This is a genomic window from Acidovorax sp. 94, from assembly GCF_003634645.1.
GTDB classification, from domain to species: domain Bacteria; phylum Pseudomonadota; class Gammaproteobacteria; order Burkholderiales; family Burkholderiaceae_C; genus Acidovorax; species Acidovorax facilis.
The window spans coordinates 897,023-1,347,494 of the sequence record NZ_RBJA01000001.1; the positions used below are offsets into that span (position 1 = coordinate 897,023).

Annotated in this window: 407 protein-coding genes, 3 tRNA genes, 6 pseudogenes and 3 riboswitches (1 of these 419 only partly in view); of the genes and pseudogenes, 216 read left to right on the top strand and 200 right to left on the bottom strand. The window is 63.7% G+C overall.

The genetic code is table 11. From position 1 onward, the window contains the following. Positions 1–7 precede the first annotated feature (7 nt). Positions 8–112: riboswitch (TPP riboswitch) on the bottom strand. 37 nt (positions 113–149) lie between these two features. The 12 genes from C8C94_RS04240 to C8C94_RS04295 form a co-directional block, all read right to left on the bottom strand. After that, positions 150–1,031 (bottom strand): helix-turn-helix domain-containing protein, encoded by an 882-nt coding sequence (locus C8C94_RS04240; RefSeq protein ID WP_121419837.1) that lies wholly within the window; start codon positions 1,029–1,031, stop codon positions 150–152. Between the two features lie 12 nt (positions 1,032–1,043). Next, a complete protein-coding gene (locus C8C94_RS04245) occupies positions 1,044–1,403 on the bottom strand; it encodes a nuclear transport factor 2 family protein (RefSeq protein WP_121419838.1) in 360 nt (119 codons plus the stop codon). Positions 1,404–1,532: 129 nt separating this feature from the next. Beyond that, a complete protein-coding gene (locus C8C94_RS04250) occupies positions 1,533–2,612 on the bottom strand; it encodes an NAD(P)/FAD-dependent oxidoreductase (protein WP_233573389.1) in 1,080 nt (359 codons plus the stop codon). A 19-nt stretch (positions 2,613–2,631) separates the two neighbouring features. Next, on the bottom strand, positions 2,632–2,961 hold the full coding sequence (fdxA, locus tag C8C94_RS04255) for a ferredoxin FdxA (RefSeq protein ID WP_055393870.1): 330 nt from the start codon (positions 2,959–2,961) through the stop codon (positions 2,632–2,634). 114 nt (positions 2,962–3,075) lie between these two features. After that, the gene (locus tag C8C94_RS04260) at positions 3,076–4,440 is read right to left on the bottom strand and encodes a sulfate adenylyltransferase subunit 1 (RefSeq protein WP_199731189.1); all 1,365 of its coding nucleotides are present in this window, start codon (positions 4,438–4,440) and stop codon (positions 3,076–3,078) included. Then, complete coding sequence (gene cysD / locus C8C94_RS04265; RefSeq protein WP_121419839.1) at positions 4,440–5,408, bottom strand: sulfate adenylyltransferase subunit CysD; 969 nt, start codon at positions 5,406–5,408, stop codon at positions 4,440–4,442. The genes C8C94_RS04260 and cysD overlap by 1 nt, the downstream gene beginning before the upstream one ends. 19 nt (positions 5,409–5,427) lie before the next feature. Next, complete coding sequence (locus C8C94_RS04270; protein WP_055393876.1) at positions 5,428–6,051, bottom strand: phosphoadenosine phosphosulfate reductase family protein; 624 nt, start codon at positions 6,049–6,051, stop codon at positions 5,428–5,430. A gap of 25 nt (positions 6,052–6,076) precedes the next feature. Beyond that, on the bottom strand, positions 6,077–6,466 hold the full coding sequence (locus C8C94_RS04275; RefSeq protein ID WP_121422691.1) for a DUF934 domain-containing protein: 390 nt from the start codon (positions 6,464–6,466) through the stop codon (positions 6,077–6,079). A gap of 198 nt (positions 6,467–6,664) precedes the next feature. Then, positions 6,665–8,449, bottom strand: a complete 1,785-nt coding sequence (locus C8C94_RS04280; protein ID WP_121419840.1) for a nitrite/sulfite reductase — start codon at positions 8,447–8,449, stop codon at positions 6,665–6,667. 29 nt (positions 8,450–8,478) lie between these two features. Next, positions 8,479–9,282 carry a sulfite exporter TauE/SafE family protein gene (locus C8C94_RS04285; RefSeq protein WP_055393880.1) on the bottom strand — a complete coding sequence of 268 codons (804 nt, stop codon included), beginning with the start codon at positions 9,280–9,282 and terminating at the stop codon, positions 8,479–8,481. A gap of 113 nt (positions 9,283–9,395) precedes the next feature. Next, entirely contained in the window at positions 9,396–11,366 is a 1,971-nt protein-coding gene (gene mnmC / locus C8C94_RS04290) for an FAD-dependent 5-carboxymethylaminomethyl-2-thiouridine(34) oxidoreductase MnmC (RefSeq protein ID WP_121419841.1), read from the bottom strand. Between the two features lie 193 nt (positions 11,367–11,559). After that, positions 11,560–11,832 carry an oxidative damage protection protein gene (locus C8C94_RS04295; protein ID WP_010461281.1) on the bottom strand — a complete coding sequence of 91 codons (273 nt, stop codon included), beginning with the start codon at positions 11,830–11,832 and terminating at the stop codon, positions 11,560–11,562. 159 nt (positions 11,833–11,991) lie between these two features. Here C8C94_RS04295 and C8C94_RS04300 point away from each other — a divergent pair, with 159 nt between their 5' ends. The 10 genes from C8C94_RS04300 (at position 11,992) to C8C94_RS04350 (ending at position 21,279) form a co-directional block, all read left to right on the top strand. Further along, positions 11,992–13,014, top strand: coding sequence for a sulfate ABC transporter substrate-binding protein (locus C8C94_RS04300; protein WP_121419842.1), 1,023 nt, complete (start codon positions 11,992–11,994; stop codon positions 13,012–13,014). A 113-nt stretch (positions 13,015–13,127) separates the two neighbouring features. Then, entirely contained in the window at positions 13,128–13,718 is a 591-nt protein-coding gene (ssuE, locus tag C8C94_RS04305; RefSeq protein WP_121419843.1) for an NADPH-dependent FMN reductase, read from the top strand. Positions 13,719–13,887: 169 nt separating this feature from the next. Beyond that, a complete protein-coding gene (locus tag C8C94_RS04310; RefSeq protein WP_121419844.1) occupies positions 13,888–14,856 on the top strand; it encodes a sulfonate ABC transporter substrate-binding protein in 969 nt (322 codons plus the stop codon). A gap of 26 nt (positions 14,857–14,882) precedes the next feature. Beyond that, on the top strand, positions 14,883–15,902 hold the full coding sequence (locus C8C94_RS04315) for a sulfonate ABC transporter substrate-binding protein (RefSeq protein ID WP_121419845.1): 1,020 nt from the start codon (positions 14,883–14,885) through the stop codon (positions 15,900–15,902). 52 nt (positions 15,903–15,954) lie between these two features. Then, positions 15,955–17,133, top strand: coding sequence for an FMNH2-dependent alkanesulfonate monooxygenase (gene ssuD / locus C8C94_RS04320; protein ID WP_121419846.1), 1,179 nt, complete (start codon positions 15,955–15,957; stop codon positions 17,131–17,133). A gap of 23 nt (positions 17,134–17,156) precedes the next feature. Further along, positions 17,157–18,020, top strand: a complete 864-nt coding sequence (ssuC, locus tag C8C94_RS04325; protein WP_121419847.1) for an aliphatic sulfonate ABC transporter permease SsuC — start codon at positions 17,157–17,159, stop codon at positions 18,018–18,020. Positions 18,021–18,290: 270 nt separating this feature from the next. After that, entirely contained in the window at positions 18,291–19,028 is a 738-nt protein-coding gene (locus tag C8C94_RS04335; RefSeq protein WP_233573569.1) for an ATP-binding cassette domain-containing protein, read from the top strand. 78 nt (positions 19,029–19,106) lie between these two features. After that, positions 19,107–19,322 (top strand): molybdopterin-binding protein, encoded by a 216-nt coding sequence (locus C8C94_RS04340; RefSeq protein WP_010461298.1) that lies wholly within the window; start codon positions 19,107–19,109, stop codon positions 19,320–19,322. A gap of 417 nt (positions 19,323–19,739) precedes the next feature. Then, a complete protein-coding gene (locus C8C94_RS04345; RefSeq protein ID WP_121419849.1) occupies positions 19,740–20,150 on the top strand; it encodes a GreA/GreB family elongation factor in 411 nt (136 codons plus the stop codon). Between the two features lie 136 nt (positions 20,151–20,286). Further along, positions 20,287–21,279: a universal stress protein gene (locus tag C8C94_RS04350; protein ID WP_121419850.1), complete on the top strand. Its 993-nt coding sequence runs from the start codon at positions 20,287–20,289 to the stop codon at positions 21,277–21,279. On the opposite strand, the gene C8C94_RS04355 is transcribed toward C8C94_RS04350, so the two are convergent. Further along, the gene (locus C8C94_RS04355; RefSeq protein WP_121419851.1) at positions 21,248–22,582 is read right to left on the bottom strand and encodes a PLP-dependent aminotransferase family protein; all 1,335 of its coding nucleotides are present in this window, start codon (positions 22,580–22,582) and stop codon (positions 21,248–21,250) included. The two genes, C8C94_RS04350 and C8C94_RS04355, sit on opposite strands and share 32 nt — an antisense overlap. Positions 22,583–22,715: 133 nt before the next feature. Between C8C94_RS04355 and C8C94_RS04360 the strand changes: the two genes are divergently transcribed. Then, on the top strand, positions 22,716–23,315 hold the full coding sequence (locus C8C94_RS04360; protein WP_121419852.1) for a DJ-1/PfpI family protein: 600 nt from the start codon (positions 22,716–22,718) through the stop codon (positions 23,313–23,315). An 80-nt stretch (positions 23,316–23,395) separates the two neighbouring features. Here the strand turns inward: C8C94_RS04360 and C8C94_RS04365 are convergent, their stop codons facing one another. Then, positions 23,396–23,767: an HPF/RaiA family ribosome-associated protein gene (locus C8C94_RS04365; protein WP_121419853.1), complete on the bottom strand. Its 372-nt coding sequence runs from the start codon at positions 23,765–23,767 to the stop codon at positions 23,396–23,398. Between the two features lie 492 nt (positions 23,768–24,259). On the opposite strand from C8C94_RS04365, the gene C8C94_RS04375 reads away from it, so the two are divergent. After that, entirely contained in the window at positions 24,260–24,691 is a 432-nt protein-coding gene (locus C8C94_RS04375; RefSeq protein ID WP_121419855.1) for a TerB family tellurite resistance protein, read from the top strand. Between the two features lie 61 nt (positions 24,692–24,752). Here C8C94_RS04375 and C8C94_RS04380 read toward each other — a convergent pair whose 3' ends face one another. Further along, the gene (locus C8C94_RS04380) at positions 24,753–25,646 is read right to left on the bottom strand and encodes a LysR substrate-binding domain-containing protein (RefSeq protein ID WP_121419856.1); all 894 of its coding nucleotides are present in this window, start codon (positions 25,644–25,646) and stop codon (positions 24,753–24,755) included. A 116-nt stretch (positions 25,647–25,762) separates the two neighbouring features. Here C8C94_RS04380 and C8C94_RS04385 point away from each other — a divergent pair, with 116 nt between their 5' ends. Beyond that, positions 25,763–26,173 (top strand): hypothetical protein, encoded by a 411-nt coding sequence (locus tag C8C94_RS04385; protein ID WP_121419857.1) that lies wholly within the window; start codon positions 25,763–25,765, stop codon positions 26,171–26,173. 66 nt (positions 26,174–26,239) lie between these two features. Here C8C94_RS04385 and C8C94_RS04390 read toward each other — a convergent pair whose 3' ends face one another. Further along, the gene (locus C8C94_RS04390; protein WP_121422692.1) at positions 26,240–27,112 is read right to left on the bottom strand and encodes a LysR family transcriptional regulator; all 873 of its coding nucleotides are present in this window, start codon (positions 27,110–27,112) and stop codon (positions 26,240–26,242) included. 109 nt (positions 27,113–27,221) lie between these two features. On the opposite strand from C8C94_RS04390, the gene C8C94_RS04395 reads away from it, so the two are divergent. Further along, complete coding sequence (locus tag C8C94_RS04395) at positions 27,222–28,232, top strand: zinc-dependent alcohol dehydrogenase family protein (protein ID WP_121422693.1); 1,011 nt, start codon at positions 27,222–27,224, stop codon at positions 28,230–28,232. Beyond that, positions 28,229–28,651 carry a nuclear transport factor 2 family protein gene (locus tag C8C94_RS04400; RefSeq protein WP_233573390.1) on the top strand — a complete coding sequence of 141 codons (423 nt, stop codon included), beginning with the start codon at positions 28,229–28,231 and terminating at the stop codon, positions 28,649–28,651. The genes C8C94_RS04395 and C8C94_RS04400 overlap by 4 nt, the downstream gene beginning before the upstream one ends. A 166-nt stretch (positions 28,652–28,817) precedes the next feature. On the opposite strand, the gene C8C94_RS04405 is transcribed toward C8C94_RS04400, so the two are convergent. The 5 genes from C8C94_RS04405 to C8C94_RS04425 form a co-directional block, all read right to left on the bottom strand. Continuing rightward, positions 28,818–29,342 (bottom strand): hypothetical protein, encoded by a 525-nt coding sequence (locus C8C94_RS04405; protein ID WP_121422695.1) that lies wholly within the window; start codon positions 29,340–29,342, stop codon positions 28,818–28,820. A gap of 134 nt (positions 29,343–29,476) precedes the next feature. Then, entirely contained in the window at positions 29,477–30,154 is a 678-nt protein-coding gene (locus C8C94_RS04410; protein ID WP_121419858.1) for a YkgJ family cysteine cluster protein, read from the bottom strand. Between the two features lie 36 nt (positions 30,155–30,190). After that, the gene (locus tag C8C94_RS04415) at positions 30,191–32,494 is read right to left on the bottom strand and encodes an ATP-dependent DNA helicase (RefSeq protein ID WP_121419859.1); all 2,304 of its coding nucleotides are present in this window, start codon (positions 32,492–32,494) and stop codon (positions 30,191–30,193) included. Next, complete coding sequence (locus C8C94_RS04420; RefSeq protein ID WP_121419860.1) at positions 32,491–33,384, bottom strand: hypothetical protein; 894 nt, start codon at positions 33,382–33,384, stop codon at positions 32,491–32,493. The genes C8C94_RS04415 and C8C94_RS04420 overlap by 4 nt, the downstream gene beginning before the upstream one ends. A 401-nt stretch (positions 33,385–33,785) precedes the next feature. After that, positions 33,786–34,718 carry a LysR family transcriptional regulator gene (locus C8C94_RS04425; protein WP_158603799.1) on the bottom strand — a complete coding sequence of 311 codons (933 nt, stop codon included), beginning with the start codon at positions 34,716–34,718 and terminating at the stop codon, positions 33,786–33,788. 83 nt (positions 34,719–34,801) lie between these two features. Between C8C94_RS04425 and C8C94_RS04430 the strand changes: the two genes are divergently transcribed. Beyond that, positions 34,802–35,545, top strand: a complete 744-nt coding sequence (locus tag C8C94_RS04430; protein WP_121419862.1) for a sulfite exporter TauE/SafE family protein — start codon at positions 34,802–34,804, stop codon at positions 35,543–35,545. A gap of 6 nt (positions 35,546–35,551) precedes the next feature. After that, on the top strand, positions 35,552–35,743 hold the full coding sequence (locus C8C94_RS04435; RefSeq protein ID WP_121419863.1) for a hypothetical protein: 192 nt from the start codon (positions 35,552–35,554) through the stop codon (positions 35,741–35,743). A gap of 208 nt (positions 35,744–35,951) precedes the next feature. Here the strand turns inward: C8C94_RS04435 and dgoD are convergent, their stop codons facing one another. From dgoD to C8C94_RS04455, 4 genes are read right to left on the bottom strand one after another with little or no spacing between them, the layout of a single operon-like run. Continuing rightward, entirely contained in the window at positions 35,952–37,100 is a 1,149-nt protein-coding gene (gene dgoD / locus C8C94_RS04440; protein WP_099729999.1) for a galactonate dehydratase, read from the bottom strand. Positions 37,101–37,158: 58 nt separating this feature from the next. Further along, positions 37,159–37,818: a 2-dehydro-3-deoxy-6-phosphogalactonate aldolase gene (locus tag C8C94_RS04445; protein ID WP_116749616.1), complete on the bottom strand. Its 660-nt coding sequence runs from the start codon at positions 37,816–37,818 to the stop codon at positions 37,159–37,161. Continuing rightward, positions 37,815–38,864, bottom strand: a complete 1,050-nt coding sequence (locus C8C94_RS04450) for a 2-dehydro-3-deoxygalactonokinase (protein WP_121419864.1) — start codon at positions 38,862–38,864, stop codon at positions 37,815–37,817. The genes C8C94_RS04445 and C8C94_RS04450 overlap by 4 nt, the downstream gene beginning before the upstream one ends. An 11-nt stretch (positions 38,865–38,875) precedes the next feature. Next, positions 38,876–39,814, bottom strand: coding sequence for a dihydrodipicolinate synthase family protein (locus C8C94_RS04455; RefSeq protein WP_121419865.1), 939 nt, complete (start codon positions 39,812–39,814; stop codon positions 38,876–38,878). Between the two features lie 107 nt (positions 39,815–39,921). Here C8C94_RS04455 and C8C94_RS04460 point away from each other — a divergent pair, with 107 nt between their 5' ends. After that, positions 39,922–41,163, top strand: a complete 1,242-nt coding sequence (locus C8C94_RS04460; RefSeq protein ID WP_121419550.1) for an ISL3 family transposase — start codon at positions 39,922–39,924, stop codon at positions 41,161–41,163. A gap of 140 nt (positions 41,164–41,303) precedes the next feature. On the opposite strand, the gene C8C94_RS04465 is transcribed toward C8C94_RS04460, so the two are convergent. The 9 genes from C8C94_RS04465 to C8C94_RS04505 all read right to left on the bottom strand — a co-directional run bounded on the left by C8C94_RS04465 (position 41,304) and on the right by C8C94_RS04505 (position 53,691). Then, positions 41,304–43,037 carry an IlvD/Edd family dehydratase gene (locus tag C8C94_RS04465; RefSeq protein ID WP_121419866.1) on the bottom strand — a complete coding sequence of 578 codons (1,734 nt, stop codon included), beginning with the start codon at positions 43,035–43,037 and terminating at the stop codon, positions 41,304–41,306. A gap of 34 nt (positions 43,038–43,071) precedes the next feature. Then, positions 43,072–44,109, bottom strand: a complete 1,038-nt coding sequence (gene yjfF, locus C8C94_RS04470; protein WP_121419867.1) for a galactofuranose ABC transporter, permease protein YjfF — start codon at positions 44,107–44,109, stop codon at positions 43,072–43,074. Continuing rightward, positions 44,106–45,158: an ABC transporter permease gene (locus tag C8C94_RS04475; RefSeq protein ID WP_121419868.1), complete on the bottom strand. Its 1,053-nt coding sequence runs from the start codon at positions 45,156–45,158 to the stop codon at positions 44,106–44,108. Before C8C94_RS04475 ends, yjfF begins: the two co-directional genes overlap by 4 nt. Then, a complete protein-coding gene (locus C8C94_RS04480) occupies positions 45,151–46,704 on the bottom strand; it encodes a sugar ABC transporter ATP-binding protein (protein WP_233573391.1) in 1,554 nt (517 codons plus the stop codon). Before C8C94_RS04480 ends, C8C94_RS04475 begins: the two co-directional genes overlap by 8 nt. Next, positions 46,701–47,930 (bottom strand): multiple monosaccharide ABC transporter permease, encoded by a 1,230-nt coding sequence (gene mmsB, locus C8C94_RS04485; protein WP_121422696.1) that lies wholly within the window; start codon positions 47,928–47,930, stop codon positions 46,701–46,703. Before mmsB ends, C8C94_RS04480 begins: the two co-directional genes overlap by 4 nt. A gap of 59 nt (positions 47,931–47,989) precedes the next feature. Continuing rightward, the gene (gene mmsA, locus C8C94_RS04490) at positions 47,990–49,585 is read right to left on the bottom strand and encodes a multiple monosaccharide ABC transporter ATP-binding protein (RefSeq protein WP_121419870.1); all 1,596 of its coding nucleotides are present in this window, start codon (positions 49,583–49,585) and stop codon (positions 47,990–47,992) included. 220 nt (positions 49,586–49,805) lie between these two features. After that, positions 49,806–50,876: a multiple monosaccharide ABC transporter substrate-binding protein gene (chvE, locus tag C8C94_RS04495; protein ID WP_121419871.1), complete on the bottom strand. Its 1,071-nt coding sequence runs from the start codon at positions 50,874–50,876 to the stop codon at positions 49,806–49,808. A 159-nt stretch (positions 50,877–51,035) separates the two neighbouring features. After that, on the bottom strand, positions 51,036–52,001 hold the full coding sequence (locus C8C94_RS04500) for an ABC transporter substrate-binding protein (protein ID WP_121422697.1): 966 nt from the start codon (positions 51,999–52,001) through the stop codon (positions 51,036–51,038). A gap of 238 nt (positions 52,002–52,239) precedes the next feature. After that, positions 52,240–53,691 carry an aldehyde dehydrogenase family protein gene (locus C8C94_RS04505; RefSeq protein WP_121419872.1) on the bottom strand — a complete coding sequence of 484 codons (1,452 nt, stop codon included), beginning with the start codon at positions 53,689–53,691 and terminating at the stop codon, positions 52,240–52,242. Between the two features lie 132 nt (positions 53,692–53,823). Between C8C94_RS04505 and C8C94_RS04510 the strand changes: the two genes are divergently transcribed. After that, positions 53,824–54,786, top strand: a complete 963-nt coding sequence (locus C8C94_RS04510) for a LysR substrate-binding domain-containing protein (RefSeq protein ID WP_108497702.1) — start codon at positions 53,824–53,826, stop codon at positions 54,784–54,786. Between the two features lie 969 nt (positions 54,787–55,755). On the opposite strand, the gene C8C94_RS04515 is transcribed toward C8C94_RS04510, so the two are convergent. After that, entirely contained in the window at positions 55,756–56,577 is an 822-nt protein-coding gene (locus tag C8C94_RS04515) for an SDR family NAD(P)-dependent oxidoreductase (RefSeq protein ID WP_121419873.1), read from the bottom strand. A 120-nt stretch (positions 56,578–56,697) separates the two neighbouring features. On the opposite strand from C8C94_RS04515, the gene C8C94_RS04520 reads away from it, so the two are divergent. Continuing rightward, entirely contained in the window at positions 56,698–57,648 is a 951-nt protein-coding gene (locus C8C94_RS04520) for an SMP-30/gluconolactonase/LRE family protein (RefSeq protein WP_121422698.1), read from the top strand. A 187-nt stretch (positions 57,649–57,835) separates the two neighbouring features. Then, a complete protein-coding gene (locus C8C94_RS04525) occupies positions 57,836–58,789 on the top strand; it encodes an aldose 1-epimerase (RefSeq protein WP_121419874.1) in 954 nt (317 codons plus the stop codon). Between the two features lie 98 nt (positions 58,790–58,887). On the opposite strand, the gene C8C94_RS04530 is transcribed toward C8C94_RS04525, so the two are convergent. Further along, a complete protein-coding gene (locus C8C94_RS04530) occupies positions 58,888–59,553 on the bottom strand; it encodes a DUF1801 domain-containing protein (RefSeq protein WP_255424225.1) in 666 nt (221 codons plus the stop codon). A 53-nt stretch (positions 59,554–59,606) separates the two neighbouring features. Then, on the bottom strand, positions 59,607–60,143 hold the full coding sequence (locus C8C94_RS04535) for a GrpB family protein (protein WP_121419876.1): 537 nt from the start codon (positions 60,141–60,143) through the stop codon (positions 59,607–59,609). Positions 60,144–60,320: 177 nt separating this feature from the next. Here C8C94_RS04535 and C8C94_RS04540 point away from each other — a divergent pair, with 177 nt between their 5' ends. Next, positions 60,321–62,186, top strand: coding sequence for a midcut-by-XrtH protein (locus tag C8C94_RS04540; RefSeq protein ID WP_121419877.1), 1,866 nt, complete (start codon positions 60,321–60,323; stop codon positions 62,184–62,186). A 350-nt stretch (positions 62,187–62,536) separates the two neighbouring features. Beyond that, entirely contained in the window at positions 62,537–63,673 is a 1,137-nt protein-coding gene (locus tag C8C94_RS04545) for a diguanylate cyclase (protein WP_055401779.1), read from the top strand. A gap of 34 nt (positions 63,674–63,707) precedes the next feature. Here C8C94_RS04545 and C8C94_RS04550 read toward each other — a convergent pair whose 3' ends face one another. After that, a complete protein-coding gene (locus C8C94_RS04550; protein WP_121419878.1) occupies positions 63,708–64,031 on the bottom strand; it encodes a hypothetical protein in 324 nt (107 codons plus the stop codon). Positions 64,032–64,411: 380 nt separating this feature from the next. On the opposite strand from C8C94_RS04550, the gene C8C94_RS25810 reads away from it, so the two are divergent. From C8C94_RS25810 to C8C94_RS25405, 4 genes are all read left to right on the top strand, one after another. Beyond that, entirely contained in the window at positions 64,412–64,549 is a 138-nt protein-coding gene (locus tag C8C94_RS25810; protein ID WP_233573392.1) for a hypothetical protein, read from the top strand. Next, entirely contained in the window at positions 64,546–64,956 is a 411-nt protein-coding gene (locus tag C8C94_RS04560) for a HipA domain-containing protein (protein WP_233573393.1), read from the top strand. Before C8C94_RS25810 ends, C8C94_RS04560 begins: the two co-directional genes overlap by 4 nt. Before the next feature lie 175 nt (positions 64,957–65,131). Next, on the top strand, positions 65,132–66,154 hold the full coding sequence (locus C8C94_RS25715) for a hypothetical protein (protein WP_199731191.1): 1,023 nt from the start codon (positions 65,132–65,134) through the stop codon (positions 66,152–66,154). Positions 66,155–66,432: 278 nt separating this feature from the next. Then, positions 66,433–66,990 (top strand): hypothetical protein, encoded by a 558-nt coding sequence (locus C8C94_RS25405; RefSeq protein ID WP_147433228.1) that lies wholly within the window; start codon positions 66,433–66,435, stop codon positions 66,988–66,990. A 151-nt stretch (positions 66,991–67,141) separates the two neighbouring features. Here C8C94_RS25405 and C8C94_RS04570 read toward each other — a convergent pair whose 3' ends face one another. Beyond that, complete coding sequence (locus tag C8C94_RS04570; RefSeq protein ID WP_121419879.1) at positions 67,142–68,086, bottom strand: LysR family transcriptional regulator; 945 nt, start codon at positions 68,084–68,086, stop codon at positions 67,142–67,144. A 97-nt stretch (positions 68,087–68,183) separates the two neighbouring features. Between C8C94_RS04570 and C8C94_RS04575 the strand changes: the two genes are divergently transcribed. Then, positions 68,184–69,419 carry an MFS transporter gene (locus C8C94_RS04575; protein WP_121419880.1) on the top strand — a complete coding sequence of 412 codons (1,236 nt, stop codon included), beginning with the start codon at positions 68,184–68,186 and terminating at the stop codon, positions 69,417–69,419. Between the two features lie 109 nt (positions 69,420–69,528). On the opposite strand, the gene C8C94_RS04580 is transcribed toward C8C94_RS04575, so the two are convergent. Further along, on the bottom strand, positions 69,529–70,125 hold the full coding sequence (locus C8C94_RS04580) for a molybdopterin-dependent oxidoreductase (protein ID WP_121419881.1): 597 nt from the start codon (positions 70,123–70,125) through the stop codon (positions 69,529–69,531). Between the two features lie 239 nt (positions 70,126–70,364). Between C8C94_RS04580 and C8C94_RS04585 the strand changes: the two genes are divergently transcribed. Beyond that, the gene (locus C8C94_RS04585; protein ID WP_233573394.1) at positions 70,365–71,561 is read left to right on the top strand and encodes an MFS transporter; all 1,197 of its coding nucleotides are present in this window, start codon (positions 70,365–70,367) and stop codon (positions 71,559–71,561) included. An 18-nt stretch (positions 71,562–71,579) separates the two neighbouring features. Here the strand turns inward: C8C94_RS04585 and arsB are convergent, their stop codons facing one another. From arsB to C8C94_RS04605, 4 genes are all read right to left on the bottom strand, one after another. Continuing rightward, entirely contained in the window at positions 71,580–72,602 is a 1,023-nt protein-coding gene (arsB, locus tag C8C94_RS04590; RefSeq protein WP_121419883.1) for an ACR3 family arsenite efflux transporter, read from the bottom strand. A gap of 249 nt (positions 72,603–72,851) precedes the next feature. After that, on the bottom strand, positions 72,852–73,364 hold the full coding sequence (locus tag C8C94_RS04595) for an arsenate reductase ArsC (RefSeq protein WP_121419884.1): 513 nt from the start codon (positions 73,362–73,364) through the stop codon (positions 72,852–72,854). A gap of 13 nt (positions 73,365–73,377) precedes the next feature. Continuing rightward, positions 73,378–73,893, bottom strand: a complete 516-nt coding sequence (locus C8C94_RS04600; RefSeq protein ID WP_121419885.1) for an ArsI/CadI family heavy metal resistance metalloenzyme — start codon at positions 73,891–73,893, stop codon at positions 73,378–73,380. Between the two features lie 52 nt (positions 73,894–73,945). Next, positions 73,946–74,272 carry a helix-turn-helix transcriptional regulator gene (locus C8C94_RS04605; RefSeq protein ID WP_055397556.1) on the bottom strand — a complete coding sequence of 109 codons (327 nt, stop codon included), beginning with the start codon at positions 74,270–74,272 and terminating at the stop codon, positions 73,946–73,948. A 295-nt stretch (positions 74,273–74,567) separates the two neighbouring features. Here C8C94_RS04605 and C8C94_RS04610 point away from each other — a divergent pair, with 295 nt between their 5' ends. From C8C94_RS04610 to C8C94_RS04620, 3 genes are all read left to right on the top strand, one after another. Beyond that, complete coding sequence (locus C8C94_RS04610) at positions 74,568–75,623, top strand: methionine ABC transporter ATP-binding protein (RefSeq protein ID WP_121419886.1); 1,056 nt, start codon at positions 74,568–74,570, stop codon at positions 75,621–75,623. Positions 75,624–75,634: 11 nt separating this feature from the next. Then, positions 75,635–76,300, top strand: a complete 666-nt coding sequence (locus C8C94_RS04615; RefSeq protein ID WP_121419887.1) for a methionine ABC transporter permease — start codon at positions 75,635–75,637, stop codon at positions 76,298–76,300. Between the two features lie 157 nt (positions 76,301–76,457). After that, positions 76,458–77,699, top strand: a complete 1,242-nt coding sequence (locus tag C8C94_RS04620; protein ID WP_121419550.1) for an ISL3 family transposase — start codon at positions 76,458–76,460, stop codon at positions 77,697–77,699. Positions 77,700–77,921: 222 nt separating this feature from the next. Here the strand turns inward: C8C94_RS04620 and C8C94_RS04625 are convergent, their stop codons facing one another. From C8C94_RS04625 to C8C94_RS04635, 3 genes are all read right to left on the bottom strand, one after another. Then, complete coding sequence (locus C8C94_RS04625) at positions 77,922–78,695, bottom strand: N-acetyltransferase (protein WP_121419888.1); 774 nt, start codon at positions 78,693–78,695, stop codon at positions 77,922–77,924. 55 nt (positions 78,696–78,750) lie between these two features. Then, positions 78,751–79,710, bottom strand: a complete 960-nt coding sequence (locus C8C94_RS04630; RefSeq protein WP_121422699.1) for a tripartite tricarboxylate transporter substrate binding protein — start codon at positions 79,708–79,710, stop codon at positions 78,751–78,753. Positions 79,711–79,882: 172 nt separating this feature from the next. Continuing rightward, positions 79,883–80,974: a tartrate dehydrogenase gene (locus C8C94_RS04635; RefSeq protein WP_121419889.1), complete on the bottom strand. Its 1,092-nt coding sequence runs from the start codon at positions 80,972–80,974 to the stop codon at positions 79,883–79,885. 165 nt (positions 80,975–81,139) lie between these two features. Here C8C94_RS04635 and C8C94_RS04640 point away from each other — a divergent pair, with 165 nt between their 5' ends. Both C8C94_RS04640 and C8C94_RS04645 read left to right on the top strand, forming a co-directional pair. Then, a complete protein-coding gene (locus C8C94_RS04640; protein ID WP_121419890.1) occupies positions 81,140–82,114 on the top strand; it encodes a LysR substrate-binding domain-containing protein in 975 nt (324 codons plus the stop codon). A gap of 102 nt (positions 82,115–82,216) precedes the next feature. Beyond that, positions 82,217–82,804, top strand: coding sequence for a DUF1566 domain-containing protein (locus C8C94_RS04645; protein ID WP_121419891.1), 588 nt, complete (start codon positions 82,217–82,219; stop codon positions 82,802–82,804). Between the two features lie 39 nt (positions 82,805–82,843). On the opposite strand, the gene C8C94_RS04650 is transcribed toward C8C94_RS04645, so the two are convergent. The 3 genes from C8C94_RS04650 to C8C94_RS04660 all read right to left on the bottom strand — a co-directional run bounded on the left by C8C94_RS04650 (position 82,844) and on the right by C8C94_RS04660 (position 84,691). After that, complete coding sequence (locus C8C94_RS04650; protein ID WP_121419892.1) at positions 82,844–83,245, bottom strand: carboxymuconolactone decarboxylase family protein; 402 nt, start codon at positions 83,243–83,245, stop codon at positions 82,844–82,846. Then, positions 83,172–83,651, bottom strand: a complete 480-nt coding sequence (locus C8C94_RS04655; RefSeq protein ID WP_055397539.1) for a MerR family transcriptional regulator — start codon at positions 83,649–83,651, stop codon at positions 83,172–83,174. Before C8C94_RS04655 ends, C8C94_RS04650 begins: the two co-directional genes overlap by 74 nt. 149 nt (positions 83,652–83,800) lie before the next feature. Then, positions 83,801–84,691 carry a LysR family transcriptional regulator gene (locus C8C94_RS04660; RefSeq protein WP_121419893.1) on the bottom strand — a complete coding sequence of 297 codons (891 nt, stop codon included), beginning with the start codon at positions 84,689–84,691 and terminating at the stop codon, positions 83,801–83,803. Positions 84,692–84,787: 96 nt separating this feature from the next. Here C8C94_RS04660 and C8C94_RS04665 point away from each other — a divergent pair, with 96 nt between their 5' ends. From C8C94_RS04665 to C8C94_RS04680, 4 genes are all read left to right on the top strand, one after another. Beyond that, on the top strand, positions 84,788–85,258 hold the full coding sequence (locus C8C94_RS04665) for a cyclophilin-like fold protein (RefSeq protein ID WP_121422700.1): 471 nt from the start codon (positions 84,788–84,790) through the stop codon (positions 85,256–85,258). A 202-nt stretch (positions 85,259–85,460) separates the two neighbouring features. Then, positions 85,461–86,456, top strand: a complete 996-nt coding sequence (locus tag C8C94_RS04670) for an alpha/beta hydrolase (protein WP_233573571.1) — start codon at positions 85,461–85,463, stop codon at positions 86,454–86,456. A 3-nt stretch (positions 86,457–86,459) separates the two neighbouring features. Then, positions 86,460–87,701 carry an MFS transporter gene (locus C8C94_RS04675; RefSeq protein WP_121419895.1) on the top strand — a complete coding sequence of 414 codons (1,242 nt, stop codon included), beginning with the start codon at positions 86,460–86,462 and terminating at the stop codon, positions 87,699–87,701. Between the two features lie 214 nt (positions 87,702–87,915). Continuing rightward, positions 87,916–89,055, top strand: a complete 1,140-nt coding sequence (locus tag C8C94_RS04680; protein WP_121419896.1) for a zinc-binding dehydrogenase — start codon at positions 87,916–87,918, stop codon at positions 89,053–89,055. Between the two features lie 259 nt (positions 89,056–89,314). Here the strand turns inward: C8C94_RS04680 and C8C94_RS04685 are convergent, their stop codons facing one another. After that, positions 89,315–89,620 carry a DUF4148 domain-containing protein gene (locus tag C8C94_RS04685; protein WP_121419897.1) on the bottom strand — a complete coding sequence of 102 codons (306 nt, stop codon included), beginning with the start codon at positions 89,618–89,620 and terminating at the stop codon, positions 89,315–89,317. A 280-nt stretch (positions 89,621–89,900) separates the two neighbouring features. Here C8C94_RS04685 and C8C94_RS04690 point away from each other — a divergent pair, with 280 nt between their 5' ends. The 4 genes from C8C94_RS04690 to C8C94_RS04705 all read left to right on the top strand — a co-directional run bounded on the left by C8C94_RS04690 (position 89,901) and on the right by C8C94_RS04705 (position 95,300). After that, positions 89,901–90,209: a hypothetical protein gene (locus C8C94_RS04690; RefSeq protein ID WP_055397526.1), complete on the top strand. Its 309-nt coding sequence runs from the start codon at positions 89,901–89,903 to the stop codon at positions 90,207–90,209. A gap of 323 nt (positions 90,210–90,532) precedes the next feature. Beyond that, the gene (locus C8C94_RS04695) at positions 90,533–91,621 is read left to right on the top strand and encodes a DUF6817 domain-containing protein (protein WP_121419898.1); all 1,089 of its coding nucleotides are present in this window, start codon (positions 90,533–90,535) and stop codon (positions 91,619–91,621) included. A gap of 231 nt (positions 91,622–91,852) precedes the next feature. Then, positions 91,853–92,689, top strand: a complete 837-nt coding sequence (locus tag C8C94_RS04700; protein ID WP_121419899.1) for a MetQ/NlpA family ABC transporter substrate-binding protein — start codon at positions 91,853–91,855, stop codon at positions 92,687–92,689. A gap of 301 nt (positions 92,690–92,990) precedes the next feature. Further along, on the top strand, positions 92,991–95,300 hold the full coding sequence (locus C8C94_RS04705; RefSeq protein ID WP_121419900.1) for a bifunctional diguanylate cyclase/phosphodiesterase: 2,310 nt from the start codon (positions 92,991–92,993) through the stop codon (positions 95,298–95,300). Between the two features lie 137 nt (positions 95,301–95,437). Here C8C94_RS04705 and C8C94_RS04710 read toward each other — a convergent pair whose 3' ends face one another. After that, complete coding sequence (locus C8C94_RS04710; RefSeq protein WP_121419901.1) at positions 95,438–96,085, bottom strand: FMN-dependent NADH-azoreductase; 648 nt, start codon at positions 96,083–96,085, stop codon at positions 95,438–95,440. A 153-nt stretch (positions 96,086–96,238) separates the two neighbouring features. On the opposite strand from C8C94_RS04710, the gene C8C94_RS04715 reads away from it, so the two are divergent. Both C8C94_RS04715 and C8C94_RS04720 read left to right on the top strand, forming a co-directional pair. Next, complete coding sequence (locus C8C94_RS04715; protein ID WP_055397516.1) at positions 96,239–97,186, top strand: LysR family transcriptional regulator; 948 nt, start codon at positions 96,239–96,241, stop codon at positions 97,184–97,186. A 137-nt stretch (positions 97,187–97,323) separates the two neighbouring features. Then, a complete protein-coding gene (locus C8C94_RS04720) occupies positions 97,324–98,193 on the top strand; it encodes an HDOD domain-containing protein (RefSeq protein ID WP_121419902.1) in 870 nt (289 codons plus the stop codon). A 59-nt stretch (positions 98,194–98,252) separates the two neighbouring features. Here C8C94_RS04720 and C8C94_RS04725 read toward each other — a convergent pair whose 3' ends face one another. From C8C94_RS04725 to C8C94_RS04745, 5 genes are all read right to left on the bottom strand, one after another. Continuing rightward, positions 98,253–99,419, bottom strand: coding sequence for an ankyrin repeat domain-containing protein (locus tag C8C94_RS04725; RefSeq protein ID WP_121419903.1), 1,167 nt, complete (start codon positions 99,417–99,419; stop codon positions 98,253–98,255). Continuing rightward, a complete protein-coding gene (locus C8C94_RS04730) occupies positions 99,416–100,030 on the bottom strand; it encodes a sigma-70 family RNA polymerase sigma factor (protein WP_370449732.1) in 615 nt (204 codons plus the stop codon). Before C8C94_RS04730 ends, C8C94_RS04725 begins: the two co-directional genes overlap by 4 nt. A 38-nt stretch (positions 100,031–100,068) precedes the next feature. Further along, on the bottom strand, positions 100,069–100,836 hold the full coding sequence (locus C8C94_RS04735; protein WP_121419905.1) for a hypothetical protein: 768 nt from the start codon (positions 100,834–100,836) through the stop codon (positions 100,069–100,071). Positions 100,837–100,988: 152 nt separating this feature from the next. Continuing rightward, entirely contained in the window at positions 100,989–101,879 is an 891-nt protein-coding gene (locus C8C94_RS04740) for a hypothetical protein (protein WP_121419906.1), read from the bottom strand. A gap of 145 nt (positions 101,880–102,024) precedes the next feature. Further along, entirely contained in the window at positions 102,025–103,677 is a 1,653-nt protein-coding gene (locus tag C8C94_RS04745; protein ID WP_305000522.1) for a methyl-accepting chemotaxis protein, read from the bottom strand. 267 nt (positions 103,678–103,944) lie between these two features. Here C8C94_RS04745 and C8C94_RS04750 point away from each other — a divergent pair, with 267 nt between their 5' ends. The 6 genes from C8C94_RS04750 to C8C94_RS04780 all read left to right on the top strand — a co-directional run bounded on the left by C8C94_RS04750 (position 103,945) and on the right by C8C94_RS04780 (position 109,478). Continuing rightward, complete coding sequence (locus C8C94_RS04750) at positions 103,945–104,529, top strand: alpha/beta hydrolase (protein WP_121419907.1); 585 nt, start codon at positions 103,945–103,947, stop codon at positions 104,527–104,529. Positions 104,530–104,760: 231 nt separating this feature from the next. Further along, complete coding sequence (locus tag C8C94_RS04755; protein ID WP_121422701.1) at positions 104,761–105,756, top strand: sulfate ABC transporter substrate-binding protein; 996 nt, start codon at positions 104,761–104,763, stop codon at positions 105,754–105,756. A 157-nt stretch (positions 105,757–105,913) separates the two neighbouring features. Next, a complete protein-coding gene (gene cysT / locus C8C94_RS04765; protein WP_121419908.1) occupies positions 105,914–106,753 on the top strand; it encodes a sulfate ABC transporter permease subunit CysT in 840 nt (279 codons plus the stop codon). Further along, on the top strand, positions 106,750–107,658 hold the full coding sequence (gene cysW / locus C8C94_RS04770) for a sulfate ABC transporter permease subunit CysW (RefSeq protein WP_121419909.1): 909 nt from the start codon (positions 106,750–106,752) through the stop codon (positions 107,656–107,658). Before cysT ends, cysW begins: the two co-directional genes overlap by 4 nt. 12 nt (positions 107,659–107,670) lie before the next feature. Continuing rightward, positions 107,671–108,795, top strand: coding sequence for a sulfate/molybdate ABC transporter ATP-binding protein (locus C8C94_RS04775; RefSeq protein ID WP_121419910.1), 1,125 nt, complete (start codon positions 107,671–107,673; stop codon positions 108,793–108,795). A 146-nt stretch (positions 108,796–108,941) separates the two neighbouring features. Further along, entirely contained in the window at positions 108,942–109,478 is a 537-nt protein-coding gene (locus C8C94_RS04780; RefSeq protein ID WP_199731376.1) for a disulfide bond formation protein B, read from the top strand. Between the two features lie 132 nt (positions 109,479–109,610). Here the strand turns inward: C8C94_RS04780 and C8C94_RS04785 are convergent, their stop codons facing one another. The 3 genes from C8C94_RS04785 to C8C94_RS04795 are packed head-to-tail and all read right to left on the bottom strand — an operon-like array spanning position 109,611 to position 112,532. Then, positions 109,611–110,819: a GGDEF domain-containing protein gene (locus tag C8C94_RS04785; protein ID WP_121419911.1), complete on the bottom strand. Its 1,209-nt coding sequence runs from the start codon at positions 110,817–110,819 to the stop codon at positions 109,611–109,613. Position 110,820: 1 nt separating this feature from the next. After that, complete coding sequence (locus C8C94_RS04790) at positions 110,821–111,483, bottom strand: glutathione S-transferase (RefSeq protein WP_233573572.1); 663 nt, start codon at positions 111,481–111,483, stop codon at positions 110,821–110,823. Positions 111,484–111,530: 47 nt separating this feature from the next. Further along, on the bottom strand, positions 111,531–112,532 hold the full coding sequence (locus tag C8C94_RS04795; RefSeq protein ID WP_121419913.1) for a rhodanese-related sulfurtransferase: 1,002 nt from the start codon (positions 112,530–112,532) through the stop codon (positions 111,531–111,533). A gap of 92 nt (positions 112,533–112,624) precedes the next feature. Here C8C94_RS04795 and C8C94_RS04800 point away from each other — a divergent pair, with 92 nt between their 5' ends. Beyond that, complete coding sequence (locus tag C8C94_RS04800) at positions 112,625–114,256, top strand: HD family phosphohydrolase (RefSeq protein ID WP_121419914.1); 1,632 nt, start codon at positions 112,625–112,627, stop codon at positions 114,254–114,256. 75 nt (positions 114,257–114,331) lie between these two features. Here C8C94_RS04800 and C8C94_RS04805 read toward each other — a convergent pair whose 3' ends face one another. Together C8C94_RS04805 and C8C94_RS04810 are read right to left on the bottom strand one after the other, a co-directional pair. After that, positions 114,332–116,326, bottom strand: coding sequence for a histidine kinase (locus C8C94_RS04805; RefSeq protein WP_233573395.1), 1,995 nt, complete (start codon positions 116,324–116,326; stop codon positions 114,332–114,334). Beyond that, positions 116,313–117,029, bottom strand: coding sequence for a DNA-binding response regulator (locus C8C94_RS04810; protein WP_121419915.1), 717 nt, complete (start codon positions 117,027–117,029; stop codon positions 116,313–116,315). The genes C8C94_RS04805 and C8C94_RS04810 overlap by 14 nt, the downstream gene beginning before the upstream one ends. A gap of 167 nt (positions 117,030–117,196) precedes the next feature. Between C8C94_RS04810 and C8C94_RS04815 the strand changes: the two genes are divergently transcribed. Both C8C94_RS04815 and C8C94_RS04820 read left to right on the top strand, forming a co-directional pair. Beyond that, a complete protein-coding gene (locus tag C8C94_RS04815; RefSeq protein WP_121419916.1) occupies positions 117,197–120,046 on the top strand; it encodes an IPTL-CTERM sorting domain-containing protein in 2,850 nt (949 codons plus the stop codon). A 90-nt stretch (positions 120,047–120,136) separates the two neighbouring features. After that, positions 120,137–123,139, top strand: a complete 3,003-nt coding sequence (locus tag C8C94_RS04820) for an IPTL-CTERM sorting domain-containing protein (protein WP_121419917.1) — start codon at positions 120,137–120,139, stop codon at positions 123,137–123,139. 49 nt (positions 123,140–123,188) lie between these two features. On the opposite strand, the gene C8C94_RS04825 is transcribed toward C8C94_RS04820, so the two are convergent. Continuing rightward, positions 123,189–124,058, bottom strand: a complete 870-nt coding sequence (locus C8C94_RS04825; RefSeq protein WP_121419918.1) for a LysR family transcriptional regulator — start codon at positions 124,056–124,058, stop codon at positions 123,189–123,191. Positions 124,059–124,154: 96 nt separating this feature from the next. Here C8C94_RS04825 and bla point away from each other — a divergent pair, with 96 nt between their 5' ends. Both bla and C8C94_RS25410 read left to right on the top strand, forming a co-directional pair. Further along, positions 124,155–125,060 (top strand): class A beta-lactamase, encoded by a 906-nt coding sequence (gene bla / locus C8C94_RS04830; protein WP_121419919.1) that lies wholly within the window; start codon positions 124,155–124,157, stop codon positions 125,058–125,060. Positions 125,061–125,107: 47 nt separating this feature from the next. Next, positions 125,108–125,350 (top strand): hypothetical protein, encoded by a 243-nt coding sequence (locus C8C94_RS25410; RefSeq protein WP_147433229.1) that lies wholly within the window; start codon positions 125,108–125,110, stop codon positions 125,348–125,350. 27 nt (positions 125,351–125,377) lie between these two features. Here the strand turns inward: C8C94_RS25410 and argA are convergent, their stop codons facing one another. The 4 genes from argA to C8C94_RS04850 all read right to left on the bottom strand — a co-directional run bounded on the left by argA (position 125,378) and on the right by C8C94_RS04850 (position 131,297). Further along, on the bottom strand, positions 125,378–126,724 hold the full coding sequence (argA, locus tag C8C94_RS04835) for an amino-acid N-acetyltransferase (protein WP_055397476.1): 1,347 nt from the start codon (positions 126,722–126,724) through the stop codon (positions 125,378–125,380). Positions 126,725–126,807: 83 nt separating this feature from the next. Beyond that, a complete protein-coding gene (locus C8C94_RS04840) occupies positions 126,808–128,838 on the bottom strand; it encodes an AAA family ATPase (RefSeq protein WP_233573397.1) in 2,031 nt (676 codons plus the stop codon). 19 nt (positions 128,839–128,857) lie between these two features. After that, positions 128,858–129,109: a hypothetical protein gene (locus tag C8C94_RS04845; protein ID WP_055397472.1), complete on the bottom strand. Its 252-nt coding sequence runs from the start codon at positions 129,107–129,109 to the stop codon at positions 128,858–128,860. A gap of 325 nt (positions 129,110–129,434) precedes the next feature. Then, positions 129,435–131,297, bottom strand: coding sequence for a serine hydrolase (locus tag C8C94_RS04850; protein ID WP_121419920.1), 1,863 nt, complete (start codon positions 131,295–131,297; stop codon positions 129,435–129,437). Between the two features lie 139 nt (positions 131,298–131,436). Between C8C94_RS04850 and hrpA the strand changes: the two genes are divergently transcribed. After that, on the top strand, positions 131,437–135,513 hold the full coding sequence (hrpA, locus tag C8C94_RS04855; protein ID WP_121422703.1) for an ATP-dependent RNA helicase HrpA: 4,077 nt from the start codon (positions 131,437–131,439) through the stop codon (positions 135,511–135,513). Between the two features lie 45 nt (positions 135,514–135,558). Here hrpA and C8C94_RS04860 read toward each other — a convergent pair whose 3' ends face one another. The 4 genes from C8C94_RS04860 to C8C94_RS04875 all read right to left on the bottom strand — a co-directional run bounded on the left by C8C94_RS04860 (position 135,559) and on the right by C8C94_RS04875 (position 138,996). Continuing rightward, entirely contained in the window at positions 135,559–135,915 is a 357-nt protein-coding gene (locus C8C94_RS04860; protein WP_121419921.1) for a hypothetical protein, read from the bottom strand. Between the two features lie 183 nt (positions 135,916–136,098). Further along, positions 136,099–137,595, bottom strand: coding sequence for a class I SAM-dependent DNA methyltransferase (locus tag C8C94_RS04865; RefSeq protein ID WP_121419922.1), 1,497 nt, complete (start codon positions 137,593–137,595; stop codon positions 136,099–136,101). Then, entirely contained in the window at positions 137,595–138,305 is a 711-nt protein-coding gene (locus C8C94_RS04870) for a hypothetical protein (RefSeq protein WP_121419923.1), read from the bottom strand. The genes C8C94_RS04865 and C8C94_RS04870 overlap by 1 nt, the downstream gene beginning before the upstream one ends. After that, positions 138,298–138,996, bottom strand: coding sequence for a hypothetical protein (locus C8C94_RS04875; RefSeq protein WP_121419924.1), 699 nt, complete (start codon positions 138,994–138,996; stop codon positions 138,298–138,300). Before C8C94_RS04875 ends, C8C94_RS04870 begins: the two co-directional genes overlap by 8 nt. A gap of 175 nt (positions 138,997–139,171) precedes the next feature. On the opposite strand from C8C94_RS04875, the gene C8C94_RS04880 reads away from it, so the two are divergent. Then, positions 139,172–140,140 (top strand): IS1595 family transposase, encoded by a 969-nt coding sequence (locus C8C94_RS04880; RefSeq protein ID WP_082437481.1) that lies wholly within the window; start codon positions 139,172–139,174, stop codon positions 140,138–140,140. Between the two features lie 202 nt (positions 140,141–140,342). Here C8C94_RS04880 and C8C94_RS04885 read toward each other — a convergent pair whose 3' ends face one another. From C8C94_RS04885 to C8C94_RS04895, 3 genes are read right to left on the bottom strand one after another with little or no spacing between them, the layout of a single operon-like run. Beyond that, complete coding sequence (locus C8C94_RS04885; protein ID WP_121419925.1) at positions 140,343–142,247, bottom strand: DUF262 domain-containing protein; 1,905 nt, start codon at positions 142,245–142,247, stop codon at positions 140,343–140,345. Positions 142,248–142,301: 54 nt separating this feature from the next. Next, complete coding sequence (locus C8C94_RS04890) at positions 142,302–143,678, bottom strand: restriction endonuclease subunit S (RefSeq protein WP_147433230.1); 1,377 nt, start codon at positions 143,676–143,678, stop codon at positions 142,302–142,304. Beyond that, the gene (locus C8C94_RS04895; protein WP_121419927.1) at positions 143,675–146,539 is read right to left on the bottom strand and encodes a type I restriction-modification enzyme R subunit C-terminal domain-containing protein; all 2,865 of its coding nucleotides are present in this window, start codon (positions 146,537–146,539) and stop codon (positions 143,675–143,677) included. The genes C8C94_RS04890 and C8C94_RS04895 overlap by 4 nt, the downstream gene beginning before the upstream one ends. Before the next feature lie 230 nt (positions 146,540–146,769). On the opposite strand from C8C94_RS04895, the gene C8C94_RS04900 reads away from it, so the two are divergent. Beyond that, on the top strand, positions 146,770–148,455 hold the full coding sequence (locus tag C8C94_RS04900; RefSeq protein WP_121419928.1) for a long-chain fatty acid--CoA ligase: 1,686 nt from the start codon (positions 146,770–146,772) through the stop codon (positions 148,453–148,455). A 107-nt stretch (positions 148,456–148,562) separates the two neighbouring features. On the opposite strand, the gene C8C94_RS04905 is transcribed toward C8C94_RS04900, so the two are convergent. After that, the gene (locus tag C8C94_RS04905; RefSeq protein WP_121419929.1) at positions 148,563–148,937 is read right to left on the bottom strand and encodes a PilZ domain-containing protein; all 375 of its coding nucleotides are present in this window, start codon (positions 148,935–148,937) and stop codon (positions 148,563–148,565) included. Positions 148,938–149,160: 223 nt separating this feature from the next. On the opposite strand from C8C94_RS04905, the gene C8C94_RS04910 reads away from it, so the two are divergent. The 4 genes from C8C94_RS04910 (at position 149,161) to C8C94_RS04925 (ending at position 154,248) form a co-directional block, all read left to right on the top strand. After that, the gene (locus C8C94_RS04910; protein ID WP_233573398.1) at positions 149,161–152,025 is read left to right on the top strand and encodes an EAL domain-containing protein; all 2,865 of its coding nucleotides are present in this window, start codon (positions 149,161–149,163) and stop codon (positions 152,023–152,025) included. Positions 152,026–152,272: 247 nt separating this feature from the next. After that, a complete protein-coding gene (locus C8C94_RS04915) occupies positions 152,273–152,764 on the top strand; it encodes a hypothetical protein (protein WP_228895041.1) in 492 nt (163 codons plus the stop codon). A 132-nt stretch (positions 152,765–152,896) separates the two neighbouring features. After that, positions 152,897–153,673: a 2OG-Fe dioxygenase family protein gene (locus C8C94_RS04920; RefSeq protein ID WP_121419931.1), complete on the top strand. Its 777-nt coding sequence runs from the start codon at positions 152,897–152,899 to the stop codon at positions 153,671–153,673. A gap of 137 nt (positions 153,674–153,810) precedes the next feature. Continuing rightward, the gene (locus C8C94_RS04925) at positions 153,811–154,248 is read left to right on the top strand and encodes a universal stress protein (RefSeq protein ID WP_055397444.1); all 438 of its coding nucleotides are present in this window, start codon (positions 153,811–153,813) and stop codon (positions 154,246–154,248) included. 190 nt (positions 154,249–154,438) lie between these two features. Here the strand turns inward: C8C94_RS04925 and C8C94_RS04930 are convergent, their stop codons facing one another. The 4 genes from C8C94_RS04930 to C8C94_RS04945 form a co-directional block, all read right to left on the bottom strand. Beyond that, positions 154,439–155,422 carry a tripartite tricarboxylate transporter substrate binding protein gene (locus C8C94_RS04930; protein WP_121419932.1) on the bottom strand — a complete coding sequence of 328 codons (984 nt, stop codon included), beginning with the start codon at positions 155,420–155,422 and terminating at the stop codon, positions 154,439–154,441. Between the two features lie 176 nt (positions 155,423–155,598). After that, positions 155,599–156,783 (bottom strand): beta-ketothiolase BktB, encoded by a 1,185-nt coding sequence (bktB, locus tag C8C94_RS04935; protein ID WP_121419933.1) that lies wholly within the window; start codon positions 156,781–156,783, stop codon positions 155,599–155,601. A 93-nt stretch (positions 156,784–156,876) separates the two neighbouring features. Continuing rightward, positions 156,877–157,638, bottom strand: a complete 762-nt coding sequence (locus C8C94_RS04940) for an SDR family NAD(P)-dependent oxidoreductase (RefSeq protein ID WP_055397439.1) — start codon at positions 157,636–157,638, stop codon at positions 156,877–156,879. Positions 157,639–157,677: 39 nt separating this feature from the next. Then, entirely contained in the window at positions 157,678–158,193 is a 516-nt protein-coding gene (locus tag C8C94_RS04945) for a MarR family winged helix-turn-helix transcriptional regulator (RefSeq protein WP_121419934.1), read from the bottom strand. An 87-nt stretch (positions 158,194–158,280) separates the two neighbouring features. On the opposite strand from C8C94_RS04945, the gene C8C94_RS04950 reads away from it, so the two are divergent. Beyond that, a complete protein-coding gene (locus C8C94_RS04950; protein WP_121419935.1) occupies positions 158,281–159,165 on the top strand; it encodes an EamA family transporter in 885 nt (294 codons plus the stop codon). A 118-nt stretch (positions 159,166–159,283) separates the two neighbouring features. Here the strand turns inward: C8C94_RS04950 and C8C94_RS04955 are convergent, their stop codons facing one another. From C8C94_RS04955 to C8C94_RS04975, 5 genes are all read right to left on the bottom strand, one after another. After that, the gene (locus tag C8C94_RS04955) at positions 159,284–160,945 is read right to left on the bottom strand and encodes a methyl-accepting chemotaxis protein (protein WP_121419936.1); all 1,662 of its coding nucleotides are present in this window, start codon (positions 160,943–160,945) and stop codon (positions 159,284–159,286) included. Positions 160,946–161,031: 86 nt separating this feature from the next. Continuing rightward, entirely contained in the window at positions 161,032–162,105 is a 1,074-nt protein-coding gene (locus C8C94_RS04960) for a sulfotransferase (RefSeq protein ID WP_121419937.1), read from the bottom strand. Next, entirely contained in the window at positions 162,102–163,127 is a 1,026-nt protein-coding gene (locus C8C94_RS04965) for a hypothetical protein (RefSeq protein WP_233573399.1), read from the bottom strand. The genes C8C94_RS04960 and C8C94_RS04965 overlap by 4 nt, the downstream gene beginning before the upstream one ends. Positions 163,128–163,154: 27 nt before the next feature. After that, entirely contained in the window at positions 163,155–163,835 is a 681-nt protein-coding gene (cysC, locus tag C8C94_RS04970) for an adenylyl-sulfate kinase (protein WP_121422706.1), read from the bottom strand. A 57-nt stretch (positions 163,836–163,892) separates the two neighbouring features. Further along, complete coding sequence (locus C8C94_RS04975) at positions 163,893–164,447, bottom strand: acyl-homoserine-lactone synthase (protein ID WP_055397429.1); 555 nt, start codon at positions 164,445–164,447, stop codon at positions 163,893–163,895. A 219-nt stretch (positions 164,448–164,666) separates the two neighbouring features. On the opposite strand from C8C94_RS04975, the gene C8C94_RS04980 reads away from it, so the two are divergent. Both C8C94_RS04980 and C8C94_RS04985 read left to right on the top strand, forming a co-directional pair. After that, positions 164,667–165,380 carry an autoinducer binding domain-containing protein gene (locus tag C8C94_RS04980; RefSeq protein WP_199731195.1) on the top strand — a complete coding sequence of 238 codons (714 nt, stop codon included), beginning with the start codon at positions 164,667–164,669 and terminating at the stop codon, positions 165,378–165,380. A gap of 58 nt (positions 165,381–165,438) precedes the next feature. Further along, positions 165,439–165,882 (top strand): DUF4902 domain-containing protein, encoded by a 444-nt coding sequence (locus C8C94_RS04985; protein WP_121419939.1) that lies wholly within the window; start codon positions 165,439–165,441, stop codon positions 165,880–165,882. A gap of 65 nt (positions 165,883–165,947) precedes the next feature. Here C8C94_RS04985 and C8C94_RS04990 read toward each other — a convergent pair whose 3' ends face one another. Continuing rightward, on the bottom strand, positions 165,948–166,634 hold the full coding sequence (locus C8C94_RS04990) for an RluA family pseudouridine synthase (protein ID WP_199731197.1): 687 nt from the start codon (positions 166,632–166,634) through the stop codon (positions 165,948–165,950). Then, complete coding sequence (locus C8C94_RS04995; protein ID WP_121419940.1) at positions 166,621–168,846, bottom strand: ATP-binding protein; 2,226 nt, start codon at positions 168,844–168,846, stop codon at positions 166,621–166,623. Before C8C94_RS04995 ends, C8C94_RS04990 begins: the two co-directional genes overlap by 14 nt. 306 nt (positions 168,847–169,152) lie before the next feature. Here C8C94_RS04995 and C8C94_RS05000 point away from each other — a divergent pair, with 306 nt between their 5' ends. Beyond that, positions 169,153–169,815 carry an NAD(P)H-dependent oxidoreductase gene (locus tag C8C94_RS05000; RefSeq protein WP_121419941.1) on the top strand — a complete coding sequence of 221 codons (663 nt, stop codon included), beginning with the start codon at positions 169,153–169,155 and terminating at the stop codon, positions 169,813–169,815. A 63-nt stretch (positions 169,816–169,878) separates the two neighbouring features. Here the strand turns inward: C8C94_RS05000 and C8C94_RS05005 are convergent, their stop codons facing one another. From C8C94_RS05005 to C8C94_RS05020, 4 genes are all read right to left on the bottom strand, one after another. After that, positions 169,879–171,231: an MFS transporter gene (locus tag C8C94_RS05005; protein WP_370449735.1), complete on the bottom strand. Its 1,353-nt coding sequence runs from the start codon at positions 171,229–171,231 to the stop codon at positions 169,879–169,881. Beyond that, positions 171,221–172,501 carry an acyltransferase family protein gene (locus tag C8C94_RS05010; RefSeq protein ID WP_121419943.1) on the bottom strand — a complete coding sequence of 427 codons (1,281 nt, stop codon included), beginning with the start codon at positions 172,499–172,501 and terminating at the stop codon, positions 171,221–171,223. Before C8C94_RS05010 ends, C8C94_RS05005 begins: the two co-directional genes overlap by 11 nt. 72 nt (positions 172,502–172,573) lie before the next feature. Beyond that, positions 172,574–173,614, bottom strand: coding sequence for a MerR family transcriptional regulator (locus C8C94_RS05015; protein WP_121419944.1), 1,041 nt, complete (start codon positions 173,612–173,614; stop codon positions 172,574–172,576). Between the two features lie 4 nt (positions 173,615–173,618). After that, positions 173,619–174,020, bottom strand: a complete 402-nt coding sequence (locus tag C8C94_RS05020; protein ID WP_369801340.1) for an FKBP-type peptidyl-prolyl cis-trans isomerase — start codon at positions 174,018–174,020, stop codon at positions 173,619–173,621. A gap of 233 nt (positions 174,021–174,253) precedes the next feature. Here C8C94_RS05020 and C8C94_RS25815 point away from each other — a divergent pair, with 233 nt between their 5' ends. Genes C8C94_RS25815 through C8C94_RS05035 form a run of 3 tightly spaced genes read left to right on the top strand, consistent with a single transcriptional unit; the run spans position 174,254 to position 176,147 of the window. Then, on the top strand, positions 174,254–174,418 hold the full coding sequence (locus C8C94_RS25815) for a twin-arginine translocation signal domain-containing protein (protein ID WP_121419945.1): 165 nt from the start codon (positions 174,254–174,256) through the stop codon (positions 174,416–174,418). Between the two features lie 3 nt (positions 174,419–174,421). Further along, the gene (gene soxC / locus C8C94_RS05030; RefSeq protein WP_121419946.1) at positions 174,422–175,501 is read left to right on the top strand and encodes a sulfite dehydrogenase; all 1,080 of its coding nucleotides are present in this window, start codon (positions 174,422–174,424) and stop codon (positions 175,499–175,501) included. Continuing rightward, entirely contained in the window at positions 175,494–176,147 is a 654-nt protein-coding gene (locus C8C94_RS05035; RefSeq protein WP_233573400.1) for a c-type cytochrome, read from the top strand. The genes soxC and C8C94_RS05035 overlap by 8 nt, the downstream gene beginning before the upstream one ends. Before the next feature lie 6 nt (positions 176,148–176,153). Here C8C94_RS05035 and C8C94_RS05040 read toward each other — a convergent pair whose 3' ends face one another. The 7 genes from C8C94_RS05040 to C8C94_RS05070 form a co-directional block, all read right to left on the bottom strand. Then, positions 176,154–176,765 (bottom strand): Crp/Fnr family transcriptional regulator, encoded by a 612-nt coding sequence (locus C8C94_RS05040; RefSeq protein ID WP_158603801.1) that lies wholly within the window; start codon positions 176,763–176,765, stop codon positions 176,154–176,156. Between the two features lie 23 nt (positions 176,766–176,788). After that, positions 176,789–179,695 (bottom strand): aminomethyl-transferring glycine dehydrogenase, encoded by a 2,907-nt coding sequence (gene gcvP, locus C8C94_RS05045; RefSeq protein WP_121419948.1) that lies wholly within the window; start codon positions 179,693–179,695, stop codon positions 176,789–176,791. A gap of 77 nt (positions 179,696–179,772) precedes the next feature. After that, positions 179,773–180,147 carry a glycine cleavage system protein GcvH gene (gene gcvH, locus C8C94_RS05050; RefSeq protein ID WP_121419949.1) on the bottom strand — a complete coding sequence of 125 codons (375 nt, stop codon included), beginning with the start codon at positions 180,145–180,147 and terminating at the stop codon, positions 179,773–179,775. An 85-nt stretch (positions 180,148–180,232) separates the two neighbouring features. Beyond that, positions 180,233–181,375 (bottom strand): glycine cleavage system aminomethyltransferase GcvT, encoded by a 1,143-nt coding sequence (gcvT, locus tag C8C94_RS05055; protein WP_121419950.1) that lies wholly within the window; start codon positions 181,373–181,375, stop codon positions 180,233–180,235. 49 nt (positions 181,376–181,424) lie between these two features. After that, a riboswitch (glycine riboswitch) is annotated at positions 181,425–181,551 on the bottom strand. A 17-nt stretch (positions 181,552–181,568) separates the two neighbouring features. Next, positions 181,569–181,663: riboswitch (glycine riboswitch) on the bottom strand. A 5-nt stretch (positions 181,664–181,668) separates the two neighbouring features. Then, on the bottom strand, positions 181,669–182,946 hold the full coding sequence (locus tag C8C94_RS05060; protein WP_121419951.1) for a TRAP transporter large permease: 1,278 nt from the start codon (positions 182,944–182,946) through the stop codon (positions 181,669–181,671). Continuing rightward, positions 182,943–183,437 carry a TRAP transporter small permease gene (locus tag C8C94_RS05065; protein WP_055397396.1) on the bottom strand — a complete coding sequence of 165 codons (495 nt, stop codon included), beginning with the start codon at positions 183,435–183,437 and terminating at the stop codon, positions 182,943–182,945. The genes C8C94_RS05060 and C8C94_RS05065 overlap by 4 nt, the downstream gene beginning before the upstream one ends. A 128-nt stretch (positions 183,438–183,565) precedes the next feature. After that, positions 183,566–184,537 (bottom strand): TRAP transporter substrate-binding protein, encoded by a 972-nt coding sequence (locus tag C8C94_RS05070; RefSeq protein WP_121419952.1) that lies wholly within the window; start codon positions 184,535–184,537, stop codon positions 183,566–183,568. A 381-nt stretch (positions 184,538–184,918) separates the two neighbouring features. On the opposite strand from C8C94_RS05070, the gene C8C94_RS05075 reads away from it, so the two are divergent. The 10 genes from C8C94_RS05075 (at position 184,919) to C8C94_RS05120 (ending at position 197,764) form a co-directional block, all read left to right on the top strand. Then, positions 184,919–185,377, top strand: a complete 459-nt coding sequence (locus C8C94_RS05075; RefSeq protein WP_010458688.1) for an Lrp/AsnC family transcriptional regulator — start codon at positions 184,919–184,921, stop codon at positions 185,375–185,377. A 264-nt stretch (positions 185,378–185,641) separates the two neighbouring features. Next, entirely contained in the window at positions 185,642–186,556 is a 915-nt protein-coding gene (locus C8C94_RS05080) for a LysR family transcriptional regulator (RefSeq protein ID WP_121419953.1), read from the top strand. 319 nt (positions 186,557–186,875) lie between these two features. Next, positions 186,876–187,715 carry a putative hydro-lyase gene (locus C8C94_RS05085; RefSeq protein ID WP_370449736.1) on the top strand — a complete coding sequence of 280 codons (840 nt, stop codon included), beginning with the start codon at positions 186,876–186,878 and terminating at the stop codon, positions 187,713–187,715. A 25-nt stretch (positions 187,716–187,740) separates the two neighbouring features. After that, positions 187,741–188,706 carry a TRAP transporter substrate-binding protein gene (locus C8C94_RS05090; protein WP_121419954.1) on the top strand — a complete coding sequence of 322 codons (966 nt, stop codon included), beginning with the start codon at positions 187,741–187,743 and terminating at the stop codon, positions 188,704–188,706. A gap of 110 nt (positions 188,707–188,816) precedes the next feature. Further along, positions 188,817–189,326, top strand: a complete 510-nt coding sequence (locus tag C8C94_RS05095; RefSeq protein ID WP_055402379.1) for a TRAP transporter small permease — start codon at positions 188,817–188,819, stop codon at positions 189,324–189,326. Positions 189,327–189,346: 20 nt separating this feature from the next. Continuing rightward, on the top strand, positions 189,347–190,645 hold the full coding sequence (locus C8C94_RS05100) for a TRAP transporter large permease (protein ID WP_121419955.1): 1,299 nt from the start codon (positions 189,347–189,349) through the stop codon (positions 190,643–190,645). 43 nt (positions 190,646–190,688) lie between these two features. Continuing rightward, entirely contained in the window at positions 190,689–191,654 is a 966-nt protein-coding gene (locus tag C8C94_RS05105) for a TRAP transporter substrate-binding protein (RefSeq protein WP_055402383.1), read from the top strand. A 34-nt stretch (positions 191,655–191,688) separates the two neighbouring features. Then, positions 191,689–192,261, top strand: coding sequence for a hypothetical protein (locus C8C94_RS05110; protein ID WP_121419956.1), 573 nt, complete (start codon positions 191,689–191,691; stop codon positions 192,259–192,261). Between the two features lie 44 nt (positions 192,262–192,305). Further along, a complete protein-coding gene (locus tag C8C94_RS05115) occupies positions 192,306–195,959 on the top strand; it encodes a hydantoinase B/oxoprolinase family protein (protein ID WP_121419957.1) in 3,654 nt (1,217 codons plus the stop codon). A gap of 131 nt (positions 195,960–196,090) precedes the next feature. Further along, positions 196,091–197,764, top strand: coding sequence for a methyl-accepting chemotaxis protein (locus C8C94_RS05120; RefSeq protein WP_121419958.1), 1,674 nt, complete (start codon positions 196,091–196,093; stop codon positions 197,762–197,764). Between the two features lie 82 nt (positions 197,765–197,846). On the opposite strand, the gene C8C94_RS05125 is transcribed toward C8C94_RS05120, so the two are convergent. Further along, positions 197,847–199,547 (bottom strand): electron transfer flavoprotein-ubiquinone oxidoreductase, encoded by a 1,701-nt coding sequence (locus C8C94_RS05125; RefSeq protein ID WP_121419959.1) that lies wholly within the window; start codon positions 199,545–199,547, stop codon positions 197,847–197,849. Between the two features lie 139 nt (positions 199,548–199,686). Here C8C94_RS05125 and C8C94_RS05130 point away from each other — a divergent pair, with 139 nt between their 5' ends. Together C8C94_RS05130 and C8C94_RS05135 are read left to right on the top strand one after the other, a co-directional pair. Further along, positions 199,687–200,469 carry an SDR family oxidoreductase gene (locus C8C94_RS05130; protein ID WP_055402392.1) on the top strand — a complete coding sequence of 261 codons (783 nt, stop codon included), beginning with the start codon at positions 199,687–199,689 and terminating at the stop codon, positions 200,467–200,469. A 20-nt stretch (positions 200,470–200,489) separates the two neighbouring features. After that, entirely contained in the window at positions 200,490–200,915 is a 426-nt protein-coding gene (locus tag C8C94_RS05135) for a thioesterase family protein (RefSeq protein ID WP_121419960.1), read from the top strand. A 79-nt stretch (positions 200,916–200,994) separates the two neighbouring features. On the opposite strand, the gene C8C94_RS05140 is transcribed toward C8C94_RS05135, so the two are convergent. Further along, positions 200,995–201,567 (bottom strand): peroxidase-related enzyme, encoded by a 573-nt coding sequence (locus C8C94_RS05140; RefSeq protein WP_121422710.1) that lies wholly within the window; start codon positions 201,565–201,567, stop codon positions 200,995–200,997. A 45-nt stretch (positions 201,568–201,612) separates the two neighbouring features. Further along, a complete protein-coding gene (locus tag C8C94_RS05145) occupies positions 201,613–202,416 on the bottom strand; it encodes an IclR family transcriptional regulator (RefSeq protein WP_370449738.1) in 804 nt (267 codons plus the stop codon). 146 nt (positions 202,417–202,562) lie between these two features. On the opposite strand from C8C94_RS05145, the gene C8C94_RS05150 reads away from it, so the two are divergent. The 7 genes from C8C94_RS05150 to C8C94_RS05180 all read left to right on the top strand — a co-directional run bounded on the left by C8C94_RS05150 (position 202,563) and on the right by C8C94_RS05180 (position 209,440). After that, complete coding sequence (locus C8C94_RS05150) at positions 202,563–203,558, top strand: tripartite tricarboxylate transporter substrate binding protein (RefSeq protein WP_121422712.1); 996 nt, start codon at positions 202,563–202,565, stop codon at positions 203,556–203,558. A gap of 195 nt (positions 203,559–203,753) precedes the next feature. Then, positions 203,754–204,440 carry an RraA family protein gene (locus tag C8C94_RS05155; protein ID WP_121419961.1) on the top strand — a complete coding sequence of 229 codons (687 nt, stop codon included), beginning with the start codon at positions 203,754–203,756 and terminating at the stop codon, positions 204,438–204,440. Further along, positions 204,437–205,378 carry an NAD(P)-dependent oxidoreductase gene (locus tag C8C94_RS05160; RefSeq protein WP_121419962.1) on the top strand — a complete coding sequence of 314 codons (942 nt, stop codon included), beginning with the start codon at positions 204,437–204,439 and terminating at the stop codon, positions 205,376–205,378. The genes C8C94_RS05155 and C8C94_RS05160 overlap by 4 nt, the downstream gene beginning before the upstream one ends. Before the next feature lie 73 nt (positions 205,379–205,451). After that, positions 205,452–206,450: a tripartite tricarboxylate transporter substrate binding protein gene (locus C8C94_RS05165; protein WP_121419963.1), complete on the top strand. Its 999-nt coding sequence runs from the start codon at positions 205,452–205,454 to the stop codon at positions 206,448–206,450. A gap of 186 nt (positions 206,451–206,636) precedes the next feature. Continuing rightward, positions 206,637–207,593 carry a tripartite tricarboxylate transporter substrate binding protein gene (locus C8C94_RS05170; RefSeq protein ID WP_121419964.1) on the top strand — a complete coding sequence of 319 codons (957 nt, stop codon included), beginning with the start codon at positions 206,637–206,639 and terminating at the stop codon, positions 207,591–207,593. 3 nt (positions 207,594–207,596) lie between these two features. Further along, the gene (locus C8C94_RS05175) at positions 207,597–208,499 is read left to right on the top strand and encodes an amidohydrolase (protein WP_121419965.1); all 903 of its coding nucleotides are present in this window, start codon (positions 207,597–207,599) and stop codon (positions 208,497–208,499) included. Between the two features lie 17 nt (positions 208,500–208,516). Further along, positions 208,517–209,440, top strand: coding sequence for an SMP-30/gluconolactonase/LRE family protein (locus C8C94_RS05180; protein ID WP_121419966.1), 924 nt, complete (start codon positions 208,517–208,519; stop codon positions 209,438–209,440). 35 nt (positions 209,441–209,475) lie between these two features. Here the strand turns inward: C8C94_RS05180 and C8C94_RS05185 are convergent. Next, positions 209,476–210,600 (bottom strand): annotated as a pseudogene (locus C8C94_RS05185) (NADH:flavin oxidoreductase/NADH oxidase). A 139-nt stretch (positions 210,601–210,739) separates the two neighbouring features. On the opposite strand from C8C94_RS05185, the gene C8C94_RS05190 reads away from it, so the two are divergent. From C8C94_RS05190 to C8C94_RS05200, 3 genes are all read left to right on the top strand, one after another. Continuing rightward, positions 210,740–211,690 carry a LysR family transcriptional regulator gene (locus tag C8C94_RS05190; RefSeq protein ID WP_121419967.1) on the top strand — a complete coding sequence of 317 codons (951 nt, stop codon included), beginning with the start codon at positions 210,740–210,742 and terminating at the stop codon, positions 211,688–211,690. 80 nt (positions 211,691–211,770) lie between these two features. Continuing rightward, a complete protein-coding gene (katG, locus tag C8C94_RS05195) occupies positions 211,771–213,966 on the top strand; it encodes a catalase/peroxidase HPI (RefSeq protein WP_121419968.1) in 2,196 nt (731 codons plus the stop codon). Positions 213,967–214,092: 126 nt separating this feature from the next. Continuing rightward, positions 214,093–214,482 (top strand): carboxymuconolactone decarboxylase family protein, encoded by a 390-nt coding sequence (locus tag C8C94_RS05200; protein WP_121422713.1) that lies wholly within the window; start codon positions 214,093–214,095, stop codon positions 214,480–214,482. Positions 214,483–214,485: 3 nt separating this feature from the next. On the opposite strand, the gene C8C94_RS05205 is transcribed toward C8C94_RS05200, so the two are convergent. Then, on the bottom strand, positions 214,486–215,028 hold the full coding sequence (locus tag C8C94_RS05205) for a PAS and helix-turn-helix domain-containing protein (RefSeq protein ID WP_055402413.1): 543 nt from the start codon (positions 215,026–215,028) through the stop codon (positions 214,486–214,488). 89 nt (positions 215,029–215,117) lie between these two features. Here C8C94_RS05205 and C8C94_RS05210 point away from each other — a divergent pair, with 89 nt between their 5' ends. Then, on the top strand, positions 215,118–215,825 hold the full coding sequence (locus C8C94_RS05210; RefSeq protein ID WP_055402415.1) for a CoA transferase subunit A: 708 nt from the start codon (positions 215,118–215,120) through the stop codon (positions 215,823–215,825). A 64-nt stretch (positions 215,826–215,889) separates the two neighbouring features. After that, positions 215,890–216,531 (top strand): CoA transferase subunit B, encoded by a 642-nt coding sequence (locus tag C8C94_RS05215; RefSeq protein ID WP_055402417.1) that lies wholly within the window; start codon positions 215,890–215,892, stop codon positions 216,529–216,531. Positions 216,532–216,650: 119 nt separating this feature from the next. On the opposite strand, the gene C8C94_RS05220 is transcribed toward C8C94_RS05215, so the two are convergent. Both C8C94_RS05220 and C8C94_RS05225 read right to left on the bottom strand, forming a co-directional pair. Then, positions 216,651–216,944, bottom strand: coding sequence for a DUF4148 domain-containing protein (locus C8C94_RS05220; protein WP_121419969.1), 294 nt, complete (start codon positions 216,942–216,944; stop codon positions 216,651–216,653). A gap of 82 nt (positions 216,945–217,026) precedes the next feature. Continuing rightward, positions 217,027–217,314, bottom strand: coding sequence for a DUF4148 domain-containing protein (locus C8C94_RS05225; RefSeq protein WP_121419970.1), 288 nt, complete (start codon positions 217,312–217,314; stop codon positions 217,027–217,029). 468 nt (positions 217,315–217,782) lie between these two features. Between C8C94_RS05225 and C8C94_RS05230 the strand changes: the two genes are divergently transcribed. Further along, entirely contained in the window at positions 217,783–219,093 is a 1,311-nt protein-coding gene (locus C8C94_RS05230) for an HD-GYP domain-containing protein (protein ID WP_121419971.1), read from the top strand. Between the two features lie 9 nt (positions 219,094–219,102). Here the strand turns inward: C8C94_RS05230 and C8C94_RS05235 are convergent, their stop codons facing one another. Further along, a complete protein-coding gene (locus tag C8C94_RS05235) occupies positions 219,103–219,708 on the bottom strand; it encodes an IPTL-CTERM sorting domain-containing protein (protein WP_121419972.1) in 606 nt (201 codons plus the stop codon). Positions 219,709–219,895: 187 nt separating this feature from the next. On the opposite strand from C8C94_RS05235, the gene imuA reads away from it, so the two are divergent. From imuA to C8C94_RS05250, 3 genes are read left to right on the top strand one after another with little or no spacing between them, the layout of a single operon-like run. Continuing rightward, complete coding sequence (imuA, locus tag C8C94_RS05240; protein ID WP_121419973.1) at positions 219,896–220,780, top strand: translesion DNA synthesis-associated protein ImuA; 885 nt, start codon at positions 219,896–219,898, stop codon at positions 220,778–220,780. Next, a complete protein-coding gene (locus C8C94_RS05245; RefSeq protein ID WP_121419974.1) occupies positions 220,743–222,296 on the top strand; it encodes a DNA polymerase Y family protein in 1,554 nt (517 codons plus the stop codon). Before imuA ends, C8C94_RS05245 begins: the two co-directional genes overlap by 38 nt. Positions 222,297–222,312: 16 nt before the next feature. Beyond that, a complete protein-coding gene (locus tag C8C94_RS05250; RefSeq protein WP_121419975.1) occupies positions 222,313–225,576 on the top strand; it encodes an error-prone DNA polymerase in 3,264 nt (1,087 codons plus the stop codon). A gap of 42 nt (positions 225,577–225,618) precedes the next feature. Here the strand turns inward: C8C94_RS05250 and C8C94_RS05255 are convergent, their stop codons facing one another. Further along, positions 225,619–226,134: a M23 family metallopeptidase gene (locus tag C8C94_RS05255; protein WP_121419976.1), complete on the bottom strand. Its 516-nt coding sequence runs from the start codon at positions 226,132–226,134 to the stop codon at positions 225,619–225,621. 43 nt (positions 226,135–226,177) lie between these two features. Continuing rightward, on the bottom strand, positions 226,178–228,469 hold the full coding sequence (locus C8C94_RS05260) for an AsmA family protein (RefSeq protein WP_233573402.1): 2,292 nt from the start codon (positions 228,467–228,469) through the stop codon (positions 226,178–226,180). 204 nt (positions 228,470–228,673) lie between these two features. Between C8C94_RS05260 and C8C94_RS05265 the strand changes: the two genes are divergently transcribed. Together C8C94_RS05265 and C8C94_RS05270 are read left to right on the top strand one after the other, a co-directional pair. Then, the gene (locus C8C94_RS05265; protein ID WP_121419977.1) at positions 228,674–229,591 is read left to right on the top strand and encodes a pseudouridine synthase; all 918 of its coding nucleotides are present in this window, start codon (positions 228,674–228,676) and stop codon (positions 229,589–229,591) included. A gap of 153 nt (positions 229,592–229,744) precedes the next feature. Next, entirely contained in the window at positions 229,745–231,775 is a 2,031-nt protein-coding gene (locus C8C94_RS05270; RefSeq protein WP_121419978.1) for a methyl-accepting chemotaxis protein, read from the top strand. 46 nt (positions 231,776–231,821) lie between these two features. On the opposite strand, the gene C8C94_RS05275 is transcribed toward C8C94_RS05270, so the two are convergent. Continuing rightward, entirely contained in the window at positions 231,822–232,184 is a 363-nt protein-coding gene (locus C8C94_RS05275) for a hypothetical protein (protein ID WP_121419979.1), read from the bottom strand. Positions 232,185–232,417: 233 nt separating this feature from the next. On the opposite strand from C8C94_RS05275, the gene C8C94_RS05280 reads away from it, so the two are divergent. Together C8C94_RS05280 and C8C94_RS05285 are read left to right on the top strand one after the other, a co-directional pair. After that, positions 232,418–232,491 (top strand) — tRNA-Gly (locus C8C94_RS05280). A gap of 197 nt (positions 232,492–232,688) precedes the next feature. After that, positions 232,689–233,834 (top strand): ROK family protein, encoded by a 1,146-nt coding sequence (locus C8C94_RS05285; protein ID WP_121419980.1) that lies wholly within the window; start codon positions 232,689–232,691, stop codon positions 233,832–233,834. A gap of 68 nt (positions 233,835–233,902) precedes the next feature. Here C8C94_RS05285 and C8C94_RS05290 read toward each other — a convergent pair whose 3' ends face one another. The 7 genes from C8C94_RS05290 to C8C94_RS05320 all read right to left on the bottom strand — a co-directional run bounded on the left by C8C94_RS05290 (position 233,903) and on the right by C8C94_RS05320 (position 243,645). Further along, positions 233,903–235,393, bottom strand: a complete 1,491-nt coding sequence (locus C8C94_RS05290) for an NAD-dependent succinate-semialdehyde dehydrogenase (RefSeq protein ID WP_121419981.1) — start codon at positions 235,391–235,393, stop codon at positions 233,903–233,905. Between the two features lie 133 nt (positions 235,394–235,526). Next, the gene (locus C8C94_RS05295) at positions 235,527–236,348 is read right to left on the bottom strand and encodes an ABC transporter permease (RefSeq protein WP_121419982.1); all 822 of its coding nucleotides are present in this window, start codon (positions 236,346–236,348) and stop codon (positions 235,527–235,529) included. Positions 236,349–236,369: 21 nt separating this feature from the next. Continuing rightward, positions 236,370–237,635: an ABC transporter permease gene (locus tag C8C94_RS05300; RefSeq protein WP_121419983.1), complete on the bottom strand. Its 1,266-nt coding sequence runs from the start codon at positions 237,633–237,635 to the stop codon at positions 236,370–236,372. A 34-nt stretch (positions 237,636–237,669) separates the two neighbouring features. Further along, positions 237,670–238,701: an ABC transporter substrate-binding protein gene (locus C8C94_RS05305; protein ID WP_010458579.1), complete on the bottom strand. Its 1,032-nt coding sequence runs from the start codon at positions 238,699–238,701 to the stop codon at positions 237,670–237,672. A 66-nt stretch (positions 238,702–238,767) separates the two neighbouring features. Continuing rightward, the gene (locus C8C94_RS05310; protein WP_121419984.1) at positions 238,768–239,868 is read right to left on the bottom strand and encodes an ABC transporter ATP-binding protein; all 1,101 of its coding nucleotides are present in this window, start codon (positions 239,866–239,868) and stop codon (positions 238,768–238,770) included. Positions 239,869–239,911: 43 nt separating this feature from the next. Next, the gene (gene gabT, locus C8C94_RS05315) at positions 239,912–241,204 is read right to left on the bottom strand and encodes a 4-aminobutyrate--2-oxoglutarate transaminase (protein ID WP_121419985.1); all 1,293 of its coding nucleotides are present in this window, start codon (positions 241,202–241,204) and stop codon (positions 239,912–239,914) included. A 632-nt stretch (positions 241,205–241,836) separates the two neighbouring features. After that, positions 241,837–243,645 carry a right-handed parallel beta-helix repeat-containing protein gene (locus C8C94_RS05320; protein ID WP_147433231.1) on the bottom strand — a complete coding sequence of 603 codons (1,809 nt, stop codon included), beginning with the start codon at positions 243,643–243,645 and terminating at the stop codon, positions 241,837–241,839. A 479-nt stretch (positions 243,646–244,124) separates the two neighbouring features. Here C8C94_RS05320 and C8C94_RS05325 point away from each other — a divergent pair, with 479 nt between their 5' ends. Continuing rightward, positions 244,125–245,543: a PLP-dependent aminotransferase family protein gene (locus tag C8C94_RS05325; protein ID WP_055398091.1), complete on the top strand. Its 1,419-nt coding sequence runs from the start codon at positions 244,125–244,127 to the stop codon at positions 245,541–245,543. Positions 245,544–245,698: 155 nt separating this feature from the next. On the opposite strand, the gene C8C94_RS05330 is transcribed toward C8C94_RS05325, so the two are convergent. From C8C94_RS05330 to C8C94_RS05370, 9 genes are all read right to left on the bottom strand, one after another. Then, positions 245,699–246,373, bottom strand: coding sequence for a GntR family transcriptional regulator (locus C8C94_RS05330; RefSeq protein ID WP_121419987.1), 675 nt, complete (start codon positions 246,371–246,373; stop codon positions 245,699–245,701). 67 nt (positions 246,374–246,440) lie between these two features. Further along, a complete protein-coding gene (locus tag C8C94_RS05335) occupies positions 246,441–247,460 on the bottom strand; it encodes a TRAP transporter substrate-binding protein (RefSeq protein ID WP_108498414.1) in 1,020 nt (339 codons plus the stop codon). Positions 247,461–247,518: 58 nt separating this feature from the next. Then, positions 247,519–248,784, bottom strand: coding sequence for a TRAP transporter large permease (locus tag C8C94_RS05340; protein WP_121419988.1), 1,266 nt, complete (start codon positions 248,782–248,784; stop codon positions 247,519–247,521). 25 nt (positions 248,785–248,809) lie between these two features. Continuing rightward, on the bottom strand, positions 248,810–249,445 hold the full coding sequence (locus tag C8C94_RS05345) for a TRAP transporter small permease (RefSeq protein ID WP_121419989.1): 636 nt from the start codon (positions 249,443–249,445) through the stop codon (positions 248,810–248,812). Positions 249,446–249,595: 150 nt separating this feature from the next. Beyond that, positions 249,596–250,963, bottom strand: a complete 1,368-nt coding sequence (locus tag C8C94_RS05350) for an FAD/NAD(P)-binding oxidoreductase (RefSeq protein ID WP_233573403.1) — start codon at positions 250,961–250,963, stop codon at positions 249,596–249,598. Then, positions 250,960–251,247, bottom strand: coding sequence for a (2Fe-2S)-binding protein (locus C8C94_RS05355; RefSeq protein ID WP_199731199.1), 288 nt, complete (start codon positions 251,245–251,247; stop codon positions 250,960–250,962). The genes C8C94_RS05350 and C8C94_RS05355 overlap by 4 nt, the downstream gene beginning before the upstream one ends. Next, a complete protein-coding gene (locus C8C94_RS05360; protein ID WP_121419990.1) occupies positions 251,244–252,359 on the bottom strand; it encodes an FAD-binding oxidoreductase in 1,116 nt (371 codons plus the stop codon). The genes C8C94_RS05355 and C8C94_RS05360 overlap by 4 nt, the downstream gene beginning before the upstream one ends. Before the next feature lie 27 nt (positions 252,360–252,386). Then, on the bottom strand, positions 252,387–253,334 hold the full coding sequence (locus C8C94_RS05365) for a 4-hydroxyproline epimerase (RefSeq protein ID WP_121419991.1): 948 nt from the start codon (positions 253,332–253,334) through the stop codon (positions 252,387–252,389). 37 nt (positions 253,335–253,371) lie between these two features. Continuing rightward, a complete protein-coding gene (locus C8C94_RS05370) occupies positions 253,372–254,289 on the bottom strand; it encodes a dihydrodipicolinate synthase family protein (RefSeq protein ID WP_121419992.1) in 918 nt (305 codons plus the stop codon). Between the two features lie 252 nt (positions 254,290–254,541). Between C8C94_RS05370 and alaS the strand changes: the two genes are divergently transcribed. After that, the gene (alaS, locus tag C8C94_RS05375) at positions 254,542–257,169 is read left to right on the top strand and encodes an alanine--tRNA ligase (RefSeq protein WP_121422717.1); all 2,628 of its coding nucleotides are present in this window, start codon (positions 254,542–254,544) and stop codon (positions 257,167–257,169) included. A gap of 100 nt (positions 257,170–257,269) precedes the next feature. Then, complete coding sequence (locus C8C94_RS05380) at positions 257,270–260,263, top strand: HD domain-containing phosphohydrolase (protein ID WP_121419993.1); 2,994 nt, start codon at positions 257,270–257,272, stop codon at positions 260,261–260,263. A 52-nt stretch (positions 260,264–260,315) separates the two neighbouring features. On the opposite strand, the gene C8C94_RS05385 is transcribed toward C8C94_RS05380, so the two are convergent. The 5 genes from C8C94_RS05385 to C8C94_RS05405 form a co-directional block, all read right to left on the bottom strand. After that, on the bottom strand, positions 260,316–261,368 hold the full coding sequence (locus C8C94_RS05385) for a GGDEF domain-containing protein (protein WP_055398103.1): 1,053 nt from the start codon (positions 261,366–261,368) through the stop codon (positions 260,316–260,318). A 33-nt stretch (positions 261,369–261,401) separates the two neighbouring features. Then, complete coding sequence (gene trmB / locus C8C94_RS05390) at positions 261,402–262,163, bottom strand: tRNA (guanosine(46)-N7)-methyltransferase TrmB (RefSeq protein WP_121419994.1); 762 nt, start codon at positions 262,161–262,163, stop codon at positions 261,402–261,404. Then, entirely contained in the window at positions 262,160–263,137 is a 978-nt protein-coding gene (gene gluQRS, locus C8C94_RS05395; RefSeq protein WP_121419995.1) for a tRNA glutamyl-Q(34) synthetase GluQRS, read from the bottom strand. The genes trmB and gluQRS overlap by 4 nt, the downstream gene beginning before the upstream one ends. Beyond that, positions 263,134–264,276: an NAD(P)/FAD-dependent oxidoreductase gene (locus tag C8C94_RS05400; RefSeq protein WP_121419996.1), complete on the bottom strand. Its 1,143-nt coding sequence runs from the start codon at positions 264,274–264,276 to the stop codon at positions 263,134–263,136. Before C8C94_RS05400 ends, gluQRS begins: the two co-directional genes overlap by 4 nt. Positions 264,277–264,373: 97 nt before the next feature. Further along, positions 264,374–265,312: a LysR substrate-binding domain-containing protein gene (locus C8C94_RS05405; protein ID WP_055398106.1), complete on the bottom strand. Its 939-nt coding sequence runs from the start codon at positions 265,310–265,312 to the stop codon at positions 264,374–264,376. 104 nt (positions 265,313–265,416) lie between these two features. On the opposite strand from C8C94_RS05405, the gene C8C94_RS05410 reads away from it, so the two are divergent. The 4 genes from C8C94_RS05410 (at position 265,417) to C8C94_RS05425 (ending at position 268,239) form a co-directional block, all read left to right on the top strand. Further along, complete coding sequence (locus C8C94_RS05410) at positions 265,417–266,118, top strand: pirin family protein (RefSeq protein WP_121419997.1); 702 nt, start codon at positions 265,417–265,419, stop codon at positions 266,116–266,118. Between the two features lie 47 nt (positions 266,119–266,165). After that, positions 266,166–266,579, top strand: coding sequence for a DoxX family protein (locus C8C94_RS05415; RefSeq protein ID WP_055398108.1), 414 nt, complete (start codon positions 266,166–266,168; stop codon positions 266,577–266,579). A gap of 111 nt (positions 266,580–266,690) precedes the next feature. Beyond that, a complete protein-coding gene (locus C8C94_RS05420; protein ID WP_055398109.1) occupies positions 266,691–267,245 on the top strand; it encodes a flavodoxin family protein in 555 nt (184 codons plus the stop codon). Between the two features lie 109 nt (positions 267,246–267,354). Next, a complete protein-coding gene (locus tag C8C94_RS05425; protein WP_121419998.1) occupies positions 267,355–268,239 on the top strand; it encodes a pirin family protein in 885 nt (294 codons plus the stop codon). A gap of 81 nt (positions 268,240–268,320) precedes the next feature. Here C8C94_RS05425 and C8C94_RS05430 read toward each other — a convergent pair whose 3' ends face one another. The 4 genes from C8C94_RS05430 to C8C94_RS05445 all read right to left on the bottom strand — a co-directional run bounded on the left by C8C94_RS05430 (position 268,321) and on the right by C8C94_RS05445 (position 272,655). Then, the gene (locus tag C8C94_RS05430) at positions 268,321–269,088 is read right to left on the bottom strand and encodes a sulfurtransferase (RefSeq protein ID WP_121422718.1); all 768 of its coding nucleotides are present in this window, start codon (positions 269,086–269,088) and stop codon (positions 268,321–268,323) included. Between the two features lie 119 nt (positions 269,089–269,207). Continuing rightward, positions 269,208–270,062 (bottom strand): MinD/ParA family protein, encoded by an 855-nt coding sequence (locus C8C94_RS05435; protein WP_121419999.1) that lies wholly within the window; start codon positions 270,060–270,062, stop codon positions 269,208–269,210. A gap of 10 nt (positions 270,063–270,072) precedes the next feature. Beyond that, positions 270,073–270,846, bottom strand: coding sequence for a GGDEF domain-containing protein (locus tag C8C94_RS05440; RefSeq protein ID WP_121420000.1), 774 nt, complete (start codon positions 270,844–270,846; stop codon positions 270,073–270,075). A gap of 117 nt (positions 270,847–270,963) precedes the next feature. Beyond that, complete coding sequence (locus C8C94_RS05445) at positions 270,964–272,655, bottom strand: SulP family inorganic anion transporter (RefSeq protein WP_121420001.1); 1,692 nt, start codon at positions 272,653–272,655, stop codon at positions 270,964–270,966. A gap of 143 nt (positions 272,656–272,798) precedes the next feature. Between C8C94_RS05445 and C8C94_RS05450 the strand changes: the two genes are divergently transcribed. The 4 genes from C8C94_RS05450 (at position 272,799) to C8C94_RS05465 (ending at position 275,814) form a co-directional block, all read left to right on the top strand. Further along, positions 272,799–273,290, top strand: coding sequence for a BON domain-containing protein (locus C8C94_RS05450; protein WP_121420002.1), 492 nt, complete (start codon positions 272,799–272,801; stop codon positions 273,288–273,290). 87 nt (positions 273,291–273,377) lie between these two features. Next, positions 273,378–274,616 carry a PLP-dependent transferase gene (locus tag C8C94_RS05455; RefSeq protein ID WP_121420003.1) on the top strand — a complete coding sequence of 413 codons (1,239 nt, stop codon included), beginning with the start codon at positions 273,378–273,380 and terminating at the stop codon, positions 274,614–274,616. 110 nt (positions 274,617–274,726) lie between these two features. Next, positions 274,727–275,575 carry a DUF2189 domain-containing protein gene (locus C8C94_RS05460; protein ID WP_233573404.1) on the top strand — a complete coding sequence of 283 codons (849 nt, stop codon included), beginning with the start codon at positions 274,727–274,729 and terminating at the stop codon, positions 275,573–275,575. A 47-nt stretch (positions 275,576–275,622) separates the two neighbouring features. After that, positions 275,623–275,814, top strand: coding sequence for a hypothetical protein (locus C8C94_RS05465; RefSeq protein WP_055398117.1), 192 nt, complete (start codon positions 275,623–275,625; stop codon positions 275,812–275,814). A gap of 4 nt (positions 275,815–275,818) precedes the next feature. Here C8C94_RS05465 and C8C94_RS05470 read toward each other — a convergent pair whose 3' ends face one another. Beyond that, a complete protein-coding gene (locus C8C94_RS05470) occupies positions 275,819–276,499 on the bottom strand; it encodes an arylesterase (protein WP_121420004.1) in 681 nt (226 codons plus the stop codon). A gap of 15 nt (positions 276,500–276,514) precedes the next feature. On the opposite strand from C8C94_RS05470, the gene C8C94_RS05475 reads away from it, so the two are divergent. The 4 genes from C8C94_RS05475 to C8C94_RS05490 all read left to right on the top strand — a co-directional run bounded on the left by C8C94_RS05475 (position 276,515) and on the right by C8C94_RS05490 (position 280,181). Continuing rightward, complete coding sequence (locus C8C94_RS05475) at positions 276,515–277,228, top strand: ABC transporter ATP-binding protein (protein WP_055398119.1); 714 nt, start codon at positions 276,515–276,517, stop codon at positions 277,226–277,228. Positions 277,229–277,370: 142 nt separating this feature from the next. Next, the gene (rlmB, locus tag C8C94_RS05480) at positions 277,371–278,117 is read left to right on the top strand and encodes a 23S rRNA (guanosine(2251)-2'-O)-methyltransferase RlmB (protein WP_055398120.1); all 747 of its coding nucleotides are present in this window, start codon (positions 277,371–277,373) and stop codon (positions 278,115–278,117) included. Between the two features lie 16 nt (positions 278,118–278,133). Beyond that, complete coding sequence (locus C8C94_RS05485) at positions 278,134–278,874, top strand: NAD-dependent deacylase (protein WP_121420005.1); 741 nt, start codon at positions 278,134–278,136, stop codon at positions 278,872–278,874. A gap of 140 nt (positions 278,875–279,014) precedes the next feature. Continuing rightward, positions 279,015–280,181, top strand: coding sequence for an ABC transporter substrate-binding protein (locus tag C8C94_RS05490; RefSeq protein ID WP_121420006.1), 1,167 nt, complete (start codon positions 279,015–279,017; stop codon positions 280,179–280,181). Positions 280,182–280,267: 86 nt separating this feature from the next. Here the strand turns inward: C8C94_RS05490 and C8C94_RS05495 are convergent, their stop codons facing one another. Then, positions 280,268–282,025: a hybrid sensor histidine kinase/response regulator gene (locus tag C8C94_RS05495; protein ID WP_121420007.1), complete on the bottom strand. Its 1,758-nt coding sequence runs from the start codon at positions 282,023–282,025 to the stop codon at positions 280,268–280,270. Then, positions 282,012–282,662, bottom strand: coding sequence for a response regulator transcription factor (locus C8C94_RS05500; RefSeq protein ID WP_158603802.1), 651 nt, complete (start codon positions 282,660–282,662; stop codon positions 282,012–282,014). Before C8C94_RS05500 ends, C8C94_RS05495 begins: the two co-directional genes overlap by 14 nt. A gap of 194 nt (positions 282,663–282,856) precedes the next feature. Between C8C94_RS05500 and C8C94_RS05505 the strand changes: the two genes are divergently transcribed. From C8C94_RS05505 to C8C94_RS05530, 6 genes are all read left to right on the top strand, one after another. Further along, on the top strand, positions 282,857–283,225 hold the full coding sequence (locus C8C94_RS05505) for a hypothetical protein (RefSeq protein WP_121420009.1): 369 nt from the start codon (positions 282,857–282,859) through the stop codon (positions 283,223–283,225). Between the two features lie 38 nt (positions 283,226–283,263). Continuing rightward, positions 283,264–283,755 carry a hypothetical protein gene (locus tag C8C94_RS05510; protein WP_121420010.1) on the top strand — a complete coding sequence of 164 codons (492 nt, stop codon included), beginning with the start codon at positions 283,264–283,266 and terminating at the stop codon, positions 283,753–283,755. A 28-nt stretch (positions 283,756–283,783) separates the two neighbouring features. Further along, positions 283,784–284,338: a DUF3617 domain-containing protein gene (locus tag C8C94_RS05515; RefSeq protein ID WP_121420011.1), complete on the top strand. Its 555-nt coding sequence runs from the start codon at positions 283,784–283,786 to the stop codon at positions 284,336–284,338. 5 nt (positions 284,339–284,343) lie between these two features. Continuing rightward, positions 284,344–285,186, top strand: a complete 843-nt coding sequence (locus C8C94_RS05520) for a hypothetical protein (protein ID WP_147433232.1) — start codon at positions 284,344–284,346, stop codon at positions 285,184–285,186. A 33-nt stretch (positions 285,187–285,219) separates the two neighbouring features. Next, positions 285,220–286,260 (top strand): VWA domain-containing protein, encoded by a 1,041-nt coding sequence (locus C8C94_RS05525; RefSeq protein ID WP_121420013.1) that lies wholly within the window; start codon positions 285,220–285,222, stop codon positions 286,258–286,260. Between the two features lie 83 nt (positions 286,261–286,343). Next, positions 286,344–287,576: a Yip1 family protein gene (locus C8C94_RS05530; RefSeq protein WP_121420014.1), complete on the top strand. Its 1,233-nt coding sequence runs from the start codon at positions 286,344–286,346 to the stop codon at positions 287,574–287,576. 163 nt (positions 287,577–287,739) lie between these two features. On the opposite strand, the gene C8C94_RS05535 is transcribed toward C8C94_RS05530, so the two are convergent. Both C8C94_RS05535 and C8C94_RS05540 read right to left on the bottom strand, forming a co-directional pair. Continuing rightward, positions 287,740–288,354, bottom strand: a complete 615-nt coding sequence (locus tag C8C94_RS05535; protein WP_121422720.1) for a chromate transporter — start codon at positions 288,352–288,354, stop codon at positions 287,740–287,742. Further along, positions 288,351–288,950 (bottom strand): chromate transporter, encoded by a 600-nt coding sequence (locus C8C94_RS05540; RefSeq protein ID WP_121420015.1) that lies wholly within the window; start codon positions 288,948–288,950, stop codon positions 288,351–288,353. Before C8C94_RS05540 ends, C8C94_RS05535 begins: the two co-directional genes overlap by 4 nt. A gap of 280 nt (positions 288,951–289,230) precedes the next feature. Between C8C94_RS05540 and C8C94_RS05545 the strand changes: the two genes are divergently transcribed. Beyond that, positions 289,231–290,076, top strand: coding sequence for a fumarylacetoacetate hydrolase family protein (locus C8C94_RS05545; protein ID WP_121420016.1), 846 nt, complete (start codon positions 289,231–289,233; stop codon positions 290,074–290,076). A gap of 54 nt (positions 290,077–290,130) precedes the next feature. Here C8C94_RS05545 and C8C94_RS05550 read toward each other — a convergent pair whose 3' ends face one another. Next, complete coding sequence (locus C8C94_RS05550; RefSeq protein WP_121420017.1) at positions 290,131–290,418, bottom strand: DUF6150 family protein; 288 nt, start codon at positions 290,416–290,418, stop codon at positions 290,131–290,133. A 193-nt stretch (positions 290,419–290,611) separates the two neighbouring features. After that, positions 290,612–291,238, bottom strand: a complete 627-nt coding sequence (locus C8C94_RS05555; RefSeq protein ID WP_121420018.1) for a hypothetical protein — start codon at positions 291,236–291,238, stop codon at positions 290,612–290,614. 183 nt (positions 291,239–291,421) lie between these two features. Between C8C94_RS05555 and C8C94_RS05560 the strand changes: the two genes are divergently transcribed. After that, entirely contained in the window at positions 291,422–292,738 is a 1,317-nt protein-coding gene (locus tag C8C94_RS05560; protein ID WP_121420019.1) for a sodium:proton antiporter, read from the top strand. Between the two features lie 184 nt (positions 292,739–292,922). On the opposite strand, the gene C8C94_RS05565 is transcribed toward C8C94_RS05560, so the two are convergent. The 5 genes and pseudogenes from C8C94_RS05565 to C8C94_RS05580 form a co-directional block, all read right to left on the bottom strand. Further along, positions 292,923–293,984 (bottom strand): phytanoyl-CoA dioxygenase family protein, encoded by a 1,062-nt coding sequence (locus C8C94_RS05565; protein WP_233573405.1) that lies wholly within the window; start codon positions 293,982–293,984, stop codon positions 292,923–292,925. A 94-nt stretch (positions 293,985–294,078) separates the two neighbouring features. Next, positions 294,079–295,410, bottom strand: coding sequence for a type II toxin-antitoxin system HipA family toxin (locus tag C8C94_RS05570; protein ID WP_121420021.1), 1,332 nt, complete (start codon positions 295,408–295,410; stop codon positions 294,079–294,081). Positions 295,411–295,453: 43 nt separating this feature from the next. Further along, a complete protein-coding gene (locus tag C8C94_RS05575; RefSeq protein WP_121420022.1) occupies positions 295,454–295,756 on the bottom strand; it encodes a helix-turn-helix transcriptional regulator in 303 nt (100 codons plus the stop codon). Positions 295,757–295,853: 97 nt separating this feature from the next. Further along, positions 295,854–296,060, bottom strand: a pseudogene (locus C8C94_RS26020) (hypothetical protein); the annotation flags it as partial. A gap of 47 nt (positions 296,061–296,107) precedes the next feature. Further along, entirely contained in the window at positions 296,108–296,590 is a 483-nt protein-coding gene (locus tag C8C94_RS05580) for a GreA/GreB family elongation factor (RefSeq protein ID WP_121420023.1), read from the bottom strand. Between the two features lie 167 nt (positions 296,591–296,757). Here C8C94_RS05580 and C8C94_RS25415 point away from each other — a divergent pair, with 167 nt between their 5' ends. Then, complete coding sequence (locus C8C94_RS25415) at positions 296,758–297,222, top strand: hypothetical protein (protein WP_147433233.1); 465 nt, start codon at positions 296,758–296,760, stop codon at positions 297,220–297,222. Between the two features lie 360 nt (positions 297,223–297,582). Beyond that, a complete protein-coding gene (locus tag C8C94_RS05585) occupies positions 297,583–297,936 on the top strand; it encodes a DUF6864 domain-containing function (protein ID WP_055401062.1) in 354 nt (117 codons plus the stop codon). Positions 297,937–297,985: 49 nt separating this feature from the next. Here the strand turns inward: C8C94_RS05585 and C8C94_RS25590 are convergent, their stop codons facing one another. Next, positions 297,986–298,183: a hypothetical protein gene (locus C8C94_RS25590; protein ID WP_158603803.1), complete on the bottom strand. Its 198-nt coding sequence runs from the start codon at positions 298,181–298,183 to the stop codon at positions 297,986–297,988. Positions 298,184–298,721: 538 nt separating this feature from the next. Here C8C94_RS25590 and C8C94_RS26025 point away from each other — a divergent pair. Continuing rightward, entirely contained in the window at positions 298,722–299,207 is a 486-nt protein-coding gene (locus C8C94_RS26025) for a DUF3592 domain-containing protein (RefSeq protein WP_370449739.1), read from the top strand. A 113-nt stretch (positions 299,208–299,320) separates the two neighbouring features. Then, complete coding sequence (locus C8C94_RS05595; RefSeq protein ID WP_055401066.1) at positions 299,321–299,737, top strand: hypothetical protein; 417 nt, start codon at positions 299,321–299,323, stop codon at positions 299,735–299,737. A 363-nt stretch (positions 299,738–300,100) separates the two neighbouring features. On the opposite strand, the gene C8C94_RS05600 is transcribed toward C8C94_RS05595, so the two are convergent. Continuing rightward, a complete protein-coding gene (locus C8C94_RS05600) occupies positions 300,101–301,063 on the bottom strand; it encodes a LysR substrate-binding domain-containing protein (RefSeq protein WP_121420025.1) in 963 nt (320 codons plus the stop codon). A 96-nt stretch (positions 301,064–301,159) separates the two neighbouring features. Here C8C94_RS05600 and C8C94_RS05605 point away from each other — a divergent pair, with 96 nt between their 5' ends. The 4 genes from C8C94_RS05605 (at position 301,160) to C8C94_RS05620 (ending at position 306,348) form a co-directional block, all read left to right on the top strand. Beyond that, the gene (locus tag C8C94_RS05605; RefSeq protein ID WP_121420026.1) at positions 301,160–302,524 is read left to right on the top strand and encodes a D-serine ammonia-lyase; all 1,365 of its coding nucleotides are present in this window, start codon (positions 301,160–301,162) and stop codon (positions 302,522–302,524) included. Positions 302,525–302,592: 68 nt separating this feature from the next. Next, positions 302,593–303,579, top strand: coding sequence for a tripartite tricarboxylate transporter substrate binding protein (locus C8C94_RS05610; RefSeq protein ID WP_121420027.1), 987 nt, complete (start codon positions 302,593–302,595; stop codon positions 303,577–303,579). 42 nt (positions 303,580–303,621) lie between these two features. Then, entirely contained in the window at positions 303,622–305,181 is a 1,560-nt protein-coding gene (locus C8C94_RS05615; protein ID WP_121420028.1) for an amidase, read from the top strand. A gap of 21 nt (positions 305,182–305,202) precedes the next feature. Beyond that, the gene (locus C8C94_RS05620; RefSeq protein WP_121420029.1) at positions 305,203–306,348 is read left to right on the top strand and encodes an FAD-binding oxidoreductase; all 1,146 of its coding nucleotides are present in this window, start codon (positions 305,203–305,205) and stop codon (positions 306,346–306,348) included. Between the two features lie 33 nt (positions 306,349–306,381). On the opposite strand, the gene C8C94_RS05625 is transcribed toward C8C94_RS05620, so the two are convergent. Further along, entirely contained in the window at positions 306,382–306,597 is a 216-nt protein-coding gene (locus C8C94_RS05625; RefSeq protein WP_121420030.1) for a putative motility protein, read from the bottom strand. A gap of 84 nt (positions 306,598–306,681) precedes the next feature. Beyond that, the gene (locus tag C8C94_RS05630; RefSeq protein WP_121420031.1) at positions 306,682–308,097 is read right to left on the bottom strand and encodes a dihydrolipoyl dehydrogenase; all 1,416 of its coding nucleotides are present in this window, start codon (positions 308,095–308,097) and stop codon (positions 306,682–306,684) included. A gap of 230 nt (positions 308,098–308,327) precedes the next feature. Between C8C94_RS05630 and C8C94_RS05635 the strand changes: the two genes are divergently transcribed. Beyond that, a complete protein-coding gene (locus tag C8C94_RS05635; RefSeq protein WP_121419543.1) occupies positions 308,328–309,446 on the top strand; it encodes an IS110 family transposase in 1,119 nt (372 codons plus the stop codon). Positions 309,447–309,817: 371 nt separating this feature from the next. On the opposite strand, the gene C8C94_RS05640 is transcribed toward C8C94_RS05635, so the two are convergent. Further along, the gene (locus tag C8C94_RS05640; RefSeq protein WP_121420032.1) at positions 309,818–310,411 is read right to left on the bottom strand and encodes a YigZ family protein; all 594 of its coding nucleotides are present in this window, start codon (positions 310,409–310,411) and stop codon (positions 309,818–309,820) included. Positions 310,412–310,627: 216 nt separating this feature from the next. Between C8C94_RS05640 and C8C94_RS05645 the strand changes: the two genes are divergently transcribed. Beyond that, complete coding sequence (locus tag C8C94_RS05645) at positions 310,628–310,819, top strand: hypothetical protein (protein ID WP_121420033.1); 192 nt, start codon at positions 310,628–310,630, stop codon at positions 310,817–310,819. Positions 310,820–311,041: 222 nt separating this feature from the next. Here C8C94_RS05645 and C8C94_RS05650 read toward each other — a convergent pair whose 3' ends face one another. Next, on the bottom strand, positions 311,042–312,007 hold the full coding sequence (locus tag C8C94_RS05650; RefSeq protein WP_233573406.1) for a helix-turn-helix domain-containing GNAT family N-acetyltransferase: 966 nt from the start codon (positions 312,005–312,007) through the stop codon (positions 311,042–311,044). Between the two features lie 176 nt (positions 312,008–312,183). On the opposite strand from C8C94_RS05650, the gene C8C94_RS05655 reads away from it, so the two are divergent. Beyond that, entirely contained in the window at positions 312,184–314,586 is a 2,403-nt protein-coding gene (locus C8C94_RS05655) for a YgiQ family radical SAM protein (RefSeq protein WP_121420035.1), read from the top strand. A gap of 474 nt (positions 314,587–315,060) precedes the next feature. On the opposite strand, the gene C8C94_RS05660 is transcribed toward C8C94_RS05655, so the two are convergent. Continuing rightward, positions 315,061–315,522, bottom strand: coding sequence for a hypothetical protein (locus tag C8C94_RS05660; RefSeq protein ID WP_121420036.1), 462 nt, complete (start codon positions 315,520–315,522; stop codon positions 315,061–315,063). A gap of 327 nt (positions 315,523–315,849) precedes the next feature. After that, on the bottom strand, positions 315,850–316,179 hold the full coding sequence (locus C8C94_RS05665; protein ID WP_233559560.1) for an HAD domain-containing protein: 330 nt from the start codon (positions 316,177–316,179) through the stop codon (positions 315,850–315,852). Positions 316,180–316,215: 36 nt separating this feature from the next. Here C8C94_RS05665 and C8C94_RS05670 point away from each other — a divergent pair, with 36 nt between their 5' ends. The 4 genes from C8C94_RS05670 (at position 316,216) to C8C94_RS05685 (ending at position 318,365) form a co-directional block, all read left to right on the top strand. Further along, positions 316,216–316,668 (top strand): HAD domain-containing protein, encoded by a 453-nt coding sequence (locus C8C94_RS05670; protein WP_158603804.1) that lies wholly within the window; start codon positions 316,216–316,218, stop codon positions 316,666–316,668. 165 nt (positions 316,669–316,833) lie between these two features. After that, positions 316,834–317,286: a PaaI family thioesterase gene (locus C8C94_RS05675; protein ID WP_056419573.1), complete on the top strand. Its 453-nt coding sequence runs from the start codon at positions 316,834–316,836 to the stop codon at positions 317,284–317,286. 233 nt (positions 317,287–317,519) lie between these two features. Further along, positions 317,520–317,843, top strand: a complete 324-nt coding sequence (locus tag C8C94_RS26030; RefSeq protein WP_082493245.1) for a heavy-metal-associated domain-containing protein — start codon at positions 317,520–317,522, stop codon at positions 317,841–317,843. Positions 317,844–317,861: 18 nt separating this feature from the next. Continuing rightward, positions 317,862–318,365 (top strand): hypothetical protein, encoded by a 504-nt coding sequence (locus tag C8C94_RS05685; protein ID WP_055400387.1) that lies wholly within the window; start codon positions 317,862–317,864, stop codon positions 318,363–318,365. A 76-nt stretch (positions 318,366–318,441) separates the two neighbouring features. On the opposite strand, the gene C8C94_RS05690 is transcribed toward C8C94_RS05685, so the two are convergent. From C8C94_RS05690 to C8C94_RS25420, 11 genes are all read right to left on the bottom strand, one after another. Further along, positions 318,442–319,371 carry a sensor domain-containing diguanylate cyclase gene (locus tag C8C94_RS05690; RefSeq protein WP_121420038.1) on the bottom strand — a complete coding sequence of 310 codons (930 nt, stop codon included), beginning with the start codon at positions 319,369–319,371 and terminating at the stop codon, positions 318,442–318,444. A 21-nt stretch (positions 319,372–319,392) separates the two neighbouring features. Further along, positions 319,393–320,205, bottom strand: coding sequence for an alpha/beta fold hydrolase (locus C8C94_RS05695; protein ID WP_121420039.1), 813 nt, complete (start codon positions 320,203–320,205; stop codon positions 319,393–319,395). Positions 320,206–320,345: 140 nt separating this feature from the next. After that, positions 320,346–323,492 (bottom strand): efflux RND transporter permease subunit, encoded by a 3,147-nt coding sequence (locus C8C94_RS05700; RefSeq protein ID WP_121420040.1) that lies wholly within the window; start codon positions 323,490–323,492, stop codon positions 320,346–320,348. Beyond that, a complete protein-coding gene (locus C8C94_RS05705; RefSeq protein ID WP_121420041.1) occupies positions 323,489–325,006 on the bottom strand; it encodes an efflux RND transporter periplasmic adaptor subunit in 1,518 nt (505 codons plus the stop codon). The genes C8C94_RS05700 and C8C94_RS05705 overlap by 4 nt, the downstream gene beginning before the upstream one ends. 12 nt (positions 325,007–325,018) lie before the next feature. Next, a complete protein-coding gene (locus C8C94_RS05710) occupies positions 325,019–326,344 on the bottom strand; it encodes a TolC family protein (RefSeq protein WP_121420042.1) in 1,326 nt (441 codons plus the stop codon). A gap of 75 nt (positions 326,345–326,419) precedes the next feature. Next, positions 326,420–326,875, bottom strand: coding sequence for a hypothetical protein (locus C8C94_RS05715; RefSeq protein WP_121422721.1), 456 nt, complete (start codon positions 326,873–326,875; stop codon positions 326,420–326,422). A 69-nt stretch (positions 326,876–326,944) separates the two neighbouring features. Then, the gene (locus C8C94_RS05720) at positions 326,945–329,317 is read right to left on the bottom strand and encodes a heavy metal translocating P-type ATPase (RefSeq protein ID WP_255424228.1); all 2,373 of its coding nucleotides are present in this window, start codon (positions 329,315–329,317) and stop codon (positions 326,945–326,947) included. Between the two features lie 41 nt (positions 329,318–329,358). Then, a complete protein-coding gene (locus C8C94_RS05725) occupies positions 329,359–329,598 on the bottom strand; it encodes a DUF2933 domain-containing protein (protein ID WP_082486164.1) in 240 nt (79 codons plus the stop codon). A gap of 202 nt (positions 329,599–329,800) precedes the next feature. Beyond that, positions 329,801–330,109: a DUF305 domain-containing protein gene (locus C8C94_RS05730; RefSeq protein WP_051022494.1), complete on the bottom strand. Its 309-nt coding sequence runs from the start codon at positions 330,107–330,109 to the stop codon at positions 329,801–329,803. Positions 330,110–330,243: 134 nt separating this feature from the next. Next, complete coding sequence (locus tag C8C94_RS05735) at positions 330,244–330,654, bottom strand: four-helix bundle copper-binding protein (protein WP_015012978.1); 411 nt, start codon at positions 330,652–330,654, stop codon at positions 330,244–330,246. A 279-nt stretch (positions 330,655–330,933) separates the two neighbouring features. Beyond that, positions 330,934–331,161 carry a hypothetical protein gene (locus C8C94_RS25420; RefSeq protein ID WP_147433235.1) on the bottom strand — a complete coding sequence of 76 codons (228 nt, stop codon included), beginning with the start codon at positions 331,159–331,161 and terminating at the stop codon, positions 330,934–330,936. Between the two features lie 291 nt (positions 331,162–331,452). Between C8C94_RS25420 and C8C94_RS05740 the strand changes: the two genes are divergently transcribed. Beyond that, positions 331,453–331,824: a hypothetical protein gene (locus tag C8C94_RS05740; protein ID WP_082486177.1), complete on the top strand. Its 372-nt coding sequence runs from the start codon at positions 331,453–331,455 to the stop codon at positions 331,822–331,824. Positions 331,825–331,920: 96 nt separating this feature from the next. Beyond that, positions 331,921–332,445 (top strand): DUF4148 domain-containing protein, encoded by a 525-nt coding sequence (locus tag C8C94_RS05745; RefSeq protein ID WP_008904063.1) that lies wholly within the window; start codon positions 331,921–331,923, stop codon positions 332,443–332,445. A 116-nt stretch (positions 332,446–332,561) separates the two neighbouring features. On the opposite strand, the gene C8C94_RS05750 is transcribed toward C8C94_RS05745, so the two are convergent. The 5 genes from C8C94_RS05750 to C8C94_RS05770 all read right to left on the bottom strand — a co-directional run bounded on the left by C8C94_RS05750 (position 332,562) and on the right by C8C94_RS05770 (position 337,194). Further along, on the bottom strand, positions 332,562–333,182 hold the full coding sequence (locus tag C8C94_RS05750) for a class I SAM-dependent methyltransferase (protein ID WP_121422723.1): 621 nt from the start codon (positions 333,180–333,182) through the stop codon (positions 332,562–332,564). Positions 333,183–333,296: 114 nt separating this feature from the next. Beyond that, entirely contained in the window at positions 333,297–333,605 is a 309-nt protein-coding gene (fliE, locus tag C8C94_RS05755; protein ID WP_056745009.1) for a flagellar hook-basal body complex protein FliE, read from the bottom strand. Between the two features lie 244 nt (positions 333,606–333,849). After that, the gene (locus C8C94_RS05760) at positions 333,850–335,112 is read right to left on the bottom strand and encodes a type II restriction endonuclease (protein WP_121420043.1); all 1,263 of its coding nucleotides are present in this window, start codon (positions 335,110–335,112) and stop codon (positions 333,850–333,852) included. Further along, positions 335,105–336,511 carry a heavy metal sensor histidine kinase gene (locus tag C8C94_RS05765; protein WP_121420044.1) on the bottom strand — a complete coding sequence of 469 codons (1,407 nt, stop codon included), beginning with the start codon at positions 336,509–336,511 and terminating at the stop codon, positions 335,105–335,107. The genes C8C94_RS05760 and C8C94_RS05765 overlap by 8 nt, the downstream gene beginning before the upstream one ends. Next, complete coding sequence (locus C8C94_RS05770) at positions 336,508–337,194, bottom strand: heavy metal response regulator transcription factor (protein WP_121420045.1); 687 nt, start codon at positions 337,192–337,194, stop codon at positions 336,508–336,510. Before C8C94_RS05770 ends, C8C94_RS05765 begins: the two co-directional genes overlap by 4 nt. 229 nt (positions 337,195–337,423) lie before the next feature. On the opposite strand from C8C94_RS05770, the gene C8C94_RS05775 reads away from it, so the two are divergent. The 6 genes from C8C94_RS05775 to C8C94_RS25425 all read left to right on the top strand — a co-directional run bounded on the left by C8C94_RS05775 (position 337,424) and on the right by C8C94_RS25425 (position 341,796). Then, positions 337,424–337,657 (top strand): hypothetical protein, encoded by a 234-nt coding sequence (locus tag C8C94_RS05775; RefSeq protein ID WP_233573407.1) that lies wholly within the window; start codon positions 337,424–337,426, stop codon positions 337,655–337,657. After that, positions 337,654–339,087, top strand: a complete 1,434-nt coding sequence (locus C8C94_RS05780; protein WP_121420047.1) for a TolC family protein — start codon at positions 337,654–337,656, stop codon at positions 339,085–339,087. The genes C8C94_RS05775 and C8C94_RS05780 overlap by 4 nt, the downstream gene beginning before the upstream one ends. Before the next feature lie 19 nt (positions 339,088–339,106). After that, entirely contained in the window at positions 339,107–340,519 is a 1,413-nt protein-coding gene (locus C8C94_RS05785; RefSeq protein WP_121422724.1) for a multicopper oxidase family protein, read from the top strand. Between the two features lie 39 nt (positions 340,520–340,558). After that, the gene (locus C8C94_RS05790; RefSeq protein ID WP_121420048.1) at positions 340,559–341,044 is read left to right on the top strand and encodes a plastocyanin/azurin family copper-binding protein; all 486 of its coding nucleotides are present in this window, start codon (positions 340,559–340,561) and stop codon (positions 341,042–341,044) included. Positions 341,045–341,085: 41 nt separating this feature from the next. Continuing rightward, positions 341,086–341,424 carry a copper-binding protein gene (locus tag C8C94_RS05795; RefSeq protein WP_121420049.1) on the top strand — a complete coding sequence of 113 codons (339 nt, stop codon included), beginning with the start codon at positions 341,086–341,088 and terminating at the stop codon, positions 341,422–341,424. Positions 341,425–341,502: 78 nt separating this feature from the next. Continuing rightward, on the top strand, positions 341,503–341,796 hold the full coding sequence (locus C8C94_RS25425; RefSeq protein WP_147433236.1) for a hypothetical protein: 294 nt from the start codon (positions 341,503–341,505) through the stop codon (positions 341,794–341,796). Between the two features lie 105 nt (positions 341,797–341,901). On the opposite strand, the pseudogene C8C94_RS25820 reads toward C8C94_RS25425, so the two are convergent. Together C8C94_RS25820 and C8C94_RS05805 are read right to left on the bottom strand one after the other, a co-directional pair. Continuing rightward, positions 341,902–342,899 (bottom strand): annotated as a pseudogene (locus C8C94_RS25820) (transposase). Positions 342,900–343,157: 258 nt separating this feature from the next. After that, positions 343,158–343,544, bottom strand: a complete 387-nt coding sequence (locus tag C8C94_RS05805) for a YkvA family protein (RefSeq protein ID WP_121420050.1) — start codon at positions 343,542–343,544, stop codon at positions 343,158–343,160. Between the two features lie 127 nt (positions 343,545–343,671). Between C8C94_RS05805 and C8C94_RS05810 the strand changes: the two genes are divergently transcribed. The 4 genes and pseudogenes from C8C94_RS05810 (at position 343,672) to C8C94_RS05830 (ending at position 347,496) form a co-directional block, all read left to right on the top strand. Next, the gene (locus C8C94_RS05810) at positions 343,672–344,307 is read left to right on the top strand and encodes a Chromate resistance protein ChrB (protein WP_199731203.1); all 636 of its coding nucleotides are present in this window, start codon (positions 343,672–343,674) and stop codon (positions 344,305–344,307) included. Between the two features lie 190 nt (positions 344,308–344,497). Further along, positions 344,498–345,507 (top strand): annotated as a pseudogene (locus C8C94_RS25830) (MFS transporter). A gap of 821 nt (positions 345,508–346,328) precedes the next feature. After that, a complete protein-coding gene (locus tag C8C94_RS05825) occupies positions 346,329–347,117 on the top strand; it encodes a HupE/UreJ family protein (protein WP_121420052.1) in 789 nt (262 codons plus the stop codon). Positions 347,118–347,145: 28 nt separating this feature from the next. After that, complete coding sequence (locus tag C8C94_RS05830; protein WP_121420053.1) at positions 347,146–347,496, top strand: DUF6488 family protein; 351 nt, start codon at positions 347,146–347,148, stop codon at positions 347,494–347,496. 98 nt (positions 347,497–347,594) lie between these two features. Here C8C94_RS05830 and C8C94_RS05835 read toward each other — a convergent pair whose 3' ends face one another. Next, entirely contained in the window at positions 347,595–347,873 is a 279-nt protein-coding gene (locus C8C94_RS05835; protein WP_121420054.1) for a metal-sensing transcriptional repressor, read from the bottom strand. A gap of 100 nt (positions 347,874–347,973) precedes the next feature. Between C8C94_RS05835 and C8C94_RS05840 the strand changes: the two genes are divergently transcribed. From C8C94_RS05840 to C8C94_RS05895, 10 genes are all read left to right on the top strand, one after another. Next, positions 347,974–349,290 (top strand): MFS transporter, encoded by a 1,317-nt coding sequence (locus C8C94_RS05840; protein WP_121420055.1) that lies wholly within the window; start codon positions 347,974–347,976, stop codon positions 349,288–349,290. Between the two features lie 199 nt (positions 349,291–349,489). Continuing rightward, on the top strand, positions 349,490–349,939 hold the full coding sequence (locus tag C8C94_RS05845; protein WP_121420056.1) for a hypothetical protein: 450 nt from the start codon (positions 349,490–349,492) through the stop codon (positions 349,937–349,939). A 71-nt stretch (positions 349,940–350,010) separates the two neighbouring features. Further along, entirely contained in the window at positions 350,011–351,141 is a 1,131-nt protein-coding gene (locus tag C8C94_RS05850) for an efflux RND transporter periplasmic adaptor subunit (protein ID WP_121420057.1), read from the top strand. Between the two features lies 1 nt (position 351,142). Further along, complete coding sequence (locus C8C94_RS05855; protein ID WP_121420058.1) at positions 351,143–354,247, top strand: efflux RND transporter permease subunit; 3,105 nt, start codon at positions 351,143–351,145, stop codon at positions 354,245–354,247. Further along, the gene (locus tag C8C94_RS05860) at positions 354,240–354,542 is read left to right on the top strand and encodes a DUF3240 family protein (RefSeq protein WP_121420059.1); all 303 of its coding nucleotides are present in this window, start codon (positions 354,240–354,242) and stop codon (positions 354,540–354,542) included. Before C8C94_RS05855 ends, C8C94_RS05860 begins: the two co-directional genes overlap by 8 nt. Continuing rightward, entirely contained in the window at positions 354,539–355,786 is a 1,248-nt protein-coding gene (locus tag C8C94_RS05865; RefSeq protein WP_121420060.1) for a TolC family protein, read from the top strand. Before C8C94_RS05860 ends, C8C94_RS05865 begins: the two co-directional genes overlap by 4 nt. An 860-nt stretch (positions 355,787–356,646) precedes the next feature. Next, entirely contained in the window at positions 356,647–357,231 is a 585-nt protein-coding gene (locus C8C94_RS05880; protein WP_121420062.1) for an HAD domain-containing protein, read from the top strand. A gap of 549 nt (positions 357,232–357,780) precedes the next feature. Then, positions 357,781–357,984 (top strand): hypothetical protein, encoded by a 204-nt coding sequence (locus tag C8C94_RS05885; RefSeq protein WP_121420063.1) that lies wholly within the window; start codon positions 357,781–357,783, stop codon positions 357,982–357,984. A 189-nt stretch (positions 357,985–358,173) separates the two neighbouring features. Beyond that, on the top strand, positions 358,174–358,590 hold the full coding sequence (locus C8C94_RS05890) for a disulfide bond formation protein B (RefSeq protein WP_057267842.1): 417 nt from the start codon (positions 358,174–358,176) through the stop codon (positions 358,588–358,590). After that, positions 358,587–359,243: a thioredoxin domain-containing protein gene (locus tag C8C94_RS05895; protein WP_121420064.1), complete on the top strand. Its 657-nt coding sequence runs from the start codon at positions 358,587–358,589 to the stop codon at positions 359,241–359,243. The genes C8C94_RS05890 and C8C94_RS05895 overlap by 4 nt, the downstream gene beginning before the upstream one ends. A 65-nt stretch (positions 359,244–359,308) precedes the next feature. Here C8C94_RS05895 and C8C94_RS05900 read toward each other — a convergent pair whose 3' ends face one another. The 3 genes from C8C94_RS05900 to C8C94_RS05910 form a co-directional block, all read right to left on the bottom strand. After that, entirely contained in the window at positions 359,309–361,834 is a 2,526-nt protein-coding gene (locus C8C94_RS05900) for a heavy metal translocating P-type ATPase (protein ID WP_370449764.1), read from the bottom strand. Positions 361,835–361,978: 144 nt separating this feature from the next. Further along, positions 361,979–363,316 (bottom strand): heavy metal sensor histidine kinase, encoded by a 1,338-nt coding sequence (locus tag C8C94_RS05905; protein WP_121420066.1) that lies wholly within the window; start codon positions 363,314–363,316, stop codon positions 361,979–361,981. After that, on the bottom strand, positions 363,313–363,999 hold the full coding sequence (locus tag C8C94_RS05910) for a heavy metal response regulator transcription factor (RefSeq protein ID WP_121420067.1): 687 nt from the start codon (positions 363,997–363,999) through the stop codon (positions 363,313–363,315). Before C8C94_RS05910 ends, C8C94_RS05905 begins: the two co-directional genes overlap by 4 nt. Positions 364,000–364,155: 156 nt before the next feature. On the opposite strand from C8C94_RS05910, the gene C8C94_RS05915 reads away from it, so the two are divergent. The 8 genes from C8C94_RS05915 (at position 364,156) to C8C94_RS05950 (ending at position 372,746) form a co-directional block, all read left to right on the top strand. Beyond that, positions 364,156–364,494 carry a DUF4148 domain-containing protein gene (locus C8C94_RS05915; RefSeq protein ID WP_121420068.1) on the top strand — a complete coding sequence of 113 codons (339 nt, stop codon included), beginning with the start codon at positions 364,156–364,158 and terminating at the stop codon, positions 364,492–364,494. Positions 364,495–364,568: 74 nt separating this feature from the next. Next, complete coding sequence (gene czcI / locus C8C94_RS26035; RefSeq protein WP_121420069.1) at positions 364,569–364,928, top strand: cation efflux protein, CzcI family; 360 nt, start codon at positions 364,569–364,571, stop codon at positions 364,926–364,928. Between the two features lie 157 nt (positions 364,929–365,085). Then, the gene (locus C8C94_RS05925) at positions 365,086–366,441 is read left to right on the top strand and encodes a TolC family protein (protein ID WP_121420070.1); all 1,356 of its coding nucleotides are present in this window, start codon (positions 365,086–365,088) and stop codon (positions 366,439–366,441) included. Positions 366,442–366,443: 2 nt separating this feature from the next. Next, the gene (locus C8C94_RS05930) at positions 366,444–368,060 is read left to right on the top strand and encodes an efflux RND transporter periplasmic adaptor subunit (RefSeq protein WP_121420071.1); all 1,617 of its coding nucleotides are present in this window, start codon (positions 366,444–366,446) and stop codon (positions 368,058–368,060) included. A 15-nt stretch (positions 368,061–368,075) separates the two neighbouring features. Beyond that, entirely contained in the window at positions 368,076–371,264 is a 3,189-nt protein-coding gene (locus tag C8C94_RS05935; RefSeq protein ID WP_121420072.1) for a CusA/CzcA family heavy metal efflux RND transporter, read from the top strand. A 63-nt stretch (positions 371,265–371,327) separates the two neighbouring features. Further along, a complete protein-coding gene (locus tag C8C94_RS05940; protein WP_011805112.1) occupies positions 371,328–371,708 on the top strand; it encodes a hypothetical protein in 381 nt (126 codons plus the stop codon). A 40-nt stretch (positions 371,709–371,748) separates the two neighbouring features. Continuing rightward, positions 371,749–372,189: a hypothetical protein gene (locus C8C94_RS25595; RefSeq protein ID WP_158236074.1), complete on the top strand. Its 441-nt coding sequence runs from the start codon at positions 371,749–371,751 to the stop codon at positions 372,187–372,189. Further along, positions 372,186–372,746: a hypothetical protein gene (locus C8C94_RS05950; RefSeq protein ID WP_055401673.1), complete on the top strand. Its 561-nt coding sequence runs from the start codon at positions 372,186–372,188 to the stop codon at positions 372,744–372,746. The genes C8C94_RS25595 and C8C94_RS05950 overlap by 4 nt, the downstream gene beginning before the upstream one ends. 32 nt (positions 372,747–372,778) lie before the next feature. On the opposite strand, the gene C8C94_RS05955 is transcribed toward C8C94_RS05950, so the two are convergent. Beyond that, on the bottom strand, positions 372,779–373,831 hold the full coding sequence (locus C8C94_RS05955; protein WP_121420073.1) for a DMT family transporter: 1,053 nt from the start codon (positions 373,829–373,831) through the stop codon (positions 372,779–372,781). 68 nt (positions 373,832–373,899) lie between these two features. On the opposite strand from C8C94_RS05955, the gene C8C94_RS05960 reads away from it, so the two are divergent. Further along, entirely contained in the window at positions 373,900–374,331 is a 432-nt protein-coding gene (locus C8C94_RS05960) for a hypothetical protein (protein WP_121420074.1), read from the top strand. Between the two features lie 87 nt (positions 374,332–374,418). Here the strand turns inward: C8C94_RS05960 and C8C94_RS26040 are convergent, their stop codons facing one another. Together C8C94_RS26040 and C8C94_RS05970 are read right to left on the bottom strand one after the other, a co-directional pair. Next, a complete protein-coding gene (locus C8C94_RS26040; RefSeq protein WP_370449765.1) occupies positions 374,419–374,595 on the bottom strand; it encodes an antitoxin VbhA family protein in 177 nt (58 codons plus the stop codon). Positions 374,596–374,944: 349 nt separating this feature from the next. Next, complete coding sequence (locus C8C94_RS05970; protein WP_121420076.1) at positions 374,945–375,316, bottom strand: hypothetical protein; 372 nt, start codon at positions 375,314–375,316, stop codon at positions 374,945–374,947. Positions 375,317–375,394: 78 nt separating this feature from the next. On the opposite strand from C8C94_RS05970, the gene C8C94_RS05975 reads away from it, so the two are divergent. Continuing rightward, complete coding sequence (locus C8C94_RS05975; protein WP_147433237.1) at positions 375,395–375,649, top strand: hypothetical protein; 255 nt, start codon at positions 375,395–375,397, stop codon at positions 375,647–375,649. Between the two features lie 46 nt (positions 375,650–375,695). Here C8C94_RS05975 and C8C94_RS05980 read toward each other — a convergent pair whose 3' ends face one another. After that, on the bottom strand, positions 375,696–376,745 hold the full coding sequence (locus C8C94_RS05980) for a DNA-binding protein (protein ID WP_121422725.1): 1,050 nt from the start codon (positions 376,743–376,745) through the stop codon (positions 375,696–375,698). Between the two features lie 115 nt (positions 376,746–376,860). Between C8C94_RS05980 and C8C94_RS05985 the strand changes: the two genes are divergently transcribed. Then, positions 376,861–378,030, top strand: coding sequence for a tyrosine-type recombinase/integrase (locus tag C8C94_RS05985; protein ID WP_121420077.1), 1,170 nt, complete (start codon positions 376,861–376,863; stop codon positions 378,028–378,030). A 724-nt stretch (positions 378,031–378,754) separates the two neighbouring features. Here C8C94_RS05985 and C8C94_RS05990 read toward each other — a convergent pair. Further along, positions 378,755–379,684, bottom strand: a complete 930-nt coding sequence (locus C8C94_RS05990; RefSeq protein ID WP_100174423.1) for a LysR family transcriptional regulator — start codon at positions 379,682–379,684, stop codon at positions 378,755–378,757. 117 nt (positions 379,685–379,801) lie between these two features. Here C8C94_RS05990 and C8C94_RS05995 point away from each other — a divergent pair, with 117 nt between their 5' ends. The 11 genes from C8C94_RS05995 (at position 379,802) to C8C94_RS06045 (ending at position 388,185) form a co-directional block, all read left to right on the top strand. Next, positions 379,802–380,908, top strand: coding sequence for a YeiH family protein (locus C8C94_RS05995; RefSeq protein ID WP_100174373.1), 1,107 nt, complete (start codon positions 379,802–379,804; stop codon positions 380,906–380,908). A 161-nt stretch (positions 380,909–381,069) separates the two neighbouring features. Further along, positions 381,070–381,501 (top strand): nuclear transport factor 2 family protein, encoded by a 432-nt coding sequence (locus C8C94_RS06000; RefSeq protein ID WP_008904227.1) that lies wholly within the window; start codon positions 381,070–381,072, stop codon positions 381,499–381,501. A gap of 120 nt (positions 381,502–381,621) precedes the next feature. Next, positions 381,622–381,939, top strand: a complete 318-nt coding sequence (locus C8C94_RS06005; protein WP_231624607.1) for a hypothetical protein — start codon at positions 381,622–381,624, stop codon at positions 381,937–381,939. Positions 381,940–381,985: 46 nt separating this feature from the next. Beyond that, positions 381,986–382,489, top strand: coding sequence for an RNA polymerase sigma factor (locus C8C94_RS06010; protein ID WP_008904230.1), 504 nt, complete (start codon positions 381,986–381,988; stop codon positions 382,487–382,489). Positions 382,490–382,508: 19 nt separating this feature from the next. After that, a complete protein-coding gene (locus tag C8C94_RS06015) occupies positions 382,509–383,408 on the top strand; it encodes an anti-sigma factor (protein WP_087748580.1) in 900 nt (299 codons plus the stop codon). A gap of 161 nt (positions 383,409–383,569) precedes the next feature. Beyond that, a complete protein-coding gene (locus C8C94_RS06020) occupies positions 383,570–384,964 on the top strand; it encodes a YncE family protein (RefSeq protein WP_062405660.1) in 1,395 nt (464 codons plus the stop codon). Beyond that, positions 384,961–385,320: a DUF305 domain-containing protein gene (locus tag C8C94_RS06025; protein ID WP_008904210.1), complete on the top strand. Its 360-nt coding sequence runs from the start codon at positions 384,961–384,963 to the stop codon at positions 385,318–385,320. Before C8C94_RS06020 ends, C8C94_RS06025 begins: the two co-directional genes overlap by 4 nt. Positions 385,321–385,390: 70 nt before the next feature. Continuing rightward, a complete protein-coding gene (locus tag C8C94_RS06030; RefSeq protein WP_050813810.1) occupies positions 385,391–385,924 on the top strand; it encodes an RNA polymerase sigma factor in 534 nt (177 codons plus the stop codon). Beyond that, on the top strand, positions 385,921–386,523 hold the full coding sequence (locus tag C8C94_RS06035) for a hypothetical protein (protein WP_066787015.1): 603 nt from the start codon (positions 385,921–385,923) through the stop codon (positions 386,521–386,523). The genes C8C94_RS06030 and C8C94_RS06035 overlap by 4 nt, the downstream gene beginning before the upstream one ends. Positions 386,524–386,608: 85 nt before the next feature. Continuing rightward, positions 386,609–387,841 (top strand): sulfite oxidase, encoded by a 1,233-nt coding sequence (locus C8C94_RS06040; RefSeq protein WP_121420078.1) that lies wholly within the window; start codon positions 386,609–386,611, stop codon positions 387,839–387,841. Continuing rightward, on the top strand, positions 387,838–388,185 hold the full coding sequence (locus C8C94_RS06045) for a cytochrome c (RefSeq protein WP_008904214.1): 348 nt from the start codon (positions 387,838–387,840) through the stop codon (positions 388,183–388,185). Before C8C94_RS06040 ends, C8C94_RS06045 begins: the two co-directional genes overlap by 4 nt. 577 nt (positions 388,186–388,762) lie before the next feature. Here the strand turns inward: C8C94_RS06045 and C8C94_RS06050 are convergent. Both C8C94_RS06050 and C8C94_RS06055 read right to left on the bottom strand, forming a co-directional pair. Next, a complete protein-coding gene (locus C8C94_RS06050) occupies positions 388,763–389,782 on the bottom strand; it encodes a tyrosine-type recombinase/integrase (RefSeq protein ID WP_121420079.1) in 1,020 nt (339 codons plus the stop codon). After that, positions 389,775–390,311, bottom strand: a complete 537-nt coding sequence (locus C8C94_RS06055; RefSeq protein ID WP_233573410.1) for a tyrosine-type recombinase/integrase — start codon at positions 390,309–390,311, stop codon at positions 389,775–389,777. Before C8C94_RS06055 ends, C8C94_RS06050 begins: the two co-directional genes overlap by 8 nt. Here C8C94_RS06055 and C8C94_RS06060 point away from each other — a divergent pair. Continuing rightward, positions 390,310–391,848 carry an IS3 family transposase gene (locus C8C94_RS06060; protein WP_121420080.1) on the top strand — a complete coding sequence of 513 codons (1,539 nt, stop codon included), beginning with the start codon at positions 390,310–390,312 and terminating at the stop codon, positions 391,846–391,848. The genes C8C94_RS06055 and C8C94_RS06060 overlap by 2 nt on opposite strands. 322 nt (positions 391,849–392,170) lie before the next feature. Next, positions 392,171–392,425, top strand: a complete 255-nt coding sequence (locus C8C94_RS25835) for a hypothetical protein (protein WP_233573411.1) — start codon at positions 392,171–392,173, stop codon at positions 392,423–392,425. Positions 392,426–392,452: 27 nt separating this feature from the next. Here the strand turns inward: C8C94_RS25835 and C8C94_RS25430 are convergent, their stop codons facing one another. Together C8C94_RS25430 and C8C94_RS06070 are read right to left on the bottom strand one after the other, a co-directional pair. Next, a complete protein-coding gene (locus C8C94_RS25430; protein ID WP_147433238.1) occupies positions 392,453–392,680 on the bottom strand; it encodes a hypothetical protein in 228 nt (75 codons plus the stop codon). A 274-nt stretch (positions 392,681–392,954) separates the two neighbouring features. Further along, positions 392,955–393,977 carry an arsenic resistance protein gene (locus C8C94_RS06070; RefSeq protein ID WP_121420081.1) on the bottom strand — a complete coding sequence of 341 codons (1,023 nt, stop codon included), beginning with the start codon at positions 393,975–393,977 and terminating at the stop codon, positions 392,955–392,957. Positions 393,978–394,035: 58 nt separating this feature from the next. Here C8C94_RS06070 and C8C94_RS06075 point away from each other — a divergent pair. After that, a pseudogene (locus tag C8C94_RS06075) lies at positions 394,036–394,737 on the top strand (EamA family transporter); the annotation flags it as partial. A gap of 287 nt (positions 394,738–395,024) precedes the next feature. Then, positions 395,025–395,168, top strand: coding sequence for a hypothetical protein (locus C8C94_RS25605; RefSeq protein ID WP_158603806.1), 144 nt, complete (start codon positions 395,025–395,027; stop codon positions 395,166–395,168). Between the two features lie 137 nt (positions 395,169–395,305). Here C8C94_RS25605 and cadR read toward each other — a convergent pair whose 3' ends face one another. Then, a complete protein-coding gene (cadR, locus tag C8C94_RS06085) occupies positions 395,306–395,731 on the bottom strand; it encodes a Cd(II)/Pb(II)-responsive transcriptional regulator (protein WP_121422727.1) in 426 nt (141 codons plus the stop codon). Positions 395,732–395,808: 77 nt separating this feature from the next. Between cadR and C8C94_RS06090 the strand changes: the two genes are divergently transcribed. Both C8C94_RS06090 and C8C94_RS06095 read left to right on the top strand, forming a co-directional pair. Continuing rightward, positions 395,809–396,465, top strand: a complete 657-nt coding sequence (locus C8C94_RS06090; RefSeq protein WP_121420083.1) for a cation transporter — start codon at positions 395,809–395,811, stop codon at positions 396,463–396,465. Continuing rightward, a complete protein-coding gene (locus C8C94_RS06095) occupies positions 396,449–396,820 on the top strand; it encodes a DUF3703 domain-containing protein (RefSeq protein ID WP_121420084.1) in 372 nt (123 codons plus the stop codon). The genes C8C94_RS06090 and C8C94_RS06095 overlap by 17 nt, the downstream gene beginning before the upstream one ends. 377 nt (positions 396,821–397,197) lie before the next feature. Here the strand turns inward: C8C94_RS06095 and C8C94_RS06100 are convergent, their stop codons facing one another. Then, entirely contained in the window at positions 397,198–398,394 is a 1,197-nt protein-coding gene (locus tag C8C94_RS06100; protein WP_121420085.1) for a site-specific integrase, read from the bottom strand. Positions 398,395–398,484: 90 nt separating this feature from the next. Between C8C94_RS06100 and C8C94_RS06105 the strand changes: the two genes are divergently transcribed. From C8C94_RS06105 to C8C94_RS06115, 3 genes are all read left to right on the top strand, one after another. After that, a complete protein-coding gene (locus tag C8C94_RS06105) occupies positions 398,485–399,483 on the top strand; it encodes a DNA-binding protein (RefSeq protein ID WP_121420086.1) in 999 nt (332 codons plus the stop codon). A 72-nt stretch (positions 399,484–399,555) separates the two neighbouring features. Further along, a complete protein-coding gene (locus tag C8C94_RS06110; RefSeq protein WP_147433239.1) occupies positions 399,556–401,103 on the top strand; it encodes a hypothetical protein in 1,548 nt (515 codons plus the stop codon). Positions 401,104–401,371: 268 nt separating this feature from the next. Next, positions 401,372–402,991, top strand: a complete 1,620-nt coding sequence (locus C8C94_RS06115; RefSeq protein WP_233573412.1) for a hypothetical protein — start codon at positions 401,372–401,374, stop codon at positions 402,989–402,991. A 568-nt stretch (positions 402,992–403,559) separates the two neighbouring features. Here the strand turns inward: C8C94_RS06115 and C8C94_RS06120 are convergent. The 4 genes from C8C94_RS06120 to C8C94_RS06135 form a co-directional block, all read right to left on the bottom strand. Beyond that, a complete protein-coding gene (locus tag C8C94_RS06120; protein WP_158603807.1) occupies positions 403,560–405,650 on the bottom strand; it encodes a S8/S53 family peptidase in 2,091 nt (696 codons plus the stop codon). A gap of 597 nt (positions 405,651–406,247) precedes the next feature. Then, the gene (locus tag C8C94_RS06125; protein WP_158603808.1) at positions 406,248–409,202 is read right to left on the bottom strand and encodes a Tn3 family transposase; all 2,955 of its coding nucleotides are present in this window, start codon (positions 409,200–409,202) and stop codon (positions 406,248–406,250) included. After that, positions 409,115–410,008: a cold shock and DUF1294 domain-containing protein gene (locus C8C94_RS06130; RefSeq protein ID WP_233573413.1), complete on the bottom strand. Its 894-nt coding sequence runs from the start codon at positions 410,006–410,008 to the stop codon at positions 409,115–409,117. The genes C8C94_RS06125 and C8C94_RS06130 overlap by 88 nt, the downstream gene beginning before the upstream one ends. A 15-nt stretch (positions 410,009–410,023) precedes the next feature. After that, entirely contained in the window at positions 410,024–410,914 is an 891-nt protein-coding gene (locus tag C8C94_RS06135) for a CoA transferase (RefSeq protein WP_121420090.1), read from the bottom strand. Between the two features lie 140 nt (positions 410,915–411,054). On the opposite strand from C8C94_RS06135, the gene ygiD reads away from it, so the two are divergent. Then, the gene (ygiD, locus tag C8C94_RS06140) at positions 411,055–411,960 is read left to right on the top strand and encodes a 4,5-DOPA dioxygenase extradiol (RefSeq protein ID WP_121420091.1); all 906 of its coding nucleotides are present in this window, start codon (positions 411,055–411,057) and stop codon (positions 411,958–411,960) included. A 98-nt stretch (positions 411,961–412,058) separates the two neighbouring features. On the opposite strand, the gene C8C94_RS06145 is transcribed toward ygiD, so the two are convergent. Together C8C94_RS06145 and C8C94_RS06150 are read right to left on the bottom strand one after the other, a co-directional pair. Further along, positions 412,059–412,652, bottom strand: a complete 594-nt coding sequence (locus C8C94_RS06145) for a nucleotidyltransferase family protein (RefSeq protein WP_233573414.1) — start codon at positions 412,650–412,652, stop codon at positions 412,059–412,061. Between the two features lie 161 nt (positions 412,653–412,813). Next, complete coding sequence (locus C8C94_RS06150) at positions 412,814–414,010, bottom strand: amino acid aminotransferase (protein ID WP_121420093.1); 1,197 nt, start codon at positions 414,008–414,010, stop codon at positions 412,814–412,816. Positions 414,011–414,115: 105 nt separating this feature from the next. Here C8C94_RS06150 and uvrB point away from each other — a divergent pair, with 105 nt between their 5' ends. From uvrB to C8C94_RS06230, 16 genes are all read left to right on the top strand, one after another. Then, positions 414,116–416,206, top strand: a complete 2,091-nt coding sequence (gene uvrB, locus C8C94_RS06155) for an excinuclease ABC subunit UvrB (RefSeq protein WP_121420094.1) — start codon at positions 414,116–414,118, stop codon at positions 416,204–416,206. A 242-nt stretch (positions 416,207–416,448) separates the two neighbouring features. Then, positions 416,449–416,985, top strand: a complete 537-nt coding sequence (gene iscR, locus C8C94_RS06160) for a Fe-S cluster assembly transcriptional regulator IscR (protein WP_008904778.1) — start codon at positions 416,449–416,451, stop codon at positions 416,983–416,985. A 110-nt stretch (positions 416,986–417,095) separates the two neighbouring features. Beyond that, positions 417,096–418,316, top strand: a complete 1,221-nt coding sequence (locus tag C8C94_RS06165; RefSeq protein ID WP_121420095.1) for an IscS subfamily cysteine desulfurase — start codon at positions 417,096–417,098, stop codon at positions 418,314–418,316. 39 nt (positions 418,317–418,355) lie between these two features. Next, positions 418,356–418,760 (top strand): Fe-S cluster assembly scaffold IscU, encoded by a 405-nt coding sequence (gene iscU, locus C8C94_RS06170; protein WP_121420096.1) that lies wholly within the window; start codon positions 418,356–418,358, stop codon positions 418,758–418,760. A gap of 26 nt (positions 418,761–418,786) precedes the next feature. Next, positions 418,787–419,110, top strand: a complete 324-nt coding sequence (gene iscA / locus C8C94_RS06175) for an iron-sulfur cluster assembly protein IscA (protein WP_008904781.1) — start codon at positions 418,787–418,789, stop codon at positions 419,108–419,110. Positions 419,111–419,197: 87 nt separating this feature from the next. Continuing rightward, the gene (hscB, locus tag C8C94_RS06180; protein ID WP_121420097.1) at positions 419,198–419,716 is read left to right on the top strand and encodes a Fe-S protein assembly co-chaperone HscB; all 519 of its coding nucleotides are present in this window, start codon (positions 419,198–419,200) and stop codon (positions 419,714–419,716) included. 80 nt (positions 419,717–419,796) lie between these two features. Continuing rightward, positions 419,797–421,668 carry a Fe-S protein assembly chaperone HscA gene (hscA, locus tag C8C94_RS06185; protein ID WP_121420098.1) on the top strand — a complete coding sequence of 624 codons (1,872 nt, stop codon included), beginning with the start codon at positions 419,797–419,799 and terminating at the stop codon, positions 421,666–421,668. Between the two features lie 41 nt (positions 421,669–421,709). Continuing rightward, complete coding sequence (fdx, locus tag C8C94_RS06190; RefSeq protein ID WP_055395870.1) at positions 421,710–422,048, top strand: ISC system 2Fe-2S type ferredoxin; 339 nt, start codon at positions 421,710–421,712, stop codon at positions 422,046–422,048. Then, complete coding sequence (gene dnaQ, locus C8C94_RS06195; RefSeq protein ID WP_121420099.1) at positions 422,048–422,761, top strand: DNA polymerase III subunit epsilon; 714 nt, start codon at positions 422,048–422,050, stop codon at positions 422,759–422,761. The genes fdx and dnaQ overlap by 1 nt, the downstream gene beginning before the upstream one ends. A gap of 37 nt (positions 422,762–422,798) precedes the next feature. Then, a tRNA-Val gene (locus C8C94_RS06200) sits at positions 422,799–422,873 on the top strand. Positions 422,874–422,921: 48 nt separating this feature from the next. Beyond that, positions 422,922–422,996, top strand: a tRNA-Val gene (locus C8C94_RS06205). Between the two features lie 187 nt (positions 422,997–423,183). Next, positions 423,184–424,221, top strand: coding sequence for a histone deacetylase family protein (locus C8C94_RS06210; protein WP_121420100.1), 1,038 nt, complete (start codon positions 423,184–423,186; stop codon positions 424,219–424,221). A gap of 29 nt (positions 424,222–424,250) precedes the next feature. After that, positions 424,251–425,348, top strand: coding sequence for an NAD(P)/FAD-dependent oxidoreductase (locus tag C8C94_RS06215; RefSeq protein WP_121420101.1), 1,098 nt, complete (start codon positions 424,251–424,253; stop codon positions 425,346–425,348). Between the two features lie 146 nt (positions 425,349–425,494). Then, a complete protein-coding gene (locus tag C8C94_RS06220) occupies positions 425,495–425,797 on the top strand; it encodes a DUF883 family protein (protein WP_008904788.1) in 303 nt (100 codons plus the stop codon). A gap of 42 nt (positions 425,798–425,839) precedes the next feature. Continuing rightward, entirely contained in the window at positions 425,840–426,235 is a 396-nt protein-coding gene (locus C8C94_RS06225; RefSeq protein ID WP_055395878.1) for a phage holin family protein, read from the top strand. After that, entirely contained in the window at positions 426,235–426,567 is a 333-nt protein-coding gene (locus tag C8C94_RS06230) for a hypothetical protein (RefSeq protein WP_121420102.1), read from the top strand. The genes C8C94_RS06225 and C8C94_RS06230 overlap by 1 nt, the downstream gene beginning before the upstream one ends. Positions 426,568–426,673: 106 nt before the next feature. Here C8C94_RS06230 and C8C94_RS06235 read toward each other — a convergent pair whose 3' ends face one another. After that, positions 426,674–427,726, bottom strand: a complete 1,053-nt coding sequence (locus C8C94_RS06235; RefSeq protein ID WP_121420103.1) for a quinone-dependent dihydroorotate dehydrogenase — start codon at positions 427,724–427,726, stop codon at positions 426,674–426,676. Between the two features lie 37 nt (positions 427,727–427,763). On the opposite strand from C8C94_RS06235, the gene rpiA reads away from it, so the two are divergent. After that, entirely contained in the window at positions 427,764–428,453 is a 690-nt protein-coding gene (rpiA, locus tag C8C94_RS06240; RefSeq protein ID WP_121420104.1) for a ribose-5-phosphate isomerase RpiA, read from the top strand. A 95-nt stretch (positions 428,454–428,548) separates the two neighbouring features. Here the strand turns inward: rpiA and C8C94_RS06245 are convergent, their stop codons facing one another. The 5 genes from C8C94_RS06245 to C8C94_RS06265 form a co-directional block, all read right to left on the bottom strand. Then, positions 428,549–429,202, bottom strand: a complete 654-nt coding sequence (locus tag C8C94_RS06245) for a DUF4124 domain-containing protein (RefSeq protein ID WP_370449741.1) — start codon at positions 429,200–429,202, stop codon at positions 428,549–428,551. Between the two features lie 76 nt (positions 429,203–429,278). Then, positions 429,279–431,348 carry a M3 family metallopeptidase gene (locus C8C94_RS06250; protein ID WP_121420105.1) on the bottom strand — a complete coding sequence of 690 codons (2,070 nt, stop codon included), beginning with the start codon at positions 431,346–431,348 and terminating at the stop codon, positions 429,279–429,281. A 72-nt stretch (positions 431,349–431,420) separates the two neighbouring features. Beyond that, positions 431,421–432,275 (bottom strand): bifunctional methylenetetrahydrofolate dehydrogenase/methenyltetrahydrofolate cyclohydrolase FolD, encoded by an 855-nt coding sequence (folD, locus tag C8C94_RS06255; protein WP_121420106.1) that lies wholly within the window; start codon positions 432,273–432,275, stop codon positions 431,421–431,423. Between the two features lie 72 nt (positions 432,276–432,347). Beyond that, positions 432,348–432,974 carry a response regulator transcription factor gene (locus C8C94_RS06260; RefSeq protein WP_007848524.1) on the bottom strand — a complete coding sequence of 209 codons (627 nt, stop codon included), beginning with the start codon at positions 432,972–432,974 and terminating at the stop codon, positions 432,348–432,350. Further along, complete coding sequence (locus C8C94_RS06265) at positions 432,971–435,532, bottom strand: PAS domain S-box protein (protein WP_055395892.1); 2,562 nt, start codon at positions 435,530–435,532, stop codon at positions 432,971–432,973. The genes C8C94_RS06260 and C8C94_RS06265 overlap by 4 nt, the downstream gene beginning before the upstream one ends. A gap of 167 nt (positions 435,533–435,699) precedes the next feature. Between C8C94_RS06265 and aceE the strand changes: the two genes are divergently transcribed. From aceE to C8C94_RS06300, 6 genes and pseudogenes are all read left to right on the top strand, one after another. After that, positions 435,700–438,423, top strand: a complete 2,724-nt coding sequence (aceE, locus tag C8C94_RS06270) for a pyruvate dehydrogenase (acetyl-transferring), homodimeric type (protein ID WP_121420107.1) — start codon at positions 435,700–435,702, stop codon at positions 438,421–438,423. A gap of 17 nt (positions 438,424–438,440) precedes the next feature. Next, positions 438,441–440,126 (top strand): dihydrolipoyllysine-residue acetyltransferase, encoded by a 1,686-nt coding sequence (gene aceF, locus C8C94_RS06275; protein WP_121420108.1) that lies wholly within the window; start codon positions 438,441–438,443, stop codon positions 440,124–440,126. Between the two features lie 19 nt (positions 440,127–440,145). Beyond that, positions 440,146–441,990 carry a dihydrolipoyl dehydrogenase gene (lpdA, locus tag C8C94_RS06280; protein WP_121420109.1) on the top strand — a complete coding sequence of 615 codons (1,845 nt, stop codon included), beginning with the start codon at positions 440,146–440,148 and terminating at the stop codon, positions 441,988–441,990. Between the two features lie 273 nt (positions 441,991–442,263). Further along, positions 442,264–445,001: pseudogene (locus C8C94_RS26045) on the top strand (putative bifunctional diguanylate cyclase/phosphodiesterase); the annotation flags it as partial. Between the two features lie 267 nt (positions 445,002–445,268). Continuing rightward, complete coding sequence (locus C8C94_RS06295) at positions 445,269–447,347, top strand: NHL repeat-containing protein (protein ID WP_147433240.1); 2,079 nt, start codon at positions 445,269–445,271, stop codon at positions 447,345–447,347. A gap of 197 nt (positions 447,348–447,544) precedes the next feature. After that, the gene (locus C8C94_RS06300; RefSeq protein WP_121420113.1) at positions 447,545–448,966 is read left to right on the top strand and encodes an aspartate kinase; all 1,422 of its coding nucleotides are present in this window, start codon (positions 447,545–447,547) and stop codon (positions 448,964–448,966) included. An 85-nt stretch (positions 448,967–449,051) separates the two neighbouring features. On the opposite strand, the gene C8C94_RS06305 is transcribed toward C8C94_RS06300, so the two are convergent. Together C8C94_RS06305 and C8C94_RS06310 are read right to left on the bottom strand one after the other, a co-directional pair. Further along, the gene (locus C8C94_RS06305; protein WP_121420114.1) at positions 449,052–450,407 is read right to left on the bottom strand and encodes a four-carbon acid sugar kinase family protein; all 1,356 of its coding nucleotides are present in this window, start codon (positions 450,405–450,407) and stop codon (positions 449,052–449,054) included. A gap of 3 nt (positions 450,408–450,410) precedes the next feature. Beyond that, a protein-coding gene (locus tag C8C94_RS06310) for a ribulose-bisphosphate carboxylase large subunit family protein (protein ID WP_121420115.1) crosses the window boundary here: on the bottom strand, positions 450,411–450,472 show its 3' end. Its footprint extends 1,219 nt past the window's final position; only the last 62 of its 1,281 coding nucleotides appear in the window; its start codon lies off the right edge, out of view — the gene reads right to left on this strand; its stop codon occupies positions 450,411–450,413.

Here is a 450,472-nt window from a genome sequence, read left to right on the forward strand (position 1 = left end):
GGGCTGGGCCAAAGCGGACGTGCTTCCCTGCGCGAGGATGATCTCAATCAGGTTCAAAGGGACTCTCTCAGTCGGTTCCGGCAGGCCGGTCTCGACACCCCTAGCGATGGCGCCCCCGAAGAAGCGCGGTTGCCATTGTAGAGGGTGGGTCAGCGCCCGGCCTGGGTGAGGGGGATGGCGTAGTGCATCACGGAGTCAGCGGACGTCGGGTGGTATTGCGAGCCGTAGATTTCCAGATCCGGCCCCAGGCTGTGCGTCTGGCTGGCCGACAGCAGCCAGCTGGAGTAGATGTAGTTCACCGTCGCATCGACGTTCTGGGCAGGACCCCTGTGGGTGAAGCGTGCATAGGTGGACGCGGGGATTTCCATGGCCTCCATGCCCGGTGGCAGTGCACCGGGGCCACTCACTTCGATGCAGGCCAGGTAGCGCAGCTCTTCCGTGTGCGGCCCCGCCGGGGCCACGACGCCATAGCAGACCCCGGGCACGGTGTTCGCAATCTCGCCCAACCGGGGCAGAAACTTCGTCCACAGGGGCGGCAGTTTCTGGCCCAGGTTGTTTTTTTCGGAATCGATGCCGTAGTAGTCGGTGGGCAGCCCGACCAATTGCATGGCGGGCTGCTGCTGGATGTCGGGTTCCAGGGAGATGTTGTGGTGAATGTGCGCGAGGTAGCTTTCGTCGAACCGGATCTTGCGCACGAACAGCGAGCGGTTGCCCATCTTGCGGTACTGCGACGGCGTGATCCGAAAGCAATCGCGGAACGCGCGCGTGAAACTCTCCTGCGTCTCGTACCCGGACGCCAGCGCAATATCGAGCACGCTCAGCCGCGTGTTGGTCAACTGCTCCAGCGCCCGCGAGAACCGGCGCGAGCGGATGTAGGTCTTGAGGGTTTCGTTGGTCAGCGCCTTGAACATCCGCTGGAAGTGCCACTGGCTCATCCCGGCAGCCCGCGCCACCTCGGAAAGCTGGATATCGGATTCGAGATGGGCCTCGATGAAATCGATGCCCTCCTGGATTTGCCGGAGATATAGCACGGTGGCGTCCGTTCAAGGGGTTTCAAAGAAACCGGTCATGACCACCAGGCGATTCTGGTCGTTGTACCGGCCGTAGCTCACGCCTTCCCCGATCACCTGTCCGCTGCCATCCACCATGTTCCATTTGGCGATGCTCTGCTGGTTGTGGCTGGCGAAATAGTTGGTCACAAAATGCCCGCCGGGGACCTGGCTGTGAAAGTTGTCCATGTAGGCCGTCAATTGGTCCCAGCCCTGGGCGGTGGCCAGCGGGTCGTTGTAGGTGCAGGCGGGGTCGAGGGACTGGGAAAACAGGGCTTCCCTGTCTGCAGCCGAGTCGGTTTTCCACGACGCGGTGTAGGTGTCCCAGATGGATTGAAGGGGTTGTTGGCTCATGGTGTGCTCCTGATGGGCGGTGAATGGAGACGCCATCGTGCCGGGCGCTTGTGCGCCTTTTTGACATTTTGTGCTTATTTGTGGGCGCGTCGTTTGGGCACGAAACGACGGTGCCCCGACTCGCCTGGACTACGTGCTGGCGGAAGGCACAGACGCCGGAGCCACACCCAGCAGCTGGTGCAGCCTTGGGCTCGTGGTGGTGTACTGCAGCGCCACCTTGTCGCCCTTGAGCGCCTCGGCGGCGCCAAAGGCGGCTAGCGTGGCTTCGTGGAAGCCGCACAGGATGAGCTTGCGTTTGCCGGGGTAGGTGTTGATGTCGCCCACGGCGTAGATTCCGGGCACGCTGGTGCGGAAGGCCTCGGTGTCCACCACCAGCTGTTTGCGGTCCATGGCCAGGCCCCAGTCGGCGATGGGGCCGAGGCGGGGCGAGATGCCGAGCACGGCCACCAGCAGGTCGATTGCCAGGGCGCGGGTGCTGCCATCGGCGTCCACGACCTGCAAGGCTGTCAGCCGATCACCTGTGGTGTCGATGCCGGTGATCTGCGCGGCCTCGAAATGGATGCGGCCTGTGTCGCGCAGTTGCTGCAGACGCTGCAGCAGGGCGTCGGGCGCCTGGAACACGTCGCGGCGGTGCAGCAGGCTGACGCGGGCGGCCTGGCCTTGTTCGGCCAGTTCCACGGCGCGGGCCACAGCGGGCTCGTCGCCGCCGTGCACGACGACGTGGCCCCCGGCCACATCCGCAGTCGCGGGCAGGTGTTGGTAGTGGACCTGGGTGCCCACAAAGCGCTCGATGCCTTCCACCTTGAGCGTGCGCGGCACAAAGGCGCCCACGCCTGCGGCAATGAACACGCTGCGGGCCAGCAGTTGCGTTCCTTGCGAGGTTTCGACCAGCAGGCGCCCATCGGCCTGCACGGTGAGTGCGGACACTGGCGTGTTCAGGTGCCACTGGGTCTTGAACGGCGCAATCTGCTGAAGCAGCAAAGCGGCCAGCTCACGCCCGGTGCAGACCGGGATGCCCGGGATGTCGTAGATGGGTTTGTCGCCGTACAGCTCGACGCACTGGCCGCCCGCATGGGGCAGGGCGTCGATGACATGGGCGGTGATGCCTTGCAGGCCCAGCTGGAAGACCTGGAACAGGCCCACAGGACCCGCGCCGATGACAACGGCGTCGGTCTCTACGACTGCGGGCACTTGCAAAGTCTCGGTCACCAACGGGGCGCGGGGCGTTTTACTTGACCAGTTCGTTGACCTTGCCCGGTTTGCCATTCCACTCGTCGGCGTCTGGCAGCGCGGGCTTGCGCTTGGTGATGCTCTTCCAGCCGTCGGCAAAGGCCAGGTCGGCGTTGAGCTTGATGAAAGCGATCTGGTCGGCCGGCAGGTCTTCTTCGGCAAAGATGGCGTTGGCCGGGCACTCGGGGATGCAGACGGCGCAATCGATGCACTCATCGGGATCGATGACGAGCATGTTCGGGCCTTCGCGGAAGCAGTCCACGGGGCACACGTCCACACAATCGGTGTACTTGCACTTGATGCAGTTTTCGGAGACGACGTGGGTCATGACAGGAGTTGTGTGGGTCGGTGAAAACCCTCGATTTTAGAAGCTTTCACCGACCTTTGGTTACAGGGTCCCTCACCCCGATGGGGTGACTGGGGTTACGGGCGCTGATCTAGATCAGTTCACCAGCACGGCACCGGCCGTTTTGTGGCTCGCGGTGTCCACCAGGATCAGCGATCCGAGCACCCGGGCTTTGCCAAAGGGGGCGGCCGGAATCGCCTCTTGCAGCAGCAGGTCCACATGGCCGATGGCATTGGGGTCGAGCTGGGTGGCGGCTTCTTCGGCCAGCGTGTTGATGTTGAGCTTGTGCACCACGGCTTTCACCTTGGCCTTGACCCAGCGGTGGCCGTGCAGCGCCCAGTACACGCGGCCTGCGACCAGGGGCTCGTCGTCCATCCAGGCCACCGTGGTGCGCAGCTCGCGGCTGGCGGGCCATGCAGGCACGCTGGCGGGCGTGTCGAAGTCGTCTTCGGCGGGGGTGGCGACGGCAGGCGCCGCCAGAATCCAGTCGCCCCGCGAGACATCCACCTCGCGGTCCAGGATGATGCCGGCGCTGGTACCTGCGGGCACGTCCTTGGGGCGACGCGCATGGTCCAGCACTTGCGCCACGGTGGCCAGCTGGCCGCTGGGGAAGATCTGTACAGCGGTGCCGGGCGCAAAACTGCCCGCAGCCACGCGGCCCCAGAACACACGGCGGCCTTGCGAGGTGTCGGAGGACGACGAGAACTTCTCGACCCACTGCACCGGGAAGGCCGGTGCCAGCGCTGTGTCTGCGGGGGTGTTGGGCAGTGCTTCCAGCACCTGCAGCAGCGTGGGGCCGTCATAGCCGCACCAGCCCGCATGGGCGTCCACCACGTTCCAGCCCTTGAGGGCCGACACCGGCACCATGGCGCGCACGGTGATGCCTGCCGCTTGGGCAAAGGATTGCAACGCGCCCTGGATGTGCTGCCACGCCAGCGCGGGGTCTTCCACCGCGTCGAGCTTGTTGACGGCAAACACCAGCGAGTGCACGCGCAGCAGGTGGGCCAGCAGGCTGTGGCGGCGGGTTTGCGGCAGCAGGGCCAGGCCGGGGTTCTTCCAGTCGAGCTTGGTGGCATCGACCAGCACCACGGCGGCGTCGGCGCTGCTGGCGGCGGTGACCATGTTGCGGGTGTATTGCTCGTGGCCGGGTGCATCGCCAATGATGAACTTGCGCTCTTCGGTGGCGAAGTAGCGGTAGGCCACGTCGATGGTGATGCCCTGTTCGCGCTCGGCGCTCAGGCCGTCGGTCAGCAGGGCCAGGTCGGTCTCACCCTGGCGCTGAACGCCAGCCAGGTGGTCCTGCAGCACGGCCTTGCTGTCCACCAGCAGACGGCCGATCAGCGTGCTCTTGCCGTCGTCGACGCTGCCGCAGGTGATGAACTTGAGCGCGGAAATGTGGTCATTTTTTCCTGTAGCGCTTGTAGGGATTGCGCTGGAAGCTATCGAATTCATAGTGGTCATCAGAAGTACCCGTCTTTCTTGCGCTTTTCCATCGAGGCATCGCTGGTCTTGTCGTCCATGCGGGTGGCACCGCGCTCGCTCACGTCGGCGGCCAGGGTCTCGATGACGATCTCGGCCGGGGTGGCGGCGGTGCTCTCCACCGGTGCGGTGCAGGTGATGTCGCCCACGGTGCGAAAGCGCACGTCGCGTGTCTCGACCACGTCGCCTTCACGCGGCGGTGTCAGCTCGGTCACGGGCATCAGCAGGCCCTTGCGGTCCACCACCTGGCGCTTGTGCGTGTAGTAGATGCTGGGCAGGCCGATCTGTTCGCGGTCGATGTACTGCCACACATCGAGCTCGGTCCAGTTGCTGATGGGGAACACGCGGAAGTGTTCGCCGGGCTGCAGGCGGGTGTTGAACAGGGTCCACAGCTCAGGCCGCTGGGCCTTGGGCTGCCATTGGCCAAAACTGTCGCGGTGGCTGAAGATGCGCTCTTTGGCGCGTGCCTTTTCTTCATCGCGGCGGGCGCCGCCGATCAGGGCGTCAAAGCGGAATTCCTCGATCGCTTCGAGCAGCGTGACGGACTGGTGCACGTTGCGCGATTCGCCGGGGTGGGCCAGTCGCACGGTGCCGCGTGCCATGGAGTCTTCGACATTGCGCACGATGAGTTCAGCACCGAGTTCCTTGGCGCGGAAGTCGCGAAAATCCGTCACTTCGGGGAAGTTGTGGCCCGTGTCGATCATGAGCAGCGGGTAGGGAATGCCGCCGCCGCTGGCCTTGGTGCCAAAGGCCTTTTCGGCGCACTTGAGCATGACCAGCGAATCCTTGCCGCCCGAAAACAGCAAGGCAGGGCGTTCAAAGGCGGCAGCCACTTCGCGCAGGATGAAGATGGTTTCTTCTTCCAGGGCGTCGAGGTGCGAGTTGTTCAGGTGGTAGCTCATATCGTTGGTTTTCTTCTCAAGCAGCGCGGTATCGGTCCGGGTGTTCATGGTCGGTGCTGCAGTGGAGTCAGTGGGCCAGATGCAAACCGCACTCGCGGTTGTCTTCGCCCTTGGTGGGGTCCACGTAGTCAAAGTTGTTGGGCAGGCCGTGCTTGACGCAGTATTCGTGCAGATCCTTGGACGACCAGTGCAGCAGCGGCGCCACCTTGATCAGGCCGTCAGGGTTGATGCTCACCGGGTCCATCTGTGCGCGCACAGCGGTGTCGGTGGCGCGCAGTGCGGTAAACCACACCTTGGGGGCTGTTTCGCGCAGGGCGCGGGCAAAGGGCTCCAGCTTCACTTCTTCGGTAAAGGCTGCGTGGCGTGGGTCGTCCAGCGCGGGGGTGGCGCCTTCCACGGCTTCACGGTGCGCGCGTGAGCGGCGTGGCAGGTAGATCTGCAGCTTCAGGCCCAGTTGCTTTGTCACCTCGTCGGCAAAGCGGTAGGTGGCTTCGGTGTTGTAACCGTTGTCCATCCACACCACGGGCACGTCAGGGTTGACTTGCGTGACCATGTGCAGGATCACTGCCTCAAAGGGGCGGAAGTTGGTGGTGACGATGGCGGGCTGGCCCAGCCCCAGCGCCCAGGCCACCAGGTCTGGTGCGTTGCGGCCGAGGTCGGCGTTGATGCGTGCGAGATCGATTTGGCTCATGGTGAAGGGCTTGCGGGTTAGGTTCTCAGCGGGTGGCGCTGTGGGCAAACAGCGGCTGCGGGTTGACGGCGTCGCCCTGGTAGAAGCCTGGGAACAGTTCAAACTGGCGCTGGGCATCGGCGGCATCCACCCCCTCGGCTAGCACCGCGCTGCTAAAGCCCGTGCGCTGCATTTGCACGAGTTGGTCGATCAGCACATCACCCGTGGCGCGGATTTCGCCAGCAAAGCCACGGCGGCGGCGCAGCAAAAAGGCCTGGCTGAACGCACGGCCATCGGTGAAGTTGGGGAAGTGCAGGTCCACGCGTTCCACGCCTTCCAGCGGCAGGGCTGTGGCGTCGGCATCGTTGGCCAACGCCACCACGCGGGCGTCGCCTTCCGCCGGGGGCTGGTGTTCGTGGGATGCAAGAAGTTTCAGGTTCATCATCGTTCGGATTTCGGTGGCAGGGCGGCTTCAGAGGCTGGGAGTTTTTTGCCAGTGCCCGAAAGGTGCGTCAAAACGCCGCTGATCGAGGCGCAAAGCACAGCCATAGCTCGGGCTATGGCGCGCATTTGCAACGACGAGCAGCGGTGTTTTGGCGTGCAAGGCGGGCATAGGAAAAAGACTCTCAACCTCTCAGGCCGTGGCCAGGGTTTCGTCTTTGTGGCGGGCAAGCTTTGCGGCTTCCTTGAACGGGTCCAGGCCGGTGCGGCGCACGGTGTTCTGGAAGGTCTCGCCGCTTTCGCGCAGGTCGCGGTAGGTGCTGAGCACCGCCTCGATCACGTCGGGCACTTCGGCCGCAGAGAACGAGGGGCCGATCACCTTGCCCGCCACGGCAGCGCCCGACAGGTCGGAACCATCGGAGCCGCCCAGCGTGACTTGGTACCACTCCTTGCCGTCCTTATCCACGCCCAGGATGCCGATGTGGCCGCTGTGGTGGTGGCCGCAGCTGTTGATGCAGCCGCTGATGTGCAGGTCGATCTCGCCGATGTCGTCCAGCTCGTCCAGGTCCTGGTAGCGCTGGGTGATGGCCTCGGCAATCGGCAGCGAGCGGGCGTTGGCCAGCGCGCAGAAGTCGCCGCCGGGGCAGGCGATCATGTCGGTGAGCAACTGCACGTTAGCGCTGGCCAGGCCCAGGGCCTTGGCTTCTTGCCACAGGTCAAACAGGCGGCTGGCGTGCACCCAGGGCAGCAGCACGTTCTGGTCGTGCGTCACGCGGGCTTCTCCGGCGGAGTATTTGTCCACCAGGTCAGCCAGGGCGATCAGTTGTTCGCTGGTCGCATCACCCGGCGACTGGCCGGGGCGCTTGAACGACAGTGTGACGGCGCGCAGTTGCGGGTTTTGGTGCGGGTGCACATTGCGCTGCAGCCAGCGGCCGAACATCACGTGCTCTGCCGCCAGGGCGTCCAGCGATGCCTGCAGTGCTGCGGGGGGCACATCGGCAATGTTGGCCAGCTTCGGCGTCACAAAGCAGGCGGCCACGCGGTCAAACTCAGCCTGCGGAATGGTGTGGGGGCCACCGTCGATCTCGACGATCTGGCGGTACTCTTCTTCCACATCGTCGATGTACTGCTGGCCTTCGGCCTTGACCAAAATCTTGATGCGGGCCTTGTACTTGTTGTCGCGGCGGCCGTGCTCGTTGTACACGCGCACGATGGCCTCGATGTAATTCATGATCTGGTTCCAGGGCAGGAACTCGCGGATCACGGTGCCAATCACCGGCGTGCGACCCATGCCACCGCCCACAAACACCTTGAAGCCGATCTCGCCCTGCTCATTCTTGAGCAGGTGCAGGCCCACGTCGTGCCAGCCCGTTGCGGCGCGGTCGTCCTTGGCACCGCTGATGGCGATCTTGAACTTGCGCGGTAAAAAAGCGAACTCGGGGTGCAGCGTGGTCCACTGGCGGATGATTTCCGCATAGGGGCGCGGGTCCACGATCTCGTCCACGGCAATGCCGGCCAGGGCATCGGTGGTGGTGTTGCGGATGCAGTTGCCGCTGGTCTGGATGCCGTGCATGTCCACAGTGGCCAGCAGGTCCATCACATCCGCACTTTTGGACAGCGGAATCCAGTTGAACTGCACATTGGTGCGGGTGGTGAAGTGGGCGCAGTTCTTGGGCAGGAAGGTGGTGCCCAGCTTGCCCTGGCCTTCCATGGCGGCCTTGAAGACGGCCGCTTCGGGTTCGTCGTATTCGCGGGCGATCTGGGCCAGCACGCGCAGCTGGCGGCTGGCGATTTCACCGTAAGGCACAGCTACGCGCAGCATGGGGGCGTAGCGCTGCACATACCAGCCGTTTTGCAGGCGCAGTGGGCGGAAGTTGTCTTCGGGCAGCTTGCCGGTCTGCCAGCGCGTGAGCTGGTCACGGAATTGCCGTGCCCGCTGTTGCACAAATTGTCGGTCGAATTCTGTGTATTGGTACATCGTGGTCAGTGCAGTTCAGTGCGTGCAACTCAAATCAAGATCAGTTTGAAGCCCGCCCAGGCGAGCAACAGCGAGAGGATGGAGCGAATCAGGCGCTCAGGCGTGCGGGTCACCAGGCGCGAACCCAGCCAGATGCCCGGCAGTGAGCCAGCCAGCAATTGTGCAAGCAAAGGCCAGTCCACCGAGCCCAGCGAGGCGTGTCCGAGGCCCGCCACCAGAGTCAGGGGCACGGCGTACGCAATGTCGGCACCAATGATGCGCGGCAGGGGCAGCATGGGGTAGACCAGCAGCAACACCGTGACGCCAATGGCGCCCGCGCCCACCGAGGTAAAGGTGACCAGCGTACCGATGACGGCACCCATCAGCACGGGCAGGCTCCAGTGGCGAGGGCGTGTGGGGTCGCCCGTGTGGCTCTTGCGGGCTGCGGCTTCGGCCGCTTGGCGCTGGGCAGAAAACGCCACCACCTTATAGAGCGTGGCCGCTGCCGTCAGCAGCAGGGCAAAACCCAGGGTGGTGGTCATCACACGCTGCGCGGTGCTGCTGGCCGGGCCCATCACCTTGAGCGCCCACAGCGCCAGCAACGCGGCCGGAATGCTGCCTGCGCAAAGCTGGCCCACCACTTTCCAGGGCACCAGGCGCTGTCGGGCCAGGCTGACGGTGCCGCCCATCTTGGTGAAGGCCGCGAACAGCAGGTCGGTGCCCACGGCCATGTGGGGCTTGATGCCAAAGAAGAAAATCAGGATCGGCGTCATCAGCGAGCCACCGCCCACGCCGGTCAGGCCCACAATCAGCCCGACCGCAAAGCCCGCAAAAACAAACGCCAATTCATGCATGGGTGCGAATGTAGGGGAGAGGCTTATGGAAACAAACTATTGTTTCGCTCTGCTGATATGTCAATTTGCTTATAAGCAAGTGTGGGCGCGGTTTTTTAACGCGTTTTCAGCGTTTACAGGCGCTCGGTACCCAGCGCCCTGGCCAGCTTGGCGTCCAGCGGCAGGGGTTCGCCTTGCAGGCGGGCTGCCAGCAGCTCGCCACAGAGCAGCGCCAGCGTCAGCCCCCGCGCGCCCATGGCGGTGTTGACCCACAGGCCCGGAAGGTCCGTGGCGTCCACAGGGCCGACGATGGGCAGGCGATCCGGCGCGGTGCAGCGCACGGCGGCCCAGGTTTTCAGAGCAGGCGGCGCTGCCGGCCCCCCTTTGGGTTCTGACGCTGCGGTGGGGGGAGCGAGCGACCCTTGGTGGAACGCGGGCGCCAATTGCGGTGCAATTGCGGGCAGCAGTGCCTGCAACTTGCCCCAGTTGGTGGCATGGGCCGCCTGAACGTCGGCGGCGCTGGGCGGCAGGGCCTGCACATCCCGCTCAAACGTGGAGCCCATTACCCAACCCCAGCCCTGGCGGCCACCCGCATCGCCGCCGAGCGGAAAGCGGGGCACCAGGTTGCCGTTGCCGTTGGCCGGAAACGGCAGCAGCGGCGCCGCAGGGTCTGCATGGTCCCCCCACGACACCTGCCCCCGAACCGGCTGCAAAGGCCAGCGGTGGTTGAGCAGCTCCAGGCTGCCAGCGCCCGCCGCAATGACCACCGTGGGTGCCTCGGCCAGCACTTGGCCCTGGGCGTCCAGCGCCTGCCAGACCGGGGCGGCAGGGTGGTCATGGGCGGCGGGGGGCTCGGCACGTCGTAGCTGTGCCACCTGGCAGCCGCCTTGCCAGCGTATGCCAGGCTGTGCCAGCAAGGCCGTGGCCAGGCGGGCAGGGCGCACCCAGCCTGCCTGGTGGTGCCAGCAGGCCGTGGCATCGGGTGGCAACTGTGCAGCGGCCAGGGCGGCAGAGGGCGCGGGCTCGCTCCAGGCGGCGCCTGGCCCTTGGTCCCAAGCGGGCGATAGGCCGGGCGTGCCGTCGGTGCGGTGCTCCAGCACCCCGCAATGGGCCCAGTCCATGCCCTCGCTCAGCAGCCAGCGGGCCTGCTCCAGCGTGGTGCGGATACCGCTGCGCGACAGGCGCGAGAGCACACTGTCATCCGGCGACACATGGGGCGCAAACACCCCGACGGGCAGGGCCGATGCGCCTGCGGCGGGCTCGGGGGCCTGGTCCAGCACCACCACTTGCCAGCCGCGCCGGGCCAGGCTGGCGGCGGCGGCGGCGCCTGCAATGCCCCCGCCGATCACGATGCAGGGGCCGGGTGGGGATGGGTCGGGTGTCGCCCCCGCTTGGCGCGTGGTGCGAGGCTCCCAGCGCGGGTTGTAGGTGGCGTGCAGGTTGTCGCGCTTGGGCGGCACACCGGGCACACGGGTCACTTCAAAGCCACATTGCGCCAAGCCATCGCGCACAGCGCGTGCGATGGTCCAGGTGGCGAGCTGTGTACCGCGACGGCAACAGCGCGCCACGGCCTTCAGAGTGTGCAGGTCCCAGCTTTCGGGGTTGCGCTGGGGGCTGAAGCCGTCGAGGTAGATGGAGTCCACCGTCAGGTTCTGCTGGCGCAGCATGGCTTGCGTGTCGCCCACATACAGGGTGAGCAGCACCCGGCCGTCATCAAAACGCAGGCGGTGCACGCCCGGCAGCAGGCCCCACCACTGGCGGTGCAATGCCTCAGCCAGCGGCGCCAGCTCGGGGTGGACCGAGGTGGCTCGCAGCAGGTCGCCGGCACTCACGGGCCAGGCTTCTGTCGATACGAAGTGCAGCAGCGTGGGGCGCTGCGGGTCGGCGCGCCAGGCGGCCCAGGTCACCAGGAAATTCAGGCCAAAGCCAAACCCGGTTTCCAGAATGCGCCACTGCGATTGCCCCGCCCAGGCCTCGGGCAGGCCGCAGCCGTGCAGAAACACCCTGCGGGCCTGGGTGAGGCCGCCGTTTTCGCTGTGGTAGCGGTCGCCGAAGCGGGGGCTGTAGGGGGTGCCGTCCGGCAGCCACTCGATGGGTTCAGTCATGGAAACGGCAAAAGGCCGGCGTGGCGCCGGCCTGTTGGAAAGAGAAGGCGGTTTTTACCGCGAACCGCTCCAGGGTGCGTTGCGCTGCGTCACGCGCCGGGCGGGACATATCCCGCCGCAGCGTCAGCACCGCTGCCAAAAAAGTGGTTTTAGCGAAACCACTTTTTGCAGCGCTGCACTGCGCTTCGCTCCATTACGCACTGGGCGGGACGTATCCCGCCGCGGCGTCTGCGCCGCCCCCAAAGAAATGGTTTTCCATCTGGCGCGCCAGGTACTGGCGGGCGCGCGCATCGGCCAGGTTCAGGCGGTTTTCATTGACCAGCATGGTCTGGTGCTTGAGCCAGCCAGCCCAGGCTTCCTTGCTCACGCTTTCCCAGATGCGTTTGCCCAGTTCGCCGGGGTAGGGGGGGAAGTCGAGGCCTTCGGCTTCCTTGCCGAGCTTGATGCATTGAACGGTGCGTGCCATGGGAATTCCTTGTAGTGGGGGCGAGCGAAAAAGGCTTCGCTCAGATGATTTGGATATTAAGAACTGAAATCTCAGTAGTTCCAGTTTTGAAGAGGGCCTTCCAGAATGCGTTCCATCGGTGATTTGCACCGCAACACATTCACAAAAAGAGGCCCTTCCATGAACTTTCGCCGCGACTTTATCAAGTTTCCCTTCGCCGCTGCCCTGGTCAGCAGTTTGGCCCTGACGGCATTGCCGTCGTTTGCACAGTCTGTGACGCTGCTCAATGTGTCGTACGACCCGACCCGTGAGCTGTACGTGGAGTTCAACCAGGCCTTTGCCAAGCACTGGAAGACCAAGACCGGCCAGGACGTGACCATCAAGCAAAGCCACGGCGGCTCGGGCAAGCAGGCGCGCTCCATCATCGACGGGCTGGATGCCGACGTGGCCACCCTGGCGCTGGCGGGCGACACCGATGCGCTGCACACCAACGGAGGCTGGATCCCGAAAGACTGGCAAAAGCGCCTGCCGCACAACAGCTCGCCCTACACCTCCACCATCGTGCTGGTGGTGCGCCAGGGCAACCCCAAGGGCATCAAAGACTGGGACGACCTGGTGCGCGCCGACGTGAAGGTGATCACGCCCAACCCCAAGACCTCGGGCGGCGCGCGCTGGAACTACCTGGCCGCGTGGGAATTCGCCAAGCGCAAGTACGGCGGTGACGCCAAGGCCAAGGACTTCGTGGCCAAGCTGTACGGCAACGTGCCCGTGCTCGACACCGGCGCACGGGGCTCCACCATCACGTTTGCGCAGCGCAACCAGGGTGACGTGCTGATTGCCTGGGAGAACGAGGCCTACCTGCTCGAAAAGGAATTTGGCACCAAGTTCGACGTGATCGCGCCGTCCATCTCCATCCTGGCCGAGCCCGCCGTGTCGGTGGTGGACAAGAACGTGGACAAGAAGGGCACCCGTGCCGTGGCCGAGGCCTATCTGCAGTACCTCTACACCGAAGAAGGCCAGGACATTGCAGGCAAACATTTCTACCGCCCGGCTGTGTCCGACAAGGCCAAGGCCAAGTACGCCAAGCAGTTCCCCAAGCTGACCCTGTTCACCATCAACGACGCGTTCGGTGGCTGGGACAAGGCGGCCAAGGAGCACTTTGCGGACAACGCGAGCTTTGACCAGATCTACACCAAAAAATAGGCTCACCCCGAAGCGGCCTTCAGCCGCCTCCCCTCAAGGGGCGCCACCGCTGGACCGGCGAAGCCGGATCCAGGGTGGCGCTGGTCTGACCACGCCCTCTGGAATCCTCTCTTATGTCCGCTCTTCTCATCGCTGGTAGCCCCTCCGAGCGTTCCCGCTCCGCCGCCCTGCTGGATGCCGTGGCCCAGCGCCTCTCAGTGCGTGGTGCGCTGGTGGACCGCATCCACATCCGCGACCTCTCGCCCCAGGCGCTGCTGCTGGCCGACTTTGGCCACCCCACGGTGGTGCATGCCATCGACCAGGTGGCCGATGCCAGCGTGCTGGTGGTGGCCACCCCGGTCTACAAGGCGGCCTACAGCGGCGTGCTCAAGGTGTTTCTGGACCTGCTGCCGCAAACGGCCCTCAAGGGCAAGGTCGTGCTGCCCCTGGCCACGGGCGGCAGCCCGCACCACATGCTGGCGCTCGATTACGCGCTGCGGCCCGTGCTGCAGTCGCTGGGCGCCAAAAGCATCCTGCCGGGCATCTACGCCACCGACGCCCAGGTCACGCTGACGCCCGAGGGCAGCTACCACGTGCAGGCCGACATTGCCGCCCGGCTGGACGATGCGGTGAACGTGCTGGTGACCGAAACCCTGCGCCCGTCGCCCGCCCAGGCCACCCGGTTTGCGCCGGTGCCGTTCTCGCAGGTGCGATGTAGCGTCTGACGCGGGCCCGGCGCTGCGGCAGGCCCTCAGTGCCAGCGCCACCTTCCTTCCCCTTCATTTTCATTTTTGATTTTGCTGCGCCGGGTGCGCGGGCAGGGCGGTGTGCCGCCTGCTGCCAACCCAGCCCGGTCGCCCGTCCCACAACTGTTTTGAATCTGGAATCCGCACCATGAACGAACTGAACCGCTTCTCCCTGCAACGCCGCCAACTGCTGGCTGCGGTTGCTGCCACTACGGCAACGGTCGCAACGCCCCAGGCCTGGTCGCAAAACGCTGGCCGCGTGCTGCGCGTGGGCCACCAAAAGGGCTGGCTCTCCATCCTCAAGGGCCGTGGCACGCTCGAAAAGCGCCTGGCCCCGCTGGGCGTGAAGGTGACCTGGACCGAGTTCAACGCGGGCCCCGTGCAGCTTGAAGCCCTCAATGTCGGCTCCATCGACTTCGGCGACGTGGGCGAAGCCCCGCCCATCTTTGCCCAGGCCGCTGGCGCGCCGCTGGTCTATGCCGGTGCCACCGTGCCGCGCCCTGCGCTGGAGGCGGTCATCGTTCCCAGCGGTTCGCCCATCCGCAGCGTGGCCGACCTCAAGGGCAAGCGCGTGGCTTACAACAAGGGCTCCAACGTGCAGTATTTCCTGGTCAAGCTGCTCGATAAGAACGGCCTGAAATACGGCGACGTGCAATCCATCTTCCTGGCCCCGGCCGACGCGCGGGCCGCGTTTGAACGCGGCGCGATCGATGCCTGGATCATCTGGGACCCCTTCCTCGCCGCCGCGCAAAAGCAGCTCGATGCGCGCCTGCTGGTCGATGCCACGGGCGTGGCCAACAACCGCGCCTACTACTTCACCTCGCGCGACTTCGCCACCAGGAACGCCGACGTGCTGCGGATCGCCATCGAAGAAGTCAACGCCATCGACACCTGGGCGTCCAAAAACAAGGACGCCGCGGCGGCCGAGCTGTCTGCCGTGCTGGGTCTGGACAAATCCATCACCGACCTGTACCTGAGCCGCGCCCGCTTCGGCACCGCACCCGTCACGCGCGAGATCCTGGCCGAGCAGCAGGCGATTGCCGACACCTTCTTCGACCTCAAGCTCATCCCCAAAAAGCTCAACCTGCTACACGCCGCGCCGGTGGATCTGCTGTGACCCGGGCCACGAAAGGACACATCGCCATGACCCACCCCACCATCAACTCCGAGCGCCGCCGCGCACTGCAGCTGCTGGGCGTTACCGCTTTCAGCTGGGCGCTGGCCAGCCGCTATGCCCACGCGCAAAGCGCAGCCGTGCAAGGGCCTGAGCAACTGCGCATTGGTTATCAGAAGTCGGCCGTCAACCTCGTCATCCTGAAGCAGCAGGGCGTGCTGGAAAAGCGCTTTCCGGGCACGCGGATCAGCTGGCTGGAGTTCCCAGCTGGGCCGCAGCTGCTGGAGGCGCTGTCGGTCGGCAGCCTCGAATTCGGCCTGACCGGCGACTCGCCCCCCGTGTTTGCCCAGGCCGCCGGCAAAGACCTGCTCTACGTGGGCGCCGAGCCGCCCAAGCCCGACAGCTCGGCGCTGCTGGTGCTCAAGGACTCGCCCCTGCGCACCCTGGCCGACCTCAAGGGCCGCCGCATCGCCGTGCAAAAGGGCAGCAGCGCGCACTACCTGCTGGTGCGCGCCGTGGAGCGTGCGGGCCTGCAGTGGGCCGACATCCAGCCCGTGTACCTGGCCCCGGCCGATGCACGTGCCGCGTTCGAGCGCAAAAGCGTGGACGCCTGGGCCATCTGGGACCCGTTCTACGCCGCCACCGAGCTGGCTATCCAGCCCCGCGTGCTAGCCACTGGGCGCGACCTGGCCAGCAGCAACAACTCCTTCTACCTGGCGGCCCGCCCGTTTGTGCAAGCCCACCCCCAGGTGCTGCGCGTGCTGTTTGAAGAACTCAGCCGTGCCGACCGGCTGGCGCAAGAGGCGCGCAAGGACGCGATCAAGCTGATTGCCGACTTCAGCGGCCTGGACGCGGGCGTGGTGAGCCTGTTCATCCAGCGCCGTCCCTCGTCGCCCGTGGGGCTGTTGAGCAACGCCACGGTGGCCGACCAGCAGCGTGTGGCCGACGCGTTCTTCAAGCTGGGCCTGATCCCCAAACCCGTGAACGTGGCCGACATCGTGTGGCGGCCAGCGGCTGCGCAACTGGCCGCTGCCACCGCCAAGCCCTGAGTCACATCCGCCACATCCACCGCATCCAACCCATATCTATTCCGAGGCATTCATGAAAATTTTCTGGTTCATTCCCACCCACGGCGACAGCCGCTACCTGGGCACCGCCAAAGGCGCACGCCAGCTCAACCACGACTACTTGAAGCAAGTAGCAGTGGCGGCTGACAGCCTGGGCTACGAAGGCGTTCTCATCCCCACCGGCCGCTCGTGCGAAGACCCGTGGGTGGTGGCGGCCAGCCTGCTGCCCGTCACGCGCAACCTCAAGTTTTTGGTGGCCGTGCGCCCCGGCCTGCACCAGCCCGCGCTGGCTGCGCGCATGGCGGCCACGTTCGACCGGCTCTCGGGCGGGCGCCTGCTCATCAACCTGGTCACCGGCGGCGATCAGGCCGAGCTGGAGGGCGACGGCGTGTTCCTGGACCACGCCACGCGCTACGAACAGTCGGCCGAATTCATCCGCATCTGGCGTGAAATCCTCACGCGCAGCCACCAGGGCGAAAGCCTGGACTACGAAGGCAAGCACCTGTCGGTGAAGGGCGCCAAGCTGCTCTTTCCGCCGCTGCAGCAGCCCCACCCGCCCGTGTACTTTGGTGGCTCGTCGCCCGCCGCGCACGACCTGGCGGCCGAGCAGGTCGAGACCTACCTGACCTGGGGCGAGCCACCGGCGGAAGTCGCCAAGAAAGTGGCCGACGTGCGTGCGCGCGCTGCAAAACATGGCCGCACAGTGAAGTTCGGCATCCGCCTGCACGTCATCGTGCGCGAGACCGATGAGCAGGCCTGGGCCGCTGCCGAAGAACTCATCAGCCATGTGGCCGACGACACCGTGGTGCGCGCCCAGGCCGTGTTTGCGCGCATGGACTCCGAAGGCCAGCGCCGCATGGCTGCGCTGCACGCCGGTGGAGCCAAGCGCAGCCGCAAGGACCTGGAGATCAGCCCCAACCTGTGGGCGGGCGTGGGCCTGGTGCGTGGCGGTGCAGGCACCGCCCTGGTGGGCGACCCGCAGACCGTGGCTGCACGCATCGAGGAATACGCCGCGCTGGGGCTGGACACTTTTGTGCTGTCGGGCTATCCGCACCTGGACGAGGCCTACCGCTTTGCCGAGCTGGTGTTCCCGCTGCTGCCCCTGCCGCTGCGCAACCAGCTGGCCAGCGGCAACCCCTTGTTTGGCAACCCGCTGGGCCCGTTTGGCGAAACCGTGGCCAACGACTTTGTGCCGCGCGCGTCGCAAAGCTGATTTGCCCCGAACCGGAACTCTCCATGACACACACTGCAAGAGAACTGCAGGTATCCCCGGTGGCCGACGCCGTGGACCTGCCCATCGAAGGGCCGTTTTTGCCCGCACCCGTGGCCCGCTTTCTCGCCAGCGTCGCACAGCGCCTGTTGCCCTGGGCCGTGCCCATCGGCCTCATCGCGCTGTGGCAAATCGCATCGTCACTGGGCTGGTTGTCTACCCGCGTGTTGCCCGCACCGCTGGAGGTCGTCAAGGCCGCGTGGACGCTGGCCGCTTCGGGCGAGCTGTGGACCCACGTCCAGGTCAGCGCGGGCCGCGCGCTGGCCGGGCTTGCCGTTGGCGGCGGCCTGGGCCTGGCGCTGGGCCTGCTCACCGGCTCGGTCAAGCTGTTCGAAACGCTGCTCGACTCCACCATCCAGATGGTGCGCAACATCCCTGCATTGGCGCTGATCCCGCTGGTGATCCTGTGGTTCGGCATCGACGAATCGGCCAAGCTGTTTCTCATCAGCGTGTCGGTGTTCTTCCCGATCTATCTCAACACCTTCCACGGCATCCGCAATGTGGACCCGGGGTTGATTGAGATGGGCCGCACCTATGGCCTGGGCCGCTGGCAGCTCTACCGGCAGATCATCCTGCCCGGGGCGCTCTCCAGCATCCTGGTGGGGCTGCGGTTCTCGCTGGGGTTGATGTGGGTGATCCTGATCGTGGCCGAGACCATCTCGGCGCAGGCGGGCATTGGGTACCTCACGATGAATGCGCGGGAGTTCCTGCAGACCGACATCGTGCTGGTGGGCATCCTGCTGTATGCGCTGCTGGGCAAGCTGGCCGACGTCTTCGCCAAGGGGTTGGAGCGCTACTGGCTGAGGTGGCATCCCGGGTATCAGGCATGAGCATCCCCCTGAGCCGCTACGCGGCTTCCCCCTTCTCTCAAATCGCTACGCGATTCGGGAAGGGGGACGGCGCCAGCGCGGCGGGACGGCCCTTGCGCGGCGTCCCTCGCATTGGGTCGTGCCCAGTGCAGCCATCGCGCCCAATTACTCTCATTTTTATAGCTGCTAGCGCTTGATAGATAAGCGCAGGAGGCCATTTTGACCACTAATTTATCTTTACAACCCCAAGGTGTGCGCCTGGAAGTGCGCGGCGTGGACAAACGCTACGGCATGCGCGACGTACTCAAGAAGACCGAGCTGGTCATCGAACCCGGCCAGTTCGTCGCCATTGTGGGCCGCAGCGGCTGCGGCAAGAGCACACTGCTGCGCCTGGTGGCGGGGCTTGAACCTGTCTCCGGCGGTGCGATCCGCCTCGACGGCCAGGACGTTGCAGGCCTGAGCGGCGACACCCGCATCATGTTCCAGGACTCGCGCCTCTTGCCCTGGAAGCGCGTGCAGGACAACGTGGCCTTGGGCCTGCCGCCCGAGCTGCGTGGCGCAGCGGCCGATGTGCTGGCCCGCGTGGGCCTGGGGGATCGGCTCGGCGAATGGCCCGCGCGCCTGTCCGGCGGTCAACGCCAACGCGTGGCCCTGGCGCGCGCCCTGGTGCACAACCCGCGCTTGCTGCTGCTCGATGAACCATTGGGCGCGCTGGATGCGCTCACCCGCATAGAGATGCACCGCCTCATCGAAGGCCTGTGGCGCAGCAGCGGCTTCACCGCGCTGCTGGTCACCCACGACGTGCAAGAGGCCGTGGCCCTGGCCGACCGCGTGATCCTGATCGAAGACGGCCAGATCGCGCTGGACCAGCGCATCGACTTGTCACGCCCCCGCTCGCACGGCGACGCCGCGTTTGCCGCCGTCGAGAAACGCATCCTCGACCGCGTGCTGCAAAAACCCGATGGGGAGCCTGCGCACGAGGTTTCCTGGCCCGGCGTGCCTGCGCATGGTTTGCGCTGGGCGGTCTGATTTTTTTTCTCTCTCTTTTCGTTTGCTTGTTTTTCTTTCACTGACCTCTTTTTCAACGGACTATTCAAGGAGAACCTCATGTCCATTCAAGCCATCAACGTACGCAACCAGTTCAAGGGCAAGGTCCGCGAAATCATTCGTGGCGACGTCGTCTCCGAGGTCGATGTCGAGACGCCTTGGGGCGTCGTCACCTCGGTCATCACCACCCGCTCGGTGGACGACCTGGGCCTGGTCGTCGGCTCCGATGTGGTCGCGCTGGTCAAGTCCACGGAGGTGTCGATTGCGAAGCTGTGAGGCAACCGTCGTACGGATGGTGGGGGCAGTTCAAGAGGCCCACACTTTGACGTCCAGCGCCCGCAGGATAAGCTCAAGCAGCTGTCAGGTATGAAGTCTTCGGGCGCGGCTATCTGGCAAGAACCCTGGGGCCATTCAGCCCAAAACCGGCTGCGCGGCTTAGACTCTGCCGCATGACGACCCTCCTAATTTGCACTTTTGCCGCCTTGGCTGCGCTGCTCCACGCAGCGGCTGTCGCGCGAGCGGCGGCAAAGAAGAATGCGCGTCGTCAGCTGACGCCAGCACATTCCTAAGCCCGGCGGCACCCCCTCTCCCCATCCTCTTTCAGCGCAACCATCCACCGCCGGGCACCAGCCTCGCGCGGTAGCGGCCGTCTTGTTCACACGGGGCGACAGCCGCATTTGATGGAGTGCTTTCATGCATGAAGCTGTTGTTGTCGTTCACGGCGAGCGCACGCTCACCGACCTGGACTATTCGCGCCTGACCAAGCTAGTGGGCCACCAGCTCCCCGCTGTTCTTGAAGATCTGCTTGCCAATGCAGACATCACCAACTCGCGCGCCGTGTCGGCCAACGTGGTCACCATGTATTCCCGCGTGGAACTGGTGGACGTGCACACCCACCGGCGCCAGGTGCTCACCATCTGCTACCCGCAAGACGCAGAACCGGCTGCGGGTTTCATTTCGGTGCTGTCGCCCGTGGGCATCAGCCTGCTGGGCCTGAAGGTGGGGGATGTTGCCAAGTGGCACACGCCGCATGGCGAAGAGTGCGCGGCCGTTGTCGAAGGCATTCAGTTCCAGCCTGAGGCCACGGGTGACTACGTCACGTAGTCGTTAGCCCCGAAGCAACCCGTCTGCGGCCCGCCAGGGGCCGCGCTCACCCGCATCACCGCCGCCAGCCCGGCGCCATCTCGCATTGGCGCTGCGGGATAGGTGCGCGCTGTGCAAAACAGAAGGACGTTTAACCATGACCCCTCGCTCCATCCTCGCCATCACTGATTTCTCTCTGCAGGGAGGCTATGCCATCGCGCGCGCTGCGCTGCTGTGCGCTGAGCACCGTGCAACTTTGAGGCTCGTCTATCTGGCCCCACCCGCTGAGGCACCCCCACCGGACGCGGCCGTGCGCCTGTCGCACCACGCGCTGCAACTTCGGCAGCGCCACAACATCCACGTTCACGCGGCAACGCGCATCGACTTCACCGCTGCGGATGTGGCGCGCGAGGCGGCGGGCGCCGACTTGGTGGTGTGGGGCACGGCGCCGGTGCGTGGCCTGCGCGCCTGGTTCACCGCGCATCCAGCCATCCAGATCCTGCGCGCTTGCCAGCGCCCTGTGATCGTGGTGCGCAATCCTGCCGACCAGCCTTACCAGACTTTGATGGTGGCGGTGGACTTCTCGCGGGTGTCGCACCGGCTGGTCGAGCTGGCCTTTGCGCTGCATCCCGCCGCGAGGGTCGAGCTGTTTCATGCGATCAGCACCGCCAATGAGGGCAAGCTGCGGTACGCCGAAGTGTCTGAACGCGCCATTCAGATCTACCGGGAGGAGTGCCGCCGCCATGCGCAAGACCGGATGTTCACACTGACCGATTCGTACGACGCACGGCGCAACCGGCTCTCGTCTTCCATCGGCCGGGGCGATCCAGCCCGGCAGGTAGTGGTGCAACAGCAGAACACGGCAGCGGACCTCATCGTGGTGGGCAAGCACCCGGCGTCCAGGCTCTCGGACCTGCTGTTCGAGAGCGTGGCGCAACGCGTCGTGCGCGATGCGCTCGCGGATGTGCTGGTGGTGCCGAACGACTTTCAACCGGCGTCACGTGGCTCGGCGGTAAAGCGCCTGGCCACCGATCTGCCGGTGCGCCGCGTCAAGGCGGGTTCGCCGCGTTTGCCGAGTTATCCCAACCCGGCCGCGCTACCGGACTCCTTGCGCCTGTTCACGAACAGTCCTGCACCACCACATCCTTGACCACGGCCAGCGTCCGGGCCAGGTCTTCAAGCGCCACCGACCCCAGCGCGATGCGCAGCGCGTGGGGCACATGGGTGGTGGTGGCAAACCCTTCGGCGGTCGACACCGACACCCCGCGTTCCGCCAGGGTGGCGGCAATGCGGTCAGCCCGCTGGTCGTCGCCCAGCGGCAGCCAGACGAAGTACGAGTGCGGGTGCCGCACCAGCGGTAGCCCCGCCAGCGCCCGGGTGGCAATGGCCTGGCGCTGCGCGGTGTCTGCGCGTTTGTCGGCCTCCAGCCGGGCCACAGTGCCGTCTTCGATCCAGCCGCAGGCGATGGCGGTGATGACCCCGGCTGTGTTCCATGCGGTGGCGCGCACGGCGCGTTCGATGGGGGCGATCAGCTCGCGCGATGTGGCCACAAAGCCAAACCGCAAGCCCGTGGCCACGTTCTTGGACAGGCTGGAGAGGTACACCGTGCGCTCGGGCGCCAGCGCTGCGATGGGGGGCGGCGCCTCGGGCGCGAGGTAGGCATAGGGTGCGTCTTCGATCACCAGTAGATCGTGCGCGCGGGCCATGGCCACCAGGCGCTTGCGGGCGCGGGCGCCCATCACGCAGCCCAGCGGGTTGTGCAGGGTGGGCATGGTGTAGATGGCGCGCACGGGCCGGGTGTCGCACAGGCGCTGTAAGGCGTCCAGGTCGGTGCCAGCGGGGCCCACGGGTACCGGGGCCAGGTCCAGCCGCAGGCGTTCGGCCAAAACCCGAAAGCCGGGGTAGGTGAGAGCGTCTACCGCCACGACGTCGCCGGGGTTGAGCAGGCCCATGGCCGCCACAGCCATGCCGTGCTGCGCGCCGTTGACGATGAGCACCTGCTCGCCCGTCACTTGCAGCTGGCGCGTCTTCAGGTGCCCGGCCACGATGGCGCGTTCATGCGGCCGGCCGCCGTAGGGGTGGTAGTGCAGCAGCGATTCCAGGTCGCCGGAGGCGGCCAGCTTGCGCAGGGCATCCCGCAGCAGGTCTGCCTGACCCGGCACGCTGGGGTTGTTGAACGAGAGGTCTGCGGCGCTGGGCGCGGGCGTGGTGAGGTCGGCGTCGGCACCGCGCGGGGAGGCGGGGTCGCGCACAAAGGTGCCGCGCCCGGTTTCGCCCACCACCAGGCCGATGGCCTCCAGCTCGGCATACACGCGGCTGGCCGTGGCCAGCGCCAGTCCATGCCGCTGGGCCAGTGCGCGGTGGGTGGGCAGGCGTGTGCCCGGCCGCAGCTGCCCCGCGCGGATGTCCGACGCCAGTGCGTCCACCACTTGCTTGTACCGAACCTGGCCCATGGCGTTGTGCCCCTGCGTTGAAACGTATCTATGACAATTTTTTGATTGTATTGAATACCGTCGATAGGATGCGCTTCGCACATTCCGTGCCTCATTCACTCTCCTTTCCGCTACAGAACAGGACTCCACCGCCATGCGCATCGCCATCCTGACCTTCGACGGTTTCAACGAACTCGACTCCCTGATTGCCCTGGGCCTGCTCAACCGGGTGAAGAAACCCGGGTGGGAGGTGTCGCTGTGCTGCCCCACAGACCAGGTGCGTTCCATGAACGGCGTGACGGTGCAGGCCCAGTCGCTGCTGCCGTATGCGCGGTCGGCCGATGCCGTGCTGGTGGGCAGCGGCGTGAAGACGCGCGAGGTGGTGCAGGATGCCGCGCTGATGGCGCAGCTCGCCTTCGATCCGGCGCGCCAGCTGCTGGGCGCCCAGTGTTCGGGGGCTTTGATCCTGGCCAAGCTGGGGCTGCTTGACGGCGTGCCGGCCTGCACCGACCTGACCACGAAACCCTGGGTGCAAGAGGCTGGTGTCACCGTGCTGAACCAGCCTTTCTTTGCCAAGAGAAACGTGGCCACGGCGGGCGGGTGCCTGTCGGCGCAGTACCTGGCCGCCTGGCTGATCGCGAGGCTGGCAGGGCCCGAGGCGGCCCGCGAGGTCATCCACTACTTTGCCCCGGTGGGCGAGAAGGAGGAGTACGTCGCCCGGGCTATGGGGCATGTCACCCAAGATGGCAGTTGATGCGAGTGACTGTGCCATCGCTTGCTAGGGGAACGGACTCTGTGCAGCGGTTGGCGGGTTGAGCGGCTGCGCTTGGGCCCCTATGCAGGGTATTCGCCGGTGCCGTGGGGTTCAGAGCTTGCCCTCCCGTCGCGGCGGAGCTGTTTGCGCTGCGCTGTGCTGCGTCGCCAGGTACGCAGAAGGTGGCGGGCGGCGCTTGCCAGGGCTTCGTCCAGCGCGCAGCGCCAGTCCTTTGCCACAGAAGACACGACCACAGCGCCTGCACCGTCGGTGCGCAGGGCTATCTGGCAGCGCTTGTCAGGGCCGCCCCGGGGGCCGTTGATGTCCTCCAGCTTGACCTCTGCACGCGGCACCAGGGCGTTCAGCCGCCGAAAGGCGAAACGCACGCGACGCTCCACGGCATCGCGCATAAGTGCGGCTTCGGGGTGGCGTGTTCTGAAAAGAATCTGCATTTGCGATCTCCTGAGTTGAGGGGGACACCGTAGCTCGCAGCTTGGCGGTAAACCAGCAGGAAATTTCTTCGTTGCATTTCTGAAAATCCTGTGCATTGGCGGCGATTTCGCTGCGGATGAGTCACTTCGACTTTTTGGATGTCTACATCAGAGAAAACCTGCTTCTTGTCAGCGGGCGGGGGCCACATATTCAAGGCTTCTTCCTGTTCGCAACTTTCCGCCTCAAAGGAGCCGTCCGTGAAACCCTGGTCCGGAATCTCTTCACTTATTGCCTCCCTGCGTCATCGCCTTGTGCGCTGGCTCTCCCGTGTCGCCGTGGCTCGGGCACCTGTGCTGCGGCGCGTTCCGGTCAAGGTGCCGCTGCGGGTGCAAGCCCAGTACCGCGACGGCTGGCAGCCGCGTTAACGCTATCGCCGCTAGGGCGCGCTGGGTCAACCATTGCTTGCTTGTCACCTTTGTCATTGCACTTACCCCATTTCAAGGAGATCAGAGATGCGTAGCTATCCCCGCAATAGCCCCGAAGCTGTGGCCCGAATCGTCGCCTTGCTGTTGATATCGGATGGCCATGTGAGCCGGTCCGAGCTGGATGCCTTGCATGGGCTTGATATGGAGCAGGAACTGAGTCTGCCGCAAGGCGGCTTTGGCAAGGTGCTGCATGGCCTGTGCGAAGACCTGTGGATGGGCATGCATGAACAGCGGGTTTTGACCGCCAGCATTGATGGCCCCACGCTGACCTTGCTGTTCGCTGAAGTGACAGACCCTGAGCTGCGGCGCAAGACCCTGGAGTTCGCGTACACCGCAGCCATGGCAGACAGTCACCTGGCGCCGAGTGAGTGGTGGCTGATGAATGCAGCAGGCCAGTATTGGCAAATGGGCTTCATGCCCTCCGGGATCGGCCACTACGAGCTGGCGCAGGCTGCCTGATGCAGCTGTAACTGCAAGTGCAACCATAAACAAGGGGGATGGTGGTTGTGTGGGAAGCCCGCTAGGCTGTACCCAGCCCTGCGGAAGCATCCACCAACTGCCGCACCAGCGGGTGGTGCTGCCCCCGGCGCGACCAGATAGCGTGAACCTCCTCAAAAAGCTGGGGGCATTCACCCAGCAGGCGCAGCCCACGCACCAGCCCCACATCTTGCGCACCCAGACGGCTGACCGGAAATACCCCCAGCCCCCGGGCCGCAAACACGGCCAACAAGGCGCTGTCTTCAAACTCGCCCACTACACGTGGTTGCACTCCAACGTCCTGAAACCAGGCATCCAGAGTGGCCCGTAGTGGTGCATGGTGCGTAGGCAGCAGCACGGGAAAGTCTTGCAACGACTGGGGAAACCGGTCACGCACCTGCTTTTTTACCAGCGACGCCGGGCCATACCACTGCAGGGCCGAGCGGGCAATGCGTTGACTTGTCAGGCGCTGGTGGGGGTTGCGCGGCGCGGCTTGCCCGGCCAAAACCACGTCCAGCTGGTGCAGTGCGAGCTCGGATAGCAACTCGTCGGACTCGCCCTCGTGGCACACCAGCCGCAAATGGGGCGTGGCCAGAACGGGCTCCAGCAGTGCATGCGCCGCCAGTTTGGAGATGCCGTCAGACAGACCCACCGACAACCGGGCCACACGGGCGGTTGCGGCTTCGCGCACCTCTTCTTCGATGTGCTGGCCCAGTTGAAAAATCTCTTCAGCCCGTGTGAATGCGGCTTGCCCGGCTTCGGTCAGCGCCACACCGCGCCCCGAAGGCTTGAGAAGCTGGTGGCCCAGCGCTTTTTCCAGATCGCGCACCTGTGCGCTGATGGTTTGCACAGCCATGTTCAGCCGGTCTGCCGCACGGGCAAAGCCACCTTCCTTGGCAACCATCCAGAAGTAGTACAGGTGGCGGTAGTTCAGCATGGGCGGGCTCAGGTTCGAGAAAACCGAATGCTAGGTGCGGCTGGGGCTGGTGTCTATGCCGCGCGGGTTTGCCCATACTCGCCGCTTGCCAATTTGAAAATATAGGAAGCTTTCACATGTTCTACGCACTCAACTGGTTTCTTTCATTGGCGCTTTTGGCCCTGTGGTCTCTGGCATGCTGGGGAATGCATGCGGTCACGGTCTGGGTGGTGTCCAGCGCGGGCGCATTGGCCGGCGGCAGCGCGGTGGCAAACACCATCCTGGTGCCAGGCTGGCTCAAGGCCTGGATGCCCCCAGAGTTGATGGGCCAGTGGGAGGCCTTCGTATCATCTGTGGGCCCCATGGTGCAAGCTGTGCTGGAGGCCGTGCCTGCTCTTGCAGGGGGCGTCACCTTCCTGGCCTGGGTGCTGTGGGGCCTGGGTGCCGTGCTGCTGGTGGCACTGGCGGTCGGTATCCACATCCTGATTGCGCTGGCAAAGCGCCATAACGGTGGCCCTGGCGCGGCCAAAGCGGCACTGGCGCGCTGAACGAGGCAGCGCAGCCCTTGCACGGGCTGCGTCACATTCCGGGTATGTTGGCGTGGCGCTTCTGCATCAATGGTTTTCCGTCTCATCGGGGCGGCTGGGGTTGAGCCGCTCCATGAACAAATCCACCAGGGCACGCAGCCGTGGTAGCCTGCGCAAATCCCGGTGATAACCTAGCCAAACGTCGCGCCCTGGCGGAGCCTTGGCGCCTTCCAGCCTTTGCAAGCCGGGGTGTGAATCACCCAACGGGCACGGCAACACGGCCAGGCCCGCGCCCGATGCACAGGCCACCGCCTGCACGTGCCGGTTGTTGCTGCGAAACGTGATGCGCGCAGAGGGAAAGGCCTCGCGCAGCCAAGCTGCGTCCGGCATTTCGCTGAAGCCCAGGTCCATCGTGATGAGGCGAACGTCGGCCCCGTCTTGGTGTACATCTGCGCCGCGCTGGGTGTACAGCGCGTAGGGCACATGCATCAGCCGCCGCTGTATGACGTCGGGTTCGTCAAAAGGAACAATCCGCGCCACCAGGTCTGCCTCGCGGCGTGCCAGGCTGAACAGGCGCGCATCGGTCAGGAGTTCGATGGTGACCCGAGGGTGGTGGTTGGTAAACGCTGCGCAAAGGGGCGCCAGCACGTGCAGACCAAACCAGTCGGAGGTCGATAACCGCAGGCTGCCTTCCAGCTGTTGATCAGCGCCATCCAGTTGCCTGGAGAACGACAGTGCTTGCGCCTCCATACCCTCGGCATGGCTCAGCACGGCGGCCCCCTCGTCGGTCAACACGAAGCCCTCGGAGGTTCGCTGGAACAGGGTGTGGCCCAGAGAAAGCTCCAACGCCTTCAGCCTGCGGCCCATGGTGGGCTGGCTTTGTTGGAGCGCGCGGCCTGCCGCACCCAGCGTGCCGTGCCGGGCAATGGCCAAGAACACCTGCACGTCATCCCAATTCATCGGCTGCTTCATGCAAAAGTGAATGAACGAGTTTCAATCTTGTGGATTTTCATTCAAAAGCGAACGTCAGACACTGGTGGCACTGTTCATTGCAAAGAAGGTAAACGCCATGTCAACCTCTCCCATCCCCACCATGCAGGCGCTGGTACTCGCATCCCCCCATGGTGCGCTGACCCCCACCTGGTTGCCCCGGCCGCAGCCCGATGCGGGCCAAGTGCTGGTGCGTATCCATGCCAGCGGCGTGAACCCGCTGGACACCAAGATCCGTGCGGGCGCGGCTGAGCATGCCCGGCAACCGCTCCCTGCCATTTTGGGCATGGACCTTGCCGGAGTGGTCGAGGAGGTCGGGCATGGCGTTTCACGCTTCCAAGTGGGTGACGAGGTGTACGGCTTCACGGGCGGCATTGGCGGTTTGCAAGGTAGCCTGGCGCAGTATGCCGCCGTCGATGCCAGACTGATTGCACGCAAGCCCGCCAATGTGACGATGCGCGAGGCAGCAGCCCTGCCGCTGGTTTTCATCACCGCCTGGGAGGGCTTGGTGGACCGCGCCAAGGTGGGCGGTGGACACAAGGTGCTGGTGCACGGCGGCGCCGGGGGTGTGGGCCATGTGGCGGTGCAGCTGGCCCGCGCGCGTGGTGCCAATGTGTTTGCCACGGGTACGGCGGCGCAGGCCGGTTACATACGGTCCATCGGCGCCACGCCGATTGACTACGAAACGACCTCGGTAGAGGCGTATGTCAACGCGTTTACGGAGGGCAAGGGCTTCGACATCGTGTACGACACGGTCGGGGGCCCCGTGCTGGACGCGTCCTTCCTGGCCGTTCGCCGTTACTCCGGCCATGTGGTGACCTCTTTGGGCTGGGGCACCCACAAGCTGGCGCCTCTGTCTTTCCGGGGTGCCACCTTCTCGGGGGTGTTCACGCTGCTGCCCATCCTCACGGGGCAGTTCCGCGAGCACCATGGCGAGATCATGGAACAGGCCACCGCGCTGGCGGAAGCCGGACAGTTGAAGCCCTTGCTCGATCCCACCACATTCAAGCTCGACACGGCTGACAAGGCACATGCCCTGGTAGCCGATGGCTGCGCCCGTGGCAAGGTGGTGGTGAGCGTGCTGGCATGAGCAAGCTTCGTGCTGAAAGCGCCAGTTCGTCAGCCGGTATGGACAGCATGGAAAACACGGGACGTGGTGCGATGGGCCCAACCTATGAACACCTTCGCCAGGTGGCCGATGCCTTGATCACGGCCACCAATGCTTTTGATGTGGAGCGCGCGTTAAGCCTGTTCGCGCACGATGCGGTGATCGACGACCCATCCACCGGCCACCGCTTTGATGGCCATCCCGGAATACGCCGTTACATCGAACAGTATTTCGTTGGCTATCACACGGTGACCCGGTTCCTCTCGATGAAGCGGCTTGGTCGCCGGCGGGCGGTGGTGAGGGTCGATTTCACGGGGGATTTCGGCCAAGAGATTGGCACGCTCGATATCACCGTGGATGCCAAGGGTTTGATTACCCGCATGGACGCAGATCTTGAATGATCTGACGGCTTTCTGGGCCGCGCGACTACCCACCAGGGCTTGTGTGTGACGCCAGATTGCTGGCGGCGGCTCTGGTGTGTGTCGATGCAAAATTTCATCAAAAAAAGGCCTGCAGCGCTAGGCAATCAAGCGGAAAAAGCTATCAAAAAGAGAGCGTTTTAGCGGCTCAACGCGGCAAACACCCCGCAAACCCCTTCGGCCCCGCCGCATTCACATCCGCCAGCGTCAGGGCCTCCAGCCGGTCGTTTTGCCCCGGTATCTTGGTCAGCCGCTGGCCGTTCTGCCAGCGCCATTGTTTGCCATCAAAACTGTAAATGAAGGTGTGGGTGCGGTTGGAGAGCAGGTGCGCCGGGGTCAGGGTGATGGACTGGGCGGCGGCTTCGGTGGTGGCGGTGGCCTGGGCCTCGTTGTCTTTGATGACGATCTTGCCCACGTAGGGGGTCACGGCTGATTCGGTGCGGGTGACCTCGGGCTGTATCAGGGCGGGGCTGTATCCGGTCTTGATCCATTCGCCGCTGCCCCCGGGGCGCACATGGGGCTCGCGCGCAGCAAGGGCCTGGGTGCACGCTGCTGCCAGCGCGTCAAAACCTGTCTGCGCGGGGCCGCTGGCTTCGGGCTTTTTGCACCCCAGCAGGGGCAGGGTCAGCGTAGCGGCCATTAGAAGGAGAGCAGAGCGCAGGGGCGATGGCATGTTCATCAAGGCGATGGGGCGGTGGTGTGGAGGGCACGCGATGTGAAGGGGGAAAGCTCCCAGCCTCCTCTATCGACGGTGGGGCATTGTGTGCCGCTGCGCAGGGTGGGGCTTGATGGAAGTCAATTCGCCAATCAATTCTGCGCGTCCTTCGGCATCAAAGCGGCTGCATCGCCCTGGTACCAGCGCGCCTGGGCGGTGGGGTCTTTCAGGGCGGCTAGCACGGCGGCGTTCAGCTCGTGGGCGCTGGCGGGCAGGGGCTGGTCGCGGTAGGCCAGGGCGGTGCCTGCCATCAGGGCCTCGGCATCCACCAGCAGGCGCAGGTTTTGGGGGATGGTGGGGGATTGTTCTGCGCAGTGCGGGGCCGACAGCGAGTGTGCCTTGCGGCAGGCGGCGGGGCGCACGGGGTAGATGCTGCAGCGCTCATCCACGAGAAAGCTGCAGGCCTGGCGTGCTGGGTTGGTAGGGTTGAGCGCGGCGGTGGTCACATGCCGGTGCAGAGCGCTGAGGGCATCGGCCAGTGCCTCTGCGGGCTGGGCACGCAGGTGCTGGGCGATGTGGAAGACCTCGGGCTCGGTGGCCTCAACCCGCAGGTGGCAGCAGTGGGCGCAACCGGCCTGGCAGGCAGGCTGGGGGCCGGTGGCGCGGGCCTGCTCGGCCACGGTGTCCAGCCCCCGGTGCAGCTGCGCGATGAAGGCCACGGCGCCATCCGCACCATCTGCGCCCTGGGCCTGCCGCAGCGCCTGCGCTGCCCGCTGCCGCACGCGGGCGATGGATTGCAGGAAGGCGGAGCGCTCGTCGTCGGTCAGCATGGGCGGTTGGGGGGGAAGGTGGCTGTGCCCCGCACCTTAGCGCGTTTGCCACCACGCGGGCAGCAGGCTGCGCACCTGGGCCCGTGCAAAGCGCTCGTCCATCAGGTGCACCACGCCTTCGTCGCTGGGCGTGCGGATCACGCGGCCAGCGGCCTGCACCACCTTTTGCAGGCCGGGGTAGAGGTAGGTGTAGTCATAGCCCGCACCAAACAAGGTTTGCATGCGCTCGCGGATCTGCTCGTTGACGGGGTTGACCTGCGGCAGGCCCAGCGTGGCGACGAAGGCGCCGATCAGCCGCTGGCCCGGCAGGTCGATGCCCTCGGCAAACGCGCCGCCCAGCACGGCAAAGGCAATGCCCTGGCTGGTGGTGGTAAAGCGGGCCAGAAAATCGCGCTGCTCGCCTTCGAGCATGCGGCGCGACTGGCACCAGTGCGGTACATCGGGGTGTTGCTGCGCAAACAGTGCAGCGGCCTGCTGCAGGTAGTCATAGCTGCTGAAAAACGCCAGGTAGTTGCCGGGCCGCGCGCGAAACTGCTGCGCCATCAGCGCCGCAATCGGTGCCAGCGACGCAGCGCGGTGCGGGTAGCGCGTGGAAATGTGGCGCGCCACCTGCACCTGCAGCTGCTGCGCGGCAAAGGGCGATTCGACATCCACCCATACATGGCCGTCGGGCAGGCCCAGCAGGTCGGCGTAGTAGCGCGCAGGCTGCAGCGTGGCCGAGAACAAGGTGCTGGTGTGTGCAACTGTGATGCGGGGTTGCAGAAAGGGCGCGGGCACCAAGTTGCGGATGCAGACCACGGAATCGCCGGGTTTAGCGGCCCGCTGGTGGGGGCCTGACGAAGTTTGGGTGATGTCCACCATCGAATGCGCATCGAGCAGGTCGGCCATGCGCTGCAGGTGCAGGGCGTCGAAGTAGAACGCTTGCAGCGCGCCATCGGGCTCGGTGGGGTGGTCGGTGAAATGCTCGGTGAGCGTGGTGGTGCACTGCTGCAGCGTGGCCAGCAGCTTGTCGGGGAAGGCTTCGAGCACCGTGTACGGATCCGGGTGCGCCTTGTCCAGCGCCACCCAGGCGCGGCGCACCTTGTCCAGCGCCTTTTTCACCGGCGCATGCTGCGCAGCGGTGTGGCTGCTGCGGGCCTGGGCCAAGGCGGCGGGGTGCAGCTCGGCCGTGAACATCTTGCGGCCGCGCTCCACCAGGTTGTGCGCCTCGTCCACCAGCAGCGCCGTGCGCCACTGGTTGGCCTGGGCCAGGCCGTGCAGCAGGCCGCCCAGGTCAAAGTAGTAGTTGTAGTCGCCCACCACCACGTCGGCCCAGCGGGCCAGCTCCTGGCTCAGGTAGTAGGGGCAGACATCGTGCTGCAGGGCTACCTCACGCACGCGGGCTTGTTGCAAAGCGGTGACGGTTTTTCCTTCGATGGTGGTGGCCACCGCAGCGGCGCGTGCAGCAGGCAGCCGGTCGTAAAAGCCCCGGGCCAGCGGGCAGGATTCGCCGTGGCAGGCCTTGTCTGGGTGTTCACAGGCCTTGTCGCGCGCCACCAGCTCCAGCACGCGCAGGGGCAGCGCCGGTGCGCTGTCGGCCAGGCGCGCCAGCGCATCCAGCGCCATCTGCCGCCCCGAGGTTTTGGCGGCCAGAAAGAACACTTTGTCGATGCGCTGGGCCGGTGCTGCCTTGAGCAGTGGGAACAGCGTGCCCATGGTCTTGCCAATGCCCGTGGGCGCCTGGGCCAGCAGGCAGCGGCCCGCCACTGCCGCCTTGTAAACGGCCTCGGCCAGCGGGCGCTGGCCGGTGCGAAAGCCGCCAAACGGAAAAGCCAAAGTGGTCAATGCTGTATCGCGCGCGGCACGGTGGGCCACCTGCTGTTCGGCCCAGGCAATGAAGCGCTGGCACTGGGCCTCGAAGTGCTGGCGCAAGTCGTCGGCGCTACAACGCTCGGTGAACACCGTCTCCTGCTGCGTGCCCACGTCCAGATACACCAGCGCCACGTCGATGTGCGCCAGCTGCTCCTGCTCGCACAGCAGCCAGCCATACACCTTGGCCTGCGCCCAGTGCAGGTGGCGGTGCGATGCGGGCTGGCGGTCCAGCCGCCCCTTGAAGGTCTTGACCTCGTCGATGCGTTGCTGCGCGGGGTCGTAGCCATCGGCCCGGCCGCGCACGCGCAGGCTTTGGTAACTGCCGCTCAGTGCCACCTCTGCGCGGTAGCCTGCACCCCGGCGCGACGCTGCCACCGCATGGCCCGCCATGCCCTCCAGCGCGGTGGGTGCGGGCGTAAAGCGCAGGTCCAGGTCGCCTTGCTTGGCGGTGAACTCGCACAACTCGCGCACCGCCACGGTGTAGGTCATGGCGGGGTGGTCGGGGTGTCGGTGGCGGGAGGAGCAGGCTCTCCCAAATGGGTCTGAGCCATGTCGTCATCGCTGCGCAGCGGCGTGGCTTTGCACAGCGCCATCCACACCGAAAAGGGCAGGGTGCAGCGGTTGTGCCGCGCGGGGCGCAGCAGCTCAAAGCGCCCGTCCTCCACGCTGCCGTGCAATACCCAGATGCCGAAGTGCTTGGGGATCTCTTCGGGCTCGGCTATGCCCGCCGGGAACACGTAGTAGCACTCCTCGCACAACCACTGATAGGCCTGCCGCTTGGCATCGTGCCGCAGGTCCGACAGCAAGTCGGACCGGCTGGCCTTCACCTCATGCACCATGGGCTGCAGGTAGGCGGGCACAGAGGTGTTGCGCACCGAGAAAAGATCAGGCCGGGCCATGCGCCACACGTTGGCGGCGGCGCGGGCAGCGGGGGCGTGGTCATCCTCGGCCCACAGCGGCGCCACGGCGGGCGCGGTGTTGGTGGGTGCATCGGCCGTGGCCGCAGGCAGCAGCACATCCCCCATCGGCACGGTGTCGATCACCGCGCGCAGTAACAGTTCGGTCCATACGATGCGCCCCGAAGCCAGCAACTGCGCTGCAAACTTCTGCCCCAGCCGGTCGTGCAGGCTCAGCGCCCGCACGCCACGCTGGCGGGCCTGCGCCAGGGTGCGGATGCCTTCGTCGGTGAGGCGCAGGGTTTCGCAACCATCGGCCGCAATGTGCAGACTGATGAGGCCCGCAGCCAGCAGGTCAATCTCCAGCCCGTCCTTGCACGGCCAGCCTGCCGAGCGCCAGATCTGCATCAGGCGGGTGCGGTGAAAGCGGGTGATCGGGGTGGAGGGCGGGGAGTCCGAAGTGGGGGAGGGCAGCGCCGTCATGGCAGGGTGGGTGGGCTGGCGTCACACTGATTTTAATCACAGTGTCTGGGAGGGACTGTTTTTTGGACAAGGGTAGAACAGGGTTGCAGAGGAGTTGGGGGTGTGATCGGCACCTGGCGCAATATGGGTGGGTGCTAACAGCTATTGAAATGTGAGCATCCCCACGGTGACATTCCGAGGGAGAAGCAATGAGTCACCAGGGGCCTGAATGAGGACGCTCCTGCCCGCCATTGGGCTAACAACCGGAAGTTGTTGTCGCGTGGCCGTCTATGCCGCAGGAAAATTGAAAGCGGTTGCGTGAGGCTGCAGCGCAGGGTTTGCAGCCGGTCAGTGTTCTGACGCTGATAGCAGGCTACCGGGCAACAGCAATCCTTATCCCATACCCTGCCAACGTCCTCTGCTCACCGGTTCCCAACCTGCGGTCGCGCCGTCAGCAGCGCATTGGCCAGCGCGCTCACGCTGGGCAGTTCACTGCCTGCCGGTGTCATGCAAACGAGCAGCTTTCTCCGAGACCAAGCATCAGATAGCCCTAGGATCTGGGTGCCGGACTTGGCAAAGCGCGCAGCCGCGCTCTCGGACATGACCGCCACTCCCACGCCTTCGGCTACCAATTGCGCGACAGCGTCAAATCCGCCCAGACGCACCCGATGGCGCGGGACCCGGCCACTGCGACTGGCCTGGGCTGCCAGAAAGCGGCTGAGTCCACTCTCCCGGGCCAAACCTACAAAGGGATGCTCTAGCAATTCGTCATACGCCACGGAACGGCGGCGGCCCAAAGACCAGCGCTTTGGCAAGAGTGCCACCAGACGGTCATCGACCCATGGCTGCACAAGCAGCCCAGAGGTGTCCACGTAATCGGCGACGATGCCCAGATCGGCAGTGCCACGGCGCAATGCCTCTACGACCGCCTCGCTCGAAAGCTCTTGCACGTCCACATCAAGATCAGGGGTCTTCACCAAGAATTGGCCAATCGTGCGCGGAAGGCTCTCGGACATGGCGGCTGTGTTGCACAGCAGCCGAACGGTCCCGCGCAATCCATGACCAAAGCTCGCCATCTCTACATGCAGCGATTCGAGCTCAGCCAGCACGCGGTTGGCATGGCGCAGCAGAGCGCGTCCCGCATCGGTGGGTATTGCGCCCGACTTGGACCGCTCCAACAACTGCGAACCGGTTGCGTCTTCAAGACCCTTGAGGCGAGCGCTGGCCGCAGCCAACGACAGATTCACGGACGAAGCAGCGGCAGTGATGGTTCCATGCTCCATCACGGCGGCAAAGAGGTGCAGGTCAAACGGATCAACGCGGTAATCCGTGGTGCGGCGCTTAGGGGTACTCATGACCGCCATCCTACGGAATACGCGAAGGATCTGTTCACTGCTATCCGATGGACAGCACTTGGGCCATGCAGACACCATAGGGCATGGACATATTGCAGCTCTTGATGGTGGTCGTTGTTTTCGTTCTGGCCGGTGGTGTGAAGGGCGTCACCGGCATGGGGCTGCCTACAGTGGCCGTGAGCTTGCTCGGGCTGTGGATGCCCCCTGTGCAAGCGGCCGCACTGTTGGTCATACCCTCGCTGGCAACCAATATCGCGCAATGCCGTGGCCCTCACCTGCGCTCACTGGTATCCCGGCTGTGGCCTGGTTGGCTGGCAATCGCGATCGTGACTGTGAGCGCGCCCGGTCTGGGGGACGCCGTTTCCGCACAAACGACCAAGGGCTTGCTGGGCGGGATTCTCATGGCCTATGGCATCTGGGGCTTGTGGCGACCTCAGCTGCCCGATCTTTCACTCACCAGCAAATGGCTCAGCCTGCCGACAGGCGCGGCCACTGGGTTCGTGACGGCACTCACTGCCGTCTTCGTATTGCCCTGGGTTCCCTACTTGCAGACGTTGCGGCTGGGCAAGGACGAGATGGTGCAAGCGCTGGGCCTTTCATTCACCGTGGCCACTCTGTCGCTCGCCGTGAAAGTGCAGATGTCCGCCCCTTTGGGGTTGATCTCGTCGTCTGTTGCTATTGCAGTCGGTGGGGCATTGATCGGCGCATTGAGCGGGCTCAAGCTTGGTGAGCTGCTACGTAGCCGCCTTGTCGGTCCCGTCTTCCAGAAGGCACTTTTTATGGTGTTCCTCGGATTGGGTGCAGCCAACCTGATCCAGGCACACTGACACAGCATGAGCGAGCAAAAGGAGTTGCTTGAGGCTGCTGCCTTGTTAGAGCGGGCTTACCGGCTGGCACATGTGTTGCAAGGCGAAGGTTTGCTTGAAATCGGAAGCAGACAGTTTGTTGCAGACGAGCTTGTCGAGGTGCTTGACGAAGCTCGTGTGGCGCTTTTTGCAGCCAGTGATTTGCCCAAGCCGCTCTGACTTTCTCTGAGCTGAAATGAGTCCTCCCCGTGCAAGCTAGGGTTCGAAAGATGGAACCGCGCGACGGCTCCTGGCCTATTGATCTGGCGCAATCCATTCATGAGCCCCGTTCGAGCCGAGGCTGCCGAAGCCCTGGGCAAGCTGAGGTACAGCGCCATCGATACTCTGGAGTAAACCGCGCCGCATCAATACAAGGCGCCCAACCCCCTCACCACTCCGCAAAACTCCCATCCCGATGCCGCCACACCGGGTTCCTCCACCGGTGCCCCTCCTGCGCCCGCTCGCGCACATAGTCTTCGTTCACCTCAATGCCTAGCCCCGGCCCCGTGGGGATGGCGACCATGCCGTCCTGGTACGCAAACACCCCGGGGTTAGACACATAGTCCATCAGGTCGTTGGCCTGGTTGTAGTGGATGCCCAGGCTCTGCTCCTGGATGAAGGCGTTGTAGCAAACGGCGTCCAGCTGCAGGTTGGCCGCCAAGGCAATGGGCCCCAGCGGGCAGTGCAGGGCCAGGGCTACGTCGTAGGCCTCGGCCATGCTGGCGATCTTGCGGGTCTCGGTGATGCCGCCTGCGTGCGAGGGGTCGGGCTGGATGATGTCCGCATAGCCGCCTTGCAGCACGCGCTTGAAGTCCCAGCGCGAGTACAGGCGCTCGCCCAGGGCGATGGGGGTGGATGAGATGCGGGCGATCTCCTTCAGCGCCTCTTCGTGTTCGCTCAGTACGGGTTCTTCGATGAACATGAGTTTGTAGGGCTCCAGCTCCTTGACCAGCACCTTGGCCATGGGCCGGTGCACACGACCGTGGAAGTCCACGCCAATCCCCACATTGGGCCCCACGGCCTCGCGCACGGCGGCCACGTTCTGCAGGCAGCGCTCCACCTTGTCGTAGCTGTCCACGTACTGCACCTCTTCGGTGCCGTTCATCTTGACGGCCGTGAAGCCGCGCGCCACGGCGGCCTGGGCAGCGGCGGCGGTCTCGCTGGGGCGGTCTCCGCCAATCCAGCTGTAGACCTTGATATGGCTGCGCACATTGCCCCCCAGCAGCTCGGACACGGGCACGCCCAGCGCCTTGCCCTTGATGTCCCACAGCGCCTGGTCAATGCCGGCCAGCGCGCTCATGTGCACGCCGCCGCCCCGGTAGAAGCCGCCCCGGTACAGCACGGTCCAATGGTCTTCGATGTGGCGCGGGTCCTTGCCGACGAGGTAGTCTGCCAGCTCATCGACCGCAGCGGCCACGGTGTGCGCGCGGCCTTCCAGCACGGGTTCGCCCCAGCCGGTGATGCCTTCGTCGGTTTCGATTTTGAGGAAGCACCAGCGCGGCGGGACGATGAACGTGGTGAGTCGGGTGATCTTCATGGGGGATGGGCAGTCGGTTCAGAAGTGCTGGGTTGTCTGGAACGAGTAGGGGGGCGGTTCAGGCCGTGGCGGGCGCGGTGCCAAAGGACGCCTGCCACGCCCGCGCAAACGCTGCAGCCTTGTGCGCCACCTCGGGGGCCTGGTCACCGGGCCGGTACAGGGCCGATCCCAGGCCAAAGCCGCTGGCGCCAGCGGCGGCATAGGGCGCAATGCTCTCGGGCACGATGCCGCCCACGGGCACCAGTGCCATGGGCGGCGTGATGACGGCGCGCCAGGCCTTGAGCACATGGGGCGGCAGCGCCTCGGCAGGGAACAGCTTGAGCATGTTGGCGCCCGCTGCCAGCGCGGCGTAGGCCTCGGTCAGCGTGGCCACGCCGGGCGCGCAGGCCATGCCGGCAGCGCGGGCGGCGCGGATTACATCGGGGTCGCTGTGGGGCATGACGATGATCTGCCCGCCAGCTGCGGCCACATCGGCCACGGCATCGATGGAGAGCACGGTGCCTGCGCCCACTAGGCAGTCGGCTGGCAGTGCATCGCGCAGTGCGCGGATGCTGGCCAGCGGCTCGGGCGAGTTGAGCGGCACTTCGATGATGCGAAACCCCGCGTCGTACAGCGCGTGGCCGATGGCCACCACCTCGTGCGGCTGCACACCGCGCAGGATGGCGATGAGCCCGCAGCGCTGCAGGATGTGGAACAGGGCTTTGTCGATGGGGTTCATGCAGCCAGGCTCCCGGCGGTGAAGGGGTGTGATGAGGAGGGTGCGGGCGCAACGACCAGCCCTGCCGCAAGCGCGATCTGCCACAGCCCGGTGGCAGTGGCCTGCGTGGCGATGGCGGGGGCGGCAAAGCCACAGGTCTGCAGCGCGATGGCGTAGCGGCGGCACAGGTCGGGCTCGCCGCACAGCACCAGCGTTTGTGGTGTTGTCGGGGTTTGATCCTGTGCGCGGCTCAGGCTCGCCACCTCGTACCCGATCAGCAGGCCGGAGAGGTAGTCCGCTTGCGCGGTAGGCGCCAGCGCGCCGGTCAGCCCCAGCGTGCGTGTGCTGAAAATGTGCGAGAGCAAGCCCAGTGCGGCGTCACTTCCGCGCGCCACCTCCAGCCCGCGCACAAAGGCTTCGTCGTCGGGCGTGGCAGCGGCCTGCATGGTTTTGCCCAAGATGGTGTGACCGCGCAGGGCCGCAAACACCTCGCCGGTCATGAAGGTGTGGAACTGCTCGATGCGCCCCTGGCGTGCCAGCACCCATTTGCTGTGCGTACCGGGCAGGCCTATAAGCACGGGCGCATCCGCAGGCAGCGCAAGGCCCGCCAGCACGCCCAGCACCTGGGTTTCTTCGCCGCGCATCACGTTGGGCAGCGCGCCCTGCTGCAACAGGCCCGGCACGATGTGCAGCGGCGGGCCGTCGCGCCGCGCCACCAGCGTCAGGCCCCGCGCCAGTGCATCGAGCGAGGTGGGCGTCGGCAGGTACTTGGCCTCGCGCCAGCCCTGGGCGCTACCCACCATGCCGCAGGCCAGCAGGGGCAGGCCAGGTGTGGCGGCCAGCCAGTCGCCGCAGGTGTCTTGCAGTGCGCGTTCAAACGCGGCACCGGGCTCGCCGTCTGCCACGCTCGCGGTGGCGGGTGGCAGGTTCATGATGCCCCAGGGGCGGTGCCGCGTCTCCAGCACCTCGCCATGCGCGCCCATGCGGAAGGCCCGCAATGCGCTCGTGCCCCAGTCCAGGGCGATAAGGCCCGCTTCAGCGGGCACCAGATAACGCACAGGCGCCATGGGTGCTCCGTTTAGCGTGCCCAGCGCAGCACCAGCGGGTCCAGCCGCCGTGCGATGCCGATCAGGCCGCGTCGCACCTCAGGGTGCATGGTCGGGAAGGGGTGGCGGCCCGCCTCGCAGGCGATCACGCCGCCTTCCTTCATCAGTGCCTTGGCCGTGAGGATGCCGCCCTGGCGGTTTTCGTGGTTGATGAGCGGCAGCCAGCGCTGGTACAGCGCAAACGCCTGGTCCATGTCACCCTGGCGGTGCGCCTCAATGATGGGGCGAATGCCGTCGGGGAACGCGCCGCCCGTCATCGCGCCCGTGGCGCCCGCATCCAGGTCGGCCAGCAGGGTGATGGCCTCTTCGCCGTCCCACGGGCCTTCGATGGCGTCGCCGCCCAGGCGGATCAGCTCGCGCAGCTTGCTGGCGGCACCGGGCACTTCGATCTTGAAGTAGGCCAGGTTTTCAATCTCTTGCGCCATGCGGGCCAGGAAGGGGGCCGACAGCACGGTGCCGCTGGCGGGCGCGTCCTGCACCATGATCGGGATGCGGATCGCATCGGACACACGGGCATAGAACTCGTAGATCTGCGCCTCGGGCACGCGGAAGGTGGCACCGTGGTAGGGCGGCATGACCATGACCATCGCCGCTCCCATGTCCTGCGCGGCGCGGCTGCGCTCGGCGCACACGCGGGTGCCGTAGTGGGTGGTGGTGACGATCACCGGCACACGGCCTGCCACATGCTCCAGAGATGTGCGGGTGAGGACTTCGCGCTCAGCATCCGATAGCGAGAACTGCTCCGAGAAGTTGGCCAGGATGCAAACGCCATCCACACCGGCGTCGATCATGAAGTCAAGGCAGCGCTTCTGGCTGTCGAGGTCGAGGCGGCCGTCTTCATGGAACGTGGTGGGCACCACTGGGAAGATGCCGCGGTAGCGAGGGTTCTGGAGGGAATGGGTGGCTGGCATGGCGGGTGCGGGTAAGAATTTGAGTGAAATATGGCTCTCTTCCGTTTCGGGTGGAACACTACAGTTCAAATAAATCCATTGACACCCCCTGAACAGGAGCCCTCCCGATGCAAGAAGCGTTGTTCTGCCAAGCGTTGGGGCTGGCCGCGCCCTGGGCTGTGGAGCGTGTTGCACTGGATGTCGAGCGCAGCCGCATCGACCTGTACGTGGTCTGGCAATCGGGCAGTGCCGCCTGCCCCGTTTGCGCCGCAGCTGAGCAGAAACTGCATGACCACCGCCAGCGCAGCTGGCGGCATCTTGATTTCTTTCAGTTCGAAGCCTACGTGCACTGCGCGCTGCCTCGCGTGTCATGCAGCGCCTGCAGCTCTACGACCCAGCTGAGTGTTCCCTGGGCGCGAGAGGGCAGCCGCTTCACGCTCATGTTCGAGGCTCTGGCTCTGACGCTGGCCCGTGAGATGCCGGTGGCCGCGTGTGCACGCATCCTGCGCTGTGCGGACAACGCCTTGTGGCGCCAGATCGATGCCCATGTCAGCTTGGCGCGCGCCAAGGAGAGCTACGCGGGTGTGGCGGTCATCGGTATCGATGAGACCAGCTGCGCCAAAGGCCACAGCTACATCACCCTGGTGCACGATCTTGAGCGGGCGCGACTGATCTACGCCACACCCGGCAAGGATGCCAGCACCGTGCAGCGCTTTGCGGCGGACCTCAAGAGCCACCAAGGCAGGCCCGAAGCCATCCAGGTGGTGTGCATGGACATGTCCAAGGCCTTTATCGCAGGAGCAGGCCAGCACTTGCCCCAGGCGGCCATTGCCTTTGATGGCTTTCATGTGGTGCAGATGGCCAACCGGGCAGTGGACGCAGTGCGGCGGGAAGAGGCCCGGGGCGAGCGCTGGCTCAAGAAGACCCGTTGGTGCTGGCTCAAGGACAAAGCCAAGTGGACGGACAAAGAGCAGGCAAAGATGGATTGGCTGCCTCGCACCCGATTGAAGACCGCCAGGGCGTGGCGGATGAAGGAGGCGCTGCGCGATGTTTACAGGAACTCAGACGCGGATGCCGCCAGCAGTGCACAGGCACTCAAGAAATGGCTGCACTGGGCGCAACGCAGCCGCTTGCAGCCCTTCAAGGACTTGGCCAAGACCATCCAGCAACACTGGGCGGGAATACTCCAGGCGTTTGATGCTTCTCATCTGCACACCGGCTATGTGGAGGCGGTGAACTCACTGTTGCAAGCAGCTAAGGCCAAGGCGCGTGGCTATGGCACCACCGATCACTTCATCGCCATGGCGTTCTTGATTGCTGGCAAGCTCACTCACCTGCCAGGCAGTCCTTTGCGAAAAGCAAGGGCCTGACCATGGCTCTGGTGGGGAATGTGGCGTTCCACCCGAAATGGAAGAGAGCCTGAAATATGTCTCTAGCGCTAATCGAATAAGCGCTGGTAGCTATTGAATCTGTAGCATTTGACTGCGGCGAGCGCCTCAGATGGGGCACATCAATGCGAGTGGCGGGGCACAGCAGCCCCCCGGCAGCCGACCAAGAAGTCAAAGTCGCAACCATCGTCCGCCTGCAGTACGTGGTCCACATACAGCCGCTGGTAGCCGCCGCGTCCCCCGTTGTCCGTGCCAGCCAATGCGGCCAGGCGTGTGGCCAGTTCCTCGTCGCTGATGTCCAGGTGCAGGCGGCCGTTCTCGCAGTCCAGCTCGATGAAGTCGCCATCGCGCACGGCAGCCAGCGGGCCACCGGCTGCCGCCTCGGGCGCCACGTGCAGCACCACGGTGCCGTAGGCGGTGCCGCTCATGCGGGCGTCGGAGATGCGCACCATGTCCTTCACGCCCTGGCGCAGCAGCTTGGGCGGCAGGCCCATGTTGCCCACCTCGGCCATGCCGGGGTAGCCCTTGGGGCCGCAGTTCTTGAGCACCATCACGCAGCTGGCGTCGATGTCCAGGTTTTCATCGACGATGCGCTCCTTGTAGTGCTCCAGGTTCTCGAACACCACGGCGCGGCCCCGGTGCTTGAGCAGTTCGGGCGAGGCGGCGGAGGGCTTGAGCACCGCGCCACGCGGCGCCAGGTTGCCGCGCAATATGCAGATGCCACCGTCGGCAATCAGCGGGTTGCTGATCGGGCGGATCACCTCGTCGTTGTATTGGGGCGCTTCGCGCACGTTGTCCCACAGGCTCTTGCCGTTGACGGTGAGGGCGTTGGGGTGGGGCAGCAGGCCGTTCTCGCCCAGGCGGCGCAGCACGGCGGGCAGGCCGCCCGCGTAGTAGAACTCTTCCATCAGGAAGCGGCCCGAGGGCTGCAGGTCCACCAGCGTGGGCGTGCCACGGCCAATGTGCGTCCAGTCCTCCAGGTCCAGCTGCACGCCGATGCGGCCCGCGATGGCCTTCAGGTGGATGACCGCGTTGGTCGAACCGCCGATGGCGGCGTTGGTGCGGATGGCGTTCTCGAAGGCTTCGCGCGTGAGAATTTTGGAGAGCGTGAGCCCTTCGTGCGCCATCTCCACAATGCGCTTGCCCGACATGTGGGCCAGCACATAGCGGCGCGAGTCCACGGCCGGGATGGCTGCGTTGTGCGGGAGCGATGTGCCCAGCGACTCGGCCATGCAGGCCATGGTGCTGGCCGTGCCCATGGTGTTGCAGGTGCCGGCAGAGCGTGACATGCCGGCCTCGGCCGCGAAGAACTGGTGTTCGTTGATCTCGCCCGCCTTCAGTGACTCGTGCAGGCGCCACACGGCCGTGCCCGAGCCGATGTCCTTGCCGTCGAGCTTGCCGTTGAGCATGGGCCCGCCCGTGACCACGATGGCCGGTACGTCGCAACTGGCTGCGCCCATCAGCAGCGCGGGTGTCGTCTTGTCGCAGCCCACCAGCAGCACCACGGCGTCGATGGGGTTGCCGCGAATGGCTTCTTCCACGTCCATGCTGGCCAGGTTGCGCGTGAGCATGGCCGTGGGGCGCAGGTTGGATTCGCCGTTGGAGAACACCGGGAACTCCACCGGGAAGCCGCCCGCCTCGTAGATGCCGCGTTTCACATGCTCGGCAATCTTGCGAAAGTGAGCATTGCACGGGGTCAGCTCGGACCAGGTGTTGCAGATGCCGATCACAGGGCGGCCGTCGAACGCATGGTCGGGGATGCCCTGGTTCTTCATCCAGCTGCGGTACATGAAGCCGTTTTTGTCGGCCGTGCCGAACCATTCGGCGGAGCGGAGTTTGCGCTTGGGGGTGGTCATGGTGGGGTGCGAGAGAAAGAGGAAAAATGAAGACTCAACGGGCCTTGCCCGAGCGGCGCGAAAGCAGCCGCTGCAGCAGGCAGAAAGCGAACAGCAGCACACCAACGACGATGCGCGTCCACCAGGAGCTGAGCGTGCCGTCGAAGGAAATCAGGGTCTGGATGATTCCGAGCATGAGCACGCCAAACAGCGTGCCCGCCACATAGCCCACGCCACCCGTGAGTAGCGTTCCGCCAATGACCACGGCGGCAATCGCGTCCAGCTCCATGCCCACGGCATGCAGGCCGTAGCCCGACAGCATGTAGAACGTGAACACCACGCCCGCCAGCGCCGAGCAAAAGCCCGAGAGCGTGTAAACGCCAATGAGCGTGCGGCGCACTGGCAGGCCCATGAGCACAGCCGAGTGCTCGCTGCCGCCCACCGCATACACGCTGCGGCCAAACGGCGTGCAGTGCGCCACAAACAGGGCCACCAGCAGCACGGCAATGGCAATGAGCGCGCCGAGTGACAGCGATGCGCCCTCCCACAGCGGCAGGCGCCACTGGGCCAGCTCCGAATAGCCTTCGTGTGTGATGCTGATGGAATCGATGCTGATGAGGTAGCACAGCCCCCGCGCCAGGAACATGCCTGCCAGCGTGACGATGAAAGGCTGCAGCCGAAAGCGCTCGATGAGGAAACCCATGAACGCGCCAAACGCCGTGCCCATCAGCAGCACCAGCGGGATGGCGACCATGGGGTTCCAGCCCCGGTGTTCCACCAGCGCGGCCAGCACCATGGTGGTCAGCGCCACCACCGATCCCACCGAGAGGTCGATGCCGCCCGACAGGATCACGAATGTCATGCCCACCGCCACGATGATGAGGAAGGCGTTGTCGATCAGCAGGTTGAGGAACACCTGGGCTGAGAAGAACCCGGTGTACAGCACCGAGCCCAGCGTGGCCATGGCCATGAACAGCGAGATGGTGGCAGCCAGTGGCAGGTACTTGGGGTTGAACCGCGCGCGCTCGGCGGTGGTCTGTGGGGCCGGGTGGTTCACGGTGCCGAAGCCTGCGGTCTTGGGTACGGCGCTCATTGCAAAGCTCCCGCGCCGGGGCGGCGTGCCAGGGCGCCCACTTGCGCCCGGAACTCGGGCGACTGCAGCAGCATGACTATGAACACCACCACGGCCTTCACCACCAGGTTGATCTCGGGCGGCACGCCCAGCGAGTAGATGGCGTAGGTCAGCGTCTGGATGATGAGCGCGCCAATCACGCTGCCCACCAGGCTGAAGCGGCCGCCGGTGAGGGCGGTGCCACCCAGCGTGACGGCCAGGATGGCGTCCAGCTCCAGCAGCTGCCCGGCGTTGTTGCCATCCGCACTCTTCACGTTGGAGCTGATGAGCAGCCCCGCAATGCCCGCGCAGACGCCGCAGAACACATAGGCCGCCACGATGAGCCGCCCCGCCTGCACACCCGCCACCCGCGCCGCCGTGGGGTTGATGCCCACTGCCTGGATGAACAGGCCCAGCGCCGTGCGCGTGATGGCGAGGTACAGCACCACGAAGACTGCGGCCACTACGAACACAGAGAACGGCAGCCCTGCCAGGTACCCGCCGCCCATGAAGAAGTAGGGCGTGTAGTAGATGGTGATGATCTGCCCGTCGGTGATGAGCTGGGCAATGCCCCGGCCTGCCACCATCAGGATCAGCGTGGCGATGATGGGTTGCATGCCCACCTTTGCGACGAGCACGCCGTTCCACAAGCCGCACAGCAGTGCGATGCCGATGGCGCCCAGGATGGCGATTGGGAGTGGGAACCGGCTTTCAGTGCCCGACACCGAGCCGCCGATCAGCCACGCGGCCACTGCCGCTGCAATGGCCACCGTCGCACCCACCGAGATGTCGATACCCCGAGTGGCGATCACCAGCGTCATGCCCAGCGACACCAGCACCAGAGGTGCGGCGCGGTTCAGTATGTCGATGAGGCTGCCGTACAGGTGCCCATCGCGCCACTCAATGCGCAGAAAGCTGGCGTTGAAGGCCGTATTGACAGCCAGCAACAGCAGCAGCGTGAAGATGGGCCACGCTAGGCGGTGGCGCAGCAGCGCGGCCAAAAGGGAAGGAGAGGGGGAACGTTCAAGCATGTTCTGCGGCGATGAGTTCGTAGACGGCGTCTTCGCTGCTGCCTGCGGGCAGCTCACCCACCTTGCGGCGGTCGCGGAGCACCACGATGCGGTGCGCCACGCGCACCACCTCGCTCATTTCGGAAGAGATGAACAGCACGGCCATGCCGGCCTGGGCCAGGCGCAGGATCTGGTCCATGATTTCCTGCTTGGCGGCCACGTCGATGCCGCGTGTGGGTTCGTCCAGGATCAATAGGCGCGGCTCGATGGCCATCCAGCGCGCGAGGATCGCCTTTTGCTGGTTGCCGCCCGAGAGCAGGCCGATGGGCTTGTCCACCGTCTCGGTCTTGATACCCAGCAGCTTCACATAGCGCTCGGCCAGCGCCGTCTGCTCGGCGCGCGAGAGGAACTTGCCCACGCCCATGCGGGCCTGCAGCGCCAGCGCAATGTTCTCGCGCACCGACAGCTCGGCCACGATGCCGTCGGTCTTGCGCTCTTCGGGGCACAGGGCCAGGCCATGGCGGATCGCATCCATGGGGTTGGCAAACTTCACCACCAGCCCGTCGATGCGCAGCGCGCCCCGGTCGGGCTGCTCCAGGCCAAACAGCAGACGCGCCAGCTCGGTGCGGCCCGAGCCCAGCAGCCCCGCCAGGCCCACTACCTCGCCGGCACGGATCTGCAGGTCCAGCGGCTGCAGTTGCGTGTCTTGCCCCAGGCCCTCGGTTTGCAGCAGCGTGGCTTGACGGCTGTCCACGGTGGGCGCTGGTGCGGGTTGCTCCGACGCTGCGGCCAGGTCGCGGCCCAGCATGGCGGCGATCAGCGCCTGTGGCCCCAGGTCTTTGGCCAGCCACTCGCCGACCCAGCTACCGTTGCGCAGCACGGTGATGCGGTCGGACACGGCATACACCTGGTTCAGGAAATGCGTCACAAAGACGATGGACAGCCCCTCGCTGCGCAGGCGCCGCAGCACCTCAAAGAGCTTTTGCACCTCGTCGTCGTCCAGGCTGGAGGTGGGCTCATCCAGGATCAACACGCGCGATTCGATGCTCAGCGCCCGGGCAATCGCCACCAGCTGTTGCACGGCCACCGGGTAGTCCGACAGCAGGCGCGTCACGTCGATCTGCAGACCGATGCGCGCCACCAGATCGCGGGCGCGCTGGTGCAGCGTGGCCCAGTCGATGCGAAAACCCTGCGCGATGCCGCAGCGCGGGTAGCGGCCCGCAAAGATGTTCTCGGCCACCGAGAGGTTGGGGCAGAGGTTGACCTCCTGGTACACCGTGCTGATGCCCAGGCGCTGCGCGGCCAGCGGTGAGTCGGGCCACACGGCTTCTCCACCCAGCCGCATCTGCCCGCCGCTGGCTTCCAGCACGCCCGTCAGCACCTTGATCAGCGTGGACTTGCCCGCACCGTTTTGCCCCATGAGCGCATGGATCTCGCCAGGGTAGAGGTTGAGCTGCACGTCGCGCAGCACGGGGATGCCCGCAAACTGTTTGTGGATGCCCGAAAGCTGCAGCACAGGCGCGGCAGCGGGGGCGTGAACGGTGGATGCGTCCATGGAAACCGTCATGCCTTGTTCTTGTTGTAGACATCCACGAGCACGGCTGCCAGCAGCACGACGCCCTTGATGACCTGCTGGTAGTCGATGCCGATGCCCAGGATGGACATGCCGTTGTTCATCACGCCCATCACAAACGCGCCGATGACAGCCCCCATCACCTTGCCCACGCCGCCCGAGGCTGAGGCGCCGCCGATGAAGCAGGCCGCAATCACGTCCAGCTCAAAACCCAGGCCCGCCTTGGGCGTGGCGGTGTTGAGCCGCGCCGCAAAAACCAGCCCGGCCAGGGCGGCCAGCACGCCCATGTTGATGAAGGCATACAGCGTGAGCCGCTCGGTCTTGATGCCCGAGAGCTTGGCCGCCTTCTCGTTGCCGCCCATGGCGTAGATGCGGCGGCCGATGGTCGTGCGGCTGGTAACAAAGTCGAACAGCACGATCAGCAGCGCCATCACGATGAGTACGTTGGGCAGACCCTTGTATGAGGCCAGGAGGTAGCTGAAGTACACCAGCAGCCCGCCAAAAACGATGGTGCGGGCGATGAACAGACCCGCAGGCTCTGTCTGCACGCCGTGGCGCAGGCGGTTGGCGCGCTGGCGCAGGCCACCCACGGCCAGGGCTGCGGCCACTGCGGCGCCCAGCAGCAGCGAGGTGAGGCGCAGCCCTTCCACACTGAACAGGTCGGGGATAAAGCCCGAGCTGAGCATCTGGAACGCCGAAGGGAACGGACCCACCGACTGCCCCGCCAACAGCGCCAGCGCCAGGCCCTTGAACACCAGCATGCCCGCCAACGTGACGATGAACGAGGGGATGCGCGAGAAGGCCACAAACCCGCCTTGAATGGCGCCGATGAGCCCGCCGCACAGCAGGCACACCAGCGTGGCAGGCACGAAGTGCCAGTTGTATTCGACCATCAGCACCGCAGCCAGTGCGCCGATGAAGCCACACACCGAGCCCACCGACAGGTCGATGTGCCCGGCCACGATGACAAGCAGCATGCCCAGCGCCATGATGACGATGTAGCTGTTCTGCAGCACCAGGTTGGTCAAGTTCAAGGGCTGCATCAGCGTGCCCTCGGTCATGTACTGGAAGAAGCCCATGATGGCCACCAGCGTGATCAACATGCCGTATTCGCGCAGGTTGTGCTGCAGGTGGTGCAGCAGCGACTTGTCGTGCCGCGCCGCTGCCGTGGTGCTGCCGTCGGCCAGCGTGCTGGCGGGGGGATGGGTGGTCTGGCTCATTTCGGTCATCAGTTCAATGCGTTGTGCGGTTCATCAGGCGCTGAAAAGGGGCGCTGCAGCTACGCGCGGCCGCCGTGCAAGGGCCGCCCCGCCGCACGGGCGGCGTCCCCCTTGGGGGGGATGGCGCGAAGCGCCTCAGGGGGGGCACTCACGATGGCTCGCATGATCTTTTCTTGCGAGGCATCTGAAGTTGGCATCTCGGCCACAAAGCGGCCTTCGTTCATCACATAGATGCGGTCCGTGATGCCCAGCAGCTCGGGCATTTCTGAGGAGATCACGATCACGCATTTGCCCTCGGCCGCCAGCTGGGCGATGAGGGTGTAGATCTCGTACTTGGCGCCCACGTCGATGCCGCGCGTGGGCTCGTCGAGGATGAGCACTTCGGGGCTGGTGAACAGCCATTTGCTCAGCACCACTTTTTGCTGGTTGCCCCCCGACAGGTTCAATGTCTTCTGGTCCACGCCTGAGCAGCGGATGCGCAGCTTCTCGCGGTAGTCCTGTGCCACGCGGTGTTCCTGACCGCTGTCGATCACGCTGGCGAACGACACGCCCGGCAGGTTGGCCAGCGAGGTGTTGAACTGGATGTCTTCGTTCAGCACCAGGCCATTGCCCTTGCGGTCTTCGGTCACATAGGCCAGGCCGTGGCGCACGGCCTTTTCCACCGTGCTCACGTCGATGGGTTGGCCGTGCAGCCGCACTTCGCCGCTGATGCGCTGGCCCCAGGAGCGGCCGAAGATGCTCATGGCCAGCTCGGTGCGGCCTGCGCCCATCAGGCCCGCAATGCCCACTATCTCGCCGCGCCGCACATTCAGGTCGATCCCCTTGAGGTGCTCGCGGTCGCTGCGCTGCGGGTGGTGGGCGCGCCAGTTGCGCACCTCAAAAACAATGTCACCCACTTGCGGCTGGCGCTGGGGGTAGCGGTCGCTCATCTCGCGGCCCACCATGGCCTGGATCACGCGGTCTTCGCTCACCGGGTCTTCGCGACAGTCCAGCATCTGCACGGTGCTGCCGTCGCGCAGCACGGTGATCGAGTCGGCTACGCGCGAGATTTCGTTGAGCTTGTGCGAGATCAGGATGCAGGTAATGCCCTGGGCTTTCAGCTCCAGCAGCAGGTCCAGCAGGGCCTGGCTGTCGTTTTCGTTCAGGCTGGCGGTGGGCTCGTCCAGGATCAGCAGGCGCACCTTGCGTGACAGCGCCTTGGCAATTTCCACCAGCTGCTGCTTGCCCACACCCAACTGGCCCACCGGTGTGTCGGGCGACTCGCGCAGGCCCACCTTGTGCAGCAGCGCCTGGGCGCGGCTGTGTGCGGCCATCCAGTCGATGACGCCGTGCCGCGCGGTTTCGTTGCCGAGGAAGATGTTCTCGGCAATCGACAGCAGCGGCACCAGCGCCAGCTCCTGGTGAATGATGATGATGCCCAGGTGCTCGCTGTCGCGGATGCCCGCAAATTCGCGCTCCTGCCCGTCGAACAGGATCTGGCCGCTGTAGCTGCCGTGTGGGTACACACCCGACAGCACCTTCATCAGAGTGGATTTGCCCGCCCCGTTTTCGCCGACGATGGCATGGATCTCCCCGGCCTGCACCTGCAGGTTGACCTGGTTCAGCGCCACCACGCCAGGGAAGGTTTTGCGGATGTTCCGCATTTCAAGAAGCATTGCTCGGGCTCGTTGGGGAAATATGGGTATGTCCTCTGGAATCTCAGAGGGGAGGGGGCAGGAGCATCGATCAGCGCTCCTAAGCCCCTCCACACGTTGCACTTAGCGGCTCACAAAAATCAGCGAAGCGGTTCTGGCTAGGCGCTGCGTCGCAGGCAGTACGGTCAGTACGACAAGACGCAGCAACAACGCCAGAAGAGTTTTTTGAGCCGCGCCCCGCTCACTTGATCTGGGACTCTTTGTAGTACCCACTGCCGACCAGCACCGTGTTCCAGTTGGATACGTCCACCGACACGGGCTTGAGCAGGTACGAGGGCACCACCTTCACGCCGTTGTTGTAGGTCTTGGTGTCGTTGATCTCGGGCTGCTTGCCTGTCAGCACGGCGTCCACCATGTTGGCGGCCACCTTGGCCAGCTCGCGGGTGTCCTTGAACACGGTGGAAGACTGCTCACCCTTGAGGATGGACTTGATGGAAGGCACCTCAGCGTCTTGGCCGCTGACCACAGGGCAGGGCTGCTGGGCGGTGCAGTAGCCCACGCCCTTGAGGGAGGACAGGATGCCGATGGAGATGCCGTCATAGGGCGACAGCACCGCATGCACTTTGTCCTTGCCGTAGTAGGCCGACAGCAGGTTGTCCATGCGCGCCTGGGCCACCGAGCCATCCCAGCGCAGCGTGCCCACCTTGTTCATGCCGGTCTGCTTGCTGCGCACCACAAGCTTGCCGCTGTCGATGTAGGGCTGCAGCACGCTCATCGCGCCGTCGTAGAAGAAGAAGGCGTTGTTGTCGTCGGGCGAGCCGCCGAACAGTTCAATGTTGAACGGGCCCTTGCCTTGCTTGAGGCCCAGCTTGTCCACGATGGACGTGGCCTGCAGCACGCCGACCTGGAAGTTGTCGAACGTGGCGTAGTAGTCCACGTTCTTCGATCCCTTGATGAGGCGGTCGTACGCGATGACTTTCACGCCCTTGTCTGCCGCGCTTTGCAGCACGCGCGACAGCGTGGTGCCGTCAATCGACGCGATCACCAGCACCTTGGCGCCCTTGGTGATCATGTTCTCGATCTGCGCCAACTGGTTGGGGATGTCGTCTTCGGCGTACTGCAGGTCGGTCTTGTAGCCCCGGTCCTTGAGGACCTTGACCATGTTGTCGCCATCGGCAATCCAGCGCGCTGAGGACTTGGTGGGCATCGAGATGCCGATGGTGCCCTTGTCCTGGGCCGATGCCACGGACGTGGCTCCGATGGCAGCCAGTGCCACGGTGGCCAACACGGCCTTGAAAATTGCACGCTTCATTTGAGTCTGTCTCCTGGTGTTGTTCTAAATTTAGGTAGCTTGGAGGCCGTATGAAACTGGCGCAATCTAGTACCAGTGCCACCGCGCAAGAGCCGCCCCGCCGCGCTGGTGGCGTCCCCCTTGGGGGAAGACGCCGCAGGCGGCTCAGGGGGCAATGGATCAATACTTCCTGTTCGGGAATTCCTTGGCCGCCACTTCCATCGGGAAGATCCCTTCTTCCGTCACGATGCGCTTGGGTACCGCTTTGCCAGCCTTGATGTCTTTGACTGCGGCCATGAGTTGCGGGCCCAGCAGGGGGCTGCATTCCACGCTCACGTTGAGCTTGCCGGCGATCATGGCTTCGAAGGCGCCCTTCACTGCGTCGATGGAGATGATCACGATGTCCTTGGCGGGCTTCATGCCGGCTTCTTCGATGGCCTGGATGGCGCCAATCGCCATGTCGTCGTTGTGCGCGTACAGCACGTTGATCTTCTTGCCCTCGGCCTTCAGGAAGGCTTCCATCACTTCCTTGCCCTTGGCGCGGGTGAAGTCACCGGTCTGGCTGCGGATGATCTTGAACTTGGGGTCGGCCTTGATGATTTCCTCAAAGCCCTTCTTGCGGTCGATGGCAGGGGCGGAGCCCACGGTGCCTTGCAGCTCGACGATGTTGACCTCGCCCTTCTGGTCCTTCATCTTCTCCACCAGCCAGCGGCCGGCCTTGCGGCCTTCTTCCACAAAGTCCGAGCCCATGAAGGTCACATACAGCGACGTGTCCTTGGTGTTCACCGCGCGGTCGGTCAGCACCACGGGGATCTTGGCGGCCTTGGCCTCGCGCAGCACGGGCTCCCAGCCGGACTCGACCACGGGCGAGAACGCAATCACGTCCACCTTCTGCGCGATGAACGAGCGGATGGCCTTGATCTGGTTCTCCTGCTTTTGCTGCGCGTCCGAGAATTTCAGCTCGATGCCTGCTTCTTTGGCGGCGGACTTGATCGACTCGGTATTGGCGGTGCGCCATTCGCTCTCGGCCCCCACCTGGCTGAAGCCCAGCACCAGGGGCTTTTGCGCCCAGGCGGCGCCGGGCAGCAAGGCGGCCACGGGCACGCTGGCCAAGGCGGCAGCAACGGTGCGGCGGTTCATTTTCATCATCTTGTCTCCTGTCTGTAATGGTTGGTTGACGACGGTTGCGGGATGGAAAAGCAGCGATGCGATGAAGGATGGTTCAGAAGGTGGGAAGGAATCCAGCGTGCCAGAGCAGGTTGCCAAAACGCTTCCGCTCTAGGCGCAAAGCGCAGTCATAGCTCGGGCTATGGCGAGCATTTGCAACGATGAGCGGGAGTGTTTTGGCGACATGAGCGGGCATGTTGGGTTCCTTCCCACCTTCTTAGGCCAGCATGTAGCCCGTCTTGACCGTGGTGTAGAACTCAGCGGCGTAGCGCCCCTGCTCACGGGCGCCGTAGCTCGATTCCTTGCGGCCGCCAAAGGGCACATGGAAGTCCACACCCGCCGTGGGCAGGTTCACCATGGTCATGCCCACTGCGGCGTGGCGCTTGAAGTGCATGGCGCGCTTGAGCGACGTGGTGCAGATGCCCGCACACAGGCCAAAGGGCGTGTCGTTGGCCAAGGCCAGTGCGTGCTCGTAGTCGTCAGCCCGCAGCACGCAGGCAACGGGGCCAAAGATTTCCTCGCGCGCCACGCGGTGCTCGGGGCGCGCCAGGAAGAGGGCGGGGCTCATGTAATGGCCTGGGGTGGGGCACTCCAGGCGCTCGCCACCCCAGACATGCTCCGCTCCCTCATTGCGCGCGATGTCGATGTAGCCCAGGTTCTGTGCCAGCTGGTTGTCATCCACCACCGGGCCCATCTCGGTGCCGCGCTCCAGCGCGTGGCCCACCTTCAGGCTGGCCAGCCGGTTGCGCAGGCGCGCCACAAAGGCGTCGTGCACCTCGGCCTCCACAATGAGGCGGCTCGACGCCGTGCAGCGCTGGCCGGTGGAGAAATACGAGCCCTGCAGCGCGCAGTCCACCGCCTGGTCCAGGTCGGCGTCGGCCAGCACGATGAGCGGGTTCTTGCCGCCCATCTCCAGCTGCACCTTGGCGCGGCGCTGGCTGGCGGCGCGCAGGATGCGGTCGCCCGTGGCGACCGATCCGGTAAAGCTCAGCGCGTTGATCAGCGGGTGGTCCACCAGCGTCTGGCCCACCTCGCGGCCGCTGCCCATGACCAGGTTGAAGGCGCCGGCGGGCAGGCCGCTGCGGCTGATGATCTCGGCCAGCGCCCAACCACAGGCGGGCACCAGCTCGGCGGGCTTGAACACCACGGTGTTGCCGTAGGCCAGCGCCGGGGCGATCTTCCAGGCCGGGATGGCGAACGGGAAGTTCCACGGCGCGATGATGCCCACCACGCCCACGGGCTCGCGGGTCACATCCACCTGCACGCCCTGGCGCACAGAGGCCAGCAGCTCGCCCTGAATGCGCAGCGCCTCGCCCGCAAAAAACTTGAAGATCTGCCCGCTGCGCGCCACCTCGGCCACGCCTTCAGGCAGCGTCTTGCCTTCTTCACGCGCCAGCAGCGCACCCAGCTCGTCCTTGCGTGCCAGCAGCTCGCTGCCGATCATGTCCAGCACGTCGGCGCGGCGTTGGGGGGTGCTTTGGCTCCAGGTGGGCAGGGCATCGGCCGCCGCGCGCACGGCCAGCTCGGTCTGGTTGCGGTCGGCGCGGGCGTATTCGGCCACCACCTCGCGGGTATCCGACGGATTGGTGCTGATGCCGGTGGTGGTGCCGATTTCCCACCGGCCGTTGATCAGGTGCCGGGGGCTGAGCTGGAGGTCGCCGAGCTTCATGGAGAGAGGCCTTTGTTGCAGTTGCGGCGAAGTCTATGGAAGGTTTAGATATCAATCCAATCGTTTTTTAGACAAAATACATATCGTTCTTTGCATTCTGGAAAACCCCTCCCTTTTCCCGTCGTCCCCTCCATGAGCACCTACAACCACTGGTTCATCCGCGCCCGCCTCAAGACACGTCAACTGCTGCTGCTGGTGGCCCTAGCCGAAGAAGGCAACATTCACCGCGCCGCCCAGGTGCTCAGCATGACGCAGCCGGCCGCCTCCAAGCTGCTCAAGGACCTGGAGGATGTGCTGGAGGTGTCGCTGTTTGACCGCCTGCCGCGCGGCATGCGCCCCACCTGGTATGGCGAAACCATGATTCGCCACGCCCGCATGGCCCTGGCCAACCTGAACCAGGCGCACGACGAGATCGGTGCGCTCAAGCGCGGGCACTACGGCCAGGTGGGCATCGGCGCCATCACCTCACCCGGCCTGAGCCTGTTGCCCGCCGCCGTGGCGCTGGTCAAGCAGGAGCACCCCAGCCTGCGCATTTCGCTGGACATCGAAACCAGCCCCGTGCTGCTGGAGCGGCTGGAGCAGGGCAAGCTCGACATCGTGGTGGGCCGCCTCTACGAGGAGCACGACAAGGAGAACCTGCGCTATGAGTCGCTGACGGAGGAGCTGGTCTGCGCCATGACGCGCCCGGGCCACCCGCTGTCGAGCATGACCGGGTTGACGCTGCGCGACGTGGTGTCGGCCAGCTGGATCGTGCCGCCGGCGGGCAGTGTGTTGCGCCACCGGTTTGACCTGATGTTCCAGCAGGACGGGCTGGCGCCGCCGCTGCACACGGTGGAGACATCGGCGCTGTTGTTCATCACGCGCATGCTGCAGCAGAGCGACATGATTGCGGTGGTGGCGGAGGATGTGGCGCGCTATTACGCGGCGCATGGGATCGTGACGGTGTTGCCGCTGGCGATGCCGTGCCATATGGATGCGTTCGGAATCATTACGCGGTCGGACCGGCTGTTGTCGCCGGCGGCGAAGGTGATGATGAAGGCGTTGAAGCAGACGAGTCTGGTGCAGTATGGGAGGCGGTTGGAGGTGGGGGATTGATTTTTTGGATGAAATTGGCTGCTAGCGCTTGTGAGGTAAGCGCTGGCAGCTATTGTTTTTGTAGTTTTAGGCCTCCTGTCCGTTCGGGCTGAGCCTGTCGAAGCCGGGGCGTGCTGTTTTGGGAGGCATGCTTGGGTTGAGGGCGGAGGCCGGGAGTCGCCCGGCGTGCGAGTAACTTTCTTTCGCGTCGCCGAAAGAAAGTCACCAAAGAAAGGGCGACCCTGCTGTCTGCGACCCCTTCGCTGCGCTACGGGGCAACCTGGGGTGCTCGGTCACGGGGTGCACCGCAGAACTCGCTGCGCGCCTGCGGCGCTCCGCTCGGACAACTGCGGTGAGTCAGTTCACGAAGCATGCGCGCTCCGACGCGCATGCCACCCCGCGCCCTGCGCGCCCCAGGCGCATCCAGAAGGGAACCCGCGAGTCGGACATCCACACGGGCCATTGCTGCGCTCGGCCCTATCTCGCGGGCGCAAGCGCCTCGCGCAGCGCAGGCTGGGCCGAGCGCAGCAATGGCCCGTGTGGCTGTTTGGATGTTCGGCTGCCCACCCCCTGCTGGCTGCGCCTGCGGCGGGGCGGTTGTGGGGTGGCACGCGCGTCGGAGCGCGCGTGCTTCGTGAACTGAATCGCCGTGGTTGTCCGAGCGGCGCTGCGCAGCAGCAAAGCGAGTTCCACGGCGCACCCCGCAACCGCCCCGCCGCAGGTTTGCCCCTTCGCACAGCGAAGGGGTCGCAGACTGGGGGTCGCCCTTTCTTTGGTGACTTTCTTTCGGCGACGCGAAAGAAAGTTACTCGCACGCCGGGCGACTCCCGGCCTCCGCCCTCAATCCAAGCATGCCGCTCAAATCAGAGAACGAGCTTGCCCCAGCTTCGACAGACTCAGCCCGAACAGATGGTTCTCATCAGAACTGCAAAAACAATAGCTACCAGCGCTTAATGGATAAGCGCCAGAGCCCAAAAAAACTTCAAAAAATCAAACCCACCCCGCATCCACCTTGAACTCCTGCGCCGTACACATCGCCGCATCATCCGACGCCAAAAACAACACCATCCGCGCAATGTCATGCGGCCGCAGCTTGTCTGGCAAACACTGGTTGCGCGCCAATTCCTTCTCGCCCTCGGCATCCAGCCACAGCTTGATCTGCCGCTCCGTCATCACCCACCCCGGCGACACCGTGTTGATGCGGATCCGGTCCTGCCCCAGCGTCTTGGCCAGCCCGCGCGTGAGGCCGTTCACCGACGACTTGGCAATGGCATAGCAGGGGTAGCCCGTGCCCTTGCCCTGCCAGCCCGTGGAGCCCAGGTTGATCACCGAGCCCGCGCCCAGCCTGCGCATGCCAGGCACCACGGCCTGGATGGCGAAGAAGGCGGGGCGCTCGTTGATGGCCATGCGCTCGTCGTAGTACGCGGGCGTTACGGATTCGAGCGTGTGCCGGTCATCGCTGGCCACGTTGTTCACCAGCACCGCAAAGTCGCTGCCCAGCTCGGCCGCCGCTTCGGCCACACAGGCCTGCAGGGCGTTCACATCGCGCACATCGCACACACGCCACCAGGGGCGGGGCAGGCCTGCGTCGGCAATGTGTTGGGCCAGGGCTTCGCTCGCGTTGCGGGCCACATCCACAAACGCCACGCGGGCACCTTGCTCGGCAAACGCCGCAACGATGGCAGCACCAATGCCGCTGCCGCCGCCCGTCACAAACACGGCACGGCCTTGCAGGCTGGGGAATTTCGCCAGGCCCTGGGGGGCGCCGGTGGCATCGGTCGAGGAAGAGGAGGGGGTAAAAACCTTTGACATATAAATATTGCAATCAATCAATTGAAAAAAATTTCATTTCAAGCATCAATTGGCGTTGATAAGATGCCGTTCGTCAAGTGCCTGGCGGCAGGCCGATACAAAAAAAGACCGGAGACACGCATGCGCCCCTTGCTGGATACCCCCTTCTCTTCGCCCGAGGGCGCTGCCCGTTCCGCGCCCATCACCGGCGCCGTGCGCTGCGTGATCGCACTGGGCAACGCGCTGGGCGAAGGCGTGCTCTGGTCGGTGCGCGAGCAGGCCGTGTACTGGGTGGACATCCTTGGTCGCGAGCTGCACCGCTGGGACCCGGCCACCGGCGGCCACCAGCGCTGGACGTTTGACGAAGAGATCTCCGCCATCGCCGAACGCGCGCATGCCCCCGGCTTCATCGTCACGCTGCGCCGGGGTTTTGCGCTGTTCGACCCGGCCACCGACATGGCCCCGCGCTACCTGCACCAGCCCGAACCCGACCGCGCGGGCAACCGCTTCAACGACGGCAAGTGCGATGCACAAGGGCGCTTCTGGGCGGGCTCCATGGACTTTGCGTGCGAGGCGCCCACGGGCGCGCTCTACCGCTATGACCCCGACGGCAGTTGCACCCGCCACGACGACGGCTTTGCCGTGACCAACGGCCCCACCTGGTCTGGCACGGGGCAGGGCGCGGCCATGTTTTTCAACGCCACCATCGAAGGCAACACCTACCGCTACGACAGCAATCTGGCCGCAGGCACCGTGTCCAACAGAACGTTGTGGAAGCATTGGCTGCCCGATGACGGCCTGCCCGATGGCATGACCACCGACGCGCAGGGCCGCCTGTGGATTGCACACTGGGGCGGCTGGTGCGTGACCTGCCACGACCCGGTAACCGCCGTCGAACTGGGCCGCGTGCGCTTGCCAGTCAGCCAGGTCACCACCTGCGCGTTTGGCGGCGCAGACCTGCGCACGCTGTTCATCAGCTCTGCGCGGGTAGGTCTCACGCCCGAGCAGCTGGCTGCCGAGCCGCTGGCCGGGGCGCTGTTTGCGGTGGACACCGACAGCCTGGGCCTGCCCGCCCATCCATTTGGCGGCTGAGAGCGGCTCACAAAACCCTTCTGGCGTCGTTGCCGCGTCTTGTCGTACTACGCGTACTGCCTGCGACTCGGCGCCTGGCCAGAACCGCTGCGCGGGGTTTTGTTGTCCGCTCCAAGCACTGAACGCAGCCCCGCACGCTCCGCCAACCCGCAATCACTGTCAGCACCCTAAAGAAAGCACAACGCCCATGACCGAGGCCACATCCTCCCACCCCATCGTTTGGCTGCACCAAGCGGGGCAGCACCTGGGCCTGGTGCCCACACTGGGCGGCAGCGTGGCAGCCTGGCAGATCGACGACCCGCAAGAGGCTGGCGCACGCATCGACCTGTGGCGCCCGTGGGACGGCGCCACGCCCGACCTGTACCAGCTCGCGTCGTTTGCCATGGTGCCCTGGTCCAACCGCATCAGCGGCGGCGGGTTTGAGCATGCGGGCCAGTTCCACCCCATGCGCCCCAACCGCGTGGGCGAGCCGTACCCTATTCACGGCGATGGCTGGCTGCAGCCCTGGCAACTTACCCAGCCCGCGCCAGACACGCTGCAGATGCAGCTGCGCTCCGAGCGCTTTGACGACAACCCCTACGAGTACGAATGTGTACAGACCTTCCGCCTGGTGGACGGCGGCCTGGACCAGTCGGTGCAAGTGCGGCACCTGGGCGCGCAGCCGCTGCCCTACGGCCTGGGCCTGCACCCCTGGTTTCCGCGCACGCCCGGCACGCGCATCACGGCGCCGGTGCAGGGCGTGTGGCTGTGTGGCGATGACCCTCTGCCCACACAGCACACGCAGCACTTCCCGCCCGGCTGGGACTTGAACAGCGGCGCTCCCGCCAATGGCGGCCTGATCGACAACGCCTACACCGGCTGGGGCGGCACGGCCCAGATCGACTGGCCCGAGCGGGGCCTGCGCTTGACCGCCCAGATGCCGGACTTTGCGCAAGACGGCGGTACCGACCAGCACTACTGCCTGATCTACCGACCGCCACAGGGCCCAGCATTCTGCTTTGAGCCCATCACACAACCCATCGACGCCTTCCATCAGCCCGGGCAGCCCGGCCTGCGCACGCTGGCGCAGGGGGAGTCGATGGCGCTGCGTGTGCAGTGGCGCTACAGCAGCGGCGTGAGTGAGATGGATGCGGGGCAGTAGATTTTGATTGAAATTGGCCCTAGCGCTTAATGGTTATCGGTTGTTTGCTATCGAAATAATAGTTTTTAGACACGACTGACTCCGCGGGCTGTCTGCACCTAACTGGCCGTGCGTGCACCCCGTGCCGATTTCGCCTTGGCCTTCGCACCCCCGGCATTCAGGGCGACCGCTGCGCGGATCAGCGCCTTGAAGGCCTCCGCGTCCACGGTGTCCCCTTCGTGGATGTCTATGGCACGCCGCGCGTTACCGTCCAGACTGGCGTTGAAGAGCTTCGCCGGGTCTGGTAGCGATGCTCCCTTCAGAAAGGTCAGTTTTACCGCTGCAGTTCGGAGCCTGTTGACGGCCTCACAGGGGTCGCGCAGCGGTCTTTGCGGGATGGGGTGCAAGGCGCGGTGCGCAGCCAATAGCTTGGCTATTGGCAAGCGCCGCAACGCCGCAGACCGCCCGCAAAGACCGCTGCCCGAAGGGTTGGAGCGAAATCGGGCGATTGGACGCCCCGGCTGCTTGCATGGGCATGAGCCCATGCGGCGCATCCGAAGCATCCACTCATCCCGATTGCGCTCCAACGCGATCCCCTGTGAGGCCGTCAACAGGCTCCAAGACTCGCCCGTGCACAGAATCCCGCCCAGCGACCACACGGGCGTGCCGTTCCACTTCCATTCCTCCAACACCTCGGGCGCCGCTTCATGGATCAGCTGCCGCATGCGGCCCAGTGCTTGCCCGCGCCAGTCGTTCAGGTCGGTGATGTGCTGGTCGATCAGCACCGACGCGGGCGGGCCTTCGGGGGGGGGGTTGCAGTGCTCATGGGGTCTCCTGGTCAGTCAAGGTTGCAAGCCCCGCCTGCAACCGGTGCAGATTCCGCGCAGCGGCCGGGTAGCACCTGAGGGGTCAGAACGTTGGTGATGAAGCGTGATTTTTCCTCACGGTAGCGCTCCATGCCAAAGGGCGCAAAACGCTGCTTGAGCTGGTTGTACTGCTCCACCAGGCACGGGTCTGCACGCAAGGCATCGCGAAAGTGCAGAAAGAACTCAAACTCCGATCCTTTGGCCACCACCTGCAATGCCACGTGCGTGTCTGTGCGTGGCGACAGCAGCATGCACAGCTCTGGCGTGCGCAAGGTGTCCTTTTTGGCCACGTAGCCTGCGCCCTGCAGCACCTGAACGGCCCGCGCGTGCTCTTGCGCAGTCACCAGCACGCAAATGTCCAGATCGCCTTTGGACACTGCACCAGGTATGGCCGACGCACCAATGTGTTCCGCCTGCGCATGGGGTAGGAGCCGGGCGATCTCTTGCACTACGGACAGATATACGGCACCAGCGGCTCCCTGGTACTCAGAGGGTTCCAACAACTTCATGGGTCAAGATGATGCCAGTCTGGTGGGGGCAGCGGCCCCTGGAAGAGCCTGGTTCAGGACGCTCGGGCTGTTGCTCTCGACCACGTCCACGCGTCGGCCGACCGTCCCGCGCAGAGGTTGTGATAATTTGCAACTCTCCAACCGCCACCCCAACCACTCCGCAGGGACGATTGACCAATGAAGAACACCCAACCTGGAAGCGCTGGTCCGTTTGCACCACTGGCCATGCTGATGCTGCTGTCAACGCTGCCCTTTGCCGCGTCGGCTCAAACGATCTCCAGCGGCGCCCCTGCCGTGGCCAACGTGCCGGTGGACAGCCCCTTGGCGCTGGGCGCCTTGCTGGTGGCTGTTGCGCTGGCCGGGTGGTGGTCGCTGCGCCGCAGTCACGGCGTGCGGCGTGTGGCTTCGCTGCTGCTGGTGGCCGCAGTGGTGGGCCTGGCGGGGCAGGGGTCGGGTTTGATGGCGCAGGTTGTCAGTGCCTTCACCCAACCTGCGGGCGAGACACTGCCCATTACCGTCAGCCCCATCACGGCGGGTGGCTTCACGGGCTTTCAGCCTGCGGACTTCAGCAACAACTCCGGCGCTGCGCTGCGAATTGCCGCCATCGACCCGCCCGACCTGGCCCAGTGTTTTGCCACCAACCCGGCCAACACCTTGCTGCCCCCCGGGCCTCCCACGCCATCGCCCCATCCCGCCTGCGGCGTAGGGGCCATGCTGGCCAATGGTGCCACCTGCCGGGTGGATGTCGAGGCCATCTGCCGCAGCCTCTACGTCTCGGGCGCCACGCTGACCGCCATCAGCCCCACCTCTGGCACTGCATTGGGTGGGGTCGGCGTCACGCTGACCGGCACCGGGCTTACCGGCGCCACCAGCGTCACGTTTGACGGTGTGCCCGCTACCTCGGTCAACGTGGTCAACGCCACCACCATCACGGCGGTCACGCCAGCGCATGCAGCGGGTGCCGTCAATGTGGCGGTTTTCACCCCGGCCGGGGCCGCTCAGCTGGCAAATGGCTATACCTACCTCACTGCCGCTGCGTTGACCAGCATAAGCCCCAGTTCTGGCACCGAATTGGGCGGGACCTCGGTGACGCTGACCGGAGCCGAGCTGACCGGTGCCACCAGTGTCACCTTTGGCGGTGTGCCTGCAACGTCTTTCACCGTGAACAGTGCTACCTCGATCACGGCCGTCACGCCTGCGCACGCAGTGGGTGCTGTGGACGTGGTGGTTACCACTCCGGCCGGGGCTGCCTCGCTGGTCAATGGCTATACCTACCTCACCGCAGTCGTGCCAAGCACCGTGACCGCCATCAGCCCCTCCTCTGGCACCGCATCGGGCGGGGTGGGCGTCACGCTGACCGGTACCGGGCTCACCGGCGCCACCAGCGTCACGTTTGATGGTGTGCCCGCCACCTCTGTCAACGTGGTCAACGCCACCACCATCACGGCCGTCACGCCAGCGCATGCAGCGGGCGTGGTGGACGTGGTGGTCACCACACCCTCCGGGGCGGCCCAGCTGACCAACGGCTATATCTACCTGGCCACCGCTGTGGGGCAAAGCAGCGGGGGAGGGGTGATCGCGGTGCTGGACGGCGGGTTGAGCAACCTGATTGCGGCCACGGCAGACAACAGCACCGGCATTGACTGGGGTGGTATGGGCGTCGCTGTAGGAGCCAGTGCCCAAAGCAATACCGACGGTGCCGGCAACACCGCAACTATCGAAGCGATTCTCGGCGCGGGTGTGTATGCCGCGCAGATGTGCAGCGCTTACGAGGTCGATTCACAAGGCAATACACCCTGCCAGGTGGGCAACACTTGCTACAACGACTGGTTCTTGCCCGCCCGCAACCAGTTGGCTTCGCTGTTCATCAACAGGGCGGCCGTAGGTGGATTTGCCAACGGTACGTATTGGAGCTCTACGGAATCCCCAGACGTACTCAGGTTCAATGCGTGGGGCTATGAATTCTCTGGCGGCGGCGGCATTTCCGCAGAAGTCAGGTCGATGTCCCTGCGGGCACGCTGCGTGCGTGCCTTTACGCCATGAAGGCCAGTGTCGAATGCACCGCTGGCGCGCTGGCCCGGAGGGCAGGGCGCAGCCGCAGAGTGAAATTTCTAAGTGAAATATGGCCCTGGAGCTTGATGGGTAAGCGCTAACAGCTATCAAATGAAGAGCGGGTGGCCGTGGCGCCGCAGAAACCGGAGTGGCCGCGCGGCCTGCCCAAGTCGCTGGCCCCGCCCCGGCAGAACTTCCACTTGGCATGGCCCCTGGTGCATCTGCATGTCGCCCCTGCAGTCTGCCCACGCCGTCCGTCACCCGCTGCAGTGCGTGGGCTGCGTGTACGGGCGCCTTCGCGCCCACCCAACGGTGAGTGATTCAGGCAAACTGGCACGACCATGAACGTGATAGACCCGCGCACCGCCATCGTGTTGATCAGTGCCATGAGTGCGCTGATGGCGCTGGTGCTGTGGGCCCTCAAGCGCAGCTACCCGCCCAGCATTCAGGGTCTGGGCCAATGGGCGCAGGCGCTGTTGATCATTGTGGTGGGCGGCATCCTGGCGGCCTCGCGTGGGCAACTGCCTGAAATCCTCACCACGGCCGTGCCCAATTTCTTGCTGTGCTGGGGCGTGTATGGCCTGTATGCGGGCACCCAGCGTTTTTACGGCGTGCGCCCAGCCACCTGGCGCTGGCTGGCAGTGACTGTCGCCGTCACGCTGGGCACCCTTTGGTTTGCCCTGGGCGACCCCAGTTACACAGCCCGCCTGCGGCTTGTGACGGCACTCTTGGCCGTGATGTTTGCCGTGCACGCCTGGTTCATCGTGCGGCAGGGCATGGGCAGCTTTTCGCGCTGGCTCACGGTGGGGGTGATCGTGTACATCGCCGTGATTCAGCTGGTGCGGCTTGCCACCACGTTCTTCCTGCCCATGGGCGACACCATCTTGAGCGGCACGCCGCAGCACGTGCTGTTCATCGCCAGTTTTTCCGTGTCTGTCCTGCTGTTTTCGGTGGGCGCCGTGCTGATGGCTGGCGACCGCCTGCGGGCCGAGCTGGAGCTGCTGGCCACCCGCGACTCGCTCACCAACACCCTGACCCGGCGCTACATGGACGAAGCCTGCGCCATCGAGCTGGAGCGCAGCCACCGCACCGGCCAGCCCCTGGCCATGCTGATGCTGGACCTGGACCATTTCAAAACCATCAACGACACCCACGGCCACCAGGCCGGCGACCGCGTGCTGGTGGAGTTTGCCGCCAAGGTACAGCGCTGCCTGCGCAGCAAGGACCTGCTGGGCCGCTTTGGCGGCGAAGAATTTGCCCTGCTGCTGCCCAACACCCCCCTGGACGCCGCCCTGCAGGTGGCCGAACGCATCCGCGCCGCCTGCGTGCCCCAGGGCAACGAGGTGGGCTGCACCGTCAGCATCGGCGTCACCCTGAGCCTGCCGCAGAACGACTCGATGGACAAGCTGCTGGCGAGAGCGGATGCGGCGCTGTATGAAGCGAAGAACACGGGGCGGAATCGGGTGGTGGCGGGGTGAGGGGCTGTAGGGCTGTCGAGTACCCGAAAAATAGTTATTGGGGCACCTTGCCCTCATAGATCTGTTTAATGAGCCCAAACGCATATTCATGCATCCAAGAGCCGCCACCGCTTGAGATGAGGTCCTCATCGTCGTTTTGAAACGTCAGAAAGGGAACCACCTCACTGCCGTTAAATGTGGAGTCTCTGCTGCCATCCAGGATCACAGCCAGAGAAAACGATATTTTTTCCACCAAGCTGCGAGCGATATCGGGGGAGAGATTTTCGGATTCAAGTTCCCCTCTGACGGATTCGATGAGTGCACCCATCAGTGTTTTTTGCATCTCGTCAAAGGCGTGGCTGTCTTCGATCAGTTTCATTGCGTAGCTTCCTTGACTCAATAAGTATTGGTACCGCTGCCAACCGCCCTAAAACCACAGGGGGGCGATTTTCAGGCAGACAACCCGCTCATTGTGCAACTTGCAGTGCAACGACCAGCAAGGCTCTAGACGGCACGAAGCGTGTTGCGTGTCCCCAGCACAGCACTGTAAAGAATTTGAGTGAAATTCGCCCCTGGCGCTTTATCTATAAGTGCTGGCAGCTATCAATTCAAGAGTTCCAACGGTTGCTATCGTTGTGTGCGTATAGGCGGTAATGTTGCAAGGGCTCATGCGGTCACGCTCGCCAAATACGGGCGCATCACATTAGCCGCACGGTTCACTGTGGCGTAGTGCCACATGGCGTGCCTGCCGCGCAGTTGATGACCTGGATGCACGGCGCCCAACGGTTTCTGGAGGTGCAGCGGTTTGACCGGCGGGGGGCGCGTGGGCGCAGGGCGCTGCATTCCTTCGCGGCGCTGGACGCCGAGTTTGTTGGCAGTGGCGGCAACTGGCCGTGATCGCCAGGGCGTTGTGGAAAGAGGGCGTCATCACCCCCCAGGCCTTTGACACGGCCTGCCTGCTGTGGGCGTTTGGCACGCTGATCGGCAACACCGACATGCACAGCGGCAATCTGTCGTGCTTGTCAGAGGGGCGCAGGCCTTACGAGCTGGCGCCTGCGTATGACATGACGCCCATGGCGTTTGCTCCCACGGCGGGGGGGGGCTTGCCGGATCGGACGCTGGAACTGACGGTGGGGGAGCAGGTCAGCGCGGCGGCTTGGAAAGAGGCGCTTGCAATGGCGCAGGTGTTTGTTCGGCGGTTGGAGGACGAGGCGGGATTCAGCGCGGGTTTCGATGCGTGCAAGGTGGAGTTGCTGCGCTATGTGGCGGTGGCGGCAGAGCGTATTGGGCGGCTTGCACTTTAGAGTGGCTACTTGCCAGGCGTGCAGCTTAAGTAGGCAGCGATGGCGTTTTGCGGGTGCTGTGGAGGGGAGCTGGAATGCACTGGCACGTGATTTGGAAACCGATTTAGTGCGAAATGTGCTCAGAGCGCATGAGATTTTCTAGGTTTTTGGAGATCGAAATTTATTTCGGAGAAATATGGATAAAAGACTTGCCCAGCTTATTTCCGACTATCAGAAGGCGGTCGGTGCTGCTGTTGTTTTGATGGCCGAATCCGGGCTGAAAACCCCCTCAAGTAATGCCGAGTGGCTTGATTTAAAAATACCTGAACATGGGTATTTGAAAGATGGAGTAAGGTACTATAAACACGGATTCGGCTGTTGGGTGCACTTGCCCGAAGGTAAGGTGGATTTTGATTTTGGTCGAAATGGTCAAATTGATGGATTTGACGAGTGGCGACTTTGGAATTTTTGCCAAGATAGCACGAGAAAATATGAGTTTGAAACGCTGCAAGCGATTTCTGATTGCATTCGGCACGCTGTTGAGGAGGGAACTATTGTTGCCTCCTCTTATATTCTCTACTATGTTGTGGATTCGGTTAATTTATTAGGTCAAGAAGTGGCTCGAATTTTGGCAGTCGGCTGCGCCCTCCCTCATCGAGACCAAGATAGTATTCAGCTTCTTTCCTCTCAATGTTTCGAATCTGCAGACCTAATGTTCGAGCATTACAAAGTTATTAACCTTATGTGGGAGAAGAAGGGGAGGCTTGGCGGCACTAATGGTGTGAAGTTTAGAATTTATCTCCTCTCTTGGCTTGGATATCTAAACGAGACGGCTGAAGGTTTTAGAAAAATGAATATGCGACTCCTTCTGGAGCATAAACGCCCGACAAGCTTTGCTGAGTTAATTCCGGAGCTTAATAAAGTTGGAAGTTTAAGGAAGAAATATGACGATGATTTGCGAAAATTACGCAACGACACTTTCCACCTTCGTGCTAGTGATGAATCCATCACGCGGTTCTTCGCTGATGATGGTGAAAGAATGAAGTGGGCTACAGAGTTGCACGCAGCGTTTGCGTCGCTCTTTTCAAACTACCGAGTCTTGGCAGAAGTGGAGTATCTGCATCTCGGGCGCTTTGGCGAGAGCCAAATTCGCAAAGAGAGCACGGAGCGCCGGAAAATGAGAAGAGGCAATGCTACAGCGAAACTACAGGCAGAATGAAGGTCCTTGACAATTCGGATTGACGAGGAAGAACGCGTAATCGAATATTTCAATCGATGAAAGAAATTACTATTGCTACCTTTGGGCGGGAGCTGTTTCTAAAAAAGTGGTGCACCTATTCAATTGAGGGCAAGCGCGGTGATGATTTTGTTTGAATTCAATAGTTTTTTATGTAGCATTTCAACGCCTAAAAAATCTCCTTAATAAAGGAAGTGTTTATGGGGAAAATAATCGCTAGTAGAACCGGTCCAGTACTCGGAATCGAGTCTAGTGCAGATATGTTTGATAAGCTGAAATATGAATCATCGCGACTGAAGCAAGGGTGGCATCCGTATGATGCCTTTAACTTCTTGGTCACTGCTTGGCACCTTTTTGAGGATTGGACGAAGAGCGATGATTCTAGGTCTCTTTGTCGCATGAAACGACAGAGGCGACGGCTACCTTCAGAAATGGAATTCGTATTAGATATCGTTCGTGATCTTGTTAATGGAGGTAAGCATTTCCAGTTGACGCCAGACTCGGCGCAAAAACGTCGTGTCGGCGAAGTGCATACTGGAGAGGAAGTCGGGGTCTATGAATATTTATTTCACGAAAATTTGCCTGCAGTCACTGTTGATGGGTGCTGGTATTTTAGTATGCGGGTATTGCACAATATAATATTGAAATATTTCGATTGGGTGTTCGATGATTCAATTTCTATTGAGGACTTTCCAAGCGAGATCCTTGAAGCTATTATTTACTGTGATATCCCTAATCGTGGCGGCGGACCTTCGCCATTTGTTTGGCTTCTCCAAATAGAAAGTGCATATAGAGATGAAATCCCGAAAAATGCATAAGATATTTATATATGCTGCGATTGCCAAGCATTTCACATGACCCCTGGGTCTGTGCAAAGAGTCGAGCAAGTCAAATACTTGTATGTTGAGCGCTGGCTTTTTATCTCGGTTTATGCCCGATGCTGGCCGATACCCACCATTTGCACCAAGCTCAGCCGACCGCTCGCATCCCCACCAACCCCGGCATCGCCCCCCGCATCGCTTCCAAAAACAACCTTAGCCGCGCCGGATAAAACCGCGCATATGGGTACACCAAGTACACCGGCAGCGGCGCTGCGTGCCAATTGGGCACCAAGTGCAGCAAGTTCCCCTGCCGCACGTCGTTGTCGACGATCCACGCCGATGCAACACACGCCCCCAGTCCGGCCAGGGCGGCGCTGCGCAGGGCGTACAGGCTGTCGGTGGCCAAGCGGGGGGTGATGCCAAACGTGTGAGCCTCGCCGTCGGGCTCTTGGGTCAGGGTGACTTCGCGGCGGTAGAAGGTGCTCAGGGCCAGCCAGGGCAGGGGGTGCAGGTCTTGTGCGTGCCGGGGCGTGGGGCGCCCGGCCATGAGGGCGGGGGCGGCCAGCACGATGCGGGGCACTTCGGCCAGGCGCACTGCGACCACGCTGGGGTCGTCCACGGCGCCGACCTGGATGGCGCAGTCGATGCCTTCGGCGATGAAGTTGGGGCGGCGGTCGTGCAGCATCCATTCCACGTCCACCTCGGGGTAGCGGCGTAGGTAGGCCATCAGCGGGGCGATGAACTGGTCTTGCCCAAAGGCGTGTGGTGCCAACACGCGCAGGGTGCCGCGCGGGGTGTCGGCCGTGCCGCGCAGGTCGTCCTCCATGGCGCGCCAGTCTTCCAGCAGGGCCTTGGCGTGGGCAAAGCAGCGGTCGCCGTCTTCGGTCAACTTCATCACATGGGTGGATCGCTGCAGCAGCTTGATGCCCAGGCTGCGCTCCAGCGCCTGCAGGCGGCGGCTCACGGTGGGCTGGCTGGTGCCCAGTTGCTGGGCGGCGGCAGACAGGCTGCCGGCCTCGACGATGCGGACAAAGGTCTGCATCAGGTCGATGCGGTCGGCGCCGGGTTGCAAGGCTGGCAGGGTGTTGGTCATACGCAAAGCGTATAACGAATTTGCAATTCAGCCTACTACCCAGCGCGGCGGCGGGCTAGAACAATCGCACCATTCCTTTTTAACCGATGGTGTTGCGATGTCTTCCATTCAAAATGTGCATGCAAGCGGTGCAGCGGGGCGAGCCCCGGTGGCGCCGCCTGTAGAAAGCGCCGTGAGTGCGCCGCTGCTGTTGCTGCTAGCGACCACGGCGGGGCTGAGCGTGGCGTCGCTGTACTACAGCCAGCCCATGCTGGGCGTGCTGGGGCCCGATATGCAGGCCGACAGCCGTGTGGTGGGGCTGGTGCCCACGCTCACGCAGCTGGGGTATGCGCTGGGCATTTTGCTGCTGGCGCCGCTGGGCGACCGGTTTGACCGGCGCCGCATCATCGTCATCAAGTCCATCGCGCTGATGCTGGCGCTGCTGCTGAGCGGCCTGGCGCCCGGCATGGGCGCGCTGCTGGCGGCCAGCCTGGCCGTGGGCCTGGCGGCCACAGTGGCGCAAGACGTGGTGCCTGCCGCCGCCACGCTGGCCCCGGCCGCACAGCGCGGGCGCATGGTGGGCACGGTGATGACGGGGCTGCTGCTGGGCATCTTGTTGTCGCGCGTGGTCAGCGGCTTTGTGGCGCAGCAGTGGGGCTGGCGCACGGTGTATGTGGCGGCGGCGGTGGCCATTGCGCTGCTGACGGTGGCCGTGTGGCGCGGGCTGCCGCGCTTTGCGCCCACCACGCAGATGGGCTATGGCGCGCTGATCGGCTCGATGGTGGCGCTGTGGCGCCAGCACGCGGCGCTGCGCCGCGCGGCCTGGGCGCAGGGGCTGCTGGCCGTGGGCTTCAGCGCGTTCTGGTCCACGCTGGCGGTGATGCTGCACAACCAGTTCAACCTGGGTACGGCGGCGGCGGGCGCGTTTGGCCTGGCTGGGGCGGCGGGTGCACTGGCTGCGCCGCTGGCCGGGCGCCTGGCCGACAAGCGCGGGCCCGAGGTGGTGACGCGCTATGGCGCCGGGCTGGCCGCCGTGTCGTTTGCGGTGATGGCGCTGGCACCGCTGCTGCCTGCGCAGGCCCAGCTGGGCTTGATTGTGGTCAGTGCCATCGGCTTTGACTTTGGCGTGCAGGCCACGCTGGTGGCGCACCAGACCATCGTCTACGGCATTGACCCCGCAGCGCGCAGCCGGCTCAATGCGCTGTTGTTCACGGGCATGTTCATCGGCATGTCGGCAGGGGCGGCGCTGGGCGCTTTGGTACTGGCGCAGTGGGGCTGGCTGGGGGTCGTGGGGCTGGCCACCGTGTCGTCACTGGCGGCCCTGGGGGTGCGGGTGGCTCGGCGGGCAGGATGATTTGAATAAAAAATGGCTCTGCCGCCTTATGGGTAAGCGTTGGTAGCTATCAAAAAAAGAGCGGCCAAGGGGCCGCTCTTTTTTTTGCAGGGCTACCTTGCCGGTGGCCTCAGGCCTTCTTCACTTCAATGTGATACAGCCCCCAGGGGCACAGGCCAAAGCGTTCCTTCACTGGCTTGTCCTTGAAGGCGGGCAGCACGTCCGCGTCGTACACGGCCCACTGCGGGCCCAGGCCGCCCAGGGCCATGGGCTGGCCGTCGATGTGGGTGGCGACGATCATGCGGTAGGCCTGCACGTCGGCCATGCTGATGGTGACGTTGTAGCCGTCCACCGCGCGCAGCACCAGCTGCACGGGGCTGCCAGCGGCCACACCAGCTGCGGCCAGCACGGTGGTGAGCAGAGGGCCTTTGAGCGTGTGGGGCTTGCTGTCGTATTCCAGCGTGGGCTTGATGGTGACGGCGGGCATGCGCTGCAGGGCGGCGGCGTCCAGCGCGTGGGCTTTGTCGAACTGGATGCCGTGTTTGCCCATCATCTGGTCGATGGTGGCATCGAGCGCGCCCCGGTTGGGCTGGGTGATGGCGCCGCTGATGGTGAGCAGGGCGGGGCTGGTGGATGCTTTGGCGGGTGGGGCGGCGTGGCTGCTGGTGGTGGCGGTCCACAGGCCTGCCAGGCCGACGCTGGCAGCCACAAAGTTTCTTTTGTTCATGCTCGGTTTCTCCTCGTGTGATGCTTGGTTGATTGATCGATGGATGGGGCACATCAATCCGGGGCGCATGGTAAGCGCAGGACTGGCGCTTGCCACCCAAAAAAGTGTCAGTACCTGTGTGGACGTGCCGCGTGTGCCGTGTGTGCCGTGTGGCATGCGTGTCCTGTGGCCTTCAACCCCCAGGGTGCATGGCGCACCCTGCCAGCGCGCAGACGCGAGCCGCACCACAATCGGTGCCCATGACTTCTTCTTCGACGATGCTACGGCTGATCAGCCTGGCGGCCTTTTGCAGCATGGCGTCCATGCGCGTGTGCGACCCGATGCTGGTGGCACTGTCCCTTGAGTACAAGATCACCACGGGCGATGCATCGGCCGTGATTGCGGCGTTTGCCGTGGCCTACGGCGTGCTGCAGCTGGTGTATGGCCCGCTGGGCGACCGGGTGGGCAAGGTGCGCGTGATCATCGGCGCCACGGCGGCCTGTGCGGTGTTCAGCGCCATGACGGCGCTGGCGCCCAGCTTCAGCCTGCTGGTGGTGGCGCGTGCGGCCATGGGGGCGGCGGCGGCCGGGATCATTCCGCTGTCGATGGCGTGGATTGGCGATGAGGTGGCCTACGAGCAGCGGCAGGAAACATTGGCGCGCCTGATGGTGGCCACGGTGACCGGGATGATGGCGGGCCAGTGGTTTGGCGGCTTTGCCACCGAAACGCTGGGCTGGCGTGCGGCGCTGGGTGTGCTGGCCGTGCTGTTCTTCACGGCAGCCACGCTGCTGTTGCGCCATGCGCGCGCCAGCGGGGCGCTGCGCCCTGTGGTGGTGCCGGGCGCGCCGGCGTTCTCGCTGGCCAACTACCTGGCGGGCACCCTGGCGCTGCTGCGCATCCCGCGTGTGCGCTGGGTGCTCACGGTGGTCACGATTGAGGGCGCACTCGCGTTTGGCACGCTGGCTTTTGTGCCCGCGCGCATGGTCGATGGCTTTGGCCTGTCAGCCTCTGCCGCTGGCGGGGTGATGGTGCTGTATGGCGTGGGCGGGCTGATCTACAGCGTGTTTGCGCGGCGTTGGCTGGCGGCGCTGGGCGAGCGGGGGCTGGCCGTGCTGGGGGCCAGCTTCATTGCCATCGGCCTGCTGTCGCTGGCCTGGGCGCCTGCGGTGGGCTGGGCCATGCTGGGCTGCTTCTTGGCGGGCATCGGCTTTTACATGCTGCACAACACGCTGCAGGTGCAGGCCACGCAGATGGCGCCGCAGGCGCGGGGCACGGCGGTCACGCTGTTTGCGTGCCTGCTGTTTTTGGGCCAGTCCACGGGTGTGCTGCTGGTGGCGTTCAGTGTGGACCGGGGATGGCTGCCGCCAGTGTTCACGGTGGCGGCGGTGGGGGTGTTTGTGCTGGGCCTGCTGATCTCGCGCCGGGTGCAGGCGCGGGGGGCGGTGGCAGGCGCGTGACCACCCCGCCAGTGGTTGTCAGCCCCGCGCCTCGTACCAGCCTTTGCTGCGGTTGACCACGGCCACCACCGCCAGCATCACGGGCACCTCGATCAGCACGCCCACCACCGTGGCCAGCGCTGCGCCGGAGTGAAAACCAAACAGGCTGATCGCCGTGGCCACGGCCAGCTCGAAGAAGTTGGATGCTCCGATCAGCGCCGAGGGGCAGGCAATGTTGTGCTTTTCGCCCACGGCGCGGTTCAGGCCATAGGCCAGGGCGGAGTTGAACAGCACCTGGATGAGGATGGGCACGGCCAGCAGGGCGATGACCAGTGGCTGCTGCAGGATGGCCTCGCCCTGGAAGGCGAACAGCAGTACCAGCGTGGCCAGCAGGGCGGCGATGGACCAGGGCCCGGTGCGCGCCACGGCGGCGTCGAAGGCGGCCTGGCCCTTGCGCAGCAGACGCTTGCGCAGCCACTGAGCAATCACCACGGGGATCAGGATGTACAGCACCACCGAGGTGAGCAGCGTGTCCCACGGCACGATGATGGCCGACAGGCCGAGCAAAAAGGCCACCAGCGGCGCAAACGCCACGATCATGATGCTGTCGTTCAGCGCCACCTGCGACAGCGTGAACAGCGGGTCGCCCCCGGTGAGGCGGCTCCACACAAACACCATGGCCGTGCAGGGTGCTGCGGCCAGCAAAATGAGCCCGGCGATGTAGCTGTCGATCTGGTCGGCAGGCAGGTACGGCGCAAACCAGTGGCGGATGAACAGCCAGCCCAGCAGCGCCATCGAAAACGGCTTGACCAGCCAGTTGACGAACAGCGTCACGCCAATGCCGCGCACATGCTGGCGCACCTCGGCCAGCGCACCAAAGTCCACCTTCAGCAGCATGGGGATGATCATCACCCAGATGAGCAGGCCCACCGGCAGGTTGACGCGCGCCACCTCCAGCGCGCCCACGGCGCGGGCCGCGCCGGGCAGCCACTGGCCCAGCGCAATGCCCACCACGATGCACAGCAGCACCCAGACGGTGAGGTAGCGCTCGAACACCGCCATGCCGACGGCCGGGGAAGGGGGCAGCGCACTGACAGCAGCACGTTGTAAAGGGCTTGGTGGCAGGGTCATTTCAGTGGTCCATTCAGTTATCCATTGCGCTGCGCGCCACTCGCGATGCATGCAACTGGCGCGCTCTAAACCAGCGCCCCCGCGCAAGGGCCGCCCCGCCGCGCTGGGGGCGTCCCCCTCCCGGCTCGCGCAGCGAGGCGAGAGAGGGGGAAGGCGCGAAGCGACTCAGGGGGTGTTTCATCATTGCTTGGGCAGGTTGCGGGCCGTGGCTTGCAGCGCGGTGGCGGCGAGCTTGTCGTCGGGCAGGTTCACCAGCAGTTCCAGGCGCTGCTTGATGGCGTGCAGGGTCTTGCGGAAGGCCTCGGCCTTGTCGGCGTCCGAGCCATCGCCCGCTGACGGGTCGGCATAGCCCCAGTGCGCCGTGGCCGGGTGGCCGGGCCAGAAGGGGCAGACCTCGCCCGCTGCGTTGTCGCACACGGTGATGATCAGGTCCATTTGCGGCGCGCCGGGGGCGGCAAACTCATCCCAGCTTTTGCTGCGCAGCCCTTCGGTGGGGATGCCCGCGTGGGCCAGCGCCTGCAGGCCCAGCGGGTGGGGCTGCTGGTTGTCGCGTGGGCTGCTGCCGGCTGAATAGGCCTTGAAGCGGCCCTGGCCCATGGCGTTGAGCAAGGCCTCAGCCAGGATGCTGCGGGCGGAGTTGTGCGTGCACAAAAAGAGCACGTTCAAAGGAGGACGTTGTGGGGTGGCGTTCATCGTGGCTCCAGGCTCAGCAGCACTTGTTGGGGTTGTTGGCGGTGGGGCCGCAGCACGCGGCCTGGCCTGGCGCGGGGGCCGACGGCGCGCCCGTGGGGCAGCACGCGGCCTGGGCTGGCTGCTGCGTGGTCTTGGCTGGCTGCTGTGCAGCGGCTTCGTTGAACACGGGGATGTTGCCCAGCGTGTGGAAGTGTTCCCAGGCCACGCCCTGCGGGTCGGTGATCCAGTGCTTGTCGCTGCGGGCGTAGCAGCAGGTGGTGGCGCCTTCGTCCAGAAGGGCCATGTCGGCGCCCTGGGCGCGGGCCTTGAGCTCGACCAGTTCGTCGGCCTCGTCCACCTGGAAGCCCAGGTGGTCCACGCCGGGCTTGTCGCCCCGGGTAGAGATGGCGAAGTTCACGCGCGGGTCTTCGAGCATCCATTTGGCGTAGTCGGTCTCGACACGTGCAGGTTCGGCCGCGAACAGCCGGGAGTAGAACGCGATGCTCTTGGCGAGGTCATCGACATGCATGTGGACGTGGAATCGCTTCATGGTGGTTTCCTTTCGGCTGTGGGTCGTGGGGTGGGGGATGTGAGGGAGGCGATCAGCACTGGCAGGCGGCGGTGGCCTCGTCGGTCAGGCAAGCAGCGCCCTGGCAGCAGTTCTCGGTCAGGTAGGCCAGCAGGTCGTTCATGGTGGCAAACGAGGCGCGGTAGATCAGGTTGCGGCCCTGGCGCTCCTGGCTCACCAGGCCCGCGTGGGTCAGCTCCTTGAGGTGGAACGACAGCGTGTTGGGCGCAATGCCCAACTGCTCAGACAGCCCGCCGGGCGTGAGCCCTTCCTGGCCCGCCACCACCAGGGCGCGGAACACCCGCAGGCGCACTTCCTGGGCCAGGGCGGCGAGGGATCGGATGACATCGGTTTCTTGCATGGTTCGATAATACAACAAAAGTTGAAATATAGAAGTATCGCCTGGAGAAGTTTCTGGAGTCGTCAGGAAAATTCAAGAAAAAATGGCAGTCTGCGCTCTATGGTATTGCCCTGATAGCTATGAATTTCATAGTTACTTAAGTCTGTGTACCACGGTCTTCATAACTCGACGATCTAATCACCCGATTTTTTAATCGTTTGTGAACTTACGATTCGCCGATACAGTCGCCCATCCTTTTCCAGTCCCGCGCGGCAGCGGCCACTCACTGTGGGGCCGCTGCCGCGCACTGCTTTCCATGATCGATTTACGGGGTATCACCCAAACCTACCAGGGCCCACAAGGCCCCGTCGAAGCCCTGCGTGGCATCGACCTCACCATCCAGCCGGGCGAAGTGTTCGGCATCATCGGCAAGAGCGGCGCGGGCAAAAGCTCGCTGGTGCGCGTAATCAACCTGCTCAACCGGCCCACCACGGGTCAGGTCATCGTGGGCGGGCGTGACCTGACCCAGCTGAACGACGCACAACTGCGCGAGGCCCGGCGCGAGATCGGCATGGTCTTCCAGCACTTCAACCTGCTGTCGTCGCGCACCGTGTTCGACAACGCCGCATTGCCGCTGGAACTGGCGGGCATGGACAAGGCAGCGATCCGCGAGCGCGTGAACCCGCTGCTGGAGCTGGTGGGCCTGGCCCACCTGGCCGACCGCTACCCCGCGCAGATCAGCGGCGGGCAAAAGCAGCGCGTGGGCATTGCGCGCGCGCTGGCGAGCCGCCCCAAGGTGCTGCTGAGCGACGAAGCCACCTCGGCGCTGGACCCGGAGACGACCCGCTCCATCCTCGACCTGCTGCGCCAGGTCAACCGCGAGCTGGGCCTCACCGTGGTGCTCATCACCCACCAGATGCAGGTCATCAAGCAGGTGGCCGACCGCGTGGCCGTGATCGAGGCGGGCCGTATCGTGGAGCAGGGCCGCGTGCTCGATGTGTTCACGCGCCCGCAGCAGGCTATCACCAAGAGCCTGATCGACGAAATCCTGCCGCAAGAGCTGCCTGCGAGCGTGCTTGACCATGTGCGCAAGCTCACCCGCCAGCTGGCCACCACGGCGCCCGGCCACGCGGGGCGGCTGCTGCGGCTGTCGTACTCGGGCGACAGCGCCTACCAGCCCATCCTGTCGCAGCTGATCCGCGAGTTTGGCGTGGACATGAGCATCCTGCACGGTCAGGTGGACGAGATCCAGGACGAGACCTTCGGCTCGCTGGCCGTGTACGCCAGCGGCGAGCCCATGCAGGTGCGCGGCGCGGTGGAGCACCTGCGCGCGGGCGGCGTGGCGGTGCAAGAAGTCACGATCGAGATCTGAGGAGGAAAGCCATGTTCGACCATTTCACTCCGGCCATGCTGGACCTCTTTGCCTCCTCGTTGTGGGAGACGCTCATCATGGTGGGCATCTCCGGCATTGTGGGTGGCCTCATCGGTGTGCCGCTGGGCGTGTTCCTGCGCCTCACGGACCACGGCGGCGTGCTGCAAAACGGCCCCGTCAACAAGCTCGTGGGCTGGCTGGTGAACGCCGTGCGCTCCACGCCTTTCATCATCCTGCTGGTGGCCATCATTCCCTTCACGCGCTTCATCACGGGCTCGTCCATCGGCACCGCCGCCGCCGTGGTGCCGCTGACGATTGCCGCCGCGCCTTTTGTGGCTCGCCTGGTCGAGGCCGCCTTGCGTGAGGTGGACCACGGCCTGGTCGAAGCCGCGCAGGCCATGGGCGCCACCACCAGCCAGATCGTGTGGAAGGTGCTGCTGCCCGAGGCGCTGCCCGGCATCGTGGCGGGCCTGACCATCACGTTTGTGAGCCTGACCGGCTACTCGGCCATGGCCGGTGCGATTGGCGGCGGTGGTTTGGGTGACCTGGGCATCCGCTACGGCTACCAGCGCTTTCTGCCCGAGATCATGCTGGCCGTGGTGCTGGTGCTGATCTTCTTTGTGCAGGCCGTGCAGAGCCTGGGGGACTGGGCGGTGCGCAGGTTGAACCACCGGTGATCTGGGTATGAGGCCCGGGCTTGTTTGCTATTGAATAAATAGCTGCTAGCGCTTTATGGTCAAGCGCCAGGGGCCAATTTCAGGCTCTCTTCCGTTTCGGGTGGAACACTACAGTTCAAATAAATCCATTGACACCCCCTGAACAGGAGCCCTCCCGATGCAAGAAGCGTTGTTCTGCCAAGCGTTGGGGCTGGCCGCGCCCTGGGCTGTGGAGCGTGTTGCACTGGATGTCGAGCGCAGCCGCATCGACCTGTACGTGGTCTGGCAATCGGGCAGTGCCGCCTGCCCCGTTTGCGCCGCAGCTGAGCAGAAACTGCATGACCACCGCCAGCGCAGCTGGCGGCATCTTGATTTCTTTCAGTTTGAAGCCTACGTGCACTGCGCGCTGCCCCGGGTGTCTTGCAGCGCCTGCAGCTCTACGACCCAGCTGAGTGTTCCCTGGGCGCGAGAGGGCAGCCGCTTCACGCTCATGTTCGAGGCTCTGGCTCTGACGCTGGCCCGTGAGATGCCGGTGGCCGCGTGTGCACGCATCCTGCGCTGTGCGGACAACGCCTTGTGGCGCCAGATCGATGCCCATGTCAGCCTGGCGCGCGCCAAGGAGAGCTACGCGGGTGTGGCGGTCATCGGTATCGATGAGACCAGCTGCGCCAAAGGCCACAGCTACATCACCCTGGTGCACGATCTTGAGCGGGCGCGACTGATCTACGCCACACCCGGCAAGGATGCCAGCACCGTGCAGCGCTTTGCGGCGGACCTCAAGAGCCACCAAGGCAGGCCCGAAGCCATCCAGGTGGTGTGCATGGACATGTCCAAGGCCTTTATCGCAGGAGCAGGCCAGCACTTGCCCCAGGCGGCCATTGCCTTTGATGGCTTTCATGTGGTGCAGATGGCCAACCGGGCAGTGGACGCAGTGCGGCGGGAAGAGGCCCGGGGCGAGCGCTGGCTCAAGAAGACCCGTTGGTGCTGGCTCAAGGACAAAGCCAAGTGGACGGACAAAGAGCAGGCAAAGATGGATTGGCTGCCTCGCACCCGATTGAAGACCGCCAGGGCGTGGCGGATGAAGGAGGCGCTGCGCGATGTTTACAGGAACTCAGACGCGGATGCCGCCAGCAGTGCACAGGCACTCAAGAAATGGCTGCACTGGGCGCAACGCAGCCGCTTGCAGCCCTTCAAGGACTTGGCCAAGACCATCCAGCAACACTGGGCGGGAATACTCCAGGCGTTTGATGCTTCTCATCTGCACACCGGCTATGTGGAGGCGGTGAACTCACTGTTGCAAGCAGCTAAGGCCAAGGCGCGTGGCTATGGCACCACCGATCACTTCATCGCCATGGCGTTCTTGATTGCTGGCAAGCTCACTCACCTGCCAGGCAGTCCTTTGCGAAAAGCAAGGGCCTGACCATGGCTCTGGTGGGGAATGTGGCGTTCCACCCGAAATGGAAGAGAGCCCAATTTCATTCAAATTTCGGCCCCATTCTTTGAGCCAGCAGCGGCGTCGGTCTTAACTCCCTCTCCCCTCGTGGGAGAGGGCGGGGGAGAGGGGGCAACGGCGTGTGCGGCGCTGACCTACCTCTCTCCCCAACCCTCTCCCGCGAGGGGAGAGGGAGCCTGAACAACCCCTTCAGCCCGGCACCCGGTAGTGGTAGCCGTACGCCGTCTTGAACCCCATCGACTGGTACAGCCCCAGCGCTGGCGTGTTCTGCGCGCGCACTTGCAAATAGGCGCTGGCTGCCCCGGCCTCGGCGGCCCAGTGCAGCAGGGCTGTGACCAGCGCACGCCCGCGCCCGCCGCCCCGGTGCTCGGGCGCCACGGCCAGGTCGTACAGGCCCACGGCGCCGCGCTCCAGCACCGCCAGCCCAAAGCCCACGGGCTGGCCTTGTGCGTCGTGCTGCAGTGCAAACGCGGCAGGGTGGGCAATGTGGTCCAGCATGCTGTTGTGTAGCGCGCGGTGGTGTGTTGGAACGCTGTTGGCAGCGGCAAAACCCTCCAGCCAGGCGGCAGTGGGCGTGGTGCTGATATGGGTGCTGCCATCGGGCTTGCCCACCGAACCCAGGGCCAGCGGCCGGTGCAACACCAGTGAGGGGTCGAAGTGCTGGTAACCCGCCTCGGCCAGCTCCTGGTCGGCCTCGGCCGGGGCCAAGGGCGAGATGCGGAACACGGCGGGCAGCCCGTGCCGTGCGTACAGCGCTGCAGCCGCTTCACGCACCCCGTCAAACGGCGCGCCGGGCAGCAGCGCGTTGACCGAATTGGCACGCTTGGTGTAGCCGCCCGACAGCCGGAACACCCAGCCCCGGTGGAACACCGTCTGGCGCGCGGGCCAGGCGTTGAAGGCGCGTTCTTCAAGGGCGCGGATCAGGGCTGAGGGTACGGTGGGCTCGATGGTGGTGGGCGTCATGGCAGGCGTTATACCAACCCGCCCCTCGGGCACACCCTCAGTCGGTTCAGTCAGTTCAGTCGGTGGTAATCTTGTGGTCGGCCACCAGCTTGGCAAAGCGTGTGGTGTCGCTGGCTATCTGCTCGGCCATTTGCGCGGGCGTGTTGCCAATCGGCTCGGCTCCGATGTCCTGCATGCGCTTCTTGAAGTCGGGCGACTGGATCACCTTGACCATCTCGGCGTTCAGCCGGGCCACTACATCGGCGGGTGTGCGTGCCGGGGCCAGCACTCCAAACCAGGTGCCGATGTCAAAGCCCGCAAAACCGGCCTCCTGCAGCGTGGGCACATCCGGCAGCGATGAGGACCGCCTGGCCGTGGTCACCGCCAGCGCGCGCAGCTTGCCCGCCTTGATGTGGGGCAGCACGGGCGTGATGGTGTCGAACGACATCGACACCTGCCCGCCCAGCAGGTCGGTGGTCAGCGGGCCGCTGCCCTTGTAGGGCACATGCAGCACAGGCTGGCTGATGGTGGTCGAGAACTGCGTGCCGATCAGGTGCTGCGCCGTGCCCGCGCCGTTGGAGCCATATGAAAACTTGTCGGGCGCTGCCTTGATCAGGGCCACAAGTTCCTTCACATCCTTGGCGGGCGTGGTGGCGCTCACGGTCAGTACGTTGGGCACCAGGGCCACGGTGGTGATGGGTGAAAAGCTCTTTTGAAAGTCGTAGCTGAGCTTTTTGTAGACGCTGGTGGCAATGGTGTGGTGCACCGCGCCCATCAGCAGCGTGTAGCCGTCGGGTGCGGCCTTGGCTACGTAGTCGGCACCAATGGTGGCGCCTGCGCCGCCCCGGTTTTCCACGATCACGGGCTGGCCCAGCGCGGTGCTGAGCTTTTCGCCCAGCGCACGCGCCAGCACGTCGGTGGTGCCGCCCGCTGCAAACGGCACGACGAGGGTGACGGGTTTGCTGGGCCAGGCCTGTGCGTGGACAGTTTTGCCAGGTAGCAGGCAGGCGGCTGCGGCCAGCGCCGCCAGTGCCATCAGGTGTTGACGGCGCAGCGGGTGGGCGATGGCGGTGGGGCCGGGGGTAGGGCGATGCATGGTTTGTCTCCTAAAGGATGGGGGTGCGGCGGCTGTGTGGCCTTTGCGGCCTTGTGGTGGTGCCCGCCGTGTGGCGTCCAGGCCCGTTCTTGCGGGCGTTGAACGATTGCTTTCAGGCGGCTTTGCGCTCGGTCTCTTTGCCGCTGATCAGCGCGCACACCGCATCGGTCACCTGCGCCGTGGTGGCCGTGCCGCCCAGGTCACGGGTGTGCAGGGCCGGGTTGGCGGTGACTTGTTCGATGGCCTGCATCACGGCGCGGGCAGCATCCACCTCGCCCAGGTGCTCCAGCAGCATCACCACCGACCAGAAGGTGCCGATGGGGTTGGCCAGGCCCTTGCCCATGATGTCGAACGCCGAGCCGTGGATGGGCTCGAACATGCTGGGGTAGCGGCGCTCGGGGTCGATGTTGCCGGTGGGCGCGATGCCCAGGCTGCCGGCCAGCGCGGCGGCCAGGTCGCTGAGGATGTCGGCATGCAGGTTGGTGGCGACGATGGTGTCCAGCGTTGCGGGGCGGTTGACCATCCGGGCCGTGGCGGCGTCCACCAGCTCCTTGTCCCATTTCACATCGGGGAATTCGGCCGCCACCTGTGCGGCAATCTCGTCCCACATCACCATCGCGTGGCGCTGGGCATTGCTCTTGGTGATGACGGTGAGCTGCTTGCGGGGGCGCGATTGCGCCAGGCGGAAGGCAAAGCGCAGGATGCGCTCCACGCCCACGCGGGTCATGATGGAGACATCAGTGGCCGCCTCGATGGGGTGGCCCTGGTGCACGCGGCCGCCCACGCCCGAGTATTCGCCCTCCGAGTTTTCGCGCACGATGACCCAGTCCAGGTCCTTGGGCGTGCAGCGCTTCAGGGGCGCGTCGATGCCCGGCAGGATGCGCGTGGGTCGTACGTTGGCGTACTGGTCGAAGCCCTGGCAGATTTTGAGGCGCAGGCCCCACAGCGTGATGTGGTCGGGGATGTCCGGGTCACCGGCGGAACCGAACAGGATGGCGTCCTTGCCGCGCAAGGCATCCAGCCCGTCGGCCGGCATCATCACGCCGTGCGCGCGGTACCAGTCTCCGCCCCAGCCAAAGTTTTCAAACTCGAATTGCAGGCCGGGGTGGCGGGCGGCCAGGGCTTCGAGCACACGCTGGCCAGCGGGAATCACTTCCTTGCCGATGCCGTCTCCGGGGATGGTGGCGATTTGATAGGTGGTCATGCAGAGGCCTGGGTGAAAAGGGTCTGGAAATGCCTGTGCAGCAAGGCACAGGCGTGAAAGAGAGACACAGGAGAAACCAAACGGTAGAGGGACTGTAGGCCTGGACGCCTTTGAAGAACGCCGCTAAAGTGAATCCATCGTTAACCTGCAGTTAAGAGCTATTCGATGAGTTCCACCATCCAGCCCGCAGAACTGGGCTTCTTTTCTGCGCTGGCCGCCAGCCCCAGCCTAAGCGCCGCAGGGCGCGAAATGGGGGTCTCCACGGCGGCGGTCAGCAAGCACCTCACGCAGATGGAAAAGCGCCTGGGTGTGGTGCTGGTCAACCGCACCACGCGCCGCATGAGCCTCACGCCCGAGGGCGAGCTGCTGCTGGAGCACGCGCGCCGCATCCTGCGCGAGATCGATGCGCTCGATGAACTCATCGTGCAGTCCAAGGCCAGCCCCAAGGGCCTGCTGCGCGTGAACGCCACGCTGGGCTTTGGCCGCATGCACATCGCCCCCGTGATCTCGGACTTTGTGCGCCAGTACCCCGAGGTGGATGTGCAGCTGCAGCTGTCGGTGCACCCGCCGCCGATCACCGACGATGCCTACGACGTGTGCGTGCGTTTCGGCGAGCCGCCCGACGGCCGCGTGATCGCCCGCCGCATCGCCCCCAACCGGCGCGTGCTGTGCGCCGCACCGGCTTACCTCGACCGCCACGGCAGGCCCCGCGTGCCGCGCGACCTGATGGAGCACCAGTGCATCGGCATCCGCCAGGGCGACGAGGCCTATGGCCTGTGGCGCCTGACCACCGGGCGCGGCAGCAAGGCGCACACCGAGTCGATCAAGATCACCGGCAACCTGACCACCAACGACGGCGAGATCGCCGTATTGTGGGCACTGCAGGGCCACGGCATCGTGATGCGCGCCGAGTGGGACGTGAACCGCCACCTGGCCCAGGGCCTGCTGGAGCCCGTGCTGCCGCACTACCAGACCCCGGCGGCCGACATCTATGCGGTGTACCCGCAGCGGCACCAGTTCTCCACCCGCGTGCAGGCGTTTGTGGGGTTTCTGGCCGAGGCGCTGGCAGCGTCGGGGGCACCGGCCGCTGTGCCCGCCAAGCCGGGCAAGTTGGGTAAAAGCGCAATGCAGGTTTCCTGATCTGCGGGGTGGCGCTGGTGTCGCTGTGCGGGTAGGGTGTCGCCATCCCAGTCCGTTTTGCCCGCCTTCTTCCGCTGCCCTGCCCAGACCAGGCTTTTACCCATGAAACCACTTTCGCAGCTTTTTGCCGCGCTGGCATGCGCCCTCACAGCCCTGCCGGTGCTGGCTACCGACTCCACCGCAGCCCAAGACTGGTCTCTGTCGGCCGACGGCGCCTATGTACTTGATGTGCGCGCAGGCCTGGCCTGGCCGCGTTGTGTGGAAGGTATGCAGTGGACGGGAAAAACCTGCACCGGCAAGCCGTTGCTGCTGGACCGTGCTGAAGCCACCACCCTGGCCACCGACCGCTGGAAGGCCGAGGGCGTGGGTTGGCGCCTTCCCCGCGCGGCGGAACTGCAGCGGCTGGTGGACAAGTCGCTGTCTCCCCCGGGCCTCAACCCCATCCTGTTCCCGGCCGCGCCGGGCCAGTGGCACTGGTCATCCACCAGCAACGTGAGTGCGCCCAGCGTCAACCCATACACCTACGGCAACATCGCGCAAGGCCGCGCGGGCGATGGGGGGCGCCAGGCCGCAATGATCAACGGCTGGGCCGTGAACCTGTCCACTGGCGAGGCGCGGGGCGATGCGGCACGGGCCAGCAAGCTACCGGTGCGGCTGGTGCGGCCGATGCCGGTGGGGGCGGGGAAGTAGCCGCAGACGTCGCACGGAGCAGGTAGCGGCTCAGGCACCTCATGCTGCCACCGTTTCCGCATCGCCCGCCACAAACACTTCGCGGGCAGCGGCCAGTCCGTTCAGCGCGGCGGGAAAGCCTGCGTAAACAGCCATCTGCATGAGGACTTCCACGATCTCCTCGCGGGTGACGCCCACGTTCTGCGCCGCCTGCAAGTGCACCTTGAGCTGTGGTGTCGCGTTGCCCAGCGCAGTCAAAGCAGCGATCACTGCAATTTCGCGGCTGCGCAGGTCCAGTCCGGGTCGGGAATAGATGTCGCCAAACGGAAACTCGATCAGGTAGCGGGCGAAATCCGGGGCGATGTCGGCCAGGCTGGCGACGACGTGCTCACCGGCGTGGCCGTCGATTTCGCGCAGCTTGGCGAGGCCCTGGAGATAACGGGGATTGGTTTCGGGGGACATGGGTGCTTCCTTGGCGGGGTGACGAGGGTGTGTGGCGAAGGGAAGCCTCCAGATCCCGGTAGTGCGCGATCTTGGCTTGCAGCGCCTGTGCGGCTTGCTGCATGGCGGTGATGGTTGCAAGCACCTGAGCAAGGTGATGCTCCAGCAGCTCGCGCCGTTCGGGGGCGGTGGTGTTCCCTTCGCTGCGCAGCCGCGCGAAGGCCTGCATCTGCCCGATGGGCATCTGGGTCTCGCGCAGGCGCAGCAGGAATCCGATCCATTCCATGTCCGAAGCCGCATAGCGGCGCTGGCCACCCGGCGCGCGCGCCACGGGCGCAATCAGCCCGGCGCGCTCGTAGTAGCGCAGCGTGTGCGCGGTCAGGCCCGTGCGTTCGGCGACTTCGGCAATGGTGAGGAGGGATGCCATGGGAACGATTCTGAAAGTTGGAGTGCACTCTAAGTCAAGCACTGAATCGCTCCAACGTGACAAGGGGTCGCAACAGGCCGCTGTCTAACCCTTGTTCGTATTCGCAGCCTCGTGATCTCTAGCCACCCGCGTGCTTGCAAGCAGTCTCTTCACCGCAGCTGCAACGCCTGCAGCACCAGCGAAAACGCAGGCGATGGCTGGCGCCGACTGGGGTAGTACAGGTGGTAGCCCGCGAACGGTGGGCACCAGTCTTCCAGCACTCGGACCAAGCGTCCGTCTTCGATGTGGGTGGCCAGTTCGTCCTCGGGCAGCAGCGCAATGCCCAGCCCGGCCAACGCTGCATCGACCTGGGGCGGGGCGGTGTTGAAGATCAGCGGGCCATCTACCCGCACGTTGACCTGTTTGCCCTTGCGCGCAAAGTCCCACACGTACAGGCCGCCCGAGGTAGGCATGCGCTGGTTGATGCACCGGTGCGCCGTCAGGTCGTGCGGGGTTTTGGGAATGGGATGGGCGGCAAAGTAGCTGGGCGATGCGACCACGGCCATGCGAAGCGGCGGGCCGATGGGCATGGCAATCATGTCCTTGTCGATGGTGTTGCCCAGGCGGACCCCGGCGTCAAAACGGTCGGCCACGATGTCGCGAAAGCCGTAGTTCATGTCGAACTCCAGCGTGATGTCGGGGTTGTCGTGCAACAGTGGCATGAGCTTGGGCAGCAGCGTAGTGTGCATGACGTGGTCGCCGCAGGTGATGCGCACAGTGCCTGCGGGTTTGTCGCGCAGTGCGGTCAGCGCATCCAGCTCGGCCTCAATCTCGTCAAAGCGGTGACCGATGGCTTGCATCAGGCGTTCGCCCGCTGGTGTGGGCGAGACGCTGCGCGTGGTGCGTGTGAGCAGCCGGATCTGCAGGCGCTCTTCAAGGCCACGGATGGTCTGGCTCAGCGCGGACTGCGTGACGCCCAGAGTGGCTGCGGCCCGGGTGAAGCTGCCCTCGCGCGCCACGGTGACAAAGGCCAGCAGATCGTTCAGGTTGCGTCTCGCCATGTCTGATTCTCTGAATTGATTGGTTAGCCAGCCTTATAAACCCATTCGCCATTCATTATCTAGTCGGCGCAAGCAATGCTGGGCAAACTTCTTGCCATGGCACAACGCATCAGCACCCACCCCTTCCAACGCCGCGCCCTGGCGGGTGTCGTCTTGGCATTCACCCTGGCAGCCGGGGTGATGCCCGCCACCACCTTTGCACAGCAGGGCCCCATGAAAATTCATCTGCATATCGATGGTGCCATTGCCACCGCCACCCTGGACAACAACGCCGCAGCGCGCGATTTTGTGGCCCAACTGCCGCTGTCGCTGACGTTGCAGAACTACGCGGAGATAGAGCGCATTGCGACCCTGCCGCACAAGCTGTCCACCCCGGCCGCATCCATGGGCATGACCCCTGTTACTGGTGATATCGCTTACTACGCGCCGTGGGGCAACCTGGCGATCTATCTGAGCGGCACCGTTCACGACCGAGGCCTGGTGCGCCTTGGCAAGGTGGACAGTGGCTTGGCAGCCCTGCAACGGCCTGGGCCCTTCGCTGTGCGCATTGAGCGCGCCAACGATTGAACGGCAGCCTTCTTCGCCCCCTCGCGGCGCCAATGCCGAATTCCTCCCATTCCCAAGAGCATCGAACATGAACAAGACCTTCAACACACCGAGCACACAACCTGGCATAGATCACTCCACCTCGGACCGGCGCGACTTCCTGATCCGAGCGGGCTTTGGTGCCGCAGCAATGGGCGGGCTGTCTGCCGCGGGTGGTACTGCGATGGCAGCGGGGCCGCAGCCAGCGCCCGGCAAGCTCAGCGGCGCCGACAATTTCTACCAAAGTGACAAGGTGGCCGTGCGCAAGGTGACCTTCAAGAACCAGTACCGCATGGCGGTGGCTGGCAACCTGTTTGTGCCCAAGAACCTGGACCGCAGCAAGAAAAATCCGGCCATTCTGGTGGGCCACCCCATGGGCGCAGTCAAGGAACAAAGCGCCAACCTGTATGCCACCAAGATGGCGGAGCAGGGTTTTGTCGCGCTGTCGCTGGACTTGCCTTTCTGGGGTGAGAGCGAGGGCCAGCCGCGCAACGCGGTGGCGCCAGACATCTATGCCGAGGCTTTCAGCGCAGCGGTGGATTTTCTGGGCACGCAGGCGATGGTGGACCGCGAGCGCATTGGGGCCATTGGCGTGTGCGGCAGCGGCAGCTTTGTCATCAGCGCCGCCAAGATCGACCCGCGCATGAAGGCCATCGCCACCGTCAGCATGTACGACATGGGTGCTGCCAACCGTGATGCGCTGAACCACTCGCAGACTGTGGAGCAGCGCAAGCAGATCATTGCCGCCGCTGCCGAGCAGCGCTATGTGGAATTCACCGGCGGGGCCATCCAGTACACCGGTGGCACAGTGCACGAGCTGACGGCAGACACACACCCCATTCAGCGGGAGTTCTATGACTTCTACCGCACCCCGCGTGGCGAGGTCACGCCCAAGGGCGGCTCAGCCAAAACCACCACCCACCCCACGCTGACCAGCAACGTCAAGTTCATGAACTTCTACCCGTTCAATGACATCGAGACGATTTCTCCGCGCCCCATGCTCTTCATCACGGGTGACCAGGCGCATTCCAAGGAGTTCAGCGAAGACGCCTTCAAGCGCGCTGCCGAGCCGAAGGAGCTGCACATCGTCCCCGGTGCGGGCCATGTGGATCTGTATGACCGTGTGAACCTGATCCCATGGGGCAAGTTGACGGCGTTCTTTGGCAAACACCTGGCTTAAGCAATGACCACCCAGGTTTGCGACGCCCCGCCGCACCACACAGGCGGTGAAGACGGGGCGGCGGCGCAGCCCGCGCGCTGGAGCGGCGTTTTTGCGATGACGCTCTGCGTGTTTGCGCTGATCGCGTCGGAGTTCATGCCAGTCAGCCTGCTCACACCCATGGCCGCAGACCTGGGTGTCAGTGAGGGTTGGGCCGGGCAGGGCATTGCGATATCGGGCGCCTTCGCCGTGTTCACCAGCCTGAGCATTGCAGCGCTGGCAGGCAGGATGGACCGAAAGACCCTGCTTCTGGGCCTTACGGCGCTGATGTGCTTATCTGGCGCGGTCATTGCACTGGCGCCGAACTACGCGGTGTACATGGTGGGGCGCGCGCTCATTGGGGTGGTGGTGGGAGGCTTTTGGTCGATGTCGGCCGCCACGGCCATGCGGCTGGTGCCCGCGCAGCAGGTGCCACGGGCCCTGGCCATCTTCAATGGTGGCAACGCGCTGGCCACGGTGGTGGCGGCGCCGCTGGGCAGCTATCTGGGGGCCGTGATTGGCTGGCGTGGGGCTTTCTTTTGCCTGGTGCCGGTGGCGGTGCTGGCCTTCATCTGGCAGTGGGTGAGCCTGCCGCCAATGCCTGCCTGGCCCCGGCGCTCTGGGGCCTCTGGCCTTGTTTTCAGACTGCTCCGGCGCCGGATGATTGCTGTGGGCATGCTGGCAGTGGGCAGCTTTTTCATGGGACAGTTTGTGCTGTTTACCTACCTGCGGCCATTTCTGGAGACCGTCACGCATGTGGGTGGGTTCACCTTGTCGTTCATCCTGCTGGTGATCGGGGTGGCGGGCTTTGTGGGCACCACGCTCGTCGGCGCGGCGCTGGCCAGAGGCTTCTACCCAACGCTGTTCACGGCACCCGTCTTGATGGCGCTCATCGCCATCGCGCTGATCTGTCTGGGTGACCAGCTCACCGCTGTCACGGCCTTGCTGGGTGTATGGGGCATGGTGGCCACGGCAGCACCGGTGGGCTGGTGGACATGGGTCGCCCGGTCGATGCCGAAAGACGCTGAAGCCGGAGGCGGCCTCATGGTGGCGGTGGTCCAACTGGCCATCGGCCTGGGCTCCACGGTGGGGGGCCTGCTGTTTGACCGCAGCGGATACCAGAGCACCTTTGTCGTCAGCGCTGTTTTGTTGCTGGTGGCCGCGTTGCTGGTCTTGCTGACCTGGCGCTCTGGTAGGGCCGAGGGCCGTGCTTTTGTCGGTAGTTGAAGGTTGAAGGAGATGGGGTGAACGCGTGCATTGCGCGCCAGCAAACTGACGGCGATGTGGGGTGCAAAACCGAGGGGACAGCAAAACCCGGCGTCCTGGTGAAAAATGGCGCAGCAGGTGGAGAGGCTGCGACCTGCTGGCACCCCAGTCTCCCTCCACGTCGCGCCACTTCATGTGCGCGGCCCCATTTCCATCACCCCACTGCGAGACCTCCATGAACCCATCCATCCCTACCACCGCGCTGCAGCTGCGCTCGCTTGTACAAGCCAATGGCACCTTGCAGATCAGCCTGGAGCCGACACCCGTGCCCACGCCAGGGCCTGACGAAGTGTTGATTCAGGTACAGGCCACGCCCATCAACCCATCGGACATTGGCCTGCTGCTGGGCCCGGCTGATCTGTCCACCGTGCAGGTCACCGGCAGTGCAGACCGCCCCGTGGCCACGGCCCGCATCCCCGAGCGCGCCATGCCCGGCATGGCGGCACGCCTGGGCCAGAGCATGCCCGTGGGCAACGAGGGCGCAGGTCTGGTGGTGGCTGCGGGTGCATTGCCCGCTGCGCAGGCGCTGCTGGGCCGCACGGTGGCAGTGATTGGTGGCGCCATGTATTCGCAGTACCGCGCCATGCCTGCAGCGCAGTGCCTGCCTCTGCCGCCCGGCACCACGGCGGCTGAGGGCGCGTCGTGTTTTGTCAACCCGCTGACTGCGCTGAGCATGGTCGAAACCATGAAGCGCGAAGGCCACACCGCGCTGGTGCACACCGCTGCGGCCAGCAACCTGGGCCAGATGCTGCTCAAGATTTGCCAGAAGGATGGTGTCGGCCTGGTCAACATCGTGCGCAAGCCCGAGCAGGCGGAACTGTTGCGCGAACTGGGCGCCCAGTACGTGTGCGACAGCAGTGCGCCCGATTTCATGGCCGAGCTGACCGACGCGCTGGCCGCCACGGGCGCCACCATTGCGTTTGATGCCACGGGCGGCGGCACGCTGGCGGGGCAGATCCTGCAGTGCATGGAGGCCGCCATCAACCGCAAGGCCAAGGAATACAGCCGCTACGGCTCGGCCGTGCACAAGCAGGTGTATCTGTACGGCCACCTGGACACGCGCCCGACCGAAGTGCACCGCACCTTTGGCATGGCCTGGGGCATGGGGGGATGGCTGCTGTTCCCGTTTCTGCAGAAGATTGGCGAAGAGGCCACCCAGGCGCTGCGCCAGCGCGTGGCGGCCGAGCTGAAGACCACGTTTGCCAGCCACTACGCGCGCACCGTGTCGCTGGCAGGCGCGCTGAGTGCCGAGTCCATTGCGTTCTACGGCCCGCGCAATACTGGGGCCAAGGTATTGATCGACCCGTCGCTGTAAGCGACGTTGCAGGGGCGCTTGCGGCGCCTTGAGGGACGGTCCACTACGGCAGGCGCCAGGCAAGCTCGGTAAGTGCCATGTAGCCAGCCGACGCCGCGTGCGCCAACAAAAAGGGCTCCCCTAGGGAGCCCGATCTGCCTGCCCGCCCCTGCGGTTCAGTTAACACTCCCCATGGCAACAGCACCTGCAAATGCGAAGTGCCACCACCATGGGAAGTCCCGCAACTGCTTCAACCAAACTCAAGCAGTTGGTCTGCCAATTACATGGCGCTGAATTCGCCGTGGGGGATCTGGCCGGTGCGCAGGGCTTCTGCTGCCTGGGCACGCACGGCAGCGCGGTCAGCGGTGGAGGTGTAGGTCACCACACGCGAACCAGCAGGTTCCTGGCTGCGCGTCTGGGCGACGGTGGCGGCTTCAGCGGCCACTTCAGCGGCCACTTCAGCGCGGGTGCGGTTCGTTTCGAACTTCAGGGCGAATTGCGAGCTGTCGGCTTCGTCAGCCTGGGCGCCAAAAGAAGCGAAAGCGGCAACAGCAGCGACGGAGAGGAAACGGGCGGTCTTGTTCATGATGAAAATCCTTGAAAGTTAAAAAGCGTCTCAAAAAAGCCGGGTCAAAAACCATTTCTGAACCGGGTTCGGTGAGTCGCCTTGCGGGTTCGGCTCATCGATGGGATGAACTGTACGCCGATGGTGTTCACGGAAAAACTACCTGGTCGCGAACTAACTGTTCCAGTATTGAGAACAATCCTTCCATCATCCCGCGCTCCCGGGTGATCTTTCAGGGCTCGAATTCTGCTGGAAAAAACTGTATATTCATACAGTATCAAACCACAGGAGTAGCAGTGCCATGCAAGTCATCGAATCCACTTTCGTCGTCAACCTCCGCGACTATCCCGAGGAGCTTCCGCCCAAAGAGCGCATTGCCGCAGAAACTCGGTACGCCAGGGCCCTGGAAAAGCAGCTTGGCGGCCCTGAACAGGTAGCAGCTGCGCTGGACACCATGCAGAGCCTGGAGGAGTCGCCCCCCGAGGTGGTGTCCCCTGGCGATCTCACTTTGCTCAAGGCCTGGGGCAAGGCCAGCGTGGCAGCCCGGCAGGCCGGGTTCCGGGATTTGGGGGAAGGAGAGGGCGCGTACTTTGAAGTAAGGCTGGTCTGAGAGGCTGAGAGTCCTTCATCCATGCCCGCCTTGCACGCCAATACGCCCCAGCTCGTCGTTACAAATGCTCGCCATAGCCTGAGCTATGGCTGTGCTTTGCGCCTAGATCCGAGGCGTATTTGCGCGCCTTTCGGGCCCGGCTAAAAAACTCTCAGCCTCTGAGCCTGAAAGCCCGCAGCACGCAGTGGGGCTGACCGAGCCGTCGTGCAGGCGCGTGCTGGGTGTGAGGGCCGGGTCACCCCGGTGCTTGCACACCCGCCGTGTGGGCAGATACTGTGTGTACATTGCATTACCAGCACGATCAACGCCGGAGACACAACACCATGACCCTGCCGCTTCACCCCCTGGACCCAGACCTGTTTGCCCGCGCATTGCCGCTGCTGGACGAAGAGTGGCTGACCCGCGACCCTGAACTGGCGCCCGTGCTCCCCACGGTGCTCGCGCGCAATGTGGGGCAGGACTGGCACAAGGCGGGCACGTTTCGCCACCACCTGGTGGGCGTGACGCGCACGCTGACCGTGTGGCAGCAGCCGCGCGATGTGCGCCTGCTGGGGCTGCTGCACAGCGTGTATGGCAATGCCTTTGTGGACCTGGTGAAGTTCGACCCCGCCAAGGAGCGCGCCCGTGTGCGCGAGATTGCGGGCGAGTCGGCCGAGCACCTGGTCTACCTGTTCTGCACCCAGTCGCGCACGCAGTTTGTGCAAAAGGTGCTGGCCCATGCACTGGAGGCGGACGGCAGCCTGGTGCTGCAAAAGGACGGGCAGGACCATGTGCTCACGCCCTACGAGGTGGCGGCCTTCATCATCGTGAGCATGGCCGACACCATCGAGCAGTGGTTCAGCTGGCAGGACGATATCTTCTCGCGCTTTCCGGACGTGCAGCACCGCAGCCAGAAGGCGCACTGGGCCGCATCGCTGTGGCCCGGGCCCATGCGGCCGTCGGGGCGCATGGTGCACCAGATCAATGGCCTGGCCAAGGCGCTGCAGCACCCGGGCCTGAAGGATGTGCTGCCCATGCCGCCGGTGTTTGCGCACTGCTCGCAGTACCTGTCGGCCGCCAACGAGGCGGCGGCCACGTCGCTGTACTGGTCGGTCATCCAGCAAGACCAGCCCCTGGTGGATCTGGACGTGGCCACCGGCGTGCTGGAAAGCGCCGTGCGCCACAACCCTTGGGTGGGCGAGCCGCAGATGGTGCTGGCCCAGCTGTATCTGTCCGCTGGCCGCAAGGACGACGCCAAGGCCGCCGCCGAAAGCGCGCTGCACCTGTTCAGCGCCTGGGGCAATGCGTGGGACAAACGCGTGCAGTGGGACGCCTGGGTGGCCTGGACGCGCATCCTGCTGCAGGGCGCGACGGTGGAGGGCACCTGGCCCGAGCGGCTGGACAAGCTGAACAACGTGGCACTGCGTGGGTGACTTGGAACATCCCCCAGAGTGACTGCGCCACTTCCCCCTTCTCTCGAATCGCAGCGCGATTCGGGAAGGGGGACGCAGCCCTCGCTGCGGGGCGGCCCTTGCTCGGCTGCCCTCGTTGGGCGCGCCAGTTTCGTGAGGTGGGGGTGGGGGCGCGGGCCTTGTCTTCTTATTCGAATTGGTTTTAATGAAATGAAAACTTAGTTGTTCCTGTGTTATCGGGAAAACCCTAGGATGCGAGCCATCTCTCAACGAAAGGTTTTCCCTGTGAACAACAACAAGCGCCTTCTCCTGCAATCCGCCCTGGCTCTGGCCGCTGCTGCCGCTTTCTCGTCCGGCGCCATGGCCCAGGACAAGCCCATCAAGGTGGGCGTGACCGGCGGCCCCCACGCCCAGATCTTCGAGCAGGTGAAGAAGGTTGCCGAGAAGGACGGCCTGAAGATCCAGATCGTCGAGTTCAGCGACTACGTGCAGCCCAACGCCGCGCTGGCTGCAGGCGATCTTGATGCCAACAGCTACCAGCACAAGCCTTACCTCGATGCGCAGGTGGCCGACCGTGGCTACAAGCTGGTGTCGGTGGGCTACACCGTCAACTTCCCCATCGGCCTGTATTCCAAGAAGGTCAAGAAGCTGGAAGACCTGAAGGAAGGCGCCAAGTTCGGCATCCCCAACGATCCCACCAACGGTGGCCGCGTGCTGCTGGTGCTGCAGGACAAGGGCCTGATCAAGCTGCGCGACGGCGCGGGCCTCAAGGCCACGCCGCTGGACGTGGTGAGCAACCCCAAGAAGCTCAAGTTCGTGGAACTCGACGCTGCCCAGCTGCCGCGCTCGCTGGACGACCTGGACGCCTCGGCCATCAACACCAACTTTGCGCTGTCGGCCGGCCTGAACCCTGGCAAGGACGCGATTGCGCAAGAAAACGCCAAGAGCCCCTACGTCAACCTGATCGCCGTGCGCGAAGCCGACAAGGACAAGCCCTGGGTGGCCAAGCTGGTGAAGGCCTACCACTCGGAAGAAGTGAAGAAATTCATCCAGACCGAGTTCAAGGGTTCGGTGCTGCCAGGGTTTTAAGGCTTCACGCTGAGCGCACCCTGTGATGGGTGGGCGCTGCGGTGCCCTGGTTTGACTTGCTCCCGCGAGGGGAGCGGGAGCCCAAAAGCGCTGTCGAAGAACGGCAAATATTCAGATTCCATTGGCATCCAGCGCTTGTCCAGCAGGCGCTGGATGCTATTTTTTTGGTAGCTATTGGCCGGCCCAGTGCCCCGGCTGCTTTGAGGGGAAACAGGCGGGCCACGCTTGCGTCCACAATGGGAGGGTTAACGTTCTGTAGCAATTACGCCCAGCACACCCCTTCCACCACGGCCCCCCACCCATGTCCTTCGCGGAACGAATCCTCTCAGCGGTCTGGTTGAGCGCAGCCACGCTGTTGTTCGCCGCGTCGCTGTGGGTGCCGGACGTCAGCGTGCGGGTGTTTCTGGACAACGCCTCGTGGACGCTGGCGTTTGGGCTGTCGGCCTTCTGGGCCTGGCGCGGCTGGGTGCAGGCGCCGCCTACCGACCGCGCGCTGCACGCCGGTCTGCTGGCCTTTGCCCTGCTGGTGGCTGTGGGGCAGATGGTGTGGAACGTGCAGGTGGCGCTGGACTGGAACCCGTTCCCCGCGCCTGCCGACCTGTTCTTTTTGGCAGGGGGCCCGCTGTGGGCGGCCACCGTCATCCGCGCCACGTTTGCCCGCCTCTCGCGTGACCGCGCCTACCCGGCGGCGCTGGACTTTGGCGGTGCCGTGCTGGCGCTGCTGGCCTTCACCCTGGTGATCTATCTGCCCTCGGGCGGGGTGGGGTCGGCGGCGGTGGGTACGGTTCTGGTGCTGTACCCGGCAGGGTTCCTCACGGCGGCGGGAGTCACGGCGCTGGCCATTCCTACCGTGGGGGTGCGGGTGGCGCGCTCGCACCTGCTGGTCTTGATGGGCCTGTTGGGCTATGGCCTGAGCTGGATGCAGTGGAACCTGATGGTGATCAGCAGCACGGTGGAGCCGGGTGTCTGGTTCAACGCCAGCTTCAGCCTCTCGGCGCTCGCCCTGGGTTGGGGCGCGCGCTGGCTGCGCTTTGAGATGTCGGTGGATGCCGACTACCGCCGCCAGTGTGACCGGGCCATGAACTATGTGCCGCTGGTGTCGATGACGCTGGCGGCCATCACCCTGGTGCTGCTGTTTGTCGCGCCCGACGGGCGTGCCGGGGTGCAGGCGCTCATCTTGGTGTGCTGCCTGCTGGTGCTGCTGCTGGCCGCACTGCGCCAGACCATTGTGGTCAGCCTGCTCAACCGACTGCGCACGGCCGAGGCCGCCGTGCTGCGCAACGAAGAGCAGCTGTACCGGGTGGCGCACTTTGACGCGCTCACCGGCCTGCCCAACCGCCGCTACTTTGAAGATGCGCTGGAGCGCGCCGTGGCCGAGGCCGCGCGCGACACGCAGGGCACCAACCGCCGTGTGGCGCTGCTGCTGATCGACCTGGACCACTTCAAGAGCGTGAACGAAACCTACGGCCACCGCGTGGGCGATGCGCTGCTGAGTGAGGTGGCCCAGCGTATCACCCAGCTGCTGGCGGGGCAGGGCCTGGTGTCGCGGCTGGCCAATGACCAGTTCACCGTGATGCTGCTGCGCCCCGCCTCGCGCACCGAGCTGGCGCAACTGGCCGCATCGCTGGTTGAAGGGCTGGGGAGACCCTGGGAGCTGTCGGAGGTGGGGGCGCAGTACATGGGTGCCAGCCTGGGCATCAGCCTGTACCCGGACGACTCTGCCAACAGTGTGGAGCTGGTGCGCCACGCGCATTCGGCGCTGCACGCCACCAAAAGCGCAGGGCGCGGCTCGTACCGTTTCTACATCGAGGAGTTCACGCAGATCACGCGCAGTCGGCTGGAGCTGCGCCGCCGCCTGCACAGCGCGCTGCAGGGTGGCGAGTTCACGCTGGTGTACCAGCCCCAGCTCAACCAGCAGCGCCATACGGTGGGCGCCGAGGCGCTGCTGCGCTGGTCAGTAGACGGCAAGGCGGTGCAGCCGGACGAGTTCATTCCGCTGGCCGAGGAGAGTGGGCTCATCGTGCCGATGGGCCTGTGGGTGTTCGACACCGCCTGCCGCCAGGTGGCGCAGTGGCGCGCCGAGGGCTGGCAGGTGCCGGTGGTGTCGGTCAATGTCTCCACCATCCAGCTGCGCGAACCAGGGTTCACCAAGACCTTGCTGGGCGTCACCGAGCGCGCGGGGGTGGAGCCTGCGGACCTGGTGCTGGAGATCACCGAGTCGCAGTTGCTGGACGAATCGCTCTACGCCATTGCGCTCGACCTGAAAAACGCGGGTTTTGCGCTGTCGATCGACGACTTTGGCACCGGGCACTCGTCGCTCATCAAGCTCAAGCGCCTGCCAGTGGGTGAGCTGAAGATCGACAAGGTGTTTGTGCGCGACATCGTGGTGGATGTGAACGACCGCGAGATCTGCGCCACCATCAATGCGCTGGCCCGCACGCTGGGCCTTTCGGTGGTGGCAGAAGGGGTGGAGACCGAGGAGCAGCTGCAGCTTTTGATCAAGATGGGCTGCGAGCGTTTTCAGGGCTGGCTGTTTGCCCCGGCGCTGCCGCCGGAGCAACTGGCCCGGCAGTGGCTGCAGCGGCAGTCGACAAGCCACACAATCGTTTGAATGCGGATTTGCTATTTAATTTATAGCTATTAGCGCTTATTTAATAAGCGCTGGAGTCACTTTTCAGCATAAAAACAAAACCCGGCAGGGAGCCGGGTTTGTCAATGTTGGCGGGCCTAGTGTCCAGCAGTTGCCGTTCAGGCCGCTTGCGCTACGCTGGCTTGGTTGGCTGCGGCGCCGGTGTGGTTGGTGATTTCCACTTCGGCGGAAGCCAGGGCTGCGGCCTTGGCATCAGGGCCCATGGCCACGCCTTCAGCGCGCACAAACCGCACGTCGGTGATGCCGAAGAAGCCGAACACCACCTTCAGGTAGCTCTCCTGGTGCTCCATGGCCTGGCCGCCTTCGCTGGTGGAATACACGCCACCCCGGGTAGAGGCCACGATCACAGTCTTGCCTTTGGCCAGGCCTTCGGGCCCGTTGGCGGTGTACTGGAACGTGCGGCCGGGTTGGGCAAGCCGGTCGATCCAGGCCTTGAGCTGGGTGGGAATGCTGAAGTTGTACAGCGGTGCGCCAATCACCACCACGTCGGCTGCCAGAAACTGGCTGACCAGTTGCTCGGACACCGCGTTCTCGCGCTTTTGCGCTTCGCTCAAGCCTTCGGTCTGGCCCGTGCGCGGAGTCATTGCGTCCATGGTGAAGTGTGCGGGGGTGTTGGCTACCAGATCGAGGTAGGTCACCTCGGTGGCTGGATGGCTGGCTTTGTAGGCGGCCACGATCTGTGCCGTGAGCTGTCGCGAAACGGAGTTGGCACCGGTGATGGCGGAATCAACGTGAAGCAGTTGCATGAAAAACTCCTGGGGTTCTGTGGATGGAGCCACAGCGTGTGGCCATGGGATGAATTGTGGTTGTTCATCCGTTTGTTGATAAGGTGGTTAATTTGAGATAGATTGTTCCATCCATCGAATGAATCGCGCGTGGCTACAACCCGCACTTCCACCATGCAAGACCTCAACGACATGCTGTATTTCGCCGAAGTGGTGGAGCGCGGTGGCTTTGCCGCTGCCGGCCGCGCCCTCGGCATCCCCAAGTCGCGCCTGTCGCGGCGCGTGTCCGACCTGGAGGCGCAGCTGGGTGTGCGTCTGCTGCAACGCACCACCCGCAAGCTGTCGCTGACCGAAGTGGGCGAGGCCTACTTGCGCCATTGCCAGGCCATGCGCGAGTCGGCCCAGGCTGCTGCCGACACTGTGGCCCAGGTGCAGACCACACCGCGTGGCACCATCCGCGTGAGTTGCCCGGTGACGCTGGCGCAGACCGTGGTGGCCGAGCTGATGCCCCGGTTTCTCGCCCAGTACCCCGAAGTGCGTATCGACATGCTGGTGAGCAACCGTGCGGTCAACCTGGTGGAGGAGGGCATCGACGTGGCGCTGCGCGTGCGCCCCTCGGTGGACGACAGCGGCAGCATGGTCGTCAAGCGGCTGGACCACACCACGCAGATCCTGGTGGCCAGCCCCGAGCTGCTGATCCGCCAGGGCACGCCCAAGACGCTGGACGATCTGGCCAAGCTTGACAGCATTGCCATGTCGGCACCCGAGGGCCGGTCCATCTGGAATCTCATCGGCCCTGGCGGCGTGCACCAGATGGTGCAGCACACCCCGCGCTATGTGGCCGATGATCTGCTCACGCTCAAATACGCCGCCGTGGCGGGCACCGGCGTGTGCTGGATGCCCGACTACATGTGCCAGGAAGAAATGCGCGAGCGCAAGCTGGTGCGGGTGCTGCCTGACTGGGCGCCTGCGCCCGCCATCGTGCATGCGGTTTTCCCCTCGCGCAGGGGTCTGTCGCCCGCCGTGCGGCGGTTTCTGGACTACCTGGGCGAGGCCATGCCCGGGCGCAGCAGCCTGAGCACGCGGCAGGCCCTGCAGGGGCTCGACGGCGCGAATATCTGAGTTGCTCAGCGCAAAGGCTGCGCTTGTGCACGGGTTCAATGGGCGGCACGCTTTTTGGCCCCACAATGCAACGAATTGCAACTGTGCGGGCTGCCCCGTCCCTGTGTTCAGCACACGCGGCGGCCCGGGGATTTTTTGTGACTGCTCCACACCCCATCGACCAAGACATCCGGCAGGCCCGTGTGCACCCCGCCGTGCGGGCCATCGTGGTTCCGCCGTGCCCCGAATCGTTGCTGCGCCTGCAGCAGATCATGGCCGAGCCCGAGCTGGATTCGGCGGCCCTGGAACAATTGGCGTCCTCCGACGTGGCCCTGGCCGCTGCCGTCATGCGGCTGGCCAACAGCCCGCTGTATGGCCTGGCCCAGCCTGTGCAGACCGTGGGCATGGCGCTCACGGTGTTGGGGCTGCAGCCAGCGGTGCAGTTACTATCGGCCTTCATCACGCGCAACGCGCTGCAGGTGCGGTCGCCGCTGCTGGAGCATTTCTGGGAAAGCTCGCAGCGCCGCGCCATCGCCTGCGAACACATCGGCCACCAGCTCTACAGCTTGGACCCCGGCCTGGGCTACAGCTTCGGTCTGTTCTGCCATGTGGGCATGCCGGTGTTGGTGAAGGCGGTGCGCGGCTATGCTGGCACCGTGACCGAGGCCCTGGCGCGCAAGGACCGCACCTTCACCCAGACCGAAAACGCCAGCCACCGCACCGACCACGCCGTGATGGGCGCCATCGTCGCGCGCACCTGGCACCTGCCAGGCGACGTAGCGCAAGCCATCTGGCTGCACCACGACTTTGCCTGCCTCGATGACGAGCGGTTTGACCCTACCGTACGCCACCTGGTGGCCCTGGGCCTGCTGGCCGAGTTTCTGGTCAACCAACATGACAACCTGCCGCCCACGCGCGAATGGCAGCAGCATGGGCAGGCCTGCATGGACCACCTGCACGTAACGCAGGACGAGCTGGACCACTGGATCGACGCGCTGCATCCGGCGTTTGAGGCCGTGCGGTTCTGATGCCGATGCGCGGCTGATCAATCAGAAGACCGTTCGGGCTGAGTCCATCTCCGCCGCCCTCAGCGCACCGCCTCCAGCAACTCGGCCAGGCGCGTATGCCCCCGCTGCGCAGCCCACTGCGCCGCATTCAGGCCCTCGCGGTCCACCAGCCGGGGGTTGGCGCCCAGGGCCAGGAGCTTCTGGGCGGTGGCGGTGTGGCCGTTCATCGCTGCCAGCATCAAGGCGGTTCTGCCCTCGTTGTCGCGGGCGTCCACTGGCGTTCCCTGGCGGACGAGGCTTTCTATCTGCTGGGGGTTGCCCGCACGGGCAGCGTCCCACACGTTGCCTGGCAACGATGCCCCGAGGCGTTTTTGCATGGAGGCGGTGGCTGCTCCGTTGCTGTCGCGGGCCACAGAGTCGGCCAGCGGGCTGCGGGCGGCCGGGGCTGCAGCAGCGGCCGCTGCCTGGGGCTCGGGCGCGGCTGGTGGGGGGGGCTGTTTTGTGGGAGCTGTTGCCGCGTGCTCGCGGCTCTCGGCGTTGGGGGCGGCGACCGGGGAGGGCGATGCGGGGAACCCAGACATGGCTCCGGCTGCGCGGGGGGCGTGCAGGGTTTCAGTTTCTGCGGCTGCTGTGGAGGCAGACGCGGGGGCTGGGGCCACAGCCGTGGCAGGTGCTGGAGTCGGTGCCGGGGTTGGTGCTGGCGCGGTCTTGGCTAAGGGCTGCGCGGGGGGCGGTGCGTGCGCAGGCGAAGGTGCCGTGGTGGACTTGGGGGCCACGGCCCCGGTGGCCGGGCTGGTGGTGTTGCGGGCGCGCTCCTGCTCCTGTGCGCTGTCGGGGGGGGCTGGCAATGTGGCCGACGGAGGCGGGGAGAGGGCCTCTGGCAGGGGCTTGGGTGCGGGGGCGGCCGAGGGCGCGGGTGCGGGGGCGGTTTGGGCTGCAGGTGCGGGCGCCTCGGCCCGGCGGTGGCTGAATGCGGTGTCCCGCTCCTCGGGCGTGCCGCGTTCGAACTGCAGCATCAGCAAACCGGTCAGGCCCACCACGGCCACGGTGGCCAGGGCCGAGATCTTCCAGCGTGCCTGGTTGGCGGCGGGGGCTTCAGGCGTTGGAGCGGGGCCTGCAGTGTGGGCGGCCGCCACCATCTGTGCATGCGCGCGCACGGCCTCGCGCACATGCGCGCCGGGGCGGGCGCCTTCCTGCGCGCTGGCTTCGTGGTAGCGCCGGACCAGCTCGTCGTCCTGCAGGTTCATACAAACTCCTTGAGGTGCTGGCGCAGGCTGGCCCGCGCGTAGCGCAGGCGGCTCTTGGCGGTTTCGAAATTCACGCCGGTGGCCTCGGCAATCTCCTGCACGCCCAGGTCGCCTTCGGCCTGCAGCAGGAAGGCCTCGCGCTGCTCCAGCGGCAACTGTTCCACCGCCGCAATCAGCGCGGCCGCTTGTTCGCGCGACTGTAGTTGCCGCACGGGCCCAAAGCCCGAGTCGGCCACCAGTGTGTCGGCCAGCCTGCGCGCATCGTCGTCGCTCGCATCCAGGCTGGTGTGGTGCCTGGCGGTGCGCAGGTGGTCCACCAGCCGGTGGTGCGCCAGGGTGAACAGCCAGGTGCGGAACTTGGCTTTCACCTCGTAGCGGGCAGCATTGCGCGCCACGGCAAACCACACGTCCTGCAGCAGGTCATCGGCCTCGGCCTGCACCTTGACGCTGCGAAACACAAACCGCCACACCGCCAGTTCGTGCCGCCCATACAGTACATCGAACGCGCCCAATTCTCCTGCGGCGTAGCGCAACATCAGCGCTTCGTCGGAGTCCTCCATGGTGGCGGGGAATGGGGTGGATGGCACCCGCGCATTATGGGAGGGACTCATGCGCTGGCGGACAGATCCGCTGGGGTTGCATTCAGGGCCTACCTCGGGTCTGGTACGTAAGACACGTTGTCCGATTGCGGCACGGTTTGCGGTACCGGCGGGTGCGCACGCCGCTTTCGGATCACGCCTTTTGCAATCAGGTTTTTGCGGCTGTCGTAACGGATGCTGATGACCTCTTCGAGGAGGTGCGACACAACCGGGGTCTGGCGCTGCCCGTGCGGGGCTTCCTCGCTCAGACGGTCTTCGTTGCTAACTTTGTTGCGGTGTTGGCCGGACGGTTCAGGCCTCACCTGTGCAACGGGGTCGATGATCCGCTGGCGGAACAATGCAATCTGGATCAGGCCCACCTTGGTTGAGCGCGCAGTGAGGTCGGCGTGGGAGTTTGCAACGTTTGCGAACTCGAAGTGAGGCAACGTGCCGCTGGATTTGTACCAGCCGGCAATTCGATCGCGCGCATGGGGCAAGAACACATAGCCGCTCCGTCTCCACCCGTCGTTCTGACCGGTGAACTCATCGGTCTGACCGGTTAGTACGTCGACGCCATCCACCATTAGCACGACATTCACCCTATCGCCGCTGCGATTGTGCAATGTGACCGCATACTGGGCCCCAGGTCGGCCAGCGACCCAGTATTGGCCCTTGGCGTAGTACATCGGCAGCCTGGCGCCTGTATGGGGGTTGACGATAGTGACTTGGGCCAGGCGGCCGATGGCCTGGGCGGGCAAGCTGGTCAGCGCGAGCAGTACGGCCAGCGCGGTGACGGTGGTATGGATGAGGGCAGGGAGTGTGGGGGAACCGGTTTTCATAGCGGCCCTTTGACGATGTTATTGGTGCTGAGTGAAACGAGCGGAATGGCTGGGTCGGATCAGGGGCAGTCGGCCGCCGCGCACTGTGCGAGGCGCCCGTTCACCTGCGCGCGGGACGGCTGCGCATGGCCGGTCCGCTATCTCGGGCCCAGTCAATTCGGGTCCGGCACATAGGACAGGTTGTCCGATTGCGGGAATGCCCGGGGCACCGGCATGCGCGCTGGCCGTTCGCGGATGATGCCGCTGGCCACCAGGTTCTCGCGGCTGTCGTAGCGGATGCTGATGATTTCATTGGGCTGCTCCTGCAGGCGCGTGAAGCTGGTGTGGGTGACGACCGATGTCTCGCGCTGGCCGTGCGCCGTGCCCAGCTTGGCCGACGGCATGGGGGCGGCCTTGGCCACACTGTCGGCAGATTGCGAGCGGGCAGAGGATTCGGCCGATGGATCAGGGGCCGCCGGTGCAGCGGCAGCGGGTGACGCGGGTTCCTCCCGCAGGCGCCCGAGGCCGTGGCCGTTGTCACGGCGCTGGCTGTAGGGCTCGGGGGTGATGGCGGGGGCAGGCTGGGGCACCGGCGCCTGTTCGCGGAACAGTGCCACGCCAATCACGCCCACATGCGCTGGGCGGCCCGTGCGGGCGGCATACGAGTTGGCAATGTGGGAAAACTCGAAGGCCGCTACCTGGCTGTCGCTCTTGCGCCAGCCGGTGATCTGGTAGCGCTCGTACGGCGAGAACACATACCCGCGCTGGTCCCATGCAGCGGTTTCGCCGCTGAGCACATTGACTCCGTCCACCGAGGGAACGGCCAGCACCCGCTCTCCCAGCCGGTTGCGCACCGTGATGGCATACCGCGCCCCGGGCCGCCCTGCCACCCAGTATTCGCCCCGGGCGTAGTGCACCGGCAGCGTGGCGCCGGTGTCACGGTCCACGATGGTGACATCAGCCAGGCGGCCAATGGCCTGGGCAGGAAGGTGGGCCAGGCCCAGCAATGCCGTCAGGGCGGCGAGGGCGGCGAGGGCGGGCAGGGTGAGCGAACGGGGTTTCATGGCAGCTCCATCAAAAAAATGTGGTGGTGCTGTATGAAACGAACGGGATGGGTCAATGGGGTTGAGAGGTGTCGAAAAAAATCAAAAATAGTTTTCAGCACCGCATCGCACCCAAGCTTGCGGGCCTACCGTTCGCACTGCGGTCTCAGTGAGCGAGGCGTCGCACGCTGGTGGTGGGCAGGGCATTGCCCCGGTGACTCGCTGTGGCGCGTGTGCCCATGCCTGCTGCAGCGCTGCCGCTGACCTGGAACACGGCCACCAGCTCTGCCAGGCGCTGGGCCTGCTGGCGCAGGTTCTCTGCGGCAGCGGTGCTTTCACCCACCAGCGCGCCGTTTTGCTGCGTCATCTGGTCCAGCTGGGTCACGGCCACGTTGACCTGCGAGATGCCGTCGCTCTGCTCGGCAGCGGCGGTGCTGATCTCGCCGATGATGCCGTTCACGCGCTGCACGCCTTGCACGATCTCGTTCATGGTGTCACCGGCATTGGCCACAAGCTGGGTGCCCGAGTCCACTTTTTCGACGCTGGACTGGATCAGCGCCTTGATCTCCTTGGCGGCCTCGGCGCTGCGCTGCGCCAGGCTGCGCACCTCGGTGGCTACCACCGCAAAGCCACGCCCCTGTTCACCCGCGCGCGCTGCTTCCACGGCAGCGTTCAGCGCGAGGATGTTGGTCTGGAAGGCAATGCCGTCGATCACGCCGATGATGTCGGCGATCTTCTGGCTGCTGTGGTGGATGTCCTGCATGGTGCTCACCACCTGCTGCATCACTTCGCCGCCCTTGGTGGCGGTGCTGGCGGCGGTGGTGGCCAGCGCATTGGCCTGGCGGGCCGAATCAGCGCTTTGGCGCACGGTGGCGGTCAGCTCTTCCATGCTGGCGGCGGTTTGCTCCAGGCTGCTGGCGGCTTGTTCGGTGCGGTTGCCCAGGTTCTGGTTGCCGCTGCTGATGTCGTCGCTGGTGGTGCGCAGCTGCGCAATGTTGTCGCGCACAGCCGAGACCAGTTCATGAAAGCGCTGTTGCATGTCGCGCACGGCCACCATCACGCTGCCGGTGTCGCCCGCCTTGACCTGCACGTGCGTCGTCAGGTTGCCTTGCTGGATGGCCTGCACCACGGCGCGCACTTCGCTGGGCTCTGCCCCCAGCTCGCGGCCAATGCTGCGCGATACCAGCACTGTCACCGCCACGCTGATCAGCACGGCCAGCAGGGTGATGGACAGCATCACGCCGGTGAATTGGCTGGCGTCCTGGTTGGCCGTCTGGCTGTTCTTGATGATGCGGCCTTCCTCGTAGTCGATGAGCTTGTTGGCGGCGGCCAGCCATTGCTCGTACTGCGGTTTGGCCTCGGCCCAGAGCAGGGCTTCGGCGCCCGCGCGGTCGCCAGCCTGCATCAGTGCAACCACCTTGCTGGTGGTGGCCACCGTGCGTGCTTCGATGTCCTTGAGCGCCTGCACCATGGGGCCCACCTCGGGTGGGACCTCTTTTGCGGTTTTCAGCACGTTGTCGAGTTGCGTGGCGGACTGGGCATAAAAGTCGGCCAGCCGCGCGATGGATTCAATCTCTTTTTTGCGCGCCTCGTCGTTGGGCGCCAGCACCACATCCCGCACCGCGATGGAGCGGTCGTGGGCCGAACCCCGGAAGTTGATGGCAGTGCGCTGGATGACCGCGTTTTGCGTGGCATTGGCGCTCAATGCGCCATCGATGCCCCGTGCAATGAGCACGCTGTAGACCGACATTCCGAGCAAAGCCACGATGACCAGGCCGAAGCCCGCCATCAGGCGCTGGCTGATTTTCCATGTGTGCATTAAGGTGCCTCTTGAAGATGTCCGGGGACGACGTTGCCCATACAAACCGCCAGGTGTCCCCATTGGAGCGGCAGACCATGGCAAGGTGTTTGCATTTCGTTGCATTGTACTGACTGGTTGCAAATTAAACTGTTTGGTTTAATTTATTTACTCGATAGTCAGCTTTTGTCTGGGCAGGAGTTGAGGCTTTTTTAGATGTTTTGGCGATTAAATAACAAGAATTAAGTCGTTTGGGTTTTAAGGCGCGGCTCGCAGAATGCCAATGCTGTGACCCCTACCATCTCCATCATCATCGTCCCCGGCAGGCGCGACTCTGGCCTCGGACACTGGCAAAGCCTGTGGGCTGAGCGCCTGCCCAATGCGCTCCGCGTAGTGCAGGACGACTGGATCACGCCCACCCGGACGGCCTGGGTGGGGCAACTGGAAAAGACCGTGTTGGCCGCGCCGAACCCCGTGGTGATCGTGGCGCACAGCCTGGGCTGCATCGCTACCTCTCATATGGGCCCCGAGGCAGCGGCCCGCGTGTGTGGTGCGCTGCTGGTGGCCCCGGCCGACCCGGAGCGCCGCGCCATCCTGAGCGACTTTGCGCCCGTGCCCTATGCCGCGTTGCCCTACCGCAGCATCGTGGTGGCCAGCAGCAACGATCCGTTTTGCCCCATCCGCCTGGCGGGCGCCTATGCGCGGGCCTGGGGCAGCGAGTTTGTGCGCATGCAGAACGCCGGGCACATCAATATCGACTCCGGCCACGGGGAATGGCCTTTGGGCTGGGCATTGCTGCAGTCGCTGGAGGGGGATCACACGGTGCCATCGCAACCCGGTGCGCGGTCGATCATGTCGCCTGCTGCTGTCTGATTGCTATAAATTTAATAGCTTTTTTGCGCTTGTCCAGAAAGCGCTGGTGCTCTTTTTTGCTTGAAATTCCGAGTCAGGGGCCGCTGCCGATGGATCAGGCAATGGCCCGACGCGATCCTCTGAAAAATCTATATTCGAAATTGCGATTAATTAACAAAAATATATTCTTTTGAGTTTTAAAGATGCCTCCGCACAATGCGGCATCTCCAGCATCTTTTGGGCGACATCACCATGACTTCCTTGAAACTCAAGACTCTTTTCGCCTCCCTGGCCCTGGCCGCCAGTGGCATGGCCGCCGCACAGAATTCGCTGCTCAACGTGTCGTACGACGTGGCCCGTGAGTTCTACAAGGACTACAACGCCGCCTTTGCCGCGCACTACAAGAAGACCACCGGCCAGGATGTGAAGATCGACCAGTCGCACGCAGGCTCCAGCGCCCAGGCGCGTGCCGTGAACGACGGCCTGGCCGCCGACGTGGTGACCATGAACACGACCACCGACGTGCAGTTCCTGGCCGACAGCGGCGTGGTCGCCAAGGACTGGGCCAAGAAATTCCCACACGACGCATCGCCCACCACTTCGACCATGCTGTTCCTGGTGCGCAACGGCAACCCCAAGGGCATCAAGGACTGGGAAGACCTCATCAAGCCCGGTGTCCAGGTCATCGTGGTGAACCCCAAGACCGGTGGCAATGGTCGCTATGCCTACTTGGCCGCCTGGGGCGCCGTGCGCGAAAAGGGCGGCACCGAAGCACAGGCCGCCGAGTTCGTGGGCAAGCTCTACAAGAATGTGCCCGTGCTGGCCAAGGGTGGGCGTGACGCCACGGCCACCTTCCTGCAGCGCAACCAGGGCGATGTGCTGATCACTTTCGAATCCGAAGTGGTCTCCATCGACCGTGAATTTGGCGCGGGCAAGGTCGATGCGATCTACCCCTCGGTGAGTGTGGTGGCCGAGAACCCCGTGGCCGTGGTCGAGCGCACCGTGGCCAAGAAGGGTACGGCCCAGTTGGCCAAAGCCTACCTGGACTACCTGTATTCGGATGAAGCACAGGAGATCGCCGCGAAGCATGCCATCCGCCCCCGCTCGGAAAAGGTGCTTAAGAAGTACGAAGCCACCTTCAAGCCGCTCAAGCAATTCACCGTGGCCAAGTATTTCGGCTCGCTGACAGAAGCGCAGAAGGTGCACTTCAACGACGGCGGACAGTTCGACAAGCTGTACACGAAGTGAACACCCCCCTGAGCCGCTTCGCGGCTTCCCCCCTCTCTCTGCGCGCTGCGCACTCCGGGAGGGGGGACGACGCCAGCGCGGCGGGGCGGCCCTTGCGCGGCGTCCGCTGGCTCAGGTCACGCCAGTTTTTAAGCGCTGCGTAAACAAATAGCTTCCTATGACTAGAAATAAGAGCGCCAAGAAGGTGCTGCCAGGCTTCGGCCTGACGCTGGGCTACACGCTCTTTTACCTGAGCATCATCGTGCTGATCCCCCTGTCGGCACTGATTTTCAAGACCTTCACGCTCACCTGGGAGCAATTCTGGGCGGCCATCAGCGCACCGCGCGTGATGGCCTCGTACCGGCTGACCTTTGGCGCATCGTTTCTCGCGGCGCTGGTCAACCTGGTTTTTGGCCTGCTGATCGCGTGGGTGCTGGTGCGCTACAAGTTTCCGGGCAAGAAGATCGTGGACGCGCTGGTGGACCTGCCGTTTGCGCTGCCCACCGCTGTGGCCGGCATCTCGCTGACCGCACTGTTGGCAGGCAATGGTTGGGTGGGCAGCATTCTGGAGCCCATGGGTATCCAGCTCGCGTTCAAGCCCGCAGGCATCGTGATTGCGCTGATCTTCATCGGGCTGCCGTTTGTGGTGCGCACCGTGCAGCCCGTGCTGGAAGATGCCGAGAAGGAGTTGGAAGAAGCCGCCACCTGCCTGGGTGCCACGCGCCTGCAGACCTTTACCAAGGTCATCCTGCCCTCCATCACGCCCGCGCTGCTCACCGGCTTTGCCATGGCATTTGCGCGGGCGGTGGGGGAGTACGGTTCGGTCATCTTCATCGCAGGCAACATGCCCATGGTGTCGGAGATCACGCCCCTCATCATCATCGGCAAGCTGGAGCAATACGACTACGCAGGCGCCACGGCCGTGGCCGTGGTGATGCTCGTGATCTCGTTCATCCTGCTGTTGGTCATCAACGCACTACAGGCATGGCAGCGTCGCCATGCGGGGGCTCCAGCATGAGCGGCAACAACTCCCGAACCATACGCCGCGCCCAAGCGGGCACGACCGAAGCAGCGTGGGTGCGCTACACGTTGATCGCCGTTGCACTAGCCTTCATGCTGCTGTTCCTGGTGCTGCCGCTGGCCGCCGTGTTCGCCGAGGCGTTGCGCAAAGGCTTTGGCGCTTACCTGGAGGGCCTGCGTGAACCCGACGCCTGGTCGGCCATCAAGCTCACACTCATCACCGCGCTGATTGCGGTGCCGCTGAACCTGGTGTTTGGCGTGGCAGCGGCCTGGTGTATTGCCAAGTACGAGTTCAAGGGCAAGGCGTTCTTGACCACGTTGGTGGACCTGCCGTTCTCGGTGTCGCCCGTGGTGGCGGGCCTGATCTATGTGCTGATGTTCGGCGCACAGGGCTGGTTTGGCCCCTGGCTGCAGGCGCACGACATCAAGATCATCTTTGCCGTGCCGGGCATCGTGCTGGCCACCGTGTTCGTGACCTTTCCGTTCATCGCTCGCGAGCTGATTCCGCTGATGCAGGCCCAGGGCAACGACGAGGAGCAGGCCGCCATCGTGCTGGGGGCCACCGGCTGGCAGACTTTCTGGTACGTGACGCTGCCCAACATCAAGTGGGGCCTGCTGTACGGCGTGATCCTGTGCAACGCACGCGCCATGGGTGAGTTTGGCGCGGTGTCCGTGGTGTCGGGCCACATCCGTGGGCAGACCAACACCATCCCGCTGCATGTCGAAATTCTCTACAACGAATACCAGTCGGTGGCTGCGTTTGCCGCAGCCTCGCTGCTGGCTTTGTTGGCCCTGGTCACGCTGGTCATCAAGACGATTGCCGAACACCGCAACGAGCAGGCGCTGAAGGCGGCTGCCGAATTGCCCCCCGAGCGGCCCGCGCCTTTGCCAACCGCCCGCTGAAGGAAGAAGACCATGAGCATTGAAATCCGTAACGTCAGCAAGCAATTCGGCGACTTCCAGGCGCTGCGCGATGTGAGCCTCGATATCGCGTCGGGCGAACTCATCGCGCTGCTGGGCCCCTCGGGCTGCGGCAAGACCACGCTGCTGCGCATCATCGCAGGGCTGGAGACGGCCGATGTGGGCACCATCCACTTCAGCGGCGAAGACACGACCGACGTGCATGTGCGCGAGCGCAACGTGGGCTTTGTGTTCCAGCACTACGCACTGTTCCGTCACATGACGGTGTTCGAGAACGTGGCCTTCGGCCTGCGCGTGAAGCCCCGCAAAGAGCGACCGAGCGAGGCGCAGATCAAGCAAAAGGTGACTGACCTGCTCAAGCTCGTGCAGCTCGACTGGCTGGCCGAGCGCTACCCCTCGCAGCTGTCCGGCGGCCAGCGCCAGCGCATTGCGCTGGCCCGCGCCCTGGCGGTGGAGCCCAAGGTGCTGCTGCTCGACGAGCCCTTCGGCGCCCTGGACGCCAAGGTGCGCAAGGAACTGCGCCGCTGGCTGCGCCGCCTGCACGACGAACTGCATGTCACCTCGATCTTCGTGACCCATGACCAGGAAGAAGCGCTGGAAGTGGCCGACCGCGTGGTGGTGATCAACCAGGGCCGCATTGAGCAAAGCGGCTCGCCCCAGCAGGTATGGGACCAGCCAGCCAGCCCGTTTGTGTATGGCTTTTTGGGTGATGTGAACCTGTTCCACGGCCGCGCCCATGAAGGCCTGGTGCACCTCGACGGCATGCAGATCGACTCGCCCGAACACAGCCAGGCGCAAAACGCCAAGGCCTTTGCCTATGTGCGGCCGCACGACCTGGATGTGGAGCGCTATTCGCCCGGCGCCGGGCTCGACGCCCAAGGTCGCCCGCGCGGCATCGTGGCCCAACTGAGCCGCGCCATTGTGGTGGGCCCGATTGCGCGGCTGGAACTTATTCCCTCCGACGACCACAAACCAGCGGACAATGCGTCCCCAGACCACTTGATCGAAGCGCAGATCCCTGCGCAGCAGTTCAAGGAAATGGGTTTCAAGGAGGGTGAAACGCTGGTGGTGACACCGCGCCGCGCCCGCGTGTTCTTGGATCACGCCGCTGGAATCTGACTCCCCCTGAGCCGCTGCGCGTCTTCCCCCTGAGGGGGCGCACCCGGTGGACTGGCGGAGCCAGATCCACGGGTGTACTGGCATGGGCCGCGCCCGTTTCGGAGGCGGCACCGTTTGCAATGGCTATTGGATGAGGGATAAGAATGATGGTGTTGAACTGGATCGATCAGGCCCCGCGCCGCGTGCTGGCACTGATCAGCGTGGCTTGTGTGGCGATGCTGGCTTTTGGCATGTACCTGCAGCATGTGGTGGGCCTGGAGCCTTGTCCCATGTGCATCGTGCAGCGCTATGCTCTCATTGGTGTAGCAATCTTCACAGGTCTGGCAAGCGCTAGGGGCTCAAAAGGCTGGTGGATGGGCTGGGGCGCGCTGGCCCTGATCGCATCCGGCTTCGGCGCCTTCGTGGCGGCCCGCCAGAGCTGGCTGCAGTGGTACCCACCCGAAGTCGCCACCTGCGGCCGCGACTTCTACGGCATGATCGAAAACTATCCCATCAGCCGCGCTATCCCCATGATCTTCCGGGGCTCCGGTGACTGCGCTGCGATTGACTGGACGTTCCTGGGTGGCTCGATAGCCAACTGGTCGTTTGTGTGTTTTGTGGGGTTTGCGGTGGTGCTGCTGGCGCTGTTGGTGCGCGGGTTCACCAGCGGCAATCGTCGGGGTTCCGGTTACTCGATGGCTTGATGCGCCGGGGTCGGCTCGCTTGTCGTAGCCCGTAACTTGCATCAGAAAAGAAGGCGCTCCTTGTGAGCGCCATTTTTTTGCGTTGGCATGGCAGGTCTTCACGCTGAGAACCCAGGTATCGGAAGCATTCGATCAGGTAGTCGCAGAGGCGCCAGCGCCTGGCAATGGTGCGATATCAGCGAATGCATGGGCCTTCTCGATCCGGTTGCGCCCAGCTGCCTTGCCCTGGTAAAGCGCGACATCGGCAGCCCGCAGGGCCTTCTCCAAGGCGTGGCCGTTGGCGAACCGGGGTGACACACCAATGGTGACGGTGCAGTGCAGCGGTTTGTCGTGGCCGCTCACGTGAATGGCCTGTTCTTCGACCGCTGCGCGCAGTCGTTCTGCCAACTGCACGACGCCGACATCATCACTGTCGAGGCAGACAGCCACAAACTCTTCTCCTCCTATGCGGCCCGTCAGGTCGCCTCGGCGCACGGTGGTGCGCAGCACATCTGCAACATGGCGCAGCACGGTGTCGCCAGCCTGGTGTCCGTAGGTGTCGTTGATGCGTTTGAAGTGGTCCACGTCCAGCAGCAGCAAGTAAGCGGGCGCGGCGTTGTGGAGGTTGAAGTGTTGCTCCAGCGCTTCTGAAAGCCCCCGGCGATTGAGCAGTTGCGTCATGGGATCGCGCGCCGCCATCTGGCTCAGATCATCGGTCAGGCGCCGGAACACCAGCCAAATCATGAAGGGTGGCACCACCGTCGCCAGGGACGACATATAGATGTAGAACACCATCTGAAAGCTGCTGTCCATGTGCAGCACTTCCAGTCCGCCCTGGAGTAGCCTTATGAACTTGATTGCGTTCAGAATGCAGATGCCACTGATCAGGAGCGCGAAAAATGCCATTTCGCGGTACAGGTGCTTGGCGAATGTGCGAACACCATAGAGTGCCGCGAGCGTCATGACCAGGAACAGCAGCGCAGACATCCCGGACAGCATGGCGTAGCGGGCGACCGGCCCCAAGCTCCACTGAATCAGTGCCTGTGCGGCGGAGTAGGCGAGCACAAATGCCGCCAGCGGCCGCCACAGCGGCGCGGGAAATCCAAAGAACCGCATGACCCCGAGGCCATAGGTGATCGGGGCCGCCAGGGTGAGGGTGTGGTTGACCACGCTCATCATGCTCCAGGCCGGGCCGCCTTCCACCAACTGCAGCACATAGGCAAGCCCCAGCAGCAAGTTGCCCATGGCAAAAAAATCCATGCCCATCTTCTTGCCCTGCAAGCGCTTGCTGATGAGCAAAAACATCACCGCGAAGCACAGCAGGTGAGCACACAGCATGCCGACGAGAACAGACCCCACCATGTCAGCGTCCTTCGGAGTCTGGCCGTGCGGTGTCGGCCCCAGGCGCGAGCCTCTTTGCCGAACGCGCAAACAGCACACCCTCTGTCCCATCCACCCATGCGGGTAGCTTGTGCATCACGCTGGCCAAAAGATCGCTGGCCTGCCACTGCGCCAGCCAGGCTTGCAGGCGGGGCCAGGGCTGTGCGGCCCACCAATCGGCATCAATGCCTGCAAACTGCCGTACAAAAGGCGCAATCGCCATATCGGCCAGGGCGGCATGGGTGCCGAACAGGTAGGGCTGATCTGGCCGGAGACGCGCCTCCAGCCCCCCCAGCCAGGCCACGGCGCGGGCGCGTTCTGCATTCGTGTCGGCATCGGGGTAGCGGCTGGGATATTTGCACCGGTCCAGCGCCTGCTTGAACGGGCCATCGCATTCGGCAATCAGCGCCAGCATGTCCTGCAGATTGCCGTGGCTGGGGATGAGCCAGCCCTCGGGGTCGTGCTGCGCCAGCGCCCACAGCATGATCTCCAGGCTCTGCTCCAGCACCTGGCCGCTCGGCAGCACCAGCACGGGCACAGTGGCCTTGGGGGAGGCGTGCAGCAGGCCCTGTGGCTTGTTGCGCAACACCACCTCGCGCAGTTCGCAGGCCTGGCCACTGACAGCCAGCGCCAGCCGGGCGCGCATGGCGTAGGGGCAGCGGCGAAAGGAATAGAGGACGGGCAGGGCAGCGCTCACGCGGAGTCGTCCTCGCGATCATTTTTGTCGTCGCTGGAGCTGAATCGCGCTCGGGTGCCCGGTTGCCGCGCGCCGATATGCGCTTGCCCGCGCTGATCCGCCAGGTCCATCTGGCGTTGCCGTTCTGCCAGCGCGCGTTCCTGCTCGGGTGTGCGCGTGCCGTGGCAATACGGGCAGCTCACGCCGCGCACGTAATGCGGCGACTGCAGCTCGGCCTCGCCCAATGGCATGCGGCAAGAGCGGCACAGTTGGTGGTGCCCCGGAGCCAGGCCGTGGCCCACGGACACACGTTCGTCAAACACGAAGCAGTCGCCATGCCACAGGCTGTCTTCTTCGGGCACGGTTTCCAGGTATTTGAGGATGCCGCCTTCCAGGTGGTACACCTCGTCAAAGCCCTGCGATTTGAGGTAGGCGGTGGATTTCTCGCACCGTATGCCGCCCGTGCAAAACATGGCCACGCGCGGGTTACCCGCCAGCACGCCGCCGGGCTGCGACTGCTGCGCCACCCAGGCCGGGAACTCGGCAAAGCTCTTGGTGTGGGGGTTGATGGCGCGTTCAAACGTGCCGATACCCACTTCGTAGTCGTTGCGCGTGTCCACCACCACCACGCTGGGGTCGTCGATGAGTGCGTTCCAGTTCTCGGGCTTCACATAGGTGCCCGCGTTGCGAGCCGGGTTCAGGTCGGGCACGCCCAGGGTCACGATCTCGCGCTTGAGGCGCACGCGCATGCGGTAGAACGGTTGGCGGTCGGTGGGCGCCTCTTTGTGCTGCAGGTTCGCAAAGCGGGCATCGCTGCGCAGCCAGTTGAGCACCGCCAGCACATCGGCGGGTGCGCCCGCAATGGTGCCGTTGATGCCCTCGGGCGCCAGCAGCAGCATGCCGCGCACGCCGCGCTCGTCGCACAGGGTCTGCAGGGGCGCGCGCAGTGCGGCGCAGTCGGGCAGATCGACAAACTGGTAAAGCGCAACAGTGAGAAAGCGGGGTGTGACCGAGTCCACGAAATGGGGGAGAGAGCGGAAAAGAAGGGGTGATGATAGCGGTCACTTTTCGTTACGATGCAGGCGTCTCCAACATGCGCCCAAGGTGTTTTATGGCCCAGGAACCCTCCCTCAACCTGTTTCGCCGCCTGGAGCAGCTCAACGGTATTGGGGCTGCGCTCTCCCGCGAGCGCAACATCGACCGCCTGCTGGAGAACATTCTGGAGGCTGCCAAGGCCATCACGGGCGCGGACGGCGGAACGCTCTACAGCGTGACCGAGGACGGGCAGTCGCTCAAGTTCGAGATACTGCGCACCGACTCGCTGGACATTCGTCTGGGGGGCACCACGGGCAAACCCATTGATTTTCCGCACCTGCCGCTGCGCAACGCAGATGGCAGCCCCAACGATTCGCTGGTGGCCGCGTATGCCGCCATCCACGACCGCACGGTGAACATTGCCGACGCGTACAGTGCCGAGGGGTTTGATTTTTCAGGCACCCGCAGTTTCGATGCGCGCACGGGGTACCGCTCGCAATCGTTTCTGACCGTGCCGATGAAGAACCACGACCATGAACTGATCGGCGTGCTGCAGCTCATCAACGCGCGGCACTGGGAGACCGGCGAGGTCACCACGTTCTCCGAGGCCGACCAGGGCCTGGCCGAGTCGCTGGCCTCGCAGGCTGCCATTGCCCTCACCAACCGCTTGCTCATCACGCAGCTGGAGCGCCTGTTCGAGTCGTTCGTGAACCTGATCAACCTGGCCATTGACGAAAAGTCGCCCTACACCGGTGGCCATTGCCAGCGTGTGCCCGCCCTCACCATGATGCTGGCCGAGGCAGTGAATGCCACCAACCAGGGGCCGCTGGCGGGCTTTCGCATGAGTGACCGGGACCGCTACGAACTCAAGATGGCCGGCCTGCTGCACGACTGCGGCAAGATCACCACGCCCGTGCACGTGGTGGACAAGGCCACCAAGCTACAGACCCTGTACGACCGCATTGGGCTGGTGGACACGCGGTTTGAAGTCTTGAAGCGCGATGCCGAGCTGGCCGCACTGCGCCGCCAGCTGGCACTGCGCCCGGTGGTGGATGCGCGTGCAGAGGGGCAGGAGCTGCAAGCCCTGCAGCACGAAATCCACACACTGGAAGAAGACCGCGAGTTTCTGCGCCGCTGCAATACCGGCACCGAGGCCATGCGCCCCGAGGACCAGCAGCGCGTGCGTGACATCGCCGCCATGCGGCACTGGCGCAACCCGCAGGGGGTGCAGACAAGCTTCCTTACGGCCGAGGAGGTGGAGAACCTCACCATCCGATCTGGCACCCTGAACCAGGCCGAGCGCGACACCATCAATTACCACATCGTTGCCACCATCAAGATGCTGGAGACGCTGCCCTGGCCACGGCACCTCAAGAACGTGCCGGAGTATGCGGGCGGCCACCACGAACGCATGGACGGCAAGGGCTACCCGCGCGGCCTTACACGTGACCAGATGTCGCTGCAGGCCCGCATGATGGGCATTGCCGACATCTTCGAGGCGCTGACAGCGGCTGATCGGCCCTACAAGAACGGTATGACCTTGTCAGAGGCGATTGCCATCATGTGCAGGATGCGCGACAACGGGCACATCGACCCGGACCTGTTCGAGGTGTTTGTGCGCGAGGGGGTGTACCTGCGCTACGCGCGGGACTTTCTGGAGCCCGGGCAGATGGACGTGGTGGACATCGCGGCGCTCGGCTTCTCCTGACTGAAATGCTTCTGAGTGGATCGCTGCCAAGCCCAGTGCACTGGCCACTGACCGGGTTGTCAGGGTCGAGATGCCTCATGGCTTGTGCAGCGGCAGCCACAGCGTGAAGCGCGAACCGCAGTCCTCCCCCAGCGCCCCCCAGGTGTCCCACGAACACTGCGCGCCCAGCGCCAGTGCGCGGCTGCGCACGTTGGCCAGGCCCCTGCGCGCGGGCGGTAGCGCTTCGGGTGGGGGCGCGGTGAAGGGGGTGCCGTTGTCCTGCACGCACACCTGCACGCCGGGCACACCTCCGCGCACCGATTCAGCGGTGCCGAGCGTGATCTCCATCGCGCCGCTGTGCTTGAGGATGTTGGTCAGCACCTCCTGCAGGATGCGCAGCACATGCAGCGCGCTCTGCGAATCGAGCCAGGGCAGGAGCGGCACATCGTCCACCTGCCAGTGCAACGCCAGGCCAGCGCCCTCTAGACGGGGGCCCAGCCGGAAGCGCAGGCGCGCAAGCAGGGCCAGCAGGTCGGCGTCCACAGGCTCCAGCGAGTCGATGGACAGCTTCAGGTCGTCGATGCACTCGCGCAGCACCGGCGCCACGTCCAGGCGCGCGGCGGGCTCGTTCTCCACCAGCCGCAGCGCGCTCATCAGTGACGAGCCCAAGCCGTCGTGCATCTCGCGCATCAGGCGCTGGCGCTCTTGGAGCAGCGTCTGTTCGCGCTCGGCGGCGCGCAGCCGCTCGTGGGTTTCGCGCAGTTGCTGCTCTTGCGCGGCCAGGCGCTCGGCCTGCACGGCATTGGCCAGCTCGGCCGCGCCCAGCGCGCGCTGGTAGCGCGTGAAGGCCACCCACAGGAACATGGTGAGCACGCCCATGTAGGCATAGGGGGTGAGGTAAATGTGCTCGATGCTGATGAGATACCGCTGCATCGCCAGGTCATGGAACGCCATCGGAAACGACAGCGCCACGGCGCCGCACAGTAGAACGTTGGCCCCCGTGCGGTGCGTCCACGCGCCGCGCGCCGCCACATACAGCACCACCACCCCCGGCGGGAACAGCGCCAGGCGCAGCAGCGGAAGCATCGCCTCGTGCCTGAGCCCCCACAACGGCAGCGCTGCAGCCGCCACCAGCCAGCAGTAGGCCATCAGCGCCCGTGCCAGCCGGGGCCTGTGCCAGCCCTGCATCTGCCGCAGCAGCAAGAAGGAACACACCGAGGAGCCCAGTGACCCCACCAGCGTGAGCCAGGAGAACCAGGCGTCGGGCACGGCCAGGCCTTCCTCGTCCACCAGATAGAACAGCGTCGCCAGCAGGTGCGCCACCGACAACAGGAAGAACAGCAAGTAGCCTGCTTCCTCGCGCCCCTCGCCATGGCCCCGCGCCCGCCGCATCAGCCACACCATCAGCGCCAGCACGCCCAGCACCAGGTAGGCGCCCCGCAGGTAGGTCACCAGGCCGGTCTGCAGCAGCTCGCGCAGCCGCCAGGCTGGCCGCAGCGCCTCAGCCGGTCCGGCCCACACCGAGGACAGCGCCCCGCCCACGCCCGGCAGGCTGGCCATGCGCACGTGCAGCTGCGGCGCTGCACCCGCTTGGTCTAGGCCCTTCAGATCCAGCCATACCGGGCGGTTGAAGCCGTTCCACACGCGGCTGCCGCGCGTCTGCCATGCAAGGCGTCCGTTGGCATACACCGCCACCGTGCCCACCGTCTGCCAGCGCGGGATGTACAGGCGCATACCCTGCGGAGTGCCGTGCGGCAGCGCGTTGGCGGGCACGCGCAGGCGGTACCACTGCACTTCGGGCGGCGCGCTGGCCTGCTCGGCGCTGGACGCGGTGCTGCGCGGGCGAGCATGGGGCAGGGCCACGGCGGCCCAGGGCGTCGCGGCGTCCAGCACCGCATCGCCGGATGCGTGCAGCGAAGGCGGTGGCGCCCAGTCGCCGCTGGGCGAAGACCAGGTCTCGGCCTGCAACAGGTGCACGGCCTCTGCGGCGTGCGTGCACGGCACCAGCATCATCACCAGCAGCAGCACCAACGGCATTGCCAGCAGCCGCCAACGCCGCAGCACCCGGCGCGCCGCCTCAGTCGGCCGCATGGATCCAGCCCTGGCGCGCTGCGGCGCTCACGGCCTCGGCCTGCGTGGTGACCTGCAGCTTGGCATATACGCGTCGCACAAAGGTGCGCACGGTGTGGCGCGAGACGCCCATTGCGCGGGCGACCTCGTCCAGCGTATGGCCGCGCGCCACCAGGCGCAGCAGTTCGGCCTCGCGCGCGGACGGGGGTGCGCTTGCGCCCAGGCCTGCGCCCGGCGCCGGGGGCGGCGCCGCCGCCAGCGCGGGCTGCGTCTGGCGCAGCAGCAACAGCTTGCGCGCCACCATGGGGTTGATGGGGCTGCCGCCTGCGTGCAGGCTGCGCACTTCGTCCACCACGGCGGTGGCGGGCAAGTCTTTGAGCAAATAGCCCATGGCACCGGCGGCGATGGCATCCAGCACGTGCACCTCGTCGCCGAAGATGGTGCTGACCATGGCCGCCGCCTGCGGCCAGCGTGCCCGCAGCGCGGCCAGCACGTCCAGCCCGCTGCCGTCGGGCAGGCCCAGGTCGAGCAGCAGCACGTCCAGCGGCGCGGCGTCGTCCTGCGCCAGCGCGGCCATGGCCTCGGTGCGGCTGGCGGCCGTCCACGCCAGGCGCATGTCGCTAGCGCCTTGCAGCGCGTGGGCCAGGGCGGTGCGGCAGGCGGCGTCGTCCTCGACCACGGCGACGCGAACGGGGGTGGAGGCAATGGAAGAAGGCGGTGGCATGCACCGATGCTGCCACAGCCGCTGGGCACGGGCATGTCGCCCAAAAGGGGGACATACGAAACCGCCCCCTGTCCCTAGCATCCGGGTCACGCGCTGGCTTTGCTGGCTTTTTGCTATTGAAGTTATAGCTGTCAGCGCTTGATCAGAAAGCGCTAGAGGCTAAAAATATGCTCAAAAATGTCCTTCACACCCCGCTCATGCACCGGGCCTGGTTGCGCGCGCGCAGCGCGGTGGCGCTGGGCGCGCTGGCCATGGTGCTGCTGCTGCAGGCCTGCAGCGTGGCCCAGCCGTCGTGGATCGAGGCGCCCCTGGTGGCCGACGGAAGCACCACCGGCGCGGGCTATGCGCCCCACGGCACCAGCCTGCCAGTGAGCGAGGGGGCCAGCGCGCAGTTGAAGTTCTCTTATGCCACCTTGCCAGACGGTGCGCTGACCAAGCTGAATGTGGACACCGACAACACGGTTGCCACCGTAGGCCATGACAGCTATACGCTCGACGCCGGCAAGGTGGTGCGCGCACGGCTGGTGCTGTATGTCGACAAGGTGACCACCCCGGGCTACATCGCCATCTTCGGTGCCTACCAGGCCGGCGGCGCAGACTGCTTTGCGCACGAGGGCACGGCTCCCGCCTGCGACCTGCAACTGGCCAGCGCCGTCGGTGGGCGCGCCACCGATGCGGACCGGCCGACGCAGCCCTTGCGCATTACCGAGCGCGGCTTCTACAGCTTCGATGTGACCGAGCTCGTCAAGCACCGGCTGGCGCAGGGTGTGGAATCGATGCTGCGCGTGGAAGCCGCGCAGGACACCGATGGTTCCTACGGCAGCTTCGAGTTCGCCAGCCGCGAGCAGCCGGTGGGCCAGGCGCGCGTGCTGCACCAGGCGCAATTGCTGATCACGCTGGAGGGTCTGGCGGGCATCAGCAGCAGACCCTATGCCTCCACCAGCGTGCGCCAGTCGTCCACCGACCCGACCGTCGCCGCGCAGGACTTCCGGCAGGACGAAAACCTGTGGCTTGGCGGCGCGGCAGGGGACCGCGCCTATGCACTGTTGCAGCCGCAGCCGCTCGAAGTCGGCTTTCCGCTGCGCCAGGTGCTGTTCAGTACGGGTTCGATGGCAGGCAAGCAGTCGCTGGTCATGCATGTGAACGGGCCGGTGCTGGACCAGACCACGCCGCAGCCGCAGGTGCAGGTCTACGGGCGACGCAGGTTCAACGTGAGCGGTCAGGTGGTGCGATCGTGGAACGACGGCTGGGCGGAGCCGCCGGGCGCGGACCTCATCGCCACGGCGGCACTGGACCGCAGCGCGCCTCGCCAGACTGTGGTCGCCGATACCACCGATCGCTATATCGACACGCTGGCCAGCGCGTACAACGGCAACCGCAACCAGGACTTTGCGGCGGCCGTCACCACCAACGTGCAATCGCCGATAACGCTGGACAGCAGCCGCAACACCCGCACCGGGCATGCGCCGCGTTTCATCACCGTCATCAAACCTGAGAAGGACGTGTGGCGGTCACCCTTCGACTTCGACAAGGACGACAGCACACATGCATTGAGCCTGTGCCTGCAGTACACGGGCAGCGCGGGCACGTGCCACAGCGCGCTGTCGCTGCGCGCCCGCCTCGGGCAGCCGTTCACCAGCTCGGGCCGTGTCATTGTCATCGGGCCCTGGGCCGACACCGCAGCCGGCGGCCATGTACCCTATGCGGCAGACATCGACCTTGCTCTGCCCCAAAGCGGCGCCAGCGCCCAAGTGCCCGCCGACCTGGGCCCCCAGAGCCTGTCGGGCGACATGGCCAGCTACATTGGCTACGGCATTCACGAAGCCAGGGCCAACCGCGTGGTGGGCACGTACCGCGGCATCGTGAGCATGGCGGGGCACAACCTGCGCACCGCCATCGACTTCGAGAACCTGCCGCTGCCCTTGCCGTCGCTGAGCGGTCCGGCCCGTGTGGAGACGGCGCCTGGCACCACCGTGGTGGCGGTCGGTGCCGGTGCGCCGCAGCCCTTCGTGCTGGCCGTGGCCGACCCGGTGGGCCAGAACATCGACGACACCACGCGCTGGATCATCACCAGCAGCAACCCCGCCGACACCTTACCCAGCGAGATTCAGCAAAGCGAAGGCAGTGTGGCGTTCGCCGTCACGTTCTCGGGTGTGGGCCCGCGCACGCTGACTGTCACCAGCAGGGGCGACGTCGGCATCACCGCAACGTTCGCCGTCAACGTGCTGCCTGGCGCGCAACTGGGCCAGTCCATCAGCTTCACCACCGCCCCTGCAGCGTTCGCCAAGGTGGGCGGGACGTATCTGGCGGCGGCCACGGGCGGCGGATCGGGCCTGCCGGTCACGTTCAGCCTCGACACGGCCGCATCCACGCCGGGCGCCTGCACGGTGGCGGCAAACGGCGCGGTGGCCTTTACCGGCGCCGGTACATGCTCCATCCAGGCCGACCAAGCGGGCAACGCTGTCTACGCCGCAGCCGCCCAGGCGCGGCAGAGCTTCACGATCGGCTCCACGAGCTTCAGCGGCCCGACAGTGCCCTCGAGCGGCGGGGGCAGCTCAGGCCCGGCCAGCGCCAGCCTGTCGGGCGGCGGCGAGACCTGCCAATTCGATACGACGGCCACCCGCTTCACCGCCGCCACCGCGGCCCCGCCGGGGCAGGGTGCACCGCAAGGCATGTTTGCCTTCCGGCTCGTGGGCTGCACGCCGGGGGCCACCGTGGCCATTACCACCCATTGGCCCCAGCCCGTCACCGTCTTCGCCAAGTACGGCAAGGCCGCGAGCAATGCGGTCAGCGCCAGTTTCTTTGCGCCGTCCAACCTGGTCATCAGCGGCAGCACCGTGCACTTCAGCGTGACCGACGGCCAGCTAGGCGACGACGACTGGACGGCGAACGGTGTGATTTTGGACCCGGTGATGCCGCTGGCTGCCGCGCAGCACATCCCCACGTTGAGTGAATGGGCCCTGTTGCTGCTCACTTTGCTGGTGGGCGCCCTGGCGTGGCGCCAAGCCAGGTTCTAAGGAAAATTGCGCTTCAGCGCTTATCTGATCTAATTAATAAGCTATCAAATAATGAGCAAAAACGTCTTGATTCGTTGGATACGAATGGGAATGGCATCGCTGATGCTCTCTGCAGCGCCGCTGGCCTGGGCGGCCACTTGGCAGGTAAACCGGGTGGACGACCCCGCCAGCGGCAGCGCGGCCCGCTGCGCGCCCGGCAATGCGCATACATGCAGCCTGCGCGATGCGATCGCGGCCGCGCAGCATGGCGACACCGTAGCGTTCGACGGCGCGGTGTTTGCGGCGCCGCAGGTGCTGGCGGTGGGCAGGCCGCTGGTCATTGCCCGCGCCATCACGCTGCGCGGCCCCGGCGCCAGCCTGCTCACCCTCGACGGCCAGAACGCGGTGCACCTGCTGGAGGTGAATGCTGGCACGGCCAGCGCGGGGGTGCCAGTGAGCGGACCGGTGCATATCAGCGGACTGGCGTTCGCCAACGGCACGACGGCGGTGGACGGTGGCGTAAACATGAACGGAAACTCCGGCTCGGTGGGCGGTATCGCCAATTGGGGCACGCTCACGCTGGACGACGTGAAGGTCACGGGCATGTGGGCGGGCAACGTAGGCGCGGGCATCGGCAACGGGCCCGCGGGCAGGCTCACGATCGTGCGCAGCGAGGTCAGCGGCAATTCCACCGGCTGGCGCGGCGGCGGTATCTACAACTCACCCAACGGCGTGATCACCATCGACCGCAGCACCATCGCCAACAACACGGTGCGTGAAGGCGAATTTGGGCACAGCGGGGGTGGTGTGGCGTCGTATGGTGCGCTCACCATCGACCGCAGCACCCTCTCCGGCAACCAGGTGTTCTCGTCCGCATGCCCTGGCAACGTGTGCGGCGGCGGCGGCATCGCGGCATCGGCGCTGACGATCAGCAACAGCACCATCTCGGGCAACCGCGCCCACAGCACCGTGGGCGGGGACGGCGGGGGCATCGCTCTGGCCGTCTTCAACGGGACGATCACCGTGCGCAACTGCACGTTCGCGGGCAACCGTAGCGGCGCCAAAGGCGGCGCATTCCACTCTTCGGACGACTTCAGCATCAGCAACAGCACCTTCACCGGCAACACCAGCGATGGCGATGGCGGCGCCATCAGCGTAGGCTGGATCGGCGGCTCGAGCGTGGCGCGCATCGACAACAGCACCATCGTGAACAACGTGGCAGGGGGCTTGGGTGGCGGCATCCACATCCCATCCTCGGGCAGCACAGTGCCGATCGTGCAGTTGTTCAATTCCATCGTGTCCGGCAACGCCATCCAGAGTTACCTGACGGACGTCTATGGCAGCGACGTGGCGGATGACGACCTGGCCGTCGACCACTGGAACGTGATCGGCGCCCCAGCCTCAGGCGTGGGTGGCCTCTACCTGCAACCGCTGGGCGACTATGGTGGCCCCACGCAGACCATGCCGCCGGGAGGCCTCGCCAGCAGAGCCTGGGCCGCCTCCCGCTATGCCGCAGGCGAGCCCGCCACCGACCAGCGCGGCGTGGCCCGGCCCGCCACGGTGGGCGCGGTCGTCGACGCCGGGGCGGTGCAGGTCAGCACGACGCTGCCATCCATCACCGAGCTGGACCCCGCCAAGGGGCCGCCCGCTGGGGGCTACGCGGTCACCGTCAGGGGCTTCAACCTGTCGGGCGGCACGCTGAACTTTGACGGGACGCCAGTCAGCGCCACGGGCTCGATCACCCATGCGGACGGTTCGATGAGCCTGACCGCAGCCGCGCCACCCGGCACGGCGGGCAGCACCGTGCGCGTGCGCTACACCGTGGGGGCAAACGCCAGCCCCGACGTGCCGGAAGACGACTTCACCTACACGTCGCAGGCCATTAGCTTCACCACCATGCCGCCGAGCCCCGCAGTCGCGGGCAGCACCTACACCGTGGCGGCCACGGGCGGCGCGTCGGGCAACGCGGTGGTGTTCAGCACGGTGGGCCCTTGCACGGTGGCCGGCCAGGTGGTCAGCTTCAACGGCGCAGGCACCTGCACCATCTACGCCGACCAGGCGGGCGATGCGGTTTATCCCGCCGCGCCCCGCGTGTCGCAAAGCACGGCGGTGGTGCAGTTGGGCCAGGTGATCACCTTCACCACCACGCCGCCCAGCCCCGCAGTGGCGGGCAGCACCTACACCGTGGCGGCCACGGGTGGCGCGTCCGGCAACCCGGTGGTGTTCAGCACGGTGGGCCCTTGCACGGTGGCGGGCCAGGTGGTCAGCTTCAACGGCGCAGGCACCTGCACCATCCACGCCGACCAGGCGGGCGATGCGGTTTATCCCGCCGCGCCCCGGGTGTCGCAAAGCACAGCGGTGGTGCAGGCCGGCCAGGTGATCGCCTTCACCACCACGCCGCCCAGCCCCGCAGTGGCGGGCAGAACCTACACCGTGGCGGCCACGGGCGGCGTGTCCGGCAACCCCGTGGTGTTCACCACTGCGGGCGCTTGCACGGTGGCGGGCCAGGTGGTCAGCTTCAACGGCGCGGGTACTTGCACCATCTACGCCGACCAGGCAGGCAACGCCCACTACGCTGCCGCCGCGCGGCAGCAGCAAGCGTTTGCCATCGTGGCACTGCTCAAAACGTTCACTGGCACCACCTTGCCCGCCAGCGGCGCGGGCGGCCCGGCCAGCGCCAGCATTGGCAACGATGGCGGGGCGCTGTGCCAGTTCGATCCAGCCGCCACGGCCTTCGAGGCCGCCACGCCGCCCCCTGGCCGGGTGGCGCCGCAGGGCGCGTTCCGCTTCAGGCTGATCGGCTGCGACGCGGGTGCCACGGTGCGCGTGACCACCACCTGGCCGCAGCCGGTGGCGGACTTCGTCAAGCGCACCGGCAGCGGCCAGTTCATCGTGCCTGCGAGCGTGGGCCTGGGCAGCACCACCGTGGGCTTTGACGTGACCGATAACCAGCCTGGCGACGACGATGCTGCGCCCGGCGTGATCGCCGACCCGGTGATGCCGCTGACCGCCGCCGCCCTGCAAGCGATCCCCGCGCTGTCCCCCTGGGCCCTGCAGCTGCTGGGAGTGATGGCCGGGGCGCTGGGCATGCTGGCGCAGCGGCGCAGGGCTTGATTGCTCCTCAATTAATAGCTGTTAACGCTTATGGGTAAAGCGATGAAGCCTATTTTTGTTTAATTTTCTGAGCTGTGGCGAGCCAGCCGTGAAAGGCGTGCATGGCCGCCGTCACGGGCCGGGATTGCAGCCGTGTGAGCCAGTAGGCGCCCCGGCGCAGTTCCAGCGCGAACGGTCGCACCAGGCGGCCCTGGCGCAGTTCGCGTTCGAACATGCACGCCGGGAGCAGCGCGGCGCCCGCGCCCTGGGCCGCCGCTTCGGCCAGGGTGAGCGACGAGTCGAACACCGCGCCGCGCACAACGGGGCAGGGCACGCCGGCCGCCTCGAACCAGGCGGACCATTCGTCGGTGCGGTAGCTTCGCAGCAGGGGCTGGCGCGCCAGGTCTGATGGCACCCGCAGGCTGTTGGCCAGGGCCGGGGTGCACATTACAGACATCGGCGCGTCCATGATGCGTTCGGCGTGGGTGCCATGCCAGGCGCCGTCCCCAAAGCGGATCGCATAGTCCAGTCCTTCGCCCGCCATGTCCACCCGGTTGTTGTGCGTGAGCAGACGCAGGTCCACAAACGGGCAGGCCTGCTGAAAGTCGCGCAGCCGGGGCAGCAGCCAGCCCACGGCAAAGGTGCCCACGGCGCCCACGGTCAGCACCTCGCGTGGGCGGGTGTCGCCCAGTTTTTCCAGGGCGCGCGCCAGGTTGGAGAACGATTCCGTCACCACCGGCAGCAGCGCCTGGCCTTCGTCCGTCAACGCCAGGCCACGCGGCAGGCGGCGAAACAGTGGCTTGCCCAGGCGCTCTTCGAGCTTGCGGATGTGCTGGCTGACCGCTGTCTGCGTGACGTGCAACTCCTGGGCCGCCCGCGTCAGGTTGAGGTGGCGCGCCGAGGCTTCGAACGCGCGCAGGGCATTGAGCGGGAGATGCATAAGTTTTTCTAGGGGCTGGCGGCAATTATTGTCGATGGTGCTTTGGGCTCAAGCTCTTTATCGTTCAGGCCTTGTCTTCACTCACCTCCAATTTTTATGCAAAGACGACAGTTTTCCTTGGGTTTGATGGCCACTGCCACCATGCCTCTTTGGGGTTGCGCGGCTACCAGCAACGCAGCGAACCGCGACAAGACCACCCGCGAATGGAACGAGGCCCTCGCCAGCATCGAACGCACTGCCCAAGGCCGCTTGGGCGTGGCCATGCTGGACACGGGCTCGGGCCTGCAGTTGGGCTGGCGCCAGGACGAGCGCTTTGCCATGGCCAGCACTTTCAAAGCGGTGCTGGCGGGCTGGATGCTGGCGCTGGTGGACCAGGGCAAGGAGCGGCTGGATGCCCGCGTGCACTACGCTGCGGGCGATGTGGTGGCGTATTCACCGGTCAGCGGCCCCCGTGCGAGCGATGGGGGCGGGTTGACGGTGGGCGAGCTGTGCTCCGCCACCGTGAGCCTGAGCGACAACACCGCCGCCAACGTGCTGCTGGCGCGCCACGGCGGCCCGGCGGGGTTCACGGCCTTTGTGCGATCACTGGGCGACAGCATCACACGGCTGGACCGCACCGAGCCCACGTTGAACGAAGCCAAGGTGGGCGACCCGCGCGACACGACCACGCCGCAGGCCATGCTGCAGACACTGCAAAAGCTGGTGCTGGGCGATGTACTCACGCCCCCGTCACGAGCCTGGCTGCAGCGCTGGCTGGTAGAGACGAGCACGGGCGACAAGCGCCTGCGCGCGGGTGTGCCGGGCTGGAAGGTGGGGGACAAGACGGGCACTGCCAGTGACAGCGGCACGGCCAATGATGTGGCGGTGATGTGGCCTCCGGCTGGAGGCGCTCCGGTGCTGGTGACGTGTTATCTCACGCGGTCTACCGCCAAGCCCGAGCAGCGCGATGCGGCGATCGCCCAGGTGGCGCGGGCCGTGGCCACCGCGATCCAGAATGGGTAGCAGAGCGCACAGTAACATCGTCGCCCTCAGATAGGGGCGAGAACACCATGACGCACGCAACAAAAGTACCTGGCAAATCTGCGTGGGTACTCATCACAGCCATTGGCGTCGTGTTTGTTGCTACGGGTATGTGGCTGGTGATTGCCCCTTGGGCGCCACCGTACGGTGGAAAGGCTGGCTTCGTGTTTCACTTGGCCTACCTCGCGGTCGGGCAGTACGGACCCGCGATGGTTTTTGCACTGCTTGGCCTGTTTGTGCTTTTTTGGGGGCTCAAGCAACTCCGCAGCTGATTTGCGCGGCCCCTCTATCCAGAGTGACTACAACTTCTTGACCAGCACCTGGCTGCGCCGGTCCCAGTTGTACTTGCGCTTGCGCGCATCGGGCAGCCAGTCCGGGTCCACGGGCTGGAATCCGCGCTTGATGAACCAGTGCATGGTGCGGGTGGTGAGCACAAAGATACTGTCCAGCCCTTGCAGCCGCGCGCGTTGCTCGATGCGCTTGAGCAGCTTTTCTCCATCGCCCGTGCCCTGGCTTTGCGGTGACACCGTCACGGCAGCCATCTCGGCCGTCTTGGCCTCGGGGTAGGGGTAGAGCGCTGCGCAGCCAAAGATCACACCGTCGTGTTCGATGATGGTGTAGGTGGCAATGTCGCGTTCGATCTCGGTGCGGTCGCGCTTGACCAGCGTGCCGTCTTTCTCAAACGGCTCGATGAGCTGAAGGATGCCGCCCACGTCGTCAATCGTGGCCTCGCGCAGCTCTTCCAGCTTTTCGTCAATGACCATGGTGCCGATGCCATCGTGCACATACACCTCCAGCAACAGTGATCCATCCACCGCAAACGGCAGGATGTGGCTGCGCTCCACGCCAGCCTTGCAGGCCTTCACACAGTGCTGCAGATAAAAGCCCGTGTCCGTGGGCTGCTGTGCGGGCGGTAGCTGCGCCAGCAAGGCTTGCGCGGCGGCCAGCGGCAGCTCGGTGTCGATGGGGTTGTCGTCGCTCTCGGGCTCGGTGGGCGACATGCGGATGCCTTGCACCTCGGTCAAGAAGATCAGCTTGTCGGCCCGCAGCTCAATGGCCACGCTGGTGGCCACTTCTTCCATGCTCAGGTTGAAAGCCTCGCCCGTGGGCGAGAAGCCAAACGGCGACAGCAGCACCAGTGCACCCATGTCCAGCGTGCGCTGGATGCCCGCAACGTCTACCTTGCGCACCAGACCCGAGTGCTGAAAATCCACCCCATCCACGATGCCCACGGGCCGCGCGGTCAGGAAGTTGCCCGAGATCACCCGCACGGTGGCACCCGCCATGGGCGTGTTGGGCAGCCCCTGGCTGAAGGCGGCCTCGATTTCATAACGCAACTGGCCCGCAGCCTCCTGCGCGCAATCGAGCGCCACCGAGTCGGTGATGCGGATGCCATGCGAATACTTGGCTGCATGGCCCTTGGCGGCCAGCTGTTCGTTCACCTGTGGGCGAAAACCGTGTACCAGAACAATCTTTACGCCCATGGCCTGGATCAGTGCCAGGTCTTGCGCAATGCTGTGCAGCTTGCCGGCCGCAATCGCCTCCCCCGTGAGCCCGATCACAAACGTCTGGTTGCGGAACTTGTGGATGTAAGGCGCCACCGAGCGGAACCAGGGGACGAAGGTGAAGTTGAAAACGGCGGACATGGCAGTGGAGAGCGGTGGGTGGCCTTGGAGCTACGGAAAAACTGGCAATGAAAGGCAGCTGAGCAGGGCCGCCAAGTCGCGCATCATAAGCATGCAGGGCTTTCGCTGTCTGGGGCAGTTGCAGCCTGGCCCCCGGTTTGTTGCCGAAACGCCGCCAGCCGGGCCGCAAAGGGCTCCAGGATCAGGGCTTCGTCAGGCCCCGTGTGGGCTGCCACCGCAATGGCCACGCCACTTTGGGCCATCAGCGCCTGCATCTCGGGCTGGGCGATCATGCCGTGGTCCAGCAGGGCCTCTACCAGGCGGGTGAGGGCGCCCCGGTACTGGCCCAGCAGGGCGCTGGCGCGCTGGTATTGGGACTGCAGCAGTTCCTCGATGGCGGCGTTGCTGGGTTCCACGTCGGTGTTGAGGTGGTTGTCCAGCTCTACAGTGACGTCCGTGCGGGACAGCCGCGTGCCAAACCCATGGTGGCGAATGAACTGCGCAGCCTCGGCCGTGACCTGCTTGTAGTCCTGCTCCGCGCCGGTCGTGCAGGCCATTTCACCAAACACCAGCTCCTCGGCCACGCGGCCCGCCAGGCCCACGCACATCATGTCGAGCGCGTTCTGGCGCGTGGTGACCTTCAGGCCCGCAAAGCTGTTGTAGCCGCCCTCGAACGAGGCGATGTTGATCTTCACCTCCTGCGGGGCCTGGCCGAACAGCAGACAGTAGACCAGCCCGTGGCCTGCTTCGTGCACGGCCAGCAGGGCGCGGAAGTCGGCATTGGCGCGCTGCTTGAGGCGGTTGAGCTCCAGCGTCACCGCAAACTGCGCCTGCTGCACGGCTCCGCTAGCGCCGGCGCCCTGAACCACCAGATGGTGCTTGTCGTCCGCCAGCGTGATGTCAAAGTCCTGCGCCAGGGGCAGCTGCTGCTCCAGCACCCAGAGCGCGGCGTTGACCAAATTGGCGCTCAGGATGGCATGCACCGACGAGAACAGCGGCCGCGTGCCCTGGGCCGGGAACACCGCGTTCGCATACAGCTCATCGCGCACGTCCTGCCCGATGGCAAAGCGCACGCCGCACTGGGCGGCAATGTCGTCGCAATACCGCGCACACAGGTTGCGGATGAGCTGCTCGTAGGTGGCCTTGTTGAACGATGGGTAGATCACATGCTCGTTGCCCAGCCGCGCGATCTGCTCAGGCTTGAAGCGTTCGCTGAGCGCCTTCTTCACATCGATGAGGGAGAGCTTGCGCGTGAGGCGGTGGAAGATGTCGGCATCGGTGTCGCAGTCTTCCACGCGCTGCGCGGTCTCGTGGTACATCTCGTCGAGGTTGCCGCAGACGAACACCAGCAGCTTGCTGTAGTCGGTCTCCCAGGACGAAAGCGACTGCTGGAACCGTGTGAACAGGGCCTGCACCTGTGCGGGAGGCCACTGCATGATCTCGGCAAGTGGCTCTTGCAGCTTGAGCATGCGCTTGAGTTCCTGCGCGTCCCAGGCGTCGAGCTGAAAGCGGTAGGGTTTCTTGCCGGCGCGCTCCTCCTCGTTGTCGTCGGCGCGCTCGGCTTCGTAGTGCGCGTCGGCCAGCTTGCGCTCGATGTTGGTCAGCGCACTCAAAGCGGGCGGCAGGCGCCCGTCGGACAGCAGCGTCCACACATCCTGGTAGCGCTCTACCTTGACCTCCTCGCCCTTCGTGCTCACTGTGCGAAAGCGCTGGAACTCGTCCAGCACCAGCATGCCCGGTGCGCCCTCGTGGATGCCGGAGTCGCCCAGCATGCCCGAGATGGAAGAGCTGCGGTAGCTCGCGCCGTGGCTGAAGCCGTCCATCTGCACTTCGACAAAACGGTCGTAAAAGCCCAGCAGCTGCGCCAGGCGCCGCGTGAGCTGCGTCTTGCCCGTGCCCGTCAGGCCCCACAGGCAGACGATGACGGGGCGGGTGATGAGCTGGGGCAATACGTACCAGGCGCGGATGGCATCGATCACGCGGTCGATCACGTCGTCGATGCCAAAAAGCTCGGCCTTGAGCTGCGCTGCGGCCTGTGCCAGCACCTGCTGCCGCTCGGCCAGCAGCTCCCGGTGGGCAGCGCCCGGTGTGTGCCGCTCGCGCGGCGTGGTTTCTTGAAGAGTAGAAAGGTCCATGGTTTTCAATCGTTTTGTATCAGTCGCTTTCGGTGAAGCGGGATGTCTGGATCGCCTTGCGCAGGGCGACGTTGTCCGCACGGCGCTGGGCCCCACGGGTTCGTATGTGCTTGCCTGCCGCACTGGACAGGCTGCGTTGGGCCAGCGCGACGGCCACAGGATTTCGGGGCGGGCCCGAGGCTTCGAGCTTCAACACCAGGGGCGCCTTCATGCGGCGCAGCTTCTTAAGCTCGCCCTGGGCGAAGGCCCGAGACAGTTTTTTGGCACTCATGTGCACTCCACAAACAAAAAACCCCGGCAATGGAGCCAGGGCTTGTGGTGCGCTGCAATGAAAGGTGCAGAAACGCGCTTGCCGTGGCTGGACTTGCTGTGAATGCACAGTCCAGCCGGGGCGGTGGACTGTGGTCAGGCGGGAGCGAACAAGGGAACAAACATGGTGGTGACCTCCAGTGTTTTCAGGGGCTGCCGTGGCGGCAGGCGCGTGCCTGAAAGAAGCGCGAATTGTGGCGAGGCCCTCAAAGCTTGGCAAGCCAGGAAGGCGGCAAAAGCCTGTATTTGTCGCGCGAAAAGAACAATGCGGTTGAACAGCGCAGTTTTCAGGCTTGGCGCCGGTAGATCCAGCCAGCAGCGTGCAGCCACTCCTCCTTGTCGCGTGTCTGCACGACCAGTTCCACCAGATCACGGCCCGCGTTGAGCGGCACCTGCACGGTCATGCCGGCCCGGTCCGCCGACAAGGGCAGCAGGAACTGGCTCTCGTCCCAGAACAGGTAGCCGGGCAGTTCGGGCAGCTCCCGAAGTCTGGAGGCCCCCACGCCAATGGCCAGCGGAATGGATGTGGGTGCTTCGTTGGTCAGCAGCCAGTTGCTGTCGAGCCGCGCAGTCCAGGGGGCGGCAAGGGGGCCGGGTGCGGGCGGCATCTGTTGGCCGATGGGCACGGTGATCCAGTAGTGCCCCGCCGTGGCGGCCTCGCGCGCAAGGAGGTAGCGGCGGCCTTCGGACTGCTCCCAGCGGTAGTGGGTGCCAGGCTGGGCGTCTGACCACCACCAGCCATCGCTGCGCAGGCGAAGCCCGGTGCTCAGGGTTTTCCAGTCCTGCAGTTTTGGGTTCCACGACCACAGGTCAACCTGTTGGAGGTCGGGCGAGACGGCTTTGATGGGCGCGGAATAGTTGCCATAGATGCCGAGCAGGGCATCCACCGCGCTGGAGGATGCGGTGGCCATGGCGGGGGCGGCGGTCGAGACCCGGGGCGGCAGCACACGCAGTTGCCCCGTCTCCTGCAAGGCGCGCAGCGCAATGCCCTCGGCAATCGGGCCCGGCTTGAAGCTGGCGGCGTTGCCGGTGATCATGACCGCCATGCCCGCCTGGGGCAGCACGCAGAAGTCGCTGGAATAAAACATGGTGCCGCCGCTCTTTTGCCACGCGAGCACGCCCGCGGCATCCAGGCCGGGGTGCCGCGCACTGTCCCAGCCCAGGCCCGACTGCCAGTCGGGGGTGAGGCCGGGGTGCATGCCCTGGTTCTGAATCCTGCCCATCTCGGCCACGCTGGTTTTCGACACGATGCGCTGGCCATCGTGCTCGCCGCCCTGGATGAGCATGGCGGCCAGCTTCATCATGTCGCCGGGTGTGGTGCACAGCCCGCCCGTGGCGTAGCCCATCACGAACTCCTGGCCCTGCGGCGCGTCGTTGATGCTGCCGGAGGCAAAGGTGCCTGGTGGCAACGGCTGCAGCGTATAGCCTGATCGGGCCATGCCCAGCGGGTTGAGCAGGGCGGACTGCACAAACGCCGGGTAGGTTTGCCCGGTGACGGCCAGCACGATGCGCTCGATCAGCGTGAAACCGTCGTTGCAGTACACCGCCATGGCGCCGGGGGCGTGCTTGAGGTGCACATTGGCCATGGCTGCCTCCACCTCGGCGGCATAGCCCGGCAGCGGCGCAAAGGCAAACATGTTGTGCAGGTAGGTGCCGGGCAACCCCGAGGCATGGCTCAGCAGGTGCCGGACGGTGATGTCGCGGTAGCCCGGCGACAGCATCGCGAACTGCGGCAGGTAGGCCACCACCGGAGCATCCAACTGCACGAGCCTGCGGTCTACCAGCACCATGATGGCCAGCGCCGCGAGCACCTTGCTGACGGAGCCGACGTTAAAGCGTGTGTCGGGCGTTGCGGGCGTGGTGGCGTTTGCATCCAGCGCCCCGAAGGCCTCTTGCCAGACGATGTGGTCGTTGTGCAGCAGTGCCACGGAGGCCGCCCGCATCTTGCTGCTTTGCATGGCTTCGCGAATTTCCTTGCGACCCCAGGCAATGGTCGTTGTGAGGGTGGGGGACGCAGTGCTGCTGCCACCACAACCGGGCAGCAGCGAAGCCATCGCGCTGGTGCCCGCCCAGGTCAGCCAACCACGGCGCGATGCAGGAAAAAGGCGGGGCTGATCAACAAGGTTCTGGGCGGATGGCTGTCGGGGCATTCGGTATTCCTGGGGGCATTGGCCGCGGAGGCATCGCCAGTCGAGGCGCGATTGTGGAAGCCCCGCACCCGGGCTGGCAACCGCGCGCATGGCCCGTGTTGCACGCGGCCAACGCCCGGCTCGGATAATGCAGCCCTCCATGACCGAATCCCCGCCTCCCCACCCCTTGCCAACCGCCCCGCGCACTGCGCCGCTGCGCATCACCTTTCCTGAGTCCCTGCCCGTATCGGACAAGCGCGAAGAGATCATGGAGGCCATCAAGAAGCACCAGGTCATCATCGTGTGCGGCGAAACGGGCTCAGGCAAGACCACGCAGTTGCCCAAGATTGCACTGGCGCTGGGCCGGGGCAAGTGCAACGCCAAGCCAGGCACCAAGGGCCAGCTCATCGGCCACACCCAGCCGCGGCGCATTGCGGCCAGCAGCGTGGCCAAGCGCATTGCCGAAGAGCTGAACACGCCGCTGGGTGATGTGGTGGGCTTCAAGGTGCGGTTCCAGGACCGCCTGTCGCGCGATGCCTCCGTCAAGCTCATGACCGACGGTATCTTGCTGGCCGAGACGCAGACCGACCCGCTGCTCAAGAACTACGACACCATCATCATTGACGAGGCGCACGAACGCAGCCTCAACATCGACTTCCTGCTGGGCTACATCCGCCAGATCCTGCCGCGCAGGCCTGATCTGAAGGTCATCGTTACCTCGGCCACGATTGATGCGGACCGGTTTGCCAAGCACTTTGAGTCGGCCAAGGGCCCGGCCCCCGTCATCATGGTGTCGGGCCGCACCTTCCCGGTGGAGCAGCGCTATCGCCCTTTTGAAGAAAGCCGCGACTACGGCCTGAACGAGGCCATTGCCGATGGTGTGGACGAGCTGTGGCAAGGCAATGCGGCCGGTGACATCCTGGTCTTTTTGCCCGGCGAACGCGAGATCCGCGAGGCCGCCGACCACCTGCGCAAGCACCTGTCGCACCAGCCCGTGATGCGCAATGCCGAGGTGCTGCCGCTGTTCGCGCGCCTGAGTCAGGCCGAGCAGGACCGCATCTTTGACGGCCACACGGGCCGCCGCATCGTGCTGGCCACCAACGTGGCCGAGACTTCGCTCACCGTACCAGGCGTGCGGTACGTCATTGACGCAGGAACAGCGCGCGTGAAGCGCTATTCTTTCCGTAGCAAAGTCGAGCAGCTGCTGGTCGAGCCCGTCAGCCAGGCCGCCGCCAACCAGCGTGCTGGCCGCTGCGGCCGAGTGGCCAACGGCATCTGCATTCGCCTCTATGACGAGGCCGGTTTCAATGGCCGCCCCCGTTTTACCGACCCCGAAATCCTGCGGTCATCGCTGGCAGGCGTCATCCTGCGCATGAAGTCGCTGCATCTGGGCGACGTGACGCAGTTCCCCTTCATCGAGGCGCCTTCGGGCCGCGCGATTGCCGACGGCTACCAGCTGCTGGCCGAGTTGGGTGCGGTGGATGACGCCAACGAGCTGACCCCCATGGGCGTGGAACTGTCGCGACTGCCGCTGGACCCGCGCGTGGGCCGCATGATCATCGAGGCGCGCGACCGCAAGGCGCTTGATGAAGTGCTGGTGATTGCCAGCGCCCTGAGCGTTCAGGACGTGCGCGACCGTCCCATGGAGGCGCAGCAGCAGGCCGACCAGGCGCACGCCAAGTTCGACGACGACAAGAGCGAGTTCAGCGGCTACCTCAAGCTGTGGAAATGGATCAACGAAGCGCGGGGCGGAGCACCCAGCCTGCCATCGGCCCGTGCCCAGAAGGCGATGGCCGCGCAGAAAGCGCCTTCGCAGGCCTACTTGCCGGTGGCGCAGCGCAGTGGCGGGGGCAGTCCTGCCGCAGCGCCTGCTGTACCCGCCGCCGTCCCCGCTGCGACTCACAAACTCAGCAACCGCCAGTACGAGCAGCTGCTGCGCCAGAACTTCATCAGCATCCGGCGCCTGCGCGAGTGGCGCGACATCCACACCCAGCTGCTCACGGTGGTCACCGAGCACAAGTGGCAGATCAACACCCAGCCCGCCAGCTACGAGCAGCTGCACCTGTCGATGCTGGCCGGGCTGCTGGGTAACGTGGGCGCCAAGAGTGACGAGGAAGACTGGTACCTGGGCGCGCGCGGCATCAAGTTCTACAAACACCCAGGCGCGCACCTGAACAAGAAGCCCGGCCGCTGGATCGTGGCGTCGGAACTGGTGGAAACCACGCGTCTGTTTGGCCGGGGCATTGCGGCCATTGAGCCGCAGTGGCTGGAGCAGATTGGCGGGCATGTGCTGCGCAAGCAGCTGCTCGACCCGCACTGGGAGAAAAAGTCTGCCGAAGTGGTGGCGCTGGAGCGCGCCACGCTCTACGGCATCGTGGTCTACAACAACCGCCGCGTGAACTTCGGCAAGGTAGACCCGCACGCTGCGCGCGAGGTGTTCATCCGCGAGGCGCTGGTGGGCGGCAACTGGGAGACCAAGCTGCCTTTCCTGGCCGCCAACCAGAAGCTCATTGCCAAGGTCGAAGAGCTGGAGCACAAGTCCCGCCGCCAGGACGTGCTGGTGGACGACGAGCTCATCTACGCCTTTTATGACCAGCAGCTGCCGCCCGAGGTGTGCAGCGGCCACAGCTTTGAGGCGTGGTACCGCGATGAGAGCAAAAAGAACCCGGAGCTGCTCAAGCTCACCCGCGATGAGCTGATGCGGCACGAGGCCGCTGGCATCACCACCAACGCTTTTCCCAAAACCGTGCGACTGGGCGGTGTGGACTGCGCCGCCACGTATTTGCACGAGCCCGGCGACCCGCGCGACGGCATCACCGTGACCATCCCGCTCTTCGTGCTCAACCAGGTGAGCGACGAGCGCTGCGAGTGGCTGGTGCCCGGCATGCTCAAGGACAAGATCCAGGCGCTGCTCAAAAGCCTGCCGCAGCGTCCACGCAGCCGCTTTGTGCCGCTGCCCGAGTCTGCCACCCGCCTGGCCGAGCTGCTGGGCACGCCCGAACGTTTTGGCACCGGCAGCCTCACCGATGTGCTGCTCAAGCAGGTGCGCGACGAGACCTCGCTGGATGTGAAGCGGGCGGACTTCAAGCTCGACATGCTCAGCCCCCACCTGTTCATGAACTTCCGCGTGGTGGACGAGCACGGCCGACAGCTGGGCCATGGCCGCAACCTGGGCGCGCTCAAGGCCGAATGGGGTGCCAAGGCGCGCGGCGCATTCCAGGCGCTGGCAGGGCTCAAGCTCAGTGGTGGGGCAGCAGAGAGTGAAAAAAATGAGTCAAAAATGCCTCCAGTGCTTGATGGTAAAGCGCAAGCAGCTACTAAATCAGGAGTAAAGGGGGCAGCGCCCGCCACAGCGAAACCTGCGAGCGTCAACCCTTCGACCCCCGCAGGCCAGCGCTACATCACCTGGACGTTTGGCGAGCTGCCCGAGCTGATGGAGATCAAAAAGGCCGGGCAGACGCTGATCGGCTTTCCGGCGCTCATCGACGGCGGCGACGCTGTGACCATCGAGGTTTTTGACGAGCCCGAAGTCGCCGCCGCCAAACACCGCGCGGGCCTGCGCCGCCTGTTTGCGCTGCAGATCAAGGACGCGCTCAAGTACCTGGAAAAAAACATCCCCGATCTGCAGAAAATGGCCGTAGCGTTCATGCCCCTGGGCACGCAGGAAGAGCTGCGCACCCAGATCATCGACGTGGCGCTGGACCGGGCCTTTTTGCTCGACCCGCTGCCCACCGACGAAGTTGCCTTCAAACGCCGCGTGGAAGAGGGCAGGGGGCGCCTCACGTTGATCGCCAATGAGGTGGCGCGCCTGGCCGCCACCATCCTCACCGAATACGCAGCCGCCGCCCGCAAGATCAAGGACACCAAAAACGCCCCCGAAGCCACTGCGGACGCACTGCAGCAGCTGCAGCGCCTGGTGCCCAAGAACTTCATTGCCGTGGCGCCGTGGACGCAACTGGCCCACTACGCCCGCTACCTCAAAGCCATCACGCTCCGGCTGGATAAATACCGCGCTGACCCCGCCCGTGACGCTGCCAAGCTGGCCGAGTTGCGCCCGCAAGAGCAGCGCTACTGGCGCCTGGTGGCCGAGCGCAAGGGGCAGGTGGATGCGCGCATGCAAGAGCTGCGCTGGCTGCTGGAGGAGCTGCGCGTGAGCTTCTTTGCGCAGGAGCTGCGCACGCCCCAGCCGGTGAGCGTGAAGCGGCTGGACAAGCTGTGGGCGCAGGTCAACAGCTGAGCCGTGGTCTGTGGGTTGCGCGAGGTCAGGCCTGCGGCCCGCGCGTTAGGGTCTGGTCCAGATCCTGACGGTTACATACATGGCATAGCCCAGCGCCAGCACCAGCCACACCAAGAAGAAGAGGTTGGCCCAGTACGGGCCAGCGTGCTCCGCGAGTGTGTAGATCTGCCCCGCGCAGCCCTTGCCGACGCACGGAATCTCGCGCAGAACCAATGCGCGCAGGGCTGCGAACAACAGGTAGCACGCCACAGCAGCAACGAGCAGAAAGCCGATAGGCCCGACCGGAGGTTTGGTGAGCTCATCGTTCTCATCCCGCAGACCCTGGTTCAGCAGCTTTTGCCCATACCGGTACCACACGTAGCCAACAAGGAGCATGAGCGCGTAGTAAAGGAAGGTCAGCATGGCGTGAAATGAGGGGCCTGAGTGTGTATGGGCGATGCGGCGAGTGTCGTTGGCCGCCCTGACTCATGCGCAAGATGCTTCTGATGCCCGTCGCTGGATACCAGCGGAAGAAGCAACAGGCCAAGAAAGCAGCAGGCAGGCGTAGCTCGCTGTACCGTCAGCAGAGAGGTAGCTTTTGCGCGCTCATTCTTCCACAGCCTCTCCCAGGTCGCCCGCAATCAGTCTGAACTGCGCCAGTGCTGCCTCCAGGTCTTCCACAATCTCGCGCGCAATCACGCCCGGGGCGGGCAGGTTGTCGCTGTCGGCCAGTGATTCGTCCTTGAGCCAGAAGATGTCCAGGCTGGTCTTGTCCCGCGCCACCAGCTCGTCGTAGCTGTACGCACGCCAGCGGCCATCAGCTGATTCGGGCGACCATGTGGCTTGCCTCTGCTGGCGGCTATCCGCGCGGTACAGCGCCACAAACTCGTCCAGGTCCGCGCGGGTCAGCGGGTTGGTCTTGAGCGTGAAGTGCTTGTTGGTGCGTAGGTCGTAAATCCACAGCTGCTTCGTCCAGGGCGTTTCGCTGGCGGGTTTCTTTTCAAAGAACAGCACATTGGCCTTCACGCCCTGGGCGTAGAACAAGCCAGTGGGCAGGCGCAGCAGCGTGTGCACATCGCATTCGTGCAGCAGCTTTTTGCGAATGGTCTCGCCCGCGCCGCCTTCAAACAGCACGTTGTCGGGCAGCACCACCGCCGCGCGTCCGTGCGTGGTCAGCAACGTCTTGATGTGCTGCACAAAATTGAGCTGCTTGTTGCTGGTGGTGGCCCAGAAGTCGTCGCGCTCGATGGTGTCTTTTTCGGTGCTGGTGCGGCCGTCTTCGCCCACGATGACGGTGCTGCTCTTCTTGCCAAACGGCGGGTTGGCCAGCACCACCTCAAAACGCTCGCCAGGGTCAGCCGCCAACGCATCGCCCACCACCACGGGCACGGATTTTTCAGAGCCAATGCCGTGCAGCATCATGTTCATCGCACAAACGCGGGCTGTGGCCTGCACCAGTTCGTAGCCGGTAAAGGCTTTCTCCTTGAGGTGCTTGAGCTGGTCGCGCGTCAGGCTCTTGTTGTGGGCCGTGATGTAGTTGTGCGCGGTAAACAAAAAGCCGCCCGTGCCGCAAGCCGGGTCGCAAATGCGCTCGGCCGGTTTGGGTGCCATGCACTCCACCATGGCCTGGATCAGCGCCCGGGGCGTGAAGTACTGGCCCGCACCGCTCTTGGTGTCTTGCGCGTTGCGCTCCAGCAGGCCTTCGTAGGCGTCGCCCTTTACATCCGCGCCCAGAATCGTCCAGGTCTCGGCACCGATCAAATCCACAATCACGCGGCGCAGCTTGGCCGGGTCTTGAAACTTGTTTTGCGCCTTGCCAAAAATCAGGCCCAGCGTGCCTTTCTCTTGGCCCAATCTTTCGAGCGCATGGCGGTAGTGGTCAAACAGCTCGTCGCCGTCCTTGGCCAGCAGCGTGGGCCAGGCGTAGGCTGCAGGCACGATGCTGGGCTGGTTGTAGGGCGGTTGCGAGCGCTCGTCGGCCATCTTCAGGAACAGCAGGTAGGTCAGCTGCTCCACATAGTCGCCATAGCTCATGCCGTCGTCGCGCAGCACGTTGCAGTAGTTCCAGAGCTTCTGGACGAGGGAGTGGGTGGTAGTGTTCATCAGTCTTTCAATCTTGCAATCTGTGCCAGCCGGGCTTTCACGGTGGGTTCGCGCTCGGGGTCGCTCAATAGGCCGGGCAGGGCGTTGTGGAAGGCGGGCATTTGCAGCAGCGCTGCGGCTGCTTGCGCCACATGCTGGCGCACGGGTGCGCTGGCGGCGGCCACCTCGCGGGCCACAGCGGCGCGGCCCTCCAGCACGGTCATGATGTCTTCCAGGTCGTGACTCAAGTACACATCGTTGCCGCCACGGTCTTTGAAGGCCTCCAGCTTGGTCGCCAAAAAGTGCGGTGCCGACAGGTGCCGTACCACCAGTCCATCCCCAAGCCCATCTGCCCGTCCATCTCCCAGCGTGGCCGTCAGCGCCTCGTCAAACCCCACGCGGTACCAAGGGTTGGCAAAGCCCAGCACCTTTTCATCCAAGGGCACCAAGTCCAGCTGCATGCGGTGCCAAAACCAGCGAAAGGGCGGCGTATTGTCTGCCATGGTTTGCGTAAAGCCGCGCTGCATCAGCTGCTCTGCCAGGCGGTGGTAAGCGCCCAATGTAGCCACCTCCACAATGGCGTCCACATCTTCGGTGGGGCGCACATCCATCAAGCCCGCATCGTCTACCAGCAAGCCGGTGGCGCAGCCGCCCACAAACACCACCTGCTCGCACAGCGGCCCCATGGCGCGGGCGATGCCCAGCAACAGTTCCAGGTTGGGGTTAGCCATACGATGGGCCTTTGGTTCTGGGGACCGACTCGGGGTCGATCAGCGCCTGCAGCCGCTCCAGCGCCATGCCACGCTCGCGGGCCTTGCCCACGCGCAGGGCGTCAAACAGCGCCAGCAGCTCGTACAACTTGGCGTCTTGCATTGCCGCAAAGGGCACGGCAGGGTGCAGCGGCTCTATGCCCACCCCGCGCACCGTGCCGTTGGGGTGCGGCCATACAAAATCGGTGCTACCCGGCGCAAACACCCCGGCAAAGGCGGGCGCGCTGTGGCTGGTGGGCACACCGGCTACCAGCGGCAGCTTGACGGCAGGGAATGCGTACTTGGCCCCATGCAAGGCAAACTCCGCCAGGTTGCGTGCGTTGGGGCGCACCGGGTTGTCGGCTGCCGCCTCCGCATCATCCGGCAGGGCTGCACGGCGCACCCGCTTGCGGGTGACGCGGTAAATGCCCAGGGGCTCTTGTGCGGCCATGTCGCTGCCCACCTTGTTTGCATCGGGACCACCCGTGCTGCCAGCAGGTGCCGGCTCACGGTTAGGCAGCAACAGCCCCGCCAACAACCCGCGCTTGATGCAGGCATGCGCCTCCGACACGCTGATGCCCAGCTCTTGCGCTAGCCGCGCATACGTCCAGCGTTGCTCACCCCAGGCGACGAGCTTGAGGGCGACCAGAAAGTCTTGGGGCTTGAGTTGCATGAGTATTCAATATTCGCAAATCGCGAATATTGAATATAAACTGATCTGGCGTCAGTGGCAAGGCTATGATTGAAAATGGGCTCTTCTAGCGAATGCTAGTGATGCCTCTTTAATCGCGCCCCATGGCCCTGATCTTTAAGGTACGACGCCTTTGCGTCTGCCCCAGGAGAAGGCCATGCGACAGCAACAGATGACGCGCTTGATCCACAGCTTGCCCCAGCTGACGCACCACCAGCGCCAGCAACTGGCAAGCTCCCTGCAGGTGCTGCTCGATCACAGTCAAGCCATCGCCGTTGTAGAAGCGCACAGCGGCGGTTCCCGGGCTTGCCCGCATTGCAACAGTTCCCTGCTTGTCAAGAACGGCTCGGCCAATGGGCTTCAACGCTTCAAGTGCCGCCATTGCGCGCGCACCTTCAACGCCTTGACTGGAACACCGCTGGCGCGTTTGCATCTGCGGGACAAGTGGATGGGTCAGACACAAGCTTTGGGCGAAGGCCTCTCGCTCAATCAGGTGGCCCAGCGCCTGGGCGTGGCACAAAGCACCGCCTTTCGCTGGCGTCACCGCTTCCTGGCCTGCCCAAGCAACCAGCAGGCTCGCCAGCTTGTGGGCATTGCCGAGGCCGATGAGTCCTACTTCCTGGTCTCCTGCAAGGGTCAAAGAGGGTTGCTGCGCAAGGCCCGTCGCCGGGGAGGTAAAGCGCTGGCTGGCTGCAAGGGTTCGGAGTACACACCCGTACTGATGGCGCGAGACCGTGCGGGAGCAACGGTCAACCTCATCCTGGAGACGAACAAGGCCGTCAGTGTGCAAGCGGCACTCAAGCCCTTGTTGCCACCGGACACCATCCTGTGCACCGATGGCAGCGTCACTCTGGCCAGTGCAGCGCGGCTCTTGGGTGTGCAGCACCAGGCAGTGAACGTGAGCCGGGGCCAGCGGGTGAGCGGCCCCTGGCATGTGCAGAACGTCAATGCCTATGTCAGCAGGCTGCGCGGCTGGATGCAGCACTTCAAGGGCGTTGCAACGAAATACCTTGATTCGTACCTGGGGTGGTTCAGGTTGTTGGACCGATCAGGCCCGATGGGCCCACAGCCCGCGCTGGTGCTGGGTGCGGCCATGGGGAATCAAGACGTCACTAGCATTCGCTAGAAGAGCCTGAAAATGGCCTCTAGCGCTTATGTATCAAGCGCTACCAGCTATCAAAAATGAAGTGATTGGCTTACTGTGCCACTTCGGTTTCTTGAATCTTTTTCGGTCTGCAGCCGTTCGTTCAGAGGGTTGGCGACCCCACAGCATCGATGTGGGGACTATGAGAGTGTGCTCATCGATCAGCAATGGTTTAGCTCTGAGGTCACGCGGTGATCGTCATGTCGGCTTCGACTGCATCGTCGTCTGCTTCGACTTCGATGCCATCTTCCCCGGCTTCTCCCACATAGGCCGCTTTTCCAGTGGCTTGCTCAATCAATGCCAGCAGCCGCTTTTGCCGATCAGCCATGAATAACTCAAAACTGTCGGCGCGAAGCAGTGGTGGGTCGATCAGGTGCGAACGGAGGTACGTGTCCAGCTTTTGCGGATCGATACCGGGCGTTGTTGGGTCACCCTGTTCCAACTTCTTTAGATAGACCGATGGGGCCACGCCGCCAATGATCCGGTTGGTCCTGAACGACAGCGGGGTTTTGTTAATGATGGAGTCGAACACCGACGGCTTGATGCCCTGCTTTTTGCACCAGTCCTGAGGGAAGATGTGATGAATATCGACGTTCTCCCCGAAGAAAACAGTGTGGTCAAATTTTTGCCCTGAACGAAAGTCTTGGGCATCCTCTTTCATCAACAAGGCATTGATTCCCTTGTAGGCGGCGGAGAGACGCATACGCATGGTTTTGAGTCGATCTGCGCGGAACATCGTCTCGCTTACTGTCGAGGGCTCTGGCCCGCCTCTCAGCCACACCGGTACTTCCGTGAAGTCCTTTGCGATTCGGGTTTCGACAGCTGAGCCATAAAGCTCGCCAAAAACACCGTTCCAGTACCAGCGAACCAACTTTGCGCGATTAGCCTCATGCTCCCAGTCCGATCCGATGTCCGCAAGGATGGCGGCCAGCGGCACGATTTGCGACTGATAGGGGAGATCGAAAATGCGATAAATGTGAAGCATGTGGAGAAACTTCGCCGCCTTCAAGAATCCCTGCTCCACCTGCTCTTCATACTGCTTGTAGGCGGCTAGCGGAAGGTCCAATAAGGCTTGGCGGTTTCCAGTGACTGCTGGCAGTTCCTTGCCCTGCTTGCCTGCTTTTTCTGCTTCCCGCCGACGCTCGCGGGTATAAAACAAAGAGACCGCTTGCAGAAAATCGGTGTTTCCAACATTGGCAATGATTCCGACTTCCAAGCCAGCTGGCCGCAAGGTTTCCACAAACCTGCTGTGACGTCCTTTGTGGCCATCATCGCCGTACCAGTCTTTGCGCAGTTCATGGCCCTCGGCTGCATACATGGCGGTCACCAACTCGAAAGCGTCCAAGGGCTTGCCGCCTGTATTCACTTTCTCAAAGACGACGCATACGGCTTCTTTGGTGGTTGAACGATCGAGCGCGATGACGGGAACCCGGTAGTACTTGAAGTTCTCCAGGACATCACGCTTAAAACGGCGAAATTCTTCACGCACCGATTCGTTGGAATCACCGGGCCATGCCTTATCAAAGCCGTCCTGCCAGCGATCCCAGTCAAATACCTTTGAAACCGGGTACATGAGTAGCTTGTATTCTTGTTCGCTGGTTGAAAGATCGGGTCCCGCTTCTCGCCCAAACTCGCCTCGCACAATCTTGTCTTCGGGCACGCCCAGGATGGCCTCTTCCCGGTCCACAGATGGGTCCAGCGCCTTGCGAATGTCGATATAAAACCAACGCTTGACCTTCTTTTTCTTGGGCGTCACTGTTTCAACTACTTTGCCCCGCATGGTCACCTGATAAAGAGACGTCATGCGCTGCTGCCCATCGAGGAGCAACGAATTCGGCTTCATGTCTTTCGCTGCGGCGGGCGCGCCTTCCACTGGCCGAGGTTTGAAGTTGACATCGCCTCCGGTGTCGAGCGTCATCAATGCACCCACTGGGAATGAGCGCGAAATCGACGCGATCAGACTTTTGATGCGGTCCTCGTCCCAAACCCAGCTCCGCTGAAAATCTGGGAGCTGTAGAACACCACGATGGCAGTCCTCCAGCAACTTGGACAAGTCATAGGGGTTAGTTTGAAAAGTGGAACCTGCCATGGGGATTTGACCTTCTTCTTTCAATTAAGTCGTTAATGGGTGTGGCTTAACAAATCAGTGTGTAGGTTGCAGGGCGTCGGCATTTGGCGACGCCGTTGAAAAATCACGTTGCAATACAGATTGCCGAAGCGCCTGCGCGCGCTGGAGGTTGGCGTCGACCTCGGCTTCGACTTCGCGGATGATGGACAGGTGGCGGTCGACTTCGACGACGATTCGTGCTTGCTCTGCGTGAGGCGGTACAGGCAATGCAATAGAGCTGAAGTTCGCCAAATTGACTTTCAACTGCGCAACGCCTTTGGTGATCCCTAAGATTTGGTCTTGAACGACCCGCGAGGCCATGGCGTACTCAATAAATGACGGATCGATGCCGAGTTTGATTACTCGTAACTTGATGCAATCGGCGGTAATCACGGCAGGTGGGCGATTCGCCGGATAGCGACACACATCCCCCGGTGGGTCCCCCATCTTGGTCACAAGAATGTCGCCTGCCTCCACCGAATGTGCAGAAAGCTCTACAGCCTTATCAGCAGTGACGTAGACAGTGTTTTCACCACCGAATGACCCAGAACGGATATTGCGCACGAAGACCAAAGGCACACCTTCGGTTTTGTAGTCGCTCACCTTCAAACTGCTACCAAAAGGACCAATCGCCAATGAATATGGTTCGCCTGCCGACACCTGCTCAGGCGATGCCCATACCCAGCCTTCAGGTAGTTCAGACAGTGCCTCGGTTTCAGGAGTCACTGGTTCGCGGTACTTCCGCTTGCCCGCCCAATTCACCCGCCGCTCCTCAAGAATCCGCTGCAAAAGCTGCTCGCCGGTCTCGTAGGCGCGGCCTTCGCGGCGGGCCAGGGTGGCTTCGGTTTCTACAAGGCGGCCTTCGACGGCGGCTTTGAGGACGGAGGCTTTGTAGCGTTTGAGGTTGGCTTTGACGCGCTGGAGGTTGGCGACAGCTTCATCGAGGCGGGAGAACTGTTTTTCGAGTTCGGCGACGATTTCGCGCTGGCGCTCCAATGTCGGCACTGGGATCGGGTACGGGGCGATTTGATCGAAATCGACCCGAGGACGATCCCCCGCATTGAGATGTGTTGCAAACCGAACGAATGTGCCGGAGTTCAAAAAGTACTGAAGGTATCGCCCATCAATGCGCTCGTTCTCGGGGAAAACAATGAACTCCGCAGAACACAAGCCTTCGAAGGTTGGGCGGAAAACTTTGTTCAGGTACGGGCGCAAACGACCATACAGAACATCGCCAGGTTTGAAGTGAACGGCCGAGCTTTTCATGGTCGCTGCAGGCACAGTGCCCAACAACTTCATGGTGTGCGCTTCCACGTGCTCCATGCCAATGAACGGTGCGTCGGGCATCGACTCTGGTTTTACGCGCGGACGGTTGGGGCGAACTACCTCGCCCAGTGAAAGCACTTCATTCACGCCGCCAACTCCCGATTCAGTTCCTCAATCACCTTGGGCAGTTCCGCGCCAAAGAGCTGGTGCACTTTGCCCAGGCCGCCTTGGGCGTTGAAGGGGGCGTATTCAAAGTCGTCTATTTCAATGCCGAGGTTGGCGGCGATGTGGTCGCGGATCATTTCTAGCCAGTGGATTTGTTCTTGGGTGAAAGGGGCTTCGGCAGGCTCAGCCTGAACGGCAGCGGCGGTGCTATGCCCTTCGACAGGCTCAGGGCGGACGGCGGGGTTTGCGGATTGGTGCTGGGCCAGCCAGGCTTTGAAGTTGGCCTGCACGTGCTCGGGGTAGGGCACCAGTTCGTTGGTTTGCTGCATGGCAAAGCGCACCAGGCTGACCAGATCGGTGAGCAGGCGGCGCTGCGTGGCGCCTTTCACTGCGCCTTTGCGCAGGGTGGCGTAGGCCTGCCACAGGGCGCCTTCGTCTATGTTCAGCGGCGGGGCGTGCAGGGCGTCGGCCAAGGCTTTGACGTCTTCAAACTTGAGCGGCGCGCGCGTGGGGCGACTGTACAAAATTTGCAGAGCGGTGATTTCGTCTTTGTGCTGGGTGATGAAGTCTTCAAAGCTCTGCACCAAGGCGGTGGCGCGGTCGCTGCCTTCGCTAAAGCCAGCATGCAGCAGCGTGTCTTGGGTGACCACGTCGATCACCAAGTCTGCCTTTTGCTTCATTTTTAATAGCTGCTCGCGCAATGCAGGTGCGCAGAAAGGCCTTGTAGCATCCCTTAAACGCTGCTCTGCCTCGGCGGGCGGCATGCCTTGGGTGGCGTCGATGTCGTTATTGAGGTTTAAGGCCTCTACAATGCCGCGCGCCAGGTCGCGCAGGGTTTTGCCGCCGCTTAGCTCCACCACCTTGGCGCGGTCGGCGTCAGTAGCGTCTTTGTCCAGCCGGGCCAGGCGGGCGGCGATGCTGCTCAGCACCTCGTCTTCCACATTACCCAGGCTCACGGCTTGCAGCAGTTTGTCCAGCGGCACGCTCTTTTTGGCGTCCATGGGGCGGCTGTCGGTTTTGTCGCGCTCACACACGCCCACGGCATCGACGATGACGAAGTGGTCTTTTTTGATGTTTTCGCCGGGGTTGACGGCGGCCAGGTCCGTGGGGTTGCACACGCGCACGCCACGGCCTTTCATCTGTTCGAAGAAGCTGCGGCTTTTCACACTTCTCATGAAGACGACGATTTCCACCGGCTTGATGTCGGTGCCAGTGGCAATCATGTCCACGGTGACGGCCACGCGGGGGTAGTAGCTGGAGCGGAAGTCTTTGATGAGCTGCTCGGGGCTGGTGCCGCCGCCCTGGGCGCTGCGGTAGGTGATCTTTTGCGCAAACTCGTTGCCCCGGCCAAACTCTTCGCGCAGGGTTTCGACAATTTTTTCGGCGTGGTTGTCGTCTTTGGCAAAGATAAGGGTTTTGGGCAGCTCTTGCCGCTGGGGGAACATGTCGGGCTGCCAGCGGTCGCGCAGGGTGCGCACCACGGTGCGGATCTGGTCGGGCGTTTGCACGGCGCGGTCCAGCTCTTCGGGCTGGTATTCAAAGTCGTCGTCCAGCTGCCAGGCCGTTTTGCGGCGGGTGGCTTTGTCTTGCGTCTCTAACCAAAAGCCTTTGTCTACCTTGGCGCCGCTTTCGCCCACCTCGGTTTTGATGCGGTACACGTCGTAGTTCACGTTCACGCCATCGGCCACGGCCTGGGCGTGGCCGTATTCCATGACCAGGTTTTGGTTGAAGAAGCCAAAGGTCTGTTTGTTGGGCGTGGCGGTCAGGCCAATGAGGTACGCGTCAAAGTACTCCAGCACCTGGCGCCACAGGTTGTAGATGCTGCGGTGGGCCTCGTCCGTCACCACAATGTCAAAGCTCTCGATGGGGATGGCCGGGTTGTAGCCAATGGGCTCGGGGTCTTTGAACAGGCTTTCGATGCGTTCGGTGCTTTCTTCGTCGGCCTCGTCGGCCAGCTCGCGCCCCTTGAGCATGCTGAACATGCGCTGGATGGTGCAGATGACCACGCGGGCGGATGTGTCGAGCTGGTTGCCCTGCAGGTGCTGGACGATGTATTCCTCGCCAAACTTGTAGTTGTTGTAGGGGCTGGCGTAGGCGTCAAACTCTTTCTTGGTCTGGCGGGCCAGGTTGCCCCGGTCTACCAAAAACAGCACGCGGCGCGCACCGCCAAACTTGATGAGGCGGTAGATGAAACCGATGCTGGTAAATGTTTTGCCGCTGCCGGTGGCCATCTGGATCAGGGCCTTGGGCTTGTTGGCGGCCAGGGATTTTTCCAGGTTAGTGATGGCACCGATTTGGGCGGGCCACAGCTGGTAGTGCGCACCGCCGCTGCCCCATTCGGTCACCAGCTTGGGCATGTTGCGCATGCGGGCCAGGAAGGTGCTGGGTGGTTCGCTGACGCCGTTGCCGTTCATCATTGGTGGCAGCAGCGCCAGCCATTGCACCAGCAGCTCAGGGCGGAAGAAGGCGAACACGCTGCGTGCGCGGGGTTCGGGGTCCAGGCCGTTGGTAAAGTGGGTTTCTACGCCCGTGCTTTCCCACACAAAGGGCAGGGGGCGGCTCCAGGCGGGCAGGGTGGTGGGCAGGCCTTTGGCGTAGCGGCTGCTTTGCAGCTCTACGCCAGTCAGGGTGGCGCCTTCTTTCTTGGCTTCGATCACGCCGCAGGCTTTGCCGTTGATGTAGAGCAGGTAGTCGGCATAGCCAAAGCCGGGGTTCAGGGGGAATTCACGAATTGCCACGCCCACGGCTGCGTGGATGTTGGCGTCTGCAACGTTGCACACGCTCCAGCCTGCCGCTGTCAGCAGTGCATCAATGGTTTGCCTGGCCTTCGCCTCTGGCGTCATGCGTGGTCCTCCCTGCGGGCCATTCTAGGTGCGACCGATACATTTGGTTAATGGTTTGTGGCAGAGCGATGGATTGCGAGCACACGGCCATGTGCTTGCGTGAACAATGCGTATCAGCCCGACCTTTGGCGGGGAGCCATGCGTCACATGGGTGACGATCATGGGGGCATTCCCCTTGCTTGGTGCAGGTGGGCCATCTAGGCTGCTGGGAACAAGGAGACCGTTTGCCCATGCGCCCTCACTACCAGTTCTGGCCCCGTCGTTTGCCCAAGTCCATCACGCTGCCTGCCACCTCGCTGTGGGACAACCTGGCGACCAATGCACGCCGCTACCCCGACAAGGCGGCGCTGGTGTTTTTTGGGACCACGGTCAGCTATCGGCAATTGATGGAAGGCGCGGAGCGCCTGGCTGCGCGGCTGGCCCAGCTGGGCGTGCAGCGCGGCGACCGTGTGGTGCTGTGCATGCAGAACTGCCCGCAGCTGGTGATGGCGCATTTCGCCATCCTGCGGGCCAATGCGGTGGTGGTGCCGGTCAACCCCATGAACCGGGCCGAAGAGCTCAAGCACTACATCACCGATCCCGACACCAAGGTGGCGATCACCACGGGTGACCTGGCCCCAGAGATGGCCAAGGCCAACAATGCGTTGGCCCCTGGCGAGCGGCTGGCGCATCTGGTGGTCACGCAGTTTTCGGATGCGTTCGACGTGAACGTGACCGGCATCGATGCGCCGCCCGAAGCATGGATGGACTGGCTTGGCACGCGCCACCCGCTGCCTGCACTGGAGGGCGGGCAGGCCCACGCCTGGACGGACGCCCTGGCCTGTGCGGACGCGCCACCCGCCCTGTCGGTAGGCCCGGCCGACCTGGCGCTGCTGCCCTACACCAGTGGCACCACAGGCCTGCCCAAGGGCTGTATGCACCTGCACAAAAGCATCATGCACAACACGGTGGCCGCCAGCCTGTGGGGCAATGGGTCAGCCGACAATGTGACGCTGGCGGTGGTGCCCATGTTCCACATCACCGGCATGGTGAGCGTGATGCACACGTCGATCTACTGCGGCGCCACGCTGGTCATCATGCCCCGGTGGGACCGCGACCTGGCTGGGCGCCTGATATCGCGCTACCAGGTCACCACCTGGACCAACATTCCCACCATGGTCATCGACCTGCTGGGCAGCCCGAACTTTGCCAGCTATGACCTGTCCAGCCTGGCCTATATCGGTGGGGGTGGGGCCGCCATGCCGCAGGCAGTGGCGCAACGCTTGCTGGAGCAGTATGGCCTGCGGTATTCCGAGGGCTATGGCCTGACCGAGACAGCCGCTCCGTCGCACGCCAACCCGCCCGACCACCCCAAGCAGCAGTGCCTGGGCATTCCGTTCATGAGTACCGACGCGCGGGTGATCGACCCCGACACGCTGCAGGAGCTGCCGGTGGGCGAGCAGGGCGAGATCATCATCCATGGCCCCGAGGTGTTCGAGGGTTACTGGAAGCGGCCGGATGCCACGGCCTCGGCCTTCATCGAGTTCGAGGGCAAGCGGTTCTTCCGTTCGGGGGACTTGGGGCGCATGGACGAGGACGGCTATTTCTTTTTAACTGACCGCCTCAAGCGCATGATCAATGCGAGCGGCTTCAAGGTCTGGCCCGCCGAGGTCGAGGCGTTGATGTTCCGCCACCCAGCCATCCAGGAGGCCTGCATCATCGCCGCCAAAGACAGCTATCGGGGCGAGACGGTCAAGGCCGTGGTGGTGCTGCGCGCCACGCACCAGGACACGACCGAGCAGCAGATCATCGACTGGTGCCGCGAGAACATGGCGGTCTACAAGGTGCCGCGCATCGTGCAGTTTGTGGCGGCGTTGCCCAAGAGTGGCAGTGGCAAGGTGATGTGGCGGGCGCTGCAGGAGCAGGAGGCTCAGTAGGGGCCGTAGCAGTAGCAGTAGCAGTTGCAGTGGCCCATGGGCGTGTGGCCAGGCCGGGAATCGGAGTCAGGGGCTGCCATTGGCAGCCCTTTTTTCCATGCCCCGGGTCAGTGGGATGGCGTAGCCAGCGTCAGCTCGCCCAGGTCGCGCTCCAGCAAGGCGGGGTCGCCCAATTGCAGTTCGATCAGGCGGCGCAGGTGGGTCACGCTGTCCAGATCGATGCCCCGGCACAGCAGGCCGGTGTGCAGGCCTTCGGTATGCGCGACTTCGGTGGACATGGCGATGTGGTTGCCGGTTTCGGCCAGGGGAACGGTCAGCTGGCAGAGCATGCCCGGCTCCAGGTCGGCCTGTGCGGGCACCATGATCAACGCGCCTTTGAGGGACAGGTCCAGCACATGCACGCTGAATGCGTCGGTGGATGTGGTCAGCAGGGCCGGTGCGTCAAAGCCGACGCGGACAAAGTGGCGGCGTTCGTGGGGCATCGCTGTCTCCTGGGCGAAGCGGGGGTGGACACATGCTACTCCAAGCCGGCGGTGGCAGATTGCATTTGGATGTTTTTGCAAGCTTTCGTTACCATGGGTCTTATTTCCCTGATTTCGATAGGGCCAAGCTGTGAGTCCATGCGTGTACCGGTTCGGGAGCCATTGCGTCGGCTGGCTGCGATGGGCAGTGCTGTTGGCGTTGCTGTGGGCATGTGGCGTTGCGATGGCGGCTCCGCGCGAACTGCGCGTGGGGGTGTACTCCAACGAACCCAAGGTGTTTGTGAACGCGGAGGGCAAGCCCTCAGGCATCTTTGTGGACCTGCTGCAGCTGGTGGCCACCCGAGAGCAATGGACACTGCGCTATGTGCCCTGCGATTGGCAGGACTGTCTGGATGCGCTGGCAGCCGGGCAGATTGACCTGATGCCCGACGTCGCCCGCACCAGCGAGCGCGAGCGGCTGTTCGACTTTCACGCCTCGCCTGTGCTGCACAGCTGGTCGCAGGTCTACCGCGCGCGGGGCAGTTCCATCCAGTCGATGTTCGACCTGGCGGGCAAGCGTGTGGCGGTGCTCAAGGGCTCGGTGCAGCGCGCAACCTTCCAGAGCATGATGGACAGTTTTGGCATCGCGGTGCTGCTGATCGACGCGTCCACACTGACCGAGGCTTTCGAATTTGTACAGAACGGCGATGCGGATGCGGTGATTGCCAACCACCTGTTCGGCAACTTTCATGCGGCCCAGTATGGGCTGGCGGATTCGGGCATCGTGTTCCAGCCCGCCACCTTGTACTTTGCCACCGGCCTCGGACGCAACGCCGATGTGCTGGATGCCATTGATCGATCAGTGCAGGACTGGCGCAGCGGTGCCGACACGCAATACACCCAGGTTCTGCGCCGCTGGGGCGGGCAAGAGCAGGGCGCGCGCATTCCCCCCTGGGTGTGGTGGGGTGTGGCGGGGCTGGCGTTGTTCGGGCTGCTGGCCGCGCTCTCGGCCGTGGTGCTGCAGCGCAAGGTGCAGGAGCGCACACGCCACCTTCAGGTCAGCGAGCAGAAGCTGGCGGCCATCCTCGACAGCGTGGGTGCCTTCATCTACATCAAGGGGCGGGACTATCGCTACCAATATGCGAACCACCATATCCTGGAGCTGTTCGGGCGGCCCGCGAGCGAGGTGGTGGGGCAGGATGACACGGCTTTTTTTGACCAGGCCACTGCCGTACAGATCCAGGAGAACGACCGGCGCGTGCTGGAGCACGGCGAGCGGCTGGAGGTGGAAGAGGTCAATACCCACCTGGCCGATGGCGTGACCCGTGCCTACCTGTCGGTCAAGATTCCCCTTCGCCTGCCCGACGGCAGCATCCACGCGCTGTGCGGTATCTCCACCGACATCACCGAGCGCAGCCGGGCCGAGGAGTCGCTGCGGATCGCGGCGTCCGTGTTCGAGTCGTTCGAGGGCATGGTGGTTACGGGGCCGGACCAGCGCATCCTCAAGGCCAACCAGTCGTATGCACGCCTCACGGGGTATACGGTGGAGGAGCTCGTGGGCCAGACCCCCGCATTGCTGCAGTCTGGCCGCCACGATGCGCAGTTTTACGAAGGCCTGCACAGTGCGCTGCGCAGCACCGGTGCCTGGCAGGGCGAAGTGTGGAACCGGCGCAAGAACGGCGAGGTGTACCCCGCGTGGATCACGGTGACGGCTGTGCGTTCTGCACAAGGCGAGGTCACGCACTATGTGGGCACGCTGACCGACATCTCGCACCGCAAGGCGGCCGAGGAGGAGATCCGCCTGCTCGCGTTCTACGACCCGCTCACCGGCCTGCCCAACCGCCGCCTCATGAACGACCGCCTGCAGCACAGCCTGGCAACCTCGGCGCGCTCCGGTGCGGGCGGGGCGCTGCTGTTTGTGGACCTGGACAACTTCAAGGATCTGAACGATACGCAGGGCCACGAGTTCGGCGATCAGCTCTTGCGCCAGGTGGCGGCCCGCCTGGGCGGCTGCGTGCGCAGCGGCGACACCGTGGCGCGGCTGGGGGGCGACGAGTTTGTGCTGCTGATCGAGGGGCTGAGCCCACAGGCCCACGAAGCCGCCGCCCAGGCAGAAACCGTGGGGCGCGCGGTGCTGCTCGCATTGGCGCAAGGCTATCCGCTTGGGGGGCACACGTACCACAGCTCGTGCAGCATCGGCGTGGCGCTGTATGCCGATGCGCAGGGCTCAGTGGACGAACTGCTCAAGCGGGGCGATATGGCCATGTACCAGGCCAAGGGTGCCGGGCGCAACACGATGCGGTTCTTTGATCCGCGCACACAGGCCGCCGTCACGGCGCGCACGGCCCTGGAGTCCGGGATGCGCGAGGCTCTGCGCGACGGCCAGTTCCTGCTGCACTACCAGGCCCAGATCAGCCAAGCCCGCGGCATGGTGGGGGCCGAGGCGCTGGTGCGCTGGCAGCACCCGCAGCGGGGGCTGGTGTCGCCGGCCGAGTTCATTCCGGTGGCCGAGGCCTCGGGCCTCATCGTGCCGCTGGGGGCGTGGATATTGCGCACCGCCTGCCTGCAGCTGGTGGAGTGGGCCCAAGACCCCGCAACCGCGCATTGGACTCTGGCCGTGAACGTGAGTGCGCGCCAGTTCCGCCACCCGCACTTTGTGGACGAGGTGCTGGGGGTGCTTGAAGAGACGGGCGCCAATCCGCAGCGCTTGAAGCTGGAGCTGACCGAGACCCTGCTGCTTGACGACGTGGAGGACACGATCGAGCGCATGACCACGCTGCGGGCGCTGGGCCTGGGGTTTTCGCTCGACGACTTCGGCACCGGGTACTCGTCCCTGAGCTACCTCAAACGCCTGCCGCTGGACCAGCTCAAGATCGACCAGAGTTTTGTGCGCGACCTGCTCACCGACGCCAACGATGCCAGCATTGCCCGCACCATCGTTACGCTGGCCCAGAGCCTGGACCTGGGCGTGATTGCCGAAGGCGTGGAAACCTGCGAGCAGCGCGACATGCTGGCCAGCCTGGGCTGCCACATGTGGCAGGGCTACCTGTTTGGGCGGCCCGGACCTGCCAGCGCACTGCGGGAGGCGCCGGCAGGGGCGGTGGTGTAGGGCCGTCTGTTGTTGGAGGGTGCTTCTGTTTTGATAGCTGCTAGCGCTTGATAGGTAAGCGCTAGAAGCAAATTATGCTTGTAAAATTGACCGCTGCGAGGCCGGCAAGGGGTTCTGTCGCCATTTCCTTACATCCTGTGCACCCTGCGCGGTGTAGGGTGTGGCAGGCCTTGTTACAAACCAGGGCCAGCTTACCGCAGCCGCCCAACGGGTGGCGGCTCCGGGTGGCAAAAACAAGGAGTCCCCCATGAAAAACACCACCATGACCACGATGCACTCACTCCGTCTTCTCCTGTCTGGCGCGATGGCCGCGCTGCTGCTGGCAGCCGCTGGCGGCGCCCACGCGCAGGCCTATGTCAACGCCACCGTGGGCGGCGAACTGGCGCCCGGCGTGTACGGCCGCATCAACATCGGCAATGCGCCACCACCGCCGCTGATCTACGCCGAGCCGGTCATCATCCACCGCCCGGCAGTGGTGGTGCCACGGGCACCCATCTACCTGTATGTGCCGCCCGGCCATGCCAAGAACTGGGGCAAACACTGTGGCCGCTACAACGCCTGCAACCAACCGGTGTATTTTGTGCAGGAGCCACCACCACGCCGTGGCCCTCCACCCCGTGCCCACGGCCGCGATGACCGCCGCTGGGACGATGACCACCGCCACGGTGGCAAGCACGACCGTGACCATGACCGGGGGCGCGGCCATGGCAACGGCAAGGGCCACGGCAACCGCGATTGATGGCTAACGGCTAACGACTGAGGGGGAAGGCCGATCGCAGCACTGCGAGGTGCCAAGCAGGTGCAGGCCCTGCCCACCTTGCTTGCGCCACCGCAGAAGACCTGCGGCGCCAGCGGTTAAGCTCGGGCTTCTATGGCCCAAGTCACTTTTTCTCCTCCGTTCACGGCTCCCTCCGATGTGGCGAGCCAGCTTCGCAAGGCGGGCTACGCCGTTTTGTCGCCTGCCGATGTGGCCCGCTGGGTGGGCTGCGATCTTTCGTCGCTGATGGCCCTGAATGGCGACTGGGCGGCGTTGCCGCCCGATGATTTCCTGAAGGACGGTGGCCGCTACCGGCGCCGCCGCCATGCGTGTTTTGTGGTGCAGGGCGGGCAACTGCAGCAGGCACCACACCGGGCGCACTGGCAACCTGTGGAATACAACGCGCTGCATGGCGGCATGGAGCGCTGGTTTGCGCCCATGGAGGCTGCCACCGTGGCCCAGCCGGTGTGGCAGCAGCTGCTGGCTGCGCTGGCCGGGGTGTCCGATGCCGTGTTTGCTCCGTCCGAGGCGCCCGTGCCCTGGTTCATCGAGGCGCACCAGTTCCGCATCGACACCACCGACGGCATTGGCCGGCCCACGCCCGAGGGGGCGCACCGCGATGGCGTGGACCTGGTGGCCGTCTTCCTGGTGGGGCGCGAGGGCGTCAAGGGCGGCGAGACGCGCGTGTTCGAGGCCGCAGGCCCGAGCGGCCAGCGCTTTACGCTGACCGAGCCGTGGTCTTTGCTGCTGCTGGACGATGCCCGCATGATCCACGAGTCCACCCCCATTCAGCCGTTGGCCGAAGGCGGGTACCGCGACACCCTGGTGGTCACCTGCCGCCGAGGCAACTTTCAGGGGGCGGACGTGGTGGGGCAGACCCCGGCAGCCTGAACACAAGCGCCTGCAGCAGCGCATGTGTGCAGCCGATTTGATGCGAATCAAGATGCGGGGTATGGTGGCGGTTCACACTCTGGTTCAAGAAGTCGGGCCACAAGCTTGACTCACCCATCAACCCAAGGAGAAGCACCATGTTCAAGCACATTCTGGTTCCAGTCGATGGTTCCAACACCTCGATGCTGGCCGTGTCCAAGGCGGCCGGGCTGGCCAAGACCTTTGGCAGCGCCGTGACGGCGGTCTACGTGGTAGACCCCTATCCCTTCACGGGCGTGGGGGCCGATTTTGCGTATGGCCAGGCGCAGTACATCAATGCCGCTACCTCCGAAGCCAACGCGGCCCTGGAAGCCACGCGCAAAGCCATGGCCGAAGCCGGTGTGGCTGTGACCACCGTGGTGGGCGAGGGCCATGCCGTGCACGACGGCATCCTGCGCGCGCTGGAGAGCACAGGCGCCGATCTCATCGTGATGGGTTCCCACGGTCGGCGCGGCCTTGAAAAGCTGGTGCTGGGCAGCGTCACGCAGCGCGTGCTGGGTGTGGTGCATATCCCCGTGCTGGTGGTGCGCGACTGAGCGAGTTGCTCCATAAAAAAACGGCTCCTTACTGGGCCGTTTTTGATGGCAGTTCTCGACAACGCTGCGCATCCGCTTCCCACAGCTCGCGGAACAGGCGCGCCTCCCACCAGTGCACCCGTGGATCTGGCTCCGCCAGGCCACCGGGTGCGTCCCCCTTCAGGGGGAAGGCGCGAAGCGCCTCAGGGGGTCACTCAATCTTTGCGCCGGAGGCTTCCACGATGCCCTTCCACTTGGCGTAGTCGGTCTTGAGCAGGGTGCCAAACTGTGCGGGCGACATGGCTTCGGGCTCGGCGCCCTGGGCCTGGATGGCGGCCTTCATGTCGGGCGTGGCCAGCAGCTTGTTGATTTCAGCGTTCACGGTGGTCACCACGGCGGCGGGTGTACCGGCTGGGGCAAACACGCCGTACCAGGTGCTCACATCAAAGTCCTTGAAGCCCGACTCGGCCACGGTGGGCACTTCGGGCAGCGACGAGCTGCGCTTGGCCGACGTGACGGCCAGCGGACGCAGCTTGCCTGCCTTGATCTGGCCCATGGCAGAGGGCAGGGACGAGACCAGCAGGTCCACGTTGCCCGCCAGCGCATCCATCAACGCGGGGTTCGATCCTTTGTACGGGATGTGGCTCAGCTTGACGCCTGCGGCCTTCTCGAACAGGTCACCCGCCAGGTGGATGGACGTGCCGTTGCCGGGCGAGCCATAGGTGATGGTGCCGGGCGAGGCCTTGGCGGCGGCCACCACGTCGGCCAGGGTTTTGTACTTGGAGTTGACGCTGGTGGCGATGACCACGGGCGTGTAGGCCACGTGGGCGATGGCGGTCAGGTCCTTGGTGGGGTCCCAGGGCAGGTTTTTGTACAGCCAGGGGCCGATCACGAGGTTGTCCTTTTGGCCCATCACCAGGTCATAGCCCGTGGGCGCGGCCTTGACAGCTTCGCCAATGCCGATGGTGCCGCCCGCGCCGGCCTTGTTGTCGGCCACCACTGTCCACTTGGCGCTTTCGGTGAGCTTGGTGGCCACCAGGCGCGAGAGGATGTCGGTGCCGCCGCCGGGCGGGAAGGGCACGATCAGGCGGATGGGCTTGGTGGGGTAGGCCGTAGCCGGTGCGGGTGCCTGGGCGTGCGCGGTGGTGCCCACGGCAAAAGCGATCGCGGTGAAGGAAAGCAGGGTGCGAATCATGGTGTGGTTTGTCTCCGTAGGTTCATGGAATGTGCAGGCGGTGGCTGGGCGCACGCCACCTGGCTGATCTGGGTCAGCGGGCGCCAATGATCGCTGATGACTGGAGGCGCCCGCCTTGCCAATGGCGAGTGGCAGCATCGCGGGTGGCGATGGCAGTGTTCCCACCCGCAGGGAGGTCAGATGCGTTCAAAAATCGCTGCAATGCCCTGGCCGCCGCCGATGCACATCGTCACCAGCGCATAGCGGCCCTGGATGCGTTGCAGCTCGTGGATGGCCTTCACGGTGATGAGTGCGCCGGTCGCGCCAATGGGGTGGCCCAGCGAAATACCCGAGCCATTGGGGTTGACCTTGGCAGGGTCCAGGCCCAGGTCCTTGGTCACGGCGCAGGCCTGGGCGGCAAAGGCTTCGTTGGCTTCGATCACGTCCAGGTCGTTGACGGTGAGGCCCGCCTTTTTCAGCGCCAGCTGCGTGGCTGGCACGGGACCGATGCCCATGTACTTGGGGTCTACACCTGCGTGGGCGTAGGCCACCAGGCGTGCCAGGGGCTTGGCGCCACGGGCCTTGGCGGCACCGGCTTCCATCAGCACCACGGCGGCGGCAGCGTCGTTGATGCCCGAGGCGTTGCCGGCCGTCACCGTGCCGTTTTCCTTGATGAACACGGGCTTGAGCTTGGCCAGGTCGTCCATCGTGGCGCCGGGGCGGAAGTGTTCGTCGGTGGCGTACAACACGTCGCCCTTCTTGCTCTTGAGCGTGACGGGGACGATCTGGTCTTTGAACACCCCGTTTTGCGTGGCGCGTTCGGCGCGGTTGTGGCTTTCCACCGCCAGCTTGTCCTGGTCTTCACGCGTGATGCCCCATTTGGCGGCAATGTTCTCGGCCGTCACACCCATGTGGATGTTGTGGAAGGGGTCGTGCAGCGCGCCGATCATCATGTCCACCATCTTGGTGTCGCCCATGCGGGCGCCCCAGCGCATGTTCAGGCTGGCAAAGGGCACGCGGCTCATGTTTTCAGCGCCGGCGCCAATCGCCACGTCGGTGTCGCCCAGCAGGATGGACTGGCTGGCGTTGACGATGGCCTGCAGGCCTGAGCCGCACAGGCGGTTGACGTTGAAAGCAGGCGTGCCTTCGCCGCAGCCACCGTTGATGGCGGCCACGCGCGAGAGGTACATGTCCTTGGGCTCCGTGTTGACCACATGGCCAAACACCACGTGGCCCACGTCCTTGCCGTCCACATTGGCACGCGCGAGCGATTCGCGCACGACGAGTGCGCCGAGTTCGGTGGGCGGCACGTCCTTGAGGCTGCCACCAAAGGTGCCAATGGCGGTGCGCACTGCGCTGACGACGACGACTTCACGGGTCATGGGGAGGTCCTTTCAGATGAATTTGAGGCTAAATTGGCCACTAGCGCTTATCCAGAAAGCGCGAGCAGCTATAAAAACAGGAGTTTCGGGGCTTTAGGCATCTCTGACATCGGCCACCGGGTTGGTGCCAAAGTCTGCGCGCTCCAGCCAGGCGAGCACGCGGATAGCGGCGTCGGTGGGCGATGTGAGTTGGCCACCCGTCTTGAGGTTGGCGAAATTCTGGCGGTCCGGGAAGGCGGCCGGGTCGGCGCCGCGCAGCTGGACCTGCATGTCGGTGTCGATCACACCAGGCGCCAGCGAGCATACCTTGGCACCGTGGGGCTTGAGGGCCTCGTCCAGCGCCACGCAGCGCGTGAAGTGGTCCATGCCGGCCTTGGCCGCGCAGTAGGCGGCCTGCGAGGCCATGGCCCGGCGGCCCAGGCCCGAGGAGATGTTGAGCACCTTGCGGGGCACCGTCCAGCTGTCCGTTGCACCCAGGAAGGCGGCGGTCAGTTGCATGGGCGCCTCCAGCCCCACACGCAGGGCGGTGGCCAGGTCGTCCACATTGCTGTGTGACAGCGGTGCAATCTGCGGAATCATGCCCGCGTTGTTGATCAGCGTGGCGCTGGCAAATGCCTGCGGGCCTTGCGCCTGCAGCCAAGCCTGCAGCTTGTGGGCGGCCTGTTCGCCCTGCGACAGGTCTTGCTGCCACTGTTCAATGGTGACGCCTGCCGCTTTCGCTTCGATGGCCAGGTCGGCGTTGGTGCTGCGCGCGATGCAGACCAGGGTGTTGCCGCTCTTCAAAAGCTGCTGGGCCATGGCAAGGCCCATGCCGCGCGATGCGCCGGTGAGGATGGTGAGGTGGTTTTGGGGCATCCCGCCATGTTACTGCGCAGTACCCATGGCCGGGGGTAATTACTGGCCCGTGGGCGACTCCAGCGCCGCCAGCAGCAGTGCCAGCCGGGCGTCAAGTGCCGCGAGGTCGGCGGCCTTCAGTGGCGCCAGAATGCGGTGCTCGTTGGCCACATGGGCTTCCACGGCGCGGTCGATCAGTGCCAACCCCTCGGGTGTGAGCTGCACCAGCGAGCTGCGCGCGTCGTCGGGGTTGGGCCGGCGGGTGATCCAGCCCTGGGCTTCGAGCTTGCCCATGCGGTGCGTCATGGTTCCCGAGGTGACCATGAGCGTGGAAAACAGCGTGGTCGGTGCCAGGCAGTGGGGAGCGCCGCTGCGGCGCAGCGTGGCCAGCACGTCGAACTCCCAATAGCTCAGGCCGAATTCGGCAAAGGTCTCGTCGAGCCTGCGCTGCAACAGCGCGGCGCAGCGTTTGATGCGGCCGATGGGGCCCATGGGGCTCACGTCCAGGTCGGGGCGCTCACGGTGCCACTGGGCCAGGATGGCGTCCACGGCGTCGGGTTGGCGTTGAGTGGCCATGGTATTGGTGATGAAATTATCTTGAATTCAAGATTTTAGGGCACGGGCGTGGTAGGATTATTTATCTTGAATTGAAGATAGATTGCCATGCAAAACCACCGTACCTCTCCCTGGCTGGATGCGCTCACCACGGCCCTGGGCCCGGTGATCTGGGGCTCTACCTACATCGTCACCACCGAGCTGTTGCCGCCCGACCGGCCCTTCACTGCGGCGCTGCTGCGCACGCTGCCTGCAGGCCTGCTGCTGGTGTTGTGGTGCCGCCGTTGGCCGGCGTGGGGCGATTGGGTGGGGTGGCGGCGCCTGCTGGTGCTGTCGGCGCTGAACATCGGGGTCTTCCAGGCGCTGCTGTTTGTTGCGGCCTACCGGTTGCCGGGGGGCGTGGCGGCTGTGGTGGGCGCCATAGGTCCGCTGGTGGTGATGGGGCTGGTCTGGGCGCTGGACCATCGGCGTCCGCCCGGCCTGGCGTTGGCGGCGGGTGCCCTGGGCGTGCTGGGCATGGCGGCGCTGCTGCTGTCGCCGGGGGCGCGGTGGGACATGGTTGGCGTGGCTGCGGCGCTGGTGGGCACAGTGTGCATGGCAGCGGGCACGTTCTGGTCGCGGCGCTGGCGGTCGGACCTGCCGGTGCTGGCATTTACGGGCTGGCAGCTGCTGGCGGGCGGCATCATGCTGGCGCCCGTGGCCTGGGTGGTCGACCCGCCGCTGCCCGCGCTCTCGGCTGCGCAGGTAGGCGGTTATGTCTATCTGAGTCTGGCGGGTGCCCTGTTGGCCTACGCGCTGTGGTTTCGTGGCATTGCGCGGTTGCCGTCGGTGGCGGTGTCGTCGCTAGGGCTGCTGAGCCCGGTCACGGCCGTGCTGCTGGGCTGGGTGTTGCTGGGGCAGGCCATGACGGGGGTGGCGCTGGGGGGCATGCTGGTGGTGCTGGCCAGCATTTTGGCGGTGCAGTGGGCGATGTCGAGGCCGGTGCAAGGGTAGGTTCGTTGGTCGCGCCGGGAGGCGGTCTTGGTTGCTATATTTTGTATAGCTAACAATGAGAACCATCATGCGCCAGGGCCTCAAAAGGCCCTGAACCATCGCCTTGCCTTGCGGCGCCTCAGGCTGCGGCGATGGCGCGGGGCGCGCCGACGCGTGCAACCGGTGCCAGGGCTGGGTGGGCCGTGTGGGCCGATGGTGTGGGCGCCCGGCTGGCGGCAGGCAGCGGGGTGCTGCTGCCTGCTGCATCCAACTGGAACACCGAGACCAGCTGGACGAGATCCAGGGCCTGGCTCTTCATGCTGCTGGCGGCGGCGGCCATTTCTTCGACCAGGGCTGCGTTCTGTTGTGTGGCCTGGTCCATCTGCATCACGGCTTCACCCACCTGGCCCACGCCGTCGCTCTGCTCGGCGCTGGCGGCACTGATCTCGCTCATGATGTCCGTCACACGCCGGATCGACTGGACGACATCCGTCATCGTCTGCCCGGCCTTGTCGACCAGGGCCGTGCCCTGGTCCACACGGCTGACGCTGGCCGAGATGAGTTCCTTGATCTCCTTGGCAGCTTCGGCCGACCGGCCCGCCAGCCCCCGCACTTCGGTGGCCACCACGGCAAAGCCCCGGCCCTGCTCGCCCGCACGCGCGGCTTCCACGGCGGCGTTCAGTGCCAGGATGTTGGTCTGAAAGGCGATGCCATCGATCACGCTGATGATGTCGGCAATTTTCTTGGAGCTGTCGTTGATACCCTTCATGGTCTCCACCACCTGGGCCACCACTTCGCCACCCTGCACGGCCACGTCGTTGGCATTGCGGGCGAGCTTGTTGGCTTGCTGGGCGCTGTCGGAGTTCTGCTTAACGGTCGAGCCCAGCTCCTCCATGGAAGCAGCGGTTTGCTGCAGCGCGCTGGCCTGGCGTTCGGTGCGGGCCGAGAGGTCGTGGTTGCCCTGCGAGATTTCTGCACTGGCGGTGGAGACGCTTTCCGCGCTTTGCCGCACGTTGGCCACGATGTCGGCCAGCTTGGCACGCATGTGTGCCAGCTCGGTGAGCAACTGGCCCGGCTCGTCCTTGGCCCCCTGGGGAATGGGAGTGGCCAGGTCACCCGCCGCGATGGCCGTGGTGGCCTGGACGGCCTGCCGCACAGGGGCGGTGATGGAGCGGGTGGTCCACCAGGCCAGGAACAACCCCACCAGGATGGCCAGCACGGTGCTGCCGCTCACCCAGGCGGTGCTGGCCTCGGCCTTGCGCGTGGTGTCCTTCAGGGTGCTGGCCACGCCTTCGTCCAGCGTGTGGGTCAGCTCTTGCAGCACGGCCGCGTAACTTTGAAAGACGGGCGCCAGCACGGTATCGGCCTGCGCGGCCACGTCCTGTCCCGCCTCCTTGGCTTTGACGAGTTCGGTGCGCTTGACGCGGTAGGCATCGCGCGCGGCAATGGCCTGATCGTAAAGCTGCATTTCCTTGCCGGACAACAGGTAGCTGCGCACCTCCTGCATGCGCTTGCTTTGCACCTCGACCACGGCAGACATGTCTTTCTTGAGCTTGCCGGCGTACTGGGCGTCGTTGGCTTTGAGGAAGGCCTCGGTGCGCAACCAGTTCATCTGGATGTCGGTCTGCCACTGGTGCACGATTCCCTGGCGCTTGAGTTCCGAGGTGGCAATGTGCTCGTTGCTGTGCTGCAGGGCGGTCACGCTCATGACGCCGAGTACAGCGATGACCATGGTGATCAGTAGCAGCAGCCCGAATGCCACTCCAAGTCGAATGCCCAGTTTCAGGTCTTTGATGCGCATGGCGGTTCCTTGAGGGTGCAGTGGCGATGGTGTGTGAAGGGGGCTGGGGTCGGGTGCCTGTGGACCAGGTTGGTTTGCCGCGCTGGTCAGGACAAGGCCGCTGCCCCGGTTTCCAGGGAGTTGGTGCTTTGCAGGCGCTGGCGCACGCGCTCCAGGTAGTCGGCCCGCACGCGGCGGGCCGCATAGTCGCGCGGCGCACTGCGCAGCAACTGCTCCCAGGCCTCGCCGCGCCGCTTTTCTGACTGCTGGTGGCACTGCGCCAGCACCACGGGCGTGGGGGGCAGGGCCTGGGCCTCGGTCATGCATTCGTAGCCGTAGTAGTGCATGGTTTCCCACGCCAGGCTTTCGATGGTCTCGATCTCGTGGGGCTGCAGCTGGGTCTTGAACTTGTCCTTGTTGGCTGGCAGGGGGGCAAAGCAGTTGGACTCCCACAGGGCGGACATGCGGGACAGGTCTTGCGCCTCTTGCGATGCCGCGATGTCCAGCATCTGTGGCAGAAACTCGATGCCGATGAACTGGCAGATGCGCCGCAGCGTGTGTTCCTGGTCGCCCAGGAAGTCTTCGTAGCGGATGGTGAGCACGCGGTCCGGGTAGCGCAATGCCAGTGCGCGGCCTGTGGCGTGGGCCTTGACCCAGGCCAGGGCGTTGAGTGTGGTGTCGAAGTCGTGAATGATCGCCCGGTTCATCGAAGCCACCTGCGCCCGGGGGTCGCGGACCACGTTCAGAAAACGCATTTCCGGAAACAGGGCCATCAGGTCGTGCGCGTAGTGGACGCTGTCGAGCGACTTGTCCATGGCCACGCTGGCCCCGTGCTGCTCCGCGCTGCGCAGCAGCAGCTCCCACACAATGCGGTGCACGCTGCGGGGTTCGTTCTCCAGCGCGTTGAAGATCTCCTCGGCGTCGAAATGCACCCCCGGCCACTTCACCATGCTGGATTGCTGCAGTCCCACCACGTCCTTGACCATCTGCCGGTAAGCGCTGTCGTCGCGCAGGTCGCCATACAGCGGCACCAGGGGCATGAAGTCCACGATGTGCAGGGGGTAGGGGGAGTGGAACTGTGGGCTGGCGTTCAGGCGCAGGCGCAGCGCATGGCTGCCGCAGCGCCGCAGCGGAATCATCAACAGCGGAAGCGGGCGTGTGGTGCGGGTTGGCTGGTTCATGGTGTGTCTGACTCCAGGTGCGCGAAGAACTCGTTGATGAAGCGATCTATATCCTGGTCGGGCAGCCGGTCGATGCCGCCCGCGCCATGGCGACCGCCACCCGCCGGGTAGCGGCTGCAGAAAATGTCGGCACGGCTGGCGCTGGCGCTGCCGATGCGCAGGTTCACCAGAAAGTCGCCGTCCGAACGGGGCGTGAGCACGGCGACCGAACGCCCGTTGTTGCGTGCCACCAGCTGGTTGGCCAGGGTGCCGCACAGGCGCCGGGCCCATGCGCGGTCGGGCAGCACGTACACGGTGGCCCGGTCGTTGGCGGTGTAGGGGGCCAGGTCCTGCACGGCATGCTGGTCGCTGGCATGGCCTTCTTGCAGGCGGCGGAATTCGTAGGCCTTGGCCATGAAGTCGAGCGGGCTTTCAAAGCGATGGAGTGACCGGTACAGCTGCACGGGGCAAAAGTGCAGGTCTTCGCGGCTTTCGCCATAGGCGTTGTAGTTGAGCAGGTAGCCCAGCTGCGCCAGCGCACCGCGTGTGGCCGCCGTGCAGCCATACTCGCGCGCCATGCGGTCGGCCACGGCGTCCAGGTTGTCACCGTAGGCCGCCACGATGGCCCACTGGCGCAAAACGCCGCCCAGGTGGCGGTCTACCAGGATGCTGGTGCAGACGTCCAGGCCGGTGTCAATGTGGGCGGTGAGTTGCGGGTGGCGGAAAAGGGTTTTTGCGCTGTGGTGGTCGAAATAAGTCACGTTGCCGCCGCCATTGAGAACCCGGCACACACCCTGCGCGTTGCGGTCCCACGAGATGTCGAGCGCCGTCACCTGCAGTGGCCGCCCCGAGGGCAGCTGGTCGAACAGGGCAATGTCCCGTTTCACCCCGCTGATGAGAAAGCTGTCGCGGGGCTCTACCAGGCGCAGCTGGTGCAGGGCACACAGCCCGTCGGCATCACCGTTGAAGAGGTCATAGGCGTGCACCCCATGGGCCGTGGGGGCTGGCGCCGGGGCGGAGACTGGGGCGTGGTCGGTAGACATGGAAAGAAACGTGCAAAAAAGACAGCCCTAGCGGATGTACCCGCGCTGACGCAGGAGCGCGAGCACCTGCTCGCAGGCATCGGGCAGGCTCAGGTAGGCGGTGTCGATGCTGAAATCAGGCGATTCGGGTGCCTCGTAGGGGGCGGAAACCCCTGTGAACTGTGGGATGTGCCCCGCTCGCGCCAGGGTGTACAGGCCTTTGGGGTCGCGGCCCTCGCACACGTTGAGTGGGGTGCTCACATGCACCTCCAGAAAGCGGTGTTCTCCGATGAGCGCACGGGCCATGGCACGGTCGCTGCGCTGGGGGGAGATGAGTGCGGTGAACACCATCAGCCCGGCGTCGTTCATGAGGGCGGCGACTTCGGCCACGCGCCGAATGTTTTCCGAGCGCTCGGCGGCGCTGAAACCGAGGTCGCGGTTGAGCCGGTGCCGCAGGTTGTCGCCGTCCAGCACAAAACTCGCAAACCCGAGCCCATGCAGTTCTTCCTCCAGCGCATAGGCCAGGGTGGACTTGCCCGCGCCGCTCAGGCCGGTGAGCCAGAGGGTGACGGGGCGCTGCTGCAGCAGGTCCTCGCGCAGGGGACCGGTCACCCGTCCGGCATGCGGGATCACCACCCGCAGGCCGTGGGGCGTCAGGCCTGGAGAGGCAGCCGCAGCCGCAGGGGTCGGGCCCTGGGCCGGGTGCTGGAGCGAGGAAGGCTGCGGCATGGTCATGTCAGGCAAAGGCTGTGGGCGGCGAGCGTGTCAGCAGGCGGTTTCGTGTTGTCACTTGCACCGAATGGAGCAGGCAAAAAGCGGATGGCCCTGGACCACGGTGGGCGGGCCCAGGCGATGCGATTCAAAACCCGTGCGTCGCAGCAGGCGCTCCACCCCCAGTGGCGAGACAGTGACCATGCGCTGGGCCCCGTGTGCCATGGCGCACCGGCTGGCCGCCTGCAGCAGGCCGGTGGTGATGGGCGAGGAGAACTGGTCGAGCGCAGAGCCCGTGGGGCCTGAAAAATCCATGGATGCAAAGCGGGACAGCTCCCACACCTCCGGCGCGTCGGGGGCCGGGGCACCGTTGAGCAGTTGCGGAAACACCTCGGCCAGCAGGTAGGGGCGGGTGGTGGGCAGAAGCCGGGCGGTGCCGATGACCTCGCCGTCTTCGTTCTGGGCGATGACGTAGACGGTGTCGTCTCGGTCGAACTGGTCCAGCTCCAGGGCATCGCGGCAGTGCAGCTGCCAGCCCAGTTTTTCCACAAAAACGCGGTGCCGGTACCGGGCCATGCGGGTCATCAGTGGTGGACGCAGTTCCGCAGAGCAGCCAGAGGTGATGCGCATCGGAGATTCCCTCATGAGTTTTCCCCATTAGAAAATCACCCGAAAATATTTGTAACTACCAACTCTGGTAGGTGTTGCCTGACCCCGTCCCTCTCAAAATCAACTCGCCAAAGGGCTTCAATGCCGCCAGAATGTGGAAAAACGTAACGGCGGTTGATGGTGCGTAATTCGCATGCGGATGGTCAGTCTCTGTGGGGTGGTGCTCGGTGTTGGAGTCCTATGACAAGCTGGCAAGAAGATCTTTTGGGGGTGATGGACCGCGCGCAGTCTGAGCAAGAGGTTTTTTGCAAAATCGAGCTTGCTGCGCACGCCTTGGGGTTTGAGTACTGCGCCTATGGCCTGCGGGTACCCATGCCCCTGTCCAACCCAAAGACCATTTTCTTGAACAACTACCCGCCGGCCTGGCAGGAGCGGTATGTGCAGCAGGGCTATGTGCAGGTGGACCCCACGGTGCAGCATGGGTGCCGCAAGCAGACCCCGCTGGTCTGGTCAGACGACGTGTTTGCATCGACCCAGGATTTCTGGGAGGACGCGCGATCGTTTGGCCTGCGCTTTGGATGGGCGCAATCGTGCATTGATGGGGGCGGGGTGCGCGGCATGCTGACGCTGGCGCGTTCGTCCGATGCCCTGACACCCGACGAGATTGCCCACAGCGAGATGAAGATGCGCTGGCTGGCGCACATTGCGCACCTGATCCTGTCGCGCATCTTTACGACACGCCAGGCCGAAGAGATGCAGCCGCATCTGACGGCCAGAGAAATCGAGGTGCTCAAATGGACCGCCGACGGCAAGACCTCTGCCGACATCTCCTCGCTGCTGGATGTGTCGGAAAACACCGTGAACTTCCACGTCAAGAATGCCGTGACCAAACTGCAAACCACCAACAAGACAGCTGCCACCGTGCGTGCCGCCATGCTGGGGTTGCTGGGCTGATGCAGCGGCCCGGGGGCGCTGTAGGCCCTTGCGCACAGCCAGACCGCACCAAGCTGGGATGGGCCGCAACCTGGGCGGCCTGTGGGGAGCGGGCGTGAACGCCATTCAGGTGTCGCCGGATGGCCTGCTGCGCCTGTCGATTGACGAGTTGCTGTCCCTGCCCATCCACCATCTGATGTCGGCGGTAGACCTGGACCTGGTGGTGCCGCGCACCGCCGTGTGCGGCTGCGAAACCACCATCAGCGGCTATACCGAATGGGTGAGCGCGTCCTGCCCCGTGGTTTCCATTGGCTGGGACTGGCACATCAGTCTCTGGACAGCGCAACGGCCCTTTGCCTGGGCACGGCTGGGCCAGCCCCGCAGCAACGTGATGCTGGTGTATTCCACGGGCAACGACACCGGGTGGCACAAGAACCTGGAACTGCTGTCCACGGTGGTGGACGCTTTGCCCTGGCAGGAACAATTGAGCCATTCGGTGACGGCCCTGCTGCCCAGTCATTGAGCATGGCTTGCTATTAAAAATATAGCTATAAATGACACCCGTCAAGCGCTGGGTGGCAGATAACTTCAAAAATCAGCTGCCAGCTCCCACCGCATGGCCTGCCCCGTGGTGGGGTGGGCCAAGGCCAGTTCCCCGGCATGCAGCAGCAGGCGTGGCGCCTGGGCCTGGGTGGCGGCATTGGCGTACAGCGCGTCTCCCAGGATCGGGTGGCCCAGGGCGGCCAGATGCACGCGTAGTTGGTGCGTGCGGCCAGTGACGGGTTCGAGCTCGACCCGCGTGGTTCCTGCCGCCGTGTTGTGGTCCAGGGGGCGCCAGCGGGTGTGGCTGGGCTTGCCGTGCTCTGCATCAATCACGCGCAGGGGGCGTCGCTCCCAGTCGGCAGCGATGGGCAGATGGATGTCTGCCCAGGAGCCGGGCGGTTCTGCCACCAGGCCTTGCACGATTGCGACGTAGCGCTTGTGAATCTGCCGCTGTTCGAACGCCAGGCTCAGGCGCCGTTGTGCATCGGCATGCCGGGCCATGAGCACCAGGCCTGAGGTGGCCTGGTCCAGCCGGTGCACGATGAGTGCGCCGGGCCAGTGCTGCTGAGCGCGGGCACTCAGGCAGTCTTGCTTGTCGGGGCCGCGCCCTGGTACGCACAGCAGGCCTGAGGGCTTGCAGAGCACGAGCAGATCGGCATCCTCATGCAGTGCCACCGGGGCGGGTAGGCCAGCAGTGTCCGCAGCCAGCGCGCTGGTTTCAGCCTGCGGCATGGCTGTCGCCGCCCACCAGGCGCTGCACGGTGGCGCAAAGCTCTTCCACGTCGTTGGGCTTGTGGATCAATGCCTGTGCGCCTTCGGCCAGCGCAGCCTGTTCGATTTCGGCCGTGACGTAGCCCGAGGCCAGGGCCACGGGCAGGTCGGGGCGGATCAGGCGGGCTTCGCGCACCAGGTCCACTCCACAGAAGCCGGGCATGTTGTAGTCGGTAACCAGCAGGTCAAAGGCCTGCGGGGCAGCGCGCAGCGCGGCCGTGGCCTCGTGCGGGTCGGTGTAGCCGCTGACCTCATAGCCCCGGCGGCGCAGCAGGCGCTGCACCAGAAACACCAGGGCCTGGTCATCGTCCACGTACATCACGTGGTGCTTCTTGCGCGGTGCGCTGCCAAGGGTATCGGTGGCGTGAGGCGTCGAGGGTGCGGAGGATGCTGGTGCGGCCTGCACCGCTTGAGTGGGCTGCGCATCCAGGGTGCTTTGCGCCGCGCTGTGGGCGACCGGAAAGTACAACGTGAACCGGCTGCCCTGGCCGGGGGCACTGTGCACGTCCACGCCGCCTTCATGTGTGCGCATCACGCCGTGCACCACCGCCAGCCCGAGGCCCGTGCCCTGGCCCACGGGCTTGGTGGTGAAGAAGGGCTCGAAGATGCGTTCCAGCGTGGCAGCGTCCATGCCGGGGCCACTGTCGCGCACGGTCAGTGCGACATAGTCCACGGGGGCCAGGCCCAGCCGTTCGCTCAGGCGCTGGTCGGGCTGCACGGCAGCGGCCTCCACATGGATGCTGCCGCGCTCGGTGCCTTGGCTCTGGATGGCGTGGACCGCATTGGTGCACAGGTTGAGCAGGGCCTGCTCGACCTGCGTGGCATCGGCCAGCACGGGGGGCAGGCCTGCTTGCAACTGCATGTGCAGCTCGATGGCGGGGGGCAGGGTGACGCGCAGCAGGCGTTCGGTGTCGTGCACCACTTCGGCCAACGACACTGCGGAGCGCTGCGGTGGCTCGTTGCGGCTGAAGGTGAGGATCTGGCGCACCAGGTCGCGCGCGCGCCGACCGGCCTTGTCGATCTCCATCAGGCTTTCCAGCACGGGCGAACCTGCTGCACAGTCGGCCTTGGCCAGTTCGACATTGCCCAGGATCGCGCCCAGGATGTTGTTGAAGTCGTGAGCAATGCCGCCCGCCATGGTGCCCACGGCCTGCATCTTGTGCGACTCGCGCAACTGGGCTTCCAGCTCGCTGCGGTGCGCCTCGGCCTTCTTGCGGCCGGTCAGGTCGCGGGCGAACACGGTGGTGGTTTCGCCCTCGGCATGGCGCTCGAACGACACGCTCACCTCTACCGCCAGTTCCTTGCCGCTGGCGGTCAGCGCCGTCATCTCGCCCAGCAGGGCCTGGGTGGTGAGCTGGGCAAACGCCAGCGCCTGCGCCGCATCGGGTAAAAAGCGGTCCAGCGTACTGCCCAGCGCGTCGCTGGCGCTGCACTGGAACAGCGCTGCCGCCGTAGGGTTGAACACGGTGATGCGCTGGTGCTGGTCCACGCAGATGATGGCGTCCAGCGCGGAGTTGATGATGGCCTCCAGCCGCTTCTCACTGGCGCGGATCTGTTCGTTGCGCTGCTGCAGGGTAATGGCGCTGTGCTGCAGCGCCTGGCGCTCGGCCAGCAGTGGGCCTTGGTCGATCACTGCGCACAGAAACTGCGACAGGGGGGGACCACTGCTTTGCGGGGCCTCAATGTGCGCGATGTGCAGGTCGCCCGTGATGGGCGTATCTGCATTGATGGAAAAAACGACCTCCTTGACCTCGCTGCGCCCCAGGTCCTGCGCCAGCGCGAAGGCCTCGCGCACGCGCCCGGCGTCCTGCGGGCGCACAAAGGGCATCAGTGCCGTGAGCGGGCGGTCGCGTTCGGTGGGCTGGAACGAGCGGTGCGCCATCGAGTTGGCCTGCACCACCATGTCGTGTTCGTCCACCACCATGAGGGCCAGCGGCACGCTGGCAAACAGGGTCTCGAAGCGTTCGTAGGCGCTTTCCGCCACGGTCTGGCTGTAGCGCAGGACCTTGTTCTGGCTCTCCAGCTCTGCCTGGTAGGCGCGCAGCTCAGCCACCAGGCCCTCGGCTGCTGTGCTGGGGGGCGTGGCACGCGGGGTGGGAGGCCCGGGCGCGTGACCTGTGGGAGCGGGCTGCCGCCCTGCAGGGTCCAGAAACGACAGGTCGGGTTCACTCATGGGAGGGGCGCGGCCAGGGGTTTTGGCGCGAGGAAAGTGCGCGCGCTGCGCAATGCTGTGGGCCAGAAAGCATGGCCACGAGTGTACGCCCGCAAGCCTGCGGATCCTGCAGGCCCCGGGGGCTCGTACACGCAGAGACCGGGGTGAACGGCTTCAGCGCCTCTTTCAAGGGGCGATTGTTGATCAATTGCGAACAATCCTTTTCTCTCACGGGGCTTACCGAAGGAGATTCGGATCCCTACAGTTCCACCATCCCGCATTTTTTAGATCCAACCCGATCGCTACTGACTGTCAGGAATTTTTGCCATGAACCCCATCGACGACACCTCCCTTGCCCAACCCCTGCTGAACAAACTGCAATGGCGCTATGCCGCCAAGAAGATGAACCCCGCCAAGGCGGTTCCGCAGGACAAAGTGGAGCGCATTCTCGAAGCCGCGCGCCTGGCGCCCACCTCCAGTGGCCTGCAGCCCTTTGAAATCATCGTGGTGACCGATCCCGCTGTGCGCGCCAAGATCCAGCCCATCGCCTGGAACCAGGCCCAGATCACCGACGGCTCGCACCTGCTGGTGTTTGCTGCATGGGACAACTACACGGCCGACCGCATCAACATGATGTTCGACCTGACCAATGACCAGCGTGGCTTCAAGAACGAAGGCTGGGAAAACTACCGCCAGATGCTGCTGAACAGCTACCCCCAGCGCGATGCCGAGGTGAACTTCCAGCACGCAGCCCGCCAAGCCTACATTGGCATGAGTGCAGCACTGATCGCCGCTGCGTTTGAAGAGGTGGACTCCACCCCCATGGAAGGTTTTGACCCCAACGCGCTCGATGAGATCCTGGGCCTGCGGGCACGTGGCCTGCGCAGCGTAGCGATTTTGCCGCTGGGTTACCGCGCCGATGAAGGCGACTGGCTGGTGAACCTGAAGAAGGTGCGCCGCCCCCGCGAGCAGTTCGTGACTGAAGTCTGAGGATCTCCTCCTAAGGCACAAAAAAGGCTGGACAGTGGTCCAGCCTTTTTTGCGTGGGGAGCCTCAGCGTGTGGCGGGTGCTGCATCCGTCACGCGGCGCATGGGCGTCAGTACAAAAGCCAGCGCGGCCAGCACCACCAGCGTACCTCCGCTGGCCGCAAACAGCTGGGTCAGCGTGATGCTTTTCATCACCCAGCCCGTGATGGCTGCGGAGATGGGGGCCAGGCCCATGAAGATGAACATGAACAGACTCATCGCCCGGCCAATCAGGGCCGGTGGCACACGTTGCTGGATCCAGGTGAACACGCTCACCTGCATGAAGCCGCCGAGCAGGCCGATGACCAGCATCAGCGTTGCGCCCTGCCACACGGCCGTGATCAGCCCCAGAGGCATGAACAGTACACCGATGACGGCGTCGAACGCCAGGATGGTCATGCCCAGGCTGCCAAAACGCAGCCTCGGCAACATGCCCGACACCACCATGCCCAGGAGCGTGCCCGCGCCATGGGCGCCCACCATGGTGCCGAACGCGGCCGCGCCCAGCGCTGGCGTGCTGCTGGCCAGCACGGGGATGGCGATGTGGATGGGGCCCATGATGAACAGGGCGATGGCGCTCCAGTAGAGAAAGCAGGTGCGCAGTTCTCCATCGCGCCAGAAGTGAACCAGGCCCTGCGCCACCGATGCCAGCACCGCCTGGGGTGCGGCAGCCGGGGCCGAGTTGCCTGCATGGGTCTGCACCTTGGAAAGCGTCCAGGCGGACACCGCAAAGCTCAGGGCATCCAGCGCAAAGGCCAGGCCGATGCCGGTGGCGTTGGCATGGGCCGGTGCACTGGCGACTGCTTTGACTGCGTCGCCCGCACCAAACAGCGCAATGAGCAGCCCTGCCAGCAGGGGCCCAAGGAACATGGTCAGCTGGCGCAGGCCCAGGCTGATGCCGTTGGCGGCCTGCAACTGCGAGCGCGCCACCACGTGCGGCATCATGGCCGTGCCAGCAGGAATGCTGAAGGCCGTGGCCAGGCCAATGCCCAGCGACAGCGCATACACCATCCACAGCGTCAGGGTGCCTGCAAGCACCAGCCCCGCCAGCACGGCCAGCAGCACCAGGTTGATGTATTTGGTGATCATCAGCACCTGCTTGGGCGAGTGGCGGTCTACCAGTGCTCCGCCGATCAGGATGAACAGTGCGCGCGGCACGCTGATGAGGGCCAGCACGGTGCCCAGCACCAGGGTGTCGCCCGTCATCTGCAGCACCAGCCAGGGCAGTGCAATCAGCGTGAACTGGTCGCCCAGCATGGACAGGAAGGAGCCGCTCGTCATCCAGCGAAAGTTGGGGTCCTTGAACAGCGCGGCGCGTGGGTCTTGGGGTGCGCTCTTTGGGTGGGGGGGCGAAGGGTGATGGGGCATTTCAGGTCGCATGAACAGGGTCTCCAAAAGATTTGCGGGTATGCCGGCGCCCGTTGAGCCACTGGCTCACGGCGGTGAATCGCACACACAGGTGGTAGCTGGCCAGGCACAGAGCCGTGGTGGCCAGCACATTGAGAGCCATCTTGGCCAGGACGGGAATCGGCACCCCATACAGCAGCGCGCCAAAACCAATCGTCAGCGGCAGGTGCACGAGGTACACCCAGTACGAGCTGTCGGCCAGATAGGCGAGCCAGGCACGGGGCTGTCCGACGTGGCGCAGAAAGAGCCCGATCAGCGCAAAGCTCCACAACCAGGACGCGGCGTTGTAAGCCAGTGCCATCCAGAACTGCAGGTGCCGGGTGGCAGAGACGGGCTCGGCCAGGATCTCGGTGAAGGCACCGGTGACCAGGACCAGAGCAAAGGCCGAAGCCTCAGGCTGGGCCAGCACTTCCGACAAGAATGCAGTGATCAGGAAGCACACGAGCCCCAGGCCCGCCAGCACGGGCCAGTGCCTTGCGTAGCGCACCATCAAGTCCCTGCGCTGCGTGTACAGGCACAGCCCGAATCCGTAGAACAGCCCGTTGTGGAGCCATTCCGCCAAGGGAGGCAGAAAGGAACCGCTGGGCGTGACGATTCCGTGGTCGTAGTGGGCGCCGATCCAGGCGAGTGGAAGGGTGAGCGCCACAATGCCCAGGGCCGAACCGCCCAGCCAGGCGGCGAAGCGCCCCAGGGCTTTTTGCACGCCGCCGGGCAGCGCACGTGCTGCAGCCCACACCACAGGCGTGAACACGGCCAGCCACAGCAGCATCCACAGAAACCACAGGTGCATGGTCGGCGGGCCTTTGGGTACGTTGGGGCCGTGGGGCAGCAGGCTGCGGTCCACGCCCCAGGTGCCATGGGCCATGCGGTGCAGGAACAACAGGCCCAGCAGGGCGCTGACCACCAGCAAGGGCGGCCAGAACACCACAAAAGGCAGGCCCAGGCGGCGCAGCCGGTTGCGCACCATGCCCGCCAACCCTCGGTGCTGCACCAGTGCCGACACAAAAAAACCGGCCAGGATAAAAAACAGGGGCATGCGGAACGCATGGATCACCGCCACCAGCAAGTCGGCCACCGACGTGGACAAATCGTCGTGCCAGGGCAGGGGAGACGGCCGGCTCATGTAAATGACCGAGACATGCAGCACGATGCCCAGCCACATCATGGCGGCGCGCAGATTGTCCAGGGCATGCAGCTTTCGGCCCGGGGCGGCGGATTTTGGGGTGTGAGTCGGTCCATTCATAGGGACCGACTGTGAAGCCTCACGTTGCGTGAGGGTCAAGCACTTTTCTGACTTTTTGGGGCGGTGCTGTTGTCAGCGGTGTGGGGATACCACAGCGGCCGCAGGTGCTGGCATGGCGTGCGCCAGTGCTGCCTGCAGATAGGCGCGTACGGGAGCACTCAGGGGCGAGCCTGCCTGCAGCAGCGGTTCGTTGGCGGAGGCCATGAGCAGCTTCTGGCGCAACTCGGGGCTGCGCCGCGTGAGTGTGTCGAACAGATCGTTCCAGCGCAAAGCGGCAGCCACCGCATCGGGGTGGTGGGGAGGAAGGGCGCGGGCCAGAAGCTGTTGAACGTCCTGCTCCAGCGCTGCCCAGTCGGTATGGGGCACATGGCCCAGTGTGCGCAGATCGTTGCGGGTCAGGTACTTTTCCAGCAGCGCCATGCGCAGCTTGATGGCCGTTTCGATGTACTCGATCATTTCACCCGGCGGTGCATGGTTACGCCCCTGGGTGCTGGGTTCGGTGCGGAACATATGGCCCCAGCGCTCCAGCAGGTCCAGATCGCCCTTCATCCAGTGCAGCATGAGCGCCATCCAGCGGTAGGCCAGCGCCTGCACCTCGGGTGTGTCGGGTGCCAGTTGGCGGTCCATGGCGCTGCGCACCAGGTCTTTGACGATCAGCCAGTCAGCCTCAATGAGGTTCCAGTTCTGAAAGATGTGCTTGAGTTCGGCCGAGCTGAAATACTTGCCATAGGTCGTCATCAGCGCCAGGGCCTCCAGCCAGTTGCCCATGTCTGGCTCGGCACCGGCCATCAGGCCGTCCCTCAGCATGGTCAGGCGTCCGCGCAGTTCGGTGGCCTGCGCGATTTGCTGGTCCAGCGAGCGGATCTGCTGCCCGATGATGCGTTCGGGGGCCATGCCGTCACCCGCCAGCAGCGCCCCGATGTCGCTGAGCGCCAGGCCCATCTGGCGCATGGTCTGGATGCCGTGCAGTCGCTGCACATCGGCCTGGCTGTAGAGGCGGTAGCCGGCCTCGGACCGGCCTGAAGGCTTGAGCAGCCCGATCTCGTCATAGTGGTGCAGCGTGCGCACCGTCAGGCCGGTGCGCCGCGCGAGATCACCGACCTTGAGCAGCATGGGGTCAGCGGCCGATGGAGATGAGTTCGATCTCGAAGTTGAGCGTGGCATTGGGTGGGATCACGCCACCGGCTCCCCGGGCGCCGTAAGCGATGGAGGGCGGGCAGGTCAGCTTGGCCTTGCCACCCGGCTTCATGCGTTGCACGCCTTCGGTCCAGCAGGGGATCACGCCGTTGAGCGGGAACGACGTCGGCTCGCCGCGCTTGTAGGAGCTGTCGAACTCCTTGCCGTCCAGAAACATGCCTTTGTAGTGCACCTTGACGGTGTCGGTGGCCTTGGGCGAATCGCCGGTGCCGTCCTTGAGCGATTCATAAACCAGGCCACTGGCCGTGGTGACGGGGCCTGCGGCCTGGGCAGAGGCAAAGGGGGCAGCCAGAAGGCCAATGAGCACAAGGGCGGAAGAAATGCGCACGGGGAGTCCTTGAAACAAAAAAGAAAGGGGGAAAAGTCAGAACGCCATTTTGCTCGTCAGCAACGGTTGGGCTGCAAGCGGCGCGCCAGTGTAAAGGGCGTGGCGCCGTGGCTGGTGCCAATCCACTGTGGGCGCGTTAACCAACGTTAATGCGCAGCGGCATGCGGAGGGCAACACTGCAGCTGCGGCCAATGGGTGCCGAGTGCTTGTTTTTGCGGAGATGACGGATGCGTTCATTCAACGGCCACAGCGGACTGGCTCGGAGGACTTTTTTGGGGGGGCTTGCGACGGGGGGCGTGGGTATGGCGGTGGCGCAGGGAGCGCCGCCACAGCCACTGGCCGCCCGTTTGCCCGACGCGATGACCCGCCCCGGCGGGGCCGATCTGCCGTAGGGCCTGCCAGCGCCTCAGGAAGCGCAGGTCGAGAGGACCTTGTCCACCACAGCAGGCTTTCCGGTGTGGCGCACGCCGTTGCAGCACCAGCGCGGCATCATCACCCCCAGCGGCCTGCACTTTGCCGTGCACCACAACGGCGTGCCCGACATTGCGCCGGAGCGCCACACACTGAAGGTGCATGGGCTGGTGCACAAACCGCTGCGCTTTGACTTGGAACGCCTGCTGCGCTACCCCCTGGTCAGCCGCGTGCATTTTCTGGAATGCGCGGGCAACTCAGCCGCCAACGCGCTATCGCCCACGGCTCTGGACCAGACGCTGGGCGAGATTGCGGGCGAGGTGTCGTGTTCGGAGTGGACGGGCGTGCCGCTGGCCTATCTGCTGAACGAAGCGGGGGTGAAGGACAGTGCCCAATGGGTGGTGGCCGAAGGCGCCGACGGTGGATCGCACAGCCGGAGCCTGCCGCTGAAGGCCTTGCTGGAGCACGGCATGGTGGCGCTGTACCAGAACGGAGAGCGGCTGCGGCCTTCGCAGGGCTACCCCATGCGCCTGTTCATGCCGGGCTGGGAGGGCAACGTCAACGTGAAATGGCTGCACCGGCTCGAAGTGACCGACGCGCCCGCCTACACCAAGGACGAGTCGGGTCTGTACACGCAAGTGCTGGCCGATGGACGGATCGAGCGCTTCGCGTTCCACATGGAGGTGAAGTCGGTGATCACGCACCCCTCCGGCCAGCAGCGTTTGCCTGAGCCCCATGGGTTTTGCGAAATCGCTGGTCTGGCCTGGTCGGGCCGGGGGCGCATAGCGCGTGTGGATGTGTCCTTGGACGGAGGTCGCACCTGGGCTGCGGCGCAGCTGCACGGCCCGGTACTGGACCGGGCCTTTACGCGCTTCACGCTGCCCTGGCAGTGGAACGGCCGCAAGGCCGACCTGATGAGCCGCGCCACCGACGAGCATGGTCGTACACAGCCACTGCGCAGTGAATGGAAGCGGCGCTATGCCATGCACTCGTTCAACCACTACAACGCGGTGCAGGCCTGGCGCGTGCAGGCCGATGGCCGCGTGGAGAACGTTTATGCGTGAAGACCTGTGCAGCCAGTTGCTGCCCGCAGGACGCGCCACCCTGCGGCGGGGCGTGGCCGTGGCGATGGTGGTGGGACTGCTGAGTGCAGGCAGAGCCAGCGAGGTCCAGGCGCCGTCCGCTGCGGCTCCTGCACCAGCTGCGCCGCCACTTGTCATCGGCTTAGGCCAGCCGCTGTCGCCTGCCGACATCGATCGCTATGCCATCACCGTCTTCCCCAACGGCCGCAATCTGCCACCCGGCCGGGGCAGCGTGGAGCAGGGCGCGCGGCTGTATGCCATGCACTGCGCCGCCTGCCACGGCGCACAGGGCATCGAAGGGCCCGCCGCCCGGCTGGTGGGCACCGATGGTTTTATCGGCTGGAGCGACCCGCTGCGCCCCCTGCGCGTGCGCAAGTACCCGCTGCAGGTGTTGTCGGTGGGCGCGATGTGGCCTTATGCCACGACGGTGTTCGACTATGTGCGTCGGGGCATGCCGATGCACGCGCCCAAGAGCCTGACCGATGACGAGGTGTACGGCATCACCGCGCACCTGCTGCATCTGAACGGGCTGGTGGCAGGTGACGCCCTCATGGACAAGGAAAATTTGCCCCAGGTGGTGATGCCAGGGCGGGATCGCACGGTGAGCGCGTGGCCACAGGAACGCTGAATATTCTCAAACGCCGCGTGACGCTTCCAGCATGCCCAGCCGTGCCCGGATGCGTGATAGCGATACCGGCGAGATGCCCAGGTAGCTGGCCACATGGTGCTGCGGCAGGTGGGGCGTCAAATCACCGTGTGTAGCGAGAAAAGATTGGTAGCGCACCTCGGGCGGGTGGCTCAACAACTCGGCTTCGCGCTGTGCGTGCTGCTGAAACACATAGCCCAGGGCCTCTTCCAGCAAGGGGCCGATGTGGGCAAAGCTGCGTTGCCACTGCTGCAAGGTGGCATAGGTCAGCTCCACAGCCTCTACGGGTGCCAGGGCCTCGATGGCATAAGGACTGGGCAGCGCCAGAGGCGGCAGGTTGCCAGCCACCCAGCTGCCGGTGCCGTGAAACGACCGGTTGCGTTCGGTTCCTTGTTCGTTCAGGTAGAACAGCCGAACCACACCGCTGCGCACCTGCCAGCAGCGCGTGCTGGTCTCGCCCGCGGGCTGCAGCAGCGTGCCTGCGCCGAACTGACGGCGGGGCAGGGCCTGCCACAGAGCGGCCAGGGCAGGTTCAGACCGGACCAGCGCGTCCAGCGCACGCGGCTGGCAGACAGTGCAGGCGCTGGTGGTCGAGGTCACTGCGTTCAGGCAATTCAGGCGTCTCAGGCGTAGTCAGACACCGGGATGCAGCTGCAGCTCAGATTGCGGTCACCCCATACGTTGTCCACGCGGCCAACAGGAGACCAGTACTTGGCCTGGCGCAGGGCGGCCACCGGGTAAGCGGCGGCTTCGCGGGCGTAAGGGCGAGCCCATTCGCTGCCCAGCAGACTCTCGGCCGTGTGCGGCGCGTTCTTCAGCGGGTTGTTGTCCTGCGGCCAGGCGCCGGATTCGATCTGGCGGATCTCTTCGCGGATGGCAATCATCGCGTCGATGAAGCGGTCGATCTCGAACAGCGTTTCGCTCTCGGTGGGCTCCACCATCAGCGTGTTGGGCACGGGGAAGCTCAGCGTGGGCGCGTGGAAGCCGTAGTCGATCAGGCGCTTGGCGACATCCTCCGCCATCACGCCGCTGGTGTCCTTGAGGCCTCGCAGGTCCAGGATGCACTCGTGCGCCACGTGGCCCGGCTTGCCATCCTTACCTTCGCTCGCGTACAGCGTGGGGTAGTGGTCCTTCAGCCGCGCGCTGATGTAGTTGGCCGAGAGGATGGCGGTTTCGGTCGCGGCCTGCAGGCCTTCGGCGCCCATCATGCGGCAGTACATCCAGCTGATGGGCAGCACGGCGGCATTGCCCAGAGGCGCTGCCGACACGGCACCCACGCCGCCGGCCACACCGGCCGTGGCATGACCAGGCAGGTAGGGCACCAGATCGGCCACCACACACACGGGACCCACGCCGGGGCCGCCACCGCCGTGCGGAATGCAGAAGGTCTTGTGCAGATTCAGGTGGCTCACGTCGCCGCCGAACTCGCCAGGGGCGGCCACGCCGACCAGGGCGTTCATGTTGGCGCCGTCCACATACACCCGGCCGCCGTGGCTGTGCACCAGGGCGCACAGCTCCTTCACCTGCGTTTCGAACACGCCGTGCGTGCTGGGGTAGGTGATCATGATGCAGGCCAGGTTGGCACTGTGCTGTTCGCACTTGGCCTGCAGGTCGGCCATGTCCACGTTGCCGTTGGCATCGCAGGCGGTCACTACCACCTGCATGCCCACCATCTGGGCGCTGGCGGGGTTGGTGCCGTGTGCGCTGCTGGGGATCAGGCAGATGTTGCGGTGGCTATCGCCCTGGGCCTCGTGGTAGGCCTTGATGGCCAGCAGGCCCGCGTATTCGCCTTGCGATCCGGCGTTGGGCTGCAGGCTGATGCCTGCGTAGCCCGTGGCCTGGCACAGCCAGGCGCGCAGTTGTTCGTCCAGCTCCTTGTAGCCTTGCAACTGGTCAGCGGGTGCGAAGGGGTGCACGTTGGCGAATTCGGGCCAGGTGATGGGGATCATCTCGCTCGTGGCATTGAGCTTCATGGTGCAGCTGCCCAGCGGGATCATGCTGCGGTCCAACGCCAGGTCCTTGTCAGACAGCTGGCGGATGTAGCGCAGCATGCCGGTTTCGGAGTGGTGGGTGTTGAACACCGGGTGCGTGAGGTAGCTGCTGGTGCGGCGCAGCTCGGCCGGAATCAGCAACTCCACGCCTTTCTCAAAAGCATCGAACGTGGGCAACGCCTGGCCGTCCTGGGCAAAGACTTTCCACAGCAGCTCGATGTCGGCGCGCGTGGTGGTCTCGTCCAACGAGATGCACAGGTAGTTTTCGAAATAAATTCGCAGGTTGGCGCCCATCTGTACTGCGCGAGCAGCTATGGATTTAGTAGCGCCATCGGTTTTGAGCGTCAGCGTGTCAAAACACGCCTGCGGGCGCACCGGCGCGCCCAGTTGTGTGAGCCCCTTGGCCAGAATGGCGGTGTAGCTGGCCACACGCTGTGCAATGCGCTTGAGCCCATCGGGGCCATGGTACACGGCGTACATGCTGGCGATCACGGCGGGCAACACCTGCGCGGTGCAGATGTTGGACGTGGCCTTTTCGCGGCGGATGTGCTGCTCGCGCGTTTGCAGGGCCAGGCGGTAGGCGGGCTTGCCATGTGTATCCACGCTCACGCCCACCAGGCGGCCGGGCAGGCTGCGCTTGAACTCGTCGCGGCAGGCCATGTAGGCAGCGTGCGGGCCACCCGCGCCCATGGGCATGCCGAAGCGCTGCGTGGTGCCCACGACGATGTCGGCACCCCATTCACCGGGCGGGGTGATCAGCGTGAGGGCCAGGAGGTCGGCCGCTGCGATGAAGGCCGCCTGTTTGGCATGCGCCTTCTCCACATCAGCGCGCAGGTCGTCAATGCGGCCGCTGGTGGCAGGGTACTGGGCCAGCACGGCGAAATACTCGCCATTCAGCGCTGCATCCCATTCGGCGGCGGAGTTGGCCAGCACCACTTCGATATTGAGGGGCTTGGCACGGGTCTGGATCACTTCGATGGTTTGCGGGTGGGCATCACCGGCCACCACAAACACATTGCTCTTGCTCTTGACGGAGCGCTTGGCCAGCGTCATCGCCTCAGCGGCGGCCGTGGCTTCGTCCAGCATCGACGCATTGGCAATCGGCATGCCGGTCAGATCGCAGACCATGGTCTGAAAATTGACCAGCGCCTCCATGCGGCCTTGCGAGATTTCGGCCTGGTACGGCGTGTAGGCCGTGTACCAGGCGGGGTTCTCCAGGATGTTGCGCAGGATGACGCCCGGTGTGTGCGTGCCGTAGTAGCCCTGGCCGATGAAGCTCTTCAGGACCTGGTTCTTCGATGCCATCGCCTTGAGTTCGGCCAGCGCCGCCGCTTCCGTGATCGGCAGGGGCAGGTCCATCGCGCTGCTGCGTGCGATGGAGCGCGGGACGATGGAGTCGATGAGGGCGCGGCGCGAGGCCTCGCCAATCACCGACAGCATGTGCGCTTCATCGGCCGCATCGATGCCGATGTGGCGTGGCAGGAATTCGGTGGCGTTTTCAAGCGCTGCGAGCGTGGGCAGGGGGGCGAGGGTGGTCATCGGCGGCGGCGTGGGACAACAAGGAGGCACATTGGCCCGGCAGGGCGCCGGGCCTCGGGGAACAAAAGATCCGGAGATCAGGCGTTCTTGGCGAACTCTGCGTACGCAGGTTCGTCCATGAGCGCGTCAAATTGCATCATGTCGGTCACGTGGACCTTGAAGAACCAGCCAGCGCCCAGCGGGTCGGTGTTGGCCAGCGAGGGGTCGGCGCGCAGGGCTTCGTTCACCTCGACGATTTCGCCGGTGACGGGCATGTACACGTCGGCGGCGGCTTTGACGGACTCCACCACGCCGGCGACTTCACCCTGGTTGAAGGTCTTGCCGACTTCGGGCAGGTCCACAAACACCACATCGCCCAGCGCGTCCTGGGCGTGTACTGTGATGCCCACGGTGGCGGCTTCGTGGTCGGAGATGTCGATCCACTCGTGATCCTTGGAAAACTTGACGGTCATGGGGGCTCCAGAAAAAAAGGGGAAAAACAAACAAAAGTGCCGATGCCAGCCAAGACTGTAGCCGGGCTGGCGCAGTTTCAGACGGTCAGCCGCGGTAGTAGCGCGCGGGGGTAAAGGGCATGGCACGCACTTCCATGGGCACGGCCTTGCCGCGCACGATGGCGTTCACCCGCGTGCCGATGGCGGCGAAGGCGGGTGTGACATAGCCCATAGCCACGGGTTCGTTCACCGTGGGGCCCAGCAGGCCGCTGGTCACTTCGCCAATCTTCTGGCCGTCTTCGCTCTGCAATTCGGTGTGTTCGCGCACGGGCACACGCTCCAGTGCGACGAGGCCAACGCGCTTGCGCTGCAGGCTGGCGGGGATGTCGATCTGCGCGAGCACCTTGTCTGCTCCGGGGAAACCCCCTGCGCGGGCGCCGCCCGTGCGACGCACCTTCTGGATGGCCCAGTTCAGTGCGGCTTCAGGCGGTGTGGTGGTGGTGTCGATGTCGTTGCCGTACAGGCACAGGCCCGCTTCGAGCCGCAGCGAGTTGCGGGCGCCCAGGCCGATGGGTTTGACCTCGGGCTGGGCAAGCAGGGCGCGGGCCAGGGTGTCGGCCTGCGCAGCGGGCACCGAGATTTCAAAACCGTCTTCACCGGTGTAGCCGCTTCGGGTCACAAAACAGTCACAGCCTGCAATGGAAAAATCGCCGCCCGTCATGAACACCAGCTTTTCAACGCCGGGCGCGAGGCGGGCGAGGGCGGTGACGGCCTGCGGGCCTTGCAGAGCGAGCAGGGCGTGGTCGGGCATGGGCGCCACCTTGCAGCGCTGGCCGATGCGGGCCGTGATGTGCGCAATGTCGCCCACCTTGCAAGCACCGTTCACGATCACGAACAGCGTGGGCTCGCCATCCACCACGCCTTGGTTGAAGAACATCAGGTCATCGATGACCGTGCCTTCGTCAGTGAGCAGCAGCCCGTAGCGCTGTTTGCCCACGGGCAGGTCGATCACGTCCACCGGCATCAGGGTTTCAAACGCCGCTGCGGCGTCAGGGCCGACCAGCTTGAGCTGGCCCATGTGCGAGACGTCAAACAAGCCCGCCGCGCTGCGCGTGTGCTGGTGTTCGGCCATCAGGCCAGCGGGGTATTGCACGGGCATGGAGTAGCCGGCGAACGGCACCATGCGGGCGCCCAACTCAATGTGCAGGGCGTTCAGGGGCGTGGTAAGCAGGGGGGCGGTGGCTGACATGGCGGAACTCCGGGGCAAATGAGGGCCGCAGCCACAAGGTGGCCACGGGATTTGCCCTGCTGTCCGCTTTACCTGAGAGATTCACCGCAGCGCCCTGGCTGGCCGTGCGGTTTGCTCCTTCGGTGGATGGCCTCAACACGCGGTGCGGTGGGCCATCTCTCTCCAGCAAGGGAACGCCCGCATCACTGCGGGCGGTTGTCAGTCCTTTTGCCTGAGCGTTCGGCTGCTGCCTGCGCCTTCGGCGGTGCGGTGGCCTGGGGGCTTGGCACTCTCTCCTGACCGAGGGATTCTAACTACTTTGCGTAGACCAGATCGCGCAAACCCAGCGACAACTGCGGCACATAGGTCACCACCATCAGGCAGGCCATGATGACAAGCACAAACGGAATCAGGTGCCCGACGATGCGGTCTAGCGATATTCGCGCCACGGTGCAGGCTGCAAACAGGTTCACGCCAAACGGCGGCGTGATCATGCCCATGGCCAGGTTCACTACCATGATCAGGCCAAAGTGCACCGGGTCCACACCAAAGTGGATGGCCACGGGAGCCAGGATGGGCGCCAGAACGATGATGGCGGCACTGGTCTCGATGAACATGCCGATCACGAACAGCGCCGCGTTCACCCCGAGCAGGAAGAGGGTGGGGGATTGCAGCACCGCCTCCAGCCAGCGGCCAATGGCATCCGGCACGCCAGCACGGGTGATGAGGAAGGCGAACAGGCCCGCATTGGCAATGATGAACATGATCACTGCGGACGAGATGGCCGATTTGCGCAGGATGGCAAACAGGTCCTTGAGCCGGATCTCGCGGTATATCACCACCCCCACAATCAATGCGTAGAACACCGCCACGGCCGATGCTTCAGTGGGGGTGAATACGCCACCGTAGATGCCGCCAAGGATGATCACCGGCATCAGCAGCGCCCAGCCCGCCTGCAGCGTGGCCTTGCCAATAGGCATGCGGCCGTCGCCGTCGTTTTTGCCCCAGCCCTTGTACTTGCAGTACGCCCAGACAAAAAGCATCAGCGCGCCACTGATCAGCAGCCCCGGGCCAAAGCCGGCGATGAACAGCTCTCCAATCGACACTTCGGCGCTCACGCCATACAGGATCATGGGGATGGAGGGCGGGATGATCACGCCCAGCTCGGCGCTGGTGGCCTGCAGGGATGCGGCGTAGCTCGTGGGGTAGCCATGCTTGATGAGCGCGGGGATCAGGATGGCGCCAATGGCAAATGTGGTGGCCACCGACGAGCCCGACACGGCCGCAAAGATCATGCAGGTCAGCACGCAGGTCATGGGCAGGCCCCCCTGCACGCCGCCCACGATGCTCTTGGCAAACTCCACCAGGCGGCGGGATATGCCGCCCGTTTCCATCAGATTGCCCGCGAGGATGAAGAACGGAATGGCGGCCAGCGGAAATTTGTTGATGGAGCCAAACATCTCCTTCACAGAGATCAGCATGTTGGCATTGGCTACCTGGATGCCCAGGATGGAGGCCAGGCCGATGGAAACGGCCACGGACACAGTGAGTGCAAAACACAGCACCATGGTGGTGATCATGACGGGCGTCATTGCGCGGTCTCCAGCTCAAGGCGTTGAGGGTCTAGCAGGTTGCCGACGATGCCAATGGCGCTGAACACGCCACCCACCGGCATGGCCACGTAGGCCCAGAACATGGAGACGGATTCGAGCCCCGCCATCGACTGCACGCCGCCGCGTTGGGCATAGTCCCAGCCCCACCACACGATCACGCCAATCAGTGCCAGCGCCGCCACTGCCACGACATAGTCCAGCACCCGGCGCACGCGCGGGGGGCTCCAGCGGTACAGCACATCCACGCTGACCATCGCGCCCTGGCGGAACGCGCTGGGGATGGCCAGGAACACCATCCAGATCAGGCTGAAACGGATCAGCACTTCAGTCCACTCGGCGGGCTGCTCCAGCACAAAGCGGGTCACGATCTGGAACATGCCCAGCGATGCGGCAATGACCAGCATGGCGCACGCGCCGAGCAACGCTGCAAACGTGGCCCCGCGTTCAAACATCAGAAAAGCTTTTTTCATGGGGCGGACAACGCCATGGGTTCAGATGATTCGGTGGAGAGAATCAGATTGAAGATAAAAAACGCCCGTAGCGCTTATTCTACGGGCGTTGTGTGCTACTAAAAATATAGTAGCTGATGCGCATGCGACTACTTGACGTCGCGGATCTTGTCCAGGGTGGCCTTGCCAAACTGTTTTTCAAACTCGGCGTTCACAGGCGCCAGCGCCGCCACAAACTTGGACTTGTCCGGATTGTCCACCACCGTCATGCCTTTGGCGCGCAGGTCGGCCACGCCCTTGGCGTCGTCTTCATCCACGCGTGCACGGTTGGCCTTGGTGCCTTCCTTGGCGGCGTCGATGAAGGCCTGCTTGTCGGCGGCCGAGAGCTTGTCGAACGAGGCCTTGTTCATCACGAAGATGGCAGGCGAATACACGTGGCCGGTCAGCGTCAGGTGCTTTTGAACCTGGTCGAACTTGGCCGAGATGATCACGGGCAGCGGGTTCTCCTGGCCGTCCACGGTGCCTTGCTGCAGGGCGGTGAACACTTCGGGGAAGGCCATGGGCGTGGTGATGATGCCGAAGCCCTTGTACGCGGCGATGTGCACGGGGTTTTCCATGGTGCGCATCTTCAGGCCCTTGAGGTCTTCAGGCGTGTTCACCGAGCGCTTGCTGTTCGTCATGTGGCGAAAGCCGTTCTCGGCCCAGGCCAGGGCCTTGAAGCCCTTGCTATCGAACTTGGTCAGCATCTCCTGGCCGATGGGGCCATCCAGCACCGCACGCGCATGGGCCTTGTCGCGGAACAGGAAGGGCACGTCAAAGATGCGCGCTTCGGGCACAAAGTTGGGCACGGGGCCGGTGGAGCTGAAGGCCAGCTCTTGCGTGCCCAGCTGCACGGCTTCAATCGATTCGCGCTCGCCACCCAGGGCGCCGTTGTAGAACGTCTGTACCTTGTAGCGGCCGGCCGTGCGCTTTTCGACTTCCTTGGCAAACGTGTCGATGGCAATCCCCTGGTGGGAATTCTGGGCTGTCGAGATGCTGATGCGCATGGTGGTCTGCGCGGCAGCGGTGGCCACAAAGCCGAGCGCAAGGCTCAGGCCGACGACGAGTTTGGTCAGTTGCATGCTGTCTCCTGTTAATGGTGGGCTGGGTTGGTGGGGATGCACGGTTGCTCCTTGCAGAGCGGACCCCAGCCTCTGCCAAATTATGGCGGTGCAGCATCGGCGCAGGCATCGGGGTTTGTGCTGGTAAGCGTGCTTATTAACTACCCACCAGGGCGCTAGCCAAGGCGCTTCTGTTGGCCATGGGCGACGCCAAAAAATGCCAAGGGCCCCGTGCTGGCGGTAACCAGCCGGGGCCTTGTCAGTTTGTGCGCTCCGGTAAGAGCGCCTTGATGGAAGAAGTATGCGCGGGGCGGATGAGATGAATTTGCTGAATTCGCTTCAAATGGAGTGAATCGCAGAATAATTTTCTGTGTTGGCGAAGATTGGTGAATAATCCAGCCGATGGATCGATTGGATAGGAAAATTCTCGCTGTGCTGCAGGGCAACGCCCGCGCCAGCCTGCAAGAGATCGGGCAGGCCGTGGGCCTGAGCGCATCGCCCTGCTGGGGCCGCATCAAGAAGATGGAAGAGGCGGGTGTGATCCAGGGCTATACCGTGCGCATCAACCCGCAGTCGCTGGACCTGGCCGACACGGTGCTGGTGCAGGTCACGCTCGACAGCCATTCCGACAACACGCTCGAAAAATTTGGCGAAACACTCGCCAGCATTCCCGAGGTGATCGAGGCGCACCTGGTGTCGGGCGACTACGACTACCTGCTGCGCATCGTCGTGAAGGACACGCGCGACTACGAGCGCTTGCTGCGTGAGAAGCTCTACAAGATCAAAGGCATCCGGCACAGCCGCTCCAGCTTCGTGCTGCGCACGCTCAAGAAGGCCGATCTGCCCCTGTTTGTGGGGTGAGTTTGAATGAAAATGGACTCTGGCGCTTATCTGTAAATGGTTGGTCGCTATTGTTTTAATAGCATTTGCATCCGGTCGCAATTCCATTGCGCAGGCATCGAGGAAACCCGGCGATGCTCTGTTTTTGCGGTTCAAAGGCTATGGAACACGCGGATCAACGGCAGAATGGCCACGCCTTTCGGCGCTGGCCTGGGGGATGTTGCACCACCACGGTGCACCGCCAAGGAGCTTGCAACGTGCCGGCAAGGCCGGAGAACCACCACCATGAACCTGCGTTTTGTCGAAGCCTTTTACTGGGTGGCCTCCCTCAAGAGCGTGACGCGCGCAGCGGAAAAGCTCTTTCTGACGCAGTCGGCCATGTCCAGCCGCGTGGCGGCGCTGGAGGAAGAACTGGGCGTGCTGCTGCTGGACCGGCGCGACAAGCATTTCAAGCTCACAGTGGCGGGCACGCGCTTTCTGACGTACGCCAAGCGGATGCTGGAGCTGCAACGCCAGCTCAAGGCCGAGATGGGCTCGGGCGGCCCGCTGGAAGTGTCGATTCGGCTGGGCGCCATTGAGTCGGTGCTCCACTCGTGGCTCATCCCCTGGGTGGAACAACTGCGCAAGGACAACCCGCTGCTGGAGCTGGAGCTCACGGTCGAATCCACGCCGGTGCTGCTGGATCAGATCCGCCGGGGCACGCTGGATGCCGTGTTTGCGGCCTTGCCTGCATCGGCCGAAGGCATTCGCAGCCAGGCGCTGACGCCGATGGAGATGGTGTTCGTCGGCAACAGCAAGATCCACCGCAAGCGGCGCTATGCATCGGAAGACTTCGCCGGCACCGACATCCTGACCTTTCAGCGCGGTTCTCAGCCCCATGTGTACCTGCTGGACACGCTGCGCCAGGCGCAGGTGGAGCCGCGCTGCGTGCACACCATTTCCTCAATCTCTGCCATGGTGCAGCTGGTGCAGGGCGGTTTTGGCGTTGCCACGCTGCCGCGCCTGGCGGTGCAGAGGATGCTGGCATTCCCGGATCTTCGTGCGCTGGCCTGCGACATTGCGCTGCGTCCGCTGCCCATTCACGTGAGCTACCGCGAAGACCCGTCTTCGCCCGCAATGGAGGCGATCGTGCGTTCGGCGCTCAGCTTCATCGAAGCGCAGCAACCCCCAGCGCCCAAGCCCCGCAAGGCCCGCGCCTGAGCGCGGGGACCACGCACGCTCCTTTTTCCGCTGCGCGCACTGCGGCTGCAGTGTCTGCGTTTACGGCGCAGCCCCGAGAACTTCGCATTGAAACGACATGCGCAGTTCGGTGCGGCTGCGCTTGTGCAACTTCTCCCTTCTAGGGTTCGGGTTAACCCTAAATAGAAGTCCAAGGGTTAACCCTGAGCACCAAATTGGTTTGCTTCGCCCCAATGAAGTGCATCGAAAAAATCGATGAGCTAAGAGAAATTTTTTGAATTTGCCAGCGCAGTTACACCCCAACACAATCCGTCCAACGTCATGCAATTGACTTTTCTCAATGCAAGGAAATACGGTGGACTTAGCTCAAGAAAATTCGCTCGCGGTGTTTGGCCCTGAGGGCACCAGCAATCCGAACCACGTCCGCGACACCATCCGCAAGGGCCTGTGGACATCGCACACCAGCGGTCTCGCAGACGGCCATGTGCAAGGCAACGTGGTCATCCTGCCCGAGGTGCTTGCCAGTGACTTTCTGCGGTTCTGCCAGCGCAATCCCAAGCCTTGCCCCGTGCTGGCGGTCAGCGAGCCCGGCCAGTTCACCCAGCCTTCGCTGGGCAAGGACATCGACATCCGCAGTGATGTGCCGCTGTACCGCATCTGGCGCCACGGTGAAATGTCGGAGGAGGTGGCGGACATTGCCAGCCTCTGGCGGCCGGACCTGGTCACCTTCATCCTGGGCTGTTCGTTTTCGTTCGAGTCCGCATTGATCGAGGCAGGCATCCGCCTGCGCCACATCGACGAAGGCAAGAACGTGGCCATGTTCCGCACCAACGTGCAAACCGAACCGGCCGGCCCTTTTGGCGGTGCCATGGTGGTGACCATGCGTCCCATGCCCGCAGCGGATGTGATCCGTGCGGTGCAAGTCACTTCTCGTTTTCCCAACGTGCATGGAGCGCCTGTGCACATCGGTGACCCGGCCCTGATCGGCATCGCCGATCTGGCCCATCCCGACTACGGCGACGCCGTAGCGCTGATGCCGGGCGAAATCCCTGTTTTCTGGGCCTGCGGCGTCACCCCGCAGTCGGCCATCTTGAATGCCCAACCCGCGTTCTGCATCACGCATGCACCGGGCTGCATGCTGGTCACCGACCTTCTCAACCACCAGCTCGCCAGTTTCTGATCCGCTTTCAACAAGGAGTTCCACCATGAAGAAAATCACAATTTGTTTGTCCGCAGTCCTCAGCGTCTGCGCCGCCCAGGCCCAGATCAAGTGGGACCTGCCCACGGGTTATGGCGCCAACAGCTTCCAGACGCAGAACGTGCAGCAGTTCGCCAACGAGGTGGATCAGCTCACGGGCGGCAAGCTCAAGATCGTGTTGCACCCCGGTGGCTCGCTGTACAAGGCCAACGAAATCAAGCGTGCGGTGCAAACCGGCCAGGTGCCTTCGGCCGAGTTCATTCTCTCGGGCGCATCCAACGAGAACCCGCTGTTTGGTGTGGACTCGATTCCGTTCTTGGCCACGAGCTATGCCGATTCCAAGCGCCTGTATCTGGCCGCCAAGCCTGCCCAGGAGAAGCTGCTCGCGTCCCAAGGCGTGAAAGTGCTGTTCAGCGTGCCATGGCCCGGCCAGTCGCTCTACTCGCTCAAGCCCGTGAGTACGCCCGCGGACTTTGCAGGCACCAAGATGCGGGCCTACAACCCCGCCACCACGCGCATTGCGCAACTGCTCAAGGCGCAACCGGTGACGATCCAGCTGTCGGAGCTGGGCCAGGCGCTGGCTACCAACACCGTGCAGAACTTCCTGACGTCCAGCGCCAGCGGCGTGGAATCCAAGCTGTATGAGCAGGTGAAGCACTTCTATCCCGTCAGCGCATGGCTTCCGCGCAATGCCACCGTGGTGAACCAGAAGGCGTTCGATGCCCTCGACAAGCCTTTGCAGGACGCCGTGCTGAAGGCAGCGGCAGCCGCCGAAGAGCGCGGCTGGGCCACGAGCGAGCGCGTGGACAAGGAGTTCATCAAAGAGCTGGGCGCCAAAGGCATGACCGTGGCCGAGCCCAGCGACAGCATCAAGAAGGAACTGGCAAGCATTGGCGAGTCCATGACGGCCGACTGGGTGAAGTCAGCCGGGGCCGAGGGCCAAGCCATCATCGACGCCTACCGCAAGAAGTAACCGGCGTTTTCCGGGCCCCCGCAGTGGGGCCGGGGTAGCACAGGCGCCTGCTGCCCAGTTCTTTCGTCGCCACTCCCCCTCATTTTTTTCAAGCGTTACCGGAGTACGCCATGGACAAACTCGTCCGAAATTTCTACAGGCTGCTGATGTTGCTGTCCGGCCTGTCCATGCTGGCTGCGTTCGCCGCAGTCACGCTGGGCGTGTTTGCCCGCGAGGTCATTCACGTCAACATCGACGGTCTCGACGCGTATGCAGGCTACGCCATCGCCGCAGCGCTGTTCTTTGCATTGCCCGGCACATTGCAAAACGGAGACCACATCCGGGTGACCCTGTTGCTCGACCGGCTGCCGTCACGCTGGCGCGGCGCCTTTGAATGGTTCTGCCTGTCCAGTGCACTGGTGCTCACGGCCTATATCGCCTGCTACGCAGTGCGCTCGGTGTGGATTTCCTACGTCACGCACGACATTTCGCCTGCGGCCGATGCTTCGCCGCTGTGGATTCCCCAGATCAGCATGGCCATGGGCTGCATCGGCTTTGCGCTGTCGTTTGCCCATGCGCTCATCCTGCGCTTTCAGGGCGTGGCCTTCATGGCCGTGTCTGAATCGGCCCGTTCCGAGTAACCCCCGCAGGAGAAATCAACATGGACGTCATCATTGCCTTTGGCCTGATCGTGGTGCTCTTTGCAGTGCTCGGTTCGGGTTTGTGGATCGGCCTGTCACTGCTTGCGGTGGCGCTGGTCGGTATGGAGCTTTTTACCAGCCGCCCCGTGGGCGACAGCATGATGCTGACCATCTGGGGGTCTACCTCCAGCTGGACGCTCACGGCCTTGCCGCTATTCCTCTGGATGGGCGAGATACTGTTTCGCAGCAAGCTGTCGAGCAGCATGTTCAAAGGCCTGGCGCCCTGGCTGGACCGTCTGCCCGGCCGTCTGTTGCATGTGAACGTGGTGGGCTGCACCATCTTCGCTGCCATCTCGGGCTCATCGGCGGCCACTTGCGCGACCATCGGCAAGATCACGCTGCCCGAACTCAAGCAGCGTGGCTATCCCGAAGACATCTCGGTGGGCACACTGGCTGGCGCAGGCACGCTGGGCCTGCTGATCCCGCCGTCGATCATCATGATCGTCTATGGCGTGGCGGCCAATGTGTCGATCTCCAAGCTGTTCCTGGCCGGCGTGATTCCAGGCCTGCTGCTGGCAGCACTGTTCATGGGCTACATCGTCGTGTGGGCCTTGTTCAACAAGGACAAGGTGCCAGCGCCCGATGCCCGCCTGAGCTTTGTGCAGAAGCTCTATGCGTCGCGCCACCTGATCCCTGTGGTGTCGCTCATCGTGGTGGTGCTGGGCGCCATCTACAGCGGTATTGCCACCGCCACCGAGGCCGCGGCGCTGGGTGTGGGCGGGTCGCTGATCCTGGCGAAGATCGAGGGATCACTCGATTGGGCGCGCTTCAAGGACGGGCTGGTCGCTGCCTGCCGCGTGTACTGCATGATCGGCCTCATCCTGGCGGGCGCCGCGTTCCTCACACTGGCCATGGGCTTCATCGGCCTGCCACGCCACCTGGCCGAGTTCATTGGCGCCCTGCACCTGTCGCCCTTTGCGCTGATGCTGCTGCTCATCGTGTTTTTCATCCTGCTGGGCTGCTTCCTGGATGGCATCTCCATGGTGGTGCTGACCATCGCGGTGCTGCTGCCCACGGTGGAAGCTGCAGGCTTTGACCTGGTGTGGTTCGGCATCTTCATCGTGTTGGTGGTGGAGATGGCGCAGATCACGCCGCCGGTGGGCTTCAACCTCTTTGTGCTGCAGGGCATGACGCGCCGCGAAGTTACCTGGATCGCCCGCACTGCGCTGCCTTTGTTCGCATTGATGATCGTTGCGGTCATCCTGACGTATTTCGTGCCCGACGTCGTGCTCTGGCTGCCACGCCAGATGCAGGGCTGACCCCGCAGCACCCCTCGCCGAAAAGTCCGTACAGGAGCTCACCATGAAGACCATCGTGTTGTTGGCCGCGCTTGCCGTGGCACCGGTGCTGCACGCCCAAACCCAGTGGAAGCTGGCCACGGGCTACCGGGCGGAGTCGTTCCACACGCGCAATATCGTCCAGTTTGCGCAGGACGTGGAGCGTGCTTCAGCCGGTGCATTGCGCATTGAAGTGCATGCCAACAACGCCTTGTTCAAACTGGCGGAGATTCCTCAGGCGGTGCAGGACGGCAAGGCCCAGGCGGGCGAAACCATCATGACGAGCCTGGTGCGCGAGATCCCCATGGCAGGTGGCGATTCCGTGCCTTTTGTGGTCCGCAGCTATGCCGACGCACGGCGCATGTGGGACGTGCAGCGACCGTTGATCGAAGTGCACATGGCGCGCAAGGGGCTCAAAGCCTTGTACGCCGTGCCGTGGCCTCCGCAGGGGCTGTTCACCACGGTCCCGGTGCGTTCGTCGGTGGATTTCAAGGGCACCCGCATGCGCACCTACAACCCGGGCACGGTGCGTATTGCCGAGCTGCTGGGCGCCACGCCCGTGGATGTGCCCATGGTCGAGGTCAACCAGGCCCTGGCGGCCGGAAAGCTGGATTCGATGATCACATCGGCCTTGACCGGAGTGGAAAACCAGGTCTGGGGCCAGATCAAGCAGTACTACGGTATCAACGCCTGGTTCCCCAAGAACATCGTCTTCGTGAACCAGCAGGCGTTTGACGCACTGCCCGCCCCGGTGCGCCAGGCCGTAAGCCAGGCTGCAGCAGACGCCGAAAAACGGGGCTGGGCGATGAGCGCCGCCGTGGCCGAGGAGTCGGTGATCGAACTGCAGCGCAAAGGCATCAAGGTCGAGCCCCCCACCGCGGTGCTGGACTCCGAACTCAAACGCCTGGGCGAACGGTTTTCCCGCGAATGGGTGCGGTCCGTGGGGAGCGAGGCCAACCAGCTCTTCATCCCGTACTACACGCAGCGCTAGGCCATTGCATTGTTGGCATCACCAAGGAATCACCATGCAAACCCCTTCCGACACCATCGAGATGTATCTGCTGGCCAAGGATGGCAACCGGCCTCACCTGATCGAGCGGGCCTTTGCCGGCGGCGCGCTGCTGCGCATGGACGTGCGGCAGGGCGACATGGACTTTCCGCCGGTGGCCCACGGCCGCGACGCCATTGCCGAAACCCTGGTACGCCGCTTTGGCCGCACTTATGAAAACGTGTACAGCTTCTGTCTGGCCGATCCTCCCGATCCTGCGTGCGCGGAGTTTCACTGCCCCTGGCTCGTGGCCATGACCGAAAAAGACAGCCGCGCGGTGCGCCTGGGTTGCGGCCAGTACCACTGGCGCTTTGCACCGGGCTCGCGCCTGGCGCAGGAGCTGAGCATTGTGGTGGACAGCATGCAGACCCTGCCGCCCTCGGACATCCATGTCGTGATGCCCTGGATCGCTGCACTGAGCCGCCCCTGGTGCGGAGCGGACAAGGCAATGGTCACAGCGCCCTCCATTCCTTCTGTGCGCGCGGTGCTGGAGGCACTGGCTCGCGCGCCGCGCGCCCCGGCCCGCTCCCCTCTGGCCCTGGCGGCCTGAGCGAGCACCGAACCCTTTCATTTCACTTTGCAAACCATCACACCATGACACAACTTGCACCCACCACCCACATTCCCCGCTGGCAGTTCTGGATTGACCGTGGGGGCACATTCACCGACATCGTGGCCAAGCGGCCCGATGGCTCGCTGACCACCCACAAGCTGCTGTCCGAAAACCCCGAGCAGTACAAGGACGCCGCCGTGGCGGGCATCCGCCACCTGCTGGGTTTGAAGCCTGGCGAGCCCGTCACACCCGCGCTGGTGGAGTGCGTGAAGATGGGCACCACCGTGGCCACCAACGCATTGCTGGAGCGCAAGGGCGAGCCCACGCTGCTGGTGACCACGCGCGGCTTTCGCGACGCGCTGCGTATTGCCTACCAGAACCGCCCCCGTTTGTTCGATCGCCACATCCAGTTGCCCGAGCTTTTGTACACCGAGGTGATCGAAGCGTGCGAACGGGTGGGCGCCCATGGCGATGTGCTGCAGGCACTGGACGAACCCAGCCTGCGCGGCGACCTGCTGGCCGCCTACGGACGTGGTCTGCGCAGCGTGGCCATTGTGTTCATGCACGGCTACCGCTACACCCAGCATGAACAGGCGGCTCAGCGCATCGCCAAAGAGGTGGGCTTCACGCAGATCAGCACCTCGCACGAAACCAGCCCGATGATGAAGTTCGTGAGCCGGGGCGACACCACCGTGGTGGATGCTTACCTCTCACCCATCCTGCGCCGCTATGTGGAGCAGGTCGCCAGCGAGATGCCGGGCGTCAAGCTGTTCTTCATGCAGTCTTCGGGGGGCCTCACCGATGCGGGTACCTTCCAGGGCAAGGATGCGATTCTGTCGGGGCCCGCAGGTGGCATCGTAGGCATGGCGCGCACGGCGGGCCTGGCCGGGCATGAAAAGGTCATCGGCTTTGACATGGGCGGAACGTCCACGGATGTAAGTCACTACGCCGGTGCGTTCGAGCGCGAGTTCGAAACCCACGTCGCCGGTGTGCGCATGCGCGCCCCCATGATGAGCATCCACACGGTGGCGGCTGGCGGCGGCTCGGTATTGGCCTACGACGGTGCCCGCTTCCGAGTGGGCCCCGAAAGCGCAGGCGCCAACCCAGGCCCGGTGAGCTACCGCCGTGGCGGCCCGCTGGCAGTGACCGATGCCAACGTGATGGTGGGCAAGGTGCAGCCGCGTTACTTCCCCAGCGTGTTTGGCCCCGCCGCCAACGAAACACTGGACGCCGATGCGGTGCGTGCCCGCTTTGAAGAAATTGCTGCGCAGACCCAGCGCAAGCCCGAAGAAGTGGCCGAAGGCTTCATCCAGATCGCTGTGCAGCAGATGGCCAACGCCATCAAGAAGATCAGCGTTGCACGCGGCTACGACGTGACGCGCTACACGCTGCAGTGTTTTGGTGGCGCGGGCGGCCAGCATGCCTGCCTGGTGGCCGACGCCTTGGGCATGTCGCGTGTGTTTGTGCACCCGCTGGCGGGCGTGCTCAGTGCTTATGGCATGGGTCTGGCGGACCAGACGGTGATCCGCGAACAGGCGGTGGAGATGCCACTGGCCGCCGCATCGCTGCCGCTGATTGCGGAACGCCTGGACGCACTGGGCTCTGCGGCCCAGGCCGAGCTGGAGCGCCAGCAGGTCAGCGCCAACCCGGTGCAGGTGCGCCACAACGTGCACGTGCGCTACGAAGGCACCGATTCGGCCCTGGTGGTGCCGTTTGGCGACATGGCCAGCATCCAGGCCGCTTTCGAATCTGCCTATCGCCAGCGTTTTGCCTTCCTGATGGTAGGCAAGGGTCTGGTGGTGGAGGCCGTGTCGGTCGAGGCCATGATTGCGGGCGATGCCCCCGCCGAGCCGCGCCTTCCCGTGCATCCGCACCGCAAGCACCCACAGCGCGAGACGGTGAAGATGTACTCGGGCAGCGCATGGCACGATGCCGCCCTGGTGGTGCGCGAGGACCTGCACCCTGGCGACGTGATCCCAGGCCCGGCCATCATTGCCGAGAAGAACACCACCACCGTGGTGGAGCCCGGCTGGTCTGCGCGCCTCACGGACCTGGATCACTTGGTGCTGGACCGCGTCACCGCGCGCAAGGTGCAGTACGCCGCAGGCACCACGGTGGACCCGGTGCTGCTGGAGGTGTTCAACAACCTGTTCATGAACATCGCTGAGCAGATGGGGTTGCAGCTGCAGAACACGGCCTACTCGGTCAACATCAAGGAGCGCCTGGACTTCAGCTGTGCGCTCTTCGATGCCACGGGCAACCTGATCGCCAACGCGCCGCACATGCCCGTGCACCTGGGTTCCATGGGTGAGAGCATCAAGACCGTGATCCGCGAGAACGCGGGGAAGATGCACCCGGGCGATGTGTACATGCTCAACGACCCGTACCATGGCGGCACCCATCTGCCCGATGTGACGGTGATCACCCCGGTGTATGTGGCCGAGGGCAAGGAGCCCACGTTTTATGTGGGCAGCCGGGGCCACCATGCCGACATCGGCGGCACCACGCCGGGCTCGATGCCACCGTTCTCCACGCGCATCGACGAAGAGGGTGTGCAGATCAACAACGTGAAGCTGGTGGACCGTGGCATCTTTCTGGAAGAAGAGGTGCGCAGCCTGCTGACGACGGGTGGCGGCACCACGCCATACCCCAGCCGAAATCCCCAGCAGAACCTGGCCGATCTGCGCGCGCAAATCGCCGCCAACGAGAAGGGTGTGCAGGAACTCTCGAAGATGGTGGGACAGTTTGGCCTGGATGTCGTGCAGGCCTACATGCGCCATGTGCAGGACAACGCTGAAGAGTCGGTGCGCCGCGTGATCACGCAGCTCAAAGACGGGCAGTTCACCCTGAAGCTGGACAACGGCGCACAGATCAGCGTGTCGGTCAAGGTCAATGTGGCCGAGCGCAGCGCGGTGATCGACTTTGCAGGCACCAGTGCGCAGCAGACCAACAACTTCAACGCCCCGCGTGCTGTGTGCATGGCGGCGGTGCTGTATGTGTTCCGCACGCTGGTCGACGATGACATTCCGCTCAATGCCGGGTGCTTGAAACCCCTGCAGGTCATCATCCCGCAGGGCTCCATGCTCAACCCCAACCCGCCGGCCTCGGTGGTGGCGGGCAATGTGGAGACCTCCACCTGCATCACCAATGCGCTGTTCGGCGCCTTGGGCGTGATGGCGGGCAGCCAGCCCACCATGAACAACTTCACCTTTGGCAATGCGCAGTACCAGTACTACGAAACCATTGCCGGCGGCAGCGGTGCCGGTGCGGTGTTCGATGCTTCGGGCCGCACGGTGCGCGGGTTTGACGGCACCAGCGTGGTCCAGACGCACATGACCAATTCGCGCCTGACCGACCCCGAGGTGCTGGAGTTCCGCTTCCCCGTGGTGCTCGACAGCTACGAGATCCAGCGCGGGTCTGGCGGGGCAGGCCGCTGGGCGGGTGGTGATGGTGGCGTGCGGCGCGTGCGCTTTCTGGAGGCGATGACGGCCAGCATTTTGTCCAACGGGCGCCTGAACCCCGCCTTTGGCATGGCAGGCGGCCAGCCCGGCCGGCCCGGTGCCAACCGCGTGCTGCGTGCCAACGGCCAGGTGGAAGAGCTGGGCCATATCGGTGCGGCGCTGATGGAGCCTGGCGATGTGTTCGAGATCGCTACCCCCGGCGGTGGCGGCTTTGGCGAATGTGTCACGTCGTGACGTGATGGGCCGCTGACCCCAGTGGGGCATGTGCTGTGTGCGATGTACCTGCGGGGACACACTGGGCACAGCGCTTGCCACCACTGGTTTCCACCCCCGCACGGTGCGGGAAATGAACCAGGAGAACGCTCATGAACTACTTGCCAGCCACTTCCGGGGCGCTTGGCGGCGCCACCTTCTCCGCCGCACCTGTACAAGCGGATGTCAGCCGTGCCACAACAGACTCTGCCGCCCAGAGTCCAGAGCCTGCGCGGCGCAGCCGCACCCTGAGCGTGGGGCAGAAGCTGGCGGCCAGCTTTGGCATTCTGGGCTTCGCGGTGGCCTTGCTCGGCGCCACCACCTGGCTGACGGGCCAGGACACCAGCCGCCAGGCTACGCTGCTGACTGCAGAGCAGCTGCCCATTGAGCGCACGGTGCGGGACTGGAAAACGCAGTCTGTCTATATCGGCCAGATTGCATTGCGCGCCACGTTGTCGTCCGACGTGTTCCCGCTGGTGGCTGAGATGCGCAGCCAAATCGCCGCTGAAGACGCGATGCGCAAGCGCATTGAAGAAGCGATGGCCAAGGCGTCCTCCAGCGAGAGCGCCGGGCCGCTGTGGACCGAAGCCCAGGAACAACGCCAGAAATATGCAGTGTTGCGGGATGCGCTGGTGCAAAACGCCCTCGAAGCCAAGATCATCAGCCAGAAGGAGTTGCAGGAACACGCTGCTGCTTTGACCCAGTACCTGCGCTCCATTGACCAGTTGCTCGCAGCCTCCGAGCAGTCATCCCTGAAAGCGGGTGACAGCATGATTACCGACGCGTCCCGTGCGCAATGGGTCAGTGCTGTGGCGGTGCTGGTGGTGGTGGCGTTGTCGGCGCTGTTTGGCTGGCTGCTGCGGCGCTCCATCGTGCTGCCGCTGCGCCAGGCCTGCGAGGCGGCCGACCTGGTGGCGCGGGGCGACCTGACGGTGCGCATGCAAACCCAGCGCACCGACGAGATTGGCCAGCTGCTCACGGCGCTGGACAAGATGGTCGAGTCGCTGCACTACGTGGTGACCGAGGTGCGTGACTCGGGCGAATCCATCCATGTGGCCAGCTCGGAGGTGGCTGCGGGCAACACTGACCTGAGCATGCGCACCGAGCATGCCGCCAGCAACCTGCAGCAGACGGCGGCCAGCATTGCGCAGCTGGCGCAGATGGTGGCCGCCAATGCCGACAGCACACGCCAGGCCAATGCCCTGGCGCTGAACGCCACCGAAGTGGCCAGCAAAGGCGGCGAAGTGGTCAGCCAGGTGGTCAAGACCATGGAAGAGATCAACGCCAGTAGCAAGAAGATCGCCGACATCGTGGGCATCATTGATGGCATTGCGTTCCAGACGAATATCCTGGCACTGAACGCCGCCGTGGAGGCCGCCCGCGCGGGCGAACAGGGGCGCGGCTTTGCCGTGGTGGCCAGCGAAGTGCGGGGCCTCGCAGGGCGCAGTGCCAATGCGGCGCGCGAGATCAAGGCGTTGATCTCCACCAGTGTGGACAAGGTGAGTGACGGCGCCCGGCTGGTGGTCACCGCAGGTTCCACCATGGGCGACATCGTGCAGAGCGTGGAGCGGGTGACCACGCTGATGTCCGAGATCAACGAGGCCAGCAGCGAGCAGAGCACGCAGATCGGCCAGGTGAGCCAGGCGGTCGACCAGCTCGACCACATGACGCAGCAAAACGCCGCGCTGGTGGAGCAGGGCGCTGCAGCGGCCCAGAGCCTCAAGGACCAGGCCAACCGGCTGGCGGGTGCGATGGGGCAGTTTCAACTCACGCGGGCAGCCGCGTGAGCGCCAGTGCCAGATACATCAATAAAAAAGGGCCTGCAGCGCAGGCCCTTTAAACACTAGGTGCTATGAATTTTGATGGTGCTTACATGCCCGCGTAGTTCGGGCCACCGCCGCCCTCCGGCGTGACCCACACGATGTTCTGAGTGGGGTCCTTGATGTCGCAGGTCTTGCAGTGCACGCAGTTTTGTGCGTTGATCTGCAGGCGCTGGGCATCACCGCCTTTGGTGGTGTCGGGCACAAACTCATAAACACCCGCCGGGCAATAGCGCGCCTCGGGGCCCGCGTACTTGGCCAGGTTGATGTTGACCGGCACGCTCGCGTCCTTGAGCGTCAGGTGGGCGGGCTGGTTCTCTTCATGGTTGGTGTTGCTGATGAACACGCTGGAGAGGCGGTCGAACGTGAGCTTGCCATCGGGCTTGGGGTAGACGATGGGTTTGCACTCGGCCGCAGGCTTGAGGTACGCGTGGTCGGGCTTGTCGCGGTGCAACGTCCAGGGGATGTGGCCGCGCAGCACAAATTGTTCGAAACCGTTCATCAGCGTGGCCGTGGTCAGGCCGTACTTGAACCAGTTCTTGAAGTTGCGGTCCTTGTTCAGTTCGGTGTGCAGCCAGCTCTTTTCAAAGGCTTCTGGGTAGGCTGTCAGCTCGTCGTGCTGGCGGCCAGCCACCACGGCGTCGTAGGCGGCTTCAGCGGCCAGCATGCCGGTCTTGATGGCGGCGTGGCTGCCCTTGATGCGGCCCACGTTCAGGTAGCCCGCATTGCAGCCCACCAGTGCGCCACCCGGGAACACGGTCTTGGGCAGGGCGTTGATGCCGCTGGCGTTGATCGCGCGTGCGCCGTACGACAGTCGCTTGGCTGTGACTTCGCCCTTTTCATTTTCGAAGTAGTAGCGGACGTTCGGGTGCGTCTTCCAACGCTGGAATTCCTCGAAGGGGCTGAGGTAGGGGTTCTGATAGCCCAGGCCGGTCACAAAGCCCACGGCCACCTTGTTGCCCTCCAGGTGGTACAGGAAGGCGCCGCCGTAGGTGTCGTTCTCCATGGGCCAGCCAGCGGTGTGCATCACAAAGCCGGGCTGGTGCTTCTTGGGGTCGATTTCCCAGAGTTCCTTCACGCCAATGCCAAAGCTCTGCGGGTCGCGGTCCTTGTCGAGGTGGAACTTAGCGATCAGCTGCTTGCCGAGGTGGCCGCGTGCGCCTTCGGCAAATACGGTGTATTTACCCAGCAGCTCCATACCGAGCTGGAAGTTTTCGGTGGGCTCGCCGTCCTTGCCGATGCCCAGATTGCCCGTGGCCACACCCTTGACGGAGCCGTTATCGTTGTAGAGGACCTCTGCGGCGGTAAAGCCGGGGAAGATTTCCACGCCCAGGGCCTCTGCCTGCTCGCCCAGCCACTTGGTCAGGTTGCCCAGGCTGATGATGTAGTTGCCATGGTTCTGCGCAAACGGTGGCAGGAACATGTTGGGCACGCGAAAGCCCGATTTTTCAGACAGGAAGATGTAGGCGTCGTCGGTGACGGGCTGGTTAAGCGGCGCGCCGCGCTTTTTCCAGTCGGGGATCAGCTCGGTGAGCGCCTTGGGGTCCATGATGGCGCCCGACAGGATGTGCGCACCGGGCTCGGAGCCTTTTTCGAGCACCACGACCGTGACGTCCTGGCCTTTTTCGGCCGCCAGTTGCTTCAGGCGGATCGCAGTGGCAAGGCCGCCAGGGCCACCGCCAACGACCACTACGTCGTATTCCATGGATTCACGGGGGCCGTATTGGGCGAGGATTTCTTCGTTGGTCATGGGCTTCTCGTCGGGCGTTTGATAATGGATTATTTTCTACAGAGCGCCGACCGCGCCCTGTCTGTCTGGCGACTGATTGTATTCACGGAATATGGACAATCGAACGACCGTTCTATTTTGATCAGTAGGGAGACTCTAAATGGCATACAGCATCGACTTGTCCGGCCGCGTGGCCTTCATCACGGGCGCCTCCAGCGGCCTGGGCGCTCAGTTTGCCCGCACGTTGGCCCGCGCGGGCGCAGGCGTCGTGCTGGCCAGTCGCCGCGTGGAAAAGCTCAAGGAGCTGCGTGCGCGCATCGAAGGCGAGGGCGGTGATGCCCATGTGATCGAACTCGATGTGACCGACCACGACTCCATCAAGTCCGCCGTGGCCCATGCCGAGACCGAAATGGGCTCCATCGACATTCTGGTGAACAACTCGGGCGTGAGCACCACGCAGCGCATTCAGGACGTGACGCCCGAGGACTACGACTTCATCTTCGACACCAACGTGAAGGGCGCCTTCTTTGTGGCGCAAGAGGTGGGCAAGCGCATGCTGGCCCGCTCGCGCGGCGCGGCGCCGGGCAGCTTCACGGGCGGGCGCATCATCAACATTGCCTCGATGGCGGGCCTCAAGGTGTTGCCGCAGATCGGCGCCTATTGCATGAGCAAGGCCGCCGTGGTGCAGATGACCAAGGCCATGGCCATCGAATGGGGCAGGTTCGGCATCAACGTGAATGCGATCTGCCCGGGCTACATCGACACGGAAATCAATCACCACCACTGGCAGACCGAGCAGGGCAAGAAGCTCATCGACATGCTGCCCCGCAAGCGCGTGGGCAACGCGCAAGACCTGGATGCGCTGCTGGTGATGCTGGCCAGCGACCAGAGCCATTTCATCAATGGTGCGGTGATTGCGGCTGACGACGGCTTTGGGGTCTGATCCCTCGGGTGTGCGAAGCCATGAAGATTGAAATCCCGGAAGTCAAGAAGCTGGTTTTTGAAATGCGCTTCCCCGTGCGCTGGGGCGACATGGACGCGATGGGCCATGTCAATAACACGGTGTATTTCAGATACCTGGAGACGGCCCGCATTGAGTGGATGGTGTCCGTGGGCTGCAACCCCGATCCGCGCGGTCAGGGGCCGGTCATCGTCAATGCGTTCTGCAATTTCTACAAGCAGCTCGAATACCCGGCTGACGTGCTGCTCAAGCTCTATGTGAGCGACCCGGGCCGCACCACGTTCGAGACCTGGGGCACCATGGAGCGCACGGACCAGCCCGGCGTGATTTGCGCGGCAGGTGGCGCCACCACCATCTGGGTGGACTTCCCGCAGCAGAAGGCAGCGCCCTTGCCGGACTGGATGCGGGCGCTGGTCTCTGCGGATTGAATTTGAATGAAATAGGGCTCTAGCGCTTATTGGTTAAGCGCCAGTAGCTATCAAACATGTAGTAATTGCGCCAGGGCACTTACTTCTGCTTGGGCACCCGTCCCATCAAGTAAAACTCTGGGTTGGGCTGCATGCCCGCAAAGCTGGCCATGCGGTTGCTCAGGCCAAAGAACGCAGTGATGGCCGCGATGTCCCAGATGTCCTCGTCGTCAAAACCATGGGCGTGCAGGGCCACAAAGTCGGCGTCCTCGACTTCGTGTGCGTCAAGGCAGACCTTCATCGCAAAGTCGAGCATGGCGCGCTGGCGCGGGCTGATGTCGGCCTTGCGGTGGTTCACGGCCACCTGGTCGGCCACAAACGGTTTCTTTTCGTAGATGCGCAGGATGGCGCCGTGGGCCACCACGCAATACAGACACTGGTTGGCGGCACTGGTGGTAGTGACGATCATCTCGCGCTCGCCCTTGGTCAGGCTGCCTTCTTCTTTCAGCATGAGTGCATCGTGGTACGCGAAGAACGCTCGCCACTCGGCCGGGCGGCGCGCAAATGCCAGGAACACGTTGGGGATGAAGCCCGCCTTCTCCTGCACTTCCACGATGCGTGCGCGGATGTCTTCGGGCAGGGTGTTCAGGTCGGGAAAAGGGTAGCGGCTCACGGCGGTCTCCTGTGGTTTTTGTGAGTTGAGGTTGCGGGGCAAGTATCACGGATGCCACTGGGTGGCTCGTACAGGGCTTTGTGCGGGCGCGGCCGAATTGCCCGCCAGCGCATACGACAACTGGGTGGCCGCAGCCATCACTGTCTGCGCCAGCGCTTCGAGCTTTTCGGCGGGCAGGCGCGATGCCGGGCCCGAAATGCACACCGAGCCCATCAGCCGCCAGTGCATGCCAAACACCGGCGCTGACACGGTGGCCACGCCCTGTTCGCGCTCGCCAATCGACCAGTGGTAGCCCTTTCTGCGGATCTCTTCATAGGCCTTGCCCGGCTCGCCAGAAAACGCCAGGATCACACGGCCCGGCGATCCTTTGTCCAGCGGCAGGCCTTCGCCCATGCGTGCGTGGTGGCGCAGCGCCTGCGGGCCTTCCACACGGACGAGGCAGGTCCGCACATTGCCTTCGCGCACATAAAACGCGGCGCTTTCGCCCGTGGCAAGGGTCAGCTCGCGCAGCGCGGGCTCCAGCACGTTCTGCACGTCAAAACCGGCCTGGTAGCGCGCCCCCAGCCAGCCTGCGGCCGGGCCCAGGCGCCAGTCGCCGTCCTCGCGCTGCACCATGAAGCCCGACTGCGCCAGCGTGCGCGCCAGGCGCAGCACCGTGGTCTTGTGCAGGCCGCAGCGGCGGCTCAGCTCGGCCAGGGGCAGGCTGGATTCGCCCAGTGCAAAGGCTTCCAGCACCTGCAGGGCACGTGTGACGGCGATGACACCACCACCGGGTTCTGCATCTGCCGGAGCCATGGGACGGGGCGCGGGGGCGAGGGGTTGGGAGGGCTTGGCGGGGTGGTTGCTCATGGCGCAATTCGTTTCATGGTACGCAACTGCATTGTATGGGTTGAAACGTCTGCGTACAGTCGCACCCACGGCGCCGGACCAGAACACGTATCACAACAAAGGCCCTGCAGACCGGCGTGACGAACCACCACAACGGAGACAAATTCATGACCGCCTTCACTTCGCTTTCGCGCTCCCTGTGCGCTGCCTTCCTGGGCTTTGCGGCCGCAGCCGCACCCACCGGGGCCGCTCTGGCGCAGGCCGCTTACCCCAGCAAACCCATCCGCCTCATCGTGCCGTTCCCGCCCGGCGGCGGCACCGACATGATTGCCCGCACGGTGGCGCAAAAGCTCACGGACCAGAACAAGTGGAACGTCATCGTGGACAACCGCCCCGGCGCGGGCGGCAACCTGGGGGTGGATGCCGCCGCCAAGTCACCCGCCGACGGCTACACGCTCGTCATTGGCCAGACCAGCAACCTGGCCATCAACCCCACGCTCTACCCCAAGCTGCCGTACGACCCGCTCAAGGACCTTGTGCCCGTGGCGCTCGTCTCGTCCTCGCCCATCGTCATGGCTGCGCCCATCAACTCACCCTTCAAGAGCTACGCTGATGTGGTGGCGGCCGCCAAGGGCAAGCCCGATGCGCTCACGCTGGGCTATTCGGGCAACGGCACCGTGGCCCACCTGGCCGGGGAGCTGGCCGAAAACGCCGCCGACATCAAGCTGCGCCACATCCCCTACAAGGGCGCGGCCCAGGCCATGACGGACCTGGTGGGCGGGCAGATCGACCTGTACATGTCGTCGGTGCCCACGCTGCTGGGCCAGGTGCGCAACGGCAAGCTCAAGGTGATTGCCATCACCTCGGCCAAGCGCTCGCCGCAACTGCCGGATGTGCCCACGCTGGCCGAGTCGGGCTACAAGGGCTTCGAGGCCGTGACCTGGTTCGGCATCCTGGCCCCTGCCGGTACGCCCACACCCATCCTGGCGCAGCTCAACAAGGCCATCAACGCGGCCCTGCAGCAGCCCGATGTGGCCGACAAGCTGCGCTCCGAAGGCGGCGATGTGCTGGGCGGCACCGCCGAGCAGTTCAGCGCGCTGCTCAAAGCCGAAGTGCCGCGCTGGGCCAAGATCGTCAAGGACTCGGGCGCCAGCCTGGACTGACGGGCTCACGCTGGGGGGGCGGTTTGTCCCGCGTATCTGCCCGCCCCACTTCTTCACCTTCGCATTTCATCTGCACTTCGCCAGCCGCTGAGTCCGGGGCTGGTTGCGCTGCGGCATGGGCGCCTTGCACCCGCATCCCAGTCAGCCGCGCCCATTCGCTCCCCAGCATCTCCGCGTTCTTTCCAAGGATTCCCCATGAGCCAACTCCCTGAAATCATCCGCACCATCGAGCGCGTCAGCGCCGACGTCGTGAGCAAAGCGGCCACCTACCAGGCCGCCATCCTGGCCGACGTGGCGGGCCGCCGCGGCACCATGCACGGCCGCGTGGCGCCCGTGCACCAGAACATGAAGGTGGCGGGCCCTGCCTTCACCGTCGAAGTGCGCCCCGGCGACAACCTCATGATCCACGCCGCCATTGCCCTGGCTCAGCCGGGCGATGTGCTGGTGATCGACGGCAAGGGCGACCAGACGGCGGCCCTGATGGGCACGCTGATGCTCAGCGCCTGCAAAAAGCGCGGCCTGGCGGGCGTGATCGTGGACGCCGCCATCCGCGACAAGCTGGAAATTCTGGAGCTGGACTTCCCCGTGTTCAGCGCGGGCTTCAACCCCGCAGGGCCCACCAAGTACGTGCCCGGCCGCATCAACCACCCCATCTGCGCCGGTGGTGCCGTGGTGAACGCGGGTGACCTGGTCGTGGGCGATGCTGATGGCGTGGTGGTGATTGAGCGCGAAAAAGCCCCCGCCATGCTGGCCCTGGCCGACAAGAAGGTGGCCGACGAAGCCGCCCGCATCGAAGCCATTGCACGCGGCGACACCGCATCGAAATGGCTGCCTGCCGCGCTGCGCGCTGCTGGCGTGCTGAAGGAAGGGGAATCGCTGTGAGCCAAACCATCATCGTCACCGGCGCCGATCTGGCGCAGCAAGCCCTGGACCTGCTCACGGGCTACGACATCGTCTACGCAGGCAAGACGCCTACCGAAGAAGACATGGTGGCCCTGTGCGGTGCGCACAACCCCGTGGCCATCATCGTGCGCTACGGCAAGGTGGGCGCTGCGGTGATGGACGCGGCCCCGGCGCTCAAGGTCATCTCCAAGCACGGCAGTGGCACCGACACCATCGACAAGGTGGCGGCCAAGGCCCGGGGCATTGAGGTGGTGGCCGCCGTAGGCGCCAACGCTGCGGCCGTGGCCGAGCAGGCGCTGGCGCTGCTGCTGGCCTGCGCCAAATCGGTGGTGCAGCTCGATGCGCGCATGCACGCGGGCCACTGGGACAAGGCCACACACAAAAGCCTGGAGCTGGGTGGCCGCACCGTGGGCCTGGTGGGCCTGGGCGCCATCGGCCTGCGGTTTGCCAAGATGGCCGACGCCCTGGGCATGCGCGTGATCGGCTTTGACCCGTTTGCGAAGAACCTGCCAGCCTACGTGCAGAGTGTGTGCCTGGAGACGATCTGGCGCGAAGCCGATGCCGTGTCTCTGCACTGCCCGCTGACTGACGAGAACCGGGGCATGCTGAACGCCACCACGCTGGCGCAGTGCAAGCGCGGCGTGATCGTGGTGAACACGGCGCGTGGCGGCCTGATCGACGAGGCCGCGCTGCTGGCGGCCGTGCGCTCGGGCCAGGTGATGGCGGCGGGGCTGGACAGCTTCGCGGTCGAGCCGATGACGGCGGGCCATCCCTTCCAGGGCGAGAAGCACTTCATCCTCAGCCCCCACATCGGCGGTGTGACCAGCGATGCCTACGTGAACATGGGCGTGGGCGCGGCGCAGAACCTGCTGGCCGTGCTGGCCCGGGTGCCTGGCGCAGCGATGGCTGCGGCCTGACGCCAGCCCCCTTCCTGAAAGCAAAGAGAAAAAAGGCACGGGGCAGGGCGCCTCGGCCCATGGAGACAAAGACATGCACACTATTTTGAGAAGAAAAACGGCCTCTGCGCGCGTCCATCATGCGCTGATAGCTATTGTTTGTATAGCATCCAGCGCAGCAGGGGCGCAAACTGCGTTCCCCCACAAGCCCGTCAAGCTGGTGGTGGGTTTTGCCGCAGGCGGCCCCACCGACGTGGTGGCCCGTGCGTTTGCCGACCACGCCAGCCGCGCGCTGGGCCAGCCCTTTGTGGTGGACAACAAGCCCGGCGCCAACACCATCCTGGCCGCCCAGGCGGTGGCCAGCGCGCCCGCCGACGGCTACACGCTGCTGTTTGGCGCCACCAATCACACCATGATCCCGGGGCTGTACGCCGGGCGGGTGAAGTTCGATGCGGTGAAGTCGTTCAAGCCGCTGTGCACCGTGGCCACCAGCCCCACGGTGCTGGTGGTGGGGCAGGCCCTGCCCGTGAAGTCGCTGGCCGAGTACATGGCCCGTGCGCGCAAGGAGCCGGGGCGTCTGTCCGCAGGCACGGCGGGCGTGGGCAGCTCAGGCCACTTTGCCACCGAGATGTTTGCCCGCGCCAACAGCCTGCAGCTGAACCACGTGCCCTACAAGGGCGCCGCGCCAGTGGTCACGGACTTGGTGGGCGGCCAGCTCGACAGCTCGTTTGCCACGCTGGGCTCAGTGCTGCCGCAGATCAAGAGCGGCAAGCTCACCGCGCTGGCCGTGGCATCGCCCAAGCGGTCGTCGCTGCTGCCCGATGTGGCCACGTTTGCCGAGGCCGGTGGCGGCAAGTATTCAGCCGACGCCTGGTATGGCCTGCTGGCCCCGGCGGGCCTGGACGACGCCATTGCCCAGCAGCTGGAGCGCGTGGCCAGGGACTTTGTGCAAAGCCCTGCGGCCAACGACAAGTTGCGCGGCCTGGGGCTGGACGCCGATGCCACCTGCGGCGCGGCGTTTGCCAGCCAGGTCGGCCGTGAAGTGGCCACCTATACGCAGATTGCACGCGAGCTTGATCTGAAAGTGGATTGACCCCCCTGAGGCGCTTTGCGCCTTCCCCCCTCTCTCGCCTCGCTGCGCGATGCGGGAAGGGGGACGCAGCCAGTGCGGCGGGGCGGCCCTTGCACGGCTGCCTGCGCTTTGTCAGCGCCAGTTTCGCAGGCCATGGGCCAGCGATACCTGTTTGTTCTTCATGGATTGAATAGATAAGGAGACTTCATGTTGCGTTTTCTCAAACCCTTGATCGCCGCCTGCGCCTTGGCTGCAGGCCTGGCCCACGCCGCCTTCCCCGAGCGGCCCATCACCCTCGTCGTGCCCTATGCCCCTGGCGGCGCGGCCGATGCGGTGGCCCGCGTGGTGGCCACCCGCCTGGGTGCCAAGCTGGGCGGCAGCGTGATTGTGGACAACAAGGCGGGCGCCAGTGGCACCATTGGCGCGAGTTTTGTGGCCAAGGCCCCGGCGGATGGCTACACCATGCTGTACGACGCCACGCCACACTCCATCAACCCGCACCTGTTCCCCAAGATGCCGTATGCCAGCACCGCGCTGCAGCCACTGTCGCTGGTGCTGCTGGCGCCCAATGTGCTCATCGTGAAGGCCGATGCGCCCTACAAGAACGTGGGCGAGCTGATTGCCAAGGCCAAGGCGCAGCCCGGCAAGATCAACTTTGCCTCGGGCGGCAGTGGCACGGTGCAGCGCCTGGCCGCGGAGCTGATGGCCCAGAAGCTGGGCCTCGATATGGTGCATGTGCCCTACAAGAGCGGCGGCCCCGCCATCACCGATGTGATCGCGGGCCAGGTGGACTTCATGTTCGGCACCGTGGCTGCGACCTATCCGCATGTGGCGGGCGGCAAGCTGCGCGCGCTGGCCGTGTCGGCGCCCGAGCGTTCCAAGCGCCTGCCCGATGTGCCCACGGTGGCCGAGGCGGCCATCCCCGGCTATGAGGCCTACGAGTGGAACGGCGTGTTTCTGCCTGCGGGCGTACCTGCCGACGTGGCCACCAAACTGCAGCAGGCCCTGCAAGAGGTGCTGAAAGAAGACGAAGTGAAGCAGCGCCTGGCCGACCTGGGCGCCCAGCCCATCGGTTCCACGCCTGCGGAGTTTGCCGCCTTCCTCAAGAAGGAAGACAGCAAGTGGGGCGAGGTGGTGAAGAAGGGCAACATCAAACTCGACTGAGCCATGTCTTTGCCCGCGCTGACCACGCCCGTGCCGCACTCGGTGGGCCTGAACCGCCCGCAGCGCCTGCTGCCGCCCGGCGCGTGCGACAGCCACATGCACATCTTCGATGCACGTTTTGCACCGTCTGCCCATTGGCCGCGCACGCCGCCCGATGCGCCCGTGGCCGCCTACCGACAGCTGCAGCAGCGCCTGGGCAGCACACGCACGGTGGTGGTCACGCCATCCACCTATGGCACCGACAACGCCTGCACGCTGGATGCGCTGGACCAGTTGGGTGACGACGCACGCGGCGTTGCAGTGGTGGACCCCCGCGTGAGCGATGCAGAGCTGGCCCGGCTGGCCGCGCGCCGCGTGTGCGGGCTGCGGGTCAACTTTGTCTCACCCCAATCGTGGGGCACCACCACGGCGCAGATGCTGACCACACTGGCGGGCAAGGTGGCACGGCATGCGGACTGCGCTGGCTGGCACATCCAGGTGTTCGCGCACCCGGAGCAGATCGTGGCGCTGGCGCCTGTGCTGCAGGCGCTGCCGGTGCCGCTGGTCATCGATCACCTGGGGCGCATCGACCCGGCCGAAGGGCCATCGGCCCAAGCCTTTGGCGTGCTGCGCCGCTTGCTGGACAGCGGCAACACCTGGGTCAAGCTCTCGGGCGCCTACATGCGCTCTGCCGTGCGGGGCCCCAGCTACGCCGACACCCTGCCGCTGGGGCAAGCCCTGGTGCGGGCTGCCCCCAGTCACCTGGTGTGGGGTAGCGACTGGCCCCACACCACCGAGGCGCCGGGCACCGTGAACGATGCCGACCTGGTGGACCTGCTGCGCGCCTGGGCGGGCTCGGATGCCGCGATGGACCGTATCCTGGTGGACAACCCGGCGCGGCTTTATGGTTTCAGCACCACCTCCTGACAACGAAAGCCTCTTCCATGTTTCTGCTGCAATCCCCCGAGGTCCGCGAGCTGGCGTTTTTCAGCTCCATGCCCGACACCTTCCGCCGCCCCGAGCGCAGCGCCTGGGCCGATGCCAACCGGGGCGGCACTGCCACCGATTCGTTCCTCGAAGGCCCTGTGTTCGACGACGCGGGCAACCTGTACGTGACCGACATCCCCTGGGGCCGCATCTTCCGCATCGACCCGCAGGGCGCGTGGACGCTGCTGGCCGAGTACGACGGCGAGCCCAATGGCATGAAGTTCATGGATGCGGGCACGCTGCTCATCACCGACTACAAGAACGGGTTGATGCGGCTCGATATCGCGACCGGCAGGGTCACGCCGTACCTGGAACGCCGCAACAGCGAGCGCTTCAAGGGCGTGAACGATTTGATCTTCGACGCCGACGGCAACCTGTACTTCACCGACCAGGGCCAGAGCGGCCTGCACGACCCGAGCGGGCGCCTGTACCGGCTGCGCCCCAATGGCCAGCTCGACCTGTTGCTGGCCAACGTGCCCAGCCCCAACGGCGTGGCCCTGTCGCCCGACGGCCGCGTGCTGTACCTGGCCGCCACACGTAGCAACTGCGTGTGGCGCGTGCCGCTGCTGCCCGATGGCAGCGTGGCCAAGGTGGGGCAGTTCTTCACGTCCTATGGCCCGAGCGGCCCCGATGGGCTTGCGGTGGATGGGGCGGGGCGCTTGTTGGTGGCCAACCCGGGCCTGGGTTATGTGTGGGTGCTCAACCACCGGGCCGAGCCCGTGCTGGTGCTGCGGGGGCCTGCCGGAGCCTCCACCACCAATCTGGCTTATGGTGGGGAGGGCGGGCACACGGTGTTCGTGACCGACTCGACCCACGGCCACATCCTGTGCGCACGGCTGGATGTGGCGGGGCTACCCCTGCACCGTTCGACCCCGGACTGAATGTCGGGCCAAAGGGCAAGGGCGTTTTCAGAGCTTTACTGGGCTGCGGCGACCTTTGCGGCGCCGCGATAGCGTGACAGCCAGTGCGCGTAAGGCGCGGGCAGCGTGTTCCATTCGGGCTTTTGCACGCCCAGCACCTGCGCCAGGTGGTAGGTGTAGTGCGGATTGGACAGGTGGGCGCGGCCGATCATCACCAGATCCATCTGGCCGTCGGCCACTGCACGTTCTGCGATTTTCGGGTCATCGATGCCCCACGACGAGGCCACGGGCAGGTCGGCTTCGCTGCGCACGCGCTGTGCGACCGGGGCCAGGAAGGCGGGGGTTGCCCAGGGAATCTGCGTCTCGGCAATCACGAAGTTCGCGCTGACGTTGACCATATCCAGGCCACGTTCGCGCATCTTGCGCACCAGCTCAATGGACTCGGCCACGGTTTCCTCGTCGCGTCCGTCGTATTCGATGACTCCGAAGCGTGCCGTGAGTGGCAGGTGCGCGGGCCACACCTTGCGCACGGCCTCCACGGTTTCCAGCAGAAAGCGCGCGCGGTTGTCAAAGCTGCCGCCGTACTGGTCGGTGCGCTGGTTGCTGTGGGGCGAGAAGAAGCTCTGCGCTAGGTAGCCGTGGGCAAAGTGCAGTTCCAGCCACTCGAACCCTGCGGCCAGTGCGCGACGTGCGGCGGCCACAAAGTCGGCCTGCACGCGGGCAATGTCTTGCAGTGTCATGGCCTGGGGTACCCGGGGCAGACCGCCGCCGTAAGCAATGGCGGACGGTGCTATCGGCTGCCAGGCACGCGCGTCGTTCTCGGGAATGTGGTCATCGCCTTCCCAGGGGCGTTGGGCGCTGGCCTTGCGGCCTGCGTGGGCGATCTGGATGCCGGGCACGGCGCCAGCGGCCTTGATGCTGGCGGCGATGCGGCTCATGCCTTCGATCTGCTGGTCGTTCCAAAGGCCTGTGCAGGCCGGGGTGATGCGGCCTTCGGGCGATACGCCCGTGGCCTCGACGATCACCAGGCCTGCGCCGCCGCGAGCGAGACCGGCGTAATGCGCTTGGTGCCATTCATTGGTGAAGCCATCCACCGCGCTTTACTGACACATCGGCGGGATCGCGATGCGGTTGCGCAGGGTGACGCTTTTGAGCTGGAACGGTGTGAACAGGGCAGACATGCAGCTTGTTTTCTTGTCGGTTGATTAGAAAAGGAATTTCGGGCTGAGGGCGGGGGCAAAGACACCACGGCCACGCACAGTGAAGATGGTGGGTACGATGCAGCCATAAACCAAATCGATAGTTCTTATTTCTGAAATCATGGCAATTGATATCAGGGCCATGGACCTGAACCTGCTCAAGGCACTGGATGCCTTGCTCGACGAACGCAGCGTAACCCGCGCCGCCCAGCGCCTGTCGCTCACCCAGCCTGCGGTGAGCGGCATGCTGACCCGGCTGCGCGAGAGCTTTGATGACCCGCTTTTCGTGCGGACACAGCGTGGCATTGCGCCCACGCTGCGCGCACAGGAGCTGGCCGCGCCGGTCAAGGAACTGCTGGGTGGGATCGAGTCGCTGCTGCAACCTCAGGCCTTTGACCCTGCCACGGCGCAGATGACGGTGCAGCTTGCATCCACCGACTATGCGTTGCAGGCGGTGGTGGTGCCATTCCTGGCCATGCTGCGTCGCCGCGCGCCGGGCGTGCGCGTGGCCGTGGTGCCGGCCCAGCATCTGCCGGTGTACGAGCGGCTGGAGCGGGGCGATATCGATCTGGCCCTGATCAGCCCCGAGAACACGGCGCCAGACCTGTATGCCCGGCACCTGTTTGACGAGCGCTACGTGTGCGTGATGCGCGCCGGGCACCCGGATGCAAAGGGCGGCGCGCTGTCGCTGGACCGCTTCTGCGCGCTGGACCATGCGCTCATTTCGTACACGGGTGGCGGTTTCTGCGGCGTGACGGATGAGGTGTTGGCACGCTTGGGCCGATCACGGCGGGTGGTGCTGTCGATCACCAGCTTTCTGGTGCTGCCGGAGATCCTGCGCAACAGCGACCTGATCGCGGTGGTGCCCCAGCGGGTGGTAGCTGATGCTCGCGGGCTGGTTGTGCTGGAGCCACCAGTGGCCATACCTGGCTTCGTTAAAACTGCTGCCTGGCATGAACGCACCCACCGCTCGCCGGGGCACCGCTGGGTCCGCTCGGTGCTGTTCGATACGTGTGGGTGCAAGGAGGCCGGTAGTCCGCTGCATTTGCCGAAATTAGAGAAAAACTATTGAATTAATCAAAACTATTGCCTTTTCATAAGGAAATGCACTCCATAACATCGGCTGCTCACCAACGCCAACAGGAGTGCCTCATGACACAAGAGACCAACAAGTGCCCGTTTGACCACACCAAGGCTGCCGCGCCCAAGGGCCGCGGCAATGCCGACTGGTGGCCAGACCAGCTCAATATCCGTCCCCTGAACCAGAACTCCCCGCTCACCGATCCCATGGGCGACGGCTTCGACTACGCAAAAGAATTCAAGAGCCTGGACCTTGCTGCCGTAAAGGCCGACCTGCATGCGCTGATGACTGACTCGCAGGATTGGTGGCCCGCAGACTTTGGCCACTACGGGCCATTGTTTGTGCGCATGGCCTGGCACAGCGCCGGAACCTACCGCCTGGCGGACGGACGTGGCGGCGCAGGGGCAGGGCAGCAGCGGTTTGCGCCGCTCAATAGCTGGCCCGACAACGCCAATCTGGACAAGGCACGCCGCCTGCTCTGGCCCATCAAGCAGAAGTACGGCCGCAAGATCTCGTGGGCCGACCTGATGATCTTGACCGGCAACGTGGCACTGGAGTCCATGGGCTTCAAGACCTTCGGCTTTGCCGGTGGCCGCCCCGACGTGTGGGAACCCGATGAAAACGTGTACTGGGGCGCAGAGACCACATGGCTCGGCGGCGATAAGCGCTACAGCGGCGAGCGCGACCTGGCCAAGCCCCTGGCCGCAGTGCAGATGGGCCTGATCTACGTGAACCCCGAAGGCCCGAACGGCAACCCTGACCCCCTGGCCGCAGCGCGCGACATCCGCGACACCTTTGCCCGCATGGCGATGGACGATGAAGAGACAGTGGCATTGATTGCTGGTGGCCACACCTTTGGCAAGACCCACGGCGCGGGCGATGCCGCGCTGGTGGGCAAGGAGCCCGAAGGCGCAGGCATCGAGGAGCAGGGCCTGGGCTGGAAGAGCAGCCATGGTTCTGGCAAGGGCGGCGACACCATCACCAGCGGCCTGGAAGTCACCTGGACCACCACGCCCACGAAGTGGAGCAACAACTTCTTCGAAAACCTGTTCGGCTTTGAGTGGGAGCTGACCAAGAGCCCGGCCGGTGCCCACCAGTGGACGGCCAAAGGTGCCGAGGCCACGATTCCACACGCACACGATTCGTCGAAGAGGCTGGTACCCACGATGCTCACCACCGACCTGTCGCTGCGGTTTGATCCGGCTTACGAGAAGATCTCGCGCCGCTTCCTGGAGCACCCTGAGCAGTTTGCCGACGCATTTGCGCGCGCCTGGTTCAAGCTCACACACCGCGACATGGGGCCGCGTGCACGCTACCTGGGCCCTGAAGTGCCCGCCGAAGTGCTGGTCTGGCAAGACCCTGTTCCTGCAGTGGACCATGCTCTGGTCAACGAACAAGACATCACGGCACTCAAGTCCAAGGTGTTGGCGTCGGGCCTGTCGATCTCTGAGCTGGTATCGACGGCCTGGGCTTCTGCCTCAACTTTCCGAGGCGGCGACAAGCGCGGCGGAGCCAATGGGGCGCGCATTCGTCTGGCTCCGCAGAAGGACTGGGACGTAAACCAGCCTGCACAACTGGCCAAGGTGCTGGGCCAGCTCGAAGCCATCCAGCGCGCGTTCAACGCCGAGCAGACGGGCGGCAAGAAAATCTCGCTGGCCGACCTCATCGTGCTGGCCGGTGGCGCCGCTGTGGAGGCTGCCGCGAAGCGAGGCGGGCAGGACGTGACCGTGCCTTTCACCCCCGGCCGCACCGACGCCTCGCAGGAGCAAACCGATGTGCCATCGTTCGAAGTGATGGAGCCCGTGGCCGATGGCTTTCGCAACTACGTGCGCCCCGGGCTGGAGGGCGCTGTGGCCGAACTGCTGATCGACCGCGCGAACCAGCTGACCTTGACTGCGCCAGAGATGACGGTGCTGGTCGGCGGTTTGCGGGTACTGGGTGTCAACATGGGCCAGGCGCCTCACGGAGCTTTCACGCAGCGCCCGGAAACGTTGAGCAATGACTTCTTTGTGAACCTGCTCGACATGCGCACCCAATGGCAGAAGTCAGCGAGCGCAACCGGTGTGCTGGAAGGGGTGGACCGCAGCACAGGCGCCAAGAAATGGACCGGCACCGTGGTCGACCTCGTGTTTGGCTCGAATTCCGTTCTCCGTGCGCTGGCCGAGGTCTATGCCAGCAGCGATGCCCAGGCCGTGTTTGTGCAGGACTTCGCCCGCGCCTGGACCAAGGTGATGAACCTGGATCGCTTTGATCTCGCGGCAGCGTAAACCTGGGGCTCAGCACTTTGACAAAGCCACCTGCCTGGCCCTTCACGGGGTATGGCAGGTGGCTTTGTGTTTTTCGTGCAGGCGCTGCGGCTACGATGGCGGCCCCAACTGAACCGGAGAGCCCGCATGACACAACAACTCCCATCCACCAAGGACTTCGAAAAAGGTCTGGCCACACGCAAGCAGGTCATGGGCGAGGACTTTGTCGCCAATGCCTTTGGCAATGCCACGGCGTTCACCCAGCCGATCCAGGAGTTCATCACCCGCAATGCCTGGGGCGATGTATGGCAGCGGCCGGGGCTGGACATGAAGACGCGCAGCTTGATCACGGTGGCGTTTCTTACCGCGCTGGGCAAGCAGCATGAGCTTAAGGGCCACGTGCGCGGCGCGCTCAACAACGGCGCTACAGCGGCAGAGATCCAGGAAGTGTTGCTGCACGCCAGCATCTACTGCGGCCTGCCGACGGCAGTCGAGGCTTTTCGCACAGCTGCTGACGTGATCGACGGCCCGAAGTAGGGCTCAACCAGCGAGCAATTTGTGTACTAGGTCGGCAGCGGTGGATGCGTTGTACTTGCGCATGAGGCGTGCCCGGTAAATCTCCACCGTGCGGTGGCTGATCTCCAGGGCCCGGCCGATCTCCTTGGAAGTCAGTCCCTCCAACAGGCGCGCAGCCACCTCGCGTTCGCGGCCTGTCAACTCGGCCTTCACGGGGCGTTGCGAACTCAGGTCTTCAAAGCTCCAGATGCCTGATTCATGCGGGGCATCTCGGTTGAGTGCACGGCCTGACACATGGCACCAGAAGACCTCACCGTTGGCACGCTTCATGATGCGGTTGTCGGCGTAGTGGCCCTTGGCGTTCAGAATAGGTTCCATGTGCGCCCCAAGGCGCTCGTATTCGTCGGCGCTTGGATAAAGTATCTGGAACGACTGACCGATGAGCACCTCGCGCGAGGCGCCGAACATCTCGCACACATGCCGGTTGCAATCGACCATGGTGCGGTTGCGCGACAGCACCAGGCCCACGGGGGCCATGTCAAAAGCGAGTCGGTAATCAACGTCCATTGGCAACGTCCATAGTGCAAGTCTTTACGGGATACTACTTAATCGGGTACGTAGTATCGTAGCGCATCCAAATTCACAAGGAGATCGTGGTGAACAAGTTATTCCCCTCCGCAGCTGAGGCCCTCAAGGGCGTGGTTGCAGACGGCCAGCTCATGGCTGTGGGTGGTTTCGGTTTGTGTGGCATCCCTGAAGCGCTGATCGACGCCTTGCGCGATTCCGGCGTCAAGAACCTCACCGTGATTTCCAACAACGCAGGTGTGGATGGCTTTGGCTTGGGCAAGCTGCTGGAAACCCGCCAGATCAAGAAGATGATTTCGTCCTACGTGGGCGAAAACAAGGAGTTCGAGCGCCAATACCTTGCCGGCGAGCTGGAGCTGGAGTTCACGCCCCAGGGCACGCTGGCCGAGAAGCTGCGTGCAGGCGGCGCGGGCATTCCTGCTTTCTTTACCAAGACCGGTGTGGGCACCATCGTGGCCGAGGGCAAGGAACTGCGCGAGTTCGACGGCGAAACCTATGTGATGGAACGCTCGCTCGTGCCCGAGGTGGCGCTGGTCAAGGCGCACCGCGCCGACAAGTCGGGCAACCTGCAGTTCCGTCTGACGGCCCGTAACTTCAATCCTGCCGCTGCCATGGCCGGCAAGGTCTGCATCGTTGAAGTGGAAGAGGTGGTGGAAACCGGTGCCATGGTGCCCGACCAGATCCATCTGCCCGGCATCTATGTGCACCGCATCGTGCACAACCCGAACCCGGAAAAGCGCATCGAAAAGCGCACCATCACTGAGAAGGCGGGCGTTTAAGCCTGCGTTTATCGAAAAGCAGGCGTGCAAGCCTGCCGTCACCGAACAAGCTGGAGAAATACATATGTCGTGGAGTCAAGACCAAATGGCGGCGCGTGCCGCCCATGAGCTCGAAGACGGCTTTTACGTGAATCTGGGTATTGGCATCCCTACGCTGGTGGCCAATTTCGTGCCCGCCGACAAGGAAGTGTGGCTGCAGTCCGAAAACGGCATGCTCGGCATCGGCCCGTTCCCCAACGAAGATGAGGTGGATGCGGACCTGATCAACGCTGGCAAGCAGACCGTGACCACCATCAAGGGCTCGTCCATCTTTGGCAGCCATGACAGCTTTGCCATGATCCGTGGCGGCAAGATCAACCTGTCCATCCTGGGCGCCATGCAGGTCAGCGAAAAGGGCGATCTGGCCAACTGGATGATCCCCGGCAAGATGGTCAAGGGCATGGGCGGTGCGATGGACCTGGTGGCGGGTGTCAAGCGCGTGATCGTGCTCATGGAACACGTTGCCAAGAAGAAGGACGGCACCGAAGACCTGAAGATTCTGCCCCAGTGCACGCTGCCGCTGACGGGCGTGGGCGTAGTGGACCGCATCATCACCGACCTGGCAGTGATGGACGTCACCCCCCAAGGCCTGAAGGTGGTGGAACTGGCTCCGGGCGTGACGTTTGATGCCCTGCAAGCCAAAACGGGCGTGACGCTGATTCCTTGACCGTTGTTGGGGGCGTTTCTCAAACGCAAAAAAGGCCGAGGCTCCGTGAGGGGCCTCGGCTTTTTGCTTTCAGCATCGGGCTGCAGCCGTGACAACGACCGCAGTACCTCCCGCGCGAATTACATGGCGCTGAATTCGCCCGAAGGGATCTTGCCAGTGCGCAGGGCTTCAGCAGCCTGGGCGCGCACAGCAGCGCGGTCAGCCGTGGACGTGTAGGTCACCACACGCGAACCAGCAGGCTCGATGCTGCGGGTCTGGGCCACGGTGGCGGCTTCAGCGGCCACTTCGGCACGGGTACGGTTCGTGTCGAACTTCAGGGCAAATTGCGAACCATCGGCTTCGTCAGCGTGGGCGCCGAAAGCAGTGAAAGCGGCAACAGCGGCGATAGAGAGGAAACGGACAGATTTGTTCATGGTGAAACTCCAGTGAAATTCAAAAAATAGGGACGAGGTACTTGGCAATACGAAAACGTGTGAACCGTGGATTCAACAAGAATCAACCACGTTCACCCGAAGGGATCTGGCCAGCGCGCAGGGCTTCGGCAGCCTGGGCACGCACGGCAGCGCGGTCAGCGGTGGACGTGTAGGTCAACACACGCGAGCCTGCTGGCTCGATGGAGCGGGTCTGGGCAACGCTGGCGGCTTCTGCTTGCACTTCAGCGCGGGTGCGGTTGGTTTCAAATTTGGTAGCGAATTGCGAAGCATCGGCTTCGTCAGCCTGTGCGCCGAAAGAGGCGAAAGCGGCAACGGCAGCGATGGAGAGGAAGCGGGCGGTGTTGTTCATGATGAAAATCCTTGGAAGTTAAAAAGCGTCTCAAAAAAGCCGGGTCAAAAAACCATTCCTGAACCGGGTTCGGTGAGTCGCCTTGCGGGTTCGGCTCATCGATGGGTTGAACTGTACGCGGGTGAAGTCCAAAGAAAAACCACCGAGTCGCAAACTAACTGTTCCAGTATTGGAAACAATGCCGCCAGAGAATTTCAGGGTTTACCCAAATTTTTGGCCTGAAAAGAAGGCTTGAACCGCTTTTGCATGCAATGAATGAAGCATTTATCCGGAATGGTGATTCATGGCTGCAGGACGGGCTGAATCGGGTGGTGAATGGCGTGCAGGGAAGTCTCCCGGCCTTGTGAAACACGGGGGGGCGGCGACTGGGACTTGATCTGGCTCAAGACTGTGTGTGGCCCGGGTATTTTTCGTGGATGCCCCTCGGGGAGAACGCTCTATAGTCCCGAATAAGCTTTTGTTATCTGCATGACGGACACCCTTGCGCCTGCGGGCATCGACACTTCGGACAGCCCCCACTACTTGCGCGCGTTGACCGACATGGCTGACCGGCGCACGGTGGTTGCTGACGCAGCCATTTACACCGACAAAGGTATCAAGCTGGTCGAAAAAGGCGCGCGCATCGACAGCCGCCTGTATGACCGCCTGGTGCAGCACAAGCTGCGCGAGCCCATTGACCGCCATCTGTCCATCGAGAATCCCGTGGACGTACCCGCTTTGCTCGCGGCGGGGCAGGCCATGAGCGAACAGGAGGTGCTGCCCAGCCTGCTGGCAGAAGCCCTCGGCTCGGCGGCCCGGCTGCTGGCGCCGCTGCGCTCGCTGCCCTTGCCTCCATCCATGGCCTGCAAGCTCACCGTGATGCGCGATCAGCGGCCCGGGCTGTTTCAACACAGCCTGCAGATGATGACGGTGGCCGTGTTCCTGGGCATCAAAAGCGGTCTTGCTGAGCGCGACTGCGCCAATCTTGCGGCAGCAGCCTTGCTGCACGATCTGGGTGTGCTGCACATGGATCCGGCCTGGGACGATCCCGACCACAAGGTCGTTGGTGTTCAGCGCAAGCATCTGGTGGCGCACCCCATCACCGCCATGCTCATGATCCGCGATACCCAGGTCTATCCCCGGGCTGTGGATGTGGCGGTGCTGGAACACCACGAGCGCATGGATGGCAGCGGCTACCCGCGTGGCCTGGCCGGTGCGGACATCTCTGTTCTGGGCCGCATCCTGTTGCTGGCCGAGGTGGTGGCGGCGTTCTATGAAAAATACGACGACATGCCCGCGCAGCGCCTGTCGCTGGTGCTGCGGCTGAACCATCGCAAATTTCCATCGGCCCTGGTGGCACACATCCTGCCCCTGCTGCAGGAAGAAGTCGCCCGGGAATCTGCCCTCATGCCGCTGGGCAACGATGCCTCGCGCCAGATCGATCTGCTGGCCGAAGCTTTTGAATGCTGGGATCAGCTCAAGACCGCACTGCCTCCCGAAGCCAGTGTCAAGGCACTGCCGGGAAGCGCCTTTGTGTTCCTCGATGCGCGGCTGCTGGCTTTGCAAAAAGCCTTGCTGGAGGCCGGTTCACACCCTCGGCAGCAGGGTGAACTCATGACCCAGTTGCAGGGCGATGCCATTGGGATGGCTGAAGTGGCGCTGGTGGGGCGCGAGGCGCTGTGGCAGCTGCAAAGTATTCTGAATGCCAGCTATCGCCGCTGGCCGCAGCTGGCAGACCGCGCCACCCCTGCAGATGCAGCGGTGGCGGATTGGTGTGATTGGGCAGTGCGGAAGCTTTGAAAAGGGTGGTCAGCCCACCCGGCTTCGCAGCCAGAACCGATGGTGCATCGCCCAGCCAGCCATGAGCACCGCGAGGACCAGCAGCCCCCATTCAGACAGCGTCGGAATGGATGCTGGCGGCGCGATGCCGATGTGGACCGTGAATGAATCCGCTGTCGGGCCCGTGCCCCAGGTCCAGAGATAGGTGCCCGGTGTGAGTCCCAGGCTGGCCAGCGAGGTAGCAGTCCAGGTGGCCGAGGACGTGAGCGCAGAGCCCGAGACGTAGCCTGCCGGGGCGAAGACGAAACCGGGCATTGTGCTGTCCAGGCCCACCATGTCGCCAGATCCTGCATTCGCCCCGACAGGGCCTCCGCCTCCGAACGCTGGTGGGCCGGATATCCCCAGGTAGGCGTCCACGGTGCCAGCCGTGCCGGTGAAGACCAGCCCAGCCGAAGCAATGACCCCGGGGGACAGAGGCCCGCTGCCCGCAGGCGAGAGGGCCCCCAGATTCATGCTGCCACTGCCACTGGCGACCACATTGCCACCGCTTTCAAAAAAGTAGAGCGTATAGGCCGCGAACGTGTTGCCGGACAGGAGCAGCAACAGGGCGACTGCTGCCGATTGGATTGTTTTCATTCAACGGACCCTCTCTTTTTTGTCCTGCCCATTGTAGGGAGCGTGGTGTGCGTTGGCCCAGTTTTATAGGGCCTGGGACGCGTTGCCTCCAAAAGCCCCTCACCCCAAAGTCTTCTCCGCCAGTTGCCCCTTTGCTCGAAATACTGGTTATATTTACAGTATTCATATTGTTCTTCTCGTCTTCGCCATGCCTGCGCTACGCCACTCCCTGGGGGTTGTCGCGTCCGATCTGCCATTGACCGTGCCCGGTGTCTGGCATGCGGACGCATTGGGTGCGGGCCAGTTGCAGGTGCAGTCCACCGGTTATGGTCCTCTGGATGCGCAGTTGCCCGGTGGGGGCTGGCCGGTGGGGGCGTTGAGCGAGGTGCTGCAGCCCCTGGCGGGCCTGCACGAATGGCAGCTGGTGCTGCCTGCCCTGGTACAGGCCACTGCCCCGCGCTCGGGGGCGGTGGTGGTGGTAGCGCCGCCTTGCGAGCCTTTTGGACCGGCGCTGCAGGCCCAGGGCTTGTCAGTCGAGCGGCTGTGTGTGGTGCGGGCCGATGCCGCCGCTGCGCTCTGGGCGGCAGAGCAGGCCTTGCGTTGCCGGGAGGTTCTGGCCGTGATGGCCTGGCTGCCGCAGGTGCAGCCCGCAGCCCTGCGCAGGCTGCAACTGGCAGCAGCGCAGCAACGTCAACTGCTATGGGTGTTTCGCCCGGCCAGTGCTGCGGCCCAGGCCTCACCAGCCTTGTTGCGGCTACAGGTGCAGGGGATGGCCATGCCGGGAGGTGTATGCACAGTCCCCGGGATGCAGGTGCACATTCTCAAGCGCCGGGGGCCGCCCCTGGCGCAAGGGCTGGATCTGCCGGGCTGTCATCCCCGGCTGGCCCAGGTGCTGGCAGCCCAGGCCGGGCGCCGGCGTGCAGCGCAGGTGGATGCTGGCAGCACCTTGGTGGCAGGTCGCCTTGCTGCGGCAGCCAAGGCATCGGGGGCGTTGCCCATGCGCCCTTCATTGGAGCTGCTGGTGCCGTTGGGGGCGGGGCCAGAGGGGAGGGCGCATGCACTGGATCGCGCTGCCATTGCCCTGGTGCGATGAGGCATCCGCACCGCCTGCAGGGGCTGTGCACACCGCTGCGGCAGGCTGGTGGGCCCTGCGTTTTACCCCGCGTGTGGCACTGGTGGATGCAGAGGCCGTGCTGCTGGAGGTGTCCACCACCGAGCGGCTGTGGGGCGGGCGCGAAGTGCTGCTGGCCCAGGTGCTGCAGGCCTGGGCCTGGGCCGGGGCATCTGCCAGGGGCTCTGCCCCCCCCGCTGCCCAGGTCGCTGGCGAGTGTGGGTCTGTAGGGGAAGGGACGGCGGCGGGCGCACAACCGACGGGTGTACCCGTGATCTGGGGCAGTGGCCCCACCGCCCTGGTGGCGCAGGCCCGGCTGCGTGTGGCGTTGGCGGGGCAGGCTCTCCCTGCACAGGGGCCGCTGAGCCTGCCTCTGCACACACTCACAGCCTTGCGCCCGCATGTGGCCAGCCTGGAGCGCATGGGCTGCCGCACCTGGGGGGCACTGCGGGCGCTGCCCCGCGCCGGGGTGTCGCGGCGTTTTGGTGCGGCGGTGCTGCGGGTGCTGGACCAGGCCCTGGGAGATGCCCCTGAGGCCCACGCCTGGCTGGAGCTGCCCGAGCAGTTTGTGCTGACGGGCGAGTTGCCTGCGCTGGCAGAGTCGGCCGATGCGCTGCTCTGGAGCGCCAGCCGCTGCCTCACGGCCTTGCAAGGCTGGCTGCAAGCGCGGCAGCAGGGCGTGCTGGGCCTGGAGCTGGCCTGGCGCCATGACCTGCGGCGCATCGATGGTGTGACCATCGCCCCCACGCAGGCGCTGCAGGTGCGCACGGCCCAGGCCACGCAGGACATGGGGCATCTGCGGCGCCTGTTGTCTGAAAATCTGGCGCGCACCACGCTGGCCGCGCCGGTCAATCAGATCACGCTGCGTTTGCTGGAGGCGGCCCCGCTGCCACACCGCAGTGCGAGCCTGCTGCCGCCCGACCATCTGGGCGGCGCAGACCCTGCTGGCGCCCAGGGCGAGGCTTTGCACCAGTTGCTGGAGCGCCTGTCAGCCCGGCTGGGAGAAGACCATGTGCAGGCCCCGGTGCTGCAGGCCGACCACCGCCCCGAATGCATGCAGCAGTGGCGCCCGGCGGCCGAGGTGCTGCGCGTGACGGCGGCGGCCTCAAAGCACGCTGCAGCCCGGAATGCCTCCGTCAGTGTTGCCAATACGGCGCTGGATGCAGCCCCCGATGCCCTGCTGCTGCCCACCTGGCTGCTGAATCCGCCCCGGCGGCTGGCGGTGCAGGGCAACCGCCCCTGCCACCACGGCCTGCTGCGACTGCTGGCCGGGCCCCACCGCTTTGAAGCGGGCTGGTGGTCTGCGGCCGGGGAGGGCGCAGGCCCGGCCCCCGGTGAAGGTGCCCTGGCCTTGCGCGACTACTTTGTGGCCCACAACGATGTGGCGGGGCTGGTGTGGGTGTTCCGCGAGCGGCTGGCGCCGGTGCCGTCCGTGTCGGATGGTCCCCCTGTCGCCGTGCGGCCCCATCGCTGGTTCCTGCATGGGGTGTTTGGGTGATGTCTGCGGAGGCTCCATGGGCCTGACACCTTCCTCTGCATCGCCTGCACAAGCCACCGTGCTGCCGGGCTATGCCGAGCTGCACTGCCTGTCCAACTTCAGCTTCCAGCGTGGTGCATCGCATCCACAGGAACTCGTGAAGCGCGCGCTGGCGCTGGGCTACCAAGCCCTCGCGCTGACGGACGAATGCTCGGTGGCGGGTGTGGTGCGCGCTTGGGAGGCCGCCAAGGAATGTGGTTTGCACCTCATCGTGGGCAGCGAGTTTTTGTGGGGTGACGACCTGCGGCTGGTGGCCCTGGCGCGCGATGCCGAGGGCTGGGGCAATCTGTGTGAGTTCATCACCGCGGCCCGTGCGGTCGCATCCAAGGGGCAGTACCACGTGGGCCCTTGCAGCCCCTGGGGATTGCTGCAAGGGTGCGAATTGCTGCTGGCGCCTATCCGGCAACGCTTTGATGCTTCTGATTTGATAGCTGTTAGCGCTTGTCTATCCAGCGCTAGAGGCCAATTTGACTCAAATTTTGATGGCCATATCTGGTTGGCGGTCGAACTGCACCTGGCCCCGGACGACAGCCTGTGGCTGGCCACGCTGCAGCGTGTGGGTGCGGCGCTGGGCTTGCCGCTGGTGGCAGCGGGCGATGTGCACATGCACGCCCGTTCGCGCAAGCCGCTGCAGGATGTGATCACCGCCGTACGCCTGGGCCGCAGCGTGGGTGAATGCGGGTTTGCGCTGCAGCCCAATGCCGAGCGCCATCTGCGCCGGCGCGTGCGGCTGGCGGGCGTCTATCCGCCCGAGTTGCTGGACGCCACGCTCACCGTGGCGGGGCGCTGCACGTTCACCCTGGACGAAATCAAGTACCAGTACCCGCTGGAGACCGTGCCCGCTGGCATGACCCCCGCGCAGGCACTGGCCTGGCTGGTGCAGGCGGGTGTGCAAGGCGTTTACCCGCAGGGCGCGCCACAGAAGGTGCAGGCGCAGATCCGCAAAGAGCTGGACCTGATCGCACACTGCCAGTACGAGATGTACTTCCTCACGGTGCATGACATCGTGCGCTACGCGCGCAGCCAGGGCATCCTGTGCCAGGGGCGTGGCTCGGCCGCGAATTCGGTGGTCTGCTACATGCTGGGCATCACGGCCGTCCCGCCTGAAAACTCACACCTGCTGTTCGAGCGCTTTATCAGCAAAGAGCGCAAGGAGCCGCCCGACATCGACGTGGACTTCGAGCACGACCGGCGCGAGGAGGTCATCCAGTACATCTACGAAAAATACGGCCGCGAGCGCGCCGCCATCGCGGCCGTGGTTACCACCTACCGCACGCGCAGCGCGCTGCGCGATGTGGGCAAGGCGCTGGGTGTGGCGCCGTCCTTGGTCGATGCCTTTGCCAAGGACCACCACTGGTTTGACGAGCAGTTCGCCACCGACCGGTTGCAGGAACTGGCTGAAAGCCTGGGTGCATCGCTGCACCGGCACACGGCCCAGCTGTGGCTGGAGCTGGCGGCGGACCTCAAAGGCTTTCCGCGCCACCTGAGCCAGCATGTGGGCGGCTTTGTGCTCACGCAGGGCAAGCTCACGCGCCTGGTGCCCGTGGAGCCCGCGAGCATGGAGCACCGATCGGTCATCCAGTGGGACAAGGACGACCTGGACACCATGGGCCTGCTCAAGGTCGATGTGCTGGCCCTGGGTATGCTCAGCGCGCTGCGCCGCTGCCTGAATTTGCGCGAAGCCTTGCGCGGTGAGCGCTGGGACCTCCAGGGCATTCCGCGCGAAGACCCCGCCACCTACGACATGATCTGCGCCGCCGACACCGTGGGCGTGTTCCAGATCGAAAGCCGCGCGCAGATGAGCATGCTGCCGCGCCTGCGCCCGCGTGAGTTCTACGACCTAGTGGTGGAGGTGGCGATTGTGCGGCCCGGGCCTATTCAGGGCGGCATGGTGCACCCCTACCTGCAGGCGCGCGAACGCAGGCGCAGGGGCGAGCCACTGCAATTGGAGAAGCCTGAACTGGAAGCGGCCCTGGCGCGCACGCTGGGCGTGCCGATTTTTCAGGAGCAGGTGATGCAGATCGCCATGGTGGCGGCCGGGTTCTCTGCCGGCATGGCGGACGATCTGCGCCGGTCGATGGCGGCCTGGAAGCGCAAGGGCGGCGTGCACCGGTTCGAGCGCCCACTGGTCGGAGGCATGGAAGCGCGTGGTTACCGTACCGAGTTTGCCCAGGCCATCTTCCAGCAGATGCTGGGCTTTGGCGAATATGGCTTTCCTGAAAGCCACGCCCACAGCTTTGCCTTGCTGGCCTATGCCAGCAGCTGGCTCAAATGCCATGAGCCCGCGTGTTTTCTGGCCGCGCTGCTCAATTCGTTGCCCATGGGTTTTTACACCGCCTCGCAACTGGTGCAGGATGCGCGCCGCCACGGCGTGCGTGTGCTGCCCATCGACGTGACCTGCAGCGACATCGACTGCACGCTGGAGGGCACACCAGAGCCACTGAGACCGGCGCGGGGGCTGGGCGTGCCGCCACTGCCGCAGCCCGCTGTGCGTCTGGGCTTGCGGCTGGTGGGCAGCCTGCACAAAGATGCTGCCGAACGACTGGTAGAGGCCCGCGCTACAGGCCCTGCCTTTGCCAACACCGAAGACCTGGCCCTGCGCGCACAGCTGAGCCAGCAAGACCTACAGGCGCTCGCTGCAGCCGATGCGCTGGCGGGCCTGTCAGGCCACCGGCGCCAGCAGATGTGGGAGGCGGCCGCGCAGCACACGGCACCGCCCCTGCTGCGCGATGTGCCCGTGCACGAAGCGCCCCTGCAACTGCTCGCCGCGCCCGAGGGCGAAGAGATTCTTTTCGACTACGCCGCCACCGGCCTCACACTGCGCCGCCACCCGCTGGCCCTGCTGCGCCCGCGCCTTGCGCGCTGGCGCCTGCAGACCGCCCTGCAGCTGAACACCGTGCCCCATGGCCGCAAGGTGCGCGCCTGCGGCATCGTCACTGTGCGCCAGCGCCCCGGCACGGCCAAAGGCACGATGTTCGTCACGCTAGAGGACGAGACGGGTCCCGTCAACGTGATCGTGTGGCCTGCGCTGGTGGAGACATGGCGCAATGCGCTGCTCAGATCGCAACTGCTGGCGGTGGAGGGCGTGTGGCAGTGCAGCGTGCCCGAGGGGGAGGGGTCCGATGCGCCGTCGCCATCAGCGTCGGTAGTGCGCCACCTGGTGGCCCAGCGCTTCAAGGACCTGACACCGCTGCTCGGTCGCATGGCCCAGGCGCTGCAGGGTAGCCGGGACTTTCACTGACCTTCAGAGCTGCTTCGGATCATCCTTCTGACTCCCTTGCGGTCACCGCTCCAGCAGATAAGCGTGGGGGTCGATGAAGAACGCTTTTTTGACGCCCTGCGTAGCGCCATCCACCTTCCACGGCACGGGCAGCATTCGCACGATGGAATAGTGCAGGTGTGGCGGCTTGCCCTGCGCGTTGCCGCTGGCGCCCAGCGTGCCAATCGCCTCCCCAGACGCCACGAAGGACAAGGCGTCTGTGCCGATCGAGTCCAGGTGCGCAAAGTAATGCAACCGCCAGCGCGGCCCGAGCACCAGCACCACCTTGCCGCCTTTGGCGATTTCTCCTGTGAACAGCACGACGCCATCCGTAGTGCTCAGCACTGGCGTGCCGGTCTTGCCAAAGATGTCGATGCCCTTGTGCACACCCGAGCTGCCCCAGGGTTCGAACCAGAAGGACTTGGAATTCCAGTCTTTTGCGGAGGCCCCGGCCACAGGGATCTGGATGCGCTCCGGCAGTAACAGGCCCGCCACCAGCACGGCCAGCAGGGTGAGGCCCAGAATCTTTGCAATTTTCATGGCGCGATTATTCCGCGCTCGCAATCGTTGCAGTCGCTGTGAATCAGCGCGAAGGGTCTGCCTTGCTGGCGGCCTGCCGTGCAGGCTGCGAGGCCGTGCCGGCTGCCCCCTGGACTCCGGGCTTGACAGGCTGCTGGGCCAGGTTCAGCAGCGGTTTGCAATGGGTGTCGTCGTCTGCCGCCGGCACGGTGATGGGTACCAGGGCCAGCGCGGCAGGGGCCACCACAGCAGCCACCACCGCAGCGCCTGCGCGCAGCAGCAGCGGCCCCGCCTCGACGCCCACATCCGGGTTGCCAAACGTGCCCCTCACATACAGGGGTGAACGCAGCGAAAAGAACTTCCATTGCAAGGATTCGGGCTTGATGCGCAGGTCCAGTGCCTCGGTGCCCAGGTCGATGGTGCCCGTGGCCTCCACCACGGCATCGTCGGTGCTCATTTTCACGACGCGGGCGGTTGCCAAGCCATCCACCACCATGAAGTCGGCCACCGCGCAGCGCAGGTGCACTTCCTTGTTTTCGCCAAAGAGCTTGCCCACGATGATGCTGCCCACGTTGAGCGCGGCCAGGTCCAGCATCTGCTTGCTCAGCGTGCCCTCGCGCACATACAGGCGCATCTCGCCCGTGCCGTGGCCCAGCAGTACGGCCATGCTGTTGCCGGTGCTCTCCAGGGCAATGGCTCCGTCCATGCGGCCAAAACTTTTCTTCATGAGCTGCACCTTGGGGAACAGGGCCGACAACTGCAGTCCCTGCACGGTGCCGCGTATCTGGGCCTTGAGGGGGGCGCTGCGGCCATCGATGGTGACCTGCGATTCGATCTTGCCTTCTGCCACGCCAAACGTGAGGGGCGCCAGTCTGAGCTGCGCGTTTTCCATTACGGCGCGTGTGCTCAGGTCCTGCAGCGGCAGGCTCTCGGGGCGGATGATGTGGCGGCCCTTGAACACGATGTCCATGTCCATGGCATTCCACCGCTCGGCCGCAAATTGCGAATCCGGCAGCACCTTGCCACCCTGGCTGCGGGTGCGTTGCGTGTTGCCGGACACGCGGGTGCCCAGCGTCGGCCCCAGGTCTGCCAGGCGCAGCTGGTTCGATGTCATGGTGCCGGTGAGCCGGGGGCGCGGTTTGCCCGAGGTGTATTTCAGCGACCCCTGCAGATCACTCTGACCCACCTTGCCGCGAAAATCGTTGTACTCCCACACCGCGCGTTCGGGTTCCAGGCTCCCGGTCAGCCGTCCGCGCGTTTCAAACGCCGGGGTGTTGGGCAGCACCAGCCCGGTCAGGTCGTACAGATCGGCCATGCTGCCGCCTTGGAGGAACACCTGAAAATCCAGCCCCGAGAGCGCCCCGGGGTTGGCCAGCACCCCTTCAGCCGACAGTGCCACGCTGCCCGCGCTGGCATCAATCTGCAGCGGATAGTTCACCACCTTGTTGCGCAGGCTGATGACCTGGCCCGCGCGCCCCTGTCCCTTGATCTGGGCCTTGGCATAGCGGCCCTTCAGTTCAAAGCGCAGGCCATAGGGCATCGCCCCCTGGGAGGATGTGCCGGGGGCCGCGATCGCTGCCGTCGGGGCTGTGCCACTGGCGGCGCTGGCGGAAGCCTTGGCGGCCGGGCTGCCGGGTGGGCTGGTGGGGGCAATGGGCTCCGTTGTGTCAATGCGTGCCTGCAGGTCCAGGTCTTTCATGCCATCGGCATAGGCCAACACGCCATGCTTGAGCACGAGCCGGTCTACATCGAAGCTCCACCCGCTCCTGGGGCCGTCCTTGCGCTCAAAGGTCCAGTTGTTGGTGCCATCGGCGGTGCGGGCCAGCGCCACCTGGGGGCTGGTGAGTGCCACGGTGTCGATCGACAGATGCCGCCCCAGCAGCGGCAGCAGGCGCACCGTGGCGGTGGCGCTGCCGATGCGGGCCATGGCGGGCGCTTCCGGCAGATCGGCGTTGTCCTTGGGAGGCGTTTTGCCATCCGCACGCTGGAAGGGGGGGATGAACCCCGCCGGCTGGTCCATCACCAGGCGCTCGGCCTGGACGGTGACGCCAGGTATCCATCGTCGCCATCCTTCCTCCAGGGGCTGGGGCCAGTGCCAGGCTGCCGACAATTCGCCCTCAATCGCAAAGTGCCTGCCCGTGGCTTCGCTGACTTTTTCGTTGACCCAGGGTTTTGCACGGTTCCAGTCGATCACGGCCAGCAAGGCGCCGAGCAGCACCAGCAGCGTGGCCACTACACCCAGGGCCACCAGCAACCACCGTGCTACACGTCGACCAACCCCCGAGGCGGGAGCGGGGTGGCCGGTGGACGCGGCAGGGCGGGGAAGATCGGCAGAAGGCGTGGTAGGTGACGGCATGAAGGGCGTATGGGTTATGGCCGCATGCCGCAGAACAGCCATGCTGCACGGGACATGGGTGGGTGCCGCGTTTGCTCATGCGGCACCGGGCCTCCTGGGTTCATGCTAGCCCGCATTGGCGCGCCCAGTGGCAGTGCAGGCGCAACTGCCGCCCTTGTCCTACAGGCGGAAAACGGTGCTGCCGCGCCCTAAAATCCGCGCACCATGCACAACCCCCACCACCCCCACGCCCCGCCCATGCGCGATGGCGTGGGCCCCAGCTGCGTGGTGCTGCCCAGCCAGGGGCAGGGCAGCATGCTGGACTTTCTGGCGCAGCGTCTGCCCGTCGTGACCCGCGACGAATGGCTGCAGCGTATGCAGGCGGGGGATGTGGTGGACGAACGCGGGGAGCCCGTGTCGCCCGGGCGGCCGTTTGAAGGCAGCTTGCGCGTGTACTACTACCGCAGCCTGCCCGCAGAGCCCGCCTTGCCTTTCACAGAAACGGTGCTGTACCAGGACGAGCACCTCGTGGTGGCCGACAAGCCCCATTTCATGCCCGTGACACCGTCGGGCCGCTATCTGCACAACACACTGCTGGTGCGCCTCAAGCGCCAGCTGGGGTTGCCTGAACTGTCGCCCCTGCACCGCATCGACCGGGACACGGCGGGGCTGGTGCTGCTGTCGGTGCAGCAGCGCACACGCGGGGCCTACCAGGCGCTGTTCCGTGACAAGCAGATCACCAAACACTACGACGCGATTGCGCCGTGGCGCGAAAACCTCGTGTTTCCGCGCGAACACATGAGCCGCCTGGAGGAAAGCCCTCAGTTCTTTCGCATGCAGGAAGTGCCCGGCGAGCCCAACAGTCACACGCAGATGCAGGTGCTGGAGGTGGCAAGGTCTGGCGCCTGGGCCCGGTACCGTCTCATGCCGATCACCGGCAAACGGCACCAACTGCGCGTACACATGGCCGCGTTGGGCCTGCCCCTGCGCAACGACCCGTTCTATCCAGTGGTCAACGATCCTCCCGAAGGAGACTACTCCCGGCCTCTGCAACTGCTGGCGCGGTCCCTGGAGTTTGCGGACCCGGTGTTGGGCGTGCCCCGAATGTTTGAGAGCAGGCAGCGGCTGAGTCTGGGAGATTAGGGTTTACCACTAGTAATCGCTATTTGCTCGTTGAGGGCTGGGTGGCCCTCATGAAAGCATGGCATTGCTTTGGGTTTTGTTTTTACACACAGATAAGGTAACTTGGTTACCTGTTCTGGGCAGAGGGCCCGGAAACTGCAGAAGAAAACAACAATGAGCCCCACCACCACACACCGTTCCGTCGCGTTCAAGCTGTCGCTTGCGGCGTTACTCAGCCTGCTGCTTGTGCTGCTCATCACCATGGGAATCGTCAGCGCCTTGCTCTGGCAAAACTTTGGGCGGCTATCGCGCGGCGATGCCCAGCAATATGCAGCCCAGTTGCGCACCCTGGTGCAGACCTTTGACGAAACCGCGCAAGAGCAGGCCAAACGCGATTTCACCCTGTTCAAGGCCAATTTTCCGGGCAATTTTTCGCTCAGCGAGGCGCCGGGGGCAGACGGCAAGCCCGAGGCCACGCTGGCATTTCAAGGGGTGCCGATCAATGGCGACTTTGAGGTGGTGGATCGGTTTTCCAAAGACAGCATGGGTGCCGTCGCCACCATCTTCGCGCGCACGGGCGACGACTTCATCCGTGTGACTACTTCGCTCAAGAAGCAGGACGGAGACCGCGCCTACAAGACCCTTCTGGATCGCAAGCACCCTGCCTACGAACTGATGAACGAAGGCAAAACCTTTATCGGCCGCGCCAATCTGTTTGGCCGGGAGTACATGACGGTGTATGAACCCATCCGCGAAGGCAACCGCACCATCGGCATCCTGTTCATCGGTTCGGACATCGGCCCCATTCTGGGCAAGCTCAACACCGTGATGGCGGGCCAGAAGCTGTTTGCCACGGGCGCTGTCTACGCGGTCAATATTTCAGCAGGTCCTGCACGGGGCAACGTTTTTGGTTTGACGGGCGCCAACGCAGCGCTCAAGGTCGATGAGAAAGTGGATGAGGCCAAGGCCTGGCTTGCTTCACTGTCGGGTATCGAGCAAACCGGCGATTTTGAATCGAGCTGGTCGCCGCGCCGCAGTGGCGACGGTGACACTGCCGCGCGTTATGTCGCGGTGGAGCGCTACAAGCCCTGGAACTGGGCCATAGTGGCCGAGGCGCCGGAGTCTGAAATGATGGGCGAGGCCCGCAGCGTGCTCACCTGGCTGTGGCTGGGTGTGGTGGTGGCGCTGGCACTGCTGACGGTGGTACTGGTGGTGGCCACACGCCGCCTGGTCGGTGCGCCCGTGCAGCAGCTGAGCACCGCGCTGGGTTACTTGGCGCAGGGCGACCTGACCCACGCAGTCACCCTGAAATCCCGCGACGAAATCGGCAGCCTGGCCCAGGCCATGGAAGGCTTTCGTGTCCGCCTGGTAGAAAGCCTGAGCACCGTGCGCACCAGTGCCGAAAGCGTGTCGTCGGCCAGCACCGAAATCGCCCAAGGCAACCAGGACCTGTCGGGCCGCACCGAAAGCCAGGCCAGCTCTCTGGAAGAAACGGCGGCCAGCATGGAGCAGCTGGGTGCCACCATTCGACACAACGCCGACAGCGCCAGCCAGGCCAACCAGCTGGCCGTGGGCGCCAGCCGCGTGGCCGCGCAAGGCGGTGAAGTGGTGTCCAAGGTGGTCAGCACCATGCAGGACATCAACACCAGCAGCCAGAAGATTGCCGACATCATCGGCGTCATCGACGGCATTGCTTTCCAGACCAACATCCTGGCCCTGAACGCTGCGGTTGAAGCCGCTCGTGCTGGCGAGCAAGGCAGGGGCTTCGCCGTGGTGGCTGCTGAAGTGCGCAACCTGGCTCAGCGCACCGCCGCCGAGGCCAAGGCCATCAAAGAACTGATCGGCGCCAGCAGCGCCATGGTGCAGCAGGGCTCGGTGCTGGCCGATCAGGCGGGCACCACGATGCAGGAAGTCGTGAGCTCTATCCAGCGCGTGGCCGACATGGTCTCTGAAATCAGCGCTGCCAGCAGCGAGCAGACCGCTGGTGTGGGCCAGGTGGGAGAGGCAGTGACGCAACTGGACCAGACTACTCAGCAGAATGCCGCGCTGGTGGAAGAAATGGCTGCTGCGGCCAGCAGCCTGCAGACGCAGGCACACCAGATGGTGTCTGCCATTGCGCAGTTCAATCTGGGTGGCGCCAGTGCCAGCCCCGGTTTGCCAAACCGGGCGCGTGGGGGCTCCCGCAACCCGGCAATCTCCGGCTGAACGCTCGCGCACTCGCGGGCGTTAGCGGAGCTACGCCATGGCAGGATTAGCGAAACGGAATGGGCTTGCCCTTGGCTGGCGCGCTTTTTGGAAGCCGTGAATTGAAGAATTCAGCCAATGCCCGCTGGGTGTCGGGGTGCAGCCGCCATGCGGTCCAGCCCAGGCCGATACTGCGCAGGTACACGGTGACGTGCGCGTCTTCCAGCGGGTACTGGATGGCGAGGGTGGGGTTGTCCTGCGACATCACCGGGACCCCGCTCCCATTGCTGTCCTGGGGGGCCAGGGTGACTTCAGGCGTCATCTGCGAGCGCAACATGGCCAACTCACGAATCAGATTTTCGATCTCTGGCGCTGTGAGCGTTTTGTTGATTGCCAGGGTGGCCTGCGTGCGGTCGTCGCTCAGTTGCATGGGGCTTTTCCTTCTTTCGCTGGTAGTTGTGAAGGCTCCATTGTGCTGCCTTCGGTCTGCATCCCGCCGAAGGGGCGCAAACATGGGACGCAAGCCTCTGGCCAAACCCGTTTCGGGCGCGCCGCCGCGTGGCTACAATACGGCTGCTGATGAAACTCTGGCGCGGCAGCTGCCAACCCGGTGTTTTCACAGGCCTCACTGAAATACCGTTGTCCATCAACGGCTTACAGAAGGCGGGTGTAGTTCAATGGTAGAACGGCAGCTTCCCAAGCTTCATACGAGGGTTCGATTCCCTTCACCCGCTCCAGCCCCCTTCGGCTGATCATCTCCCCCCGTCTTTGTCTTTGTTGTTGTTTTGACCGCGCATGCTGCACGGATGACGGCATGGGCGCGCGCCCATCCGGTAGGGCATGTCAAGCCGTTGGCTGACGCCACGCGGCCGCCACCCACGCCACCATGCTGAAACGGCCTCCTTTGGAGGGGCACTATCGTTTGAGGAAATGAATGGCTTCCAAAGACAAGAACTCAGCACAGAAACCCGCCGCCAGCAAGAAGCCAAGCACGGCGCAGGAAGGCAAGGACGCCAAGGCACAACGCGAGCTGGGCATCGTCGGGCCACATGGAGACATGCGGCTGGCCTCGGTCATCATCGAAGGCTATAGCCTCGAGTTGAGCGACGGCGAAGGCTATGTGGGGGATGTCGCCAGCCGCACGGCCTTTCGCCACATGCTCGATGCCTGGCGCAAGCTGTATGCATCCATGGAGGGCAAGGACCCTATGGGCACCAAGCCCACGCGCGAACTCAGCAAACACAAGCTGGATGCGTTGCTGGAGAAAGACGGCGTGGCCGCCCAAGCCATCGAAGCCGCGTCGGAAGACTACGCGATGCAGCTGGCGCACGTGGTGCAGCGATTTCTGAAACACAAGACCTGGCGCGGCGTGGAGCGCATCATCATCGGCGGGGGCTTTCACCAGAGCGAGGTGGGTGGCCGCGCCATCGATTGCACCCGCAAGATCCTCAAGGCCGAAAAGGTGCCCGTGGAGCTGCGCACGCTGCGCCACCATGCGGACGAGGGCGGCCTGATTGGCTGGGTGCACCTGGCGCCCCCCGCGCTGCTGCAAAGCTACGACGCCATCCTGGCGGTGGACATTGGCGGCACCAATGTGCGCTGCGGCATTGTGCAAACCCATTTGCACCGCGCCCCCGATCTTTCGCTGGCCGAGGTGGTGCGCCGCGAGAAATGGGCCCATGCCAACGACGAACCCCGGCGCGACGAACTGGTCGAAGGCATCGCCACGCTGCTCGAGGGCCTGATCGCGTACGCCGAGAAAAAGAAGATCCGCCTGGCGCCCTACATCGGCGTGGCCTGCCCGGGGCTCATCGTGGAAGACGGCTCGCTGGCCGGTGGCACGCAGAACCTGCCGGGCAACTGGGAGAGCACCCGCTTTCACCTGCCGCGTGACCTGTGCGAGCGGCTACCGCACATCGGCGACGGCCGCACCCAGGTGTGCCTGCACAACGATGCCGTGGTGCAGGGCCTGTCTGAAATGCCCTTCATGCAGGACGTGAAGCGCTGGGCGGTGCTGACGGTGGGCACGGGGCTGGGCAACGCGAGCTACACCAACCGTCAGCCGCCAGAATTTGAATGATTTTGGCTGTTAGCGCTTATTGGTAAAGCGCTAGCAGCTATAAAATAAGTAGCACTTTGTGGGGCTGCTTATTTCTGAATGTCCCCCAGGCACAGGTACTTGATCTCCACGTAGTCGTCCATGCCGTAGTGCGAGCCTTCGCGGCCCAGGCCCGACTGCTTGACGCCGCCAAAGGGCACGTGCTCGGTGGCCAGAATGCCCACGTTGGCACCCACCATGCCGTATTCCAGCGCCTCGGTCACGCGGAAGATGCGGCCCACGTCGCGGCTGTAGAAGTAGCTGGCCAGGCCAAACTCGGTGTTGTTGGCCGCGTCGATGGCTTCCTGCTCGGTCTTGAACTTGAAGACCGGGGCAAAGGGGCCAAAGGTTTCCTCGCGCGCGCAGAGCATGTCGGCCGTGGCGTTGGCGACCACCGTGGGCTCGAAGAACTGGCCGGAGCCCAGGCTGGTGAGGCGCTGGCCGCCGGCCACCACCTGGCCGCCCTTGGCCAGCGCGTCGTCCACGTGGCGCTGCACCTTGGTCAGTGCCGCTTCCTCGATCAGCGGGCCCTGGTTCACCCCAGCTTCAAAACCGTTGCCCACCTTGGCTGTCTTGACCTTGGCGGCGAACTTGGTCACGAACTCGTCGTACACACCTTCCTGCACATAAAAGCGGTTGGTGCACACGCAGGTCTGGCCCGCGTTGCGGTACTTGCTGGCAAAGGCGCCTTCCACAGCGCTGTCGATGTCGGCGTCGTCAAACACGAGGAAGGGCGCGTTGCCACCCAGTTCCAGCGACATCTTCTTGACCGTGGGGGCGGACTGCGCCATCAGGATGCGGCCCACTTCGGTGGAGCCCGTGAAGCTGATGTGGCGCACCACGTCGCTCGCGCACAGCACCTTGCCGATGGCGATGGAGTTGTCGCTGTCTGCGGGCAGGATGTTGAACACACCGGCCGGAATACCCGCGCGGATGGCCAGCTCGGCGGCGGCCAGGGCGGTGAGTGGTGTCAGCTCGGCGGGCTTGATGACCACGGGGCAGCCCGCAGCCAGCGCAGGCGCGACCTTGCGGGTGATCATGGCCAGCGGGAAGTTCCATGGCGTGATGGCCGCGCACACGCCGATGGGTTGCTTGAGCACCAGCAGGCGGCGGTTGTTGTCAAACTGGGGCAGGGTCTCGCCGTTGATGCGCTTGGCCTCTTCGGCAAACCATTCCACAAAGCTCGCGCCGTAGGCGACCTCGCCCTTGGCTTCTGGCAGGGGCTTGCCCTGTTCGGCGGTCATGATGCGGCCCAGGTCGTCCTGGTTGGCCATGAGCAGGTCAAACCACTTGCGCAGGATGATGCTGCGCTCCTTGGCGGTCTTGGTCTTCCAGGGGCCCCAGGCGGCGTTGGCGGCGGCAATCGCGGCCTCGGCGTCGGCCGGGCCCAGGTTGGCCACATCGGCCAGTTTGAGACCCGTGGCCGGGTCGTTCACATCAAAGCGGCTGCTGCCCACCACCCATTGGCCGTTGATGAGGCCGTCGGTCTTGAGCAAGGTGGGGTCGTTCAGCAGGGCGAGGGGGGAGGTCTTCATGTCCATGGGATGGTCCTTGAGAAAGGGGGCTAAACGTGGGCAGATCGAGGTTCACGCACGAAGCGGCAGCGGTCATTGTCAGCCGCCTGGGCGACGGCCGCATGTCGCCGATGTGAACTCCCGGGCGGCAAGGGGCATATCAGGCACGGCGACCGCGCAGCCACTCCAGCGCCAGCAGCAAGCTGGTGGTGAACAGGATGAGCAGCGTGGCCACCGCGGCGATGGTGGGCGAGATGTTCTCGCGGATGCCGTTGAACATCTGGCGCGGCAGTGTGGACTGGTCGGCACCGGCCAGGAACAGCGTGACCACCACCTCGTCGAACGAGGTAGCAAACGCAAACAGCGCGCCGGAGATCACGCCCGGCGCAATCACAGGCAGCGTCACACGAAAAAAGGTGTTGAAGGGCGTCTCACCGAGGCTCAGCGAGGCGCGCACGAGGTTGTGGTTGAAGCCTGCCAGAGTCGCCAGCACGGTGGTCAGCACAAAAGGTGCGCCCAGGGCGGCGTGCACGATGATGAGCCCGAAGTAGCTGTCGGCCAGGCCCAGCGGCGCAAAGTACAGGTAGGTGGCCACACCCACCACAATGATCGGCACCACCATGGGCGCAATCAGGATGCTCATGAGCAGGCCCTTGAAGCGGAAGTCGGCCCGCGACAGACCCACCGCCGCCAGTGTGCCCAGGGCCGTGGCGATCAACGTGGCCGCAGGTGCCACGATGAAGCTGTTGCGCGTGGCGCGGGCCCACTCGGCGGATTCGAACAGGTTGCGGTACCACTTGAGCGACCAGCCGTGAATGGGGTAGGCCAGGAATGAACTCTCGGAGAACGACAGCGGCACCATCACCAGGATGGGGGCCAGCAGGAACACCAGCACGGCCACGCACAGGGCGCGCACCGCCCACCAGCCGAGCTTGTCGGCCAGTGTGGCGTACAGGGGGAATTGGGGCAGAAGATGGCGCATGGTGAGTGTCTTTTGAAGCGGTTAGCCCAGGCTCAATTCGGCTTTGCCAAACCGGCGGTACACGCTGTACAGCACCAGCGTGGCGACCAGCAGCAGGGCGCCCAGCGCGCAGGCCATGCCCCAGTTCACTTCCACATTGGTGTAGCGGGCGATGTAGTAGCTCAGCATTTGGTCGTCGGCCCCGCCCAGCAGCGCGGGCGTTACGTAGTAGCCGATGGCCAGAATGAAAACCAGCAGCGCTCCAGCACCAATGCCCGGGTAGGTTTGGGGCACATACACCCGAAAGAACGCGGCGATGGGCGAGCTGCCCAGCGACACCGCAGCGCGCAGGTAGGTGGGTGGCACGCTTTTCATCACGCTGTACAGCGGCAGGACCATGAAGGGCAGCAGGATGTGCACCATGGCAATCACCACGCCCGTGCGGTTGAACAGCAGTGGCAAAGGCTCGGCAATGGCGCCCATGCCCATCAACCCCCGGTTGACCAGCCCCTCGGACTGCAGCAGCACGATCCATGCGGCCACGCGCACCAGGATCGACGTCCAGAACGGCACAAGGACCAGAATCATCAGCACATTGGCCTGGCGTGCGGGCAGCGAGGCCAGCCACCAGGCCAGCGGATAGCCCAGCAGCAGGCAAATCAGCGTCACCACAAAGCTGATGTGAAAGGTGCGTAGCAAGATACCGCCAAACGCGCGCTGCTCCTCGGGCATGCGCTCGACCTGGCCCAGCGCGTCGCGCTGCAGGTCCACCGAGGCGAGCAGGTAGTCGGGCGTCCAGCGCGCCCCGTTTTTGGCGATGGCACGCCAGAAAGGCGCTTCGCCCCAGCGTGCATCCTTGTCGATCAGCTGGTCGCGGATGGACTCGGGCGTGCCCTGCAGGGGCAGGGCGCGGAAAGCGCCCATCACCATCGAACGCGCTCCGGGCACTTCCGAGTTCAGCCGGCGCGCCAGGGCGCCTGCATCAGAGCTGTCGGGCAGGCGGGCAAGGTCTTTGATCAGCGCGGCATAGGCAGCGGGGCCCGGCGCCTCGTGGCGGTCCCAACCATGCAAGGCCTCGATGGTGGCGGGCAGCGTGTTGGCGACCTCGGGGTTCTCCACGCCGCGCTGCAGCAGCGCGGCAATGGGGACCAGCAGCGTGAGCAGCAAGAACACCAGCAAGGGCAGGGTCAGGGCAAAGGCCCGCCATTTGCGCCGCGCTTCGGCACGCGACAGCGCCTTGCGCAGTGCGCCGGGTGCGTGGGCGTCCAGCGCAAGCGCGGCGGGGGCGATGGCAGAAGAGGCTTGCATGGTGTCTTGCGCTCCGAGGGTGCGGTTTTCTGACTTATTGGGTAGCCCAGGCGGCGAAGCGTTTCTCCAGCGCCTCGCCCTGATCGGCCCAGAAGCTCACGCCGAACTGGATGGCTTCCTTGGCGTTGCTCGCCGAGGTAGGCAGGTCGTCGAGCACCTTCTTGTCCAGCTTGGCGAGGGCCGTGGTGTTGGCCGGGCCATAGGCGATGTTCTGCGCGTAGGCGGCCTGGTTGGCGGTCTGCATGGTGTAGGCGATGAACTTCACAGCCGCGTCCTTGTTCGGTGTGCCCTTGGGGATGGCCCAGTAGTCCAGGTCATAGATGCCGCCGGGCCAGTAGATCTTGAGATTGCGGCCTTCGCGGTTGGCCGCGTCGATGCGGCCGTTGAACACGGTGGTCAGCACCACGTCGCCCGCCACCAGGAACTGCGGCGCCTGGGCACCTGCTTCCCACCATTGAATGTTGGGCTTGAGTTCGGTCAGCTTCTTGAAGGCGCGGTCGGCACCGTCCTTCGTGGCCAGCACCTTGTAAACATCGGCGGGCTTCACGCCATCGGCCATCAGCGCGAATTCGAGGTTGTAGCGCGCACCCTTGCGCATGCCGCGCTTGCCAGGGATCTTCTTGGTGTCCCAGAAGTCGGCCCAGCTCGTGGGGGCAGTCTTGAGCTTGTCGCCGTTGTAGGCCATGACGGTGGACCACACGAAGATGCCCACGGCGCAGTCGGACACCGCAGCGGGCAGCAGGTCGGACTTGCTCACGATCTTGCTGTAATCGAGTTTTTCATACAGGCCCTCGTCGCAGCCGCGTGCAGCGTCTGGCGACTCCAGCTCCACCACGTCCCAGGTCACCTTCTTGGCCTCGACCATGGCCTTGACCTTGGCCTGCTCGCCGTTGTATTCCACGGCCACGATCTTGTTGCCCAGCTTTTCATAAGGCTCGTAGAACGCCTTTTTCTGCGCGTTGGCGTTGGCGCCACCAAAGTTCACGACGGTGAGTTGCTGCTGCGCGAAGCTGGGAAGTGCCAGGCAGGCGGCCAGAGAGGCGCAGGCGATAAGGCTCTTTTTCATGGTGCAGTTTTTCCTTAGGGTTGTGGAGGAACAGGGGACGGGAAAAGGGTGTGGCTGTGCCGGTGGTCAGACCGCGTAAATGCGCGTGGAGACCGGGGGGAACTCCAGCAGCACGGCATCACCCGGCTGTGGATGGGGGTTGCTAGCGGACGAAGCCAGCGCCACCTTCACCGTGGCGGGCTCTTGGCCATGGCCCAGGTCGCACATCAGGCGCAGGTGGTCGCCGTAGTAGATGGCGCGCGCCACCGTGGCGGGAATCGCCGAGGTTTTGGGGTACTTGGAATGCGCATGCAGCACGATGCGTTCGGGCCGAACACAGGCATGTACGGCAGAGCCCAGTGCGGCCTGGTTCACGTTCACACCCGGCAACAGGTAGCCGCCTGGCAGCTGGATGGCGGTGTCGGCGCCCGCGCCTTGCAGGGTGCCCGAAAGCACCGTGTTGTCGCCCACAAAACCAGCCACGAATCGGTTGGATGGCGCTTCGTACAGGGTTTCCACATCGGCGAGTTGCTGAATGACCCCTTCGTTGAACACCGCCACGCGGTCGCTCATGGTCAGGGCCTCGCCCTGGTCATGGGTCACGTAGACAAAAGTCACGCCCAGCTGGCGGTGCAGTTCTTTCAGCTCGATCTGCATATGCTCGCGCAGCTGCTTGTCCAGCGCGCCCAGGGGTTCATCCATCAGCACCAGCTGGGGGTTGAACACCAGGGCGCGGGCCAGCGCCACACGCTGCTGCTGGCCGCCCGACAGGCGCGTGGGCAGGCGGTCGGCCATGCCGGTCAGGCGAACCATGTCCAGCGCCTTCTTCACACGCTCGGCCTGTTCGGCCTTGGGCACCTTGCGCACGGTGAGCGGGTAAGCCACGTTCTGACCCACGGTGAGGTGGGGGAACAGCGCGTAGTTCTGGAACACCATGCCAAAGTTGCGCTTGTGGGGCGGCGTGCCGGTGATCTGCTTGCCATCGAGCAGGATGTCGCCCGCAGTAGGGGACTCAAACCCCGCCAGCATCATCAGTGTGGTGGTCTTGCCCGAGCCCGAGGGCCCGAGGAGGCTCAGGAATTCACCGCGCTGGATGTCCAGGTCTAGCGAGCGCACCACCAGTTGTTCACCGTCGTACGTCTTTTGCACACCGCTGAAGCGGACCAGGGGCTCTGCTGATGGGTTCATGGTTGGGGGCACCTTGTAAGCAGAATGAAGGTCGGGTCGCATGTCAGCCCAGCGCGGCAAAGCTGTCGGCCAGGATGGCCAGGCCCTCTTCGAGCAGCTCGTTGGAGGCGGTCAGCGGCACCAGGATGCGGATCACGTTGCCATACGTTCCGCACGACAGCAGGATGAGCCCGCGCTTGGCGGCTTCGGCGACGACTTTCTTGGTCAGTGCGGCGTCGGGGCGGTGGACATCACCGTCTTCGAACAGCTCGATCGCCACCATGGCACCCAGGCCGCGCACATCGCCGATGGCGGGGACTGTGGCGGCCATTTCTTTCAGTGCCCTGACCAGCAGCGCACCCATGTCCTGGCTGCGGGCCAGCAGGTTTTCCTTTTCAAACGCATCGATCACCGCCAGCGCTGCGGCACAGGCCACGGGGCTGCCCGCATAGGTGCCACCCAGGCCACCGGCTGCAGGGGCGTCGATGACGTCGGCGCGGCCCACCACGCCAGACAGGGGGAAGCCGCCTGCCAGTGATTTGGCAGTGGTGATGAGGTCGGGCGCCACGGGCCATTGCTCGCATGCAAACCAAGTGCCGGTGCGGCCAGCGCCGGTCTGCACTTCGTCAGCGATCAGCAGGATGCCGTAGCGGTCTGCCAGGGCCTTGAGGCCGGTGACGAATTCGGGTGGCGCCACGTAGAAGCCGCCTTCGCCCTGCACGGGCTCAAGGATGAAGGCTGCCACACGCTCGGGCTCGATGTCGTTCTTGAAGATCAGCTCCACCGAATGCAGGGCCTGCTCCACGCTGACGCCATGCAGCGCGTTAGGGAACAGGGCGTGGTACATCTCGCCAGGGAAGGGGCCGAACCCGATCTTGTAAGGCGCGACCTTGCCGGTGAGGCCCAGCGTGAGGTTGGTGCGGCCGTGGTAGCCGCCCGTGAAGGCGATCACGCCGGGGCGTTTGGTGTAGGCGCGGGCGATCTTGATGGCGTTTTCCACGGCCTCGGCGCCCGTGGTGAGCAGCAGGCTCTTCTTGGCAAACGCGCCGGGGGCCAGGGTGTTCAGGCGCTCGCACACTTCCACGTAGGGCTCGTACGCCACCACCTGGAAGCAGGTGTGGGTGTACAGCTCCAGCTGGGCTTTGACTGCAGCGATCACTCCGGCGTGCAGGTGGCCGGTGTTGAGCACGGCGATGCCACCGGCAAAGTCGATGAAGCGGCGGCCCTCCACATCCCACAGCTCGGCGTTAAGCGCCTTCTGTACGAAGAGTTCATGGGCCTGACCCACGCCCCGGGCCACAGCGGCATGGCGGCGGGTGAGGAGGGCGGCGTTGGTGAAGTGGCGGTCTTGCTGCATGGCGGTGGGCGGGTGGGTTGAACACGAAATGAAGGAATGGGCGAATTCTGGAATTCGCGCCACGGCCCGTCCATGTACACCGGCATGCTGTTTTGCGCGCACTGTGCAGGTCCTCCATCCTGTACAGGCAATCCCTGATTTGGTGTGCGCCAACACGGTGCACAATGCAGCCCCTTTTGCGTAGCCGTAGTGCAATCCCCCACGCTGATCTGCAGGAAAACCGGGCACTCGGGGGATTGAAGGGGTTTGTATCGGGATGCAGCGGCGGGCCGCTTGCCATCTTCCAAAACGGTGCGTAAGAACCTGTTCAAAATCTTTTCAGGGATCGCATTGGAGTGCCATCGTGATGGACGTGGAAGCTTCGGATGCGCCGCATGGGCTCATGCCCATGCAAGCAGCTGAGCCGTCCAATCGCCCGATTTCACTCCAACCCTGCGGCAAGTGCCTTGCCGGGCGGTCTGCGGCGTTGCGGCGCTTGCTGATAGCCAAGCTATCAACTGCGCACCGCGCCTTGCATCCCATCCCGGCAAGGTACTTTTGCGACCCTGAAAAGATCTTGAACAGGTTCTAAGAACAAAAAAGGCCTCGCAGCGTGCTGCGAGGCCTCTGCCGGCCGAAACTTGAACGCTCTGCTACCGGGCGCACACCCCGGCCGTTGCAGCCGCCCCGGTCACCATGGTGTTGTTCGTGACCACACTGTTCGGTGCAATCACGCGCACCACCGTGCTGCCCGCGTGGGGTGTGGGGAAACATGCAATGTTGTTACGCACCACAGCGTTTCCATCGGGTACATCGCCATTCTGGAATTCGGTGTGGCCCACATTGATGGCTGTCTGGAAGGTCGTCTGCGTATTGATGATGACGTTGCCCTCAATCACGATCCCGGGTGCCGACTGCACTGCCATGCCCGTGTTGCCGGCGTTGATGAGTTTGTTGTTGCGCACCACGAAGTTGCGGAACCATTCGGCCGAGTCATACCCCTGCGTGATCGACATCTCCCAGCAGCCATCCGTCGCAGCATCCTGCTCAATCCGGTTACCCTCAATCAGTACGCCGTCCATCTGGCCGTGGAAGGTCATGTTGCCCCCTTGGCAGATGCCATTGACCACCGAGTTGCGGATGTAGCGGTTGTTGCGCAAGGTGACGTTGGTGCCACTCAGTCCATGGCTGCCCGACAGGTAGGTGCCATGGTTGAAGCCGCTGCCGCTGAAGTTGTTGGCCTCGATCAGGTTGCCTTCGATCACACTGTTGCGGAACTGGCCCAGGATGCCCATGCTTCCGTTGTGATGGATGTGGTTGTTGCGGATCAGCACGTTGTTCACACCGTGGGGAGCGCGTGCCTGCGAGTGGATGGCAATCTGGAAGCCGGATATCTCCACGTTCTCAATCACGATGTCGCGGACATTGCCACTCAGCCAGAAGCCCCAGGCCGAGTTGTTGGAGCCGTGGATCCGCAAATTGCGGAACACGTAGCCGCCGTCGTTGGATGTGTTGGCGTAACGCCCTCCCAGCTCAAAGGGCGCGATGGCATTGTTGTTGGTGTTGAGGAGGGGGGCGGGCCCTGCGCCATACGCATCGAAGGTGAGGGGCGCGTCTGCGCGGACGTTCATGTTCTCGAACGTGGTGACACCCACCACCCAGGCACCGCCGCGCGCAAAAAGCAGTGCTGTGCCCGCAGGCAGTGTGTTGACATTGATCCCCGTGAGGTTCTGCTTGGGTGCCGCCTGCGTGCCGGGGTTGGAATTGCTCCCTGGCACGCAACCGGTGGCGGCGCCCGCCTGGCAGTCCGAGAAGTAGTACGTTACGGAGCCACCGGGCGTCGGTGCTGGCGGAGGCGCCGGTGGAGCAGGCGGTGCCGGAGGCGTTGGCGGTGGGGCGGGCGGGGCGGGCGTTGGGACGGGGCTGCTGACGTAGCACGCCTTTTTCACCTGCCGCAGGGGGTCGCCAAAGGTGGCGTTGTTGCACATCACGTTGTTGGTGAATGCGCGCGCGGCAGTCCAGGTGGTGCCAGCCCCATAGACCACCTTGGCCGTACCGGTAAAGCTGCATTGCTGCCCCTCGACGGCACACAAGGTGTAGCCCGGTGGCGGTGCTGTCAGCACGGGATCGGGCGCAGGAGCTGGCGACGGTGCGCTGGCATAACAGGCCTTTTGCACACCCCACAGGGGGTCGCCAAAGGTGGCGTTGCTGCAACTGACACCGTTGGTGAAACTGCGGGGGCTGGTCCAGGTCGTGCCTGCTCCATAGACCACGTTGGCCGCGCCGCTGAAGCTGCATTTCTGTCCCTCGACGGCGCACGGCTTGTAGCCTGCCGGTGGGGTGTGGGTCGCCTGCGCCAGTGCAGGGCCTGTGGCTGTGCCCAGGCATAGACCCAAGGCAATGGCCCATGGCCTGGGTTGAAAAATCCGTGAAGAGTTGAGTTCAGATGTTCGTGTCAGCATGGGTGTCCCTCGGTGTGTTGGGTATTGGTTTTCAAACCCGATTTGCGGTCACCGATGCCAATCGAGTTGGGGGGCAAGCCTATCGCTGGGGCATGGGTGTGTGCGCATCGCGGCGGCGGAAAAGGGACAGGCGGTGGATGCAATCCGATAGCCGCTGCATCGGACAAAAGACTGAATACCGCCCATCGGTTGGGCACTACCGTTCACGGTCTGCGGGCCTTTTCGAGCGCGGCGTCATCAACGCGAAAGACATCCCACAGCGCTGCAAATCGCTGGAGACCGCTGCCCCAGGGTAGGTGGGGCTGACGGACAATAGGGGCAACCCGGCCGGACCGAATGCGGGTTCAGCGGTGGTACCTCCAGGAACGCGTCGCTGTTGACGGGAGCACACTGTGCAGGTGTCCCGTCCTGTACAAGCAATCCCTGAGTTCGCGGGTGTTGGCCCGGTGCACAATTTGGCCCCTTTCCCTGTTCTTTTGATGCTCACTCTCAGCCCGGATCTTCAGACACCGCTGGTCAGCCAGATCGTTGATGGCCTGCGGGGTCTCATCGCTGGCCAGGTGCTCAAACCTGGTGCCAAGCTCCCCTCCATCCGCGCCTTTGCGGCAGCCCACGGCGTGAGCGTGTTCACCGTGGTCGAGGCCTACGACCGCCTAGTGGCGCAGGGCTGGCTGGTGTCGCGCGCCAATGCAGGTTTTTTTGTGAAGCGACGGGGCGATGAGGGCGCTTCGCCCGGTACTGGTGCGCCCGAGCGGCCGGTGCCCCGTTTTGATGCGCGCTGGTACCTCAAACAGATTTTTGAAAACCGCAACCTGCCCATGAAACCGGGCTGCGGCTGGCTGCCCCACGACTGGCTGTTTGGCGATGCGGTCAAACGCAGCATGCGTCAGCTGTCGTCCGACGGGCCCGAGCTGGATGGCTATGGCCTGCCCCACGGCCACATGGCGCTGCGCATGGTGGTGGCCGAGTCGCTGGCTGAACACCATCTGGCGGTGGACGCCGACCAGGTGCTGCTGACCCAGGGCTCCAGCCAGGCACTGGACCTGGTGGCGCGCCGCATGGTCAAGCCTGGTGACGTGGTGCTGGTGGACGACCCGGGTTACCCCAACCTGTTGTTCATGCTTCGCTTTGCAGGAGCCCAGGTGGTGGGTGTGCCGCGTACCGCCACCGGCTACGACCTGCCGGCGCTAGAGGCCCTGCTGGCCGAGCACAAGCCCACGGTGTTCTTCACGCAGCCGCGTCTGCAAAGCCCGACCTGTTCGGTGGCATCGGTGGCGCACTTGCACCGGCTGCTGCAACTGGCCGAGCAGCACCACTTCATGCTGGTAGAGAACGACATCTATGCCGACATGGACCCTGGTGTGCGCCCCTCGCTGGCCAGCCTGGACCAGCTCAACCGCGTGATCTACCTGGGCAGTTTCTCCAAGACGATTTCGCCCAACCTGCGCACCGGCTTTCTGGCGGCGCGGCGCGATCTGCTCGATGAGCTGGTGCAGCTCAAGATGATCTCGGGCCTGACCTCGTCAGAGATCACCGAGCGCATCACCTTTGGCGTGGTGACCGACGGGCGCTGGCGCAAGCACCTCAAGTCCCTGCGCGAGCGGCTGGCCGAGGCGCACCGCACGGTGGGGCGGCGCTTGCTGAACCTGGGGTTCGAGCTGTTTCACGAGCCCGAGGCGGGCATGTACCTGTGGGCGCGCCATCCTGATCTGCCCGACAGTGCCGAGCTGTCGAAGGAAGCCACGGGTGCGGGCATCATGCTCGGCCCCGGTCAGCTGTTTCTGGTGGAGCCGCGCCCCACGGGCTGGCTGCGGTTTAACGTGGCGTTCAGCCAGGACGAGCGCCTGTGGCGCTTTCTGGAGCAGCGCATTCTGCTGGGCCAGCAAGTGTCGGAATAGGCCTGCTGTTGCCGCTGCTGGGGTGAAAAATTTAGGCCATTTTGGCCGCCGGCGCTTATTGGTAAAGCGCAATATGCTATAAAAATTAGAGCAATTGCCCGTTGGAACTGAGGCTGTCCACGCGGTTGCAGGCGCTGTGTGCGTGGTGGCGCGTGCTACCGGTCAATGATGCGCCGCGCAAACCGCTCCAGATACTCCATCAACTGCTCCGCGCCGGCAATGGCCTGGGCCTCGTCGCCACTGGCAATGCCCTGCGCCAGTTGCATGTGCGCGCGGGCGCCCTCTGACACTTCGCCTTCGTGCTGGTAGGCGTACCAGAAGCGGCGGCACTGCACGATGAGCGGTTGCACGCATTTGACGGCCGAGTGGTTCTGGCTGGCCTGATGGGTGACGAGGTCCAGCTCATGGTCGGCCAGCATGTAGTCGTCGAGGTGGCCGCGCGCTGCGGCCTGCACCATGTTTTCCGCACACCGCACGATGGCCTGGCGCTGCGGCGCGGTGGCGCGGCGTGCGGCGTTGGAGGCCAGCAGGCGCTCCAGCACGCGGCGGGTCTGGATCACGTCCAGGTGGTCGGCCAGGTCGATGTGCGACACCAGCAGCCCGCGCCGGGGCTGCTGCACGATGAGCCCGATGGACACCATGCGCAGCAGCGCCTCGCGCACCGGCGTGCGGCCCAGGCCCGTGCTCTCGGCGATCTCGGCCTCCACCACGGGGCTGCCGGGCTGCAGCTGCAGCGTGGAGATCATGGTCTCGATGGCGTCGTAGGCCACGTCCGCCGCGCGCCGCTTGGGCGCGGAGTCTTGCTGGGGGGAGGGGCGGCGGAGTGTCATCGGGCGTGAAGGACGTTGCGGGAGGCCGCATCTTATGGGATGCGGCCCTGGTGACCCTTGCGGACTGTCAGAGGCTTGCGCCCGCCTTGCGCAGCTCGGCAATCTGCGGCGCCTTGGGCAGCCACAGCTTGTCGAACTCCTGGATGATGCCGTCGGGGTTGAAGGACGATGCCGTCTTGAAGGCGATGGACGTGCCCTTGAACTTCTCGATCAGCCCGGCCTCGGTGGTCACGATGTCATTGATCTGCGCATCCAGCGACTGGGCCACCAGCTTGCGGATGATGTCCTTGTCCTTGGCATCCAGCCCTTGCCAGATGCGGCCGGAGACCAGCGGCGCGAACGGCATGAACAGGGCGTTCATCTGCAGCAGGGTCTTGGCCACCTTGTCGAAGCGCTGGTTCCACGAGAACTCGATGTCCGCCTCCAACCCATCCACCTGGCCGTTGCTCATGGCATCAAACACTTGCGGCGTGGGGATGGGCGTGGGCGCGGCGCCGAGCATTTGGTAGAAGTCGCGGTACACCGGCGTGGGGTTGATGCGCAGCTTCATGCCCTTGATGTCGGTGGGCACGGCGATGTCCTTGGTGGAGAACACGGCACGCATGCCGGTGATGCCCCAGCCCAGGCCGATGGTACCGGTCTCGCGCGGCAGCACTTCGAGCAGTTTGGTGGCGGAGGGGTGTTTGACGAGTTTGGCCACGGCAGGCGTGGAGCGCACCAGGTACGGAGCATTGATCGCCGCGATGCTGGACACGCGCGAGCCGAGCTCGGCCGCCTGGATCCAGCCCATGTCGAGCGCGCCGGACTGCAGCTGCTGCATCATCGCCGCTTCGTTGCCCAGCTGGCCCGAGTGGAAGACCGTGACGCTCAGTCGGCCATCAGTTTCCTTCTTGAGTGCCTCGCCAAACTGCAGCGCGGCGCGGTTCCAGGAGTGGCCCGCAGGCGTGATCAGCCCCAGGCGAAATTCCTTGGCATCGGCTGCACGTACCAGCGCTGGAAAGCCCAGCCCCGTAACGGTGGCAGCGGCCACGGCGTGGCGCTGGATGAAATGGCGGCGGGTGACAGTGTGGGCGGGCGTGGTCGTCATGGTGAACTCCGTGTGAAAGAACCTTGGGAGGGGGACGGGGGATCTGTTGCTCGGCGGGCTACTTGAGCAAACCGAGCGACAGGCTGGGGAACAGCGACAACATCACCAGCGCCACGCAGCTGATGATGAAAAACGGCAGCGTGACGATGAACATCTTTCCGGGCTTGGCCCCGGTGACGGCCGACGCGACAAAGAAGCTCAGGCCCACGGGCGGAGTCATCAGCCCCAGCACCAGGTTGACGACGATCACCACACCAAAGTGGCGCGGGTCAATGTGATAGACCTCGGTGGCAATCGGCAGCAGGATGGGCGCGGTCATGATGAGACCGGGGATGCCGTCGATCACCGTGCCGATGACCAGCAGGATCACGTTGGTGAGCAGCAAAAAGGTGACCGGATCGTGTGCCACGGTCTGCACCCAGGCGGCCACCATCTGCGGCACCTTGCCGTAGATCAGCAGCCACGAGAACACGGCCGCCGCCGCCACCAGAAACAGCACGATGGCCGAGTAAATGGCTGAGCGCAGCAGGATGGCGGGCATCGCGTTGAAGCGGAACTCCTTGGTCACATAGCGACCCACCAGCGCCGATACCAGCGCACCCACGGCGGCAGATTCGGTCGGGTTGGCCAGGCCACTGAGGATGGAGCCCACGATGATGATGGGGATCAGCAGCGTGGGGCTGGCCTGCACCACGGTGCGCGCGCGCTGGGCCAGCGTGCGCTTTTCGCTGCGCGGGTAGTTGTAGACAAAGCCCATGAGCGCGATCACGACAAAGAACAGCACGGTGAGCAGCACGCCGGGCAGGATGCCTGCAATCAGCATGTCGCCCACGGCCACCTGGGCCAGCACGCTGTAGACCACAAACATCACCGAGGGCGGAATGATGGGCCCCAGCATGCCGCCATACACCGTGAGGCCGGCTGCAAAGGTCTTGTCGTAGCCCTGCTTTTCCATCTCGGGCACCATCACCTGCGACATGATGGCCACCTGCGCCGTGGCGGAGCCGATGATGGACGACACCAGCATGTTGGCCAGGATGTTCACGTAGGCCAGCCCGCCTTTGACCGAGCCGACAAAGGCCATGGCCAGGTCCACCAGCCGCCGCGTGATGCCGCCGCTGTTCATGATCTCGCCGATCAGGATGAACAGCGGAATCGCGATGAGCCCGTAGCTGTCCACTCCACCGAACATCTGCATCGGAAACGACTGGAACAGCACCGGGCTTCCGATGCTGACGATGTAGACCATGCCTGCCAGACACAGGCAGACCCCGATGGGCACACCCACCAGCAACGCGGCAAGGAAAAACAGGGTGGTGATCATGGTGGGGTCCTGGTGTAGAGGTCAGTCAGTTCACGGCGTCGGCGCTGACCACGTCGAAACCTGAGTGCGTCACACGCTCTGCGACACCCATGTCTTCGAGCAGGTTGGCCAGTGCATGCAAACTGAAGGTGGCGGAGAAGAGCGGCAGGATCAGCTGCAGCACCCAGGTGGGCCAGTTCAGCGTCTGGGTGCGCTCGGTGTAGATGAAGTTGAAGTTCTCGGCCGCAAATTCCTTGGCGTCAAAGCCGTAGCGCGCAATGCCGATGGGGTCCATCCACATCCAGCACATCGCCAGCATGGCCAGGCCAAACAGCAGCACGCCGCAGGTGGCTACCACCTTGAACGCCTGGGCACCCCGCGCGCCGAGGTGGTCGGTCAGCATGGTCACGGCAAAGTCCATGCGCAGCCGCGTCATGACCGAAGCGCCCACAAAGGTCAGCCAGACCACGGTGTAGACCGCCGCCTCGTCCACCCAGTAGATCGGCATGCCGGTGTAGCGCGTGACCACGTTGAGCAGGATCAGCAGCACCAGCAACGTCATGAGTGCGGTGAGCAGATGCCGCTCCATGCGCAGAACCTGCGTGGACAGCGCCAGCACCCAGCGGACGGGAGCGCGCGGCGCCGGAGATTGCGGGGTGGGTGGACTGTTGGGCGTGGGCATGATGGGGTTCCTGGGGAGGAGGGCGCGGCGATGAAAGAAAAAGCCTTGTACTTTTTAATATCTAACAAATATATTTAAAAGCAAGATGGATGCCTGCTGGGTGCGGGTAAGCCCTGAAAGGAAGGACCGGGGAAAACGGCCGCGCGCCTGTCAGCCCGAGGGAGCTGCGGGCCCGCGCTGAGCGCTGGTGGTGGGCGCGGGCGTGCAGGCGGCCAGCGTGCCAATGCGTGTGGGCGCCAGCAGATGCCGTGGGGGCGCAGGCGTCCAGCCAAAAAGGTGCTGGGTGGCCGCGCCGCAAATGCGGCCCTGGCAGGCGCCCATGCCACAGCGGGTGTGGAGCTTGGCGTCGATCCAGCCGTCGCGATCGGCCAGTGCAGCGTAGGGCACGTCTTCGCAGCGGCACACCAGGGTGCCGGGTTGCGCCAGGGTTTTGAGTGCTTTGTTCAATGGAAAAGAAGCCTGCAGCACCTGCGCAAAGCCCTCCCAGCGTGCCAGTTGCGGGCGCAGCGCCTGGGCCTGTTGCACCTGTCCCGCTGCCACATGTCCTGCCATGGCGCCCTGAACCAGTGCACGTTCGCTGCCGCCAAAGCCGGTGGCTTCACCCGAGGCGAACACACCGGGCACGCTGGTGCGCATCTGTGCATCGACAGCCAGGCCCTGGCCACCGCTGAGCGGTCCGCCCAGGGCGCAGCCCAGCATCTGCCCCAGGTGGGTGTTGGGCACCAGCCCGAACCCGCAGGCCACGCGGTCGCAGGCCACGGTTTCTTCGGCGTGTGGGCCTTTGCGCAGCCTCACTGTTTGCACCTGCGTGGTGCCTTGGACTTCCAGTACGTGGCTACTGGCGCGCAACTGTGGGTGAAGCAGCGTGAGGGCTTGCAACGCCTTGGCAGGCCAGCGCGGCAGTTGCGCTGCAAAGCCTGCGAGCGCGCTCCACGGCGCCTGCTCGGCCACGCGCACCACGGTGGCACCCGCTTTGTTGGCGGTGGCGGCAGCGGCCAGCAGCAGAGGGCCTGTGCCTGCAATGACGATGCGCTGGCCGCGCACGTCGAGCCCTGCCTTGATGAGGGCCTGCAAGGCGCCTGCACCCGTCACACCGGGCAACGTCCAGCCCGGAAAGGGCAGCAGCAGCTCGCGGGCTCCGGTGCACAGGATGATGCGGTGGCTGTGCTGGGTCCAGCCCCGGTCTGCGTCTTCCAGCAGCAGGGTAGGGGCCTTGTCGCTGGGTTGGGAATCACCCAGGCCCACCACGCGGGTGCCAGGCAGCAGGCGGATGTTGGTGTGCCGGGCCAGCGCCGCGCGGTGCTGTTGCGCCAGGGCGGGCAAGACCACCTGGGGGCCGTCGCGCCAGATTTGCCCACCGGGCTGCGGGTTGTCGTCCACGATGGTGATCGCTGCCCCGCTGGGCGCGGCAGCGAGGGCAGCCGCCAAACCTGCGGGGCCCGCGCCGATGATGAGGATGTCGCAGCGCTCGTGCGCCGAGTGTTGCTCGGTCATGGGTGGGGTCACGGGCTGGTTCATGGTGTGGCGCTCCCGGGTGCTGTGCCGACATCGGTGTGAATCGACATGCCCTCGGTGCAGACCGTCTGGCACGCCAGGCGGGTGCGGCCGTGGATGCGGACCCTGCATTCGTGGCACACACCCATGCCACACAGTGGCGCCCGTGGCTCGCCAGTGATGGAAGTGCGCGTGGTGCCTGGAGTTTGCTGCGCCAGCGCGGCGGCGACGCTGGTCCCTGCGGGCACCTGCAGTGGTGTGCCATTCACCACGATGTGCACCAGGGCGGGTGTTCTGGATGCGGTCATGGTGTGCTCAGGCCTGCAAAGCGTGCAGGGGCATAGGGCGTGGGGTCGATTGCCGGGGGGCCCCCTGCGATCTGGGCCGCCAGCAACTGCGCGGTGGCCGGGGCGGTGGTCACCCCCAGTCCTTCATGTCCCACGGCCAGCCACAGGTGCGGGTGTTCGGGGTGCGCGCCAATCAGCGGCAGGCTGTCAGGCGTGGCGGCGCGAAAGCCGGTCCAGGTGCGGATGGCGTTGAGGTCGGCCAAGCCTGGCAGGTAGTCAAGTGCCCGTTGCAGCATGCGCGCCATCACGGCGTTGTTGACGGCGGGGTCGGTGGTGTCGAACTCGCGCGACGAGCCGATCAGCAACTGCCCCGTGGGCCGGGGCTGCACGTTGAAGGCCACGGAGGTACCGTCGCTGTGGTGCGCGCTGGTGATGTAGCCCAGCTCCACCAGCTGGTGGTGCACGGTGCCCGGGTAGCGGTCGGTGATGACGAGGTGGCCCTTTTTGGGGCGCAGCGGCAGGCCGGGGCACAGCTGCGGGGCCTGGATGCCGCTGGCCAGCACGATGGCGCCGGCGCTGCGCTGGCTTCCGTCGCGGAGGGTGACGGCGTGGCCGTCGATCTGCATCGCTTCAGCGTGCTCAAACACAAGGTGTCTGTGGGCTGCGGCCTGGTCCAGCAGCCACTGGGCTGCGCGCGGGGCGTAGACCACGCTATCCCCCTGCACCTTGAGCGCTCCCGCCAACCCGGGGCGCAGTGCGGGTTCTGCGCGGGACAGGGCGGCCGCGTCGAGCATGTCGCAGGCGATTCCGTGTGCTTGCAGGATGCTGCGTTTGTCATGGGCCGCCTGCAGCTCTGCATCGTTGGCGGCCAGCCAGAGCGTGCCGCAGGGCGTGAACGCACAGCCCGCATCCATGTGGGGTGCCCAGGTGTGCCAGAGGTCCAGCGATGTCTGGCTCAGCGCCAGCTCTGCCGGGTTGTCATCCATCACCACCAGGTGCCCCATGCCCGCTGCACTGGCTCCGCCCAGGCGCGCGTCGATGACACGTACCGACAACCCGGCCTGCGCGAGGGCATGGGCACAGGCCGCGCCGACGATGCCAGCGCCGATCACAAGGACATCGGTGGTTTGCATGGGGCCGTGCGGATGGAAGGAGGCGGTTTACAGCCGGATGCCCCAGCCGAACGGGTCCGCCTCGTCGATCAGCAAGGTCGCTTCCGCGCTCATGTAGGCGCGGCCACGCATTGTGGGGATGACCTTGCCATCGTCCTGCAGCGTGTAGCTGGCCTCGAACTGGCTGCCGATGATGCTGGCCTGGCGCCAGAGTGCACCCGGTGCCAGCTTGCCGTCAGCCGCCAGGCAGGCCACCTTGGCGCTGGTACCCGTGCCGCAGGGCGAGCGATCATAGGCCTTGCCGGGACACAGCACATAGTTGCGACTATCGGCGGGGTCATCGGCTTGGTCATCGTCGGCAAACAGCTCGATGTGGTCAATCTCGCCGCCGTTGTCGCCCCGAATGCCCTGGTCTTTGAGGGCTTGCTGCACGGCGCAGCTGTAGGCCATCAACGCCTCCAGGTTGTCGCTGGCTACACGCTGGCCGTGGTCGGAGATCAGGAAGAACCAGTTGCCGCCCCAGGCCACATCGCCCACCACGCGGCCATGGCCGGGCACATCGATCGCCAGCTGGTGGTGCAGCCGGTAGGCGGGCACGTTGCGCACGCTGACAGAGCCATCGGTGTGCAGGGTGGTGGTGACGGTGCCCACCGGGGTTTCGATGCGGTGCTCGCCAGGGGTGATGCGGCCCAGGTAGGCGAGCGATGCGATCAGCCCGATGGTGCCGTGGCCACACATGCCCAGGTAGCCGCTGTTGTTGAAGAAGATCACGCCCGCTGCGTTGGCGGGATCTTGCGGCGCGCAGAGCAGCGCCCCCACCACCACGTCGCTGCCACGCGGCTCCAGCACGGTGGCTGCCCGCCAGGCATCGTGGCGCTCGGCCAGCAGCGCACGCCGTTCGGCCATGGTGCCGGTGCCCAGGTCCGGGAAACCGTCGATGACAAGCCGGGTCGGCTCGCCGCCCGTGTGGGAGTCGATCACGTGGATGCGTTGCATGGTGCTGTGGTGGTGGTGGTGTAGGGCGCTCAGTGTCTCAGGCGACAGACTGGTATTTTGTAGGGCGCGTGGCCAGGGCCTTGCACACCACACTCTCGACAAATGCGCGTTCGTCGCCCACCAGGGGCAGGCGGGGGCGGCGCATGTGTTCGGTGCCCACACCCACCAGCGCATCGATGAGCTTGAGGTTCTGCACCAGCTTGTTGGACACATCCAGGTGCAGCATGGGCGTCATCCACTGGTAGAGCGGCAGCGCCTCGGCAAATTTGCCAGCCTTCATCAGGTCGTACAGCGCCACGGTTTCGCGCGGGAAGGCGCAGCCCACGCCGGCCAGCAGGCCGTCGCAGCCCAGGGCCAGGCCTTCGTAAGCCAGGTCGTCCACGCCCAGGAAGAGCTGGTAGCGGTCGCCCACGGTGTTGCGCAGGTCGGTGATGCGGCGGATGTCGCCGGTGCTTTCCTTGACGGCGGCGATCCACTCGCAGTCGGCCAGCTCCACCATGTGCTCGGGTTTCAGGTCCACGCGGTAGGCCACAGGGTTGTTGTAGACCATCAGGGGGCGCTGGGCGGCGCCCGCCATGGCGCGCACATTGGCCATGGCCTCGCGGGCGTCGGCCACGTAGATCACCGAGGGCATGACCATGTAGCCGGCCACACCGAGCTTGTTACCGCCGTCGATGTAACGCAGGGCCTCGCGGGTGCTGGTTTCAGACACGTTGGCCAGCACTGGTACGCGGCCGTCAGCGGCTTCGAGGGCGATCTTGGCAACCTGGAGCTTTTCTTCCAGCGTGAGGGTGCTGGCCTCGCCGAGAGAACCGCAGGTGACCAGCCCGTGGATGCCGTTGCGGATCTGAAAGTCGATGTGGCGGGCTGTGCCCTCGGCGTCGATGGACTCGTCGGCGTGGAACTTGGTGGTGATGGCAGGGAAGATGCCTTGCCAGCGGGGTTGTGGGTTCACAGGGTGCTCCTTGGGTGCGATGGGCGATGAAGTTATTAATATATTAACAAGATATTTGAATGGCGCAAGCGGATTTTCAGCACTCCTTGGACTGGTCGCAGGCTGCATCTGTTCGGGCCTGTCTCCCTCAAGCCACGTGCCACAGACCTGCAAACCTATAATGAAAGGTTGGTCCCCATAGGGGCAGCGACAGGCAACGCGCAGGTGCGCAGCCTGCGGCCTGCCTGCTCCGTGCAACCACTCCACAACACCATGAGCACACCCACTTTTTCTGTCGCTGACATCCGCAAGTCCTTCCTGGACTTCTTCGTCTCCAAGGGCCACACCGTGGTCGCGTCCAGCCCCTTGGTGCCGGGCAACGACCCCACGCTGATGTTCACCAACTCGGGCATGGTGCAGTTCAAGGACGTGTTCCTGGGCACCGACAAGCGCTCGTACAACCGGGCGGTGTCCGTGCAGGCCTGCCTGCGTGCGGGCGGCAAGCACAACGATCTGGAGAACGTGGGCTACACCGCGCGCCACCACACCTTCTTTGAAATGCTAGGCAACTGGTCGTTTGGCGACTACTTCAAGCGCGAGTCGCTCAAGTGGGCCTGGGAGCTGCTGACCGAGGTCTACAAGCTGCCGCCAGAGCGCCTGCTGGCCACGGTCTACCAGGAAGACGACGAGGCCTACGACATCTGGACCAAGGAAATCGGCTTGCCACCCGAGCGCGTGATCCGCATCGGCGACAACAAGGGCGGCCGCTACAAGTCCGACAACTTCTGGATGATGGCCGACACCGGCCCCTGCGGCCCGTGCAGCGAAATCTTCTATGACCATGGCCCGCACATTGCGGGTGGCCCTCCCGGCAGCCCCGATGAAGACGGCGACCGTTTCATCGAGATCTGGAACAACGTGTTCATGCAGTTCAACATGGACGAGACGGGTGCCGTGACCCCGCTGCCCGCACCCTGCGTGGACACCGGCATGGGCCTGGAGCGCCTGGCCGCCATCCTGCAGCACGTGCACAGCAATTACGAGATCGACCTGTTCGACCAGCTCATCAAGGCCGCTGGCCGTGAGACCGGCGTGACGGACCTCAACAACAAGAGCCTGCGCGTGATTGCTGACCACATCCGCGCGACCGCCTTCCTGGTGAGCGACGGCGTGATCCCCAGCAACGAAGGCCGCGGCTACGTACAGCGCCGCATCGTGCGCCGCGCCATCCGCCACGGCTACAAGCTGGGCAAGAAGACGCCGTTTTTCCACAAGCTGGTGGCCGACTTGGTGCGCTTGATGGGAGACGCCTATCCTTCCATCCGCGAGCAGGAGCAGCGCATCACCGAGGTGCTCAAGGTGGAAGAAGAGCGCTTCTTTGAAACGCTGGCCAACGGCATGGAAATTCTGGACGCTACCCTGGACGGCGGCGCCAAGGTGCTGCCGGGCGACGTGGCGTTCAAGCTGCACGACACCTACGGCTTCCCGCTCGACCTGACCAACGACGTGTGCCGGGAGCGCGACGTCGAAGTGGACGAAGCAGGCTTCAAGACCGCCATGGAAAAGCAGAAGGCCCAGGCCCGCGCGGCCGGCAAGTTCAAGATGGACAAGGCGCTGGAGTACAGCGGTGCGGCCAACCAGTTCACGGGCTATGAGAATCTTGCGGAGACTGCAAAAATAGTAGCAATCTACGTAGACGGGACAAGCGCTGCAGCCCTGAAAAGTGGTCAAAACGGCGTGGTGGTGCTCGACACGACCCCGTTCTATGCCGAAAGCGGCGGCCAGGTGGGTGACGAGGGCGTCATCACCAGCGGATCGGCCAGGTTTGCCGTGGGCGACACGCTCAAGATCAAGGCCGATGTGTTTGGCCACCACGGCACGCTCGAAGAGGGCACGCTGAATGTGGGAGACACGGTGCAGGCCCAGGTGAACACCGCCGTGCGCGCCGCCACGGTGCGCAACCACTCGGTCACGCACATCATGCACAAGGCCTTGCGCGAAGTACTGGGCAGCCACGTGCAGCAAAAGGGCAGCCTGGTCAATGCCGACCGCACACGTTTTGACTTCACGCACAACGGCGCTGTGACCGCTGCAGAGATCCGCGAGATCGAGCGCCGCGTCAACGAAGAAATCCTGTCCAACCAGCCCACCCAGGCCCGGGTGATGGACATCGAATCGGCCCAGAAGACCGGCGCCATGATGCTGTTTGGCGAGAAATACGGCGAAACCGTGCGCGTGCTCGACATCGGCACCAGCCGTGAACTGTGCGGCGGCACGCACGTGCAGCGCACGGGCGACATCGGCCTGTTCAAGGTGGTGGGTGAGGGCGGCGTGGCTGCTGGCATCCGCCGCATTGAGGCCGTGACCGGCGCCAACGCACTGGCGTACTTGCAGAACCTGGAAGACACCGTGAACCAGGCCGCCAGCACCCTCAAGGCGCCGGTTGCCGAACTCAATGGCCGCATCAGCCAGGCGCTGGACAACGCCCGCGCGCTCGAAAAGGAAGTGGCTGCCTTGAAGGGTAAGCTGGCCTCCAGCCAGGGCGACGAGTTGGTGAACCAGGCTGTGGATGTGAAGGGCCTCAAAGTGCTGGCTGCGGCGCTGCCGGGTGCCGACGCCAAGACCCTGCGCGACACCATGGACAAGCTCAAGGACAAGCTCAAGACCGCTGCCATCGTGCTGGCCGCTGTGGATGGCGACAAGGTGCAGATCGCTGCAGGCGTGACGGCCGACAGCGTGGGCAAGGTCAAGGCCGGCGAGCTGGTCAACTTTGTGGCCCAGCAAGTGGGTGGCAAAGGCGGCGGCAAGCCCGACATGGCCATGGCCGGCGGCACCGATGCCTCCAAGCTGCCAGCGGCGCTGGCTTCGGTGACAGGCTGGGTCGCGCAGCAACTGGGCTGATGTACCGGTCACCATAGCGGCACCAGCCGCTGTGGTGTGGCAGCCATTTCTGCCAAAAATAGGGTGACGGAAAACCGGCTTTCCCCCTACATTCAAGCGCATGGACCCCCTGCGCGAAAGTCCGCAAGAGCCGGTGCCCGCCCACGGCACCCGTTCCGGTTCGCCTGATTCGGGAGGGGCCGAACTGCCCTGGTGGCGGCGCATCACCGTCCCGTTTGAGGTGGTGATCGCCTCGGTCGTGGTATCTGCCATGCTGCTGCTCACGGTGCTCTTGGTCTACCAGGTAGGCACCAGCGCGCGGCAGGCCATCATCGCGGCGTCGGACGACAGTGCGCAGCACATCAGCCTGTTGATCAGCGAGCGGGTGCACCATATCGTCGACCCGGCAGATGCCACGCTGCGGCTGCTCGCGTTTGATCCCATTGCTTCGGCCACCACCCTCCAGGCGCGGCTGCGCCGCCTGCCGGTGTTTGTGCGCCTGCTGGAGCAGAACGCTTTGCTGTCGGCGGTCTTCATCGGGTATTCCGACGGGCAGTTTTTGCTCATGCGTCCGCTGCGCAACGCTGCGCTGCGGGCACGGCTTCAGGCGCCTGCGGAGGCTGCATTCCTGGTGCAGTCGATGGCGCGGGAGCGCAGCGCGGCGGGTCTGATGGGCCTGGTGGGGCGCTGGAACTATTACGACGCACAGCTGCGTCTCATCGATTCCTCCGTGCGCCCCGGCTACCGCTATGACCCCCGGTCCCGCCCGTGGTATGCCGAGGCGGCTGAAAAGAACACGCAGGTCCTCACTGCCCCCTATGTGTTTTTCACCACGCAGGAGGTCGGCGTTACGCTGAGCCAGCCCAGCGAAGACGGCCGTGCTGTGATCGGCCTGGATGTTGCGCTCACCGACCTGGGCCGCGAGATCGGCGAGCTGCGGCTGATGCCGCGCACCGAGATCGCTGTGGTGGACCAGGACCAGCGCGTGCTGGCCTACCCGGACATGTCCCGCGTGCTGGTGCGTGAGGACGGCGACCAGCCCAGCCTCAAGCTGCGCACACTCGACGGCCTGGGGGTGCCAAGCCTTCAGGCCCTGCACAGTTTGGACATGAAAGAGGGGCCTTCGCGTCGCTTTGTGGCAGGTGGCGAGGAGTGGCTGGCCAATGTCATGTCACTCAAGTCGCAGCGCTGGGAGGGGCTGCACATCCTGATGGCCATTCCAACCCGGGAGCTGCTGGCGGATGTGAACGAAAACCTGCAGCGCCAGGTATGGCTGTCCCTGGGGCTCATCGCGCTGATGCTGCCTTTTGGGTGGCTGGCCGGGAGGCGTGTGGGGCGCAGCCTGTCGGGGCTGGCCACGCAGGCGCAGGCCTTGGCACGGTTTGATTTCCGGCGGCCGACACAACACCATATGTCGCGCGTGCGCGAGGTGCGCGCACTGGGTCAGGTGATGGACCGCATGTCCGACACCATCCAGGAGTTCCTGCACATCACGCACCACATCAGCGCCGAGTCGCGCCTGGACCTCATGCTGTCGAGCGTGCTCTACGAGCTGGTGCGCGCCACCAGCTGCACCGGCGGTGCGGTGTACCTGGTAGAGGCTCAGCGCGCGGGCCTGCTGCGCACGGCAAGGTATTGCGAAGATCCTGAGCACCAGTCGCTCTACCCGGAGCACCTGCCCATGGTGTTTTTCATCAACCCTGCCGAACCGCAGGACGGCGACCAGCACCCTGATGACGACCAGGCCACGCCCCAGCGCGTGCTGCGCGTGCAGCTACGCACGCGCGACGGCCAACCGCTGGGCCTGCTGGTGCTGCGCTACCGTGCGGACCAGCAGCAGGACGATGTCCACTTCCGGGCGTTTGTCGAGAAACTCTCGGGCACGTTGTCGGTCGCCATCGAGACGCGCAGTTTGATCGAAGGGCAAAAGAAGCTGTTCGATGCCGTCATCCGCCTGCTGGCCGACGCGATCGACGCCAAGAGCCCTTACACCGGCGGCCATTGCGAGCGGGTGCCCCAGTTGGCGGAATCCCTGATGCAGCGCCTGTGCGAGGTTGAGGAAGGTCCATTTGCCCACGTCGCCATGACGGATGCCGAGCGCTACGAATTCCGCCTGGGCGCGTGGCTGCACGACTGTGGCAAGGTCACCAGCCCCGAGCACATCATCGACAAGGCGACCAAGCTGGAGGCGCTCTACAACCGCATCCATGAGGTGCGCATGCGCTTTGAGGTGCTGTGGCGCGACGCGGAACTGGACTACTGGAAGCAGCACGTGTCCGGCGTGGACCCGGTGCGGCTGCAGCGCGAGCTTTTGCAGCGGCGCGACCGCCTGCAGGAAGAATTTGCCTTTGTGGCCCGCCGCAATGTGGGCGGTGAGTTCATGGCCGATGCCGACATCAAGCGGCTAGCCACCATCGGGCGCCAGGTGTGGCAGCGGCATTTTGATGACCGGCTGGGCTTGTCAGCAGCCGAATTGGGGCGGCTGGCGAATGTGCCGACGCGCCCCTTGCCCGCCAATGAGCCCCTGCTGTCAGACCGGCCTGAACACATCGTGCCCTGGGGTGCCCGCAAACCGCCGGTGGAGGTTGGCAACCCGGCCAACCTGTGGAGCTTTGACATGGTGCTGCCACCGCAACAAGCCCACCTCGGCGAGCTGCACAATCTGTCGATCCAGCGCGGCACGCTCACTGCAGAAGACCGTTTCAAGATCAACGATCACATCGTGCAGACCATCGTCATGCTCAGCGGCCTGCCGTTCCCGCCGCATCTGGCGCGCGTACCGTCGATTGCGGGCTCGCACCATGAAAAACTGGACGGTACGGGCTACCCCCGGCGCCTGAAGGCTTCAGAGCTGACGCTGGCAGACAGGGTGATGACACTGGCCGATATCTTCGAGGCCTTGACGGCGGCAGACCGGCCCTACAAGCCGCCCAAGACTTTGTCGGAATCGCTCAAGATCATGGGCCACATGGTGCGCGAACGCCATATCGATGCCGAGGTGTTCCGCTTCTTCCTGCGCAGCGGGGTCTGGCGTGAGTATGCGGAGCAGTTCTTGCCTGCTGCGCAGCGGGACGCAGTGAATGTGGAGGCGATCCTGGAGTCGTTGAGCCAATGAGCCAATGCGCTGAAGGCGGGCATTGGTGCCCTTTCGCTCCGCCTGGGTAGCTTCAGAACAGCTCGACGTCGTCGTTGGCCACCTTGGCGGCCAGCTGGCCGCTGGCCACCAGGTCGTCATAAAAGCAGACCTGGTTGCGGCCGTGCTCTTTGGCGTAATACAGTGCCTGGTCGGCCTGCCCCAGGATCTCCACGGGCGAACCCTGCATGGTGCTCACAAAACCCAGGCTCACCGTGACCTGGCCCACCTGCGGGAAGTTGTATTCCTGCACCGCAAGCCGGAAGCGGTTGAACACCTTGTGGGCGGTGCTCAGCGTGGTGGAGCGCAGCAGCACCACGAATTCTTCGCCGCCAAATCGGAAGATGCGGTCATGGCTGCGAAACGAGCTGCGCAGGATGTTGGCAATCAGGATCAGCACTTCGTCGCCATACAGGTGGCCAAAGCGGTCGTTGACCTGCTTGAAGTGATCGATATCCACCACCGCCAGCCATTGCTGAACGGGTTCGCCGGGCTGTGAGCCTTCTTCGGGGGGGAGAGATTCGGTAACAGTGCCCGGGCGGCCACTGGAAAGGCCATTGAGCGCGTGGCGCGAGAACTGCTCGTCGAAGGTCTTGCGGTTGAACAGGCCGGTGAGGGCGTCGCGTTCGCTGTAGTCCAGCAGGCTCTGGTAGTTCTGGTAGACCTGGAACACGCCCTTGAGCACTTCCAGCTTGTGCGCCGAGAACGCGCGCGACTGCGTGATCTCCAGACAGGTGGTGACCTTGTCATGCATCCACACCGGCAGCCAGAGCACATGGCGCCCCCTTCGGGGCGATGCGAGGGCGCTGTCCCCCTGGCTGGCTACGCAATCGCGAAGTGCGGGGTATTTTTCCAGCGTTTCGCGGCGAGGGTCTGCGGCGGCTTCGGAATCGGTCGAGACGAGCTGTCCGTCCTCAACCCAGGAACGGGGGCGTACATGGGCCACGCCGTCAACGGTGAAAAGCTCCAGCGCGCGGACTTCAACGATGCCACTGAGCGTTTGCAGCGTGGACAGCACCGACACCTCCAACCGCAAGTGGTCGCGGTGGCCAGTCATTTCCACCAGGTTCTGGAGAATGGGCTTCATTGGGATGTACGGTGGAGCACTAGGCACAGCTTGTCAATGTCGTCGCACGAACACAACATCCCACACGCCATGCCCCAGCCGCAGGCCCCGGTTCTCGAACTTGGTCAGGGGCCGGTAGTCGGGCTGCGGGGCAAAGTCCGTGGCGGTGTTCTGCAACAGGGGTTCGGCGCTCAGCACCTGCAGCATCTGCTCGGCATAGGGCTGCCAGTCGGTCGCGCAGTGCAGGTAGCCACCGGGCTTGAGGCGGGCCGCCAGCTTGGCCACCAGAGGGCCCTGAATCAGGCGGCGCTTGTTGTGTTTGGTCTTGTGCCAGGGGTCGGGAAAGAAGATGTGCACACCGTCCAGGCTGCCCTCGGGCAGCATGTGGTCGATGACCTCCACGGCGTCGTGCTGCAGGATGCGGATGTTGGTCAGCTCCTGTTCGCCAATGCGCTTGAGCAGTGCGCCCACACCCGGCTCATGCACCTCGCAGCACAGGAAGTTGTCATCGGGGCGCACGCGGGCGATGTGGGCCGTGGCCTCGCCCATGCCAAAGCCAATTTCGAGAATCAGCGGTGCCGTGCGGCCAAAGGCCGAAGCGGCGTCGAGCGGCGCCGGGGCATACGGCAGGACAAAGCGGGGGCCGAAGTCTTCAAAGGCCTTGGCCTGGCCCGTGGTGGTGCGGCCGGCACGGCGCACAAAGCTTTTGATGGTCTTGGGGTGGGTCACACCAGCGGGAACCCCGCCAGATGTCGTCGTGGGGGCTGCAGCGGGCGCAGCGGTGGGGGCGGAAGCGGTAGGGGTCAGTTCGGTCACGGTGCGCCATTGTAGTTTCGTCGCCACGCGGCGACCCACAGGGTCAGTGCGTCAGAGATGCCAGGGCTGTGCGGGGCAGGCAGCGATGGCAGGCCCAGCACCCGCGCGGCATCGTTCAGAGCCTGCAGCGGGTGGGACAGGTCCAGCGCGCGGGCGCCGTTCTGCTTGGAGAGTTTTTCGCCGTTGTCGCCACACACCAGCGGGGTGTGCAGGTAGCGGGGCGTGGGCACGCCCAGGGCCTGCTGCAGCAGGATCTGGCGCGGGGTGTTGTCGGCCAGGTCTTCGCCGCGCACCACATCGGTGACGCCCTGGTCGGCGTCGTCCACCACCACGGCGAGCTGGTAGGCCCAGAGCCCATCGGCCCGGCGCAGGATGAAATCACCCACCGCTTGTTCCACGTCCTGCTGCTGCAGACCCAGGCGGCGGTCGTCCCACTGCAGGAGATGGTTTGCTATGAATTTTGCAGCTACTGGCGCTTTGCCATCAAGCGCCAGGGCCTGTTTTTGTTTGAAATTTGTGACATTGAACCGCCATGCGCGCCCGGCGCGGCCCTGCAGCCCGTGGCGACAGGTGCCTGGGTAAGGCAGCGCGGCATGGCGCTCACGCGTGTGGCCCTGGGCGGCATGGGCGTCTTCGATGTCCTTGCGCGAGCAGGCGCAGGGGTAGGCGTGGCCTTGGGCTACCAATTGGTCCAGCGCCCGCTGGTAGAGCGGGCTGCGGGTGGACTGCCATTGGGGGGGAGCGTCGGGCACCATGCCGCAGCTGGCCAGCTGTTGCAGGATGAGCCGGTCCGCCCCCGGCACGCAGCGGGGTGTGTCCACATCTTCAATGCGAACAAGCCACTGGCCCCGGTGCGCCCGCGCGTCCAGCCAGCTGGCGAGGGCCGCTACCAGGGAGCCCGCATGCAGCGGCCCCGTGGGCGAAGGGGCAAACCGGCCCACGTAGCGCCGTGCAGCGCCCACCTCGGCCGTCATGCCACGGCAAGTGCCAGTTCCAGTCCCGACACGAAGGCGTCTTCAACCCGGTGCCCCAGGCACCAGTCACCGCATGCACCCAGGCCCATGGATTTGTCCCACAGGTGGCTCTTGCCCAGCGGGTGGGTGGTCTGGGCATAGCGCCAGCGGCGTGTGTCCGCATGGGCGGGGGCGGCACGAATGCCCGTGACTTCGGCAAAGGCCTTGATGAGCTTGGCCTGCACGCGGGCTTCGTCGTCTTCGAGGTGTTCGGCAGACCAAGCGGGGCTGGCCTGCACCGTCCAGCGTTCGACCACATTGCGGCCGGGCTTGGACGACTCGCGCGCCAGCCAGGCAATGCGGTGGTGTGTGCTGCGTGCCGCATTCCACTGCGGGCCCAGCGTGGTCAGGCCGGGGCGCACGGCCTGCGGGTAGGCCAGCATCAGTGTCCAGCAGGGGGCAATGGCCACCTTGGACAGGGCGTCGGTCAGCGGGGTGTCCACCGCCGAGCTGGCCAGCAGGGCCTGGGCGGGCACCGAAGGCTGGGCCAGCAGCACAGCGTCGAACCCGGCATAGACGTGCTGGCTGCCCGCAGGCCCTTCGGTGCGCAGTTGCCAGCCAGGGGCGTTCAACGAATCGGGCTCGATGGAGGTGACGCGGGTGTGGGTGATGAGCTGGCCGGCCTTGAGCAGCGGCTCGGCCCAGGCGCCCACCAGGGACTGCATGCCTGGGCTGGCCACCCAGTGTGCTTCGCGGTGGGGCAGGCCCGCAGCGGCCACACGGCCTGCGGCGTCCAGCACCTGCACCGAATTGGCGCTCCAGCGCTTGCAGATGCCGGGCACGGTGTCGATGGCGCGGGCAAAGCGCGGGTCGCGCACGGTGAAGTACTGGGCGCCCGCATCAAAGTTGCCAAAAGGGGTGTCGATGGTGGCAGTGCGGCCGCCCGCCTGGGAGGATTTCTCGAACACCGTCACGCGGTGCCCGGCCTGCACCAGGGTGCGTGCGCAGGCAATACCAGCCATGCCAGCGCCGATGATGGCGAAGTGGCGCTGGGGTTTGCCAGAGAAAGTGGTGGAAGCTGCGGGGGCTGCAACGGGGGGGGTTGCCAGTGCAGTGTTGCGTCGGAGCCGTTTGGCGGGAAGAGGATCGGGTTTGCTCATGGGAGGCCTTTCGGTGACGGTCGGCAAGCGAGATGCAATACAAAACCAACAGGAACCACTCTACACGCGGTATCACCCTGTCGGGACTTGATCGGGATCAGAAATGATGGTGGTTTTCCAGCAGAGCGCGGCGTGTGGTGGGGCTTTGCAGCTGGTTCAGCCACCATTGCAGCGCGCGGCCTGGTGCGGTGAAGCCCGGGCCGCCCCAGGCGTAGTGCACACGCACGTTGCGTTCCGGGCGGGCCACGCGGCGCTCGACCAGGCGGCCGGCCTCCAGGTAGGGGCGCACCATGGGTTCGGGCAGAAAACCGCCGCCCAGGCCACGCAGCTGCACGCGCACCTTGGCCTGCATGGTGTCCACCGTCAGCACGTCCTGCCCACCGAGCAGGCCCATGGTGGCGCCGCCACGTGTGGCCGAATCAGCCACGGCCACGGCCCGGTGTTCCAGCAAGGTGGCGTCTGAGATCGGTTCGGCAGCCGCCGCAAGCGGGTGGTGGGGCGCTACTACGTAGATGAACAAGACATCGCCCAGCGTGCCCTGCTGCAGGCCCGCCACGTTGTTGCCCGCCACGGATACGCCGATGGCCAGGTCTGCCCGGCCGGAGGTCAGCGCCTCCAGCGTGCCGGTCATGATGCCGTCGCGCAACTTCAGCCGCGTCGGGGGTTTCATGGCGTAAAACGCATCCACCAGCTCCAGCATGGTGTGGGGCGAAATGATGCCGTCGATGGACAGCGTGAGCTGCGGCTCCCAGCCCGTGGCCACGCGGCGAACGCGGTGGGCCACGGCGTCAATGTCCTGCAACAGGCGCGCGCCTTCGCGCAACAGCTCCACTCCGGCCTCCGTGGGGCGAGCCTGGCGTGCGCTGCGGTCGAACAACAGCACATCCAGTGCGTCTTCAATCTGCCGCACGCGGTAGGTGAGGGCGCTGGGCACCAGGCCCAATTGCCGGGCGGCGGCAGCAAAGCTGCCCGCCTCGGCAATCACCTGCAGCATGGTCAGCGCATCGGGGGTCAGGACATCGCGTGCGTTTTGCATGGTGGTGCCATGTTAATTCAGATTATTTGAACATTGCCATCAATTCATCTGCCCCTGCAGGGCGCACTGCAGTCCTACAGTCGAGTCTTGAAAGGAGCACTCACATGCTGACTGTTCGTAAATCGCAAGACCGGGGCCACGCCGACCATGGCTGGCTCAATTCCTTCCACAGCTTCTCGTTTGCCGGGTACTACGACCCTGCCCACATGGGCTTTGGCAACCTGCGGGTCATCAACGAAGACCGCATCGCACCGGGCACGGGGTTTGGCACCCATGGCCACCGCGACATGGAAATCATCAGCTATGTGCTGTCGGGCGAACTGGCCCACAAGGACAGCATGGGCAACATCAAGGGCATCCCGCCCGGCGACGTGCAGCGCATGAGTGCAGGCACCGGTGTGCAGCACAGCGAGTTCAATCACGCAGCGGGCCAGACCACGCACTTCCTGCAGATCTGGATCGAGCCCAATGTGCGTGGCATCTCGCCGAGCTACGAGCAAAAGACTTTTGCCGAGGCTGAAAAGCGCGGCGCCCTGCGCTTGGTGGCATCGCCCGACGGCGCCCAGGGCTCGGTCAAGATCCATGCCGATGCGGCCCTGTACGCAGGCTTGCTGGATGGCGCTGAATCCGCCACGCTGGCGCTGAACCCCGCCCGCAAGACCTATGTGCACCTGGTGCGCGGTGCACTCAGCGCCAATGGGCAAGCCCTGTCGGGCGGCGATGCGCTGCTGATGGAAAAGGAAACCACCTTGTCGTTGACCGATGGCCACGACGCCGAGGTGCTGGTGTTTGATCTGGCCGCCTGACATTCGACGTTCATTCTTCAACCCACTTTCACCCGGAGTTCTTCACCATGTTCACATCCCTGCAAAACCCCCTGGCTCTCGCATCGCGCCTGTTGCTGGCCGCCCTGTTTCTGCCTGCGGGCATCAGCAAGCTCACCGGCTTTGCTGGCACTGTCGGTTACATCACGTCGGTAGGCCTGCCCATGCCCACCGTGGCCGCCGCCGTGGCCGCTGCGGTCGAGGTGCTGGGCAGCCTGGCGCTGATCTTCGGCTTTGGCACGCGTCTGGCAGCGCTCGCGCTGGCATTCTTCACGCTGGTGGCCAGCTTCTTCTTTCATGCGTTCTGGGACCTGCCCGCTGACAAGCAGATGATGCAGCAGCTCATGTTCTTCAAGAACGTGGGCGTGACCGGCGGCCTGCTGGCACTGGCAGCGTTTGGCGCAGGCGGCTGGAGTCTGGATGCGCGCCAGTCGGGCCGCTGAGCGATCCCCTCAAAAGGCCTGCTGACCGCAGGGCTGTGGTTTCAAGCATTCAATCCGTTCTTCCGCCGTTCTCGTTTTCCTTGTCCCCCTCGTTTCAACAGGAGTTTTCTCATGGCACACATCGCAGTTGTTTACCACTCGGGTTACGGTCACACACAGCGCCTGGCGCAGGCCGTGGCAGAGGGCGCTGGCGCCCAGTTGATCGCCATCGATGCCGAGGGCAACCTGCCCGAAGGCGGCTGGGAAACGCTGGCCGCTGCCAGCGCCATCATCTTTGGCTCGCCCACTTACATGGCCGGCCCCAGCTGGCAGTTCAAGAAGTTTGCCGACGCCTCGTCCAAGCCCTGGTTCAGCCAGGCCTGGAAGGACAAGCTGTTCGCAGGCTTTACCAACAGCGCCAGCACCAATGGCGACAAGCAGATCACGCTGGACTACATGTTCCACCTGGCCATGCAGCACGGCGGTCTGTGGGTGGGCAACGGCATGATGCCCGCCAACTCCAAGGCCGCCACGCGCAACGATGTGAACTGGATCGGCTCCTTCAGTGGCGCCATGGCGCAGTCGCCATCGGACGCCTCGGCCGCCGAGATGTTCCCTGGCGACCTGGAAACCGGCAAGCAGTTTGGCCAGCGTGTGGCAGAGATGGCTGCCAAGCTGGGCAGCTGAACCGCTGAAGCTGGTAGGCTGGCGGCGTTGTTGTCCAGCCCTCAAGGAGCCACCCGATGAATCACCTTTTTGACCTTGTCTCTGTCGTCGATGCGATGGGGGTACTGTCATGAACGCTTCCCTGCGTCTGTCGGGCCAAGCCAAGGACCTGGGTGGTGGCTTCACGGTACGGCGCCTGCTGCCCGCCGTGCAGCGCCAGGCGGTGGGGCCCTTCCTGTTTTTTGACCACTTCGGTCCGGTGACGGTGGAGCCCGATGCGGGCCACGATGTGCGGCCTCACCCCCACATCGGCCTGGCCACCGTGACCTACCTGTTCTCTGGCGCCATCATGCACCGCGACAGCCTGGGCTATGTGCAGCAGATTGAGCCCGGTGCCATCAACTGGATGACGGCGGGGCGCGGCATCGTGCATTCCGAGCGCCGCCCGGAGAGTCTCGCAAACCAGGCCTACGTGAACCATGGCATTCAGCTGTGGGCTGCTTTGCCGGTGACCCATGAAGAGGCAGAGCCTTCGTTTGTGCACACGCCTGCCGCTGCCATTCCGCAAGTGCTGGTGGGAGATGCCACGGTGCGGGTGCTGATTGGAGAAGCCTTCGGGCAGACCTCTCCAGTTGCCACTTATTCGCCCACGCTGTACCTGGATGTCCAGTTGCCCGCCGGTGCCACGTTGGAGATTCCGGCGCTGGTGCCCGAGATGGCGGTCTATACCGTGGATGCTCCGGTCCAGCTCAACGGAGACACCGTGGCTGCGCAGATTCTGGCAGTGGCGGAGCCCGGGCAGGCCACACACCTTGCTGCAGGTGATACCCCGGTGCGGTTGATGGTGATCGGTGGCGACGCGCTGGATGCGCCGCGCCACATGTGGTGGAACTTTGTCTCCAGCCGCAAGGACCGCATCGTGCAGGCTGCCGCTGACTGGGATGCCCAGGCCATGGGGCAGGTGCCGGGGGAGGTGGAGTGGATTCCGCTGCCAGAGCGCCGCTTCAAGGCCTGACTTGGCCAAATTGTTGGCTTTGAATGCCTGAAATTTCAAGCAAAATTGGCATCTAGCGCTTGATGGATGAGCGCTATAAGCTCACTTATTGATAGCGTTTTCGCTGTCGGTGGGTAAGGGGTCGGTAGACAGGTCTGCCGCCAGCACCCTGCGTTCATCGAACACAAAACAGCCGCCGTGGTAGTGCGCGCCATCGGTCAGTTCAAAGTATTTGAGGATGCCGCCTTCGAGCTGGTAGACATGCGAGAGGCCTTCTTCGCGCATCAGGATCGCGGCCTTCTCGCACCGGATGCCTCCGGTGCAGAAGCTCACCACGGTCTTGTCCTGCAGCTCGGTCTTGTGCGCGCGCAGGGCTGGCGGGAATTCGGTGAACTTGTCGATGCGCCAGTCGATGGCGTTGTCGAAGGTGCCAGCGTCCACCTCGAAGGCGTTGCGGGTGTCCAGCGTGACCACTTCGCGCCCCTCATCGTCATGGCCCTGCGCCAGCCAGCGTCGCAGGGTGGCCGGGTCCACCGAGGGCGCGCGGCCCTGGGCGGGGCGGATGGTGGGGTGGTCCATACGGATGATCTCGCGCTTGACCTTGACCAGCATCTTGCGAAACGGCACCGTGGCCGACCAGCTTTCCTTGGGCTCCAGATCGGCAAAACGGGCATCGGTGCGCAGCGCATCGACAAACCCGCGCACGGCCTCGGCCGCGCCCGCCAGAAAGAAGTTGATGCCTTCCTCGGCCAGAAGGATGGTGCCCTTGAGTCCCGCCGCCGTGGCGCGCGCATGCAGCAGCTCGCGAAGGGCCGCCGCATCGGGCAAAGGCACGAACTTGTAGCAGGAGATGTTCAGGACGGTGTCGATGGGGTTCACGGCAAATCAAATGAGCGCAGCGAGGGGCGCGCTTTCACTTCGGTCAAGGCAACTCGCTGAGGCCAGCGGGGGCACCGCGCTGCTGCCGGGCTGTGGCGCCTGCGAGCGTCTCAGGCGGCCGGGGTCAGCAGCGTGGTTTCGATCTTGTTGGCCAATTGGGCAATCGCCAGGGCCGCAGGGCAGCCCGGGGTTTGCAGCAGCAACAACTGGCGGCGCATGACCGCGTCGCGTACCGAGGGATCGGCCGGGATGTCGCCCATGTGGATCAAGCGCATCGGGCGACCGGATTCAGTGGTGACAAAGCGGTCCAGCACCTGCTGCAGCTGGCTGGTGATGGCGCGGCCGTCGCCTGGACGCGCGGCCTGGTTGATGACCATGCGCACATGCTGGCGCTTTTGCTGCATGGCCAGCACCTTGATGGCGGCGTAGGCGTCGGTCAGCGAGGTGGGTTCGGGCGTGGCCACGATGAGCACCTCGGACGCCAGCGAAATGGAAAACAGCACCACGTCGGAAATGCCGGCGCCGGTGTCCAGCAGCACCACGTCGTACTGGGGCGTGAGCGCCTGGATCACGCTCAGGAATTGATTGCGCACCTCGGGCGTGAGGCGCGAATACTCGACCATGCCCGAGCCTGCCAGCAGCACGTTGAAGCCACCCGGGGCCTGGATCACGGCCTCTTCGAGCGTGGCCTTGCCGGTGAAGACGTCGTGCAGGGTGATTTTGGGGTGCAGGTTTAGCACCACGTCCAGGTTGGCCAGGCCCAGGTCGGCGTCGAGCACCAGCACGCGCTGGCCACGGCGGGTGAGGGCCGCAGCCAGGTTGGCCGACACAAAGGTCTTGCCAACCCCGCCTTTGCCGCTGGTGATGGCAATGATGCGGGCACCCGTTGCAGAGTGCGAGGGTGAGGCGGCGCCAGCAGGAGCCGCTGGCGATGTGGGTGCGGGAGGGGACAGCGCGTCGCTCATCTTCTAACTTTCAGTAGGCGCTGCCTGTTGGGTTGGGGTCCACCGGAGGCAGGTCGCCCCAACCCGAGGGGGTGTAGAGCGGGCCAAACAACAGGCTTTTCTCTTCGGCACTGACAGTGCTGTCGGGTTGCTCCTCAATGCTGATGCGGTTGCGGCCTGCCGCCTTGGCCTGGTAGAGCTGGTGGTCGGCACGGTCGGTCCACAGCAAGGTGGTGGAGCGGATCCACTGCAGGGCAAAGGCGCCGCCAATGCTCACCGTGACGTGGAGTTCCACCGAGCCCGAGACCTTGATGGGCGTGTTGGCAACGGCACGCCGGATACGTTCGGCCACCACGCTGCCAAAGCCGGCCTGGCATGCGGGGAGCACCACGGCGAATTCCTCGCCACCGTAGCGCGCCAGCGTGTCCATGGGGCGCACGCAGGCGCTGAGCGTGCGCGCCACCGACTGCAGCACGATGTCGCCAGCCAGATGGCCATGCGTGTCGTTGACTTTCTTGAAATGGTCAATGTCGAGCATCAGCAGCAATGCTGCCTCTCCCGAGCGGGTGACGCGATCGATTTCGCGTTCCAGCACGGCGCGGAAGTGCCGGCGGTTGGCCAGACCGGTGAGCGGGTCTTTGAGGGAGAGTTCACACAGTCCGTCGATCAGGCCCTGCAGGTAGCGCGAGGGCACCTCGCGGTGCAACGCTGCTTCGCTGCCGCCAGCCTGAGCCACCAGCGCGTGGGCAGTATCCAGGCGAAGGTCGCGCAGATCTACCAGATGAGAGGCCGCAGAGTCAGACACAAATGGAGCAAAAAGAGTTTGTGCAGTGTACCAGTGCGCCAGCGGGAAGACCCCCCGCCTCAGGTCTAGGTGAAACCCGCAGCGGTACTGGGAAAAGGGGGGTGAAAGGCTCCAGCGTCACACCCGTTCCACCGGCTGCGGAAGCTGCTGCAGCGCTACCAGTGCTTCGGCGTCGGTGCGGTACATCGCGAGGCCCGTTCCGGGCTCCAGCAAACCGGCCTGGCGCAGAACCTGCTCTACGGGAAGCTTGAGGCCGCTGAGGTGCAATGTGCCCCCCCGTGATTGCAGCAGGGCCAGCAGCTGCGCGAAGGTCTCTACGCCCGTCACGTCGATCCGGTTGATGGGCTGGGCCATCAGGCACAGGTGCACTACATCGGGATGGGTGGCCAGGTGCTCGGTAACGCGCCGCTCCAGGGCGCTGGCCGAGGCAAAGTCCAGCTCGGCATCCATGCGCAGCGCCAGCAGCCGGGGAGCCAGAGCGGGCAGGTGCCACAGGTGCCGGTCGCGCAGGCTGCCATCCGGGTGCAGGCCCACTTCAATGATGCGGGGGTGCAGCCGCTGGTACAGAAAGTGGCTCAGGTTCATCAGCAAACCCACCAGCACGCCCCAGTACATGCGCGGGGCCGTGGCCAGCGTCAGTGCGAAGGTGATGCCGCCGATCACGGCCTCTACCCTTGACACCCGCCACAGGCGCAGCAGCATGCCGGGCTTGATGAGGCTGGTCACGGCGGTTACCACCACGGCAGCCAGCACCGACTGCGGCACGTGGTAAAGCGCCGGAGTGAGCCACAGCAGCACCACGACTACCAGGGCAATGGCAAACAGCGTGGCCCAGCCGCTTTTGGCGCCCGCATACAGGTTGATGGCCGAGCGCGAGAACGAGGCACTGGTCGCAAAGCTGCCAAACAGTCCGCTGCTGATTTTGGCCAGGCCCTGGCCGATGAGGTCCTGGTTCTCATTCCAGCGCTCACCGGACCGCTGGCTTTCTACCTTGGCGCTGGACGCTGTCTCCAGAAAACTCACCAGCGTGACGACCAGCACCGGCATTACCAGGGCAGAAAAGCTGGACCATGGCAGCGCACCGGGCCAGTACGGGGCCGGCAGGCCCGAGGGCAACGCGCCCACCACGGCTCCGCCAGCGTCTGCATAGTCCAGGGCCCAGCTCAGGGCGCCGGCCGCGCCCACCACCACAATGGCTGCAGGAAAGTTCGGCCGCCAGCGGCGGGCCAGTATCAGCAGCGCCAGACTGCCCAGGCCAAACGCCGCCGCCGTGAGGTCAAACAGCCCGGTCGAAGGCGTTGACAGCAGCGCCCCCCAGTCTGACCGCAACCCGGTGAGTGCGGCCAGCTGCGAGCCCAAAATCAGTAACGCCGCAGCCTGGGTAAACCCGCTCAATACGGGGGACGTCACAAGATTGAGCAGCCAGCCAAACCGCGCCATCCCCATGACCAGCTGCAGCAGGCCCGACAGCAAAGCGATCCACGCTGCCATGGCCACCCATTGCGCGCTGCCCGGCTCGGCCAGGCCTGTGAGTGACGCGCCGATCAGCAGGCTGGTAAGCGCTGTCGGCCCCACGCCGAGCCGCGTCGATGCGCTGAACAACACCGCCACCAGTGCAGGAATCAGCGAGGCATAGATACCCGTCACCAGCGGCATGCCAGCCAGCGCTGCGTAGGCGACCCCCTGCGGCACCAGCATCAGGCCCACCGTCATGCCCGCCCAGAACTCGCCTTTGATCAGGGCGCGGTCTGGCCGGGGCCAGGACAAAAAGGGGAACCAACGGGTGAGTGACGCAGCGGAAAAAGCCATGGGTACATTGTCGCGCCTTGGCAGCGGGGGAAGTTGTGCGCAATTGGCGGCATCGTCCTACAGGTGCCTAGGCTGCATCCGACCTAGTGCGCACCTGCCTGCGTTTACAGTCTCGCCATGTTTCAACCGCAAGGAGTTTCCGCATGAACAATCTGAAGATTTCCCAGCGTCCTGCACACCGTATTGCAACCATCCTGGCCGTGAGCGCCCTGGCTTTGGGCCTGTCTGCCTGCGGCAAGAAGGAAGAGCCGACTGTGGGCCAGCGCCTGGATTCCGCCGTCGAAAAGACCGAGCAGGCCGCCGCCGAAGCCCGCGCCAAGGCCGAAAGCGCCATGGAGAACGCTCAGACGAAGGTGGAGCAGGGTGCTGCGAGTGCAGAATCTTCGGCCAAGGATGCCGCCAACAAGGGCATGGTTTTTCTGAGTGACGCAGAAATCACCGCACAGATCAGCGCCAGCCTTGCCAAGGACCCCGACCTGAGCGCAGTGAAGATTGATGTGGACACGGTCAATGGACGCGTGACGCTCAAGGGCCCATCACCCTCTGCGGCGGCTCGCGAACGCGCCGTAGGCATTGCCAAGGCCGTGAGCGGCGTTACTTCTGTCAACAATCAGCTGGTGCTCAGCGCGAGCTAAAGCGCGCGGGCTGGCATCAGCCCCGGCGCCGCAAACAGCGCTTCACACCACGCGCCGCCCGGGTTCACGCCCTGGCGGCGCGCTACCATGGTCGGCATGAAAGAGCACGACACCGACCTCGCCACCCGCATCGTCCACCATGACTACGTTCCTCCTGCTGGTTTCGTAGCGCCCCAGCCGGGGGTGTACAAGGCCTCCACCGTCATCTTTCCCAACGTCGCGGCCATGCGCTCGCGCGAATGGAAGGACAAAAGCGGCTACACCTATGGGCTGCACGGCACGCCCACCACCTTCATCCTGGAAGAGCGCCTGTGTGCGCTGGAGGGTGGCCTGCAGTGCGTGCTGGTGCCCAGCGGCTTGGCTGCCATTGCCAACGTAGCCTTGGCCCTGCTTCAGCCCGGCGACGAAGTGCTGATCCCGGACAACGCATACGGCCCTGGCAAAGACCTTGCCAATGGTGAACTGGCGCGTTTTGGCATCACCCATGGGTTTTACGATCCGCTCGACCCAGCCGATCTGGCCGCCCGCATCACCCCTGCAACCCGGCTGGTGTGGCTGGAGGCTCCGGGCTCGGTCAGCATGGAGTTTCCGGACCTGTGCGAGCAGGTGCGCATCTGCCGCGCACACAGCGTGACCACCGCGCTGGACAACACCTGGGGCGCGGGTCTCGCGTTTGCTCCGTTTGACCTGACCGGCGACGGCAGCCTGGGCGTGGATATTTCGGCCCACGCGCTCACCAAGTACCCCAGTGGCGGTGGTGATGTGCTGATGGGCAGCGTCATGACGCGGGACCCGGGCCTGCACATGAAGATCAAGCTCACCCACATGCGGCTGGGCTTGGGGGTGGGGGCCAACGACGCAGAGGCTGTGCTGCGCGCACTGCCCAGCATCGGCCTGCGCTACCGCGCCCATGACGAAGCGGCCCGCACTCTGGCGCGATGGCTGCAGCAGCAGCCCGCCATCGTGCAGGTGTTGCACCCCGCGCTGGAAGGCGCGCCCGGCCACGCACACTGGAAGGCACTGTGTGGCGCACGGCAGGGCGGGGCGGGGCAGGCAGCGGGCCTGTTCAGCGTGATGATTGATGCCCGCTACACCCAGCAGCAGGTGGATGCGTTCTGCGACGGCCTGCGGCTGTTCAAGCTGGGCTACAGCTGGGGCGGCCCCATGAGCCTGGTGGTGCCCTACAACATCGCCAGCATGCGCAGCCGCCCGCCCGCGCACTTGAAGCCGGGCACGCTGGTGCGGTTTTCGATCGGGCTGGAGGCGGTGGAAGACCTGCGGCGCGATCTGCAGCAGGCCCTGGAGCACGCCTTCCCGGCAGGCTGAGGCCTGTCTTTTTTGCGCGGGGTGGTAGTTTCCTCAGTGGCGCACCGCCGAGGGCTGGCTTAGTGTGAGTGTTCGCGGGTGTCCCGCTGCCACTTCCACGAACTGCCCGAATGACCGCCACCCCATCGGATTCCTCCAACCCCCTCCCTGCGTCTGCCGATCCGGCCCAGCAACCGGCGCCAGACACCTCGGTGGCCCAGCCCGTGAGCCTGCAGCGCCTGGGGTTGGCGGACCCGTTCCGTTGGCTGGCCAAGGGCTTGCAGGATGTGCGCGCGGCTCCCGGCATTGCCCTGTTTTATGGCGTTTGCTTCTGGTGCATGGCGCTGGTGCTGGGCTGGGTGTTCCGCACCCGGCCTGAATACACCATGTCCCTGGCGAGTGGCTGCCTGCTGGTAGGTCCCTTCTTGGCGATGGGGCTGTACGACACCAGCCGTCGGCGCGAGGCGGGACTCAAGCCCGAGCTGAGCGAATCGCTCACCTGCTGGGACAGCCACATGGGCAGCATGGGCATGCTGGTGCTGGTGCTTGTGGTGCTGGAGCTGCTGTGGGGGCGTGCATCGTTGGTGGTGTTTGCCGTGTTCTTCAACACCGGCATGCCGTCCACCACGGGCGTGCTGCAGGCGGTCTTCAGCCCGCAGAACTGGAGCTTTGTGGCGGTGTACCTGGTGGTGGGCGGCGTATTTGCAGCGCTGGTGTTCTCCACCTCCGTGGTGTCCATTCCCATGATTCTGGACCGAGACACCGATGCGCTTACGGCCGGTATCACCAGCATGCGCGTGGTGCTGGAGAACCCCCTGGTCATGCTGCTCTGGGGCGCACTCATCACCACCATTGTGGTGTTTTCCCTCTGGTTCTGGGGCATCGGGCTGCTGGTGGCCGGGCCGGTTCTGGGCTTTGCAAGCTGGCATGCGTACCGCGCATCGGTCATCCCGCTCCAACGCACCCCAGCGGGGGCTTGAAAAACCCATGCTGTTACAGTGAGTCTCAACTTCAGGAAGCAATTACCTTGGCAACACCCAACTACGGATACGAAAAACGCCAGCGCGAACTCGCCAAAAAGAAAAAAAAGGAAGAGAAGCTGAGGTCCAAAACACAGCGCAGGCCGGACGATCCGCAAGGCGACGACCAGCCCGCTGACGGCCAGCCCAACGGCGATGCTGCGGCCCCGGACCAGCCCACAGGCGCTCCCGGCGCCTGAGCCCTCAGCGCAAGAGTTTTTTCAGTTCCGGCCACACATTGGCCAGCATCTGCGGATGCGCCTCGGCGCGCGGGTGGATGCGGTCAGGCTGGAACAGGCGGGTCGGATCGGGCCCGTCGGCCACCCCCTTCAGGAAGAAGGGCACCACGGCCACCTTCTGGGCCTTGGCCACTGTGGTGAACAGGCCCGCGAACTTGTTGGCGTAGTCGGTGCCATAGTTGGGTGGCACCTGCATGCCCACCAGCAGCACCTTGGCCCCGGCCTTTTGCGCCGTCTGCGTCATAACCGTCAGATTCTCTTCCGTGTTCTTGAGCGGCAATCCCCGCAGGGCATCGTTGCCGCCCAGTTCAATCACCACATGGCTGGGCTTGTGCTGCGCCAGCAGCGCCGCCAGACGCGAACGGCCGCCCGAAGTAGTCTCCCCACTCACGCTGGCGTTGACCACCGTAGCGGCCAGCTTTTCCTGGGTCAGTTGTTTTTCGAGCAGCGCCACCCAGCCCGTGCCGCGTGCCAGGCCATATTCGGCGCTCAGAGAGTCTCCCAGCACCAGGATCACGGGCTGGCGAATCGGCGCGGCCGCTGTCTTGGACGTTGCCTGGGCCATGGCGCAGGGCGCCGAAAGCCCCACCAGAAGCCCGATAGAGGCGCGCAGGATAAAGTGGCGCCGTTGCTGATATCGAATCAAAGTAAAGAGCCTTTCATGTCCGAATCCTCTCCATTGCCCAAGACAGCTGCTGCCACACCCATCATTGCCGTGGAGCATGTCTTCAAATCGGTCACGGATTCCACCGGAACCCTCGACATTCTGCGGGATATCGATTTCCGCCTGGCCGCCAGGGAAACCGCCGCCATCGTGGGCGCGTCGGGCTCGGGCAAGAGCACCTTGCTGTCCATCATCGCGGGGCTGGACACCCCCAGCCGTGGCACGGTGCGGCTCGATGGCCACGACCTCTTTGCCATCGACGAGGATGAGCGCGCTGCGCTGCGGGCCCAGAAGGTGGGTTTTGTGTTCCAGAGCTTTCAGCTCATGGGCAACCTCACCGCGCTGGAGAACGTGATGCTGCCGCTGGAGTTGGCCAACCGCCCTGAAGTTCGCAAAAATGCCCGCAAGGTCGCCGCCGACATGCTGGCCCGCGTGGGGCTGGGCCAGCGCCTCTCTCACTACCCCAAGGTGCTCTCGGGTGGCGAACAGCAGCGCGTGGCGCTGGCGCGGGCGTTTGTGGTGCAACCTGCCGTGCTGCTGGCCGATGAGCCTACGGGCAGCCTCGACTTTGCCACCGGCGAAACCATCATGAAGCTCATGTTCGACCTGAACCGCGAGCAGGGCACCACGCTGGTGTTGGTCACCCATGACCGCGCCATCGCTGAGCAGTGCGAGCGGCGTATCACCATCGAAGCCGGGCGGGTCGTGTAAGCGCTATTTGCCGCGCTGAGAGGGAGGCGGAAACCAGGTTTTTGAGTGTTTTTGGCCTCTAGCGCTTATTCATAAAGCGGTAGCAGCTATCAAATTGATAGTTTTCCAAAGCCGGTGCCCTGCGCCAGCGGATAATCACCCCATGTCCAGCCCCAAAGTTCTCTTCGGCTTTCACGCCGTGGGCGTGCGTCTGAAGACCGCGCCGAAATCCATCATCGAGATTTACTACGAGGCCACGCGGCGCGATGCCCGCATGCGCCAGTTTCTCGACCGCGCCCGCGAGGCCGGTGCCCGCCTCATCGAAGCCGACAGCGTGCGCATCGCCAAGCTGGCCGGCAGCCATGGCCACCAGGGCGTGGCTGCGCGCGTAGAGCCCGTGAAGGTTGCCACCTCGTTGGATGAACTGCTGGAAGACCTGGAAGCCGCCGGCATTGAGCAGCCCCTGCTGCTCGTGCTGGACGGCGTGACCGACCCGCACAACCTGGGCGCCTGCCTGCGCGTGGCCGATGGTGCGGGCGCGCATGCCGTCATCGCCCCCAAGGACCACGCCGTGGGCATCAACGCCACCGTGGCCAAGGTGGCCAGCGGCGCGGCCGAAACCATGCCGTACTTCATGGTGACCAACCTCGCGCGCACCTTGAATGAGCTCAAGGAGCGCAACATCTGGTGCATCGGTACCAGCGACGACGCGCCCAAGACCATTTACCAGGTCGACCTGAAAGGCCCCGTGGCCCTGGTGCTGGGCGCCGAAGGCGACGGCATGCGCCAGCTCACGCGCAAGACCTGCGACGAGCTGGTCAGCATCCCGATGAAGGGCGCTGTGGAGAGCCTGAACGTATCGGTGGCCAGCGGCGTGTGCCTGTACGAGGCGCTGCGCCAGCGGTCTTGATGCAGCCCTGTAGGTGATGGAAGGTGCTTCGCTGGACACCGTAAAAGCATGGGTGCAGCAGGCGCGCCACATCGCCGTGCTGACCGGTGCAGGCATCAGCGCCGAATCCGGTGTACCCACCTTCCGCGATGCCCAGACAGGTTATTGGGCGCAGTTCCGGCCTGAGGACATGGCCACCGAAGCCGGGTTTCGTGCCCACCCGCAGCGCGTGTGGGACTGGTACCAGTACCGGCGTGACCTGCTCACCGGCGTGGCGCCCAACGCGGGGCATCAGGCGCTGGCAGCGTTTGCGCAGCAATACCCGGATCGGCTCACGCTCATCACCCAGAACGTGGACGGTCTGCACCAGCGCGCGGGCAGCGTCGGCGTGTTGTACCTGCATGGGGACATCTTTGAAAACCGCTGGCTCGATGCGCCGCGCAACTGCTGCCACATCGATCACGCCGTGGCGGGCCATCCCCCGTACTGCGACCGCTGCGGCAACCTGCTGCGGCCCGGTGTGGTCTGGTTTGGCGAAGCCCTGCCTTTTGCCACCCTGGAGGCCGCCCAGCACGCAGCCCACACATGCGATCTGATGTTGGTCGTCGGCACGGCCGGGGCGGTGTACCCGGCGGCCGGTCTTGCGCACCAGGCGCGCGCTGCGGGTGCGCGGGTGGTGGTGGTCAATCCCGCACCGAGCGAGCTGGATGGCACCGCGCATGGCGTACTGCGCGGCACGGCCGCCGAAGTTTTGCCGCAGCTGCTTGGCGCGGGCTAGCAATACCACGCCAGAACCCGTGGGCGATCTCGTCGGTGGCCAAGGTGCAACGGGGCGGCCGGGCTGTCGCAAAGCCGACACGTTAAATCGGCTCCTGCCTGTAGCCTCGCCCACCTTTGCACTATTTCGGGCGTATCAACATGAGCCGTAGACACTTTCTTTTGCGCGCCACCCAGGCCGTTGCTACCACTGGCCTGCCTGCATGGGCCCAAACGGCCCAGGCCGCCGAAGAAGCACTGACCGCTCGCACCATCAACCTGGGTTGCTCCATCGCCTTGACCGGCCCCTTGGGCCAGGCGGGCATCGAGCAGGTGGCCGGCATGAAGGCCGCGTTTGCGGAGGTGAATGCCGCTGGCGGTGTGTTTGGCCGCGAGATCCGTATGGAACCCAAGGACGACGGCTATGTGGCCGCTCGCACGCTGAAGAACGTGACCGAGATGGTGGATTCACAGTCGATCTTTGCGCTGATCTCTCCCCTTGGCACGGCCAACACTGCGGCCATCCTCCCGTTGATCGAATCCAAAGGCATCCCCACTGTGGGGCCTGTGACGGGCGCCACCTCACTGCGCAGCGCTGAAGCCCGCCATGTTTTCTTTTTGCGCCCTACATACCGTGAAGAAACCCAACGCCTGGTCAAGCAGGTAGTGGACATGGGCCTCAAACGCATTGCCGTGGTGTACCTGGACAACCCGTTTGGTAAAGAGGTGCTCAAGGACATGGCCAAGGCGCTGGACGACATCAAAGTCGAACGCGCCGGTGAATTTGCGCTGGCCGTCGATGGCAAGAACGGAGCCGAGCTGGCCGACAAGGTGGCCGCTGAGCGCCCGGGCGCCGTGCTGCTGGCCACCACGGGCACGGCCAACACCGCGTTTGTGCATGCCTTCCGTGCCAAGGCGCAGGGCGTGCCGCTGGCGGGCCTGTCGGTCACGGTGATCTCGTCCGAACTGCCCAAGCTCGCCGCCTCCACACGGGGACTGGCGCTGGTGCAGGTGTTTCCGGACGCGAATTCACAAAAATCGGTGGTGGTGCGCAAGTTCCAGAGCACCATGAAGGCCACCGGCGCCAACCCCGCCTTCATCAACAGCGGCAGCGCGCTCGAAGGCTGGCTCAACGGCCAGATCATGATCGAGGGCCTCAAAAATGCGGGCAAGGACCTCACACGTGACCGCCTGCGCGCGGGCCTGGCCAGTATCCGCGCGCTGTCGTTTGGCGACTTCAACGTAGGCTTTGGCAACAAGGCGCCCTACATTGGCTCCGACGCTATCTACTTGGCGGTGTATGCGGAGAACGGGCGTCGGTTGAGCTGAAAATACACAAAATTGATAGCTGCTTGCGCTTATGCAGAAAGCGCTAGAGTCCAAAAAGGCTGAAATTTTCCAGCCCGTGTCTTCGCTCAGGGCAGCTTGCTTTCGCGCAGATACCGCGCCAGCAGTGTGCGCAGGCGCAAGGGGCGCAAGGGCTTGCGTAGCACGGGAAACTCCTTGCCCGCCGAGCGCAGCAGCTGCACGTCCTCGCCCGTCAGGATGGCTGCCAGCTTCAGCCCGTGCTGGCACGCGCGGGCCTCGCGCAGTACGGCCAGGCCGTCGCGCGTGCCGGGCAGGCGCCAGTCGCTCAGCACCACGTCAAACGCATCACTGGCCTGCGTGAGTGCGGCGCAGGCTGCATCGCCGTCGCTGGCGGCCTGCACGGTGAGGCCCCAGCCGGTCAGCAGTTGCACCAGCGCATCGCGCACCAGGGCGTTGTCTTCCACGACCAGCACGCGGCCTTGCAGCGGCGCGGTGGCGGCAGCCGGAGGCTCTGGCGTGGTGCTTTCGCTACCACGCGAGGCTGGCGGCAGGCGCAGGGCAAAGACCGAGCCGCGCCCAGGTTGCGAACGCAGCTCCACCGGGTGCCCCAGCAAGTCTGCAATGCGCCGCACCGTGGGCAGGCCCAGGCCGTGGCCCTTGTCGGGGTCGCGGGCGGGGTTGTTCAGCTGCACGAACTCTTCAAAGATGGATTCGTGCGCCTCGGCGGCAATGCCGATGCCGGTGTCGGCCACGAACAGGCACAAGCTTTGCTCGGAGCGGCGCACGCCCATCAGCACGCCGCCGCGTTCGGTGTAGCGGATGGCGTTGGTCAGCAGGTTGGCGAGCACCCGTTCGAGCAGCGCCGGATCGCTGACGGCCCAGGCGGACGTTGGGTGCACGCGCATCTGCAGCCCCTTGTGGCGGGCGGCGGCCTCGTAGGTGCCTGCCAGGCGCTCCAGCAAGGGCTGCACGGCAAAGGGGCGGGGCTGGGGCGTGACCTGGCCGCTGTCCAGGCGCGTGAGGTCGAGCACCACTCCCAGCAGCCGATCGAGAGCGGACAGGCATTCGTCCAGCCGCGCCAGGGTGGCCGGATCGCTGCGCCCCTCTTGGCCACCTTGCAGCACGCTCATGTAGAGGTTCATGGCTTGCAGCGGCTGGCGCAAATCGTGGCTGGCTGCGGCGAAGAAGCGGGACTTGGCGGCGTTGGCCTCGCGCAGCGCCAGGGCTTGGCTTTGCAGTTCGTCCACCAAGGCGCTGTTTTCATGGCGCAGCGCAATCATGCGTTGTAGCGTGCGCGCATGCTGCCTGCCGTAGTACAGCAGGTAAGCCAGCAGCAACAGCATGCCCGCACCAAGAAAGCGCGTGCTGCCATCGGCCTCCAGCAGCGCCCGCACTGCAAACGGCGTGATCAGTGTGGGCAGAAAAATCCACATGACCCTGGGGTGGTGTGCATGTGCGCCGATGCTGCCCGCTGCCGTACCGCCCAGCACCAGCGCCCAGTAAAACGGCACCAGGCTGCTGTTGGCATGGAAGAAGAGCACGGACGATGCGCCCCAGTACGCAGCAAGGATGAAGGCATCGACTTCGACCCGGCGCGCCCTGCGCGCAGGGCTCAAGGGGGTAGGCTGCGGCTGGCGCACGGCGGCCCGCCAAAGAGGCCTCCACAGATGCACCAGTACCAGCCCTGCCAGCCATGCGGCGAGCACCTGCGTTGGATACCAGCCGTGCATGGCCAGGGCCAGCAGCGATGCGGCCACGATGTTCGATACCACCGAGCCGCGCAGCGCCCGCGACAGCGAGCCGATGCTGTCGGCAAAGACGCGATCCGGTGGTGCGGCGGCCCTGTCTTCTTCAGGTCGCTTCACGTATCACCGCCTGCGCCATCATCACTGCCTGCACCCGATTGGCAGCGCCCATCTTGGTGAAGATGGCGTTCAGGTGGTTCTTCACCGTGCCGGGCGATATGCCCATGGCGCGGGCGATCTCCTTGTTGCTGCCGCCCGAGGCCAGCATGTGCAGCACATCGATCTGCCGCGCCGTCAGGCCGTAGGGGCCGGTGGGCTGCTCCGCATCAGGTGGCTGCGCGGCGACGGCGAACGAGGGCTCGCCCTCGGCCAATTGGCGCAGTTGCGCCAGCAGGGCGGGCACTTCCAGCGTTTTGGGCAGGTAGGCCACCAGCCCAGCGTCCTGCGTGCGGCGTGCCAGCGTTGGGTCGTCCACGCCAGACATCAGGCCCACACCCATGCCGGGGTGCTGCGCCATCAGCAGCGCGGCGCAGCGCAGGCCGTCCATGCCGGGCAGGCGGTAGTCCAGCAGCACCAGATCGAACCCTTCGCTCTCCCCCTCGCCATGGCCCGCCAGCAGGTCGATGGCCTCGGCGGGCGAGCCCACGGCCTGCACGCGCAGCCCCGGCGCCTGGTGGCGCAGCGCAGCGGCCAGCCCGTCGCGGAACAGGGGGTGGTCGTCCACTAGCAGAAGGGCAAAGCCGTTGAGCGGGTCCAAGGCGGGGTCTCCATTTTTCGTGAAGTTTTTCACGTTGCAGAGGATAGCGTGCAGCCCAGGCCCTCTGCATGGGCCGAATGGCATATGGCCGCGCGCGTTTTGCGTGGGCACCATCCCGCCCCATGCGTGAAAGGAAAAGCACGAAACCAGCTTGCGCCGCTCTTCACGTCCCATCCACCCACCAAGAGAAAAGTATGACCTCTTACAACACCCTCACCATCAGCGGTGCGGCACTGCTTGTCATGATGGCTCTGGCTGGCTGCGGCGACAAGACCGCAGAGTCCACCCAGACGGCCCAACAGGCCGCCGAAAAAGTCACCGGCAAGAAGAAAGTCAAGCTGAAGGGCAATACGCCCCTGGATGCCGCAGCCTATTCCGTCACCTCTGTGATGTCTGGCAAGTTCAAGGACTACCACATCACCGGCAACACCGTCCGGCTCGTCGTGAAGGACGGTGCAGCCCTGTCCGGCAGCGAATGCACCATCATCAACGCGGCTACGAAGGCGGATCACCCCAACGCCACCTTTGTCATCGACAGCGGCAGCGCAACCGTCACCTGCTGACCAGGATGCCATCCCGCCGCCTTCGTGAAAGCAAAACCATGCTAGTGCACCGCACCCGCCTGCTGCTAGTCGCCGCCTGCCTGCCCCTGGCCGCGCTGGCGGAGCACGGCCAGTCTGCCGCCGAGCGCGCGCAGGAAACCCCGCCCGGCCCCTGGCAGGGCAACTGGCGTGTGACACGCGACGACCCACGCATCCGAACCCGCGCCGGGGCCGAGCTGGCGCGGCTGCACATCATCCAGCAGCAGGGCAGCCGCGTGCTGCAGTTGCAATGGGTGGCAGGGCGCGCCATGTGCGAAGACCCGGCGGGCGAACCCTGCGAATGGGCGGGCGCGGCGGGCGAATCGGCCCACGCCCGCGAGCTGAAGGGCGGTGGCCTTGCCGCGCCGCTGGCGGTGAGCGTCGACACCGACGACCCCTTCACCCTGCGCTTTGCGCGCCACCCCGCGACGGGCCAGGCGGCAGAGGGCACGCTGACCAGCGCGCGCGGCGACATCCGATGGCGCGTGCGTATTGAGCGCGACAGTCAATGAACACCACTACCGAAAGAGAGAGCCTGCCATGAAGACCGCAACCCTTGCCATCGCCACCGCCGCCTGCTTCGCCGCAGCAGCCCAGGCCCAGGACATCGCCCCCGGCCTGTGGGAGTTCAAGCACGACGTGCGCGTGCCTGGCCAGCCGGACATGGCTGCCCAGATGGCGCAGATGCGCGAGCAGATGAAAAACCTGCCGCCCGAGGCGCGCAAGATGATGGAGCAGCAGATGGCGGGCCACGGCATCGGCATGGGCGCGGACGGCGCTCTGCGCCTGTGCATCAGCCCCGAGAACGCGAAGCAGGACCCCATCCGCGAAGGCCACACCGAGGGCGACTGCACCTACACCCAGGTCAAGCGCAGCGGCAGCACCTGGACGGGCCGCCTTACCTGCAAGGAGCCGCCCAGCCAAGGCGACTTCACCACCACGCTGCACAGTGCCAGCCACTTCAGCACCAAGGCCGTGCTCACCAGCAAGCAGCATGGCCGCATGGACATGAGCACCGAGGCGCGCCGCCTGTCGGCCGACTGCGGCACGCTCAAGCCCCTGGCAACGCCCACCAAGCCCGAGGCCAAGCGGTGATGGCAATGCGCGCCCAATCTGCCCTTATTGGCATGTTCGCCCTGTGCGCCGCCGCCGCCAGCGCGCAATCGCTGGATCACCTGGCCTGTGCGGCAGGCGTGCATTGCAGCGGCATGCTGCAGTCCGAAGAGGCGCGCATCGCGCTGGGCATCGACGGCCAGGCCGAGGCTCAGCGTGCCTTCATCGACGCCAGCCGCGACTTTCCCGACCCTGTATGGCGCTGCGCAGCCGCAGGCGAATGCGCGGGCGGCATGACGCAGAACGAGGCCCGGGTGCTCATCCCCTTGCCTGAAGAAGCCTTTGCCGCAGCCGAGGTCATGCGCCGTGGGCAAGTGCAAAAAGACCCGCCACCGCCCGCAAAAGCGCCTGCCGCTCCCCGGCCCGCAGGCAAGCCAGCGGCCAAGTCGCCCGGCATCGAGGTCGAGATCAACCAGCCTGGCCCCAAGGAGATTGACCTGCGGAAACCCCTACCCACGCCCGGCGGCGAAATCCAGCCGCAGGACGGCCCATGGCGCTTTGCCAACGGCAGCCCGCACACCAGCGGCAAGTGCTTGCCGGGCCTGACTGCAGCCCTTGCCGGGCAAATGCCCGCGCCGCGGTCCGGCCCCGTCACCTTTGCGCGCCCATTCAACGCCTCGCAAATCATCCGCAGCCCGCAGGTGGCGTGGCAGCGCATCGCGCCCAACCACTGGCGCGGCACGCTGGCCGCAAGCCAGGGCAAGCCGATGGAAATGGTTTGGGTTGTGCGCGTGCGCAGTGCCACGCACATGGAGGGCGAAAGCGTGGTGCGCGTCTCCGTGCCTTCGGCCTGCACCATCAGCACGCCGTTCACCTTTGCGCGGCAGTAGCCGCTGTCACGCTTTCTTTTTGAAGAGGATTTCATGCCTGTCACCCACCGACTTGTCGCCACCGCACTGCTGGCCTGCGCCGCCAATGCACCCGCCCACGCGCAAACCGTGCCGCAAGGCCCCGGCCAATCCATGCTGGTGCTCGACGCATCCGGCTCCATGTGGGGCCAGATCGCGGGCCGCGCCAAGATCGAGATCGCCCGCGAGGCCGTGGGCAGCATGCTCGCCACCTGGCCCGCCAGCCAGCAACTGGGGTTGATGGCCTATGGCCACCGCAGCAAGGGCGACTGCGCAGACATTCAGATGCTCAAGGCCCCGGGCACGGTCGACAAAGCCGGTTTTCAGCAGGCGGTGAACGCCTTGCAGCCCAAGGGCATGACGCCGATTTCCGCCTCGGTGCGGATGGCAGCAGAGCACCTGAAGTTCAGCGAGCGCAAAGCCACGGTCATCCTGGTGAGTGATGGCGAGGAAACCTGTCATGCCGACCCCTGCGCCCTGGGCAAGGAACTGGAGAAGCTGGGCGTGAACTTCACCGCCCACGTCGTGGGCTTCGACATCGACAAGAACCCCAAGGCCAAGGCGCAATTGCAATGCCTGGCGAGCAGCACCGGCGGGCGCTACGTGGACGCCCGCGATGCCAATGAACTGAACCAGGCATTGCAGAAGGTGGCTTCCAGCCCCCCACCGCAGCAGCCCGACAAGCTGTCGGGAATGGTGGGCCGCGTCTATGACACGAGCTTTGGCCGCTTGACGGTGGAGAGTGCGGACAAGAACCGCTTGACCGGGCGCTACGCGGGCACGGCCGCCGACGGTTCCGACGCGGGCACGATCGAAGGCGCGCTCACCCCGGACTCCGGGGGCGGCAGCTTCAATTTCGAGGGCCATTGGTTCGCCAAGTCGGCAGGCCAACGCTGTGCCGCATCAAGAAACGGCACGCACTACTGGGGCAGGGCGACGCTCGTCTTCAATCGTGAAGGCACCAATTTTCAGGGCTTTTGGGACTATTGCGACGCTGGCGGAGCGGCAGAGGGGGCCTGGCATGGAGACGTTGTCGAGGTACCGAAGAAGAACTAACGGCAACTCCTGATTTGATAGCTGCTTGCGCTTGTTCAGAAAGCGCTAGAGCCCGATTTGACCTATATTTCTTGGAAAAACTCATGACCACACTTGCCGACAACACCGCCGCCCGTGGTGCGCTGGAGCGCGCACAGGCCATCTTGCTGCGCCCGCGCGAAACCTGGCCCACGATTGCGGGCGAGGACGACAGCATCGCCCGCGTTTACAAAAGCTATTTGATCTACCTGGCCGCGATTCCAGCCGTGGCGGGCTTCATTGGCCAGAGCCTGGTGGGTGTGGGCGCGTTCGGCATCACGGTGCGCGTGCCCATCGTGCAAGGGTTGGTGGGCATGGTGGTGGGCTATGCGCTCACGCTGGCGCTGATGTACGGCATGGCCCTGGTGGCTAGCGCGCTCGCACCCAAATTTCAGGGCCAGGCGCACGTGCCGTCGGCCTTCAAGCTGCTGGCCTATGGCGCCACGGCGGGCATGGTGGGCGGGGTGTTCAGCCTGCTGCCTTCGCTGGCGATGTTGGGGCTGGTGGCGGCGCTGTACAGCATCTATCTGATGTACCAGGGCGCGCCCGTGCTGATGAAGGTACCGCATGAAAAGGCCATGGGCTACACGGCGGCGCTGGTGGCATGCGCCGTGGTGCTGGGGCTGGTGGTGGGCGGGGCGTCCGCGCTGTTCATGCCGCGCGCAGGGGTGGGGCTGGGCGGCTTGGCCGGTTCAGAGGGCGGCAACGTGAGCATCAGCGTGCCGGGCACGCAGAACAAGATCGACACCGCCAAGGTCGAGGCCGCCGCGCGCCGCATGGAGCAGGCCCAGGCGCGCGGCGACACGCAAGAGGCTGGCAAGGCCATGGGCGAGGCGCTGGGCGCCGCCTTGGGCGGGCAGGGCGGGGCGCCGATTGCGGTGGAAACCTTGAAGGGCCTGATGCCCGCCACGCTGGCCGGCATGCCGCGCACATCGGCGGACGCGCGCACCGAGGGCATGGCAGGCATGCAGTTCAGCAGCGTCACCGCGCAGTTTTCCGAAGGGGATCGGATGATCGAGCTGCGCGTGCTCGACATTGGCGCCATGCCCATGCTAGCCATGGCCGCGTGGTCGCGCGGCACGGTGGACCGCGAAACGGCCGATGAGGCCGAGCGCGTGTACCAGAAGGACGGCGTCTCCTACAAAGAGGAATACCGCAAGGATGGCAGCCAGTCGAGCTTTGCCATGCTGCTGCCCAACGGCGTGCTGTTGGACGCCAATGGCCATGTGCCGATGCCGGACTTGAAGGCCGCACTACAAGGTGTACCGATCGGACAACTGGCGGCGCTCAAGCGTTAAGGGTGCGCTGCATAACCCTTGCGAGACAGTGGTAGTGGGGGGGCGGGATGGGCCGCAAGGCGCCTTTTTGCAGCCAATGGCCCAGCTATTGGCACGAAAAGCAACGAAGCGGACCGCCCGAGACCGCGCTATCACCGACCGCAGGGAGTTGTGCAGAAAATCTTTAAACCCAGCCCAGTGCCCCCAATGCCGCGCCTGCCCCCAGCATCCACAGCAGGTGCAGCCTGGTGCGCCACACCAGCACCACGGTCACGGCGCTGAGCAGCCACAGGGGCCAAGCGGTGTCGAAGTTGCCGTGTGCGCGTGTCAGCACCCACGAGGTGGCCAGCAGCAGGCCAATGACCACCGGCGCCATGCCTTGTTTGAAGGCGCGCACGCCGCGCCGCTCGCGGTTGCGGTGGCCCCAGCGGGTGGCGGTCCAGGTCAGCAGGCTGCTGGGCAGCATCACGCCCAGCATGCACACCGCCATGCCCAGGGCGCCCAGCAGCCAGCCTGCAAGGCCTGGGCCGCCTGCGTTGATGCCCACATTCCAGCCCAGCAGCGCGATGAACAGCACGTTGGGGCCAGGTGCAGCCTGGGCAATGGCGATGGATGCGTTGAACTGCGGGTCGGTGAGCCAGGCGTTGCGCTCCACCAGGTAGCGGTGCATGTCGGGCGCGGTGGCAATGGCGCCGCCCACGGCCAGCAGTGACAGTGACAGGTAGTACAGGAACAGGTTGAACCAGTCGCCCGCGCTCAGGGCCGTCAAGGATGCGGTGAGGGTGGTGGCTGCATTCATGGCGCGAGCTTTCTCCACGTCAGCACGCAGGCCGCGCCACCGATCACCGGCAAAATCCAGAACAGCGGCCAGCGCAGCCACGCCATGGCCACGATGGTCAGCGCTGCAAACGCCACACACAGCGGGCGGCCCAACGGGTGGTTTTTGATCGACACAAACAGCTTGATGCCCACCCCCGCAATCAGCCCCGCCGCCACGGCGCCCATGCCGCGCAGCGCACCCGCCACGGCCGGGTGGCTGGCAAACTGCGCATAGACCACGGCCAGGGCCAGCACCAGGATCAGCGGAAAGGTCAGCATGCCCGCCAGCGCCGCCAACGCGCCGCGCAGGCCGAAGTAGCGGTCGCCAATCATGATGCTGAGGTTGACCACGTTGGGGCCCGGCATGATCTGCGCCACGGCCCAGTCCTCGACAAACTCCTCGTTCGTCATCCAGCGCTTTTTCTCCACCAGCTCGCGCTGCACCACGGCCAGCACGCCGCCAAACCCTTGCAGGGCCAGCCAGGTGAAAGACCAGAACAGATCGGACGGGTTGCGGGGTTGGGGCCGGGGTGGGGATTCCGGGGGCGGGGAGGGCAGATCGGTGGCAGTGGCCATGGAAAATTGAGTAAAAATGGCTGCTAGCGCTTATCTGGTAAGCGTTGGAAGCTATTAAATCAGGAGTATTTGGGGTGCGCGGCTGGCGCTGCGGTGCACCCCGCGCCATGTTACGCGCGCCACACGGGCTGCGCAGGGGATGCGGCCCTCGTCTTGCGGCAAGGCAGGGCCGGTGATTGGCGTACACGCTGAGGGTTGCGTGCCGCTATGCTGCGTGTCGGCGCAGCGCGGCTCTGGCTGCGACTGCCACCTTTCGCCGACCCCACCAGGATTTCCCGCCATGAAACTCATCCGTTACGGCCAGCCCGGCGCAGAACGCCCCGGCCTGATCGACGCCACCGGCACGCTGCGCGACCTGTCCATGCTGCTGCCCGACATGGGCCCGGCCCAGCTCAACCCGCGCACGCTTTCTGCCCTGGTCGCCATCGACGCAAGCCGCCTGCCGCCCGTCTATGGCACACCGCGCCTGGGCAGCCCGGTGGCTGGGGTGGGCAAGATCGTGTGCGTGGGGCTCAACTATGCCGACCACGCGCGCGAGGCGGGCCTGCAGCCGCCCGCCGAGCCTGTGTTGTTCATGAAGGCCGTGACGGCGCTCAGCGGCCCCAACGACGATGTGCGCATTCCGCCCGGCGCCGTCAAGACCGACTGGGAGGTCGAGCTGGGCATCGTCATCGGCACTCGTGCGCGCCAGGTGGCCGAGGCCGATGCGCTGCAGCATGTGGCGGGCTATGTGCTGGCCAACGATGTGTCTGAACGCGCCTGGCAGATGGAGCGCGGCGGCCAGTGGGACAAAGGCAAGAGCTACGACACCTTTGCCCCGATCGGCCCGTGGCTGGCCACGGTTGACGAGGTGCCCGACCCGCACGCCATCGACCTGTGGCTGGAGGTCAACGGCCAGCGCGTGCAAAACGGCAGCACCCGCAACTTCATCTTTGGCGTGCCCACCGTGGTGTCGTACATCAGCCAGTTCATGACGCTGGAGCCCGGCGACGTGGTGCTGACCGGCACACCCGCAGGTGTGGGGCTGGGGCAAAAGCCCGACCCCTGGTTCCTCAAGCCCGGTGATGTGATGCGCCTGGGCGCCACGGGCCTGGGTGAGCAGGTGCAAAAGTGCGTGGGTGGATGAGTCGGGCGGTGGGCCTGGTGCGGTTCACACGGCGTAGCGCTCTTGGGGCCGGATCTATTTGCCCAGCTTACCGATCAGCAGATGGTCCTTGGTTCGCCAGCCAGCCTGCTCCGGGGTGCTGACCCTGAAGATTTTCAGGTCCGCCTGGCTGGCGTGCTTGACGCGGTAGACCTTGAAGCTGGCCTGGTTGGCATAGGCCACAAAGAACCAGATCGCATCGCCGCTGGCCTGGGTGGCGTAGTGCACCTCGTGCCAGCACAGGTCGGCCTGGCTTTCATGCGCCACCTCGCAACAGTGGGCGTCGGCCTGGTTTTCGTATTTCACTTCCAGGATCTTGGCCATGGGCATCCTTTCGGGCGGTGGTTCGGGCGGGGGCTTGTCCTTCCAAGGGTATCCAGACTTTGGGCGCGCCAGCCCCTGGGTTGCCCTGTAGAGATGTAAGATTTTGAGTAAAAACAGGGCCTGGCGCTTGATGGGAAAGCGCAAGCAGCTATCAAATTGGGAGTGCGAGGAGCAACCAGGGCCCGGTTGCGGGTCAGTTCTCCACCTGCACCGACTCTACAAACACCAGCTCGCAGGAATTGGCCCCGGAATCCGACCGTGTGAGCGAACTCGTCCAGCGCCAGCCGCTGGGGTGTGTCACCTCCACCAGCCTGCCGGTGATGCGGATGTAGGCCCCCGCACGGGCCTTTTTGAGCGCCCGCTCCACCACGGGCGTGGCTGCAATCATGTGCATGTTGGCTGACGATTCGATGATCTCCTGCAGCGGGATGGGCGGTTCGTCGCGCCAGGTGTAGCGGTACCAGCGGCCGCCCTGGGTGATTTTCAAGGCTTCGTACACCGCAGGGTCGGCCATGCGCTTCCAGCCCAGGGCCAGGTCCAGCGGGGACAGCTCGGCCTCCTTGCCCACGTAATAGTCTTCGCGCGACAACACCCGTGCGCGCACGGCAAAGGTGGCCAGTGGCTTGACCTGGTAGCCCCGGAACTCGAAAGCCGCCTTGCTGGTGGCTTCTTGCACGGGGCTGTCTGCCAGCGGCTGAGAGACAGCGGCCAGCCCGTGGTTTTGCAGCCGCTGGTCGGCGTAGTGCACCCTGAGCTTCTCGACGGCAAAAAACGCCACCAGCAGGGCTATGGCGATCTTGAAGAGGGTGGAGACGTTCATGGGCTTTCACACTAGTCACGGAATTGTGCACAGATGCAACGCCAGGTAACGCCGAAAGGCGCTCCACCGATTGGCGACATCCGCTGACAGCCCGGGGGGCCGCCCCCCCGCAGCGGTGGGCCCGGGTGGCGTACACAGTGGCCGGATGCGCGTGCAACCTTTTCCCCCTCCAGTCTGTGTTCCATGACCGCTGAGCTGCTTCCCGCCCTGGGCTTTGTGCTGGTCGGCCTGCTGCTGGTGGTGATGACCCTGACCAGCTCCTTCATCGCGCGTGTGCCACTCAGCTCGGCCATCCTGTACCTGGCCGTGGGCGTCGGCATTGGGCCCTGGGGGCTGGGCCTGCTGGTAGTGGACCCGGTGGGTGATGCCCCGCTGCTGGAGCGGCTGACCGAGATTGCCGTGCTCATCTCGCTGTTTACCGTGGGCCTGAAGCTGGATCTGCCCCTGCGCGACCGGCGCTGGCGCATTCCGGTGCAGCTGGCCACCGTGTCGATGCTGATCACCGTGGGCGCCATCACCGCCGTGGGCGTGTGGCTGCTGCACCTGCCGCTGGGCGCTGCCGTGCTGCTGGGGGCCATCCTGGCGCCCACCGATCCGGTGCTTGCGTCCGATGTGCAGGTGTCCGACCCGCAAGACCGTGATCGCTTGCGTTTTGGCCTGACGGGCGAGGGCGGGCTGAACGATGGGGCGGCGTTTCCGCTGGTGATGCTGGGCCTGGGCCTGATGTCGCTGCACGACCTGGGCGAGAGTGGCTGGCGCTGGTGGGCGGTGGACGTGCTCTGGGCCGTGGTGGGTGGCCTGTTGATTGGCTACCTGCTGGGCGTGGTTGTGGGCCGGGCCATTTTGTACCTGCGCATCCGCCACCGCGAGGCGCTGGGCCCGGACGAGTTCATGGTGCTGGGGCTCATCGCGCTGGCTTATGGCGTGGCCTTGTTGTGCCATACCTACGGCTTTCTGGCGGTGTTTGCTGCCGGGTTGGCGCTGCGGCGCGCGGCGGCGGAGCCAGCTGCGTCCGTGGCATCGCCTGCTCAAGGCGACAACAACGATGGTGAAGCCCCCGTGGCTGCTCAGGCGCCGGGCCACATGATGGAGTCGGTCGAGCGCTTCAACGCCCAGCTGGAACGCCTGGCCGAAGTGACTGTGGTGCTGGTGGTGGGTGCGCTGCTTTCGGTGGTGGACTTTGGCACCGAGGTGTTGTGGTTTGTGCCCGTGCTGCTGCTGGTGATCCGCCCGCTGGCGGTGTATGCAGGGCTGGTGGGCGCCAAGGTAGAGCGCTCGCAGCGCCGCCTGATCGCATGGTTTGGCATCCGGGGCATTGGTTCCATCTACTACCTCATGTACGCCATCACACACGACCTGCATCCGGTGATTGCGCAGCGCCTGCTGGCGATCACGCTAGCGGTGGTGGTGGCGTCGGTGCTGCTGCACGGGGTGTCGGTGACGCCGCTGATGCGGCGCTACGAGACGCGCCGCAAGACGAAGGCACAGCGGCCACGGTGAGTTAGCAAGACCGGTTCAATCGAAAATGACCGCTAGCGCTTTATCTGTATGGTTTTGTTGCTATGAGTTTTGTATTTTTTGGGGGGCGACCCCCTCTCGCCGCACCTCAGAGGCTGAGAGTTTTTTAGCCGAGCCGAGGCGTTTTCGCGTGCAAGGCGGGCATGGATAAAAGACTCTCAGCCTCTCAGACCCAGGTGTCGTGGCAAGGCACATGGGCGGGGGCCAGGTTGATGTACTGCACCAGCCGGGGCTGCGTGCCCCGATTGGGGCTGGGGCCATGGGGCAGGGCCTGGTGCCAGATCACCAGATCGCCCGCGCCCGCGCCGATGGGGGTGGCACCCAGCGCATGCAGGTCTTGCTGGCGGGGCTCGACCCCAGCGGGCAGCTGGGCCAGCCAGTCGCCCACCCGGCGGTGAAAACCTGGCACCAGGGTGAGGGCACCTTGTTCGGGGGGCGTGTCGGTCAGGTACAGGATGCCCTGGGTGGCAAAGGGAATAGGCTGGTGCAGGCTCACATCCCAGTGCATGCCCTGGCCCCCGTAGGGGTAGCCGGGGCGTTCTGGAGGGTTGAAGCCACAGCGGTCGGTGCTGCGCCACAGGTCTGCCGTGCCCCACAGCTGCGCAAATGCCTTGTGGATGCGCAGGGAACGTCGGTTGACCTCGAATGCCGGGTGCTGAAACATCTGCACCATGGTGTTGCGCGGGGCGTGGGCGTACCACGACTCCCCATCTGCCGGGTCGGCGCGCACGGCCTCCCACACCGCCTGTGCGGCGGCGGCGCTGTGCTCTGGCGTGGTGGCCTGGCGCACCACCACATAGCCATGCTCGTCCCAATGCGCTAGGTCGTCCGCATTCAGCACGGGCGCCATCGCATCGATCCGGGCCTGCAACTGCAAGGCCGCTTCGGGCGCCGGGCCGCCATCCACAAGGGCTTGAATCCGCGCCACGGTAGCGGCATCGGGCGCGCCCGCCGTGCGCACGATCCAGTCCTCAAAGGCAGCGAACTCCGGGGCCTCGCGCAGCACGTATTGCATGGTCTGCTCCAGCCCCACACCCAGCGCGGCCAGCACGATCTGTGTGCGGTGGGCCTCCGCTTCGGCGCCCTTCAAACCCTGGCCCTGGCGTGCGGCCATCCAGCGTGACCAACAGCGTTTGAGGTGTGGGACCTGCAGGGCGCCCCTGTCCGCATCGGGCGGCAAGGAGCCAGACGCTGTTGGGGGCGTGGTGGTTGCGATCGGGGAGTGCATGGATGGAGCAAATCAAAAACGGTTCGGGGTCACAAGGCGCGGCCCGCGCCGAACCCTGCGCGCAGGCCTGCCGATTTTGCAGGGTGGTCCGCCATCACCGGGCCAGGGCCACATCGCCTGCAAGCCGCTGCGCCACCACATTGCGCACAGACGCCGGGGCGCTCTCCAGCAGGCTGGGCCATTCCGTTTTGGCCCGCGCCACCGTGTCGCGCAACAAGGCCAGGTGCCGGGGCACGCGCAGCAGCCCGGCCGATTTCATCAGGCCTTCCATGTCGTCCCAGGTCAGCGCCCGCAGGGTGTTGTCGATGGCGCGGTTCACGGCATATTGCTGGTCCGGCACGCCCTCAAAAAACGCGGCCACACACACCGGGTCGTACACCGGGGCCAGCTGTGGCACGCGGCCGTCGGGGTAGACCAGGGCCCAGTTTTTCAGGTGCGCGTCGGTGTTGCCCATGAGGATGAAGGCCACCATGCGCGCCAGAAACTCGCGCGTGTCCAACACCGGCTGGCGGCTCAGGCGGTTGAGCACGCGCAGCATGGTGGCCCAGTCCTGCAGTGCGCCCTTGCCATGGGTTTTGCCGTATTTCTGGCGCGGCGTGTAGCCCAGCACTTGGTTGAACTCTTCCATGTGCACGCGGGCGCCGCCGGGTAGGTGGTCAAAACGCTGCACGGCCAGAATTTCGTTGAAGGGCACGGCATCGGGCAGGTCGGCCTCGGCCCGGGTGATGACGCGCACATCGGCGCAATGCAGGCCCAGCGCCTTGCACAGCTGGTAGCCGGTGAACTCGTTGGTCACGAGGTCGGGGTGGGCGGTGGTGGGCAGCTTCAAGATCACGCTGCCCGCCGCGCCCTTGCGATGCACCGTGTAGCGGCGGCCGTCCTGCACCGCGCTGAACTTGGTCACCACGCCGGGCAGCGAGGCCGCGTCTTCCACCGGGTATTCCACAAACCCCGGCTCCAGCACATCGAGCCCCTGGGTCGTGTGCCAGTGCCGCACCACGTCCGGGATGCCGTGTTGCGCAGGCACGGGCTCCACCTCCAGCGCGCCCATCAGGTCGTGGCCTGCGGCGGCCAGCAGCTCGAACTCGTCATCGGGGCTACAGCCACGCTCGTGCGCAAGCCGCTCGCGGTTGTGGCCCTCGGGCAGCAGGTTCTGAAAGTACACCGGCCAGCGCCCATCGGTGCGCACCAGCCGCGCATCCCGCGCCGACGCGAGGATCTGCTGCGTCGCGGCCTCGTCGGCACCCTGAAAGCTCAGCGACAGGGTGGGGCGCTGCGGGTTGCGGATGTAGCTCTCGTCAAACGACACGCGCAGGATGTCGCCGTATTGCGAGAGGTAGCCAATCGGCTCGCGACCGCCCGCCGCCCCGTCCGCCTTTGCCGGGCGGTGCAGGTACAGGCGCAGGTAGCGGATGGAGGTGCTCATGGAGTGTTGGCGGAATGGGTGCGCACGTTGTGACCGCTATTGGTCAGCGTCGCATCCCGTCCACCACGGATGGCGGGGCATCCACGCCCTCGGGCTGCCCCAGAAACTTGCCCCCCGACTGGATGAACGCCTCCAGGCTGGGCCGCAGGCTGCTGGGCACGGCAATGATGTCCATGCCCAGCACGCGGGCCATTTCAGCCAGGGTGGAATAGCGCGGGTCCAGGTCGCCGCCTTCGGTGCGCTGCACCGTCATGCGGCTAAGGCCTGCAAGCTCGGCAAGCTGGGCCTGGGTCATCTGGTGGGCCTTGCGGGCGGCGGCAAGGGTAGGTATGAGGTCAGTAGACATGATGCTATTTATACTCTTAATATTTAAAAAGAGTATAAATTTTATCTTTTCGCAAAGTTTTTTGACCCAACGGGAGCGAGAAGTGGCGGGTATGCCGCTACAGGTCAGGCCCAGTCTGTGCCACTGTTCCGGCAGGACTGCCCGGAACGGGCGCAATGCAGCGGTTGCAGTCGGTGGTGTCGGCCCTCTGAGTTCGCGGTCTGGGCCACTCAGCGCTCATTAACGCGCATGCGACACCTCGGACCCAGTGGCCTGGTTCAAAGTTCGGCTGACCTTGCCAGCCAGCCGGTACGTTCACCACGCCCGAACCTCTATTGACATCGGCCCATTCGGCGTGGACTTACATGCAGCTTAATGAACCCGCAGCACCTCAAACTGCTGTCGGATTGAAGCGACCTGTATCGACACCTCGTCACCCTCGCATTTACCCAGCATGGCCCCGCCCACAGGGGCCTCGCTGCTGATGACCTGAACGAGCTGTGCGCCGCTGACCAACTTCATGCTGCCCCCATCCGGGCCGAGGAAGAGCTGCTGCTCCTTGTCGTCAGAATCAACCAGGCAGACCAGCGCGCCGAGCTGGATACCTTTGCTGGCGTCGTAGGGGCGCGGGCGGAATTGGCGCCAATTGGCTATCGCCTGGCGGATGGCTTCGGCGCGCCGAGCTTGGCCGGTGGCCAGGTAGGCGGCTTCGAGTCCTAATGTGTCGTATTTGTTTTCGGCGATGTTTTCTTCGTGAGTGGCCGTTTCATGGGCCGCCCGCATTGCCTGTTCTGCTTGCACCAGGTCTTCGGCGAGCCGTTCCAGCACCTGCTTCTGCAGCAAAAATTTATCCATGATGAAGGGGCGGCATCTCGAACAAACGGGGGTAAGTCTTGATTGTGAAGGACTCCACCAGCCCTCGACGCTCTTGTTGGCTGCCGTGACCTTCAGCTAAGTGCACGCTGCTACCGATGAGATCATTGATGGAGCCCATTGCCAGGTACGAAGGGATAGACTGAGCCATGCAAAGATTTCCCCTCAGCGTTGTTGCAGCCGTTCGTTGGTTGGCTTTGGCAATTTTTTGCTTCGGCACTGTCAATGTCGGCCAAATGCTGATTTTTTATCAGGTCACGCATTGGGGGAGGTTTGTCTGTCCAGAAGGGTGGTGGCGTTCGTCGCCCGGACTATGTGCTTTTCCACCCGTATCAATTTCGATCTGGTCGATTAGCTACGCTGCAGTTTCGATACTTCTTGTTTGCACTGGCGTGTTGCTCGCGCCCTCACATAAGCTGAAAGCATGCGCGACCATGCTGATCGCGTTGATGAGTTGGCAAGCCTACATCCTCATCGCCAAATCGTTCTCTTGGGTGGCTCTCGGGTCGCTGTGGGCAGTGGTTGGCATAGCAACATGCTTTGGCCTTGGCGCACTGGCTTCGCGTAGCCCATCATTGCGGCGAACGTACGCAAATATTCCCGCTCCTCAGTAGATTAAGCATCCGTTGCCGCTAGCCCTGGACGGCTCCTACTGGTCAATAGCCACAGTCGTTGCAACGGCCGCAACGGGCCCTGAGCAGCCGTTCCGAAGCGCGGCCCGGAAGCTGCCATTGACTTGTTGCACGGGGCTGTTGCAAATTTCGTTGTCTGCCCACCAAGCTATAGTTTGCCGATTTGAAGCATGTCGGGTTTCACGGAATTTTTATACTTGGACGGTTGAACAGGTCGCCCCTTGCAAACCTATGCTGCAAGCCACTTTCCGGAGAAATCAGTGTCCAGAATATCCCGCACGGTCCAGTTTATCACGCAGGTTTTGCGGGATACATCACGTTAAGTTACACAGGAATTAGCTTATGAAGATTACCGTAGGTGGCCGCGAACTCATTACTACGGCGGTTCTACAAGTCCCCGATGGAGAGGACGCTTGGATTGAGTTTCAGGCTGGAACCTGGAACGTTCGGCTCAACGTAAAGTTCGTCGACGACAAAGAGGACTCGACACAAAGATTCTTTCTCGAAGGTAAGGACGATCATGCAGTCTTAACCTTCAACAATTGGAATAACGGCTTGCCCAGTGCAATTCCGAAACCGTTCCCGTTTGGCGAGACTGACAATCGAAAAATCGCATTCGTCTTTTCAGGCTATTCCGTTGCAGGCTTCAAGCGTTTGGACATTTCGTTCTTATGGGAGACCGAAAATGGCCAGTAATGGAACGTTCGCTCAAATCCAAGCGCCTACCAAAAGCGTCCACAGCAATCTAGATCAAGAGATCATCCAAATCACCGAAGATAGGCTGCGCTTGGTATTGAAAGACCACCTGGAACTTGTTGAGGAAAAAAAGGCGTGGCACGCGCCACTTGGCGTTCTCATTGCCATAGTGGCGGCTGTTTGTAACAGCAGATTTTCGTGATGCATATTTCAAGGCGGAAACTTGGCAAGCTGTCTTCTTGATCACAGGCATCCTGTCGTTAATCTGGCTAATAAAAACCATCTACAGGTCAGCTACTTCGCCTAGCATCGATGACATTGTTTCCAAGATCAAAACACGGTCTACAGACGGTAAAACCTAACCTGCCAGTCGAGAGGGACAGCCCTGAAGCGGGCTGCCCCTCACTTTTACGTTGAGCGTCTGCTTCCGTTCGCTTCCACGGACTGCACCTGGCCGGATTCTGCCTCACGGCGAAGGACGCTAGCGGGCCCTAAGCAGCCGGTGGACGAAACTGCCGCAAAGCTGCCGTTGACTCACTACCCACTGGCTTGACGTCCAAACCGCGCTGTCTCAGTGCCCGGTGCCTGCCTACTGGCAAGCTATAGTTTGCTGAGTTAAAGCCTGCCGGGTTTGTCGGAAATTTTATACCTGTGCTTTTGAACAGCGCACTGACCGCAAGCCCAATCTGCAAGCCATTTTCAGGAGGAATCAGTGTCCAGAATATCCCGCACGGTCCAGTTTATCCCGCAGGTTTTGCGGGATACATCACGTTAGGGCTCATTTCATGGGGCAGCCGAGTCCACGGTCGAAAACCGTAAGTCGCTGGGTCGTTGGTTTGTCAGCAGTAGCCAGCATTGCTGTGTCACTCCTGCAAACACCCGTCGCACTACGAGAGATGAGGGAGGACGCGTCGTTAACTGAAGACGGGGCCAAGACTCAAGGCAGAGTTGTGTCGCACGACCCCAGCTACGGAAAGTATGCTTACCGCTCGACCGCCATCGTCGGGTTTCGCGTAAATGATCGACCCTACGAAATCCAAGTTCGGGGGAGCGGTGCACTCCCTGAACGACTACCCCCCTGGACGGAGGTGGAAGTTCACTATCTGCCAAACAGTCCGTCAGTGTCGCGTGTCGTCGTGGATGGGGCGAGGACGAACCGTTTCGTGCTGTGGCAGTTCGCTGGGATATGGCTTTTGACGGTTGTTTTGGCTCTTGCTGCTTGTCTTCTGTATTGGCCCAAGGGTGGAGCGGCGCGCAAGAATGAGCCCTAACCATTCCATCGAGCGGACAGTCAACGGCGGGCGCCAGTGGTGCGCTTCGGCTATGCCATATGCGCCGTTGCCTGCCGCTCATGTCAAACGTTAGCTTGCAGAATGGAGCGCCTATGCGAGTTCGAACGCTCTTGATTGCCTCCGCCTTGGGCGTTGGCGTGGCATGGCTGGCGCTCAACGCTTTCGGACTCTGGGTGGCGTTCCATCCTTTTGGGCGCGATGCGGAGCGGACCGCTTGGCTTGTCCCGCTCCTTCAAGTCCTTTCCTGGTTGCCCTTTGTGGCCCTTGGAACCATCCTCACGTCCTGGTTGCTTCGCGAGCTTTCAGTGGTGGGTGGTTTTGCCGCCGGTCTGGCCGCCTCGGCCGCCGTACTTGGCGCTTCCTTTTACTACGCACCAGGCGAGAACCTCGTGGACGTCGCTTCACTCATGTGGCTCGACCTACTGTGCCCCGTGGCACTCTTCCCCGCTTTTGTCGGCCTGGTGGCTAACAGGTCGTTCAAGCAGACGCCGCACAGCGGCGCCGCTTAACGCCAACGTTGAGCGTCTGCTTCTTTCTGCCCCAGCTGACTGCTCCTGGCCGGAACCAGTCGTCCTCGTTATCTCAGACATTGCCGTCGCGACTGCTCGCGAGTGACATGCTGGGGCCTCCTGTCTCAAACTTTCGCCGTGAATGAGTGGGCCGCGTCACAGGACCAGTTGTCTCAGGATTCATTGGCCATGAACAGTCAAGAATCTGTCAAAAATAATAGCTGCTAGCGCTTGCTCAATAAGCGCTAGGGGCCCAAAACACCGAATATTTAGCCGTAGTATTCGCCTCGACTCACTGGGCACCACCTGACACCTAGTTGCTGGGTAGTGCGCCGGTTGGGCGTCGTTACCTGACCTACCCAGCTACCTCGCATCCTGCGGCTCTGGCAGCACCTGCGCCCGCTCCCCACAAAACCGCTGCGCCTCATCCCCCAACCAATCCCGCACCAGCTGCATCGCCGGGCTGGGGTGGGCGGTGGTCACAAACGAATACGCCGCCCGTGACAACACGCTACGCCCCAGCAGCGGAACCAAACGCCCGGCCTTCACGTCCTGCAGCACCAGCGCCGCGCGGCCCATGGCGATGCCTTGACCAGCCAGGGCGGCGCCCAGGGCCAGTTGCGACAGGTTGAACTGCTGGCCGCCTGCCCAGGGCGGGGGTGTGGCGCCCACCTGCGCAAACCAGAGTTGCCACTCTTCATAGGTGTCGGCGCCGTCCCAGGCGCTGCCGTCGTGCAGCAGCCAGTCGCCGTGCAGGTCTTGCGGCTGGGTGATGGGCGGGTGGCGGGCCAGGAACTCGGGGCTGGCCACGGGGATGAGCCATTCGTCCAGGAACACGGTGGCGTTCAGGTCGCGGTAGCCGCCCAGGTCAAAGCGCACGGCGGCCTCGATGCCGTCGCGCACCATGCGGGTGCGGTCCAGCGTGTGGAATTCGCCAAACACGCGCAGGCCGGTGTGCGGGTGCTGGCGAAAGAAGTCGCCCAAGCGGGGCGTGAGCCAGCTCATGGCAAACGAGGGTGAGCAACTCAAGGTGGCGGTGGCGGACTCGGGCGGCTGGCGCATTTGGGCCAGGGTGCTTTCGATGGCGTCAAAGCTCTCGCGCAGCACCACGGCCAGCCATTTGCCCTCGGGCGTTGGCACCAGCGCGCGCGGGGTCCGCAAGAAAAGCGGGCGGCGCAGCCAGTCTTCGAGTTGCTTGACCTGCTGGCTGACGGCGCCCTGGGTAATGCACAGCTCGGCCGCCGCCTTGGTAAAGCTGCCATGGCGGGCTGCTGCATCAAAACTGCGCAGCCAGGCCAGCAGGGAGGGGGAGAGGCGAATGTCCATTATTAATACTAATGCTGCGCTCACTATAAATGGCTTGTGACAGCGGCGTGACCGGCGAAGAATGCAGTCAAGACTTCAACGACTGAATGAATCTGTATGACGCCTGCTGAACGAACGCCTGCTGTGGATGCAATGTTGGCCAACCGTCTGCGCAATGCTCAGCCCGCGCTGTGGACCAACCCGGCCCGGCAGGCGCAACCCCCGGCTGCTTTGCAGGCGCAGGGGCAAAGCATTAGTCTGGATGATACGCAGGCCGCCGCCGACCGATTGGCCCGTTTTGCGGACCTGCTGGCGCAGGTGTTCCCGGAGCTGGCTGCCACCGGGGGCGTAGTGGAGTCGCCTCTGCTGCCCGCCTCCGCGTTGCAACCTGCGCTCGGTTTGGCCGAGGGGCAGGGGCGCCTGTTCATCAAGGCCGATCACAGCCTGCCCGTGGCGGGCTCCATCAAGGCCCGGGGCGGCATGCACGAGGTGCTTGAGTTTGCCGAGCGGCTGGCGCTGGAGCATGGGCTGGTACAGCCCGGCGGGGATTACCGTGCGCTGGCCACTCCGGCAGCGCGCGAGGTGCTGGGCCGCTACCAGGTGGCGGTGGGCTCCACCGGCAACCTGGGGATGAGCATTGGCGTGGTGGCGTCGGCCCTGGGTTTCCAGGCCACGGTGCACATGTCGGCCGATGCGAAGGAGTGGAAGAAGGACCGCCTGCGCCAGCGCGGCGTGCAGGTGGTGGAGCACACCGGCGACTACGAACGCGCCGTGGCCGCAGGCCGTGCCGAGGCGGCCAGCAACCCGATGTGCCACTTTGTGGACGACGAGCAATCGTTCTCGCTGCTGCTGGGCTACAGCGCGGCGGCGCTGCATTTACAGAACCAATTGGTGGAGCAGGGCGTGGCGGTGGATGCCGAGCACCCGCTCATCGTGTACCTGCCTTGCGGGGTGGGTGGCGCGCCAGCGGGCATCGCGTTTGGCCTGCGGCAGTTGCTGGGGCCGCATGTGTTTTGCTTTTTTGCCGAGCCGGTGCAGTCGCCATGCTTCATGGTGCAGATGCTGGCCGACACCACACCAGGGATGGGCGACCACCCCTCGGTGTACGACTGGGGTCTGACCAACCGCACCGAGGCCGATGGCCTGGCCGTGCCGCGTGCGTCGCTGCTGGCCGCCGACCTGATGCAGCCGCTGCTGTCGGGCGTGTTTACCGTGGCCGATGACACCTTGTTTGCGCAGCTGGTGCTGGTGCTCGATGCCCTGGGCGAGTGCATCGAGCCCTCGGCTGCGGCAGGCTTCAGCGGCCCGGCCATGCTGACGGGCACTACCGCCGGGCAGGCCTGGCTGCGCAGCACGGGCATCGACGCGGTGCTGCACAACGCCACACACCTGGTGTGGACCACGGGCGGCCTGCTGGTGCCCGATGCGCAGTACCAGGGCTTTGTGCAGCGCGGGCGGGCCGCGCTCGCGGCGCAAGGCTGATTGTTGTCATTCCCTGATTCGTCCATTTCTCTATCCCCCCAACCTTTGTCACCTTTGGAGAGCTCCCCATGAACCGCAAGCAACTGCTTTTGTCGTCCGCCATCCTCTGTGCTCTGGGGGGCGCTGCATGGGGCCCTGCCGTGGCGCAAGAGGCTACGTTCCCTTCCAAGCCCATCACGCTGGTGATTCCGTTCCCGCCCGGTGGAGCCACCGACGTGCTGGGCCGCCTCATTGGCAAGAAGCTGGGCGACAAGCTGGGCCAGAGCGTGGTGATCGACAACCGCGCGGGGGCGGGCACCACCATCGGCGCGGCCTATGTGGCCAAGGCCGCGCCGGACGGCTACACGCTGCTGATGAGCTCGGGCACCACCTTCACCGTGAACCCCGCCGTGCGCGCCAAGCTGCCGTACGACCCGGTCAAGAGTTTTGAGCCCATTGGCATCGCAGGGCGCACCAGCCTGATCCTGCTGGCCAACAAGGACGTGCCGGTCAGCGACGTGAGGCAGTTTGTGGCCATGGTGAAGGCCGCGCCCGACAAGTATTCCTATGGCTCGTATGGCGCGGGCACCACGTCGCAGTTTGCAGGCGAGATGTTCTTCCACGCGGCGGGCCTCAAGATCCAGCATGTGCCCTACAAGGGCAGCTCCCCCGCCATGGTGGACCTGATGGGCGGACAGATTCCGTTCACCGTCGATACCGTGTCGGCCGCGCTGCCCCAGCTGAAAGACGGCAAGATCAAGGCCATTGCCGTGACGGCGGGCAAGCGCTCGGCCCTGCTGCCCAAGGTGCCCACGCTCGCAGAAAGTGGCTACCCCGGCGTGGAGATGGACACTTGGCTGGCCATGGTGGCCCCACGCGGCTTGCCGCCCGCCGTCAAGGCACGGCTGGAGCTGACGCTGGCGCAGGTGGTGGCAGACCCCGAAACCCGCGACAAACTGATCGCCGTGGGGTTTGAACCGACCTATGCTTCTGCCAAGGCGGTGAGCGAGTTGATCGACAAGGAACTGCCGTTGATGCGCGCCGTGGCGCAGCGGGCGGCCATCACGGCAGACTGATCGGTCCCCAGCAGGCAAGCAAAAAAAGGAGACAAATTCGACATGACGACTTCACACAGCACCCTGGTCGAGCTGACCGCCAATGAACTGCGCCACCGCATCGGCACGCGGGAAGTCTCGCCCGTCGAGCTGCTCGACGCTTGCATTGAGCGCATCGAGGCCGTCAACCCGCATGTGAACGCCATCACCGCCACCTGCTACGACCGCGCCCGCACCGAGGCCAAGGCCGCCGAGCAGGCGGTGCTGCGTGGCGAACCGCTGGGCCTGCTGCACGGGCTACCACTGGGCGTGAAGGACCTCGAAGCCACGGCTGGGCTGCTGACTACCTACGGCTCGGAGATCTACCGCAGCAATATCCCGGCGGAGGACAACGTGCTGGTGGCGCGGCTGCGCGCGGCGGGCGCCATCGTCACCGGCAAGACCAACATCCCCGAGATGGGGGCGGGCGCGAACTCGCGCAACACGGTGTGGGGCGCCACCGGCAACCCGTTCAACCCGAACCTGAATGCCGGGGGCTCGTCGGGCGGATCGGCCGCTGCGCTGGCGTGCGACATGCTGCCGGTGTGCACGGGGTCGGATACGGGCGGGTCGCTGCGCATACCGGCGTCCATTTGTGGCGTGGTGGGCTTCCGGCCATCGCCCGGGGTGGTGCCCAGCTCGCGCAAGCTGCTGGGCTGGACCCCCATTTCGGTGGTGGGCCCCATGGGCCGCACGGTGGAAGAGGCCTGCTTGCAACTGGCCGCCACGGCGGGCATGTCGGCGGGCGACCCGCTGAGCTACCCGCTGGACCCGATGAGCTTCTTGTTGCCCGAAACGGTGGACCTGGGCCGCCTGCGTGTGGCCTACACCGAGGACTTCGGCGCCTGCGCTGTGGACAACGGCATCCGCGCCGTGTTCCGCCGCAAGGTGCAGGCCATGAAGCACCTGTTTGCCAGCTGCGATGCCATCGACATCGACCTGGGTGACGTGCACCGCTGCTTTGACGTGCTGCGCGCCGAAGCCTTTGTGGCCAGCACGCGCGAGGCCTATGAGCGCGACCCCACCAGCCTGGGCCCCAACACCCGCGCCAACTACGAAATGGGCGCTGCGATGACCCTGCTGGACAGCGCCTGGGCGCAGGCCGAGCAGACGCGCATCCTGGCGCGGTTCCAGAAGTTGTATGAGCAGTACGACGTGATCCTGGCGCCCACCACGCCCGTGTCGCCTTTTGCGTGGACGCAGCTGTTCGCCAGCCACATCAACGGCGAGCCGCAGGCCAACTACTACAGATGGCTGGCGCTGACCTATGTGACCACGTTGACCACGCACCCAGCGCTCAGTTTGCCGTGCGGGCTGGATGACGTGGGGATGCCGTTTGGTCTGCAGATCGTCGGGCGCTTTCGCGCCGACCGCCACACGCTGGGCGTGGGCCACGCGCTGGAGCAAGCATTCAAGGGCATCGCCGGGCTGGCCCGCCCACGGCCTGACATCGCCAAGCTGATGCAAACAAACGCCGAGCCCGCGCTGACCTCCATCGTGACCGGTGCGCCCGATCCGCGCGATGCGCGCAGCCTGCCGCGTGATGACCGTGCCACCTCGGCGGCGCAAGTGTCAGCGGTGTAATTCGAGCCAGGAGACAAAACCATGCAATCAGCGGACACCATCGTCATTGGCGCGGGCATTGCGGGTGCCTCGGTGGCTTGGCAGTTGGTACAGGAAAAAGCCGGTGGGGAGGGCGCCAGCGTGCTGCTGCTGGAGCGCGAATCGCAGCCCGGTTACCACACCACCGGCCGTTCGGCAGCGTTGTACATGGCTACCTACGGCACACCGAACATCCAGGCGCTGACGCGGGCGAGCCGCGCTTTTTACGACGCGCCGCCGCCGGAGTTCGGGTCAGACCCCATCCTCTCGCCCCGTGGCGTGGTCTACGTGGCCGGGCCGGACCAGCTCGATATGCTGAAACAGGCCTATGCAGAAGCCCACGCCATCTCCCCCAACGTGGAATGGGTGGAGCAGGCCGCACTGCTGGCCCAGTTGCCATGCCTGAAGCCCGAAGCCGTGGCCGCAGGCATGAGCGAGCCCGAGGCGGCCGACATCGATGTGCACGCGCTGCACCAGGGCTACCTGCGTGGCCTGCGCCAGCGCGGCGGCCAGGTGCTGACGAATGCCGAGGTCACGGCCCTGCTGCGCATTGGCGATAGCTGGCAGGTGACTCTGGCCGATGGCCGGGTGCTGCAGGCCAAAACCGTTGTGAACGCCTCAGGCGCCTGGGCTGACGTGGTAGCGGGCCTGGCAGGCGTGCCGCCCATTGGCCTGGAGCCGCGCCGCCGCACCGCCTTCACCTTTGCCGTGCCCGAGGACATGGACGCCACGCACTGGCCTGCGGTGATCGGCATCGACGAGAGTTTTTACTTCAAGCCCGATGCGGGCCAGTTGCTGGGCTCGCCCGCCAACGCGGACCCTACGCACCCGCACGACGTGGTGCCCGAAGAGCTGGACGTGGCCACGGGGATTTATCACATCGAGGAAAAAACCACCTTCCAGATCCGCCGCCCCTCCCACACTTGGGCGGGCCTGCGCTCGTTCGTACCCGATGGCGACATGGTGATTGGCTGGGACAACCATGTACCCGGCTTCTTCTGGCTGGCCGGGCAGGGCGGGTATGGCATCCAGAGCGCGGCGGGTGCCTCGTTGTTGGCCCGGCAGTTGTTGCGCGGCGAGCCGCTGGCCGAGGAGCTGGTGCGCGAGAAGGTGGATGTGGCAGGGCTGTCGCCTGCGCGGCTGAGGTAGTTGCGCGCCCCTTGCTCTGGGTTGTCGAGGGGCTCAGGCGAACGTGTTGACCTGGGTGCCCAGCGTGCCAGACGTTGCCAGCGCCGGCTGGGGCATGGACTGCTGCATGGCGTCCAGCATCGTGGCGGCCGACACGGCCTGCATGTCCAGCGCCTTCTTCAAGACCACCATGTTCAGCGCGTCCGACGTCTTGGCACTGGCCAGCGCGGTGGCGGTGTTGACGATGCTGTTGGTGAGGGCGACGTCCATGGTGGTTCCTTGGGGTAATGGGTGGATATCGGCAATTTGGGAAGTGGGCTTGAGGGGTGTTACATCTCTGCGTTGCTGAGACCTCTACTCCAGCGCGGCCACCCCAATGGCCGTGCACGTCGCCAAATCAGACTCGCGCCCCTGGGGCAATTGCCGTGCTGTATCCCGCAGCGCAGTGCGCAAGCCTTCTTCCAGCGTAGGGTGGTAGAACGGCATACCCAGCAGATCGTGCACGGTGAGTTTTTGCTGAATGGCCAGCGCGAGCAGGTGGGCCATATGTTCGCCTTGTGGGGCGCACATTTCAGCGCCCAGCAGGCGGCCGGTGGCCTGGTCGGCGTGGATGCAGATGCGCCCGTGGTTTTGCTGCGCGGTGCGGGCGCGGCCCTGGTTGTCAAAGCTGGCTGTGCCGGTGACGGTGTGGGCGGGGTCCATGTCGGCAAAGCGCTGGCCCACGGTGGCGATGTTGGGGTCGCAGAACACGATGCCCAGCGGGGTGCGGCGCTGAAAGCGTGTGGGGGTGTCAGCCAGCGCGTTCATGCCCGCAATGTGGCCTTCGTCGGCGGCCTCGTGCAACAGGGGGGCATGGGTGTTGGCGTCTCCGGCCAGAAACACGGGCAAATCGCCTATTTGCTGGGTTTGTGGATTGACGGTGGGCATGCCGCGCTGGTCCAGGGGCACCCTCAGCGTCTCCAGGCCCAGGTACTGGATGTTGGGCACCCGGCCCATGGCCGCGATGACCTGGTCCACCACCACGCGGTTGTTGCCACTGGTGACTTCAATGCCGCCGGGTACTTCACGCAACTGCGCTTCGGCCCCCATGTGCAGCACCATTTCCTGCTTGAGCAGCGCTGTCAGTTCGGCGTTGAGCACTGGGTCGCTCAGGCCCGCCAGCGTATCGCCCGTGGTGAATGCGGCCACCTGCAAGCCCAGCCGCGCAAGGGCTTGCGAAATCTCCACCCCAATGGGGCCCATGCCAATCACGGCAATGCGGGGGCCGAGGGTGCTTTGCTCGAACAAGGTGTCGGTGGTGAGCATGCGGTCGCCAAACGCGAGCCATTCTTCCGGCACGCTGGGGCGTGACCCGGTGGCGATGATGATGCTGCGGGTGGCGTAGGCGGTGCCGTCAATGTCCACCGAGTGGGGGCCCAGCAGGGTGGCGCGCCCCGACATCTGTGCGCTGCCCAGTTCGCTGGTGGCTTTGAGGGCACCGGCCACAAAGTCGTCGCGCAGATCGCGCACGCGCTGCAGCACGGCGGGCAGGTCGGCGGTCAGCGCGCTGGCACCCCGCAGGCCGAATTCTTCAAACGTATGGCGGCGGTGGAAGGCGTTGGCCGCCTCGATCAGTGCCTTGGAGGGCATGCAACCCACGCGGGCGCAGGTGGTGCCCCAGGGGCCTTCGTTGACGATGAGGTAGCGTTCTGTGCGCTTGCGCACTTCGCGCAGGGCGGCCAGACCGGCGGTGCCTGCGCCGATGATGATGGTGTCGAGCGGTTGGCTCATAGCGTCTCCTTAGCAGCCCGGTAAAGCTCTGAGTGTGGCTGCCTGCCGCTACAGCGCTTGTAGGCGTAAAGGCATTTGTTCCGAATCGGCGCCAGGTCCGGCTGGGCTGCCCCTAGACATCATGGTCGCCGCCCCTCGACTAGGCGGCCGGTCTCCCACATCGTAGGTTGCGTCCAAGGACGTAGAGCTACATGCTGTGACTTGCGTCGTCAGCAACAAGGAGACCGACCATGCAAGAGAGTAGCAAGATTCACGTGGGATTGGACGTCCACAAAGACAGCATCAGCATCGCAGCGGCCGAGCCCGGGCGCATGCCTGGGCGCCTGATAGGCAAGGTCACGCACGATGTGAACAAGCTGTTCAAGGTGTTGACCAAGGTCGGCAACGCCGATCAGCTGCACATCGTGTACGAGGCCGGGCCTACCGGCTTTGGCCTTCAGCGCGCCTTGCAAAGCAAGGGTTACCTGTGCGAGATCATTGCCCCCTCGCAGATCCCGCGCCGCCCGGGAGACAGGATCAAGACCGACGGGCGCGACTGCGTTCAATTGGCCGAGTGCTCTCGCGCTGGCCAGTTGAGCGCCGTGTGGATCCCCGACCCAGAGGACGAAGCGATCCGCGACCTGTCGCGGGCGCGCGAAGACGCGGTCAACACTCGCGTGCAGGCCCGCCACCAACTCAAGGGGTTCTTGCTGCGCCACGACGTGCGCTACACCGGCAAAACTTCGTGGTGCGGCGCCTACTACCGCTGGCTGGGAACACTGAACTTCGGTGCTGGCGCCACGCAGACGGCATTTACCGAATACTGGCAAGCCGTGACGGCAGCAGATGACCGTGTGGACCGGCTGACGAAGGCGCTACAGGCCTCGATCACTGGCTGGCGCTTTGAGCCCGTGGTGGCTGCGCTGCAGGCGCTGCGTGGTATTGCCGCGATCACGGCGATTGGTCTGGTGGCAGAGATTGGAGATCTGGGGCGCTTTGCGCATCCCCGCAAGCTCATGGGGTATCTCGGCCTGGTTCCCGCGGAGCACTCCAGTGGTCAGCGCACGAGCCGGGGCAGCATCACCAAGACAGGCAACGCACACGCCCGGCGGCTGCTGACCGAAGCTGCCTGGAACTACCGCTTCAAGGCGCGCATCGGCAAACAAGCGCAGATCAGGCAACAAGATCTGTCCGAGCCGATACGAAGGATGGCATGGACAGCGCAGTTGCGACTGACACAGCGCTTCGCGGCGTTGAGTGCACGTGGCTTGCAGGCCAACAAAGCCTGCATCGCCGTCGCAAGAGAGTTGGCAGGCTTCATCTGGGCCATCGGCATGCAGGCGCAGCGCGAGCAAGGCCAAACCATCTGAAAGAAAAGAGGCAGGACAAGCAAGCAGCAGGATCGATCTGGCGATGCGATACGGGCCACGATAGGGCAACCCTCGAGACTCCTACCAGGGCACCGCAAGGCAGATCCCCGACGCTAGAGCGAGGCAGGCCCACGACGAATCGATGAAGTGCTGGTAACCAATCCGCGGATATGAGTCTGATTCATCGTCGCTGCTAACGCTCGTGTCGCATCACCCGATTGATCCTGAGAGCACACCAAATGAGGCACTGACAGTATTGACAATGGCGACCATATGAGGAGGATGGGCGGCAGAAGGCATCGAAGCGAAACGCGCGAGACCGGTTTATCGCGGGTTGCAGCGATGCTCCCTCTGCAGCCCAAACTCCCAGCTCAGGCGTCGGGCTCGGTCCAGCCCACGCGGCCTTGGCCGCTGTTGTTGATGCGCAGCACAAAGGCGGCGGCCTGGGCCTCGGGCAAGCGCAACTGCAGCGTGACGAGCGTGCTGTGCTGCACGTTGATCAGCTCCGCACCCGCGGCCTCGATCTCGCGGCGCAGCAGCCCCTCCAGCGCATAGGGCACATGGCACTGCAGGGTTTTCATGCGTTGCAGCGTGACCTTGGGCGCGGTCAGCAGGGCCTGGGCAATGGTGTCGGTGTAGGCGCGCACCAGTCCGCCTGCGCCCAGCTTGACGCCACCAAAGTAGCGCACCACGGTGGCCAACACGCCTTCCAGGTCCTGGTGGCGCAGCACGTCCAGCATGGGGCGGCCTGCCGTGCCACCAGGCTCGCCGTCGTCCACCGCCGCCGACTGTCCGCCCGCCAGCAGCGCCCAGCAGATGTGGGCGGCGCCGGGGTGCTGCTTCCACAGGGCATCCACCGTCGCCTGCGCACTGGCACGGTCGGCCATGGGTTGCACACAGCCGATGAAGCGGCTTTTCTTGATGATGATTTCGCTGTGCGCGGGCGCAACCAGGGTCTGTGACATGGGGCGAAGAGTTTACGGCGTGGCGGATTCGGCCGATTTGTGGCGTGCACCGTGCCGTTTGTCGCGATAAGCGCGCCCTTCGTGACAAAACCGTGTTGTTTGTGCGTTCTGTCACACCTGCAAAAGGCGCTCGTTCCTACACTTGAGGCTTGTTGCTGTGGCCTAACCTGCTGCTACCGATTTGAAAGCACTCAGGCCATCAGAAAAGGAACTGCCATGTTTGCCGCACCATTTACCGCACCCCTGCATGAAACCCTCGCCAGCCACGTTTTTGGTCGGTTGATGCCCCAGCGCGCGCAGCCAAGTGTGGCGGAGGCGGTCATGGCCCCAGTGCAGGCAGCATCCGTTGTGGAGGACGATGCGATCCCGGACTTGGCCCAGCGGGTGCGCGAAGTGGGGGAGTGGTAACCAAAAGCGCCGGGCTGCCGGGCCGTGCACTCCGGTCTGCAGGCTGCTATGAACAAAAAATGGTCCATCGGGACCATTTTTTATGAATCAATCACTCCAGGTTGCGCGCACCAGCACAGGAGCGAAGGGTGCAGGCCATGGGAGATATCAGGACGTTCGTCTGTGAAGGACTTGTTTGGTCAGTTGACAAGCAGGCACAGCGGCGCGCCCCGTCAGGTGTTTCTAGAGCTTGAGCTCCCACGTCTCCCCCACCAGCTGCCGGCCAAAACCTTCATACGGCTCTGACTTGACCAGCTTGAATCCGCGTTTGGCATAAATGCCCCGTGCAGCAGCCAGGCAGCTGTTGGTCCACAGCACCATCTTCTTGTAGCCCTTGGCCCGCGCAAAGGCGATGCACTCGTCAGTCAGGCGCGCACCCAGACCCAGCCCGCGCGCCTTGGGCGACAGGATTAGCATGCGCAGCTGGGCCGTGGTGGCCGATTTGCGCACCACAAACACGGCGCCTACACGTTCGCCGTCCAGTTCGGCCACCCAGCACCGCTCCCACGCCGGCTGGAACTTGCGCAAAAACTGCGCGGCGATGTCGGCCACCAGGGCTTCAAAGCGGCTGTCCCAGCCGTATTCGCGCCAGTAGATCTCGCCGTGCTGTTGCACCACCCAGCCGATATCGCCGGGAACCGGGTCGCGCAGCACGGCCATGCGCGTGGCCTTAGGCGCCGCGTTGGCGGGGTCCAGCAAGGCTTCGATGCGTTCCATGGCGTCCACCAGCTCCTGCTGGCGCGCGGGGGGCAGGGGGGTCAGCAGGGCTGCGGCCTCGTCGCGTGAGCGTTGCTGCAGCGGCTCGAACACCTCGCGCCCCGTGGGGGTGAGGGTGAGCATGCTCTGGCGGGCATCCTTGGCGCTGGCGCTGCGGGTGATCCAGCCGGATGCTTCAAAACGGCGCAGGATGCGGCTCAGGTAGCCGCCGTCCAGGCCCAGGTCGCGCGCCAGTTCGCTGGCAACGGGCGCCTCGCGGTGCGCCAGTTCGTACAGCACGCGTACATCGGTGAGCGACAGGTCGCTGCCCAGATACGGGTCGAGCACGCCCACCCGCCGGGTAAAAAAGCGGTTGAAACGCCGCACTGCTTTCACGGCTGCGGAGGTGGGCTGGGACGTAGTGCTGGTCGTGGTCATGAATGCCTTAGTCATGCAATTAATTGACTTTGGCAAGTATATGCCTGATGTTCATCAAGACCTCCAACGCACAAGGGCAACGCGCAAGCAGCGACAAAAAGGGCTTGCCGCCGTAAAATCTCGGGTTAACCACCACAGCCGCGCCCCACGACGCCCTTGACGCACAAGGGCCGGCCGCGAAACTCCTCTGCATGAACGCCCCCGTTGACGTCTCCTTTTTTGCGCGCGCCGCAAAGCCATTGACCAGCTACCGTCCGTACTGGGCCAAGCGCTTTGGCACGGCCCCGTTCCTGCCGATGAGCCGCGCCGAGATGGACAAACTGGGCTGGGACAGCTGCGACATCATCCTGGTGACGGGCGATGCCTATGTGGACCACCCGAGCTTCGGCATGGCCGTGATCGGCCGCACGCTCGAAGCCCAGGGCTTTCGCGTGGGCATCATCGCCCAGCCGGATTGGCAAAGCGCCGAGCCCTTCAAGGCGCTGGGCAAGCCCAACCTATTCTGGGGCGTGACGGCGGGCAACATGGATTCGATGATCAACCGGTACACCGCCGACCGGAAGATTCGCAGCGACGACGCCTACACCCCCGGCGACATCGGCGGCAAGCGCCCCGACCGCGCCGCCATCGTTTACAGCCAGCGATGCCGCGAGGCTTACAAGGACGTGCCCATCATCCTGGGCGGCATCGAAGGCAGCCTGCGCCGCATCGCCCACTACGACTACTGGAGCGACAAGGTGCGCCGCTCCATCGTGGTGGATGCCAAGTGCGACCTGCTGCTGTACGGCAACGCGGAGCGCGCGCTGGTTGAGGTTGCCCACCGCATCGCCGCACGCGAGCCGGTCGAGCAGATCACCGACGTGCGTGGCACGGCGTTTGTGCGCAGGCCCGACGATGAGACCGGCAAGGGCTGGTTCGAGATCGACTCCACCAGCGTAGACGAGCCTGGCCGCGTGGAGGCCCACGTCAACCCCTACATGACCACCAGCGAGCAGGCCGCCGCCCAGGGCAGCACCTGCAGCAAGGAGGATGCTCCTGATTCCGTAGCTGCTAGCGAAGGTGGGGTAAGCGCTGGGGGCCAAAAAGACCCAAAATCTGCCGAACCCAACCCCGCCATCCAGCCCATGCTGTTCGTGGCGAACCCGGCGCTCAAGGCCAAGCTCAAGGTGCCTCCGCGCGACAAAAGCGTGATCCGCCTGCCCAGCTACGAGCAGGCCAAAAGCGACCCCGTGCTGTATGCCCATGCCAATCGCGTGCTGCACCTGGAAACCAACCCCGGCAACGCCCGCGCGTTGGTGCAGGCGCACGGCGAGGGCGTGACCGCGCGCGACGTGTGGATCAACCCGCCGCCCATCCCGCTCACCACGGCGGAGATGGACTATGTGTTCGACCTGCCCTATGCCCGTGGCCCGCACCCCAGCTACGCCGACGAGAACGGCAGCCACGACGGCGCGACCAAGATCCCCGCGTGGGAGATGATCCGGTTCTCGATCAACATCATGCGCGGCTGCTTTGGCGGCTGCACCTTCTGCTCGATCACCGAGCACGAGGGCCGCATCATCCAGAGCCGGTCCGAGGATTCGATCATTCAGGAGATCGAAGACATCCGCGACAAGGTCAAGGGCTTCACCGGCACCATCAGCGACCTGGGCGGCCCCACGGCCAACATGTACCGCCTGGGCTGCAAGAGCCCCGAGATCGAAGCCGCCTGCCGCAAACCGAGCTGCGTGTACCCGGGCATCTGCTCCAACCTGGGCACCAACCACGATCCGCTGATCAAGATCTACCGCCGTGGCCGCGCATTGAAGGGCATCAAGAAGATCCTGATCGGCTCGGGCCTGCGCTACGACCTGGCGGTGAAATCGCCTGAGTACGTGAAGGAGCTGGTGCAGCACCACGTGGGCGGGTATTTGAAGATCGCGCCCGAGCACACCGAGCAGGGGCCGCTCACCAAGATGATGAAGCCGGGCATCGGCAGCTATGACAAGTTCAAGCAGATGTTCGAGAAGTTCAGCGAAGAGGCGGGCAAGAAGCAATTCCTGATCCCGTACTTCATCGCCGCGCACCCGGGCACCAGCGACGAGGACATGATGAACCTCGCCATTTGGCTGAAAAAGAATGGCTTCCGCGCCGACCAGGTGCAGACCTTCTACCCCAGCCCCATGGCCACGGCCACGGCCATGTACCACAGCAACAAGAACCCGCTGCGCAAGATCACGCGCGACAGCGAGGCTGTGGACATCGTGCGCGGCGACAAGCGCCGCCGCCTGCACAAGGCCTTTTTGCGCTACCACGACCCCAACAACTGGCCGTTGCTGCGCGAAGCGCTCAAGGCCATGGGCCGCGCGGATCTGATCGGCAACGGCAAGCACCACCTGATACCGACCTTCCAGCCGCTGACCGACGGCGGATACCAGAGTGCGCGGCGCAAGAACTCGACGCCCGTGGGACAGAAGGCAGAAGCCGCCAAAGTGCTGCCTTCCCGGCCTGCCAAGCCAGGGCAGCCCCAAAAGGGCCGCATGCTGACCCAGCACACCGGCTTGCCGCCGCGTGTGACCGGGGCGGCCAAACCATCGGCACGCAAGCCCCGCTGACCATGCCTACGCCCTGACGCATCTGTCTGGCCCGTCGGGTTTGCGGGATGTATCGCGGGAGGCGTATCCACAAGGTGCCTCCACCGGCGAATTTGGCGTGCAGATGCGCACCCGCGACATGGCGCGCCTGACGCTGCTCTACCTGCGTGGCGGCGAGTGGAATGGCCGCCAGCTGGTATCGCGCGATTGGGTAGCCAGGGTGTTTGCGCCCACGGTGTCTATGGGTTGGCGGCTGCGCGCTATGCCGACCAGTGGTGGAGCATGCCGGAGCGGGGAGGGCACGGCCGTGGGGTTCCACCGGCAAATCCTGCTGGTGATGCCCCGGCACGGTATTGCGGCAGCGTTTACCGGGCGCAAGCACTGGGCCTTTGCGCCCCGGATGGATTTGCTGGATCCCGGCCAAAACTCCTTCTGCCGTTTTCAACCAGCGTTGCCAGCCCGGCCGGTACCGCTGCTGCGCGATGAATGCAAGCTTCAGCCTTCTGCTGCGTGGGTGCCCACCACCACCGATTGCGGGCCGTCACCGGCGGGCTGTGAGATCAGGTCCTCGATGATGAAGGTGCGGTAGTAGAAGGCGGTGACTGCACCTTGGGGCGCAATGGCTTCCACCAGGGTGTCGGTATTGTCTTTGTCGGCCATGGCGATCAGCATGCCGTGGTGGCCAGTGCCCGCCAGGTCGGCAATGCGGCGCACCATGTCGCCCTCGGCGCCCACCGAGGGCATCGGGGCATCTGCCGTGCCCAGGGTGCGGACGATCTCTTGCAGAATGACCTCGGGGCTAGCGTAGGCGGTGTCGCCCTGGTGGCCGGCGGCCTGCAACGCGGTGGCGGCCTGGCGCACGCAGTCTTCGTCGGGGAAGAGTGCGAACACATGGCCGGTGGGGTAGAAAACGCCGCCCATGTTGGTCATGGTGGAATCAAGAATGAGGGGTTTCATGGGCTTCTCCCGAGGTGTTTCAGACCTTTGGGATTGAAACCCGTGGCTCTGGCGCACGGTGTAGGCCAGCGGGCAATCTGCGCGTCAGCCCCCTGTGTTGCGCGCGATGGGCTGCAAATTTTGAATCAAAATTGCCTCTGGTGCTTATGTATCAAGCGTTAGCAGCTATCAAATTGATACTGCATTGGTGGCGCCGCTATGGCAGCCACCCGCCCACCCAGGCCGGGGTGATCTCACTTTCGGTGCAGATTACCCGGTTAGGATGCTCGGGTTAACCCTAGATTTGTGTTTTCTGAGGCTAGGTGGTCTGCCCTCCTGGCAGTCTTTTCAAAGTGTGGTTTGAAGACGAGCTGTCAGTTGTGAACCGGTGGCCTGCGTGAGTCCCGTTCGCCCATCGACCAAAAACAACGACTTGCAGAACGGCCGATAGAGCCACGATCGATCATCTACCGCCACCCATCTGCGATGTGGCACATCGTTGGCCCAAAGCCAGGCATGGCACTCGGCCTCCCGCTCGTACCCCACCAGCGTATTCGGGACGTTCGTTAGATCGCAATATCTGGGGGTAACACCTTCGATCATGGCGGCAATGTCCGGAGAGAACCTTTCCAATAGATCCTCATAGGCCTGTTCCAGGCGCCAGGTGCTGGTGATCACGATCTGGCACTCGGGCATCCACGCAAGGGCATCTACATGAGCCCGTATGAGGCTGCAGGGCATTCGCTGTTCGAATGGGTTCCAATCCTGGAGTCGGTGCTCCAACCCCACCCAACCGTTGCCCTGGTACTGAGTAGCACCTGGTGCATTCGCCCCGGGTACAGCGCAACCCTTAAGCGCCTTCCAGCGTCCTTGCGTGCTCGGTTTATTGGCGGGACATACCACAGACGTGTGCATGGCGTGGACCCATGGAACCTGTCCATGTTCCGCACCACACCCCGGGGCGTGCAAGTTCAAGAAGACGCTCAGCGCAGAAAACCCCATCAGTGGATAGCACTCGATGATGATCTGGAAGATTGGCCTGACTCCTGTCGGCAAAACCTGATCGCATGCGAGGGAACTACGGGCTTGTCAAACCCCGAGGTACAACACGAACTGAGGGAGAAACTGCGCAGCTGTCATGTCGCCTTGTCGGCCAGAACCCCATAGCAGCTCGCGGGGCACGGTGGACTTAAAAACGGTCTAACTATCGAACCTTCATTCGAGAAATCCCCTGCCGCAAGTGTCTTGGATGCAAGGTTGGACGCATCCTGAATGTACATTTGGACGAGCCCTCAATGTACATTTGGACGGTAAACGCACCATTGCTTTCCCATGCATAGTCCGACCATCCCGTTTCGCCTAGTCTCCACTCAGCGCGAAGAGCAATTGGCTCAATTCAACGCCAGGAAAGAAATTGCTTGGTTTGGGTTTAGGGGGGCGTTCAAAGAGCCAGGCTTGGCGATCATCAATTTCACCAAAATCGAATCTGGCCTTCAGGGAGGTGGAGGAACCTCCGCAATCAATGGCGGTGTTATCGCCGCAGGTTTTGATGCAGCCTTCGTGCTTGCCGGTTTGGGTCACTACGATTCCAAGGTCGTCGTCACTCTGGAGTTGTCGGTCAAATTTTTGTCCCTTGCACTTGTCAACGAGTCGCTTGCATTCCAAGCGCATGTGGTTCGATCTGCTAAAAACTTCTCGTTCGCCGAGGGCTTTCTCTCTCAGGCAGGTACAGGGCCAGCCCAGCATTTGGCAATTGCCACCGCTATGGTGGCGCCTGCGCGCTAGGCACGCGGCGGGAATGCGCAAGGCGCCAAAGGTGTCCTTCCCCTCGGCTGAGATGGAGATTTTCGACGGTCGTTCACCCAAGGCGCGAGCGTTCTAACTCGTAGAGACACCACCAGCAATGGGCTCGTTTGCTGCTTTCCGAGCTTATATGCCGATTGAATTCCGTGAGGCCTTGACCTTCCCACCGTGGCAAGGTTCATAGTCAAAACGTGAATCAACCAAAGGAGGCTCACATGGTCCATATCAATGTTCCTGATATGACGTGCGGCACTTGCGCCCAGCGCATTGGTCGTGCAATAGCTCAGGCCCAACTGCCTGGGGGCGTCGAAGTAGAAATCGACGTAGCTACACGTCAGGTACGCATCCCGGCGCAAGCCGGAGAAAGCACTGTGGAGCTTGTCCGCTCAGCGATTGAGCGTGCTGGATACAAAGCAGACGCGGCGGTGAGTCCTGCATCTCGCCGAACAACCGGTGGCTGCTGCTGTGCGTCTCGGCCCGTAGCCCCTGTTGACGTGGATCAAGACGGTGCAAGGCAGACGTCGTCATGCTGCAGTTGAACCTACAAGGAGACCATCATGCGTCTGAATATCGTCGCTGGGCTGTTGACAACCCTTTTCGTGGCGGGCTGTGCCGTCGCGCAATCTCCAAAACCTGCGGACGAACACGCAGGCCACCACCCCGGTGATGCGCAGAGCGGTGGCGTAACCACCCAGTCTGCCCCGGCAGCTACCACCCCGCCAACACCGGACGCCTTTGATCGTCAGATGAAGGCGATGCAGGAAATGCACAAAAAAATGCAGGCGGCCAAGACTCCCACCGAACGTTCAGCGCTGATGGGGGAACACATGAAGCTCATGCAGTCAGGCATGGCCATGATGGGCGCGGGTAGTTCTGGTGGCATGGGGATGGGAATGATGCAGCAAGGGGCGCAGACCAAACCTGCCATGCCTGCAGCCTCTGGAAACTCGGGTATGGGAGGCATGATGGGCATGCACGCTCAAATGGAGCGCCGTATGGCCATGATGGAACAGATGATGCAAATGATGGTGGACCGCCAAGCAGCCATGCCATCCAAGTAGTCTCACCGCGAACGTTCTTTGCGGGGGCAAGCTATCACTATTCCAAACGCTGGTGAGCTGCGCGAGGCTTGGTGACTCAGTCACTAACCACAGTGCAGTTGCGCCCGAGCGCCTTTGCCCTATAAACAGCTTGATCAGAGCGTTTTAGCAGTCGGGCGAGGAAATCCGCTCCGGTTTGGTGTACTGCACACGCCAGCCCGACACTGACCGTTACTGGCCCTGCCAATGAGCGCACCCGTCTGGCGCATTTGTGCACCCGCTCAGCAATTCTGGCAGCTGCTTCTGCGTCCGCATCAGGTAACCAAAGGACGAATTCTTCCCCACCGTATCGCACCACCAGGTCCGAACCACGTGCGTCTGCCTGTATCTGGCGAGCAAAGTTCACCAGCACCCGGTCGCCCTCGGGATGGCCATGCGCGTCGTTGATCCGTTTGAAGTAGTCCACGTCCACCATCAACAACGACACGTAACTCTGTCGAGAGGCCGTCCGTTGCCACTTCTGCACGATCAATTCCAGCGCACGGCGGTTTTTAAGACCTGTAAGCGGATCAGAGAGACTCAGTTCCGAAAGCTGGCGATTCTGCAATTCAACCTGTTCATTGCTGGCGGCCAAGCGCTGGGCAAGACCCTGGGCCTCTGCACGGGCCTTGATCAACTCGCCTTCGAAACGGCTGCGTTCGCGGGCCACAAAAAAGGCCCATACGATGTGGTCGCCCGTCTCCAGGCGCTTGCTGACCGCATTGACCATGACAGGAACAGTCTCGCCGCCAACACCGCGCAGGTGGAGGAATACTTCGCGCGCACTCTTGGCGTGATGCAGCGTGGGAAACAGGTGGGTCTGGCTGAAAATTCGAGAAGCTGGTGTCAACAGTTCATCCATGGAGTGGCCGAGCCAAAACGCCTCCGTGCCCCCGATCAGGACAAGGAACTCCCTGTTCATCCGCACGATGTGCCCCACCGGGTCCGTGATCATCATCGCGCAAGGGATGTCATCAACCGCCAGCATGTTCCGCCCTCTCGGTTTCGCTCACGCTAAGGAGAGATATCGCTGCATGGCGGCCGTCACCAGGTGCGGATGACTCATGTGGGCGCAGTGTCCGGTCACGTCCAGCACTTCCAGCGTGCTGTCCCTGAGCTTCTTGTGCATGTATTCCCCCACCGAATGGGGCGCCAACGCATCGTTGCCATGCTGCAGGATCAGACTCGGCCGGGTCACGCGCGACAGCTCCTCTCTGGTATCCGCAAAGAAGGTTGCCTGCGCAAAGACACGAGCCATCGTAGGATCGGTTGAGCAGAAACTCTCAGACAACTCCCCGCCCAGACTGTCTGCCTGCGGCGCTCCCGCCACAATGGGTGCGAGGTAGCTGGACCAGCCCATGAAGTTCTGGTCCATGAGGTCCAATAGGCCCTCCAAATCCTGGCGCTCGAACCCTCCAAGGTAATCCGGAGCGTGATTGATGTAGCAAGGCGACGGGCCAACCAGAATCAGGCGATCAAAAAGCATAGGTCGCTCGATGGAGGCCAGCAGGCCGATGCTGGCACTGACCGAATGTCCAACAAAATGCACTCCGCGCTCGATGCCCAATGCGTCGCATACATCCAGCAGATCTTGCACGTAGCCTTTCAGACTTGCGTACTTCACGGGGTCAAAGGCGGCCAAGTCTGATTGGCCGCAGCCGACGTAGTCGAACAAGACCTGGTGGCACTTACCTTCAAAGGCCGGAGTGATGTGTCGCCACATATGCTGGCTACACCCAAAGCCGTGCGCATAGACGAGCACGGGGACGTCCGGGCGAATTGCATCGATCACATGCACGTTGTTGCGCTTACGAATTTCCACTGTTGTTCTTTCCGGGCGGTCAGTCCGCAGATTTTGCACGCCTGACGCTTGCACCGTGCGCAAAATAGCATGCAAGCGTGCGCGATTGGGAGTGAGAAACAACTGGTTTATCGCTAGCACCAGCTTGCGCAACGCAGCGTTCAGCCTCCAGATGCCTCTGTTTTCACTCTCCTTGGCTTTCGCATCAGCACATAGGCTGCAGGAATCACGAACAAAGAAAGCAGCGGTGCGGTCACCATACCGCCCAGCATGGGAGCCGCGATGCGGCTCATGACCTCCGAGCCTGTCCCGCTGCTCCACACGATGGGCACCAGGCCCGCCAGAATGACTGCCACGGTCATGGCCTTGGGTCGCACGCGCAGCACGGCACCTTCCCGAATCGCGTCCAGCAGCTCTTCCAGTGTGGGCTGCCTGCCGTCTGGACATCTCTCTGCGAGTGCCTGCTTGAGGTAGATGAGCATGACCACCCCGAACTCTGCCGCGACCCCCGCCAGGGCGATGAAGCCCACACCGGTGGCGATGGACAGGTTGTAGTTCATCAGGTAGAGGAACCAGATGCCCCCGGTCAACGCGAATGGCAACGTCGCCATGATCAGTCCCGCCTCACCCATGCGCGAGAAGGTCAAGTACAAAAGCACGAAAATGATCAGCAAGGTGGCTGGTACCACCACCTTGAGGCGAGCATTGGCCCGCTCTAGGTACTCGAACTGGCCAGAGTACGTGATGCTGACTCCTGGCTGCAGCTTGATCTGTCGGCTCACCGCGTCGCGCAGGTCATTGGCCACCGATGCCAGATCTCGTCCCCGCACATCAACATACACCCAGCCCGATGGACGGGCGTTCTCACTCTTGAGCATGGGCGGCCCATCGGTGATGGAGATGCTGGCCACCGTTGCCAGCGTGATTTGCTGCCCCATGGGGGTGGAGATGGGCAACTGGGCCAGCCGTTCGGGCGAGTCTCTCCACTCACGCGGGTAGCGCAGGTTGATGGGGAAGCGCGCCAGGCCCTCGACCGTTTCCGAGACGTTTTCACCGCCAATGGCCCCGGAGACCACGGCCTGGATATCGGACACATTCAGCCCGTAGCGCCCCGCGGCCGTGCGATCGATGCGGACATCGACGTAGCGGCCCCCTGTCAGGCGCTCGGCCAGTGACGAGGCCACTCCCGGAATGCCTTTGGCGACCTGCTCGACCTGTGCCGCGATCCCATCGATCACCTGCAGGTCGTTGCCCGTCACCTTGACACCGATGGGGCTCTTGATGCCGGTTGCCAGCATGTCGATTCGGTTGCGAATGGGTGGAATCCAGATGTTGGACAGGCCGGGGATCTTGACGGCCTTGTCCAACTCTTCGATCAGGCCCTCGGGCGTCATTCCTGGACGCCATTGGTCTCTGGGCTTGAGCTTCACCGTGGTCTCGAACATTTCCAGCGGGGCCGGATCGGTGGCGGTCTCTGCGCGGCCCGCCTTGCCGAAGACGCGCTCGACCTCGGGCACCGTCTTGATCATCCGGTTGCTCAATTGCAGAAGCTCCGTGGCTCGCTGTGCCGACAGGCCCGGCAGGGCTGACGGCATGTACAGCAGATCGCCTTCATCCAGCCTGGGCAGGAACTCGCCCCCCAACCGCGACAGGGGCCAGATCGTGGTCGTCAGCGCCAGCACGGCGATGACCAGGGTGGATTTGGGACGATGCAAGACCCACTCAAGGCAAGGTCGGTACACGGCAATCAGCGCGCGGGTGATGGGGTTTTTCTGCTCGTCAGGGATACGCCCCCGGATCCAGTAGCCCATGAGGACCGGGATCAGCGTGACCGAGAGTGCCGCAGCTGCGGCCATCGCGTAGGTCTTCGTGAACGCCAGCGGTCCAAACAAGCGGCCTTCCTGTGCTTCCAGCGTAAAAACGGGCACAAAGGACAACGTGATGATAAGCAGCGAGAAGAACAGCGCGGGGCCCACCTCCTCGGCAGCTTCGGTGATCACTTTCCAGCGTTCTTCCCCCACCAGTTGGCGGTCGGGATGCTTGTGCTGCCAGGCCTCCAGCTTCTTGTGGGCGTTCTCGATCATCACCACTGCTGCATCGACCATGGCGCCCACGGCGATTGCAATCCCGCCCAGGGACATGATGTTGGCGTTGATGCCCTGGTAGCGCATCACCAGAAACGCCGCCATGATCCCCAGCGGCAGAGAAATGATGGCGACCAGCGCAGAACGCAGGTGCCAGAGGAACAAGACACAGACCACCGCCACCACAATGAACTCCTCTACGAGTTTGGTGGTGAGGTTCTGGATCGCCCGCTCGATGAGTGCGCTGCGGTCGTAGGTGGTGACGATCTCCACGCCCTGGGGCAGGCTGCTTTGCAGCTCGCTGAGTTTGGCCTTTACGGCCTGGATCGTTTCCTGGGCGTTCTTGCCAGATCGCAGCACGACCACGCCTCCAGCCACTTCCCCCTCGCCGTCGAGTTCAGCGATGCCGCGCCGCATTTCCGGCCCGATCTGGACGGTGGCGACATCCCCCAGGCGCACAGGCACCCCTGCGCGCGACACCAGCGGGATGGCCCGAAAATCATCCAGCGTCTTCAGGTAGCCGCTGGCGCGCACCATGTATTCGGCCCCGGACAATTCCAGCACCGATCCACCCGTTTCCTGGTTGGCACCCATGATGGCCTCGCGCACCTGTCCCTGGGTCAGCCCTTGGGCCGCGAGCTTGATGGGATCGAGCACGACCTGGTACTGCTTGACCATGCCCCCGACCGATGCCACCTCAGCGACGTTGGGCAGGCTCTTGAGTTCGAACTTCAGGAACCAGTCCTGCAAGGCGCGAAGCTGGGCCAGGTCGTTTTTGCCGGTGCGATCTACCAGGGCGTACTGGAAGATCCAGCCCACCCCGGTGGCATCTGGGCCCAACGACGACTTGGCCGTAGCGGGTAGTCGTCCCTGCACCTGGTTCATGTACTCCAGCACCCGCGAGCGCGCCCAGTACAGGTCCGTGCCATCCTCGAACAGGATGTAGACGAATGAGTCGCCAAAGAACGAGAAACCTCGCACCGTCTTGGCGCCCGGGACGGACAGCATGGTGGTGGACAGCGGGTATGTGACCTGGTTCTCCACTATCTGCGGTGCTTGGCCGGGATAGGAAGTGCGAATGATGACCTGGACATCCGACAAATCGGGAAGAGCGTCCACGGGGGTGCTGCGCACACCCCACACGCCCCAGGCCGTAAGCATCACGGTCGCCAGCAGAACCAGGAGTCGGTTCGCCACCGACCAGCGGATCAGACGCGCGATCATGGCTTGATCCTTTCCACGGCAGTGATCACGAAGTCCTTGCCTTGCTGCTGGAAGGTGAACTTCACCTGCTGCTCGGGTTTCAGTGCTTTTGCCAGTTCTGGGTTTGCCAACTTGAATGGCATGGTCATGCCGGGCCACTTCAGTTCAGGCACGGCCTCGTGGGTAAGGGTCAGCTCGGTGGGCGTGACCTCATCGACCACCCCTCGCACCGTAAAGCTCTTGGACGCCGGAGCCGCAGAGGCCGAGGAACCCTGTTCAGCGATGGGTTGCGCGCTGCTGCCTGGAGGCAGTGCGGGCATGATGCCTCGCAGGCTGGCTTCCGAGTCGATCAGGAACTGTGCCGAGGCGACCACCTGTTGTCCTGCGGTGAGGCCGCCTTGAATGACGAGGCGGTCATCGATTTCCCCGCCGAGTTGCACCTGGACGGGGTGGTACTTGCCAGGACCGTCCACCACGTAGACCAACGCCCTCTTGCCGGTGCGGATCACCGCTTCGCTGGGCACCAGCAGCGCTGGTTGTGTGCGTCCGGCCAGGACGATCTGCCCGGACATGCCCGCCTTCAGGCGCTGGGTGGGGTTGGGAAGCTCCAGGCGCACGCGCACCGTGCGGGTGTCCCGGTTGGCCTCTGGGAGGATGCTCACGACCCGGGCGTTGAGGGTTTCGCCCGGAAACGCGGCCAATCGGACCTGGGCGTCCTGCCCCAGTTGCAAGGGACCGCTTTGCGCTTCAGGAACGGCCGCTTCGATCCAGACGCTGGCCAGGCCGTTTACGCGCACCAGACTGCCCCCCGAAGAGACCGTCATGCCCTGGCGCACCATCAGTTCAGCCACCATGCCGGCCTGCGGGAAGGTCACCGTGTAGCGGCCCTGAGGTTCGCCCGTGCGCTCCACCTGGGCCACGAGCGAGGCAGGCATGCCCAGCAGCGACAGCCGCTGGCGCGCTGCTGTCGTCAGCGACTCGTCCTTGAGCGCCCGGACCGCGAGAAACTCGCGCTGCGCAGCCACCCACTCTGGCAGCAGTAGATCGGCCAATGGCGCGCCTGCGGCCACCACGTCGCCCGGGGCCCGGGCGTAGACCCGCTCCACGAACCCGGCTGAGCGCGCCTGGACGATGCTCACATCCCGGTCATTGAGCTGGACCGTGCCCAGCACGTCCACATCGGACCCAATGTCGCGCTGCTCGACCATGGCCGTGCGCAGGCCGAGCGCTTGTACTGCCTGCGCGGAGACGCTCAGGCCGGAGCTTTCCTCTGCGCCCTCATCCGCATACTTGGGAACCAGCGCCATGTCCATGTAGGGCGACTTGCCTGGCTTGTCGAACTTCTGCGTCGGCACCATGGGGTCGTACCAGTACAGCACCTTGCGGTCGGCCTTCGCAGTTTCGGCCGAGGTAGGAACGGCGCCAGAGGCGTGGTTGCTCGCGGTGCGCCATTGGGAGACGCCCCAGCCGAGGGCGATGCCTGTGGCAACCAATGCCACGGCCACAACGGTCTTCTTGAAAACGGTATTGGTCATGTGGTTCTCCCTTCAGTCCGCGATCAGGCTGTTCAGGCGGGCAATCACCGTGTCCCGCTGTGCCTGCAGCTCAATGAGTCGCCAGTGCGCCTCCCGCACCTGGGCCCTTGTAGCCAGCACGGCGCTCAAATCGCCCTTGGCAGACTGGTAGTTGGCCAACGCGAGTTCGGCGCGCCCTTGTGCCAAGCCGATGCCAGCCGATTGCAGCCGCTCGATCTGACTGTTCAGTGCCGCCAGCTCTGAGGCGCTGTCCTCCAGCTCCTGTAGGTGCCTGCGGGTCACGTCCTCCTGCTCGGCTTCCAGGCGCTGCAGCTCCAGCTGCTTGGCCTTGATCTGGGGTCCCTGACGCCGCTCCTGTTGCCAGGGAAGATCAAAGGTCACCTGGAAAGACACCATGTCGCCCCAGCGGCGGTCGCGGCGGCTGTAGGCGACTTCCCAGGACCAATCACCCTTGGTTTCTGCCTGGGCTTCGCGCGTTTCCGCCAAGGCCATGGCTTGCATGGCGGGGTACTGCGCGAGTTCCGCGTGGCGGTGTACCTCTGACCGAAGCTGGTCCAAAGGGCGGCTCAGCGGCCCGGGAACTCCCTGCAGCGCCTCGTCGGCGCGGGCGCCAACCCAGCGCCGCAACATCGCCCTGGCCTTGGATCGGTCCCGCTGCAGATCGTCCCTGCGGTCCGACAGCGCAAGAGCCTCCTGCTTGGCCATCAGAAGATCGCCCGCCTGGGCCGTCCCCCCTGCGATGCGGGCAGGCAGGCTGTCCTGCAGGCGCTGGTTCTCACTCAGTAGACCGGCAAGCACCTGGTCGCGCTGTTCAATGGCCTGGGCCATGATCCAGGCTTGGCTCAGCTCCTGGCGGATCTGCAGACGCTGGACCCCCAGAGTGGCGCGTTCGCGCTCCACCTTGGCCTGGGCGCTGGCGATCTGCGCATCTCGTTTGGCACGGTTGGGAACCTCCTGCATCAGCGCCAGGCGTTGCATGGTCATGGACTCGCGCGTAAGGCTGAAGCGATCCATGCCGCTGATGGGAAAGTTCTCGACCCCGACCGAGAGCTTTGGATCCGGCAGAGTTCCCGCCGACTTCTGGGTACTGCTGGCTGCGTCAATCTGCAGCCGCTGGGCCGTGATACGAGGGCTGTGCTGCTCCGCCAGATCCAAGGCTTCGGCAAACCCCAGGGCGTGGGCCTGGTTGCCTGCAAGGCCGATGCCGGCCAGTAGGAATCCGAGAGCGCAAAGGCGCAGATGGTTGAGGTTGCGCACACGGATGCGCGGCGAGAGAGGATGAATGCGCAGTTGCGCAGGCAGGCGCTCGCAGGGAGCGCCGAAGGAGATGTTGGGCATGATGGTCCTCGAAATGAAGGGGCACGAAGTCAGACCTGCGCGCACGCTGCAAGGCAGCGCACACGCCGTGCACGTTCAATTCCGAAAGACCTGATGGGTCAGATAGATGGGGGGAGAGCCCGCTCGACTGTCCAGCTCTGCGTAGACAGCCCGAGGGTCAATATGGCGTTCTGAGTCCAGGATCACGGGCAGCACATAAGCAACCCAGATGGCGTGCGCCGCGAGCGCCTGCAGATCGAGACCTTGTAGCGAGGGGGAGGACAAGCTGTCGCCGTCACAATGGGCTCGGCACAGCTGGGGATCTTGCTCATCCATGGTGCCCGCCATTGCATGGCATTCGGGCATGGAAGGCATGCCAACCGCATCTTCCATGACCATGTCCACTTTTTGCATCAACGCCGCATGGGCGGCGGAGTCCAGCTTGGGACAGGCATAGGCGGCCAACGCGAACTGCATCAGAAGCAACGCCGCGACCAGAACGCTGGTTATCCAGCGTCCTTGGCGCGATACCGTGCTTTTGGCGAAGATCATGGTGCGAATGGTATCCCCAGCGGTGGTCACGGACTTAACCTAGATCAAATCCGGGCCTGCAGAGCTAACTCAGCCTTTGCGCAGCCGCAGCGCGTTGGTGATCACCGACGCAGAACTTAGGCTCATCGCCAGGGCCGCAATCATTGGCGACAGCAGCCATCCGGTGAAGGGATACAGCAGCCCTGCGGCGATCGGGATGCCCAGCGCGTTGTAGAGGAAGGCAAACATCAGGTTCTGCTTCATGTTGCCCACCGTTGCCTCCGACAATTCCCGCGCTGTGGAAATCCCCCGCAGATCGCCCTTGACCAAGGTGACCTGTGCGCTGTTCATCGCCACATCGGTGCCGGTACCCATCGCGATCCCCACATCCGCCTTGGCAAGGGCGGGCGCGTCGTTGATTCCGTCCCCCGCCATGGCAACGACACGGCCTTCGGCCTGCAGCCGCGACACCAGAGCCAGCTTGTCCGCAGGTTTGACTTCTCCGTGGACCTCATCAATCCCCAGCTTTGCACCCACCGCCTTGGCGGTAGTCATACCGTCGCCTGTGGCCATCACAATGCGCAGTCCCGCCGCATGCAAGGTTGCCAGGGCTTCGGGCGTGCTGGGCTTGATGGCGTCCGAAACCGCCAAGAGACCTTGAAGCTGGCCATCGGCCGCCAGATACATCACGCTGGCGCCTGTGGCGCGCAAGGCCTCTGCCTGCGCAAGCAACGGATCCGCAGAAACGCCCACCTGCTCCATGAGGACCGTGTTTCCCAAGGCGAGCTGGCGCCCGGCGACCCGACCGCTTACGCCGATCCCAGACCCGGACTCAAAGTCTTCGGGCTTGTCCAGAGTCAGGCCCTTCGCGCGGGCCGCCTGGACAATTGCGTCGGCCAGCGGATGCTCGCTGCCTTGGTCCAGGCTGGCCGCCAGGCGCAGCACTTCATCGTCTGAGATGCCGGGCATGGCCACCACACGTTCGAAGGAGGGTTTGCCCTCTGTCAGCGTGCCGGTCTTGTCCACAATGAGCGTGTCCACCTTGCGCAGATTCTCGATGGCTGCGGCGTCCCTGAACAGCACGCCGCTGGTCGCTCCCCGGCCAGTGGCCACCATGATCGACATTGGAGTCGCGAGGCCCAACGCGCAAGGACACGCGATTATCAGCACCGCCACGGCGTTCACCAGGCCGTAGACCCAACGTGGCTCCGGCCCGAACAGGCCCCACGCAAACAGCGTGAGCAGCGCGATACCGACCACGGCCATCACGAAGTACCCCGCCACCTGGTCCGCCATCCGCTGCATTGGAGCGCGTGAGCGCTGTGCCTGAGCAACCATTTGAACGATCTGCGAGAGCATGGTGGCAGAACCCACCCGCTCTGACCGGATCACCAGCGCACCGTTGGTATTGAGCGTGGCACCAATGACTGCATCACCAGGTCCTTTGACGATGGGAAGCGGCTCGCCAGTGAGCATGGCTTCGTCTACCGCGCTGTTCCCCTCGACCACTACGCCATCCACCGGCACCTTCTCCCCGGGGCGTACGCGCAGCAGGTCACCAACATGGACGTGGGACAGCAGGACGTCGCTCTCCTCGCCGTTGGCGTCGATGCGCCGCGCGGTCTTGGGGGCCAGGCCCAGCAACGATTTGATGGCGGCCGAGGTCTGCGAGCGTGCCTTGAGCTCCAGCATCTGCCCGAGCAGCGTGAGCGAGATGATGACGGCTGCCGCTTCGAAGTACACCGCCACGCGGCCCATGGCCTGGAACGAGGCTGGAAATACCCCAGGCGCCACGGTGGCGACTACGCTGTAGACAAAAGCGGCACCGGTGCCCAGACCGATCAGCGTCCACATGTTGGGACTGCGGTTGGCGATGGACTGGGCGCCACGCACAAAGAAGGGCCAGCCAGCCCACAGCACGATGGGAACCGTCAGCACCAGCTCAATCCAGCTCTGGGTGGCCATTTCGAACCACTGCAGCCGGTGCCCCACCATGGCCAGAAAAGTGACCACGACGGTGAGGGGCAGCGTCCACCAGAAGCGATGCCGGAAATCCACGAGCTCGGCGTTTTCTCCCTCATCCAGCGTGGGGAGTATGGGTTCCAATGTCATGCCGCATTTGGGGCAGTTTCCAGGATGATCCTGCTGCACCTCTGGGTGCATGGGGCAGGTGTAGATGGTGCCGGGCTGAGTTGCTTCAGGCTCAGTGCCGGACGTGCCATGAGCGCCCGGTGCGTACTTCTGCGGTGCCTCGACAAAGCGCCCCTGGCACTTCGCGCTGCAAAAGTAGTAGTTGTGGCCCTCGTGGAGCGCAGTGTATTGGGACTGGGCAGTCACCGCCATACCGCAGACGGGGTCTTTCAGCGCCGTCGAGGATGGAGGTTTGTGACCTTCATGAACTTCATGACCTTCATGAGGAGGATGCTCGTGGTGAGCATGATCGTGCGGCGCTGTTGTAGCCATGGTTGTAGTTCCTGAAGATGAGTGTCTTGCGCTGCTCGGGATTACTTGCGGCCCGATTCGCCGCCATGCGAACCGTGGCCCCCATGCCCATGGAAAAGGTGCATTAGTGGGCAGGCCAACAAGAGCAGGTAAGGCCAAAAACCTGCGATATGCGACCAGTGCTCTCTGAGCAGGAAGAATGCCCCGATCAGTCCAAGCATGATCACTGCACCGATCAATTTCTTGCTACCTCCTGCGGGCTTTGTAGCACCCGAATGCTCAATGGTGTGGCTGTGGTTCATGGTGTTCTCCAACAAAGGTCACAGGTGGCGGACCTCGTGGGAACGATAAGGCTTAACACGGTGGGAGTGTCAAGCAAGAACCTTTGCCACCTTTGACCTCAATCAAGGGCCTGGACTGCAACAGGCATCCGATCCCTTCCCAAACGGCACTGCCCTGGATTTCGACGATCCAAGAGCCAGGGCAGCGACATCGGACTCAGGACTATTTGGTAGGAGCGGCAGGTGTCTTGCCACTGCGGGCCAAAAATGCATCCAGTTCAGCGATTTCCTTTTTCTGAGCGGCAACGATGTCCTTGGCCATCTTGAGCATTTTCGGGTCCTTGCCATCCCGCAACTGGGCCTGGGCCATGTCAATCGCACCCTGGTGGTGGACCCGCATCATCTGGGCAAAATCCACATCTGGGTTGCCCGACATTGGCACGGATGCCATCTTGTCGTTGTTCTCTTTCATCATTGCCTTCATGTCCATCTTGCCGTGAGGCATCGATTGATCCATACCGGCGCCCTTCATGCCCGAGTGGGGAGCGGTCTGGGCATGCAGTGCCAGAGGCGACAACAAGCCACAAGCTATGACAGCGGCGGCGGACAGCGAGTGAGAAGCTGGGAATGTTTTCATAGATGCTCTCCAGGAGTTAAGCAACGGGATTAAGCCGCACGCGCCATGGCGTCGCACTCTTGGGCGCACTTGAGACAAGCCTGCGCACAGGCCTTGCAGTGGTCTGCCTCATGCCTGGCGCATTCATCGGCGCAGGCCTTGCAGATCTGAGCGCACAGCGCGCAAATCGCAGCTGCATGCTCGCTATTGCGCGCCATGGCGTCGGCCGCAAAGCTACACGCTGCTGCGCAGTCGACGTCCAGGGCAATGCAGCGTGCCATCATCTTCACGTCGTCTTCTTTCAAACAAGCTGCGAAGCACTGATGGCAGGCCGTGGCGCACGACTGGCAAGCCTCGATGCAAGACACATATTGGTTCGGGGTGTGGTTCATCAAAATCTCCTGATAAGTAGCTCGAAAGATGAGCGAGAACCTGCGCAGTTGCCTGCGAGGAGCGTCCATCTTTTGCCGCGTGGGGTAATCGGCGCTGTAGGCTGGCATCGCCAATTGACGCGGATTTCGAGCGATTTGCCGTCGTTATGCGCCATAGATTACGAGGAGATTTCAGGGCTGTAATTTACGCATCACATTCGCGCGAGGGTCGCCGCAACGGCCAGTTGCTATTCATATCTGTATGCCGGTCGTTTGCTCGTACAGTTGAGTTGCTGAGGCAACGACCGCGCAGCGCACTACGTTCATCGATGAAGAGCGTGATCAATGCAACATAAGCGTACGGCAAAATCATCTTGATGAAGATGTAGGGACATCGACAATCGTGCCAACAGCCACCGATTGCAAGTGCGCCCGATCAAGCGTTCCCTGGCAGTTGGTGTCTTTGCGTGCAAGTTCTTCAAGCGCACACAGCACGAGATCGGCTACAGCGGGTTCCCGCTGCCCGCGCGCTTGCTCAAAAACGCGCAAAAGTGCGTAGCTGAGCTGTCGACGGGTATCAGCAATCTTGTAGGTCATAGCATCACCTCCATGCGTCGCTTTTGCCTAAACTGGCAGCTTGGGCCTTGTCCCTGTGTGAATGTCAAGAAGAGTGCAGGCCCTTAGGAAATCGCCTTCGAGCGAAGGTCCATCCTTCGCTCATGCGCTCTTCAGAGCATGCCAGCAACCCCCATGCGGCCTGTGGCTTTCAAAATCGTAATCGGAAGGTCACCGCTTCGTAGGGGTGCGGCTTCTAGACTTCTCTACGTGGCGCAGAAAAACGCCACCTGGATGGACCATATCGGGCATCCGGCGCCACAGGAGACCATCATGAAAGTTCGTACCGCCATCCTAGTCGCCAGCCTCGCTGCATCCGCTACAGCGTCCTTTGCCACTTCGGTGTACCACGCAAGCCCAAGCCAGGAAGAAGGCGTGAGTCTGGCCCCCGACCACCTGGGCAACGCGATCAGCCGCCAAGCTGTCGAAAACACCGTTCTGGCCGCTCAAAAGGACGGTTCGCTGTACTGGATCAGCCGTGGCTACCCCGCTACCTATCCGCTCGTCCCCGGTCCCAAGCTCACCAAGACCCGCCAGCAAGTTCTGGATGAGTTGCAGGCCGCCAAGCGCAACCCTGTGACCAGCGATGGCATGCGCGACCTGGGCGGCGAGGCAGGTTGGGTCAACGCCCGCCAACTCCCCTGAGCTGTCTCAACGATTACCTGCAATCGTGTGCCCCTTCAAGACCGGCCTGCGGTTGCACTCAAACCACCATCATTTATTCAACAAGGAAATCCCATCATGAAACTCAAGTCCACCCTCATCGTCCTTTCCCTCGTCGCCGCCCCCGCATTTGCTTCGGACCAAGCGGTCAGCAAGACGCGCGAACAAGTGCGGGCTGAATTGGCGCAGGCTCAGCGAAGCGGCGACATGCTCGCCTTTGGCGAATCGGGTCTTACGCTCAAACAGATCAATCCTGGCGCCTATCCCGTGGCTACTTCGACTCAGGTCGGCAAATCCCGGGAGCAAGTGCGGGACGAGTTGGAGCAGGCTATCCGCACAGGCGACATCATGGTGGCCGGCGAGTTCGGGGTCAAACGCAATGAACTGATGTCAGGCCGCTATCCCACCGTGGCGAGCAAATCGCTGAAGACACGCGACCAGGTCAAGAGCGAGCTGGCACGTGCCATCCGCGAGGGCGAAGTCGTCGCTGTGGGCGAAGACGGCCGCAAACTCAACGAAATCTATCCGGACCGATACCACGCAGCGCAGCATGCTGCCGTCGCCGTCACATCGGATGAGTCCACCAAGGCTCCCCGCTTCTAAATCGGTCCGGTCCACGTGAGGACGTCGATGCCTGGCAAGAGCGCCTGCATAGCGAACCATAGGCCCAAGGAAAATATGTCTGTAGGGGCATCGGAGGCATCGGCGCGATGCGAACCTCAGCTCGGCTCTTTGCGGCACAGACAGTAGATGAACTTCTGGACGGTGCCGAGTGGCGTATGGTGCTCTTCGCGCGCTTGCTGCAAGAGCGTGAATGGGGCCCCGAATTGCGCGTGCAAGCCGTCGGCGCTGTAGCGCATGACGGGCAAACCGCTGCACCTCTCTGGTCCGTCTTCTGCAAACGTCGCCACGATGACGTGACCGCCGGGCTTGACAGCGCGCAGAACCGCCTGAACGTAGGCCTCCCGCTCGTGCGACGAGGTAAGGAAATGAAAAACGGCCCTGTCATGCCAAACGTCGTAGGCATGCCGTGGAAGGTCCACGCGCGTAATGTCGCTCACAAGCCAGGTTACGGTGTCCGCACGCGCCCCCAGTCGAGACCGTGACGCCGACAAAGCAGCCTCGGACAAGTCAAGAACCGCGACCTTCATGTACCCCTCATCAAGCAAATCATCGACCAAAGTTGAAGCACCCCCTCCAATATCAATGATGCTCGCATCACGGGCGACTGAAGTCTGCCGAATGAGCTGGGTGGATTGCTGAGCGTGTTCCTGAAACCAACTCACCCCAGAGGTGGGCTTTGCCGTGTAGACCTGCTCCCAAAGATCTTTGGACTGCATGTAAATCTCCAATGAAAGTACGCGCGTCTATGCTCTCGCAGGAATGTGCCGACTTCGCTGGGAAGCGTCCGCGCCGATCTGTGCTCCGACTACGTGGCTTTTGCCCAGAGCAAGTCACACCTGCATATTCATCACATCGGTGTAGGCTTGAACAATTCGGTTACGACTTTGCAGGGTAGCCTGAAACGCAATGTTCGACTTGACTCCGGCGAGCATCGTTTCTTCCAAGCTGACCGTGGGATTGCCGAGTGTGACCTCACGACTCAGCCGACCCGACTCACTTTGCAAATGGCTGGTGGTTGTCAGCGCCTGCTTCATCGCGTCCAGAAAACCGCCTTCCTGGATGCTCGGCGCTTTGTGCACAGAGTTTCCCAACAAGCCGACTGGCGATAGAGCATCTAATGGCTTAGTAGTGACGTTCATGTCGAGAGCTTCTTGGTTTTGGCGAAGAATTTGCGAAGTGCCGCCTCGGAGATCTCTACCAAGGTGATGGCTCATCGTAGCTAATGGCGCCTGACCTGTAACTTTTGCGACGCAAGCCTCTGCCCCTCAATCCCTGCGTTTGGGATAACAGGAACTTCATCTTGCCGACATCCCCGAGGATTGCCTCCCCCTGGGCCCAAGGAGCCAAACCCACAGGGACCGCGCCGCGCCGATGAACCGTGGCTCACAGCCGCTGCGAAATCTCTAGCAGCGGCTTGATGCTGGACCCAAAGCGGCTCATGGAAGCATGGTTCTGCTCCAGCTGGCTGTAAGGCAAGTACCGGATTCCAAGCTCCGACACCCTGGAGAAGGCAGGCCTTTGAAGTTGCTCAGCGACCTTGTCTCTGCGATTGTCTGGAGCCACCAGAAACAGCGCACAGTTGCCTGCAACCGGCGTGCCCAAGGCCAGATCGAGCATGCGGACGATGCCCGAATAGATGGACGTGGTGTGTTCGACTTCGAATGCAGCGGCGAATTGCGAGGTCTGGGGATCAACCCATACAACATCGATCAGTCGCACAGACTCCAGTCCTCGGTCCAGGCTGGCGGGCAACTGCGCCATGCATCCATCTCCCAGCAGCCCCCCGCCATGGGCGCGGCCCCGGTCGTTGGACGCTATCCAGACCTCAAAGCCGAGGGCCTTGCCCAGGTCGCGCAGCGAAGCCTGGACACCCGTGTGCGTCGCATCGCTCTCGGTAGCTTGGGACAGTTCCCGTTGCAATGCGGTGGATTCCTGACGTACGCGTTCTAGATCCTCTTGCCACAAAGCAGCGGCTGCAGCGTCCATTGCCGGAGGCGGTGCGGCATATCGGCCACTGCCTATATCAAACATGAGTCCCGCGATCGCGCCCAGATCGTTCGATAGTTTCAGCCGGTACTGCGCGTTTAGGCGCAGCAGGCGCTCTCGCATGGAGAGATAGTGGTCCCATCGCCCGAGCTTTACGCGTACGCCAGTCACGGCATTGAACCCATTGACGATGGCTGTATTGAAAGGAGAGACCAGCGTCGGGTGTATGAAGTAGAGCAAGTTGGCGACCGCTGGCCCCAGACCCTTGATGCCAACTGCATCAATTCGCTGAATAGCGGCCACCACGTCTTCCGCGCAGTCGCAGTGATCGCACATGTGAAGAAGGTCTGCAAAGGCGCGCTGATTGCTTGCGTTCTCGTAGATGTCGGGAATCCGCAATTTGGGTTTCCACAGGAACGCGTGGTCTGCCCCCCTGAAAATCTGGCGCTGCTCCGCCACAGAACCCACGATCGTCTCCAGCGAAGAGCCACGGTAGGCATTGCCAAATGTTCCAGCGCGGATGTCTTCCACCACCTGTGCGATGCCTCGGCGAATCGAACGGAAGTTCTTGATCCGTTGGTCCCACAAGAACCAGGTGTTGTAAGTGCTGCTCGGGTCAGTCTTCCAGCAGTCTATGAGGGTTGCAAGCGGGTCATGCATCTGTCGTGAGGTGCTTGCCAATGCTTTGTGCACTGGGGAAATACATCGAAAAACAAGTCCTGCCATCGGCCGAACTCACAGAGATGCGGCCTCGGTGCGCATGAACAATCGCCTGGGTGATAGACAAGCCCAAGCCCGCACCGTCGGAGTCCAGTTGCTTGCGCGACTTGTCTGCCCGAAAGAAGCGGTCGAAAAGGCGGGGGATCATCTGCGCGTCGATGGAAGGTCCAGTGTTGACTACATCCACGGTGGTTCCGTGAACGTCCCCTTGAATGTCAACGACCACCTGTTCTCCAGGGGGGGTATAGCGAATGGCGTTGGACAGGAGATTGCTCAGCGCCCGGCGCAGCATCAACCGATCGCCAGTGATCTCTGCCGCCCCAATAAGCTGCAGACCGACCTGCTTTTCTTCGGCAAGGGCCTCGTAGAAGTCAAACAGGGCCTGTGCTTCGTCGTGGACAGCAATTTTTTCCGTACTGGGAAGAATGAGTCCGTGGTCGGCTTTCGCCAGGAACAACATATCCGCCACCATGCGGGCCAAACGCTGGTACTCCTCGGCGTTGGAGGCCAGTATGTCCTGGTACTCCTCGGAGGAGCGAGTTTGGCTAAGCGTGACCTGGGTCTGCGTCATCAGATTGTTGATGGGCGTTCGCAGCTCGTGAGCCAGGTCCGAAGAAAACTCGGACAACCGGTCGAACTCCTCCTTCAGGCGCCGGAGCATCTCGTTGAGGGTGGTCGCCAGGTCGGCCATCTCCACCGGAAACTCCTCGGTTGGCATCCGCTCGTCCAGCCGCTGCGCCGTGATCGCCATGGCGCGAGACCGCATGGTCCGAAGTGGGGCCAAGCCATTCTTTGCGGCCCACCAACCCAGTATTCCCGCCACCAGAGTGGCTAACGCCACGTAACCCACTAGCGTCTGAATCAAGGCGTACATGAAGTGCTTGTGGTGGGCAATGTCAACTGCCACCCAAACCTGCAGCGGCGGCTCGGCGGAACCTGGCAACGTCACAGATGCTGACATTCCTCGGTACTCCCGCTCTGCGGTTTTCCAGGATGCAACCCCCAGTCGGGCCTGCTGGGTCTGGGCGATGAGGTCCTCTGGAAACTGGAAATCCGGAGTCGCGTAGAGCGGATCTCTGTCACGGAAAACGCTGACAAAAAGGCCCTCGTGGCTGTGCAAAACGTCGTCCAGCCGAATTTTGAGGTCCTGCGGTGACGTGGATTTTCCTATCACCTCACGTGTGAGGTGAATTTTGTCGCGCAGAGCATCGCGGTCGAGTTCCACAAAATGCCGGTCAATGGAAATGGCAACAAGTGTCCCCAGGCCAACAAGCACGAGCCCGGAAGCCAGCGTAAAAAAGACTGTCAGTCGTGTCGTGAGCGAGTACCGGGATTTCACGCACTCTCCTGCGGCGCCTCAAGCACATACCCCATGCCTCGCACCGTCTGAATCAGTTTGGCGTCATAGGCATCGTCAACTTTGCCCCGAAGCCGGCGCATTGCAACCTCGACTACATTGGAATCGCTGTCGAAATTCATATCCCACACCTGCGACGCAATCAGAGAACGGGGCAAAACTTCCCCTTGGCGACGCATCAGCAGTTCAAGCAGACCGAACTCCTTGGGCGTGAGGTCAATGCGCTTACCGGACCTGCTGACCCGACGCCGAAGAAGGTCCAGCTCAAGATCGGCCACCTGCAGAATGGTCACCTCGGCGCCACTACGGCCGCGCCGCAGTATGGTCCGGGCCCTTGCCAGCAATTCGGCAAAAGAAAACGGCTTGACCAGATAGTCGTCTGCGCCCAACTCTAGGCCTTTGACGCGATCCTGAACCTGGTCCTTTGCCGTGAGAAATAACACGGGCATCTCAAGGCCACGGCGACGCATATTGGTGAGGACCTGCCAGCCGTCCATCCGAGGGAGCATCACATCCAGGATCACCAGATCGTAGTCTTCCTCTTGAGCCAGACGCAGGCCATCGACACCGTTGTGAACCAGATCTGCGTTGAATCCTGCTTCACGCAAGCCTTGACGCAGGTATTCCCCGGTTTTGAGTTCATCCTCAACGATCAGTATCTTCACGAGACCTCCTTGGCTCTGCAAGAGGTCGCCAGTGTGCCTGCAGATTTCTGCCTTTCTTGAACATGACAAAGATGTAATTGAGACGTTATCTATTTGGAAGCCATTGACTCACACAATGCGTTGCATCAAAACGCATGGTGAATCTATGAGAAATTCTTGGCTTTCACGACTTAACTCAATCCCCTGGCTGGCCGCAGCACTGCTGGCACCCTCTCTGACACTTGCTCAGATGCCGGACGCTGCCCCCGCGAAGGTGGACTACCAACTTTCGTACCGATCAGCTCTCACGGGCTATGAGGTCTACAAGGAGCAATCCGTCCAGCCGTGGAAGGCCGCCAACGACAAGGTGGGTGAAATCGGAGGATGGCGGGCCTATGCCAAGGAAATGCGCCAGACGCCACCTGCAACCGGGCAGGAACAACCCGCGCAGGGCCATGACGCACACCACGGGGGCAAACAATGAACCGCCCCTTGCGCATGCCCCGCGCCAAACTCGTGATCGCCGTGGCCGCAGTGGCGGTCTTGTCTGGCTGCGCCAGCGTGAATCTGGAGCAAAACCTCTCCAGCGCCAACGCGGCGGCAAGCAGCTTCACGGACGGCCAGCTCACCTTGGCCCGGGACCAGAGCGAGCGAGATACGTTGCGACAGCGCGCTTCTGATTTGCTGTCCAAACCGCTGAGCCAAAAGGATGCCGTACAACTTGCATTGGTCAATAGCCCATCCATGCAGGCCCTCGTGGCCCAAAACTGGGCGGACGCTTCCACTGCAGCCCAGTCCGGCCGCATCGCCAACCCCATCCTGAGCCTGGAGCGTGTGCGCTTGGGAGATGAGACGGAAATCGGTCGCCTCCTGTCCTTCGGCCTGCTGGATCTGCTGACCTTGCCAACACGCAAAGGTATTGCAGAGCAGCGAATCAAGCAGACCCAGTTACGCCTGAGTAGCGACGTGGTCGACCAAGTGACGCAGGTGCGCCAGGCTTGGGTCCGCGCTGTCGCCGCGCAACAGACGCTGACTTACACCCAGCAGGTCTTCGCCAGCGCCCAAGCCAGTGCTGAACTGGCCAAGCGCATGCAGTCGGTGGGCAATTTCAACAAGCTTGACCGTGCACGCCAGCAAGCGTTCTATGCCGACACAGCGACCCAGCTGGCCACCGCCCAGCACCAAGTCACCGCAGCCCGTGAGGAGCTGGTGCGGTTGCTGGGCCTGGACGACAACCAAGCCCAGCAGCTCAAGTTGCCTGAGCGCCTGCCCACACTGCCCAAGGAGCCGCTGTCCCCATCGGACGCTGGCCGCCAAGCGTCCAAGGGTCGGCTGGATCTGCAGATCGCGAAGGCTGACTACGACGCAGCCGCACGCACGCAAGGCTGGAACACGATCACGACCTTCACTGACATAGAACTGGGTGTACGGCGCGACTCTGTCTTCGATGCAGCCGAGAACACCCACTCCACACGGCGCGGCTTCGAGATCAGTCTGCAGCTGCCGATCTTCGATTGGGGTGGCATGCGACGCGATGCCATGAACGCGCAAACCCTGGCCGCTGCCAACCGCCTGGAGGCCACAGCTCGCGCGGCAGGCTCGAACTTGCGCGAGAGCTATTCCGCGTACCGCACGGCGTATGACATCGCGCGCCACCACCGCGACGAGGTGATCCCCCTGCGAAAAACCATCTCCGAAGAAAACCAGCTTCGCTACAACGGGATGCTGATCAGCGTTTTCGAGTTGCTCGCTGACTCCCGTGACCAGGTGAACTCGGTGATGGCGGCCCTGAACGCCGAACAGCAGTTCTGGCAGGCGGATGCCGCCCTTCAGGCCTCTCTCATCGGCAAGCCCACCAGTGCTGGCGTCTCGGGCGGTGGCGCAGCCGCTGCCGAAGCTGGTGCAGGCCACTGATCCCGTCAAGGAAACCAACATGAATTCAAGAAGAGATTTTTTCCGATTTGCGGGCATTGCCGGAGGGGCCGTGGCCGCAGCGAGTGTGAGCCGAGTGGCGATGGCAGCACTGCCGGAACCCGTGTACCAGTCAAGCCCAGACACCATGGCGCCTTTGGTGCCCAACTCTGGGCGTCCGTACAACCCGGTGGTCACGCTCAACGGCTGGACGCTGCCCTGGCGCATGAATCAGGGGGTCAAGGAGTTTCATCTGGTGGCAGAACCGGTGGTGCGCGAGATGGCCCCTGGCTTCAAGGCGCATCTTTGGGGGTACAACGGCCAGAGTCCGGGCCCCACCATTGAAGTGGTGGAAGGCGACCGCGTTCGCATTTTTGTGACCAACAAGCTGCCTGAGCACAGCAGCATCCACTGGCATGGACAGCGTTTGCCCAACGGCATGGACGGAGTGGCAGGGCTGAACCAGCCCGTGATTCAGTCGGGAAAAACCTTCGTCTACGAGTTCGTTGCGCGCCGTCCGGGGACATTCATGTACCACCCGCATGCCGATGAGATGACTCAGATGGCAATGGGCATGATGGGCTTTTGGATCACGCATCCAAAGACCAAGCATCCGCTAATCGATGAAGTGAATCGCGATTTCTGCTTCCTGCTAAGTGCCTACGACATTGAGCCCGGGGCCGCTACGCCGAAGGTCGCGGAAATGCTGAACTTCAATCTGTGGACTTGGAACAGCCGCATCTTTCCTGGCATCGACTCCTTGAACGTGCGGCTCAACGACAAGGTGCGCATTCGCATCGGCAACCTCACCATGACCAACCACCCGATGCATTTGCACGGTCACGAGTTTTTGGTCACCGGCACGGATGGCGGACCCACACCCAAGAGCACCCGTCTGTATGAAGTGACCACCGACGTGGCCGTTGGACAGATGCGTCAAATCGAGTTCCTCGCGGACGAAGAAGGCGACTGGGCGTTCCACTGCCACAAGAGCCACCACACCATGAATGCAATGGGGCACGACATTCCCACCATGATTGGTGTGGACCACCGAGGCGTGGCCAAGAAGATCAACAACCTGATTCCCGACTACATGGTCATGGGCGAGCGCGGCATGGCAGACATGACGGAAATGGAGATGCCCATTCCGGACAACACCATTCCCATGATGACCGGAGAAGGCCCGTTCGGCTCGGTCGAAATGGGCGGGATGTTCAGTGTCTTGAAGGTGCGCCGCGACCAGAAACCGGGCGACTATAAGAACCCGGGTTGGTACAAGAACCCTGAGGGCACGGTGGCCTACGAGTACACCGGTCCGATGGCTGAACCGGCCCGCTTCAAGGCCGAGGGCGGGCAGTCCATGCCTCGCAAAGAGAAGTCCAGCTCAGACACTGTCGTCAAGGTCAAAAAGCCGTCTTCGCACAGCGGCCACTAACTGCCACGTTCCCCATCACCTTCACAACCCAAGGCAACTATGAAACGCACTCTTTCCCTGATCGCAGCCTCCGCCCTGGTGGCTCTGTCCTTTAACAGCTTTGCAGGTGGCACTCACAGCGGTGGTCACGGCCACGCAAGCGAGGAGTCAGCCATCGGTCAACCCGGCAAAGCTGCCAAGGTGACCCGCACGATCAACGTGGACATGGCTGACACCATGCGCTTCACGCCGGCAGCAATCTCCGTCAAGCAGGGCGAAACCGTCAAGTTCGTGATCAAGAACAGTGGCCAGGTCAAGCACGAGTTCAGTCTGGGCACCGAGGCCGAGCTCAAGGAGCACTACGAGACCATGAAGAAGTTTCCCGAGATGGAGCATGACGAGCCCAGCAAGATCTCCCTCGCACCAGGCAAACAGGGCGCAATCATCTGGCAATTCACCAAAGCCGGTGATGTGAATTTTGCGTGCCTGTACCCAGGCCACTACGACGCTGGCATGAAGGGCCAGGTCAAGGTCTCCAAGAAGTAAATCCCGGGTTGCTGTGCCAACCCACTGAACAAGGAACATTTATGAAGAAAACCAATACCGCCATCTCCGCCGTACTGCTGTCGCTGGCCACGCTGCTGCCGGTCTCGACCATGGCGCAGGTTGCAGCTGATGCCGCCAAGTCGTCCCCCGCCGCAGCCTCCATGACCGATGGCGAGGTTCGCAAGATCGACAAGGACAGCAGCAAGATCACCATCAAGCACGGGGAGATCAAGCATTTGGAGATGCCGGGCATGACCATGGTGTTCAACGCCAAAGACAAGTCCCTGCTCGACAAGGTACAGGTCGGCGACAAGGTCAGCTTTATGGTGGTCAGCGAGGGCGGAAAGATGGTCGTGACGGCCATCGAGCCAGCCAAGTAATCCCAGCAACTCCTAGACAGCGCCCTCAATCCAGAGGGAATTTCCCCAACTCTACGGCAATGCCGCGAAAGACAAATCATGAAAACTCTTCTCATCGCCCTCGCACTGACAGCCGCATCCTCTGCCTTTGCAGCCGGTGATACCCAGGAAGCAACGCCTAATACCAACTCCAAGGCGCAAGCGCATGGAGAGGAACACAAGAAAGCCCGCCCCGTGACCCCCGTCAAGCGCGCCAATGACGGCAGTACCGCCCGGGGCGAAGGCTCTGGAATGGCCACGACGAGCAAGTCCGAAGCACGCGGGCAAGACAAGGCTAACGAGCGTGAAGCCAAGCCTCACAAGGAAACAAGCCAAGGGACCACTCCCAAGTAACGGCAGCGATTCGCTCAGCAGGCCACTCCGTAGTAGGCCTGCTGAGTGTTTCGGTGAGCGAAAACTCCAGAGTTGTTGAAACCTCATTTGTTTTTCGGTCAAGCATCAGCACCCGCAAATCGGCTTCCCCATTTGACCAGAATCATCGCTGCTGACGCCTGAAGGCAATGGTGCGCTGAAGGCACTCACCATTGGCCCGCTATACACGGGTGCAAAGCCCCCGTCCACTGTACGGAAGTTGGTGGTCTGTCCTTGATACAAGCGAGCGGCCAACCACATGACAGATCCCTCATAGGTGTACGCCCGCATATCAAACTTCATAGTCTGTCCGGCACCATCCGCGTTGACCTTGCGCTCACCTGGTGCCACCAACGCCTGCGCAACATACTCCCCGGCCAAGATCTCCCCCCAGACGCGCTTGGTAAGCTTGTCACCACGATAGGCAGCGCGGCTGCCAAACCCAGCGACTGGCTTGAAGAATAAACCCCGTCGCCCCTCCCAGAGGCGTTTTGCGTCTTCAGGCATGACAACTTCAGTGTGGGGCACATGTTCCAGCAGGACTTTCTGCGTCGCATCTGGTACACCCAGCGCGCTCATACGCAATCCATCGCTGAACAGCGCAAGGTTGCGCTTGTGGGCCAGCACAGCCTCGTCGCTGTGGCGCCCGCCGGCTCTGCCAGTCATGTCCTGTGGGCGGTGCAGCCAGTTGAAGTAGCCGCTGGCGCTGACCTCCAGCACGCCACACGAGATGCACAACGGGTACTGGCTCCTCATTTGGTGAATCCAGTCGTACCTCGCAGCGTGTCCTGCGCGAAGTACGCCGCAGCTTTTTTTGCGATGTCACGCTCCATGCGAAGCCGGGCAACCTCAGCGCGCAAGCGCGCTATCTCCATCTGCTCGGGCGAGACCCGCGCGGCCTTGTCAGCGTCACCAGCGCCGCTCAATGGCCCCTTGGCCGCCAGCCTCCCCCAGTTGCCTAGACTGGTCTTGGGGATACCCAGCACCTTGGCCACCACCGCAATAGCCTGACCAGCGCCCACCTGACGCACCGCCTCCAGTTTGAACTCCTGCGTGTACTGCGCACGCAGCTGCTTTGCTGCCATCTCTTGACTCCTTGTCGGTATTTTCAACAAGGCTAAGAACTCCACTTTTCAGGGGCAAGGTCAAAGTAGTTAGATCGCTCAGTTCATAGTCGAGCAGGGCTATACCCCATCGCTTGCACATGGGCCAGTGCTCCCGTCATGCGCATGCGGTGCGCAACACCAAGATTTTGAAAACCAAGCCGAGCCCAAACTGGGTATTTCATGCAGCGTTGCTGTTCGCGGAGGAGTGCCATCTGCGTGTGAGATTGGGTTGGGCACTCAGCCCTGCCACCACACCCAAAAAGCCCACGCGACTGCCAGCCAAACCAGCGCCACAAACGCCACGCCCCAAAGGGTCGAGGGCTTGACGCCATTGCGTGCCATCCATTCGTCCCCTTGGTTCTGACAATCAAGGCGCACTTCCACTGGAATCAGACGGATGGCCAGCCAGATCAACACCGGCAGCAGCAGCACATCGTCCATATAGCCCAGCACCGGGATGAAGTCAGGAATCAGGTCGATGGGACTCAGCGCATAGGCCACCACCACGGCAGCGAGTGTCTTGGCGGCCCAGGGGGTGCCCGCGTGGCGCAAGGCAAACCACAGCGTGACGCCATCGCGTTTGACGCGCCGCGCCCATTGGGGCAAGTCATTCAGAACTGACATCGGAATTTCCTTTTTCCACGTTCGCTATGCACATTTTGCAAGATTGATCTAGTATTGGCACATATTCATTGTAACTACCGCTACATTATTTGTGAATCAAGAATCACGCAGTGCGTTCAGTAGCTGGTTGCTCCTGACCTACAAGGTGCCAACCGAGCCATCCAAGTTGAGGGTGGCGATATGGCGTCGCATCCGAAGCCTGGGGGCGGTCTACCTCCAGAGCGGCCTGTGCGTATTGCCTGGCCGCAGCGAACACCAGCGCCAGATGCGCATGGTGCAGTCCGACATCGAACAGGCCGGCGGCGAAGCCATGATCTTTGAGACCCAGGCCATGGACGCGAAGCAGCAGGAACTCGTGGTCGGTCGCTTCAAGCAGGACCGCGATCAGGACTACGAAGAGTTCCTCGACAAATGTGAGGACTACAAGGGCGAGATCGCCAAAGAGTTTCTTGCCGACCATTACACCTTTGCCGAGGTCAAGGAAAACGACGAGGACCTGAAGAAACTCAAGGGATGGCTGGACCGCATCAAGGCGCTGGACTTTTTCGGTGCCCCCGCGCGAGCCACCGCCGAACAGCAGTTGGCTGAGTGCGAAGTGCTGCTGGAAAACTATGCCAACGAGGTGTTTGAGCGCGAGCAAAGCGGCAAGGGCTTGCCCAACAAGCCGGCAGCGGCCAAGCGAACGGCGACAAAGGCCGGCGCAGGGGAAAACACACAAGCAGCCAAATCAGTGCCCCGCAAGCGCGCGGGCAAGGCTTCTTGATACCTCCCATCGTGGACCGGCGTCATGGCTGTCAACGAGCCCACGAACTTTAAGGAGTCCACCCATGAGTCCCGAAGTTGCTCCCCGCCCATAAGACACCGCCGTGCCTCTCCAGCCTTGGCTGAACCGCACCGTCGGCGGTGTCGGTCTGACCATCGCACTGGGCGACTTTTGCTACGAGACCACGACCGTGATCCTGCCGGGATTTCTGGCGGTGTTGGGCGTGCCGGCGGCAGCCCTGGGTTTGATCGAAGGCGCCGCCGATGCGATGGCCAGCTTCACCAAGATAGTGTCTGGTTACATCGCCGACAAGTTAGGGCATCGCAAGCTGCTGGTGCTTCTGGGCTATGCATTGACCCCTGTGGGCCAAGCCCTGATCGCATTGGCCGCAGGCTGGCCACTTCTGCTGGCGGGGCGGCTGTTGTCCTGGTTCGGCAAGGGTTGCGTGGCCCGTTGCGCGATGCCATCGTGATCCAGGCCATCCATCCCGAAGCGCGTGAACGGGCCTCCGGTTTCCACCGGGCAATGTATACGATCGGCGCCGTCGTCGGCCCATTGTTGGGGGTAACCCTGCTGGGCTGGGCACAAGACCTGCACTGGGCAGATGCTGCTGGCCCGTTCCGGCTGGTGCTATGGCTCAGCGTCATCCAGGGCGTGCTTGCAGTCATCGCGTTCCTGACCCTGGTGCAGGATCCTGCGCACTCACCCAATCCCGGCCTGCGCCTTTTCAACACCCTGCGCGGCCTGCCATCTCGCTTCAAGAAATATTTGGCCGCGGTAGGAGTTTTCGGACTGGGAGACTTCTCACACAGCCTGCTCATTCTGGCGGCCACCCAACTGCTGACAGCGCGCCTTGGCATCGTTCACGCCGCCCAGGTAGCCGGGCTGCTCTATGTATGGCGAAATGTCGTGCAGCTCCTGGCCTCCTATCCGGTGCGCGCGCGGGCCGACCGCATCGGCTCGCTGCAAGTACTGGTGATCGGCTATGCGCTGGGCGCGCTGACGGCGCTGGGAGCGGTGGCTGCCTTCTGGTGGCAAGTCGACAGCATTCCCGTGTTGGCGTTGGTTTTCCTGGCCGCTGGGCTCTATATGACCGTTCAGGAGGCGCTGGAATCGACGGTGACGGCTGACATGGTGGCGCAGGACAAGCTGGCCACCGGCTATGGCGCGCTGGGCACAGTCAACGGCATCGCCAGCTGATTTCCACCTCGGCCGTGGGCTTGTTGTGGACGGCAATGTCGCCTTTGCTTGCCTTTGGGTTGGCGCCCGTGCTGATGGCCATGGGTACGCTGGCGCTGAGGCGTGTGCGGTGAGTTGCCAACGTCTGCGTCCATCCAGGGCGCAGCGTGGGACTGAGGGGTCGCCAGTATTGCTCTCTCCTCACCTTCACCGCTTGCATGATGGGTCTATCAGCGGTTGTCGGGTACGAATATGCCACTGGGTCCAGCAGGGAACTCTCGACCCCATAGGCTGTGATCTACAATTGATAGCATGCCCCATCGCTTGCGATCATTGCTGCTGGTAATTGCCTTGTTATGGCAATCCATCGGCATGGTCACTCCATTTGCGGTAGCACAGCGCGCGGACCAGATGGCCCACATGGTGGTCCATACCCAGGATGTCGACCATCACCACCACGAGGATCTCTCAGCGCATGTGGAGGCATCTGGTGGGCTCGACAGCCACGAGCACGCAGACACGGGGGTCACCCCGGCCGGTCTGTTGCCTAGTGCCTCGTTGAAAGTTCCCAGCCTTCCCCCTGCAAGCCCTGCCGCGCTCATATTGCAGCGGTACATCCCTCCCTCCTTGGACGGGCTTTTACGCCCTCCCACAGCGCTCGCCTGAGCGTGAACGTCTGCCGCGCATGAAGGCGCGCTGAGCGTTCATCCATTCCCTCCCTGACTTCTTTCGCCCAATGGCATCAGGCGCAGCGCGCCCGCTTGCGTTCGCCTGGGCCTTTTCAATGTCGCGGCAACGCGCGACATCGGGCACTCGTTCGCTCATATTTTGGAAGGCACTTCATGAACCTACCGCTCTGGTTGAAGCGGCTCGCTCCGGCCTTGCTCCTGTTGATTCCCCTGGTGGCCGTCGCGCATGGCATCTCCGAGGAGGATCGACAGCGCATGCTGGACGGTGGCTATCTTCAGTACATCGGTCTTGGCGCAAGCCACATGCTCACGGGCTACGACCACTTGCTCTTTCTCTTCGGGGTGGTGTTTTTTCTCTCGTCCTTCAAGGACGTAGCGAAATTCGTCACCGTGTTCACGATCGGGCACTGCATCACGCTGATCTTCGCCACGTATTTCAAGATCACCTGGAACTACTACCTGATCGACGCCATCATCGCGCTGAGCGTGATGTACAAGGCGTTCGACAACAACGGCGGGTTCCAGAAGCACTTTGATATCAAGTCGCCGAACCTTCTTGCAGCAGTGTTCGGATTCGGCCTGCTGCATGGTTTCGGGCTGTCAACGCGCTTGCAGCAGTTGCCGCTGGGCGACGACAGCGGCTCCATGCTGCTTCGTATCCTCAGCTTCAACCTGGGCGTGGAGCTGGGCCAGATCGCGGCTCTCACCGGCATGGTTGCCTTGCTCGCACTGTGGCGCCATCGACCGTCATTCAAGCGGTTCAGCTACATGGCCAACCTGGGACTTTTCTATGCCGGGGTGTACCTGCTTTTCATGCAGTTGCACGGCTACCAGCATGACGTCGATCCAGACAGTTTCCGATTCCCCGCCGCCGAGCACCAGCACGTCCATGAAGACATGGACATTCAGAAATCGACTGATGACAGTCGCAACACCCTTTGACCCGCTTTACCAACCGAAAGACAGCACCATGAAATACCTGATCGCCGCCGCAACCATCGTCTCTGGCTTCACCTTTGCGACCCCCGCGCTAGCCTCCGAGGGGGGCAGTTGCCACTTCCATGGCAACAAGCCCACCACCGACACGGTTGTGGTGGGATGCGCCAATCAGCGCAGGGACGCGCTGGTAGGCAGCGGCAAGCTGAACAAGCCGTGGCAGGCCGTGAAACACGACAAGGTCGAGATGGTCGACGGAAAAAAGGGCAAGGAATGGCGTGTGACGTTTAGCAACCCCGCGGAACAGGACAAGAGCAAGGCAACGCTCTACATGTTCTTCACGCCGGCAGGCAACTTCATAGCGTCGAACTTCACTGGCCAGTAACGCATGGCCGCCCCTGCAGCAGATGCGGGGGCCCTCCCAGGGGATGCCTGGAACGAAAACACCCTCAGGGGTGAAATCTTCCAGGCGTTCTCGCGGGATCAAAGGTACTTGGTCAAATCCTTGAATTCGGCTATCGATGCCCGCGCGGAAGCTGCACTTGCGCCCACGACCTGGTCCAGGCAGTTGTCGAGATGGTCATGGATCACCACCTTCTTGGCGGCGCTGATTGCGCGTTCCACCGCGTGCAGCTGCTGGGCGATTTCGTTGCACGGCCGGTGGCTCTCGATCATGGCGATGACATTCGCCAAGTGGCCGTTGGCCCGCTTCAATCGCTTGACCACGTCGGGATGACTGGCATGTAGGTGTTTCTCTGTCATGCCATATCCTATCCCCCAGGATACGATACGGTCAATATTTCTCCATTCCACCGATTCGCTGGAGGATTGGTGGCCAACGACTTCCCCAGAAAGGTCCCCCATGTTGGAAGTGCTTGCAAACAGAACCTATCGGCACCTGTTCTTCGCGCAGGTGATCGCCTTGCTCGGCACTGGGCTGGCGACCGTGGCGCTCGGCCTGCTCGCCTTCGATCTGGCAGGAGCAAATGCGGGCGCGGTGCTGGGTACGGCACTCGCCATCAAGATGCTGGCTTATATCGGCGTCGCGCCGGTCGCGTCGGCCATGGCAGAACGCTTGCCCCGCCGCGCGGTTCTGGTTGCGCTCGATCTGATCCGGGCAGGCGTGGCCCTCATGCTTCCATTCGTGACCCAGATCTGGCAGGTATACGTGCTGATCTTCGTGCTGCAGTCTGCATCCGCCGCATTCACGCCCACCTTCCAGGCAACCATTCCGGACGTGCTGCCCGAAGAGAACGACTACACGAAGGCGCTTTCACTGTCCCGACTGGCCTACGACCTCGAATCGCTGGCCAGCCCTATCCTGGCGGCATTGTTGCTGACCTTCGTGAGCTACCACAGCCTGTTTGGTGGCACGGTCGTTGGCTTCATCGCATCGGCCGCCCTGGTGATATCGGCCGTGCTGCCGAAGGCCAAACTGCCACCAAAGCGCAGCATTTATGAGCGCACTACGCGGGGCCTGCGGATCTATCTGGCGACGCCGCGCCTGCGTGGGCTCCTTGCACTCAATCTCGCCGTGGCCGCAGGCAGCGCGATGGTCATCGTGAACACTGTGGTTCTGGTGCAGTCGCAGATGGGAATGACGCAGACCTCCACTGCCATCGCGCTCGCTTGCTTTGGCGCCGGGTCCATGATCATGGCCTTGCTGTTGCCCCGGCTTCTCGACCGCGTGCGCGAACGTCCGGCCATGCTCGCCGGCGCATCGGTGGTCGCGGCGGGTCTCATGCTCGGTTGGGCGCTTGCGAACCGGTACGAGGTGTTGCTGCCTCTGTGGTTTGTGATGGGCCTGGGCTACTCCCTGGCCCAGACTCCCTCGGGGCGCCTGTTGCGCCGCTCGTCAAGCGAAGAAGACCGGCCTGCGCTGTTTGCCGCCCAGTTTGCGCTCTCGCACGCCTGCTGGCTCATCACCTACCCGCTGGCGGGATGGGTGGGCGCCCGATTTGGTGTGGACGCAAGCTTTGCATCGCTGGGGATCGTCGCGGTGGCCGCCATCGCCGTTTCTGCCTGGCTATGGCCCGACCGGGAGCCCTCTGAGCTGTCGCATGCACACGATGACCTGCCGCCAGACCATCCGCACCTTGCCGGGGCGGGGCAAACCGGAGGGCGAAAACACTCTCATGCATATGTCATTGATGACGAGCACCAGCGCTGGCCGCAGTAGCCGCCCGTGCAAGCGAGGGAAGGGGCGCAAATCAGTGGGTGGTGATGCCAACTGCCAGCGCGTTTTTCCGATGGCGTGGCCGGGCGAGACGCGGGAGCAGGTGCTGCAGGCGTCCAGGCCCCACATATTTGTCCTGCAAGCAGGATCGAAAATTCACCAGCTGGGGCACAATGGTTGCCGCTGCTAAACACGGCTCCTTATGTCTACCCCTCTGCGCCAAATCCCCCTCCAGAAGAGCCGGTCCCCGGTCTCGCTGGCGCGCGCATTGTGGATTGCCAAGTGGCTCCTGGTGCTGGTTCTGGCCTGGGACCAGATTGCCTCGCCCCTGCACCAGCACCATCACGACTCAGGAATCGACGGTTCCTGGATCGGTGCGATGCAGGATGGCGCCGGCGCCGAGGCGCTGCATGTGGACGATGGCGACAACCTGGCGCTCTTCGCTCACGCCACCATGGCCGTGCAGTTGCAGGCCGCTTCCGGCCAACTGAGCACCGCCAGCGAACCGGTCGCTCTGTTCTTTGCCTTCGCCGAGGTCTTCGACTCCGGTCAGGTGCGGGAACCGGACGTTTGGCCGACCTACGTCGCGCCGATCTACCCATCCTTCCGAAGTCTGCCTCCAGGGGGTCGTGCGCCCCCGCTCCACACCTGAAAAGCCCTTTCTTTTGCTTTTCCTGACCGCGCGCCTGGTTCCAAGGCTGTGGTCGTTTGTGGAGTTTTCCGATGCTGTACCGTTTTTCCCGGCTGGCGCTTGGCCGCCTGGCCGTTTTCGTCTTCCCTTGTCTGATCGCTGCGCCGCTGGCGGCCCTCGCGGCTGACGAGTTTCCCGTCAGCGCCGCCCAGATGCAGTCCCTGGGCGTGCAAGTGCAACGCCTCGAAAAGTCCGGCGACTCGTCGGGGCAGGCCTATTCCGCCCGTGTGGTTCTGGCACCAGGCCAGGAACAGGTAGTCAGCGCCCCCCTGGCCGGCGTGGTCGACCAGTTGCTGGTCGCCGAGAACGATGCCGTCAAGGCCGGACAGCCGCTGATGCGCCTGATCAGCCCTGAGCTCGGCGAGTTGCAACTCAAGCTGATGGAGGTCAATTCGAGCAGCCGGCTGTCGCAAAAGGCCTTGCAGCGCGAGCGCCAGCTCTTCTCGGAAGGCATCATTCCCGAGAGGCGTGTGCAGGAGGCAGAAGCCACCGCAGCACAGGACGCAGCGCGCAAGCGCCAGGCCGAGGCAGCGCTTCGGCTGGCGGGCCTGGACAGCGGGCGGATCCGCAGCATTGCTGAAGGGGGCAACGTCGAGTCGACCATTACCGTTCGCGCCAAGGCTGCGGGTCTGGTGGGAGACGTGTCCGTCAAGCCTGGCCAGCGCGTACAGCAAGCGGACATGCTTTTGCGCATCGCCAATACCAGCAAGCTGGGGTTGGAAATCCAGATTCCATCGGCCCGCAATGCCCAGGTGACAACGGTGAAGGGCGCCCCGATCACTGTGATGGGGCGAACCGGAGTGCAAGGCGAGGCGCTCAGCGTGAGCCCTATGGTCAGCGACAACCAGGTACTGACCCTGAAGGCGGCGATCACCAAGGGATCTGAGCAGCTTCGGCCCGGGGAGATCGTGCAGGTGCAGGTACCGTTCGCTGGCGCTGGCGAAGGCTGGTCAGTTCCCCTGCAGTCGGTAGTGCGCCAGGGAGACAAGGCCTATGTTTTCGTGCGCACGGACAAGGGCTTCGTGGCAACGCCAGTCACCGTGCTGGCCAGCGCCGGGCAGACGATGCGCGTGACGGGTGGGCTGCAGGTTGGCCAGGAGATCGCTACCGCGTCCGTGATCGCGCTCAAGGCGGCGTGGCAAGGCAAGGGCGGGAGCAACTGAGATGCTGACACGCCTCGTTCAATTTGCCCTTGCACAGCGGCTTTTCGTGCTGCTGGCAGGGGCCCTCCTGGCTGGAGCGGGCTGGTTCGCCTTCAAGAACCTGCCCATCGACGCCTTTCCCGACGTGTCCAGCACGCAGGTGAAGATCATCATGAAAGCGCCCGGCATGACGCCGGGAGAGATCGAAAGCCGCGTGGCCATACCGATCGAAGTGGAGATGCTGGGCATCCCCAAACAGCGCATCTTGCGCTCCGTCACCAAGTACGGCCTGGTCGATGTGACCGTCGATTTCGAGGACGGGACTGACATCTACTGGGCCCGCCAGCAAGTGTCCGAACGCTTGGCCAACATCAGCGCCGACCTGCCGCCTGGCATCACCGGCGGCATGGCCCCCGTGACGACGCCGCTGGGCGAGATGTTCATGTTCACCATCGAGGCCCCCAACATGACGCTGGAAGAGCGGCGTAGTCTGCTCGATTGGGTGATCCGGCCCGCGCTGCGCTCGGTCCCCGGCGTCGCCGATGTGAACGCGCTGGGCGGAAAGGTCCACAGTTTCGAGGTGGTCCTTGACCCGGTGAAAATGTCCGCGCTTGGCCTGTCCGCCGCGAAGATCAAGGCGTCCATAGAGGCCAACAACCGCAACGATGGCGCTGGCCGGCTTGGAGAAGGCGACGAGGTGCTGCTGGTGCGCAGCGAAGGCAGCATCCGCACCAAGGACGACCTGATGGCCATCGTCGTCAAGTACGACAAGAATGGCAGCATACGGCTGCAGGACGTGGCGCAGGTGCGGGACGGCAGCGTCACGCGCTATGGTGTGGTGACCATGGACGGCAAGGCCGAGGCCGTGCAGGGCCTTGTGCTGGGCTTGGCCGGTGCGAACGCGCAAAAGGTGGTGGAAGGCGTTACCCGCAAGATCGAGGAGATCAAGCCGACCCTGCCCGCAGGCGTTGAGCTCAAGGTCTTCTACAACCGCGCACAGTTGGTCGAGAAGGCCGTGGGCACCGTATCGCGCGCACTGCTGGAGGCTACCGCGTTGGTGCTGGTGCTTCTGGGCGCATTCCTTGGGAACATCCGGGCAGCCGTGTCGGTCGCCGTTGTACTTCCGCTCTCCGCGCTGGCCACCTTCCTGCTGATGCGTGCCGCCGGCATGTCCGCCAATCTCATGAGCCTGGGGGGCCTCGCCATTGCGCTGGGCATGCTGGTGGACGCTGCCGTCGTAGTGGTCGAGAACATCGTTCAGCACCAGGCCGCAGACGAATCCAAGGGCAAGCTACCCCGGCTGCATATCGTTTTCCGTGCCGTGCGTGAAGTGGCGGCTCCGGTTGCTGCGGGCATCCTGATCATCGTGCTGGTGTTCCTGCCGCTGCTCACGCTGCAAGGCCTGGAAGGCAAGTTCTTCGTTCCCGTGGCCATGACCATCGTCTTTGCGCTGGCCAGCTCATTGGTGCTGTCGCTGACCATCATTCCGGTGCTTTCTTCCTTCTTGCTGACCAAGGTGGCCCACCACGAGCCATGGCTGCCGCGCCAGTTGCTCAGGGCCTATGAGCCGACGCTGTCGTTCGCGTTGCGCCGTGAGCGGGTCGTGTACGTGGTGGCATGCCTGATGCTGGTGGCCGCTGCGGTGGTGTACTCGTTCGTGGGCAAGACCTTCATGCCGCCGATGGACGAGGGCGACATCATCGTGGGGATTGAGAAGCTTCCTTCGGTGAGTCTGGAAGAAACGGCCGCGCTGGACCTCAAGATCCACCAGGCGCTGATGAAAGACATTCCCGAGATCACGGGCGTGGTGGCGCGTGCGGGATCCGACGAAATCGGGCTCGACCCGATGGGCCTGAACCAGACCGATACCTTCCTGGTGCTCAAGCCACGTTCGGAATGGAAGGTTGCGAACAAGGAGGCGCTGATCGAGAAAATTCGCGGCGTCCTGGACCAGCTTCCCGGAATCAGCTACAGCTTCACGCAGCCCATCGACATGCGCGTCTCGGAGATGATCATCGGCGTGCGTGGCGACATCGCCATCAAGGTGTTCGGCCCCGATCTGGACAAACTCAATGAGCTGGCTGGGCAGATCGAAGGCCTCATGAAGCAGGTGCCGGGCAACCAGGACGTTTACACCGTGGAGAACGATGGCGTGCAGTACCTGCGTGTCATCGTGGATCGCGTGGCCGTGGGGCGCTATGGCCTGTCCATCGAGGATGTCCAGGACGCGCTCAGGGTGCAGGTCGAAGGCCAGCGCGCGGGCACGGTGATTGACGGGAACCAGCGCATTCCCATCGTCCTGCGCGGAGCCGATGGCGTGAAGATCTCGCCATCCGAGTTCGCGGCCCTCACGATCACCACGCCGGACGGCGTCAACGTACCTCTTCAGGAGCTGGCGAAACTGGAGCGCGACAGCGGCCCAGTCAAGATCGACCGGGAGATGGGCAGCCGCTACAGCGTCGTGATCGCCAACGTAACGGGGCGCGACCTGGTCGGCTTCGTCGAAGAAGCCAAGGCGAAGATCGGTCAGGCAGTGCAGTTGCCCACCGGTTACCGCATTGCCTGGGGCGGCCAGTTCGAGAACCAGCAGCGCGCGGCCGAACGACTGACGCTGGTGATTCCGCTGTCGCTCGGAGTGATCTTTCTGGTGCTGTTCTCCACCTTCGGGTCGGTGCGACAGGCCTTGCTGGTGCTCAGCAACATCCCGTTCGCGTTGGTCGGTGGCATTTTCGCGTTGTGGCTGACGGGCGAGTACCTTTCAGTGCCGGCATCCGTGGGCTTCATTGCACTGCTGGGCATCGCAGTGCTCAACGGCGTGGTGCTGGTCAGCTACTTCAATCAGCTGCATGCGGAAGGCTTGTCGCTTGTGGAGTGCGTGACCCAGGGCTCACGCCGAAGACTGAGGCCGGTGCTAATGACCGCAGCGATTACAGCGTTTGGGCTCATCCCCTTGTTGTTCGCATCGGGCCCCGGCTCCGAGATCCAGCGGCCGCTGGCCATCGTGGTGATCGGAGGCCTCATCACCGCCACCGCGCTGACGCTGATTCTCTTACCGATTCTTTACCTGCGCTTCGCCCATCCCAAGAGGCCAAACGAAGCGCCTGCACAGGAGGCCGTACATGCCTAAGCATTGTCTTTCACTGGTATGCAGCCCGGATATTGCCGAGAAGCTGCTCGATGCTTTGCTGACGGCTGTGTCAGACCAGGTCTTCACGAGCACCCCCACCTTCAGTCATGGCACGCCGCACGGCCGCCTTTCTGGGGTGGAACAGGTCATGGGACGCAGCAGTTCCGTGCAGATCCAGCTCATCGTCACGGAGGAGCAATTGAACAACACGCTGGTAACGGTGCACCTGAAATTCAAGGGCACGGGGTTGTGCTACTGGGCTTATGAACTGAGCGCTGAAGGGGTAGTGGAATGAAACAGTGGATTACTATTGCGGGAACGGCCGTACTGATGATTCTGAGCGTACCTGCCGGTGCGTGGGTGACCGACTCCGCGCCCGAGTTGCTGCCAACACCCCTGGTCCGCCAGGCGATTGACCAGGACCCTTACGTAGTCGAAGCGCGCCGTGCCCTCGCCGCGGCTGGGCATGGCGCCGCGGCGTTGCGGTCCGGCTCGCACGAGTGGACTACCCGGGCCATCGTGCAAAGCCGACGGTATGACGCCGGCGGGCGCTCCAACGAATGGGAGGCCGGCCTTGAGCGTGCTTTGCGGATAGGCGGCAAAGCCAGGCTGGACGGCGACATCGGCGAAGTAGAGATCGCAATTGCGCAGGCAAAATTGGGCGAAGCGATCCATGAGTCCGCGAGGGCGCTTGCCGACCTGTGGATGGATGTTATCGCCGCTCGCCGGCTCAAGGAGGTGATCGGTGAGCAAAGGGGCTTTGCACAGGAAAGCCTCAAGGCCGTGGAAAGCCGCCGCAAAGCGGGGGATGCCTCGGTGCTGGACGTCAACCTGGCCACGACCGATCTGGTTGAGATGGACCGTCAGCTCAGTGCTGCAGGGACAGCCGAGGCAAAGGCCCATGCCAAGCTGAACTCGCGGTTTCCTCTGATCACCGAGCTTCCGAAACTCACTGTTGATCCCAGGCCGCTGGAGACTGGGCAAGCACAATGGCGTGAGCGCATTCTGGCCGAGAGCGACCCGATCCGCATTGCTGAAGGCCAGGCCCGCAAAGCCGCCCTGTCAGCGGACCGCATGCGAGCCGACCGAACGCCCGATCCCACCGTGGGGGTCTTTGTCGCTTCGGAGGCCAGGCGCAGCGAGCGCATCTACGGCGTGAGTGTCAGCATCCCCTTGGCCGGCACCTACCGCAACGAACGCATGCTGCAGGCCCTGCAGGAGGCGGAAGCCGCCCGCGCACGGCTAGATGGCAAGCGTCGCGAGATGGAGATGGAGGTCGCTGAGACCTACATCGATGCCATGGGCAGCTTCGAGCGCTGGCGCCTGACCTCGCAAGGGCTGTCGGCGACCCAGAGCAGCGCCCGTTTGACCCAGCGTGCCTACAGCCTTGGAGAGGTGGACTTACAAGGCCTGCTGCTGGCCCGTAAGCAAGGCCTGGATGCCACCATGGCAGCCGAGCAGGCCCGCATCGAAGCCCTGCGTGCGCAGGGCCGGCTGATGATCGACGCCCATTTGGTCTGGGGGCTGGAGGAAGATTGATGCTGCGCCAGCGCTGGCATGCGCGCCGCATGCCATGCACGCGCCCGGGTTCACCGGGTGTTCTGAATATTCGACATGTCCAGGCACCAATTTGAACTCGGACTGCGTTGCTGCCGCACGGGTTCACCGTGCGGCACATCTGCGTCCATGGCGGCGCGAATGGGGGACTTTGTCTACCCTGTTCGTGCCTGGGCCGCAGTCACCGCCAAAGAGCGGGTTTGCCTATGTTGGTTCGCATAATTGGTGGCGTGCCAGGCAAGCTGGTATGGGTCATGGTCGGAATGCTGGTGGCAGCGTTCGTGGTCTGGAAGCTGCGGCATTGGTGGCTCATGCACCATCCAGAGCAGGACATTCGCATCAAGTACAGCCGAAGACTGGCTGAGCGTCTGAGGCTACGCAGGGTGGCGCAGCGCACAACTCGGACACGCAGAAACGCGCGAAAGCGCGCACACGATCGCGGGCATCAAGAATGACGACGCCGCTACGCCATTGTTAACGGGACTGATCGATAACTCGTGGACACGAATTCTGCCCTCACCGCCCTAGAAGACCATATCGCTATTCTCACTATGCTTGTGCGGCGCATGGTTGATGAGTCTGGCGACCCAACTGGTTTCGACGCACAGGCCTGGCTTGATCACTGGCTCGTGGGGGTGGTCCCGGCATTGGGTGATCGGAGGCCTCTCGATGTGCTAAATGAGCCCGGTGGCCTGGAGGTTCTGAGAAGCTTGCTCTTGCAGGCCCAGTACGGCGCGTTTTCGTAGGTGTACGAAGGGTGTTGGTAAGTTCTGAGTCCGATCTGGACCTGCCTTCATCCCCGCTGGGCAAATTGCCACCAAACAGAATCCCGACATACGGTTATGTCCACTAACCAGAATTCCCCTTATCTCCCCGCGTCCACTCCACGCAGCGCGGACGTCGTTCTGTACCTGGACCTCGATGGTGTTGTCCACCATGAGAAGGTGCTCTGGCATCCCCGCAAAGGCATCCACATGAGTCCGTATGAGGCTGCAGGACATTCCTTGTTCGAATGGATCTCTGTCCTGGAGTCGGTGCTTGAACCCTACCCAGCCGTTGCCTTGGTACTGAGCAGCACCTGGTGCATCCGTCCCGGATACCGCGCAACCCTCAAACGCCTTCCTGTCTCCTTGCGTGCTCGATTTATTGGTGGGACGTACCACAGGCGTGTGCATGGCGTGGATCCCTGGAACCTTTCCATGTTCCGCACCACCCCCCGGGGCGTGCAAATTCAAGAGGACGCTCAGCGCAGAAAACCCCGGCAGTGGATAGCTCTTGATGACGATCTGGAGGATTGGCCTGACTCTTGTTGGCAAAACCTGGTCGCATGCGATGGAACAACGGGCTTGTCAGACACCGGAGTCCAACAGGAGCTGGGGGAGAAGTTGCGCTGCTGCTTTTCGGCTCTGTCCGACAACCACTTGTAGTTTCTATAAACAACCAGCTGACCAGGGACGGCGGCGAGAGCAGACACTTTGCAGCCCGTGGTAATTGGCATACTGCTGACTGCTACACTGTTTATGTGCTGACACTGGGCTTTGCCCACATTGATGTTGGCGCCGATGAATCTTGACAGTGTCATGTGTATCTCCTTGGGTTTGAATGCACGTGCCCCGGAAGCTGCACCAACGCCTAGCCAGCCGACGAGTCACGTGTGACAGTTTGCTGACCGTATGCCGACAGCTTGCGCACCGCAGGATTACAAGTTTGTTATGTTGTCGCGCCTGGCTGTGTGATCGATTCGACACTGCCGGGCATTGCATCGGCCGGCGCTCCAAAGTGGTCGTTCCGCCTGGGATGCCACTACAATTTTCCGGATGCACTCCCGCACCCGTCTGCTTGTTTTCCTCTTGGTACTGTTGCCGCTGCAACTGTGCTGGGCGGCAGTGGGCGCGTACTGCAAAGATGAAGGACCGGGCTCCTTGCCTCCAGTGGCAATGCATTGCTGCGAGCACGCCCAGCTGCGGGACGGAGCAATGGATGAATCCACCCGAGCTGGCGATGCAGCGCCCAGCGTGGACTGTGGTTCCTGCCATCTGCAGGGCACCGAAGCCTTTCAGGCGCAACGCGATCTACTGCCGGCCTTTCCCCTGGGGCGCTTTCACACCGACACGCGCGGGTGGCCGTCTTCAGAGTCCGCCAGTCGCCCCGAACGCCCGCAGTGGCCCGCCCTGGCCTGACCAGGGCATCGGTCACCACCGTCTCCGATCCCCGCCAAGCGTGCCAGCACAGCGTGTGCTGGCCTCATTTGCATGCCTTCGGGATCTTTCCATGTCCTCCACTGTCGGGCCGAATGGCTCTGGAATCTACACACGCAGTTGTGCCTTGATCGGTGCCTCCTGCCAGAACCGTTGTTCAAGGAGGTGTCGATGAGCCGACCCTCGGTGCTGCTCCTGATCGCCTGGCTGCTGGCTGTGTCCGCCACCGGCAGTGCGTTGTTCATCGGCGAAGTCATGGGCATGGCTCCTTGCGTCTTGTGCTGGTACCAGCGCATTGCCATGTTCCCGCTGGCCTTGCTTCTTGGAATGGCCTTTTACAGCGACGACCGCCGGGGCGCTGTCTATGCCTTGCCTCTGGCGCTGGCGGGTGCGGTCGTGGCTGGTTACCACAGCCTCTTGGCGGCAGGCCTGGTGCCCAAGGCTTGGGTCCCCTGCGGCGCCGGCGTGTCATGCGCCGATCAGAAGCTCGACATCCTCTACGGCATTGAGTTGCCCTGGCTTTCACTGGCGGCGTTCATTGCCATCGCCGTCTCGCTCTCCCTCTATCTGCGAAAAACAGACAAATGAAACACCGAAAACTCATCATCTTCCTCGTGCTGGGCATGGCCTTTGTGGCCTTCCTTGTCGGCGTGAATCTGTACCAGAGCCGCGTGCAAAGTGCACAGGAGCTGCAGGTGGCAGGACAAGCCGAACGCCTGGTCCGCATGCATTCCCCCGTGATCGGGCCCCGTGAGGCACCCGTGACCATCGTCGAGTTCTTCGATCCCGCATGCGAGACCTGCCGCGCCTTTTATCCGGTGGTCAAGGAATTGATGCAGCAGTACCCCACCGAAGTGCGGCTGGTCATCCGCTACGCGCCTTTCCACCAAGGCTCGGAGCAGGTGGTCAAGCTACTGGAATCGGCCCGGCGGCAGGACAAGTACCTGGCCGTGCTGGAAGCGGTGCTGGCCGCACAGCCGCAGTGGGCGGACCATGGAAATCCCAACCTGGAGTTGGCCTACAAGGCAGCTGAACAGGCGGGGCTGGACATGCAACGGGCGCGGGCGGACATCGCAGCCCCTGCATTGGACGCCGTGGTGCTACAGGACGTGCAGGACCTGACCGCCCTCAAGGTCGAGAAGACGCCGACCTTCTTCGTCAACGGGCGCCCGCTGCCCAGCTTTGGCCACAAACAGCTGGCCGACCTGGTGGCGCAAGAGGTCTCCAAAACCAAGAAATGAAAGCGGGACATTCAAGTAAGCGCTCCGCAAGCCCACCGGTGGACTTGGCGCGCGCTGACGAACGCTCAGTGGGAATGCGCATGCTCCTTGGTTTCTGAGCGGCTTGGCTTGGCGGCTGGCTCCACCCGTGTACCGCGAAGCAGACGCAGTCCGTTGGCTACCACCAGCAAGCTCGCTCCCATGTCCGCGAAGACCGCCATCCACATGGTGGCCGTGCCAACGACCGCCATCACCAGGAAGACGCTCTTGATGCCCAGTGCCAGGGTGATGTTCTGCCAGAGAATGGCGTGGGTGCGCTTGGATAGACGCACTGTCTCGGCGACGCGCTGCAGGTCATCGTTCATGATGACCACATCGGCCGCTTCCATGGCCGTGTCGGTTCCCGCTGCACCCATTGCAAAACCGATGTCGGCCTGCGCCAGCGCCGGCGCATCATTGATGCCATCGCCGGTCATTCCGGTAGCGCCATAGCGCTTTTGCATTTCCTTGATGGCATCGAGTTTGGCTTCGGGCAGCAGATCGCCACGGGCATCGTCAATGCCGGCCTGGGCAGCGATGGCCTTTGCCGTGGCGGTGTTGTCACCCGTCAGCATCACCGACGTCACTCCCAGCGCCTTGAGGTCGACGATGGCCTGCTTCGACGTCTCGCGAATGGTGTCCGCTACCGCAAACAGCGCCAGGACGCGCGATTCGTCCGCCAGGAGGGTGACCGTGCGGCCTTGTTTTTCATGGGTGGCCAGCTCCGCCTCCAGCTCCGGACCGCACAGTCCTAGCTCATGTATCAATCGGTGATTGCCCAGCATCAAGCGCACACCATTGACCATGCCTTCGACGCCGCGCCCAGGCAAGGCCTTGAAGCTTTCTGCTTCTGGACCCTTTACATCCAAGCCCTGGACAATCGCCTTGGAAACCGGGTGGTCGGAACGAGCCGCCAGGCTGGCAGCCATCTGCTGGACTGCTGCCTCGTCACCGGCACCCCACACCTGCCACTTCACCAGCTTGGGTTTGCCTTCGGTGATGGTGCCGGTCTTGTCCAGCGCCACCGCCTTCAGAAGCCGGGCATCTTCCAAGTAGGTTCCGCCCTTGATCAAGATCCCACGGCGCGCTCCCGCGGCCAATCCGCTGACCACCGTCACCGGCGTGGAAATGACCAGAGCGCATGGGCAGGCGATCACCAGCAGAACCAGGGCCTTGTAGAGCGCCTCCAGCCAGGTAAGTCCCATCAGGAAAGGAGTGAGGACCGCCACCGCCACGGCAATGGCGAAGACTGCGGGGGTGTAGATGGATGCGAACCGATCCACAAAGCGCTGCGTTGGTGCACGCGTGCCTTGCGCCTGCTCAACCGCTTGGATGATCCTGGCGAGGGTGGTGTTGCTGGACAAGGCTGTGACCTCGAACTCCAGCTCACCAGTCTCGTTGATCGTGCCGGCAAACACCTGGTCGCCAGGTGCCTTGTCCACGGGGATGCTCTCGCCAGTCACGGGGGCCTGGTTGATGGCGCCATTGCCCTTGGTCACCTTACCGTCCAGCGGCACGCGTTCGCCCGGCTTGATGCGCACGGTCGCTCCAATGGCCACCGAAGCCACCGGTGTAGCGGTCCACGCTCCGTTGGTGCCCAGTACCAAAGCCTCTTCGGGCGCCAGTTCCAGCAAGCCCTTGATAGCGTTTCGGGCCCGGTCCACTGCCTTGGCTTCGATGAGCTCCGCAATCGCGTACAAAGCCATCACCATCGCGGCTTCTGGCCACTGACCAATGAGGAATGCGCCGGTGACGGCCACCGACATCAGCGCATTGATGTTCAGCTTGCCGCGCAGCAGCGCCGCAATGCCTTTTTTGTAGGTGTCGATGCCGGCCAGCCAGATAGCCAGAGCGGCAATCGCCATGCCGGCCACTTTCCAGGCCATCTGGTCTGGAGCAAAGAACGAGAGGACCTCAGCCCCCGTGGCGAACACCAGCGCGGCCACCAAACGGGAGATGCCGCCTGCAAAACCATGCCCATGGTCGTCGCCTTCGGCGGATCCAGCCGCGTGTCCGCCCTCAGTTTCGCCAGCGCCTGTAACTGGCTGCGGATCGAAGCCCGCTTTGCGAATGGCGTCTAGCGCCAACGGGTAGGTGCCTTCGTCGGCATCGATCTTCAGCGTCCGCGCGCCGAGCTGAAAACCCAGAGAGCGGATCCCATCCAGAGGCTCCAGCGCCCGACGAATCTCCGCCTCCTCGGCGCTACAGTCCATGGTCGCAATGCGAAACACCCGGCCTTGGCTACCCTGGGTGTTTGCCGCAGTGACCACGGGCTGTGGATCGAAACCCGCCTTGCGGATGGCATCGAGCGCAAGGGGCAAGGCGCGATCCTCCGCATCGATCTTCAGCGTGCGCGCGCCGAGCTGGAAACCCAACGAGCGGATTCCCTCAAGCGGTTCCAGAGCCCGCCGGATCTCCGACTCTTCGGCACTGCAGTCCATGGTGGCGATTCGGAACAGCTTGCCCTGGCCCGGGCTGCTTGTGGCTGCTGGGACCACTGCTGCGGTACTGGAACAGCCCGAGGAGCAGCAGGTGTCAACAGTGGTGGGAGGTGTGTTTGTTTCTGATTTCATAGCCCAATTGGAAACCTTCAAGTAGCTTTAAAGTCAAGCAGCAAAAAGAATATGGCTGCTTTGTCCTGGGTAAATCGGATTTCTTAACGGTCCGTACTCAGTCGCAGGGGCACAGGATCGACCCCACCCCGTCGAAAAACAACATCAATTCGGGGGGATTTCGATTCCCACATTCGTTACCCCGTTTTCTGACGATGCGAATGGCTTGCCCTGATGCATGCGTGCAATACCGCCTACTATGGCCAAACCGAGGCCATGGTTGCTCTGCCCATGGCTGCGCGCAGGATCTGCGCGGAAAAATCGATCAAACAGCTGCGGAAGTATCTCGGGATCGATCGTGCTGCCGTAGTTGGTGACACTGATCAGCACACGACCCTCATCGGTGGTTCTGAGGTTGATCTGGACGATTGAGCCAGAGCTCGCGTATCGAGTGGCGTTGCCGAGCAAGTTCGACAGGGCCCGGCGCAGCAACGGCACGTCGAAGGCGCCATGCGCATCACCAACCACTTTAGCTGTGAGGCCTGCCTCGGACAGTGCGGCCTCGTGGTAGTCCAGTACGTCAGCAGCCATTGATGCAAGGCTCGCCACGGGGGCGCGGCGCGCTCCCACACCCCGATCCGCCTGGGACAGGAACAGCATGTCATTGACGATGCCGGTCAGGCGGTGCAACTCCTCCAAGTTGGACGCCAGCACCTCGCGCATATCCGCCTGCTCAGGGCGCAGCAAAGCCAATTCATTGTTGGCAATGAGCGTGGCCAAAGGCGTGCACAACTCATGCGCCACGTCCGCATTGAAGCCCTCCATTTGTAAATACGCCTTCTCAATGCGCGCCAGAAGCGCGTTGAACTGGTCGATCAGAGGCACGAGTTCAAGGGGCTGCTCGGCGCTGTCGAGACGTTGATGCAGATTGTCAGCCGACACTGCGCGCGTCTGACTGGCCAGTCTTCGGACGGGCGCCAGGCCCAAGTTGACCAGGGAGAATCCGCCCAGCGATACAACGATGGCGCCACCGATGGCTGCGACCAGCAAGGTAAGAGCAAGTCGGTGCAACAACTGGTGGTCGGTTCGGATGTCCAGCGACAGCTGAACGCGCAAGTTCTTTGAGGGAGTCTGGTCCGCAGTCTGTGCTACTTCGAACTGCCGTTGGCGCCATACCGTCTTGGCACTCTGGTTGCGGGCGTGGGCGTAGATAACCATCCCGTCCGCCTGCGCGACTTCGAGCGACAGATCTCCGTGCCCAACAAGGAAGTCATCGAGTTTGTGCGCAAGGTCTTCCGAATCCCCATGCTCCTTGCCATCCTGCAGCAAGTGCCGAATGACGATTTCTTTTTGTGCCAGCGTTTCCTCTTGTCGATCACGAAAATTGAACTCGGTCACCAGATACACCATCAGACAGACCACCCCGAGTCCGGCAAAGCTCTGCAGCGCCAGCCACCACGACAACCGCTGGCGCAATGAGCGATGTTGGGCCAACGCCTTCATCCGTTGCGGTCCTCCATGACATATCCCATGCCGCGAATGGTGTGGAGCAGCGTAGTGTCAAACGGCACATCGATCTTGGTACGGAGGCGCCGGATCGCGACCTCCACCACGCTAGTATCGCTGTCGAAGTTCATGTCCCACACCTGCTCAGCGATCTCAGTGCGAGAAAGCACTTCCCCTTTTCTTCTCAGAAACAGAGTCAGGAGCAGAAATTCCTTGGCAGTCAGCTCCAAACGCTGACCACGCCGGGACGCTTTGCGCCGTACCAGGTCCAATTCAAGGTCCGCCAAACGCAGTTGCGTGGGCTCTGCGGCATCCCTCGCACCATGGGTCCGCCGGAGCAGCACCTGAATGCGGGCGCTCAGTTCGGAAAACGCAAAGGGCTTGACCAGATAGTCGTCGGCACCCGTCTTGAGTCCCAATACCCGATCCTCGACGCTGACCCTTGCTGTCAACATCAAGACCGGCGTCTGCTTGGTCTTGCGAAAGGCTGTTAAAAGGCTGAAGCCGTCGATCCCTGGAAGCATCGCGTCCAAGACCAGCAGATCGTGCACGCCTTCCAGAGCCATGTGAAGGCCATCCACCCCGTTGTGTGCAACGTCCACCACGTAGCCGGCCTCTCCCAGGCCCTTGCGCAGATACTCGGCCAGCTTGACTTCGTCTTCGATGAGCAAAATTTTCATGCTGCCATTCTCGAAGAATCCGGCCTGTTCGTAGTTTACGAATTTGTTATCTGGCTGTTGGCGCCTTGTCGCACTCGGTTTTTTAAAGTATCCCCGTGTCGAAAGGCATAGTCCCGGCAGATCGCCGAGGGCTGATTTAAATCAAGGGACAACACCATGACCGTTCGCAAACCCCTCACGCTCACTTTGATTGCCTTCGCTATCGCGGCTCCAGGATTGGCATCTGCCTCGTCGCTGTACCATCCCGCCGACGGCGAAGTGGGCATGACCACCCATCCCGACCACATGCAGAGCACAATGTCCCGTGGCGATGTGCTTCAGGCTGTCGAAGTAGCGCGCCGGGATGGCACGCTGGCGACCCTTTCACGCGGGGGTGCGTTGCCCGTCAAAGCAACGGGCGCAACGAAGACCCGTGAGCAAGTTCAACAGGAATTTCTCAACATGTCGGCAGCTGAAAAGAAGGCTCTTCAGGACCTGAACGGCGGCGCTCGCTGATTTCTAAACTCAGCGCTCCTCAGCGGCCATCCACGCCCGAGCGCGCCCTTCATGACGCATGCTAGACTTCAAAAATGCGCCGCTTGATCGCCGTTCTTATGCTTGCATTGCTTCCGTTCCAGTTCAGCTGGTCTGCGGTGGCTGCTTATTGCATGCATGAGAGCTCAACCTCGCAGTCGCAGCATTTGGGGCATCACGAACACCAGCATGAAGCCAAAGGCGGGAATGGTCAGGCCGAAAAGTCCAGCCAGGGTGCAGGTGCATTTGATGTTGACTGTTCAGTTTGCCATGGCGCGGGTATCGGGGCCTTGAGCTGGTCAGATGCAAAGCCAGCCTTTTCCCATGACAGCCGTGTGGAGTCTTCCACAGGCCAGCGCCTGCTGGCTGTAACGCCCACGCCCCCTGACCGCCCTCAGTGGTCCGTCCTCGCCTGATCGGCGGGGGCATCTCACTTTTCTTTTTCAGTCTTGTCCGCCATCGCGGCGGAAGCAGTTGCGTGTGTTGCAGCTGAAGTGACTGACGAGTTGCCAGGCAGCTGCACGGTTGCCAGCCCGCCGATTCCCTCGTGTTTTGAAATCACTGGAGAATCGGATGTTCAAGGGTACTTACCTTCAAGAGATGCCGCACGCATGGCGCGGCGGTAGAAAGATCAAGCTCGCGGCAGGCGCCGCAGCTATCTGGCTGAGCGCCTCGGGCGGTGCCTTTTCCCAGGGCCTGCCACCAGGGCCAGCCGTTGGCGAACGAGTACCTCAGGCTGCTGCAGCGGCCACAGCTGAGCCTTTGTCGCTGGCCAAGGCGATCGAACTGGCCATGGAGGGAAATCCGGAGGTGGCTGCGGCAAAGCGCCAATGGGAGGCAACCGAAGGACAGGTTCTTCAAGGACGCTCGCGCCCCAATCCAGAGCTCGCGTACTCGCTGGAAGACACACGCTCCAAAACACGTACGCAAAGCTGGCAACTCAATCTTCCCTTGGAACTGGGCGGAAAGCGTGCAGCACGCACCAAGGCGGCCGAAAAAACGCGCGAGCAAGCACAGGCCCAACTCGCCGAGCTGCAAGCCACCGTGCGGGCCAATGTCGCTGCCGCTTACTTTGATGTTCTGACTGCGCAGGAACGATTGGTACTGGCCAGAGACAGCGCAGCGCTGGCCAAATCCTCAACGGATACCGTCTCAAAGCGTGTAGCCGCTGGCAAAGTATCCCCAGTGGAAGAGTCCAAGGCCCGGGTTGCCGAAGCCGGCGTTCGCGTCGAACTCGCCCAGGCCGCAAGCGAACAACGCAATGCACTGTCTCGCCTTTTCGCGCTGTTGGGACGGATCGATGCGCCTTACACCGTCCTGGAGGGCAAGGCCGAGAACCTGCCCTCGGTCCCGAGCCTCGTCGATCTCCATCCCCTGATTGCTTCTTCGCCAGGCGTGGTACTTGCGCGAATCGAGGTGGATCGGCGCAAGGCCTTGACCGACCTGGAACAAAGCAAACGCGTCCCCGATGTCACCGTCAGCGTCGGCATGCAGCGCAGCAACGAGACGCAGCGCAACGTCCTTCTTTTCGGGGTCTCTGTGCCTCTTCCCGTCTTCGACCGCAACCAAGGCAACCTCCTGGAGGCGCTGAAACTTGAAGACAAGGCCCGCGATGAGCTGCAAGCAGCCACCGTGCGCCTGCACAGCGAAGTGGCGCAGGCACGAGAGCGCCTTTCCACGATCACCGCAGAGGTTCAGTCACTGCAGCAGGAAGTTCTGCCCGGTGCGAAGTCGGCCTATGACGCCGCCACCATTGGGTTCGAGAACGGTAAGTTCAATTTCCTGGAAGTGCTCGATGCCCAACGCACTTACTTCACAGCCAAATCCCAGTACCTCAAAGCCCTTGGCGAAGCACACCGTGCAGCGGCTGATATCGACCGCCTGCTCGGGGCCAGCATGGTTCCCGGCCTGATCGCAACGCAACACTGAGCATGACCATGAACACGAACTCCAGCAAATCCACCATCAGTAAAAAACACCTGATCGCCATTGCAGTAGTCCTCGCAATAGGGGTCGGCGCGGGAACCTTCATCTTGCAAGGTGGCGGCAAGCCCAAAGCCGCAGCCACCGAGGACGATGGCCACGGTCACGGCGGCCATACCGAGGCCAAGGGACACGGCGACGGCGAGCACCATGGCAAGGGTAGCGAAAAGGGCCACGACGATGACAAGGGGCATGCCGATGGTGAACACCATGAAAAGAGCGAAGCCAAGGGACCACATGGCGGTACCGTGTTCAAGGAAGGCGACTTCAGCTTGGAAGCATTGTTGTCTGAAGACGGTGGCGAGCCTCGACTGCGAATCTGGCTGTCCGACAAAGATAAACCGCTGCCCCTGAATGCTGCAACGGTCACGGCAACTGTGACCCGCCCGACAGATGAAAAGCAGAAACTGACGTTTGCCGCTGAAAAAGACAGTCTTGTCAGCCGAGAGATCGTTGCTGAACCCCATGCGTTCGACATCGAGATCATTGCGCAGACTGCCACAGAGCCTTTCATGTTCGTGATGAGCAAGGAAGAAGGAAAGATCGAACTGACCGATGCCCAGATAAAGGCTGCATCCATCAGCCTGGACGCTGCTGTGAAAGCCAACATCAAGACGGCGTTGCTCCTTCCCGGGGAGATACGCTTGAACGAAGATCGCACGTCTCACGTTGTTCCCCGGCTTGCGGGAGTCGTGGAAAGCGTCAATGCCAGCTTGGGCCAAGTGGTCAAGAAAGGGCAAGTTTTGGCGGTGATCGCGAGCCCGACTGCTTCCGAGCAACGCAGCGAGCTGCAGACGGCCCAAAAGCGCTTAACGCTGGCAAAGACCACCTACGAGCGAGAAAAAAAGCTGTGGGAGCAGAAGGTGTCTGCCGAGCAGGACTACCTGCAGGCCAAGCAGGCCTTGAGCGAAGCAGAGGTCGCAGTAGCCAACGCCAATCAGAAACTGAGCGCGATGGGCCTGTCCGCCTCGTCGGTAGCAGGACTGAACCGTATCGAGTTGCGAGCGCCCTTTGATGGCATTGTCATCGAGAAGCACCTTAGTCTCGGCGAAGCCGTGAAGGAAGATGCTGCGGTTTTCACCATCTCGGACCTTTCTCAGGTATGGGCTGAGATCAACGTTCCGGCGAAGGATCTGCCATCGGTGCGCGTGGGCGAAAAGGTCACGATCAAGGCCACCGCCTTTGACGCCTCCGCTACAGGCACTGTCGCTTTTGTAGGAGCGCTCATTGGCGAGCAAACCCGCACGGCAAAAGCCCGTGTGGTTCTTGACAACCCCAAGGGCGCTTGGCGCCCCGGCCTGTTTGTCAATATTGAAGTGGTGTCCGAAGAAACGGCAGCGCCTGTAACCATCTCGGCCGACGCCGTCCAAAACGTCGGGGAAAAGCCGGTGGTCTTCCTCAAGGTTGATGGAGGCTTTATCGCTCAACCCGTGAAGTTGGGCCGAAGCGATGGCAAGCGGGTCGAAGTCCTCTCGGGTCTCAAAGCCGGTATGCCCTACGCCTCGACCGGCAGCTTCGTCGTGAAGTCTGAACTCGGCAAGGGATCTGCCGAACACACGCACTGATCGCGGAGCGCATACATGTTTGAAAAACTCATTCGATTCTCGATCGAGCAGCGATGGTTGGTGCTTCTAGCGGCCCTGGGCATGGCGGCGCTTGGCGTCTTCAGCTACCAAAAGCTGCCTATCGATGCGGTCCCTGACATCACGAACGTCCAGGTTCAGATCAACACCCAGGCCGCAGGCTACTCGCCTTTGGAGACTGAGCAGCGGGTTACATACCCCATTGAGACGGTCATGGCTGGCCTGCCAAACCTGGAGCAGACCAGGTCGCTTTCGCGGTACGGTCTGTCGCAGGTGACCGTCATTTTTAAAGACGGAACCGACATCTATTTTGCTCGGCAGCTCGTCAACGAGCGTATCCAGGAGGCGCGCGACAAGCTGCCTGCCGGCATCACGCCAGCGCTGGGGCCCATCTCGACCGGGCTGGGCGAAATCTATCTCTGGACTGTCGAAACCAAGGACGGGGCGAAGAAGCCCGATGGCTCACCCTATACCGCAACAGACCTGCGCGAGATTCAGGACTGGATCATCAAGCCACAGCTGCGAAATGTTCCTGGCGTGACCGAGATCAATTCCATTGGCGGCTTTGCCAAGGAATACCAGATCGCGCCAATCCCTGAACGCCTGGCTTCTCTGGGCGTGACACTGCAGGATGTGGTCACTGCGCTGGACCGCAACAACGGCAATGTGGGCGCGGGCTATATCGAAAAGCGTGGCGAGCAGTATCTGATTCGTGCACCTGGTCAGGTGAAGTCGCTTGAAGACATCGGTAACGTGATCCTCAGCAGCGCCAACGGTGTTCCTGTGCGCGTTCGCGACGTGGCAGAAGTTGGCATTGGCCGGGAACTGCGCACAGGTGCTGCAACAGACAACGGACGCGAAGTGGTCCTCGGCACGGTGTTCATGCTGATCGGCGAGAACAGCCGGACTGTCTCGCAGGCGGTGGACAAGAAGATGTTGGAAGTCAACAAGAGCCTCCCAGAGGGGGTACACGCGGTGACAGTCTACGACCGTACCGTGCTTGTTGACAAAGCCATCAGTACGGTGAAGAAGAACCTGCTGGAAGGCGCGGTTCTGGTGATCGTGATCCTGTTCCTCTTTCTGGGCAACATCCGTGCCGCCATCATCACGGCAATGGTCATCCCCTTGTCGATGCTTTTTACCTTCACGGGTATGGTTCAGTACAAGGTGAGCGCCAACCTGATGAGCCTGGGAGCGTTGGACTTCGGCATCATCATCGACGGAGCGGTGGTGATCGTTGAGAACTGCGTACGGAGACTTGCCCATGCACAAGCGCACCACGGTCGGCCACTGACGCGGGCTGAGCGCTTCCATGAGGTATTTTTGGCATCCCAGGAGTCAAGGCGTCCATTGCTGTTCGGACAGCTCATCATCATGGTGGTGTACCTGCCCATCTTCGCGCTGACAGGCGTTGAAGGGAAGATGTTCCACCCCATGGCATTCACGGTGGTCGCGGCACTGCTGGGCGCCATGATTCTGTCGGTGACATTCATCCCCGCAGCGGTGGCCCTGTTCATCGGCAATCGGGTCAGCGAGAAGGAGAATTTTCTCCTTGGCTACGCCAAACGCCTCTATGCCCCGCTGCTTGATCGCGTGATGGGTGCCAAAACGCTGGTTCTCACCATTGCCGCTGTTGCAGTAGTCCTGTGCGGGTTGATCGCGACCCGCATGGGCAGCGAGTTTGTGCCCAATCTAAATGAAGGCGACTTTGCGATCCAGGCGCTGCGCATCCCAGGTACCAGCCTTTCCCAGTCAGTCCAAATGCAGCAGCAGATTGAAAGGACCTTGAAAGAGAAATTCCCCGAGATCGAGCGCATTTTCGCCAGAACCGGTACTGCGGAGATTGCCTCGGACCCCATGCCGCCGAACATTTCGGACGGGTACATCATGCTCAAGCCCGTGGACGAATGGCCTGAGCCGCGCAAGACCCGAGACGAGTTGCTTGCCGCAATTCAGGAAGTCCTGGGCAAAATTCCTGGCAACAACTACGAGTTCTCCCAGCCCATTCAGTTGCGCTTCAACGAGCTGATTTCGGGTGTGCGAAGCGACGTGGCGGTAAAGATTTTCGGTGACGACATGGACGTGTTGAACAAGTCCGCCGAAGAGGTCTCCGCAATGCTGCAGAAGATCCAGGGGTCATCCGAGGTGAAGGTCGAGCAAACAACAGGCCTTCCGATGCTCACGGTGAACATCGACCGCCAGAAGGCTGCACGCTATGGCCTTAACGTCGCCGACATCCAAGACACCGTGGCCACCGCCATCGGTGGTCGCGAGGCGGGCACCATGTTCGAGGGAGACCGCCGGTTTGACATCCTGGTTCGCTTGCCTGAGACCCTGCGTAACGACCTGGAAGGGATGAAACGGCTCCCTATTCCGCTGCCGCGTTCTGCCAGTGGCACGGAGGCCAAGACGAACTTCATCCCCTTGGGCGAGGTCGCGACTTTCGAACTTGCACCCGGCCCCAACCAGGTGAGCCGCGAAAACGGCAAGCGGCGCATCGTCGTAAGCACCAACGTGCGCGGGCGCGATGTGGGTTCCTTTGTGGCAGAGGCCGAGCAAGGCCTGGCCCAGATCAAGATTCCTACCGGCTACTGGACGAGCTGGGGTGGAACCTTCGAGAACCTGCAATCGGCCACGAAGCGCCTGCAGATCGTTGTGCCTGTGTCTCTGCTGCTGGTTTTCGTGCTGCTGTTCGCAATGTTCGGCAATGCCAAGGACGGTTTGCTGGTATTCACAGGCATCCCGTTCGCTTTGACGGGGGGCATTCTGGCGCTTTGGCTTCGGGATATCCCGATGTCCATCTCCGCGGCCGTTGGCTTCATCGCGCTCTCTGGGGTGGCAGTGCTCAACGGGCTGGTGATGATTTCCTATATCCGCAGCTTGAGGGAGGGCGGCGTTGGACTTGACGAAGCGATCCGGGATGGTGCGTTGACCCGGTTGCGCCCCGTGCTGATGACTGCCCTGGTGGCCTCGCTGGGCTTCATTCCCATGGCCATTGCGACGGGCACCGGCGCTGAAGTCCAGCGTCCCCTGGCCACCGTAGTGATCGGCGGAATTCTTTCTTCTACGCTGCTCACGCTTCTCGTGCTGCCGATTCTTTACCGTCTGGCCCACCGGCCCGACGAGGAAGATGAGGACGTGTCTGCTGAGCCCTCGCATCCCCCGGACGTGTCCGCTCCCGTGTAGTTGAAACGGTCCCGCTCGCTGATCGCGGGACCTTCCCTTTTCTCCAACCCCAAAGGAAATGTCATGAAACTCTCCCAACTCATTCTCGCAGTGGCGATGTCGGCCTGCGGCACGGCGTTCGCTGCTGACAACCATGGTCACGACATCAAACCGATGCACGGTGGTGCTGTCGCCGAAGCCAAGGAGGTCGAGTACGAACTCGTCGCCAGCGCCGACAAGCTGCAGCTCTATATGCGCGATCATGGAAAGCCAGTTGCCGTGGCGGGAATGACCGCCAAGGTCACGCTGCTGGCAGGCAGCGAGAAACAGGATGTCCAGCTCCAAGCCGGTGACGGCAAGCTGGAAGCCACGGGCAGCTTCAAAGTCCCCGCCGGTACCAAAGCCGTCGTCGCTGTCTCGAAGGCCGGCAAGTCGGTTGCCTCTGTTCGTTTCACGCTGAAGTAATACGAAGCCTGGCTGGGGGGATCGCCCTCGCGACGCCCCAGTGTTGATCCACTTTCAGCAGTCCGTTCACGTCAAAGAAACTGACTACATAGTTGCGAGTTCGGTCAGCCCATCGGCAATATGCCTTTGCTGGATGCAAAAAGGAGCGATCCATGTCAATGCAGGCGGCACAGGTCGCGCCTTTTGCCAAACTGTTCTGGATTTGGATCGGCTTGTTGACCTCCGTGTTTGTGTTTTGGAGGCTGCGGCGTATCTGGCTCAAACGCCACCCGCCAATGGCGGTGAGAGTCAAGTACAGCCGACGCTTGGCCAAGAGACTGAGGGATCGACAGGCAATGCGTTTGAAATACCGAAATACACCGAAATCGCGGCACCGCCAGATGCAATCCAAGGAGGCAGACCGTGGGTAAAAGTGCCGGAGTCGCTGACAAACCTGCAGTCGCTGATCAACAACCTCCACAGCAAAGAATCAGATCCATGACAAAAATTCCTCCACATTCAGGCACCCGCCGCCTCTGCGTGATCCTGACTTCTGCGCTGGTTGCTAGCTTGCTGGCGGGTTGTGCCACCCCTACTGGGGCCGATCCTTCCGCAGAAGCGCCATACTGTTACAAAGCCAGGAAGGGCCGAGTAATCGCATGCACTCGGGTGCCCGCCCCCAGCCTGAATGCCGACGCTCAGGCGAAGCGCTTTACTCCCGATCCGAATGCGCTCACCGTCTACGTCGTACGGCGCAACTGGGGAGATGGCGGGCGGTTTGTGAAGATCAGCGCGGATAACGAAATCGCCGCCGAGACTCTCCCCAACACGATGGTGCGCTTCAAGTTGAAGCCAGGAACGCATACGTTCACCTTGGATTTCGAAGGAGAGCGTCAAGTCGCAACCGTGGATGGCAAAGCTGGTGACCTACGATTTCTTCGGATCGATGGAACGGTTTGGGCATGGAAGAGCACGTTTGTATGGGCGACTGACGGCGAGGATGCTATTCGGGAAAGGGCTTACAAGGCTCGCCTGGTCGCCGACCTGACGGTCAAGTGACCTCGGGGGAGCAGACAAAAAATCCCTGGGGTTCAGTGAACGTGTTGATGGTGCACGTCAGGAGCATGGGGATGAGCGTGGGTCATAGGTTCATGGGTGTGCTTGTGACTGTGGCTGCCCTTTGGCATCACAAAGTGCACATGTGAATGGTGCCTATCGTCGTGCCGGTGGGCATGCTCATGCTCAAGCACTTCGTGTGTGTGCTCGTGACCATGGCTTTCCGCCAAGTGCAGTACCACTCCCGCCAGCATCAATACCCCGCCCAGCAGCATCAACCATCCCGCAGAGCGGTCCCCGAAACCGAAGGCCACGGCAGCACCGATGAAGGGCGCGAAAGCAAACACCGAGCCTGTGCGCGCCGCGCCAAACGCCCGCTGGGCAAGAAGGTAAAAGCGCAGACTCAGGCCGTAGCCAGTGGCTCCCACGGCGAGAAGTCCTAGTGCTGCGGATAACGAAGGCCAAGGCTCCCCAGTCGAAACCGCCAATGCAGCCGTCACTGCGGCTCCCAAGGTAGCCTTGGCCATCACCACCTGGCTGGGGTCGCGCTCAGCCAGTCCACGGGACAAGGTGTTGTCCACCCCCCAGGCGACGGTGGCCAGCAACACGGCAAGCAACCCCATCAGCTGAACTCCTCCCTGTAGGCCCTGGTCCAGAACGAGCGCCATTCCTCCTGCGAGCAGCAAGAGCATGGCGGCCCACACGCGGCGGTCCATGGTTTCACTGTACAGCCACCATGCCAGCGTCGCGGTGAACAACGCCTCCAACGTGAGCATGAGCGATGCGCTGGCCCCGCTCGTATGCTGCAGCCCCCAGGCCAGGGCCACCGGCCCCAGCGCCGCGCCAAAGCCAGCCATCGCCAGAAGGCTCGGAATGTCGGACCTCTGCACCCGCGCTTCGTGCGCAGCAGTCCGCAGCGACAGGGCCCCGATCAGCGCTGCTCCGGCATACAGCAGCGCTGCTGTCGTGAAGGCACCCAAGCCAGCGCCCAACTTTTGCACCAAAGGCGTACTGATGCCGAACAAAGCTGCTGCCACCAGTGCAAACAGGCCGCCGCACAGGGCTGGATGGTGCGAAGAGTCGATCATAGTGCGAGTGATTTCACCATGAAGTCCATGGCCTACCATTGGGTAGCGATTCATGGAGGGGCACAACTATGGAAACCGAGGTGGGAGCGATAGCCGAGGGGCAGCAGATTCTCAGTGGCGATGACGTGATGGAGGCGCAGTTCAAGTTGCAAGAAGCAACCGAGAACGGCGAGCCCGCGCAGAAGCTGTATTTGAAGACGTTCCAACCCATCGACCGGGACATGCAGATATGGCAAGCAAGACCCGAATCGGAGTGGCCCTTGCTAGCGACCATCCTGGCAAACAGGATCATCATGTATCCAATACATGCGAATCCACACACAAAGCGCTACCAGCGCTCTCAGATCACCGGTTCACCGACGATGACTGTCGCGTGTACTGACGAGGGTAAGTCACTGATGGAGGTCGTGCGCAACGGAGAGTTTTCAGTTCTGCAGCAGAAAGAACCCGCATCCATGGTCACCATCTATGAGGTCAAGCCGGGATACGGCCAGTTTTAGCTCATAAGCGTATGAGTCATTAAAAATGACTTTCTTATGCAGGAGCACAGGGGCACGCGGAATCGGCCCCCCCGCCTGATCAGCGCTCTATGTCTTGGAAAGATCGCGCGGCTCTGATTCACTGCGATCGTGAGCCCTGGCCGCGCTGTCGCGAATGGCCTGGTCATACGTCATCGAGCCCTCAACCACCGCTGCGGTGTCCTCAAGAAATCGTGGCGTGGGTTCATGGCCCGAAATCCGCGTGTTTGCAAGGGCCTGGACCATTGCATCGCAGCGCTCATCCTTCGTGGTCACGGCAACACCTCAACCCCAACAGGACGCCAAGCCATCACCTCCCCACCGTGCAGCTTCGAATCGAATCGATCAAGCAGTTTCTCGAGCGAATGCTCCTCGATCCGTGGCCGGGCCGAGACGCCGCGAGCCCGCGGCCGCGAAGCAGGCCCAGGCACCTTCGGTTGACTTGCTTTCTTGGTCATGCCCACGATTTTCCTCCTGGAACGGGCCTCGATGCTAGGCGCGCTGTCATCGTGACTTGACTGGACATGATGCAGCCTCGGAGCGGGATGCCGTGGTCAGAGAAGGCCTTGCCTAGACAACTGCGCGAACTAGACCATCAGGATTGATCCCAGGCGTCGATGGTCAGTACCTGATCGGGCGGACAGGCTGCGATCTTGTCTGGATGGATGATCACGTTACCCTTCCAGTTCGCCGGCATGACGTAGTCGTCTCCAATGATCGGGGGACCTCGGTGAGCAGGCGGACCGCCGGCAAGCAGCGGCAGCACATCAACCGCTTTGGCGGTGTAGCGGTTCGGGTAGCCGCTGAAGGAGAGTTGGATCGCCGACCCCGCCTTCACGAGTTGATGCAGCCACTCGATGCCGCCGGGTCCGACCTCCCAGTTCGCGAGAACAGCCGCCCTTCGGTCCACCGCCTGGTCACACTCCTCGGGTGTCTGAGCTGCGACAACTATCCACCAGCCGATCATCGTTTGCTCCTTCGTTGCTGGCCAATCCCATGCACAACGAGCCTGAAGTGCCATGCTCGATTTGTCGCATGGCGCTCTGTGTCGGATGATCGCACTTCATCTTCAGGAGATATTCTCTTCACCATTCAAAAGCCATTGCCACCGCCCGCCGGCTACGCCAGTTGGCTCGACTACGCAGTCGAAGCGTTCAGCACCCGGCAGGCGTGGCTCGAAAGCCTCTGGGAAACCTGGGTCGACGACACCGCTGTCGAACTAGACCGCGAAGAGATCCGCGAGTCTGCGCGTCTGGAACTGCGCGCCCTGCGCAAGGCGGCCGGAGCTGCTGACCCATGAGTTGGGGACACGTGCCGCACACACCGCACACACCGCACTTACCGAGCTATCGAACCCTTCGCGCACCGGTCTTGGCGGCCTTTGAGGCTGGCACTTCTTGCGGCTGCGGCACCGGTTCCGGCGGCGAGAGCCGCTCCAGCAGCGCGCGAAGCGTCTGTGCTTCGGCTTTGAATTGCGTCGCTTCTTGCTGGGCCACCGCGAGCCGTTCGCGCGTCGCCTGAAGATCATCAACGAGACTGCGGTTGCTGGCTGTCAGTTCTCGTTGCGAATCCTCGGCCGCATCGGCCTTGATCTGCAGCCGCGTGACGGCATCGGCCTGAGCCAACATGCTCTCGCGATGGCGGCTTTCAGCCTGCGCCAATTGGCCGCGCAGCGCCTCGAGCTGCTTGTCGGCCTTGATCCGGGCCTGACGCTCCTGGTCGATGTCGAGCAGCGCGCGCCGCTCGGCGGCGTCCGAACGGCTGTTCGCGACCTCCACGGCCTCCCGTGCCTTGGCCAACTCGGCGCTGAAATCCACCCGCACTCGCTCCTGCTGATTGCGCGCCTCCTCAAGATGGCGCTGCAACTCCTGCAGCCTGGCCACGGTGCCGGCATGGGCGCGCCGCTCCGCCTCCAGGTCCGTTTGCCGTTGCTGGAGCGATTCCTGGGCCGCGGCGACCTGGTGACGCAGGGTCTCGGCGCTGGCCAGCGCCTCCGCCGCCGCCTGGCGAGCCCGGGCTTCCTCGCCCAGGGCCTGCTCGACCGCCGCTTGATCTTCCAGGCGCAGCGACGCGAGTTCGTGGCGAGCGGCGGCCGTGGCCTCTCGCCACAACGCGGCGATGGCTTCCGCGGCGCTCGCCTTGAGCTCCGACGGCAGATTCGGATGGTCGATTTCGACGCGCGCCTTGCTGCGCAGGTCCTCCCAGAACTTGGCCAGCGCCTCCGCCGGCGCGCTCATCGAGCCCTTGCGCACGAACTGGTACAGCTTGCTAGCGGTGGGGGTGATGCCATAGCGAAAGAACAGCAACGCGCAAACCTCGCGATAGAGGTCTTTCGTTTCTCTAAATCGCCCCCGGAGGGTTTCAATGTCGCTCTGGAGTTCAATTTCGGTATTCATGAATAAATAATACAACGTAATACGTTGAATTTGTTGAATTAACCTACCATCTATGGACATAAGTCTTCTAATGTCTATAGCATTGCAGAATGTCCGGATTCCCCCGTAGCTCGCCATGACCGACCTGGTCACCCTGGATCGCGTGGTGGTCGCCGCCCATCTCGATGGCCGCGAGGGTCGCAATCGCGCCGCCACGCCGGGCCAACTGGCAGCGGCCGACGATCGCGCCGCCGTTCTGGCCTGGCTGGCGCGCTACACGGACTCGCCCGCCACGCTGGCCAGCTACCGCAAGGAGGCTGAACGGCTCATGCTGTGGTGCACGCTGCAGCGCGGCGTGGCCCTGTCAGACCTCACGCACGAGGACTTGCTGCTCTACCAGCGCTTCCTGGCCGATCCGCAACCGGCCGAGCGCTGGGTCATGGCGCCCGGGCAAAAGCCCGGCCGCAATTCCCCGCAATGGCGCCCGTTCGCCGGCCCGCTCGCCGCGTCCAGCCAGCGCCAGGCGCTGTCGATCTTGAACGCCATGCTGTCCTGGCTGGTGGAGGCCGGCTACCTTGCCGGCAACCCCCTGGCCCTGAGCCGCCGAAAGAGGCGGCTGTCCGCGCCGCGGGTGAGCCGCTTTCTGCCCATGGAGCAATGGGAGGTGGTCAAGAGCGCCGTGCAGGCCTTGCCCACAGTGCCCGAACGCGCCAGGCAGCATGCCTCCCGTAGCCGCTGGCTGGTCTCGTTGCTGTACATCGGGGGCTTGCGAGTCTCCGAGATCTGCGCAGCGACCATGGGCGCGTTCTTCAGCCAACGTGCCTCCGACGGGCGCGAGCGCTGGTGGCTGGAAGTGCTGGGAAAGGGAGGCAAGACTCGCCTGGTGCCGGCCACCGGCGAGCTGATGACGGAACTCATGCGCTACCGCAGGAGCCAGGGCCTGAGCCCACTGCCCGTGGAGGGCGACGGCATGCCGCTGGTGATCCCTCTGATCGGGCCGCACAAGCCCATGGCGCGCAGCGCCCTGCACGAAGTGCTCAAAGAGATCTTTCGGGCCAGCGCGGCGCGCCTGCGCGCGCAAGGCCCCGAGTTCGAAGCCGCAGCAGCCCACCTCGAAGCCGCCTCTGCCCACTGGGTGCGCCACACCGCCGGCAGTCACCTGAGCGAAAAGGCGGACCTGAAGGTGGTGCGCGACAACCTGGGGCATGCCAACATCAGCACCACCAGCATCTACTTGCATGCTGAGGACGACGCGCGGCACGATGCCACCTCTGCCGTGCATCACGTCGGCTGGCGCACGCCGTGATGCTCCGGCCATGAAAGTTCAACCGGTTGAATTTCTGCCGGATGACCGAGTCTCCAAAGACCGGAATGGGTAAGAAGGCGGACCTACACCATCGGTCCGCGAACTGATCTTGACGGCCAGTTGCTGTCATTCAGCGCGTCAGCGCGAGGGACAGCTTCAGACTGATTGCTGCCACTTAGGTTCGACGGCAGAGTCCATGGGCGCCACCGCAAGCGGTCGCTCACCGGTCAGGATCTCAAGCGACCGATCGATTACCTGTACCGGTCGTTCGGCACTGTAGCGAAGTGCAAAGTTCTGGAATGGCCCTTTGCGTCACGGACGAAACGGTGTTCTGGACCCTGGGCAGGCCTTCTTCAAGCGCCAGCAGGGAGGGCGAATCACTTCTTTTGGTCCTTCAGTGTCCGTAGCGCAATACCCGCCACCCGGGTTCCCAGTGCTCCTCAAAGTGCGTGATAGACGGGCAATAGTTCACTTTGACCTGATGCTGTTGCAACATTCTGATCATTGCTCTCGCCGCAAATAAAGAAGGAGACAAGGGGTGGCCGTTGGATCGCAATGCCCAAGACATCGCGTGCGGTATGTGGATATGCGGCAGTCTTGACCTCGCCATCCGCATCCGGCATTTGTGCAGGTGAGCCTGCCGTGAATCTCGTTGAAGGTGCGTGGATAAGCTTTGAGCGCCGACTGGCGAGCTGCTCAGGCCTGACCTCGATGGAGTCACATTTCATGGCGCCGTTTTCTCGGCGCCAGATACCTGGTCGACAAATGCCAGCAGCGAAGCGGTGGGCTGTTTGTCGCGATGCACGACCAGGTGAGATTGTCGGAGCTGCCGCGGCAAGGTCGTGGCGATGCGGCACAGGCGGCCGGCCTCCAAAGCGTCGCTCACGACCCACGACGAAAGGCAGGCCACCCCCATACCCGCCTCGGCCGCATGTTTGATCGCCTCCGAACTTCCCAGCTCGATGCTTCGACGGTAGGAGCGCAAGTGGGGCAGCAGACTTTGGTCGGTGGCCTCGCGCGTTCCCGAGCCCAACTCACGCACCAGCCAGACCCCTTCACGCAGTGTCCGCATTGGCACCCGCTCGCCGGCCAGGCTCATTCGTGCCCACGCGCTGTCGGGCGATGTAACGACCACCATCTCGTCCTGGTGCCATGGCGTGACGGCCAGCGCCGCTTGGTGGCAAGGCCCTTCGATCAGGCCCACGTCCAGTTCAAACGCAGCGACCGCGTCACAGATGGCCGCCGTGTTTCCGATCACGACCTTTGAGCGCCAGGCACTGGCATGGCCCGGTTGCGCTGCGACAAAACGGGCCAGCAGCCTGGGCAGCACATAGTTGCCGATGGTGGTGCTGGCGCCGATGCGCAGCGACTGCGCCTGGGCGCTGCCATCGCGGGACATCAACTCGATGCCGGCGGCACCGTCCAGCAGCGCCAGGGCCCGCGGCAGTAACGCACGGCCGTTGTCGTTGAGCAGCAGGCGCTTGCCCGCGCGGTCGAACAGGCGCAGCGACAGCAGCCGCTCAAGTTCATTCACGGCCGAGCTGGTGGCCGACTGCGACAGCGCGATCTCGGCGCTGGCTGCCGTGGTAGTGCCGCTGCGCGCAACCGCCACGAAGATCTGCAGCTGTCGCAGCGTGAGGCGAAGGGTATTCATGGCGGATTTGTTTGCAAAGCGATCAGATGGGTACATCTTAGCGATACAACCCGTTTGACGGGTCATCTATGAAGCCGGAAGCTTCGTCCTCATGAACTTCAACCGGAGGCAAGCAGCATGACCATCAACGTACTTCCTGAGCCACGCACATCGGCCTCTGCATCGGCTTTCGCACGCATGCTCCCCGGCCTGGCCCTGAGCGGCGCCTTGGCTGCCACCGGTATCGCGCTGGGCCGCATCGCCTGGCTGCAGGACCATGGCTTCAGTGCGCTGACGCTGGCCATCGTGCTGGGCATGATCGTGGGCAACACGGTTTACCCGTGGGCCCCGCGCTGGGCGGTAGCCAGCGGCGCCGGCGTCAACTTCTCCAAGCAGAACCTGCTTCGCCTGGGCGTGGTGCTGTACGGCCTGCGGCTCACCGTGCAGGACATTGACCATGTTGGCATAGCTGGTGTCGCCATCGACACAATGATATTGGGCTCGACCTTCGCACTGGCCTGCCTCATCGGCACGCGCTGGCTGGGCCTGGAGCGCAAGACGGCGATGCTGATCGGCGCTGGCAGTGCCATCTGCGGCGCTGCTGCGGTGATGGCCGCCGAGCCGGTGGTCAAGGCGCGCGCCGAGCAGGTCACGGTGGCGGTGGCCACGGTGGTGGTGTTCGGCACGCTGGCGATCTTCCTGTACCCGGCGCTGTTCGAGCTGAACCGGCACTGGGCGCTGATCCCCGGCGGCGCCAACGGGTTCGGCATCTACGTCGGATCGACCATCCACGAGGTGGCCCAGGTGGTGGCCGCAGCACGTTCGGTGGGCCCGGACGCAGCCAACTCGGCCGTCATCGCGAAGATGGTTCGAGTAATGATGCTGGCGCCGTTCCTGGTGATGCTGTCGGCTTGGCTGGCGCGCGACAGCACCCTGCAAGCCCTGGTGGAGGCAGAGCATGCTCACGCCAAGGGTCAACTCGCTGTGCCCTGGTTCGCCTTCGGCTTCGTCGCGGTTGTGTTGCTCAATTCGCTGCAATGGCTGCCGGCGTCGGTGGTGGCAGTGACGATCGAGATTGACACCGCGCTGCTGGCGATGGCGATGGCTGCGCTCGGCCTGGCCACGCACATCGGCGCCATTCGCAAGGCCGGGGCCAAGCCGCTGCTGCTGGCGTTGATCTTGTTCGGCTGGCTCATCGTCGGAGGCGCGCTCATCAACCGCTGGGTGCCGGCCCTGCTGGGCTGAAGCCTCGAATTCACGGCCCAGGGCCCTGACCCTAAATTTCTTTGCACGCTCTGGAATAGACCGCATGCCGACGCCGTCTGCTCTTTTGTCGGGACCTATCGGACCCTTCGTCCAGCACTCACCCCCCTTCACTTCACACCAACCCTTCATCGGAGCCCACAATGTTCAAGACTTTCGCTTTTGCCGCCACCGCCCTGACGCTCGCCTCCGGCAGCGCCTTCGCCGCCCCCAGCGACGACGCCCGCACGCACTTCCAGGCCATCGCCTCGGGCGACACCCAGATCGTCATGCGTGCCTATGCCGACCAGGCCCAGCTGAACTGGGTAGGCGGCCCACTCGACGGCACCTATGCCACCACCGATGCCATTCGCGGCACCTGGGAGAAGTTCGGCAAGGCCGTCGGCCCACTGAAGCTCACAGTCGGCCAGATTGAAGAATCGGCCAACCCCAAGGGCGCCACCGTCTCGGCCAACGTCGTCTTCGAAGGCAAGATGCCCATCAAGGTGCGCTACGTGCTGACGTTCCGTGAAGGCAAGATCGTCAGTGAAACCTGGCAGATCGACCCCAAGCTGGCGGTGGCTGCGGCTTACTGAACGGCACGCAGCGTGGCTACTCTCCACCAGACCCTAAAGGACAACCCCATGAAGCACCTTTCGACTCTGGCCGCGCTGCTGATCACAGCGGCTTCCTTCGCGGCACCACTCACCGGCGCTATGGCTGCCGACGCGCCGGCCAAGCTCGCCAACGGCGCGCTGGTCGACGCCAAGGGCATGACGCTCTACACCTTCGACAAGGACGTGGCAGGCAGCGGCAAGAGCACCTGCAACGGCGGCTGCGCCGCGCTGTGGCCGCCCGCGATGGCCGCCGCCAGCGACCAACCCGCCGGTGCATACACGATCGTCATGCGCGACGACGGTGCGCGCCAGTGGGCCTACAAGGGCAAGCCGGTGTACACCTACCAGGCCGACCAGAAGCCCGGCGACCGCGCCGGCGACAACTTCAAAGACGTCTGGCACATCATCAAGGAATGACATTTGCTGTCGACTTCCGTCCAGACCCTCAGGCCACGACCCCCCGATGCAAGACGACGCAAGCCTGCTGAGCTGGGTGCCGCGCCTGCGCCGCTATTCGCGCGCACTGGTGAACAACCGTGACGACGCCGACGATTTGGTGCAGGACACGCTGGAGCGGGCCTGGGCCAAGTCGAACCTGTGGGGCGGCGTGGCCGACATGCGCGCCTGGCTCTTCAGCATCATGCACAACCTGCACGTCGATGGCGTGCGCCGTCCCAGGCTGCACACCGTGACCATGGACGACGACACGCCCGAAGTGCCGGTGGCGCCGACACAAACCGACAGGCTGGCTGTACTGGATCTGCAGGCTGCACTGGACTTGCTGCCCGTCGAGCAGAAGGAAGTGCTTCTTCTGGTGACGCTGGAAGACATGGCCTATGCCGATGTGGCGCAGGCCCTGGGTATCCCCATCGGCACCGTGATGTCGCGCCTGTCGCGAGGCCGTGAGCGCCTGCGCGGCCTGATGGAAGGCCGCGCAGAACCGGTGCGGCTGAAAGTCGTCAAATGAATGTATTGCGAAGCAACCCATGAATACCGACCGTCCGCCACCGTCCATTCCCCCGGTCACCGAGGCCGACCTGCATGCGTTCGTTGATGGCCGCCTGCCCGCTGAGCGCCAGGTCGAGATCGCCGCTTATCTGGCCGCACGCCCTGAAGACGCGCAGCGCTTGGAGGCCTACCGGGCGCATAAGCGCGAACTGCACGCCTTGTTCGATCCCGTGCTGGATGAACAGCCGCCGCAGCGCCTGCTGAAATCGGCGCGCCCGCGCGCCGTGCCGCAGACGCCTTGGTACCTCCAGCGCCTGGCCGCTGGGATCGCCATCGCCGTCATCAGCGGCGCCACAGGCTGGGGCTTGCGGGGCGGCCTGCCCGCGGGGGGCGACGATGCCGGCCGCATGGCCGCCGCGGCACCCGCCGAGCGCGGCCTGACGCTGGCGTCAGCGGGCGGCTTCGCGCAGCGCGCGGCGGTGGCTCACGCGGTATACAGTCCCGACCCGCGCCGCCCGGTCGAGGTGGACGCGGCGCACGAAGACCAGCTCGTGGCCTGGCTGTCCAAGCGCATGGGCGCGCCGATGAAGCCGCCGTACCTGCAGGCCCAGGGCTATACGCTGGAAGGCGGGCGCCTGTTGCCGGGCGGCCAGGGGCCGGTGGCGCAGTTCATGTACCGCAACGAGCTCGGCAGCAAACTGACGCTGTACGTATCCAACGATGTCGCCGACGTGGGCAGTGCCGCGGGGCCGGACAAGGCACTGCAGGCCAGCGTGAAGAACACAGACACGGCCTTCCGCTTCGCACGCGAAGGTGTGGTCAATGTCTTCTACTGGGTCGACGGTCCCTTCGGCTACGCCCTGTCGTCCGACGCCGACCGCAGCGTGCTGGCGCAGGTGTCGGCCGAGGTCTATCGGCATCTTGGCACCCCGCGCTGAAGGCCAGGGCGGCGTCGGCGCGACGCGCTGTCGGCATGCCCAGGGAATGAAACGGCCCGAGCCGCGCTCTTGACCTGAAGCAAGCGCTGGGCAGTGGTTCATCGGCGGCTCCCGGCCCACGACCCAAGCGATCACTCTCCACACCAACTCAGAAAGCACACATGACCACCCAACGCCGCGACATTCTCAAGTACACCCTGGCCGCCGCGGCAGCCAGCGCGCTGCCCGCAGCACATGCCCAGGCCCCGTCCGGCGCTTCAGCGGGAGCCGCAGCCACCGGCATCGACCCGCGCGACCGCGTCTTCATCACCAATGAAGACTCCAACACGCTGGTCGTCATCGATCCGAAGACGAACACCGTCGAGAGCACGATCAACCTGACCAGCTTCGACGAAGACCCGCGGCCTCCATTTCGCTACGTCACCGCCGGCGTGGCGCCGACACACGCGGCGATGATCCACAAGCCGCTGTACCACGGCTGCATCGACGCCCACGGCGCGGTGCCGTCGCCCGACGGCCGGCTGCTGGCCACCAGCGGGCGCGGCTCCAGCAACATTTATCTGATCGACGCCGAGCAGCGCCGCGTGATCGGCAACACACCCAACCCTGCGTCTGGGCCCACCACCAACCCCGAGCGCCTGAGTAGTGGCCTGCTGCTGGGCCGCGAACCGCACGAGCCCACTTTCACGCGCAACGGCCGCGAGCTGTGGGTCACGCTGCGCGGTGAAGACCGTATTGCCATCGTCGGCGTCGATCGTGCCGTTCGCCAGCTCAAGGGGGCCGACAGCCCGGGCTCCAGCGCGGTTCGCCAATACCTGCCCACACTGAGCGGCCCGGCGCAGGTGTGGTTCAACCGTGAGGGTACGTTGGCCTTTGTGGCCAGCCAGAAGGTGTCGAAGATCGACGTGTTCCGCGTCAACCCCGGCGCGGATGGCCACAGCCAACCGCAGCGGCTGACCACGCTGGACATCAGCGCACAGGACAAACCCGGCTTCACGCCCTTCATGAAGACCACACCCGACGGTGCCGAGGTGTGGTTCTCGCACAAGCTGGCTGATGCGGTGTCTTGCCGCTCGACGCAGGGTGGCTTCGACCTGATCGACACCGTGCCACTCGGCATGGGCGCTCGGCCCAACCACGTTGAGTTCGTGCGCAATGCGCGCGGCAGCGTGGTCTATGCCAGCCTGGCGCGCATCGACGATGGTGGCCCCGGCGGCGTGGCGTCGAGCCCGATCGCCATCATCGACCGCAGCGCTCCGGGCGGACAGCGCAAGGTGGTGGGCACCTTCTCCAGCCGTGGCCGCGAGTCGCACGGGTTGTGGACCAACCCCGAGAACACGCTGCTGTATGTGGCCCACGAACAGGACGAGCTGCCCGGCACGCCCAACGCGGGCCAGACCGTGTGCAGTGCATTTGATGTGAGCGACCCGCTGCGCCCGACCTTCATTGCGCAGATCCCCCTGGGCAATCTGACGCTGCCCTCTGGCGCGCTGCGCAACAAAAAGAGCATCAACCTCGTCTACGTGCGTGTGGGCGAGAAGGGCCAGACGGCATGAGCGGCGCGCACACCAGCCACGGCGCCAGCGCCGCGCACACCAGCGCATTCCAGCGGGATATGGACGAATCGATGGCCCGCATGATGCAGGCCATGCACAGCCCGGGCTACGCAGGCCAGGCCGACCAGGACTTTCTGGCGATGATGATTCCGCACCACGCCGGCGCTGTGGACATGGCGCGGCTGGTGTTGCAGCATGGGCGCGATCCTGTCACCCGGCAGTTGGCCGAGGAAATCATTGCCGGGCAGACGGTGGAGATCCAGAGCATGCAACGCCGACTGCACACCCTGCAGCAGCGCACAGCCAAAGGTGCGGAAGCGGAATTTCCGTCGCTGGGTGGGACGCGGGGGCCTTGATCGACAGCCCTAGGGAAAGTACCAATGAGCGCCACGGAATGAACCAAGCCATGCAGCGCTCTTGATCACCATGCTGTTCCAGTCTGCCGAGTCCCGCTATAACCAATGGGTGCGTGAGCACTACCGTTTTTTGCTGCGCAGTGCGTGGGCGCTCACTGGTTCGCGCGCCATTGCCGAAGACGTGGTGCAAGACTGTTTTGCCAACGCCTGGAAGCACCGGGAGCAACTGCGCGACGCTGCGCTGGCACGGGCTTGGCTCTTTCAGATCATGCGCCGCGCCGCCTTTCGCCAGGCCGCACCCAGCATGCAGTCGCTGGACGATGAAGAGCAGCCCGAGCAAGCGGCGCCCGACGCGGGGCTGGACGACAAACTCGATGTCGTCAAGGCGCTCGCGCGCCTGGCGCCCATCCACCGCGAGGTGCTGGTGCTGTTTTATTTCGACGACATGCCCACCGCCCAGATGGCCGAGGCGCTGGAGATCGCGCCCGGCACGGTGTTGTCGCGCCTAGCCCGTGCGCGCGACGCTTTGAAGCTGGCCATGGGGGTACCTGCGACACCCAAGGCCGATGTCAACGTTACCCCGTTTCGCAGGACCAAGACATGAGCCCCGATACCGACGCGCCTTTCCTGCCCGACAGCGAATTCGATTTGCGCGCGCGCGCCGAGTTGGCGATCGCCTTCGAGGCCAGCGACGCACCGGCACACCTGTACCGAAAGCCGCAGCCGCTGCTGGCGCGACGCGGCTTGCAGCGTTTTCTGGCTGCGCTTTTGCTGGCCGGTGGCACCAGCGGCGGGGTGCTCGCCGTGCGACCGCCAGCGATGGTGCGCGACGCGATCGACCACGAATACCACGAGCGCAGCTTGCGGGGCAGTTTCATGGAGCAGCGCCAGTTGCTCATGCACCTGGGCATGCGGGACGCCAACGTGGTGCCCGGGTTTCCCCAACTCATGCGGCCATGCGATATCGAAGGTCACCTCGCTTACCACCTCACCACGTTCTTCGAGAAGGGCGGCATGGTGACGGTGTATGCCTTTGACCAGTCTGTGGACCTGCGCGAGGCCAGCGGCTGGTGGAGCAACGTGCACTGGAAGGTGATCCGCTCGCGCGAGGGCAAGCCCTTGTTGCTGGTGGCCCAGAAAAAGAAGGCACTGGCGGTCGCGCAGACGGCACTGCAGGCACCTCCCGTGTCCGGGCCAGGCTGAGGCACCGCGTCCCTGTCAACGAATCAACCGCTCACCCCTTTCACCCCAACCGGCGCACGACGCCCAACCACCGGAGACCCCAGAAATGAACCAACAACCCACCTCGCTCCCCCGGCGCCACCTGCTGGCCGGCAGCGGCGCTGCTTTGGCTGCCGTTGGTCTGGCCAGCTTTGGCCGCACCGCAGCCGCTGCTGGTGAGACCGCGCCCGTCGCCTTGGCCGGTGCTGCCAAGCCTCTGCCAGCGTACGTGGGCTGGAAGGACCCGGCCAGCCTGATCGTGCACAGCAGCACCACCATTGAGACCAAGCGCAGTGTGTTCGGCACCAGCGTAATCACGCCGTCCGAGCAGCTCTACATCCGCAACAACCTGCCCGCGCCCGACGCCTCGATCCTGGGCAACCGCGATGCCTGGGAGATCAACATCGAGGGGGTGAAGAACCCGCGCAAACTCACGCTGGGCGACCTCAAGCGCATAGGCATCGAGACCACGGCGATGGTGTTGCAATGCTCTGGCAACGGACGCGGCTACTTCCCCAACAAGCCCAGTGGAACGCCTTGGCAAGTGGGCGCAGCAGGCTGTGTGGTGTGGAGCGGTGTGCCGGTGCGCTGGGTGGTGGATGCCCTGGGCGGCGTGGAGGCCGGCATGGCCTACCTCACCGGCACAGGCGGCGAAAAACTCCCCGATGGACTGGACCCCAAGAGCGTGATCGTGGAACGCTCGGTGCCTGCTGCCGCACTCGCCGATGCCCTGCTGGCCTGGGAAATGAACGGTGTGCCGATTTCGCTGGCCCACGGCGGCCCACTGCGCTTGATCGTGCCGGGTTACACGGGCGTGAACAACATCAAGTACGTCAAACGCCTGGCCTTCACCGCTCAGGAGACCGGCGCACGCATCATGTCGCACGGCTACCGCATTTCACCGCCCGGCGCGAAGGGCGACCCGTCGCAGCCATCGGTGCAGGAAATGACGGTGAAGTCGTGGATCAACGGTCCCGGCACGGACGGCGCCCCGCTTAAAGCGGGTGACACACAGATCCATGGCGTGGCGTTTGGCGGCATGAACGCGGTGGCCAAGGTCGAGGTTTCTCTGGACGGCGGAAAAACCTGGCAGCTCGCGCGCATGGTGGGGCCCGACCTCGGCCGCTTTGCGTGGCGGCAGTTTGTTTTTGCGGCGCGCCTGCCGGCGGGCCAGTTCACCCTGGCGAGCCGAGCCACCGACACCGCAGGCAACGTGCAGCCCGAACAACGCATGGAAAACGCGGGCGGCTACAACAACACCAGCTGGGCCGACCACGCCGTGAAAGTGAGCGTGGCATGAAGCGCACAATCCAAAAACACGCGTTGGTCGCTGCCCTGTGGTCGTTGGCATTCACAGTGCTGCCCGTGCACGCCGCCGACGATGCCGCGCAACTTCAACAAGGCAAGGTGTTGTTCGGCCAAGGCGCGGTGCCTGCCTGCGCCCTGTGCCATGCGCTCAAGGACGCGGGAGCCGAAGGCGCCGTGGGCCCCAGCCTGGACGAGCTCAAGCCCGATGCCAAGCGCGTGGCCACCGCGCTGCGCAACGGCATTGGGCAGATGCCGTCCTACAACGGCAAACTCAGTGATGCGCAAATTGCCGCCCTGGCGGCCTACGTGGCCAAGGCTTCGGGTGGATCAAAGTGATGGCTGGTTGGCCACAGCGCTGTTGCGCCAACTGACAAAAAGGACGGGATCACCTGCAAACAGCGATCCCGACTGAGTGGCTGACCCAGGGCGGGTCAGCCACTCACCATCACTTGCCTGGTTTGATGTCGGGGACCACCATCCAGCCAGCCCCCATCATCACAACCGCCGGGAACTTCTCGCCGGCCTAAGTCTTGCCCAGCATGGCCTTGTGCTCGCGGTAAGCCATCAACGCTGGCGACACGCCCAGGTGATTGATCGCACCATGCTTGATGCTGCTGCAGTCTTGCTCGTCGAGCTTGCAGATCTCTGCACGCTGTTGTCAACTCTCTAGCAATGTCAACTGCGCGCCTGAAACCTGTCTCTGCGCATTACCACGATGCATGAATAGGAGTGATCGCAATCCGGCACGCCAAGGGCATTCACGTTGAAAACTCGAACGGCAGCAACCGCTGCTTATGGAGAGTTCTCCATAAGCAGCGTTATGCACAGCACGCAGTTATGCACAGTTAGTCCGGCAGCGCGGCGTCGCTGCCCTCGCAAGAGGGCTGCGGTCGCGTCTTTGAACTGCACGTAATCACAAGGTCTTGAGGAACTTCAACAGATCGTCGTCTGCCCGGAACCGCTGTGGGACCACATTGGGATCCTGAAGCCTGGCCAGTGCCTTTTCCTTCATGGCGAGATCGGCCTCTACATACTGGTGTGTCGTCGCCGGACTCTCGTGTCCAAGCCACAGTGCGATCACGGTGACGTCCACGCCCGACTGCAGAAGGTGCATGGCCGTCGAATGCCTCAGGCAGTGCGGAGAGATCGTTCTCCCGTCCAGGCTCGGCGTCGTGAGCGCCGCGGTCTTGACGGCCAATGCCAGGCGCTGCGTCACGTTGGACCGCGTCATCGCCTGTCCGCCACGGTTTGGCAGCAGCGCCGACGTGGAAGTCAGGTCCGGGTTGAACTTCAGCCAGGCGCGGATCACCTTGACCGTCGATCGCCAGAGCGGCACCGACCGCTGCTTGCGTCCCTTGCCATGCAGATGCACACAGGCGGCGGGTGCCAGCACGACGTCGCCCACTTTTACGCCGATTGCCTCCGACACGCGGGCACCGGTGTTGTACAGCAGGGCCAGCAGCAGCTTGTCTCGCTGGCCCACCCAATCCGCTCCTGGCGCGCCGATCACGGCCAGCATCTCCTCGCGTGTCAGGAACTCGAACATCGGCCGCTCGAAGCGCTTCATCGGCACGCCGAGCGCATGCTCGACGACGTGAAGTGCCGTCACGTCTCGCCGGGCCGCGAACTTCAGGAACGAGCGCAGCGCGGCCAGTCGCGCATTGCGGCTGCGAACGGTGTTGTGCCGATCGCGTTCGAGATGATCGAGGAAGTCCAGGATCAGCGCGGGCGTCAGGTCGGCGAGCGACAGCGTCGTGGGCGTCTTGTGCAGTTGCGCCTGGGCGAAGTCCAGGAACAGCACGAACGCGTCCCGATAGGCCGCAACGGTCTGCGGGCTCAACGCGCGCTGCTGCGTCAGGTGCTCGGCGAAGAAGAACTGGACCAGCGCCGCGAAGCTTGGCGCAGCTGGCTTGCGGTGTTCAGCGCTACTCATCGTCGTTCTCCGCGATGTCGGCGAAGTGTTCGAATCGAGCGCCGGCCAACGCCATCAACTCCGGCACGCCGCTCAGGTACCAGTACGTGCTGGAGATATTGATGTGGCCCATGTACGTGGACAGGGCCAGCATTCGTTGGTCAAGGTTCGCTCCCTGCTGGTGCCACAGGATCATCCGTCTCACGGCGAAGCTATGGCGCAGGTCATGCACCCGCGGTCGGCCATGGCCGCCGCGATCGATCCAACCCAATTGCTCGCGCAGCTGACAGAACACTCGATGCACCTGCCGATCTCCCAGCGGTTCACCCCGGTGCACGCCACGCGAGCCCACGAAGAATGTCATCTGCGGCTTCGCAGGCACGTACTGGCGGCGCAGGGCTCGGTAGGCGGCCAGCGGGCCGATCACGCTGGGGTGCAGCGGCACCATGCGGGACTTGCCAAACTTGGTCTGCTGTATGTGTTGATTTCCACGCAAAGCTGACCCACCGGGGGTGCGGACGAAAACTTGGACTACCAGGAGGTAGTTCATGTATTCCTACGAAGATCGAATTCGAGCAGTTGAGCTCTATATCAAGCTGGGCAAACGCGTCAGGCCTACCATCAGGCAGCTGGGCTACCCCACCAAGAATGCATTGAAGGGCTGGTACCTTGAGTATCAGCAGCGCCATGACCTTCCGGTCGGCTACACGCGCCGTGAACAGAAGTTCTCGCAGGTCCAGAAGGCTGCAGCCATCGAGCACTACATCACCCATGATCGATGCATCGCGGCAACCATGAGGGCGCTGGGCTACCCCGGTCGTGGGACGCTTACCAAGTGGGTGCGTGAAGCATTCCCGGAGGCCAGGAGGGCTGTCGTTGGCAGTGTGGGCCAACGAAGGTATCCCGAGTCCTTGAAGCAAGCGGGAGTGATGGAGCTTTGCACTCGGCAGGAAAGTGCACAGGCTGTTGCCGACAAGCTCGGCGTGTGCCGGCCAACGTTGTACAACTGGAAGAACCAGCTTCTGGGACGTGAGGCACCCGCATCCATGAAACACACCCACCAATCCCCGCAGGCGCGAGAGCGTGAAGAGCTTGAACGCCAGGTTGAGATACTTCGCCGTGAAGTCAGGCAACTGCGCCTTGAGCAGGACCTCTTGAACAAGGCCAATGAACTGCTAAAAAAAGGCCTGGGCGTCGATCTGCAGCTCCTGTCCAACCGGGAGAAGACACTGCTGATTGACGCCCTCAAGGAGCACTATGGCTTACCAGAACTCCTTGAACAGTTGGGTCTTGCGCGCAGCTCGTACTTCTACCATCGGGCCCGCACAGCGGTCGGCGACAAGTACCTGGGGGTGCGCCAGTCCATCATTGAGATCTTTGAGTCGAACCACCGCTGCTACGGATACCGCAGGCTGCAAGCCTCTCTAGCAAGAGAGCAAGGCCCAATCTCCGAGAAGGTGGTGCAGCGGCTGATGAAGCAAGAGAGCTTGGTCGTTGCAAAGCCCAAGAGGCGGCGATATGCGTCGTACCTCGGCGAGATCAGCCCGGCACCAGAGAACATCATCAACCGTGACTTCCAGGCTGCAGCGCCCAACGAGAAATGGCTGACGGACATCACGGAGTTCCAGATCCCAGCAGGCAAGGTCTACCTGTCGCCGATCATCGACTGCTTCGACGGCATGGTGGTTAGTTGGACCATTGGCACAAGTCCGGACGCTGAATTGGTCAACACCATGCTGGATGCGGCTATTGAGACAGTGGCGGAGACCACCGATAGGCCGATAGTTCACTCCGATCGCGGTGGCCACTACCGATGGCCAGGCTGGCTATCGAGAATGAGTGAAGCGAACCTTACCCGTTCGATGTCCCGCAAGGCCTGCTCGCCTGACAACGCGGCTTGCGAGGGGTTCTTCGGTCGCCTCAAGAACGAACTGTTCTATCCTCGCGACTGGAAGAGCATCACCATTGAGCAGTTCATTGAGGTGGTCGATGACTACATCCGCTGGTACAACGAGAAGCGGATCAAGATCTCCTTGGGGGCCCTCAGCCCGATCGAATACCGGGTGAGCCTTGGACTTGCGGCATAAAACCAGTCCAAGTTTTTATCCGCACCCCCTCCCGGGGGTTAGTGGGTCACTTCTGCGTGGAAATCAACACTCTGTGCTGGCCACTGGCCTGCTGGCGGGTTGTGCTACCCGTACTGGGGCGGATTCCTCCGTCGAAGCGCCATACTGCTACAAAACCAGTAAGGGTCGAGCAATCGCGTGCACTCGGGTACCCGCCCCCAGCCTGAATGCCGACGCGCAGGCGAAGCGCTTTACTCCTGATCCGAATGCGTTCACCGTCTACGTCGTACGGCGCAACTGGGGAGATGGCGGGCACTTTGTGAAAATCAGCGCGGATAACGCAATGGCCGCCGAGACCCTCCCCAACACGATGGTGCGCTTCAAGTTGAAGCCGGGAACGCATACGTTCACTTTGGATTTCGAAGGAGAGCGTCAAGTCGCAACCGTCGACGGCAAGGCTGGCGACCTACGATTTCTGCGTATCGATGGAACAGTTTGGGCGTGGAAGAGCACGTTTGTATGGGCGACTGACGGCGAAGACGCTATTCGGGATCGGGCTTACAAGGCTCGCCTGGTCTCCGACCTGACGGTTAGGTGACATCGGGGGTGCAGACAAAAAATTGCACTACAGGAAGATATTTCCCAACGCAGTGCCTTTTAGAATATTTTGCACAACTGGCTGCGCAACGAGCACGGTTTGTTGGACGTCTTCCCGGCTGACGGTGCCGCCCACGTGAGATGGCACGAAAGCGACACTTTCTTCATGGATAGGGCTGGTGTGAAACGCAGTCGAAGCGAAAGACGCCGTAGCAGAGGCTAAGCTGCATGCGACAAGGGCGAAACGAGCTTTCATGGGATCTCCTTGAGCACTGAACTCCCAGGAGGGGATTCAGGAGGCACAACCTTCTTGCACCTCGGAGACAAGTCTAAAAATCCGGCCCCCACGTGCCGGTGACCGCTGCATTACAGTTTTGACAGCACTGTGTCTAAGTGCAGTGCAGTCAAAAGCAGAGGCCATGCGCTGACGAGCCTCAGTTCGGCTTTGGACGGACAGGCTGCTGCCAGCCCAGGTTGTAGGGCAAAGGCATCCGCATCCGCATGGGCCTACTTCCGGTTGGGGGCCGCCATCACGGTGCTGGCTTTGATCGGCGCTCTGGTGGCGCTGGCGATGCGGCAGTCGTTTCGATGGCTGCAGTCTTGTGCCCCCAGGCCGGTATCAGCCGTACGTAGACAAGTTCGCCCAACAACTCCACCAGTGTCTGCGTGACGATGACCGCCGGCAGGATCGGTATTGCACCAGGCACCGCCAATGCGAGCGGAAGCACCACCAGGGAGTTGCGGGTGCTGGCGCTGAAGGCTACCGCGCGACCGGCTTCAGGGGACAGTTTGAAGGCCCGCGCTACCAACCAGCTAATCACCGGCGCAAGGATCGCAAACGCGATGTAGACAGGCACAACGGCAAGCGCAGACGCGGTCGCTGGTCCCAGTTGCGGAACGACAGCCGTGATCACGATGAACAACACAAGCGCGGTCGATGGGACGGGCAGCAGACCAAGAAGCGCAGAGGCGCGCGCCCCGCGTTCGCTTTTGACTGCCCACATCTGGGTCACACCAGCCAGCACCAGCGGAACAGCAATCAGCCACAGGAACGCGTGGATGAAAGGACCCGCCTTGACGAGGCGCGCAGCGTCTTCACCCAGGAACAAGCCCAAGTACCCGGGCAGCAGAATCATCTGCGCGATGAGCAAGGTGGGTGTCGCAGCCAGCAGCAGGCGTGAATCGGCTCGGCCCAGATGGGCAAACGTCACCACGTAGTCGATGCACGGCGTGAGCAGCACCAGCAGCACGCCCAGCCGAAGCATAGGATCGGCCGGCAGGAACTGGACCAGCCCTGCGACCAGCATCGGGATGACGACGAAATTGGCGACCAGCAGTGCGCCAAGAAACCGCACCTGGCCAAACGCGCGCCGCAGCTCTGCGACCGGGACCTGCAGGAAGGTGACGTACAGCATCATTGCCAGGGCCGGGTTGATGGCACCTTCGAGCACTGCCGTGCCGGGAATCACCAAGGCGACGACCGTGGCAACGACCACTGCGACCAAGTAGATCGAAATCTGGTGCCTCTCAAGGGCATCTCTGGTGTTCTGCATACGCAATGGTTATCGGGTCAAGGTTGGCAAAGGTGACAGCTGCAGGACAGGCGTTCGCACAGCGGCCGTAGTATCGCAATGCTGGGCAAAACCTTTCTGCCGCCGGGTATGGTGCGCAATGCTCTTGCTGCTGGCCGGTGGTGTTGCGCTGGTAGTGGACCAAGGCCAAGCCGGCGGCAACCAGCTATGGGGTTTGTTGGCCCTGCTGTTGGCCACCGTCGCTTGGGGCGCGGACAACACGCTTTTCCGCTCGCTGGCCGAACGAGACCCCGGCCAGGTGGTTCTGGGCAAGGCCTTGCTCGGAGCGAGTGCGACCACAATCTTGGCACTGGCCTTCGGTGATCCCCTGCCATCCCTTAGCGCTGCGCAGGCCTTGCTGGCCGTCGGCGCCACCGGCTACGGGCTGAGTCTGCGGTTCTACCTACTCGCGCAGCGGGCCTTCGGTGCAGCGCGCACGGGATCAGTGTTTGCATTTGCGCCTTTTATTGGGGCGGCTCTGGCCATTGCACTGGGCGACCGCAGCGGCAGCAGGGCTATGGCGGCGGGCGGAGCGCTTATGGCGCTGGGCGTGGTGCTGCACCTGGCCGAGTCGCACGGCCACGAACACCAGCACGAGGCCGTGACGCACGAACACGCGCACAGCCATGATGATGGGCACCACAACCACAACCACACCCACGCGCAAATGCCTGCCGGCACACACAACCATCAGCACCTGCACCCCCATGTTCCCGATGTGCATCACCGACACGAGCATTGACCAAATGAGCAGGCAGAGATCCATCTGTCGATGCGCGGCCCAATTGGAATAGTTCAGGTAGTAGGTTACCTTGATTGAAATCGTCCAAAGAGGTTAAGTTGAAGTCCAGGTGGCGGTGCAACTCAGTGAGCATGCCGAGCACGGCGCACTTTCGGTGATTCATTGGCGCAGTGACATCGAAACGCCGCGAGGACCACCTTTGGCGATTCGCCCTCGGCCGCAGCAGAGCGCTGCTTTGCTGAGAGAGGCGGGTTTTGATGCATAAAGGCCAGTGTATTTAGGCCCCTATGCACCGTACCACTTCGGGCTCATCGCTCAACGCCCTGTACATGGAAGCGCATCCAAGCGCCGTCGTGATTGGAGTGATTGCAGTTGTTCAGGGCTGCATCATGACCTTGGTTGAACGCGAGCGGATCAGCGCCAGATTGTGAAGATGCGATCTTGGTGTCAAGCCGCGGTCCGAATCCTCCGACGTCAGCTCAGCCTAAGAGCTTGGCAGTCGCGGCTCTGGCGCTGTTATTGCCCAAGCCGATGCTGCGTATGTGCTCCGGCCCCGTAAAAACTACCGTCAGCGTGGGTGGCAGACGCACGACTCCTCGTGTGCAGCGGACACCAGTTCGTCAAGAATCCCGCAGTGCTCGCCCTCGCCACTGCCCGAGCAGCGTGAGCGAAGCTGTAGCAACTGCTTCTCTAGCGCCCGCATGCTCTTGAGCCTGGCGCGTACGCGGGCCAGTTGATCGTCCACAAGAACGTCCACATCGCCGCAGTGCGCGTCGGGCTTGTCCAAAAAACCCAGCAGTCGATTCACATCTGCTAACGGCATGTCCAGGGCACGGCAGTGGCGGATGAAAGACAGGCGCTGCACGTGCTCCGCTTCATAACTTCGGTAGCCGTTGTCACGCCTCGGGGGGGCGGGCAGCAGCCCCTGCTTTTCGTAGTAGCGGATGGTTTCGATATCCACGCCCGTTGCAAGCGCCAATTCTTTGATCTGCATACAACACCCGCTGGTAAGTAGAGCTTGACACTGTAGCGGCTCCAGGGTTTTCAATACAAGCATTCAAAGGAAAATCTATGTCCGCTCATTGCTGCGACCACAATGCGCCCAAGCCAGAGACCATCGTCAATCTACCCCGGTACCGCAAGATCCTATGGGTTGCGCTACTCGTCAATACTGCTATGTTTCTCATTGAGATCGGCGCGGGTGTTCACGCGGGCTCTCTATCGTTGTTAGCCGACGCGGTGGACTTTGCTGGCGATGCGCTCAACTATGCCGTCTCGCTCGCCGTGCTGGCATCGGCGCTGGCCTGGCGGGCTCGCGCCGCTTTGGCCAAGGCAGTGAGCATGATGGGTTTTGGCCTCTACGTGCTGGGCGCGGCGGTGTGGTCTGTATGGCACGGTGGAGTGCCGCAGTCCATGACCATGGGCATGGTGGCGTTGCTGGCGCTGCTGGCCAACGTGGTCGTGGCGTGGATGCTTTACGCCTTTCGCGAGGGCGACGCCAACATGCGGAGCGTGTGGCTGTGCTCGCGCAACGATGCCATCGGCAACGTTGCGGTCTTTATGGCGGCTCTGGGCGTATTCGGCACCGGATCGGCTTGGCCCGATCTGGTGGTGGCGAGCCTGATGGCGGCGCTGGCGTTGCATGGCGGCTGGGCGGTGATGCGACAGGCTCGAGTGGAGCTCGGTCAAAGCAAATTGCAAGGAGATCGACATGTCCACATCAATTGAGCCATCGGGCAACAGCCAATTTGACGGCGCCGCGTACGCCAAGTTGGTTCAGGGCGCGAAAGCCGCATCCTCGGCAGAGCAGGCCTGGCTTTACCTGGAGGCAGCCCACATCGTGGGGCAACTGCACCTCAAATCTCACCTGCAGACCCACGCAGAGATGTGTAACTTAGCAGTGCGAACTGGAGATTGGCCAGAGGTGGCAGGGCAGTTGCTCAGGCTGGCGTTGGTGCCACTGGGCCACCTAAGCGGCCGCCTCCCAGTAGGCAACCCTGGGCGGGCTACGGTGAGCGCGTTCGAGCCCTTGCCTGTGCGCCCCGAGTTGGCTGAGTTGATAACCAAAGCTCGCAATCAGTAAACCCCCGGTCGGCGAATTTCTTAGTCGGTGTCACGCTATCGAGGATAGAACGAATGAGCTGCAGTCGGATCCAGCCCCCATCACTAAAAATGGCTTCAAGCCACCGACTCGATTGCATGCGCCTCTGGCTGTAAATAACCGACAGTGTGGCATCGGAGCCAATCGCGTAGCCGATATCGATCTCAGGTGAGAGAGTGCGTATCGTGGTTGTTCAATTGATCGTCATACGCCTAAGCCATTCCTGGCATTCCAACGTCACCAGCGCTTGGTGGATAGAGTTGCGCATCATGTTTTTCCACACCTGCACCAATTTTCGACTAAGTGCTTCTTTGAGGCGCCTCGTACTACGGATGGCGCTGCACCATAGGTTTCGTCCGTCAAACTGACCAGCCCAGCTTGTGTGCGTTGCTGGTCTGATCATGGCGCGTGTCATCTTCCGTGTGCACATAAATACTGGTGGTGGCGATGTTTGCGTGCCCCAGGTTGTCGCGCACGGCCTTGAGGTCCATATTGTCGCTTTGGTGAGTGCCTGCCGTATGGCGCATCCAGTGGGCGGAGGCCTGTTCCACATGGGCCGCTGCTGCCTCGTGGTCAGTGCCTAGGTTTCGCAGGCGCGCTGCGGTTTTACGGAAAATGTCCTTAATCAATTCGTGCACGCCACTGCGTCCCATTGGGCGACATCCACCAATAAGGGGCAACAGCAGTGGGAGCGTATCTCCCTCTCGTGGTAGTAGGGCCAAGTCGCTTGCATTCCTGTAACGCATCAACTCTGACACTAACTCATCGGTTGCCGGAATCGCCCGCGTTTTGTCCCCTTTTCCTCGTATCTCCAGCCACCATCGTTCATGCCCGTCTGCTCCGCGACGCCAGTAAAAATCTCCCATCGAGTTGTTGCAGACCTCAGAAATCCGCAGGCCACCGATGTAGAGGAGCGAGAAGAGCCACCGATATCGGGCCGCTTGGAGAGCGAGGCGAGGCGTGCCAGTGGGAAGGGACTCAATCGTTGCGCGTACTTGCGCCCAGTGCTCGTGTGGCAGGAACCTGCTGGTCTTGGCCGGTCGCGCCACAGATTTGCGGCGGCGCAGAGCTAAGGGGTTGCCCGCCAGATACCCGGCTTGAACCAGCCAGTTGAAGAGGCTGTTGAGGATCGAGAGTGCCTGGCGCTGGCTTTGCCGGTCCAGTGGCTTGGCGAACGGACGCCAGTGGGGCGAAGACCTCGGCGCCTTCTGCGCGACCTGCATGACCCATCGATCAACCGGTTGGGGATCTTCCAGAAAGGACTCGTAGACCAGGAAATCCTCGTGGGTCAGATCGGACAGGGCCTTTCCATACTGGTGTACGCACCAAAGCAGCAGTCTTTCCGCCTCCTTGCGATAGCTGGCCAGCGTGGCCGGCGAATCCTTGTAGCGCGCCAGCCAAGCCAAAACTGCAGAGCGGTCGTCATTGGCCGCGACCTGGGGCAGGCCCTGGGCCCGATTGCGGCCACGCTCTCCGGACAGGTGAAGGGGTAGCACCAAGCCCTCTAGAGGCTCAAGATGCGCCAAAACGGACGGTGCGACGATCAAACTGCTCATGCTCCGAATTCTATGGACATTAGAGTAATTATGTCCAGAGATCGGAAAATAAATCATTGATTAATACGTTATACGTTATATTATTTAACAATGAGCGAAGAATCCGAAATCCAAGCCGAAGTTGAAGCCCTGCGGGAGCGTTTCAGCGATACGAAAGCGCTGTACCGCGAGGTGTGCGCGTTGCTGTTTTTCCGGTACGGCATCACGCCCACCGCGAGCAAGCTGTATCAGCACGTGCGAAAAGGCTCCATGAGCGCGCCGGCCGAAGCATTGGCCAAATTTTGGGAGGACCTACGCGGCAAAGCTCGGGTGGAAATTGACCACCCGGACCTTCCGGACGCGTTGAAACAAGCTGCAGGCCAGGCAGTCAGCGTGATGTGGGCCCAGGCAACGGAGTTGGCGCGCGAGGAGCTAGCAGTCCTGCGGGTCGAGGCACACGCAGAGGCCCAGAGTGCACAGGCAGGCCTGCAGGAGGCTCTGCAGCGAAGCGCTGTCCTGGAGACCCAGATACAGACCGCACAGACCAAAGTCACCGAACTGGAGACCCGAGCTCAGGCCCTTGCTGCAGAGCTTGAGCAAGAACGGCGTGCGCATGCTGCGAGTACAGCGAGAGGTGAGGCGCTGTCCAGGCAGGTGGATGAGCTGAAGCTGGAGCAATCGAAGAGCAGGCAGCATTTCAGTGCTGAACTTGACAAGGGGCGTGCGGCCATCGATGAGGCGGCCTCCCGTGCGGCCGAGGCCGAGCGTCGCGCGCTTCGTGAAATTGATCGGGAGCGCACTGCTCGAACGCAGGTAGACAAGCAACTGGAGCAGCTGCGGGGCAAGCTCGCAGAAGTGGAGCGTGATCACCATGCCAAGGTCCTGGAGGCCAACGCAGTCCAGACACGATTGGCCGCAGACCTGGAGAGCGCACGGGCTTCGCTGGCCGAGAGCGCCCGCGTGAACCAACTGCAAGGCGTTGAGCTACAGCAGGCACTGCAGGCAGTGGCGCAGCACAAAGCGGAGGCTGACACCCTGCGCGGATTGGTGGCGCAGTTTCAACCACCGCCCAGGCCCGCTCGCAAGAAAAAACCGATGGACGGCCATTGATTGCTTGCACGTCGGCCGTCAGTCGGCGAAAAAGCTCCACACAGTATCTGCATACAAACTAGCGACGATCCAATGGCACGCGACGACTTCACGAAACCGACCAAGAATCAGGCTTACCAGCGGGCGGCAGGTCGTTGCTCCAATCCCGATTGCCGCGCCACCACCTCCGCGCCAGTGGGCGAAGTTGACTTCTCCAATGTGGGGGTCGGCGCGCATATTCATGCGGCATCGCCCGGGGGGCCGCGTTATCTCGCTGCAATGACCGCAGAGGACCGGCGCGGCTTTGGCAACATCATCTGGCTATGCCAGACCTGCTCGACGATCATCGACCGAGATCCGGACTCGTACCCTGCAGAAACGCTCAAAGCATGGAAAACATCGGCTGAGGCAAGGGCTCTGATGGAGCAAGGCAAGCGGCTTCCCGATGAAAAGGATATCTATCGCATGGCGGCCATGGCCATGGGCACCCGAACGCCTGGTTTCTATCCAGAAGCCATAGGCAATGTGCACAAAGCCTTGGTCGATCAATTGGAAGCGGTGGATCCGAGGTTCACTGTTTCAACAGCGTACTCGGGCGGTAACACAACGATTACCGTGGGCGCGAAAGAGACCGTGTCTTTTTCCATCAAGATTGCACAAGAATCGGCTGATCTCTGGCGCAAGGGCCTTCAGGCGTCCATTGACGAGGGCCGTGAAGCGACGCTGCCCCTCGATGGGGTCGTGTTTGAAGGATCAAAACTCTTCGATGTGCTGCACAAAGATGCCGACCTGGCATCGATAACGATCATGCCGATGGCACGTCCAGCCGTGTTGAAGATACTTGCGCCCCAGATCGAACCGGCAATTTTTGAAACCATTGGTGGTCAACTAACAGCTGGGCGCAAGCAAATCCGATTTGCAGGCGCTGGATGTGGCGGTCTTCTGGACGTGGAATTAGCTTTCACCCCAACGAATCGCAATGATGTTCACTCGGTATCGACTCTGACTACCAACTTAAAAGCGTGGCAAGGAAAAGAGGCTGCCAACCCTCCCTACTTGGACGTCTTTATCAACCTGCTTGAAGCAATTCTTGATCCATCCGCGTCTGTTTCGTTCGTCTTGGAAGTCGATGGAAATCAAGCTGCAGCGGGGAAGTTTCATATACCAAAGCATATAGAGGCGATGAACGAGACCCTCGCATTTGCTCACTACGCCAGACGAGCCAGAAATGTGCTTAGATACCTCAGGAAAAGTGCGCCGATCGATATTTTCGAGAGCATTTCCACTGACGATCATCGGGCCCTGGCGCGAGTCAGCGATATCGTTGAGGGCAAGCTCTCCTACCAGCGCTCTCAGATCACCGGTTCACCGACGATGACGGTCGCGTGTACTGACGGGGGTAAGTCACTGATGGAGGTAGTGCGCAACGGAGAGTTTTCAGTTCTGCAGCAGAAAGAACCCGCATCCATGGTCACCATCTATGGGAAGCAATACGAAGTCCCTCCGACCACAAGCTATTACTCGCCCGTGAAACTGCATATCCTGAGCAAAAAGAAAAAGAAGGAGAGCATTGACTTTCGTCTGCGAATCGAAATGGCGGACAACTTCACAAGCCAAACTTTCTTCGAAGAACAGCAGTGATAGGCGGGCGCTTCGGACGTTCAGAGGCTTCTATCATGCGGCCTAATTGCTCAAAGAGAGGTATTCGGTGCCAATCCGGTCCCGAAATGGCCCGGTTAGCACCTAGCGTGCTTTATTTTCCGTTTTCTGAGATGGCCCCTGCAATGACCACTGCCATGTTCATTCTGTGAAATCGGCACGGGGCGCTTGAGTCATTGTCGCCTTTCCTCGCCGGCGTTTGTGCGGTAGAGTTTGGGCTGGTGACCGTCACCTGCCGCACGCGCTCTACATGAGTACGACGAAGACGGAAATCCCGCTGACCTCACCCAATCCTTGTTTATCCATGGGCGGCCCGCAACGCGTGCACCGGCATATCGCCCCGGAGAAAACAATGGACATTCAGCAGTTGAAGCTGCTGGCGGGTCGCGTGCGCGGCCTGCTGGAGCAATCTCAGCACTCCATCGGTCACAACCAGTCTCTTGACTTGATTGCTGCGTTACCGGGCCTGCGCAGCTGGCCTGAAGTGCAGTCCTTTCCGGATCGAGTTGCAGCTTGCAAACTTGATCAGGTGTCGGCAGGCCGCTTGGTATTCCGGCTCAAACGGAAATTCGATCTTGAGTTTTCGCCGCAGACGATGCTGGCGGCCTTAAATCCCCCTGGCACACACACCGAGTCGCTAGCGCCACAGATCTGGCCAACTGGACCAGTTCCCGGTGTTTACATCACCAATTCGCAAGAAGCCATCGACGCACTGCTCGAAAGCTACGAAGAAGCGACGGATGGAGCCCTTGTTTACGCCGAACGTGCAGGTAACCATTGGGAGGGCAGCATCGACCTCGGTGAAGGAGGCCTGTGGTCCAACGGCCTGCAACGCGTCCCGAGCGGCACGCTGATCGTCGTGGGACCTTTGATGCTGGACCAGCAGTCGTGGAGCGACAGCTCGGGTCACCTGCATATGGCTTGCTTGATCGCTCAGGGGGCACAGCACCGGGTTGCCGTGCTCATTGACACACCAGCACCAGAAGCTATGTTCGAGGATGCGACGCTGATGGTTGATTCAGTCCAAGAGGAAGGGGATAACTGCGAAACTGCGTTGATGGGACTTGTCACCACTGAAGGCCAACTCCAGCTACGCCGACCTTTCTCGGGAGAGCGTCCGATGTTAAAGCTGGCACGCAGGAAGGCAGCGCTGGACGCGATCCCCGTCTCGGTACTCAGTCTTCTGGAGAGTGCGGTCAAGGGGAGAACGGCTGGGCTGCTGCTGTTCGGGTCTTCCGAAGTCCATGACCATGCTGCTATCGAGTTGGTGGCTGCTTCTTTGGCAATGACAGAGCATGCAGGACCAGCCGCACGCATCATGCCTCGGCATCGCTCGACTCCCGCCAAGGACTGGCAGGTACCTCCTGTCATCCAAGAACTTCCGTTTTTGCCGTCCATCGAGAGTGCGTACGAGCAGGGTTATCGACGCATGATTTTTGCGCCGAGCTATACACCGTCCGAGTTGCTGATGGAATTCAGCAATGATTGCCTGTTGATTTCAGGCACCTATGGCAGCAACGTCGATGAAGTGTTCATGAGCGCCTTGCGTGTCGGCGGACTTCGCAACGAAAACGATCTGCTTTCTCAGATCATCGCCATGCTTGGCGTGAAATACATCCCAGGGACGGACGGCCAAATATCGGTGAGCGACCTGTATTTAGGTAGCCAAGATCGCATTTCCATACCCAAGAGGTTCGACGACATGATCAAGGTCCTGCAGACCAATCGGGTCGTCCGGTGGGAGGATGAAATGGGGCAACTACTTGATGTAGGACGGATCACCCCCGAAGCCGTGGCAGGGGCGCTGGAACGCATTGGTGGAGTCTCAGAGTTCTTGTCGGAATGGAGTGAGAAAAACCGAGCAAAGTGAGCGCCGCTCCCGAGCGGGATGACATGGTACAGCCTCTCGGAAAGCAGGTTATGGACGGCTGGGCCGTCCATAGGCGACATAGCCGGTCGCCTGGACTCGTCTACCATTGATTTCCGTTTCTACACAAAACCGAGATTGCCCCAAGCTTGACGGTTGTGCGGGGGCGTTCTAACTATGGACAGTACAGCGTCCACCTCTGCCTTGCACCCACTCTGCTGGACTGTGCACTATCGAGAGGCCGGGAACTGTAGCTTTGCATGGTTTTCCCGATTTCGTGAGGCCAGAGCAGATTACTTTGTAGCCAGAACGGTGCCAACCCAAGTAGTCCTCGCGACTGACGCCATAGTGCTCTGACAGATACCCAACAGGATCAGCCGAGTATCGGATCAGATCCGTCGAAGTGAGATGCAGTGTGGTTTGGCCTGAGGCATTGTCATGGAACACGTAGAAGCCCACTTGCTTCGCTACAAGGTCTTTCACAACTTCTTCCAGATGTTCAACCATCTACGGCTCCTCGACCTACGACCTTGCTGGTCAAAATGCTTCTGCAGTAAAAACCAGTGAACTTTCACGGGAATGCAATTCTGCGCCAAGTTTGTACACCGCTGGCAATTGTGCTGCTGACAGGGACACTGCCGGTCGAATTTACCCAAGCGATGAACTGATCGACGCTATGAGTGGGATTCGTACTTTTGTAGACGGCTGCAAAACCAGAGATATGAGCTGCAGCGAGAGATGTTCCCCAGCCTGCAAGCAAATCGGTATCCGAAACGCGTCCTGCCCCATTGACACCAATAGCATTTTCGTCTCCCCCAGGCGCCAAAAATATTGGATACGTATACTGACTTAAAGCCGCGATATTTGATTTTGTCGCGAGCGTATATCCAATTTCATCGTTTAGCACAGAAGCAGCTTTTATTGCGTATTCACTACAGGCAGGATGCGAAAGCGCAGTTTGAATCTGGTAATTTCCTGTTGATGCAATAACAGGGACGCCTGCGGTCCTAAGTTGTCGAATAAGATTTCTGATGGCGATGCTGACATTGGCATCACAGTCGGATGGGTAACTGGCAACGGTGCCGATACTCAGATTGACAACGAGTGCTGCAGGCGAGGTGGGCGTAGCCCCGCCGGCCCTCAGAAGCACCGACGAGAGCCCTTTTTCCAAGTCGTTCAAATAATATGTTTTTTTATTATTAATGCGATCATATGAGAAAATATTTATCGAAATGAGTTGGGCGTCTGGTGCAACCCCTTGCAATATTCCGCTGGCCACGTTTGGTGATGCGCGACCCGCAGCAACCGAAGCCATTAGCGTACCATGCCCGCACCGCTGCTGATCAATCAGCTGGCATCCGATGAGATCACTGTTTGGCTCACCCGCATTTGGCGTCCCCGCTGGGCTATCACCGAACAAATCCTTGTTTGGACATATAGACTTAAATCCTCCGGAGTTTGATCCAAAACAATCTTCGCCGACTACTTTCGTAGTACCGTTAAAGAGAAACATCTCGTGAGTTTTTCGAATGCCGTCATCTAAAACGGCAATCGCTACACCACTCCCCTTACTTCCAGAAGCCCATGCAACAGGCATGTTAATTGTCGGCATGCTCCTTTGTAGTTGCGACACACCCAATGGGCGGTTTTCACGCAACTCCAAAATTCGCGGATCATTTTTTGCGCGGAGTCTAGACAGCTGGTCCTTGGTAAGAATCATCTGAAACGACCCAATCGAATCCCCGACAGGATCGCTTTGTGGCATTTTTATATTGGCATCAGCAAGAATTTTTGTCATGGCTTCTCGATTTGCCATTGCCTGATTTTTTCCTCCACGGGAATTCCAATTTAAGTCAGGAGAGAAAAGTACCCCGCCGCGCAACGAAATGCTTACCTCTACCTGTCCTTCTTTTTCGGCCATATCGGATGCTCCTGCAGACCAGTAGGTGGTCCGAGGATCTTGATAGCCGATAGGCCGAATTCCTCGTACATCAGGATGATTTTGCAGGAGGAGCAGCTTTTTCTTGTCAATAGAGGTCGTTATTTTTATTGGTAGCGCATTGTCCAATGCCAGGGTAGATTCGGATCGGCCTGATTTTTGCAAATTTTCCCGAATTTTCTCAATCAGGGAATTGGCCTCAATGATCACTTCGTCGACATTTGTTATACGTGTCGAGCCATCTTGCAATAATTGATACTTCGCACTCTGAGTGCCAAGAATTATTTCGGCATCTACCTCTGATCTAGTGCGCAAAACTTTCCGGAGGGCTGTAAGGCTGCCATCCAGGTCCATAGCAGTAATGCGCGATTTGTCAGTGGGATCTATTGTAAAGGTTAGTGCATTCTGACTATTTTGAAGGATGCTAATTCCTGCTGCTTTTATATACATCCCGATCTGCCCACTCTCGCTCTCCCAACTACCTTCGGTAAATGCTGCGTTTCCTAATTCCGCCTTTAATGCGCGTATGGCATCTGCATCTTTTTTAAAGTTATCATTTTTTTGCTCTTGCGATAATTTTTCAAGTTTCTGATGGCGTAGGGTGATCATCACTCGTACCTCGCCTTCCTCATTCACCGCATCTCTCATCCGCTTCAGGCTATCAGGGTCAACAGTCGCCGCCTGCAACATTCCCATGCCAAAAGTTAGTGCAATGGCTGACATCACAGATAGCAGGTGTCGCATCTATCGCTCCAGAGAAGTTTGTGGTCTACGAAAATCGTATCTGCCAATCCTGGGATGGCAAGTTTTAAATGAGCGAGTTCACGAGGCTACTTCGCAGGTGTTCCTTGTTCGCACCCTGCGCGTAAGTGCCAGCGCCCGATCAGGATTGAGTGGACTTGAGGCCAAGGCCGTGGCTTGGGCAGATCCGTGCAAAGGCGCTCTACGTCGCGGCCATCCGCCCCACCGATTGAGGCTATGGTCGAAGTCACGTGTTCGCGGCAACGCTCAGGGGATCACTGAGCAGTCTCTTCGCTGGGTGAAAAGTCCCCGTTACCGAGCGGAATTGCTAACCCGGTAAATCGCACGGAACAAGAGTTGCCTATTTTTTAAGCAAAACTCTAAGTTGTTGATTTCATTGATGTTTGCAAACTGCTAACCCGGTAAATCGCACGCAAAAAGAGCTGACATTTGAAAACTTGCGCGCGTCCAGGAGTGCGTCTTGAAGCACGGGCGAGGGCTCACGGTGGGTGAGTGCAAGGACTTCGACACGAGTCTTGACTCCGGCTTATTCGCTCGGTAATGGCTCAAATTACCGATTCACTGCAAACGTGCCACACGCTGCTTGGCTTGGCGCTCAACAAGCGCATCGATGTAAGGATCCATGTCGAACGCAATCGTCCCCCGAAAATTCACGTGCTCGAAGTGCACGGGTCCGATGCGGCGCAGCCAGCTTTCATCTATAGGGTGTTTGGCCACCTTCCAGCGATCCACGACATCTTGCATCTTCATGGTGTTCCAGCTGATCACGACGTTGGTCAGCAAGGTGTGCGCTGTTGAGATGGCCCGCAACTCATCAGCCCTGCGCCCGCGTGAGACCCCGACGCGTCCGTGGTACACGGCGCGCTGCAGCTGGTGTACAGATTCGCCCCGGTTGAGCAACGCGTGCATCTCGCGGCGAAACTCGGGAATGGTGAAGTAGTCGCACAAAAAGATCGTACGCAGCAACTTGCCCAACTCGTCTGCGGCAGCGTGCACGGGATCGCCCCGTGCCGCGCTGCCAAGGCGGGCGATAGCTTCTCCAGCTGTCAAGCGCCCTTGCCGGATAGAGGCAACCAGGTGCAGCAGGTCCATCCATCCGGCTCGGATCTTCCCAAGCGAGACCTTCCCAACGGTTAGGCGCTCCAAAGCTTCCGGCACAGTGTCCCCCCTGGCCAAGAACATCTTGCGTTCCGACAATTGGCGCAAACGGACGCACAGATCGAAGCCCAGCAACTTGGCGATGGCCATCGCTGCGTTGGTGTAGCCATGGGTGTCCACAGCAAGCAGGGATAGTCGGATCTGGTCCTCGCGGCGGGAACAGTTGTGCGCTTCGACACCGTCCACCGCTGGCGCTGCTTGCCGGTCATTGATCACTATAGGCTGGTCATGAAACAGTGCCCAGGTATCAAGCATGTGCACATAGATGCCAACACCATGCTGCTTGCGGCGGTATTCCATACGCGCCGAGTGCAGGTACCGTGACGTATCGAGCGTCATCGAATCAGAGGATGCTTTGTCGCCCTGGCCCCAGAGTTTGGCAATAGGCATGCTTTGCTGGAACTCAATGACCCGTGAGTTGGCCTCCCGCAAACGGCCACTGGCCTCCGTTGCACGCATGGCCATAGTGACCTGAGACACCTGCAGGCCTGGGATCATCGCGCATACACCTTTGGCAGTGTTCTCTGTTCCGTGTGTGTATAGGGCGCCGTAGACGGCCTTCAGTTCAGCCATGTCTTTGGCCCTGCGGCCTAGCAGAGCCTGGCTAAATCCGCTTTTTGCGTCGATCTCGACCAGCATGTTGCCAAGCTGGGCATCGCCGATCATGTTGAACATGCTCTCGCGTGTCTTGGTGACCTGGGGTTCGACTTCAAGCGCCTGAATCGGTGCAATGTGAATATGCCCCTGGCTGTCTATGGTCAAGGCCCCGTCCTCCACGGCCTGCACCAGTTGGCCGATGCCCGCTTTGACCCGTCCCAGCACGCGCTCCAGGAACTTATCTGGATTGTCCGTCAAGCTCAAAGCTCGGATCAGCGACTTGTGCTTTTCGGCCCACTGCGTTTCGGGTATCAGCTGATCGGCACGGTTGCGGTGGCGGCTGCTGTGTTCCAGCCACAGCTTTCCGCCCTTGATCGCTTTCTTCAAAGAAGTCGCTGCGCTTGCTTTGAGAGCTGCAAGAGCAACCTTGCGATCAGGGCCTTCCAGCAGCGAGTGCCAGCTTGGGTCCGCAACCGACACATCAAACCCCTCGGGAAGGCTGCTGATGCTGCGTTTGGACAAATCGCGCAGCGTCTTGAGCTGCTTGAGCGCCTTGTCCGTTTCCTCGCCTTTGATCTCAAGGACTCCGAGGGCATTGAGCAGGGCCGACATACGCGGCGCTTGTTCTTTCACCAGTGTTTCCCGGACGAATTGAGCCCGCGTACCGGCAAAGTTTTCTCCATTCTTGGGCACCAGGTCGCGCATCGCCGCGACGATCTGAGCATCGGTCAACTGCGTGTCGTAGAGAATGTCCTTCAGCTTGACGCGCTCAGCACGCAGATCCACAGCACTTTCGGCTTGCTTCTTGAGTACCTTGCCAGAGGCCTTGTGATAGAGATCCGTGAGACATCGCGCACCGATGTCTGCGGCGAGATCGGTCTGATCCAAGAGGGTTACATGCAGGAAAGAGACGATGCGCAGATCGCGCTGATCCTCAGAGAGAAACTTCGTCGCGGAGGGTGGACGATTGATCACCTCCTGGCTGTACGCCCTGAGACGATTCAATGGAATCGCCGACAGCTTCCACTTGTGAACTTGCAGTGACTTGAGGCACTCGATTTTCTTGGTGACCTCGCTCAGCGTGAGCTGTCCGTGCTTCCCTGGGGGTGTGCGCAGCCACTCCAGCACTGTGTGACCGCCGGGCCCTGATCGCTTTGAGAATGCGTGCGAGAGAGCCGCCTGAAGCTGTTTGGGTGGCGCACAGGTGCGGACCGCTGCGATTGCTGCATTCTCCTGTTCAGCAAATGCCATGCGCGCCATGTCGCGCAGTGTCCGGTCACCAGGCAGGACGAGCCGTCGATCAAAAAGCCAGTGTTCTGACTGTTGGATCAGGTCATCGACTGATACCGCTGAGGCGGAAAGCTCCCCCAAAGCATCTGCCAGGAGCGGCTTGGTGGTGTCGTCTACTACCGCGAAGCCGACACGTTCCCGAGCCCAGAGCTGGTGCTCGTATCGCGTGTCCTTGTCCTTGTACAGCGAGGTCACCGAAGCGATATCCGTCGCATGCATACCAAGCGCTGAGGTCAGGTACCGCAGCAAAACGGAGGGGAGGCCTGAAAAGGCATCGGGGTGCCGCCCGGTGGCGCGCAGCATGACCAGTTGGACTGCAGCGCCAAGGCGTGCAGTCCCTCTGAACCGGGGCGGGCGCAGCTCCTGGATGTCTTCAATGCTCAGCCCAAAGCACTCTTCGACTTCCCGCTTAGATAGCGATTTGGGCAGGGTATCGGCGCCAACGAAACGTAGGTAGTAGCTAGACAAGCTGGTCCTCCCGTGGCTGGCGTGGTCGCAAGCCTGCTGCAGTCTACGTATTCGCTACTGATAATTCCAGACAATAAAAAAGTGCGGGTTAACCCGTAGCTCTTAACCGGGTTTTCTGCACGGAAAGTGAGATCACCCCAGGCCCCGAGCGCCCCGCAATGCAGCACCACGGTGACCCAGTAGACGGCGCGAAACTCCACCTTGCGGGATTTGTGCCGCAGCCATTGCTGCGCAAACCAAGCACCCGGCCAGCCGCCTGCCAGGCTCAGCAGGTGCAGATGGCTCTCTTTGGTGCGCCACTGGCCGTTTTGCGCGGCGCTTTTGTCGATGGCATAGACCAGAAACGTCAGGAGGTTGACGGCCAGGGCCGCCCCCAACACCCACCATGGGAGTCGGCCCGCCCAGAAGCCCCATGCCAGCAGCACCACCCAGCCCAGCATCAACACCATCGCCGGACCGGCGGGGGTGGGTGGGCCACTGGACTCTGCAGGGCGCCGGCGGCGTTGAGCCTGGGGTTGGGTCGTCCGCTGCGACGGTTCGTGTCGTCTCCGCTGAGGGGTTGATGTGGCCGCTGGGCGGGACGGGGATGCGCCCCCTTGCTGGGCCGCAGGCAGCACTGCCATGGCCCGTGGTCCTTTTCCGCCGACATGAATTTCCTCGTACACCACGGCGAGCCCTTCGCGCGGCGGGGTGGCGCCCCGGTAGTCTCGCACATGAAAGAACACATCGGCGGATGTGTCCGGGTTGCGGATGAAGCCGAAGGCGCGGGTGGCGTCCCAGCGGATGACGGTGCCTTGTTTCTGCATCGGTAAACGGGATTCTCAAACCAGGGTGTGCAAGGGAATGTCCTGCGCCACCGCGAGCGCATCGAGTTGCGCGCGGGTTTGCGTGCGCAGGAAGGCTGCCACGGCCGCGTGCGTGGCAGGGGCGCGCAGCACCTGCGGGTCGCCCGTGGCGGGCAGGCCTGCGGCGGCGCACAGGCTGGCGGCAAAGTGGGGTTCCAGCGCAGCCACGGCAACACGGCCGTCGGCGCAGGGGTAGATGCGGTAGCCCGCGTGGTTGCCGCCCACGTCGCCCTCGGGGGTGGTCAGGCCCCAGTCGCGCGGCTGGGCCAGCCAGGCGGCGGCGTCGGCCAGGGCGACTTCGATGCACACGCCGCTGCCCGTGTGGCCACGCTCCAGCAGGGCCTGCAGCACGGCCTCGCTGGCCATCAGGGCGCCGCCCATGTCGGCGTACAGGGTGGGGGGCATCTCGGTGCCGGTGACCAGCCCGGCATCGGCCAGGTAGGTGAGGTCATGGCCGGGTTCTTCGGCACGCTCGGCCGCAGCGCCCACGATGCGCACCAGCGACAGGCGCGGGTATTTCGATTGCAGCGCCTCCCAGGAGAGGCCCAGCTTGGTGAGCGCCGAGGGGCGAAACGAGGTGATCAGTACATCGGTGCGGGCCAGCTCCTCGTGCAGCGCGGCCTGGCCTTCTGCCGTCTTGAGGTGGGCATGCACCACGCGCACTCCGCTGTGCAGCGTGGCATAGGCCGCCGGGCTGTAGATGCCCATGGGGTCGGCGCTGGGGTGGCCCGGGGCGGGCGGGGGTTCAAGCTTGGTGCAGTCGGCCCCCATGCGCGCGCAGCGCATCAGGGCGGCAGGGCCGGGCAGGTTGAGCGCGAGACTCAGTACGCGAACGTTGCGCAGGGGCTGGGGCAGGGCAGTTGTCATGGGTGTGGGGTTGTCTCGGTGTTGTGGTTTTGAATGGAAGGAGAAGGCGCGGCGCTGGAACTTCAAGGGGGCGCGCGGGCTCACTCCCCGCGTTATACATAATTTGTTACGCTCCCCGACCCATGCAACGCAGAACCTCTTTGGCCGCCCTCACGGGCCTGGCCGCCTTTCCGGGAGCTTTCATGACCACGTCCCTGAGCAGCGCCGCCACAGCGACCGCGCTGCAGGCGCTCAAGCCCTCGCCCCGCATGCCCGTGCTGTTTGTGGGCCACGGCAGCCCCATGAACGCCATCGAAGACAACGCCTGGCGCCGCAGCTGGCAGGCCATGGGCGCGGAGCTGATGGCACGCGCGGTGCAGCCGCAGCTCATCCTGTGTGTGTCGGCCCACTGGCTCACACGTGGCGGCTGGCAGCTGACGGGCATGGCCAACCCCAAGACGATCCACGACTTCGGCGGCTTTCCGCAGGCGCTGTTCGACCAGCAATATCCCGCGCCCGGTGCGCCGCAGGTGGCGCGCAGTCTGGCGGCCGAACTGAAGTCGCCCGCTACCGGCGGGGCACTGGGTGTGGACGAAGGTGAATGGGGCCTGGACCATGGTACCTGGTCGGTGCTCAAGCCCATGTTCCCCCAGGCTCGGATCCCGGTGATGCAGCTCAGCATGGACTACAGCCGCGCCCCGGCCGAGCACTATGCGCTGGGCCAGCAGCTCAAGGCCTTGCGCGAGCGGGGTGTGCTCATCGTGGGCAGCGGCAACATCGTGCACAACCTGCGCGCATCCCGCCGTGGCTCGGCCGCCAACGAAGCGTATGACTGGGCCACCGAGTTCGACGCCGTGGTTCAGGAGCAGATCAAGAAGGGCCAGTTGGGCGCCCTGCAGGACTTCCAGAAACTGGGTGCGGTGGCCCAGCAGGCGCACCCCACGCACGAGCACTATCTGCCGCTGCTGTACGCAGCAGGAGCTGTTTTGCCCAGCGAGATGCCGCGATTCTTCAATACGGGTTACCAGTCGGCGTCGATCTCGATGCGGTCGGTGCTGTGGGGGTGATGCAGAATAGCGCCGGATGCTTCTATTTTGATAGCTGCCAGCGCTTTTGCATCAAGCGCTAGGGATCAAAAGACGTAAAAAATTGGCGGCTTTGCCGATCAGGCGGTGGCCCGGATCGTCAGCCACGGCCAGCGTTCTCGATAGCTTTCAGCCTTGGCCTGGAACAGCGGTAGATGCGGGCATGCGGCGTTGGGTTTGAGCAGTCCTGCGTACAGTTCTTCCAGCCCGTAGGGCGCGTACAGGGTGGACTCGTTGACGCTCAGGTTGTCAGCAGGTTGCAGCCCGACGCAGGTGCAGGGCACCAGAAAACGCTCGATCCCGTTGCGGGCTGATTGCAGTGGCGCATACGGGTAGCCAAACCAGCGTTCGTACCAGAGATGCACGCGGGCCTGGTTCTTGGCTTCCACGGTGATGGGCAGGTCGGCGAAGAGGGCGGCGACTTGGGCTTGCACCTGCTGCTCTGCCGATTCGGACAAGTCGTTGCCGTCGAAGTAGAACAGGTCGTAGTCCTTGATGTTCGCCGTGGGCGCCACGCCGGAGTGCAGATTCCACACCGTCTGGAACAGGCAACCCGCCACCAACCAGGCGTCGGGCAAGCCCAGAAAAGGCAAGCGCTCCAGAAGGGCCGCGTTGTGCGGGTTCTGGAGCGCTTCGCTCACAAAGCGGCGCTGAAGATCAGAAGCGTGAATCAAGGGGACTTCCACGGATCGCGCATCGCCACTGTCTTTCGAGCAAGCGCGACCGGCGCGAGGTAGCTGCGCAAGGGCCGCCCCGCCGCGCTGGCTGCGTCCCCCTTCCCGAATTGCGCAGCAAATCGAGAGAAAGGGGGAAGGCGCGTCAGCGACTCAGGGGGTTAGACCACTTTTGCAATCGCCTGGCAGACGTAGTCGATGTTCTTGCTGTTCAGGGCTGCCACACACATGCGGCCGGTGTCGGTACCGTACACGCCGAACTCATTGCGCAGGCGCACCATCTGGTCCTTGGACAGGCCGGAGTAGCTGAACATGCCGATCTGGGTGGTGATGAAGCTCATGTCTTGCTTCACACCCGCAGCCTTGAGACCGTCCACCAGCTTCTGGCGCATGGCCTTGATGCGCACGCGCATCTCGCCCAGTTCCTTCTCCCACATCGCGCGCAGCTCAGGGTTGTTCAGCACGGCAGCCACCACTGCGCCACCGTGGATGGGTGGGTTGGAGTAGTTGGTGCGGATCACGATCTTGAGCTGGCTCAGCACGCGCGAAGCTTCTTCCTTGTCGGCGCACAGCACGGACAGGCCGCCCACGCGCTCACCGTAGAGGCTGAAGCTCTTGCTGAACGAGGTAGAGACAAAGAAGTTGAGGCCTGCAGCCACGAACTTGCCGATCACGGCACCGTCTTCGGCGATGCCGTGGCCAAAGCCTTGGTAGGCCATGTCGAGGAAGGGCGTCAGGTCCTTGGCCTTGACGGCCGCAATCACTTGGTCCCACTGCTCGGGGGTGATGTCGTAGCCCGTGGGGTTGTGGCAGCAGGCGTGCAGCACAACGATGGTGCCGGGAGCTGCAGCGTTCAGGCTGGCGAGCATGCCTTCAAAGTTCACGCCACGCTTTTCCGCGTCGTAGTACGTGTAGGTATCGACTTCAAAACCGGCGTTGGTGAACAGTGCGCGGTGATTTTCCCAGCTGGGGTCGGAGATCAGCACCTTGGCATTGGGGCTGAGTTTCTTGAGGAAGTCAGCGCCGATCTTCAGGCCGCCCGTGCCACCCACCGCTTGCACGGTAGCCACGCGGCCCGAGGTGACGGGTTCGCTGTCCGCGCCGAACACCAAAGCCTTCACGGCGTTGTCGTAAGCCACGATGCCGTCGATGGGCAGGTAGCCACGGGCCGTGGGGGTGGACATCATGGTCTTTTCTGCCGCCTGCACGCATTGCAGCAGGGGCAGCTTGCCGTTGTCGTCGAAATAAACGCCGACGCCCAGGTTGACCTTGTTGGGTTTGGTGTCGGCGTTGAATTGCTCGTTGAGGCCCAGGATGGGGTCGCGGGGGGCCATTTCGACGGCGGTGAACAGAGACATGAAAATCCTTGAAAGGTTGTCAGTAGCGAAGAATCCGGGCGTGGTGTACTGTGCCGGGTTCGGCCGATTTTAACGGCCTGCCTCTACCAATCGTTGACCGCACCTATGCCGGATCTCACAGAAGTCATAACGGAAAAGCAAGACGGCGAGTTCGTCCATTTCCCCAACTCCCCCTTCGAACTGTTCCAGCCGTACCCACCGGCCGGCGACCAGCCCGAGGCCATCAACAAGCTGGTGGAAGGTTTGAACGATGGGGAAACCTTCCAGACGCTGCTGGGGGTGACGGGCTCTGGCAAGACCTTCACCATGGCCAATGTGATCGCCCGCATGGGGCGCCCGGCGATCATCTTCGCGCCCAACAAGACGCTGGCCGCGCAGCTGTACAGCGAGTTCCGCGAATTCTTCCCCAAGAACGCCGTGGAGTATTTCGTGAGCTACTACGACTACTACCAGCCCGAGGCGTATGTGCCGCAGCGCGACCTGTTCATCGAGAAGGACAGCGCCATCAACGAGCACATCGAGCAGATGCGGCTTTCGTGCACCAAGAGCCTCATGGAGCGTACGGATGTGGTCATCGTGGCCACGGTGTCGGCCATCTACGGCATCGGCGAGCCCGAGAGTTACCACCGCATGGTGATGACGCTGCGCACCGGTGACAAGCTGGGCCAGCGCGACGTAATCGCACAGCTGATACGCATGCAATACCAGCGCAATGAGGCTGATTTTTCGCGCGGCAAGTTCCGCGTGCGGGGCGACACCATTGATGTGTTTCCGGCCGAGCATTCCGAGCTGGCCGTGCGCATCGAGCTGTTTGACGACGAGATCGAGAGCCTGCAGCTGTTTGACCCGCTCACGGGCCGGGTTAAGCAGAAGATCCCGCGTTTCACGGTGTACCCGAGCAGCCACTACGTCACGCCACGCGACAAGGTGCTGGCAGCGGTGGAGACCATCAAGGTCGAACTGGCCGAGCGCCTCAAACAGTTGCTGGCCGACGGCAAGCTGGTGGAGGCGCAGCGGCTGGAGCAGCGCACGCGCTTTGACCTGGAGATGCTCAGCGAAGTAGGGCACTGCAAGGGCATCGAGAACTACACGCGCCACCTGTCGGGCGCCGCGCCCGGCGACCCGCCCAGCACGCTGACCGACTACATGCCCAAGAACGCTCTGATGTTCCTGGACGAAAGCCATCAGATGATCGGCCAGCTCAATGCCATGTACAGCGGCGACCGCTCGCGCAAGACCACGCTGGTCGAGTATGGCTTTCGCCTGCCCTCGGCGCTGGACAACAGGCCGCTCAAATTCGAGGAGTTCGAACAGCGTATGCGGCAGGTCATCTTTGTCACCGCCACGCCGGCAGACTACGAGCGCACACACTCCGGCCAGATCGTCGACCAGGTGGTGCGCCCCACCGGACTGGTGGACCCCGAGGTGGAAGTACGTCCCGCCACCCATCAGGTGGATGATGTGCTGCAAGAAATACGCATTCGTGTCGAAAAGCATGAGCGCGTACTCATTACTACACTTACCAAGCGCATGGCTGAACAGTTGACCGACTACCTGACGGACAACGGCGTGAAGGTGCGCTACCTGCACAGCGACGTGGACACGGTGGAGCGGGTGGAGATCATCCGCGACCTGCGCCTGGGCGCCTTTGACGTGCTGGTGGGCATCAACCTGCTGCGCGAAGGCCTGGATATTCCCGAAGTGTCCCTGGTGGCGATCCTGGATGCGGACAAGGAAGGCTTCCTGCGGGCCGAGCGCAGCCTGATCCAGACCATCGGCCGTGCGGCGCGGAACCTCAATGGCCGGGCCATCCTCTATGCGGACCGCATCACCGACTCCATGAAAAAAGCCATGGGCGAGACGGAACGTCGGCGCGTCAAGCAGATCGCACACAACGAGGCCCACGGAATCACGCCGCGCAGCATTGTCAAGCGGGTAAGAGACCTGATTGACGGGGTTTACAGCGAAAAGGCCGGTAAGGACGCAGAACGGCTGGAGCAGGAAGCCCTGCAGCGCGCCAAGGTGGAGGACATGTCAGAGAAAGACGTGGCGCGCGAGATCAAGCGGCTGGAAAAACTCATGCTGGAACACGCCCGCAATCTGGAGTTCGAGCAGGCCGCCCGGGTGCGCGACCAGCTCACGCGGCTCAAGGACCAGGCATTTGGTGCGCATGGCAATGATTCGGTGGCCTTGTAATGGGCGAGAGAACAATCGGAAATAACTATTGGGTCAATTAAAAACTAGTTGGTTTTTTAACCCGACAGATTCGATAGGGATTTGTGTTATACTCGCACAAAATACTCAAGAAAACAGCCCAGCGATGAAGGGCTCCGTGGCAGGCGACTGTTCGGAGTAAGGGGCGGAGACGGTGCCTTGCTGACCAACAGTCAGTGCAGGCGGTTTCTACAACGAACAAGCCTTAGCACAAGGAGCTTGCGATGCGTCTCACAACCAAAGGCCGTTTTGCGGTCACCGCCATGATTGATCTGGCCCTGCGCCAGAACAATGGCCCAGTCACCCTCGCGGCCATCAGCCAGCGCCAGCAGATCTCGCTGTCGTACCTGGAGCAGCTTTTCGGCAAGCTTCGCCGCCATGAACTGGTCGAATCGACCCGTGGCCCCGGTGGCGGTTATACCCTGGCCCGCAAGGCGGGCGACATCACCGTGGCCGACATCATTGTCTCGGTGGATGAGCCCATTGACGCCACACAGTGCGGTGGCAAGGAAAACTGCCTGGGCGAAGCTGGCCGCTGCATGACGCATGAGCTGTGGGCATCGCTCAACCAACGCATGGTCGAGTTTCTGGATTCCGTCACTCTGCAAAAGCTGGTGGACGAACAGATTGCCAAGGGCGTGCAGATCGAAGACAAGCCGGTGGTACGCCGTGCCATTTCGACGACCCCGGTGGTCAAGCCGATCCGCGTGAATGCTCCGAACTCCGTGTTCGCGCTGGGCAACGTTTTCGCCAAATCCTGATAGCCCAAGGGCTTGTGTCGACCCTGGGGTCGGCACCGCCCTGAACAGTTTTTGAACCCGTTTTTGTTTCTTATTGCGTTTGCCAGCCAGCAACCACTACTGAGCCAGCCATGGACATGACCCCGCACTTCCCCATCTATCTCGACTACGGCGCCACCACCCCCGTGGACCCCCGTGTGGTCGATGCCATGATTCCCTGGTTGCGTGAACACTTCGGCAACCCGGCGTCGCGCAGTCATGCCTGGGGCTGGGAGGCTGAAGAAGCGGTTGAAAAGGCGCGGGTGCAGGTGGCAGACTTGATCGGTGCGGACCCGCGTGAAATCGTGTGGACCAGCGGCGCTACCGAATCCATCAACCTGGCCTTGAAGGGTGCAGCGCACTTCTACAAAGGCAAGGGCAAGCACCTCATTACGCTCAAGACCGAGCACAAGGCCGTGCTGGACACCATGCGTGAGCTGGAGCGGCAGGGTTTTGAAGCCACTTATCTGGATGTGCAGGAAGACGGTCTGGTCAACATGGATGCCCTGAAGGCCGCCATCCGCCCCGATACGGTACTGATCAGCATCCTGTTCGTGAACAACGAAATCGGCGTGATCCAGGACATCCCTGCTATCGGCGCGCTGTGCCGTGAAAAGGGCATCCTGCTGCACGTGGATGCCGCCCAAGCCACAGGCCGGGTCGAAATCGACATGAACGTGCTGCCCATCGATCTGATGAGCATGACCGCGCACAAGACCTACGGACCCAAGGGCGTTGGCGCGCTGTATGTGCGACGCAAACCTCGTGTTCGGCTGGAAGCGCAGATGCACGGCGGTGGTCACGAGCGTGGCATGCGTTCGGGCACCTTGCCCACGCACCAGATCGTGGGCATGGGTGAAGCCTTTCGCATCGCCAAAGAAGAAATGGCCGAGAGCAATGCCAAGGCCCATGCCTTGCAGCAGCGCTTGCTCGATGGCTTGAAGGACATTGAACAGGTGTTCATCAACGGCAGCATGGAGCGCCGCGTGCCGCAGAACCTGAACATGAGCTTCAACTTCGTCGAAGGCGAATCGCTCATCATGGGCATCAAGGGCCTAGCGGTGTCGTCGGGTTCTGCCTGCACATCCGCCAGTCTGGAGCCCAGCTACGTGTTGCGCGCCCTGGGCCGCAGCGATGAGCTGGCGCACAGCAGCCTGCGGATGACCATCGGCCGTTTCACGACCGAAGAAGAGATCGACTACGCCATCTCCACCATCCGCGAGAACGTGGCCCGCCTGCGCGAATTGAGCCCACTGTGGGAGATGTACAAGGACGGCATCGACATCAGCACCATCCAGTGGGCTGCGCACTGATTTCCTGAAGATTTTGGAAGAATTGAAGAGGTACACATCATGGCTTACTCAGAAAAAGTGGTTGACCATTACGAAAACCCCCGCAATGTGGGTTCGTTCGACAAGGGCGACGATTCGGTGGGCACCGGCATGGTGGGCGCGCCCGCCTGCGGCGACGTGATGAAGCTGCAGATCAAGGTGAACCCCGAGACCGGCGTGATTGAAGACGCGCGCTTCAAGACCTACGGCTGTGGCTCGGCCATCGCCTCGTCTTCGCTGGTGACTGAATGGGTCAAGGGCAAAACGCTGGACGAAGCGGCAGCCCTCAAGAACAGCGAGATCGCTGAAGAGCTGGCCCTGCCGCCCGTCAAGATCCATTGCTCCATCCTGGCTGAAGATGCCATCAAGGCTGCTGTGCTCGACTACAAGACCAAGCACGCAGCCACTGCAACTGCCGCTGCCTGATTTGACAGATAAATAGATCGAGAGACATGGCCATTACGCTGACAGAAGCCGCTGCACGGCACGTCAACCGCTACTTGTCCCGCCGAGGCAAGGGCCTGGGAGTGCGCCTGGGAGTCAAGACGACCGGCTGCTCCGGGCTTGCCTACAAGCTCGAATATGTGGACGACAGCGAGCCTGAGGACATCGTGTTCGAGAACCACGGTGTCAAAGTGCTGATTGACCCCAAGAGCCTGGCCTACATCGACGGCACCGAGCTGGACTTTGTGCGCGAGGGTCTCAATGAAGGCTTCAAGTTCAACAACCCCAACGAGCGTGACCGCTGCGGTTGTGGGGAGAGTTTCCGCGTTTGATCACCAGCTGCTTTCGCGCCGTCGAACCGCCATCGCGTCGCGTGCTGGCGGTTTTTTCTTGGATTTCCGCATTCAGCCTACTAGCGCATGAACCTGCAATCTGACGACTTTGAATTGTTTGGCATTGCGCGCCGCTTTGCCCAGGAGCGCAGCGCCATCGATGCGCGCTGGAAGGAACTGCAGCGCGAAGCCCACCCCGACAAATTCGCGGCGCAGGGTGCGGCGGCGCAACGCGTGGCCATGCAGTGGTCCGTGCGCATCAACGAGGCTTACCAACGCCTGAAAGATCCAATGCGCCGTGCGGCCTACCTGTGCGAACTGCACGCAGCCCCCATCAATGCCGAGGACAACACGGCCATGCCCACTGCGTTTTTGATGCAGCAGATGGAGTGGCGCGAGGCTTTGGAAGATGCCCGCGCAGAGAGCGAACTCGACACCTTGGATGACGCTGTCGCGCAGGCCCGCAGCGCCGCGCTGGCGCAGTGCGAGCAACTCATCGACCAGCAGCAGGACTACGCGGGCGCGGCCCGCCAGGTCAGAGCCCTCATGTTCATTGCGCGATTTGCCGACGACATTGAACGACGCCGAGAGCAACTGGGACAATAGAGCGGTTTTGCCTTCCCCTTGGGGCCTCTATCGTTTGCTGATCTGACGGTAGGCTCCACCACGTTGAGACCCGAAATTTCATGGCGCTTTTGCAGATTTCCGAACCCGGCCAATCTCCCGACCCACACCAGCGGCGCATTGCCGTGGGCATTGACCTGGGCACGACCCATTCGTTGGTTGCCGCCGTGCGCAATGGCGTGGCAGAGTGCCTGCCCGACGCGCAGGGCAGGGTGCTGCTGCCCTCCGTTGTGCGCTACCTCGAAAACGGTGGTCGCCAGATCGGATATGACGCCGTGGCGGCGCAGGCCCAGGATGCGCGCAACACCATCGCCTCGGCCAAGCGCTTCATGGGGCGTGGCCTGAAAGACGTGGCGGAAGCGGGCAAGTTGCCCTACGACTTCGTGGTTGCTGCCGATAGTGACGAGGGCGGTATGGTCAGTCTCGCTACGGTGGATGGCAACAAGTCGCCCGTTGAGGTCAGCGCTGAGATTCTGGCCACGCTGCGCTACCGGGCCGAAGACACCTTCAACGACGATCTCTATGGCGCCGTCATCACCGTGCCGGCCTACTTTGACGACGCGCAGCGCCAGGCCACCAAGGATGCGGCCAAGCTTGCCGGTATTAACCTGCTGCGCCTGATCAACGAGCCCACCGCTGCCGCGATTGCCTATGGCCTGGACAACGCCAGCGAGGGGGTCTATGCCGTATACGACCTGGGCGGAGGCACCTTTGACATCTCGATCTTGCGCCTGACGCAGGGCGTGTTTGAAGTCATTTCCACGGGGGGTGACTCGGCCTTGGGCGGGGATGACTACGATGCCGCGCTGGCTGACTGGGTCCTGCAACAGCTAGGGCTGCAGGCGACCACTGCAGCCGACAAATCCGCCGTGCGCATGGCTGCACGCGCCTGCAAGGAGGCCTTGACTGCTACTGATTTGGCAGCATTCAGCGCCTTACTATCAAGCGCTGAGGCCCGATTTGACGTCAAACGGTCGGACTTTGAAGCGATCACAGCCGACTTGACGGCACGCTCCATGGCCGCAGTGCGCCGTGCGCTGCGTGATGCCCATCTGGCACGGGACGAGGTGCAAGGCGTGGTGATGGTGGGTGGTTCCACCCGCATGCCGCAAGTGCAGCGCGCCGTGGAGGAGTTCTTCGGCAAGCCGCCGCTGATCAACCTCAATCCCGATGAAGTCGTAGCCTTGGGCGCCGCCATCCAGGCTAACCAGCTGGCGGGCAACAACACCTCAGGTGATCTGCTGCTGCTCGATGTGATTCCGCTGTCGCTGGGCATCGAAACCATGGGCGGGCTGGTGGAGCGCATCGTGGCGCGCAACGAGACCATTCCCACCGCCAAGGCGCAGGACTTCACCACGTACAAGGATGGTCAGACCGCCTTGGCGATCCATGTGGTGCAGGGCGAACGCGACCTGGTGCAAGACTGCCGCAGCCTCGCGCGTTTTGAGCTGCGTGGCATCCCGCCCATGGCCGCAGGGGCTGCTCGCATCCGTGTGACCTTTACCGTCGACGCCGATGGACTTTTGAGTGTGAGTGCGAAGGAGCAGGGCAGCGGTGTGGAAGCGCGCATTGATGTGAAGCCGTCGTATGGTCTCTCCGATGACCAGATTGCGCGCATGCTGCAGGACGGGTTTGCCACTGCCGCGCAGGACATGAAGGCCCGCGCCGTGGTCGAGGCGCGCGTGGATGCCGACCGTATGCTGATCGCCACCCAGAGTGCGTTGGATGCGGATGGCGATGTGCTCAGCCCCAAGGAGCGCGCCGCCATCGATGCCTTGATGGTGGCCCTGCGCCACCAGCGCGATGCCGATGATGCCGCTGTCATCGAAGCCGCGACCGATGCACTGGCCAAAGGCACCGAAGGTTTTGCGGCCCAGCGCATGAATCGCGGCATCCAGCAGGCATTGGCTGGCAAGAACGTCGCGAGCCTCTGAGCGTGCCCGGCGCATCCCTCTGAACAAGAAAAAGACACCCCATGCCCGTCATCAAAATCCTCCCCCATCCCGAATACTGCCCCGCAGGCACTGAAATCACGGCGCCTGCTGGCACCTCGATCTGCGAAGCGCTGCTGGACAACCACATCAATATCGAGCACGCCTGTGACATGAGCTGCGCCTGCACCACCTGCCACGTCATCGTGCGCCAGGGGCTGAGTTCGCTCAACCAGGCCGAGGAAGAGGAAGAAGACCTGCTGGACCGCGCCTGGGGCCTGGAGCCACAATCGCGCCTGTCGTGCCAGGCCATCCTTGCGCAAACCGATGTGACCGTGGAAATTCCCAAGTACACGATCAACCACGCGAAGGAAAACCACTGATGTCCCGGCAAATTGTTTTGGACACTGAGACGACCGGCCTTTCGGCCGAAGGTGGTGACCGCATCATTGAACTGGGTTGTGTAGAGCTGCTCAACCGCAAGCTCACCGGCAACAACCTGCACCTGTACTTCAACCCCGGCCGCGACAGCCACGAAGACGCGCTGAAGGTGCACGGCATCAGCAACGAGTTCCTGAAGGACAAGCCCAAGTTCGCCGAGGTGGTGGATGACATCCTGCGGTACCTGCAAGGTGCCGAGATCATCATCCACAACGCCGCGTTCGATGTGGGCTTTCTGAACAAGGAGCTGGAACTGGTGGGGCGTCCCGCGTTTCGCACCTATGTGGAGAGCGTGACCGACACGCTGGCCATGGCCAAGGAGATGTACCCGGGCAAGCGCAATTCGCTCGACGCTCTGTGCGACCGCCTGGGTGTGGACAACTCGGGCCGCACGCTGCATGGCGCCTTGCTGGATGCCGAGCTGCTGGCCGATGTGTACATCAATCTCACGCGCGGCCAGGATGCCCTGCTGATTTCCGACGATGCGCAGGACAGTGGCGATGGCCTGAAGATCGCAGCCATCGACCTGCGCGGATTGAACTTGCCCATCCTGCATGCCAGTGAGCAGGAACAGGTGGCCCACGCGGAGCTGCTGGCGCAGATCGACAAGGCCAGTGGTGGCAAAACAATTTGGAGAACTGTCCAGGCGGCCTGAAAAGCTGTGCCATAATAGAAGGCTGTCACAGAGACACGGGTGATTAGCTCAGCGGTAGAGCACTGCCTTCACACGGCAGGGGTCACATGTTCGATCCATGTATCACCCACCACGCTTTTTGACTTCTTGCGAATGCACTCTGTTTCAGGGTGCCTACGTCGGGTGATTAGCTCAGCGGTAGAGCACTGCCTTCACACGGCAGGGGTCACATGTTCGATCCATGTATCACCCACCAATTTGAAAACCCCTGCAGATTTTGGTCTGCAGGGGTTTTTTCATGGGCGTTTGCATGGGCAGCTGTTTCGCCTCCTGCACGCCGCAGGGAGGCTAAAGTGTCGGACTTGATTCCACGGCGGTTGCATTTCCTGGGACCGCACTCGCTGTCCTCTAGCCCCTTTGCCGCTATCGATACGCCCTGACCCATGATCACCTTCCACAATCCGTTTCACCAGGGTCACGCCCCCGTCCATGAATTTTTTCGCGGCGAACGCGTGCCGTGTTTTGAGAAGCCTGCACGCGTGAACTATGTCGAAGAGGCGCTGCGGGCGCGCGGCCATGGCCTGATGGCCCCGGATGTGGATAGCGCCCCCGTGTTGTCTCAGGTGCACGCGCCACGCTATTTGGCCTTTTTGCAGACCGCTTGGCAGCATTGGCTGGCCCTCGATCCTGCCAACGCTGGAGTGCAGCCATTCCCGTCGGTCTGGCCCGTGCGTACCCTGCGCAGTGATCTGGAGCCTGAGAATTTTGTGGCACGCCTGGGCCTGTACTCCATGGACAACGGCACGCCCATGGCGTCGGGTACCTGGGCTGCAGCCAAGGCGGGGGCCGATGCTGCCGCCAGCGCTGCGACCCTTGTGGCGCAAGGGGCCCGCGTGGCGTTTTGCTGCACACGGCCGCCCGGCCACCATGCCGGCCCCGACTTCATGGGCGGCTATTGTTTTCTCAACAATGCTGCCGTGGCCGCACAGGTGCTGCGCAACCAGGGTGCACAGCGTGTGGCGTTGCTTGATGTGGACTACCACCATGGCAACGGCACACAAAGCATCTTCTACGATCGGGCCGATGTGCTGTTCATCAGCATCCATGGCGATCCCCGCACCGAGTACCCGTTTTATCTGGGCCATGCGGACGAAACCGGGGTGGGCGAGGGCGCGGGATTCAATCTGAACCTGCCGCTGCCTGCAGGCACCAGTGCGACGACCTGGTTCGATGCGCTGGAAAGCGCCTGTGCGCGTATTGCCAGCCAGGGGGCCGACGCCCTGGTGGTCTCCCTCGGGCTCGATACCTTTGAAGGCGATCCCATCTCGAAGTTTGCGCTGGCGTCCGCCGATTTCACCCGGGTGGGTGAGCGCCTTGCACGGGCGGGCCTGCCCACCGTCTTTGTGCTGGAAGGTGGCTATGCGGCTGCAGAACTGGGCACCAACGCCGTCAATGTGCTCGACGGATTCGAGCAGGTTTGAGGATGCGGTGCCTATTGGAGGGCTGAGTGATGGCGGATGCTGTTGATTGTGTGGTGGTTGGTGCGGGTGTCGTGGGCCTTGCCGTCGCGCGGGCGCTGGCCCTGCAGGGCCGCGAAGTGATGGTGCTGGAGTCTGCCGATGCCATCGGAACGGGTATCAGCTCGCGCAACAGCGAGGTGATCCATGCTGGGCTCTACTACCCTACCGATTCGTTGAAGGCCAAGCTGTGCGTGCGAGGCCGAGACATGCTGTATGCCTACTGCACTGAGCGCAATGTGCCTCACCGCCGGTGCGGCAAACTCCTGGTTGCAACCTCGCCGGGCCAGTTGTCAAGTCTTGAGTCCATCCAGGCGAGGGCGCTAGCCAATGGCGTGCTAGATTTGCGCTGGCTGGGCCGCCATGAAGCCCAGGCCATGGAACCTGCGCTGGAATGTGTTGCGGGGTTGTTTTCGCCCAGCACCGGCATTGTGGACAGCCATGCCCTGATGCTCGCGCTCCAGGGCGATCTGGAGCATGCGGGCGGACTTGTTGCTCTGAATTCGCCCCTGGCGCTTGCGGAATGTGCGCAAGATGCTATTAATTTGGAAGCATTCGACGGCACACGCTTGCGAGCGCGCACGGTGGTCAATGCAGCAGGGCTGCACGCCCCCGGGCTGGCCCGCCGATTCGCGGGGCTGGGGGTGGATCATGTGCCCCATGCCCGCTATGCCAAAGGCAGCTATTTCACGCTGTCTGGCAAGGCACCCTTCAGCCGCTTGATCTACCCTGTGCCCGAGGCCGCAGGCCTGGGCGTGCATCTGACACTGGACCTGGGTGGGCAGGCCAAGTTCGGCCCCGACGTGCAGTGGGTGGATTCGCCAGATGACCTGTTGGTAGACCCCGCACGCGGAGATGCGTTTTACGCCGAGGTCCGCAAGTACTGGCCCGCACTGCGCGACGGGGCGCTGGCACCCGGCTATGCGGGCATGCGACCCAAGATCCATGGGCCGGATGAGCCGGCAGCGGACTTTGTGATCCAGGGGCCGTCAGTCCATGGCATCCCCGGTCTCGTGAACCTGTTTGGCATTGAGTCCCCGGGGTTGACAAGTTCTCTGGCGATTGCAGAACATGTGGCCGCACTCGTTTGATCTGGGGCAAGCCATTTGCAATCGGTAACCTCTTGAGACCCCGTCCTACGAAGGGGAACAGAGCGGATGACTAAGATGAACTGGTGTTCTGCACGGCTCTGCCGACAGGGCTGACTGATTTTTTTGTTGCTTAAAGAAAGGCTTGTATGACTGCTTCCGACACCACCACGACCCAGGGCGAACTGGAAAAGCTGGTTTCTGATCTGCGGGGGCTCCTGGCCAACAAAGATCTCGATGCGGTTCCGGAAATCAAGCTGCTGCGCCAGCGCCTTGACGATGGCATGCACAACGTGCGCGAGTCGGCCGTGCGTGCGGCGCAAGATGCCGCCCGCCAGGCCAAAGAAGCGGCACTTGCGGCCGACCGCTATGCGCATGATGAACCATGGCGCGTGGCCGGGGCCGCACTGGCGGTGGGCGCGCTGGTGGGCTTCCTGCTTGCACGCCGCTGATCCGGGCCGTCAGGGCTCGGTTGCACAACACGGGGGCTGCGCATGAACTGGCTTTCTCTTCTGGGGCTGGAGTCGCTGGTGGCCCGGTGGCGCGCCAATGTGATCGAAGGCGCCATTGCGGCCGAAGACCGGATGGACCTCGCCCGTCTGGAATGGCAGGATCAGAAACAACGCCTGCAGCAGATGCTGGTGTTGACCATCGTGGTGGCAGGGCTCACGGTGGTGGCCTTGATCATGCTTTCGTTGGCGGTGCTGGTTCATTTCTGGGATACCCCCCATCGCACGCTAGTGGCCTGGTTGGTCGCGGCCGTGTGGACTGTGGGATGGGCCGCGACGCTGATGTCGCTGGTTTCCGTGGTTCAGAAGGCGGGCAATGGCTTCGCCCTCACGCGCCGCGAACTCGCACAGGACTGGCGTGACATCAAGGAGCGTTTGTAATGGCGACGACCCCTTCATCTCCATCTCCCATGTCGCAGCCTGTGTTTCCCCCGCCGACGGCTGCCCAGCAGCGGGTGCTGGACCGCATTGCCCTGCAACGCGAACGTCTTCGCGCTCGCAGGGCTGCGCGGGCCCAGTCGCTGGCCTTGGCGCAGCGTGACCCTGGGGCAGGCGGCATGGACGAATCCATGGCGCTTCGCGCTGCAGGGTTTGCGCGGGAGCATCCCCTGGCGGTTGCGGCCATGGCAGGGGTTGCCTTGGTGGCAGGGCCGCGCCGCCTGATTCGTTGGGCGGGTGTGTTGCTGCCCATGTTGATGCGGCTGCGGCGCTAGGCCGGTGCTGCACGCACCTGCGCAAGGCGGCCTGCCTCTCGCAAACACAAAGAGCCGCTGATCACAGCGGCTCTTTGTGTTTCCGGTTCAGCGGGGCGACCTGGACTCAACCCATGGCTTTGATGGCCTTTGCGGCCTTCACCACCAAAGCGGGGCCTTCGTAGATCAGTCCGGTATAGATCTGCACCACGTCGGCGCCCGCGCGGACTTTGCTGACGGCATCCTCTGCGCTCATGATGCCGCCCACACCGATGATGGGAAAGCGACTGGCCAGTGCGGCCCGCAACTGGCGGATGACCTGGTTGCTGGCCTCCAGAACCGGGGCTCCGCTCAGGCCACCAGTCTCTCCTGCGTGGCGCAGGCCTTGCACGGCAGTGCGGCTGATGGTGGTGTTGGTCGCGATCACGCCGTCCATCCCGTGGCGTTGCAGTGTGGCTGCGATCACAGACACCTGGGCTTCGTCGAGGTCGGGGGCAATCTTCACAAACACCGGCACGCGGCGGCCATGCTGTGTGGCCAGGGCCTCACGCCGCTCGGCGATGGCACCCAGCAGAGCGTCCAGGGCAGCGTCGCTTTGCAGAGCGCGCAGGTTCTGGGTGTTGGGTGAGCTGATGTTGACTGTGACGTAGTCAGCGTGGGCATAGACGCCCTCCAGGCAGGTCAGGTAGTCGCTGGTGGCATTCTCGATGGGGGTGGTGGCGTTCTTTCCGATGTTGAGGCCCAGCAGCAGGGGATTTTTGCGGTTTTGGGTGCGAAATTGCGCCTGCTGCACGTTGTGCAGGAAGGCGTCCAGGCCCTCGTTGTTGAAGCCCAGGCGGTTGATCAGCGCCCGGGCTTCGGGCAGGCGGAACATGCGCGGCTTGGGGTTGCCGGGCTGCGCCTTGGGCGTCACCGTGCCCACTTCGACAAAGCCGAAGCCCATGGCACCCAGGGCGTCAATGCAGCGGGCGTTCTTGTCCAGGCCTGCCGCCATACCCACGCGGTTGGGAAAGGTCAGGCCTGCCAGTTCCACGGGGTCGTCCACGGTTTCGTTGCACCAGGCCCACTGCAGCGGAGTGCGCTGCCCGCGTGCCAGCATGTCCATGGTGAGTTCGTGGGCGGTCTCGGCATCCATGCCAAAGAGAAAGGGGCGGGTGAGGGCGTAGGGGATCAGGGACATGGAGGGATAATTCAAGGATTACCCCTGATTTTCTCCCATGACGACCACTCCTTCCCTGACCCAAGACGAACTCAAGACCCTGGTAGGCCAAGCCGCACTGCAATATGTGGTGCCTGGCGAGATTGTGGGCGTAGGCACCGGCTCCACCGTCAACAAGTTCATTGACGCACTGGCCACCATCAAGGACAAGATCAAGGGTGCTGTCTCCAGCTCGGTGGCCAGCACGGAGCGGCTCAAGGCGCTCGGTATTCCAGTGTTTGATGCCAACGAAGTGGCTTCGCTTGCGGTCTACATCGACGGTGCCGACGAGATCGATGGCAAAGGCCATATGGTCAAGGGCGGTGGCGCTGCGCTGACGCGCGAGAAGATCGTCGCGGCACTGGCCACGCGTTTTGTGTGTATTGCCGATGAATCCAAGCTGGTCCAGGCGCTGGGGCAGTTTCCCTTGCCGGTCGAGGTGATCCCCATGGCTGCCAACCACATTGCACGGCGTTTTGCGGCGATGGGGGGGCAGGCGCAGCTGCGGATGCGGGATGGGCAACCCCTGGTGACCGACAACGGTCAACACATCCTGGATGTCCGTGGGCTCTCGATCACGGACCCGTTGGCGTTTGAATCCGACATCAACCAGTGGCCGGGGGTGGTGACGGTGGGGGTTTTTGCCCACCAGAAGGCGTCTGTCTGCCTGTTGGGCACCGCACAGGGTGTGAAAACGCTCACCTACTGAGCATGAACTCCTGAGCAGTTTTTCCGGCAAAGAAAAAGGGGCCTGAATAGGCCCCTTTGTTTTGGCAGTTGGCCGCGCGTTCCCGCACTCCGAGATCAGAACCGGATACCTGCGGGATTGCTGGGTGATGGCCCATCATTGACAGGTGCGGGCGGGCGCGCCCTGGACGGTGCTGCGGGCGCTGGGGCCGAGGCCGCTGCTGCAGGTTCTGCCGCCTTGACGGCCACCAATGGCGTGGGCGCTGGCTGGCGGTAGTTTCGGGGCAGTGCGGATTGTTTCGGGTAACCCGCAGCGTCCAGATACTGTACCCATTCCCCTTCGGAAAAGCCTGCGAGCTGCTGGCCGCCGATGGTGCCGAAGGGCAGGCCGGTACCGCCACTCAACCTTTGAAACGCCGCTATGTCTTCGTTGCTGGACACGGTGCGCTCGGTGAACGGGACACCCCGTGACGTGAGCAGGTTGCGCGCGGAGGTGCAGGGCGGGCAGTCGTTGCCGGTGTAGAGAGTGACCGGAAAGCGGTTGGCAACCTGGCGCAGCTCGTAGGGCAGCGCGCCGTTGGCAATAGCGGGCGTCTCGTTGGCCGTGCGGGCGGGCTGCGCGTTGGCATTGGCGTCGGCGGGAGGTCGGTCCGAAAACGTCACTTTGCCATCCGGGCCGACGATGCGGTAGACGCCTTGTGCTTGCACGCTGGCGCAGGCCAGTGTCATCAGCAAAGTCGCCAACAGGGGGGCGGTCAGTGGCTTGTGCATGTTCATTCTCCTTGCTCCTTCTTTGTCGTCAGGCCTGGGTGCAACGTGTGCATTTCAGGCCGTGGGTTCGGTTCGCTCAGGCAGTCGATTCTTCCGCCATGCCCTGGTGGCGCAGCAGGGCTTCCAGGCTGGGCTCGCGGCCCCGGAAGGCCTTGAACGATTCCATCGCAGGGCGGCTGCCACCGGCTTCCAGGATGGCCTGGCGGTAGCGGCGACCCGTTTCTATACTCGGCAGACCGTCGCTTCCAGCGGTTTCCTCGAAGGCTGCGTAGGCGTCTGCACTCAGTACCTCGGCCCATTTGTAGCTGTAGTAGCCAGCGGCATACCCGCCCGCAAAGATATGGCTGAAGGTGTGTGCCGTGCGGCTGAATGCCGGGGGCTGCAGCACGGCCACTTCGCGGCGCACCTGGTCCAGCAGAGGCATGATGTCCTGGGCCGGGTCGTGTTCGGTGTGCAGCAGCATGTCGAACAGCGAGAACTCAATCTGTCGCAGCGTCTGCATGCCGCTCTGGTAGTTCTTGGCGGCAATCATCTTGTCGAACAGCGCGCGGGGCAGGGGCTCGCCCGTGTCCACATGGGCCGTCATGTGCTTGAGCACATCCCATTCCCAGCAGAAGTTCTCCATGAACTGGCTGGGCAGCTCCACCGCGTCCCACTCCACGCCGCCAATGCCCGAGACGTCGCGCTCGTTCACCTGGGTGAGCATGTGGTGCAAGCCGTGGCCGAACTCGTGGAAGAGGGTGATCACGTCGTCGTGAGTGAGCAGCGGTGGCTTGCCGTCCACGCCGCTGGCGAAGTTGCACACCAGGTGCGCCACCGGGGTTTGCAGCACACCCGTGTCGGGGCGCAGCCAGCGTGTGCGCACATCGTCCATCCATGCGCCGCCGCGTTTGCCGGTGCGTGCAGGTTGGTCGAGGTAGAACTGGCCCACCAGCTGGGTGCCCTTATGGGCGCCCTCCGGGTGCGTGCGCTCAATGCGGTAGAACTCAACGGCTGGGTGCCAGACGGCGGCCGTGTCGCGCCGGATGGACACTTCGAACAGGGTTTCGATGATCTTGAACAGGCCTGCCAGCACCTTGGGCGCCGTGAAGTACTTCTTGACCTCCTGCTCGCTGAAGGCGTAGCGCGCTTCCTTGAGCTTTTCGGAAATGTAGGGCCAGTCCCAGGCCTGCGGATTGGCCAGGCCCAGGTGTTCGGCGGCAAACGCGCGCAGGTCGGCGATGTCCTTCTCGGCGTAAGGGCGGGCGCGTCGGGCCAGATCACGCAGGAAGGTGATCACCTGCACCGGTGATTGGGCCATCTTTGGTACCACGGACACTTCCCCAAAATTGGCGTAGCCCAGCAGTTGGGCCTCTTCGCGGCGCAGTGCCAGGATTTCGCTGATCAGCGCTGTGTTGTCGAATTTGCGTGCATCGCCCTCAGCCTGGTCGGAGGCACGGGTCACATAGGCGCGGTAGAGCTTCTCGCGCAGGTCGCTGCGCGCGGCAAACTGCATGACCGGCAGGTAGCAGGGCATCTTCAGGGTGAGCTTGTAGCCTTCCTTGCCGTCTGCCTGTGCTGCGGCCAGCGCGGCCTGTTGGACATCGTCTGGAATGCCATCGAGCTCTTCGGCCGTGGCGTAGTAAGCGTAGGCGTCGGTGGCATCGAGGGCGTTTTCGCTGAACTTCTGGCTCAGCTCGGCCTGGCGTTCCTGGATCTGCGCAAAACGCTCCTTGGCGGCACCGGTCAGCTCCGCGCCACTCAACACAAAGTTGCGCACTGCGTTCAGGTGTGCCTGCCGCTGCTCTGCAGTCAGGGTAGCGGGGTCGATGGCCTTGTACTTGGCGTACAGGCGTTCATCGGCACCCAGGCGCGTCCAGAACTCGGTGACCTTGGGCAAGGCGGCGTTGTAGGCTGCGCGCAGTTCAGGGGTGTCGGCCACGCTGTTGAGGTGGCTGATGCTGCCCCAGGCGGTGCCCAGCCGTTCGGTGGCCACATCCAGCACTTTCGCAATCGCATCCCAGCGGGCTGGAAAGTCGGGTGCGGTGACGGTCTCCAGCGCGGCATTGGCACGCTCCAGCAGAACATCCACGGCAGGCGCCACGTCCTGCGGTGTGATGCGGTCGAAATGGGGGAGGTCCGAGAAGTCGAGAAGGGCGTTGCTCATGCGAAATCAGATGGCGCCATATGGCGCAGGTTCAAGTTGCAAAGCCGCCGACATCGACAGCACTGACCCAGGTCAGTGCCCTGCAGTGCGCTCAGCGGCTTCGATGGTATTCACCAGCAGCATGGTAATGGTCATGGGCCCAACCCCGCCAGGCACGGGGGTGATCCAGCCGGCCACTTCCTTGACGCCGTCAAAGTCCACGTCGCCGCAGAGTTTGCCGTCCGCCTTGCGGTTGATGCCTACGTCGATGACGATGGCACCAGGCTTGACCATGTCGGCTGTGAGCGTGTTGGCGCGGCCGACCGCTGCCACCACGATGTCGGCCTGGCGGGTGTGGTAGCCCAGGTCGGGGGTGCCGCTGTGGGTGACGGTAACCGTGGCGTTGGCCTGCAGCAGCAGCAGGGCCATGGGCTTGCCCACCGTATTGCTGCGGCCAATGACCACGGCGTGCTTGCCCTTGATGGTCTGGCCGGTGGATTCGATGAGCTTCATGCTGCCGTAGGGCGTGCAAGGCCGGAAACCTTCCAGCCCGGCCATGAGCTCGCCCGCGGAGAGGACCGAGTAGCCATCGACGTCCTTGGATGTCGCAATGGCCTCGATGACCTTGTGCGGGTCGATGTGCTTGGGCAACGGCATTTGCACCAGGATGCCGTGTACCGTGGGATCGGCATTGAGCGCCTCGATACGGGCCAGCAGCGCGGCTTCGCTCAGATCGGCGTCGTATTTTTCAAAAATGGAGCGCACGCCGCTGTCTTCGCAAGCCTTGACTTTGTTGCGCACGTATACGGCCGAAGCAGGGTCTTCACCCACCAGGATCACGGCCAAGCCGGGCTGGTGGCCGCGGGCGGTGAGCGCTGCAGCGCGTTGCGCCACCTCGCTGCGCAGTTGGCGGGAAAGGGCGTTGCCGTCGATGAGTTGGGCTGTCATGTCAGAGAATATGAGTCAAATTGGTCTCTAGCGCTTTATCAGCAAACGCGAGCAGCTATCAAAATGTGAATTTCAACCCTTGGGGGCGTTCTGGCCGAGGGCGATCTTGAGCAGGTCGGCCACGGTGTTGGCGTTGAGCTTTTCCATGATGTTGGCGCGGTGCGCCTCCACCGTCTTGATGCTGATGCCCAGGTCGTCGGCAATCTGCTTGTTCAGGCGACCGGCCACGATGCGTTCGAGCACCTGGGCTTCGCGGCTAGTCAGCTTGGAGAGCAGGGCATCGCGGCTGGCGGCCTGCTGGTAACCGGCGAAGGCTTCGCGGGCGTGGTCGAGCATGCGCTCGACGAGTCCGACCAGTTCTTCTTCGTCAAAAGGCTTCTGGATGAAATCCAGCGCGCCTTTCTTCATGGTGTTCACGGCCATCGGCACGTCGCCGTGGCCTGTAATGAACACGATGGGCAGGGGGGACTTGCGCTCGATCAGTCGATCCTGAAGCTCCAGGCCCGTCATGCCGCCCATGCGGATGTCCACAATCAGGCAGGCGACTTCGCGGGGGTCGTAGCGTGAAAGAAAGGTCTCGGCCGAATCAAAGCAACGCACCCGGTAGTCCTTGCCTTCCAGCAGCCACTGCAGGGAATCGCGAACTGCCTCGTCGTCGTCCACAACGTAGACAGTGCCTTTTTTCGGAATCAAGCTCATGCAATTGTCCTTGGTTTTTGAATGTTTGCTACAGAATTTGTAGTGGCATCAGCAGGCTTGGCAAGCGGCAGCCAGAAGGAGAACTTGCAGCCCGTGACCTCGGATCCATTGTAGAGGTTCTCCGCCAGCATCCTGCCCTGGTGCGACTCGACGATGCTGCGGCACAGATTGAGGCCCATGCCCATGCCTTCTTCCTTGGTGGAGAAGAAGGCTTCGAAGAGGCGCTCCAGCACTTCGGGGGCCAGGCCCTTGCCGGTGTCCTGCACCGAAAATTCCACCACTTCGCGGTCTTCGACGTGTTTGGGCACCACGCGCAGTTCCACGCTGCGACCCGACGGTGGACGGTTGGCGTGCTGGATGGCTTCGGCGCCGTTCTTCATCAGGTTGACCAGCACCTGCTCGATCAGGATGGTGTCCACCATCACGGGCGGCAGGCGGGCGGCCACATAGTGCGTCAGGCGCACGTTGTGTCGGCGAAGCTCGATGTCGGCCAGCTCCACGGCTTCGTTGACCATCGAATGCACGTCGGCCAGGGTGCGGTTGGGCTCGCTCTTCTTCACAAAGGCCCGGATGCGCTGGATGATCTGGCCCGCGCGCTGGGCCTGGTGGGCGGTCTTTTGCAGTGCCGTGAGCAGCGCTTCTTCGGTCAGCTGGCCACTCTGGATGCGCGAGACCATGCCACTGCAGTAATTGTTGATGGCCGTGAGCGGCTGGTTGAGTTCGTGCGCCACGCTGGAGGCCATCTCGCCCATGGTGATGAGGCGGCTGACGGATTGGGCGCGCTCGGCCTGGCGCGCCGCCTGCTCCTCGGCCTGGCGGCGGGGGGTGATGTCGGTGGCAATCACCATCTGGGCCAGTCGGCCGTCCACCCAGTTGAGGTAGCGCGAACGTACTTCGAGCCACTTTCCCAGGTCGGGCAGGTAGATTTCGGCGTTCTCGGTGCGGGCACTGGTGAGTGGGTCGGTGGGCAGGCCCATGAGTCCGTCTTCGTCGTCCATGCCCGTATGCTCTGTGCCCGCCACGGGCACCACGCCCGCCTGCGCCACCAGCTGCAGGTGGCCGCCGGTCTGCGAGCCGAACCATTGGCGGTAGAGCTTGTTGGCGAACAGCAGTTCTTCGCTGCCCAGCGGCGCCACGGACACCGAGGCGTCCAGCGATTCCAGCACGATGGTGAAGCGCTCGTGCGATGCGGAAAGCTGTTCGCGGATGCGATTGGGCTCGGTGATGTCCGTCATCGAGGTCATCCAGCCCGTCTGCTGGCCGTGTGCATCGATCAGGGGCGACACGTAGAGCCGTGCATCGAAAAGAGTGCCGCTTTTGCGCCGCACCCGCACCTGGAAGCCGCCCACGATCGTTTTACCGGAGAGTTCGTCGCGCAGCTTGGCGTGCAAGGCTTCGTGGTCGGAGTCGGGCCAATAAGGGAAGGGTGCTTTCAGGCCCACCAATTCGGCCTCGCTCCAACCAGTCATCTGGCAGAAAGCGGCGTTCACATAGGTGATGCGGCCTTCCATGTCCAGCGCGCGCATGCCCGTCAGGATGGAGTTCTCCATCGCGCGGCGGAAGTTCGTCTCGGCCACCAGGGCCTGCTGGGCCTGCATGCGGCGGCGGGTATGGCGCCAGGTGGCGATCAGCATCCAGGCTGTCATCGCGCTCAGCGTGCCCACCAGCCAGAACAGCCCACTGCCCACCACGCCCAGCGAGGTGCGGTAGGCCTGTGCCTTGAGCACCAGCCCGTTGCCCACCGGGGAGACGGGCACCTCGTACTCGTTGGCTCGGGGTGACCAAGGCAGGAGCTGTGTGGCCGTGTTGCGCGGTCCCAGGGGGGTTCCGGCCAGCACCTGGTTCTTGCCATCGAGCAGCGTGACGGCGTAGCGCGCCAGCACCTCGGTCGGCGTGCCGTAGCGCAGCAGGCTGTCGATGGAGTATTCGCCCAGCACCACCCCGCTGAACTTGCCCTGGTTGTTCAAAGGCACCTGCAGCTGGAGCAGCGGGGTTGAATCGCCCGAGGTTGCGGCCGGCTGGGCGTACACCGGCTGTTGCAGGTCGCGGGCCAGGCCAAAGGTGTCGGCCGTGTCGCCGGGTTTGAGCACTTCGCCGGCAATGCGCAACTCGCTGCTGGCCAGCGTGGGGGCAGCATGGCTGGCGCGGATGCGGCGGCGCTCGTCGATCCAGGTGATGGCCTGCAGTTCGGGATATTGGCTGATCAGGCTTTCGGCACGGCTCACAAACTCTGTGCGTTCCAGCTCTTGGTTGGACAGGTCACGCGCAATGCGCATGAGCTGTTCCTGCCGCTCCAGCAGCCGCAGGCGCACACGCTGTTGCGCGTATTCCACGTCACGCCGTAGGGCTTCTTGTTCGCGCTCGGCCTCTTCGGCGCGCAAATACCAGAACGCCGCCACGATGGCGGCCAGAAACATCAGCACGGCAGCCAAGGGGGCCAGCGCTGCAAACCGGTCCTGCCGGGTTGGCGACAACCCGCGCCACCACTTGCGCCACCAGCGGGCGGGCGCCGCCACGACCATGGCTGTGGGGGAGGGGTGAGGGGGCAGGGAATCCATCCTTCAAGTGTAGGGGAGCCGCAGCCCGGAATCCGGGGCACGTGCAATGTGCGTTCGCAGCATTTTCTTGCAATATGAAATGCATGGGCACCATTTGAAATTCTAAAAAAATATGCGAAACTAGAGCCAACGTACTAAATTGCTGCCACACCTACAGGAGACAAAGCATGTCAGCTCAGCCCGACCCTCAGGCCGGAAACGGCAACGCGCCCGCCACCGATACCGACCAACAGGAAACCCGTGAGTGGATGGATGCGCTGTCCGCCGTCATCGACAAAGAGGGGGCCGAGCGCGCCCACTACCTGTTGGAGCAATTGCTGGAACACGCCCGCCAGAACAGCGTGGACCTGCCGTTCTCGGCCAATACCGGCTACGTGAACACCATAGAGCCCAGCCAGGAGGCACGCAGCCCCGGCAACCTTGAAATCGAACAGCGCCTGCGCGCCTACATGCGCTGGAACGCCATGGCCATGGTGGTCAAGGCCAACCGCCATCACCCGCCCGAAGGTGGCGATCTGGGAGGCCACATCGGCTCCTTTGCCTCGCTGGCCAGCATGTTTGGCGCGGGCTTCAACCATTTCTGGCATGCCGAGAGCGAGAACCACGGCGGTGACCTGCTTTACATCCAGGGCCACGTATCGCCCGGTATTTATGCCCGCGCCTACCTGGAAGGCCGCCTGAGCGAAGAGCAGTTGCTCAACTTCCGCCAGGAAGTGGACGGCAAGGGCCTGTCGAGCTACCCGCACCCCAAGCTCATGCCCGAGTTCTGGCAGTTCCCCACGGTGTCGATGGGCCTGGGCCCGCTGATGGCCATCTACCAGGCGCGTTTCCTCAAGTACCTGCACGCCCGTGGCATCGCCAATACCGAAAACCGCAAGGTCTGGGTGTTCTGCGGCGACGGTGAAATGGACGAGGTCGAATCCCTGGGCGCCATTGGCCTGGCAGCGCGTGAGAAGCTCGACAACCTGGTGTTTGTCATCAACTGCAACCTGCAGCGCCTGGATGGCCCCGTGCGTGGCAACGGCAAGATCATTCAAGAGCTCGAAGGCGAGTTCCGTGGCGCGGGCTGGAACGTCATCAAACTCATCTGGGGCAAGGGCTGGGACGAGTTGCTCGCCAAAGACCATGATGGTGCGCTGCGCAAGCTCATGATGGAAACCAACGACGGCGACTACCAGGCCATGAAGGCCAACGACGGCGCCTACGTGCGCAAGAACTTCTTCGGCCGCGACCCTCGCACCCTGAAGATGGTCGAGCACATGACCGACGACGAGATCTGGAACCTGCAGCGCGGCGGCCACGATTCGCAAAAGGTCTATGCCGCATTCCATGCCGCTCAAAACCATGGCGGCCAGCCTTCCGTCCTGCTGGTCAAGACCGTCAAGGGCTTTGGCATGGGCAAGATTGGCGAAGCCAAGAACACGGTTCACCAAACCAAGAAGCTCAGCGACGAAGACATCAAGGCCTTCCGCGATCGCTTCAACATCCCGATCCCCGACAGCCAACTTGCCGAACTGCCCTTCTACAAGCCCGCCGACGACACCCCGGAAATGAAGTACCTGCACGAGCGCCGCAAGGCCTTGGGCGGCTACCTGCCACACCGTCGCGTGAAGGCCGACGAGAGCTTCACCGTGCCTGCGCTGGACACCTTCAAGGCCATCCTGGAGGCTACGCCCGAAGGCCGCGAAATCTCCACCACGCAAGCTTACGTGCGCTTTCTCACGCAGCTGCTGCGCGACCAGGCCCTGGGCCCGCGCGTGGTGCCCATCCTGGTGGACGAAGCCCGTACCTTCGGCATGGAAGGCCTGTTCCGCCAGATCGGCATCTACAACCCCGCAGGCCAGCAGTACACCCCGGTCGATAAAGACCAGGTCATGTACTACAAGGAAGACAAGGCTGGCCAGATCCTGCAAGAGGGCATCAACGAAGCCGGTGGCATGAGCAGCTGGATCGCGGCGGCCACCAGCTACAGCACGAACAACCGGATCATGATCCCGTTCTACGTGTACTACTCGATGTTCGGCTTCCAGCGCATTGGCGACCTGGCTTGGGCGGCGGGTGACATGCAAGCCCGTGGCTTCCTGCTGGGCGGCACCTCGGGTCGCACCACGCTTAACGGCGAAGGCTTGCAGCACGAAGATGGCCACAGCCACATCCTGGCCAACACCATCCCCAACTGCGTGAGCTACGACCCGACCTTTGCGCATGAAGTTGCGGTGATCATGCACGACGGCATGAAGCGCATGGTCGAGCGGCAGGAAAACGTCTTCTACTACCTCACACTGCTGAACGAAAACTACCCCATGCCCGGCCTGCAACCCGGCACCGAAGAGCAGATCATCAAGGGCATGTACCTGTGCAAACAGGCGCCCGCCCTGGCCCATGACGCGCCTACGGTGCAGCTGCTGGGCAGCGGCACCATCTTGCGCGAATCGTTCTTTGCGCAAGAACTGCTCGAAAAGGACTGGGGCGTGGCCGCCTCGGTGTGGAGCTGCCCCAGCTTCAACGAACTGACCCGCGACGGCCAGAACGCCGAGCGATGGAGCCTGCTGCACCCGACCGAAGAAGCGAAGGTGCCTTTCGTCACGCAGCAACTGTCCGCATCGCAAGGTCCCGTGGTCGCGTCCACTGACTACATGAAAGCCTACGCCGAGCAGATCCGCCCCTTCATCCCCAAGGGCCGTACCTACAAGGTGCTGGGCACCGACGGCTTTGGCCGCAGCGACTTCCGCAGCAAGCTGCGCGAGCATTTCGAGATCAACCGCCACTACATCGTGGTCGCTGCGCTCAAGGCGCTGAGCGAAGACGGCGTGCTGCCCGCCACCAAGGTGGCTGAGGCGATCGCCAAGTACAACATCCAGGCCGACAAGGTCAACCCGCTGTACGCGTAAACCGAACGGAGACAACAATGGCATTGGTAGACATTCAAGTCCCGGACATCGGGGATTTCGACGAAGTGGGCGTGATCGAACTGCTGGTCAAGGTGGGCGACACGGTCAAGGCCGAGCAGTCGCTCATCACCGTCGAATCGGACAAGGCATCGATGGAGATTCCGTCCAGCCACGCAGGCGTGGTCAAGGAACTCAAGATCGCCCTGGGCGACAAGGTCAAGCAGGGCTCTGTGATTGCCGTGGTCGAGTCGGCAGACGCGGTTGCCTCAGCCCCGGCTGCTGCGCCAGCCCCTGCCGCTGTTGCACCCGCCCCCGTTGCGGCCGCTGCGCCAGCACCGGTTGCACCCGCTGCAGCCCCTGCAACTGCAGGCCCGGTGGAAGTGCGCGTGCCCGACATTGGCGACTTCAAGGACGTGGCCGTCATTGAGTTGCTGGTCAAGGTGGGCGACACCATCAAGCTCGAACAATCGCTGTTCACCGTCGAATCCGACAAGGCCTCCATGGAGATTCCGTCGCCCGCCGCTGGCGTGGTCAAGGAGCTCAAGGTCAAGATTGGGGACACCGTCAATATCGGCGACTTGGTGGCCTTGCTGGAAGGGGTGGCGGGCAGTGCGCCTGCTGCCGCTGCAGCGCCCGCAGCGCCGGCGGCGGCTCCCGCTGCTGCGCCTGTTGCAGCCCCCGCACTGGTTGCAGCAGCCGTTGCACCGGTCGCCGCTACGGCCTCCGTGCCCGCCCACCAGCCTGGCACGCCCACAGCGGGCCTGCCGCACGCATCGCCCTCGGTGCGCAAGTTCGCCCGCGAGCTGGGTGTGCCCATCGATGAAGTCAAGGGCACCGGGCCCAAGGGCCGCATCACGCAAGACGACGTGCAGTCCTTCACCAAGCAGGTGATGGCGGGTGCCACCCAAACCAAGGCGCAGGCTGCCAAGGCGCCTGCCGCATCCGGTGGCTCCGGCGGTTCCGGTGTGGGCCTGGATCTGCTGCCCTGGCCCAAGGTCGACTTCACCAAGTTCGGCCCCGTCGAGCGCAAGGACCTCTCGCGCATCAAGAAGATCAGTGGCGCCAATCTGCACCGCAACTGGGTCGTCATCCCGCACGTCACCAACCACGATGACGCGGACATCACCGACCTCGAAGCCTTCCGCGTGCAGTTCAACAAAGAGAACGAGAAGAGTGGCGTCAAGGTCACCATGCTCGCCTTCATGATCAAGGCCGCCGTGGCCGCGCTCAAGAAGTTCCCCGAGTTCAACAGCTCGCTCGACGGCGACCAGCTGGTGCTCAAGCAGTACTTCCACATCGGCTTTGCGGCCGACACGCCCAACGGCCTCGTTGTGCCCGTCATCCGCGACGCCGACAAGAAGGGCATCGTCCAGATCTCGCAAGAGATGGGCGACCTGGCAAAGAAGGCGCGCGACGGCAAGCTCGGCCCGGCCGACATGACCGGTGGCTGCTTCTCCATCAGCTCGCTGGGCGGCATTGGCGGGCGCTACTTCACGCCCATCATCAACGCGCCCGAAGTCGCCATCATGGGCGTGTGCAAGAGCAGCATTGAACCGAAATGGGACGGCAAGCAGTTCGCACCGCGCCTGATGCTGCCGCTGTCGCTCAGCTGGGACCACCGCGTGATCGATGGCGCGGCCGCCGCACGCTTCAACGTGTACTTTGCCTCGCTGCTGGCGGACTTCCGCCGCATCGTGATGTAACGAAAGGGCAAGACACACCATGGCAATCATCGACATCAAGGTACCCGACATCGGCGACTTCGCCGAAGTGGCCATCATCGAAGTGCTGGTCAAACCCGGCGACACCATCAAGGCCGAGCAAAGCCTGATCACCGTGGAGTCCGACAAGGCCTCCATGGAAATCCCCTCCAGCCATGCTGGGGTTGTGAAGGAGCTGAAAGTGAAGCTTGGCGACAAGATCGCCGAAGGCTCGGTGGTGCTGACGCTGGAAGTGCAGGGCGCGGCAGCTCCAGCGCCCGCTACAGCCCCGGCACCCGCAGTTTCTGAGCAAAAACAGGCCCCATCGCCCGCCCCACAAGCGCAAGCAGCTATCAATCCGGTAGCATCCAGCTTTGCAGGCACTGCCGATATGGACTGCGACGTGCTCGTGCTCGGCGGCGGCCCCGGCGGCTACTCGGCTGCCTTCCGCGCGGCCGATCTGGGCCTCAAGGTCATCATCGTCGAGCGCTACGCCACCCTGGGCGGCGTGTGCCTGAACGTTGGCTGCATCCCCTCCAAGGCGCTGCTGCACGTGGCAGCCGTCATGGACGAAGTGAGCCACATGGCCGACCTGGGCGTGGACTTTGGCGCCCCTGCCGTCAACATCGACAAGCTGCGCGGCCACAAGGAAAAGGTCATCGGCAAGCTCACCGGTGGCCTGGCCGCCATGGCCAAGATGCGCAAGGTGACCACCGTGCGCGGCTACGGAGCCTTTGTCGGCGCCAACCACCTCGAAGTGGAAGAAACCACCGGCACCGCGCAGGAGAAGACGGGTAGCAAGAAGGTCATCGCCTTCAAGAAGGCCATCATCGCCGCCGGAAGTCAGGCCGTGCGCCTGCCCTTCATGCCCGACGATCCACGCGTGGTCGACTCCACCGGCGCCCTGGCGCTCAAGGAAGTGCCCAAGCGCATGCTGATTTTGGGCGGCGGCATCATCGGCCTCGAAATGGGCACCGTGTACAGCACGCTGGGCGCGCGCCTCGATGTGGTCGAAATGATGGACGGCCTGATGCAGGGCGCCGACCGCGATCTCGTCAAGATCTGGCAGAAGATGAATGCCAAGCGCTTCGACAACATCATGTTGAAGACGAAAACCGTGGGTGCCGAAGCCACGCCCGAAGGCATCAAGGTCACGTTCGCCCCGGCAGAAGAGGGCGGCACCGCCCCCGAGCCGCAGGTGTACGACCTGGTGCTGCAGGCTGTGGGCCGCACACCCAACGGCAAGAAGATTGCCGCCGAAAAGGCCGGCGTTGCCGTGACGGACCGTGGCTTCATCAACGTCGACATCCAGATGCGCACCAACGTGCCGCACATCTTCGCCATCGGCGACATCGTGGGCCAGCCCATGCTGGCGCACAAGGCGGTGCATGAGGCGCATGTGGCGGCAGAAGTGATTGCTGGTGAACTGCAGGGCAACAAGGAACTGGCCTCCGCCGCCTTCAACGCCCGCGTGATTCCGTCGGTGGCCTACACCGACCCCGAAGTGGCATGGGTGGGCCTCACCGAAGACCAGGCCAAGGCGCAAGGCATCAAGGTCAAGAAGGGCCTGTTCCCCTGGACGGCTTCTGGCCGCGCCATCGCCAACGGCCGCGACGAGGGCGTGACCAAGCTGCTGTTCGACGACTCGCCCGAGGCCCATGGCCACGGCAAGATCCTGGGCGGCGGCATGGTCGGCACGCATGCGGGCGACATGATCGGCGAGATCGCCCTGGCCATCGAGATGGGCGCCGACGCCGTGGACATCGGCAAGACCATCCACCCGCACCCCACGCTGGGCGAAAGCATCGGCATGGCGGCGGAGATTGCGCACGGCAGCTGCACGGATGTTCCGCCGCAGAAGAAATAAGTAGCCAGCTTCTCAGCTTCTAGCTAGTAGACAAAGCCCGAACCGGTAACGGTTCGGGCTTTTGCGCATTGCGCGCCCCTGCAATCGTTGCAAAATGTTGCTGATTGGTATTGACTGAAGCGATCGCCGGTCTCCCAGGCGGGCGTACGACGACCACCAGCAGATTGTTGATCTGGAAGCAGGATGCCCGTAACGCCAACCATCGCCGCTCAGCCTGACGATGACCCGAACCTTGCCTGGGTGCTGCTGGGTAAGGGGCTGGACCTGTATCAGGATGCCGTACTCATACTGGGCGAAGAGGGCCGCTTCGTCTATGTGAACGATGCCGCCACCCGCGCCCTGGAATACAGCCGCGAGGCGCTGCTGACGATGGGGCCGCCGGACATCGATCCGAACATTTCCAGGGAGCGGTGCCAGGAAATACTGCAAAGCCCGGAGGGCCAGGCTTTTGTCATCGACACGGTGCACATGACCCAGAGCGGCAAACAGATTGCCGTGCAGGTGCACGGTGTGACGCTGCGGCGGGAGGGGCGCTTGTTTGCCGTCTCCATCGTTCGCGACATGTCGGAAGCCCAACGAATGCAGGAGGCCCTTCAGCAGCGCCAGCAGTATTGGCGCACCCTGCTGGACGAGTTCCCATTTTTTGTCTGGCTCAAGGACGAGCACAGCCGTTTGCTGGCAGCCAATATCGCGTACGCCAGAGTGGCGCGGGTGGCCTCCACGGCGGAACTGGAGGGCCGGACTGAATTCGATTTCTTCCCCAAGGATTTGGCGGAAACGTATGTGGCCGACGACAAGGCTGTCATGGCGGCGGGCGTGGCCCACTATGTGGAAGAGCTGTACGTCGATGAGCACGGGCAGCGGCGCTGGATGGAGGTGTGGAAGTCTCCGCTGCACCAGCATGGCAAGGTGGTGGGCACGGTGGGATATTCCAGAGATATCACGGACCGCAAGCACACCGAGAGTGAACTCCAGAAAGCGCTGGCCTTTGCCCAGGGGGTGATTGATGCCTTTCCGGACTTGTTGTTCGAAACCGACCGGGAAGGCCGTTACCTGAATATCTGGACGCGCAACCCCGAGTTATTGGCGGCCAGCCGGGAGGCTTTGCTGGGGCGGACGCTGCAGGAAGTGCTGTCTCCTGAAAGTGTGGCGATTGCCGAGATGGCGTTTGCGGAGGCAGAGCACAAAGGCGTGTCGTTGGGCCATGTCATATCGGTTGCGACCTCTCTGGGCCCGCGCTGGTTTGAACTGTCGGTATCGCAAATGCGCACCAGCGTGGATGCGCGCCCACATTTCATTACGGTCTCCCGCGATGTAACGCAACGGCTGGAACTGCAGGATGAGCTGACCTTGCGGGAGCGTGAGTACCGTACCCTGGTCGAAAACTCTCCCGATGTGATTGCCCGTTTTGATCTTCAGTTCGGCTGCCGGTATGCCAACCCGGTGTTGCTGAAGGCGGTGGGGCGGCTTGACACCGGCGCGCTGGGATGCTTACCCCATGCGCTCTGGGGGCAAGAGGTTGGGGCAAAGTTGGCGCAACATCTGGTGCAGGTGGTGGACAGCAAGACGCCTGTCGAGTTGGAGCTGCAATGGTCCGATGCGCTGGGGCGCCGCATCTGCAGTTTGGTGAGTTTGACCCCCGAGTTGGACGACGACGCCAGCGTCTCGAGCGTGTTGCTGGTGGGGCGGGATATCGGTGAACTGAAGGCCTACCAGGACAAGGTCCACCAGATGGCTTTCTACGACGCGCTGACGGGGATGCCCAACCGCGTGCTGTTCCATGACCGGCTGGCGCAAATGCTGAAGGATGCGGCCTACCACCGCGCTCAGGCGGGTGTGATGGTGGTGGACCTGGACCGCTTCAAGCAGATCAACGACACCATGGGCCATGCGGCGGGAGACGCGTTGCTCAAGGAGGTCTCCCTGCGCCTGCGCGCCAGTGTGCGCACTTATGACACCGTAGCCAGGCTGGGGGGGACGAGTTCGGCATGTTGTTGCCAAAGATCCATACCGGCAGTCATCTGGCGCGTGTGGCGGGGAAGGTGAAGACCGCCTTCAACCAGAGCTTTTGGCTGGATGGGCAGGAAATTTTCGTCTCCTGCAGTGTCGGTATTGCGGTGTACCCGACGGACAGTGAGGCGGCAGAAGAGCTGCTCAAGTACGCAGATTCGGCGATGTACTCCGCCAAACGCTCCGGGCGAAACAGCTTCCGGTTTTACTCCAGGGATATGACCGAGCATGCCCAGCAGCGGCTGACCCTGGAGTTCGACCTGCGTCGTGCGCTCCAGCGCGATGAACTGGCACTGCACTACCAGCCCAAGGTGCTGCTGGCGTCCGGCGCAACGGTCGGCTGTGAGGCGCTTTTGCGCTGGACGCATCCTCGCCTGGGCCAGGTGTCTCCGGAGTTGTTCATCCCGGTGGCAGAAGACGCTGGCTTGATCAACCAGCTGGGCGCCTGGGTGTTGCGCGAATCCTGCTCGACCGCCGTCGCCTGGAATACCGGGGCCACACAGCCACGCAAGGTGGCGGTCAATCTGTCGGCCCGTCAGATCCAGGCCTCCGGCCTGGTGGCGCAGGTGAAGGAAATCGTGTCCGAAACGCGTTGCAAACCCCAGTGGCTGGAGTTTGAGATTACCGAGAGCCTGCTTCTTGACGAGGACGGTGTTGCAGTCAAGGCTCTGCAGGCCCTGCGCGACATGGGGGCCACCATCGCGATCGATGACTTCGGCACCGGGTATTCGGCGCTGTCCTATCTGGCCCGCTTCCCCATCGATACGCTCAAAATCGACAAATCGTTCATCCACTCCGCGACCACCGACCATTTCAGGGCCGAGCTCATCAAGGCCATCTTGTCGATCGCGCGCTGCTTGAACCAGGAGGTGGTGGCGGAAGGCGTGGAAACGCCCGAGCAGGCGGACTTCCTGGCGGCGGAAGGATGCCAGTTCGCTCAGGGCTTTCTGTTCAGCAAAGCGGTGCCACGAGAGCAGTTGCTGGGCATGTTTGGCGCCTGACAGGAGCCCGCTGGGCTGGCCACGATCCGCCCGCACCGCGCAGCTCTGCATGGGCTGCTGCAGGGGGCTTTTTTCGCCTGGAAGATGATCAAAGGCGCATTTGGCTCATTGTTACAGGTGGAAACTGACATGGGGTCGGGCGATTCAATCCAGTATTCTCGACAACACACTTGCTCCGGACTGGGCTCCCACGCCCAGTTGCCGTGAATACAGTGAAGAAGGCGCAAGCCAATTTTGGCTTGGCGCCCACAAACCAGGGAGTCGACTTTGAAATGGATGAACTTGGCCCGCTTCACCGGGCACGCAGTAACGTTTGCGAGTCTCGTAGCTTTGCAGGCTTGTGGCGGTTCCGGCGGAGGAGACAACGTCAGCCCACCACCGGCAGTGGCTGGAAAAATCGCCCTGTTTGCGGGAGACGTGGGGGGCGTTGGAAACCTGGATGGAGCTCGCGGCAACGCAACCTTCTATGGCATCCAAAGTCTGACGGTGGACCCTGCAGGCAATCTCATGGTGGCCGAGGTTGGCAACCACGCGGTGCGCAAAATTTCTTCTGACGGCACCGTGAGTACTGCTGCCGGTGGCGATATGGTCGCGGCATTCGCTGACGGGCAAGGGGTAGCCGCCAAGTTTCTGAATCCGCAATTTATTGCGGCGGACACCAAGGGCAACTGGTACGTTTCTGACAACGGAGAATACATACGCAAGGTGACGCCTCAAGGCGCGGTTACCACGCTGGCAAACGTCTCGACCAATTGGAACTGCCAGAGTTCATCGATGGTTTTCTGCCATGTTGGCAAACCTTTGGCGGTGGACGTTGCGGGTACGGTGTATTTCACCGCCAATAACCAGCTGCGCAAGCTGGGGGCAAACGGCCAAATGGAGACTTTGGTCAATGCCATCAGTTCCCGGGGGCTACCCACTCCGGCGTTTTCGTTTGTCTACCTGGCCTCTGGCCTGGTGGTGGATGCACAGGGGACGATCTATATCGCTGACCGTAACCAGCCTGTGATTCGCAAAGTCTCGCCTGCGGGCGAGATGACGATACTGGCCGGCTCGGAAGAGTCAAGCCAGGCTGTGGACGGGCAGGGTAGCGCTGCGCGTTTTGTGGAACTTCAAGCCATCACGATGGATGCCGTGGGCAACTTGTACGTGTTGGAAGGCAACGGTGCTATCCGTAAAGTTACGCCTGCTGGTTTGGTCTCCACTGTTCGGCAGCCAACACAGACATGGAGTTCAGGCTGGTCGTACAGCTTTACCGGGTTTGCACGGGATGCAGCTGGAAACTTCTACCTGTCTGCGCTCGGAGCTGGCGGAAATGCACCTGTTTTTGGGAATACTGCCATCCTGAAAATTGATGCTCAAGGTGTTGAAAGTGTTTATGCGGGCCACAAGGGACTGGAGGGTGAGGGGGATGGAATTGGCAGCGCTGCACAGTTCTCTGATCCGCGCAGCCCATCCATCGATGGGAATGGCAATCTGGTCGTACTCGACCGGTTCGTTAATCCCAACAGCCACTTGTCGGGCCACATTGACGACTCCTACTCTCTGCGCCGCATAAGCCCAGAAGGCGGCACAACGAGTATCGTTCGCATGGAATATCAAAATGCGATGAGCGGAGCGGCCGTAGATCGACGAGGCAATACATATGTCGGCGGTGGGAAGCGCATTCGAGTGATTGCTCCCGACGGCACAGTCCAATCATTCTTTGAAGGCAGCGAGAGTCTTCCCGATGGATTGAAGGTGTTGGCGGTAGATAGCTCCGGTGTGGTGTATGTAGCCGCAGGCTCAACAGTACCGGCCGCAGGCCTGCCTATTTTTGTGCCGACAAGGCCTTATGGAGCAATTTACAAGATCAATTCGGACAAGACCGTGAGTCTGCTGGCTGGCAGGGCGGGCGTTCAGGGCCTGGTGGATGGCATGGGGGATTCCGCTCGGTTTTCTTCCATTGGCGGTGGCGCGCTGGACTCTGCAGGTAATCTGTATGTGGCGGATCCCGCCAATCATGTGGTCCGCAAAGTTACTCCAGCGGGCTTGGTCAGCACCATCGCCGGTCAACCCGGCGTTCTTGGCTACAACGATGGGGCGGCGGCGCAGGCTAAATTCTGGTTCCCCGTGGACGTCAAGATCGATGGTCAGGACAACTTGTATGTGGCTGATCGCAACAATGCTTTGGTGCGCAAGATCACTACCAGTGGTGTGGTGAGCACCGTGGTTGGCACGGTTGGAAAGTACGGTTTTGTACCTGGCGCCTTGCCGAGTGTGATTCCTCCCCCAGAAGGCATTGCGCTGAAAGACTCCGCGCTCTTTATTACGACGCGCAATGGGGTGTTGAGGGCTGATCTGTAACACAGAAGAGGCTGGCGCTCATTCTGCTTGCGGGATAGCTGCTGGCAGCCCGCTGTAGCGAATTCAAGCCGCCTCTTTGGGGGCTGCGTCAAAGTGCCCGGACAAAAGTCGTGGAAAATAGAGGGTTTTCTGCCGCTACCTCTGGGGCAGAACATCCGCCCGGCCTCCCAATCACTTTTGCTCCTCTGAGCTTGTCCATGTCAGACGTCAACTCCTCCAAGATCTCTGTCGAGAAAATCGGCGGCACCTCCATGACCGCCTTTGGCGATGTGCTGCGCCACATCATGCTGCACGATCCCAAGCGCATTTATGGCCGGATCTATGTGGTGTCTGCCTACTCTGGCGTGACGAACCAGTTGCTGGAGCACAAGAAGACGGGCGAGCGCGGCATCTACGCCCTGTTTGCAGAGGGCAAGGGCTACCAGGACGCCTTGACCCAACTGGCCGCCAGCCTCAAAAAGCTGAACGCGGGCTATGCCGACCTGGGCCTGCCGCTGGATGTGGCCGATGCCTTCATCGACCAGCGCATTGGCCAGGCGCGTGAATATCTGAACGCCATGCAGCACGTGCTGGCCAGTGGCTATCTGAGCCGCAAGGATGTGCTGCTGGCCGCGCGCGAAGTGCTGGCCTCCATTGGCGAGTCGCACAGCGCGTTCAACTCGGTCGAGATCCTCAAGGTCAATGGCGTCAACGCCATCCTGATGGACCTGGCCGGTTTTGACGACAACGAAGCCTGGACCATTGATGAGCGCATTGCGCAAAGCTTCAAGGGCCTGGACCTGAGCGACAAGGTGGTGGTGGCCACCGGCTATACCAAGGGCACCGAAGGCATCATGCGCGAGTTTGACCGCGGTTATTCCGAGGTCACCTTCAGCAAGATCGCCGTGGAAGTGCGCCCCGCCGAGGCCGTGATCCACAAGGAATTCCACCTCTCGTCCGCCGACCCCAACCTGGTGGGTCTGGAAAACGCCATCGTGGTGGGTGCTACCAACTACGACGTGGCCGACCAGCTGGCCGACGTGGGCATGGAAGCCATCCACCCCAAGGCTGCCAAGCCTATGGAACTGGCTGGCATTCCCATCCGCCTGAAGAACACGTTTGAGCCCGACCACCCCGGCACGCTGATCACCAAGGACTTCGTGGGCGAGCGCGCGCGCGTGGAGATCGTCACCGGTACCGACAAGGTCACGCTGATCGAGATCCACGACCCCAGCATGGTGGGCACGGTGGGCTTTGATGCAGGCCTGATGAACGTGTTCTGCAAGCACGACGTGAGCTACATCCTGAAGGCGACCAACGCCAACTCCATCGCCCATCTGGTGTGGGACAACCAGGTCACGCCCGAGCTGGTGGCCGAGCTGCAGGAGGGCTACCAGGTCGTGACGATCAAGCCCAGCGCGATCGTGTGCACCATCGGCTCCAACATCGGAATCCCCGGCGTGCTGGCCAAGGCCGCACAGGCGCTGGCCGATGCGCGGGTCAACGTGAACTGCGTGTCCCAGACCCTGCGTCAGGTGAACATGCAGTTCGTGATCGAGCGCGAGGATTACAAGACCGCGATCAAGGCACTGAACCTGGCACTGTGCGTGAACTCAGGAACTCCCGTTCCACGTGTTTGAAGGAATAGCGGCAGGCTTGCCTTCCGCTATGCCGTTCCATAACGAGCCCGCCCTGTGCGGGCTTTTTATCGCCTGGATGTCTCCGTCAGGCGGTGCCGAGCAGCTTCTCGAAGAGACCCGTCCCCCCCATCTGTCCGCCCTTGAGCATCAGCTCCAGCCCGTCGCGCGACGGGCTTGCGCTGTGCGCGCGGCTCAGCGTGACCCCTGGGCAGACCGTCGTTTGGTACGACAAGCCCCACAGCTGAAGCGCCTGCACGGCGTGGCTGGAGGTGTCGCCGCCCGCAATGCCAATGCGCCCCAGGGGCGTGCCGTTGTCGGCCTGCGCCTGCACCACACCGGCGACCAGGGCCGCGCTGGCGGGTGCGACGGCTGCCAATGCGCCACCGGCGGGGGCATGGGCGCCGTCGTTTGGCCCGGTGTAGGCCAGAACGTGGTGGCCTTGCTGCAGCCCGGCACATATCGTGCGCTGGGTGGCCTGGGCATACGCTGCATCGTCGCCTAGGCGCTGCGCGTCCACAGAGATGCGCTGGTAAGACGCTGCGGCCTGGACCTGGGCCGCAGTGATGGGTGACAGGCTGCCCGCCCAGGCGAACACAGGGCCAGTCGATGGCGCCAAGGCTGGGGTGGGGTGGTTTGCGTGGGCTCCCCAGTGCGCGATCAGCGCTTGCGCCACGGAGCTGGGCCCCACTGCGAGCAGGCGCGCGTGTTGTGCCTGTTGCCACAGCAGGCGCCCCACGCTGGCCAACTGGTCTGCACTGGTCAGGTCCAGCAGCGTGGGCACCAAAGGCAAATCGGGCAGATCGGCCGGGCCATTGTCCAGAAGCGTGCCCAGTGCGGTGCGCAAGGTTGCCGCGTTTGGCCCTGTATCCGCTTCAAACAACGGGTAATGCAACGCCGTGATGCCCTGCAATCCTTGTTGTGCCAGGTGCACCCTCAAGTCTGCCTCGGCCATGGGGGTCACTGGGTGGCGGTGCATCGTCGGGTGCCGGTCAATGCGGTAGACGGCACCACCCGTCCCGGCCGCCGCAAACAGATTGCTGAACGCGCAGTATCGGCCCAGGCTGGGCTGGCCTCCGAGGATGGGCACCCAGCGGTTGTCCACGCTGGGATGCAGGGTCTGGATGGCGCAGGCAATGTTGCCAACATGCGGTGCGCTGTCGAAGGTGGAACACACCTTGTAGTGCAGCACGGTGGGCGCAACCTGCCTGAAAAATTGGCCCACACCGGTCAGCTCGGCGCGCATGGCGTCGGGCGCCATGGCACGCGCGGCGCCGGCAATGCCGATGGCATCCAGCGGCCCGGCGGCCACCAACGCTTGTGCGCTGGGCACGCCCATGAACAGCATGGACCGCAGGCCCGCTTGGGCCAGCACGGCCAGCGTGTCGGTGGCGCCGGTGAAGTCGTCGCCGTACCAGCCGAACCGGGGGGCTGTGGTGGTCATGGTTCAGGGCTTCTTGCCGAAGAAGTCGATGGCGCGGCGCAGCTCGGGGGCGCGTGCCGCGCGCT

Bases quoted from the DNA above. Each gene is read 5' to 3' on its own strand.
- C8C94_RS25835 (WP_233573411.1), top strand. From the start codon at position 392,171: ATGGCCGCCGAGACCCTCCCCAACACGATGGTGCGCTTCAAGTTGAAG.
- C8C94_RS06245 (WP_370449741.1), bottom strand. From the start codon at position 429,202: ATGCACAAGCCACTGACCGCCCCCCTGTTGGCGACTTTGCTGATGACA.
- C8C94_RS04365 (WP_121419853.1), bottom strand. From the start codon at position 23,767: ATGCAGATTCTTTTCAGAACACGCCACCCCGAAGCCGCACTTATGCGC.
- aceE (WP_121420107.1), top strand. From the start codon at position 435,700: ATGTCAGCTCAGCCCGACCCTCAGGCCGGAAACGGCAACGCGCCCGCC.
- C8C94_RS05420 (WP_055398109.1), top strand. From the start codon at position 266,691: ATGGCACACATCGCAGTTGTTTACCACTCGGGTTACGGTCACACACAG.
- alaS (WP_121422717.1), top strand. From the start codon at position 254,542: ATGAGCACACCCACTTTTTCTGTCGCTGACATCCGCAAGTCCTTCCTG.
- C8C94_RS06005 (WP_231624607.1), top strand. From the start codon at position 381,622: ATGGCTGCCGACGCGCCGGCCAAGCTCGCCAACGGCGCGCTGGTCGAC.
- dgoD (WP_099729999.1), bottom strand. From the start codon at position 37,100: ATGAAGATCACCCGACTCACCACGTTCATCGTCCCGCCGCGCTGGTGC.
- C8C94_RS04310 (WP_121419844.1), top strand. From the start codon at position 13,888: ATGAACGAACTGAACCGCTTCTCCCTGCAACGCCGCCAACTGCTGGCT.
- C8C94_RS04340 (WP_010461298.1), top strand. From the start codon at position 19,107: ATGTCCATTCAAGCCATCAACGTACGCAACCAGTTCAAGGGCAAGGTC.
- C8C94_RS05225 (WP_121419970.1), bottom strand. From the start codon at position 217,314: ATGAACAACACCGCCCGCTTCCTCTCCATCGCTGCCGTTGCCGCTTTC.
- mnmC (WP_121419841.1), bottom strand. From the start codon at position 11,366: ATGACTGAACCCATCGAGTGGCTGCCGGACGGCACCCCCTACAGCCCC.
- C8C94_RS05575 (WP_121420022.1), bottom strand. From the start codon at position 295,756: ATGTCTACTGACCTCATACCTACCCTTGCCGCCGCCCGCAAGGCCCAC.
- C8C94_RS04775 (WP_121419910.1), top strand. From the start codon at position 107,671: ATGAGCATTGAAATCCGTAACGTCAGCAAGCAATTCGGCGACTTCCAG.
- C8C94_RS05150 (WP_121422712.1), top strand. From the start codon at position 202,563: ATGACCGCCTTCACTTCGCTTTCGCGCTCCCTGTGCGCTGCCTTCCTG.
- C8C94_RS04425 (WP_158603799.1), bottom strand. From the start codon at position 34,718: ATGAGTACCCCTAAGCGCCGCACCACGGATTACCGCGTTGATCCGTTT.
- C8C94_RS05750 (WP_121422723.1), bottom strand. From the start codon at position 333,182: ATGCAGTCCAAAGATCTTTGGGAGCAGGTCTACACGGCAAAGCCCACC.
- C8C94_RS05245 (WP_121419974.1), top strand. From the start codon at position 220,743: ATGCACTGGATCGCGCTGCCATTGCCCTGGTGCGATGAGGCATCCGCA.
- C8C94_RS04505 (WP_121419872.1), bottom strand. From the start codon at position 53,691: ATGAAGCTCGGCGACCTCCAGCTCAGCCCCCGGCACCTGATCAACGGC.
- C8C94_RS26030 (WP_082493245.1), top strand. From the start codon at position 317,520: ATGGTCCATATCAATGTTCCTGATATGACGTGCGGCACTTGCGCCCAG.
- C8C94_RS05950 (WP_055401673.1), top strand. From the start codon at position 372,186: ATGACAAAAATTCCTCCACATTCAGGCACCCGCCGCCTCTGCGTGATC.
- C8C94_RS04625 (WP_121419888.1), bottom strand. From the start codon at position 78,695: ATGACGCCCACCACCATCGAGCCCACCGTACCCTCAGCCCTGATCCGC.
- C8C94_RS05410 (WP_121419997.1), top strand. From the start codon at position 265,417: ATGCTGACTGTTCGTAAATCGCAAGACCGGGGCCACGCCGACCATGGC.
- C8C94_RS04995 (WP_121419940.1), bottom strand. From the start codon at position 168,846: ATGAGTGAACCCGACCTGTCGTTTCTGGACCCTGCAGGGCGGCAGCCC.
- C8C94_RS05980 (WP_121422725.1), bottom strand. From the start codon at position 376,745: ATGAATACCGAAATTGAACTCCAGAGCGACATTGAAACCCTCCGGGGG.
- C8C94_RS05305 (WP_010458579.1), bottom strand. From the start codon at position 238,701: ATGAAAAAGAGCCTTATCGCCTGCGCCTCTCTGGCCGCCTGCCTGGCA.
- C8C94_RS04705 (WP_121419900.1), top strand. From the start codon at position 92,991: ATGTCCTTCGCGGAACGAATCCTCTCAGCGGTCTGGTTGAGCGCAGCC.
- C8C94_RS04650 (WP_121419892.1), bottom strand. From the start codon at position 83,245: ATGTCCCCCGAAACCAATCCCCGTTATCTCCAGGGCCTCGCCAAGCTG.
- C8C94_RS06000 (WP_008904227.1), top strand. From the start codon at position 381,070: ATGTTCAAGACTTTCGCTTTTGCCGCCACCGCCCTGACGCTCGCCTCC.
- C8C94_RS25410 (WP_147433229.1), top strand. From the start codon at position 125,108: ATGACGCACGCAACAAAAGTACCTGGCAAATCTGCGTGGGTACTCATC.
- arsB (WP_121419883.1), bottom strand. From the start codon at position 72,602: ATGGCGGTGTTCGAGCGCTACCTCACCGTCTGGGTGCTGCTGTGCATC.
- C8C94_RS06050 (WP_121420079.1), bottom strand. From the start codon at position 389,782: ATGAGTAGCGCTGAACACCGCAAGCCAGCTGCGCCAAGCTTCGCGGCG.
- C8C94_RS05255 (WP_121419976.1), bottom strand. From the start codon at position 226,134: ATGAAAATTGCAAAGATTCTGGGCCTCACCCTGCTGGCCGTGCTGGTG.
- C8C94_RS04740 (WP_121419906.1), bottom strand. From the start codon at position 101,879: ATGAAACCCCGTTCGCTCACCCTGCCCGCCCTCGCCGCCCTCGCCGCC.
- C8C94_RS05065 (WP_055397396.1), bottom strand. From the start codon at position 183,437: ATGAAAAAAGCTTTTCTGATGTTTGAACGCGGGGCCACGTTTGCAGCG.
- C8C94_RS04380 (WP_121419856.1), bottom strand. From the start codon at position 25,646: ATGCTGAACTACCGCCACCTGTACTACTTCTGGATGGTTGCCAAGGAA.
- C8C94_RS05785 (WP_121422724.1), top strand. From the start codon at position 339,107: ATGAATTCAAGAAGAGATTTTTTCCGATTTGCGGGCATTGCCGGAGGG.
- mmsA (WP_121419870.1), bottom strand. From the start codon at position 49,585: ATGCTTCTTGAAATGCGGAACATCCGCAAAACCTTCCCTGGCGTGGTG.
- C8C94_RS05335 (WP_108498414.1), bottom strand. From the start codon at position 247,460: ATGACGACCACGCCCGCCCACACTGTCACCCGCCGCCATTTCATCCAG.
- C8C94_RS05645 (WP_121420033.1), top strand. From the start codon at position 310,628: ATGTTTGCCGCACCATTTACCGCACCCCTGCATGAAACCCTCGCCAGC.
- C8C94_RS04745 (WP_305000522.1), bottom strand. From the start codon at position 103,677: ATGCACACATGGAAAATCAGCCAGCGCCTGATGGCGGGCTTCGGCCTG.
- C8C94_RS25605 (WP_158603806.1), top strand. From the start codon at position 395,025: ATGCACCGTACCACTTCGGGCTCATCGCTCAACGCCCTGTACATGGAA.
- C8C94_RS05585 (WP_055401062.1), top strand. From the start codon at position 297,583: ATGAAGATTACCGTAGGTGGCCGCGAACTCATTACTACGGCGGTTCTA.
- C8C94_RS05685 (WP_055400387.1), top strand. From the start codon at position 317,862: ATGCGTCTGAATATCGTCGCTGGGCTGTTGACAACCCTTTTCGTGGCG.
- C8C94_RS05570 (WP_121420021.1), bottom strand. From the start codon at position 295,410: ATGAGCACCTCCATCCGCTACCTGCGCCTGTACCTGCACCGCCCGGCA.
- C8C94_RS04695 (WP_121419898.1), top strand. From the start codon at position 90,533: ATGACCCTGCCGCTTCACCCCCTGGACCCAGACCTGTTTGCCCGCGCA.
- imuA (WP_121419973.1), top strand. From the start codon at position 219,896: ATGCCTGCGCTACGCCACTCCCTGGGGGTTGTCGCGTCCGATCTGCCA.
- C8C94_RS04710 (WP_121419901.1), bottom strand. From the start codon at position 96,085: ATGCAACTGCTTCACGTTGATTCCGCCATCACCGGTGCCAACTCCGTT.
- C8C94_RS05005 (WP_370449735.1), bottom strand. From the start codon at position 171,231: ATGCGACCTGAAATGCCCCATCACCCTTCGCCCCCCCACCCAAAGAGC.
- C8C94_RS06225 (WP_055395878.1), top strand. From the start codon at position 425,840: ATGAACTGGCTTTCTCTTCTGGGGCTGGAGTCGCTGGTGGCCCGGTGG.
- C8C94_RS04350 (WP_121419850.1), top strand. From the start codon at position 20,287: ATGACCCCTCGCTCCATCCTCGCCATCACTGATTTCTCTCTGCAGGGA.
- C8C94_RS05350 (WP_233573403.1), bottom strand. From the start codon at position 250,963: ATGAACCAGCCCGTGACCCCACCCATGACCGAGCAACACTCGGCGCAC.
- C8C94_RS06260 (WP_007848524.1), bottom strand. From the start codon at position 432,974: ATGAGCTTGATTCCGAAAAAAGGCACTGTCTACGTTGTGGACGACGAC.
- C8C94_RS05270 (WP_121419978.1), top strand. From the start codon at position 229,745: ATGAGCCCCACCACCACACACCGTTCCGTCGCGTTCAAGCTGTCGCTT.
- C8C94_RS04820 (WP_121419917.1), top strand. From the start codon at position 120,137: ATGGCATCGCTGATGCTCTCTGCAGCGCCGCTGGCCTGGGCGGCCACT.
- dnaQ (WP_121420099.1), top strand. From the start codon at position 422,048: ATGTCCCGGCAAATTGTTTTGGACACTGAGACGACCGGCCTTTCGGCC.
- cadR (WP_121422727.1), bottom strand. From the start codon at position 395,731: ATGCAGATCAAAGAATTGGCGCTTGCAACGGGCGTGGATATCGAAACC.
- cysT (WP_121419908.1), top strand. From the start codon at position 105,914: ATGACTAGAAATAAGAGCGCCAAGAAGGTGCTGCCAGGCTTCGGCCTG.
- C8C94_RS05940 (WP_011805112.1), top strand. From the start codon at position 371,328: ATGAAACTCTCCCAACTCATTCTCGCAGTGGCGATGTCGGCCTGCGGC.
- C8C94_RS04570 (WP_121419879.1), bottom strand. From the start codon at position 68,086: ATGACCAACACCCTGCCAGCCTTGCAACCCGGCGCCGACCGCATCGAC.
- C8C94_RS05890 (WP_057267842.1), top strand. From the start codon at position 358,174: ATGAGCCGACCCTCGGTGCTGCTCCTGATCGCCTGGCTGCTGGCTGTG.
- C8C94_RS05445 (WP_121420001.1), bottom strand. From the start codon at position 272,655: ATGGCTTTTTCCGCTGCGTCACTCACCCGTTGGTTCCCCTTTTTGTCC.
- C8C94_RS04600 (WP_121419885.1), bottom strand. From the start codon at position 73,893: ATGAAGCGATTCCACGTCCACATGCATGTCGATGACCTCGCCAAGAGC.
- C8C94_RS05925 (WP_121420070.1), top strand. From the start codon at position 365,086: ATGTTCAAGGGTACTTACCTTCAAGAGATGCCGCACGCATGGCGCGGC.
- C8C94_RS04825 (WP_121419918.1), bottom strand. From the start codon at position 124,058: ATGCATCTCCCGCTCAATGCCCTGCGCGCGTTCGAAGCCTCGGCGCGC.
- C8C94_RS04430 (WP_121419862.1), top strand. From the start codon at position 34,802: ATGGACATATTGCAGCTCTTGATGGTGGTCGTTGTTTTCGTTCTGGCC.
- C8C94_RS04630 (WP_121422699.1), bottom strand. From the start codon at position 79,710: ATGGCACTGGCGGCGCTGGCCGCAGCCGCCTGCCTGCTACCTGGCAAA.
- C8C94_RS05435 (WP_121419999.1), bottom strand. From the start codon at position 270,062: ATGAGCGACGCGCTGTCCCCTCCCGCACCCACATCGCCAGCGGCTCCT.
- C8C94_RS05740 (WP_082486177.1), top strand. From the start codon at position 331,453: ATGAAAGTTCGTACCGCCATCCTAGTCGCCAGCCTCGCTGCATCCGCT.
- C8C94_RS05450 (WP_121420002.1), top strand. From the start codon at position 272,799: ATGAACAATCTGAAGATTTCCCAGCGTCCTGCACACCGTATTGCAACC.
- C8C94_RS04540 (WP_121419877.1), top strand. From the start codon at position 60,321: ATGAAGAACACCCAACCTGGAAGCGCTGGTCCGTTTGCACCACTGGCC.
- C8C94_RS04245 (WP_121419838.1), bottom strand. From the start codon at position 1,403: ATGAGCCAACAACCCCTTCAATCCATCTGGGACACCTACACCGCGTCG.
- C8C94_RS05845 (WP_121420056.1), top strand. From the start codon at position 349,490: ATGTCTACCCCTCTGCGCCAAATCCCCCTCCAGAAGAGCCGGTCCCCG.
- C8C94_RS05835 (WP_121420054.1), bottom strand. From the start codon at position 347,873: ATGACAGAGAAACACCTACATGCCAGTCATCCCGACGTGGTCAAGCGA.
- C8C94_RS05865 (WP_121420060.1), top strand. From the start codon at position 354,539: ATGAAACAGTGGATTACTATTGCGGGAACGGCCGTACTGATGATTCTG.
- C8C94_RS04655 (WP_055397539.1), bottom strand. From the start codon at position 83,651: ATGGCATCCCTCCTCACCATTGCCGAAGTCGCCGAACGCACGGGCCTG.
- C8C94_RS04410 (WP_121419858.1), bottom strand. From the start codon at position 30,154: ATGCTGACCGACGACGAGCGCTCCGCCTTCCTGCAATCCATCGCCCGC.
- C8C94_RS04880 (WP_082437481.1), top strand. From the start codon at position 139,172: ATGCGACAGCAACAGATGACGCGCTTGATCCACAGCTTGCCCCAGCTG.
- C8C94_RS04700 (WP_121419899.1), top strand. From the start codon at position 91,853: ATGCGAGCCATCTCTCAACGAAAGGTTTTCCCTGTGAACAACAACAAG.
- C8C94_RS04460 (WP_121419550.1), top strand. From the start codon at position 39,922: ATGCAAGAAGCGTTGTTCTGCCAAGCGTTGGGGCTGGCCGCGCCCTGG.
- C8C94_RS04415 (WP_121419859.1), bottom strand. From the start codon at position 32,494: ATGACCTACACCGTGGCGGTGCGCGAGTTGTGCGAGTTCACCGCCAAG.
- gluQRS (WP_121419995.1), bottom strand. From the start codon at position 263,137: ATGACGGCCGAGGTGGGCGCTGCACGGCGCTACGTGGGCCGGTTTGCC.
- C8C94_RS04800 (WP_121419914.1), top strand. From the start codon at position 112,625: ATGGCCCAGGAACCCTCCCTCAACCTGTTTCGCCGCCTGGAGCAGCTC.
- C8C94_RS06135 (WP_121420090.1), bottom strand. From the start codon at position 410,914: ATGACAACTGCCCTGCCCCAGCCCCTGCGCAACGTTCGCGTACTGAGT.
- C8C94_RS05205 (WP_055402413.1), bottom strand. From the start codon at position 215,028: ATGGACGTTGATTACCGACTCGCTTTTGACATGGCCCCCGTGGGCCTG.
- C8C94_RS05705 (WP_121420041.1), bottom strand. From the start codon at position 325,006: ATGACCAATACCGTTTTCAAGAAGACCGTTGTGGCCGTGGCATTGGTT.
- C8C94_RS04870 (WP_121419923.1), bottom strand. From the start codon at position 138,305: ATGGCTAACCCCAACCTGGAACTGTTGCTGGGCATCGCCCGCGCCATG.
- C8C94_RS05010 (WP_121419943.1), bottom strand. From the start codon at position 172,501: ATGAATGGACCGACTCACACCCCAAAATCCGCCGCCCCGGGCCGAAAG.
- C8C94_RS05455 (WP_121420003.1), top strand. From the start codon at position 273,378: ATGGTCGGCATGAAAGAGCACGACACCGACCTCGCCACCCGCATCGTC.
- C8C94_RS05970 (WP_121420076.1), bottom strand. From the start codon at position 375,316: ATGATCGGCTGGTGGATAGTTGTCGCAGCTCAGACACCCGAGGAGTGT.
- C8C94_RS04300 (WP_121419842.1), top strand. From the start codon at position 11,992: ATGAACTTTCGCCGCGACTTTATCAAGTTTCCCTTCGCCGCTGCCCTG.
- C8C94_RS05880 (WP_121420062.1), top strand. From the start codon at position 356,647: ATGTCCACTAACCAGAATTCCCCTTATCTCCCCGCGTCCACTCCACGC.
- C8C94_RS05015 (WP_121419944.1), bottom strand. From the start codon at position 173,614: ATGCTGCTCAAGGTCGGTGATCTCGCGCGGCGCACCGGCCTGACGGTG.
- C8C94_RS05265 (WP_121419977.1), top strand. From the start codon at position 228,674: ATGCACAACCCCCACCACCCCCACGCCCCGCCCATGCGCGATGGCGTG.
- C8C94_RS04985 (WP_121419939.1), top strand. From the start codon at position 165,439: ATGGGCCGCAACCTGGGCGGCCTGTGGGGAGCGGGCGTGAACGCCATT.
- C8C94_RS04500 (WP_121422697.1), bottom strand. From the start codon at position 52,001: ATGAAAATGAACCGCCGCACCGTTGCTGCCGCCTTGGCCAGCGTGCCC.
- C8C94_RS04480 (WP_233573391.1), bottom strand. From the start codon at position 46,704: ATGACGGTTTCCATGGACGCATCCACCGTTCACGCCCCCGCTGCCGCG.
- C8C94_RS05035 (WP_233573400.1), top strand. From the start codon at position 175,494: ATGCGTGAAGACCTGTGCAGCCAGTTGCTGCCCGCAGGACGCGCCACC.
- C8C94_RS05475 (WP_055398119.1), top strand. From the start codon at position 276,515: ATGTCCGAATCCTCTCCATTGCCCAAGACAGCTGCTGCCACACCCATC.
- mmsB (WP_121422696.1), bottom strand. From the start codon at position 47,930: ATGAGCCAGACCACCCATCCCCCCGCCAGCACGCTGGCCGACGGCAGC.
- folD (WP_121420106.1), bottom strand. From the start codon at position 432,275: ATGACAGCCCAACTCATCGACGGCAACGCCCTTTCCCGCCAACTGCGC.
- C8C94_RS04730 (WP_370449732.1), bottom strand. From the start codon at position 100,030: ATGAGTCCCTCCCATAATGCGCGGGTGCCATCCACCCCATTCCCCGCC.
- C8C94_RS05120 (WP_121419958.1), top strand. From the start codon at position 196,091: ATGAACTACTTGCCAGCCACTTCCGGGGCGCTTGGCGGCGCCACCTTC.
- katG (WP_121419968.1), top strand. From the start codon at position 211,771: ATGACACAAGAGACCAACAAGTGCCCGTTTGACCACACCAAGGCTGCC.
- C8C94_RS05125 (WP_121419959.1), bottom strand. From the start codon at position 199,547: ATGACCAACGAAGAAATCCTCGCCCAATACGGCCCCCGTGAATCCATG.
- C8C94_RS05615 (WP_121420028.1), top strand. From the start codon at position 303,622: ATGACGACTTCACACAGCACCCTGGTCGAGCTGACCGCCAATGAACTG.
- C8C94_RS06070 (WP_121420081.1), bottom strand. From the start codon at position 393,977: ATGCAGAACACCAGAGATGCCCTTGAGAGGCACCAGATTTCGATCTAC.
- C8C94_RS05675 (WP_056419573.1), top strand. From the start codon at position 316,834: ATGCATAGTCCGACCATCCCGTTTCGCCTAGTCTCCACTCAGCGCGAA.
- C8C94_RS05425 (WP_121419998.1), top strand. From the start codon at position 267,355: ATGAACGCTTCCCTGCGTCTGTCGGGCCAAGCCAAGGACCTGGGTGGT.
- C8C94_RS06040 (WP_121420078.1), top strand. From the start codon at position 386,609: ATGAACCAACAACCCACCTCGCTCCCCCGGCGCCACCTGCTGGCCGGC.
- C8C94_RS05520 (WP_147433232.1), top strand. From the start codon at position 284,344: ATGCGCGCCCAATCTGCCCTTATTGGCATGTTCGCCCTGTGCGCCGCC.
- C8C94_RS05260 (WP_233573402.1), bottom strand. From the start codon at position 228,469: ATGCCGTCACCTACCACGCCTTCTGCCGATCTTCCCCGCCCTGCCGCG.
- C8C94_RS04635 (WP_121419889.1), bottom strand. From the start codon at position 80,974: ATGACCACCTATCAAATCGCCACCATCCCCGGAGACGGCATCGGCAAG.
- C8C94_RS06230 (WP_121420102.1), top strand. From the start codon at position 426,235: ATGGCGACGACCCCTTCATCTCCATCTCCCATGTCGCAGCCTGTGTTT.
- C8C94_RS05660 (WP_121420036.1), bottom strand. From the start codon at position 315,522: ATGAAACCCCTCATTCTTGATTCCACCATGACCAACATGGGCGGCGTT.
- C8C94_RS05535 (WP_121422720.1), bottom strand. From the start codon at position 288,354: ATGAATGCAGCCACCACCCTCACCGCATCCTTGACGGCCCTGAGCGCG.
- C8C94_RS25430 (WP_147433238.1), bottom strand. From the start codon at position 392,680: ATGAAAGCTCGTTTCGCCCTTGTCGCATGCAGCTTAGCCTCTGCTACG.
- gcvT (WP_121419950.1), bottom strand. From the start codon at position 181,375: ATGTCAGCCACCGCCCCCCTGCTTACCACGCCCCTGAACGCCCTGCAC.
- C8C94_RS05630 (WP_121420031.1), bottom strand. From the start codon at position 308,097: ATGAGCCAACCGCTCGACACCATCATCATCGGCGCAGGCACCGCCGGT.
- C8C94_RS05900 (WP_370449764.1), bottom strand. From the start codon at position 361,834: ATGAAATCAGAAACAAACACACCTCCCACCACTGTTGACACCTGCTGC.
- C8C94_RS05115 (WP_121419957.1), top strand. From the start codon at position 192,306: ATGACACAACTTGCACCCACCACCCACATTCCCCGCTGGCAGTTCTGG.
- gabT (WP_121419985.1), bottom strand. From the start codon at position 241,204: ATGCAGCAAGACCGCCACTTCACCAACGCCGCCCTCCTCACCCGCCGC.
- C8C94_RS06265 (WP_055395892.1), bottom strand. From the start codon at position 435,532: ATGGATTCCCTGCCCCCTCACCCCTCCCCCACAGCCATGGTCGTGGCG.
- C8C94_RS05625 (WP_121420030.1), bottom strand. From the start codon at position 306,597: ATGGACGTCGCCCTCACCAACAGCATCGTCAACACCGCCACCGCGCTG.
- C8C94_RS06030 (WP_050813810.1), top strand. From the start codon at position 385,391: ATGCTGTTCCAGTCTGCCGAGTCCCGCTATAACCAATGGGTGCGTGAG.
- C8C94_RS04670 (WP_233573571.1), top strand. From the start codon at position 85,461: ATGGCAGCGGGGCCGCAGCCAGCGCCCGGCAAGCTCAGCGGCGCCGAC.
- C8C94_RS04270 (WP_055393876.1), bottom strand. From the start codon at position 6,051: ATGAGCCAAATCGATCTCGCACGCATCAACGCCGACCTCGGCCGCAAC.
- C8C94_RS05985 (WP_121420077.1), top strand. From the start codon at position 376,861: ATGACCGACCTGGTCACCCTGGATCGCGTGGTGGTCGCCGCCCATCTC.
- C8C94_RS05540 (WP_121420015.1), bottom strand. From the start codon at position 288,950: ATGGCCACTGCCACCGATCTGCCCTCCCCGCCCCCGGAATCCCCACCC.
- C8C94_RS04715 (WP_055397516.1), top strand. From the start codon at position 96,239: ATGCAAGACCTCAACGACATGCTGTATTTCGCCGAAGTGGTGGAGCGC.
- C8C94_RS04355 (WP_121419851.1), bottom strand. From the start codon at position 22,582: ATGGGCCAGGTTCGGTACAAGCAAGTGGTGGACGCACTGGCGTCGGAC.
- cysD (WP_121419839.1), bottom strand. From the start codon at position 5,408: ATGAACACCCGGACCGATACCGCGCTGCTTGAGAAGAAAACCAACGAT.
- C8C94_RS04895 (WP_121419927.1), bottom strand. From the start codon at position 146,539: ATGACGCCAGAGGCGAAGGCCAGGCAAACCATTGATGCACTGCTGACA.
- C8C94_RS04595 (WP_121419884.1), bottom strand. From the start codon at position 73,364: ATGAACGCCACCCCACAACGTCCTCCTTTGAACGTGCTCTTTTTGTGC.
- C8C94_RS06095 (WP_121420084.1), top strand. From the start codon at position 396,449: ATGTCCACATCAATTGAGCCATCGGGCAACAGCCAATTTGACGGCGCC.
- C8C94_RS05320 (WP_147433231.1), bottom strand. From the start codon at position 243,645: ATGCTGACACGAACATCTGAACTCAACTCTTCACGGATTTTTCAACCC.
- C8C94_RS06165 (WP_121420095.1), top strand. From the start codon at position 417,096: ATGGACATGACCCCGCACTTCCCCATCTATCTCGACTACGGCGCCACC.
- C8C94_RS04930 (WP_121419932.1), bottom strand. From the start codon at position 155,422: ATGATTCGCACCCTGCTTTCCTTCACCGCGATCGCTTTTGCCGTGGGC.
- C8C94_RS04690 (WP_055397526.1), top strand. From the start codon at position 89,901: ATGCAAGTCATCGAATCCACTTTCGTCGTCAACCTCCGCGACTATCCC.
- C8C94_RS05365 (WP_121419991.1), bottom strand. From the start codon at position 253,334: ATGCAACGCATCCACGTGATCGACTCCCACACGGGCGGCGAGCCGACC.
- C8C94_RS05340 (WP_121419988.1), bottom strand. From the start codon at position 248,784: ATGATCACCACCCTGTTTTTCCTTGCCGCGTTGCTGGTGGGTGTGCCC.
- C8C94_RS25405 (WP_147433228.1), top strand. From the start codon at position 66,433: ATGTTTGATAAGCTGAAATATGAATCATCGCGACTGAAGCAAGGGTGG.
- C8C94_RS04810 (WP_121419915.1), bottom strand. From the start codon at position 117,029: ATGCCACCGCCTTCTTCCATTGCCTCCACCCCCGTTCGCGTCGCCGTG.
- C8C94_RS06110 (WP_147433239.1), top strand. From the start codon at position 399,556: ATGGCACGCGACGACTTCACGAAACCGACCAAGAATCAGGCTTACCAG.
- C8C94_RS25810 (WP_233573392.1), top strand. From the start codon at position 64,412: ATGACCTGGATGCACGGCGCCCAACGGTTTCTGGAGGTGCAGCGGTTT.
- C8C94_RS05165 (WP_121419963.1), top strand. From the start codon at position 205,452: ATGCACACTATTTTGAGAAGAAAAACGGCCTCTGCGCGCGTCCATCAT.
- C8C94_RS26040 (WP_370449765.1), bottom strand. From the start codon at position 374,595: ATGGTCCAGGCCCTTGCAAACACGCGGATTTCGGGCCATGAACCCACG.
- C8C94_RS04545 (WP_055401779.1), top strand. From the start codon at position 62,537: ATGAACGTGATAGACCCGCGCACCGCCATCGTGTTGATCAGTGCCATG.
- C8C94_RS05330 (WP_121419987.1), bottom strand. From the start codon at position 246,373: ATGACACTCCGCCGCCCCTCCCCCCAGCAAGACTCCGCGCCCAAGCGG.
- C8C94_RS05070 (WP_121419952.1), bottom strand. From the start codon at position 184,537: ATGCAACTGACCAAACTCGTCGTCGGCCTGAGCCTTGCGCTCGGCTTT.
- C8C94_RS05345 (WP_121419989.1), bottom strand. From the start codon at position 249,445: ATGCCCACGCCCAACAGTCCACCCACCCCGCAATCTCCGGCGCCGCGC.
- C8C94_RS05325 (WP_055398091.1), top strand. From the start codon at position 244,125: ATGCTCACTCTCAGCCCGGATCTTCAGACACCGCTGGTCAGCCAGATC.
- C8C94_RS05795 (WP_121420049.1), top strand. From the start codon at position 341,086: ATGAAGAAAACCAATACCGCCATCTCCGCCGTACTGCTGTCGCTGGCC.
- C8C94_RS05905 (WP_121420066.1), bottom strand. From the start codon at position 363,316: ATGAAGGCGTTGGCCCAACATCGCTCATTGCGCCAGCGGTTGTCGTGG.
- C8C94_RS05780 (WP_121420047.1), top strand. From the start codon at position 337,654: ATGAACCGCCCCTTGCGCATGCCCCGCGCCAAACTCGTGATCGCCGTG.
- cysW (WP_121419909.1), top strand. From the start codon at position 106,750: ATGAGCGGCAACAACTCCCGAACCATACGCCGCGCCCAAGCGGGCACG.
- C8C94_RS05300 (WP_121419983.1), bottom strand. From the start codon at position 237,635: ATGCAAGCCTCTTCTGCCATCGCCCCCGCCGCGCTTGCGCTGGACGCC.
- C8C94_RS04605 (WP_055397556.1), bottom strand. From the start codon at position 74,272: ATGCAAGAAACCGATGTCATCCGATCCCTCGCCGCCCTGGCCCAGGAA.
- chvE (WP_121419871.1), bottom strand. From the start codon at position 50,876: ATGAAGCGTGCAATTTTCAAGGCCGTGTTGGCCACCGTGGCACTGGCT.
- C8C94_RS25415 (WP_147433233.1), top strand. From the start codon at position 296,758: ATGCAAAGATTTCCCCTCAGCGTTGTTGCAGCCGTTCGTTGGTTGGCT.
- C8C94_RS06300 (WP_121420113.1), top strand. From the start codon at position 447,545: ATGTCAGACGTCAACTCCTCCAAGATCTCTGTCGAGAAAATCGGCGGC.
- C8C94_RS05485 (WP_121420005.1), top strand. From the start codon at position 278,134: ATGGAAGGTGCTTCGCTGGACACCGTAAAAGCATGGGTGCAGCAGGCG.
- C8C94_RS06105 (WP_121420086.1), top strand. From the start codon at position 398,485: ATGAGCGAAGAATCCGAAATCCAAGCCGAAGTTGAAGCCCTGCGGGAG.
- iscR (WP_008904778.1), top strand. From the start codon at position 416,449: ATGCGTCTCACAACCAAAGGCCGTTTTGCGGTCACCGCCATGATTGAT.
- C8C94_RS05650 (WP_233573406.1), bottom strand. From the start codon at position 312,007: ATGACTAAGGCATTCATGACCACGACCAGCACTACGTCCCAGCCCACC.
- C8C94_RS05990 (WP_100174423.1), bottom strand. From the start codon at position 379,684: ATGAATACCCTTCGCCTCACGCTGCGACAGCTGCAGATCTTCGTGGCG.
- C8C94_RS04945 (WP_121419934.1), bottom strand. From the start codon at position 158,193: ATGGCCACTCAACGCCAACCCGACGCCGTGGACGCCATCCTGGCCCAG.
- C8C94_RS04920 (WP_121419931.1), top strand. From the start codon at position 152,897: ATGGCCCAAGTCACTTTTTCTCCTCCGTTCACGGCTCCCTCCGATGTG.
- C8C94_RS04645 (WP_121419891.1), top strand. From the start codon at position 82,217: ATGAAACCACTTTCGCAGCTTTTTGCCGCGCTGGCATGCGCCCTCACA.
- aceF (WP_121420108.1), top strand. From the start codon at position 438,441: ATGGCATTGGTAGACATTCAAGTCCCGGACATCGGGGATTTCGACGAA.
- C8C94_RS05605 (WP_121420026.1), top strand. From the start codon at position 301,160: ATGACGCCTGCTGAACGAACGCCTGCTGTGGATGCAATGTTGGCCAAC.
- C8C94_RS04785 (WP_121419911.1), bottom strand. From the start codon at position 110,819: ATGGTGGGGTCTGTTCTCGTCGGCATGCTGTGTGCTCACCTGCTGTGC.
- C8C94_RS25420 (WP_147433235.1), bottom strand. From the start codon at position 331,161: ATGACCTACAAGATTGCTGATACCCGTCGACAGCTCAGCTACGCACTT.
- C8C94_RS06055 (WP_233573410.1), bottom strand. From the start codon at position 390,311: ATGAACTACCTCCTGGTAGTCCAAGTTTTCGTCCGCACCCCCGGTGGG.
- C8C94_RS04675 (WP_121419895.1), top strand. From the start codon at position 86,460: ATGACCACCCAGGTTTGCGACGCCCCGCCGCACCACACAGGCGGTGAA.
- C8C94_RS25815 (WP_121419945.1), top strand. From the start codon at position 174,254: ATGCGTTCATTCAACGGCCACAGCGGACTGGCTCGGAGGACTTTTTTG.
- C8C94_RS05295 (WP_121419982.1), bottom strand. From the start codon at position 236,348: ATGCGCCATCTTCTGCCCCAATTCCCCCTGTACGCCACACTGGCCGAC.
- C8C94_RS05600 (WP_121420025.1), bottom strand. From the start codon at position 301,063: ATGGACATTCGCCTCTCCCCCTCCCTGCTGGCCTGGCTGCGCAGTTTT.
- C8C94_RS04575 (WP_121419880.1), top strand. From the start codon at position 68,184: ATGTCTTCCATTCAAAATGTGCATGCAAGCGGTGCAGCGGGGCGAGCC.
- C8C94_RS05555 (WP_121420018.1), bottom strand. From the start codon at position 291,238: ATGAACGTCTCCACCCTCTTCAAGATCGCCATAGCCCTGCTGGTGGCG.
- C8C94_RS05610 (WP_121420027.1), top strand. From the start codon at position 302,593: ATGAACCGCAAGCAACTGCTTTTGTCGTCCGCCATCCTCTGTGCTCTG.
- C8C94_RS06115 (WP_233573412.1), top strand. From the start codon at position 401,372: ATGAGTACGACGAAGACGGAAATCCCGCTGACCTCACCCAATCCTTGT.
- C8C94_RS06150 (WP_121420093.1), bottom strand. From the start codon at position 414,010: ATGTCTCTGTTCACCGCCGTCGAAATGGCCCCCCGCGACCCCATCCTG.
- C8C94_RS04620 (WP_121419550.1), top strand. From the start codon at position 76,458: ATGCAAGAAGCGTTGTTCTGCCAAGCGTTGGGGCTGGCCGCGCCCTGG.
- C8C94_RS04980 (WP_199731195.1), top strand. From the start codon at position 164,667: ATGACAAGCTGGCAAGAAGATCTTTTGGGGGTGATGGACCGCGCGCAG.
- bla (WP_121419919.1), top strand. From the start codon at position 124,155: ATGCAAAGACGACAGTTTTCCTTGGGTTTGATGGCCACTGCCACCATG.
- C8C94_RS05515 (WP_121420011.1), top strand. From the start codon at position 283,784: ATGAAGACCGCAACCCTTGCCATCGCCACCGCCGCCTGCTTCGCCGCA.
- C8C94_RS04860 (WP_121419921.1), bottom strand. From the start codon at position 135,915: ATGCTGACCTTCCTTTACTACGCGCTCATGCTCCTTGTTGGCTACGTG.
- gcvP (WP_121419948.1), bottom strand. From the start codon at position 179,695: ATGACCACCCTCGCCCCCCTGCCCACGCTCGCAGCGCTTGAAAACGCC.
- C8C94_RS06215 (WP_121420101.1), top strand. From the start codon at position 424,251: ATGGCGGATGCTGTTGATTGTGTGGTGGTTGGTGCGGGTGTCGTGGGC.
- C8C94_RS04315 (WP_121419845.1), top strand. From the start codon at position 14,883: ATGACCCACCCCACCATCAACTCCGAGCGCCGCCGCGCACTGCAGCTG.
- C8C94_RS05860 (WP_121420059.1), top strand. From the start codon at position 354,240: ATGCCTAAGCATTGTCTTTCACTGGTATGCAGCCCGGATATTGCCGAG.
- C8C94_RS04900 (WP_121419928.1), top strand. From the start codon at position 146,770: ATGCGCCCTCACTACCAGTTCTGGCCCCGTCGTTTGCCCAAGTCCATC.
- C8C94_RS04510 (WP_108497702.1), top strand. From the start codon at position 53,824: ATGAGCACCTACAACCACTGGTTCATCCGCGCCCGCCTCAAGACACGT.
- C8C94_RS26025 (WP_370449739.1), top strand. From the start codon at position 298,722: ATGGGGCAGCCGAGTCCACGGTCGAAAACCGTAAGTCGCTGGGTCGTT.
- C8C94_RS25715 (WP_199731191.1), top strand. From the start codon at position 65,132: ATGGATAAAAGACTTGCCCAGCTTATTTCCGACTATCAGAAGGCGGTC.
- C8C94_RS05700 (WP_121420040.1), bottom strand. From the start codon at position 323,492: ATGATCGCGCGTCTGATCCGCTGGTCGGTGGCGAACCGACTCCTGGTT.
- C8C94_RS04450 (WP_121419864.1), bottom strand. From the start codon at position 38,864: ATGGCGCCTGTGCGTTATCTGGTGCCCGCTGAAGCGGGCCTTATCGCC.
- C8C94_RS04790 (WP_233573572.1), bottom strand. From the start codon at position 111,483: ATGCGCGCCCGGCTGGCGCTGGCTGTCAGTGGCCAGGCCTGCGAACTG.
- C8C94_RS25425 (WP_147433236.1), top strand. From the start codon at position 341,503: ATGAAAACTCTTCTCATCGCCCTCGCACTGACAGCCGCATCCTCTGCC.
- C8C94_RS04280 (WP_121419840.1), bottom strand. From the start codon at position 8,449: ATGTACCAATACACAGAATTCGACCGACAATTTGTGCAACAGCGGGCA.
- C8C94_RS05995 (WP_100174373.1), top strand. From the start codon at position 379,802: ATGACCATCAACGTACTTCCTGAGCCACGCACATCGGCCTCTGCATCG.
- C8C94_RS05735 (WP_015012978.1), bottom strand. From the start codon at position 330,654: ATGGACGCTCCTCGCAGGCAACTGCGCAGGTTCTCGCTCATCTTTCGA.
- C8C94_RS04975 (WP_055397429.1), bottom strand. From the start codon at position 164,447: ATGCGCATCACCTCTGGCTGCTCTGCGGAACTGCGTCCACCACTGATG.
- C8C94_RS04260 (WP_199731189.1), bottom strand. From the start codon at position 4,440: ATGACCACTATGAATTCGATAGCTTCCAGCGCAATCCCTACAAGCGCT.
- C8C94_RS05075 (WP_010458688.1), top strand. From the start codon at position 184,919: ATGGATCGATTGGATAGGAAAATTCTCGCTGTGCTGCAGGGCAACGCC.
- C8C94_RS05100 (WP_121419955.1), top strand. From the start codon at position 189,347: ATGGACGTCATCATTGCCTTTGGCCTGATCGTGGTGCTCTTTGCAGTG.
- C8C94_RS04550 (WP_121419878.1), bottom strand. From the start codon at position 64,031: ATGAAACTGATCGAAGACAGCCACGCCTTTGACGAGATGCAAAAAACA.
- C8C94_RS05935 (WP_121420072.1), top strand. From the start codon at position 368,076: ATGTTTGAAAAACTCATTCGATTCTCGATCGAGCAGCGATGGTTGGTG.
- C8C94_RS04395 (WP_121422693.1), top strand. From the start codon at position 27,222: ATGTCAACCTCTCCCATCCCCACCATGCAGGCGCTGGTACTCGCATCC.
- C8C94_RS05230 (WP_121419971.1), top strand. From the start codon at position 217,783: ATGACGGACACCCTTGCGCCTGCGGGCATCGACACTTCGGACAGCCCC.
- C8C94_RS06120 (WP_158603807.1), bottom strand. From the start codon at position 405,650: ATGTCAGCCATTGCACTAACTTTTGGCATGGGAATGTTGCAGGCGGCG.
- C8C94_RS05550 (WP_121420017.1), bottom strand. From the start codon at position 290,418: ATGGCCAAGATCCTGGAAGTGAAATACGAAAACCAGGCCGACGCCCAC.
- C8C94_RS05635 (WP_121419543.1), top strand. From the start codon at position 308,328: ATGCAAGAGAGTAGCAAGATTCACGTGGGATTGGACGTCCACAAAGAC.
- C8C94_RS04535 (WP_121419876.1), bottom strand. From the start codon at position 60,143: ATGAAGTTGTTGGAACCCTCTGAGTACCAGGGAGCCGCTGGTGCCGTA.
- C8C94_RS04445 (WP_116749616.1), bottom strand. From the start codon at position 37,818: ATGAACCCCATCGACAAAGCCCTGTTCCACATCCTGCAGCGCTGCGGG.
- C8C94_RS05715 (WP_121422721.1), bottom strand. From the start codon at position 326,875: ATGATCTTCGCCAAAAGCACGGTATCGCGCCAAGGACGCTGGATAACC.
- C8C94_RS06210 (WP_121420100.1), top strand. From the start codon at position 423,184: ATGATCACCTTCCACAATCCGTTTCACCAGGGTCACGCCCCCGTCCAT.
- C8C94_RS05850 (WP_121420057.1), top strand. From the start codon at position 350,011: ATGCTGTACCGTTTTTCCCGGCTGGCGCTTGGCCGCCTGGCCGTTTTC.
- C8C94_RS05060 (WP_121419951.1), bottom strand. From the start codon at position 182,946: ATGACGCCCGTCATGATCACCACCATGGTGCTGTGTTTTGCACTCACT.
- C8C94_RS04965 (WP_233573399.1), bottom strand. From the start codon at position 163,127: ATGTCTACCGACCACGCCCCAGTCTCCGCCCCGGCGCCAGCCCCCACG.
- C8C94_RS05235 (WP_121419972.1), bottom strand. From the start codon at position 219,708: ATGAAAACAATCCAATCGGCAGCAGTCGCCCTGTTGCTGCTCCTGTCC.
- C8C94_RS04615 (WP_121419887.1), top strand. From the start codon at position 75,635: ATGTTCGACCATTTCACTCCGGCCATGCTGGACCTCTTTGCCTCCTCG.
- C8C94_RS04285 (WP_055393880.1), bottom strand. From the start codon at position 9,282: ATGCATGAATTGGCGTTTGTTTTTGCGGGCTTTGCGGTCGGGCTGATT.
- C8C94_RS04385 (WP_121419857.1), top strand. From the start codon at position 25,763: ATGTTCTACGCACTCAACTGGTTTCTTTCATTGGCGCTTTTGGCCCTG.
- C8C94_RS05745 (WP_008904063.1), top strand. From the start codon at position 331,921: ATGAAACTCAAGTCCACCCTCATCGTCCTTTCCCTCGTCGCCGCCCCC.
- C8C94_RS04815 (WP_121419916.1), top strand. From the start codon at position 117,197: ATGCTCAAAAATGTCCTTCACACCCCGCTCATGCACCGGGCCTGGTTG.
- C8C94_RS04660 (WP_121419893.1), bottom strand. From the start codon at position 84,691: ATGGCGAGACGCAACCTGAACGATCTGCTGGCCTTTGTCACCGTGGCG.
- C8C94_RS05620 (WP_121420029.1), top strand. From the start codon at position 305,203: ATGCAATCAGCGGACACCATCGTCATTGGCGCGGGCATTGCGGGTGCC.
- C8C94_RS04725 (WP_121419903.1), bottom strand. From the start codon at position 99,419: ATGAACCTGCAGGACGACGAGCTGGTCCGGCGCTACCACGAAGCCAGC.
- C8C94_RS05955 (WP_121420073.1), bottom strand. From the start codon at position 373,831: ATGATCGACTCTTCGCACCATCCAGCCCTGTGCGGCGGCCTGTTTGCA.
- C8C94_RS05710 (WP_121420042.1), bottom strand. From the start codon at position 326,344: ATGCCCAACATCTCCTTCGGCGCTCCCTGCGAGCGCCTGCCTGCGCAA.
- C8C94_RS05170 (WP_121419964.1), top strand. From the start codon at position 206,637: ATGTTGCGTTTTCTCAAACCCTTGATCGCCGCCTGCGCCTTGGCTGCA.
- C8C94_RS05460 (WP_233573404.1), top strand. From the start codon at position 274,727: ATGACCGCCACCCCATCGGATTCCTCCAACCCCCTCCCTGCGTCTGCC.
- C8C94_RS04885 (WP_121419925.1), bottom strand. From the start codon at position 142,247: ATGGCAGGTTCCACTTTTCAAACTAACCCCTATGACTTGTCCAAGTTG.
- C8C94_RS06060 (WP_121420080.1), top strand. From the start codon at position 390,310: ATGTATTCCTACGAAGATCGAATTCGAGCAGTTGAGCTCTATATCAAG.
- C8C94_RS05290 (WP_121419981.1), bottom strand. From the start codon at position 235,393: ATGGACATGAAGACCTCCCCCCTCGCCCTGCTGAACGACCCCACCTTG.
- fliE (WP_056745009.1), bottom strand. From the start codon at position 333,605: ATGAACGTCACTACTAAGCCATTAGATGCTCTATCGCCAGTCGGCTTG.
- C8C94_RS05510 (WP_121420010.1), top strand. From the start codon at position 283,264: ATGCTAGTGCACCGCACCCGCCTGCTGCTAGTCGCCGCCTGCCTGCCC.
- C8C94_RS04640 (WP_121419890.1), top strand. From the start codon at position 81,140: ATGAGTTCCACCATCCAGCCCGCAGAACTGGGCTTCTTTTCTGCGCTG.
- C8C94_RS06250 (WP_121420105.1), bottom strand. From the start codon at position 431,348: ATGAGCAACGCCCTTCTCGACTTCTCGGACCTCCCCCATTTCGACCGC.
- C8C94_RS05760 (WP_121420043.1), bottom strand. From the start codon at position 335,112: ATGCATGACCCGCTTGCAACCCTCATAGACTGCTGGAAGACTGACCCG.
- C8C94_RS04455 (WP_121419865.1), bottom strand. From the start codon at position 39,814: ATGCCAGCCACCCATTCCCTCCAGAACCCTCGCTACCGCGGCATCTTC.
- uvrB (WP_121420094.1), top strand. From the start codon at position 414,116: ATGCCGGATCTCACAGAAGTCATAACGGAAAAGCAAGACGGCGAGTTC.
- C8C94_RS05725 (WP_082486164.1), bottom strand. From the start codon at position 329,598: ATGAACCACAGCCACACCATTGAGCATTCGGGTGCTACAAAGCCCGCA.
- iscU (WP_121420096.1), top strand. From the start codon at position 418,356: ATGGCTTACTCAGAAAAAGTGGTTGACCATTACGAAAACCCCCGCAAT.
- C8C94_RS06220 (WP_008904788.1), top strand. From the start codon at position 425,495: ATGACTGCTTCCGACACCACCACGACCCAGGGCGAACTGGAAAAGCTG.
- C8C94_RS04525 (WP_121419874.1), top strand. From the start codon at position 57,836: ATGACCGAGGCCACATCCTCCCACCCCATCGTTTGGCTGCACCAAGCG.
- gcvH (WP_121419949.1), bottom strand. From the start codon at position 180,147: ATGACCGTCAAGTTTTCCAAGGATCACGAGTGGATCGACATCTCCGAC.
- C8C94_RS05105 (WP_055402383.1), top strand. From the start codon at position 190,689: ATGAAGACCATCGTGTTGTTGGCCGCGCTTGCCGTGGCACCGGTGCTG.
- C8C94_RS04905 (WP_121419929.1), bottom strand. From the start codon at position 148,937: ATGCCCCACGAACGCCGCCACTTTGTCCGCGTCGGCTTTGACGCACCG.
- bktB (WP_121419933.1), bottom strand. From the start codon at position 156,783: ATGACCCGTGAAGTCGTCGTCGTCAGCGCAGTGCGCACCGCCATTGGC.
- C8C94_RS04780 (WP_199731376.1), top strand. From the start codon at position 108,942: ATGGTGTTGAACTGGATCGATCAGGCCCCGCGCCGCGTGCTGGCACTG.
- C8C94_RS05215 (WP_055402417.1), top strand. From the start codon at position 215,890: ATGTCGTGGAGTCAAGACCAAATGGCGGCGCGTGCCGCCCATGAGCTC.
- C8C94_RS05155 (WP_121419961.1), top strand. From the start codon at position 203,754: ATGAGCCAACTCCCTGAAATCATCCGCACCATCGAGCGCGTCAGCGCC.
- C8C94_RS05200 (WP_121422713.1), top strand. From the start codon at position 214,093: ATGACACAACAACTCCCATCCACCAAGGACTTCGAAAAAGGTCTGGCC.
- C8C94_RS05110 (WP_121419956.1), top strand. From the start codon at position 191,689: ATGCAAACCCCTTCCGACACCATCGAGATGTATCTGCTGGCCAAGGAT.
- ssuC (WP_121419847.1), top strand. From the start codon at position 17,157: ATGACACACACTGCAAGAGAACTGCAGGTATCCCCGGTGGCCGACGCC.
- cysC (WP_121422706.1), bottom strand. From the start codon at position 163,835: ATGCCGCAGCCTTCCTCGCTCCAGCACCCGGCCCAGGGCCCGACCCCT.
- C8C94_RS05310 (WP_121419984.1), bottom strand. From the start codon at position 239,868: ATGAACCCATCAGCAGAGCCCCTGGTCCGCTTCAGCGGTGTGCAAAAG.
- C8C94_RS04960 (WP_121419937.1), bottom strand. From the start codon at position 162,105: ATGAACCAGCCAACCCGCACCACACGCCCGCTTCCGCTGTTGATGATT.
- C8C94_RS05895 (WP_121420064.1), top strand. From the start codon at position 358,587: ATGAAACACCGAAAACTCATCATCTTCCTCGTGCTGGGCATGGCCTTT.
- C8C94_RS05095 (WP_055402379.1), top strand. From the start codon at position 188,817: ATGGACAAACTCGTCCGAAATTTCTACAGGCTGCTGATGTTGCTGTCC.
- C8C94_RS04515 (WP_121419873.1), bottom strand. From the start codon at position 56,577: ATGTCAAAGGTTTTTACCCCCTCCTCTTCCTCGACCGATGCCACCGGC.
- C8C94_RS05360 (WP_121419990.1), bottom strand. From the start codon at position 252,359: ATGCAAACCACCGATGTCCTTGTGATCGGCGCTGGCATCGTCGGCGCG.
- C8C94_RS05080 (WP_121419953.1), top strand. From the start codon at position 185,642: ATGAACCTGCGTTTTGTCGAAGCCTTTTACTGGGTGGCCTCCCTCAAG.
- C8C94_RS06100 (WP_121420085.1), bottom strand. From the start codon at position 398,394: ATGAGCAGTTTGATCGTCGCACCGTCCGTTTTGGCGCATCTTGAGCCT.
- C8C94_RS05930 (WP_121420071.1), top strand. From the start codon at position 366,444: ATGACCATGAACACGAACTCCAGCAAATCCACCATCAGTAAAAAACAC.
- C8C94_RS05405 (WP_055398106.1), bottom strand. From the start codon at position 265,312: ATGCAAAACGCACGCGATGTCCTGACCCCCGATGCGCTGACCATGCTG.
- C8C94_RS06020 (WP_062405660.1), top strand. From the start codon at position 383,570: ATGACCACCCAACGCCGCGACATTCTCAAGTACACCCTGGCCGCCGCG.
- C8C94_RS05090 (WP_121419954.1), top strand. From the start codon at position 187,741: ATGAAGAAAATCACAATTTGTTTGTCCGCAGTCCTCAGCGTCTGCGCC.
- C8C94_RS04335 (WP_233573569.1), top strand. From the start codon at position 18,291: ATGCGCGACGTACTCAAGAAGACCGAGCTGGTCATCGAACCCGGCCAG.
- C8C94_RS06010 (WP_008904230.1), top strand. From the start codon at position 381,986: ATGCAAGACGACGCAAGCCTGCTGAGCTGGGTGCCGCGCCTGCGCCGC.
- C8C94_RS05135 (WP_121419960.1), top strand. From the start codon at position 200,490: ATGAAGATTGAAATCCCGGAAGTCAAGAAGCTGGTTTTTGAAATGCGC.
- C8C94_RS05285 (WP_121419980.1), top strand. From the start codon at position 232,689: ATGGCTTCCAAAGACAAGAACTCAGCACAGAAACCCGCCGCCAGCAAG.
- C8C94_RS04680 (WP_121419896.1), top strand. From the start codon at position 87,916: ATGAACCCATCCATCCCTACCACCGCGCTGCAGCTGCGCTCGCTTGTA.
- C8C94_RS06130 (WP_233573413.1), bottom strand. From the start codon at position 410,008: ATGCAGAAACAAGGCACCGTCATCCGCTGGGACGCCACCCGCGCCTTC.
- C8C94_RS05220 (WP_121419969.1), bottom strand. From the start codon at position 216,944: ATGAACAAATCTGTCCGTTTCCTCTCTATCGCCGCTGTTGCCGCTTTC.
- C8C94_RS05525 (WP_121420013.1), top strand. From the start codon at position 285,220: ATGCCTGTCACCCACCGACTTGTCGCCACCGCACTGCTGGCCTGCGCC.
- C8C94_RS05960 (WP_121420074.1), top strand. From the start codon at position 373,900: ATGGAAACCGAGGTGGGAGCGATAGCCGAGGGGCAGCAGATTCTCAGT.
- C8C94_RS05505 (WP_121420009.1), top strand. From the start codon at position 282,857: ATGACCTCTTACAACACCCTCACCATCAGCGGTGCGGCACTGCTTGTC.
- C8C94_RS05775 (WP_233573407.1), top strand. From the start codon at position 337,424: ATGCCGGACGCTGCCCCCGCGAAGGTGGACTACCAACTTTCGTACCGA.
- C8C94_RS06025 (WP_008904210.1), top strand. From the start codon at position 384,961: ATGAGCGGCGCGCACACCAGCCACGGCGCCAGCGCCGCGCACACCAGC.
- C8C94_RS04465 (WP_121419866.1), bottom strand. From the start codon at position 43,037: ATGACCACCCCCAAGCGCAAACTCCGCTCCGCCGAATGGTTCGGCACG.
- C8C94_RS04805 (WP_233573395.1), bottom strand. From the start codon at position 116,326: ATGCGGCCGACTGAGGCGGCGCGCCGGGTGCTGCGGCGTTGGCGGCTG.
- hscA (WP_121420098.1), top strand. From the start codon at position 419,797: ATGGCGCTTTTGCAGATTTCCGAACCCGGCCAATCTCCCGACCCACAC.
- C8C94_RS05560 (WP_121420019.1), top strand. From the start codon at position 291,422: ATGACCGCTGAGCTGCTTCCCGCCCTGGGCTTTGTGCTGGTCGGCCTG.
- C8C94_RS04475 (WP_121419868.1), bottom strand. From the start codon at position 45,158: ATGCTTGAACGTTCCCCCTCTCCTTCCCTTTTGGCCGCGCTGCTGCGC.
- C8C94_RS04610 (WP_121419886.1), top strand. From the start codon at position 74,568: ATGATCGATTTACGGGGTATCACCCAAACCTACCAGGGCCCACAAGGC.
- C8C94_RS04950 (WP_121419935.1), top strand. From the start codon at position 158,281: ATGCAAAACCACCGTACCTCTCCCTGGCTGGATGCGCTCACCACGGCC.
- C8C94_RS05690 (WP_121420038.1), bottom strand. From the start codon at position 319,371: ATGCTGGCGGTTGATGACATCCCTTGCGCGATGATGATCACGGACCCG.
- C8C94_RS05250 (WP_121419975.1), top strand. From the start codon at position 222,313: ATGGGCCTGACACCTTCCTCTGCATCGCCTGCACAAGCCACCGTGCTG.
- C8C94_RS05915 (WP_121420068.1), top strand. From the start codon at position 364,156: ATGACCGTTCGCAAACCCCTCACGCTCACTTTGATTGCCTTCGCTATC.
- C8C94_RS04955 (WP_121419936.1), bottom strand. From the start codon at position 160,945: ATGCGCATCAAAGACCTGAAACTGGGCATTCGACTTGGAGTGGCATTC.
- C8C94_RS06235 (WP_121420103.1), bottom strand. From the start codon at position 427,726: ATGTCCCTGATCCCCTACGCCCTCACCCGCCCCTTTCTCTTTGGCATG.
- C8C94_RS04840 (WP_233573397.1), bottom strand. From the start codon at position 128,838: ATGGACCTTTCTACTCTTCAAGAAACCACGCCGCGCGAGCGGCACACA.
- C8C94_RS04940 (WP_055397439.1), bottom strand. From the start codon at position 157,638: ATGCCCCAAAACCACCTCACCATCCTCACCGGCGCATCGCGCGGCATG.
- C8C94_RS05840 (WP_121420055.1), top strand. From the start codon at position 347,974: ATGTTGGAAGTGCTTGCAAACAGAACCTATCGGCACCTGTTCTTCGCG.
- C8C94_RS05380 (WP_121419993.1), top strand. From the start codon at position 257,270: ATGGACCCCCTGCGCGAAAGTCCGCAAGAGCCGGTGCCCGCCCACGGC.
- C8C94_RS05085 (WP_370449736.1), top strand. From the start codon at position 186,876: ATGCAAGGAAATACGGTGGACTTAGCTCAAGAAAATTCGCTCGCGGTG.
- C8C94_RS05565 (WP_233573405.1), bottom strand. From the start codon at position 293,984: ATGCACTCCCCGATCGCAACCACCACGCCCCCAACAGCGTCTGGCTCC.
- C8C94_RS05595 (WP_055401066.1), top strand. From the start codon at position 299,321: ATGCGAGTTCGAACGCTCTTGATTGCCTCCGCCTTGGGCGTTGGCGTG.
- C8C94_RS05805 (WP_121420050.1), bottom strand. From the start codon at position 343,544: ATGTCAGTTCTGAATGACTTGCCCCAATGGGCGCGGCGCGTCAAACGC.
- C8C94_RS06035 (WP_066787015.1), top strand. From the start codon at position 385,921: ATGAGCCCCGATACCGACGCGCCTTTCCTGCCCGACAGCGAATTCGAT.
- C8C94_RS05190 (WP_121419967.1), top strand. From the start codon at position 210,740: ATGGCAATTGATATCAGGGCCATGGACCTGAACCTGCTCAAGGCACTG.
- C8C94_RS04580 (WP_121419881.1), bottom strand. From the start codon at position 70,125: ATGAACAAAAGAAACTTTGTGGCTGCCAGCGTCGGCCTGGCAGGCCTG.
- C8C94_RS05275 (WP_121419979.1), bottom strand. From the start codon at position 232,184: ATGCAACTGAGCGACGACCGCACGCAGGCCACCCTGGCAATCAACAAA.
- C8C94_RS04295 (WP_010461281.1), bottom strand. From the start codon at position 11,832: ATGGCACGCACCGTTCAATGCATCAAGCTCGGCAAGGAAGCCGAAGGC.
- rpiA (WP_121420104.1), top strand. From the start codon at position 427,764: ATGACGACCACTCCTTCCCTGACCCAAGACGAACTCAAGACCCTGGTA.
- C8C94_RS05830 (WP_121420053.1), top strand. From the start codon at position 347,146: ATGAAATACCTGATCGCCGCCGCAACCATCGTCTCTGGCTTCACCTTT.
- argA (WP_055397476.1), bottom strand. From the start codon at position 126,724: ATGTCCGCCGTTTTCAACTTCACCTTCGTCCCCTGGTTCCGCTCGGTG.
- ssuD (WP_121419846.1), top strand. From the start codon at position 15,955: ATGAAAATTTTCTGGTTCATTCCCACCCACGGCGACAGCCGCTACCTG.
- iscA (WP_008904781.1), top strand. From the start codon at position 418,787: ATGGCCATTACGCTGACAGAAGCCGCTGCACGGCACGTCAACCGCTAC.
- C8C94_RS05580 (WP_121420023.1), bottom strand. From the start codon at position 296,590: ATGGATAAATTTTTGCTGCAGAAGCAGGTGCTGGAACGGCTCGCCGAA.
- C8C94_RS04375 (WP_121419855.1), top strand. From the start codon at position 24,260: ATGCGTAGCTATCCCCGCAATAGCCCCGAAGCTGTGGCCCGAATCGTC.
- C8C94_RS04990 (WP_199731197.1), bottom strand. From the start codon at position 166,634: ATGCCGCAGGCTGAAACCAGCGCGCTGGCTGCGGACACTGCTGGCCTA.
- C8C94_RS04845 (WP_055397472.1), bottom strand. From the start codon at position 129,109: ATGAGTGCCAAAAAACTGTCTCGGGCCTTCGCCCAGGGCGAGCTTAAG.
- C8C94_RS06015 (WP_087748580.1), top strand. From the start codon at position 382,509: ATGAATACCGACCGTCCGCCACCGTCCATTCCCCCGGTCACCGAGGCC.
- C8C94_RS06045 (WP_008904214.1), top strand. From the start codon at position 387,838: ATGAAGCGCACAATCCAAAAACACGCGTTGGTCGCTGCCCTGTGGTCG.
- C8C94_RS05640 (WP_121420032.1), bottom strand. From the start codon at position 310,411: ATGTCACAGACCCTGGTTGCGCCCGCGCACAGCGAAATCATCATCAAG.
- C8C94_RS04390 (WP_121422692.1), bottom strand. From the start codon at position 27,112: ATGAATTGGGATGACGTGCAGGTGTTCTTGGCCATTGCCCGGCACGGC.
- C8C94_RS04665 (WP_121422700.1), top strand. From the start codon at position 84,788: ATGGCACAACGCATCAGCACCCACCCCTTCCAACGCCGCGCCCTGGCG.
- hrpA (WP_121422703.1), top strand. From the start codon at position 131,437: ATGACCGAATCCCCGCCTCCCCACCCCTTGCCAACCGCCCCGCGCACT.
- C8C94_RS04735 (WP_121419905.1), bottom strand. From the start codon at position 100,836: ATGAAAACCGGTTCCCCCACACTCCCTGCCCTCATCCATACCACCGTC.
- C8C94_RS04520 (WP_121422698.1), top strand. From the start codon at position 56,698: ATGCGCCCCTTGCTGGATACCCCCTTCTCTTCGCCCGAGGGCGCTGCC.
- ssuE (WP_121419843.1), top strand. From the start codon at position 13,128: ATGTCCGCTCTTCTCATCGCTGGTAGCCCCTCCGAGCGTTCCCGCTCC.
- C8C94_RS05400 (WP_121419996.1), bottom strand. From the start codon at position 264,276: ATGAGCAAACCCGATCCTCTTCCCGCCAAACGGCTCCGACGCAACACT.
- C8C94_RS05490 (WP_121420006.1), top strand. From the start codon at position 279,015: ATGAGCCGTAGACACTTTCTTTTGCGCGCCACCCAGGCCGTTGCTACC.
- C8C94_RS05000 (WP_121419941.1), top strand. From the start codon at position 169,153: ATGAACCCCATCGACGACACCTCCCTTGCCCAACCCCTGCTGAACAAA.
- C8C94_RS05175 (WP_121419965.1), top strand. From the start codon at position 207,597: ATGTCTTTGCCCGCGCTGACCACGCCCGTGCCGCACTCGGTGGGCCTG.
- C8C94_RS05180 (WP_121419966.1), top strand. From the start codon at position 208,517: ATGTTTCTGCTGCAATCCCCCGAGGTCCGCGAGCTGGCGTTTTTCAGC.
- czcI (WP_121420069.1), top strand. From the start codon at position 364,569: ATGCGCCGCTTGATCGCCGTTCTTATGCTTGCATTGCTTCCGTTCCAG.
- C8C94_RS05720 (WP_255424228.1), bottom strand. From the start codon at position 329,317: ATGGCTACAACAGCGCCGCACGATCATGCTCACCACGAGCATCCTCCT.
- C8C94_RS04865 (WP_121419922.1), bottom strand. From the start codon at position 137,595: ATGAACACTACCACCCACTCCCTCGTCCAGAAGCTCTGGAACTACTGC.
- C8C94_RS06305 (WP_121420114.1), bottom strand. From the start codon at position 450,407: ATGACCACCACAGCCCCCCGGTTCGGCTGGTACGGCGACGACTTCACC.
- yjfF (WP_121419867.1), bottom strand. From the start codon at position 44,109: ATGAGCGCCGTACCCAAGACCGCAGGCTTCGGCACCGTGAACCACCCG.
- rlmB (WP_055398120.1), top strand. From the start codon at position 277,371: ATGTCCAGCCCCAAAGTTCTCTTCGGCTTTCACGCCGTGGGCGTGCGT.
- C8C94_RS05530 (WP_121420014.1), top strand. From the start codon at position 286,344: ATGACCACACTTGCCGACAACACCGCCGCCCGTGGTGCGCTGGAGCGC.
- C8C94_RS05655 (WP_121420035.1), top strand. From the start codon at position 312,184: ATGAACGCCCCCGTTGACGTCTCCTTTTTTGCGCGCGCCGCAAAGCCA.
- C8C94_RS04360 (WP_121419852.1), top strand. From the start codon at position 22,716: ATGCGCATCGCCATCCTGACCTTCGACGGTTTCAACGAACTCGACTCC.
- C8C94_RS05825 (WP_121420052.1), top strand. From the start codon at position 346,329: ATGAACCTACCGCTCTGGTTGAAGCGGCTCGCTCCGGCCTTGCTCCTG.
- C8C94_RS04850 (WP_121419920.1), bottom strand. From the start codon at position 131,297: ATGCCCCGACAGCCATCCGCCCAGAACCTTGTTGATCAGCCCCGCCTT.
- C8C94_RS04400 (WP_233573390.1), top strand. From the start codon at position 28,229: ATGAGCAAGCTTCGTGCTGAAAGCGCCAGTTCGTCAGCCGGTATGGAC.
- C8C94_RS04405 (WP_121422695.1), bottom strand. From the start codon at position 29,342: ATGCCATCGCCCCTGCGCTCTGCTCTCCTTCTAATGGCCGCTACGCTG.
- C8C94_RS04435 (WP_121419863.1), top strand. From the start codon at position 35,552: ATGAGCGAGCAAAAGGAGTTGCTTGAGGCTGCTGCCTTGTTAGAGCGG.
- C8C94_RS05790 (WP_121420048.1), top strand. From the start codon at position 340,559: ATGAAACGCACTCTTTCCCTGATCGCAGCCTCCGCCCTGGTGGCTCTG.
- C8C94_RS05885 (WP_121420063.1), top strand. From the start codon at position 357,781: ATGGATGAATCCACCCGAGCTGGCGATGCAGCGCCCAGCGTGGACTGT.
- C8C94_RS05415 (WP_055398108.1), top strand. From the start codon at position 266,166: ATGTTCACATCCCTGCAAAACCCCCTGGCTCTCGCATCGCGCCTGTTG.
- C8C94_RS04925 (WP_055397444.1), top strand. From the start codon at position 153,811: ATGTTCAAGCACATTCTGGTTCCAGTCGATGGTTCCAACACCTCGATG.
- C8C94_RS04755 (WP_121422701.1), top strand. From the start codon at position 104,761: ATGACTTCCTTGAAACTCAAGACTCTTTTCGCCTCCCTGGCCCTGGCC.
- C8C94_RS05545 (WP_121420016.1), top strand. From the start codon at position 289,231: ATGAAACTCATCCGTTACGGCCAGCCCGGCGCAGAACGCCCCGGCCTG.
- C8C94_RS04345 (WP_121419849.1), top strand. From the start codon at position 19,740: ATGCATGAAGCTGTTGTTGTCGTTCACGGCGAGCGCACGCTCACCGAC.
- C8C94_RS05355 (WP_199731199.1), bottom strand. From the start codon at position 251,247: ATGACCGCATCCAGAACACCCGCCCTGGTGCACATCGTGGTGAATGGC.
- C8C94_RS05910 (WP_121420067.1), bottom strand. From the start codon at position 363,999: ATGAAAATTTTGCTCATCGAAGACGAAGTCAAGCTGGCCGAGTATCTG.
- fdx (WP_055395870.1), top strand. From the start codon at position 421,710: ATGCCCGTCATCAAAATCCTCCCCCATCCCGAATACTGCCCCGCAGGC.
- fdxA (WP_055393870.1), bottom strand. From the start codon at position 2,961: ATGACCCACGTCGTCTCCGAAAACTGCATCAAGTGCAAGTACACCGAT.
- C8C94_RS05145 (WP_370449738.1), bottom strand. From the start codon at position 202,416: ATGAGCAACCACCCCGCCAAGCCCTCCCAACCCCTCGCCCCCGCGCCC.
- C8C94_RS04915 (WP_228895041.1), top strand. From the start codon at position 152,273: ATGAAAAACACCACCATGACCACGATGCACTCACTCCGTCTTCTCCTG.
- hscB (WP_121420097.1), top strand. From the start codon at position 419,198: ATGAACCTGCAATCTGACGACTTTGAATTGTTTGGCATTGCGCGCCGC.
- lpdA (WP_121420109.1), top strand. From the start codon at position 440,146: ATGGCAATCATCGACATCAAGGTACCCGACATCGGCGACTTCGCCGAA.
- C8C94_RS04685 (WP_121419897.1), bottom strand. From the start codon at position 89,620: ATGAACAAGACCGCCCGTTTCCTCTCCGTCGCTGCTGTTGCCGCTTTC.
- C8C94_RS05670 (WP_158603804.1), top strand. From the start codon at position 316,216: ATGAGCCCGTATGAGGCTGCAGGGCATTCGCTGTTCGAATGGGTTCCA.
- C8C94_RS05385 (WP_055398103.1), bottom strand. From the start codon at position 261,368: ATGAAGCCCATTCTCCAGAACCTGGTGGAAATGACTGGCCACCGCGAC.
- C8C94_RS06090 (WP_121420083.1), top strand. From the start codon at position 395,809: ATGTCCGCTCATTGCTGCGACCACAATGCGCCCAAGCCAGAGACCATC.
- C8C94_RS04420 (WP_121419860.1), bottom strand. From the start codon at position 33,384: ATGACGGCGCTGCCCTCCCCCACTTCGGACTCCCCGCCCTCCACCCCG.
- C8C94_RS04875 (WP_121419924.1), bottom strand. From the start codon at position 138,996: ATGCAACTCAAGCCCCAAGACTTTCTGGTCGCCCTCAAGCTCGTCGCC.
- C8C94_RS04585 (WP_233573394.1), top strand. From the start codon at position 70,365: ATGACTTCTTCTTCGACGATGCTACGGCTGATCAGCCTGGCGGCCTTT.
- C8C94_RS05730 (WP_051022494.1), bottom strand. From the start codon at position 330,109: ATGAAGGGCGCCGGTATGGATCAATCGATGCCTCACGGCAAGATGGAC.
- C8C94_RS05130 (WP_055402392.1), top strand. From the start codon at position 199,687: ATGGCATACAGCATCGACTTGTCCGGCCGCGTGGCCTTCATCACGGGC.
- C8C94_RS05855 (WP_121420058.1), top strand. From the start codon at position 351,143: ATGCTGACACGCCTCGTTCAATTTGCCCTTGCACAGCGGCTTTTCGTG.
- C8C94_RS04910 (WP_233573398.1), top strand. From the start codon at position 149,161: ATGGCGGCTCCGCGCGAACTGCGCGTGGGGGTGTACTCCAACGAACCC.